The organism is Arachnia propionica, assembly GCF_003859805.1.
GTDB classification, from domain to species: Bacteria; Actinomycetota; Actinomycetes; order Propionibacteriales; family Propionibacteriaceae; genus Arachnia; species Arachnia propionica_C.
The window spans coordinates 173,015-539,552 of record NZ_RQZG01000001.1; the positions used below are offsets into that span (position 1 = coordinate 173,015).

General features: G+C 67.2%; 372 protein-coding genes, 6 tRNA genes and 4 pseudogenes. 164 read left to right on the top strand and 218 right to left on the bottom strand.

All coding sequences use genetic code 11. The features are described 5' to 3' along the window. The first annotated feature begins 78 nt into the window (after positions 1-78). From rpmE to EII34_RS00860, 16 genes are all read left to right on the top strand, one after another. Positions 79-288 carry a 50S ribosomal protein L31 gene (rpmE, locus tag EII34_RS00785; protein WP_124841785.1) on the top strand — a complete coding sequence of 70 codons (210 nt, stop codon included), beginning with the start codon at positions 79-81 and terminating at the stop codon, positions 286-288. Between the two features lie 9 nt (positions 289-297). Continuing rightward, positions 298-1,362, top strand: a complete 1,065-nt coding sequence (gene prfA / locus EII34_RS00790; protein WP_124841787.1) for a peptide chain release factor 1 — start codon at positions 298-300, stop codon at positions 1,360-1,362. A gap of 10 nt (positions 1,363-1,372) precedes the next feature. After that, on the top strand, positions 1,373-2,215 hold the full coding sequence (gene prmC / locus EII34_RS00795) for a peptide chain release factor N(5)-glutamine methyltransferase (RefSeq protein ID WP_124841789.1): 843 nt from the start codon (positions 1,373-1,375) through the stop codon (positions 2,213-2,215). Beyond that, entirely contained in the window at positions 2,212-2,865 is a 654-nt protein-coding gene (locus EII34_RS00800) for an L-threonylcarbamoyladenylate synthase (RefSeq protein ID WP_124841791.1), read from the top strand. The genes prmC and EII34_RS00800 overlap by 4 nt, the downstream gene beginning before the upstream one ends. Then, positions 2,865-3,977: an MraY family glycosyltransferase gene (locus tag EII34_RS00805; RefSeq protein ID WP_124841793.1), complete on the top strand. Its 1,113-nt coding sequence runs from the start codon at positions 2,865-2,867 to the stop codon at positions 3,975-3,977. The genes EII34_RS00800 and EII34_RS00805 overlap by 1 nt, the downstream gene beginning before the upstream one ends. Then, positions 3,967-4,404, top strand: a complete 438-nt coding sequence (locus tag EII34_RS00810; protein WP_124841795.1) for a hypothetical protein — start codon at positions 3,967-3,969, stop codon at positions 4,402-4,404. The genes EII34_RS00805 and EII34_RS00810 overlap by 11 nt, the downstream gene beginning before the upstream one ends. 61 nt (positions 4,405-4,465) lie before the next feature. Continuing rightward, entirely contained in the window at positions 4,466-4,690 is a 225-nt protein-coding gene (locus EII34_RS00815; protein WP_124841797.1) for a hypothetical protein, read from the top strand. Beyond that, positions 4,687-5,490 carry a F0F1 ATP synthase subunit A gene (gene atpB / locus EII34_RS00820; protein WP_395858052.1) on the top strand — a complete coding sequence of 268 codons (804 nt, stop codon included), beginning with the start codon at positions 4,687-4,689 and terminating at the stop codon, positions 5,488-5,490. The genes EII34_RS00815 and atpB overlap by 4 nt, the downstream gene beginning before the upstream one ends. Positions 5,491-5,548: 58 nt before the next feature. Beyond that, positions 5,549-5,770 (top strand): ATP synthase F0 subunit C, encoded by a 222-nt coding sequence (atpE, locus tag EII34_RS00825; protein ID WP_395858064.1) that lies wholly within the window; start codon positions 5,549-5,551, stop codon positions 5,768-5,770. A gap of 29 nt (positions 5,771-5,799) precedes the next feature. Beyond that, a complete protein-coding gene (locus EII34_RS00830; RefSeq protein WP_260424996.1) occupies positions 5,800-6,330 on the top strand; it encodes a F0F1 ATP synthase subunit B in 531 nt (176 codons plus the stop codon). Then, positions 6,327-7,118: a F0F1 ATP synthase subunit delta gene (locus EII34_RS00835; protein WP_124841803.1), complete on the top strand. Its 792-nt coding sequence runs from the start codon at positions 6,327-6,329 to the stop codon at positions 7,116-7,118. The genes EII34_RS00830 and EII34_RS00835 overlap by 4 nt, the downstream gene beginning before the upstream one ends. Before the next feature lie 32 nt (positions 7,119-7,150). Next, positions 7,151-8,785: a F0F1 ATP synthase subunit alpha gene (gene atpA / locus EII34_RS00840; RefSeq protein ID WP_124841805.1), complete on the top strand. Its 1,635-nt coding sequence runs from the start codon at positions 7,151-7,153 to the stop codon at positions 8,783-8,785. Between the two features lie 6 nt (positions 8,786-8,791). Next, positions 8,792-9,700, top strand: a complete 909-nt coding sequence (locus EII34_RS00845; protein WP_124841807.1) for a F0F1 ATP synthase subunit gamma — start codon at positions 8,792-8,794, stop codon at positions 9,698-9,700. Positions 9,701-9,715: 15 nt separating this feature from the next. After that, the gene (atpD, locus tag EII34_RS00850) at positions 9,716-11,158 is read left to right on the top strand and encodes a F0F1 ATP synthase subunit beta (protein WP_124841809.1); all 1,443 of its coding nucleotides are present in this window, start codon (positions 9,716-9,718) and stop codon (positions 11,156-11,158) included. 2 nt (positions 11,159-11,160) lie between these two features. Beyond that, positions 11,161-11,574, top strand: coding sequence for a F0F1 ATP synthase subunit epsilon (locus EII34_RS00855; protein ID WP_124841811.1), 414 nt, complete (start codon positions 11,161-11,163; stop codon positions 11,572-11,574). A 92-nt stretch (positions 11,575-11,666) separates the two neighbouring features. Then, a complete protein-coding gene (locus tag EII34_RS00860) occupies positions 11,667-12,125 on the top strand; it encodes a DUF2550 domain-containing protein (RefSeq protein ID WP_185711103.1) in 459 nt (152 codons plus the stop codon). Here EII34_RS00860 and EII34_RS00865 read toward each other — a convergent pair. Then, positions 12,114-12,731: a cob(I)yrinic acid a,c-diamide adenosyltransferase gene (locus EII34_RS00865; RefSeq protein ID WP_124841815.1), complete on the bottom strand. Its 618-nt coding sequence runs from the start codon at positions 12,729-12,731 to the stop codon at positions 12,114-12,116. The two genes, EII34_RS00860 and EII34_RS00865, sit on opposite strands and share 12 nt — an antisense overlap. 76 nt (positions 12,732-12,807) lie before the next feature. Here EII34_RS00865 and EII34_RS00870 point away from each other — a divergent pair, with 76 nt between their 5' ends. Next, positions 12,808-13,500 carry a peptidylprolyl isomerase gene (locus EII34_RS00870; RefSeq protein WP_260424997.1) on the top strand — a complete coding sequence of 231 codons (693 nt, stop codon included), beginning with the start codon at positions 12,808-12,810 and terminating at the stop codon, positions 13,498-13,500. Here the strand turns inward: EII34_RS00870 and EII34_RS00875 are convergent. From EII34_RS00875 to mce, 6 genes are all read right to left on the bottom strand, one after another. Continuing rightward, complete coding sequence (locus tag EII34_RS00875) at positions 13,487-14,275, bottom strand: alpha/beta fold hydrolase (protein WP_124841819.1); 789 nt, start codon at positions 14,273-14,275, stop codon at positions 13,487-13,489. The two genes, EII34_RS00870 and EII34_RS00875, sit on opposite strands and share 14 nt — an antisense overlap. Then, positions 14,272-14,547 (bottom strand): hypothetical protein, encoded by a 276-nt coding sequence (locus EII34_RS00880; protein WP_124841821.1) that lies wholly within the window; start codon positions 14,545-14,547, stop codon positions 14,272-14,274. The genes EII34_RS00875 and EII34_RS00880 overlap by 4 nt, the downstream gene beginning before the upstream one ends. Then, positions 14,547-15,230, bottom strand: coding sequence for an endonuclease NucS (nucS, locus tag EII34_RS00885; RefSeq protein ID WP_124842602.1), 684 nt, complete (start codon positions 15,228-15,230; stop codon positions 14,547-14,549). The genes EII34_RS00880 and nucS overlap by 1 nt, the downstream gene beginning before the upstream one ends. Positions 15,231-15,253: 23 nt before the next feature. Next, entirely contained in the window at positions 15,254-16,639 is a 1,386-nt protein-coding gene (locus EII34_RS00890; protein ID WP_260424998.1) for an AI-2E family transporter, read from the bottom strand. Next, the gene (locus EII34_RS00895; protein ID WP_124841823.1) at positions 16,636-17,709 is read right to left on the bottom strand and encodes a coiled-coil domain-containing protein; all 1,074 of its coding nucleotides are present in this window, start codon (positions 17,707-17,709) and stop codon (positions 16,636-16,638) included. Before EII34_RS00895 ends, EII34_RS00890 begins: the two co-directional genes overlap by 4 nt. A 101-nt stretch (positions 17,710-17,810) precedes the next feature. Beyond that, positions 17,811-18,269 (bottom strand): methylmalonyl-CoA epimerase, encoded by a 459-nt coding sequence (mce, locus tag EII34_RS00900; RefSeq protein ID WP_124841825.1) that lies wholly within the window; start codon positions 18,267-18,269, stop codon positions 17,811-17,813. Between the two features lie 141 nt (positions 18,270-18,410). On the opposite strand from mce, the gene EII34_RS15835 reads away from it, so the two are divergent. Together EII34_RS15835 and EII34_RS00905 are read left to right on the top strand one after the other, a co-directional pair. Further along, entirely contained in the window at positions 18,411-18,569 is a 159-nt protein-coding gene (locus EII34_RS15835; RefSeq protein ID WP_185711104.1) for a hypothetical protein, read from the top strand. A 6-nt stretch (positions 18,570-18,575) separates the two neighbouring features. Next, positions 18,576-19,124, top strand: a complete 549-nt coding sequence (locus tag EII34_RS00905; RefSeq protein ID WP_124841827.1) for a PH domain-containing protein — start codon at positions 18,576-18,578, stop codon at positions 19,122-19,124. A 24-nt stretch (positions 19,125-19,148) separates the two neighbouring features. Here EII34_RS00905 and pgm read toward each other — a convergent pair whose 3' ends face one another. After that, positions 19,149-20,780, bottom strand: coding sequence for a phosphoglucomutase (alpha-D-glucose-1,6-bisphosphate-dependent) (pgm, locus tag EII34_RS00910; protein ID WP_124841829.1), 1,632 nt, complete (start codon positions 20,778-20,780; stop codon positions 19,149-19,151). A gap of 58 nt (positions 20,781-20,838) precedes the next feature. On the opposite strand from pgm, the gene EII34_RS00915 reads away from it, so the two are divergent. After that, positions 20,839-21,747 carry a co-chaperone YbbN gene (locus EII34_RS00915; protein ID WP_185711105.1) on the top strand — a complete coding sequence of 303 codons (909 nt, stop codon included), beginning with the start codon at positions 20,839-20,841 and terminating at the stop codon, positions 21,745-21,747. Positions 21,748-21,756: 9 nt separating this feature from the next. Here EII34_RS00915 and EII34_RS00920 read toward each other — a convergent pair whose 3' ends face one another. From EII34_RS00920 to EII34_RS00935, 4 genes are all read right to left on the bottom strand, one after another. Continuing rightward, positions 21,757-22,515, bottom strand: a complete 759-nt coding sequence (locus EII34_RS00920; protein WP_124841833.1) for an isoprenyl transferase — start codon at positions 22,513-22,515, stop codon at positions 21,757-21,759. Positions 22,516-22,734: 219 nt separating this feature from the next. Beyond that, the gene (locus EII34_RS00925; protein WP_124841835.1) at positions 22,735-23,265 is read right to left on the bottom strand and encodes a hypothetical protein; all 531 of its coding nucleotides are present in this window, start codon (positions 23,263-23,265) and stop codon (positions 22,735-22,737) included. Then, on the bottom strand, positions 23,262-24,206 hold the full coding sequence (locus EII34_RS00930) for a quinone oxidoreductase family protein (RefSeq protein WP_124841837.1): 945 nt from the start codon (positions 24,204-24,206) through the stop codon (positions 23,262-23,264). The genes EII34_RS00925 and EII34_RS00930 overlap by 4 nt, the downstream gene beginning before the upstream one ends. A gap of 1 nt (position 24,207) precedes the next feature. Next, on the bottom strand, positions 24,208-24,747 hold the full coding sequence (locus EII34_RS00935; protein ID WP_124841839.1) for a TetR/AcrR family transcriptional regulator: 540 nt from the start codon (positions 24,745-24,747) through the stop codon (positions 24,208-24,210). A 184-nt stretch (positions 24,748-24,931) separates the two neighbouring features. Here EII34_RS00935 and EII34_RS00940 point away from each other — a divergent pair, with 184 nt between their 5' ends. Both EII34_RS00940 and recO read left to right on the top strand, forming a co-directional pair. After that, the gene (locus tag EII34_RS00940; RefSeq protein WP_221620155.1) at positions 24,932-25,627 is read left to right on the top strand and encodes an MgtC/SapB family protein; all 696 of its coding nucleotides are present in this window, start codon (positions 24,932-24,934) and stop codon (positions 25,625-25,627) included. Between the two features lie 4 nt (positions 25,628-25,631). Beyond that, the gene (recO, locus tag EII34_RS00945; protein WP_124841841.1) at positions 25,632-26,360 is read left to right on the top strand and encodes a DNA repair protein RecO; all 729 of its coding nucleotides are present in this window, start codon (positions 25,632-25,634) and stop codon (positions 26,358-26,360) included. Positions 26,361-26,367: 7 nt separating this feature from the next. Here recO and EII34_RS00950 read toward each other — a convergent pair whose 3' ends face one another. Genes EII34_RS00950 through EII34_RS00970 form a run of 5 tightly spaced genes read right to left on the bottom strand, consistent with a single transcriptional unit; the run spans position 26,368 to position 30,183 of the window. After that, entirely contained in the window at positions 26,368-27,015 is a 648-nt protein-coding gene (locus tag EII34_RS00950) for an SMI1/KNR4 family protein (RefSeq protein ID WP_124841843.1), read from the bottom strand. After that, positions 27,012-27,422: a Fur family transcriptional regulator gene (locus EII34_RS00955; RefSeq protein ID WP_124841845.1), complete on the bottom strand. Its 411-nt coding sequence runs from the start codon at positions 27,420-27,422 to the stop codon at positions 27,012-27,014. The genes EII34_RS00950 and EII34_RS00955 overlap by 4 nt, the downstream gene beginning before the upstream one ends. Continuing rightward, positions 27,409-28,392, bottom strand: a complete 984-nt coding sequence (locus EII34_RS00960; RefSeq protein WP_124841847.1) for a metal ABC transporter permease — start codon at positions 28,390-28,392, stop codon at positions 27,409-27,411. The genes EII34_RS00955 and EII34_RS00960 overlap by 14 nt, the downstream gene beginning before the upstream one ends. Continuing rightward, positions 28,389-29,144 carry a metal ABC transporter ATP-binding protein gene (locus EII34_RS00965; protein ID WP_260424999.1) on the bottom strand — a complete coding sequence of 252 codons (756 nt, stop codon included), beginning with the start codon at positions 29,142-29,144 and terminating at the stop codon, positions 28,389-28,391. The genes EII34_RS00960 and EII34_RS00965 overlap by 4 nt, the downstream gene beginning before the upstream one ends. Continuing rightward, positions 29,131-30,183, bottom strand: a complete 1,053-nt coding sequence (locus EII34_RS00970) for a metal ABC transporter substrate-binding protein (RefSeq protein ID WP_124841849.1) — start codon at positions 30,181-30,183, stop codon at positions 29,131-29,133. Before EII34_RS00970 ends, EII34_RS00965 begins: the two co-directional genes overlap by 14 nt. Before the next feature lie 62 nt (positions 30,184-30,245). On the opposite strand from EII34_RS00970, the gene EII34_RS00975 reads away from it, so the two are divergent. From EII34_RS00975 to EII34_RS00995, 6 genes are all read left to right on the top strand, one after another. Beyond that, a complete protein-coding gene (locus EII34_RS00975; protein ID WP_124841851.1) occupies positions 30,246-30,548 on the top strand; it encodes an antibiotic biosynthesis monooxygenase family protein in 303 nt (100 codons plus the stop codon). 45 nt (positions 30,549-30,593) lie between these two features. Further along, positions 30,594-32,018: an ATP-binding protein gene (locus EII34_RS00980; protein ID WP_124841853.1), complete on the top strand. Its 1,425-nt coding sequence runs from the start codon at positions 30,594-30,596 to the stop codon at positions 32,016-32,018. A 359-nt stretch (positions 32,019-32,377) separates the two neighbouring features. Then, a complete protein-coding gene (locus EII34_RS00985) occupies positions 32,378-33,214 on the top strand; it encodes an ABC transporter substrate-binding protein (protein ID WP_260425000.1) in 837 nt (278 codons plus the stop codon). Beyond that, positions 33,211-33,657: an iron chelate uptake ABC transporter family permease subunit gene (locus EII34_RS16395; RefSeq protein ID WP_260425001.1), complete on the top strand. Its 447-nt coding sequence runs from the start codon at positions 33,211-33,213 to the stop codon at positions 33,655-33,657. Before EII34_RS00985 ends, EII34_RS16395 begins: the two co-directional genes overlap by 4 nt. 17 nt (positions 33,658-33,674) lie before the next feature. Continuing rightward, positions 33,675-34,256 carry a FecCD family ABC transporter permease gene (locus EII34_RS16400; protein WP_260425002.1) on the top strand — a complete coding sequence of 194 codons (582 nt, stop codon included), beginning with the start codon at positions 33,675-33,677 and terminating at the stop codon, positions 34,254-34,256. Then, positions 34,253-35,032, top strand: a complete 780-nt coding sequence (locus tag EII34_RS00995) for an ABC transporter ATP-binding protein (protein WP_124841855.1) — start codon at positions 34,253-34,255, stop codon at positions 35,030-35,032. The genes EII34_RS16400 and EII34_RS00995 overlap by 4 nt, the downstream gene beginning before the upstream one ends. A 13-nt stretch (positions 35,033-35,045) precedes the next feature. On the opposite strand, the gene EII34_RS01000 is transcribed toward EII34_RS00995, so the two are convergent. Next, positions 35,046-35,363, bottom strand: a complete 318-nt coding sequence (locus EII34_RS01000) for a hypothetical protein (RefSeq protein ID WP_124841857.1) — start codon at positions 35,361-35,363, stop codon at positions 35,046-35,048. Between the two features lie 214 nt (positions 35,364-35,577). On the opposite strand from EII34_RS01000, the gene EII34_RS01005 reads away from it, so the two are divergent. Next, on the top strand, positions 35,578-36,075 hold the full coding sequence (locus EII34_RS01005; RefSeq protein WP_221620156.1) for an excalibur calcium-binding domain-containing protein: 498 nt from the start codon (positions 35,578-35,580) through the stop codon (positions 36,073-36,075). Between the two features lie 5 nt (positions 36,076-36,080). Here the strand turns inward: EII34_RS01005 and EII34_RS01010 are convergent, their stop codons facing one another. Genes EII34_RS01010 through EII34_RS01020 form a run of 3 tightly spaced genes read right to left on the bottom strand, consistent with a single transcriptional unit; the run spans position 36,081 to position 40,053 of the window. Continuing rightward, positions 36,081-36,569: a beta-class carbonic anhydrase gene (locus EII34_RS01010; RefSeq protein WP_124841859.1), complete on the bottom strand. Its 489-nt coding sequence runs from the start codon at positions 36,567-36,569 to the stop codon at positions 36,081-36,083. Next, on the bottom strand, positions 36,566-39,001 hold the full coding sequence (locus EII34_RS01015; protein WP_124841861.1) for a DNA gyrase/topoisomerase IV subunit A: 2,436 nt from the start codon (positions 38,999-39,001) through the stop codon (positions 36,566-36,568). The genes EII34_RS01010 and EII34_RS01015 overlap by 4 nt, the downstream gene beginning before the upstream one ends. Before the next feature lie 23 nt (positions 39,002-39,024). Beyond that, on the bottom strand, positions 39,025-40,053 hold the full coding sequence (locus EII34_RS01020) for an App1 family protein (protein ID WP_185711106.1): 1,029 nt from the start codon (positions 40,051-40,053) through the stop codon (positions 39,025-39,027). 29 nt (positions 40,054-40,082) lie between these two features. On the opposite strand from EII34_RS01020, the gene EII34_RS01025 reads away from it, so the two are divergent. Genes EII34_RS01025 through EII34_RS01040 form a run of 4 tightly spaced genes read left to right on the top strand, consistent with a single transcriptional unit; the run spans position 40,083 to position 43,633 of the window. After that, on the top strand, positions 40,083-40,658 hold the full coding sequence (locus tag EII34_RS01025) for a DUF5998 family protein (RefSeq protein ID WP_124841863.1): 576 nt from the start codon (positions 40,083-40,085) through the stop codon (positions 40,656-40,658). After that, a complete protein-coding gene (locus EII34_RS01030) occupies positions 40,655-41,767 on the top strand; it encodes an alkaline phosphatase family protein (protein ID WP_124841865.1) in 1,113 nt (370 codons plus the stop codon). Before EII34_RS01025 ends, EII34_RS01030 begins: the two co-directional genes overlap by 4 nt. After that, on the top strand, positions 41,767-42,996 hold the full coding sequence (locus EII34_RS01035; protein WP_124841867.1) for a glycosyltransferase: 1,230 nt from the start codon (positions 41,767-41,769) through the stop codon (positions 42,994-42,996). Before EII34_RS01030 ends, EII34_RS01035 begins: the two co-directional genes overlap by 1 nt. Then, on the top strand, positions 42,989-43,633 hold the full coding sequence (locus tag EII34_RS01040; protein WP_124841869.1) for a thymidine kinase: 645 nt from the start codon (positions 42,989-42,991) through the stop codon (positions 43,631-43,633). Before EII34_RS01035 ends, EII34_RS01040 begins: the two co-directional genes overlap by 8 nt. Here EII34_RS01040 and EII34_RS01045 read toward each other — a convergent pair. After that, positions 43,621-44,301, bottom strand: a complete 681-nt coding sequence (locus EII34_RS01045) for a DUF1868 domain-containing protein (protein ID WP_185711107.1) — start codon at positions 44,299-44,301, stop codon at positions 43,621-43,623. The genes EII34_RS01040 and EII34_RS01045 overlap by 13 nt on opposite strands. Then, the gene (gene sepH / locus EII34_RS01050; protein WP_124841873.1) at positions 44,298-45,182 is read right to left on the bottom strand and encodes a septation protein SepH; all 885 of its coding nucleotides are present in this window, start codon (positions 45,180-45,182) and stop codon (positions 44,298-44,300) included. The genes EII34_RS01045 and sepH overlap by 4 nt, the downstream gene beginning before the upstream one ends. Positions 45,183-45,306: 124 nt before the next feature. On the opposite strand from sepH, the gene EII34_RS01055 reads away from it, so the two are divergent. Beyond that, positions 45,307-45,603, top strand: coding sequence for a DUF4193 domain-containing protein (locus EII34_RS01055; RefSeq protein ID WP_124841875.1), 297 nt, complete (start codon positions 45,307-45,309; stop codon positions 45,601-45,603). Positions 45,604-45,607: 4 nt separating this feature from the next. Here the strand turns inward: EII34_RS01055 and EII34_RS01060 are convergent, their stop codons facing one another. Continuing rightward, entirely contained in the window at positions 45,608-45,901 is a 294-nt protein-coding gene (locus tag EII34_RS01060; protein ID WP_124841877.1) for a DUF4235 domain-containing protein, read from the bottom strand. A 68-nt stretch (positions 45,902-45,969) separates the two neighbouring features. On the opposite strand from EII34_RS01060, the gene dut reads away from it, so the two are divergent. The 3 genes from dut to EII34_RS01075 are packed head-to-tail and all read left to right on the top strand — an operon-like array spanning position 45,970 to position 47,379. Continuing rightward, a complete protein-coding gene (gene dut, locus EII34_RS01065) occupies positions 45,970-46,404 on the top strand; it encodes a dUTP diphosphatase (RefSeq protein WP_260425003.1) in 435 nt (144 codons plus the stop codon). A gap of 13 nt (positions 46,405-46,417) precedes the next feature. After that, positions 46,418-47,020 carry a DUF3710 domain-containing protein gene (locus tag EII34_RS01070; protein ID WP_185711108.1) on the top strand — a complete coding sequence of 201 codons (603 nt, stop codon included), beginning with the start codon at positions 46,418-46,420 and terminating at the stop codon, positions 47,018-47,020. Further along, a complete protein-coding gene (locus EII34_RS01075) occupies positions 47,020-47,379 on the top strand; it encodes an OB-fold nucleic acid binding domain-containing protein (protein ID WP_124841881.1) in 360 nt (119 codons plus the stop codon). The genes EII34_RS01070 and EII34_RS01075 overlap by 1 nt, the downstream gene beginning before the upstream one ends. A 4-nt stretch (positions 47,380-47,383) precedes the next feature. Here the strand turns inward: EII34_RS01075 and EII34_RS01080 are convergent, their stop codons facing one another. Both EII34_RS01080 and EII34_RS01085 read right to left on the bottom strand, forming a co-directional pair. After that, a complete protein-coding gene (locus EII34_RS01080) occupies positions 47,384-48,052 on the bottom strand; it encodes a potassium channel family protein (protein ID WP_124841883.1) in 669 nt (222 codons plus the stop codon). Positions 48,053-48,068: 16 nt separating this feature from the next. After that, entirely contained in the window at positions 48,069-48,731 is a 663-nt protein-coding gene (locus tag EII34_RS01085) for a potassium channel family protein (protein ID WP_124841885.1), read from the bottom strand. Between the two features lie 50 nt (positions 48,732-48,781). Between EII34_RS01085 and EII34_RS01090 the strand changes: the two genes are divergently transcribed. From EII34_RS01090 to acnA, 3 genes are all read left to right on the top strand, one after another. Continuing rightward, on the top strand, positions 48,782-50,755 hold the full coding sequence (locus EII34_RS01090) for an APC family permease (RefSeq protein WP_124841887.1): 1,974 nt from the start codon (positions 48,782-48,784) through the stop codon (positions 50,753-50,755). Next, on the top strand, positions 50,752-51,870 hold the full coding sequence (locus tag EII34_RS01095) for a class I SAM-dependent RNA methyltransferase (RefSeq protein WP_124841889.1): 1,119 nt from the start codon (positions 50,752-50,754) through the stop codon (positions 51,868-51,870). The genes EII34_RS01090 and EII34_RS01095 overlap by 4 nt, the downstream gene beginning before the upstream one ends. A 106-nt stretch (positions 51,871-51,976) precedes the next feature. Then, entirely contained in the window at positions 51,977-54,652 is a 2,676-nt protein-coding gene (acnA, locus tag EII34_RS01100; RefSeq protein WP_124841891.1) for an aconitate hydratase AcnA, read from the top strand. Between the two features lie 242 nt (positions 54,653-54,894). Here the strand turns inward: acnA and EII34_RS01105 are convergent, their stop codons facing one another. Further along, a complete protein-coding gene (locus EII34_RS01105) occupies positions 54,895-55,491 on the bottom strand; it encodes a hypothetical protein (protein ID WP_124841893.1) in 597 nt (198 codons plus the stop codon). A gap of 15 nt (positions 55,492-55,506) precedes the next feature. Continuing rightward, positions 55,507-55,935 (bottom strand): DUF6924 domain-containing protein, encoded by a 429-nt coding sequence (locus EII34_RS01110; RefSeq protein ID WP_124841895.1) that lies wholly within the window; start codon positions 55,933-55,935, stop codon positions 55,507-55,509. Positions 55,936-56,019: 84 nt separating this feature from the next. Here EII34_RS01110 and dxs point away from each other — a divergent pair, with 84 nt between their 5' ends. Next, on the top strand, positions 56,020-57,930 hold the full coding sequence (gene dxs, locus EII34_RS01115; protein WP_185711109.1) for a 1-deoxy-D-xylulose-5-phosphate synthase: 1,911 nt from the start codon (positions 56,020-56,022) through the stop codon (positions 57,928-57,930). Here dxs and EII34_RS01120 read toward each other — a convergent pair. The 5 genes from EII34_RS01120 to EII34_RS01140 form a co-directional block, all read right to left on the bottom strand. Continuing rightward, on the bottom strand, positions 57,918-59,126 hold the full coding sequence (locus tag EII34_RS01120; RefSeq protein WP_124841897.1) for a ribonuclease D: 1,209 nt from the start codon (positions 59,124-59,126) through the stop codon (positions 57,918-57,920). The genes dxs and EII34_RS01120 overlap by 13 nt on opposite strands. Then, complete coding sequence (locus EII34_RS01125; RefSeq protein WP_260425004.1) at positions 59,123-59,692, bottom strand: DUF3000 domain-containing protein; 570 nt, start codon at positions 59,690-59,692, stop codon at positions 59,123-59,125. The genes EII34_RS01120 and EII34_RS01125 overlap by 4 nt, the downstream gene beginning before the upstream one ends. A gap of 10 nt (positions 59,693-59,702) precedes the next feature. After that, positions 59,703-60,143 carry a peptide-methionine (R)-S-oxide reductase MsrB gene (msrB, locus tag EII34_RS01130; protein WP_124841903.1) on the bottom strand — a complete coding sequence of 147 codons (441 nt, stop codon included), beginning with the start codon at positions 60,141-60,143 and terminating at the stop codon, positions 59,703-59,705. A gap of 1 nt (position 60,144) precedes the next feature. Then, on the bottom strand, positions 60,145-60,903 hold the full coding sequence (locus tag EII34_RS01135) for a sirohydrochlorin chelatase (RefSeq protein WP_124841906.1): 759 nt from the start codon (positions 60,901-60,903) through the stop codon (positions 60,145-60,147). Between the two features lie 41 nt (positions 60,904-60,944). Further along, a tRNA-Val gene (locus EII34_RS01140) sits at positions 60,945-61,016 on the bottom strand. 86 nt (positions 61,017-61,102) lie between these two features. Between EII34_RS01140 and EII34_RS01145 the strand changes: the two genes are divergently transcribed. The 16 genes from EII34_RS01145 to EII34_RS01220 all read left to right on the top strand — a co-directional run bounded on the left by EII34_RS01145 (position 61,103) and on the right by EII34_RS01220 (position 72,266). Further along, positions 61,103-62,578 (top strand): NAD-dependent succinate-semialdehyde dehydrogenase, encoded by a 1,476-nt coding sequence (locus EII34_RS01145; protein ID WP_124841909.1) that lies wholly within the window; start codon positions 61,103-61,105, stop codon positions 62,576-62,578. 95 nt (positions 62,579-62,673) lie between these two features. Next, positions 62,674-62,746: transfer RNA gene (locus tag EII34_RS01150), tRNA-Gly, on the top strand. A gap of 19 nt (positions 62,747-62,765) precedes the next feature. After that, positions 62,766-62,836 (top strand) — tRNA-Cys (locus EII34_RS01155). Position 62,837: 1 nt separating this feature from the next. Further along, positions 62,838-62,912 (top strand) — tRNA-Val (locus EII34_RS01160). 67 nt (positions 62,913-62,979) lie between these two features. Further along, a complete protein-coding gene (locus EII34_RS01165; RefSeq protein ID WP_124841911.1) occupies positions 62,980-63,264 on the top strand; it encodes a GNAT family N-acetyltransferase in 285 nt (94 codons plus the stop codon). Then, positions 63,261-64,298, top strand: coding sequence for a hypothetical protein (locus EII34_RS01170; protein ID WP_124841913.1), 1,038 nt, complete (start codon positions 63,261-63,263; stop codon positions 64,296-64,298). The genes EII34_RS01165 and EII34_RS01170 overlap by 4 nt, the downstream gene beginning before the upstream one ends. 38 nt (positions 64,299-64,336) lie before the next feature. Further along, entirely contained in the window at positions 64,337-66,349 is a 2,013-nt protein-coding gene (thrS, locus tag EII34_RS01175) for a threonine--tRNA ligase (protein WP_221620157.1), read from the top strand. Positions 66,350-66,366: 17 nt separating this feature from the next. Further along, on the top strand, positions 66,367-66,876 hold the full coding sequence (locus EII34_RS01180; RefSeq protein ID WP_124842620.1) for an HIT family protein: 510 nt from the start codon (positions 66,367-66,369) through the stop codon (positions 66,874-66,876). Beyond that, a complete protein-coding gene (locus EII34_RS01185; protein WP_124841916.1) occupies positions 66,873-67,658 on the top strand; it encodes a DUF881 domain-containing protein in 786 nt (261 codons plus the stop codon). Before EII34_RS01180 ends, EII34_RS01185 begins: the two co-directional genes overlap by 4 nt. Before the next feature lie 10 nt (positions 67,659-67,668). Continuing rightward, entirely contained in the window at positions 67,669-68,001 is a 333-nt protein-coding gene (locus tag EII34_RS01190) for a small basic family protein (RefSeq protein WP_124841919.1), read from the top strand. Continuing rightward, positions 67,994-68,731: a DUF881 domain-containing protein gene (locus tag EII34_RS01195; RefSeq protein WP_124841923.1), complete on the top strand. Its 738-nt coding sequence runs from the start codon at positions 67,994-67,996 to the stop codon at positions 68,729-68,731. Before EII34_RS01190 ends, EII34_RS01195 begins: the two co-directional genes overlap by 8 nt. 91 nt (positions 68,732-68,822) lie before the next feature. Next, positions 68,823-69,269, top strand: coding sequence for an FHA domain-containing protein (locus EII34_RS01200; RefSeq protein WP_124841926.1), 447 nt, complete (start codon positions 68,823-68,825; stop codon positions 69,267-69,269). Next, the gene (gene ftsR / locus EII34_RS01205; protein ID WP_124841928.1) at positions 69,269-69,946 is read left to right on the top strand and encodes a transcriptional regulator FtsR; all 678 of its coding nucleotides are present in this window, start codon (positions 69,269-69,271) and stop codon (positions 69,944-69,946) included. Before EII34_RS01200 ends, ftsR begins: the two co-directional genes overlap by 1 nt. A 16-nt stretch (positions 69,947-69,962) precedes the next feature. Beyond that, positions 69,963-70,442: a bifunctional nuclease family protein gene (locus tag EII34_RS01210; RefSeq protein ID WP_124841930.1), complete on the top strand. Its 480-nt coding sequence runs from the start codon at positions 69,963-69,965 to the stop codon at positions 70,440-70,442. A 133-nt stretch (positions 70,443-70,575) separates the two neighbouring features. Beyond that, positions 70,576-71,124, top strand: coding sequence for a MerR family transcriptional regulator (locus tag EII34_RS01215; protein ID WP_124841932.1), 549 nt, complete (start codon positions 70,576-70,578; stop codon positions 71,122-71,124). Beyond that, on the top strand, positions 71,121-72,266 hold the full coding sequence (locus EII34_RS01220) for a YihY/virulence factor BrkB family protein (protein ID WP_124841934.1): 1,146 nt from the start codon (positions 71,121-71,123) through the stop codon (positions 72,264-72,266). Before EII34_RS01215 ends, EII34_RS01220 begins: the two co-directional genes overlap by 4 nt. Here EII34_RS01220 and EII34_RS01225 read toward each other — a convergent pair whose 3' ends face one another. Next, positions 72,267-73,484 carry a pyrophosphate--fructose-6-phosphate 1-phosphotransferase gene (locus tag EII34_RS01225; protein ID WP_124841937.1) on the bottom strand — a complete coding sequence of 406 codons (1,218 nt, stop codon included), beginning with the start codon at positions 73,482-73,484 and terminating at the stop codon, positions 72,267-72,269. A gap of 84 nt (positions 73,485-73,568) precedes the next feature. On the opposite strand from EII34_RS01225, the gene EII34_RS01230 reads away from it, so the two are divergent. From EII34_RS01230 to EII34_RS01240, 3 genes are read left to right on the top strand one after another with little or no spacing between them, the layout of a single operon-like run. After that, entirely contained in the window at positions 73,569-74,015 is a 447-nt protein-coding gene (locus EII34_RS01230) for a TadE family protein (protein WP_124841940.1), read from the top strand. Then, positions 74,008-74,343 (top strand): hypothetical protein, encoded by a 336-nt coding sequence (locus tag EII34_RS01235; protein WP_124841943.1) that lies wholly within the window; start codon positions 74,008-74,010, stop codon positions 74,341-74,343. The genes EII34_RS01230 and EII34_RS01235 overlap by 8 nt, the downstream gene beginning before the upstream one ends. A gap of 19 nt (positions 74,344-74,362) precedes the next feature. After that, positions 74,363-74,983, top strand: coding sequence for an L-threonylcarbamoyladenylate synthase (locus tag EII34_RS01240; RefSeq protein WP_124841946.1), 621 nt, complete (start codon positions 74,363-74,365; stop codon positions 74,981-74,983). Here the strand turns inward: EII34_RS01240 and EII34_RS01245 are convergent. Further along, positions 74,971-76,365, bottom strand: a complete 1,395-nt coding sequence (locus EII34_RS01245; RefSeq protein WP_124841949.1) for an amidohydrolase — start codon at positions 76,363-76,365, stop codon at positions 74,971-74,973. The two genes, EII34_RS01240 and EII34_RS01245, sit on opposite strands and share 13 nt — an antisense overlap. Before the next feature lie 23 nt (positions 76,366-76,388). Here EII34_RS01245 and EII34_RS01250 point away from each other — a divergent pair, with 23 nt between their 5' ends. Continuing rightward, entirely contained in the window at positions 76,389-77,117 is a 729-nt protein-coding gene (locus EII34_RS01250; protein WP_124841952.1) for a YggS family pyridoxal phosphate-dependent enzyme, read from the top strand. Here EII34_RS01250 and EII34_RS01255 read toward each other — a convergent pair. After that, the gene (locus EII34_RS01255; protein ID WP_124841954.1) at positions 77,108-77,518 is read right to left on the bottom strand and encodes a hypothetical protein; all 411 of its coding nucleotides are present in this window, start codon (positions 77,516-77,518) and stop codon (positions 77,108-77,110) included. The two genes, EII34_RS01250 and EII34_RS01255, sit on opposite strands and share 10 nt — an antisense overlap. Positions 77,519-77,521: 3 nt before the next feature. Next, positions 77,522-79,801: a glycoside hydrolase family 3 C-terminal domain-containing protein gene (locus EII34_RS01260; RefSeq protein WP_124841956.1), complete on the bottom strand. Its 2,280-nt coding sequence runs from the start codon at positions 79,799-79,801 to the stop codon at positions 77,522-77,524. Between the two features lie 90 nt (positions 79,802-79,891). On the opposite strand from EII34_RS01260, the gene EII34_RS01265 reads away from it, so the two are divergent. Further along, positions 79,892-81,157 (top strand): GNAT family N-acetyltransferase, encoded by a 1,266-nt coding sequence (locus EII34_RS01265; RefSeq protein ID WP_124841959.1) that lies wholly within the window; start codon positions 79,892-79,894, stop codon positions 81,155-81,157. Positions 81,158-81,162: 5 nt separating this feature from the next. Here EII34_RS01265 and EII34_RS01270 read toward each other — a convergent pair whose 3' ends face one another. The 3 genes from EII34_RS01270 to lpdA form a co-directional block, all read right to left on the bottom strand. Continuing rightward, positions 81,163-81,426: a metal-sensitive transcriptional regulator gene (locus EII34_RS01270; RefSeq protein ID WP_124841961.1), complete on the bottom strand. Its 264-nt coding sequence runs from the start codon at positions 81,424-81,426 to the stop codon at positions 81,163-81,165. Continuing rightward, the gene (locus EII34_RS15840; protein ID WP_185711110.1) at positions 81,426-81,590 is read right to left on the bottom strand and encodes a hypothetical protein; all 165 of its coding nucleotides are present in this window, start codon (positions 81,588-81,590) and stop codon (positions 81,426-81,428) included. The genes EII34_RS01270 and EII34_RS15840 overlap by 1 nt, the downstream gene beginning before the upstream one ends. A gap of 117 nt (positions 81,591-81,707) precedes the next feature. Continuing rightward, the gene (lpdA, locus tag EII34_RS01275; RefSeq protein WP_124841964.1) at positions 81,708-83,111 is read right to left on the bottom strand and encodes a dihydrolipoyl dehydrogenase; all 1,404 of its coding nucleotides are present in this window, start codon (positions 83,109-83,111) and stop codon (positions 81,708-81,710) included. A gap of 74 nt (positions 83,112-83,185) precedes the next feature. Between lpdA and EII34_RS01280 the strand changes: the two genes are divergently transcribed. Continuing rightward, entirely contained in the window at positions 83,186-84,721 is a 1,536-nt protein-coding gene (locus EII34_RS01280) for a helix-turn-helix domain-containing protein (protein WP_124841968.1), read from the top strand. Here EII34_RS01280 and pdxY read toward each other — a convergent pair. Further along, entirely contained in the window at positions 84,690-85,553 is an 864-nt protein-coding gene (pdxY, locus tag EII34_RS01285; protein ID WP_124841971.1) for a pyridoxal kinase PdxY, read from the bottom strand. The genes EII34_RS01280 and pdxY overlap by 32 nt on opposite strands. 56 nt (positions 85,554-85,609) lie before the next feature. On the opposite strand from pdxY, the gene EII34_RS01290 reads away from it, so the two are divergent. Both EII34_RS01290 and EII34_RS01295 read left to right on the top strand, forming a co-directional pair. After that, the gene (locus EII34_RS01290) at positions 85,610-86,392 is read left to right on the top strand and encodes a glycerophosphodiester phosphodiesterase (RefSeq protein ID WP_124841974.1); all 783 of its coding nucleotides are present in this window, start codon (positions 85,610-85,612) and stop codon (positions 86,390-86,392) included. Between the two features lie 38 nt (positions 86,393-86,430). Further along, the gene (locus EII34_RS01295) at positions 86,431-86,769 is read left to right on the top strand and encodes an RNA polymerase-binding protein RbpA (protein ID WP_124841977.1); all 339 of its coding nucleotides are present in this window, start codon (positions 86,431-86,433) and stop codon (positions 86,767-86,769) included. A 1-nt stretch (position 86,770) separates the two neighbouring features. Here EII34_RS01295 and EII34_RS01300 read toward each other — a convergent pair whose 3' ends face one another. Genes EII34_RS01300 through EII34_RS01365 form a run of 14 tightly spaced genes read right to left on the bottom strand, consistent with a single transcriptional unit; the run spans position 86,771 to position 101,706 of the window. After that, positions 86,771-89,011: an FAD-dependent oxidoreductase gene (locus tag EII34_RS01300; protein ID WP_185711111.1), complete on the bottom strand. Its 2,241-nt coding sequence runs from the start codon at positions 89,009-89,011 to the stop codon at positions 86,771-86,773. Positions 89,012-89,069: 58 nt separating this feature from the next. Next, entirely contained in the window at positions 89,070-89,579 is a 510-nt protein-coding gene (locus EII34_RS01305) for an FxsA family protein (protein ID WP_185711112.1), read from the bottom strand. Next, a complete protein-coding gene (locus EII34_RS01310; RefSeq protein WP_124841985.1) occupies positions 89,572-90,333 on the bottom strand; it encodes a polyprenol monophosphomannose synthase in 762 nt (253 codons plus the stop codon). The genes EII34_RS01305 and EII34_RS01310 overlap by 8 nt, the downstream gene beginning before the upstream one ends. After that, a complete protein-coding gene (gene lnt, locus EII34_RS01315) occupies positions 90,330-91,838 on the bottom strand; it encodes an apolipoprotein N-acyltransferase (protein WP_124841987.1) in 1,509 nt (502 codons plus the stop codon). The genes EII34_RS01310 and lnt overlap by 4 nt, the downstream gene beginning before the upstream one ends. Next, positions 91,839-92,429, bottom strand: coding sequence for a methionine biosynthesis protein MetW (gene metW / locus EII34_RS01320; protein ID WP_124841989.1), 591 nt, complete (start codon positions 92,427-92,429; stop codon positions 91,839-91,841). After that, the gene (metX, locus tag EII34_RS01325; protein WP_260425005.1) at positions 92,426-93,556 is read right to left on the bottom strand and encodes a homoserine O-acetyltransferase MetX; all 1,131 of its coding nucleotides are present in this window, start codon (positions 93,554-93,556) and stop codon (positions 92,426-92,428) included. The genes metW and metX overlap by 4 nt, the downstream gene beginning before the upstream one ends. A gap of 2 nt (positions 93,557-93,558) precedes the next feature. Next, positions 93,559-94,839, bottom strand: a complete 1,281-nt coding sequence (locus tag EII34_RS01330) for an O-acetylhomoserine aminocarboxypropyltransferase/cysteine synthase family protein (protein ID WP_124841994.1) — start codon at positions 94,837-94,839, stop codon at positions 93,559-93,561. Beyond that, positions 94,836-95,180, bottom strand: coding sequence for a cation:proton antiporter (locus tag EII34_RS01335; protein WP_260425006.1), 345 nt, complete (start codon positions 95,178-95,180; stop codon positions 94,836-94,838). The genes EII34_RS01330 and EII34_RS01335 overlap by 4 nt, the downstream gene beginning before the upstream one ends. Next, positions 95,177-95,437 (bottom strand): monovalent cation/H+ antiporter complex subunit F, encoded by a 261-nt coding sequence (locus tag EII34_RS01340; RefSeq protein WP_124841997.1) that lies wholly within the window; start codon positions 95,435-95,437, stop codon positions 95,177-95,179. The genes EII34_RS01335 and EII34_RS01340 overlap by 4 nt, the downstream gene beginning before the upstream one ends. Further along, positions 95,434-95,787: a Na+/H+ antiporter subunit E gene (locus tag EII34_RS01345; protein WP_124841999.1), complete on the bottom strand. Its 354-nt coding sequence runs from the start codon at positions 95,785-95,787 to the stop codon at positions 95,434-95,436. Before EII34_RS01345 ends, EII34_RS01340 begins: the two co-directional genes overlap by 4 nt. Continuing rightward, positions 95,784-97,292: a monovalent cation/H+ antiporter subunit D family protein gene (locus tag EII34_RS01350; protein ID WP_124842002.1), complete on the bottom strand. Its 1,509-nt coding sequence runs from the start codon at positions 97,290-97,292 to the stop codon at positions 95,784-95,786. The genes EII34_RS01345 and EII34_RS01350 overlap by 4 nt, the downstream gene beginning before the upstream one ends. Then, on the bottom strand, positions 97,289-97,621 hold the full coding sequence (locus EII34_RS01355; RefSeq protein ID WP_124842006.1) for a sodium:proton antiporter: 333 nt from the start codon (positions 97,619-97,621) through the stop codon (positions 97,289-97,291). The genes EII34_RS01350 and EII34_RS01355 overlap by 4 nt, the downstream gene beginning before the upstream one ends. Then, entirely contained in the window at positions 97,618-100,446 is a 2,829-nt protein-coding gene (locus tag EII34_RS01360; protein ID WP_124842009.1) for a DUF4040 family protein, read from the bottom strand. The genes EII34_RS01355 and EII34_RS01360 overlap by 4 nt, the downstream gene beginning before the upstream one ends. 39 nt (positions 100,447-100,485) lie before the next feature. Next, positions 100,486-101,706, bottom strand: a complete 1,221-nt coding sequence (locus EII34_RS01365) for a L,D-transpeptidase (protein ID WP_124842011.1) — start codon at positions 101,704-101,706, stop codon at positions 100,486-100,488. A gap of 110 nt (positions 101,707-101,816) precedes the next feature. Here EII34_RS01365 and EII34_RS01370 point away from each other — a divergent pair. Continuing rightward, positions 101,817-101,890, top strand: a tRNA-Pro gene (locus EII34_RS01370). Positions 101,891-102,531: 641 nt separating this feature from the next. Here EII34_RS01370 and EII34_RS01375 read toward each other — a convergent pair. The 5 genes from EII34_RS01375 to EII34_RS01395 form a co-directional block, all read right to left on the bottom strand. After that, positions 102,532-102,861 carry a TfoX/Sxy family protein gene (locus EII34_RS01375; protein WP_260425007.1) on the bottom strand — a complete coding sequence of 110 codons (330 nt, stop codon included), beginning with the start codon at positions 102,859-102,861 and terminating at the stop codon, positions 102,532-102,534. A gap of 36 nt (positions 102,862-102,897) precedes the next feature. Then, positions 102,898-103,248: a nuclear transport factor 2 family protein gene (locus tag EII34_RS01380; protein ID WP_124842014.1), complete on the bottom strand. Its 351-nt coding sequence runs from the start codon at positions 103,246-103,248 to the stop codon at positions 102,898-102,900. Further along, the gene (locus EII34_RS01385; protein WP_124842017.1) at positions 103,245-103,727 is read right to left on the bottom strand and encodes an SRPBCC family protein; all 483 of its coding nucleotides are present in this window, start codon (positions 103,725-103,727) and stop codon (positions 103,245-103,247) included. The genes EII34_RS01380 and EII34_RS01385 overlap by 4 nt, the downstream gene beginning before the upstream one ends. Next, positions 103,720-104,046, bottom strand: coding sequence for an ArsR/SmtB family transcription factor (locus EII34_RS01390; protein ID WP_124842019.1), 327 nt, complete (start codon positions 104,044-104,046; stop codon positions 103,720-103,722). The genes EII34_RS01385 and EII34_RS01390 overlap by 8 nt, the downstream gene beginning before the upstream one ends. Before the next feature lie 97 nt (positions 104,047-104,143). Continuing rightward, complete coding sequence (locus EII34_RS01395; RefSeq protein WP_124842022.1) at positions 104,144-104,971, bottom strand: hypothetical protein; 828 nt, start codon at positions 104,969-104,971, stop codon at positions 104,144-104,146. Positions 104,972-105,017: 46 nt separating this feature from the next. Between EII34_RS01395 and EII34_RS01400 the strand changes: the two genes are divergently transcribed. Next, positions 105,018-105,851 carry a sulfurtransferase gene (locus tag EII34_RS01400; protein ID WP_124842026.1) on the top strand — a complete coding sequence of 278 codons (834 nt, stop codon included), beginning with the start codon at positions 105,018-105,020 and terminating at the stop codon, positions 105,849-105,851. Positions 105,852-105,856: 5 nt separating this feature from the next. On the opposite strand, the gene der is transcribed toward EII34_RS01400, so the two are convergent. Beyond that, positions 105,857-107,194: a ribosome biogenesis GTPase Der gene (der, locus tag EII34_RS01405; RefSeq protein WP_124842028.1), complete on the bottom strand. Its 1,338-nt coding sequence runs from the start codon at positions 107,192-107,194 to the stop codon at positions 105,857-105,859. 110 nt (positions 107,195-107,304) lie between these two features. Here der and EII34_RS01410 point away from each other — a divergent pair, with 110 nt between their 5' ends. The 3 genes from EII34_RS01410 to EII34_RS01420 all read left to right on the top strand — a co-directional run bounded on the left by EII34_RS01410 (position 107,305) and on the right by EII34_RS01420 (position 109,691). After that, the gene (locus tag EII34_RS01410; protein WP_124842031.1) at positions 107,305-107,781 is read left to right on the top strand and encodes a DUF2975 domain-containing protein; all 477 of its coding nucleotides are present in this window, start codon (positions 107,305-107,307) and stop codon (positions 107,779-107,781) included. After that, a complete protein-coding gene (locus tag EII34_RS01415) occupies positions 107,781-107,996 on the top strand; it encodes a helix-turn-helix domain-containing protein (RefSeq protein WP_124842034.1) in 216 nt (71 codons plus the stop codon). Before EII34_RS01410 ends, EII34_RS01415 begins: the two co-directional genes overlap by 1 nt. 132 nt (positions 107,997-108,128) lie before the next feature. Next, positions 108,129-109,691, top strand: coding sequence for an ABC-F family ATP-binding cassette domain-containing protein (locus tag EII34_RS01420; protein WP_124842036.1), 1,563 nt, complete (start codon positions 108,129-108,131; stop codon positions 109,689-109,691). On the opposite strand, the gene EII34_RS01425 is transcribed toward EII34_RS01420, so the two are convergent. From EII34_RS01425 to EII34_RS01465, 9 genes and pseudogenes are all read right to left on the bottom strand, one after another. Beyond that, positions 109,682-110,002, bottom strand: coding sequence for a YqfO family protein (locus EII34_RS01425; protein WP_124842039.1), 321 nt, complete (start codon positions 110,000-110,002; stop codon positions 109,682-109,684). The two genes, EII34_RS01420 and EII34_RS01425, sit on opposite strands and share 10 nt — an antisense overlap. Further along, positions 109,995-110,654, bottom strand: a complete 660-nt coding sequence (gene cmk / locus EII34_RS01430) for a (d)CMP kinase (RefSeq protein ID WP_124842041.1) — start codon at positions 110,652-110,654, stop codon at positions 109,995-109,997. Before cmk ends, EII34_RS01425 begins: the two co-directional genes overlap by 8 nt. After that, the gene (locus tag EII34_RS01435) at positions 110,654-111,715 is read right to left on the bottom strand and encodes a prephenate dehydrogenase (RefSeq protein WP_124842044.1); all 1,062 of its coding nucleotides are present in this window, start codon (positions 111,713-111,715) and stop codon (positions 110,654-110,656) included. The genes cmk and EII34_RS01435 overlap by 1 nt, the downstream gene beginning before the upstream one ends. Then, positions 111,715-113,276: pseudogene (locus EII34_RS16675) on the bottom strand (HAD-IA family hydrolase). Before EII34_RS16675 ends, EII34_RS01435 begins: the two are co-directional and overlap by 1 nt. Before the next feature lie 6 nt (positions 113,277-113,282). Next, positions 113,283-116,756, bottom strand: a complete 3,474-nt coding sequence (metH, locus tag EII34_RS01445) for a methionine synthase (protein WP_124842047.1) — start codon at positions 116,754-116,756, stop codon at positions 113,283-113,285. An 11-nt stretch (positions 116,757-116,767) separates the two neighbouring features. Beyond that, the gene (gene nudC / locus EII34_RS01450) at positions 116,768-117,601 is read right to left on the bottom strand and encodes an NAD(+) diphosphatase (RefSeq protein WP_185711115.1); all 834 of its coding nucleotides are present in this window, start codon (positions 117,599-117,601) and stop codon (positions 116,768-116,770) included. Continuing rightward, positions 117,598-118,518, bottom strand: a complete 921-nt coding sequence (locus tag EII34_RS01455) for a class C sortase (RefSeq protein ID WP_124842053.1) — start codon at positions 118,516-118,518, stop codon at positions 117,598-117,600. The genes nudC and EII34_RS01455 overlap by 4 nt, the downstream gene beginning before the upstream one ends. Before the next feature lie 8 nt (positions 118,519-118,526). Further along, positions 118,527-119,948 (bottom strand): SpaH/EbpB family LPXTG-anchored major pilin, encoded by a 1,422-nt coding sequence (locus EII34_RS01460; protein WP_124842056.1) that lies wholly within the window; start codon positions 119,946-119,948, stop codon positions 118,527-118,529. Beyond that, positions 119,945-122,836 (bottom strand): CshA/CshB family fibrillar adhesin-related protein, encoded by a 2,892-nt coding sequence (locus EII34_RS01465; protein ID WP_124842058.1) that lies wholly within the window; start codon positions 122,834-122,836, stop codon positions 119,945-119,947. The genes EII34_RS01460 and EII34_RS01465 overlap by 4 nt, the downstream gene beginning before the upstream one ends. Positions 122,837-122,949: 113 nt before the next feature. On the opposite strand from EII34_RS01465, the gene EII34_RS01470 reads away from it, so the two are divergent. Next, entirely contained in the window at positions 122,950-123,783 is an 834-nt protein-coding gene (locus tag EII34_RS01470) for a PAC2 family protein (protein ID WP_124842061.1), read from the top strand. Positions 123,784-123,864: 81 nt separating this feature from the next. Here the strand turns inward: EII34_RS01470 and rpe are convergent, their stop codons facing one another. The 26 genes from rpe to EII34_RS01600 all read right to left on the bottom strand — a co-directional run bounded on the left by rpe (position 123,865) and on the right by EII34_RS01600 (position 150,234). Then, positions 123,865-124,518, bottom strand: coding sequence for a ribulose-phosphate 3-epimerase (gene rpe, locus EII34_RS01475; RefSeq protein WP_124842064.1), 654 nt, complete (start codon positions 124,516-124,518; stop codon positions 123,865-123,867). A gap of 9 nt (positions 124,519-124,527) precedes the next feature. Next, complete coding sequence (locus tag EII34_RS01480; RefSeq protein WP_124842067.1) at positions 124,528-125,856, bottom strand: RsmB/NOP family class I SAM-dependent RNA methyltransferase; 1,329 nt, start codon at positions 125,854-125,856, stop codon at positions 124,528-124,530. Next, the gene (gene fmt / locus EII34_RS01485) at positions 125,853-126,764 is read right to left on the bottom strand and encodes a methionyl-tRNA formyltransferase (RefSeq protein ID WP_124842069.1); all 912 of its coding nucleotides are present in this window, start codon (positions 126,762-126,764) and stop codon (positions 125,853-125,855) included. The genes EII34_RS01480 and fmt overlap by 4 nt, the downstream gene beginning before the upstream one ends. Positions 126,765-126,773: 9 nt before the next feature. Then, complete coding sequence (locus EII34_RS01490) at positions 126,774-128,711, bottom strand: primosomal protein N' family DNA-binding protein (RefSeq protein ID WP_124842072.1); 1,938 nt, start codon at positions 128,709-128,711, stop codon at positions 126,774-126,776. Between the two features lies 1 nt (position 128,712). Then, positions 128,713-129,906 carry a methionine adenosyltransferase gene (metK, locus tag EII34_RS01495; protein WP_221620171.1) on the bottom strand — a complete coding sequence of 398 codons (1,194 nt, stop codon included), beginning with the start codon at positions 129,904-129,906 and terminating at the stop codon, positions 128,713-128,715. Further along, positions 129,903-130,253, bottom strand: a complete 351-nt coding sequence (gene rpoZ / locus EII34_RS01500) for a DNA-directed RNA polymerase subunit omega (protein WP_124842078.1) — start codon at positions 130,251-130,253, stop codon at positions 129,903-129,905. Before rpoZ ends, metK begins: the two co-directional genes overlap by 4 nt. Positions 130,254-130,287: 34 nt before the next feature. Further along, a complete protein-coding gene (gmk, locus tag EII34_RS01505; RefSeq protein WP_221620158.1) occupies positions 130,288-130,848 on the bottom strand; it encodes a guanylate kinase in 561 nt (186 codons plus the stop codon). A gap of 10 nt (positions 130,849-130,858) precedes the next feature. Beyond that, the gene (mihF, locus tag EII34_RS01510) at positions 130,859-131,170 is read right to left on the bottom strand and encodes an integration host factor, actinobacterial type (RefSeq protein ID WP_124842081.1); all 312 of its coding nucleotides are present in this window, start codon (positions 131,168-131,170) and stop codon (positions 130,859-130,861) included. A gap of 93 nt (positions 131,171-131,263) precedes the next feature. After that, a complete protein-coding gene (pyrF, locus tag EII34_RS01515; protein WP_124842083.1) occupies positions 131,264-132,058 on the bottom strand; it encodes an orotidine-5'-phosphate decarboxylase in 795 nt (264 codons plus the stop codon). Then, positions 132,055-133,122, bottom strand: a complete 1,068-nt coding sequence (locus EII34_RS01520; RefSeq protein ID WP_260425008.1) for a quinone-dependent dihydroorotate dehydrogenase — start codon at positions 133,120-133,122, stop codon at positions 132,055-132,057. The genes pyrF and EII34_RS01520 overlap by 4 nt, the downstream gene beginning before the upstream one ends. Then, positions 133,104-136,409: a carbamoyl-phosphate synthase large subunit gene (carB, locus tag EII34_RS01525; protein WP_124842085.1), complete on the bottom strand. Its 3,306-nt coding sequence runs from the start codon at positions 136,407-136,409 to the stop codon at positions 133,104-133,106. The genes EII34_RS01520 and carB overlap by 19 nt, the downstream gene beginning before the upstream one ends. Beyond that, complete coding sequence (locus tag EII34_RS01530) at positions 136,399-137,049, bottom strand: DUF4276 family protein (protein ID WP_124842088.1); 651 nt, start codon at positions 137,047-137,049, stop codon at positions 136,399-136,401. The genes carB and EII34_RS01530 overlap by 11 nt, the downstream gene beginning before the upstream one ends. A 3-nt stretch (positions 137,050-137,052) precedes the next feature. Continuing rightward, a complete protein-coding gene (locus tag EII34_RS01535) occupies positions 137,053-138,222 on the bottom strand; it encodes an AAA family ATPase (RefSeq protein ID WP_124842091.1) in 1,170 nt (389 codons plus the stop codon). Further along, positions 138,219-139,337: a glutamine-hydrolyzing carbamoyl-phosphate synthase small subunit gene (gene carA, locus EII34_RS01540; protein ID WP_124842094.1), complete on the bottom strand. Its 1,119-nt coding sequence runs from the start codon at positions 139,335-139,337 to the stop codon at positions 138,219-138,221. Before carA ends, EII34_RS01535 begins: the two co-directional genes overlap by 4 nt. Before the next feature lie 18 nt (positions 139,338-139,355). Then, entirely contained in the window at positions 139,356-139,778 is a 423-nt protein-coding gene (nusB, locus tag EII34_RS01545) for a transcription antitermination factor NusB (protein WP_124842096.1), read from the bottom strand. Then, on the bottom strand, positions 139,771-140,334 hold the full coding sequence (efp, locus tag EII34_RS01550) for an elongation factor P (RefSeq protein WP_124842099.1): 564 nt from the start codon (positions 140,332-140,334) through the stop codon (positions 139,771-139,773). The genes nusB and efp overlap by 8 nt, the downstream gene beginning before the upstream one ends. 42 nt (positions 140,335-140,376) lie before the next feature. Next, the gene (aroB, locus tag EII34_RS01555) at positions 140,377-141,471 is read right to left on the bottom strand and encodes a 3-dehydroquinate synthase (protein ID WP_124842103.1); all 1,095 of its coding nucleotides are present in this window, start codon (positions 141,469-141,471) and stop codon (positions 140,377-140,379) included. Continuing rightward, positions 141,468-141,965, bottom strand: a complete 498-nt coding sequence (locus EII34_RS01560) for a shikimate kinase (RefSeq protein WP_124842106.1) — start codon at positions 141,963-141,965, stop codon at positions 141,468-141,470. Before EII34_RS01560 ends, aroB begins: the two co-directional genes overlap by 4 nt. Next, a complete protein-coding gene (gene aroC / locus EII34_RS01565; protein ID WP_124842108.1) occupies positions 141,962-143,158 on the bottom strand; it encodes a chorismate synthase in 1,197 nt (398 codons plus the stop codon). The genes EII34_RS01560 and aroC overlap by 4 nt, the downstream gene beginning before the upstream one ends. Positions 143,159-143,170: 12 nt before the next feature. Then, entirely contained in the window at positions 143,171-143,977 is an 807-nt protein-coding gene (locus tag EII34_RS01570) for a shikimate dehydrogenase family protein (protein WP_124842111.1), read from the bottom strand. A 14-nt stretch (positions 143,978-143,991) separates the two neighbouring features. Then, on the bottom strand, positions 143,992-145,104 hold the full coding sequence (gene mltG / locus EII34_RS01575; protein ID WP_185711116.1) for an endolytic transglycosylase MltG: 1,113 nt from the start codon (positions 145,102-145,104) through the stop codon (positions 143,992-143,994). Continuing rightward, positions 145,101-145,559, bottom strand: coding sequence for a Holliday junction resolvase RuvX (gene ruvX, locus EII34_RS01580; protein ID WP_124842117.1), 459 nt, complete (start codon positions 145,557-145,559; stop codon positions 145,101-145,103). The genes mltG and ruvX overlap by 4 nt, the downstream gene beginning before the upstream one ends. Continuing rightward, complete coding sequence (gene alaS, locus EII34_RS01585; protein WP_124842120.1) at positions 145,552-148,206, bottom strand: alanine--tRNA ligase; 2,655 nt, start codon at positions 148,204-148,206, stop codon at positions 145,552-145,554. Before alaS ends, ruvX begins: the two co-directional genes overlap by 8 nt. 22 nt (positions 148,207-148,228) lie before the next feature. Further along, positions 148,229-148,459: a hypothetical protein gene (locus tag EII34_RS01590; RefSeq protein WP_124842123.1), complete on the bottom strand. Its 231-nt coding sequence runs from the start codon at positions 148,457-148,459 to the stop codon at positions 148,229-148,231. Continuing rightward, positions 148,456-148,833 (bottom strand): DUF948 domain-containing protein, encoded by a 378-nt coding sequence (locus EII34_RS01595; RefSeq protein ID WP_260425009.1) that lies wholly within the window; start codon positions 148,831-148,833, stop codon positions 148,456-148,458. The genes EII34_RS01590 and EII34_RS01595 overlap by 4 nt, the downstream gene beginning before the upstream one ends. Positions 148,834-148,887: 54 nt before the next feature. Continuing rightward, positions 148,888-150,234 (bottom strand): replication-associated recombination protein A, encoded by a 1,347-nt coding sequence (locus tag EII34_RS01600; RefSeq protein ID WP_124842126.1) that lies wholly within the window; start codon positions 150,232-150,234, stop codon positions 148,888-148,890. Positions 150,235-150,315: 81 nt separating this feature from the next. Between EII34_RS01600 and EII34_RS01605 the strand changes: the two genes are divergently transcribed. Continuing rightward, positions 150,316-151,536 carry a multidrug effflux MFS transporter gene (locus tag EII34_RS01605; RefSeq protein ID WP_124842129.1) on the top strand — a complete coding sequence of 407 codons (1,221 nt, stop codon included), beginning with the start codon at positions 150,316-150,318 and terminating at the stop codon, positions 151,534-151,536. Then, the gene (locus EII34_RS01610; protein ID WP_221620159.1) at positions 151,533-152,396 is read left to right on the top strand and encodes an EamA family transporter; all 864 of its coding nucleotides are present in this window, start codon (positions 151,533-151,535) and stop codon (positions 152,394-152,396) included. Before EII34_RS01605 ends, EII34_RS01610 begins: the two co-directional genes overlap by 4 nt. On the opposite strand, the gene aspS is transcribed toward EII34_RS01610, so the two are convergent. The 6 genes from aspS to EII34_RS01640 all read right to left on the bottom strand — a co-directional run bounded on the left by aspS (position 152,368) and on the right by EII34_RS01640 (position 159,792). Continuing rightward, the gene (gene aspS / locus EII34_RS01615; RefSeq protein ID WP_124842134.1) at positions 152,368-154,152 is read right to left on the bottom strand and encodes an aspartate--tRNA ligase; all 1,785 of its coding nucleotides are present in this window, start codon (positions 154,150-154,152) and stop codon (positions 152,368-152,370) included. The two genes, EII34_RS01610 and aspS, sit on opposite strands and share 29 nt — an antisense overlap. A gap of 50 nt (positions 154,153-154,202) precedes the next feature. Further along, positions 154,203-155,459, bottom strand: a complete 1,257-nt coding sequence (efeB, locus tag EII34_RS01620; protein WP_124842137.1) for an iron uptake transporter deferrochelatase/peroxidase subunit — start codon at positions 155,457-155,459, stop codon at positions 154,203-154,205. Further along, a complete protein-coding gene (gene efeO, locus EII34_RS01625) occupies positions 155,459-156,739 on the bottom strand; it encodes an iron uptake system protein EfeO (RefSeq protein ID WP_124842140.1) in 1,281 nt (426 codons plus the stop codon). Before efeO ends, efeB begins: the two co-directional genes overlap by 1 nt. Then, positions 156,717-157,643 carry an iron uptake transporter permease EfeU gene (gene efeU, locus EII34_RS01630; protein ID WP_124842143.1) on the bottom strand — a complete coding sequence of 309 codons (927 nt, stop codon included), beginning with the start codon at positions 157,641-157,643 and terminating at the stop codon, positions 156,717-156,719. Before efeU ends, efeO begins: the two co-directional genes overlap by 23 nt. A gap of 132 nt (positions 157,644-157,775) precedes the next feature. Next, positions 157,776-159,110 (bottom strand): histidine--tRNA ligase, encoded by a 1,335-nt coding sequence (gene hisS / locus EII34_RS01635; protein WP_124842147.1) that lies wholly within the window; start codon positions 159,108-159,110, stop codon positions 157,776-157,778. 1 nt (position 159,111) lies between these two features. After that, positions 159,112-159,792: an MBL fold metallo-hydrolase gene (locus EII34_RS01640; protein WP_124842151.1), complete on the bottom strand. Its 681-nt coding sequence runs from the start codon at positions 159,790-159,792 to the stop codon at positions 159,112-159,114. A 48-nt stretch (positions 159,793-159,840) separates the two neighbouring features. Here EII34_RS01640 and EII34_RS01645 point away from each other — a divergent pair, with 48 nt between their 5' ends. Continuing rightward, positions 159,841-161,088 carry a DUF349 domain-containing protein gene (locus EII34_RS01645; RefSeq protein WP_124842154.1) on the top strand — a complete coding sequence of 416 codons (1,248 nt, stop codon included), beginning with the start codon at positions 159,841-159,843 and terminating at the stop codon, positions 161,086-161,088. A 60-nt stretch (positions 161,089-161,148) separates the two neighbouring features. Here the strand turns inward: EII34_RS01645 and EII34_RS01650 are convergent, their stop codons facing one another. The 18 genes from EII34_RS01650 to EII34_RS01735 are packed head-to-tail and all read right to left on the bottom strand — an operon-like array spanning position 161,149 to position 179,718. Continuing rightward, positions 161,149-162,243, bottom strand: a complete 1,095-nt coding sequence (locus EII34_RS01650) for a hypothetical protein (RefSeq protein ID WP_124842157.1) — start codon at positions 162,241-162,243, stop codon at positions 161,149-161,151. Further along, positions 162,240-162,791, bottom strand: coding sequence for an RNA polymerase sigma factor (locus EII34_RS01655; protein ID WP_185711117.1), 552 nt, complete (start codon positions 162,789-162,791; stop codon positions 162,240-162,242). Before EII34_RS01655 ends, EII34_RS01650 begins: the two co-directional genes overlap by 4 nt. 19 nt (positions 162,792-162,810) lie before the next feature. Next, a complete protein-coding gene (locus EII34_RS01660) occupies positions 162,811-165,090 on the bottom strand; it encodes a RelA/SpoT family protein (RefSeq protein ID WP_124842163.1) in 2,280 nt (759 codons plus the stop codon). 55 nt (positions 165,091-165,145) lie between these two features. After that, complete coding sequence (locus EII34_RS01665) at positions 165,146-166,213, bottom strand: potassium channel family protein (protein WP_124842166.1); 1,068 nt, start codon at positions 166,211-166,213, stop codon at positions 165,146-165,148. Continuing rightward, positions 166,214-166,735, bottom strand: a complete 522-nt coding sequence (locus EII34_RS01670) for an adenine phosphoribosyltransferase (RefSeq protein ID WP_124842169.1) — start codon at positions 166,733-166,735, stop codon at positions 166,214-166,216. Continuing rightward, positions 166,732-167,838 (bottom strand): protein translocase subunit SecF, encoded by a 1,107-nt coding sequence (gene secF / locus EII34_RS01675; RefSeq protein ID WP_124842172.1) that lies wholly within the window; start codon positions 167,836-167,838, stop codon positions 166,732-166,734. Before secF ends, EII34_RS01670 begins: the two co-directional genes overlap by 4 nt. Continuing rightward, positions 167,838-169,394 (bottom strand): protein translocase subunit SecD, encoded by a 1,557-nt coding sequence (gene secD, locus EII34_RS01680; protein WP_464115341.1) that lies wholly within the window; start codon positions 169,392-169,394, stop codon positions 167,838-167,840. Before secD ends, secF begins: the two co-directional genes overlap by 1 nt. Before the next feature lie 6 nt (positions 169,395-169,400). Beyond that, the gene (gene yajC, locus EII34_RS01685; protein WP_124842175.1) at positions 169,401-169,772 is read right to left on the bottom strand and encodes a preprotein translocase subunit YajC; all 372 of its coding nucleotides are present in this window, start codon (positions 169,770-169,772) and stop codon (positions 169,401-169,403) included. Positions 169,773-169,823: 51 nt separating this feature from the next. Then, entirely contained in the window at positions 169,824-170,843 is a 1,020-nt protein-coding gene (ruvB, locus tag EII34_RS01690) for a Holliday junction branch migration DNA helicase RuvB (RefSeq protein WP_124842178.1), read from the bottom strand. Positions 170,844-170,853: 10 nt separating this feature from the next. Further along, positions 170,854-171,459: a Holliday junction branch migration protein RuvA gene (ruvA, locus tag EII34_RS01695; RefSeq protein WP_124842181.1), complete on the bottom strand. Its 606-nt coding sequence runs from the start codon at positions 171,457-171,459 to the stop codon at positions 170,854-170,856. Beyond that, the gene (gene ruvC / locus EII34_RS01700) at positions 171,456-171,968 is read right to left on the bottom strand and encodes a crossover junction endodeoxyribonuclease RuvC (protein ID WP_221620172.1); all 513 of its coding nucleotides are present in this window, start codon (positions 171,966-171,968) and stop codon (positions 171,456-171,458) included. The genes ruvA and ruvC overlap by 4 nt, the downstream gene beginning before the upstream one ends. A gap of 39 nt (positions 171,969-172,007) precedes the next feature. Continuing rightward, on the bottom strand, positions 172,008-172,781 hold the full coding sequence (locus EII34_RS01705) for a YebC/PmpR family DNA-binding transcriptional regulator (protein ID WP_124842185.1): 774 nt from the start codon (positions 172,779-172,781) through the stop codon (positions 172,008-172,010). Positions 172,782-172,835: 54 nt separating this feature from the next. Continuing rightward, positions 172,836-173,774, bottom strand: coding sequence for a GNAT family N-acetyltransferase (locus EII34_RS01710; protein WP_124842188.1), 939 nt, complete (start codon positions 173,772-173,774; stop codon positions 172,836-172,838). Then, positions 173,774-174,511, bottom strand: coding sequence for a lysophospholipid acyltransferase family protein (locus EII34_RS01715; RefSeq protein ID WP_124842191.1), 738 nt, complete (start codon positions 174,509-174,511; stop codon positions 173,774-173,776). The genes EII34_RS01710 and EII34_RS01715 overlap by 1 nt, the downstream gene beginning before the upstream one ends. Next, complete coding sequence (locus EII34_RS01720; protein ID WP_124842195.1) at positions 174,508-176,022, bottom strand: lactate racemase domain-containing protein; 1,515 nt, start codon at positions 176,020-176,022, stop codon at positions 174,508-174,510. Before EII34_RS01720 ends, EII34_RS01715 begins: the two co-directional genes overlap by 4 nt. After that, entirely contained in the window at positions 176,019-178,370 is a 2,352-nt protein-coding gene (locus EII34_RS01725) for an SDR family oxidoreductase (protein ID WP_124842197.1), read from the bottom strand. The genes EII34_RS01720 and EII34_RS01725 overlap by 4 nt, the downstream gene beginning before the upstream one ends. Next, positions 178,367-179,113, bottom strand: a complete 747-nt coding sequence (gene priA / locus EII34_RS01730; protein WP_124842200.1) for a bifunctional 1-(5-phosphoribosyl)-5-((5-phosphoribosylamino)methylideneamino)imidazole-4-carboxamide isomerase/phosphoribosylanthranilate isomerase PriA — start codon at positions 179,111-179,113, stop codon at positions 178,367-178,369. The genes EII34_RS01725 and priA overlap by 4 nt, the downstream gene beginning before the upstream one ends. Before the next feature lie 11 nt (positions 179,114-179,124). After that, positions 179,125-179,718 carry a pyroglutamyl-peptidase I gene (locus tag EII34_RS01735; RefSeq protein WP_124842203.1) on the bottom strand — a complete coding sequence of 198 codons (594 nt, stop codon included), beginning with the start codon at positions 179,716-179,718 and terminating at the stop codon, positions 179,125-179,127. Between the two features lie 75 nt (positions 179,719-179,793). Between EII34_RS01735 and EII34_RS01740 the strand changes: the two genes are divergently transcribed. Beyond that, positions 179,794-180,576 (top strand): SIR2 family NAD-dependent protein deacylase, encoded by a 783-nt coding sequence (locus tag EII34_RS01740; protein ID WP_124842206.1) that lies wholly within the window; start codon positions 179,794-179,796, stop codon positions 180,574-180,576. Here the strand turns inward: EII34_RS01740 and hisH are convergent. The 6 genes from hisH to dnaE are packed head-to-tail and all read right to left on the bottom strand — an operon-like array spanning position 180,567 to position 188,244. Beyond that, positions 180,567-181,169: an imidazole glycerol phosphate synthase subunit HisH gene (hisH, locus tag EII34_RS01745; protein WP_221620173.1), complete on the bottom strand. Its 603-nt coding sequence runs from the start codon at positions 181,167-181,169 to the stop codon at positions 180,567-180,569. The two genes, EII34_RS01740 and hisH, sit on opposite strands and share 10 nt — an antisense overlap. Beyond that, positions 181,169-181,777 carry an imidazoleglycerol-phosphate dehydratase HisB gene (gene hisB, locus EII34_RS01750; protein ID WP_124842212.1) on the bottom strand — a complete coding sequence of 203 codons (609 nt, stop codon included), beginning with the start codon at positions 181,775-181,777 and terminating at the stop codon, positions 181,169-181,171. The genes hisH and hisB overlap by 1 nt, the downstream gene beginning before the upstream one ends. Beyond that, the gene (locus EII34_RS01755; protein ID WP_124842215.1) at positions 181,774-182,853 is read right to left on the bottom strand and encodes a histidinol-phosphate transaminase; all 1,080 of its coding nucleotides are present in this window, start codon (positions 182,851-182,853) and stop codon (positions 181,774-181,776) included. The genes hisB and EII34_RS01755 overlap by 4 nt, the downstream gene beginning before the upstream one ends. Next, a complete protein-coding gene (hisD, locus tag EII34_RS01760) occupies positions 182,850-184,151 on the bottom strand; it encodes a histidinol dehydrogenase (RefSeq protein WP_124842218.1) in 1,302 nt (433 codons plus the stop codon). Before hisD ends, EII34_RS01755 begins: the two co-directional genes overlap by 4 nt. 6 nt (positions 184,152-184,157) lie before the next feature. Then, complete coding sequence (locus EII34_RS01765; RefSeq protein ID WP_124842221.1) at positions 184,158-184,715, bottom strand: hypothetical protein; 558 nt, start codon at positions 184,713-184,715, stop codon at positions 184,158-184,160. 1 nt (position 184,716) lies between these two features. Next, positions 184,717-188,244, bottom strand: a complete 3,528-nt coding sequence (gene dnaE / locus EII34_RS01770; protein WP_124842224.1) for a DNA polymerase III subunit alpha — start codon at positions 188,242-188,244, stop codon at positions 184,717-184,719. A 152-nt stretch (positions 188,245-188,396) separates the two neighbouring features. Here dnaE and EII34_RS01775 point away from each other — a divergent pair, with 152 nt between their 5' ends. Both EII34_RS01775 and EII34_RS01780 read left to right on the top strand, forming a co-directional pair. After that, positions 188,397-189,659, top strand: a complete 1,263-nt coding sequence (locus EII34_RS01775; protein ID WP_124842227.1) for a sensor histidine kinase — start codon at positions 188,397-188,399, stop codon at positions 189,657-189,659. Beyond that, positions 189,647-190,291 carry a response regulator transcription factor gene (locus tag EII34_RS01780; protein ID WP_124842230.1) on the top strand — a complete coding sequence of 215 codons (645 nt, stop codon included), beginning with the start codon at positions 189,647-189,649 and terminating at the stop codon, positions 190,289-190,291. Before EII34_RS01775 ends, EII34_RS01780 begins: the two co-directional genes overlap by 13 nt. Before the next feature lie 175 nt (positions 190,292-190,466). On the opposite strand, the gene EII34_RS01785 is transcribed toward EII34_RS01780, so the two are convergent. From EII34_RS01785 to EII34_RS01815, 8 genes are all read right to left on the bottom strand, one after another. After that, positions 190,467-191,609, bottom strand: coding sequence for a hypothetical protein (locus EII34_RS01785; protein ID WP_124842233.1), 1,143 nt, complete (start codon positions 191,607-191,609; stop codon positions 190,467-190,469). 9 nt (positions 191,610-191,618) lie between these two features. Continuing rightward, positions 191,619-192,443 carry a tryptophan synthase subunit alpha gene (gene trpA, locus EII34_RS01790; protein ID WP_124842236.1) on the bottom strand — a complete coding sequence of 275 codons (825 nt, stop codon included), beginning with the start codon at positions 192,441-192,443 and terminating at the stop codon, positions 191,619-191,621. Next, positions 192,440-193,678 (bottom strand): tryptophan synthase subunit beta, encoded by a 1,239-nt coding sequence (trpB, locus tag EII34_RS01795; RefSeq protein ID WP_124842240.1) that lies wholly within the window; start codon positions 193,676-193,678, stop codon positions 192,440-192,442. Before trpB ends, trpA begins: the two co-directional genes overlap by 4 nt. A gap of 155 nt (positions 193,679-193,833) precedes the next feature. After that, the gene (locus tag EII34_RS15855) at positions 193,834-193,995 is read right to left on the bottom strand and encodes a hypothetical protein (RefSeq protein WP_185711118.1); all 162 of its coding nucleotides are present in this window, start codon (positions 193,993-193,995) and stop codon (positions 193,834-193,836) included. 163 nt (positions 193,996-194,158) lie between these two features. Then, positions 194,159-194,938 carry an indole-3-glycerol phosphate synthase TrpC gene (trpC, locus tag EII34_RS01800; protein ID WP_124842243.1) on the bottom strand — a complete coding sequence of 260 codons (780 nt, stop codon included), beginning with the start codon at positions 194,936-194,938 and terminating at the stop codon, positions 194,159-194,161. Beyond that, positions 194,935-196,428 (bottom strand): anthranilate synthase component I, encoded by a 1,494-nt coding sequence (locus tag EII34_RS01805; protein WP_124842245.1) that lies wholly within the window; start codon positions 196,426-196,428, stop codon positions 194,935-194,937. Before EII34_RS01805 ends, trpC begins: the two co-directional genes overlap by 4 nt. Next, positions 196,425-196,790: a phosphoribosyl-AMP cyclohydrolase gene (gene hisI / locus EII34_RS01810; RefSeq protein ID WP_124842248.1), complete on the bottom strand. Its 366-nt coding sequence runs from the start codon at positions 196,788-196,790 to the stop codon at positions 196,425-196,427. The genes EII34_RS01805 and hisI overlap by 4 nt, the downstream gene beginning before the upstream one ends. Positions 196,791-196,839: 49 nt before the next feature. Beyond that, the gene (locus EII34_RS01815; RefSeq protein WP_124842251.1) at positions 196,840-197,952 is read right to left on the bottom strand and encodes an ROK family transcriptional regulator; all 1,113 of its coding nucleotides are present in this window, start codon (positions 197,950-197,952) and stop codon (positions 196,840-196,842) included. 306 nt (positions 197,953-198,258) lie between these two features. Between EII34_RS01815 and EII34_RS01820 the strand changes: the two genes are divergently transcribed. The 9 genes from EII34_RS01820 to EII34_RS01860 all read left to right on the top strand — a co-directional run bounded on the left by EII34_RS01820 (position 198,259) and on the right by EII34_RS01860 (position 206,835). Beyond that, complete coding sequence (locus tag EII34_RS01820) at positions 198,259-199,530, top strand: ABC transporter substrate-binding protein (protein ID WP_124842253.1); 1,272 nt, start codon at positions 198,259-198,261, stop codon at positions 199,528-199,530. Then, entirely contained in the window at positions 199,527-200,426 is a 900-nt protein-coding gene (locus EII34_RS01825) for a carbohydrate ABC transporter permease (protein ID WP_124842256.1), read from the top strand. Before EII34_RS01820 ends, EII34_RS01825 begins: the two co-directional genes overlap by 4 nt. Further along, positions 200,416-201,276 carry a carbohydrate ABC transporter permease gene (locus EII34_RS01830; RefSeq protein ID WP_124842259.1) on the top strand — a complete coding sequence of 287 codons (861 nt, stop codon included), beginning with the start codon at positions 200,416-200,418 and terminating at the stop codon, positions 201,274-201,276. The genes EII34_RS01825 and EII34_RS01830 overlap by 11 nt, the downstream gene beginning before the upstream one ends. Continuing rightward, the gene (locus tag EII34_RS01835) at positions 201,276-202,190 is read left to right on the top strand and encodes an ROK family protein (protein WP_124842262.1); all 915 of its coding nucleotides are present in this window, start codon (positions 201,276-201,278) and stop codon (positions 202,188-202,190) included. The genes EII34_RS01830 and EII34_RS01835 overlap by 1 nt, the downstream gene beginning before the upstream one ends. Further along, positions 202,187-203,719: a M81 family metallopeptidase gene (locus EII34_RS01840; RefSeq protein WP_124842265.1), complete on the top strand. Its 1,533-nt coding sequence runs from the start codon at positions 202,187-202,189 to the stop codon at positions 203,717-203,719. The genes EII34_RS01835 and EII34_RS01840 overlap by 4 nt, the downstream gene beginning before the upstream one ends. Next, entirely contained in the window at positions 203,713-205,026 is a 1,314-nt protein-coding gene (locus EII34_RS01845; protein WP_124842269.1) for an alpha-L-fucosidase, read from the top strand. The genes EII34_RS01840 and EII34_RS01845 overlap by 7 nt, the downstream gene beginning before the upstream one ends. 15 nt (positions 205,027-205,041) lie before the next feature. Next, positions 205,042-205,623 (top strand): MarR family winged helix-turn-helix transcriptional regulator, encoded by a 582-nt coding sequence (locus tag EII34_RS01850; RefSeq protein ID WP_124842273.1) that lies wholly within the window; start codon positions 205,042-205,044, stop codon positions 205,621-205,623. Further along, positions 205,620-206,165 (top strand): hypothetical protein, encoded by a 546-nt coding sequence (locus tag EII34_RS01855; protein WP_124842276.1) that lies wholly within the window; start codon positions 205,620-205,622, stop codon positions 206,163-206,165. Before EII34_RS01850 ends, EII34_RS01855 begins: the two co-directional genes overlap by 4 nt. 64 nt (positions 206,166-206,229) lie before the next feature. Next, on the top strand, positions 206,230-206,835 hold the full coding sequence (locus tag EII34_RS01860; protein WP_185711119.1) for a maleylpyruvate isomerase family mycothiol-dependent enzyme: 606 nt from the start codon (positions 206,230-206,232) through the stop codon (positions 206,833-206,835). Between the two features lie 62 nt (positions 206,836-206,897). Here EII34_RS01860 and EII34_RS01865 read toward each other — a convergent pair whose 3' ends face one another. The 6 genes from EII34_RS01865 to EII34_RS01890 all read right to left on the bottom strand — a co-directional run bounded on the left by EII34_RS01865 (position 206,898) and on the right by EII34_RS01890 (position 212,925). Next, on the bottom strand, positions 206,898-208,343 hold the full coding sequence (locus EII34_RS01865) for a catalase (RefSeq protein WP_124842283.1): 1,446 nt from the start codon (positions 208,341-208,343) through the stop codon (positions 206,898-206,900). Continuing rightward, entirely contained in the window at positions 208,340-208,777 is a 438-nt protein-coding gene (locus tag EII34_RS01870; RefSeq protein ID WP_124842286.1) for a Fur family transcriptional regulator, read from the bottom strand. Before EII34_RS01870 ends, EII34_RS01865 begins: the two co-directional genes overlap by 4 nt. Before the next feature lie 64 nt (positions 208,778-208,841). Further along, positions 208,842-210,329, bottom strand: a complete 1,488-nt coding sequence (gene gatB, locus EII34_RS01875; RefSeq protein ID WP_124842289.1) for an Asp-tRNA(Asn)/Glu-tRNA(Gln) amidotransferase subunit GatB — start codon at positions 210,327-210,329, stop codon at positions 208,842-208,844. After that, positions 210,329-211,837: an Asp-tRNA(Asn)/Glu-tRNA(Gln) amidotransferase subunit GatA gene (gene gatA, locus EII34_RS01880; protein WP_124842292.1), complete on the bottom strand. Its 1,509-nt coding sequence runs from the start codon at positions 211,835-211,837 to the stop codon at positions 210,329-210,331. Before gatA ends, gatB begins: the two co-directional genes overlap by 1 nt. A gap of 4 nt (positions 211,838-211,841) precedes the next feature. Then, positions 211,842-212,135, bottom strand: a complete 294-nt coding sequence (gene gatC, locus EII34_RS01885) for an Asp-tRNA(Asn)/Glu-tRNA(Gln) amidotransferase subunit GatC (RefSeq protein ID WP_124842294.1) — start codon at positions 212,133-212,135, stop codon at positions 211,842-211,844. A 52-nt stretch (positions 212,136-212,187) separates the two neighbouring features. Further along, positions 212,188-212,925, bottom strand: a complete 738-nt coding sequence (locus tag EII34_RS01890; RefSeq protein ID WP_124842297.1) for a FadR/GntR family transcriptional regulator — start codon at positions 212,923-212,925, stop codon at positions 212,188-212,190. 146 nt (positions 212,926-213,071) lie between these two features. Here EII34_RS01890 and EII34_RS01895 point away from each other — a divergent pair, with 146 nt between their 5' ends. The 8 genes from EII34_RS01895 to EII34_RS01930 all read left to right on the top strand — a co-directional run bounded on the left by EII34_RS01895 (position 213,072) and on the right by EII34_RS01930 (position 222,637). Continuing rightward, positions 213,072-214,724, top strand: coding sequence for an ABC transporter substrate-binding protein (locus EII34_RS01895; protein ID WP_124842300.1), 1,653 nt, complete (start codon positions 213,072-213,074; stop codon positions 214,722-214,724). 71 nt (positions 214,725-214,795) lie between these two features. Continuing rightward, positions 214,796-215,794, top strand: a complete 999-nt coding sequence (locus EII34_RS01900; protein WP_124842303.1) for an ABC transporter permease — start codon at positions 214,796-214,798, stop codon at positions 215,792-215,794. Then, positions 215,794-217,878: a dipeptide/oligopeptide/nickel ABC transporter permease/ATP-binding protein gene (locus EII34_RS01905; RefSeq protein WP_124842306.1), complete on the top strand. Its 2,085-nt coding sequence runs from the start codon at positions 215,794-215,796 to the stop codon at positions 217,876-217,878. Before EII34_RS01900 ends, EII34_RS01905 begins: the two co-directional genes overlap by 1 nt. Continuing rightward, positions 217,871-218,674 carry an ATP-binding cassette domain-containing protein gene (locus EII34_RS01910; RefSeq protein ID WP_124842309.1) on the top strand — a complete coding sequence of 268 codons (804 nt, stop codon included), beginning with the start codon at positions 217,871-217,873 and terminating at the stop codon, positions 218,672-218,674. The genes EII34_RS01905 and EII34_RS01910 overlap by 8 nt, the downstream gene beginning before the upstream one ends. Further along, positions 218,671-219,591 carry a dihydrodipicolinate synthase family protein gene (locus EII34_RS01915; RefSeq protein ID WP_124842311.1) on the top strand — a complete coding sequence of 307 codons (921 nt, stop codon included), beginning with the start codon at positions 218,671-218,673 and terminating at the stop codon, positions 219,589-219,591. The genes EII34_RS01910 and EII34_RS01915 overlap by 4 nt, the downstream gene beginning before the upstream one ends. Further along, positions 219,588-220,268, top strand: a complete 681-nt coding sequence (locus EII34_RS01920; RefSeq protein WP_124842313.1) for an N-acetylmannosamine-6-phosphate 2-epimerase — start codon at positions 219,588-219,590, stop codon at positions 220,266-220,268. Before EII34_RS01915 ends, EII34_RS01920 begins: the two co-directional genes overlap by 4 nt. A gap of 36 nt (positions 220,269-220,304) precedes the next feature. Further along, a complete protein-coding gene (locus EII34_RS01925) occupies positions 220,305-221,072 on the top strand; it encodes an ABC transporter ATP-binding protein (RefSeq protein ID WP_260425010.1) in 768 nt (255 codons plus the stop codon). Further along, complete coding sequence (locus EII34_RS01930; protein WP_124842317.1) at positions 221,069-222,637, top strand: hypothetical protein; 1,569 nt, start codon at positions 221,069-221,071, stop codon at positions 222,635-222,637. The genes EII34_RS01925 and EII34_RS01930 overlap by 4 nt, the downstream gene beginning before the upstream one ends. Positions 222,638-222,641: 4 nt before the next feature. Here the strand turns inward: EII34_RS01930 and EII34_RS01935 are convergent, their stop codons facing one another. Genes EII34_RS01935 through EII34_RS01950 form a run of 4 tightly spaced genes read right to left on the bottom strand, consistent with a single transcriptional unit; the run spans position 222,642 to position 226,051 of the window. Further along, positions 222,642-222,857, bottom strand: coding sequence for a hypothetical protein (locus EII34_RS01935; protein ID WP_124842318.1), 216 nt, complete (start codon positions 222,855-222,857; stop codon positions 222,642-222,644). Between the two features lie 9 nt (positions 222,858-222,866). Next, positions 222,867-223,841 carry a uroporphyrinogen decarboxylase/cobalamine-independent methonine synthase family protein gene (locus tag EII34_RS01940; RefSeq protein WP_124842320.1) on the bottom strand — a complete coding sequence of 325 codons (975 nt, stop codon included), beginning with the start codon at positions 223,839-223,841 and terminating at the stop codon, positions 222,867-222,869. Beyond that, positions 223,838-224,908, bottom strand: a complete 1,071-nt coding sequence (gene mnmA / locus EII34_RS01945) for a tRNA 2-thiouridine(34) synthase MnmA (protein WP_124842634.1) — start codon at positions 224,906-224,908, stop codon at positions 223,838-223,840. The genes EII34_RS01940 and mnmA overlap by 4 nt, the downstream gene beginning before the upstream one ends. A gap of 36 nt (positions 224,909-224,944) precedes the next feature. Then, complete coding sequence (locus EII34_RS01950; RefSeq protein WP_124842322.1) at positions 224,945-226,051, bottom strand: cysteine desulfurase family protein; 1,107 nt, start codon at positions 226,049-226,051, stop codon at positions 224,945-224,947. 97 nt (positions 226,052-226,148) lie between these two features. Here EII34_RS01950 and glgX point away from each other — a divergent pair, with 97 nt between their 5' ends. Both glgX and EII34_RS01960 read left to right on the top strand, forming a co-directional pair. Beyond that, the gene (glgX, locus tag EII34_RS01955) at positions 226,149-228,281 is read left to right on the top strand and encodes a glycogen debranching protein GlgX (protein ID WP_124842324.1); all 2,133 of its coding nucleotides are present in this window, start codon (positions 226,149-226,151) and stop codon (positions 228,279-228,281) included. Positions 228,282-228,373: 92 nt separating this feature from the next. Continuing rightward, positions 228,374-229,042, top strand: coding sequence for a hypothetical protein (locus EII34_RS01960; RefSeq protein ID WP_124842326.1), 669 nt, complete (start codon positions 228,374-228,376; stop codon positions 229,040-229,042). A 52-nt stretch (positions 229,043-229,094) separates the two neighbouring features. Here EII34_RS01960 and glgP read toward each other — a convergent pair whose 3' ends face one another. Then, a complete protein-coding gene (glgP, locus tag EII34_RS01965; protein ID WP_185711121.1) occupies positions 229,095-231,644 on the bottom strand; it encodes an alpha-glucan family phosphorylase in 2,550 nt (849 codons plus the stop codon). 60 nt (positions 231,645-231,704) lie between these two features. On the opposite strand from glgP, the gene EII34_RS01970 reads away from it, so the two are divergent. The 9 genes from EII34_RS01970 to EII34_RS02010 all read left to right on the top strand — a co-directional run bounded on the left by EII34_RS01970 (position 231,705) and on the right by EII34_RS02010 (position 244,013). Then, positions 231,705-233,705, top strand: a complete 2,001-nt coding sequence (locus EII34_RS01970) for an alpha-1,4-glucan--maltose-1-phosphate maltosyltransferase (RefSeq protein ID WP_124842330.1) — start codon at positions 231,705-231,707, stop codon at positions 233,703-233,705. Continuing rightward, complete coding sequence (locus EII34_RS01975; protein WP_124842332.1) at positions 233,705-234,895, top strand: maltokinase N-terminal cap-like domain-containing protein; 1,191 nt, start codon at positions 233,705-233,707, stop codon at positions 234,893-234,895. The genes EII34_RS01970 and EII34_RS01975 overlap by 1 nt, the downstream gene beginning before the upstream one ends. A gap of 9 nt (positions 234,896-234,904) precedes the next feature. Further along, entirely contained in the window at positions 234,905-236,800 is a 1,896-nt protein-coding gene (gene glgB / locus EII34_RS01980; RefSeq protein WP_124842334.1) for a 1,4-alpha-glucan branching protein GlgB, read from the top strand. Continuing rightward, on the top strand, positions 236,797-237,597 hold the full coding sequence (locus EII34_RS01985; RefSeq protein ID WP_124842336.1) for an NUDIX hydrolase: 801 nt from the start codon (positions 236,797-236,799) through the stop codon (positions 237,595-237,597). Before glgB ends, EII34_RS01985 begins: the two co-directional genes overlap by 4 nt. 103 nt (positions 237,598-237,700) lie before the next feature. Beyond that, entirely contained in the window at positions 237,701-239,980 is a 2,280-nt protein-coding gene (locus EII34_RS01990) for an ROK family protein (RefSeq protein WP_124842338.1), read from the top strand. Between the two features lie 23 nt (positions 239,981-240,003). After that, positions 240,004-241,266 carry an ABC transporter substrate-binding protein gene (locus tag EII34_RS01995; RefSeq protein WP_124842340.1) on the top strand — a complete coding sequence of 421 codons (1,263 nt, stop codon included), beginning with the start codon at positions 240,004-240,006 and terminating at the stop codon, positions 241,264-241,266. A gap of 4 nt (positions 241,267-241,270) precedes the next feature. After that, complete coding sequence (locus EII34_RS02000; protein WP_124842342.1) at positions 241,271-242,206, top strand: carbohydrate ABC transporter permease; 936 nt, start codon at positions 241,271-241,273, stop codon at positions 242,204-242,206. Then, complete coding sequence (locus EII34_RS02005) at positions 242,199-243,044, top strand: carbohydrate ABC transporter permease (protein WP_124842344.1); 846 nt, start codon at positions 242,199-242,201, stop codon at positions 243,042-243,044. Before EII34_RS02000 ends, EII34_RS02005 begins: the two co-directional genes overlap by 8 nt. A gap of 3 nt (positions 243,045-243,047) precedes the next feature. After that, on the top strand, positions 243,048-244,013 hold the full coding sequence (locus EII34_RS02010) for a DMT family transporter (RefSeq protein WP_124842346.1): 966 nt from the start codon (positions 243,048-243,050) through the stop codon (positions 244,011-244,013). Here the strand turns inward: EII34_RS02010 and EII34_RS02015 are convergent. Continuing rightward, positions 243,958-244,830, bottom strand: coding sequence for a glucosaminidase domain-containing protein (locus EII34_RS02015; protein WP_185711123.1), 873 nt, complete (start codon positions 244,828-244,830; stop codon positions 243,958-243,960). The genes EII34_RS02010 and EII34_RS02015 overlap by 56 nt on opposite strands. A 197-nt stretch (positions 244,831-245,027) precedes the next feature. Between EII34_RS02015 and EII34_RS02020 the strand changes: the two genes are divergently transcribed. From EII34_RS02020 to EII34_RS02035, 4 genes are read left to right on the top strand one after another with little or no spacing between them, the layout of a single operon-like run. After that, positions 245,028-246,050 (top strand): siderophore ABC transporter substrate-binding protein, encoded by a 1,023-nt coding sequence (locus tag EII34_RS02020; RefSeq protein WP_260425011.1) that lies wholly within the window; start codon positions 245,028-245,030, stop codon positions 246,048-246,050. Then, positions 246,047-247,048: an ABC transporter permease gene (locus EII34_RS02025; RefSeq protein WP_124842352.1), complete on the top strand. Its 1,002-nt coding sequence runs from the start codon at positions 246,047-246,049 to the stop codon at positions 247,046-247,048. The genes EII34_RS02020 and EII34_RS02025 overlap by 4 nt, the downstream gene beginning before the upstream one ends. Continuing rightward, positions 247,041-248,072 (top strand): iron chelate uptake ABC transporter family permease subunit, encoded by a 1,032-nt coding sequence (locus EII34_RS02030; RefSeq protein ID WP_124842354.1) that lies wholly within the window; start codon positions 247,041-247,043, stop codon positions 248,070-248,072. The genes EII34_RS02025 and EII34_RS02030 overlap by 8 nt, the downstream gene beginning before the upstream one ends. Further along, positions 248,069-248,824, top strand: coding sequence for an iron ABC transporter ATP-binding protein (locus EII34_RS02035; RefSeq protein WP_124842356.1), 756 nt, complete (start codon positions 248,069-248,071; stop codon positions 248,822-248,824). The genes EII34_RS02030 and EII34_RS02035 overlap by 4 nt, the downstream gene beginning before the upstream one ends. 17 nt (positions 248,825-248,841) lie before the next feature. Here EII34_RS02035 and leuA read toward each other — a convergent pair whose 3' ends face one another. From leuA to EII34_RS02075, 8 genes are all read right to left on the bottom strand, one after another. After that, positions 248,842-250,572 carry a 2-isopropylmalate synthase gene (gene leuA / locus EII34_RS02040; protein ID WP_124842358.1) on the bottom strand — a complete coding sequence of 577 codons (1,731 nt, stop codon included), beginning with the start codon at positions 250,570-250,572 and terminating at the stop codon, positions 248,842-248,844. 159 nt (positions 250,573-250,731) lie between these two features. Then, complete coding sequence (locus tag EII34_RS02045) at positions 250,732-251,586, bottom strand: carbohydrate ABC transporter permease (RefSeq protein WP_124842360.1); 855 nt, start codon at positions 251,584-251,586, stop codon at positions 250,732-250,734. After that, a complete protein-coding gene (locus EII34_RS02050; RefSeq protein ID WP_221620161.1) occupies positions 251,586-252,527 on the bottom strand; it encodes a carbohydrate ABC transporter permease in 942 nt (313 codons plus the stop codon). The genes EII34_RS02045 and EII34_RS02050 overlap by 1 nt, the downstream gene beginning before the upstream one ends. 70 nt (positions 252,528-252,597) lie before the next feature. Then, positions 252,598-253,881: an extracellular solute-binding protein gene (locus tag EII34_RS02055; protein ID WP_185711124.1), complete on the bottom strand. Its 1,284-nt coding sequence runs from the start codon at positions 253,879-253,881 to the stop codon at positions 252,598-252,600. A 159-nt stretch (positions 253,882-254,040) separates the two neighbouring features. Continuing rightward, entirely contained in the window at positions 254,041-254,988 is a 948-nt protein-coding gene (gene era / locus EII34_RS02060; RefSeq protein ID WP_395858056.1) for a GTPase Era, read from the bottom strand. Further along, on the bottom strand, positions 254,957-256,267 hold the full coding sequence (locus EII34_RS02065; protein WP_124842366.1) for a hemolysin family protein: 1,311 nt from the start codon (positions 256,265-256,267) through the stop codon (positions 254,957-254,959). The genes era and EII34_RS02065 overlap by 32 nt, the downstream gene beginning before the upstream one ends. Positions 256,268-256,274: 7 nt before the next feature. Further along, the gene (gene ybeY, locus EII34_RS02070; protein ID WP_124842368.1) at positions 256,275-256,742 is read right to left on the bottom strand and encodes an rRNA maturation RNase YbeY; all 468 of its coding nucleotides are present in this window, start codon (positions 256,740-256,742) and stop codon (positions 256,275-256,277) included. Then, positions 256,739-257,665 (bottom strand): PhoH family protein, encoded by a 927-nt coding sequence (locus EII34_RS02075; RefSeq protein ID WP_124842638.1) that lies wholly within the window; start codon positions 257,663-257,665, stop codon positions 256,739-256,741. Before EII34_RS02075 ends, ybeY begins: the two co-directional genes overlap by 4 nt. Before the next feature lie 209 nt (positions 257,666-257,874). Here EII34_RS02075 and rpmF point away from each other — a divergent pair, with 209 nt between their 5' ends. Then, on the top strand, positions 257,875-258,054 hold the full coding sequence (gene rpmF, locus EII34_RS02080; RefSeq protein WP_124842370.1) for a 50S ribosomal protein L32: 180 nt from the start codon (positions 257,875-257,877) through the stop codon (positions 258,052-258,054). 9 nt (positions 258,055-258,063) lie between these two features. Here rpmF and EII34_RS02085 read toward each other — a convergent pair whose 3' ends face one another. After that, positions 258,064-258,495: a DUF5709 domain-containing protein gene (locus tag EII34_RS02085; protein ID WP_124842372.1), complete on the bottom strand. Its 432-nt coding sequence runs from the start codon at positions 258,493-258,495 to the stop codon at positions 258,064-258,066. Positions 258,496-258,549: 54 nt separating this feature from the next. Here EII34_RS02085 and EII34_RS02090 point away from each other — a divergent pair, with 54 nt between their 5' ends. Then, positions 258,550-259,221 (top strand): queuosine precursor transporter, encoded by a 672-nt coding sequence (locus EII34_RS02090; RefSeq protein WP_124842374.1) that lies wholly within the window; start codon positions 258,550-258,552, stop codon positions 259,219-259,221. Here the strand turns inward: EII34_RS02090 and EII34_RS02095 are convergent. Then, the gene (locus EII34_RS02095; protein ID WP_124842376.1) at positions 259,197-260,906 is read right to left on the bottom strand and encodes an NAD-dependent malic enzyme; all 1,710 of its coding nucleotides are present in this window, start codon (positions 260,904-260,906) and stop codon (positions 259,197-259,199) included. The genes EII34_RS02090 and EII34_RS02095 overlap by 25 nt on opposite strands. 9 nt (positions 260,907-260,915) lie before the next feature. Beyond that, complete coding sequence (gene tgt, locus EII34_RS02100; protein WP_124842378.1) at positions 260,916-262,124, bottom strand: tRNA guanosine(34) transglycosylase Tgt; 1,209 nt, start codon at positions 262,122-262,124, stop codon at positions 260,916-260,918. A gap of 22 nt (positions 262,125-262,146) precedes the next feature. Between tgt and EII34_RS02105 the strand changes: the two genes are divergently transcribed. Next, entirely contained in the window at positions 262,147-263,016 is an 870-nt protein-coding gene (locus EII34_RS02105; RefSeq protein ID WP_124842380.1) for a diacylglycerol/lipid kinase family protein, read from the top strand. Here EII34_RS02105 and EII34_RS02110 read toward each other — a convergent pair. From EII34_RS02110 to hrcA, 3 genes are read right to left on the bottom strand one after another with little or no spacing between them, the layout of a single operon-like run. Beyond that, positions 262,992-263,717, bottom strand: a complete 726-nt coding sequence (locus tag EII34_RS02110; protein ID WP_124842382.1) for a 16S rRNA (uracil(1498)-N(3))-methyltransferase — start codon at positions 263,715-263,717, stop codon at positions 262,992-262,994. The genes EII34_RS02105 and EII34_RS02110 overlap by 25 nt on opposite strands. Beyond that, the gene (dnaJ, locus tag EII34_RS02115) at positions 263,714-264,877 is read right to left on the bottom strand and encodes a molecular chaperone DnaJ (RefSeq protein ID WP_124842384.1); all 1,164 of its coding nucleotides are present in this window, start codon (positions 264,875-264,877) and stop codon (positions 263,714-263,716) included. The genes EII34_RS02110 and dnaJ overlap by 4 nt, the downstream gene beginning before the upstream one ends. 1 nt (position 264,878) lies before the next feature. Beyond that, on the bottom strand, positions 264,879-265,886 hold the full coding sequence (gene hrcA, locus EII34_RS02120; protein WP_124842386.1) for a heat-inducible transcriptional repressor HrcA: 1,008 nt from the start codon (positions 265,884-265,886) through the stop codon (positions 264,879-264,881). Between the two features lie 68 nt (positions 265,887-265,954). On the opposite strand from hrcA, the gene EII34_RS02125 reads away from it, so the two are divergent. After that, a complete protein-coding gene (locus EII34_RS02125; RefSeq protein WP_124842388.1) occupies positions 265,955-266,785 on the top strand; it encodes an MBL fold metallo-hydrolase in 831 nt (276 codons plus the stop codon). A 3-nt stretch (positions 266,786-266,788) separates the two neighbouring features. Here the strand turns inward: EII34_RS02125 and EII34_RS02130 are convergent, their stop codons facing one another. The 8 genes from EII34_RS02130 to EII34_RS02165 all read right to left on the bottom strand — a co-directional run bounded on the left by EII34_RS02130 (position 266,789) and on the right by EII34_RS02165 (position 272,929). Continuing rightward, positions 266,789-267,574, bottom strand: coding sequence for an inositol monophosphatase family protein (locus EII34_RS02130; protein ID WP_124842390.1), 786 nt, complete (start codon positions 267,572-267,574; stop codon positions 266,789-266,791). A gap of 32 nt (positions 267,575-267,606) precedes the next feature. Continuing rightward, on the bottom strand, positions 267,607-268,452 hold the full coding sequence (locus EII34_RS02135) for a DUF3097 domain-containing protein (RefSeq protein ID WP_124842392.1): 846 nt from the start codon (positions 268,450-268,452) through the stop codon (positions 267,607-267,609). 18 nt (positions 268,453-268,470) lie between these two features. Further along, complete coding sequence (locus EII34_RS02140; protein WP_124842394.1) at positions 268,471-269,289, bottom strand: hypothetical protein; 819 nt, start codon at positions 269,287-269,289, stop codon at positions 268,471-268,473. Next, positions 269,274-269,981, bottom strand: coding sequence for an ABC transporter ATP-binding protein (locus tag EII34_RS02145; RefSeq protein WP_124842396.1), 708 nt, complete (start codon positions 269,979-269,981; stop codon positions 269,274-269,276). Before EII34_RS02145 ends, EII34_RS02140 begins: the two co-directional genes overlap by 16 nt. Continuing rightward, complete coding sequence (locus EII34_RS02150; protein WP_124842398.1) at positions 269,978-270,337, bottom strand: GntR family transcriptional regulator; 360 nt, start codon at positions 270,335-270,337, stop codon at positions 269,978-269,980. The genes EII34_RS02145 and EII34_RS02150 overlap by 4 nt, the downstream gene beginning before the upstream one ends. Before the next feature lie 86 nt (positions 270,338-270,423). Beyond that, entirely contained in the window at positions 270,424-271,107 is a 684-nt protein-coding gene (locus EII34_RS02155; protein WP_124842400.1) for an SDR family oxidoreductase, read from the bottom strand. 23 nt (positions 271,108-271,130) lie between these two features. After that, positions 271,131-271,994, bottom strand: a complete 864-nt coding sequence (locus tag EII34_RS02160) for a diacylglycerol kinase catalytic domain-containing protein (protein WP_124842402.1) — start codon at positions 271,992-271,994, stop codon at positions 271,131-271,133. Further along, complete coding sequence (locus EII34_RS02165) at positions 271,991-272,929, bottom strand: SPFH domain-containing protein (RefSeq protein ID WP_124842404.1); 939 nt, start codon at positions 272,927-272,929, stop codon at positions 271,991-271,993. Before EII34_RS02165 ends, EII34_RS02160 begins: the two co-directional genes overlap by 4 nt. Positions 272,930-273,021: 92 nt before the next feature. Here EII34_RS02165 and EII34_RS02170 point away from each other — a divergent pair, with 92 nt between their 5' ends. Next, entirely contained in the window at positions 273,022-273,693 is a 672-nt protein-coding gene (locus EII34_RS02170) for an NUDIX hydrolase (RefSeq protein ID WP_124842406.1), read from the top strand. Positions 273,694-273,696: 3 nt separating this feature from the next. On the opposite strand, the gene hemW is transcribed toward EII34_RS02170, so the two are convergent. Beyond that, on the bottom strand, positions 273,697-274,902 hold the full coding sequence (gene hemW / locus EII34_RS02175) for a radical SAM family heme chaperone HemW (RefSeq protein WP_124842408.1): 1,206 nt from the start codon (positions 274,900-274,902) through the stop codon (positions 273,697-273,699). A gap of 69 nt (positions 274,903-274,971) precedes the next feature. Between hemW and EII34_RS02180 the strand changes: the two genes are divergently transcribed. From EII34_RS02180 to EII34_RS02195, 4 genes are read left to right on the top strand one after another with little or no spacing between them, the layout of a single operon-like run. Continuing rightward, entirely contained in the window at positions 274,972-276,252 is a 1,281-nt protein-coding gene (locus tag EII34_RS02180) for an ABC transporter substrate-binding protein (RefSeq protein WP_124842410.1), read from the top strand. Then, positions 276,249-277,139: a carbohydrate ABC transporter permease gene (locus EII34_RS02185; protein WP_124842412.1), complete on the top strand. Its 891-nt coding sequence runs from the start codon at positions 276,249-276,251 to the stop codon at positions 277,137-277,139. The genes EII34_RS02180 and EII34_RS02185 overlap by 4 nt, the downstream gene beginning before the upstream one ends. Further along, the gene (locus EII34_RS02190) at positions 277,136-277,960 is read left to right on the top strand and encodes a carbohydrate ABC transporter permease (protein WP_124842414.1); all 825 of its coding nucleotides are present in this window, start codon (positions 277,136-277,138) and stop codon (positions 277,958-277,960) included. The genes EII34_RS02185 and EII34_RS02190 overlap by 4 nt, the downstream gene beginning before the upstream one ends. Continuing rightward, positions 277,957-278,646 carry a cation efflux transmembrane domain-containing protein gene (locus EII34_RS02195; RefSeq protein WP_124842416.1) on the top strand — a complete coding sequence of 230 codons (690 nt, stop codon included), beginning with the start codon at positions 277,957-277,959 and terminating at the stop codon, positions 278,644-278,646. Before EII34_RS02190 ends, EII34_RS02195 begins: the two co-directional genes overlap by 4 nt. On the opposite strand, the gene EII34_RS02200 is transcribed toward EII34_RS02195, so the two are convergent. Both EII34_RS02200 and lepA read right to left on the bottom strand, forming a co-directional pair. Continuing rightward, positions 278,621-279,115 carry a methyltransferase domain-containing protein gene (locus EII34_RS02200; protein WP_260425012.1) on the bottom strand — a complete coding sequence of 165 codons (495 nt, stop codon included), beginning with the start codon at positions 279,113-279,115 and terminating at the stop codon, positions 278,621-278,623. The two genes, EII34_RS02195 and EII34_RS02200, sit on opposite strands and share 26 nt — an antisense overlap. A gap of 61 nt (positions 279,116-279,176) precedes the next feature. Further along, complete coding sequence (lepA, locus tag EII34_RS02205) at positions 279,177-281,000, bottom strand: translation elongation factor 4 (RefSeq protein WP_124842420.1); 1,824 nt, start codon at positions 280,998-281,000, stop codon at positions 279,177-279,179. Between the two features lie 148 nt (positions 281,001-281,148). On the opposite strand from lepA, the gene rpsT reads away from it, so the two are divergent. Then, positions 281,149-281,412 (top strand): 30S ribosomal protein S20, encoded by a 264-nt coding sequence (gene rpsT, locus EII34_RS02210; protein ID WP_124842422.1) that lies wholly within the window; start codon positions 281,149-281,151, stop codon positions 281,410-281,412. A 100-nt stretch (positions 281,413-281,512) separates the two neighbouring features. After that, on the top strand, positions 281,513-283,003 hold the full coding sequence (locus EII34_RS02215; RefSeq protein WP_124842424.1) for a DUF1846 domain-containing protein: 1,491 nt from the start codon (positions 281,513-281,515) through the stop codon (positions 283,001-283,003). A 3-nt stretch (positions 283,004-283,006) separates the two neighbouring features. Here the strand turns inward: EII34_RS02215 and holA are convergent, their stop codons facing one another. From holA to EII34_RS02230, 3 genes are read right to left on the bottom strand one after another with little or no spacing between them, the layout of a single operon-like run. Continuing rightward, positions 283,007-283,960, bottom strand: a complete 954-nt coding sequence (gene holA, locus EII34_RS02220) for a DNA polymerase III subunit delta (protein ID WP_124842426.1) — start codon at positions 283,958-283,960, stop codon at positions 283,007-283,009. Positions 283,961-283,977: 17 nt separating this feature from the next. Then, a complete protein-coding gene (locus EII34_RS02225; protein ID WP_124842428.1) occupies positions 283,978-286,284 on the bottom strand; it encodes a ComEC/Rec2 family competence protein in 2,307 nt (768 codons plus the stop codon). Further along, positions 286,281-287,021, bottom strand: a complete 741-nt coding sequence (locus EII34_RS02230) for a ComEA family DNA-binding protein (protein ID WP_124842430.1) — start codon at positions 287,019-287,021, stop codon at positions 286,281-286,283. The genes EII34_RS02225 and EII34_RS02230 overlap by 4 nt, the downstream gene beginning before the upstream one ends. Before the next feature lie 346 nt (positions 287,022-287,367). Between EII34_RS02230 and EII34_RS16735 the strand changes: the two are divergent. Together EII34_RS16735 and EII34_RS16740 are read left to right on the top strand one after the other, a co-directional pair. After that, positions 287,368-287,907, top strand: a pseudogene (locus tag EII34_RS16735) (bifunctional metallophosphatase/5'-nucleotidase); the annotation flags it as partial. A gap of 294 nt (positions 287,908-288,201) precedes the next feature. Beyond that, positions 288,202-289,269, top strand: a complete 1,068-nt coding sequence (locus tag EII34_RS16740; RefSeq protein WP_395858065.1) for a 5'-nucleotidase C-terminal domain-containing protein — start codon at positions 288,202-288,204, stop codon at positions 289,267-289,269. Positions 289,270-289,322: 53 nt separating this feature from the next. Here EII34_RS16740 and EII34_RS02240 read toward each other — a convergent pair whose 3' ends face one another. Together EII34_RS02240 and EII34_RS02245 are read right to left on the bottom strand one after the other, a co-directional pair. Then, on the bottom strand, positions 289,323-290,240 hold the full coding sequence (locus EII34_RS02240; RefSeq protein WP_124842434.1) for a carbohydrate kinase family protein: 918 nt from the start codon (positions 290,238-290,240) through the stop codon (positions 289,323-289,325). An 18-nt stretch (positions 290,241-290,258) separates the two neighbouring features. Continuing rightward, a complete protein-coding gene (locus EII34_RS02245; protein ID WP_185711126.1) occupies positions 290,259-291,191 on the bottom strand; it encodes a DUF4192 domain-containing protein in 933 nt (310 codons plus the stop codon). A 97-nt stretch (positions 291,192-291,288) separates the two neighbouring features. Between EII34_RS02245 and EII34_RS02250 the strand changes: the two genes are divergently transcribed. Then, on the top strand, positions 291,289-291,876 hold the full coding sequence (locus EII34_RS02250) for a hypothetical protein (RefSeq protein WP_185711127.1): 588 nt from the start codon (positions 291,289-291,291) through the stop codon (positions 291,874-291,876). Here EII34_RS02250 and EII34_RS02255 read toward each other — a convergent pair. The 6 genes from EII34_RS02255 to EII34_RS02280 form a co-directional block, all read right to left on the bottom strand. After that, on the bottom strand, positions 291,866-292,786 hold the full coding sequence (locus EII34_RS02255; RefSeq protein ID WP_124842440.1) for a hypothetical protein: 921 nt from the start codon (positions 292,784-292,786) through the stop codon (positions 291,866-291,868). The two genes, EII34_RS02250 and EII34_RS02255, sit on opposite strands and share 11 nt — an antisense overlap. 121 nt (positions 292,787-292,907) lie before the next feature. Continuing rightward, entirely contained in the window at positions 292,908-294,044 is a 1,137-nt protein-coding gene (locus EII34_RS02260; RefSeq protein ID WP_124842442.1) for a L,D-transpeptidase family protein, read from the bottom strand. A gap of 63 nt (positions 294,045-294,107) precedes the next feature. Then, entirely contained in the window at positions 294,108-294,812 is a 705-nt protein-coding gene (locus EII34_RS02265; RefSeq protein ID WP_124842444.1) for a M48 family metallopeptidase, read from the bottom strand. 27 nt (positions 294,813-294,839) lie between these two features. Next, a complete protein-coding gene (locus tag EII34_RS02270) occupies positions 294,840-295,589 on the bottom strand; it encodes an ABC transporter permease (RefSeq protein WP_124842446.1) in 750 nt (249 codons plus the stop codon). 3 nt (positions 295,590-295,592) lie between these two features. Continuing rightward, positions 295,593-298,169 (bottom strand): ATP-binding protein, encoded by a 2,577-nt coding sequence (locus EII34_RS02275; RefSeq protein ID WP_124842448.1) that lies wholly within the window; start codon positions 298,167-298,169, stop codon positions 295,593-295,595. Continuing rightward, complete coding sequence (locus EII34_RS02280; protein WP_124842450.1) at positions 298,166-299,275, bottom strand: metallophosphoesterase; 1,110 nt, start codon at positions 299,273-299,275, stop codon at positions 298,166-298,168. Before EII34_RS02280 ends, EII34_RS02275 begins: the two co-directional genes overlap by 4 nt. Positions 299,276-299,359: 84 nt before the next feature. Here EII34_RS02280 and EII34_RS02285 point away from each other — a divergent pair, with 84 nt between their 5' ends. Genes EII34_RS02285 through EII34_RS02295 form a run of 3 tightly spaced genes read left to right on the top strand, consistent with a single transcriptional unit; the run spans position 299,360 to position 302,518 of the window. Then, complete coding sequence (locus EII34_RS02285) at positions 299,360-299,707, top strand: ArsR/SmtB family transcription factor (RefSeq protein ID WP_124842452.1); 348 nt, start codon at positions 299,360-299,362, stop codon at positions 299,705-299,707. Next, positions 299,707-300,954, top strand: a complete 1,248-nt coding sequence (locus EII34_RS02290) for an MFS transporter (RefSeq protein ID WP_124842640.1) — start codon at positions 299,707-299,709, stop codon at positions 300,952-300,954. The genes EII34_RS02285 and EII34_RS02290 overlap by 1 nt, the downstream gene beginning before the upstream one ends. Positions 300,955-300,985: 31 nt before the next feature. After that, positions 300,986-302,518, top strand: coding sequence for an L-serine ammonia-lyase, iron-sulfur-dependent, subunit alpha (locus EII34_RS02295; protein WP_124842454.1), 1,533 nt, complete (start codon positions 300,986-300,988; stop codon positions 302,516-302,518). A gap of 13 nt (positions 302,519-302,531) precedes the next feature. On the opposite strand, the gene EII34_RS02300 is transcribed toward EII34_RS02295, so the two are convergent. The 3 genes from EII34_RS02300 to EII34_RS02310 form a co-directional block, all read right to left on the bottom strand. Next, on the bottom strand, positions 302,532-303,182 hold the full coding sequence (locus tag EII34_RS02300) for a hypothetical protein (RefSeq protein WP_124842456.1): 651 nt from the start codon (positions 303,180-303,182) through the stop codon (positions 302,532-302,534). A 72-nt stretch (positions 303,183-303,254) separates the two neighbouring features. After that, positions 303,255-304,340: a thioredoxin family protein gene (locus EII34_RS02305; protein ID WP_124842458.1), complete on the bottom strand. Its 1,086-nt coding sequence runs from the start codon at positions 304,338-304,340 to the stop codon at positions 303,255-303,257. A gap of 12 nt (positions 304,341-304,352) precedes the next feature. Continuing rightward, positions 304,353-305,726: an FAD-dependent oxidoreductase gene (locus EII34_RS02310; protein ID WP_124842460.1), complete on the bottom strand. Its 1,374-nt coding sequence runs from the start codon at positions 305,724-305,726 to the stop codon at positions 304,353-304,355. 92 nt (positions 305,727-305,818) lie between these two features. Between EII34_RS02310 and EII34_RS02315 the strand changes: the two genes are divergently transcribed. From EII34_RS02315 to EII34_RS02325, 3 genes are read left to right on the top strand one after another with little or no spacing between them, the layout of a single operon-like run. Beyond that, on the top strand, positions 305,819-306,811 hold the full coding sequence (locus EII34_RS02315; RefSeq protein ID WP_221620162.1) for an ABC transporter ATP-binding protein: 993 nt from the start codon (positions 305,819-305,821) through the stop codon (positions 306,809-306,811). After that, the gene (locus EII34_RS02320) at positions 306,808-307,608 is read left to right on the top strand and encodes an ABC transporter permease (protein WP_124842462.1); all 801 of its coding nucleotides are present in this window, start codon (positions 306,808-306,810) and stop codon (positions 307,606-307,608) included. Before EII34_RS02315 ends, EII34_RS02320 begins: the two co-directional genes overlap by 4 nt. Continuing rightward, positions 307,601-308,419: an ABC transporter permease gene (locus tag EII34_RS02325; protein ID WP_124842463.1), complete on the top strand. Its 819-nt coding sequence runs from the start codon at positions 307,601-307,603 to the stop codon at positions 308,417-308,419. The genes EII34_RS02320 and EII34_RS02325 overlap by 8 nt, the downstream gene beginning before the upstream one ends. On the opposite strand, the gene EII34_RS02330 is transcribed toward EII34_RS02325, so the two are convergent. Further along, positions 308,398-309,678, bottom strand: coding sequence for an MFS transporter (locus EII34_RS02330; protein ID WP_124842465.1), 1,281 nt, complete (start codon positions 309,676-309,678; stop codon positions 308,398-308,400). The genes EII34_RS02325 and EII34_RS02330 overlap by 22 nt on opposite strands. A gap of 153 nt (positions 309,679-309,831) precedes the next feature. Between EII34_RS02330 and EII34_RS02335 the strand changes: the two genes are divergently transcribed. From EII34_RS02335 to EII34_RS02355, 5 genes are all read left to right on the top strand, one after another. Continuing rightward, complete coding sequence (locus EII34_RS02335; protein ID WP_124842467.1) at positions 309,832-310,272, top strand: MarR family winged helix-turn-helix transcriptional regulator; 441 nt, start codon at positions 309,832-309,834, stop codon at positions 310,270-310,272. 76 nt (positions 310,273-310,348) lie between these two features. Then, positions 310,349-310,960: a DsbA family oxidoreductase gene (locus EII34_RS02340; protein WP_124842469.1), complete on the top strand. Its 612-nt coding sequence runs from the start codon at positions 310,349-310,351 to the stop codon at positions 310,958-310,960. Then, complete coding sequence (locus tag EII34_RS02345; RefSeq protein ID WP_124842471.1) at positions 310,957-311,430, top strand: nucleoside deaminase; 474 nt, start codon at positions 310,957-310,959, stop codon at positions 311,428-311,430. The genes EII34_RS02340 and EII34_RS02345 overlap by 4 nt, the downstream gene beginning before the upstream one ends. Before the next feature lie 23 nt (positions 311,431-311,453). Continuing rightward, positions 311,454-311,774: a DMT family transporter gene (locus tag EII34_RS02350; RefSeq protein WP_124842473.1), complete on the top strand. Its 321-nt coding sequence runs from the start codon at positions 311,454-311,456 to the stop codon at positions 311,772-311,774. Between the two features lie 20 nt (positions 311,775-311,794). Further along, positions 311,795-312,181 (top strand): DMT family transporter, encoded by a 387-nt coding sequence (locus EII34_RS02355; protein ID WP_124842475.1) that lies wholly within the window; start codon positions 311,795-311,797, stop codon positions 312,179-312,181. Positions 312,182-312,423: 242 nt separating this feature from the next. On the opposite strand, the gene EII34_RS02360 is transcribed toward EII34_RS02355, so the two are convergent. The 8 genes and pseudogenes from EII34_RS02360 to hemE all read right to left on the bottom strand — a co-directional run bounded on the left by EII34_RS02360 (position 312,424) and on the right by hemE (position 319,415). Next, positions 312,424-312,981, bottom strand: coding sequence for an NADPH-dependent FMN reductase (locus tag EII34_RS02360; RefSeq protein WP_124842477.1), 558 nt, complete (start codon positions 312,979-312,981; stop codon positions 312,424-312,426). Positions 312,982-313,223: 242 nt separating this feature from the next. Next, positions 313,224-313,296: transfer RNA gene (locus tag EII34_RS02365), tRNA-Ala, on the bottom strand. A 36-nt stretch (positions 313,297-313,332) separates the two neighbouring features. Continuing rightward, positions 313,333-314,634: a glutamate-1-semialdehyde 2,1-aminomutase gene (hemL, locus tag EII34_RS02370; RefSeq protein ID WP_124842479.1), complete on the bottom strand. Its 1,302-nt coding sequence runs from the start codon at positions 314,632-314,634 to the stop codon at positions 313,333-313,335. Beyond that, positions 314,622-315,545 carry a porphobilinogen synthase gene (gene hemB / locus EII34_RS02375; protein ID WP_260425026.1) on the bottom strand — a complete coding sequence of 308 codons (924 nt, stop codon included), beginning with the start codon at positions 315,543-315,545 and terminating at the stop codon, positions 314,622-314,624. The genes hemL and hemB overlap by 13 nt, the downstream gene beginning before the upstream one ends. 35 nt (positions 315,546-315,580) lie before the next feature. After that, entirely contained in the window at positions 315,581-316,255 is a 675-nt protein-coding gene (locus EII34_RS16405; RefSeq protein ID WP_260425027.1) for a uroporphyrinogen-III synthase, read from the bottom strand. A gap of 54 nt (positions 316,256-316,309) precedes the next feature. Continuing rightward, a pseudogene (gene hemC / locus EII34_RS16410) lies at positions 316,310-317,188 on the bottom strand (hydroxymethylbilane synthase); the annotation flags it as partial. Continuing rightward, a complete protein-coding gene (locus EII34_RS02385) occupies positions 317,185-318,420 on the bottom strand; it encodes a protoporphyrinogen/coproporphyrinogen oxidase (RefSeq protein WP_124842485.1) in 1,236 nt (411 codons plus the stop codon). The pseudogene hemC and the gene EII34_RS02385, both read right to left, overlap by 4 nt. Next, on the bottom strand, positions 318,402-319,415 hold the full coding sequence (gene hemE, locus EII34_RS02390) for a uroporphyrinogen decarboxylase (RefSeq protein WP_124842487.1): 1,014 nt from the start codon (positions 319,413-319,415) through the stop codon (positions 318,402-318,404). Before hemE ends, EII34_RS02385 begins: the two co-directional genes overlap by 19 nt. Positions 319,416-319,463: 48 nt before the next feature. Here hemE and EII34_RS02395 point away from each other — a divergent pair, with 48 nt between their 5' ends. From EII34_RS02395 to hemQ, 3 genes are read left to right on the top strand one after another with little or no spacing between them, the layout of a single operon-like run. Then, positions 319,464-320,735, top strand: a complete 1,272-nt coding sequence (locus EII34_RS02395) for a glutamyl-tRNA reductase (RefSeq protein WP_185711128.1) — start codon at positions 319,464-319,466, stop codon at positions 320,733-320,735. Next, the gene (locus EII34_RS16415) at positions 320,732-321,808 is read left to right on the top strand and encodes a ferrochelatase (protein WP_260425013.1); all 1,077 of its coding nucleotides are present in this window, start codon (positions 320,732-320,734) and stop codon (positions 321,806-321,808) included. Before EII34_RS02395 ends, EII34_RS16415 begins: the two co-directional genes overlap by 4 nt. Next, the gene (gene hemQ, locus EII34_RS16420) at positions 321,798-322,493 is read left to right on the top strand and encodes a hydrogen peroxide-dependent heme synthase (protein ID WP_260425014.1); all 696 of its coding nucleotides are present in this window, start codon (positions 321,798-321,800) and stop codon (positions 322,491-322,493) included. The genes EII34_RS16415 and hemQ overlap by 11 nt, the downstream gene beginning before the upstream one ends. Here hemQ and EII34_RS02405 read toward each other — a convergent pair. From EII34_RS02405 to EII34_RS02425, 5 genes are all read right to left on the bottom strand, one after another. Then, entirely contained in the window at positions 322,478-324,100 is a 1,623-nt protein-coding gene (locus EII34_RS02405; RefSeq protein WP_124842491.1) for a uroporphyrinogen-III synthase, read from the bottom strand. The two genes, hemQ and EII34_RS02405, sit on opposite strands and share 16 nt — an antisense overlap. Before the next feature lie 61 nt (positions 324,101-324,161). Continuing rightward, a complete protein-coding gene (locus EII34_RS02410) occupies positions 324,162-325,700 on the bottom strand; it encodes a YncE family protein (protein WP_124842493.1) in 1,539 nt (512 codons plus the stop codon). A gap of 260 nt (positions 325,701-325,960) precedes the next feature. Beyond that, positions 325,961-326,401: an SRPBCC family protein gene (locus tag EII34_RS02415; RefSeq protein WP_124842495.1), complete on the bottom strand. Its 441-nt coding sequence runs from the start codon at positions 326,399-326,401 to the stop codon at positions 325,961-325,963. Further along, positions 326,398-327,234, bottom strand: coding sequence for a phosphoenolpyruvate hydrolase family protein (locus tag EII34_RS02420; RefSeq protein ID WP_124842497.1), 837 nt, complete (start codon positions 327,232-327,234; stop codon positions 326,398-326,400). The genes EII34_RS02415 and EII34_RS02420 overlap by 4 nt, the downstream gene beginning before the upstream one ends. Before the next feature lie 28 nt (positions 327,235-327,262). Next, entirely contained in the window at positions 327,263-328,477 is a 1,215-nt protein-coding gene (locus tag EII34_RS02425; protein ID WP_124842498.1) for a Tm-1-like ATP-binding domain-containing protein, read from the bottom strand. Positions 328,478-328,591: 114 nt separating this feature from the next. Between EII34_RS02425 and EII34_RS02430 the strand changes: the two genes are divergently transcribed. The 4 genes from EII34_RS02430 to EII34_RS02445 are packed head-to-tail and all read left to right on the top strand — an operon-like array spanning position 328,592 to position 331,573. Further along, a complete protein-coding gene (locus EII34_RS02430) occupies positions 328,592-329,977 on the top strand; it encodes an aminotransferase-like domain-containing protein (protein ID WP_260425015.1) in 1,386 nt (461 codons plus the stop codon). Between the two features lie 49 nt (positions 329,978-330,026). Next, positions 330,027-330,404, top strand: coding sequence for a hypothetical protein (locus EII34_RS02435; protein WP_124842500.1), 378 nt, complete (start codon positions 330,027-330,029; stop codon positions 330,402-330,404). A gap of 9 nt (positions 330,405-330,413) precedes the next feature. Then, positions 330,414-331,211 (top strand): class I SAM-dependent methyltransferase, encoded by a 798-nt coding sequence (locus tag EII34_RS02440; RefSeq protein ID WP_124842502.1) that lies wholly within the window; start codon positions 330,414-330,416, stop codon positions 331,209-331,211. A gap of 20 nt (positions 331,212-331,231) precedes the next feature. Further along, on the top strand, positions 331,232-331,573 hold the full coding sequence (locus tag EII34_RS02445; protein ID WP_124842504.1) for a cupin domain-containing protein: 342 nt from the start codon (positions 331,232-331,234) through the stop codon (positions 331,571-331,573). On the opposite strand, the gene EII34_RS02450 is transcribed toward EII34_RS02445, so the two are convergent. Together EII34_RS02450 and EII34_RS02455 are read right to left on the bottom strand one after the other, a co-directional pair. Beyond that, a complete protein-coding gene (locus tag EII34_RS02450) occupies positions 331,542-333,632 on the bottom strand; it encodes an MMPL family transporter (RefSeq protein WP_221620163.1) in 2,091 nt (696 codons plus the stop codon). The genes EII34_RS02445 and EII34_RS02450 overlap by 32 nt on opposite strands. A 95-nt stretch (positions 333,633-333,727) precedes the next feature. Continuing rightward, on the bottom strand, positions 333,728-334,150 hold the full coding sequence (locus EII34_RS02455; RefSeq protein WP_124842508.1) for a MarR family winged helix-turn-helix transcriptional regulator: 423 nt from the start codon (positions 334,148-334,150) through the stop codon (positions 333,728-333,730). A gap of 79 nt (positions 334,151-334,229) precedes the next feature. Between EII34_RS02455 and EII34_RS02460 the strand changes: the two genes are divergently transcribed. Further along, the gene (locus EII34_RS02460; RefSeq protein ID WP_185711130.1) at positions 334,230-335,450 is read left to right on the top strand and encodes a VanZ family protein; all 1,221 of its coding nucleotides are present in this window, start codon (positions 334,230-334,232) and stop codon (positions 335,448-335,450) included. Here the strand turns inward: EII34_RS02460 and EII34_RS02465 are convergent. Next, positions 335,378-336,412, bottom strand: a complete 1,035-nt coding sequence (locus EII34_RS02465) for a YdcF family protein (RefSeq protein WP_124842512.1) — start codon at positions 336,410-336,412, stop codon at positions 335,378-335,380. The two genes, EII34_RS02460 and EII34_RS02465, sit on opposite strands and share 73 nt — an antisense overlap. A 193-nt stretch (positions 336,413-336,605) precedes the next feature. Here EII34_RS02465 and EII34_RS02470 point away from each other — a divergent pair, with 193 nt between their 5' ends. From EII34_RS02470 to EII34_RS02480, 4 genes are read left to right on the top strand one after another with little or no spacing between them, the layout of a single operon-like run. Further along, positions 336,606-337,586 carry a hypothetical protein gene (locus EII34_RS02470; RefSeq protein ID WP_124842514.1) on the top strand — a complete coding sequence of 327 codons (981 nt, stop codon included), beginning with the start codon at positions 336,606-336,608 and terminating at the stop codon, positions 337,584-337,586. Next, positions 337,552-337,971, top strand: a complete 420-nt coding sequence (locus EII34_RS02475; protein WP_124842516.1) for a hypothetical protein — start codon at positions 337,552-337,554, stop codon at positions 337,969-337,971. The genes EII34_RS02470 and EII34_RS02475 overlap by 35 nt, the downstream gene beginning before the upstream one ends. 50 nt (positions 337,972-338,021) lie before the next feature. Then, positions 338,022-338,804: a hypothetical protein gene (locus EII34_RS16210; RefSeq protein WP_221620164.1), complete on the top strand. Its 783-nt coding sequence runs from the start codon at positions 338,022-338,024 to the stop codon at positions 338,802-338,804. After that, on the top strand, positions 338,734-341,214 hold the full coding sequence (locus EII34_RS02480; RefSeq protein WP_221620165.1) for a DEAD/DEAH box helicase: 2,481 nt from the start codon (positions 338,734-338,736) through the stop codon (positions 341,212-341,214). The genes EII34_RS16210 and EII34_RS02480 overlap by 71 nt, the downstream gene beginning before the upstream one ends. Here the strand turns inward: EII34_RS02480 and EII34_RS02485 are convergent. Further along, the gene (locus EII34_RS02485) at positions 341,197-342,300 is read right to left on the bottom strand and encodes an MFS transporter (protein ID WP_260425028.1); all 1,104 of its coding nucleotides are present in this window, start codon (positions 342,298-342,300) and stop codon (positions 341,197-341,199) included. The two genes, EII34_RS02480 and EII34_RS02485, sit on opposite strands and share 18 nt — an antisense overlap. A gap of 161 nt (positions 342,301-342,461) precedes the next feature. Between EII34_RS02485 and EII34_RS02490 the strand changes: the two genes are divergently transcribed. From EII34_RS02490 to EII34_RS02505, 4 genes are all read left to right on the top strand, one after another. Next, a complete protein-coding gene (locus EII34_RS02490; protein WP_124842520.1) occupies positions 342,462-343,073 on the top strand; it encodes a TetR/AcrR family transcriptional regulator in 612 nt (203 codons plus the stop codon). Between the two features lie 62 nt (positions 343,074-343,135). Next, a complete protein-coding gene (locus EII34_RS02495; RefSeq protein ID WP_124842522.1) occupies positions 343,136-343,462 on the top strand; it encodes a hypothetical protein in 327 nt (108 codons plus the stop codon). A gap of 238 nt (positions 343,463-343,700) precedes the next feature. Then, entirely contained in the window at positions 343,701-344,516 is an 816-nt protein-coding gene (gene erm, locus EII34_RS02500) for a 23S ribosomal RNA methyltransferase Erm (RefSeq protein ID WP_124842524.1), read from the top strand. Then, the gene (locus tag EII34_RS02505; protein WP_124842526.1) at positions 344,513-344,860 is read left to right on the top strand and encodes a helix-turn-helix transcriptional regulator; all 348 of its coding nucleotides are present in this window, start codon (positions 344,513-344,515) and stop codon (positions 344,858-344,860) included. Before erm ends, EII34_RS02505 begins: the two co-directional genes overlap by 4 nt. Here the strand turns inward: EII34_RS02505 and EII34_RS02510 are convergent. Genes EII34_RS02510 through EII34_RS02520 form a run of 3 tightly spaced genes read right to left on the bottom strand, consistent with a single transcriptional unit; the run spans position 344,796 to position 346,741 of the window. After that, the gene (locus EII34_RS02510; protein WP_124842528.1) at positions 344,796-345,368 is read right to left on the bottom strand and encodes a GNAT family N-acetyltransferase; all 573 of its coding nucleotides are present in this window, start codon (positions 345,366-345,368) and stop codon (positions 344,796-344,798) included. The genes EII34_RS02505 and EII34_RS02510 overlap by 65 nt on opposite strands. A gap of 51 nt (positions 345,369-345,419) precedes the next feature. Next, positions 345,420-345,857 carry an anthrone oxygenase family protein gene (locus tag EII34_RS02515; RefSeq protein WP_124842530.1) on the bottom strand — a complete coding sequence of 146 codons (438 nt, stop codon included), beginning with the start codon at positions 345,855-345,857 and terminating at the stop codon, positions 345,420-345,422. After that, a complete protein-coding gene (locus EII34_RS02520; protein ID WP_124842646.1) occupies positions 345,854-346,741 on the bottom strand; it encodes an SDR family oxidoreductase in 888 nt (295 codons plus the stop codon). Before EII34_RS02520 ends, EII34_RS02515 begins: the two co-directional genes overlap by 4 nt. A gap of 104 nt (positions 346,742-346,845) precedes the next feature. On the opposite strand from EII34_RS02520, the gene EII34_RS02525 reads away from it, so the two are divergent. From EII34_RS02525 to EII34_RS02535, 3 genes are all read left to right on the top strand, one after another. Next, on the top strand, positions 346,846-347,508 hold the full coding sequence (locus EII34_RS02525; RefSeq protein ID WP_260425029.1) for a MerR family transcriptional regulator: 663 nt from the start codon (positions 346,846-346,848) through the stop codon (positions 347,506-347,508). Positions 347,509-347,672: 164 nt separating this feature from the next. Further along, positions 347,673-347,930 (top strand): transposase, encoded by a 258-nt coding sequence (locus EII34_RS16745; protein ID WP_395858066.1) that lies wholly within the window; start codon positions 347,673-347,675, stop codon positions 347,928-347,930. A gap of 216 nt (positions 347,931-348,146) precedes the next feature. Then, on the top strand, positions 348,147-348,407 hold the full coding sequence (locus EII34_RS02535) for a ribbon-helix-helix protein, CopG family (protein WP_185711132.1): 261 nt from the start codon (positions 348,147-348,149) through the stop codon (positions 348,405-348,407). Between the two features lie 62 nt (positions 348,408-348,469). Here the strand turns inward: EII34_RS02535 and EII34_RS15860 are convergent, their stop codons facing one another. After that, positions 348,470-348,688, bottom strand: a complete 219-nt coding sequence (locus tag EII34_RS15860) for a hypothetical protein (protein WP_185711133.1) — start codon at positions 348,686-348,688, stop codon at positions 348,470-348,472. Positions 348,689-349,514: 826 nt separating this feature from the next. Here EII34_RS15860 and EII34_RS16750 point away from each other — a divergent pair. Together EII34_RS16750 and EII34_RS02550 are read left to right on the top strand one after the other, a co-directional pair. After that, positions 349,515-349,835, top strand: a pseudogene (locus EII34_RS16750) (transposase); the annotation flags it as partial. A 1-nt stretch (position 349,836) separates the two neighbouring features. Next, the gene (locus tag EII34_RS02550; protein ID WP_124842538.1) at positions 349,837-350,082 is read left to right on the top strand and encodes a hypothetical protein; all 246 of its coding nucleotides are present in this window, start codon (positions 349,837-349,839) and stop codon (positions 350,080-350,082) included. Between the two features lie 7 nt (positions 350,083-350,089). On the opposite strand, the gene EII34_RS02555 is transcribed toward EII34_RS02550, so the two are convergent. Continuing rightward, positions 350,090-350,443 (bottom strand): MerR family transcriptional regulator, encoded by a 354-nt coding sequence (locus EII34_RS02555; RefSeq protein ID WP_124842540.1) that lies wholly within the window; start codon positions 350,441-350,443, stop codon positions 350,090-350,092. Between the two features lie 60 nt (positions 350,444-350,503). On the opposite strand from EII34_RS02555, the gene EII34_RS02560 reads away from it, so the two are divergent. Both EII34_RS02560 and EII34_RS16755 read left to right on the top strand, forming a co-directional pair. Further along, entirely contained in the window at positions 350,504-351,703 is a 1,200-nt protein-coding gene (locus EII34_RS02560) for an MFS transporter (RefSeq protein ID WP_124842542.1), read from the top strand. Positions 351,704-351,856: 153 nt separating this feature from the next. Next, positions 351,857-352,147 carry a TetR/AcrR family transcriptional regulator gene (locus EII34_RS16755; RefSeq protein WP_124842544.1) on the top strand — a complete coding sequence of 97 codons (291 nt, stop codon included), beginning with the start codon at positions 351,857-351,859 and terminating at the stop codon, positions 352,145-352,147. Here the strand turns inward: EII34_RS16755 and EII34_RS02570 are convergent. Continuing rightward, entirely contained in the window at positions 352,073-353,176 is a 1,104-nt protein-coding gene (locus EII34_RS02570; protein ID WP_311767279.1) for an AraC family transcriptional regulator, read from the bottom strand. The genes EII34_RS16755 and EII34_RS02570 overlap by 75 nt on opposite strands. Here EII34_RS02570 and EII34_RS02575 point away from each other — a divergent pair. Together EII34_RS02575 and EII34_RS02580 are read left to right on the top strand one after the other, a co-directional pair. Then, positions 353,166-354,029: an NmrA family NAD(P)-binding protein gene (locus EII34_RS02575; RefSeq protein WP_124842548.1), complete on the top strand. Its 864-nt coding sequence runs from the start codon at positions 353,166-353,168 to the stop codon at positions 354,027-354,029. The two genes, EII34_RS02570 and EII34_RS02575, sit on opposite strands and share 11 nt — an antisense overlap. A gap of 11 nt (positions 354,030-354,040) precedes the next feature. Then, positions 354,041-354,523 (top strand): anthrone oxygenase family protein, encoded by a 483-nt coding sequence (locus tag EII34_RS02580; RefSeq protein ID WP_124842550.1) that lies wholly within the window; start codon positions 354,041-354,043, stop codon positions 354,521-354,523. 174 nt (positions 354,524-354,697) lie between these two features. On the opposite strand, the gene EII34_RS02585 is transcribed toward EII34_RS02580, so the two are convergent. Beyond that, a complete protein-coding gene (locus tag EII34_RS02585) occupies positions 354,698-354,952 on the bottom strand; it encodes an integrase core domain-containing protein (protein WP_124842552.1) in 255 nt (84 codons plus the stop codon). Positions 354,953-355,309: 357 nt separating this feature from the next. Then, entirely contained in the window at positions 355,310-355,483 is a 174-nt protein-coding gene (locus EII34_RS16760) for a hypothetical protein (RefSeq protein ID WP_395858057.1), read from the bottom strand. Between the two features lie 17 nt (positions 355,484-355,500). Here EII34_RS16760 and EII34_RS16430 point away from each other — a divergent pair, with 17 nt between their 5' ends. Together EII34_RS16430 and EII34_RS02595 are read left to right on the top strand one after the other, a co-directional pair. Continuing rightward, the gene (locus EII34_RS16430; RefSeq protein ID WP_260425030.1) at positions 355,501-355,935 is read left to right on the top strand and encodes an MFS transporter; all 435 of its coding nucleotides are present in this window, start codon (positions 355,501-355,503) and stop codon (positions 355,933-355,935) included. Next, entirely contained in the window at positions 355,916-356,698 is a 783-nt protein-coding gene (locus EII34_RS02595) for an SDR family NAD(P)-dependent oxidoreductase (protein WP_185711134.1), read from the top strand. Before EII34_RS16430 ends, EII34_RS02595 begins: the two co-directional genes overlap by 20 nt. A gap of 80 nt (positions 356,699-356,778) precedes the next feature. Here the strand turns inward: EII34_RS02595 and EII34_RS02600 are convergent, their stop codons facing one another. Further along, a complete protein-coding gene (locus tag EII34_RS02600; RefSeq protein WP_221620168.1) occupies positions 356,779-357,651 on the bottom strand; it encodes a helix-turn-helix transcriptional regulator in 873 nt (290 codons plus the stop codon). A 117-nt stretch (positions 357,652-357,768) separates the two neighbouring features. On the opposite strand from EII34_RS02600, the gene EII34_RS02605 reads away from it, so the two are divergent. Beyond that, positions 357,769-359,214 carry an MFS transporter gene (locus EII34_RS02605; RefSeq protein ID WP_124842556.1) on the top strand — a complete coding sequence of 482 codons (1,446 nt, stop codon included), beginning with the start codon at positions 357,769-357,771 and terminating at the stop codon, positions 359,212-359,214. 9 nt (positions 359,215-359,223) lie between these two features. On the opposite strand, the gene EII34_RS02610 is transcribed toward EII34_RS02605, so the two are convergent. Then, entirely contained in the window at positions 359,224-359,754 is a 531-nt protein-coding gene (locus EII34_RS02610) for a GNAT family N-acetyltransferase (RefSeq protein WP_185711135.1), read from the bottom strand. Between the two features lie 300 nt (positions 359,755-360,054). Then, positions 360,055-360,885 (bottom strand): helix-turn-helix transcriptional regulator, encoded by an 831-nt coding sequence (locus tag EII34_RS02615; protein WP_260425017.1) that lies wholly within the window; start codon positions 360,883-360,885, stop codon positions 360,055-360,057. Positions 360,886-360,988: 103 nt separating this feature from the next. Here EII34_RS02615 and EII34_RS02620 point away from each other — a divergent pair, with 103 nt between their 5' ends. Together EII34_RS02620 and EII34_RS02625 are read left to right on the top strand one after the other, a co-directional pair. Continuing rightward, positions 360,989-362,500: an MFS transporter gene (locus tag EII34_RS02620; RefSeq protein ID WP_260425018.1), complete on the top strand. Its 1,512-nt coding sequence runs from the start codon at positions 360,989-360,991 to the stop codon at positions 362,498-362,500. 433 nt (positions 362,501-362,933) lie between these two features. Then, positions 362,934-363,278 carry a hypothetical protein gene (locus EII34_RS02625; RefSeq protein WP_124842656.1) on the top strand — a complete coding sequence of 115 codons (345 nt, stop codon included), beginning with the start codon at positions 362,934-362,936 and terminating at the stop codon, positions 363,276-363,278. On the opposite strand, the gene EII34_RS16435 is transcribed toward EII34_RS02625, so the two are convergent. The 4 genes from EII34_RS16435 to EII34_RS16765 all read right to left on the bottom strand — a co-directional run bounded on the left by EII34_RS16435 (position 363,267) and on the right by EII34_RS16765 (position 366,441). After that, a complete protein-coding gene (locus EII34_RS16435; RefSeq protein WP_185711137.1) occupies positions 363,267-363,629 on the bottom strand; it encodes a sulfate permease in 363 nt (120 codons plus the stop codon). The genes EII34_RS02625 and EII34_RS16435 overlap by 12 nt on opposite strands. Positions 363,630-363,867: 238 nt before the next feature. After that, positions 363,868-365,757: an AAA family ATPase gene (locus EII34_RS02635; RefSeq protein ID WP_124842564.1), complete on the bottom strand. Its 1,890-nt coding sequence runs from the start codon at positions 365,755-365,757 to the stop codon at positions 363,868-363,870. Beyond that, positions 365,757-366,236 carry an ABC-three component system middle component 2 gene (locus tag EII34_RS16680; protein ID WP_311767280.1) on the bottom strand — a complete coding sequence of 160 codons (480 nt, stop codon included), beginning with the start codon at positions 366,234-366,236 and terminating at the stop codon, positions 365,757-365,759. Before EII34_RS16680 ends, EII34_RS02635 begins: the two co-directional genes overlap by 1 nt. Next, positions 366,229-366,441, bottom strand: a complete 213-nt coding sequence (locus tag EII34_RS16765; protein WP_395858067.1) for an ABC-three component system protein — start codon at positions 366,439-366,441, stop codon at positions 366,229-366,231. The genes EII34_RS16680 and EII34_RS16765 overlap by 8 nt, the downstream gene beginning before the upstream one ends. Positions 366,442-366,538: the final 97 nt, after the last annotated feature.

Consider the following 366,538-nt stretch of genomic DNA (forward strand, 5'->3'; position numbering starts at 1 on the left):
TGAATCTTGTGCCGGTTCACGCTGACATCACGCGATGACGTGAGGGCGACCCGGGGAAACCACGAACAGGAGAAGACCATGAAGCAGGGAATCCATCCCGACTACGTCGAGACCGAGGTGCACTGCACCTGCGGCAACCGTTTCACCACCCGCAGCACCGCCGTCAAGGGTTCCTTGAGCGCGGACGTGTGCGCCGAGTGCCACCCGTTCTACACCGGCAAGCAGAAGATCCTGGACACCGGTGGTCGCGTTGCTCGTTTCGAGCGGATGTACGCCAAGAAGAAGTGACCCTGCCAAGTGTTCGAGTCCGCAGCGCCCCTGGTCGATGAATTCGACCGGTTGGAGGTGCAATTGGCGGATCCCGCCACCCACGCCGACCCGGTGCTGATGCGCCGGGTCGGTCGCCGTTATGCCTCCCTCAAACCCATCGTCGAGGCACTCGCCAGTCACCGGGAGACAGCCGCCGACCTCGAGGCCGCGGAGGAACTCAGCCTGAGCGACGACTCCTTCGCGGAGGAGGCCGAGACCCTGCGGCAGCGACTCGCGGGGATCACCGCCAGACTGACCCGGTTGTTGGCGCCACGTGACCCGAATGACGACGCGGATGCCATCCTGGAGATCAAGTCGGGGGAGGGCGGTGAGGAGTCCGCACTGTTCGCCGGTGACCTGTTGCGCATGTATCAACGTCACGCCGAGTCGGTCGGGTGGAACGTCGAGGTGCTGGATGCGCAGGGCACGGATCTCGGTGGCTTCAAGTCCGTCACCATCGCCGTCAAGGGAACGGCCATCGAAGGGGTGGGTCCCTACGGCCGACTGAAGTTCGAGGGTGGGGTCCACCGTGTGCAGCGGGTTCCCGTCACCGAGACCCAGGGGCGCATCCACACCTCGGCCGTGGGGGTGCTGGTCGCACCGGACGTCGAGGCCGAGGAACTGCAGATCAACGACCAGGATCTGCGCATCGACGTCTTCCGTGCCTCTGGACCCGGCGGGCAAGGAGTCAACACCACCGATTCCGCGGTGCGCATCACGCACCTGCCCTCCGGGGTCGTCGTCAGCTGTCAGAACGAACGTTCACAGCTGCAGAACCGCGAACAGGCACTCAGGATGCTGCGTGCCCGTCTGGCGGCGGTCGCGGCCGCGGAGGCCGCGGAGGCGGCTTCGGCGGCCCGCAGGTCCCAGGTGAGGACCGTCGACCGCTCTGAACGGATCCGGACCTACAACTTCCCCGAGAACCGGTTCGTGGACCATCGGATCGGTTTCAAGGCCCACAACCTGGACCTGGTGCTGCAGGGGACACTCATCCCCGTGCTCGACGCCCTCGCGGAGGCCGATCTCGCCGAGCGTCTCGCCGGAAACGCCTAGGGAGGTTCTGATGCGCGCCTGGGACGTCGTGCTCGAGGTCACAGAACAGCTCGCGGCTGCTCGGGTCACCAGCCCCGCGGCAGATGCCCGCTGGCTGGTCTGTCACGCCTTGGACTGCGAGGCCTCGGCGTTGATCTCGCGAGACGTCGACCCCGCCGTCCGGGAGCGGGTGACGCACCTGGTGGCGCGACGGATCGCAGGTGAGCCGGTGCAGCACATCACTGGTTCGGCCGCGTTCCGCCACGAGACGCTGGCGGTCGGGCCAGGGGTCTTCATCCCCCGACCGGAGACCGAGCTGCTGGTGGATGAGGTGCTGTCCTTCCTCGGTGCGCATCCGGAGGCCCATCGGGTCGTGGAACTGTGTGGGGGTTCCGGTGCCATCACCCGCAGTCTCGCGATGGAACGTGGCGGGCTCGAGCTGCACGTGGTGGAACGTTCAGCACAGGCCTGGCCCTGGTTGCTGCGCAACCTGGACGGTCTCGACGTGGACTGCCGTCTGGGCGACATGGCGGAGGAGTTCCACGATCTCGACTCCCAGGTCGACGTCGTCGTGGCCAACCCTCCCTACGTCCCTGAGCGGGTGCGTCATCTGCTGCCCCCTGAGGTGTCACGTGATCCGGATGAGGCACTCTTCGCAGGTCAGGACGGACTCAGTGCCCTCGAGGTGGTGCGTGAGGTGGCCGGCCGCCTGCTCCGTGACGGGGGGCTGGTGGCGGTGGAACACGACGAGTCGCACGCGCGAGAGGTGCGGTCGCTGTTCGGCCCCCCGGAGTTCACCGGGGCCCGCACACTGCCGGACCTCACGGGCCGCCCCCGACACTGCCTCGCCCGACGTGGCAGGATGGTCGGGTGAACGAAACCGGCTCCCAGATGTTCTCATTGGTGACGGAGAAGGAGGCGGCCCTCGAGGTGGCCCGTCGTGCCGTCCTCCAAGGACAGTGCGTGGTGTTTCCCACCGACACGGTCTACGGTGTCGGGGCAGGTGCCTTCGACCCCGAGGCCGTCGCTCGGCTGCTCGCCGCGAAACGACGTGGCCGTGACATGCCGGCCCCGGTCCTCATCGCTGAGGCCTCCATGGTTCGGGCCCTGACCGATGAGCTGCCGGAGGCGGCCAAGGCCCTGGTGGATCGGTTCTGGCCGGGAGCGCTGACCGTGATCCTGCCCGCTCAACGAGCCCTGAGACTGGACCTCGGTGACACCGAGGGGACCGTCGCGGTCCGGGTGCCGGACCATGAGGGTGCCCGCGACCTGCTGCGTCGAACCGGCCCGTTGGCCGTGAGCTCGGCCAACCTCTCGGGGGAACCTGCCGCGACGACCGCTGAGGCTGCCCGAGACATGCTCGGTGATGCCGTCGCCGTCTACCTCGACGGGGGAGAGGCCCCAGGAGGTGCCCCCTCCACCATCGTCGACTTCACCGTGCAGGAGGTCGGGCGGGTCCTGCGCCCGGGAGCGATCGGCATCGAGGAACTGCGTGAGGTCGCCCCGGGGATCCAGGCTGACTGATGCGCGAGTACCTGCTGGTCCTGCTCGTGGCGGCGGCCTCGACGTATCTGTTCGCAGGGTTGTGCCGCGAACTCGCCATGCGTTGGGGGGTACTGGCCCAGGTCCGCACCCGTGACGTCCACACCCGGCCCGTCCCGTACTTCGGGGGCATCGCGATGCTCGGTGGATTCGCTGTCAGCATGCTGCTCGCGCTCCAGATGCCCTTCCTGTCCCGGTTGGCGACCGTTGGCCACGACGCAGGGGTGGTGCTCGCCGCAGGTGGGGTGATCTGTCTCGTCGGTGTGCTCGATGACAAGTACGACCTCCCGGCGTTGGTGAAGTTCGGTGGGCAGGTGCTGGCGGCCGGGATCGCCGTGCTGGGTGGGGTGAAGATCTTCTGGATCCCGCTGCCCAACGCCGTCATCAGTCTTGATGACGCCACATCCGTCCTCATCACCGTGTTCTTCATCGCGATGTGTGTCAACGCGGTCAACTTCGTCGACGGGTTGGACGGGTTGGCGGCGGGGGTGGTCGCGATCGGTGCGGGTGCCTTCTTCGCCTACTCCTACGTGCTCGCCTATGAACAGGAACTGAGCCGGGCCACCACCGCGAGCCTGCTGACCGCGGCCACCGTCGGCATCTGCCTCGGCTTCCTCGGGCACAACTTCCAGCCGGCCAGGATGTTCATGGGGGACTCCGGGGCGATGCTGCTGGGCCTGCTCATGGCGATGAGTGCCATCTCGTTCACCGGCCAGGTGGATCCGAGCGCTCTCAGTGACCGGCCTGGGGACGTGTGGCCGGCGGTGCTGCCGATCCTGCTGCCGTTCGCCACCCTGTTCCTCCCCATGGCCGACCTGGTTCTCGCCTACATCCGCCGTACCGCGCGTGGGCAGCACTGGTTCGTGCCCGACAAGCAGCACCTCCACCATCGGCTGATGGCGCGCGGCCACAGCCACCGTGGAGCCGTGGTGATCCTCTACGCCTGGACCTTCACCGTCGCCGGTGGCCTGGTGTGCACCGTGTTGTTGAACCATCCCGCGACGTGGTGGTTGCTGGCTGCGGGGGTCGTCACCCTGCTGGTGCTGACCCTGATGCCGGGCGGACGTGCCAGGAGTGACTCCCGTGCGCGGTGAGCACCGGGTCACGGGCGCGACACGCCGGGCCCGACAGATGATGGTCGGTGGGTTGGTCGCCGGTCACGCGCTGGGGATCGTCGTCTGCGGGCTCGCGTTGACCGCAGGAGGTGCCGCACTGGTGGGGGCGCTGCTGGGATTCGCCGCCGTGGTGATCTTCTTCTCCATCGGACAGGCGATCGAGATCGTCGCCTGTGAGCTCGAGCCCGTCCAGGGGATGGCGATCGTGCTGGCCAGCTACGCCATCCGCGTCACCGGAGTGGGGGCCGGGTTGTGGTTCCTGGTGGGACACCCCACGATCGGACCTGCAATCGACCGGTACTGGATGGTCGCAGCCGTGATCGTCACGGTACTGGCCTGGACCAGCGGGGTGGTGGTCACCGCGTCGAGGCAACGCGTGCCCGTCTACGACATCCATGACGACTGAGAGCGGGGCCTGACCACCGGGTGTGTGACAGCGGGATTTTTCCGCTAGGCTCACTCCCGACATGGGCACCAGACCAGAGACCAAGGAGCAGCCCGCGCAGCGTGGCAGTACTGAAGACGGCATGGTCGTGCTCAGTTACATCCTGGCCGGTCTGCTCTTCTACGGAGGGCTCGGCTGGCTGGGAGACCACTACTGGAAGACCTCGTGGTTGCTGCCGCTCGGCCTGATCATCGGCCTGGTGACCAGCATCTACATGATCATCAAGAGATACGGGAGCGGCACGTGATCCCTTGGCTTCTTCCGCTGGAGAGCGGCCATGACGGTGGGTACACCCCCCCCAGTGTCAACGACTTCATCTTCGACACCCCGGTCATCCCCGGTACCCCCATCTGGATGAACAAGCCCTTCTGGCAGGCCGTGATCGGTGCCCTGCTGGTGATCGGTCTGTGGTGGCTTGCCTCACGTCGGCTGCAGGTCAGGCCGACCAAGCGACAGTTCTTCGCCGAGTACGTCTACGAGTTCGTGCGCAACGGTATCGCCCGGGACATCCTCCACCACGACTACCGGAAGTTCCTCCCGTACCTGCTCGGTCTGTTCTCCTTCCTGCTGGTCAACAACTGGTTCGGCGAGTTCTTCCTGTTCATGCTCCCGACCTTCAGCAACGTGGGTTTCGCCTACGGACTGGCCTTCCTGTCCTGGTGTGTCTACGTCGGCGCCGGATTCCACAAGTTCGGGATGGGCTTCCTCAAACGGGCGCTGATTCCTGAGGGGGTACCCGTCTACCTGTTGCCGTTGATCATCCCGCTGGAGTTCCTCGCCACCTTCGTCACCCGCCCCATCACCTTGGCCCTGCGTCTGTTCGCCAACATGTTCGCCGGACACCTCGTGGTGCTGGTCTTCGTGGTCGGTGGCTCCTTCCTGCTCACCTACCAGAACAACCTCATGTTCAACATCTCGGGCGGGGTCTCGGTGCTGTTCAGTTTCGCCATCCTCTTCCTGGAGCTGTTCATCGGTGCACTCCAGGCCTACATCTTCACCGTCCTGACCGCCCAGTACGTGTCCACCTCGATCTCCGAGGCGCACTGACCCAGATCAGACCCCTGGCCAACCCCGGCCAAGGGCCATCGAGAAAAGGAAAAACATGCTGACCCTCCTGGAAATCAACGGCTCGCTCAACATGATCGGCTACGCCATCGCCACCATCGCCCCTGCGCTGGGCGTGGCATGGATCTTCGCCTCCGTCATCAACGGCACCGCACGTCAGCCCGAGGCCCGTGGCGCCATGATGAGCACCGCCTTCATCGGCTTCGCCGTGGTCGAGGCGCTCGCCATCATCGCCATCGCCCTCGCCTTCGTCCTGAACTGAGGTTCAGTGTGGTCCCCGTAGCAGGGGCGTTGCTTGAGTCCGGGATCGATCTCGGACCCCTTCTGCCCCATCACCTCTCCGAGGTCGTCGTCGGCATCATCCTGATGCTGCTGCTGGTCCTCGTCATGTGGAAGGTCGTCGTCCCGGCCTTCGAGAAGATGTACGAGGAGCGTTACCAGCGCATCGAAGGAGGCATCCGCAGGGCCGAGCAGGCCGAGGCCAAGGCGGAGGCCGCACTCGCCGAGTACAACGACCAGCTGAGCTCTGCCCGTGAGGAGGCTGCACGCATCCGTGAGGAGGCCAAGAACGCCAGCGCACAGCTGCTCGCCGATGCCCGTGACAAGGCCGTGAAGGAATCCGATCGGATCCTGGCATCGGGACGTGCCCAGCTCGAGGCCGAACGCAGCCAGCTGATGGCTGAGCTGCGCGGTGAGATCGGTGGTCTGGCGACGACCCTGGCGGGCAAGATCGTCGGTGAGTCCCTCGCCGACGACGAGCGCGCCAACCGCACCGTCGACCGGTTCCTGGCCGAACTCGAAGCGGCAGGCAGGACCCGATGAAGTCACACGACGTCGCACTCAGCTCCTCCGACACCGTCGCCGACGCCATCAGCGTCGACGAGCACGCTGCGGCCGAGCTGTTCGCCGTCGTCGACCTGCTGGAGGAACAGCCTCCGCTGCGCCGCTCGTTGTCGGATCCGTCTGCCACGGTGACGGACCGGCAGGCGCTGGCACGACGACTCCTCGAGGGTCGGGTCTCGCCCCCGGCACTGCACGTGATCGCCGAGATCACCGGACAGGCCTGGCCGAGTGGCGAAACCCTCGTGGCCGCCATCGAACGTCAGGGCATCCGTGGCCTGCTCCGAACCGCACGGGAGGCAGGTGAGCTGGAGCGCGTCCAGGAGGAGCTGAACCAGTTCGCCGGCACCATCGACGGTTCACCCGAGCTGGCTGATGCGCTGCGCAATCGCGGCCGAAGCCTGGCCGACCGTCGGGCACTCATCGCTCGTCTCCTGAGCGGGAAGGTCACCGGCATCACCATGGCACTGGCCAACCGTGCCGCAGCCGCCAGGAACCGGACCGTCGTCCTGACACTGGGCCACCACCTCGAGCTGGCCGCAGAACTCGCGCAGGAGCGGATCGCACGCGTGGTCGTGGCCCGGCCGCTGGATGCGGCCCGCACCCAGCGGCTCCGCAGTGCGCTCGAGGCGCAGGTCGGCGGGAGGGTCTTCCTCCAGTTCGAGGTCGACCCGGCCGTTCTCGGCGGTATGAGCGTCACCCTCGGGTCAGACGTGTTCGAATCCACCATCGCCGCGCGGCTCGATGATGTCCGCCGGCAACTGAACTGAAAACTCCAAGCGAGAAGCGAAAGTAGGACGCAATGGCTGAACTCACCATCAGTCCGGACGAGATCCGTAGCGCGCTCGACGAGTTCGTCTCGTCGTACCAGCCCGCAGCTGCCAGCAAGACCGAGGTCGGCGTCGTGGTCACCTCCGGTGACGGCATCGCGCGGGTCGAGGGTCTGCCCTCGGCGATGGCGAACGAGCTGCTGCGTTTCGACAACGGCACCATGGGCATCGCCCTCAACCTCGACGAGCGGGAGATCGGTGTCGTCGTGCTCGGCGACTCCGAGGGCATCGATGAGGGCTCGGTGGTGCACGGCACCGGCGAGGTGCTCTCGGTCCCCGTCGGTGACGGGTACCTGGGACGGGTCGTCGACGCGATGGGCAACCCCATCGACGGCCTCGGCGAGATCAAGGACCTGGAGGGGCGTCGTGCCCTTGAGCTCCAGGCGGCCGGTGTCATGGACCGTCAGGAGGTCCGGGAGCCGTTGCAGACCGGTCTCAAGGCCATCGACGCCATGACTCCCATCGGGCGCGGTCAGCGGCAGCTCATCATCGGCGACCGCAAGACCGGCAAGACCGCCATCGCCATCGACACCATCATCAACCAGAAGGCGAACTGGGAGACCGGGGACCCGAAGCAGCAGGTGCGCTGCATCTACGTCGCCATCGGGCAGAAGGGCTCCACCGTCGCCGAGGTGCGTGGCACCCTCGAGGCCGCCGGTGCGATGGAGTACACCACCATCGTCCACGCCCCGGCCTCCGACCCGGCCGGGTACAAGTACATCGCCCCCTACACGGGATCAGCGATCGGTCAGCACTGGATGTACCAGGGCAAGCATGTCCTCATCGTCTTCGACGACCTCACCAAGCAGGCCGAGGCCTACCGTGCGATGTCGTTGCTGCTGCGTCGCCCTCCGGGGCGTGAGGCCTACCCCGGTGACGTGTTCTACCTCCACTCCCGTCTCCTGGAGCGTTGCGCCAAGCTGTCGGACGAACTGGGCGGTGGATCGATGACGGGCCTGCCGATCATCGAGACCAAGGCCAACGACGTCTCGGCCTACATCCCCACCAATGTGATCTCCATCACCGACGGCCAGATCTTCCTGCAGTCCGACCTGTTCAACGCCAACCAGCGTCCGGCGATCGACGTCGGCATCTCGGTCTCCCGGGTCGGCGGCGCCGCCCAGGTCAAGGCCATGAAGTCGGTCTCGGGATCGCTGAAGATCAACCTCGCCCAGTACCGCGACATGCAGGCCTTCGCGATGTTCGCCTCCGACCTGGACGCCGCATCCCGCCAGCAGCTCGATCGTGGTGCCCGCCTGGTGGAGCTCCTGCGCCAGGGCCAGTACGCGCCGTACGCCGTCGAGGACCAGGTCATCTCGGTGTGGGCCGGGGTCGAGGGACACTTCGACGACGTCCCGGTGACCGATGTGCTCCGCTTCGAGCAGGAATTCCTCGACCACCTGCGCCACAGCACCCAGGTCCTGCAGACCATCGCGGAGACCAAGCTGTTCGGTGACGACCTGAAGGAGGCCACCGAGCAGGCACTCGAGGACTTCAAGAAGATCTTCCGCACCTCGGAGGGGCTGTTGCTCGGGCGTGAGGAGCACACCCCGATGGAGGATGCGGAGATCGGCCAGGAGACGATCGTCCGCAAGAAGCGGAGTTGATGACCCATGGGTAGCAGCCTGCGGGAACTCAGGCAGCGACGCAATTCCGTCGCCACCACGAAGAAGATCACCCGCGCCATGGAGTTGATCGCGGCCTCCCGTATCGTCAAGGCGCAGCAGGTGGCACGCGCAGCCATGCCGTACACCAACGCCCTGACCCATGCGGTGTCCGCACTGGCCACCTACTCGCATGTCATCGAGCATCCCCTGCTGGAGGACGTGCAGCCGCCACGTCGTTCGGCGATGCTGCTCATCACCGGGGATCGCGGTCTTGCCGGGGCGTACTCGGCGAACGTCATCCGTGCCGCCGAGCAGCTGCACGCCAGGCTGGCAGAGGACGGTCAGGAGGTCGTGCAGTACATCACCGGCAACAAGGGGGTCGGCTACTTCGAGTTCAGGAATCGTGAGATCGAGCAGAGCTGGACCGGTTTCTCCATCGCACCGGAGTACCGCCATGCCAAGGAGATCGCCGACGTCCTCATAGCAAGGTTCCTCGCCCCCCATGAGCAGGGTGGTGTGGACCAGATCCACGTCGTGAGCACCCGATTCGTCTCGATGCTGACCCAGCAGGCCCAGGCGGTGCGACTGCTGCCCCTCGTCGTCGAGGATTCCGACGGCCCCGAGGGGGACGACGAGGAGTACCTGCCGTTCTACGAGTTCGAGCCCTCCGTCGAGGAGGTGCTCGACGAGGTGCTGCCGATGTATGTCGCGAATCGCATCTACACGGCGCTGCTCCAGTCCAGCGCATCGGAACTCGCGAGCCGCCAACGGGCCATGAAGTCGGCGACCGACAACGCCCAACAGCTGATCGAACGCCTGACCCGGGAGGCCAACCAGGCCCGGCAGGCCGAGATCACCCAGGAAATCACTGAAATCGTCGGGGGCGCTGCGGCGCTGTCCGAGTCAGCCGGATAACGAATGAGGAAAGAAATGACTGCCACAGCAGATACCCCGGGTGTCGCGGGTGTGGGCCGCGTCGCCCGGGTCATCGGTCCGGTCGTGGATGTTGAGTTCGCGGCTGACCAGATCCCGGAGATCGGCAATGCTCTCCTGGTGGAGACCGAGGTCATGGGTGAGAAGCGCACGATGACGATGGAGACGGCTCTCCACGTCGGGGACAACCTGGTGCGAGCCATCGCACTGAAGCCCACCGATGGCATGCGTCGTGGTTCCGAGGTACGTGACACCGGGGCACCGATCTCCGTGCCCGTCGGCGACATCACCAAGGGCCATGTGTGGAACGTGACCGGTGACGTGTTGAACGTCGACCCGGCCAGCATCGAGGTCACCGAACGCTGGCCGATCCACCGGTCGGCCCCGGAGTTCGACTCGTTGGAGTCCCGCACCGAGATGCTCGAGACCGGCATCAAGGTGCTTGACCTGCTGACCCCGTACGTCAAGGGCGGCAAGATCGGGCTCTTCGGTGGTGCTGGTGTCGGCAAGACGGTGCTCATCCAGGAGATGATCTACCGCATCGCCCACAACTTCGGTGGCACCTCGGTGTTCGCCGGCGTGGGGGAGCGCACGCGTGAGGGCAATGACCTCATCAACGAGATGGCCGAGGCCGGGGTCCTCAAGGACACCGCACTGGTCTTCGGTCAGATGGACGAGCCCCCGGGCACCCGTCTGCGGGTCGCCCTGTCCGCGCTGACCATGGCCGAGTACTTCCGCGACGTCCAGAACCAGGACGTGCTGCTGTTCATCGACAACATCTTCCGCTTCACCCAGGCCGGATCTGAGGTCTCCACCCTGCTCGGTCGGATGCCCTCGGCCGTGGGCTACCAGCCGAACCTGGCGGACGAGATGGGGCAGCTGCAGGAGCGCATCACCTCCACCCGGGGTCACTCCATCACCTCCATGCAGGCCATCTACGTGCCCGCCGACGACTACACCGACCCGGCCCCGGCGACGACGTTCGCACACCTTGACGCCACCACCGAGCTCAGCCGTGAGATCGCCTCACGAGGTCTCTACCCTGCGGTTGACCCGTTGACCTCGTCGTCGCGCATCCTGGATCCGCAGTACATCGGCCAGGAGCACTACGACACGGCTGTTCGGGTGAAGCAGATCCTGCAGCGCAACAAGGAGCTCCAGGACATCATCGCGATCCTCGGCATCGACGAGTTGTCCGAGGAGGACAAGATCATCGTGAACCGGGCCCGCCGCATCCAGCAGTTCCTCAGCCAGAACACCTACATGGCTGAGAAGTTCACCAACATCCCCGGCTCCACCGTCCCGCTGGCGGACACCATCGAGGGCTTCTCGATGATCTGCCGAGGCGATGTCGACCACATCGCGGAGCAGGCGTTCTTCAACGTCGGTGGCATGGAGGATGTCATGGCGAACTGGGACAAGATGCAGAAGGATCTGTGACAGTGGAACGCGCACCCCTGAAGCTGGAGATCGTCGCTGCGGATCGCATGGTCTGGGAGGGCGAGGCGGTCAACGTCATCGCTCGGACCCGCCAGGGAGACATCGGTATCCTGCCCGGCCACGAACCACTCATGGCCGCGCTGGTGCCGTGCATGGTGGAGATCGTCTCGGCCGATGGCCGCGCCGAGATCTTGGCGATCGACGGGGGCTTCATCGCGGTGGGTCAGGGACATGTCCGGATCCTCAGCCATGAGGCCCGGTTGTCCGAGGAGATCTCCCTCGAGGCTGCACAGCAGGAGGCGCACGAACTGCGACGGCTGCGCAACGAGGGTGATGCCACGGATGCGCAGATCCACCGGCTTCACATCCTCAACGCCCAGATTCGGGTCGGGGAGCGGGTGAGCAGCGGGAGCTGAGCGTCTGCTTCTGTCGTTCTTTTGGGGGCAACACCAGTGATGGTGTTGCCCCCATGTCGTCACATGCCGTTGTTGCCGCTATCTTTTTCCCCATGGGTTGGACAATGCTTGGGGTGGTCGTGGGCATCGGTGTCTGTCTGCTGCCCTTGGTCCTGCTCTACGCGCGCCGCCGCTGGCTCTCAGGCCAGGGCGGCCTTTTTGATTGTGCGCACCGGATGCGGGTGAGCCCCACCGATGTGGGCTGGGCGCTCGGTTTCGGGCGTTATCGGGACGACCGGCTCGACTGGTACCGGGCCTTCTCCTTCTCCCCGCGTCCGACTCGCTCCTTCCCACGGGCGACGACGGTGTGGCTGCACCGTCGCGCCGCCACGCCGGTGGAGGAGGTGACGTTGTTCAACCAGTCCTGGGTGGTTCGGATCAAGGATCGGATCTCCGGGGAGGAGCACACCCTCGCGATGGACCTGGAGAACGTCATGGCGCTCATGGCCTGGTTGGAGTCCGCGCCTCCCGGCAGCCACTGGGTGCCCGGTAGTGCGGATTCACCGCCGTGACGGGATCTCCCGGTCGGTGCCGGGGATCCACAGCACGTCGCCGTCGCTCCCCGCTGCCGCTCGGCACATGATGAACAGCAGGTCACTCAGCCGGTTCAGATAGGTCACCGCCAGGAGGTTGATCCCTCCCATTCCTTTCTCCTCGACGGCCTCGGTGCCGTGGCTCTCGACCGCACGCCAGGCGATGCGCTCGGCACGTCGGCAGGTGGTGCGGGCCAGGTGCAGGCCGGCAACGGCAGGTGAACCGCCGGGCAGGATGAAGGAGCGCAGGGTCGGCAGATCACCCGCCAGCTCGTCACACCATGCCTCGAGCCGATCGATGGAGGCCTGCTCGATCCGAAGTGGTGGCCACTGCGGATCCGGGTGTTTCGGGGTGCTGAGGTCGGCGCCGACGTCGAAGAGCTCGTTGCGGATCAGGTCCAGCATCTCCACGATGCGCTCCGGCAGGTCGCCGTGCGAGACGGCGACAGCGATGCAGGAGTTGGTCTCGTCCACCGCCCCGTAGGCCTCGACCCGAAGATCGGTCTTCGGTACCTCGGCGTTGTCGGACAGCCGCGTGGTCCCGGCGTCACCGGTCCGGGTGTAGATGCGTGTGAGATTCACCATGCCCCAAGCCTATGGGATCGTGGAATCGGCCTGTTGACCCCGGTCGGCGGAGGGTCTTGTCCCTATGATGGGCGGCATGAAGCCACGACACGTCGCTCCGGTGATGGCCGTCGCCATCGCTCTCGCTGGTTGCACGAACGCCAACGACTCGGCCCCACGCCCCGAGGAGGAGGGGGTCACGCGGGCATCGTCCTGTTCGTACCCGCTCGCCGGGGAGCCGGCGAAGCCGGTTGACCCACCATCGGAGAATGACGTCGTCAACACCGGTGAGGCCAAGGTCACACTGCACATGACTGCCGGTGACGTGGAGATCACGATGGACCGGGCCACGGCCCCCTGCACCGTCAACTCCTTCGTCTCCCTGGCTCAGCAGGGCTGGCTGGACGAGACATCCTGTCACCGCCTGGTGGACCACGGCATCTTCGTACTGCAGTGCGGGGACCCGACCGGGACCGGGACCGGGGGGCCCGGGTACAGCATCCCTGATGAGCTCTCGCCGAACGTGACCTCGCTGGAGAAACTGGACGGGGACAAGGTCAACTATCCGCCCGGCACCGTGGCCGTGGCCAATTCCGGACCGGAGACCGGAGGGTCGCAGTGGTTCATCGTGTGGGATGACTCACCGCTGCCCCCGCACTACACGGTCTTCGGGACGGTGGACGAGGCTGGTCTCGAGGTGGTTCGAGGGATCGCTGCCCAAGGAGTGGACGCGGCCGACCGGATCACCCCGATCGCCGAGGCGAGGATCACCTCGGTCACGCTGGGGTGAGGGTTGAGCCCGAGGTCAGGAATTCACGACACAACGTGATGAAGGCCTCGGGCTCGTCCGCGTGGACCCAGTGCCCTGCCCGCTTCAACCTGACACTGACCACCAATGGGAACAGTTCCTTCATGGGGGCGGTGTGCTCGGGCTGGACATAGGGGGAGCGTCCCCCTGAGACCCACCAGGTCGGCCCCTCGTAGACGGCGTCGGTGGGTGGCCAACCGCCGATCTTCGACAAGGAGTCGCCGAGAAGATCCAGGTTGGCGTCCCAGGCCCAGCCGTCGGCCACCTTGCGGAGATTCTGCAGGAGGAAGCCCCGCACCACCGGATCCGGGATGTCGGGCTTGAGCAGGTCACTGGCGGCGGTCCGGCTCGTGAGTGTCTCCAGGTTGAGGCCCTGCATCGCAGCAACCAGTGGTGCGAAGCTGGCCGGTCCTTCGCTTCGTGCCGGGGAGATGTCGGCCACCAGGAGACGCTCCACGGCCTCCGGGTAGCTCAGTGCGAGTCGCATCGCGAGCTTGCCGCCCAGCGAATGCCCGATCACGGAGACGGGACCGGTGAAGTTCTCGGCGATCCAGGAGGCGATGTGATAGGTCTGGCCGTCCAGTGAGAAGTCGATGGTCCAGGAGGAGGAGCCATGGTTGGGCAGGTCGACCAGATGGCAGGTGGCGAGGTCGGACAGGGCTTCGGCGATCCGGGTGAAATTCTTGCCACGCCCGAACAGGCCGTGCAGGAACACCACCTGAGCGGGGCCGGAGCCGATCGTCGTGGCATGGATCATCGGTGCAACCTCCAGCAGTGGGTGTGCCAGTGACGACGCTGTTCGAGACCGGAGTCGAAGCCCAGCCCGGGCTGTTCCGGCCAGGCGACGAGGTGAGCCATCCCGACCGGGATCGACGACTGACAGCCGGGGCAGGTGTAGGGTTTCTCGGCCCGATCCGCGGGCACGGTGCGGACCAGGAAGGATCCGTCCCGCTTGTGTTCTCGCCGGGCGTGCCGGGAGGTGTCGAGGGGGCGCGGTCGGCGCAGGTGCTTGGAGGGACGCCGCGCCATCAGAACAACCGTTCCTCGGCGTTGTCCATGCCACGCAGCACGTCGTAGTCGAGCAGCTGGCAGGTGATGCCTCGATCAGCCGCCAGAGTGGCGGCCTGGGGTTTGATCTGCTGGGCGGCGAACACGCCCCGGACCGGTGCCAGCTGTGGGTCCCGGTTCATCAGCTCCAGGTAACGCGTCAGCTGTTCCACGCCATCGATCTCGCCACGTCGTTTCACCTCCACCGCGACATGGAGTCCATCGGGATCCCGCAACAGCAGGTCCACGGGGCCGATCGCGGTGTAGTACTCACGTTTGACGAGGTGCCAACCCTCCCCGAACGTGGTCGGGTGTTCGGCGAGCAGCGCCTGCAGGTGGGCCTCGACGCCGTCCTTCTGCAGTCCGGGATCGGTACCGAAGGTCTGCTCCTCGTCGAGGTGGATCTCGCCGATGGTGATCCGCAGGGTGTCACCCTCCTTGGAGCGGACCAGCCAGAGTTGGGTGGCCCCGGCCGCTGCGGCGATCTCATCGGGCTCACTGACCGTCAGTGTGCAGGGGGCGCTCATCCAGTTCAGTGGTTTGTAGGCGCGGTCATCGGCATGGACGGACACGGAACCGTCGGACTTGACCATGATCAGCCGCTTCGCCATCGGGAGATGGGCGGTGAGCCGACCTGCATAGTCAACCTGGCACTGGGCAATCATGAGACGCACAGGCCAAACCTACCTCAGCTCGCGTCGAGGTGGGGCTGCAGCACCTCCCGGTAGAGCAGAAGGATCGCCGCCGCCGTCGGAATGGCGATGAGTGCTCCGATCACTCCCAGCAGCAGACCGCCGATGACCGCCGAGAGCACCACCAGGGCACCCGGCACCTTGACGGTGCGTTTCATGACGGTCGGGTAGAGGATGTAGGCGTCCACCTGTTGGTAGATCAGGAAGTAGATGATGGTGATGATGCCGGTGGAGGAAGAGGTACCGAACCCGACCAGTGCGACGGCGATCATCGCCATCGAGGACCCCACGAGCGGAATGAAGCAGAACATCGCGACGATGAAGGCCAGGGCGAGGGAGTAGGCGCCGAGGCCCACGAAGTTCATGAAGATGTACGCGCTGACGGAGGCGACCGTCACGATGAGGAACATGCCGGTGATGTAGCCGGAGATGCCACGGAAGATCTCGTTGGCCAGGTAGCGGGCCCGATCCCGTCGGGACCCCGGGGCCATCGTGTAGATGACCTCCTTGATCAGTGGCAGGGAGGCCAGGAAGTAGACGGTCAGCACCAGTGTGATGATGAGGGAGAAGATGAGGTTCGCCAGCAGCACACCGGCTCCCCAGATCCCGCCGAACAGGTTCTGGACGATCACGCCCGAGGTGATGTAGGCCTTCGCCTTGTCGATGATCTCGTACTCACGGTCCCAGGCGGCGATCTGCTCGTTGTTGTTGAGCATCTCCAACCAGTACGGGGCACGGAGGCTCAACGACTGCACCTGGGTGGTGAGCACCGGGACGATGGCGGTGATTCCCAGGACGAGGAGACCGAGCAGGGCGATGGTGACGACGAACACGGCCACGGGGCGGGGGACCCGTCGTCGGGTGAAGAACTCCACGGCCGGGTTGAGCCCGAGCGCCAGGAACAGGGAGAGCACCACCAGCACCAGGACGTGCTGAACACGGATCGCGGCCCCGACCAGCGCGATCGCGAACAGCACCCCGAGGGCACCGAGGAAACCGAAGCTGAAGGGGGAGTGGGACAGCAGGCGGGGTGAGTCGTTGTTGACGATGATGGGCGGCACCGGAGCGATGTGTGGCTCCGGTGTGGGGGTCAGCAATTGGCGGGCACCGCGGCCGGCATCGCCGAGGAGCCCCCCCAGGTGACCGCGCGCCCTGGAACGCCATGAGGTCGGTTCACCCTCAGGCGCAGGTGCATCCTTTTCGGTCTCACCCCTGCTCGAGAAACGACCGAACAGGCGGCGACGACGACGTACCGACGCCTCGCCCGGTTGTTCCGGGACAACGATCTCCTGTGACGACTCGAGCGGCGAGGGCTCAGCCTCGAGGGCCGCTCCGGAGTCCTCCGGCGTGACGGCCGGTTCCTCCTCCGGTGTGGTGGTCACTGGTCCTTCTCGGTGTGACGCAGGTGAGGAACGGTCTCCTCGTCCTCAGCGGCATCCGCCTCGGCGGCGATCGCCTTGAGGTTCTGCATGGAGGCGATGATGGAGGCCCGACGCGCGGTGAGCGCGGCGATCTCCCGTTCGAGCTGTTCCTTGCGCCAGGCGACCTGGTCCTCCAGCTCGGCCCTCTTGTCACTCAGCTCCTGACGCATCGTGGCGAGGCTCTCCTCGGATTCCCGGGTGGCGGCGACCCGGAGCTGCTCGGCCTCCGAGATGGCCGATTCACGGATGCTCAGGCACTCGAGGCGGGCGGTCTCGAGCTGTTTGACGGCCTCGTCGGCCATCTGGCGCGCTCGTTCCAGATGGGTGTTGACCGTCTTCTCGGCCGCATCGGCGGCGTCCTGCTGCTTCTTCAACGCCTGGGCGGTGTCGCTCTCGACGGCGAGCCTCGTGGCGACGGCATCGCGTTCTGCCTCCTGGCGGAGCCGTGCCGCCTGTACCCGAGCTGCCTCGGCCTCGGCCGCGATCTTGGTCTCGGTCTCCTCGATGAGGGACTTGGCCCGGGCCTCCGCCTCGACACGGATGAGGTGGGCGTCACGTCGAGCTGCCTCCAGGGCGGCCTGTCCTGCCTCGGCCTGCTCCTGCCGTAGTTTTCGCAGGCTGGAGAGCCCGGTCAGGCGGACGTCGTCCGCCTCCTGCTGGGCCGCTTCACGGGTCTCGGCAGCTGCGCGTCTGGCCTCGGCACGGATCCGGTCGGCCTCCTCCTCCGCCTGCCGCACGAGTTCGGCCGCCTGGGCCTCCGCGGCCTCGAGGAGGCTGCGGGTGTGTGCCCCGAGCCTTCCGAAGTCCGTTGTCCCGACCTGATCCTGGATGTGGTCCGTCGCGAGCTTCTGCTCCCGCAGCTGGACCTTCAGCTCCACGATGCGGTTCTCCGTCTCACGGACGTACTGGTCCACGGCCTGGCGCTCGTAGCCCAGCATCGTCGTGGGGAAACCGCTGGGCGCTGCGGCCGGGCCGTCGAACAGGTTCAGCCCGGTTGACGACTCGTCGTGATCGGTGCGGGCGTCGGTCATGTGTGTCTCCTGGCGTCGAACGAACAGCTCCGAGCCTACCCCGTGCGGGACCTGATCGACCGGTGGTTCGGCCGAACCACCGGTCGATCAGGTCGGGCCGCTCAGTGGGAGGCGTCCTTGGCGGGCTCGACGAGCTCCAGCAGCACACCTCCGGCGTCCTTGGGGTGGACGAAGTTGATGCGTGAGTTCGCGGTGCCCCGCTTGGGCTCGGGGTAGAGCAGGCGAAGGCCACGTTCGCGCAGGACCTCGCAGACGTGGTCGATGTCGTGCACCCGGTAGGCCAGCTGCTGCATGCCGGGGCCGCCGTTGCGCCCCAGCCACTTGGCGATGGTGGACTCCTCGTTGAGGGGGGCCAGGAGCTGGATCTTGGCGTTCTCCTCGCCCTGGGTGCCGGTGCCGATCATGGCCTCGGCCACTCCCTGCTCCTCGTTCACCTCGCGGTGGAGCTCACGCCAGCCGAACTTCTCGGTGTGGAACGTGATGGCCTCGTCGAGATCCGGGACTGCCAGGCCAACATGATCGATGCAGATGAACAGGTCTTGATTCTCCATGGGGACCATTCTTCCATCCCGGTTCCTCGTCGACCCAGCTGGGTCCCGCGAGGAACCGGGCGGCGCGTCGGCCTGCGATCCTTGGAGGTATCCGGCACACTGGTGGGTGTTGGTTGCAGCCCTCTTCCCACCCTGAGACCTGGAGGCATCATGGTTGGCTGGATCAAGAAGGTCCTTGTCGTGCTTGGCGTTTCCTTCGTGGTCTTCTACCTCTTCACCCGCCCGGAGGACGCCGCGAACGCGGTGAAGGCCTTCTTCGGCGGATTCGAGGCCATCGCGAGGTTCTTCAACCAGTTGGCGGACCGGTAGTCCGTCATGGCAGGCCTGATCGGGGCGATGCTCGACCCCGACATCTGTCAGCACCTGTTGAGGGAAGAGGGCGAGCAGGTCATCGACAACGTCCAGAAGCACTGGATCGTGGTGGTGCCGTGGGCGTTGCTCATGGCCACCAGCATCCCGTTGTTCATCCTCATGACCTACATGGGTGGCCTGTTCTGGATACCGATGACGATGGGGCTCACGGTCCTCGTGATCGGCATGTGGAAGGCCCACATCTACCACATGGACCGGTTCGTCATCACCAACATGCGCGTGTTCCGTATCCATGGGGTGTTCAACACCCACCTGGCGACGATGCCGATGACCCGGATCCTCGACATCTCGATGGAGCAGCCGTTCTGGGGCAAGGTCCTCGACTACGGGCACCTGGTGTTCGAATCGGCCGCCCAGGCCCAGGGGCTTCGCGAGATCCGCTACATCGCCGCACCCGGCAAGCGTGATCTGAAGATCCAGGAGGTCATCCAGCGTTCGGGTCTGCGCAAGAAGATGGAGATGCGGGAATCCGATGCGGCCACAGGAGTCTGACCCCGGTGGCCGCCGTGCCTCGGATCAGGCGAGCAGCGCGGTGTCGACCACGACCTTGGCCTCCGCCTGGAGCTGCGCCAGATGCTCGGCATCGCGCAGTGACTCGGCATAGATCTTGTACTTGTCCTCCGTGCCGGACGGTCGTGCCGCGAACCAGCCTGATTCCGTGGCGACCTTGATCCCACCGATCGCTGCCCCGTTCCCGGGCGCCGCGGTGAGGATCGTGGTGATCGGTTGTCCCGCCAGTTCTGTCGCCGTGACGTCCGCGGGGGAGAGGGCGGCCAGCCGGGCCTTCTGCTCCCGGTCGGCGTCGGCATCGACCCTGGCGTAGTGGGAGGTCCCGAACTCGGCCTCCAGGTCGGTGTAGAGCTCACTGGGTGAGCGACCCGTGACGGCCTTGATCTCACTGGCAAGCAGCGCCAGCAGGATGCCGTCCTTGTCCGTGGTCCAGGTGTGACCGTCACGGTCCAGGAAGGAGGCACCGGCGGACTCCTCGCCACCGAAGCCGAGCGAGCCGTCGGTCAGCCCCGGGACGAACCACTTGAAGCCGACGGGGACCTCGACCAGACGCCGTCCCACCTTGGCCGCCACCTTGTCGATGATGGAACTGGAGACCAAGGTCTTGCCGACCCCGGCATCAGCTGACCAGCCGGGACGATGCGTGAACAGGTAGTTGATCGCCACCGCGAGGAATGCATTGGGGTTCATCAGTCCGGCATCCGGGGTGACGATGCCGTGTCGGTCGGAGTCGGCGTCGTTGCCGGTGGCGATGTCGAAGCGGTCCCGATTGGTGATCAGGGAGGCCATCGCATCGGGGGAGGAGCAGTCCATGCGGATCTTGCCGTCCGTGTCGAGCGTCATGAAGCGCCAGGTCGGATCGACCAACGGATTGACCACACTGAGGTCCAGCCCTGTGTGCTCGGCCAGGTACTGCCAGTACTGGATGGAGGCCCCACCCATGGGATCAGCCCCGATCCGCACCCCGGCCGAGATGATCGCGTCGAGATCGATCACCGTGGCCAGTTCGGTGCAGTACGGGGTTCGGTAGTCGTACCGGGTCACCCGCGGCGAGGCCTTCTCGTAGGACATCCGACGGATCTGACCTGGTGAGGCCATCAACTCGTTCGCCCGTGCCGCGATCCAGCTGGTGGCATCGGTGTCCGCCGGGCCACCGGTTGGCGGGTTGTACTTGAAACCGCCGTCGCGTGGTGGATTGTGGGAAGGGGTCACGACGATCCCGTCGGCCACCTGGTCCGGGTGCTCCCGGTTGTGGCGGATGATCGCCCGGGAGACCGCCGGGGTGGGGGTGTACTCGTCCTTCCGCTCGGCGAAGGTCGCCACGTCGTTGGCGACCAGGACCTCGATGGCGGTGGTCCAGGCCGGCAGGGACAGGGCATGGGGGTCCTTGCCGATGAACAGGGGGCCGGTGAACCCCTGGCCCCGTCGGTACTCGACGATGGCCTGGGTGGTCGTCGCGATGTGGCGGTCGTTGAAGGCCGCGTCAAGGCTCGATCCTCGGTGACCGGAGGTCCCGAAGACCACTCGTTGATCCGGGTCGTCCGGGTCGGGTACCAGGTCGTGGTAGGCCGCCAGCAGGGCATCGACGTCGATCAGATCGGATTCCTGGGCCACCTGGCCCGCGCGCTCGTGTGCCATGCCCCCATCCTTGCACTTCCAGTTGTCCGATTTGGCCCGGGCCGACAAGATTGTGGGCATGAGTGACCCGAACTTCTCGCGGCCCGGTGCCGTCGACCTGTCCACGCTCGCCTCGAAGACCACGGCCGCAACCACTGCGGTCAAGGGTGGCAGCTACGTCACCGATGTCACCGAGGCAGGGTTCCAACAGCTGCTCGGACTGTCCATGCAGTACCCGGTGATCGTGGAGTTCCACTCGGCCAAGGACATGACCGGTCAGGCCGTCGGCCAGGCCCTGACCGACGTGGTGAACGCGGCCGATGGCCGTTTCATGCTGGCCAGGGTCGACATCGATGCGGAGCCCCGACTGGCACAGGCCCTGGGCATCGCTGCGGTGCCGACGGTGGTCGCTCTCATCGGGGGCCAGCTGGCCCCGCTCTTCCAGGGCACCCGGGAACGCTCCGAGATCGCGGCGATGCTCGATCAGGTGGCTCAGGTGGCGGTGGCCAACGGCATCACGGGACGCGCCCAGCCCATCGGGTCCGCCACCACGGACCAGGGTCAGGAACCCCAGGCCGATCCCCGTTTCGACAAGGCCGATGCCGCACTCGCCGCCGGGGACTACGCCCAGGCCGTCGCGGAGTTCGATGCGCTGCTGGCAGCCACCCCGGGAGATCCCGAGGTGATCGCGGGACGCGCCCAGGCGGCGCTGCTGGCCCGCTCCGTCGGCGTCGACGGGGCTGCGGTGGTGCGTGCAGCGGCAGAGCGGCCGGATGATCTGGCCGCCCAACTGGACGCCGCCGACCTGGAGATCATCCAGGGGGCGAACGAGGCGGCCTTCGACCGACTGCTCGGGCTCGCCGCCGAGGTCGCCCCAGAGGAGAAGGAGACCATCCGGCTGCGTCTGCTGGAGCTGTTCGAGATCGTGGGGCGTACCGCGCCTGAGGTGCTGAAGGCACGTCGACGGCTGTCCACCGTGCTGTTCTGAGCCCGAGGCTCAGGCGGTGCCGAAGCGTCGCTCCCGGAGGGCGTACTGTTCCACCGCACGCCAGAGGTCCCTCCTGTCGAAGTCCGGCCACAGCTGATCCATGAAGATGAACTCGGCGTAGGCCGACTGCCACAGCAGGAAGTTCGAGGTGCGTTGTTCCCCGGAGGAGCGCAGGAACAGGTCGACGTCCGGGATACCGGGTTCGTCGAGAAAACGACGGAACCGCTCCTCGGTGAGGCGGTTCGGGTCCAGTTTTCCGGCCTTGGCCAGCCGGGCGATCTCCCGGGCCGCATCGACGATCTCCGCCCGACCACCGTAGTTGACGCAGAACTGGAGGGTGAGGGTGGAGTTGTGTTCGCTCAGTGCCTCGGCCTCCTCCAGCTCCCGGATCACCGACCCCCACAGCCGGGGGCGTCGTCCGGCCCAGCGGATCCGCACCCCGAGGGCGTGCAACTCATCCCGACGACGGTGGATCACGTCACGGTTGAAACCCATCAACCAGCGCACCTCGTCGGGGGAGCGTTTCCAGTTCTCGGTGGAGAAGGCGTAGGCCGAGAGATAGGGGATGCCCAGCTCGATGGCCCCGTGGATGACGTCCAGCAGCGCTGCTTCACCGCGGGCGTGCCCCTCGGTGCGTTTCAACCCTCGCTGCTTGGCCCACCGCCCGTTGCCGTCCATCACGATAGCGACGTGCTGCGGCAACGAGGCTGGAGGAAGCGCAGGGGGGCGGGCGCCTGACGGATGGGGGGTCGGTGAGCGATGAACCATGGGAACAGCCTAGGGGTTGCCTCGTGGGGCCACCCGGAACAGATGTTGGCCGGTTGGCCCCATGGTGTCGCGGTGATGCCACAGGACGGCTGGGAGTCAGGAACACATTGAATCGCGCAACGCTCGACTGTCGCGTTCCGCTTCGTCGGTTTGATGAGGGCGGCGGGTCGACAGCACGTGGCCCTCCGTGGTGCCCCCCGCTGGGGATTGCCGCGGCGCTCAGCGGCCTTGCTCGGCCAAGACCTTGAGTTTGGCCAATTGCTTCCCGGCCATGACTTTGTCGCCGACCGCCAAGGCAAAGCGGATGATCGGGCTGGTGGAGCGCGCGAGGCACGCGTTGGCTTGGAGTCGGGTCGTACCCTCTGGGCGAGGGATCACTTGGTAAGACACCGCGATGTCCCCATAGACGCGGTGGAATTCGGGGCGTGAACGTCCGGTGATGTGGCGGCCAGGCTGGAAACTCGTGATGGAGAAAATGAGGAACGGCTGGCCGAGCGTGAGCCTGTCCGCGCCGGCAGTGAGTGTCCTGGGGCTTCGGCGTCCACGATTGTCGATCCAGTCGTAGCTGTAGGGGGCTACGGTGAGTTGGCACAGCCAGCGGTAGACATGCTGGGTTGGGGCGTTGACGTCGATACATCGAACCCACCGATCAGCAGCCTCGGGCATGAGGTCATCTGCCGGCGAGAACCGGTGAATGTCCTCAGCCACTGCGTTCGTACAACGTAGAAAACGGGGCGCGGTGTAGCTCATCGGGCGTCCGGATGTTCGATGAGCCGGGCACCGAGCGTGCCCGGCTGCCTCAGGGAATCGAAGGCGCTGCCGATGTCGGAGGGTGCGAATCGGGAGTGGACCACGGGACTGAGGTCACCAGTGGCGATCCGCTCAGCCAACCAGGTCAGGTTTCTGCTGGCGTGTCCCGCTGCGACGGGAAGGGCTTTGACGTGGTTTCGGATCGCGCCCGGGATTGAGCTGGGCCACATTCCGCCGTCGGTCAGGGCCATCCGGCCTTGACGGCGTAGGGCGCCGAACCAGTCGCTGGGTCGACCTGCGGCCAGGACGATGCCGTCGTAGTCTTGGCGAGATCGTGCACGGGCAGCTTCGCTGCGGTGGCCCCACGCCTGTTGGGCACCCAGGTCGTGACAGGTGGTCACCGCACGAGCGCCGGCCACGGCATCCACACTCGCACCGTGCAAGCGTGCGATCTGGATCGCGGCGAGACCAACCGGACCACCGGCTCCCACGACGAGGATGTGATCTCCGGAGCGCACCTTGAGGATGTCCCTCACCGCCCTCAAAGCTGTCAACCCGCCCAGGACAAGAGCGCAATCCTCCTGCGCTGGTACATAGCCACTGGGAAACCTGCCGCAGCGGCGCGGCTCAACCGCGAGCAGTTCAACCGTTGTGCCGCGACGCGCCCAAGGTTCCAGGCCCAGCACAACGGCTACCCAACTGCCCTCAGCAAGGTCGGTTCCGTTGGGGTCAACCACTTGACCGATCGCATCGAGCCCCACCTGCTTCGGAAACCCGAGACCGTGGGGTAGACGCCCCGCCAGATACTCGGCGTCGATCCGGCTGATGCAACTCGACGTCACCCGAACCATGACCTGCCCTCGCCGCAGGCTGGGTTCTGGAACCTGCGCCACCCGTAGCCGCTCGGGTCCGCCATGACGGTGATACTCCACAGCCCACATCTCAGGACCTCGCTGTCAGCAGCGTCGATGCGAGGATGGCGAGTCGGCTCTCGACTTCACCGACTGACAGCCCTGCAACGGTCAGCCACGACTGCGCCGCCCCCAGGAGCACCATCTGCACGTCCCCAGCATCCATGCCTTGAATCGGGTCCAGCCCGCAGCGATCGAGTAACTGTGCAACCTCGACTTGGCCTTGGGCCACCACACCGGTGCGGAGGCGCTCGGCGAGAACCGGGTCATTGGTCATGTCCAAGAGCACTGCTGGCACAGCTCGGGCAGCGGGTCCTGCTCCCAGGAAGCGGGCCACGCGAGCAGCCAACGCCTGGGACGCGCCCTCCACGGTTGGGTCACAGTCCAAAGGGTGCACATCATGGCCATGGACGACCAGGTCAAAGACCAACTCCGCCTTGGTGGGCCAGTGCCGATACAGCGTTGTTTTTGCCACGCCCGACGCTGCCGCCACCCCCTCGTAGGTCACACCCGCATAGCCCTTGGCTTCGATCGCCGCCAGTACCGCTGGGCGGACCTTGTCCGAAATCATCCTGCCTCCTTCACATTGGCGCTACGCAACGTAGCGTAGCACCAGTGGGGGTGCGCGGCACGGTGCTGGTCCACGGCCGGATCCGACTTGGTCGACGAGCACCCCGAGAATGACCGAACCCGTGATCGGGCAGGAGTCCGCCTAGACTGTCTGTCTGCCAGACGTGGAGGAGAAGGAGGGCACGGTGCACTGGACGGTCATGGCGGAGCTGGCCCTGGCCACCGTGTTGTCGGCTGCCATCGGACTGGAGCGGGAGTTCAACTCGAAACCGGCAGGGATCAGGACCTGCGCGCTGGTCGGACTGGGATCAGCGCTGTTCACCGCGGTCTCCCGGCACGGCGAGTGGTTGTTGCCCGGGTTGACCATCACCAATGTGGACGGCTCCCGGGTGGCGGCCCAGATCGTCTCCGGGATCGGTTTCATGGGGGCAGGGCTGATCTTCGTGCGTCGCGACTACGTGCGTGGCCTGACGACGGCGGCCTGCATCTGGCTGGTCGCCGCGGTCGGGATGGCGGCCGGGGCCGGAACCATCGACATCGCGATCGCCGGGACGGTGCTCTACATGCTGGCGGTCGTCGGACTGCAGCCGGTACGCCGTCGTCTGCCGCACGCCCGCTCCACCGTCGAGACGGTGTGGATCACCTATCGTGACGGCAAAGGGGTGCTGCGCGACATCATGACCGCCATCGGCGACCACGCCGTGATGATGGATCACCTCAAGGTCCTGCCCCACCATGCCGAGGACGTGTCCTTCCCGACACAGCGGGTGCGGATCGAACTGCACAGCCACGGCGGGGCGTTCACACCGCTGATCCACGCGCTCGCCCAGATACCCGGTGTGGTTGAGGTCCAGTCATCGCACGAGCACGACGAGTCCTGAGCACATGCGCACCTACCGGACCGAGGCCGTCGTGCTGCACACCTGGAAGCTGGGGGAGGCCGACCGGATCATCTCCTTGTTCACCCGGGAGCACGGCAAGATCCGTGCCGTCGCGAAGGGGGTGCGACGCACCGGTTCCAAGTTCGGGGCCAGGCTGGAGCCCTTCGGACACGTGGACGTGCAGCTGGCGGAGGGGCGCGGCTCACTGGAGACGGTCACCCAGGTGGAGTCGTTGCATCCGCCGATGCTCGGCTCCGACTACGACCTGTTCTGCGCCGCCGAGGTGCTGGTCGAGGCGGCCGACCGGATCGTGGCCGAGGACCGCTCCCCGTCGCTGACGCAGTACCGGCTCCTGCTGGGGGCCCTCATCGCGCTGGGCCGCGGTCAGCTCCCGGCCACGGCCGTCGTCGACTCCTATCTGCTGCGTGCCCTGGCTGCGGCGGGTTGGGCCACGACGGTGGAGGCCTGCGTCCAGTGCGGGCGGACGGGCGAGCTGAGATGGTTCTCCCCGCAGCTCGGTGGAGCGGTGTGCCCGGACTGCCGCCCCCAGGGCTCGGCCTCCGCCAGCCCTGAGCTGCTCGCCCTCATCGGGGCGTTGCTGGCCGGGGACTGGGACCATGTCCGTGCCACGGAACCAGGTCTCAGGTCCCGGGCCCACGGTATCGTGGGAGCCTTCGCGGCCTGGAACCTCGACCGCTCCCTCAGATCCCTGCCCTTCCTGGAGGGCGGCTGACAACGGCTCAGATGAACTGCTCGACGCGGGGGACGCCGTTGATGACCTCGCCGAGCCAGGCGCTGTAGAACTCGAGGAAGGTCAGACGTGGCTGTTCCGGGGCTGAGTTCTGGGAATGCCGACTGAGGGTCAGCGGGAAGATCCCGCTCCAGTTGGCCCGTCCGTCGAACCAGACGGTGCCGCGTTCGGGGCCGTTCAGCACGAGGAGCAGCAGGTCGCCACAGCCCAGATCGAGCAGGGGGAGCGACCCTCTGATCCATGAGGTCGAGAAGTAGCGTTCCAATCGGTCGTCCAGGTCCGGGGCCTGCTCCTCCACGGCCTGATGGACCTCATCGTCGTCCCATGCCTCGCGGAAGGGGAACTCGGCGGTGAGATCGATGACGTCGCGTCCCTCATCGGAGGGGATCAGTGGGTGTCGATCACTGGGGAGGAGCAGTCCTTGACCGGGGCCGAACCCGGGCAGCCCGCACGTGGTGAGGAAGTCCCGGTACCCCGAGGGGAGTCTGACCCCGTACTCCTGCTCGACGTGGCTGATCTCGTCGACAGGGACCGGCGGGCGGGACATGCGTGTCCGGTACACCGGGTCAGCGCACAGTCCCCGGTCACGGATCGTGGCCAGCTGGCGCTGGACGCATCCCAGCAGGTCCGAGGTCATCGGGCCACGGTGGTGCTCGCCGTGCAACTGCGGCAGAGCCCGAAGATCTCCAGGTCGTGGCCGGCATCGCTGAAGCCGTGTTCCTGTGCCACCTCGTTGGCCCAGCGTTCCACGGCCTCCCCGGCGATCTCCACGGCGGTACCGCAGGACCGGCACACCAGGTGGTGGTGGTGTCCGCTTGAGCACATCCGGTAGGCCGCCTCACCCTCTGGGGTGCGCAGCACGTCGAGGTCGCCGTTGTCGCTCATGGCCTGCAGTGCTCGGTAGACGGTGGCCAGCCCGACCTTGTCACCCACGTGGCGCAGTTCCGCATGGATCTGGGCTGCGGTGCGGAACTCCTCCGTGTTCGCCAGGAGGGCGCGGATCGCGGCCCGCTGCCAGGTGTTGCGGGTGTTAGTGCTCGTCATAGTGGTCTCCGTGGAGGGCATGTCGGTGAACCCCCACGACTTCGTCCATGTGGTCACCGTGCTGGATGACCGTCACCTTACCGGATGGGGGCCGCCTCCCGGTGGTGACCTCCGCCCGGATGTGTCCGTGTTCGCCGTGGTCCGGGATGAAGACCACGTGGCGTCGTCGGCGCTGGAGCAGCGTACCGATCATCGTCGCGACGCCCAGCAGGAGGATGGCCGTGACGACGATGGTGGCCCCGGTCGCGGTGTTCAGGTGGTATGACCCGATCGTGCCGCCGACGGCGGCGAGGAGACCGACCCCCATCGCTCCGAGCAGTGCGGAGCGGAAACTGATGAACAGCTGCTGGGAGGTGGCGACGGGGATCACCATGAGGGCACTGATCAGCAACAGGCCGACGGTGCGCATCGAGATCGTGACGGTGACGGCTGCCACCACGACGACGAGCAGGTTGAGCCATCTCACGCGCATCCCGAGCACGCGGGCGAAGTCCTCGTCGGCACAGATCGCGAACAACCGTGGCCACAGTCCCAGGGCGAAGACGAGGATGACGACGCCGAGCCCGGCGATGACCCACAGGTCGGTTTCACTGACCGAGGTGAGCGCTCCGAAGAGGAATGCGGACAGACCCGCCGGGCCTTGCCCGGCGATCCCAGCCATCATCACCCCGGATGCGATGCCGCCGTAGAACAGCACGGCCAGGCCGAGATCCCCGGAGGCCTTCCCACTCTGGCGCAGCAGCTCGACGACGACCGCGGCGACGACACAGGTCAGCACCGCCATCGGCAATGGGGCCCAGCCGGTCAGCAGGGCCAGCCCAACTCCCATGATGGCGACGTGTCCCAGCCCGTCACCGAGCAGGGACAGTCGGCGCTGGACGATGTACATGCCGATCGCCGGTGCGACCAGACCACTGAGAACCGCGGCGACGAGGGCCCGCTGCATGAAGGGGTAACCGAACATGTTCATCTCGAACCTCCCAGGGGATCCTCCAGACCGATCGGTGAACCGGGCCGGACGGGGGTGGGGCTCGGGGACGGAGGATCGGTGTGGGTGACGACGCGACCGTCGCACATCCGGATCTCCCGATCGAGCACCTCCACCATCGTCGTGGTCTCGTGCAGCACGACGGCCAGTCCGAGTCCTTGGTCACGCAGCGAACCGAGCAGGGTGGCGAGGGAGGCCTGGCTGTCGAGATCCACCCCGGCCAAGGGCTCGTCCATGACCAACAGCTCCGGCTGCGTCGCCAGGGCGCGGGCGATCAGCACCCGTTGCTTCTGGCCACCGGAGAGCGGGGCGAAGGGCCACCCGGCCCGATCCGCCAGTCCCACCGTCGACAGTGCCTCCTGGACGATCTCCCTGTCCTTCCGGGAGAACCAGCCGAACGGGCGGTGGTGGGCCAGCCTGCCCATCAGCACGACCTCGTGCACGGTGGCGTTGTGGACCTGGAGCGAGGAGTGCTGCGGGACGTAGCCCACCCGGTGCCACTGTCTGAACCGCTGGACGGGGGTCTCGAACAGGGTCAGCCGTCCCTGTTGGAAGGAGTTGAGCCCCACCAGGGTGCGCAGCAGGGTCGTCTTGCCGGAGCCGTTGGGACCGAGGATCGCCACGGCTTCCCCGGCATCGACGTGGATCCCCACGTCGCGCAGGATCGGCAGACCGCCGAGGGCCACGTACAGGCCCTCGGCGGTCACCAGGCGGGTACGGTCAGGAGCAGCCATTCGCTTCCTGCAGGGCCTTGAGGTTCGCCTTCATGATCGACGGGTAGTCGGTCCCGGGGGAGTCAGGGGTGACCCCCTCCAGTGGATCGAGCACCGCGGTCTTGAGGCCGAGGTCACCGGCGATGGACTGGGCGACCTCGGGGGAGGTGAGGGTCTCGAAGAAGATGGTGGTGACGTTGTGCTCCTTCGCCTCCTCCTGCACCTCGGCGATGCGGGCGGGGGAGGGCTGCTCGTTCGGCGACAGGCCGGAGATGCCGACCTGCTCCAGGCCGTACCGCTCGGTCAGGTACCCGAAGGCGGCGTGCGTGGTGATGACGGTCTTCACCTGGCAGCTGCCGAGGCCCTTCTTGTACTCCTCGTCCAGCGAGGTGAGCTCGGCGACGGTGGACTTGGCGTTGGCCTCGTAGGTGGCCTTGTTGGCCGCGTCGATGGTGCCGAGCTCACCGGCGATGGCCTCCACGGACCTGGCCATCAGTGTGGCATCCAACCAGTAATGAGGATCGACTCCGCCGTGGTCGTGGTCATCATGCCCCTCCTCGGTGGCATGGTCGTCGTGCCCCTTCTCGCCCTCATGGTCATGGCCGTGATCGTCCTTGCCGTCATGGTCATGATCGTGGCCGTTGTCGGAGAGGGGGTGCAGCTCGATGACGGTCGCCAGGTCGAGCTTGTGCTTCGCCTTGGAGGCCTCCACCGCCTCATCGACGGCGGGCTGGAAACCCTTCAGGTAGACCACCAGGTCGGCTTCGTCGAGACCTGCCACCTGCTGGGGGGTCAGTTCGAGATCATGGGGTTCCACCCCGGGGGTGGTCAGTGAGGTGACGGTGATCCTGTCAGCGCCGACCGCGGTGGCTGCGAACTCGATCGGGTAGAAGGCCACGGAGACGTTGAGGGTGCCGGCAGCAGGACTGTCACCTGCCGCTGGTGTGCTGCTGGTCGCAGCTGGCGAAGTGCTGGGCGAGGTTTCGGGCTGCCCACCTGAGGAGCAGGCGGAGAGCAGCAGGGTCGCAGCAGCCGCGAATGTGAGAACACGAGACTTCATGAGAATGACTATCACAGAATTGGGTGGTGAATTCAAATGGGTTCGCCCCGTATCGTTGCTCCATGCTTGCCATCTCGCGATTCACCGAAGTCGATCCACAGCTGACGCAGGGTCTGCACCGAGTCGCGGAGCACTGGCGGGCCTCGCCGGGCTGTGAGTGGGTGGAGGTCGTGCGCAATCTGGACCGGGAGGACCTGTGGGCACTCGTCAGCAGGTGGCGTGACGTCGGCAGCTATCGCCGTTCCTTCTCGGGGCATGAGGCCAAGATGCTGCTCACCCCCGTGCTGCTGCGGGCCGTCGACGAACCCTCGGCGTATCTCCGGGAGGCCGAGTTCGACTGGCAACCGCAGGAGCGGGAAGAATAGCATCATCAAGCATTGTATTCTTCCTGAGGGGAAACAGGAGGTGTCGTGTCGGGCTTCGTGGGAAGACAACAGGAACTGCAGGAACTCAGCACCTGCTTCGACCTGGTGCGCCGCGGTGGTCGGGCGGATGCCGGTCTGGCCGTGATGTTGCGTGGGCGACGGCGGGTCGGCAAGTCGCGCCTGGTCACCGAGTTCATCTCCCGGTTGAAGGTACCCGCGGTCTACTTCCAGGCGGCGCGATCGGCGCCACGGCACGAGGAGCTCAGCCTGTTCGCTGAGGCCGTGGCGCGCTCGGACCTGCCCAACTCCTTCCTGGCCGAGGGAAACACGCCGACCTCCCTCACCGCGGCGTTGCGGCTGTTGGCCGCCGCGCTGCCCTCGGATGTGCCCAGCGTGGTGGTGATCGACGAACTGCCCTGGCTCCTCGAGGGTTTTCCCGGTGGGGCGGGGGAACTGCAACGGGTCTGGGACCGCGAACTCTCCCGCAGGCCGGTGCTGCTGCTGTTGCTCGGCAGCGATCTGGGCATGATGGAGGCGCTCATGCGTCACGACCAGCCCTTCCACGGCCGTGCCACCGAGATGTTGCTGCGCGCTCTCAGCCCTCGTGACGTCGCAGCCATGACAGGACTGTCCGGCGCGGCGGCCTTCGATGCCTTCCTCATCACAGGTGGGGCTCCTCTCATCGCCCAGGAGTGGGCCGAGGGGCAGAGCCCGGTTGACTTCGTCCGGACCTCCTTCACCCGCTCCACGAGCGCCCTCGTGGTCTCGGGGGGTAGGGCGCTCGAGTCGGAGTTCCCGCCCGACTCCCACGCCCGGGCGGTGCTGACCGCGATCGGTGGCAAGGGGGAACGGGTCCGGGCCGGGATCCTCAACTCGCTCCACGGCACCTTGTCCGCGGCCTCCTTCGACCGTGCACTCGAGCTGCTGGTGGACAAGAGAATGGTGGCCGCGGATGAACCGTTGTCGACCCGGGTCGCACTGAAGGACCGGCGCTGGCGCGTCGCCGACCCGTCACTGAGGTTCTGGCTGGCCTTCGTGGCTCCTGCGGTCGCCGATGTCGATCGTGGACGCCCGGACCTCGCCTTCTCCCGGTTCGAGGCAGGCTACACCTCTTGGCGTGGGCGGGCGGTCGAGCCCGTGGTGAGAGAGGCCCTGACCCGCCTCCTGCCCGACGAGCGCTGGCCCCGGGCGCGACGGATCGGCGGGTGGTGGCCGAGGAACAACAACCCTGAGATCGACCTCGTGGCGACCGATGACCGGCCGGGCACACAGGTGAGTTTCGTCGGCACCATCAAGTGGCGGGAGCGTGAACCGCTGGGACCGGCCGACGTCCTGGCGTTGCAGCGTGGTGCCGTCCGGGTGCCCGGTGTTGACGACAGGATCCCGCTGGTGGGGGTGTGTCCAGTCGGCGGCGATGGGGCTGATCTGGTCCAGGTGTGGGATGCCGATGATCTGCTGTCCGCCTGGTGACGACCGTCTCCGATGCGTGGACACTCAGGTCAGGTAAGACTAACCTGAGTGTTGCTGCCGTGTGCCGAGGAGACAGGAGGCCCGAAGCGGCTCCGAGGTCAGGTCGGCGGCAGGCGAGGAAACTCGCCTTTTCAGCCCGAACCCTGTGCATCCGGTTCCGATCAGGAAAGTCATCCATGAGAATCTCCACATCTGCGCTGTCCGGTGTGCTGTTGTCCGCGCTCGTCCTGACTGGTTGTTGAGGACAGCAGACGCCGCAGACGGCGGAGTCAGCCCCCGCGGCCGCGGGGTTTCCCCTCACCATTGACAACTGTGGGCATCAACTGACCTTCCAGGCCCCGCCCAAGCGGACCGTCTCGTTGAACCAGTCGTCGACCGAGATCCAACTCTCCCTCGGAGTGGCGGAGACGATGGTGGGGACCGGGACCTGGACCGATCCCGTCCTGCCGGCCTTGGAGGCCGACAACGAGAAGGTGGAACGCCTGGCCGACAACGCGCCGTCGCTGGAGGCCGTGGTGGCCAAGGAACCCGACTTCGTCTCGGCATCGTTCCCCAGCACCCTGTCCGACAAGACGGTGGCCAGCCGTGAGAAGTTCGAGTCCCTGGGGGTCCCGGTCTACCTGGCGCCCAACCAGTGCGGCAAGGAGAACAACAATGCGGCACCCGAGGAGAACTTCACCATCGACAAGGTGTACCAGGAGATCGACGACTTGGCGAAGATCCATGGTGTGCCGGACAAGGGCGAGGAACTGACCACCGAGTTGAGGAAGCGTCTGGAGAGTGCCGTCGCCCAGAAGCCCGGCCAACCTGTCACCGTGTTGTTCTGGTTCGCCAATGCGGAGGCGCCCTACGTCGCGGGTGGGTCCGGTGCCTCGCAGTTCGTGACCGATCAGCTGGGACTCACCAATGTCTACGCGGACCAGCGTGATGAATGGCCGCAGGTGAGCTGGGAGGACGTCGCGGCGAAGAACCCGGACATCATCGTGATGGGGGATCTCACCCGGAAGAGCCAGACCGCTGAGACCGCCGAGGCCAAGATCGAGCATCTGAGGTCCAACCCGGTGACCGCCGAGATGGGGGCCGTCAAGAACAACCGCTTCGTCAAGGTTGCGGGCGGTGACATGAACCCCTCGATCCGTACGGTCGATCTGGCGGAGAAGCTGGTGGCCGGTATCGAGGAGTTCGGTCTGCGGTGAGGACCACCACATCAGGGCATCGGCATCGATTCAGGGTCCCGGCTCCGCCCCTGGTGGTCATCGGGTTGGTGTTCCTGATCCTCTCGATCCTCCACGCCGTCACCTTCGGGCCCTCCGACCTCAGTGCCAAGGAGGTGTGGGACGTGGTGCAGCACAAGCTGAACCTCGGCCCGGATCCGGGGCTGAGTGCGCTGCGGACCGTCACGGTGTGGGAACTGCGCATGCCACGGGTCCTGGTGGCGGCGATCGCCGGAGCCGGTCTCAGCCTGTGTGGGGTCATCATGCAGTCCCTGCTGCGCAACCCGTTGGCCGAGCCCTACCTGCTCGGGGTCTCCTCCGGAGCATCCACGGGGGCCGTACTGGTGCTCGTGATGGGCATCGGCGGTGGACTGCTCACCTTCCCGGCCGGGGCCTTCGTCGGCTCGATCACCGCCTTCGCCTGACACTGCTGCTGTCACGATTGGCAGGGGGAACCACCGACAAGATCGTCCTGGCCGGCATCGCCGTCACCCAGGGGTTCTCGGCCCTGACCTCCTTCGTCATCATGATCGGAGCGGATGCCAACGTGACACGGGGCATCCTCTACTGGCTGACGGGGTCCTTCGCGAACGTCTCCTGGTCGGAGGTGACACTCCTGGTCGGCGTGCTGGTCGTCTTCCTGCTCCTCGCCTGCGCCATGGCCGGACCACTCGACGCCTTCATGTTCGGCGAGAAGGAGGCGACGACCCTGGGGATCTCCGTGCAACGGACCCGGGTGATCCTGTTGGGATTCGCGGCACTGATGACGGCTGTGATCGTGGCCTCCTCCGGGGCGGTCGGATTCGTCGGTCTGGTGCTGCCGCACATCTCCCGGATGCTCGTCGGCTCACGGCACCGCGGGCTGCTTCCGGTCTCGGCCATCCTGGGGGCGATCTTCCTGATCTGGGCGGACACGATCGCCCGTTCGGTGTTCTCCCCGCTGGAGGTCCCGGTCGGTGTCATCACGGCACTGGTCGGGGTGCCCATCTTCGCCACCATTCTGGCAAGGACAAGGAAACGATGAAGATCGAAGCGGAGAACCTGTTGTGGCGGGCCGGTGACGTCCTGATCGTCGACGGGATCACCGTTGCGGCGATGCCCGGTCGCATCCTCGGGCTGCTGGGGCCGAACGGATCAGGGAAGTCGACACTGCTCGGGATGCTGGCGAGGACCATCCAGCCGATGGCCGGAATCGTGAAGCTGGATGGACGCAGTCATGGCGACTGGGGATCCAGGGAACTGGCTCAGGTGTTGTCCGTGGTCCACCAGAAGTCGACGACCGATCTGGACGTCACCGTCCGTGACGTCATCGACCTGGGCCGGATCCCCCACCGTCGACCGTGGGCCGGTGCCGGACGTGAGGACCGTGAGGTGGTGGTGCAGGCCGCACGACGCACCGGGATCGAGCACCTCCTGGACCGGGACTGGCACACCCTGTCCGGCGGTGAACAGCAGCGGGTGCACCTGGCCCGGGCCTTCGCCCAGGACGGGAGGGTGATGCTGCTCGATGAGCCCACCAATCACCTGGACATCGCGCACCAGCTGGACATCCTCGCCACGCTGAAGAGTGCGAAGGCCACGGTGGTGGTGGCTCTGCACGACCTCAACCTGGCCGTCACCTTCTGCGACGAGGTGCTCGTGCTGAGTCGGGGGCAGGCGGTGCGTCTGGGGCCACCGGCCGATGTCCTGACCGAGGAACTCGTCCGTGAGGTCTACGGCGTGGACGTGCGGATCCTGTACCCGGAGGGCGAGGACACCCCGTTGTTCCAGTTCCTGCGGTCGGCCTCCAACCCGGGATGACCCGAGGTGGGCCTCAGCGGAAGCTGATCAGGATGTCGCCCTCGGCGGCCCTGAGCGGCTGGTCACCCTCGGTGAGCTCGTGCCACGCGGCAGGGTCATCCGATTCCCGGTCGTCGAACAGGCGGATCTCGGAGTACAGCCCCGATGGCGTGTTCGGCAGCAGGGGGACGACGGTGGGGTGGCCGAGAGGCAGTGGACCTGACTCCGTGAGGTGGTGACACAGCCGCATCAGCAGCTTGAGCTGCGCGACGACGTCACGGTCGGGCTCATGGCCCTGGTACTGCTTCCGCAATTGCTCCTCGAGCAGCTGTTGGATCACTTCGATGCCCACCCGAAGGAGTGTAGCGACGCGCTGGACGGCCTGGCAGCGGGGGTGCGGTGAGGTGGGGATGGGCGCTGCTCCGGGCCTCGTCCAAGTCCTCTGGTATGACCGCGGCGCTGTCCCGGGCTCGAGTGCTCTGGCGCGTGTTCCAAGCTGGCATTCTGACTGACCGATTGGATGACCTGAGCAGAGCCTTCGTGCCGTTCCGGTTAGATTGTCTGACATGCAACACATGGGGGATCACGGGACGGCCAGGCACGGTGCGTCGAGGAAGGTGCTGCGCAGTCGATGGTTCATCGGGGTGGCAGCAGGTCTGGTCGGGGTCGCTGTCGGAGCCGGCGGAGGAGGTACCGGAGCACAGGGCACCAGTGCGGTTCCCGAGCCGAGGACAGTGGTCAGCACGGCTCCTGGGGCGACAGTGACCACGACGGCCACTGCCACCGCCACCACGACGGTCACGGCCACACCTGAGCCTGCACCCGTGGTCACGGTCACGGCGACGGAGACCTCGGTGGTCACCGAGACCGTGACGGCTGCCCCGCAGGGGCTGGTCGACACGAACCAAGGTGGTGTCGGGGAGAGGAAACAGCGCGACAGTGATGTCCACTACGCCTCGTGCAAGGAGGCGAAGGCGGCTGGGGCGGCCCCGCTGTACCGGGGGCAACCCGGTTACCGTTCCAAGCTCGACGGTGACAACGACGGGGTCGCCTGCGAGCGGTAGCCCGATCAGGCCACCTGGTCCAGCAGACCGGTCTCCACGTCGTAGAGGAACCCACCGACCTCGGCCCGCCCAGCGATGAGGGGGTGGGCCAGGACGGCCTTGACGTCGCGACGCAGCCGCGGCAACTGGTCAGGACTGGCTCCGAGCTCCACCCAGGAGGCGTCGATGCCACTGCGCTCGGTGATCCGACGGTGCAGCTCCTCGTCGGTGCCACTCATGGCACACCGGGTGTGGGGGATGATGAGGATCCGGTTGACCTCCAGCAACTGCACGGCCAGCACCAGGCCGGTCATGGTCCACGGCTCCACCCGACCGCCGGGGGAGCGCAGGATCTTGGCGTCCCCGCAGGCCAGGCCGACGATGGACAGCGGGTCGATCCTCGAGTCCATGCAGGTGACCACGGCGATCCCCGCCTGGGCCACGCCGGTCATGCCCGGGGGGTGGAAGTGGGAGGCGTACTCCCGGTTGGCTGCCAGCAGATCGGTGAAACTCATGAGCCCCAGCCTTCCATCTCCGGGGTCTGACGACCGCCGAGGGCTGCGATCATCCCCGCCGTCGCCTCCCCGGAGCCATCCCGACGCAGATTGACCGGGGGGAGCTCCACCGGACGTCCATGGGCGTCAGCTGCGGTCACGAGGGCGCCGACACCTGCCAGCCTCAGCACGGACTCTCCCTTGAGGAAGCGCTGGCAGCGGACCCCACCCGTCGCCCTTCCCTTCGAGGGGTACTCCGACAACGGGGTGACCTTCACCCCACCGACCGCCTGGCCGAACAGGTCATCGGCCATCCCGGCCACCGTGACCACCAGGTCCTGCTCCGGGTCCACACCGCCGAAGAACAGCACCTCGGCCCCGGCGTTCAGCTTGATCCCGGCGACACCACCTCCGGAACGTCCCTGCGGCCGCACCACGTCCGCAGGGTAGTGCAGGAGCTGGGCATCCGTCGTGACGAAGGCCAGGCCGGGGGAGCGGAGCTCCACCGCACCGACCACCTCGTCACCGTCATCGAGCCGGATCACGTCCCACGAGTCCTTGCCCAGCACCTCCGGGTTCACCCGCTTCACGACGCCGCGGCGGGTGCCGAGTGCCAGACCGGGCCCTGCGGGATCGAGACTCGTGAGACCGACCACCCGCTCACCGCTCTCCAGGGGCCACAGCTCACGGATGTCGGTCCCGCCCATGAGGTTGGGTGCGGTCGCGGTCAACGGCACCGTCGGCAACTCGATGGCGCGGGCCCGCACCAGCCGTCCTGTGTTGGTCACCACCCCGAACTCCGCACGTGCAGAGGTCGGCAGGGTGGCGACGAGCACGTCGTGGTCACTGCGTGGACCGGCAGTCGGGATGGGCGCCCGTGAATCGGTGCGAGCGGCTCGCCCGGAACTGGACAGCAGCACCCAGCAGGGGTCATCGGGTACCTCAAGTGGTCCGGTGGCCCTGACCGCACCGTCGTTGGCCAGCAGCACCGTACGACGGGCGTCACCGAACCGGGCCGCCACGTCGTCGAGCTCCGAGGCCACGAGGCGGTTGAGCACGGCGGGATCATCGAGGACCTCCTGCAGCGAGGCGATCCTGGATGCCAGGTCGTCGGCCTCGGCATTCAGCTCGAGCGTCGAATACCTGGTCAACCGGCGCAGCTGCATGTCCAGGATGTGGTTGGCCTGGATCTCATCCAGGTCGAAGGCGGCCATGAGACGCTCTCGCGCCTCGGAGGCGTTCTCACTGGTGCGGACGATGGCGATGACGTCATCGATGTCGGCGATGGCCACCAGCAGGCCGCGCACCAGGTGGAGACGATCCTCGGCCTTGCCCAGCCGGTGTTCGGTGCGCCGGATGGTCACCTGGATCCGATGGTCCAGGTACACCTCCAGCATCTCCTTGAGCGGCATGGTGCGGGGCTGGCCGTCCACCAGGGCCACCGCGTTGATGGCGAAGGTGTCCTCGAGCTTGGTGTTGCGGTGGAGCTGCTCCAGCAGGGCCTCGGGGTTGATCCCGTTCTTGACCTCGATCACCAGACGGGTGCCGTTGGTGAGATCGGTCAGGTCCTTGACGTCGGCGATCCCGGTGAGCTTCTTCGCGTCGACGGCCTTCTTGATCTGTTCGATGATCTTCTCGGGGCCGATCATGTACGGCAACTCGGTCACGACGATGCCACGCCGACGAGGGCTGACCTGCTCGATGCGGGTCCTGGCCCGCACCTTGAACGATCCCCGACCGGTCTCGTATGCCTCACGGATCCCGTCGAGCCCGATGATCCGGCCCCCGCCCGGGAAATCAGGGCCGGGAAGGTGGCGCATCAAGGAGTCGAGATCGATCTCCCGGTTCGTCAGCAGGGCCTTCAGCGCAGCCACCACCTCCACCAGGTTGTGCGGTGCGATGTTGGTGGCCATGCCGACCGCGATTCCCGCGGCGCCGTTGACCAGCAGATTCGGGAATGCGGCCGGCAGCACCTCCGGCTCGGTGTCCTTGCCGTCGTAGTTCGGGCGGAAGTCCACCACGTCCTCGTCCAGCCCCGCGGTCATCGCGACGGCAGGATGGGCCATCCGGCACTCGGTGTAGCGCATCGCCGCAGGACCGGCATCGAGCGAGCCGAAGTTGCCGTGACCGTCCACCAGCGGCAGCCGGACCGCCCAGGGCTGGGCCATCCGCACCAGGGCGTCGTAGATGGCACCGTCACCGTGGGGATGGAGGACACCCATCACCTGTCCGACGACCCGGGCACACTTGACATGGGCCTTCGACGGGTCGATCCCCATGTCGTCCATGGAGAACAGGATTCTGCGTTGCACCGGTTTCAGGCCGTCCCTGGCGTCCGGCAGGGCTCGGGAGTAGATGACGGAATACGCGTACTCGAGGAAGCTGGACTCCATCTCCTCGGTCACGTCGACATCGAGGATGTGCTCCTCGAACTCCTCAGTGCTGCTCGTCATGTGGTCGTGTCGCTCCCTGGGTCTCACACATCGATCTCGCGAAGTTTATCCGCGAGTCCGTCACCATCGGGTGCACGAACCTCCGGAGCGAGGTCCGGTGTCCACTCCCAGGGGTTCTCGGTGCTGGCCCTGATGCCGTGGGCCAGGGCATGTTCACCGGGGGTGAGTTCCCTGATCGCCCGGGCCCGGACGTGCTGGGGCTGCAAGGTGGCGAACTCGGCGTACAGTTCCGGGTCGTGCTGACCGTCGTCGCCGACCAGGACCCAGCGGATGTTCGGCAGGTCACGGGCCAGCTCGCGCAGGCAGGTCCGCTTGTGCTCGGCGCCACTGCGGAACCAACCCGTGTTCGTCGGTCCCCAGTCGGTCAGCAGCAGCGCGCCGTCGGGGAAGCCGTGTCGGCGCAGGAACCGGGTCACCATCGGATAGGTGTTCCAGGCCCCCGTCGAGATGAAGATGAGTGGGGCTCCGGGATGGGCGGCCAGCAACTGCTGATAGAGCCGAGCCATACCGGGGACCGCCTGCCTCGCGCCCTCGGTGAGGACGAAGGAGTTCCAGGCCGCGACGAGGGGTCGGGGAAGCCAGGTCGAGATGATGGTGTCGTCGATGTCGGAGACGATCCCGAAGCTCTGGGCCTCATCGATCACGTGGACCGGGGCTGAGGTCGAGGATCCCGAGCCGCCACGGATCTCGACGTGGTGCCAGCCCACGGGCAGACCGTGGTCACGGATGCGGACGTCGATGTAGCCGCTGCGATCCGAGACGACCGGGACACTGAGATCGCCGATCACGATCTCGGCTGGGCTGCTCACCCGGTTGGTGTTGATGAAGTTGCGCCAACCACGACGGTGCAGCAGCTCCGTGGCCGCCTGGACGATGCCTCGACGGTTGGGGGGTTTCAGGGTGATCCGGGCGAGGATGCGCAGTTGACCGGTGGTGCCGAAGCCCGTGTAAGCGGTGATCGACTCCTGCCAGCCCATGCGTACGAACATCCTCTCGAGGAACCGGTTGACGCGGTCCTCGATGCGGGCGGCGAAGAACGGCCGTGACTTCATGACAGACAAAATAGTGGAAGAATGGCCGAGTGATTTCGCAGTCCCCCGAGGCCATCATCGCCGCGCTCAAGGGCGAGGTGGAGGAGTGCCGGTTCTTCCCGGAGCTGGTGTGGAGCTCGGTCGCCGGTGCGCTGGGGCGTCAACCGATGCTCGGCTATCTGGTGCACCACGAGGCCAGCTTCGCCACCGGTGACCTCCAGCGTCACCTGACCGTGCTCGTGCTCACCCCGAAGCAGCTCATCATCTCCCACACCGACGAGCAGGACGCCGGGGATCCGAACCGTGCGATCACCAGCGCGGAGGTGGTCGCACTTCGTGCCATCCACTCGGCGGTGGTCACCCGCTCCGTCAGCCACCCGGAGAGGTGGCCACATGACGGTGCCCAGTTGGCCGAGGCCTGGCTCAGCATCGCCTGGGGGGCTGCGTCCCGGCTCGACATCGGCCCTGCCAGCTGCGACGACCCCCAGTGCACCGCTGACCATGGCTGGACCGGGATGGCGGTCCCCAATGACCTCACGGTGCGCATGTCGCCTGCCGGGGATGGGTGGCCGAGTGTCGAGCGGCTCGTCGCCTTCGGGGCCCTGTTGCAGGAGAACGTCGGATGAGCGGTTTCGTGCTGCCTCGCCGCGACGGCGACACCCTGGCGGAGATCCTGCCCAGTGTGACCGCGCAGCTGTGCGGACGAACCGGTCGACTCACATTGCCGGAGGCCGACCGTTACGTGGTGTTCATGGTGGACGGTCTCGGATGGTGGGCGTTGGCCGCACACGCGGCCGACAGCACCTTCCTGGCCCCGCGGTTGGCAGAGGCGATCAAACTGACCTGTGCCGTCCCGTCCACCACCGCCACATCCTTGACGACCCTGGGGTGCGGACTGCTCCCCGGGAGCCACGGCATCGTCGGCTACAGCTTCCGGGACCCCGACCGGCAGAAGATCCTCAACGCCTTGACCTGGGAGGACGGCCCGACGGATGTGGCGGGTTTCCGCTGCGCCCCCACCGTCTACGAGACCCTTCAGGGGGTCGGGTTGCTCAGCAGCTGCGTCAGCCTGGCCCGATTCGCCAGCAGTGGTCTGCAGCAGACCGCCTTCGCCGGTACCCGATTCATCGGGGTGGAGCAGGAGTCGGATCCCGCGACCATCATCCCCCTCGTCCGGGAGGCCTTGGTGGACTCCTCGGTGGTCTACCTCTACGAGCGACTCCTCGACCACGACGGCCATGCCCACGGGGTGGGCAGCTGGCAGTGGTTGGACCGCCTCGGGCACGTCGAGGACCTCGTGCAGAGCGTCGTCGACTCCCTGCCCGATGACACGGCCCTGCTGGTGACGGGGGACCACGGCATGGTCAACGTCCCGAGACATCGCCAGATCGTCATCGAGGAACATCCGGGTCTCTTGGGGGCCGACCTGGTCGGCGGGGAACCTCGGTTCAGGCAGCTCTACACCGACCGGCCGGAGGCTCTGGCCGACGCCTGGCGAGGTGAGCTGGGGGAGCGCGCGGAGGTGTGGCTGCGTGATGACGCCATCGACGCCGGCTGGTTCGGACCGGTGACGGACCGGGTGCGTCCCCGCATCGGGGACGTACTGGTGGCGATGCGGGACGACTGGGCGGTCAACACCACCGCCAGACCGAAGGAGTTCGGCCTGGTCGGCCAGCACGGCTCCCTCACCCCGGAGGAGATGTACGTTCCGCTGTTCACGTTCGGACCCCGTTGATGAGGGTCGCGATCCTCATCGACGACTTCTATCCCTCCTCCGGGGGAATCGGTCGTTCCGTGGAGACCCAGATCGAGGAACTCGCCGCGATGGGACACGAGGTGAGCCTCATCGCCCCGGATCGTCACCTGGAGAAACCCAGGAACTGCCGGATCATCGAGTGCCCGACCATCTACTTCGAAGGACTCCCGGCGCACCTGAGCATCCTGCACAGCTCCGAGCGCCGTGCCGATCTGATCACGCGCTGTGCCCGGTTCGATGTGATCCACACCCAGACCGAACGCGGCGCACTGATCCTCGGGGCGCGCCTCGCGCGCATCCAGGGCATTCCCCACCTGCACACCTTCCACGCCAATGTCGCGGGCACCCACCAGACCGTGAGGGCCGCCATCTTCGGTACCTGGCTCTACCAGGTGCTCATCAACCCGATGCTCACCAGAGCGGCCGGACGCAGCTCACCCAGGTCCAGACTGGTCCCCAGGGGACAGGAACCGGGTGGGCTTGCCGCGCGGATGGACTGGGCCTCCTTCGCCGACATCGCGGGGAAGGTGGACGGTTGGACCGTCCCGAGCCCGTTCATGCGGGAACTCGTGGAGACCGCCGCTGCCCACGAGGTGCCGGGGTTCGTCGTACCGACAGGGGTGGGGCGGGGCATGCTCGAGGCCATCGCCCATGCCCGAAGGGAACGAACCGATGACCGGATCCGCTTCCTGTCGGTGGGGCGGTTGGCCAAGGAGAAGCGGTTGGACGTGCTGGTGCGCGCCTTCCGACGTGCTGATCTCCCGGATGCCGAACTCGTGCTCGTCGGGGACGGGGATCAGCGCAACACGTTGAAGGCATTGGCTGCCGGGGCCGACAACATCGACTTCCGGGGTCACCTGCGCTCCCACGAGGCCATCGCATGGGAGCTGGTCAACGCCGATGTCCTGGCGCTGACCAGCCACCGCTTCGACTCCCAGGCCCTGGTGCTGTCGGAGGCGGTCGCGGCAGGACTGCCGATCCTCTACTGTGATGACCGGCTCACCGTCGCCACCTCGCCTGAGACCGCACTGCTGACCGCCCCGGACGTCGGTTCGGTGGCGCGCGGCCTGGCCGAGTTGACGAACCGGAGCCGTCTGACCCGGATGCGTGAGGCCACCTCAGGGTTGCAGGAACGACTCACACCACGACACACGGCGGAGAACTACGTGGCGATCTACGAGCAGTTGATGGAGGAACGACGTGCCTGAGCTGGTCTTCCACACCGGTCCGATGGACTGCGGGAAGTCGACCCTGGCGCTGCAGTTCGACCACACCCAGTCCACCCACGGCCGTCAGGGCAGGATCTTCACCTGCAATGACCGATCCGGTCAGGCCAGGATCTCCTCCAGGCTCGGACTGAGCCAGGACGCCCTGGAGGTGACCGAGGGATTCGACTTCTGGCGCTACGTCATCGCCGAACTCATCGCAGGTCAACGCATCGACTACGTGGTCTGCGACGAGGCGCAGTTCTACACCGGTGACCAGGTGGAACAACTCGCCCGGATCGTGGACGAGCTCCAGATCGACGTCTACGCCTTCGGCATCCTGGCCGACTTCAGGACTCGGCTGTTCCCGGGGTCGCAGCGCCTGGTGGAGCTCGCCGACCGGGTCGAGACCCTGCCGCTCGGTCCACTGTGCTGGTGTGGGGCCAAGGGCACCCACAACGCCCGTACCGTTGACGGCCTCATGGTCACCGAGGGTTCACAGGTGGTGGTGGGGGACACCGAACAGGGCGAGGTCCGCTACGAGGTGCTGTGTCGTTCCCACCACCGTCGGAACATGACGGCGAGCCGGGCCAAGGCGACGCTGGGGACGGATCCCCTGCCCTTCGATCAGGGCAGGTAGTACAACGGTGGGAAGGCCAGCATGTCGTCGAAGACGTTGAAGGCGACAGGGGCGAGGTCGACCTCGGGTACCTCGGCCGCCCAGGACCGGTGGCGCTCGGTCAGCCGATCGAGTCGCGAGGTCTCGGAGGCCCACCGGGTCAACCGGTACCCGAGGCTGCTGTGGAACTCGTAGTCCGTCTGGAGAGGGATCTCGAGCACCTCCGCCATCTCGGTGCGGAACCTGGTCAGCTCAGCTGTGGTGGTCTCGTCCGCGGGAGCCAATCTGATGGACAGGGCCCAGTCGAGGGGCCACACCGTCACCGGCGCCATCCGCAGCACCCCGGGACCCCGGATCCCGCTGCTGATGACTCGGTCGAGCTGGCGGCGTACCACCGTCGGGAAGTCGGGGGAGTCCTGAAGCCATGACGGCCATGCGGCACGGTCCTGCTCCACACACACGTCGAGGACGGTCATGTGGAGGCTTGACAGGGGGAGCAGACCGTAGTCCTCACCGATGCCCTCGGCACGGATGTCCTCGAGGATCCGACGACCGAGCAGGTGGAACGGGCTGTCCGGGACCACGTGGGCGGTGAAGGTGGTGCCGCGGAAGGTACGGGCGTTGCCACAGGGGTCCCACTTCTCCCAGACACCGGGGTCGTCGACCGGAACGGGCTCAGGTGCGATCACCGGGGGCTGCCGAACATGATCTCGTCCCAGCTCGGGACGCTGGCGCGGCGGGGTTTGCGTCGGGGAGGGGGATTCGAGGCCTCCCCCTCGACCAGGGCTTCCTGGATCGGTTCCGGGAGACGACGGTTGCGGATCGTCGGTTCAGGTTCAGGCTCAGGCTCAGGTTCTGGAGCCGGAGCCGACAGCGGCCCGGGATCATCCCCCGGTTGCGGCGCCTCGAGGGCGTCGTCGATGGTGTCCTCGTCCTCGAGCCCGACATAGATGCGCACGGAGTCCTCACTGACTCCGCTCAGCATGTCGTAGAGGTCGTCCAACTCGGAGGTGGCCGGCCCCTGCGCGAAGTGATCACTCGGCACGTCGTCGCCGGGAACCGCCGGGGGGGACTCGGGTTGGCTGGTGGCCCGGACCAGGGCGAACTCGTCATCGAAGTCGACGGTGTTCTCGTTGTCCGGGTTGGTGGGACCGGGCAGTTCCTCCCCGATCATCCACCGTGCATCGGGGTTGTCCGCGACGGAGAAACGGCCACGGGTGTCGAACAGGAACTCGGCGGTTCGGTCCAGCGAGTCCAGCCGACCCACGACCCGCCACCTCAGGTCAGGTTCACGCCATGCATCCCAGAGGATCTCGTCGGCATCGATGCTGCGGGCCTGGAGACGTGAGGTGAGCAGTTCACCCAGGCGACGGTGCCCTGCACCGTCGCCACGCCGACGCACCGCACACGACAGGGCCGTCAGTGCGATGTGCTCACGCTCGGCCAGGACCGGCTTGGCGAAGCCTTCCAGACGGGCCTCCTCGACCCCGGCCTCCGCGGCGACCTCGGCGAGGGTGGCCCCACTGCGAATACGGGTCTGGATCTCCCGGGGGCTCAGTGCGCTCTCCATGGCTCCACAACCTACCAGCAGACCACAGGGAACCCCCGGAACTTGCGTACTGCTGAGGATGTGATACACATACCCCGATCAAATTCGAGGCACTGCCCGAGAAGTCACACAGGAGGGACCGCGCATGGCCACCGACTACGACGCGCCGCGCAAGAGCGAAGAGGAGATGAGCGAGGACTCGCTCGAGGAGCTCAAGACGCGCCGCAACGACAAGAACTCAGGCAAGGTTGACGAGGACGAGGTCGAGGCAGCTGAATCCTTCGAACTGCCCGGGGCCGACCTCTCCCACGAGGAACTGACGGTGCGGGTGCTCCCGAGGCAGGCGAACGAGTTCACCTGCGCCTCATGCTTCCTCGTGAAGTCCATGAGCCAGCTCGCTGAGTCGAAGGGGAACCTCCAGTACTGCGTCGACTGCGTCTGAGCACTCACATGTCCATCTTGTTGCGCAGTCGGCCCGGACCCTTGTGACCCGTGGCGGACTGCCAACGGTTGTGCATGAAACGGTTCATGGTCAGCTGGGCCATGCCCACCCCGAGCCCGCTGGCCGCCGCCCAGATCACGGCGTGGGTCAAAGGGGTGTCCGGGTCGTTCGGATCCGGCGGGACATCACCTGTTGCGGCCTCCCACACCTTGGTGACGATCTTCTGCGCGATCAGGGTGGTCAGCGCTCCCACGGCACCGGCATAGATCTTCCAGGCGAGCTTCTCCTCGACGGCCATGTGTGATCCTTTCACTGTTGGGCGTCTCCATTATTCCGCTGCACCCGAGTGCGCGCTACATTGATCGGGTGCAAGAGATTCCAGTGGTCCTGGACGATCCGGACCATCTGCCACGACAGGCTCGGCCCGGTGACGCCGGGGCGGATCTGCGCGCAGCGCACCGGGTCACGCTGGCACCGGGGGAGCGCACCCTGGTCGGGACCGGTGTGAGGGTCGCCCTCCCGGAGGGCACCTTCGGCATGGTGACCCCACGTTCAGGGATGGCTGCTCGTGCCGGACTCGGCATCGTCAACAGCCCGGGCATCATCGATGCGGGGTACCGCGGGGAGATCAAGGTGTGCCTGATCAACCACGACCCGCGACAGGTCATCGACATCGCGGCCGGGGAGCGGATCGCCCAACTCGTCGTCGTGCCCTTCCTCCGGGCGGAGTTCGTGATCACGCACGCCCTCGATGCGACGGTGCGCGGTGAGGACGGTTATGGTTCAACAGGCAACGCGTGAGGCGAGGAGCAGCATGGCAGACAACAACGAGAAGTGGACGAGGATCGACGAGGAGTTCGATCGTGATCAGGGTCCCTTCGACATCGAGGAGGTCGATCTCGATGCCGACGAGGTCAAGCGGCTCGACCTCGGCGCCCTCGTCGTGACCCCGTTCGAGGGCATGACCCTGCAACTGCAGGTCGATCAGACCCGGGAACGGGTGCAGGCCTTCGTGGTCGGGGACGGGGCCTCCGCGATGGAGGTGGCGCTGTTCGCCGGTCCTCGTTCGTCGTCGATGCTCGCGGAGGTCCGGGAGGACATGACGGAGGCCGCGACGAAGGCGGGCGGTACCGTGGCCCTCCATGAGGGCCCCTTCGGCGTCGAGCTGCGCCGCAGCCAGCCCGTCCAGGACCAGGAAGGCCGCCGTGCCCTGCAGCTGTCCAGGACCTGGTTGGTCTCGGGGCCGGGGTGGATGCTGCGTGGTGTCGTGGTGGGCAAGGCGGCACTCGAGGCGGATGACGAGGACGCCGTGATCGCCCTGGAGGAGTGTTTCGCCAACCTGGTGGTCCGCCGTGGCGGCAACGCCGCCGCCCCTGGCAGCCTGATCACCTTGACGGTTCCGAACCTGGAGAAGTGATGAACGACAAACCGGTGGGGTTGTTGAACCGGCTGAAACGGGTGTTCACCAGTTCCGAGGAACTGGAGGACCAGGACCTGGCCACGAGGGCACAGAACTCCGGGGCCTGCCCACTGTCCCAGTGCACCGAGCGGTCCCGGGTGAAGGTGCGTGGCACCGTTCGGTGGGTGGCGAAACTCCCCACCGGTGGGATGGAGGCACAGCTCAGCGACGGCACCGGCAACCTCGGCCTGGTGTGGATGGGACCGCGACGGCTGGACTGCATCCAGCCCGGCAGCAGCCTGGTGGTCTCGGGACGGGTCTGCGCCGGCGACGACGGTCCGGTGATGTACAACCCCGAGTTCGAGGTCGTCGACTGAGGACTCAGTACTCCTCGACGGCCGCGAACATCGCGCTCAGTTCCGCCTCGGCCTCCTGACTGACGACGAAGAGCATCTCGTCGAGGGCCTCCAGGGCCGCGTCGCGTTCCGGGACGATCGGGACACCGTCCCGGATGATGGCGACCAGCACCACCTCCCGGGGCAGTTCGACATCCCTGATCCGGCGTCCCACGAACGGGCTGCTCTGGGGCAGGCGGATCTCGGAGAGGTTCGTGGTGGACTTGGTGAACGTGAACAACCGAACCAGTTCACCCGTCGCGACGGCCTCCTCGACCAGCGCGGACATGATCCGGGGGGTGGAGACCGCGACATCGACCCCCCAGGCCTCGTCGAACATCCACTCGTTGCCCGGATGGTTGATCCGGGCAACCGTTCGGGGCACCCCGAACTCCGTCTTCGCCAACAACGAGTGGACCAGGTTCACCTTGTCATCTCCGGAAGCGGCGATGGCGACGTCGCAGTTGTCCAGTTCGGCGTCCTCCAGGCTCTGGACCTCACAGGCATCCGCCTGGAACCACTCGGCCCCCGGCACGGAGTCCGGTTTGATGGCGTCGGGGTTCTTGTCGATGAGCAGCACCTGGTGACCGTTGCTGATGAGCTCCCGGGCGATGGAACGGCCGACGTTTCCGGCTCCTGCGATGGCGACGCGCATGAATGACTCCTCGTGATCAGTTCCGGGCCGGGGGGACGGCGAACAGCGACTCAACGGTGTCGGTGCGTTCGGTCTCACAGGCGATGAAGATGAGGTCCCCGTCCTGGAACCGGGTCTCGGAATCCGGCACGATGCCGCGGCCGGTCCGACTGACGAAGGGGATCGGGGCCTGGGCCGCCTGGGAGAGTTCCCGGATCCGCTTTCCGACCCAGCCGTGGTGGACGTGGACCTGCAACAGACGGACCGTGCCGGAGGGATCGCGCCACACGGGTTCGCTGCCCTCGGGCAACAGCCGTCGCATCACCTGTCCCACCGTCCAGCGCACCGTCGCGACCGTGGGGATGCCCAGCCTCTCGTAGACCGCGGCACGGCCCTGGTCGTAGATGCGCGCGACCACGTTGTCCACCCCGTACTGCTCCCGCACAACCCGGGCCGCGAGGATGTTGGAGTTGTCGCCGCTGGAGACCGCCGCGAACCCGTCGGCGTGACGGATGTCCGCGGCCTCCAGGACCTCCCGGTCGAAGCCCACTCCCTTCACGGTGGTGCCCCGGAAGTCGCTGCCGAGGCGTCGGAAGGCGTCGAGGGAGACATCGATGACCGCGACTGAGTGGCCACGGTTCTCCAGACCCCGTGCCAGCATCGAACCGACTCGCCCGCACCCCATGATGACGATGTGCATGACACCGACGGTATCGCACTACCACAGCGATGGGGCTACCGTAGGGCCTCGTGAACATAGTCGCGGGGCTCAAACGCGTGCTGGTGGGCAGGAGACTCTCCAACTCGCAGTTGGGGGAGACGCTGCTGCCGAAGCGTCTCGCCCTGCCGGTCTTCGCCTCCGATGCCCTGAGTTCGGTTGCCTACGCGCCGGACGAGATCCTCATCACACTGTCGTTGGCCGGCATGACCGGCTACCTGTTCTCATGGCAGGTGGGACTGGCCGTCGGTGCGGTGGTGGCCGTCGTCGTGCTGTCCTACCGGCAGACCGTGCGCGCCTACCCGGGCGGGGGAGGGGACTACGCGGTGGCATCGGCCAACCTGGGACGTCATGCCGCGCTCACGGTGGCCTCGGCGCTGCTCGTGGACTACGTGTTGACCGTGGCGGTGTCGGTCTCGGCCGGGGTGCTCAACGCCAAGGCGATGATGCCCTGGCTGAGCGGCCACGAGACGCTCGTCGCCGTCGTGGTCATCGGTTTCCTGGCACTGATGAACCTGCGGGGGATGCGAGGCCCCGGCGGGCTGTTCGCGTGGCCCACCTACATCTTCGTGTTCTCGATGCTCGTGATGTTGGCCATCGGCTTCTTCCGGATCCTGGTGCTGGGACAGCCGCTGCTGAGTGAGACCGCCCACCTGACCGTTCTCGACCCGGAGGGGGCCACGACGGCCGCGGGCTGGGTCCTGGTGGCGGTCATCGCCCGGGCCTTCTCCTCCGGTTGTGCCGCGTTGACCGGGGTCGAGGCCGTCGCGAACGGGGTCCCGGCCTTCCGGCCACCGAGGAGCCGCAATGCCGCGACGGTGCTGGCGATGCTCGGGATCATCGCCGTGGTGATGCTGGTCGGCATCGTCGTCCTCGCGAATCTGACGCGGGTGCGTCTGATCGACCCGTTGACCGGCACCCACTACCTGGCCCCGGACGGTTCCGTCAGCCACACCCCGGCCGTCACGGTGACGGGACAGTTGGCCCGGGCCGTCTTCGGTGACTGGTTCAACCCCGGGTTCTACCTCATGGTCGTCGCGACCATGGCCATCCTCTTCCTGGCGGCCAACACGGCCTTCAACGGTTTCCCGAGCCTGGCCTCGATCCTGGCCAAGGACGGTCATCTGCCCCGGCAGCTCCACACCCGTGGGGATCGGCTGGCCCACTCCAACGGCATCATCGCACTTGCCGTCGCCGCAGTCGCCTTCGTGCTGATCTTCGACGCCTCCGTGACTGCGCTGATCCAGCTCTACGTGGTGGGCGTGTTCATCTCGTTCACTCTCGGTCAGGCCGGGATGGTCAGGCACTGGACGTCGGCCCTGCGCACCGAACTGGATCGGGGGAGCCGGCGACGCATGCAGCGGGCCCGGGTCATCAACGTGGTCGGCACCACCGTCACCGCAGCGGTGCTGGTGGTGGTCCTGGTCTCGAAGTTCACCCACGGGGCCTGGGTGGCGCTGCTGGCGATGGCGGCCGTCTTCCTGGCGATGCTGCAGGTGCACCGTCACTACAACCAGGTCCGTGAGGAGCTGGCCCTCGAGACAGTGACGGACCGGATCCTGCCCAGTCGGGTCCGGGCCGTCGTGCTGGTGCAGCAGGTCAACCGGCCCACGGCGAAGGCCATCGCCTACGCCAAGGCCAGCCGCGCCACGAGTCTCACCGGGGTGACGATCGCCGTCGACGACGAGGAGACCCGTGACGTGGTGACCGCCTGGGACGAGGAGGACTTCGGGATCCCCCTCAGGGTGATCGCCTCCCCGTACCGTGAGATCACGCAGCCCTTCCTCCGGTACGTCTCAGAGCTGCGCACGGAGAATCCCCGGGACGTCGTCGCCGTCTACATCCCGGATTTCGTGGTGGGACGGTGGTGGGAACGGTTCCTGCACAACCAGACCTCACGGCTGATCCGGGACCGGCTCCATGTGATGAAGGGGGTCATGGTGATCTCTGTTCCCTACCAGTTGAGCAGCTCGCTCAGGCGACACGAGAAGCAGGGACACCGATGACGGTGCTGCGCCTGGGGAAGGTGGCCCACGGTGGGGTGGTCGTCGGGCGCATCGACGACAAGGTGGTCTTCGTCACCGGTGGCCTGCCCGGGGAGGTGGTGGAGATCGAGGTCACCGAGCGGGGCAGGCGGTTCGACCGTGGCGTGGTGACCCGGGTCGTCGAGGCCGCTCCCGGTCGGGTGGAGCCGATCTGCCCGGTGGCGGGGGAGTGCGGCGGATGCGACTGGCAGCACGCCGATGCCCGGACCCAACGGGAGCTGAAACGAGCAGTGGTCGCGGAACAGCTGGAACGTCTGGCAGGGCTGGACTGGCAGGGTGAGGTCGAGGCGGTGGAACCCCTGCTCGGGTGGCGGACCCGGATGCGTTACGCCGTCGCTGCCGGGAAGCTCGGACTGCGCGGAAGACGTTCCCACCAGGTGGTGGCGTTGCCTGAGCAGGGCTGTGCGGTCGCGGCGCCCGGACCGTCGCCGTCGATGCTGCGAGGTCGTGCCGACGAGGGTGAGCTGAGCGTGGTCGTCAGTGATGACGGGGTGAGCGTGCTCGCCGGACGACAGGTGGTCCAGGGGCCCACGGTGGTGCACCAGCGGGTCGGCGGCAGGAGGTACCGGGTCGCGGCCGGAGGGTTCTGGCAGGTCCATCCGCGAGCTGCCGAGGTCCTGCTGGAGGCGGTGCTGGCCGGGCTGATGCCCCAGCCGGGTGAGTCCGCCCTGGATCTCTACTGCGGGGTGGGTCTGTTCGCCGGTGGGCTGGATGCCGCCGGTGCCTCGGTCTTCGGTGTGGAGCTCGACGCCCGGGCCATCGCCCATGCCCGCCGCAATGTCCCCGGTGCCCGGTTCCTGGCCTCGTCGCTGGCCCGGGCCCTGCCCCGGTTGCCCGAACGGGTGGATCTGGTGGTCCTCGACCCACCACGCCGAGGGGCCGGGGCCGAGGTGGTGCGTCACGTGGCGGGGCTCATGCCCCGTGCGATCGCCCATGTCGCCTGCGATCCGGCGAGTCTCGGACGCGACCTGGGCCTGTTCCGTCAGGCCGGTTACGAGCCGGTCGACATCCGTGCCCTCGACCTGTTCCCGATGACCCACCACGTCGAGTGCGTGGCCATCCTGCAGCGGCCCTAGACTGACCGTGGACCCAGTGGCAGGGTCCGTGCCCGCTTGGGAACAGGCGAGCGATGATGTTATCTTGATGTCAAGATAACTGGCGGGAAGCGAACGAAGGAGAACGATGAGCGTCAACAGCTTCAAGGCCAAGTCCTCTCTCGAGGTGGGTGGCACCACCTACGAGATCTTCCGCATCGATGCGGTCGAGGGTCACGAGAAGCTGCCCTACAGCCTCAAGGTGTTGCTGGAGAACCTGCTCCGCACTGAGGACGGGGCCAACATCACCGCGGAGGACATCCGGGCACTGGGTAACTGGGATGCCACGGCCGAGCCGAACCACGAGATCCAGTTCACCCCGGCCCGGGTCATCATGCAGGACTTCACGGGGGTTCCCTGCGTGGTGGATCTCGCCACCATGCGCGAGGCGGTGATCGCCCTCGGCGGTGATCCCGCCAAGGTCAACCCGCTCTCCCCGGCGGAGATGGTGATCGACCACTCCGTGATCGCCGAGGTCTTCGGCATCGCCAACGCCTTCGAGCGCAACACCGAGATCGAGTACCAGCGCAACCGCGAGCGCTACCAGTTCCTGCGCTGGGGGCAGACGGCCTTCGACGACTTCAAGGTGGTCCCACCCGGCACCGGCATCGTCCACCAGGTCAACATCGAACACCTGGCCCGGGTGATCTTCCCGCGCGTCGTCGACGGCGTGCTCCAGGCCTACCCGGACACCTGTGTGGGCACCGACTCCCACACCACCATGGTCAACGGGCTGGGCGTCGTCGGCTGGGGAGTGGGCGGCATCGAGGCGGAGGCCGCGATGCTCGGCCAGCCGGTCTCCATGCTCATCCCGCGCGTCGTCGGCTTCAAGCTGACCGGGAAGCTCAACGAGGGCACCACCGCGACCGACCTCGTCCTCACGATCACCGAGATGCTCCGTGAGCACAAGGTGGTCGGCAAGTTCGTCGAGTTCTACGGCGAGGGGGTCTCCCAGGTGCCGCTCGCGAACCGCGCCACGATCGGCAACATGAGCCCCGAGTACGGCTCCACCATCGCCATCTTCCCCATCGACGACAAGACCACCGACTACCTGCGCCTGACCGGGCGCGACGAGCAGCAGATCGCGCTGGTCGAGGCCTACGCCAAGGCCCAGGGACTGTGGCACGAGGATGACCGGGAACCGGTCTACTCGGAGTACATCGAGCTGGATCTCGGCACCGTCGTACCCTCGATCGCCGGTCCGAAGCGCCCTCAGGACCGGATCCTGCTGAGCGACTCCAGGCCCAGCTTCGCGGCTGCGGTGCCGACCTACACCGATGACGTCGAGGCCTCGGTCCCGGTGAGACTGGCCGACGGCAGCAGCTTCGAGCTCAAGAACGGTGCGGTGACTGTGGCCTCGATCACCTCCTGCACCAACACCTCCAACCCGAGCGTCATGCTGGGGGCGGCACTCGTGGCGAAGAAGGCGGTGGAGAAGGGACTGACCCGCAAGCCCTGGGTCAAGACCTCGCTGGCCCCGGGCTCCCAGGTGGTCACCGACTACTACGACAAGGCCGGACTCACCCAGTACCTCGACGCCATCGGGTTCAACCTCGTCGGCTACGGCTGCGTCACCTGCATCGGTAACACCGGGCCCCTGATCCCCGAGGTCTCCAAGGCCGTCAACGAGCACAACCTGGCCGTCACGGCCGTGTTGTCCGGCAACCGCAACTTCGAGGGTCGCATCAGCCCGGATGTGAAGATGAACTACCTGGCCAGTCCGATGCTGGTCATCATCTACGCGCTCGCGGGCACGATGGACATCGACCTGTTCAACGACCCGATCGGGCAGGATGTCGACGGCAACGACGTCTTCATGCGTGACCTGTGGCCGACCCAGGCCGAGATCGACGAGGTGATCGGTTCGTCGATCTCCCAGGAGATGTTCTCCTCCCGCTACGCCGATGTCTTCCGCGGCGATGAGCGGTGGCGGTCGCTGCCGACCCCCGATGGTGCGCTCTTCGAGTGGGATGAGGACTCCACCTACGTGCGCAAGGCCCCGTACTTCGACGGCATGCCGGTGGAGCCGAACCCCGTGGGTGACATCCACGGCGCCCGGGTGCTGCTCAAGCTGGGTGATTCGGTGACCACCGACCACATCTCCCCGGCCGGGAACATCAAGGCCGACTCCCCGGCCGGCCTCTACCTGGCCGAGCACGGGGTGGCCAGGCAGGACTTCAACTCCTATGGGTCACGTCGCGGCAACCACGAGGTCATGATCCGGGGCACCTTCGCCAACATCCGGCTCCGCAACCAGGTGGTCCCCGGGACCGAGGGAGGCTTCACCCGTGACTTCACCGTCGCCGACGCCCCCGTGACCACGGTCTACGACGCTGCCCAGAACTACGCGGCCGAGGACATCCCGCTGGTGGTGCTGGCGGGCAAGGAGTACGGCTCCGGGTCGTCGCGTGACTGGGCCGCCAAGGGCACCGCACTGCTGGGTGTGAAGGTCGTCATCGCCGAGAGCTACGAGCGCATCCACCGCTCCAACCTCATCGGCATGGGGGTCCTGCCGCTGCAGTTCCCGGAAGGCGCCTCGGCCGATTCACTCGGGCTGGACGGTGAGGAGACCTTCGAGGTGACCGGCATCACCGAGCTGAACAACGGGGTGACCCCCAGGACGGTCCACGTCAAGGCCGTCAAGGCCGACGGCGCGGTCGTCGAGTTCGACGCCATCGTGCGCATCGACACACCGGGGGAGCGCAGCTACTACCTCAACGGCGGCATCATGCCCTACGTGCTGAGGAACCTCGCGAAGGCCTGAGTCGGCGCATCGTCAGGAATCCGGGCCCCCTTCCCGAACAGTCGTGAAACGACAGGGTGGGGTGGCCTGGATTCCTGTGTCCTGTCGGGCGGTCACCCTGTGGTCTGTGACCGGAGGTGTTGGCTTGACGTTGTCGACGGCGCATGCGCGACTGGCGGCGACCTTCGTCGACGACTGGCCGCAACTCCACGTCATGCTGACGCGGACAGGACCGTGACCGGTCCTCCTCAGCGATGTGATCCCTAGGCCTGTTCAGCCATTCCACGCAGGCGGGCGAGGCCGCGCAGCACCTCGGACCGGTTCTTCGCCAGGAGCATCCAGCGTGGCAGACGGTGTCCCAGTTCCTGGACCGCTCCCGGGGCCTTGCGGGGGCGGTGCAGGGCGCCGATCCAGTTCTCCAGGTAGGTGACGTGGGCGAGGTTCGCGGCCCACAGGGTTTCTCCCACGCAAGGGGTGCGCAGGTGGAAGGGCAGCCCGGTCAGCTGGTCGTGATCGGCAGGAATCGACCCGGTCAGGGGGTACCCGGAGGTCTTGACGTACATGGGGGTGCCGCAGAGACACGTGGGGGAGATCGGTGTGTGATCACGGTGCAGTGGGCGGATCTCCGAGGTGATCCTGCCGCAGTACTGGCAGTGGAACTCGATCCTGGTGTCTGCGGCCGGGACACCGGGCCCGGGGCAGCGACGCCCCGGCCCCTGGCAGCGGCATCGAGGGCCCGCCTCCCAGGTCCAGGCACAGTGCAGGCACCGGACGATCCCGGCCCGCACGTGGATCGCTGCCCCACAGCGGGGGCAGGTGATGAGCACGTCGTCATGGGGTACGGCGAGCAGACGGGACACGCAGTGATTCTACGATCACCCCGAAAAGACTGGCAGGACACCATCGACCGTGCGTCCGGTGAACTCCTCCCAGTCCATGTTGCCGAGTGTGAGGTTGTTCTCCACCGACCACAGCTCTGCTGCCGGGCAACGGAAGGTGGGTGGCTGATCGTCAGGGTGCAGTGAGACGACCAGGACCGGGTGTTCCGGCTCGATCTGTGCCCGGTGATCTGCGATGAACAGCACGGGATGACCGTGGGGTGTGCCCTGCTGGCGGAGCAGTTGCCAGGGCGCCTCACGGAGATCGGGGTGGTCGAGCACCTCGAGGTCCGCGACGAAGCCCTCCTCGGTGGGGATGAGGCACGCGGCCCGGGTGTCCTCCCAGGCTGCCGTGTCGTTGAACCAGGTGCGGACCAGCAAGGGTGCATCGCTGTGTGGCAACGGTGGGGACCAGGTGTGGTTCATGCAGGAAGTGTAGGAAGCAGAGGGTCCAGAGGGGCATCACCGGGTATCGACACACCCTGTCGAAAAGGCTCTACACTGATCGACATGTCCCTGCTTGAGAAGATCCGTGACCCCCGCGCGCTGCGGTCCCTCTCGAGACAGCAACTGGACGAACTGGCCGAGGAGATCAGGGGTTTCCTCATCAACCGGGTGAGCCGCACCGGCGGCCACCTCGGCCCCAACCTCGGGGTGGTGGAACTCACCCTCGGCATCCATCGGGTGTTCAACTCGCCGCGTGACCCCATCATCTTCGACACCGGGCACCAGGCCTACGTCCACAAGATGCTCACCGGACGTGCCGAGGGCTTCGAGGCTCTTCGCCAGCAGGGCGGGCTGTCGGGCTATCCGGACCGTGGCGAGTCCGAGCACGACTGGGTGGAGAACTCCCATGCCTCGACTGCCCTGTCGTGGGCCGAGGGGCTGGCCAAGGGGTTCCGGCTGCGCGGCGAGGACCGCACTGTCGTCGTCGTGGTCGGTGACGGTGCGCTGACCGGCGGCATGGCCTGGGAGGCCCTCAACAACATCGCGGCCCAGCCGGAGCTGAGGATCGTCATCGTCGTCAATGACAACGGGCGTTCCTACACCCCGACGGTGGGTGGCCTGGCCAACCATCTGGCGGGGCTGCGCACCGACCAGCGTTACGAGCAGACCCTCAGCTTCATCAAACGCCGACTGCAGCGTCTTCCGGTCCTGGGGCGCCCGCTCTACGATCTGCTGCACGGTTTCAAGACCGGGGTCAAGGACGTGCTGGCCCCACAGGGGATGTTCTCCGACCTCGGGCTGAAGTACACCGGCCCCATCGACGGCCACGACATCCGCGCCGTCATCGGACACCTGGAGCAGGCCCGGCAGTTCGAAGGGCCGGTGCTCGTCCATGCGATCACCCGCAAGGGCAAGGGGTTCAAGGCGGCCGAGGAGCACGAGGAGGACCAGTTCCACGCGGTGGGGCGCATCGATGAGATCACCGGCCAGCCCCTCAGCGACGCCATCCAGGCCACCTGGACCGATGCCTTCGGTGAGGCGATGGTGCGGATCGGGGAGCGTCGCCCGGACGTGGTGGCGATCACCGCCGCGATGCTGCACCCCGTCGGGCTGGCCCGGTTCGCGGCCGCCTACCCGGAACGCGTCTTCGACGTCGGCATCGCCGAGCAGCACGCCGTGGTCTCCGCCGCAGGGCTGGCCCGGGCCGGACTGCATCCCGTCGTCGCGGTCTACGCCACCTTCCTCAACCGCGCCTTCGACCAGGTGCTCATGGACGTGGCTCTCCATGGCGAGGGGGTGACCTTCGCCCTCGACCGGGCGGGGATCACCGGGACGGATGGCCCCAGCCACAACGGGATGTGGGACCTGTCGATGCTCGGCATGGTGCCGGGCATCGAGATCGCCGCCCCGCGGGACCAGGAACGGCTGGTCGCTGCACTCGAACGCGCGGTGACCGTTGATGATGCGCCAACCGTGCTGCGCTACTCCAAGGAGAAGCTCCCGGATGAGATCCCGGCGCTGCGGAGCCTCGGCGAGGGACGCGACCAGGTGGATCTGCTGCGCATTGAGCCTGGCGCCCGGGTGCTGCTGGTGGGACACGGCCAGTTCGCGGGCATGGCGCTGGAGGTGGCCTCCCGACTGGCCGCCGAGGGCGTGGTCTGTGATGTCGCGGATCCCCTGTGGTGCATCCCCATCGCCGAGCCACTGGTCGAGCTGGCGGCCGCCCATGACCTGGTGGTCACGATGGAGGACGGTCTGCTCATCGGTGGACTGGGCGAGCGGCTGCGGGGTCTGTTGGCCAGGCGGGCCCCGAGCACCCGGATGCTCACCTTCGGCATCGAGCAGCGCTTCCTGGCCCACGGTTCCCGGGACGAGGTGTTGGAGGACCTGGGGCTGACGGTCAAGGACATCGCCCGCAGGGTTCTCGAGGCCGCGGTGGTGATCCCGACCGAGACCGCGGATCAGCTGCTCTGAAGCAGGGGCTCCAGCACGGGGGTGAGCAGGTCGACCTGCCAGGGCCTCGCCCCCAGCGCCGTCAACCCGGGGCCGACGGGGGTGCCGTCCCAGGAGTGGACGAAGGTCTGGAGCACGGCCGGGGGAGCGAGCAGGCTCGGCTGGATTCCCAGGGACCCGGCCAGTTCGTCGACGGCGGCGCGGATCGGTTTCCACCGCCGCCAGGCCTCCGGGAAGCTCCGCTCCCAGGAGCGCGGGTGGCCCACACCGTCGCGTTGCGGGCGTTGGGTTGGAAGATCGGCATCGGACAACCGCTCCACGTGTGCCAGGGCGCTGAGCCAGTTCGTCCGGTACCGTGTGGCCCCACGATGCTGGAACCCCGGGATGGAGAGCATCATGGAGGCGTCGGGAAGGGGTGCATCGCGGTCCACCCGGGAGGCGAGGTCGATGATGGCCTGGTCACTGAGGATCCTGCCAGGAGGACGGTCCCGATCCCGTGCGATGGCGTCGCGGGCCTCCCACAGGGCTCGGGCGACAGCGAGCTGTCGGGGACGTCTGAGCACCTGGATCCCGGACAGGCGACGCCACGGTTCACTGCGAGGGGTGGGGACGACGGTGAGCAGGTGCGCGAACTCCTGCTCGGCCCAGGTCATCCGTCCCGCCCTGACCAGTTCCTCACGGAGCACGGCGGTCAGTTCGACCAGGTGTTCGACGTCGAGTGCGGCGTAGCGCAGCCAGGAGTCCGGCAGAGGACGTCTGGACCAGTCGGCACTCGAATGCGCCTTGCGGAGCCGGACCCCGAGTTTTGCCTCCAGCAGGGCCGCCAGCGAGACGTGGGGTTCACCGAGCAGTCTCGCCGCCAACTCCGTGTCGAAGAGCAAGGGCGGCTGGATCCCGACCTCGGTCATGCAGGGCAGATCCTGGGGGGCGGCATGGATGAGCCACTCCGCGCTCCCCGTCGCCTCGACCAAAGGGCTGAGGTCGGCACGCTGCGTGACCTCCAGGGCGACGGGATCGATGAGCCAGGTGCCGGAGCCCTCCCGACGGAGCTGGAAGAGATAGGCCTTCGGCCAGTAGCGGTGGCCGTGGGCCCGTTCGGCGTCGAAGGCGACGGGACCGTGCCCGTCACGGAGGCTGGCCAGGCAGTGACGCAGGGCGGCCTCCGAGGCCACGACTGGCCGCAGGGGCTCCCGCAGGGATTCGGTGAAATCGGTCATGACCGGCCGGGGAACTGGACGACGCCGTTGGGCAGGGGTGGGCGTCCGGAGATCTGGAAGAGAAGGTCCTGCCAGGCGCGCAGGTGGGGGACGAAACCGTACCTGGCATCCAGGACGGGGGTCCAGGAGGCACGGATCTCCACCTCGGCCTGGCGATTGCTGAGCTGGCCGAAACCCTGCCCGAAGGAGGCGGTGACGGTGCCCGCCAGACTGTGGTGGCGTGCACCTTGGCCCTCGAGCGCATCGGTGAGCCACGACCAGGCGGCATCCGGCAGCAGGGGATCGGTGACGAACTCCTGCTCGACATCGGCGTGGACGTAGGTCACCACGCGGAAGTCGCCCTCCCACGCCTCGTTCCCGAGTGGGTCGTGCAGCAGGATCAGGCGTCCGGTGCCCAGGGTCTCGGGCCCTTCGGTCAGGTCACCGGAGATCGCCACCCCATGTGGGGCGATCCGCTGCGGAGAGCCGATCTCCGCCACGCCCAGGCCTGCGCGCCAGCTCATCGTGGACAACTCCGCGAGGGCGCGATGAAACTCGGGAGCGGCCTGGGTGGTTGGGGAACTCACGAAGCTGAGCCTAAGGTTTGCTCGCTCCCTCATCGTCGCGGCGCGCCGGGACCAGGCGCAGCGAGACCGAGTTGATGCAGTAACGATCGTCCGTTGGGGTGTCATATCCCTCCCCCGAGAACACGTGCCCGAGGTGGGAGTTGCAGGCAGCACACCGCACCTCGACCCGAGGCCTTCCGGGCAGGGTACGGTCCTCGAGGTAGAGCACCCGATCCTCGGCCAGCGGCTCGAAGAAGCTCGGCCAGCCACAGTGTGAGGCGAACTTCGCCTCGCTCCGGAACAGTTCGGTGCGGCAGGCCCGACACTCGTAGACCCCCTCGGAGAACTCGTCGGTGTACTCACCGGTGAAGGGGGCCTCGGTGCCGGACTGACGCAGCACGCGGTACTCGAGGTCACTCAGTCGTTCCCGCCAGGTGGCGTCAGGCTGGTCAAGGGGAAACTCGGTGGACATGTCACTCCTCGTGGGGGTCGACGTCGAGCAGCCTCATGGCTGCGAAGGCATAACGGGCCAGGATCAGTTCCGTGACCCGTGGATCCTCCGTGATGGGGGAGGTCACCGCGAGGGCCCCTGCCCGCACGGCGGCCTGGTGGTGGGCTCGGAAGACCGGCCCGGAGGTCAGGAACAAGGATCCTACCGCGATGTGTCGACGACCCTGGGCGCGCAGTGCCGTGATGGCCTGGGCGGTGGCGCGTCCGGTCACGTCGTTCTGGGCCAGCTGCACGGGCAACCTGTGGTGTGCGCCCCACTGGCGGGCACGTCTGGCCAGCAGGGAGACCCCACGTACGTCCCCGCCATCGGGACAGGCCAGCACCAGGGAGTCGACCTCGACCGCGTTGACGCGTTGCAGGGCCTCCCGAAGCTTCGAGTCGAGCACGTTGAGCAGTTCGACGGCAGGGCCGATGGGACGGGAGATGATGACACCGAGGTCCGGGTGCTTCGCGCCGACGCTCTCGGCGACGCATCCCAGGACGGGGGAGTGTTCCGTGGCCGAGGTGAGGTCCATGGGCACCATCGCGATCTCGGAGGTGCCGGTGTCCGCAAGGTCCTGGACCGCCTCCTCGACCGTCGGTGTGACGCTGTTGAGCAGTCCCAGGGTGACCTGGAGGTCGGGGCGCAGGTCCTGCAGCTGCCGGATCACGACATCGAGCGAGGCGAGCACTGCGGGATCATCGTCGCCACGTGCCACCAGCACGATTCCGGGAGCCGCCATGTCACTTCCCTTCCAACAGCCGACGAAGCGACCCTTCACGGTGGGCGATGGCGGTTTCGAACCGCCGACCTCTTCGGTGTGAACGAAGCGCGCTACCACTGCGCCAATCGCCCGTGCGAGCAGACACACTACCCGAGCGATGCCGCTCGTGACAATTCGATAGCCTCAGGAGCACACGACAAGGTCTCGAGGAGGAGCGATGGACGATCACGAACAGCTCAGGGAGCGTGCCCTGCGAGCCCTGGCGGCGGCGCCGACCGGGTGTTTGGTGGGTGCGGACTTCGGCGCGGCGTCCTCGGGGAGGACCTTCGGTGTCGAGAACCCGGCGACGGGGGGTGAACTCGTCCAGGTCGCGGACTGCGGCCGTGAGGACGGGGAACGCGCCCTGAGTGTGGCATGGGAGGCACAACGACGATGGGCTGCGACCGCACCCCGGGAGCGGGCCGAACTGCTGCTGGCGCTCCATGGACGCATCCTGGAGCGTCGTGACGAGTTCGCGGCGCTCATGACCCTGGAGATGGGCAAACCGCTCGCCGAGGCCCACACCGAGGTCACCTACGGTGCGGAGTTCCTGCGCTGGTTCTCGGAGGAGGCGGTGCGGATCAACGGGCGCACCACCGTGACCCCGGAGGGGAACCTGCGGGTCTGGACCATGAGACGTCCTGTCGGTCCCGTGCTGGCTATCACCCCGTGGAACTTCCCGCTCGCCATGGCGACCCGCAAACTCGGTCCGGCCCTGGCGGCGGGATGCGTCGGCATCCTCAAGCCCTCGGTGCTGACCCCGCTCACCGCTCTGGCCTTCGGTCAGGCGTGCCGCGAGGTGGGGATCCCGGAGGGCGTGGTCCAGGTACTGCCCACCTCGGACGCGCCTGCCGTGACCGGGCCGATGATCCAGGACCAGCGGTTGCGGAAGCTGTCCTTCACCGGGTCGACGTCGGTGGGGCGGAAGCTGCTCCGCGAGGCGGCGGACAACGTCCTGCGGACCTCGATGGAACTGGGAGGCTGCGCCCCGTTCATCGTGTTCGAGGACGCTGACCTGCAGCGAGCCGTCGAGGCCGCCCGGATCACGAAGCTGCGCAACGTCGGCGAGGCGTGCAACGCGGCCAACACCTTCTACGTGCACCACGGCCTGGCCGAGGAGTTCGCGGCCCGGTTGGCGGCGGAGTTCGACTCCCTCGTCATCGGTGACGGGCTGCGTCCCGAGGTGCAGGTCGGTCCGCTCATCAGTGCCCAGCAGCGGGAACGGATCCGTGACCTCGTCGATGATGCGACGACCCGTGGGGCGCGTGTCCTCACCCGCGGCGAGGTGCCCGGCGGTGGGCACTTCCTTCGACCCACAGTCCTGGCAGGTGTGCCGCACGACGCCGCGATCGCGGTCAACGAGATCTTCGGACCGGTCGCTCCCGTGGTGGCCTTCGAGGACGAGAGTGAGGTCCTGGGGTGGGCCAACGCCTCCGCCTTCGGGCTGGCCGGTTACGTCCACACCACCAGCATCGAGCGGGCACTCAGGATGGCCGAGGGGCTTGAGGTGGGCATGATCGGGATCAATTCCGCGACCATCTCCAACGTCGCCGCGCCGTTCGGCGGGATCAAGCACTCCGGGCTCGGGCGGGAGGGTGGCAGCGAGGGCATCGAGGAGTATCTCGAGACCGTCTACGCGGGGCTTCCGACATGAGCGCCGGACCTCGATTTGTGCATCGCTGAAACTGTGCGCTAGAGTCCTCCATGCGCCGAACGAGACAGGCCAGCAGGCAGGTCGAGGAAGTGCATGCGGACGTGGCTCAGTTGGTAGAGCATCACCTTGCCAAGGTGAGGGTCGCGAGTTCGAATCTCGTCGTCCGCTCGGAGACAGAACTCCACCCGGTGGAGTGGCCGAGAGGCGAGGCAACGGACTGCAAATCCGTGTACACGGGTTCAAATCCCGTCTCCACCTCGGGCGGTTGGCGCAGTGGTAGCGCGCTTCCTTGACACGGAAGAGGTCGCCAGTTCAAACCTGGCATCGCCCACCAACACACCGGAATCGCCGGGCCATGTGGCCCGGCTTTCTGCTTGTGTCGCCATGGTTGAATTGCTCCCATGAGTGACATCGAACTGATCAAGAACGAGGCTGCTTCCCGCTACGAGCTGAAGCAGGGGGACGAGGTGGCCGCCTTCGTGGACTACGTCATCGACGGTGACGTGATCGATCTCAACCACACCGAGACGATCCCGGCCTTCCAGGGGAAGGGCCTGGCCGGGAAGGTCGTGGACTTCGCGCTGGCCGACATCCTGCCGACCGAGCACAGGCTGCGTCCCAGCTGCCCCTTCGTGGCTGACCGGGTGGCCGGGCGCGACGACTTCGCAGGCCGCATCGCCAAGTGATCCCCGCGGAGGGCTCTCTTGCCCCCGACACCTCCGGACCCGGCTGGCTGGTTGCAGAGAGCACCCGGCTCAGCCGGGTCCTTCCCGACGGGAGCTCCGTGGTCGTCGCCCCGCTCCCCGACCTGGCGGGCGAACTGGAGCTTCGGGCGCTGGATCGCTGGGCGTGCGTGGCGGAACGTTTCGGACTGCGCGCCGTCCTGGTCGACCTGGACACCGGTGCCACGAGGTCGTACTCCCGTGAGGACCACCACTGCGACGTCTCCAGCTATTCGGTCGCCCTCCTGCACATCGACGGGCGGGTCGTGGTGGCGCTCCAGACCCAGTGGTGCCGGCTGGACCTCTTCGACGCCGAGACCGGTGACCTGCTCACCGATCGCGAGATCAGCCGTCGGGAGGACGGGAGCACCGAGAACCACGTCGACTTCTTCCACTCCAGGCTGCTGATCTCCCCGGAACACACCCGAATGGTCAGCAATGGCTGGGTCTGGGCCCCGGTGGATGTGCTCATGGTGTATCGGGTGCAGGATTTCCTGATGCGCTGGGAGCCCAGCGGCGCCAGGTTCCAGGGCAGTGGTGACAACTGGGACCGTCCCATCTGTTTCATCGGCGAGGATCACCTCGTCGTGGCGTTGGACCGTGTGGAGTCCGCATGGTGTGGGCGGATGCCACGAGACGACGAGGCCGAGTGCGCGGACAACGCCGATCCCCATCACCCCTTCGTGCTGCTGAACCTCGAGGAACCGGACGAGGAAGGGTACCTCGTCGTCGAGCGTTTCCTCGGCCCGGACTTCCTTGCCCTCGACCCCCAGTGCGCCGAGGTCAAGGGGGATCTCGCCCATGACGCGACGTCCGGTCTGATGGTCGCCACGGACGCATCCAAGGGCAGCATCGCCTTCGACCTCGAGGGCGTGGTACGCCACGAGTGGCTGGATCTCTCCTCCGACAATGGCTGGCGGTTCTTCCCCGAGCGGCGCTGTTTCGCCCGCCTGACTGACGCGTTGGGCGTGGAGGAGCGGGCTTTCCCGTCGGCGTGATGGCAGAATGGGGCAGTCCACCAACGAAAGGAAGACCTGTGTCCTCAATCGTCGTCATCCGTCCTGACTCGCGCGAGAGCGTGGAGTTGACGACGACCACCACCGGGCTCGACCTCTTCGGGGCGGACCGCAGCATCGTCGCCATGAAGGTGGACGGGGAACTCCAGGACCTGCAGCGGGAGCTGGGCGACGGCGCCGAGGTGGAGCCGGTGCCGGCAACGAGTGACGAGGGGCTCAGCATCATCCGACACTCGTGCGCCCATGTCACCGCTCAGGCCCTCCAGGCCCTCTTCGCAGAGGCGAGACTCGGGATCGGCCCGCCCATCGTCGACGGGTTCTACTACGACTTCGCCACCGCCCCGTTGACCCCGGAGGACCTGAGGGCGATCGAGAGGCAGATGAGCCAGATCGTGCGCGAGAAACAACGTTTCGTACGCCGTGAGGTCTCCGACGAGGCCGCCCGTGACGAACTCGCCGCCGAGCCCTTCAAGCTCGAGCTCATCGCCGACAAGGGCGGGGCCTCGGCCGCCGACGGGTCGTCGGTGGAGGTGGGTGAGGGGCAGCTCACCATCTACGACAACGTCCGTCGCGACGGGTCGGTGGCGTGGCGGGACCTGTGCCGTGGTCCCCACGTGCCGCACACCGGGTACCTGCAGGCCTTCGCGCTGACCAAATCCAGCGCCGCATACTGGCGCGGCGACCAGCGCAACGCCGGACTGCAGCGGGTCTACGGCACGGCATGGGCCACCAAGGAGGACCTCAAGGCCTACCTGACCCGGATGGCCGAGGCCGCCAAGCGTGACCACCGCAGGCTCGGTACCGAGCTGGACCTGTTCAGTTTCCCCGACGAGATCGGCTCCGGACTCGCCGTCTTCCACCCCAACGGTGCCATCGTGCGGATGGAGATGGAGGACTACTCCCGTCGCCAGCACGTCGCCGCGGGGTACCAGTTCGCGTACTCGCCGCACCTGACCAAGGCGTCGCTGTTCCAGACCTCGGGTCATCTCGACTGGTACGCCGATGGGATGTACCCGCCGATGCAGATGGACGAGGAGCGCGACGCCGAGGGCAATGTGCGCAAGCAGGGGCAGGACTACTACCTCAAGCCGATGAACTGCCCGATGCACAACCTCATCTTCCGTTCACGGGGCCGCTCCTACCGCGAGCTGCCGCTCAGGTTGTTCGAGTTCGGCACCGTCTACCGCAACGAGAGGTCAGGCGTGGTGCACGGGCTGACGCGGGCCCGCGGCTTCACCCAGGACGACGCCCACATCTACTGCACCCGGGAGCAGATGCACGACGAGCTGACCCGGTTGCTGACCTTCGTCCTCGACCTCCTGAAGGACTACGGTCTGGACGACTTCTACCTGGAGCTGTCGACGAAGAACCCCGAGAAGTTCGTGGGCGATGACGAGGTGTGGGAGGAGGCCACCCGCGTGCTGGAGGAGGTGGCCACGGCCTCAGGTCTGGAGCTCGTGCCCGACCCGGGTGGTGCCGCCTTCTACGGCCCGAAGATCTCCGTCCAGGCGAAGGACGCGATCGGTCGTACCTGGCAGATGTCGACGATCCAGCTCGACTTCAACCTGCCCGAGCGTTTCGAGTTGGAGTACCAGGCGGCCGATGGCAGCCGCCAGCGTCCCGTCATGATCCACCGGGCCCTGTTCGGGTCGATCGAGCGGTTCTTCGGGGTGCTGACCGAGCACTACGCAGGCGCCTTCCCCGCCTGGCTGGCCCCCGTCCAGGTCCTGGGGGTGCCCGTCGCCGACGAGTTCAACGAACACCTGGAGGCTGTGGCGGCCCAGCTGCGTGCCCAAGGTGTCCGGGTCGAGCTCGATCTGTCCGACGACCGGTTCGGCAAGAAGATCCGCAACGCCTCGAGGTCCAAGGCCCCGTTCATCCTCATCGCCGGTGGGGAGGACCGTGACGCCGGTGCCGTGAGTTTCCGGTTCCGTGACGGCTCGCAGCTCAACGGTGTCCCTGTCGATCAGGCGGTGGAGCGGATCGTCGCGCACATCACCGAGCGACGCAACGAGGACCCGGGGGCCGAGTGAGCGAGACCAGTGACGAGATGACCGGTGTCCCGGACGCCTTCCAGCGCCTGTGGACCCCGCACCGGATGGTCTACATCAGTGGGGAGGCCAAACCCAGGGATGAGTCCGAGTGCCCCTTCTGCACCGCACCGCGGAGGTCGGATGCGGAGGGCCTGATCGTCACCCGCGGTGAACACGCGTTCGTGGTGATGAACCTCTTCCCCTACTCGCCGGGGCATCTGCTGGTGTGCCCGTACCGGCACGTCAGTGGTTACGTGTCGGCCACACCGGAGGAGACCCGGGAGATCGCCGAACTGACCCAGCAGGCCATCGCGACACTGACCCGGGTCTCCCGCCCCGCAGGGTTCAACATCGGCATGAACCAGGGCGAGGTCGCGGGGGCCGGGATCGCCGCCCACCTCCACCAGCACGTCGTGCCTCGCTGGGGAGGCGACATGAACTTCATGCCGATCATCGCCCAGACCCGGGTGTTGCCACAGCTGCTGGGAGATGCCCGACAGCAGCTCGCGGAGGCCTGGTCGTCGTGACCGAGCCCCGGGGCAGGCGTCGTCTCGATGCCAGCATGAGCCTGCTCAGTGAGCTGGCCGACACTGCCCTCGAACCGGAGTACCGCACCACCGAGGCTCCACGGCGCGCCCCGTGGCACCTGGCGCTGGCCGTGATGCTGGCTGCGGCCCTCATCGTGATCGCGGTCATCAACACCACCACCTCGCGCTCCGACATCGCTGATGAGAGGGCCGATCTCATGGCACGGGTCAGGCAGGAGGAGGAGCGTCGTGACCGGTTGGCTGCCGAGGTGGCCCAGCTCGACGCGGAGAACGACCGGCTCCAGGACGCCTTGGTCTCGGACCCGGAGATCGCCGCAACCATTCAGCGGCTCGACCTGCTGATCGGCGGATCGGCGGTCCACGGGCCCGGGGTGGTGATCCGCGCCACCGATGCCCCGGCCCAGGCGGACAGCTCCCGAGGACTGATCTTCGACTCGGACCTCAGTCGTCTGGTCAATGGTCTCTGGGAGGCAGGTGCGGAGGCCATCGCCATCAACGGTCACCGCATCACGTCCTTGACCCCCATCCGCTCCGCAGGATCGGCGATCACCGTGGACTACGTCTCGATCAGTCCGCCCTACCGGATCGAGGCCATCGGGGATCCCGCGACGCTGCAGGCCCGGTTCGGCCAGACCGCGGGCGGGGCCTGGTGGCAGTACATCCATGACAACTACGGGATAGGCTTCGAGATCAGCGCCTCACCCCAGGTGCTGGAGTTGCCCGCGGATCCCGCGATGGCGCTCAGGAACGCCGAGAGCTGAAGGAGGAGACATGCTCGCTGTGCTGGGACTGATCGCCGGGGTGGTCATCGGCCTGCTCGTGGAGCCGACCCTGCCGACGGTGCTGCAGCCCTATCTGCCGATCGCCATCGTCGCCGCGCTGGATGCCATCCTCGGAGCCGCCAGGTCCTGGTTCGAAGGTGTCTTCTCCGACCGCGTGTTCGTGGTCTCCTTCCTCTCCAACGTCCTCATCGCCGGACTGATCGTCTTCATCGGTGACCAGATCGGGGTGGGATCCCAACTCTCGACCGGGGTCGTGGTGGTGCTGGGGATCCGTATCTTCAACAACGTCGCGGCCATCCGTCGGGCGGTGCTTCATGCCTGAGGCCGTGGAGATCAGTGGGGGACGGAACTTCTGGCGTTCCTTCCTGCGGCCCGGGCGCGGCCAGTTGATCGTCGGTTCACTGCTGTGCATCACGGCGCTGCTCGTGGTGTGGACGCTGCGTTCGCAGGCGTCGCGTCCCGACTACTCCAACCTGCGTCGTGACGACCTGGTGCAGTTGCTGGACAACCTCACCGCCGAGACCAGGAGGCTCGAGGGGGAGGCCCGCGAGCTCTCGACGACCCGCGACGAACTACGCTCCGGCGTCGCGGGGGCGCAGCAGGCCGATGAGGAGGCCCAGCGCAGGATCGCGCGGTTGCAGATCATCGCGGGCACCGTTCCTGCGCACGGCCCCGGGATCCGCATCACCATCGAGGATCCGAGTTCCCAGGTCTCACCCGAGCTGCTGCTCGACGCCCTGGAGGAGATGAGGGATGCCGGGGGAGAGGTGATCGAGTTCAACGACAGCGTCCGGGTGGTCACCGGCACCTGGATCGGACGCGACGACCAGGAGCGGATCGTCGTCGACGGCACCGTGATCACCACTCCGATCCACATCGACGTCATCGGTGATGCCGCCACGCTGGAGGCCGGGGCACGATTCCGCGGCGGGCTGGTGAGCCAGGTGGAGGGTGGCCGGGTGCAGGGCCGGGTCACGATCTCACAGGAGGTGGACCTGCAGATCACCTCCACGGTGACCCCTGAACAACCTCGATTCGCCAGGCCCAAGTGACCAGACCCGCGGGGCGCGCACTTGTATATCTGTCGTGCCCCGATAGTCTTGGGTCTGCTGAGAAACAGCCAGAAAGAGGAGGGGGTAGGCGATGTCGACCAACGCAGGCGACAACAGCGAGCTCACAGGGCCGGGCAACGACACCACCGGTGTGCTCGCAGTGCTCACCGACGAGCATCTTTCCATCGTCGGCGCTGGTCTTGCGGCCACCACGGGTGAGCTGGCCCCCGGTAACGCGTTGCTCATCGTGACGCGCGGTGGGGTCAAGGAGTCGCAGTTCCTGATCGACGCCGACAGGACCACGCTCGGGCGTCATCCGGAGTCAGATGTCTTCCTCGACGACATCACGGTCTCCCGCCACCACGCCCGGCTCGTGCGCGAGGAGGGACGACTGTCCGTGGAGGACCTGGGAAGCCTCAACGGCACCTACGTCAATCGGACTCTCATCGAGGGCCCGACACAGCTGCGTCACGGCGATGAGGTCCAGATCGGCAAGTATCGGGCCACGATCCTCATGAGCGAGTCCGGGCGGAGCTGATGCCGAGCGCACCGCGCACGATCGGGCAGGTGCTGGACGCCATCCGCGGGGAGTTCCCCGACATCTCCGTCTCCAAACTTCGCTATCTGGAGTCGGAGGGATTGATCTCGCCGGAACGGGATCACCCGTCCGGCTATCGACGTTTCCAGCAGCAGGATGTCGACCGACTGCTCTTCGTGCTGCGTGCGCAACGGGACCGTTACCTCCCACTCAAGGTGATCCGGGAGCACCTCGACGCGATGGATCGGGGTGAACCGATCCCCGAGGAGGCCGAGGCCACACCGGTGGCGGACCCGACCCCACCTCCGCCACAGCCTCCCCGGCAGAAGAACCAGCTGTTCACCCGGCGCCAACTGATGGCGGAGTCCGGCCTCGGGGAGGCGGCCATGATCGAGCTGGAACGGCTGAAACTGGTGACCCACCGCCGTGGCACCCAGGTCTACGGCAGGGAGTCGCTCGGGGTTGCGATGGCGGCGAAAAGGTTGGCCGACATCGGCGTGGACATCCGGCAACTGCGGGCGATCCAGCAGGCCGCTGCGACGGAGGCCGCCCTCGTCGAACAGGTGTTGGGCCAGTTCCGCCGTCGCTCAGGTGTGCCTGCCGAAGTGCGCGCAGAGGTGTTCCGGACCGTGATCGGGGCCCACAGCTCACTCATGATGCAACAACTGATGAACTGACGAACCGGGAGAAGCCATGGCCGAGCTCGTTGTCGAGGGGATCCGCATGATCGATGATTCCCCGGTGCTGCTCCTTCGCGAACGCGACGGGGACCGGATCCTGCCCATCTGGATCGCGACGGTCGACGCGGCCGCCATCGCGGTGGCCCTCGACGGTGACGTGCTGGGACGCCCCCTGACCCATGACCTGCTGGCCCAGACCCTCGACCTGTTGGCAGGGGGGAGACCCCCCGTGCTCACGATCAGTGCCGTCGAGGACGGTGTCTTCCTCGCCGAGATCACGGTGGCGGGGCAGAGCCTGGACGCCCGCCCCAGCGATCTCGTCGCAGTTGCCGTGCGTCGCGGCTGGGACATCGAATGCCCCGCTAGACTCTTGGACGAGGTCGGTGTGGTCGGGGAACCCGACTCGGGCGACGAGGTGGAACGGTTCCGCGAGTTCCTTGACCAGGTGGAGCCGGATGACTTCTCCCCACCCCCCGGCCAGGACCAACCTTGAAGCTCGACTGGAGGGTTCCCTCTCCAGCACGCCCGTCACGGGCGTGTCGTTGACCGGCCGGGATCCGGCGGGTTAGCGTCGATGTGCCGCGACGGGCGGTGACCTACGACCAACAGGATGAGAAGTGGCTGACATGGCATCCAAGCAGGACTCACTGCAAGAGACCCTCTTCGAGGGAGACTTCGCCCCGGTCGCCAAGGACCTCGGATTCCGCGGGCCGATCGCTCACCGCGTGGCCGGGATCACCTACCGCCAACTCGACTACTGGGCCCGCACCGGGCTGGTCGTTCCCGAACTGAGGGATGCCAAGGGCTCCGGATCCCAGAGGCTGTACTCCTTCCGCGACATCCTGTTGCTGCGTGTCGTCAAACGATTCCTCGACGTCGGCATCTCGCTCCAGCAGATCCGGGTGGCCATTGACCACCTGCGGGCGCGTGGGGTGGAGGACATCACGGAGATCACGCTGGTCAGCGACGGATTCAGCGTCTACGAGTGCACCAGTGCCAATGAACTGTTCGACCTGACCCGAGGGGGACAGGGCATGTTCCTGATCTCGGTGGCCAGCGTGTGGCACGAGATCGAGGGAACGCTGAACGACCTGCCGAAGGAGAGGGTCACCGAGGCGTCGATGGATCACCCCGGTGATGAGCTCGCCTCCCGGCGTCGGGCCAAGGCCGTATGAAGAAACTGCTCCGGCACCCGGTGATCAGGAAACTGCTGGCGGCCTGGGAACGCTACGGTCAGCGTCACGGGGCACAGCATGCCGCTGCCATCACCTACTTCTCGGTGCTCACCGTCATCCCGGTGCTCATGCTCTTCGGGGCCGTGACCGGCTTCATCCTCACCGTGGTGCGGCCCGACTGGCTCGACGTGGTCCGGTCCACCGTCTCGGACGTGCTGGGCTCCTCGGCGATGTCCGCACAGGTCATCGGCACCCTGGACACCGCGTTGGCCAGTTGGCGTGGTCTGGGCCTGACCGCTTTGCTGACCGCTTCGTACACCGGCTCCGGCTGGATCGGGAACCTTCGCATCGGTTTCTGCGCCATGATGCGGGCCGAGGAGGCGGAGAGCCAGCTGCAGCAGCAGAACTTCCTCACGGCACTGCTGCGGAATCTGGTGGTGTTCTTCGGACTTCTGCTGTGTCTGTTGCTGGCCCTGGCCACCACGATCATCGGTACCGCGTTCGCCGACCAGTTGGGACTCCTCGGTGGGCTGGCCAGGCTGCTGCTCACCGTGCTGGTGAGTTGGATCATGTTCGCCTTCCTGTTCATCACCCTGCCCGAGGAGCGGTTGCCGCTTCGGTTCTGGGCCACAGGGGCGCTCGGTGGTGCGGTCCTGGTGACCGTGCTGCACCAGTTCGCCGGTCTGGTGCTGGGGGCCTTCTCCAGGAATCCGACGGCAGCGGTGTTCGGCAACGTCATCGCGATCATGCTGGTGCTCAACCTGGTCGCGATGATCATGTTGCTGACCTCCGCCTGGACCGGGGTACGCCATGACTGGTCCGGTGAGGAGGCCCCCGACACCGAGCAGATCGAGGACGGGACCACGCAGGAGGTCGCGATGGCCGTCCCCGAGGTGCGGAGCTGGGCCGAGAAACGGCGTCGGGAACGTCTTGCCGCCACCCTCGGCGCCGATGAGCTGCGCATCGAGAACTTCGATCCGACCCGGGTGCCGCAGGCCGATGCGGAGCAGCAGGTGCCTGAGACGGTCGCCGCCCGGGGCGTCCGGATCGGGATGAGGCTGGGCTACGGTGTGGGAGCGGCCACGGGGCTCGGCATCGGAGCCCTCGTGGCCGCCTTCCTCGGCTGGCTGCGACGCCGTTGATCAGTGCTCGGCCGACACCGGGGCGGGCTGCCCGATGGCAGCGAGCATCTCGGTGTACCACGGCAGGGTGATGTCGAACGGCTTGCCACCCTTGATGCGTTCGAAGGCGATGGCGGTCAGTTCGTCACCGTTCTCCTCGTCCTGTCCGATGACACCGGGACGGCCCGCCAGGGCACAGTCGACGGCGAGGTCGGTGCACTGCTTGATGAGCGCCAGATCGGCCTCGTTGGCCGCGGCGGAACGCGAGAAGTAACCGGACTTCTGGATCATGACCTTCTCGGCCCCGAGCTTCTCGGCGAACTTGTCCCCGAACCACTTGCCGGGGTTGATCCTGTCGAGCTTGACGTGCCCGAACGGATCGCGTGGCACCTCCTCGCCCGCAGCCTCCATCTCGGCGACGATCGCGTCCAGACCGGCTCCCTCGGACAGGAAGATCGTCACGTTGCCGATCTCATCCATGACCTTCTTCAGCCGCTCAGCCTCGGAGTTGATGTCGATGACGGCCTCCGGCACGTAGACGGCGTGGACGTCCCAGGCCTCACGTGACAGCCCGATCTCCGGCAGCCACTCCTGGCCGTCGAGCCACGAGCGGTACTCGGCGGCGGTGGCGGCGGTCAGCCAGCCGCAGTGGCGCCCCATCACCTCGTGCACGATGAGCATCCGGGAACCGGAGTTGTGCTCGGCGACGATGTTCCTGGCGAAGATCGCGCCCTGCTCGGCGGCGGTCCAGGCCCCCAGCGACTGACGGATCGGGATCACGTCGTTGTCGATGGTCTTCGGCAGGCCGACGACCGTCAGTGGGTAGTCGTTGGTGGCCAGGAAGGCCGCGAGATCTGCCGCGGTGGTGTTGGTGTCGTCACCACCGATGGTGTGCAGGACGTCCACCCCGTCCTCGACGAGGCGATCGGCGGCGACCTTCAGCGGGTCGGCCCCCTCGGCGACGAGACCGCGCTTGACCAGGTCCTTCACGTTGGTCAGCTTCACGCGGGAGTTGCCGACGGGGGAGCCGCCGAACAGGTGCAGCAGACCGGCCTTGGCACGAACCTTCTCGTCCACCACGAGGTAGTCGCCCTGCAACAGGCCCTGGTAGCCGTGACGGTAGGCGATGATCTCCACCTCGGGAGCCACCTCGGTGTAGCGCTGGATGAGGCCGCCGATGGCCGACGACAGGCACGGGGCGAACCCGCCGGCCGTGAGAATGGCTACCTTCTTGACCATGAACAGTCCTTTCGAACGTGAGTTTTCCCCTTAGCCTATCGTCGCTGTGGCGTCCGGCCCCGTTCGGTGGCAGGATCATCTCTCGTGAGGATCAAACGACCTCGACGTGGAGGTCCGGAGCGTGGGCTCGCGACGGCGGTGGAGGCCGCACTCGTGGTGCCGGTCCTGATGTTGCTCATCGGTCTGGTGGTGGTGCTCGCCGGGCGCGCCCTGGCCCAGCAGAGTGTCGCGGGGGCCGCCTTCTCCGCGGCCCGGGCGGCTTCCCTGGAGAGAAACCCCGGGGCGGCGGAGAGAGCGGGGCAGGCAGCGGCCGAGGTGGATCTCGGCACCTCCAGGGTCCACTGCCGAGCAGTCACGGTCACCGTCGATGCCTCCCGCATCAATGCACCGGCAGGCTCCGAGGCCTTCGTCACCACCACGGTGACCTGCCAGGCGGTCTTTCCGATCTCACTGCCCGGACTCCCGGAGCACATGACGCTCCGCGGACATGGCCGCGCTCCCGTCGACACCTATCGGAGCAGTGATGAGTGAGCGGGGCATCTCGAACGGGGTCCAGGTGGCGCTGCTCCTGCCACTGGCCTTCGGGATCTTCCTCGGGGTGTTGCAGTGGGCCCTGCTGCTGTGGGCGGAGGCCGGTCTGCGTGGTCTGGCCGCTGATCTCGGGTGGCAGGCGGCCAGCCACGGGGCGGCAGGGACCGAGCAGGTCACGGTGGCGGGGGTGAGCAACCTCGCCGTCGATGTCCGACGTGGGCCACGCCTCACCGTGGTCACGGCCAGCGGGGATGCGGTGCGGGTGCTGCCCTTCGTCGACACCCGCGTGGTGCAGAGCCTCGAGGTACCCACTGAGCGGTTGTCGTGAGGCCGGGTAGGGTTCAGGGATGGCGCAGTACTTCGATGTTCATCCCGACAATCCACAGCCCCGCTCCCTGGCGCAGGTGACCCGAATCCTGGAGCAGGGCGGGCTCATCGCCTACCCGACGGACTCGTGCTATGCCCTCGGGTGTGCCCTGGGCAACGCGGAGGGACTGGAGCGGATCCGCCGGATCCGGCACCTGGGTGAACGGCACCACTTCACCCTGGTGATCTCGGAGTTCGCTCAGCTCGGCCCCTACGTGGAGATGGACAACTGGGTGTTCCGGGCGGTCAAGGCCGCCACACCTGGTCCCTACACCTTCATCCTCAAGGCCAGCCGTGAGGTGCCGCGGATGATGCAGCACCCGAGGAAGCGCACCATCGGGGTGCGGGTGCCGCAGCACCGCACCACCTTGGCGCTGCTGGAGGCCCATGGGCAGCCCCTGGTGTCCTCGACCCTGCTGCTGCCGGACCACGATGAGCCACTGGTGGACGGGTGGGCCATCAAGGACCTCCTCGATCACGAGATCGACGCGGTGCTGGACTCGGGGGACTGTGGCATCGACCCGACGACCGTCGTGGATCTCAGTGGTGACGAGCCCGAGGTGTTGCGTGTGGGGGCCGGGGACCCGGCTCAGTTCGAGTGATGGGTGATCCGACCACCCAGCATCGTCCATCTCACCTCACCCGGTCGGGCGGCGATGACGAGGTCGGCTGTCTGCCCGACCTCCAGGTCGGTCCTCGACGACGCGCGCAGGGCTGCTTCCAGCGGAAGTGCCTGGTCGGTCCGGAAGGGGCGCCGACAGGCGGCCTCCAGGGTGCGCCACGGGTCCAGCGGTGCCACGGGGGCATCCGATCCCAGCCGTAGGGCAGCGCCTGCCCTGAGCAGGTCGAGCATCGGGTAGGCCCGGTTGAGCGCGGTGGGCCAGATCCGTTCCACGACCCCGGCATCGTCGAGCTGGTGCTGGGGTTGGATGCTGGCGGCCACCCCGAGTGCCGCGAAACGGGGCAGGTCGGTGTGGCGCACGCACTGGGCGTGCTCCACGCTGCCGCGAGCTCCAGTGACCTCGAAGGCGTTCAGCACCAGGTGACAGGCGGCATCCCCGATGGCGTGGACGGCGGCGTGCAATCCGGCCCGGTGGGCGCGGGCCAGCAGTTCCTGCAGGTCTTCGGGCGCCAGGTTCACGCGGCCGTGGGGCAGACCCGGCAGGGGAGTGGGGTAGGGGTCGGTGCAGTGGGCGGTGCGGCTGCCCATGGCACCGTCCGCGATGATCTTCAGTGCTCCGATCCGCACCCCGGGGGCGACCTCGTGGCCGTGGGGGAGCCCCAGGGCCAGCAGGTCGTCGAGGTGTTCGGGATAGGTTGCGGCCTCGACGCGCAGGGCTGGGGTGCGCTGACCAGCTCGTCGTCGCCAGGCGGAAACGGCCCAGTCCATCTCCAAGTCGACGATGCCGACGATCCCACGCGCAGCCGCTTCCTGCTCGGCGGTCCGAACGGCCTCGTCGACGAGATCGGGCCGGGTGGCCATGATGTGGCGGATCGCGGCGAAGGCCTCCTCCTCGACGAGGAAACCCGTGGGGTGCCGTGGCTGACCCGCCAGTGCCAGCCCTGTGGTGTTGCACCACAGGCTGTGCAGGTCACGCGACATCAACGCCACGGGGAGCGCCGTCACCTCGTCGAGAGCCGGGGCGCTGGGAGGATCGGGCCAGGTGGCCGAACGGAACCCGAAGCCGATGAGATGGGTGGTCTGGGGAGTGATCGCATGCCGCACGGTGGCCAGGACCTCGGCCATGGAGGCGTCGGGGGAAAGAGGGAGGGCCTGGCCGATCAGCGCATGGGTGGAGAAGTGGACGTGATGGTCCCACAGGCCCGGCCACAGCTCGGACCCATCGGCGTCGAGATCGCCGTCTGCCCGGCCGGTGCTGGGGGAGATGGCGGCGATGAGCCCGCCCGTGACGGTGACATCGACCAGCACGTCGCGCCACGCCCCGATGACAGGGCGGACCCGGGAGATGCGGTAGGACTGCACGCGGGAATTCTAGACTTGGCCTCGTGAACGAGATTGCCGCCAACCTGCGCACCATCGAGGAGCGGATCGCCGCTGCGGCCGCGCGGGTGGACCGGGACCCCGACGGGATCAGGCTGTTGCCCGTGACGAAGACCAAGCCGCCCGCCGCGGTGCTCGAGGCCCGGCGAGCGGGATACCGACGGTTCGGGGAGAACAAGGTCCAGGAGGCCATGGACAAGTGGGAGAGCCTGGCTGAGACTGACATCGAGTGGGCGGTGATCGGACACCTGCAGACCAACAAGGCCAGGTACGTGGCCCGCTTCGCCACCGAGTTCCAAGCCCTGGACTCGCTGCGGGTGGCGCACGAGCTGGATCGCCGACTCCAGCAGGCGGGACGCCGTCTCGAGGTGCTCATCCAGGTCAACAGCTCCGGGGAGGAGCAGAAGTTCGGGCTCGATCCGGGGGAGGTGGTCGCCTTCGCCCGGCAGCTGAGTACCTTCGACACGCTGGAGGTGCGAGGACTGATGACCCTGGCCGTGTTCTCCTCGGATCAGGAGCAGGTCTCGCAGTGTTTCCGCCGCATGCAGGAGGTGCAGCGCGAGTTGCAGCAGGCGACGGGGGAGCCGTGGCCGGAACTGTCCATGGGCATGTCTGGTGACTTCGAACTGGCCATCGAGCACGGCGCCACCTGCGTGCGTGTGGGTCAGGCGATCTTCGGCAACCGACTCGACCCCAACCACTACTGGCCGGGCAGCATGCCTGTTCAGAGCTGAGCCCTGAAGGTGGTGTGGTCCTGCTTCTTGTCGTGGAAGAAGCTCAGTTCACGCCATGACCCCTCGGGACAGTTGAACCCCACCCACGCAAGGCCGTGCACGGTGTGGGGCAGCGACGGGTGGCGCCTGCGGAACCGCTTCACCTGCAGCAGGCTCATCACGCTGTCGGGGTCGAAGCAACCGTCGAAGGACACGACCAGCGAGACCGTGGTCAGGAACAGTCGGCACGGCAGCCCGAGGAACTCCAGACCTGCTGCGTACCGGTGGCGATCGTCCTCAAGGGCGACGAACTGTGGTCCGGTCAGTACTGACCGCAGCTGACCCGCATTGCTGAGGTCCAGGGTGAGGCGGTCGCCGATACGCGCCACCGGGCGGTCGACGAGCACGGTGAGCTTGTCCATGGATCAGGCCCCGAACCGGGCGACGAGGTCATCGAGCTGCGTCGCCGTGGGCTGGTTGAACATCAACGTCGCCTTGCAGGCCGGCAGATCGAGGAGGAAGAAGGCCTCGGGGTTGATCTCACCCGGGCCGTCCATGAGTTTCCCGAACTCACCCAGGGCCTCACGCATCGTGGGCCAGGCCATCGGATCGGCCCTCCACTCCCGGAGCGTGGACCAGTGGGTGAGAGGTGGGCGCAGTGACGGCGCGGTGATCGTGGCCGTCGCACTGAGTCTGATGTCGGCCGAGGACTCACCGATCTCCACGGTGACCGGTCCGGGTTCGACCTGCCAGCTGTGCGACAAGGTGTGCCACAGCGACATGGTGCGTCGATCCACGGTGATCGTGACCGGCTCGGACTTCCCGGGTTCGAGGCCGAGCCGGGAGAACCCCCGCAGTTCGCGTACCGGACGGGTGAAGGCGGAGGTGGGGTGGCCGAGGTAGAGCTGTGGCACGGCCACACCGTGACGATCACCGCTGTTGGTCACCGTGAACGTGACTCGCAGCACGGGGGCGGTGAGCGGCAGTTCCGGGGTCACCTCGGCCGCCTCGACCACCAGATCCGAGTAGCTGAAGCTGGTGTAGGTCAGGCCATGACCGAAGGGGAAGGATGGATGGGCGCCAAGGGCCTGGAGGCCGCGGTATCCGATGAAGAGCCCCTCCCCGTAGCGCACGACGCCGTTCTCCCCGGGGAAGTTCAGCTGGGCGGGCAACTGCTCCACGCGCAGCGGGATGGTCTCCGCAAGGCGGCCTGACGGTGAGACCTCCCCGGTGAGGAGGCGGGCAGCACCCTCGCCTCCGCCCTGGCCGCCCAACCACAGCTCCAGGATGGCATCGGCGGCATGCTGCCAGGGCGCGGTGGCCACGGCTGACCCGTTGGCGAGCAGCACCACGGTGCGCTCGGCCACCTCTGACACCTCACGAAGCAGCCGGACGTGGCTGGCAGGCAGATCGATGTGGTTGCGGTCGTAGCCCTCGGACTCGTCGGCGGAGGGCAACCCCAGCACCAGGACGGCGGTACGTCCCCGGGCCGCTGTCGCCGCGGCTCGGCGCAGGACCTCGTCATCGCTCCCGGCCGTGGGGGAGTCGGCCAGGACGTAACCCGGTTCGAAGGGCACCGCGGCCCGTTCCCGGAGTGCCTCCAGGATGCTCACGAGCCGCGTCGGGTTGACCCGCGACGACCCGGCCCCCTGATACCTGGAGGTCCGGGCGAGTTCCCCGATGATGACGACGTCGTCGAGCCCTGAGAGGGGGAGGGTCTCCTGGTCGTTCTTCAACAGCACGGCGGAGGCGGCAGCAGCGCGGCAGGCGAGGTCGTGGTGGGCATCAAGATCAGGGGTGTTCCCGTCCGAGGGCTGGTGATGCCGTGCCACGAGGCGGAGCACCCGGGCGACCGCACGGTCCAGTGTGTCCTCGGACAGGTCTCCTCGACGTACGGCCTCGGCCACCCGATGGTCGTTGAGTCCCTGCGAGGAGGGCATCTCCAGGTCCAGGCCACCGCGAACCCCTGCCACCCGGTCGTTGACGGCACCCCAGTCGGTCATCACCAGACCGTCGAACCCCCACTCGTCGCGCAACACCCGGGTGAGCAACCACGGGTTCTCCGACGAGTAGGCACCGTTGATGCGGTTGTACGAACACATCAGCGTGGCCGGGTTCGCTGTGGTGACGACACGTTCGAACGGGGCCAGGTAGATCTCACGGAGAGTGCGCTCGTCCACCTCGACGTTGATGCGCATCCGGTCGGTCTCCTGGTTGTTGGCGGCGAAGTGCTTGACGGAGGTGCCGATGCCCTCGGCCTCGATGCCTCGGACCAGACAGGCCGCAAGTTCCCCGGCCAGCAGAGGATCCTCGGAGAAGTATTCGAAATTGCGTCCGCACAGGGGAGTGCGCTTGATGTTGACCCCGGGTCCCAGCAGCACGTGCACGCCGAGCACCCGGCACTCCCAGCCGAGGGCATGGCCGATCTCGGCGACGAGGTCCCGGTCCCAGGTCGAGGCCAGCCCAGCAGCGGTCGGGAAACAGGTGGCCGGCATCGCGTTGCCGACATCGAGGTCCTCGGAGGTCTGTGACTGTTTCCGAACTCCGTGCGGGCCGTCGGTCAGCATGAGCGCCGGGATGTCGAGCCGCTCGATCGGTTCGGTGTGCCAGAAGTCGCTGCCTGAGAGCAGGGAGCACTTTTCTTCGAGGGTGAGCCGGTCCAGGAGCTGGGGGATCGCGTCGTCGTCGAACACGACCTCCAGCATGACGGACGACCACCCGGACAACAAAATGACATAATATACATTATCGGACAATTTGGGAGGGAGTGCTGGCGGAGGGGATAGGGTTGGGCCGTGCTCGAACCCTATCGCCTGGAGACCCTGCCACTGGAGACCGCGGACGACGACCCACGTTGGGCGGCCTACCTCGACCTGTTCGGCAATGCGTTCCTCGGCCCGCGACCCACGGAGGGAGAACTGGAGCTCTACAGGGAGAACCAGCGGGCTGACCTGGCGACGCTCTGCATGGTCACCACCGAGGGTCCCGGACTCGAGGGCCGACAACCCGTGGCAGGTCTCGCATGGGGTGGCATCAAGGTCAACTGTGGGCGCGATCCGGTCTCGGCGATGGTGGTCAAGACCGTTGCCGTGCGTTCCACCCATCGCCGCAAGGGTCTGGCGCGGGCGATGATGCAGCACAACCTGACCCTCGCACGGGACAAGGGACACGCCCTGGCGGTGCTCACCGCGAGTGAGGCCACCATCTACGGACGTTTCGGCTTCGGCATCGCCGATCGTCACGAGAGCTGGGAGATCGATGCCCGGCGGTTCGCCCTGCGGCCGGATGTGGACGTGGCCCCCGGCCGTTGTGAGTTGCTCTCCCCTGCCCGTGCGGCAGATGTTTTCGAACGGGTGACCGCGGCCTGTCTCGCGGTCCAGCGTGGCTCACACTCCCCACTGAACGTCCACCGCCGGCGTGCGGTGGGGCGCACGGCCGACGGGGAGGACCGTGCGCTGCGCTACCTCGTGCATCACGACCCGGACGGGGTCGCGGACGGTTTCGCCACCTTCACCCACGGCCAGTGGCCTGATGTGCCGGATGGTGATCCCGCCCCCATGGAGGTGACCGCACTCTGGGCACCCACCCCTGCCATCGGACGCGCCCTCTGGCGTGGTCTGGTGGAGATCGATCTCGTGACGAGAATCCGGTACGACTTCATGCCACGAGGCGACTCTCTGCCGTATTCGCTCGTCGACAGCTGGGCCATCAAGCGCAGATCCACCCGCGACGGGGTGTGGCTGCGCATCCTCGACCTGCCCTCGGCGATCGCCCAACGGGGCTTCGATGCCGACGGCGAGATCACGCTCCGGGTCGTCGATCCGATGGGATTCTGCGACGGCACCTGGCGCATCCGTGCCGAGGAAGGCGTGGCAACGGCGGAGCCCACCACTGACTTCCCCACCGTCGAACTGGCCGTGGACACCCTGGCCAGACTCTGGCACGGGGATGTCACCGCGCGGGAACTGGCCCGCGCCGGGCTGGTCAGGGGGGAGGGCGTGGCGGCCCTGAGTGATCTCTTCGCGACCCACACTCCCCCGGTGAACCTGATCCACTTCTGAGCGCATCAGGCCAGGGAGAGGAACAGCTTCTCCAACTTCTCCGGGTCGAGCGTGGCACCGGTGGGGTCCTTGGCGAGGCACTCACGCATGCTGTGGGCGATGATCTTGTACCCTGCCCGGTCGATGGCCTTGGCGACGGCGGCGAGCTGGGTCAGCACCTCGTCGCACTCCCGGCCCTGCTCGATCATGCGGATGACGGCACCGAGCTGACCGTACGCCCGCTTCAGACGCAGCAGCGCCGGTGACATGTCCTCCGGGTCGAGGCGCATCAGCGCTTGCCCAGCAGTTTCGAGATGACCCCTGAGGGCTGGGTGCCCTGATCGCAGACGCAGCGCTCGGACGCGGGCACTCCGGCGAGGGCCTGTTCGACGTGCTGCCCGCAGCCGGCCCAGGTGGGCTTGTGGCACTCCTTGCAGGTGACCTTGCGGCACATGGTTGCTCCGATTCGTCGACGGCTGGTTGCCGCAAGGATATACCCCAGGGGGTACTGTGGCAAGGAATCTGGAACGGCCGCCCCCGGGCGGGAGCGGCCGTCGGGTGACCACACGACTCAGAAGTTGATCATGTGCCCGCCGATCCCGTGGGCGGCCTCCTTGATGGCCTCCGAGAGAGTGGGATGGGCGTGCACGGCGGCGGCGATCTCGTCGGTGGTCAGATCGAACTGCTGGGCCAGGATCAGCTCGGGCAGCAGTTCTGTCACGTCCGGGCCGATCATGTGGGCACCGAGGAGCTCGTTGTACCGCGCGTCGGCGACGATCTTGACGAAGCCGATCCCCTCCCCCAGCCCCCAGGCCTTGCCGTTGGCGGCGAACGGGAACTTCGAGACCTTCACCTCGTACCCCTTGTCCTTGGCCTGCTGCTCGGTGTAGCCGAAGGAGGCGATCTGGGGCTGGCAGTAGGTGGCGCGCGGGATCATGTCGTAGTTGACCGGATGGGTCTCCACTCCCGCGATGGTCTCGGCGGCCACCATGCCCTGGGCCTCCGCGACATGGGCGAGCATCATCTTGGCGGTGCAGTCACCGATGGCGTAGACACCGGGGACACTGGTGCGCATGTTCTCGTCCACGGCGATGGCGCCGCGTTCGGTCAGTGCCACACCCGTGCGCTCCAGCCCGTAGCCCTCGGTGCGCGGGGCGAAGCCGACGGCGGAGAGGAAACGCTCGGCCTCCAGCACCGTCGACTCACCACCCTTGGCCGGGCTGACGGTCACCTTCACCCCGTCTCCGGTGTCCTCGATCCCCTCGACCTTCGTGCCCACCAGCACGTCGATGCCCAGTTTCTTGTAGGCCTTGGTCAGCTCGGCCGAGATCTCGGCGTCCTCGTTCGGCACCATCCGGTCGGCGTACTCCACGATGGTCACCTGCGTGCCGTAGGAACGCAGCACGTAGGCGAACTCGGTGCCGATCGCACCCGAACCTCCGATGATGATCGACCTGGGAGCGGTTTCGGAGAGGATCTGCTCCTCATAGGTGACGACGTTCTTCGACACCTCGGTGCCCGGGAGCATCCGCGTGACGGAACCAGCGGCGATGATGATGTTGCGGCCCCGCACCTGCGTGGTCTTCCCGGAGTCGTCCGCGACATCGATGGTGTGGGAGTCCACGAAGGTGCCCCAGCCGTCGAACTCGGTGATCTTGTTCTTCTTCATCAAGAAGTGGATGCCCTTGGTCATCCGCTCGGAGACCTGACGACTGCGGCTGAAGGCCTTCCCGTAGTCAACCGTGATGTCCCCCGAGATGCCGAAGGTGTCGGCCTCTTGGGTGACGATGTGGGCCAGTTCGGCGTTGCGCAGGAGCGACTTCGTCGGGATGCAGCCCACGTTGAGGCAGACGCCGCCCCAGTAACGCTTCTCGATGATGGCGGTCTTCAGGCCCAGCTGAGCGGCGCGAATGGCGGCGACGTAGCCGCCCGGGCCGGCGCCGAGAACGATGACATCAAACTCTTGCGAACTCATGTCCCCCACTCTAGTGCTCCAGTGGTGGGCGGCACGTGTGTCACGCACTATCTCAAATATGAGATACTCACTGCATGACCGCTACCAGCCAGTCCCTTGGAACCATGATCCGTGAGGCCCGCGTCGAGCGTGGGTGGTCGCAGCAGCGTCTCGCCGACGAGCTCGGCACCGCGCAGTCTGCCGTCCACCGCATCGAGAACGGGCAGCAGAACCTCTCCTTGAACATGATCGACCGGCTGGCGGTCGCCCTCGACATGCCGCTGATCCAGGCCGCCACCAAGGGCACGGTCAACTTCGAGATCACCGGTCCGACGACACTGAGCGGTGAGATCGAGGTGCGCACCTCGAAGAACGCGGCGGTCGCGCTGCTCTGTGCCTCGCTGCTCAACCACGGCCGGACGGTGCTGCGGGGGATCGCCCGCATCGAGGAGGTGGACCGGATCTGTGACGTCCTGACCTCCATCGGGGTCAAGGTCAACTGGATCGGCGGTGGGGATGACCTCGAGCTGATCAGACCTGAGTGCCTGACCCCCGAGACCATCGACCAGAAGGCGGCGCGTCGGACCCGCTCCATCCTGATGCTGCTCGGTCCCCTCATGCACGAGTTCGACAACTTCGAGCTCCCCTACGCCGGTGGCTGCGACCTGGGTGCGCGCACCGTGCACCCCCACATGTCCGCCCTGGGGCGACTCGGTCTCGCCGTGGATGCCCATGACAACCGCTACCGGGCGTCGGTCAAACGCAGCGGTGCCGACGAACACCACATCACCCTGGTCGAACGGGGCGACACCGTCACGGAGAACGCCATCATGGCTGCCGCCTGCACCCCAGGTCTGACCGTCATCCGCAACGCCTCGGGCAACTACATGGTCCAGGACCTCTGTTTCTTCCTGCGGGAACTCGGCGTCGAGATCGAGGGCATCGGCACCACGACGCTCAGGATCACGGGGGTCGCCCACATCGACTCCGATGTCGAGTACTTCATCTCCGAGGACCCCATCGAGGCGATGAGCCTGCTCACCGCCGGCATCGTCACGCAGTCCGAGATCACGGTGCGACGCTGCCCCATCGAGTTCCTCGAGGTCGAGATGGCGGTGCTGGAGGAGATGGGACAGCGTTTCGAGATGAGCGCGGAGTACACCAGCCGCAACGGACTCACCCGTCTCGTCGACGTCACGGTCAAACCATCGAAACTGGTGGCCCCCCTCGACAAGATCCACCCGATGCCCTTCCCCGGACTCAACATCGACAACCTGCCGTTCTTCACCCTGATCTGTGCGATGGCGGAGGGCCAGTCGATCATCTACGACTGGGTCTACGACAACCGTGCGGTGCACCTGAAGAAACTGAACGAACTCGGGGCGAACGTCACCGTCATGGATGCCCACAAGCTCATGGTGATCGGGCCCACCAGGTGGCGTGGTCGTGACATCGAGTGCCCTCCGGCGCTGCGACCGTCGGTGTGTCTCTTCCTGGCGGCCCTGGCAGCGCGTGGGACCACCGTGCTGCGGGACGTCTACGTCATCAACCGCGGCTATGAGGACCTGCCCCAGCGGTTCAACCGACTCGGCGCCCAGGTCAACACGTTCTGGGGAGGGCCCGGGGAGTGAAAAGGTTGACCGGGGTGACCAACTGCTCCTGGGCCGCGACGAGCTGAAGTTCCTCCTCGCCCATGACGTCAGTCTGCTCGAGCACCGAGTAGACCGCGGAGGCAGTCGCACCGAGTGCCTCCGCGGTGTCCCCGCCGGTGAGCCAGTGCGCGAGGAAGAGTGCTGCGGTCAGGTCTCCCGTGCCGACGAACCGTCGGTGAAGCACCGGGGTCTCCACCACCCATGTCCCCTCCTCGTCGACGGCGAGCATGCGCAGCAGGCCGTCCGGGGCATCGTCGAGCACGACCGAGGTGACCAGCACGACGGCGGGACCTCGCCGACGCAGCTCCTCGGCCGCGGCGACCACGTCGTCGAGTCCGTGCAGTGATCCTCCGGTCAGCTGTTCCAGCTCGAAGAGGTTCGGGGTCATGATGTCTGCCGCAGGGACCACGTGCTCCCGGAAGAACTCGGGGATCTCGTCACGACAGTAGAGACCGGTGTCCCGGTCCCCCATGACGGGATCGGCCAGGAACACGGCCTCGGGGTTGCGCCGTCTCGTGCGGTTGACGGCATCCAGGACGACATCTCCCACCTCGGCCGAGCCCAGGTAGCCGCTGAGCACCGCATCGGTGGTGGTCAGTGCCCCGCGCTCATCGATTCCGGTGATGATCTCCGAGACATCGGTGGCTGGGACGAGTGGTCCACGCCAGGTCGGGTGGCCGGTGTGATTGGAGAACAACACCGTGTGGACGGGCAGCACGGTGACACCGAGACGCTGCAACGGAAAGACGGCTGCGCTGTTCCCGGCACAGCCGTGACTGACGAAGGACTGGATCGACAAGACGGTCTGCACGGGTTCAGTGTGTCACTTCCTGCCACAGCACCCCCTGCTGTTGGAATAATGGCCCCATGGCAGAGGGCTACCTGGAACCGGAGTTCGCACCGATGGCCCACCGGGGCGGGGCGTTGCTGACGGTCAACCTCGGGATCGAGAACACGCTCGCGGCGTTCCGAAACGCCGTCGAGTTGGGCTACACCTACCTCGAGACCGATGTCCACGCCACATCAGATCACGTTCCGCTGGCCTTCCACGACCCGAACCTGGCGCGGGTCACCGACATCGACATGCGCATCGGTGATCTGCCCCATGACGCGATCAAGGAGATCCGGGTCGGGGGTCGGGAGCCGATCCCGCGTGTCGAGGAACTCCTCGAGGAATTCCCCGAGGCACGGTTCAACTTCGACATCAAGGCCCCTCAGGCCATCGAACCGCTGGCACGGGTGATCGAGCGGTGCAATGCGGCCCACCGGGTCTGTGTGGCCTCGTTCTCACAGCGACGTGTCGACCGGTTCAGGAAGCGGCTGCCCTCGGTCACGACGGCGTTCGGTCCGGTGGGGGTGGTGCGCATGGTCCTCGGGACGCTCCCGCGTCGTCGCCCTGGAGGGCCAGCGGTCTTCCAGATCCCCGTCGAGCACCGGGTCGGTGGTGTCCGTGTGAGGGTGCTGACCCCGGGGCGGGTGCGAGCGATCCACCGGGCGGGATTCAAGGTGCACGTGTGGACGATCGATGTGCCCGGGCAGATGCACACACTGCTGGACTGGGGAGTCGACGGCATCGTCACCGATCGCCCTGATCTGCTGAAACAGGTGCTCCAGGCCCGGGGCATGTGGGCACGGAGCACGGGAACCTGATCGACCGGACAATCGTTGTGAATCATAGGAGGTGAAGCATGGCTGATCGCGCGCTCAGGGGTATGGGACTCGGGGCCAAGAGCTTCGAGGACGAACAGGGCATCGAGTTCGCCGAGCGCAGTCGGATTGGTTTCGACTGCCCGAAGGGACACCATTTCGAGGTCACCTTCGCAGTGGAGGCAGATCTGCCCTTCGAATGGGAGTGCAAGAAGTGTGGCCTGGTCGCCACCCGCTCGGACGGCACCACCGGTGAGGCGAAGGAGGCAAAACCTGCCCGTACCCACTGGGACATGCTGCGTGAACGACGGAGCATTCCCGAGCTGGAGGACATCCTGGCGGAGCAGTTGGACAAGCTGAGGGAGCAGGGCCGGGTCTGAGTCAGTGCCGTTCGTGGTGGATCTCATCCTTGACCCCACGCTCGCGCAGCACCTGGACCCAGTCGGCGACAGCCTCGGCCCTACCACACAGGTAGAACTCGGTGTGTTCCGCATCCAGCGGCATTCTCGCCAGCACATCGGACGGCCGCTCCTGTCCTCCGCAACGGATCAGTTCGGCCGGTAGCGGGCTGTCCACCCTGCGAACGAGGTCATGTTCCTCGCCACGGCAACCGTAGACCAGGGTGGCGTCCGCGAGTTCCTCGCCCATCTCGTCGAACATCGCCAGGAATGTCGCGAGCGAACCCTCGGTCGCCACGAAGACCCGTCGACCGCGCGTCTCCCTCAGCGTGAAGGTGCCGAGCGGCAGCTCGACGACGGTGCTGTCCCCCACCGAGACGGTGGCGACGAGCCGTGATCCGACCCCCTGGGTGCAGGTGCCGGACAGCAGGGTGAGGCGGTTGCCCCGCAGGGCGATGATCGTGTGGTCGTACCACTGCCCTGACCCGGTCCGGATCCGGGCGAACTGCCCGGCGACGAAGGATGGTGCCTCACCGCTCAGTTCCAGCACCAGCCGCCACACCTCGGGCGTGAGTCGTGTGATCTCGAGAAAACGGGCGTGGTACTTGTCCTCGGGCAGGAGGGAGGGTGCGGTACCCCGGGACGGCGGTGCTCCCCTTCTGACCATGCGGAGCAGATCCGGCCAACAGCGGGGACCGATGATCTGTCCCGCGGCGAGCACGCCTCCCATCATGGCCCCGACGAAACCTGCTGAGCCCGCGTCCTGCCCGGTCAGGAACAATCCTGCAATGGGGGTGACGGGGCCGAGCAGTGAGGAGCGGTGCCTGGGATCGGTGGTGACGATGGGGCCGCGCATCGCTCCTCGGCGATGGTGACCGGTCCCCGCCACGGACAGTGGGGTGGACAGCTCGAGGTACTCGGTGAGCTCGGTCAGACCGGGGACGGCCGTCTCGGCCAGCCGGAGCAGTCCTTGCCCGATGCGGAACTTCAAGGCCTCGTACCCGGGTTTCTGCATGCCGCTGTCCTGCCCCTCCCAACGGCGGAAGGCATCCGGCGGGGCGAAGGCGATGATCTCGGCGGTGTGGATGTGGGAGTCTCCCGACTTGAGGCTCGGGAAGGAGATCTGGCACCTGGAGGGGATGCCGGCGAAGAGCCGTCGGGTGTAGATCTCGCTGTCGGCCTCGTCCAGGTCGGAGTGCACCCAGATGTCCTGGCTGGTCACCCCGAGGGCCTGCGGTGAGGACCTCAACTTCAGCAGCAGGGAGACGGCGTCGTGACCGGGGCCGGTGTCACCGAACCGTTGCCGGAGCGCTGCCGTTGCACGGGCCGCGTCCCCGGTGCGTGGCAGGAGCTGTCCGTACGTGGTGGCGGCACCGGCCCCGGAGACCACGTAGGGTGCCCGGTACTCCACCAGCCGCGGCAACGGGCCTCGCATCTCGATGACCTCGACACCGACTGCACGTCCTTCCTCGAGCAGGATGCGGACCACCTCACATCCCACGCGCACCGCTCCCCCACCGGCCTCGATGACCTCCTCGATGCTGCGTGCGATCCGGGCGCTGCCACCCTCCGGGAACCAGGCGCCGTTGAGCAGGTGGTCGGCGAAGAGGGCGTGCAGGTGGAAGGTGCCACCCGCGGGTGGGAAGCCGTAGTCGCCCCACTGGGTGGCGAGCACGGACTTCAGCTGCGGGGAGCGGAAGTTGCGGTCCAGGTATTCCCGGGTCGTCATCGAGGCCAAGCGGTGATGTGAACGCCGCAGTACGCGGAGGAAGGGTCGTACGCGTTCAGGAACCAGGAAGTCGGCAAAACTCAGGCGTGCCCACCGGGCGACCCGGCGGACATCCTTGACGTAGCGCCGGATGGCTCCCGCCTCCTCGGGGAATCGGGCAACCAGGCGATCCCGGAACTCGGTGCGCTCGGAGGGGATCTGGATCTCGAAACTCGGGTACACGAGTCGTTGGTAGTCATCCGGCAGCTGGTTCCAGGTCAACACCCCACCCGAGATGACGTCCACGATGCCCCGCATCCGACTGCCCGGCGCCATCTCCCCCACGTGGTGGACACCGACATCCCAGCTCGCGCCGTCACGTCGGAAGGTCCGGGTCTGGCCACCCGGTTCGAGGTTGCGTTCGAGGACGAGGACACGCTTGCCGGCCATGCGGGTCAGGAGAGCAGCAGTCGTCAGGCCTCCGATCCCGGAGCCGATGACGATCGCGTCAAACACGTGCAACCCTCCAAGGTCGAATGTGTGGAGGTGATGGTAGGTCCACAGGAAATGGTTGTCAATTAAATTTGTTTGTCCCGTCGCCCTCGTCGATCTCAGGGATCAACGTCTCCGGTGCTGACTCCTCGACCACCTCACCCTGGATGATCGTGGGAGGTGCAGGACGGTTCCTGGCCACGGCCCGCCCGAAGAACCGCCCCACGAGGCCTCGGACCAGTGGACGGGTGAGCGGCAGCAGGAGCAGCAGTCCCAGCAGGTCGGAGAGGAAACCGGGCGCGATGAGCAGTGCCCCACCGAGCATCACCAGGACAGCGTCGGCGGCCTGCCCGGGAGGCAGGGAACCGGTGACCAACGACTGCGACATGGTCTGCCAGGTCCTGCGCCCCTCACGTTGCAGCAACCAGGCCCCGAGCAGCGTCGTGGCTCCGAGCAACAGCAACGTCCACCATCCCAGATGACTGGCCACCGCGATGAGGCAGGTGATCTCGGCGAACAGGAACAGGGCGCCAGGAACAACCAGCCAGAGGATGGCGTTCGAGGCACGCGGACCCCGGGGACGATCAGCCACGTCGACCACGCACCAGGGAGCTGAGTTGACGCAGGCGATGACGCAACCCCATGCGGGTGGTGCTCAGGATCGCCTCGATCACGACGTTGCGACCCATCTTCGAGTCCCCGAACTCACGTTCGACGAACTCGATGGGCACCTCGACGATCCGGAAACCGGCCCGGTGGGCGTGCCAGGTGAGATCCCGTTGGATGCCGTAGCCGCGTCGGTCGATGGGCAGATCGATGATGGCCCGCAGGGTCGAGGCACGAAACGCGTTGAACCCCCCGGTGATGTCACGGTACGGCATCCCCAGCAACAACCTGATGTAGAACGAGCCGCCCCGGGAGAGGAACAACCGGTGCCACGGCCAGTTCACCACTGAACCACCCGGGACGTAGCGGGACCCCTTGACCATGTCGGCCCGCTCCAGGGCCGACAGCAGCCGGGGCAGTTGCTCCGGCTGGTGCGAGCCGTCGGCGTCGTGTTCCACGAGCACGTCGTAGTCACGTTCCAGGCCCCACCGGAAACCGGCGAGATAGGCGGCCCCGAGCCCTTCCTTCCCCGCGCGGTGGAGGACGTGGACGTGGTCGTCCTGCTCGGCGAGGGCATCGGCCAACTCGCCCGTGCCGTCCGGGGACTGGTCATCGACCACGAGGACGTGGGCTGCCGGGACACTCCTGCGCAACCGGGCGATGATGGCCTCGATGTTCTGGGCCTCGTTGAAGGTGGGGATGATGACGAGTACCCGCATCAGAGGTGCCACCTCGGTCATCGGGGCTCCTTCCTGGTCGACGGTGCCTCAAGGGTACTGGAGTTGCCGATGGCGTGGAGGGCGGCACCGACTGCCAGCACCGCACACAGCCCCTGGATCACGACCCCGAGGAAGACCGCCGGGGTCGTCCCCTCACGCAGCGGAAGACTCAGGATCCGGTGCGCCGCGGTGCCCTCCACGGTCGGCTCGTGGACCCGGCCCCGGACGTCGATGAGACCGGAGTACCCGTTCAGGGTGGAGGCGACGAATTCACGGCCGAGTTCGGCGGCACGGACCCGGTTGATGGTCATCTGCTGCAGGGGTTCCGAGGTGCCCGTGAAGTTGTGCGTCGTGCTCTGTGCCACCAGCACCTGGGCACCGTGCCACGAGAGTTCCGCCACGGTCTTGTCGTAGGCCAGCTCGTAACAGATCACGGTGCCGACCCGAAGCGCGGGACGGTGGGCCGTGGAGACCTCCAGCACACCCGTGGTCGCACCGGGGACCGACTGTGCACCGACACGGGCGACGTCGGGGAACACCGGCTCCAGGAGGTCCCGGTACGGCACCCATTCCCCGAAGGGAGCGAGGTTGCGCTTGGCATAGCGGTCGGTGATGCCCTCCTCAGGTGTCCACCAGAGACTCACGGTCTGACGGGTCCCCTCCTGCGGTCCTGCCATGACGGCACCGATGAACAGGGGTACCTCGGCCAGACGGGCACTCCACTCGACCTGTCGCCTCGTCGGGCCGTGGAGGAGGGGGTCGCGGTCCGTGGAGTTCTCCGCCCACAGGATGAAGTCGAGTCCCACTCCCCTGCTCCTGGCCTCGGCCAGCAGGAAGACGGTCTCACTGAGATGGTTCGGTGTGGCCCCGGTGGCCGCGATGTAGCCGGTGTCGAGATCGAGGGCGACATTGCCCTGGACCATTCCGACCACCACGTGGTCCTCGGGTTGCTCGACGGGCCGCAGCGTCATCAGGCCGCCGACGGCGAAGACCCCCGCGATCGTGAGTGCTGGTGCGAGACGGGATCGTGTGGTGACCATGCGCAGCAGCAGGCACCCGACGAAGGCCACCAGCCAGGTCACCCCGGGCGTGGCCACCAGCGGCAGCCAGCCGGCCATCGGCTGGTCGATGGTGGTGTGTCCCAGCCGCAGCCACGGGAATCCTCGGAAGGGAAACGTGCCCGCCCCGAACTCGACGCACACCCATGCGGTCGGGACGAGGAGGATCGCTCCTTTGAGGCGGAGCAGCACCGTGGTGAGACCGGCCGCGAGCCCCACCCAGCAGGCCATCACCGCGATGAGGGCATGGATCGCCGGTCCCGACTGGACGCTGACCCACCAGATGCACAGGTAGTTGAGCACCAGTCCGGCGGCGAGGCCGAGACCGAAGCTCGCCCTCACGGGACGACCCGCCACCACACCGGTCAGCAGGGCGATGCCGATGATGGGCAGTGGCCAGAGATTCCACGGCTGGAATCCGAGGGCCAGCAGTCCTCCTGCGACCAGGGCCAGGATGAGCCGCAGCATTCAACGTCTCGCTTCGAGCAGGTAGATGGCGGAGCTGGCCCGCCAGTTGGCGCCCAGGGCTCGGGCGCGCAGTGGGTGCCCGTTCTCGTCGAGGGGGATCCACCGGGAGATGTCGAGCCGGAGGGTGTCGAACAGCGGTGCGAGGTCCTGCAACGAGGTGTAGTGGAGGTTCGGGGTGTCGTACCACTGGTAGGGCAGATGTCTCGTCACCGGCATCCGGCCACGCAACAGGCGCAGCCGGTTCCGCCAGTGGACGAAGTTCGGCATCGAGACCACGCACCGACGGGCGATGCGGGAGATGTCACGCAGCACCTGTGCGGGACGCTGCAGGTTCTGCAGGGTCCCGGAGAGCACCACCACGTCGTATGAGTCGTCGGCGAACTGGTAGAGCTGGGTGTTGATGTCGAGGTCGATGACATCGACCCCTCGTCGCAGCGCGGCCAGGAACCGTCCCTCCTCGATCTCGACGCCGGTGCCGGTACCGCCGCGTGCTGCCAGCAGCCGCAACAGCTCACCGTCACCACACCCGAGGTCGAGGACCCGCGAACCGGCGGGAATCAGGTCGGCGATGAGCCGTAGGTCGGTCCTCACGAGGTTCCCTCCTCGAACGCCCGGTCCAGGAAGGCCCGGATGGTCGCGTGGTAGGCCGGGATCTCCAGCAGGAAGGAGTCATGGCCCCATGGCGAGTGGATCTCCCGGAACGACGTCGGCAGCCCGGCCTGCTCCAGGTGGGCAACGATGCGTCGTGACTGGCTGGTGCTGAATCGCCAGTCGCTGTCGAAACTCATGACGAGGAATTTCACCGGATCGGCCCGCAGGGCCTCGAGGGCATCCGTGGCGGCGAAGGGGTCGAAGTAGTCCATCACACGCGTCAGGTACAGGTAGCTCAGGGCGTCGAAGCGGGTGAGGAATGCCTCTCCCTGGTGTTCCAGGTAGCTCTCGACCGCGAAGTCGACACCGAAGCCGGGGTCGAGCCGTCCTGCCTGCGCGGCACGCCCGAACTTCTCGCTGAAGGCCTCCTCGGACAGATAGGTGATGTGGGCCATCATCCGGGCCACCGACAGGCCTCGGTGGGGGGACGTCCCGAGGCTGGCGAAGCGCCCTTCCCTGAACTCGGGATCGCGCATGATCGCCTGCCTGCCGACGGCGGAGAAGGCGATGTTCTCCGCCGTGAGTCGGGAGGACGCGGCGATGATGACGGCGTTGTCGACCTCCTGAGGGTGCGACAACGTCCACTGCAGGACCTGCATCCCGCCGAGTGAGCCCCCGAGCAGCACCGCCCACTTCTCGATTCCGAGGTGCCGACCGAGCCCACGGTGCACCGACACGAAGTCGGACATCGTGAGCAGGGGGAAGTCCAGGCCGTAGGCGCTCCCCGTCCCCGGGTCCACCGACGAGGGTCCCGTGGTGCCGCGGCAACCCCCCAGGATGTTGGCGCACACCACGAACCAGCGGTCGGTGTCAACCGGTTTGCCGGGGCCGATGAGATTGTCCCACCAGCCCGGGCGACGATCCCCCTCACGCGGTCCTGCCGCATGGGCGTCACCGGTCAGGGCATGGCAGACGAACACCGCGTTGGAGCGGGTGGTGTTCAAGGTGCCGTAGGTCTCGTAGGAGACGTCGACCTCGGCAAGGCGGGCACCGCTGGCGAGCACCAGCGGATCGTCAGGGGTGTGGAGGCGGATGGTCTCCGCCACCGTGTTGAGCGGGTCGGACACGTTCAGAGCTGGTCCAGCGCCCGGTCGAGGTCGGCGATGAGGTCGTCGACGTGCTCGATGCCCACGGACAGTCGAACCATCTCGGCCGGGACCCCGGCCGCTCTCAACTCCTCCTCGTCGAGCTGGGAGTGGGTGGTCGAGGCGCTGTGGATGACCAAGGACTTCGCATCACCGATGTTGGCCAGGTGGCTGAACAGCTCCAGGGATTCCACGAATCGGGCCCCGGCCTCGCGACCGGCCGCCAACCCGAAGGAGACCAGGCCCCCGAAGCCACCACGCAGCACGCGCTTGGCGATCTCGTGCGAGGCACTGGAGGGCAGCCCCGGATGGTTCACCCAGGCCACCTCCTCGCGGCCTTCGAGATGTCGGGCGATGGCCAGCGCGTTCGCGCAGTGCCGTTCCATCCGCAGGTGCAGCGTCTCCAGGCCCTGCAACATCAGCCATGCGTTGAACGGCGCGATGGCGGCACCGGTGTTGCGGAGCATGACGGTGCGGGCCCGGGTGATGAACGCCGCCTGTCCGGCGGCCTCGCTCCAGACCACGCCGTGGTAGGCCTCGTCGGGACCGGTGAGTCCGGGGAAACGTGCTGCGTTGGCGCTCCAGTCGAAGGCACCGGAGTCCACGATCACCCCGCCCAGCGAGGTGCCGTGACCACCGATGTACTTGGTGGCGGAGTGGACGACGATGTCGGCCCCGAGCTCGAAGGCGCGGGTGAGCATCGGGGTGGCGACGGTGTTGTCGAGGACCAGGGGAAGGCCGTGGGCATGGGCGGCCGCGGCCCAGGCCTCGACGTCGATGACGTTGAGGGCCGGATTGCCGATGGTCTCCCCGAAGACCAGCCGGGTGCGGTCATCGACGAGGCCCGTCAGGTCGCCGGGGCGTGCCGGGTCGACGAAGCGAACCTCGATGTCGAACTGGGCCAGGGTGTGGGCGAACAGCGCGAAGGTGCCCCCGTAGAGGGTGGACAGGGCCACGATGTTGTCCCCGGAACGGGCCAGGGTCAGCACCGTGTAGGTGATGGCGGCCGCCCCGGAGGCGGTGGCGAGTGCTCCCACTCCTCCCTCGAGTGCGGTCATGCGCTCCTCGAACACGTTCTGGGTCGGGTTCATGATCCGGGTGTAGATGTTGCCCGGGCGGCGCAGGGCGAACAGGTCAGCCGCATGCTCCGCGTCGTCGAAGACGTAACTGGCCGTCTGGTGGATGGGAACCGCACGGGCGTTGCTGCCGGGATCCGCCGACTCCTGTCCGGCATGGACGGTGAGGGTCTCGAGGTGGCGTTTCATCCGTCACTCCTCAGATCATTGGGCTGCGTGTCGGGCTCCAGTGTCGCATCTGAGCGGCAGGTGGCGCGCGCGAGGACGTTCGAGGCGACGGAACTGACCATCACCAGCGCCACGACGGTGACGGCGGTCTTGACCCACAGCATGAGGTCGAAGCCGCTCTCGACGGTCCAACCGAGGGCCACCGCCACGACGATCATCGGAGCGCCGAAGGCCGTGGCGGGGCCCAGGACGTTGATGCGGGACAGGGCGTCCTTGACACGGAACACGGCCACGCCGACGGCGAGGAAGAACAGCGCCCCGGTGATGGCCAGCACCCCGGCCAGGATCTCGAGCACGATCATCGCTGCCCCCTCGTGATGATGCGGGCCAGGGCAATGGTGGCGAGGATCCCGAGGACGGCGGCGAGCAACGCCAGGTCGACGCTGACGCTCGAGGCCTGTGTCATGCCGAACAGGGCGAGGAGCCCGAGGCAGGAGAAGAAGACCAGATCCCCCACGACGGCGCGGGTGGCGGAGTCACGGGCGGTGATCAGCCGGACCATGCCGACCAGGATGGTGATCGACAGCACCCCGCCGGCGATCCAGAACGCAGTGATCATGACCGCTCCTCCACGACTCCGTCTCGGCGCAGGGCACGCAGCAGGTACCACTCCAGCTCGGCCAGGCCCTCCTCGACCGAGGAGCGTTCGTTGTCGAACAGGCTGTGGACGAACACCGAGACCTCCTCCCCGCCCGGAGTTCCGCACACCCCGAGCACCAGGGTGCCGGGTGTGATGGTGATGGCCGAGGTGAACAGGGCCAGTTCGAGTTCCGACGCGGCGCGGGAACGGTACTCCACGATGGCGGGGCTGCGCCGACCGGTGACCGCCAGGACGACCACGCGCAGGGACCCGGCGGCGATCTGGAGGCTCAGGTACCACAACCAGCGCAGGAAACGCAGCACGATCATCCCATCACCGCCTTCACGTACTGGGCGGTGTCGATGAGATTGGCAGCAGCGGTCTCGAGGATCGGCCACACCCACCCGATCCCGAGGAACAGGCCCAGTGAGACGCCGACGAGCAGGATCGCCGGGGCCTGGAAGCGCTTTTCGACCCTCGCATCGTCCGCGATGGGGGTGGGGGTACCACGTGAGGTGGTGGGGTCGTCGGGCAGGTAGTCCTTCATCGGGGCCCCCCAGAACGCCTCACGCCACACCCGCTGCAGGGCCATGGCGGAGACCACCGAGGCCAGGACGATGGCCCCGAGCAGCCACCAACGGGTCGGTTCGTTTGACGATGCGGAACTCAGCACGAGACCGACCTTTCCCCACAGCCCGGAGGTCGGTGGCAGGCCGACGAGGGAGACGAAACCGACGGCCACCGTCGCCGCGAGCCACGGATCGCGTTTCATCAGGCCACTCAACCTGTCGAAACGCCCTGAGCCGTAGGTGTGCTCGATCGCACCGGCGGCGAGCACCAGGGCACCCATCGTGATCATGTGGTGGACCATGTAGAACAGACCGGCGGCGAGCGCACCCTCGGTGAGCACCACCACACCGATGAGGATCTGGCCCACCCCGGCAACCATCTGGAAGGCCAGGGCCCCGCGGATGCGTTTCTCGCCGAAGGTGGACAGGGATCCGATCACGATGGTGGCGACCACGAGGACCGCCAGCACCGGCAACCACGGGGCGGGGCCGTCGAAGATGGTGAGGTAGATCCGGTAGACCGCGTACAACGACACCTTCGTGTGGACCCCTGCGAACAGGGACATGATCCCGGCGGAGGTCGCCGGATAGGCGCGGGGCAACCAGCCGTGCACCGGTACCACTCCGGCCTTGACCAGCAGGGCGAACATGATGACCCCGGTGGCCAGCGAGATCTGTGGGTCGCCGCCACGGTTGGCCAGGGCGGCCAGGTTCACCGTTCCGGCGGCGCCGTAGAGCAGCCCGACCCCGAGCAGCAGGATGGTCGAGGTGATGATGTTGACGATGATGAACATGCGTCCGATGCCGAGCCGTCGCCAGTATCCCGTGACCGCCACCAGCGCATAGGACGGCAGCAGCATGACCTCGACCCACACGAAGAGGTTGAACAGGTCCCCGGTGAGGATGGCACCGTTGACCCCGGCGCTGAGCATGAGGATCAGGGGGACGACGAAACGGTAGCGGTCCTCCCCGGTCAGCATGAGGAACACCGATGAGACGAGGCTCATGAACGAGGTGGCCACGAGCATGACGGCGCTCAGGGTGTCCGAGACGAACACGATGCCGACGCCGGGAAGGTAGGAACCGACGGAGTGGGACACGACCGGGGTGCCCCGGTGGGCCAGCAGCAGGGCCAGCCCACCAGCCAGGATCCCGAGGGAACAGACCAGCAGCAGCAGTCGCTGCGTCAGGGCATGTCGGAGCAGGACCGTGGCACCCGCCAGGAGGAGCGGGATCGCTGCGAAGAGAGGGAGAACTGCGCTCATGCCTGCCTGCTCTCCCCCGTCTCCGGGTGCCGTGTCAGCATGTCGTCACGTCCGATCACCGCCATCGCGAGCATGAGGATGGTCACCGCGAGGGTGATGACGATGGCGGTCAGGACGAAGGCCTGGGGAAGGGGGTCCGCGAAGGAGGCGATGTCGGTGCCGTCGGTGATGGGCTCAGCGCGCCAGCCGGGAACTCCGGTGACGAGCAGCGTGAAGTTCGCGGCATGGCTGAGCAGGCTGAGCCCGAACACGGCACGCACCATGGAGCGCTGCAGCAGCAGGTACACCCCGCCGGTGACCAGCACGAAGATCGTCGCGATGAGGATCACGGGTGCATCTCCTCCCCCCGCACGGTCTCGAGCGGTCCCGGCAGCTCTCCCTCCAACGACTCGTCCACGCGTTCCCTCGTGCCCTCTCCACCAGCGGTGGTGCCCCGCGTGGTTCCCAACAGGTTGACCGAGATCATGATGAGCCCGACGACGGCGAGGTAGACCCCGGCGTCGAAGATCATCGAGGTGGTCAGGTGGATCCCGAGCACCGTGCCGTGGATGGGCTCCAGGAAGGAACCGGCCACGCCGAGGCCCAGCAGACCGGTGCTGACCGCGACGAGGATGCCGCCACCGATGAGGACCAGCGGGAGTCGTGGCGGACCGATCTGACGATCCTTGGTGGTCGACAGGTAGATCAGCCCGATCACCGAGGAGGCCACGAGGGCGGCGTTGAAACCACCGCCTGGGCTGTTGTGTCCCCGCCAGAACAGCGCGATGGAGATCAGGATCAGCACGGGAACGATCACCTTGAGCATCACCCTCAGCCCGATGGCGTTCGGATGGGGGTCGAGGATGGCACGACTGGCCCTGGAGTTCGGGTCCTGGTTGATCCACAGCCGGGAGACCGGCAGGGCGTCGCGGTCATCGATCGGTGGGTCCAGGTAGCGGTCCCGAACCGTCGACAGGATGGCGAGCATCGCCACCCCCGCCATGCCGAGCACACTCAGTTCCCCGAGGGTGTCGAAGCCACGGAACTCGACGAGGATCACGTTGACGACGTTCTGGCCCGCGGAGAGCGCCTCGGTGTTGCCGAGGAAGTAGTCGGCGAGGCGGGACCGCTCCCGCCGGGCGACCAGGGCCCACACCAGGGCTGACACCCCGGCTCCGACCAGGACGGAGGCGCCGAGGGTGATCAGGCTGCGGTCGGTGCGACGGGGCGGGAACCGGGCCGGCAGTTTCTGGAGCACCAGCATGATGACGATGATGGTGAGGCTCTCCACGAGCAGCTGGGTCATCGCGACGTCCGGGGCACCGAGTGCCAGGATCTGCACGGTGGCGAGGATGCCCACCGCCGAGAGGGAGACCACGGCTCCCAGCCGGACCCGGGAGATGCACACCCCGAGGGTGGCGACCGTGATGAGGAGGAACAGCACGAGGTCGATGGGACGGCTGAGGCCGCCGAGCTGTGGCGGCAGTCCCTGTCGGTTCGCTGCCCATGTCCCCACCAGTCCCAGCACCCCGAGGCCACCGAGGATCGGGATGACGTGTCGGGTGACGGTGTCGGTGGCCACCAGCCGGTCGACCGCGGTGCCGAGACGATGTGTCGCGGTCTCCAGGTGCCGGATCACCGTCGGACCGTCGGGCAGATGACGGTGCCGGGCGATCCACGACGCGATGCGTTGTCGTTGCCATGTCGTGAGAGCCCCGAGGACGATGACGACGACGGTGGCGATCAGCTCCGCACCGATCCCGTGCCAGACCAGTACTCCCGGCAGGAACACGGCGATCACGGACACCGCGATGGGGGTGGCCGCGGAGGCGACCAGCACCGGGTCATGGCTGTTCGTCTCGCGATCCGGATCCGGGCCGTCGACGAAGATACCGAGCAGGGCCCGTGCACAGTAGAGGAAGGTGAGCACGGAGCCCAGGGTGGCGACGACGAGCAGGACGAGCCCGGGGGTGACGTGGGCCTCGTGCAGCGCTGCCAGCACCGCTTCCTTCGAGGCGAATCCGAGCATGGGGGGCAGCCCCGCCATGGAGGCGGTGCCGAGCAGCATGAAGGCGAAGGTCACGGGGAGGCGTCGGTACAGCGCGGGCGGGAAGCGCCGCAGGTCTCGCGTACCGGTGGCGTGGTCGACGACCCCGACCAGCATGAACAGTCCGGACTTGAACAGGGCGTGGGCGATGGTGTGGAAGGTGGCAGCGCTGAGGGCGTGCTCGGTGCCCACTCCGATGGTGGCGGTGATCAACCCCAGCTGGGAGACCGTGGAGTAGGCCATCAGCTTCTTCACGTCGGTCTGCTGCAGTGCGCACCAGCCTCCGATGATCATCGTGGCCAACCCCACCGGGGTGAGGAACCAGTTCCAGATCGGCACCTCGTGGAAGGCGGGGCTGAACCGGAGCATCAGGAAGATGCCGGCCTTGACCACCGCTGCGGCGTGGAGGTAGGCGCTGACCGGGGTGACGGCGGCCATCGCATCGGGCAGCCACACGTGGAACGGGAACTGGGCGGCCTTCGTGCAGGCGGCGACGGCGACCAGGAACGCGACCAGCGTCGCGAAACCGGGATCCTCGGCCCACACCGTCGAGGTGAGCACCCCGCTCACCTGGGTGGTACCGAGCCGCGCCCAGGTCAGGCAGATCGCGACCAGCAGCACCACTCCCCCGGTGAAGGTGATGAGCAGGGTCCGCATCGAGGGTCCCTCGGCCCCGTGGCCCGAACGGGCGATCAGCAGGAAGGAGGCCAGCGAGGTGATCTCCCAGCAGATGAACAGCACCACGAGGTCATCGGCTGCCACGAGCCCCACCATCGCGATGGTGAAGGCCACCATCACCAGGTAGAAACTCCGATGTCTCCCCCGGTGCAGGTACCGGGTGGCGAAGACCAGCACCACGGCGCCGATGAGCAGTGCGAGCATGCTGAACACCGCCGCCGTGGCGTCGTAGGTGAAGGCGAGTCGGATGCCGAGCCGGGGCACCCAGTCGTGGACCCACGAGGTGGCCCGGCCCGCCAGGGCCCGTTGCGCATCGGGGGCGAGGATGGCGGCGCAGGCGATGTAGACGGCCGCCAGGAACCAGCCCGTGTGCCGGTCCATCACCCTGGTGAGACTCGGGGTCACGAGCAGGGCGGCTCCGAGGAGGCACAGGGAGATCAAGACAGTCATTTGGACACCGATCCTACCGTGATCGAATCCGGGGGATCATCACTGCAACGCCGAGCGGTCCTGCCACTGTTCCCAGGTGTACATCCAGACCCCGATGCCCTCGGCAGGATCCATCTCCCGGTCCGATCCGGTGAACTCGACGACGTCGCCGACGTTGCTGCGCCCGTACAACCACCCGGCATTGTCGGTGCTGAGCCCGACACAGCCGTGGCTGACGTTCTCCCGACCCTGGCTGCCGACCGACCACGGCGCTGCATGGATGAACTCCCCGGTCCACGTGACCCGCATCGCGTACTTCACGTTGAGGTTGTAGGCCTCCCGACTTCCGGCCGGGATGTTGATGGTCTCGGAGTTCATCTGCCTCGAGTCGTTCTTCTCCAGGATGATCTTGGTGCCGGAGCGGGTGGTGAAGCCTTCCTTGCCCGTGGTGGAGGGCAGGGTGTTGACCACCTCGCCGTTCTCGACGACGGTCGTGGTGTGGTCGGCGATGTCGACCTTGATGATCCGCGCCACGTCGGAGACGGAGAAGTCGGCGTCGAGCGTCTTGCGCAGCCACGTGGAGTCGGTGGCCTGGACCCCGTCCCACGAGAAGTGCAGCTTCACCTTCGTGCCGGGTTGCCAGTACTCCTTGGGGCGCCACAGCAGTTCGGTGTCACTGAGCCAGCCCCACGACCCCTCCTGCGCGGGTTCGGTGGTGACAAAGGCGTGCTTCTCGATCTCGGCCCGGTAGGCCTCGCCGACCGGATGGTCGAACTTGACGTAGGCGGGCATCCCGACCCCAACCCCGTCGAACAGGTAGAGCACCTTGAAGCTGGCTTCCGGGCCGGGATTGACGGTCCGGATGGTGGCCTCCCGGGTCTGACCGTCGTCCAGGGTGACGGTCAGGGTGTACTCGGCGTTGAACTGGAGCGGTTCGTTGGGCGTCCAGCGATTCTCCGTGTACGCGCCGGGGACCTCCCCGGCGGCTCCCTTCAACGTCGCGGCCACCACGGTGGCGTTCTCGACGGTGAACTCCACGGGGTCGGCCGGGATGGCGGCCTCCTGTGACGTGGAGACCACGAGGGGTCCCGCCGTCGGGGTGGGGCTCGGCTCCGGGGAGGCAGTGGGCGACGGGGTGGCCGAGGCCGTGGCGCTGGGGGTCGCGCTCACACTCTCCGAGGCGATCGGTGGCGCCGACTCCGGCGTGGTCCGGGCACACGAGGAGGCCCCGATGAGAACCAGTGCTGTGAGCATGGCAGCGACGCAGGAACGCAGGGTCATGGCACATACAGTAGGCCGACGAGGGGTCCGCCACGAGTCCCGGACCACGCGATTGGCGTCCGAGCCCCAAGTGACGCTAAGCTGCAACGGTTGCCAACTGAGGTTGGCCTCGGGCTGTGGCGCAGCTTGGTAGCGCACTTGACTGGGGGTCAAGGGGTCGCAGGTTCAAATCCTGTCAGCCCGACCGAGAGAGGTCCCGGAAACCCGTGGGTTTCCGGGACCTTCTGGTTGAGGCGTGGGTCACGTCTTCTCTTTCGCTGGCCTCGACACGGAGACTTGTTCAGGCAAGCGGTCAGAGTGGCTCTGAACAGGTGCTTCGACGTTGCCTGAACGGGCCTTCCGGACTAGGGTACGCCGAACGGATGCGAGCGAAACCGAGACAGGGCAGGTGAAATCAACACGGTCACGAATCGCCGCCCTACTTTCATGGCAGCGTTGACATCGCGATCTCACCGAAGCAAAGCGGCGATTCGTGACCACCCCATCCTCCAGCCACCTTCTCCCGGCCCCTCCCGTCGGCCTCCTCGCGACGCTGATTCGCCTGCCTTGGATCGGAAACGCCTGCCTTCCGCCGTCAAGGCAGGCGAGCCGGGCCCAACACAGGCGAATCCGGGACGAGGCAGGCGAAACCACGACGGTCACGAAGTGCCGCGAACTCGTGGACCACCGCTACCTCAGCCGGGAAAACGGCGTCTACTGGGTGAACGCAGATCACATGCTGGAGAGATGCGCCAACGAGCGCCAGGAGGTCCCCCTCCTGGAGAACCAGCTCCGCATGCCCCGTCGCCCGGATCCCCTGAAGGAATGCGGCTCATTCCGGATGGTTCAGGACTCGGCGTGCTGCGACCTCGTGACCGCGTGATTGTGGGCCAGGGCAGCTTGGATCCAGAAGACCAGCCCCTCGTCGAGAACGCATTCCGGGTCCACGGCGATCCAACCAGGTCCCATGACGCGACCCCTCCCCATTTCCGCGGGGGCGGCCCCCGGCTCCGCGAGATACAGGTCATGGTCATCTGCCGCCACCCGCACCAGCAGACTGCCATTCCTGCGGACACTGACAATGATCTTGCCCCCCACCATGATGCAGCGGCCCCCGAACATCGGAACCTCCCGCACCTGCGTCTCTTCCTCCAGCAACGCATGGACACGTTCCACGAGTGTCGCCTGGGCCGCTGTCCCCTCCGCCACGGATCAGCCCTGCCCGGCGGGCCCGTAGGACAACCGGTCGAAGATCAGGACGTTCTCGACGATCCTGCCGTCACGCACGGTGAAGCATTCGGCAGCAGGGGCATCCCGGCTCGCCTCGGTGCGGGGGTGGTAGAACAGGGCGACGCGATCCCCTGCGGCGAACTCCGCGATCTCGCCGATCTCGATCACCCTGGGCGCGAATGCCGCGATGTACTCCCGGTAGGCGGTCTTGCCCTCGATGTCGCCTCCCGGGGCGCGGCACGAGATGTCATCGGCGACGTGGGTCATCGCGGCGTCGATGTCCCCCGACGTCCATGCGTGGTGGTAACTCTTCACGATGTCAAGGGCGGTCATGGTCGGCTCTCCTCTCTGTTCGGGGTCCGTGGTGGGGCAGCTGGTTTCTCGCCGAGAGGCTGCCAGTCATCCGCCCCGGGGGTGCCCCCTTCAGCAGCGATCTCGAGGCGTGGAAGGAAGTGTCCCCACCCGTGTGCATGTCCGGGCACCTCAGTGTCCGGCAGGTCGAAGTGGTGGAGATCGACTCGGGTTCCCGTCCCGACGGGGGTCAGCAGGAACTCAACCCGGGAGGCTCCAGCGGGCAGGTGGTCGTTGCCGGCGAATCCCCATGAGACGACGACGCGTCGGGGAGTCTCGACAACCAGGAACTCGCCCCGGACTGGGTAGCCCGCGACATCGACGCTGAAGCCTCCCCCGGGCCTGGGGTCAAGATCGGCGTACTGTCCGAGCCACGCGGTCAGTCCCTCGTTCGTGGTGAGGTACTCGAACACCGTCTCGGGGGTCGCCGCGATCTCGATGGAGTCCCGGAACTCAGCCACGTTCGACCTCCTCCCGTGCCTCGATGACGGACTTGAGTGTGGCCAACCGGTCCGGCCAGAAATCAGCCAGATAGGAACGCACGGCAGCCATACCGTCGGTGTTGAGCGCGTACAGCCGACGCGTGTGGTCCGCGGTGACGCTGGCCAGGCCTGCCCTGTGGAGGGTGCGCAGATGATGGGACGTGGTCTGTTGGGACAGGCCGACGGCCTCCGCGACGGCTCCCACCGGTTGTGGGCCCCCACGGATCACACTGAGGATGGCCCGGCGGTTGCCATCCGCCAGAGCACGGAAGGCCAGATCCATCTCCACTGCGGCCATGCGCCACCTCCTGTCCGGTGCCTCACGTTAACACAAACACTTATTTGTACTCAAGGCTGTTTGAAGAGCGAATGGCTCCGGTTCAGGCTGGCCCGGGCTAGAGGGTCACGGTTGCGCGGAGGTACTCCTGCCACCCCTCCCGGTCGGCGAGGGGCCGGGTGATACCGAGGGACTTCTGAACCGCCCTCAACGCGGTGCGGGTCTGGTCGTCCCACTGCCCCGTGATCTCGACCTGTGCTCCGTGGACATGCTGGAGGCTGGCCTGGACCAGTTGGACCTGCACCCGGGAATCCGAGGTGAACACCGTCGGTTCGTAGCCGTTCACGGAGTTGTCGACGTGGATGTGGTTGTCGTGGGCGCCGTCGTAGAGATAGGTCAGGGTGTGGGCGAAGCGGGCGTGCAGCGAGGCGGCCAGTCGCCAGTAGTTCCGCAGCTGATCCGCGGAACCGGGGCTCCACACGTCGTGGCGGCACGACACCTCTCCGTTGTCGTGAATGATCCGCCCGATGTCGAAGGCACGTCCGAGCTGATGGTAGGAACGGCACTTGTCGGTGAAGGCGCCGTAACTCCAGACCTCCCTCACCCCGCCGAATCCGCTCGCCTCGGCCCAGCCCTCGGCCCAGGCGTCCAGCCACTCGACGAACCGGGGTTCTGCCTGCATCGACACCAGGACGCCCTCGCTCTCATAGCCGAGGGCGGCGCCGCCCACCGTGGCGAACCTGTCGAGCGGCCCAGGCGTCCGGCACCCCTGGTCATCCGCTGGGGCAGGGGCGGCGGCGCCCGTGTCGGCGTTCCACCGGGAGGTGATGATCCGCTGCGCCAGCACGACCCCTCCCCCAACGACCGCCACCGCCCCGGCTCCGACCACGAGTCGCCGCCGGACATACACGCCTCTGTCGGCGTTTCGGTTGAAGGACTCCCCCATGGCGAGCGATGCTAAGGCGCTGACGGGGGTGTGACAAGGTGGACACATGACAGTTGCCCTCATTGATGTCCCAGAGTTGCACGCCCTCCTCGCCACGGGTGGGACCACGGTCCTCGACATCCGATACTCCGGTCCCGGAAGCGCTGGAGGGCGCGAGGCGTATGTGGCGGGTCACATCCCCGGGGCCGTCTTCGTGGACATGGACGACGAACTGGCCTCCCCAGCGGTCGGACCGGGCGGACGTCACCCGCTGCCGGATGCCCAGGACTTCCAGGAGGCGATGCGACGGGCCGGAGTGAGCAATGACCGGCCGGTGGTGATCTACGACGACTGGTTCTCCATCGCGGCCGCCCGGGCCTGGTGGCTGCTGCGACTCCACGGACACCGAGACGTCCGGGTGCTCGACGGGGGCTGGCGGGCATGGCGGGAGTCCTCGTCCCCGGTCGCCACCGGCGGCGAAGAGGTCTCCCCCTCCGACTTCACGCCCGCTCGCACCGACGTCGAGGCCATCGACGCCGAGGGCGCGGCCCACCTCGCCGCTGGAGGGGTGCTGCTCGACGCCCGACCCGCCAACCGGTTCCGCGGAGAGGACGAGACCGTCGATCCCGTCGCCGGGCACATCCCCGGCGCCCGCTCGCTGCCCGCGCTGGAACTCGTCGACGCCTCGGGCCGCCTCCTCGCGCCCGACGTTTTGCGGCACCGGTTCGAAGCGGCCGGGGCCGTCGCGAATCGGGTCGGGGTCTACTGCGGTTCCGGCATCCAGGCCGCACACGTCGCCCTGGCAGCCACCGTCGCGGGACTCCCCACCCCGGCGGTCTACGCCGGGTCCTGGAGCGACTGGATCACCGATCCGTCGCGTCCCGTGGCGACGGGTGAGTGACGAGCTCAGGAACGGTTCCTGTGCTTCTCCCGGGCGCGGATCTCGATGTGGACCGGGGAACCGACGAAGCCGAACTCCTCGCGCAGTCGTCGTTCGATGAAACGCACGTAGGTGGGGTCCAGCTGACCACTGGTGAACAGGGCGAAGGTGGGCGGACAGCTGTGGGCCTGGGTCCCGAACAGGATGCGGGGTTGTTTCCCGCCACGCACCGGGTGCGGGTGTGCAGCGGCCAGGCGCCCCAGGAAGGCGTTGAGCCTGCCCGTGGGGATGCGGGTCTCCCAGCCCTCGGCAGCAGTCTCGACGGCCCGGCTCAGCTTGTCGACGTTGCGGCCCGTCAGGGCGGAGATGTTGACGGTCGGTGCCCAGGTGAAGGCCACGAGGTCCCGTTCGATCTCGCGTTCCAGGTAGCGGCGTCGCTCCTCATCGGTCAGGTCCCACTTGTTGAATGCGATCACCAGTGCCCTGCCGGTGTCCTCCACGTTGCTCAGGATCCTGAGGTCCTGGTCGGTCACCGGCTGCGAGGCGTCGATGACCACGACGCAGACCTCGGCCCGCTCGATCGCGGTCTGGGTGCGCAGACTGGCGTAGAACTCATGTCCGGAGGCCTCCTTGACCCGCTTGCGGATGCCCGCGGTGTCGATGAGGCGGTACACCCGGCCCCCGACCTCGACGATCTCGTCCACCGGGTCGACGGTGGTGCCGGAGACGTCGGAGACCACCACGCGTCGCTGGTTCGCCACCTTGTTGAGCAGTGAGGACTTGCCGACGTTCGGTTTGCCGACGATGGCCACCCGACGGGGTCCGCCGATCTCCTCGAACCGTTCCTCCGGGGCCTGGGGCAGCACCTCCAGGATCGCGTCCAGGAGGTCACCCGAGCCGCGGCCGTGCACCGCCGAGACCGGGTGGGGCTCCCCCAGCCCGAGGTTCCACATCGTCGCCGCCATGGCCTCGTGGCGTTGGTCGTCCACCTTGTTCGCGGCCAGGATCACCGGTTTCCTCGAGCGACGCAGCACCTTGACCACGGCCTCGTCCTCGTCGAGGGTGCCGACGGTGGCATCGACGACGAACAGCACCGCATCCGCCATGGAGATGGCGAGCTCGGCCTGCTCGGCGATCTGCTGGGCCATCCCCTTCGCGTCCGAGACCCACCCTCCGGTGTCCACCAGGACGAACTCCCGGCCGTTCCAGTTGGCATCGTAGGAGACCCGGTCGCGGGTGACCCCGGGCACGTCCTGCACCACGGCCTCACGGCGCCCCAGGATCCGGTTGACCAGCGTGGACTTGCCGACGTTCGGCCGCCCCACCACCGCCACCACCGGCTTGATCGTGGTCTCCTCGCTCATCACGCCCTCCTTGCAATCAGCGCGACATCCTACCGGAGTGCGTCGGATCAGCACGGGGACGACATCACAAGCCTATTGACAAACGATCGATATCGATCGAGAATCGATACATGCCCCGCTCCGTCATCATCGCCCTGCGCATCGTCATGGTCCTGGCCGTCCTGGGAGTCATCGCCCTCCAGGGCCTCATCGTTCCGCTGGCCGCGTCAGAGGTGGTGACCGAGTTCCCCGAGGTCTCCCACCTGCAGTGGCCCTACCTCCTCCTCACGGACCTGGTGCTGGCCTGCTTCCTCCCCACCGCGCTGTCGGTCTGGATGCTGCTCGACCTCGTCTCCCGGCGGGACACCTTCACCCCACGTGCCCTCGGCTGGGTGGACCTGATCATCGGGTGTGCCGTCGTCGCGACGGTGCTCGCACTGGCGGGTGCGCTGCACCTCACCTGGCTCGGCATCGGCGGGCCGCCCGTGCTCCTGGTGCTCACGGGGTCCCTGCTGCTCGGTCCCGGATTCATCCTGCTCATGCTGGTGCTGCGTCATCTCCTGAAGGACGCCACGGCGCTTCGCACCGAACTGGCGGAGGTGATCTGATGGGGGTCGTCGTCGATCTCGACCTGCTGCTGGCCAGACGCAGACTCAGCGTCGGTGAGTTCGCCTCGGCCATCGGGATCACCCCGGCGAACGTGGCGGTGCTGAAGAACGGTCGCGCCAAGGCGATCCGGTTCTCCACCCTGGAGGCCATCTGTCGGGTCCTGGAGTGTCAGCCCGGGGATCTGCTCCGGTACGAGGCCGACGAGCACGCCTGATATCCTTCTCGGGCACGACTTCTTGAAGGAAGGCTGACCGTTGAAGCTCCTGGTTCTGCGCTGACCCCGCGCCACCTCGTCGAGTCCCGGACTCCGAGCGGCGCACCCACCAGACCGCATCCAGGAGCCCCCGTGCCGTCATCCTTCGTCCTGACCCACCTCACGTTCGCCTTCGAGGCCACCGCACCGTTGCTCGACGACGTCACCCTGACCATCCCGGCCGCCCGTCTCGGGGTGGTCGGACGCAACGGCGCCGGCAAGTCCACCCTGCTGAAGCTGCTCGCCGGCGAGCTCTCCCCCACGACGGGCTCCATCCAGGCCCCGGAGCATCTCGCCCACCTGCCCCAGGATCTGTTGCAGCGAGGAGATCTCACCGTCGCGGCGCTGCTGGGCATCGAGGAGATCCTCGCCGCCCTCGGCCGGATCGAGGCCGGGAGCATCGATGTCGCCGACCACGAGACCGTCGGGGATCGCTGGGACGTCGCCTCCCGTGCCGTCGCCCTGCTCTCGGCCCGGGTTCCCAGCCTGGTCGGTGACGATGTCCTGCATCGCACGTTGGAGACCCTCTCCGGGGGCGAGATCATGCTGACGGCCCTCGCCGGGCTGGAACTCTCCGGCGCACGCACCCTGCTGCTCGATGAGCCGACCAACAACCTCGACCGGGAGGCCCGTGCCGCCCTCCACGAGTGGGTCGACCGGTGGCGGGGTGGACTGGTCGTGGTGAGCCACGACATCGCGTTGCTGCGCCGGATGACTCACATCCTCGAGGTCGACTCGGGTGCCCTGACGCTGTGGGGTGGCAACCACGACCACTGGCAGGAGCAGTCCCGCCTGCAGGCAGCGGCAGCCGAGCAACGGGTCCGTGACGCCGAACGCAGACTACGCGCCGAACAGCGGGAACGGATGCACGTCCAGACGGCCACCGCACGTCAGGAACGACGTGACGGCTGGCGGTTCGCCACCGTCGCGCAGGGGCCGAGACTGTCCGACCCCGAGCTCAGGTCCAGGGCCGAAGGGCGTCGTGACCGGGCCAACCGACGTGCGGCCCAGAAGGTCCAGGCGGCCCGCGAGGAGCTGATCCGCGCCGAGGAGGCCGTCACCGGTCGAGAGTCCATCCGGGTGGATGTCCCCGAGATCCGTCGCGCCCGTGGAAGACTGCTCGCCGAGCTGGGAGAACCACCAGGGACCCTCACGGTGCGCGGCGGGGACCGCATCGCCCTGATCGGGGCCAACGGCGTCGGCAAGACGACACTGCTCCACCGGGCCCGGCTGTCGACGACCCGGGTCGGGTGGCTCGATCAACGCCTGGAACTGCCCACAGGCCGTTCAGCTCTCGAGTGCCTGAGCATGAGCAACCCCGAGGCCACCGAACGCGAAGGGCGTGCACTGCTCGCCCGGTTCCTGCTCCGCGGCGAGGTCGTGGAGCGGCCGGTGGAGACCCTGTCCGGAGGGGAACGCTTCCGGGTGTCCCTGGCCCGGGTCCTGCTGGCTGCTCCCCCACCCGAGCTGCTGCTGCTCGATGAACCGACCAACAATCTGGATCTGGACACGACGGAGGCCTTGATCGAGGCACTGGCCCAGTACCGGGGAGCGCTGGTGGTGGTCACCCACGACGACGCGCTGCTGGAACGCCTGGACCTCCACGCCGTCCACACGGTCACCGCACCGGGACAACTGCGCCCCGCTCAGACCTGATTGGCCAGCACGTGGAAGGCCGGTTCCTCGTAGGGATGGGCCTCGCGCAGCGCGGCGACCACCGGTCCACGCAGGCTTCGGGGAAAGGTGAGCTCCACCCGGTTCTCCGCAACGAGCTCCAGGTTCCCGACCTCTCCGATGGCGGGGTTCGCCCCGGTGAGGGGACGGAACTGGCCAACCCCCGGAGCCACGAAGGCGCACGAGTCATACGCCCCGATCGCCCCGGCACCGACGGCGAACAGGGCCTCCAGCACCTGGTCGGTGTCGGGGATCGGCACGTAGAACACCAGCACGTCGAGTGGTTCAGCCATGTGCGCCCGCCAGGTCCAGCACCGCCTCGACCACCTCGTCGAGCGTGAGATCGGTGGAGTCGATGGTGACCACCCCGTCGGTGGCCACGGTGAAGTTCGACACCGTGGAGTCCTCGCGGTCCCGACCCATGATGGAGTCCGTGACGACCCGGTGGTCCACCTCGGCGAGTTCCGCGGCACGACGCCGGATCCGGGCCTCGGGATCGGCGGTGAGCAGCAGCCGGACCTGGGCCTCAGGGGCCACGACGGTGGTGATGTCGCGCCCCTCCACCACGATCCGTCGGTTGTGGGCCGCGATGATCTCACGCATCCGTGCGATGAGGTGACGGCGCACCTCGGGGATCCGGGCGACGGCGGAGACCGACGCCGAGATCTCCGGCTCGCGGATCTCGTCGGTCACGTCGCGCCCAGCGATCGTGACCCTCGGCCGGTCCGGGTCCGTGGCGATCCGGAGATCACTGCTCAGGGCGATCCCTGTGATGGCCTCGGTGTCGTCGTGGTCTGCTCCCAGACGTCGCACCTCGCAGGCGACGGCGCGGTACATCGCGCCGGTGTCGAGATGGGCCAGGTTCAGCCGCCTGGCCACCTCCTTCGCCGTGGAGGACTTGCCGACCCCGCTCGGGCCGTCCATCGCGATGACGAGATCACCCATCAGATCCCCTTCCGATCCAGCCAGGCACGCCAGCCCCGTTCCTCCAGGTCCTCCCGGAACTGTTGGGCCCGGGGACGTTCCACCGAGATCGACAGGTAGCCGACCTCCCGCACCGCGTCATGGGTCAACTCGAAGTCCTCGACGTTGAAACCGAAGTCACCGACATCGTTGAACAGGCGGGTCAGCGCACGTGGTTCATCAGGGATCTCGACGGTGACCACGGCCAGGTCCAGGGGCTCCTGACCGTGCTTGCCCCGCAGGGCCTGCGCCCCGTGCTGACCGAGCCTGAGGAATGCCTCCAACGGCTCCGCCTGGTCCAGCACCCCGATCAGGTACTGGAGGTCCGCGGCCACCTCCTGCAGTTCCTTGCGGATGGCGGTGGCATTGGTGGTGATGATCTGCCGCCACAGGGCAGGGTCGGAGCCCGCGATCCGGGTCACGTCCCGGATCCCCTGCCCGGCCAGGCGGAGGTTCTCCCCGGGTACTCCTCGCAGATGGGAGGCGGTGAGGATGCTCATCAGATGCGGCACGTGACTGACCTGGGCCACCGCCTCGTCGTGCAGCTCCGGGGACAGCTCGATCACCCGGGCGCCGACGGAGCACGCCAGCTCCCTGACGGCCGCCACGGCCTGCGGGGTGTTCCCGGCCTGGGCGGTGATCGCCCAGGTGCGGTCCTCGAACAACCGGGCCGTGGCCGTCAACGGCCCGGTGAACTGCGAACCGGCCATCGGGTGGCTCGGGACGTAGCGTTCGGCGTGTTCGCAGGTCAGACCCACCGCCTCGATGATCGAGCTCTTGACCGAGCCCACATCGGTGACCACGGCCTCCGGGAAGCGGATCAGGCTGTGCCGCACCACCTCGGCGACACTGGCCGGAGGCGTGGCGACCACAACCACCTCGATGCCGTCCTCACCGGCGTAGACCTCGCCACCGCCGAGACCGGCGGCCACGCGGGCGTGGGAGGGGTTGAGGTCCTCCAGGAAGACCTCGTGCCCGGCCCCGACCAGGGCCAGGCCGAGTGAGGAACCGACCAGCCCCGTCCCGATGACCAGCACCCGCATCAGGACGACTCCGGCATGTTGAGCGGGCGGGGTCCGTGGTAGTCCGGACCGTAGGCACCGGGAGCGGGACGACGTCTGCGGATCGGGGCGGTGACCCCGGGGGCCAGACGTCGTGAGAAGACCAGGAAACCGGTGTGCGCGGAGGTGCCGTGACCGGGACGGATCGCCAAGCCCTCGGCGTGCCAGTCACGCACCATGGTCTCGGTGGCCGTGGGTTCGGTGAACCCGCCATGGGCACGGAAGGTGTCCATCACCCGTCCCAGCTGGGTGGAGGTCGCGACGTAGCAGCAGATCACCCCGCCGGGGATGAGTCGTTCCCCGACCGCGTCGATGCACTCCCACGGGGCCAGCATGTCGAGGATCGCCCGGTCGATGGGTTCGTCGGCGATCACCTCGACGAGATCGCCGACGGTGATCTCCCACGCCGGATGCGTGCCGCCGATGAAGTTCTCGACGTTGGTGCGGGCGACATCGGCGAACTGCTGCCGTCGCTCGTAGCTGTGGAGCCGACCCTCGGGCCCGATGGCACGCAGCAGGGCCAGGGTGAGGGCCCCGGACCCGACCCCTGCCTCCAGCACCCGGGCACCCGGGAAGATGTCGGTCCACATGAGGATCTGGGCCGCATCCTTGGGGTAGATCACGGCTGCGTCCCGCGGCATCGAGACCATGTACTCGTTGAGGATCGGCCGCAGCACCAGGTACTCCACCCCACCGACGGAGCGCACGGTGACCCCCTCGGGGCCACCGATCAGGTCGTCGTGGCTGACCGCCCCCTTCGTGGTGTGCCACACCGCTCCCGGTGTCAGGACGATGGACCTGCGACGCCCCTTCGGGTCGGTGAGGGTGACCCTCTCCCCCGCCTCGAGGTTGCCACCCCGAACTCCTGACAGGTTCACCACTGGCTCCTCCAGATCTCGCTGAGCTCATCCCATCCCAGTCCGACCAGTCCCTCGGGACGGATCACCCGGCGCGGTGCCGGCTCCACCGGGATCAGGGTCGGCACCGCCAGCACCGCGGCACCGGCGGCGAGGCCGGCTGCAGTGCCGGGGACGGAGTCCTCCAGGATCAGCACCTCGTGCGGCGCCACCCCGAGCCGCTCCATGGCCAGCAGGTAGCCTTCCGGGTCCGGTTTGGTGCGGCTGACGTCGTCGCCGTCGATGATGAACTCGAATTCCGGCAGCGCCTGCGCCACCACCGTCATGATCCGTTTGACACTCGCGGTGACCATGGCGCATCGCACCCCGTGTGTCACCAGGTCGGCCAACAGCTCACGAGCCCCTGGCAGCCAGGGGATCTCCCCGGCGGCGAAACGGTCACAGATGCGCTGGTGCAGTTCCTCGTGGACCTCCGCCGTGCTCATCGCACCGCCGAGCGCCTCCGACATCAGACGTGAGGTGCGGATCGCCGGCTGACCACAGTGGTCGAGGTACCACTGCTCCGGCATGGTCACGCCGTGACGCGCCATGATGTCCTGCTCGTGCTCGGTCCACATGGGTTCGGAGTCCACGAGGGTACCGTCGAAGTCCCACAGGACCGCCTTGGGTCGGGCCAGCTCGGTCATGTCTCCTCAGTTCGCGTTGAAGTACTTGGCCTGCGGGTGGTGCACCACCATCGCATCGGTGGACTGCTCGGGGTGCAGCTGCAACTCCTCGGATAGGTCCACACCGATGCGGGACGGCTCCAGCAGTCGGACCAGGGTGATCCGGTCCTCCATGTTCGGGCAGGCGGGATAGCCGAACGAGTACCGCGACCCCCGGTAGGCCTGGTCCCGGATCGCCTCGTCGATGCTTGCGTCCCAGGAGGCGAGACCGAGCTCCGTGCGGATCCGATGGTGCCAGTGCTCGGCCAGGGCCTCGGTCAACTGCACCGACAGACCGTGCAGCTCCAGGTACTCCCGGTAGTGGTTGCCCTCGAAGAGTCGCTGGGTTCCCCGGACCACCTCGGAGCCCATCGTCACCAACTGGAGGGCGTAGGTGTCCGGACCCAGTTCGGCGGCCTCCTCCGCATTGCGGAAGAAATCGGCCAGGCAGAGCCGTTTGCCCCGTCGCTGCCGGGGGAACTCGAAACGCTCGATCTGCCGCCCAGGATCCTCCGGGTGTCCCAGGATCAGGGTGTTGCCCTCCGAGTGGGCCGGGAAGTAGCCGTAGACGACGGAGAAGTTCGCCAGGTGTTCGGTGGCGATCCGGTCCAGCCACATCCGGAGTCGTGGCCTGCCCTCGGTCTCAACCAGCTCCTCGTAGCTCGGCCCGTCCTTGACCGGCTTGAGCCCCCACTGTCCCATGAAGGTGGCACGGTGATCGAGCCACTGCGCCACATCGGCGATGGGGATGCCCCGGACCACCCGGGTTCCCCAGAACGGTGGTTCCGGAACATCGACGCCACGTTCCACCGCCTCGGAGGTCCGGGTGTCGATCTCGTCGGGCTCAGCGATCTCCACCTTGGTGAAACGCCGCTTCCGTGGTTCGGGCAGTGCTGCCCCGGGGATGCCCTGTTTGACGGCCATGACGGCATCCATGAGAGCCAGTCCCTCGAAGGCATCCTTGGCGTATCGCACCTCACCGTTGAACATGTCGTTGAGGTCGTGCTCGACGAAGGCCCGTGTGAGAGCGGCCCCACCGAGGAGCACCGGGTACTTCTCGGCGAGTCCGAGCCGGTTCAACTCCGCCAGGTTGTCCTTCATGACGAGGGTCGACTTCACGAGCAGGCCGGACATCCCGATGGCGTCCGCCCCGTGTTCCTCCGCGGCATCGACGATCGCCTGGATCGGCTGCTTGATGCCGATGTTGATGACCGTGTAGCCGTTGTTGGAGACGATGATGTCGACGAGGTTCTTCCCGATGTCATGGACGTCACCTCGCACCGTCGCGAGCACGAGGGTGCCCTTGCCGGAACCGCCCTCCACCTTCTCCATGTGGGGTTCCAGGTGGATGACGGCTGCCTTCATCACCTCGGCGGACTGGAGCACGAAGGGCAGCTGCATCGCTCCGGAACCGAAGAGCTCGCCCACGACCTTCATCCCACCGAGCAGGTCCTCGTTGATGATCTCCAACGCCGACTTCTCGAGCAGGGCCTCGTCCAGGTCGGCCTCGAGGCCCTTGGCCTCACCGTCGATGACGCGCCGCCCGAGACGCTCCGACAGCGGCAGTGCGGCCAGCTCGGCAGCACGGGAGGCACGCACCGACGAGGCCGTGACCCCCTCGAAGAGCTCGAGGAACCGGGTGAGCGGATCGTAGTCCTCGCGACGGCGATCCCACACCAGGTCCAGGGCCACCTCCCGCTGCTCCTCGGGGATCCGCTCCATCGGCAGGATCTTCGCGGAGTGGACGATGGCCGAGTCCAGACCGGCAGCGACGCATTCGTGGAGGAACACGGAGTTCAGCACCATGCGGGCAGCCGGGTTGAGACCGAAGGAGATGTTGGAGACCCCCAACGTGGTCCGGACCCCGGGGTGGCGACGCTTCAGCTCCCGGATCGCCTCGATGGTCTCGATGCCGTCGCGACGGGTCTCCTCCTGACCGGTCGCGATGGGGAAGGTCAGGCAGTCCACCAGGATGTCACCGACATCCATCCCCCAGACCTGCGTCAGGTCCTCGATCAGCCGGGAGGCGACCCGCACCTTCCAGTCCGCGGTGCGGGCCTGCCCCTCCTCGTCGATGGTCAGGGCGACCACGGCCGCGCCGTGTTCCGCGACCAGGGGCATGATCCTGGCGAAACGGGACCCGGGTCCGTCCCCGTCCTCGTAGTTGACGGAGTTGATGATGCAACGCCCCGGCAGTCTCTCCAGCCCGGCCTCGAGCACCTGGTGCTCGGTGGAGTCGATCACCACCGGCAGGGTCACGGCGGTGGCGAGCCGGCCGGCGATCTGGTGCATGTCCGAGGCACCGTCACGTCCGACGTAGTCGACGCACAGGTCGAGCACGTGGGCACCGTCACGGGCCTGGGCCTTCGCGATCTCCACGCACTCGTCCCAGCGTTCCTGGAGCATGGCCTCCCGGAACGCCTTGGAGCCGTTCGCGTTGGTCCGTTCCCCGATGTTGAGGAAGGCGAGGTCCTGATGGAACGGCACCTCGACGTACAGGGACGAACAGGTTCGCTCCCCGGTCACGTCGCGACCGCGGACCTCACGGCCACTGAACCTCTCGGCGAGCAGCTGGATGTGCTCCGGGGTGGTGCCACAACATCCACCGATGACGCTGAGGCCGTACTCGTCGACGAAGGAGTCGACGGCCTCGGCCATGGACTCGGGTCCCAGAGGATAGACCGCTCCGTCCGGGGTCAGCTCGGGCAGGCCGGCATTGGGCATGACACCGATCCCGCACGCGGCATTGCGGGACAGGTACCGCAGGTGCTCACTCATCTCCACGGGACCGGTGGCACAGTTGAGACCGATCACATCCACCTCGAGCGCCTCCAGCGCCGATCGTGCCGCACCGATCTCGGAACCGAGCAGCATCGACCCGGTGGTCTCCACGGTCACGTTGACGAGGATCGGCAGATCCACCCCGGCCTTGGTGCGTGCTCGCTTCGCACCGATGACGGCCGCCCTGGCCTGGAGCAGGTCCTGACAGGTCTCGACCTGCACCGCGTCGATCCCGCCACGGATCATGGCCATGACCTGACGCTCGTAACAGTCCCGCAGCTCGGCGAAGCCGATGTGTCCGAGACTGGGCAACTTCGTTCCGGGGCCCATCGAGCCGAGCACGAAACGGGGCTTGTCGGTGAACCCGTCGGCCACCTGGCGAGCGATCCGGGCCCCGGCCTCCGCGAGCTCCTCCAGCCGATCCACGATGTCGTACTCGGCCAGGGCCGCCAGGTTGGTGCCGAAGGTGTTGGTCTCCACACAGTCCGATCCCGCCGCGAAGTAGGCACGGTGGACGGCGGCGACGACATCGGGGCGGGTGAGGTTCAGCACCTCGTTGCAGCCCTCCAGGCCCTGGAAGTCCCGTTCGAGGTCGAGATCCCCCTGGGCCTGCAGCATCGTGCCCATGGCACCATCCGCCACGAGGACACGGGATGTCAGCAGATCACGCAGAGTCGTCACGGCGGGTCATCCTACAGGTCCGCCCAGTTGCGGATCAGGACGATGGCCAGGGACAACGGTCCGGGCAGGGTGAGTCTGCCCTCGACGACCGCGCGATCCAGCTCCTCCCGGGTGTGGAACCTCCCCCACGCCAGCTCACGACGGTCCAGGTTGAGCCCTGCCGCATCGGCGCGGGCGGTGAAACCGAGCATCAGGGAACGTGGGAACGGCCAGGGTTGGGTGCTGACGAAGCTCATCTCCTCCACCTCCAGCCCGGTCTCCTCCAGGATCTCACGGTGCACCGCCTGCTCCGCCGATTCCCCGGCCTCGATGAACCCGGCCTGGACGGAGACCCGGTTGCCGGGCCAGGCGCGGGCATGGGTCAACAACAGTCGATCGTCATGATCGGTGACGGCGACGATGACCGCCGGGTCCGTGCGGGGGAACACCTGGGCGCCACAGGCCGAGCACCGCCTGCTCGCGCCGGCACGCTCAGCTCGCGTGGCCGCACCGCACCGCATGCAGGTCGGGCGACTCCCGTGCCACTGTGACAGTGCCAGGGCTGCGAAGGCCAGCTGGGTCTGCTCGTCGGTGAGGTCGAGGTCCCGCACGTCCCGCCCCGCCTCGGCGTCGCGACGGACCCACCAGAAATCGTCACCGACCTGCCCGAGGAACAGGTCACCGGGTTGCCTGCCTCCCGTCAGGGCGGTGCTGTGCAACCCGGCCTCCGTTGCCTGGACACGTCCATGGTGATCGAGGTGGAGGCAGTTCGTCCGGGCGGAACGGGCGATCTCGTCGAGGAATGCCTCATCGTCACGCCACTCGTCACGACGATCGAGGTGGGAGACCTGCTGCCAGTGAGTCACCCTGCAGAGTCTAGCGATCTGCCGTGGTCCCGCCCGGCGTCACGGAAACCGGCCCGCCACACGAAACCGACCGTACAGAGCAGAGCGGTGGTGGAGAGCACGGCCCACCAGGGGAAACGTGGCAGCTCGGAACTCCTCAGGGCGGCCGCGACATCCTGCTCGGGGGTCGGCAGCACACGTTCCCCGAGCACGAGGATCCGGTGCGAGTTGATGCCGAGTGGGGTGCAGGTGACGAGGGTGACCAGGTCGCGTCCCTCCTGGGCCCGCAGTGACTGCGACTCCTCCGGCGCGACGACCTGCGTCGCACGCACCTCGTAGACCAGGACCTCACCGAAGGTCTCCAGGGTGAACCGGTCACCCACCTGGACCCGGTCCAGGTTCGTGAACATCGTCGCCTCCGCGAGACCGCGGTGTGCGGTGATGACGGCATGCGTCGAGGGGCCCCCCACCGGCAGCGAGGTGCCACGGAGGTGACCTGCCCCACGCAGCAGTGCGACGTCCGAGGTGCCGTGGTACACGGGCAGGTCCACGTCGATGCTGGGGACACGGATGCGGGACATGATCTCGGCGGGACCATTGAGCAGATCCCAGTACTCGGATCCGACCTCGTCCCCCACCCCGGTCGGCACATGGGTGTTGGCCTCGACGATGGCCCCGAAACTGAGCTTCTCGTTGTAGCTGGCTGCCTCGCTCAGGGCGGCATCAGGGGTCTCGACCCGGTCGGCGGACGCCTCCTGCTCGGCGAGGGCCTGACGGTTGTAGGCGTCGATCAGTCTGGACTGCTCGTACTGGTGCAACCACGAGGCGGCCGGGGTGTAGGTGAGCAGTCCGATCCCGATCAGCGCGCACCCGGCGGCGACCCAGGTCAGGAGACCGGGACGCCACCGGGCGGGACGAGGACCACGGCGGGAACGCATCAGGTCCTTCAGCGCCTGCGTCGCGCGTTCAGCCGACCCAGCACGACGATGCCGAGGGCCAGCACGAACATGCCGATGCCACCTGCGATGAGGGCCACCTGCCCGATGCCACCGGTCATCGGCAGGGCCGGCAGGTCCTGCTTGGTGTTCGGGACGGCCTTGTAGTTCTTGGTCCCGGCCTCGGTGGTCGGATCACCGGCGACGGTCAGCGCCCCACCGGCGATGGTGATCTCCTTCGGGGAGGCGTCCAGCACGTAACCATTGGGGGCCGTCGTCTCCACCAGGAAGTACTGACCGGGACGCAGCACCGGGACGGTCACGAAACCGTCCTGGTCGGTGGCGAGGTCCGCGACCGCGACATTGACGCACTGGGCGTCCGGGCAGAGCTTGAAGACCGCACCGCCGAGAGCCTTCCTGGTGGCCTGGTCGAACTTGTGGATCCTGAGCTGCCCCCAGGTGGTCTGGGCGGTGACCTCGGCGGAGTCGTTGCCGTTGATGGTGACCTTGGCTGTGTTGGTGAACACCCCCTCCGCCGTGGCGGAGGTGACATCGGTGACATGGGTCACGATGGTCGTGACGACCTTGCTCCCCGGGTTCTGGTTCAGCTTGGCCAGACCGACCGAGGTGAAGGTGCAGGTGACGGTCGTGGTGCAGGTGACATCCACCCCCTGCTCGAAGTTCACGCCGTTGTCCAGTGCCATGGCGGTGGAGACGTGGGTCAGCCCGGCAGGCAGGGTGTCGGTGATCACATAGCTGTCGATCTGGACGTTCTGGCCCTGCCGCGGAACATCGGACGTCACGGTCCAGGTGACGTTCTGGCCGATGTATCCGGCGGTGTTGAGATCATCCGTGACCGTCTTCTCGATGCCGGCCAACGAGTTCTTCGGGTAGACGTGGACGTCGTAGTTCCACTCGTTGTCCGTGGCGTAGGGCAGGGTCACCAGAAACGGGCGGCTGCCCAGCACGACACCGGTGTTCGGGGCACCGGTGTCGGACTCGACCACCAGGTAGAGGCCGATCTCGAGACCCTGGAACCGGGCCAGCCCCGTGCCGTTGGTCACCAGCGTGTTCTTCAGCTCGGTGGTGTGCCCATTGATGGTGCTCCCCGACTCCGGGGCCTGGATGCCGGGGACCTGGGCCCAGCCCTCCGCCGAACCGAGATTGACGCTGCTCACCTTGTACAGCTCAAAGGTGACTCCCTGGATCGGGGTGCAGCCGGTCTGCTGCTCGGCCCCGCTCGCGGGAGCGCCCTGCTGGGGTGGCTGCACGCACTTGTGGATGTTCAGGGTCATGCCGCCGGGCGGCACCTGGATGTTGGCCGGGCCGGGTGGCTCATCGGCGTGGGATGGCGCTGCCCACCCGATCAGCGCCAGCGCGAATGCCGCGGTGAGCGCCAGCAGACGCCACCCCGGGTTCCTTCGCTCGGTCATGATGTTCCCTCCATTGTGTGTGAGACCTGACGGTTCGCTCTGATCCGTCGGTACGTGATGAGTACGGCTGCGAGTGCGATGAAGGCACCGCCACCGAGGAGATAGAGCTCCGCTGCCGTCCCCCCGGTCAGCGGCAGCGTCGGCAGGACGGTCCGGGTGTTGCGGAACGGGGTCTCGACCCGGTGGGCCAAGGTATCGGCACCGATGTCGAGATCGACCTCGCGGGTGCCCAGCACGTAGCCCAACGGGGCACGGGACTCGACCAGCCGCCAGGCCCCCCAGCCGAGCTCGGTGACCCGGAACTGGCCCCCCTCGGGATCACGGTCCGGACCCGCACACTCCTGGGCGCTGGCGGCGACACAGTCCGCGACGTCCAGCACGATCCCCTGGGGGCCACTCAACCTGAACTCGGCTCCCGCCAGGAGCTCATCCGTCCCGGCAGCGGTCTTCTGCCAGGTCACCTCGCCCGGCAGGCGTTGATTGCGGATCACCCCGAGATCGTGCGGCTGGACCGTGGCGGTGCCCTGGATGCGAAGGGGATGCACCGTCTCGTCCAGCCGGTACCCCGGGGGTGCTGTGCGCTCGGTCAGGGTGTAGCTGCCCCAGCCCAGGCCAGGCACGAGAAGTGCACCCGGCGCGGGATCGCTATCCCGTCCGCTGCAGTCCTGGGCTTCATCGGCCACGCAGTCCTCGATCTCGATCCGTTCTCCTCGGACCCCACCTTCCAGCACCCAGGCGGACCCGGGAGCGGCCACCGAGGTGAGGGCATCGACCTTGCGCCAGCGCAGCGCGGCGGGGGCATCCACATTGGTGAAGGTCACCACTCCGGAATCCTTGTCCCAGACCGCGTCCTTGAAGGAGTAGCCCGCACCCTGCCAGGGCTTGGCGGCCTCACTGAAGGTGAACTCACCGGCGGCCGGGACGACGAAGGTGTTGCCCTCGGTGACCACGCCCGCGCCTTCGACGGTGCGGGTGGTGTCCCCCGCCTCGCCGCCGAAGTCCCCCGTCGCGGTCAGCAACCAGGAACTGGGCGGATCCGGCTGGTCGTCGTGACTCGACTCGACCTTCTTCACCAGCGACAGCAGACGGTGATCGACGCGTGCGCACGGCACCTCGGGGGAGGCGTCCCAGCCCGAGTCGCTGCGTGGTGCACAGTCCACCCCCGGCAGTGGGGTCTCAGGGCCACCGTGCTGCCCCCAGGCGACATTTCCGATCTGCCGGTCCCCTCCGAGTCTCACGCGCACCTGGTAGGTGATCCGAACTGTGCTCTGTGACCTGAGGGGCCCGTGCCAGGAGATCCGACCGGTCCTGCTGTCATAGCTCGCCGGGATGCGTGCTGGCCTCCCGTCGATGGTCGTGCGGAGTGAATCAGGGATGAACTCGGCGTCGTCGAGCAGACCGTTGAGGTCGTCGAAGACATGGGCCGGATAGCTGTCGATGAAGGCGTCAGGAGCGATGTTGGTGGCCTCGACGTCGTAGGTCACCACGTCACCCACGAATTTTCGTCCCGCGAGAGCGTCGGAGGTCTTGTCCACCCTCAACTCCGCCAGCATCAGCGTGTAGGGATGGTCCTCGACCTCGCCCGACGGGGTGAATCCGGTCGGGGAGACCAACTCCGCAGCTGTCCGGGCTGCCCGTAGTCGCAGATAGGTTTCCCCCCGGCCTCCGGGTTGGTTGTTGTTCGGGTAGGCACTGACCACGTCCTCGGGGACCCGCCAGGTCAGTTCAGCACTGCCCGAGTCGCAGGCCACGGTGTCCGAGCTCTCAGCGTCGTCGAAGACCCCGTTGGAGTTCCAGTCGATCCAGCCACGCACATGACCGCTGCCCGAGCAGGTGACCTTCTCCTGCGAGACGCGACCGGGGATGACCGGCCTCGGACTGGTCTGGGAGAACCCGTCGTCGCCGTCATCCGGCACCGTGTTGCTCGCCTGGTCCGGAGTGATCCTGTTCCCGAGGAGCACCGGCGGGTTCCCCATGTCCGCGAGCGGGAAGTCGAAGGTGTTGGTGGTGCCCACAGGAAGGGCCTGCCCCTCCCAGGTGGGTTGGTAGCGCGCGGCAGCATTGCCATAGCTGACCGGGGCATCACCGAAGTCGAAGTTCTGGACCACGCCGAGTGCCACGGCACTGGCTCCCTCCCCCTGCACCGAGATCACCGCGGTGGTGACCCCGTCGACGGGAGGGATCCTCATGAAGGCGACGGCAGTCGGACCTGAGGGGCAGGCCATCCCACTCGGCTCCAGGCGCAGCGCCTCGGTGGCGCGACTCGACAGTATCGCCATCGTGTGCTGGGTGCAGCGGGAATTGCGGTGTCGGTCGATGACATACCAGTCCGTCTCGCGACTTGCCTCGGCCTGGAGTGAACCGACCCGCCCCGTCCGGTTGCTGGATTCCGCATCGGCGAACACCAGTCCGTCCAGCGGAGCCTGCATTCCCTCGGGAGGAAGACCGGGCCCTTGAACCGTGGAACTGCATTCGAGCTTGAAACGGACCAGGGCACCGGGAGTCACATTGGCCACTCCAACGGTCATCTTGTTGGCCTTGCCCGGGCCACCGATGTGGTAGATGTCATCCAGACCATCCTGGAAATAACTGCCGGGGGTGTAGACCCTCATCCCGGTACGAGAACCACCGAAACCACTGCCTGACGGCGGCTGTGAGATGACACAGGTGACCTGGATGTCGTATTCTCCGACCTTCCGCGTCTCGACCACGGTCTTTCCGGTTGCGGGAATGGTTTCTCCGGCAGCCCCCCACTCGATCCAGTTGATGGAGTTCAGGAATCGTCCGACACCACCGGTGGCGAAGCGGGCCTCAGAGGCTGGAAGCGGGCTCAGGACCAACAGCGCAACGGTCGCCAACAACACCCACACACGACGTGTCCGTTTCACTTCCCCCCCTTCCCCAAGGCGCAACTGATGACGATAGGACCTCACAAAATTGTTCGCAAGGTGCCGAAAGTGAACAGTTGGGGGCCGTTCGTCAATGTCCGTAGACTGGTGGAATGCAGCAGAACCTGATCGGGCACTTGAGGAAACCGGCCGTCGTCGTGGCGTTCAGTGGGTGGAACGATGCAGGCAACGCGGCCAGCGACACGCTCATGCATCTCATGTCCCAACACCCCACCACGGAGATCGGCAGCATCGATGACGAGCGGTACTTCGACTTCCAGGTCACCCGTCCACTGCTCCGTCGTTCGGCGGATGGGCCCTGGATCCAGTGGCCGCACATCTCACTGCAGCTCATCCGGTTACCGGAGCGCGACCTCATCCTGGCCGTGGGTCCGGAGCCCAATCAACTGTGGCGTTCCTTCGCACACGACCTGGTCACCCGTTTGAGGAGTTACTCGCCCGACGTGGTGATCCTGCTCGGCGCGATGCTGAGCGACAGCCCGCACTCCCGGCCCTTCCCCATCGCCATGTACACCTGGGACGAGGGGCTCAAGGGGGCGATGAACATCGAGGAACTCACCTACGAGGGACCGACCGGTATCACCGGGGTGGTCAATCAGATGCTCATCGCGGAGGGCCTGCCCTGCGCCTCCATGTGGGTGTCCATCCCCCACTACGTGGCAACTCCGCCCAACCCCAAGGGACAGGCGGCGCTCCTGGAGCGTCTCGAGCAGGTGCTCCGGGTGGATCTCGGCAGTCGAGCACTGGCCCCGGCGACCAGGGAGTGGGTGCAGGCAGTCGACGAACTGCGTGCCGAGGATCCGGAGGTCGCCGAGTACATCGAGCAACTCGAGGAGGCCCGTGACGCCACCGATGCCGAGGGGGCGACCGGGGAGTCGATCGCAGCGGAGTTCGAGAAGTACCTCCGGGACCAGAACGGCCACTGACTCCCGGAAGCAGGAGACGAGGAGCGTCTCAGCCCCACCGCGGTGTTCCGCCCACCTGAACCGCCATCCTGCCGGAGCCTCTCAGTGTCGGCAGGACGCGATGGCGGTCTCCCGGAGGTCGCGGACCATGGCGTCGGGGTCAGCCGCGCGATAGACCGCGGAGCCTGCGACGAAGGTGTCCGCGCCTGCCTCCGCACATCGGCCGATGGTCTCCAGCGACACCCCGCCATCCACCTGCAGCCAGATCGGGCGCCCACCCAGCAGTTCCCGGGTCCGCCGGATCTTCGGGACCACGAGATCAAGGAACGGCTGGCCCCCGAAACCGGGCTCCACGGTCATCAGCAGCACCATGTCCACCTCGTCCAGCATGTCGGCGAACCCGTCGATCGGCGTCGCGGGTTTCAACGCCATCGAGGCCCGGGCCCCGAGGGACCGCAGCTCACGTGCGAGCCGGATCGGTGCCCTTGCCGCCTCGACGTGGAAGGTGACGGATTCCGCCCCGGCCTCCGCGTATGCCGGGGCCCATCGGTCCGGGTCCTCGATCATGAGATGGATGTCCAGCATCTGGGAGGTGGCCTGACGGATCGCCTCCACCACGGGGAGTCCCAGCGACAGGTTGGGGACGAAGTGGTTGTCCATCACATCCACGTGGATCGCGTCCGCGCTCGGGATGCGCTCGATCTCACGTCCCAGGTCGGCGAAGTTCGCGTTGAGGATGCTCGGGGTGATACGCATGGGCTCACCCTACTGGTGCGGGCCGGGAACCCGCATCAGGGCCAGGAACATCGCATCCGTGGCGTGACGGTGGGGCCAGAACTGCACGAAAGGACCGGCCGCGATCCCGGGAACCTCGTCCAGGAGGGCGGGTGCGTCGAGGACATCGAGCGACGTCCTGGCGGCAACCGCCTCCACGATGCCCACCGTCTCAACGAGATGTGGTGAGCAGGTCACGTAGGCGATGACACCTCCCGGCGTACACAACCCCACTGCCGTCGTGAGCAGGTCGGTCTGGAGCGGGGTGAGTTCCGCCAGGTCCGAGGGTTGACGACGCCATCGGGACTCGGGACGTCGCCGCAGGGCCCCGAGCCCACTGCACGGTGCGTCCACCATGATCCTGGCGAAGGGACCGTGCTCCTGCAGCTCCACGGGCGACCGCCCGTCGTCGCGGATCACCCTCGTGGTTCCCTCGGGGAAGACCGCGAGGGCGCGCTCCACGAGTTCGGCACGGTGGATGGAGACCTCGTTGGCGAGCAGGGTCGTCCCTCGCTCAGCTGCGAGCCCGGCGAGCAGGGCGGCCTTCCCACCCGGACCGGCACACAGATCGAGCCACGGTCCCTGCGGCGCCTCGGCCCGGGCCAGGGCGAGGGCGACCAACTGGGAGCCCTCGTCCTGCACCCCCGCCCGACCCTCACGCACCGCAGGGATGCTGGCGGGAATCCCGTCGAGCACGGCACCGTACGGGGACCACCGGGTCGGGACCGCTGGGTCGAGTTCTGCCCTCTCCGCCAGTCCGGGGCGCACCACCAGGGTCGGTCGTGGAGCCTCGTTGTTGGCATCCAGCGCCGCCACCAGCTCCTCCTCATCGAGCAGTTCGGCGTAGGACTCGACGATCCACCTCGGGTGGTGGTGGCGGATGGCGAGCGCACCCATGCGGTCCGCGCCCTCGGCGAGCCGGGCGGTCCACTCCGCCAGACTCCGTTTCGTGACTCGACGTCCCACGGCGTTGACCAGACCGGTCACCCGCTGACCGACGGTCTGCCGGGCCAGCTCGACGGTGCTCGCGACAGCGGCACGACCGGGGACCGACATCGACAGGGCCTGGTGGCAGAGCAGCCGGAGCAGGTCCACGACTGCGGGCTGCAGGGTGTTCAACGCACGTCCTGAGGCAGTCTCGATGATGAGGTCGTAGGTGCCGAGCAGCCGTGAGGTCCCCGCCACCAGTTCCGTCACGAAGGCCGCGTCGCGGGCATCGAGCCCAGCCGTGGCGAGACGTTTGGCAAGGGCCAGGTTCGCGTACGCGCCCTGACCCGTGACGTCCCGCAGCACATCGAAGGCGGTGCGTCGAGGATTCACGTGAGGCTCCCGGAGACACCCTGCCTGGCCCAGTCGATCGCTGCCATCCGTCGTCTGCCCGGTGCCTGGACCTCGAGGAGTTCCACGGCACCGCTGCCGCAGCCGAGGAAGACCTGCCGTCGGGTGACGTGCAACTCCCCCGGTGCCAGCGGCTTCGGGGCCGTGACGGTGGCCGCACGGAAGATCTTCAGGCGTTGCCCCTCGTACTCACACCAAGCCCCGGGATCGGGAGAACATCCCAGGACGTGGTTGCGCACCCGATCCGCGGGCTGCCGGAGGTCCAGTCGCGACACCTCAGGGGTGATCTTGGGTGCCAGCGTGACCCCGTCCTCGGACTGGGGCCGGGGCGTGGCCCCTTCCTCGACGGCGTCCAGGGTGCGGACCAGCTGCAGGGCCCCGGTGTGGGCCAGCTCGATCAGCAGCTCGCCTGCCGTCAGGTCCGGCATGGGTCTGGCCTCCGTCGCGAAGACCGGTCCGGCGTCGAGGGCCTCGACGATGCGGAAGCAGGTGGTTCCGATCCGTTGATCGCCCGCCATGACCGCACGTTGCACCGGGGCGGCACCGCGCCACCGGGGCAGCAGGGAGAAGTGGAGGTTGATCCAGCCGTGGGGCGGGATGCCGAGGGCGCTGCTGGGCAGCAGCGCACCGTACGCCACGACGGGGCAGGCGTCGGGAGCGATCCGGCGCAGCCGGTCCTGGAAGTCCTCGTCTCGTGGGTGGCGGGGCTTCAGCACCTCGAGGCCCAGGTCCTCGGCACGGCGGGCGACGGGCGAGGGGGTCATCCTCCGCCCCCGACCGGCCGGGGCGTCGGGACGTGTGATCACTGCCAGCAACTCATGCCGTGACCCGGCGATGGCGTCCAGGGCCGGTACGGCGACCTCCGGGGTTCCGGCGAAGACAAGTCTCATCAGTGTTTCCTACTCCAGGTTCATCGGGTCCACGTGAATGCTCAACCTGCCACCCTCCTTGCGGGCGGACCGGATGGCCGCGGCTGACTTCAGGGCACGCACGAAGGTCCGCCCCTGCTCCAGCGGGGACCGTAGCAGGGCTCGGGCGCTCCTGTCGGGTTCCTCCCCCGTGACGGTCGGCCCCAGGATCTCCACCCCGTCGAACGGGTCGTTGTCGAGGAAGGCGGTGACCGCGTCGGGATCGCCCGTGATCTGGGCCGCCTTCACCGCAGGTGGCAGCCCGACGGCGCGACGTTCCGTCAGTTCGCGTTCCGCGAAACCACCCGGGTCACAGCGGATGAGCGCCTGGACCGCGGCATCACCGGGACTGCCGACGACCAGGACGGTTCCCCCCTGATCCCCCGGGACCACCTGTGAGACCACGGTGAGCCATCGACGCAGGGCCTCCTCGGCCACCCTGAGGTCACCACGGGCCAGGGTCAGTTCGGCGTCCAGGATGAGGGCAGCGGCGTAGCCGTTCGGGGCACTCGGTTCACCCCCGGGCGTGGCCACGACGATCGCCGATCCCTCGGGAACACGGTCCCTGATCCGTTCGGCCGAGGAGTTCATCACGGGAACCCCCGGGAACGCTCTCCCCAGTTCCTCGGCCGTGCGCTCGGAGCCCGCTCCGGGGGCCTCGAGTGAGGTGCCATGGCAGTGTTCGCACTCCCATCGCACCGGGGTGGCCCCGCACAGCAGACACCTCAGGAGGTCACGGCGTGGTCGTACCAGGGGGCCGTGACACCGGGCACAACGAGCCGGACGACGACATCGGCCGCACCTCAGCCCGCTGGAGTGTCCGGCCCGGGCGACACTGACCAGCACCGGTCCGGCGGCCAACCCGGTACGCAGCACGGTGAAGGCCTCAGGAGGCAGTCGCAGCCCGGCCTCCACGCTCCGCACGACAGGACTGATCGCCCGGGCGGCCCCGGGGGACAGCTCGACGCAGCGGAGCCAGCCCAGCTCGAGCAGCCCCTGGACCTCGGTGGAGCGGGCGTGTGAGACGAACAGCAGGGCGCAGCCGTCATGAACCGTGCGCAGCAGCGCGACGGTGCGGGTGTGGGGATGCGGGCTGCGTTCCTCCGCGTGGCCGTCATGACCGTCGTCGACGACGACCACCAGCCCGGGATCAGACACCGGGGCGAAAGCCGCGGAGCGGGTCCCGATGACCACGCGGGCCAGACCACGCCTGACCCCGAGGTAGTTGCGGTACCGTTCGGCGCGTCCGAGTTCGGCGGAGAGTTCCGCCACGCTCCCGGCGCCGAATGCGGCACGCAACCGTGCCGCCCCCACCACGAGTTGCCGTTGTGTGGGAACCAGGACGATGACCGACCGACCGCTGGTCAGGGTCGCCGAGGCCGCCTCGATCACCCCGGACCACGGGTCCCCGAGCGGGCACCGGGTGGCGGGAACCTGCCAGAACCCACGGGGGTTTCCTCCCCCACCCAGGGCCGCCAGCAGCTCCGCCCCGCCCGGGAAGGCGGGGAGCACCGTCGCGGTGGGGATGACGGTCGGCTCCGGCCAGTTCTCCTGGGGCTCCTGCTCCACCGCTGCATGCCTGGCAGGGATCGCCAACCGGGCGACGTCCCACCACGTCCCCGCGTAGTGATCGGCGACGGCGCGGATCAGTGTGTCCAGCTCCGGGGTCAGGATCTGCTCGTCGGAGACGACCGTCCGCAAGGAGGCCAGGTGACTCGTCGTCTCACGTGGCCCGAGCGCGGTCACCCAGCCGTCGACGTCCTGCCCGGCGAAGCGCACCTTCACCCGGATCCCCGGGCGGACCCGGGAGGCCAGCCGCTCCGGGATCGCATAGTCGAACGACCGGTCCAGATGGGCCAGCGGGATGTCCACGGCGACCTTGGCCACCGTCTCGGCGGCCGGGTCGTCGAAGAGTGCGGCCGCGTCCATCTCAGCCCTTGACTGCCCTCGCGAGGGCCTCAGCCCGGTCGGTGCGCTCCCAGGTGGCGTCGGTCTCGTCGCGTCCGAAGTGACCGAGGGTCGAGAACTGCGAGTAGATCGGACGCAGCAGGTCGAGTTCGGCGATGATGCTGGCCGGACGCAGGTCGAAGGTGCTGTTCACGGCCTCGATGATCTGCGGTGTCGGAACCTTCCCGGTGCCGAAGGTGTCGAGATAGAAACCGACGGGCCGGGCCTTGCCGATGGCGTACGCCACCTGCACCTCGCACCGGTCCGCAAGTCCCGCGGCGACGACGTTCTTCGCCACCCAGCGCGTGGCATAGGCGGCGGAGCGGTCGACCTTCGACGGATCCTTGCCGGAGAAGGCCCCACCACCGTGACGGGCCATGCCCCCGTAGGTGTCGACGATGATCTTGCGTCCCGTCACCCCGGCATCGCCCATCGGGCCACCGATGACGAACTTGCCGCTGGGATTGACGAAGATCCTCGGGTGGGTGGGGTCGAAGCCATGTTCGACGAGCACCGGTGCGATCACCTCGGAGGTGATCTCCGGGGCCATCACCTCTGCCAGGGCGACACCGTCGTCGTGCTGTGAGGACACCACGACCGTCTCGATGCCGACCGGCCGACCGTCCTCGTATCGCACGGTCACCTGGGTCTTCCCGTCGGGACGCAGGTAGTCGAGGACGGAGTCCTTGCGGACCCGGGTGAGGCGAGCGGCCAGCCGGTGCGCCAGGTGGATCGGGAGCGGCATCAGCTCAGGGGTCTCGTTGCAGGCGTACCCGAACATCAGACCCTGATCGCCCGCTCCCTGCTTGCTCGCGGCATCACCGGCCTCGTGGGAGCGCACCTCCAGGGAATCGTTGACCCCACCCGCGATGTCAGGGGACTGGGCCCCGATGGCGACGGTGACCCCGCACGAGGCACCGTCGAAACCGACCCGGGAACTGGTGTAGCCGATGTCCAGGATGCGATTGCGCACGAGGGTGGCGACATCGGCGTAGGCACTGGTGGAGACCTCACCGGCGACGACCACCAGTCCGGTGGTGATGAGTGTCTCCACGGCGACCCGTGCAGCCGGGTCCTCGGCGAGCAGGGCGTCCAGCACCGCGTCGGAGATCGAGTCGGCAATCTTGTCCGGATGACCCTCGGTGACCGACTCCGAGGTGAACAGGCGACTCATCAGGATGCCGGGTCGATGTCCAGGTCGGCGAACGGGTCCACGAAGGCGAAGGCAGGATCGGCCTCCGCAGCGGCACGTTCGGCGGCCTCGGCCTCCGGGTCGATCTCGGTGTACTCCAGCATGCCGTCGCGCATCTCGCGCAGCGCGATGGACAGCGGCTTCTCCTGGGGAGCGACGTTGACCAGGGGACCGATGTTCTCCAGCAGACCTTCACCGAGCTGGGAGTAGTAGGCGTTGATCTGACGGGCGCGCTTGGCGGCGAAGATCACCAACCGGTACTTGGAGTCCACCTTCTCGAGGAGGTCGTCGATCGGCGGGTTGGTGATGCCCTCGGGATTCGTGCTCAAGATGTACCTCGTGAGTCGAGAGAAGAATGACTTGCGATCACAAGCCCATCAATCCTACCAAAGCTCGCACGGTTTCCTCGATGTCCTCGTTGACCACGATGAAGTCCGCCTCCTGGCGGGCGGCGAGCTCCATCCGGGCGGTCTCGAGGCGCCGAGCCACGGCGGCCTCGTCCTCCGTTCCCCGGCCCTCCAGCCGTCGGACCAGCTCGTCCCAGCTCGGCGGTTCCAGGAAGATCAGCCTGGCCTCCGGCATGTTCTGCTTGATCTGCCGTGCTCCCTGCAGGTCGATCTCCAGCACGACGGTACGGCCATCGGCGAGCGCGGTCTCGACCTCGCTGCGCAGGGTGCCGTAGCAATTGTCGCCGTACATCACGACGTGTTCGAGCAGCTGTCCCGAGGCGATGAGACGTTCGAACTCGTCAGGGGTGAGGAAGTGGTAGCTGACCCCGTCCTCCTCACCGGGACGCGGGCTCCTCGTGGTCGCCGAGACCGGGATGTGGATCCCAGGATGGAGTTCGGTCAGGCGGGCACAGACCGTGCCCTTCCCGACCCCGCTGGGGCCGGAGATGATCCACGGATGTCGTTGAGGTTGAACCACCTGAGGGATACTACGAGAAAAGCTCCTTCAAGCGCTCGACCTGGTGCCGACCGAGTCCTCGGATCCGACGGTTCGGGGCTATGTCGAGGTTCTCCATGATCTCCTGGGAGCGGGTGACCCCGACGCGGGGTAGGGCACGGAGCAGATCAACGACCTTCACACGGGAAAGGGTCTCATCGCCCATTGCCTTGTCGAGCGCCTGGGGCAGGGTCAAGGAGCCGTCCTTGACCTGGTCCTTGAGCCGCGCCCGCGCCCGCCGGGCCTCAGTGGCGGCGTTGCGTGCCGACCGGAGTTGTTCTTCGCTGAGCTGCGGAATGGCCATCGGTTCTCCTTCGTGAGTCTTCGATTGACCTGGCCTTGCCCCAAACTTACAAGGACAACGTGTCACTCGCAGCGAAACCGACTCCTTGTCGTGTCAGCCTTTCAGGCCGCTGACCTGAGTCAGCAGGCGTTGCGCACGGGGACGCAGTTCTCCTCGTCCACCACCGATGACCTCCCTGCTCACGGTGGGAAGCACCAGGTGGGTGGCCGGGCCGAAGATGGCCGCCAGCCCTTCGACGGTGCCTCCCTGGGCTCCGATGCCCGGGGCCAGGATCGACCCGTTGAAGCGGGTCAGGTCGCATCCCGGATCGGCATGGGTGGCCCCGATGACCAGACCGACGGCGTGCTCCCAGGCCGAGTTCCCGGCCACGATCTCGTCGACGACCAGCTGGGCGGCCCCGGCCTGCAACACCTGCCCCTCGGGGTTGGAGGTCCGAGCCAGCACGTAGAGCCCCCGCCCCTCGGCAACGGCTGCCTCGATGGCGGGGAGCAGGGCCCCGACCCCCAGGTAGGGGTTCACGGTGAGGGCATCTGCCGCCAGTGGCGAGTCACCCCTGAGATAGGCGGCGGCGTATCCGGCCATCGAGGAGCCGATGTCACCTCGTTTGGCGTCGAGGATGCTGAGTGCCCCGGCGCCTCTGATGTCAGCGAGCACCTGCTCCAGCACCGCCACCCCGCGCGAACCGAAGGCCTCGAAGAAGGCCGACTGGGGCTTGAAGACCGCGACCTGCTCCCCCAGTGCCTCGACGATGCCCCGCGCACAGGCCTCGAGACCGGCCAGGTCCCGCCCCAGTCCCCAGGCGTCGAGGACCGATGGCATCGGGTCGATCCCGACGCAGAGCCTTCCCCGGGTCGTGGTGCATTCCTCCAGTGTGGTGAACCAGCTCATCGTCGTCCTGTCAGTTCGTGGATGCCCCGCACCAGGGCGGGTCCGGCGTAGATGAATCCGGTGTACAGCTGGATCAGGCTGGCCCCGGCGTCGAACATGCGTGCCGCGTCCCGAGGGCTCATGATGCCCCCCACCCCGATGACCGGGAGCGCGGTGGTCCCGGCCACGGTCTCGACGAAACGAAGCGCCCGGGCTGTCAGGGGTGCCCCGGACAGCCCTCCTGCCTCGTCTCTCAGGTGCTGATCGCTCGGCCGGAGGCCATCGCGGGAGAGCGTGGTGTTCGTGGCGATCACCCCGGCCGCGCCGGCATCGCTGATCGCGGCGAGGATCTCGGGCAGACCATCAGGGTCGAGGTCCGGGGCGAGCTTGACGAACACCGGCACCGGGTGACCGCCCTCACCTGCCGCGCCGATGACCGAGGTGATGAGTGTCGTGAGCTCCTGAGCCGTCTGGAGCGAACGAAGCCCCGGGGTGTTGGGACTCGAGACGTTGACCGAGAAGTAGTCGGCGAAGTCTCGCAGCACGTCCACGGAACCGACGTAGTCGGTGCGGGCCCGGGCCATCGGCACCACCTTCGTCTTGCCGATGGAGATGCCGAGCGGGATCCCGAGCCGCAGGTTGCCCCGCTGGACGCCGAGTTTGAGCAGCCGGTCGGCCAGGGCGTCGGCCCCGGCATTGTTGAAGCCCATGCGGTTGACGATGGCACGGGAGGCCACCGCCCGGAACACCCGTGGACGCTCGTTGCCCGGCTGGGCCTGCCCTGTCACCGTGCCCAGCTCTGCGAAACCGAACCCCAGTCGGGCCCAGGCCGGGGCCGCGATGCCGTCCTTGTCGAGACCGGCGGCGATCCCGACCCGGTTCGGGAAGCGGATCCCTGCCACCTCGACGGGGGCGACGACGCGGGCATGCCGGGTGCCGGGAACGTGACCGAGCCATTCGATCATCATCTCGTGGACCGCCTCCGGGTTGCCCCGGTGGAGCCGGAACAGCACGGGACGCAGCAGGCGCTGGTAGCAGGCCAGCTCGCTCAGGGTCAGCAGACCGGTCATGACGGGCTCGCCCATTCCTGCAGGGAACGGACCCCGAGCTCCCCCCGGATCTGGTTCTCGATCCCCTGCACGGCGGCCGCCAGCCCCGGCACCGTCGTGATGCACGCCACGTCCGCCATGACGGCGGCGGTGCGGATGAGGTAACCGTCCCTGCGGATGTTGACCCCGTTGTTGGCCCCCTGCGGGGTGTTGAAGATCAGATCGATCCCACCCTGCTTGATGAGGTCGACGATGCTCGGCTCGTCGCTGTCGGGTTCTCGTTGCGACAACTTCGCGACCTCCGTGACATCCACCCCGTTACGGCGCAGCACCGATGCGGTCCCGGATGTGGCCAGGATGCGGAAGCCCAGATCGGCGAGGCGTTTGATGGGCCAGATCGCGTGTCGTTTGTCACGGTTCGCGATGGAGACGAACACCGTCCCTGACGTCGGCAGGGGCCACCCACCGGCCGCCTGGGACTTGGCGTAGGCCAGACCGAAGCCCTCCGCCAGCCCCATCACCTCACCGGTGGAGCGCATCTCCGGTCCGAGCAGGGTGTCGACGAAGGCTCCTGTGACGGTCCGGAACCGGTTGAACGGCATCACGGCGTCCTTGACCGCCACCGGCGCCCCGGGATGCACGGTCGTGCCGTCCCCGACGGCACGCAGCATTCCCTCGGCCCTGAGATCCGCGATGCTGGATCCCAGCATGATCCGGGCCGCTGCCTTCGCCAACGGTGTGTTGGTGGCCTTGGAGACGAAGGGCACGGTCCGGGAGGCACGGGGATTGGCCTCGAGCACGTAGAGGATGTCGGCGTGCAGCGCGTACTGGATGTTGAGCAGGCCCCGGACCCCGACCCCTGCCGCGATGAGCTCGGTGGAGCGACGGATGCGTTCGATGATCTCGTCGCCCAGGGTGATGGGGGGCAGCGAGCAGGCCGAGTCACCGGAGTGGATGCCCGCCTCCTCGATGTGCTCCATCACGCCACCCAGGTACAGCTCGTGACCGTCGTACAGGGCGTCCACGTCGATCTCGACCGCGTCGTCCAGGAACCGGTCCACCAGCACCGGGGACCCCTCGGAGACCTCGGTCGCCCCCGCGATGTAGCGGTCCAGCGAGTCGTCGTCGTAGACGATCTCCATGCCCCGACCACCGAGCACGAAACTCGGGCGCACCAGCACCGGGTAACCGATCTCCGCAGCGATCTGGCGGGCCTCCGTGGCGGAGCCGGCCATCCCGTGCTTCGGCGCGGGAAGCCCCGCCTTGGCCAGCACCCGGCCGAAGGCACCGCGCTCCTCGGCCAGGTTGATGGCCTCCGGGGAGGTGCCGACGATGGGGACACCCGCGTCCTTGAGGACCTGGGCCAGCTTCAGGGGGGTCTGGCCACCGAGCTGACAGATGACACCTGCCACCGGGCCGGCCTGGGACTCCGCGTGGACGATCTCCAGGACGTCCTCGGCCGTCAGTGGTTCGAAGTAGAGCCGGTCGGAGGTGTCGTAGTCGGTGGAGACCGTCTCCGGGTTGCAGTTGACCATGATCGCCTCGTAGCCGGCCTCCCGCAGCGCCATCGTGGCATGGACGCAGGAGTAGTCGAACTCGATGCCCTGTCCGATCCGGTTGGGGCCGGACCCCAGGATGATCACGGCCTCCTTCGTCCTGGTCGGGACCTCGCTCTCCTCGTCGTAGGTCGAGTACAGGTACGGGGTCAGGGCCTCGAACTCGGCGGCACAGGTGTCGACCGCCTTGTAGACGGGGCGGATGTCGAGAGCCCACCGCAGCTGTCGCACGACGCTCTCGTCCAGACCACGCAGCGTCCCGATCTGGGAGTCGGACAGGCCGTGCCGTTTGGCCCGGCGCAGCAGCGCGGGGTCGAGTCGTTCCGCATCGGCCAGTTCCCGTCCCACCGAATGGATGAGAGCCACCTGGTCGAGGAACCACGGATCGATGCGGGTGGCCTCGAACAGCTGCTCGACGGTGGCTCCGGCGTCGAGGGCGTTCATCAGCTTCAGCAGGCGACCGTCGTGAGGACGCCGCAGCTCCTCGAGGACATCGGACAGGTCACGCCCCGTGGCACCGTCCTGCCAGAAGTTGGTCCCGGTCTCCGTGGAGCGCAACGCCTTGCCCAGGGCCTCGGTGAAGTTTCTGCCGATGGACATCACCTCACCCACCGACTTCATGTGGGTGGTCAGGGTCGAGTCGGCGGCCGGGAACTTCTCGAAGGCGAACCGCGGCACCTTCACCACGACGTAGTCCAGGGCCGGCTCGAAGGAGGCCGGGGTGACCCGGGTGATGTCGTTCGGGATCTCGTCGAGGGTGTACCCGACGGCCACCTTCGCGGCGATCTTCGCGATGGGGAACCCGGTGGCCTTCGAGGCCAGTGCTGAGGAGCGGCTGACCCTGGGGTTCATCTCGATGACGATCATCCGTCCGTCGACAGGATTGACGGCGAACTGGATGTTGCAGCCGCCGGTGTCCACCCCGACGGCACGGATGATGGCGATGCCGACATCACGCATCCGCTGGTACTCACGGTCGGTCAGCGTCATCGCCGGGGCCACCGTCACCGAGTCCCCCGTGTGGACCCCCATCGGATCGAAGTTCTCGATGGAGCAGATCACCACGACGTTGTCGGCCTTGTCGCGCATCACCTCCAGTTCGTACTCCTTCCATCCCAGGATTGACTCCTCGATGAGCACCTCGGTGACGGGACTGGCCGCCAGGCCCGTTCCTGCGATCTGTGCCAGCTCCTGTGGGGTGTGGGCGAAACCGGAACCCACTCCCCCCATCGTGAAGGAGGGGCGCACGACGACCGGGTAGCCGAGCTCATCGGCTGCGGCCATCACCTCGTCGAGGGTGTGGCACACCCGGGAGCGCGCCACCTCGGGGGCGCCACCCGGGATGTCGGTCAAGGAGGCGACGATGTCCTTGAACTGCTCCCGGTCCTCGCCGCGCTGGATGGCCTCGAAGGAGGCTCCGATCAGCTCGCAGCCGTACCGCTCCAGCACCCCGTTCTCGTGGAGGGCGACGGCGGTGTTGAGGGCCGTCTGCCCCCCCAGGGTGGCGAGCAGGGCGTCAGGACGCTCCTTGGCGATGACCCGCTCCACGAAGTCCGGTGTGATGGGTTCCACGTAGGTGGCGTCCGCGAAGTCCGGGTCCGTCATGATGGTCGCCGGGTTGGAGTTGACCAGCACGACTCGGAACCCCTCGGCCTTGAGCACGCGGCAGGCCTGGGTGCCGGAGTAGTCGAACTCGCAGGCCTGCCCGATGACGATCGGGCCGGAGCCGATGACGAGGATGGACGAGATGTCGGTTCTACGAGGCATGGCACTCCTGAATCTGGGTGGTGAGGAACCGGACTCCATCACGGAACCGTTGGAAACTCGGTGAGGAATTGTTCTCGACATCGATGTGAGGAGCGATGTCGGTGGTGAGCTCGATCTTCTTAAGCCCGCCCTTGTGCTTGGGAACACTACTGAGCAGGTTCTCGAGCCGACGGGCGGGGTCCCGGATCGCATCGGGCTCACGCAGTCCCCGCTTCTGGGACATGTTCTTGAACGCACTCCCGTAGGCCTGCTCCAGGGCGTGTGGGTCGCCGAAGTACCAGGCCTCGAGCATCTCCACGGCGATTCGGGGGAGCACCTGGCCATCCTGCTTCGCCGTGTGACTGGCGACGTTGAGCTCGGCCTTGCGCACAGCAGCCACCAGGTTCTCACGGAATTCTGCACAGTCGTCGGTATCGGAATCCACGACCAGGACCACGCGGTGGGTGGGGTTGGTCGGCAGCCAGTTCGCATGGCCCCGGAGCCGTTTCGGCACCTTCTTCAAGAACTCGCTCTTGCCACCGAGGTTGAACACATCGAAACTGGTGTCAGCGGGAAGCAGCCTCGGCAGGATCTGTTCGAGGAAGAGTTGCATCGTGTACCCCTCCACCAGGAAATCGAGATGGGCCTTCCTGCTGTCCATCCGTCACACCAATCCCGGATCAGCCAAGCGGAGGTAACCCTCCGCCCACAGCTCGGACAGCGACGCCCCGGTCTCCAGCATCTTCATGACCCGCTCGTCGTCCGAGACCCGGTGGACGTGGGCATAGCCCTGGTCGTCGCGGGAGATGGTACGAACCTCCTGGGGCCTCACCGCTGACAGGAAATCACGGGAGTGGGTGGTGACCAGCACCTGGGAATGCGCGGACAGTTGCCGGAAATCCTCCACCAATGCCGGGATCAGTCGAGGGTGCAGTTGGTTCTCCGGCTCCTCGACACCGATCACCGTCGGAGGATTCGGGTCATGGAGCATGGTGAGGTAGGCGAGCAGCTTCAGTGTGCCATCGCTGGTGAACCGGTCCAGCACCGGATCGTCGAAGGGACGATCCTTGAGTCGCAACAGCAGCCTGCCATCCTCGAGCAGCTTGGGGCGGATGCTCTCCAACTGAGGCACGCGCGTACCAAGGGCCGTGAAAACCTGCTCCAGGGCATCAGGGTGTTGCTCCTGCAGGTACTGCACCACATTGGCCAGGTTGTCCCCGGTCTGACTGAGCCGGGGCTCGGGGCGACCGGTCGGAGTGGTGCGGGTGTTGTCCGCGCTCAGGTAGGACAGGTACCAGCCCTGGATGAAGTGGCGCAATGCCTGCACCCGTTGATGGCGCTGCATCTGGCCGAGAGCAGAGACCGCCAACAAATCGGGGGAATCCATCGTCTCGTCCTCATAGGCCTGGGTCTGCTCGTTGTACACCTTGCCCTGGCCATGCTTGAACACGAGGATGCCTCGGGGACGGCCCTGGGCCGGGGCGGTGGTCCAGCGCAGTTCCTCACGCTCCACCACCGGCAGACCGTGCTCCTCCCCCACTGCCAGTTGGTATGTGGTCCGGCGTGGTCTGCCGTTGATCTCCACCGTGTACGTCAGCTCGAACTCGACGGGACCTTCGCTGCCTCGGCTGCGAATGGCGGCCATCCGGTTGCGGCGATCCCAGGCTGATCGAAGCCCGAGGGTGAAGGCCTCGTGCAGGAAGGCGAAGGCGTCGAAGACGGTGGACTTGCCACTCCCGTTCGCCCCGACCAGCACGGTCAGCGGGGTCAGGTTGTCGAGGCGGACATCACGCAGCACCCGGTAGTTCCTGATGCGGAAACTCACGATCTTCACGTCCGTGCCTCCATCAGGGTGGCGAAGCGGTCGAACAGGTGGTTGGCGTCGTGGGGCCCGGCGGCGGCCTCCGGGTGGTACTGCACCGAGAAGGCGACCAGGCGACCATCGCGTTCCAGCTCCAGTCCCTCGACCACCTGGTCGTTGAGACCGAGGTGGGAGACCCGGGCCGTCCCGAACTCGGTCCGGGTTCCCTGCTCCAGCGGCGCATCGACGGCGAAGCCGTGGTTCTGGGCGGTGATCTCCACCCTACCGGTGCTGCGGTCCAGCACCGGCTGGTTGATGCCACGGTGACCGAATTTCAGCTTGAAGGTGCCAAAGCCCAGGGCCCGCCCGAAGAGCTGGTTGCCGAAGCAGATCCCGAAGTAGGGCATCCCGGCCTCCAGGACCTGGCGCAGCACCTCGACCTGATGGTCCGCCGTCGCCGGGTCCCCCGGGCCGTTGCTGAAGAACACGCCATCGGGGGAGACGGCCCGGATGTCCTCGAAGGTCGCGGTCGCGGGCAGCACATGGACCTCCATCCCCCGCTCGGCCATCTGCTTCGGGGTCATGGTCTTGATGCCCAGATCCAGGGCGGCGACGGTGAACCGTTTCTCCCCCACCGCGGGAACCACGTAGGACTGCTCGGTGGAGACCCTCGCGCACAGGTCCGCCCCGCTCATGGCGGGCTGCTGCAGCACCCGGGCCAGCAGCCGCTGCGGGTCCTGCTCGATCGTCGAGATGCCGACCCGCATGGCACCGAGGCTACGGATGTGCCGGGTCAGCGCACGGGTGTCGATGCCACAGATCCCGACGATCCCCTGACGGGCCAGTTCGGCATCCAGGCTTCGATTGCTGCGCCAGTTGGAGGGGCGGGGCGACGGGTCGCGCACGACGTAGCCCGCCACGTGGATCCGCGTGGACTCGTCGTCCTCGTCGTTCCAGCCGGTGTTGCCGACGTGGGGGGCGGTGGCGAGCACCACCTGACCGTGGTAGCTCGGGTCCGTGAGGGTCTCCTGGTAGCCGGACATCCCGGTGGAGAACACCAGTTCCCCGAAGGTCTCCCCCGCCGCGCCGAATGATCTGCCGACGAAACAACGCCCGTCCTCGAGAACCAACAGTGCTGAGGTGTCCATGGGCGCTCCTTCGAAGGGTCAGATGTGGGGCCTCGTGTTCGCGGCCTTGCTCAACAAGCCGTTGAGGAAGCCGGGTGAGTCATCGGTGGAGAGGTCGCTGGCCAGCTTGACCGCCTCGGCGATGACGACAGGGGTGGGGGTGTCGGTGTGGTCCAGTTCGAAGACCGCGATGCGGGCGATGTTGCGATCCACCGCGGGCATCCGGTCCAGGGTCCACGACGAGTCGAGCGACTCCGCGATCCGTCGGTCGATCTGCTCGCCGTGCTCGGCGATGCCGTGGACGAGGGTGGCGGTGAGGTCGCGGATGGTGACACCCGCGACATCCCTCACCTCGATGAAGGTCTCGACGATACCCCGGCCCCGCAGCTCGGCGGAGAACAGGATGTCCAGGGCCCCTCGCCGAGCCTCCGTCCTGGGGCCGTGGCGGCCAGACTCAGCCATTCACCCGGGAGATGTAGGAACCGTCACGGGTGTCCACCTTGACCTTCTCGCCGGTGGTGATGAACAGCGGGACCTGGATCTCCTTGCCGGTCTCCAGGGTGGCGGGCTTGGTGCCGCCGGTGGAACGGTCGCCCTGCAGGCCGGGCTCGGTGTAGGTGATCTCCAGCTCGACGCTGGCTGGCATCTCCACGAACAGCGGGATGCCCTCGTGCATCGCGATGGTCGCCACCTGGTTCTCCAGGAGGTAGTCCTTGGCCTCCCCCAGCACGTCGGGGGCGATGTTGATCTGGTCGAAGGTGGTGTTGTCCATGAAGACGTAGTCCTCACCGTCGAGGTACAGGTACTGCATGTCCCTGCGGTCGATGGTGGCGGTGTCCACCTTCGTGTCGGAGTTGAAGGTCTTGTCGATGATCTTGCCGGTGAGCACGTGCTTCAGCTTCGAGCGCACGACCGTGTTGCCCTTGCCCGGCTTGTGGTGCTGGAACCACTGCACCTGCCAGAGCTGACCGTCCAGGTCGAGCACCATGCCGTTCTTCAGATCATTGGTGGATACCACGCCCGTTGCCTTTCATCCGCTTGCGGGGGCCGTCGCCGAATCTTACCCGTCAGTCACCGCTTCTCGAAAAACCGCTGTCCACGCCCGGGAGAGTTCCTGCTCGTCAGGGGCCTCGAGGATCACCGGGCTGCCCTGCTCCCTGAGCCCGACCAGTCGCAGCGTCGTACCACGCGACTTCTTGTCGAGGCTCATCAGGGCCCGAAGCTCCTGCCAGGCCTGCTCCGGGTACGAGATGGGCAGCCCCAGCCCTGCCAGCAACCGCGAGTGGTCGTTGACGCACCGTTTCGACAGCCCGAGCAACCGGCGCGAGACCTCGGCCATGAAGACCATGCCGACGGCGATCGCCTCACCGTGGCGCCAGGAGAAGTTCTCACGTGCCTCGACGGCATGTCCCAGGGTGTGACCGTAGTTGAGGGCCTCACGGCCCACCGCGTCCCCCACCGAGGTGCGCTCGGTCAGGTCCCGGCTGACCACCTCGGCCTTGACGGCCACCGCCCGTCCCACGAGTTCGGCGAAGGTGGCCGAGGTCACGTCGAGGGCTCCTGGCAGGTCGTCGTCGAGCAGCTGGAGGATGCGCGCATCCCGGATGAAACCGCACTTGACCACCTCGGCCAGTCCTGAACGGACCTCCACCTCAGGGAGACCGGTCAGCAGGTCCAGGTCGCACAGCACGGCCACAGGCTCGTGGAAGGCCCCGACCAGGTTCTTGCCGGTCGGCAGGTTGATCCCGGTCTTGCCGCCCACCGCGGCGTCCACCATGCCGAGCACCGAGGTGGGGATGCTGATGAAACCGACCCCGCGCAACCAGCTGGCCGCGACGAACCCCGCCAGGTCCGTGGTCGTGCCGCCGCCGAGACCGATCACGAGATCACTGCGGGTGAACCCGGCCCCGGCGAGTGCCTCCCAGCACCGGGTGAGCACCTCAGGGGTCTTGGCCGCCTCGGAGTCGGGTACCGGGATCAGGGTGACCTGCCGGTCGCCGCACCGGACCGCCACCAGCCCGGCCTGCCCGGCGAGTGTCTCCGGGACGATGATCGCGATGCGGGTGGCCGACCCCAGCACCCCTGGCAGCTCGGCCAGGGCACCATGGTCGATCACCACGTCATAGGGAACTGCTGCCGTCACGCCGATCCTCATGTCACCATCCTGGTTGATGCGAGTTCTGCTGCGATGTCATCGATGGATCGGCCATCGGTGTCCACCCGGGTACCTGCCAGCTCCTGGTAGAACGGGGTGCGTTCACGCAGCTGTTCGATGAGCCGTGCCCGGATGTTGCCGAGCAGCAGCGGGCGGGCGGTGTTCAACCCCACCCTGCGGGCCGCCACCGGGGCCGAGACCTCCAGCCAGATGACGTCGTGCCCCGCCAGGGCCTGCCGGATCGTCGGGTTGACAACGGCGCCACCCCCCAGGGCGATCACTCCCCCGCTCCCGAGCAGTTCCAGACTCGCGGACTCCTCGAGGGTGCGGAAGTGTTCCTCCCCCTCGTCGGTGAAGATCTCCGCGACCGGTTTCCCGACCACCTGCTCGATCCTCGTGTCCACATCCACGAAGGCCGTTCCCAACCGGTTCGCGAGTTCGACACCGACGCTGGTCTTGCCCGCGCCGGGGGCACCGATCAGGACGATGCTCACGAGTGCACCTCGAGGCCACGCAGCTCCAGGTCCGCGAGGTAGGCGTCACGGTTCCGGCGGGTCTCGGTGACGGAGTCTCCCCCGAATTTCTCCAGCACCAGTTCCGCCAGCACCAGGGCGGTCATGGCCTCGGCGACCACTCCCGCCGCGGGCACGGCACACACGTCGGAACGCTGGTGGTGCGCGGTCGCGGCCTCCCCGGTGCTGACATCCAGGGTCCGCAGCGCCCGCGGCACCGTCGCGATGGGCTTCATCGCGGCACGCACCCGCAGCACCTCACCGGTGGACATGCCACCCTCGACGCCTCCGGCATGGTGGGTGGCCCGGATGATGCCACGCTCACCGGGCAGGATCTCGTCGTGGGCGGCGGAGCCACGACGCCGGGCCAGGTCGAAGCCATCACCGAACTCCACCCCCTTGATGGCCTGGATCCCCATGAGCGCCCCGGCCAGGCGCGAGTCCAGACGGCGATCCCCCTGGATGTGGGAGCCGAGCCCGGGCGGCAGCCCCCACACCACGACCTCGACCACCCCACCCAGGGTGTCCCCCTCGCGGCGGCAGGCCTCCACCTCGGCGGCCATGGCCGCTGCGGCCTCCGGGTCGAGGCACCGGGTGGGGTCCGCATCGATGGCGGAGAGATCCTCCCACCGGGGAGGCGGCCCCGGCCGGGCCGCGACGGGGCCCAGCTCGACGACGTGGCTCAGGATCTCCACGTCGCAGGCCTGCCTCAGGAAGGCTGCTGCAACAGTTCCGAGCGCCACCCGTGCCGCGGTCTCACGTGCCGATGCACGCTCCAGGATCGGGCGGGCCTCGTCGAAGTCGTACTTCTGCATCCCGGCCAGGTCGGCGTGTCCGGGCCGAGGCCGGGTGAGCTTCGCGTTGCGGGCCTGCTCGATCAACACCTCAGCGGGGACCTCACCGGGGGCCATGACGGTCTCCCACTTCGGCCACTCGGTGTTGCCGACCATGATCGCGACGGGGGACCCGAGGGTCTCGCCGTGTCGGAACCCGCCGAGCACCGTCACCTCATCCGCCTCGAACCTCATGCGGGCTCCACGACCCACTCCCAGCCGTCGACGCGCCAGGGCGGCGGAGATCTCCGGCTCACCGACGCGCACGTGCGCGGGGATGCCTTCCATCGTGGCGATCAGGGCTTGGCCGTGGGACTCCCCAGCGGTGAGGTAACGCAGCATTGGGCCATTGTGTCAGGCCCGGGCACGCCGCTCGCACTCCGTCTGCGCGGCGGACAGGGCGAGGTCGAAGTCCAGGGGATGTCCGGTCAGCAGTTGGAACTGGTCGACGGCCTGTCCTGCCAACAGCTCCAACCCGGTGATGACGAGCTGTCCCGGGAGTGCCGCGGCGGCCAGTGGTGTGGGCCAGGGATCGTAGACCGCGTCGAAGAGCACCTCGGCCCTGGCCGCCCAGTGCGCGGCGCGAGGCGTCGTCGCATCGGCGGGCACGGTGCTGGCGACCAGGTCCACGGGCCGGAAGGTCTCATCCATCGGGATCACGGTGGTGTCGACGCCGAGGGCCAGTCCCAGATCGAGGACCCCGGTGGCCCGACCCGGGTCGCGGGCCAGCACGCTGACCTGCCGGACCGAGAGGCCTGCCAGGGCCACGAGCAGGGAACGGGCCGTCGCGCCGTTGCCGATGATGGCAGCGGTCCCCACTCCCGTGACCCCTCGACGGCGGCATGCCCGGACGAACCCGGGGACATCGGTGTTGAACACCTTCGGGGTGTGTCCGAAGGTGATGGTGTTGCCCCCTCCCACGAGACGGGAGACGGCATCGGGCTCCCCCAACTCCAGCAGGGCCCGCTTGTGCGGGGCCGTGACGCTGAGTCCCGCCCAGTCACCGTCCTCACGACGTGAGGCCACGAACCAGTCGAGTTCCTCCGGTGTCACCGTGACGGCCCGGTACTCCCAGTCCAGGCCGTGGACTTGATACCCGGCCCGATGGATGGCGGGTGAGAGGGAATGTGCAGCCGGATCACCGATGACGGCGCAGCGCATCGCGACACCGTGGTTCACTTGCACTTGCCGGGGTTGGCGGAACACCAGGTGCGCAGTTCCTGGACGTTCGCCTCATGTCCTGCGGCATCCACGGCGTACTTGGTCTCCCCGGTCTCCAGGTTGACGGCGGTGAAGAACAGGTAATCGTGGGTCTCCGGGTGCAGTGCGGCCTTGATCGCCGCCTCGCCGGGGTTGCTGATCGGCCCGGCGGGCAGACCCTTGTGGAGGTAGGTGTTGTAGGGGGAGTCGGTGGCACGGTCCTCCTCGGTGGTGAAGACCCGTGAGAAGTCCCCGATGGCGTAGTGCACGGTGGAGTCGAACTGCAGCGGCATGTCGGCCGCCAACCGGTTGTAGACCACCTGGGCGACCCTCGCCCGGTCCTCCGGACGTGCAGCCTCCTTCTCCACCAGTGAGGCCGTGATGAGCACCTCGTACGGAGTGCGTCCCACCTCTTCCGCGGCGGTCTCCAGGTTGATGGTGCCGGCCACCTTGTTGAACTGTTCGACCTGCTGCTTGAGCACCGCCAGCGCCTCCACGGGTTCGGCCACCTCGTAGGTGTCAGGGAACAGGAAGCCCTCGGGGTTGCCGTTCGCCCAGGAGGGCAGGCCGAGCTCCGGGGAACCCAGTGCCTCGCTCAGCTGCTCCTGCGTCAGTCCCAACTCGGTACTCAGTGTCTGCCACTGCTGGACGCGGGCCTGTCCTTCCTTGAGCTGCACCTTGAGGGCGACCTTGTTGTTGGGGTCCTGGAACAAGTCCAGGGCGGTCTTGGCGGGGATCTCGGTGCGCAGCCGCCACCGTCCGGCCTCGAGTTTGGCCGTCGGGTTGTTCCGGGCCACCTTGCGGAAGGTCGCAGCCGATTTGATCACCCCGTTCTCCACCAGGATGTTGCCGATGGCCGCCGCGGAGGAACCTTGTGGGATGACGATCTCGATCTGCTCGCGGCCTTCCCCGATGAAGTCCTCCTCCGCACGCATCGCCACCCAGGCCTCCTTGGCCTTGGCGTAGACGAACCAGCCACCACCCAGCAGGACCACGAGGGAGAGAATGACCGCGAAGGCACTGCGGGCGTGATAGCCGAACTTGCGCCAGTCGAACTTCGCGTCGTTGTCGACGAATGCGGGACTCACGATTCCTCCTCATCAAGCCCCCATCCGGCAGGTGAGCCGGTGGTTTCAAGGTCCACAGCACGTTGCAGGATCTCGACGGCCGCCGCCTGGTCGATCACCGAGCGTTGCCGACGCCTCGAGCGACCGGCACTGCCAAGACTACGTGATGCCCCGGCCGTGCTCAGCCGCTCATCGACGAGCCTGATCGGTACGCGGGGGACCCGGACCGCGAACCGCCTCACCTGCTCCAGGACGTACTGGGCGGCGATGTCGCGCTCCCCTGCCAGGGTCAGGGGAAGGCCGATGTAGACGATGCCCGGCTCGTACTCGGCGACCAACGCGGTGAGCCGGTCGAGCTCCCGTCCGTCGACGGGCACGGTCTCCACCGGATAGGCGAACCGGGTGCCCCGGTTGCAGGCCGAGACCCCGATGCGGGCCTTGCCCCAGTCGATCCCCAGCCGGGGTCCCTCAGGCACGATCAGCCAATGCGGCCTCGACGGCGGCGATGGCCTCCGGGGCCGCGCCGGGATCAGTACCGCCGCCCTGGGCCAGGTCGTCCTTGCCGCCGCCCTTGCCACCCATGGCCTGACACGCGACGGAGATGAGCGCCCCTGCCCTGATGCCGAGCTGTCGGGCAGCCGCATTCGTGGCGACCACCCCGGCGGCCTTGCCCTCCACGCCACCGGCCAGGGCGACCACCGCAGGTTCCTGTCCCAGCCTCTCCCGGATGTCGAGGGCCAGGGTCCGAAGGTCTCCCCCGGTGACACCGGGCAGGGCCGCCGCGACCAGGTTGACCCCACCGACCGGCCGGGCGGCGGCCGCCAGTTCACCGGAGCGGGCCAGCAGCTTCTCGGCCTGCAGCGCCGCGATCTGCTTCTCAGCGCTCTTCAGCTGGGAGAGGAGTTTCTCGACCCGCTCCACGAGTTGGTCGGGCTGAACCCGCAGGCTCTCGGTCAGGGTGGTCACCAGGGCACGCTCGGCAGCGAACCGATCGAAGGCATCCGCGGAGACGAGGGCCTCGATGCGGCGCACCCCGGAGCCGATCGAGGACTCGCTCAGCAGGTTGAGCACCCCGATCTGCGCGGTGTTGGGGACATGGGTACCACCACACAGTTCCCGCGACCACGGTCCGGCCAGCTCCACCATCCGCACGATCCGGGGGTACTTCTCCCCGAACATGGCCATCGCTCCCAGCTCCCTGGCCTCCTCGAGCCTCATCTCCTGCGCGGTCACCTCGAAGGAGTCACGGATGGCCTGGTTCGCCCGTTGCTCGACCTCGAGGCGGAGCGCCTCCCCCAGTCCCTGCGTCGAGGAGTAGTCGAAACGCAGGTAGCCGGGTTTGTTGTAGGAGCCGGCCTGGGTCGCGGTGGATCCGACGAGTTCCCGCAGTGCCGCGTGGACGATGTGGGTGGCGGTGTGGGCCTGGGATGCCGCGTGGCGGGCTGCTGCGTCCACCCGGGCCGCGGCGACGGCACCCACCCCGAGCTCACCGAGCAGCTGGACCCGGTGCACGATCAGTCCCGGGACGGGACGTTGCACGTCCAGCACCTCGGCCTGCCAGCCGTCACCGGAGATCGTCCCGGAATCGGAGTCCTGACCACCGGCCTCGGCGTAGAAGGGCGTGGCCTCCAGCACCAGTTCGACGACGTCACCGTCACCGGCGGAGTCCACCACCCGACCGTCGGCGATGATGCCGACCACACTGGCCTCGTGCTCCAGGTCCGTGTAACCGACGAAGGGGGTCTCGAAGCGTTCGCGGAGCGTCTTGTAGGCCTCCAGGTCGGCCGCGCCCCCCTTCTTCGCCCTGGCATCGGCCCTGGCCCGGTCCTTCTGCTCCTGCATGAGGGTCTGGAAACGTTCCCGGTCGACACCGAGCCCGGCCTCGGTGGCCATCTCCAGGGTCAGGTCGATGGGGAAACCGTAGGTGTCGTGCAGCTGGAAGGCGTCGTCCCCGGGCAGCACCGCCGAGCCCTCGGACCTCGCGCGGGCGACCGCGAGATCGAAGATCTGCGTGCCGGCGGCCAGGGTGCGCCGGAAGGTCTCCTCCTCGTGGGTGCTGATCTGGGCCACCCGGTCCCAGGCCTCCAGGATCTCCGGATAGGAGACACTCATCACGTCGCGACTGACCGGCAGCAGCTCACCCAGCACCGGCTCGTCGACACCGAGCAGCCGCATCGCCCGGATGGAGCGACGCAGCAGGCGGCGCAGCACGTAGCCACGGGCCTCGTTGCCGGGGGTCACGCCGTCGGTCATGAGCATCAGGGAGGACCGGATGTGGTCCGCCACCACCCGGAACCGGACGTCGTCGACCTGATCGGCCCCGTAGCGACGCCCGGACAGCTCGGCGGCCTTCGCGATGACCGGGTAGACCTCGTCGGTCTCGTACATGTTCGCCACGCCCTGCAGCAGGTAGGCGGTGCGTTCCAGACCACCACCGGTGTCGATGTTGCGGGTGGCGAGAGGACGCACCACGTCGAACCGGTCCTTGGCGGAGACATTGGTGATCTCCTCCTGTTGGAAGACCAGGTTCCAGATCTCGAGGAACCGGTCCTCATCGGCCTCGGGACCACCGTCGGGACCGAACTCGGGTCCGCGGTCGATGTAGATCTCGGAGCAGGGTCCCCCCGGGCCGGGAACCCCCATGTGCCAGTAGTTGTCCTTCAGCCCACGCTCCTGGATGCGGTTCCTCGGCACCCCGGCCCGCTGCCACAGCTCGATGGTCTCCTGGTCGCCGTGCAGGGCCGTCACCCAGACCCGGTCCGGGTGGAAACCGAAACCGCCGTTGTGGGCCTCGGTGGTCACCAGTTCCCACGCGAAGTTGATGGCTCCCTCCTTGAAGTAGTCCCCGAAGGAGAAGTTGCCGGTCATCTGGAAGAAGGTGCCGTGACGGGTGGTCTTGCCGACCTCGTCGATGTCCAGGGTGCGCACGCACTTCTGCACGCTGACGGCCCGCTCGTAGGGGGTTGGTTCCTCCCCCATGAAGTACGGCTTGAACGGCACCATGCCGGCGTTGACGAACAGCAGTGTGGGGTCGTTGTAGAGCAGCGACGCCGAGGGGACGACGGTGTGCCCGTTCCTGGCGAAGTACTCGATGAAACGGCTCCGGATCTCGGAGATCTTCATGCGGGAATTCCTTGAGATGGGTTCAGTCGGTGATCTCGAGGTCGAGCTCGCGGCGGAGCTCCTCCTCACGGTTTCGTCTGGCGGCATCGAAGGTGGCGTAGAACTCACCGAGTCCGGCGGCAGCCCGGCGACCACCGCGTTCGACGCGTTCCGCCACCCCCTGAGGGGTGAACTGCCGCAGCCAGCGCTTGCCGTTGACGAGCAGGAGCAGGGTGACGACGATTCCGGCGAGGAACCACAGCAGGCGACTCACTTCCGACGCCCCTTCCACGCGGTGCGGACCCCATGGGTCAGCGCGGCTGCCTTGATGAGCGGGGAGCCGAGGGTGACCGCGAACAACTGGGAGAGCCGTGCGGCGTTCTCGGTGACGACGGTGGCGTGTCCGGAGGCCCTGCTCAGGTCCTCGGTGACGAGCGACAGCTTCGCGAGCTCGTCGTTGGTGTTCTCCACGGTGCCACGCAGCTCGGTCAACACGGGGACGGAGTGCTGACCGAGGTCTCGGATCGCCAGCCTGGCCTCATCGAGGGTGCGGCCGAGTTTGAGGAGCGGGACGGCGGCCAGGCCGACCAGTACGCACAGTGCCACTGCGGCGATGAGGCCAGCCACCTCACCCAGGGTCACGGTCATCTGAGTCCCTCCTCACGTTGCGGGTTCCGCGCCAACTCTAGCCGACACCGCTGCTCAGCGCCCCAGCAGTCGTCGTACCGCGGCGAGCTGCTCGCCGACCGCGGCCTCGGCCCCATGTGTGGTGGGCAGGTAGTAGCGGGCCTCGGCCAGGTCCTCGGGCAGATAGGTCTGGCGGGAGACCCCCTCCGGGGTGTCGTGTGGATACTGGTAGCCCTGACCGTGGCCCAAGGCCTTCGCACCGGCGTAGTGCGCATCACGCAGGTGCGGGGGCACCGGTCCTCCCCGACCGGCCCGCACATCGGCGAGGGCCGCCTCCAGGCCGAGGTAGGCGGCGTTGGACTTCGGGGCCGCCGCCGCGGCGACGGTGGCATGGGCCAGGGTGATCCTGGCCTCCGGCATGCCGAGGAGCTGCACGGCCTGGGCCGCTGCCACGCAGGTCGCGAGTACCCCGGATGCCGCCATGCCGATGTCCTCGCTGGCCGAGATCATGAGTCGGCGGGCGATGAAGCGGGGGTCCTCCCCCGCCTCGAGCATCCGGGCCAGGTAGTGGAGGGCGGCATCCACGTCAGAGCCGCGGATCGACTTGATGAAGGCCGAGATGACGTCGTAGTGCTGGTCCCCGTCCCGGTCGTAGCGCACGGTTGCCCGATCCACCGCCCGGGTCAGCACCTCCGGGGTGATCTCACCGAGTCCCAGCGCCGTGGCGGAGGCCGCGGCCTCCTCGAGATAGGTCAGGGCCCGACGGGCGTCACCTCCGGCCAGACGCACGAGATCCTCTCTCGCCTCAGGGCTGAGGATGAGCGTCCCGCCCAGGCCACGGTCGTCGGTCACGGCACGTTCCACCAGAGCCGTGACGTCGTCGTCGGTCAGGGGTGTCAACCTGAGCAGCAGGGATCGGGACAGCAGTGGTGAGATCACGGAGAAACTGGGGTTCTCCGTGGTCGCGGCGATGAGGGTGACCAGTCGGTTCTCCACCGCGGGCAGCAGGGCGTCCTGCTGGGACTTCGAGAACCGGTGCACCTCATCGATGAACAGCACCGTGGGTCGGCCGCGTTCCAGTTCACGTCGGGCCCGCTCCAGTTCGGCCCGCAGTTCCTTGACGCCCACGCTCACCGCCGACAACTCCACGAAACGTGCCCCGGAGGCACGCGAGACGATGGCGGCCAGTGTGGTCTTGCCCACCCCGGGAGGTCCCCAGAGGAAGACGCTCATCGGTTGTCCCGCGACCAGACGGCGCAACGGGGAGCCGGGGGTCAGCAGGTGCTGCTGACCGACGATCTCGTCCAGGTCGAGTGGCCGCATCCTCACCGCCAGGGGTGCCCCCTCGGTGCGGGCATCGGCCAGTGATCCCCCGAGACGACCGGGGTCCGGGTCAACGTTGCCGAACAGATCCTCGTTCACGACGATGCACTTTAATCGACGAGGTGCAGCTGGGCGTAGGATGCTCTCCTTGCCTGAATTCTCTCCAGCCGAAGGACACCCATGAGTGAACACCTCGGGGACCGCTTCAGCAGCCGCCGACGTGTCGCGATCATCGTCACCCTGGGCCTGTTGACGGGGCTCGGTCCCTTCACCATCGACCTGTACCTGCCGACCTTCCCGGACCTCAAACTGGATCTGGACATCATGGATCCACAGGTCCAGATGACCCTCTCCGCGACGACCCTGGGGTTCGCGCTGGGCCAGTTGCTGGTCGGACCGGTCAGCGATCGGTTCGGGAGGCGGATCCCGCTGGTGGTCGCCTGCGCCGTGCACATCATCGCCTCCGTCCTGGTGGCGATCGCCCCGAACGTGGTCTTCCTGACCGTCATGCGCGCCCTCCAAGGGATCGGCGCGGCTGGCGGGGCCGTCGTCGCGATGGCCATGGCCCGGGACCTGTTCTCCGGCAAACGCCTGGTGGTGATGATGTCCCGGCTCGCCCTGGTCAACGGGTTGGCCCCGATCGTCGCACCCGTGATCGGCTCCTGGCTCGTGACCGTCACCCACTGGCGGGGCGTGTTCTGGGCACTTGCCGGGTACGGCGCCCTGGTGCTCTCCCTGCTGGTGCTGCTCATCCCTGAGACCCGGACCCCGGCGGAGCGCACCCGGGGTGGTCTCGCTCAGCTGTCCCGGGCCTATCGCCGCGTGCTGGGTGACCGGCTGTTCCTCGGGATGCTGGGCACGGGTGGGTTCGCCTTCGCCGGGCTGTTCAGCTACGTCTCCACCTCCTCCACACTGCTGCAGGAGACCTACGGGCTGAGTGAGTCGCAGTTCGGGATGGTCTTCGCCACGTGTTCGGTCGGGGTGTTCCTCGGGGTGCAGAGCGGTAGCCGACTCGCTCCTCGGTTCGGCCCCCAGTGGGTCCTGGTCGTCGGCACCACCGGTCTGGTCGTCTCGGCGTCGCTGCTGTTGCTGCTCGACGCGGCCCGCATCGGGTACGTGCCACTCATCCCCGCGATGTTCGCCTTCACCTTCTCCTTCGGCTGCTGTGCCCCGAACGTCAATGTGCTGGCCCTGCAGAACCACCGGGCCGACTCCGGCGTCGCGGCCTCACTCATGGGGGCGAGTTTCATGATCCTGGCCGCCGCGGTCGGCCCGATCATCGGGCTGTTCCCCCTCACCTCGGCCGCCCCGATGGCCTTCGCCATGCTCGTCTGCGGAATCCTGTCGACCACGATGCTGTGGCTGGTGGCCAGGCCACGGAGCATCTCCTTCCAGCTGTGACCACCTGGCTCACTCGGGTACCCGCCGTCGTCCTCGTGCTGACCGCCATCGTGTCGGTCCAGCTGGGCTCATCGCTGGCCAAGGGGCTGTTCACCGCGGTGCATCCGGTCGTGGCGGCGTGGCTGCGGGTCACCGGAGCGGCACTGCTGCTGGGGATCGTGGTCCGACCTCGTCTGCGGGACAGGACTCGGTCCCAGTGGCGGATCGCGGCGACCTACGCGGTCTGCCTGACCGGGATGAACGCGCTGTTCTACCAGTCGATCCAGCGGATCCCCGTCGGGATGGCCGTCACCTTCGAGTTCCTCGGCCCCCTCGCGGTGGCGATCCTGACCTCCCGACACCGACGCGACCTGATCTGGGTGGTGCTGGCCGGGACCGGTGTCGCGCTCCTCGGCCTCAGCCCGGAGCCCCTCGACGGTCCCGGGGTGCTGCTGGCCCTGCTGGCAGGTGCCTGTTGGGCCTGCTACATCGTGTTGACACCGCGGCTGGCCGCCGCATGGGAGGGATTCACCGGGTTGACCACCGGGATGCTCATCGGCACCGTGCTGCTCGCCCCGGCGGCACTGGCGGCGACACCGTGGTCCGGTCCCTGGTTCTGCTCTCCCACGCTCTGGGGTCTCGGCCTGGGACTCGGCCTGCTCAGTTCCGCCCTGCCCTACGGGCTGGAACTACGAGCCCTGGAACGCATGCCCAGGGCCACTTTCGGCATCCTCATGGCCCTGGAACCCGCAGCCGCCGCCCTGGTGGCGTGGCTGTGGCTCGGTGAGCACCTCGGATGGGGCGGACTCGCCGCGATGACCTCGGTCATCGCGGCGAGCATCGGGGCCGTCCTCACCTCCCGGCGGGCTCCTTCGCAGTGACGTCGACACCGGCCTCCTTTCGCTGCTGTGCACTGATCGGTGCCGGGGCCGCGGTCAACGGATCGTAGCCACCACCGGTCTTGGGGAAGGCGATGACGTCGCGGATCGACTCGGTGCCACTCAACAGGGCCACGATCCGGTCCCAGCCGAAGGCGATCCCACCGTGCGGTGGTGCACCGAAGCTGAACGCCTCCAGCAGGAAGCCGAACTTCTCCTGCGCCTCCTGCGCATCGATCCCCATGACCTTGAAGACCCGCTCCTGCACGTCACGGCGATGGATCCGGATGGAGCCCCCGCCGATCTCGTTGCCGTTGCAGACCATGTCGTAGGCGTAGGCCAGTGCCTCGCCCGGGTTGGCATCGAAGCTGTCGAGCCACTCGGGTTTCGGTGAGGTGAAGGCGTGGTGCACCGCCGTCCAGGCCCCGGCACCGACCGCCACGTCACCGTCGGCCCTGGCCTCGGATGCGGGTTTGAACAGTGGGGCGTCGATGACCCACAGGAAGCTCCAGGCATCGTCGGCGATGAGGCCGCAACGCTGGGCGATCTCGTTGCGGGCGGCCCCGAGCAGGTTCTGGGACGCGGTGCGTTCCCCCGCGGCGAAGAAGATGCAGTCACCGGGCTTCGCACCGGTCAGTCCCGGCAACGCCTCCAGCTCGGCCTCGGACAGGTTCTTCGCCACGGGGCCACCGAGCTCACCGGACTCGGCGACGGTGACATAGGCCAAGCCCTTGGCGCCGCGCTGTCTCGCCCATTCCTGCCAGGCGTCGAAGGTGCGACGCGGCTGTGAGGCCCCACCCGGCATCACGACCGCCCCCACGTAGGGAGCCTTGAAGACCCTGAACCCGGTGTCGGAGAACAGCTCGGTGAGCTCGGTCAGCTCCAGGTCGAAACGCAGGTCGGGCTTGTCGGAGCCGTACCGGTCCATCGCCTCGGCGTAGGGGATGCGCGGGAACGGGGTGGACAGCTCGACGCCCTTGATCGCCCAGATCTCCTTGACGATGGCCTCGCCGAGCTCGATGACATCCTCCTGGTCCACGAAACTCATCTCGATGTCGAGCTGCGTGAACTCCGGTTGACGGTCTGCGCGGAAGTCCTCGTCGCGGTAGCAGCGGGCCAGTTGGTAGTAGCGTTCCATGCCTGCGACCATGAGCAGCTGCTTGAACAGCTGCGGGCTCTGGGGCAGGGCGTACCAGGACCCCGGGTTCAACCTGGCGGGCACCAGGAAGTCCCGTGCGCCCTCGGGCGTGGAACGGGTCAGCGTCGGGGTCTCGATCTCGACGAAGTCCCTTTCCCCCAACACCTTCCGGGCAGCCTGGTTCACCTTGGAGCGGAGTCGGATGGCGGCCCCCGGGGCAGGACGGCGAAGATCCAGGTAGCGGTACTTCAGCCGTGCCTCCTCACCGACGTTGACCCGCTCGTCGATCTGGAACGGCAGCGGGGCGGCCGGGTTGAGCACCTCCAGCTGGGAGATCGCGACCTCGATCTCGCCCGTGGGTAGATCCGGATTGGCGTTGCCCTCGGGGCGCACCTCGACGACACCGGTCACCTGGATGCAGTACTCGTTGCGCAGATCGTGCGCCCCTGAGGAGTCCAGCACCTCGTCACGGACCACCACCTGGGCGACCCCTGAGGCGTCACGCAGGTCGATGAAGGCCACGCCACCGTGGTCACGGCGTTTGGCGACCCATCCGGTGAGGGTCACCTCCTGGCCTGCGTCGGTGGCCCTGAGTTCCCCGGCATTGCGGGTGCGAAGCATGTCTCTCTCCAATCCGGCTGCATGGACACCACAGCTCGTGGCCACGAATCCTACTGCGAGAACAGCCGCTCGCCGATGTAGCCGCCCTCCTCGCATCCCGGCGGCACGAGGTACACCCCACTGCCGAGGGTCTTGAGGTATTCGATGAACATGTCGTCACGGGCCATGTTGCGGTGGACCTTGGCGAATCGGGCGGGTTCCTTGACGTAGGCGATGAAGAACAGGCCGGCCGCGAGCCTTCCCTGCTCATCCGAGCCGTCCACGTAGTTGTAGGCGCGACGCAGCATCTGGATGCCACCGTTGTTGTCCGGGTGGGTCCGGGCCACGTGCGACCTGGGATCGATCAGTGGTTTGCCGTTCGAGCCCGTTCGGCCGAAGTCCGGGGCGGTGAACTCATCCCCACCGGAGAGTGGGGCCCCACTGCCCTTGGCACGTCCCAGCACCCGGTCCTGTTCCTCCAGCTGCAGGCCGTCCCAGACCTCGATGGTCATCGAGATCTTCCGGGCGATCAGGTAGGAGCCACCATGGGCCCACTCAGGCCCCTCGGAGATCCAGACGTGTTCGGCGAGCTTGTCGGTCTCCTCCGCCTTGATGTTGTTGGTGCCGTCCTTCTGCCCGAACAGGTTCCGTGGGGTCTGCTGCTCCTTGGAGGTCGAGGAGGCCCGGCCGAAACCGAGCTGTGCCCATCTCAGGTTGGCACGCCCGAAGGCGATCCGGGTGAGGTTGCGGATGGCGTGCACCGCCACCTGGGGATCGTTGGCACAGGCCTGGACACACAGGTCACCGTCGGAGATCGCCGGTTTGATGAAGTCGTTGACCATCTTGGGCAGTTTCGTGAACTGCTCCGGCAGCTGGTCTGCGATGCCGAAACGGTCGTTGCCCTCGGCATCGACGAACAGGGACCGACCGAAGCCGATGGTCAGGGTCAACCCGTTCGGACCGTGGTCAGCCGCCTCACCCGTGTCGACGGGTGGGGCGAGCGGATTGCCGTCGAAGGCCCCGCCCGCACCGACCGGGGCCCCCAGGGCCATGCGGGAGGCCGCGTAGGTCCAGTCCTTGAGCAGTTCGACGAGGTCGTCGCGGGTCTGACCGGGCATCATGTCGAAGGCCGCGAAGTGCAGCTGTTCCTGGGCCGGGGTGATGATCCCGGCCTGGTGCTCCCCGTGATAGGCGTGCACCAACTCCTCGGCACCGGCCACCGTCGGACCGGAGGTGGCGCGGCCTGCGAAGAAGCCACCCACCCCCAGCCCGACGGCACCCGCGGAGGCGCCCGAGAAGGCCAGCATTCCCCTGCGGGAAAGAGCCATCACTCCTCCTCGATCCCCAGCACCGTCACGGTGAGCCTGGACAGCGGCTCACGCAGGGCGTTGATCTGGTCGCTCAGCTCCTTCTGCTGCTCGGAGGTCACCTGGTCGTAGAGCACGAAACCCTTCTCCAGGCTGCCGTACTTGTCGAGCAGGGCCTGCAGGGCGTCGAACTCCTTGGTGATCTCGGCCACCAGGGCCTTGCCCTCCTCACCCTTGCGCTCCGCGATGGGTGCGACGAGGTCGAAGGCGATGCGGGAGCCCTCCAGGTTGGCCTGGAAGTCCCACAGGTCGTAGTGGCTCCACCAGTTCTCCTCACCGGTGACCTTGGTGACGGCGATCTCCTCCAGCAGACCCGAGGCACCGTTCGAGACGGTGGAGATGTTCACCTCGTTGTCCGTGACGAAGCTCGGGGAGGAGACGAGCTCGTTCAGCTGCTTGACGTCCTTGATGAGGGTCTCACCGATCTCCTTGCGCTGCTCCGTGGTGGAGGGCTGCCAGCCCTCGTGGGCGGAGGAACCATCGGGCTGGACGGCGTCCTGCGCCGGGACCCACAGGTCCTTCTCGATGCGGTGGAATCCCAACCACTGCGTGAACTCCGGGTCGTCGGTCTGCAGTGCCTCCGCCTCCGCGAGGTAGTCGATCTCGCGGTAGTCGATGCGGGGATCGAGGGTGCCCAGGGCCTCGGCGATGGGCTCGATCCGTTCGTAGTGGACACGGATCTTGGCGTACAGGTCGCGGGCCTTCTCGTCGTCGCCGTTGATGTAGGCGGTGGCGAACTCCTCGGTCTTCGGTTCGAGCTCGGAGACCTCGTTGCGCACGAAGGCGACGTAGTCGGTCACGACCTGTTCGAACAGGGCCTTGTCCTCACCGGAGAGCTCGATGGCCTCGCCGGTCACCTTGAAGGCCGCCTGGCCGACGTTCTCACCGCGCATGCCCGGTTTGCACGCGGTGAAGTACTCGCCGGGCTGGAGGGAGACCGTCAGGTCGGCGGAGGCACCGGCGGCAATGTTCTCCTTCTCCGAGACGATCCTGAGCCCGTCGGAGCCGAGCAGGTAGAACTCGGTGATCCTGGAACCCTCGTTCTTGATGGAGAAGGTGACGGTACCGGACTTGGCCGAGGAGGCCGAGACCGTGCACTCGGTGTCGGTGGAGCTGACGGTGATCGGGCCGCCAGCGGCCTCGGAGTCGGAGGTGCTGGCGGGCTTGTTCTCGGTGCAGCCGGTGAGCACCAGGGCACTGACGGCCAGTGCGGCGAGGCTACGCAGCGTGAGCGTCTTCATGGGTTTCCTTTCGAGGGGCGGGGTGGCGGACACGTTTGATGAACAGCGGGAGGACGATGCCGATGTAGCAGGCCCAGGCGGTGATCTCGAGCCAGCTCATGAGCGGTGTGAAGCCGACGGTGCCCTTGAGCAGGGCCGCCGGCCAGCTGTCGGGCGGGATCACGTCCTGCAGGTCGAACGCCCAGCCGAAGGGGTAGGCGGCCCCCCAGAAGGGGCGCTCGGTGAAGAATCCGACCAGGACCTCCTTGGTGCGCAGGTCGATGGGGGTGATGGGGGCCCCGGAGAACGGACCGGGCAGGAACCGCGCCTCCTGCAGGTCGTGGATGCCGTAGGCGAGGATGCCCGCGGTCATGATGATCAGCAGGGTGCCGGTCCAGGCGAAGAAGGTGGAGAACCTGATGCGGAGCATCCCGGTGTAGATGAGGTATCCCATCCCGCAGGCGACCAGCAGTCCGGCGACGGCACCGAGCAGCGCGATCGGCTCGGTGAGCCAGGCCCACAGCATGAGGGTGGTCTCGATGCCCTCACGACCCACGGAGATGAAGGCCAGCCAGAACATCCCCCAGCCACGGCCGATGGCGGTGGCCGCGCTGGCCTCCAGCTCGGCCTTCATGGTGCGTCCCGCCTTGAGCATCCAGAACACCATCCAGGTGACCATGACCACGGCGAGCAGGGACATGCCACCACCCAGCAGCTCCTGGCCCTCGAAGCTCAGCCCGTAGCGACCGAAGGTGAACAGGGCACCCAGCGCGATCGATCCGAGCACCGCGATGGCGACTCCGAGCCAGATCCGGGACACGACGTCGGCGCGCTCCTGCCTGCGCACGTAGGCGATCAGGATGCCGATGATGAGGGAGGCCTCGAGGCCTTCGCGAAGGCCGATGAGGAAGGATCCCAGGAACATGCGTCTCCAATGCGACAACTCCGACAGCGGCCCATTGTGGCCAAGGTGAGCCTAACCAACGTCATCGAACCGATGCAACCAACGCCTCCCCGGTGCCTGCTCCCCGGATGCCGGATCGGGTCGTTCACACGGTCACAGGGTGGAGTGCAGCCGGGGTACCCGATCCGGCTCAGGGGGCAGCCACCGTGCCGGGTCGGCCGGGTGCTGTTCACCGGAACGGATGTCCTTGACCGAGTCGTCGCGACCGGCACCGAACCACACGAACGGGATGCCGCGACGTTCGGCGTACCGGATCTGGCGTCCGAACCTGTCGGCCCTGGGGGCCACCTCGCAGGCGACGCCTCGGGCACGCAGCTGCCGGGCGATGGTGATGGCCCGTTCCCGGCTCTCCTCGTCGTCCACGGCCACCAGCACCGCCGAGGGCACGCTGCGCGACGCGGTGAGGACTCCCTTCCCGATCAGCGGGGCGAGGATACGGGTCACACCGAAGGAGTACCCGACCCCCGGGAAGGTGACCTTCCCGTCGGAGGCGAGCGAGTCGTAGCGACCCCCTGAGGCCACGGACCCGAGCTTCTCGAAACCCTCCAGGAGGGTCTCGTAGACCGTTCCCGTGTAGTAGTCCAGGCCACGTGCGATCCGCAGATCGGCCACCACCCGTCCCGGTTCCTGGGCCGCGGCCAGGCGTACCAGCACCTCCAGTTCGGCCAGTCCTTCGTCCAGCAGTTCGTGCTGCACACCGAGGGCCTGCACCTGGTCCACGAAGGACCCGTCGGCCGCCGAGATGCCCGCCAGGGCGACGCATGCCTCGGCCTGGCCCCTGCTGAGGCCGACCTGCGTGGTGAGCAGCTCCGCGACGGCGCCCGGGCCGATCTTGTCGTACTTGTCCACCCGCTGCAGCACCGCGGCGGGATCCTCGATCCCCAGTCCCCGGTAGAAGCCCTCGGAGAGCTTGCGGTTGTTGACCCGGATGCGCACCTGTGGCAGACCGAGGTCACGGTGCAACCTGCCGAAGACGTCCAGCGCCACCAGGGGGATCTCCACGTCATGGTGGGAGGCCAGCCGATCCTGGCCGACGATGTCGATGTCGGCCTGGGTGAACTCCCGGTACCGCCCCTCCTGGGGACGTTCGCCACGCCAGACCTTCTGGATCTGGTAACGCCGGAAGGGAAAGACCAGATGTCCCGCGTGTTCGAGCACGTACCGGGCGAACGGGACCGTGAGATCGAAGTGGAGCCCCAGCTCGTCGCCCTCCCCCTCATCGGCGTGCAGGCGACGCACGACGTAGATCTCCTTGTCGATCTCCCCCTTGCGGGAGAGCTGCTCCAGGGGTTCCACGGCCCGGGTCTCGATGGGGGCGAAACCGTGCAGTTCGAAGGTCGAGCTGATGACCCCGAGGACACGGGACTCGACCATGCGCCCGGCGGGGAGGAACTCGGGGAAACCGGACATCGGTGTGGGACGGGCCATGTCAGCGCTCCAAGAACTCGGGTTGCAGGTAGGGGTTGTGCTGTCGCTCGGCCGCCAGGGTGGTGGCGGCGCCGTGCCCGGGGAGCAGCACGGCATCGGTGGGCAGGATCTCGAGGAGACGGCGCAGCGTCGCCTGCATCTCGGCCATGTCCCCACCCGGCAGGTCGGTCCGTCCGATCGTGCCACGGAAGAGGACGTCCCCGGTCAGGAAGACCGTCTCGGTGTCGTCACCGACCTCCAGCACGGTCGATCCCGGGGTGTGGCCGGGGGCTGGGTGGGGGGTCACGGTCAGCCCCGCCGTCTCGAGCTTCTCGTGGTCCCGCAGGTCACCCGGTCGAGGCAGCTCATCGGCTCCCAGCACCTGTGTGATGAGCGGGACCGCACCGGGGCCGAGACCGAGCGACGGGGTCAACAGCATCGGGTGGTCGGCCACGGCACAGTGCACGGGCACCGCCCACACCGCTGCCAGGTCGGCGGCCTCCCCGACGTGGTCGAGGTGGCCGTGGGTGGCGAGGATCGCCGCCGGGGTCCATCCCACCCGGTCGAGTGTCGCGACGATCACCTCCGACCCCATCACGCCGGGATCGACGACCAGGCATCGCGAACCCGCCTCACCGTCGCCCGCGGCGAGGAGATGACAGTTCGCCTGCCAGGGGGACACAGGAACCGTGTGAATGCGCACTCGCCTACTCTATGGCAGATGGCGGAGTGCGCCCGCTAGATTGTTCCCATGAGCGAACAGCAAGCACCCGTGGAGTTCGGACGCGTCGACCCCGACGGCACCGTCTACGTCCGCGTCGGTGACACCGAGAGAAGTGTCGGGCAGATCCCCGACTCCACCCCTGAGGAAGCCCTCGCGTTCTACACGCGGCGTTACGAGAACCTGGCCGCCGAGGTGGGGTTGCTGGTCTCCCGGGTGGAGGCACAGGCCATGTCGCCGGAGGAGGCGCGCAGGGCCATCACCACGGCCAGGGGCAATGTCGCCGAGGCCAACGCCGTCGGTGATCTCGCCGCCCTCACGGCCCGCCTCGACGCCCTGGAGGAGCTGCTGCCCGCTCAGATCGAGGCGCGCCGGGTGGCCAAGGCCGAGCAGAACGCCGCGAGCATCGCCGCGAAGCAGGCGATGGTCGACGAGGCCGAGGCGTTGGCCACCGGCAACAACTGGCGGCACGGCGTGGACCGTTTCCGGGAGCTGCTGGAGGAATGGAAGGCGCTGCCCCGTGTCGACCGCACCACGGACAACGAGCTGTGGCACCGGTTCAGCTCCGCCCGCACCCAGTACACCCGTCGACGCAAGGCGCACTTCTCCGAGCTCAACTCGAAGCGGGACGAGGCCAAGCGGCTCAAGGAGCAGATCATCGAGGAGGCCACCCCCTTGGCCGAGTCCACGGACTGGGGAGCCACCGCCGGGGCCTTCCGCGAGCTGATGACTCGCTGGAAGGCGGCCGGAGCCGCGAAACGCAGTGACGACGACGCGTTGTGGACCCGGTTCCGAGCCCTCCAGGACCAGTTCTTCAACGCCAGGACCGCTGCCCAGAACGCCGTCGACGGCGAGCAGGCCGAGAACCTCGCGGCGAAGGAGGAGCTGCTCGGCAAGGTGGAGCAGGACCTGGCCGGGGTCACCGATGTCGACGAGGCCAAGGCCATCCACCGGGAGTTCCTGACCCGCTTCAACGAACTCGGTCATGTGCCTCGCGGTGCGATGCGGGATCTGGATGCCCGGGTCCGCAGGCTCGGTGACCATGTCGCCGAGCTGGAGGCCGAACGGTGGCGGCGCACCGATCCCGAGGCCCGCAGGCGTGCCGAGGACACGGTCGCCCTGTTCCAGGCCCAGGTGGACAAACTCACCCGGGACCTGGCGGACGCCGAGGCCGGGGGCGATGCCCGCAGGGCGAAGGACGCCGCGAAGTCGCTGGAGACCTACACCTCGTGGCTCGACCAGGCCAAGGAGACCCTCAAGGACTTCTCGGAGGGCTGAGACGGCGACGGTCCCGGGACGTCCCTCACCGATGTCCCGGGACCGATGTGGGCGGGAGCCTCATCCCTCGTCGATCACGACCCGGTTGAACGGTGCCTGCTCTGCACCCAGCCGCCGGGAGAACTGCTCCGGCAGCACGGCCACCGTCTCGTGGAGGGCGATCTTCCTGGTCAAGGACGTGTCCTGCTGGTCGTCCTTGACCGCACCGATGATGATGCCCTCGGCGTCGATGAAGACACTGTGTCCGTCCCCGGGGCGTGACGTCGGGTCGTCGAAATGGGCCCGGTACCCGGTGGTGCCGTCGGAGAAGACGACCTCGTTCAGGGTCACCTTCGGATTGGTCGGGGTGCCCTCCTTGTCGGTGCCCGGGTCCTGCGGATCGACCGCCAGGTTCGCCAGCACCCGCAACGCGGCTGAACGAAGTTCAGGTGTCCTGAAGGGCGTCAGCAGTTCGGTGACCGACTTGAACACCCGCTCATCATCCGAGTTGGTCCCGGTCTGTGCCCGGAAGTGGGCATCCAGTGCTCCGGGGTCCGGGGGGAGCTGGGCCAACTCCGGATCCGGTTCGTGCTTGTACCACTCGACCTGTCGGGAGACACTCTCCGCGTAGCTGCGCCGTTCCCAGATCCAGCCGTCGGCATCCATGTAGCTCTCCTGGACGGTGTGGTGGTCCAGATCGTCGTCCGAGCCACGACCCCCGCTCCTCTCGATGATGTGGAGGTACCTCCCGGCGACAGGCCGCCCCACCTCGGAGGAGAGCACCGAGGTCACATCCAGTTCATCCGGCACCACCTCTGCTCCCAGTTCCCAGGTGAGGGGAGCAGATTCCAGGGATGGCGTCGCTGAGGGCTCCTCCGCCTCATCGTCGACGGTTTCCGCACCCATGTCCACGGTCTCGGGATGCGGGGAATCGGTGGGCGCGGTCATCGGTTGGGCCACTGGTGCGTGGTCGGGCCGGACGTGCTGGATGACTGCAGGGATCGCGAGGGCGAGGACCGTGACGGTCGCCGCTGCCACACCCAGCCCGATGATCACCGAGCGACGTCCCCCGGGTCCGGAGCCACGTTCCCGGGTGATCTCGACGTACAGGGCAGCGCGACGTTCAGGGGTGAACTCCGACTCGAAATCAGGACGGTGCTTGGACAGATCGGTCATGAGACCCTCCTCAGTGGGACAGGACGTGCGGGAGTGGTGGGATCGAGCAGTTCCTCGAAACGTTGTCGCGCTCGTCCCAGTCGCTTCGTGAACGCAGACTTGCCCATCCCGAGCACCGCGGCCGCCATCTGGTGTGACAGCCCGTCCCAGCCGACCAGCAGGAGCGCCTCCCGATCGGTCTCACCGAGCCGCTCCAGGGCATCGAACACGGCCTGTCGCTCGGTGACCACCGTCTCGGGAGTCGGTGTGCTGGCTGAACGTTCCAGCGCGTAGACCTGCTCGGTCAGGCGAAGACGTCTCCCTCGGGCACGCTGATGATCGATGAGGGTTCGTCGCGCCGTGGTGATGAGCCAGCCGAGTGGCTCCGGCCCCATGGAGTCGAAGTGCCGCCACGCCTTGACGAAGACCTCGGCCGTCACCGTCTCCGCCAGGTCCGGATCGGTGTGCCTCCGGAGAAAGGCGTAGACCCGCCCTGAGGTCGTCTCGTAGAGTTCCCGGAACCGGGTCTCGATGTCCTCGTCCACACCTGGTACACGATCCGTGGGCACGGAAGGTGACACCTCGTGGTCAGGAATTCAGTCGGAAGGCGTCGTAGACCCCCGGCACCTTCCTCACCTGGTTCAGGACGTGCTGCAGGTGGGTGGGATCCGGGGACTCGAAGGTGAGACGGCCGATGAACTTGCGGTTGCGCCCTGAGGAGAGCGTGGCCTCCAGGATGTCGACGTGGGCCTCGGAGATGACGGTCGAGATGTCGGCCAGCAGCCTCGCCCGATCGATGCCCTCCACCTGGATGGTCACCTCGAACTGTCCTCCGGAGCTGCCGTCCCATTCCACCGGGACCATCCGTTCCGGGCTCTCCTGCAGGGCGGGCATGTTCGTGCAGTCGTCACGGTGCACCGAGACCCCGTCGCCCCGGGTGATGAAGCCACTGATCCCATCTCCCGGGATCGGGTGGCAGCACCTGGCCAGTTTCACCGTGATGCTCGGATCCCCCGCCACCAGCACCCGGGCCTCGCCTCCCGGCTTGGGACGACGACGGGGCCGTACCACCTCGTCCTCGGTGATGGTGTCGACGGCCTCGTCCTCACCCCCGTGCAGATGGATGAGCTGGGTGACCACGGCCTGCGCCGAGACCTGCCCCTCCCCGATCGCCATGTACAGCGACGGTACGTCCTGGTGCCGCAACTCATTGGCCACGGCCGTGAGGTTCTCCAACGTGAGGAGACGCTGCAGGGGAAGACCGGTGCGACGCAGCTGCTTCGCCAGCGATTCCTTGCCGTTCTCGATCGCCTCGTCCCGACGTTCCCTGGAGAAGTACTGCTTGATCTTCTGCTTGGCGCGGCTGGAGGCGACGAAACTCAACCAGTCACGGCTGGGGCCGGCATTGGGTGACTTGGAGGTGAGGATCTCCACCTTGTCACCCTGGGCCAGTTTGGTCGACAGCGCCACGAGACGTCCGTTGACCCGGGCGCCGATGCAGCGGAACCCCACCTCGGTGTGCACCGAGAAGGCGAAGTCCACCGGGGTCGCCCCGACCGGCAGGGCCACCACCTCCCCCTTCGGGGTGAAGACGTAGACCTCGTCGGAGTTGATCTCGAACAGCACCGAGTCCAGGAACTCCGTCGGGTCCTCGGTCTCCTTGCTCATCACCCCGAGCTGGTGCATGGCACGCAGCCCGGCCTGCTCCGGGGTGACACCGTTGCGGAGGTTCTCCTTGTACTTCCAGTGAGCGGCCACACCGTACTCGGCGCGACGGTGCATCTCGTGGGTGCGGATCTGGAACTCGACGGGTTCCCCACGGATCCCGAGCACCGTGGTGTGCAGGGACTGGTACATGTTGAACTTCGGGTTGGCGATGTAGTCCTTGAACCTGCCCGGGATGGGTTTCCACTTCGAGTGGGCCACCCCGAGCACCGCGTAGCAGTCACGCAGGTCGTCGACCAGCACACGGAGCCCGATGAGGTCGTAGATGTCGGCGAAGTCACGCCCCCGAACCATCATCTTCTGGTAGATCGAGTAGAGATGCTTGGGACGTCCGTAGACGGTTGCCTTGATCCGGTTCTCGGCCAGGAGCTGCTGGAAGTCGGCGATCAGCTCCCTGAGGTAGCGTTCCCGCCCCGGGGCCTGCTGGGCCACCAGTTCGGAGATCTCCTGGAACACCTTCGGTTCGATGGCCTGGAAACTGAGATCCTCGAGTTCCCACTTGATGGTGTTCATCCCGAGCCGGTGCGCCAGCGGTGCGAAGATGTTCAGGGTCTCGGTGGCGATCCGCACCTGCTTGTCGGGACGCAGGAACGAGATGGTGCGCATGTTGTGGAGCCGGTCGGCGAGTTTGATGACCAGCACCCGCACCTCCTCGGATGTGGCCATGATCATCTTGCGGATGGTCTCGGCCTTGGCCGTCTCACCGTAGGTGACCTTGTCCAGCTTCGTCACCCCGTCGACCATCCGGGCCACCTCGTCGGAGAAGTCCGCCCGCAGCTGCTCCAGGGTGTAGTCGGTGTCCTCGACGGTGTCGTGCAGCAACGCGGCCGCAAGGACCGGCTCGGTCATGCCGAGCTCGGCCAGGATCGTCGCCACCGCCAACGGGTGGGTGATGTACGGGTCCCCTGACTTGCGCTTCTGTCCCCGGTGGTGCAGCTCGGCGACGCGATAGGCGCGCTCGACCACCTCGAGGTCAGCCTTCGGGTGGCTGGCATGGATGATCTTGAACAGTGGATCGAGCACGGCGGAGCGTGGACGCACCGCCCCCAGCCGGGCCAGTCGCTGTCGCATCCGCAGCCGCGGTTGCTCAGGCCCACTCGTGAAGCGTTTCAACGCTCCCGCTCCCCTTGCCTGCTCAGCCATGCCAGGAGTCTAGTCCCTGTGACACCACCGACGCCCGGACCGAGCATCCACCCCGTCATTCCTCACTGTCGCGACCGGTCTCCCGGTGCTGTGCCCGCCGCACCACGATGAGCTGATCACCGGTCTCGATGCGAGCCGCGGTCGAGTCGTAGAACCGGCGCAGGGTGCCGCCCCTGATGATGCCGATCACCCGGTCGTGCAGCAACGACGTCGGGGACTGCCCCACCTCGTGTGGTGCGGCCTGACGCTGACTCACCTCGAGTCCGGTACCCGCCGTCAGCAGGTCCTGGATGATCGACCCGAGCTCAGGACCCACCGCGGACAGCCCCATGAGGCGACCGACCGTGTCGGACGAGGTCACGACAGAGGTGGCACCGGACTGCCGCACCAGGGGCACGTTCTCCTTCTCCCGCACGGAGACCACGATGGCGGCCCCCGGGTTGAGCTGACGCACCGTCAAGGTGGTGAGGATGGCGGCATCGTCCCGCGAGAGACAGATGATGATCTTGCGGGCCTTGCTGATCTCGGCCCGACGCAGCAGCTCCCGCTGGGTGGCATCCCCGAGGAAGGCGGCCAGACCATCCAGGTTGGCCTCGTTGACGGCGACATCACTGTTGTCGATGACGACGATGCGCGCGTCCTTCTCACCGTGCCGACGCAGGGTGTTGATCGCGCTTCGCCCCTTCGTGCCGTAGCCGATGACGACGACGTGATTCCTCATGGCACTCCTCCACTGCAGATCACGGATGATGCGGTTGCCCTGGTTCGCCAGCACGGCGATGGTGGTACCGACGAGCACCACCAGGAAGCCGATCCGCATCGGGGTGATGAGGATGGCGTTGAGCAGGCGGGCGTGTGGCGCCAACGGCGTGATGTCGCCGTAGCCGGTGGTGGTCATCGTGACCGTCGAGTAGTACAGGGCGTCGATGAAGCTGACACCGTCGCCGCGGACGTTGTCGACGTAGGCGTCCCGGTCCAGCCACACGATCAGGGTGCTGCCGGCGAGCATGATGAAGGCGAGGCAGAAGCGTTTCGCCAACTCCCTCAGCGGGTGGATGTCCTTCCTCGGCATGGACACCGTCGAGGTGGCATAACCGCGTTGGACCACTTTCCGGCCCGCCATCTACTGCATCACCACCGCCGAACAGCTCTCGACCCCGACCGACGCGAGCTTGTCACGACCGCCGAGTGCCGAGAGCTCCAGCAGCACGCTGACGTGCACCAACTGTGCTCCGAGCCGTTGCAGCAGCGCTGCCGTCGCTGCGACGGTGCCACCTGTGGCCAGGACGTCGTCGACGACGAGCACCCTGGCCCCCTTGAACATCGCGTCGACGTGCATCGTGAGGGTCGCGGTGCCGTACTCGAGGGCGAAGCTCTCGCTGACCACCTCACGTGGCAGTTTCCCGGGTTTGCGCACGGGGACGAACCCAGCTCCCAGCCGCAGGGCGACCGGAGCCGCGAAGATGAATCCTCGCGCCTCCATGCCCACCACGAAGTCCACGTCCCTCGGGGCGGAGTCGGCGATCGCCTCGATGGCCTGCGCGAACCCTTCCGGCGAGGCCAGCAACGGCGTGATGTCCTTGAAGGTCACCCCCGGCTTGGGCCAGTCGGGGACGTCGGTGATGTGCGAGTGCACCAGGGTCATCGCTTCTGCTTCCTCCGCTGCTCCCGGCTGAGATTGGTCCGACGCTGCTGTCTGGTCCCGGCACCCACTGCGGCGCCTTCGGCCTCATCGGTCCCGGCAGCGGCTGCCTTCCGCTCGGCGCGCGCCTGGTCACGTTCCTGCTTGCGCTCCAACGATCGGCGGTGCGCCACCTGGTCCGGCTCCCTCTCCTTCATCTGCACCAGCAGCGGTGTGGCGATGAAGATCGACGAGTAGGCACCCGCGATCATGCCGATGAACAGGGCCAGACCGAGGTCGGCGAGCGGACCGCTGTGGAGCATCGCGCCCCCGATCAGCAGGGCGGTGACCGGCAGGATGCCGATGACGGTGGTGTTGAGGGAGCGGATCAGCACCTGGTTGATGGCGAGGTTCGCGGCCTCAGCGTAGGTCTGACGACTCTCCTTGACCCCCCGGGTGTTCTCCGCGACGCGGTCGAAGACCACGACGGTGTCGTAGAGGGAGTACCCCAGGATGGTCAACACCCCGATGATCGTCGCGGGAGTGACGGTGAAGCCGACCAGGGCGTAGACCCCCACGGTGACCAACAGGTCGTGTCCCAACGCGATGACGGCGGCCAGGGACATCTTCCAGTTCCTGAACCACACCCCGATCAGCACCATCACCAGCAGGATGAACACCACGAGTGCGATGAGGGCCTGCTGCGAGACCTGCTTGCCCCACGAGGCCCCGATGGCGGTGTAGGTGACGTCCTTGACCTCGACCCCGGCCATCTCGGCGATGGCCGAACGGACGTCGGTGGTCTCCTCCGGGGTCAGCGCCCGGGTCTGGATCCGGACCTTCGAATCCCCCAGGGAGAACACCTGCGGCTCCAGGTTCCCGACCTCGAAGCCCGATGCCGCGGTCCGCACCTCGTCAACGGTGCTGGAGGTGACCTCCAACGGCACCTGGAAGTCCGTGCCACCTCGGAACTCGATGCCGAGTGCGAGTCCTCGCACCACCAACCCGATGACGCACAGCAGCAGGAGCAGGACCGAGAAGGTGTACCAGGTGCGGCGGTTGCGGACGAAGTCGTAGGAGACCTGTCCGGTGTAGAAACGATGTGCCAGGCCGTGCTTGGTGCTCATCAGGCCTCCTTGACGATCGAGGTGGAACGGCGACGGCGGCGACCGAGCAGTGAGTCCCGTGTGACCCCCATGTGCGAGGCGTCCAGGCCGGACAGCCTGTGACCCTCACCGAAGAACCTGGTGCGTCCCAGGACCTGCACCAGTGGCTTGGTGAAGAAGAAGCACACGGCCAGGTCGATGAGGGTGGTGAGTCCGAGGGCGAAGGCGAAGCCCTTCACGCCACCGACCGCCAGGATGAACAGCACCAGGGCCGAGAGGATCGAGACCATGTCCGCCACGATGATGGTGGAGCGGGCCTTGACCCATCCGGTGGTGAGAGCGGACTTGAGACTGCGACCGTCGCGGATCTCGTCACGGATGCGCTCGAAGTAGATGACGAACGAGTCCGCGGTGACACCGATGGCGACGATCGCTCCCGCGATCGCGGGCAGGTTCAGGGTGAAACCCATCGCCTCACCGAGGATCACCATGGAGGCGTAGGTCCCCAGGGCTGCCACACCGAGGGAGCCGATCACCACGAGTCCGAGGCCGCGGTAGTACGCCAGGCAGTAGAGAATGACCAGCGAGAGCCCGATCACACCGGCGATGAGCCCGACCCGCAGCTGTTCGCCACCGAGTGTCGCGGAGACGGTCTCGACCTGCGAGGGCTCGAAGTTGAGCGGCAGGGAGCCGAACCGCAGGACGTTCGCCAGTTCGGCAGCGGACTCGGGGGTGAAGTTGCCACTGATCTGGGCGCTGCCGTCGGTGATCGGGGTCTGGACCCGGGCGTTGGACTCGACGATGCCGTCGAGCAGCACGGCGAACTGGTTCGTCGGATCCGGTTTCGACACGAGCGCGGTGGTCATCTCCCGCATCGCCTCCGTGCCCTCGGCGTCGAAGGAGAGGGCGACCACGTTGTGGATCTCACCCGTCGGCACCGTCGAGACGGCATTGGTGACACGTTCACCGACGATGGCGACCGGTCCCAGCAGGAACTTCGTGGTCTTGCCCGGGTCGCAGGCGAAGGTGGCTGCGTCCAGCGGCTGGGTGACCTTGTCCCCGCACTGGTAGTTCTGGAAGGAGGTCTGCTCCTCAGCGGTGGGCTGATAGGCCAGTACCTCGGCGATCGGGAGCTGGGTTCCGATGGTACCGGGCTCCGGGGTCGGTGTGGGCAGCCGGTCGAGCCCGGTCTCCTGGACCGGGACCGCGGCCTGACTGCTCAGCACCGGACGGAAGGTCAACTGGGCCGTGCTTCCGATGAGGTCGACGAGGTCGTCGCGCTGCACGTTCGGCGCGGAGACCACGATGTGCCGCTCACCGGAGGTGGTGACCGCGGCCTCGCTGACGCCGAGGCTGTCCACCCGGTTCTGGATGATCTGCCGGGCCTGCTCGAGGTTGTCGGCCTCCACGGTGGAGTTGGTGGCGGTCAGTGTGATGGTCATGCCGCCCTGGAGATCGAGCCCCAGCTTGGGGGTCCAGATCCTGCCGAGGGCCATGATGCCGTACAGGGCCGCCAGGGCGATCAGGAAGACGATGAGGACGAGCCCGGGACGGGGCTTTCGGGATGTGGTTGCCATGGGGGATCAGTTCTTCTCGGGGACCTCGTCGAGACTGGCGGTCTCCTCGGTGAGCTCAGACACCTCGGTCGACTCCACGGTGGGGACGGGACCGGTCTCGTCGTCGAACTCGAACTCCTCCTCGTCCTCGGCGACCTCACGCAGGATCGCAGCCTTGAGACAGGTCACCTCGAGGCCTGGGGCGAACTCGATGATGACCTGCTTGTCACCGACATGTGTCAGGGTGCCGTAGAGCCCACTCTGCACCAGCACCCGGGCACCGGGTTGCAGGGCGTCGATGACCGCCTGGTGTTCCCGCATCTTCCTCTGCTGCGGGCGAACCATCATAAAGTACATCAGACCGCCGAAAGCGACGATCATCAGGAGCGTTTCGAGCATGGACGAGTCCTTCAAAGGTTCAGGGCAAAAATTGCCAAGGGTCAGGATAGCTCAATCGAACAGGGACGGATCTCCACCGGGCGGTTGCAGGCCGAGGTGTCGCCACGCGGCCCCCGTTGCCACCCGGCCACGGGGGGTGCGCATCATCAGTCCTTCACGGATCAGGAACGGCTCGGCCACCTCGGAGACCGTCTCGGTCTCCTCCCCCACGCTGAGGGCCAGGGTGGACAACCCGACCGGCCCTCCCCCGAAGAGGGTGCACAGGTTGTTCAGCACCGCACGGTCCAGTCGGTCCAGGCCACGCGCATCCACCTCGTAGAGGTCGAGAGCCGCCCGGGCGTGAGGGACCGTGACCCGGCTCTCACCGGCGACCTGGGCGTAGTCCCGCACCCGTCTGAGCAACCGGTTCGCGATGCGGGGGGTGCCCCTGGAGCGTCCTGCGATCTCCTTGGCGGCATCGGGATGCAGATCAACCCCGAGTTTTCCGGCCGAGCCGGCGACGATCCCGGCCAGGTCCGCGGCGTCGTAGAACTCGAGCTGCGCGGTGAAACCGAACCGGTCCCGCAGGGGGCCGGGCAGCAGACCTGCCCGGGTGGTGGCCCCGACGAGGGTGAAGGGCGGCAGCTCGATCGGGATGGCGGTGGCCCCGGGACCCTTGCCGACGATGACGTCCACACGGAAGTCCTCCATCGCCAGGTAGAGCATCTCCTCAGCGGGGCGGGCCAGACGGTGGATCTCGTCCAGGAAGAGCACGTCACCGTCGTCGAGTCCGGAGAGGATCGCCGCCAGGTCGCCGGCGTGTTGGATCGCCGGCCCCGACGAGATCCGGAGGTTGACCCCCAGCTCGGCCGCGATGATCATGGCGAGGGTGGTCTTGCCGAGACCGGGTGGGCCCGACAGCAGCACGTGGTCCGGGCTGCTCCCCCGGTGACGGGCGGCATCGAGCACCAGCCCCAGCTGATCCCTCACCCGTGGCTGACCCTCGAACTCCGCGAGCCGTTTCGGGCGCAGTGCCGCCTCGAACTCCTGCTCCTCACCCCGGGGTTGCGGATTGACCGCCGAGTCGTCCATGGCCTCCTCCTCAGCGCTTCGCCAGTGAGCTCAGTGCGGCCCGCATCAGCTGACGGATGCTGGCACCGGTGGCGGCCTGCTCGGCGATGGCGTCGCAGGCGGCTGCGGCGTCCTTCGCGGACCAGCCGAGTCCCTGCAGACCCTCGGTGACCTGCTCGCGCCAGGCCTGATCACCCTGGGGGGGTCCGGTGACGGTGCTGCTGTCGTCGAGGGCCAGCAGGGCCGCCTTGTCCCGCAGCTCCAGGATGATCTTCTGGGCCATCTTCGGACCCACCCCGGGGGCGCGCGAGATGGCACGGGTGTCATCACCCGTCACGGCGCGCCTGAGGTCTCCCGGGGAGAGCACCGAACAGATCGCCAGCGCGACCTTCGGGCCGACCCCGCTCGGGGCCTGCACCAGCTCGAACATCTCCCGCTCGGCCTCGGTCCCGAATCCGAAGAGGGTGAGGGAGTCCTCACGCACCACCAGCGAGGTGTGGACGGTGGTCACCTCTCCCGGCCGCAGCGCGGCCGCCGTGTCAGGTGTGCACAGGGCCCGGTATCCCACCCCGGCGACATCGATGACGAACCAGGTCGTCCCGGCGTGGGCGACGGTCCCGGTGAGCTGCGAGATCATGGCGCCTTCCTGGCTGCCGCGACGAGCGCGGCGTAACGATTGGTGTGACCTCCACGCCAGGCGTGGCAGACGGCCAGTGCGAGGGCGTCGGCCGCGTCAGCCGGGCGCGGTGGTGCGGTGAGTTTCAAGATGGTGGTGACCATGGCGGTCACCTGGGCCTTGTCGGCCCGGCCGGATCCGGTGACCGCCGCCTTGACCTCGCTCGGGGTGTGGAAGCTGACCGGCAGAGCGTGGCGTGCCGCGACCAGGGCCGCGACCCCGGCCGCCTGTGCGGTGTCGATCACGGAGGCCCGGTTGTGCTGGGCGAAGACCCGCTCGATGGCGACGACATCGGGGCGGTGTTTCTCGATCCAGGTCTCCAGGGCCTGCTCCAGGGTCAGCAGACGCTGGCCGATGTCGAGCTCGGTCCCGGTGCGTGCCACCCCGACCGCCACGAAGGATGGTGGCCGCCCGACCGTGCCTCGTACCACGGCCATCCCGCACCGGGTGAGGCCGGGGTCGACGCCCATGATCCGCTTCATCTCGAACATCCGTTCGATGGTACCGGATCAGTCCTCGTTCTCCAGAGCCGCCGCGACCTCGTCGGTCAGGTCCAGGTTCGTGTAGACGTTCTGGACATCGTCGGAGTCCTCGAGTGCGTCGATGATGCGGAACACCTTGGTCGCGACCTCCACGCTGTCAACCTCCTGGTCGAAGGAGGCGACGAACTGCACCTCCGCGGAGTCGTACTCCATGCCGGCGGCCTCCACAGCCTTGCGGACCTCGACGATGTCGGCGGGGTCGCAGCGGGCCTCCCAGGTCTCTCCCTCGTCGGTGACCTCCTCCAGCCCGGCCTCGAGCGCTGCCTCCAGCAGGTCGTCCTCGACGAGTTCACGATCCCCCTGGCGCTTCGGCACCACGACCACGCCCTTGCGGGAGAACAGCCGCTGCACGGAGCCCACATCCGCCATGGTCCCCCCGTTGCGGGTCACGGCGACGCGCACATCGGAGGCGGAACGGTTGCGGTTGTCGGTGAGGCACTCGATGAGGATCGCGATCCCGGCCGGGCCGTAGGCCTCGTAGGTGATCGTCTCGTAGTCCGCACCGCCGGACTCGGCCCCGGAACCCCGCTTGACGGCCCGGTCGATGTTGTCATTGGGAACCGAGGACTTCTTGGCCTTCTGGATGGCGTCGTAGAGGGTGGGGTTGCCCGCCGGGTCACCGCCGCCGAGGCGGGCGGCGACCTCGACGTTCTTGATCAGTTTCGCGAACAGCTTGCCGCGTTTGGCATCGATGACTGCCTTCTTGTGCTTCGTCGTCGCCCATTTGGAGTGGCCGCTCATTCGTCACGTCCTTATTGATTACCCGATGGTCACATCTGCAAGGCGCAGCATATATCAGTCGATGGTCCGTTCGAGGGTGACCACGCTGTCGGCCTCCTCGTAACCGAGGGTTCGGGTGAGCCACGCGGCGATCGTACGGTTCGGCACGTCGACGCTGATCCCGCAGGATTCGATGCCTTCCGCCGCCATCACGCGCATCGATCTCGCGAGCATCGCCTCGGCGACACCGTGGCGTCGCTCGCTCGGTGTCACCCCCAGGCGGTCACACCAGCCCTGCTCCGCATCCCCGTCGATGCCCGGGACACGGGCGTTGAGGCAGTAGCCGATCACCTCTCCATTCCTGAGGGCCACGACCGACCAGTGGGCACGGAAGGACTCCGAGGCCAGGGACTCCTCCCAGGTCTGGCGTGGGAACGGTGCCTCGAAGCACACCCGGTGCAGATCGAGCACGGGATCGCTCAGCTCCGAGGCGAAGGGAACGAACTCAACCCCTGCCGGGGAAACCGGGACGGGCAGGGGGTGGAGGGGACGGGTCATGTCGATCAGGCACCGGGTGAGCGTGAACCCACGGTGCAGCAGCAGCTGCTCCAGTCCCGGCTGCCCCTCGACCACGCAGCGCAACCTCAGTTCCTGTCCGGGGTGGGTCGCATCCCGCCAGGCGATGGCGTGTTCCACCTGCCACCGGAGCAGGTTCGCCCCGATGCCCTGGTGTCGGTGGGTCGGGTGGACCGCACCGAGGAGGTGCACGAGTGGTCCCTCCTCCTCCGGGTCGATGAAGTTCCAGGCGAAGGCTGACAGGCTGCCGTAGTCATCCCACCCCCCGACCGCCTCCCCGCGGTCGGCATCAGGGGCGAGGGAGTCCAACAGCTCCGAGGTCGTGCTCAGCAGTGGGTCGTCGATGACCGCGATCTGGGTCTGCAGTCGGGCCACCTCCTCCCAGTCCTGATCGCCCAACGGCCGCCAGGTGAGGTGCGGGTCGACGAAGCTGTCCATCACCAACGCCAGATGCCGGAGTGCCCTGACGGACGCGGGCTGCTCTGCTCCCAGCGACGTCGCCACCTGGCCATGGGTTGGGACTCACCGCGGATCGGCCCACGGTGCTGCAGGGCCCACCACGACAGGTCCGTCCGGTTGAACAGGGCGGTCACCGCGGTCTGGATCTCAGCGGTGGCCTCCTCCAGCGACTGGCCACGAACGTAGATGGGGGCACCGAACCGGACCGAGACCTTGGGGCGTCGTTCGAGGGCCAGCCGCAACACCTCCTTGAGATGGTAGGTCCCCACCAGGGCCACCGGCACCACGGGAACGTTGTGCAGGTTCGCCAGTTCGGCCGGCACCCCGGAGAACTCCCCCACGCCCCCCTCCGGTCCGGCTGCCTCGGAGAAGATCACCGTGCTGCGACCACGGGCGAGGGCACGACTCGGGCGTCTCCAGGTGGCGCGCAACCGTGCGGGCAGGGCGGCTTCGAGCACCCGCCAGTCGAGGACCCCCTGCTCGTTGCACGCGAGGATCACCGGGGCGTCGAGACCGTCCAGTGCCCCCAGACCCGCCACCTGGTACTCGAGTCGCCAGGCCAGAGGGTTGAGCAGGTTCGGGCCCTCGCCCATCTCCCCCTGACCGAGCCGGTGACGTCGTCGCGCAGTCCGCGACGGCGCCCCCACCGGGCGGGTGGAGCGCAGTCCGAAACCGGTTCGGGCGAACCGGGCCATGTCGGCGAACCAGGTGATCACTGGCACTCCCCTGTCGCACGTCCCGGACCGTGCAGGTAGGTGATCGACCCGGCACCACCCAGCTCACCCGCCAACTCGAGACCGTCGGCCAGGGTGGAGGCCGCCCGGTGTCCGAGCACCGCTGCTGATTCACGGGAACCACCGACCCAGATCACCTCGGACAGCCGGGAGGCGACCTCCTGGATCGCGTACCAGGAGTGGAAGACGGCCAGTGGGTGGGGAGCGTGGTGGTCGCGGTACAGCGTGAGGTCCCAGTCCTCGTCGAGCGCCCGGGACTCGAAACGCTCGTGGATCTCCCGGCCGTCACGGGTCTGCGGCAGGATCTTGTCGAAGAAGTCGGCACTCGGTGACTGCAGTCGGTTGGAGAAGAGCCTGCTGAGTGGGTGGAAGGCGATGACGACGCCACCATCCCGCACCAGTGGGGAGGCCCCATGGTTCCCCACCCGATCGACCAGGGCGTGATGAGCGGCGCTGATCGGGGATCCGATCGGATCCCCCGGATCGATGCTGCTGCCCCACACCGAGGTGATCACCGTGTCAGCACTCGGGACGAAGACGGCATTGGCCGCCTGCCAGACCTCCGAGGCCTGGGAGACCACCGCTTCCGGGGACCCCGCGACGACGTCCAGCACCGCGTAGTCGGCCCGCGGTGCTGCGTAGAGCCGGTGGGAGCCCTGGATCGGCAGGAGCTCCACCAGCTGCCGGGCGGCCGCGAAGGCCAGCTGCTCCGGCAACCGCCACTCCCACTCCCGCTCGTTGAGGAAGTTGAGTGGTTGCCGCAGGAATGGTTGCCCCAGCACCGCGGAGATCGCGAACACGTTGACGGCGTCCTTGATGGCGCGTGAGACCTCACCCACTGCCGCGGTGGAGCCGGTGAAACCCGCGATGCGGTTGATCGTGGCGATGTCGGTGGCACCGGTGGCGAGCACGCACCCACCCCGACGACCGTGGCACACGTCCACCACGACCACGAGATCGGATTCTGCGATGCGCGGATCCACCAGCACCGACTCCCCGGCCACCCGGGCGATCTCGAGCAGCTCCGGCGAGGTGACGTCGTGACTGTGGATCAGCCCGTCGGGCAGGAAGGAGGCAGCGACCCGGTCCCCCAGGGCGGCGACCACGTCCTTGGCCGCCCAGCGGGGTGACAGACCCGCCGCGATGACCAGGGCCACGTCGTCGACACCGGCGCGGGCCGCCTGTTCGAGCACCCGTTCCACGATGCTGCGCCGGATGTCGAAGCGCATCCGAGGCTGCACCGGATGGACGTTCCCGATCACGACGGTGAGTTTCATCCCGGGGCGGAGCTGGGCCGGGAAAGGAATGGCATCGACCGGTGTGGCCAGGGACGCATCGATGAGCGGCACGGGATCACTGGAGGGCATGGCGTCCGGCGGGTAGAGCACCCGGGTACCCGTCGGGAAACGTTGCAGCTGCACCCGGCTGCCGGACAGGGTCAGCAGGTCGGGCGTGCGCTCATCGACCTTGAGGACGAAACCCGGCCGGGTCATGACGGCAACTTCCAGCGCGGCTGCACCGAGTGCGACGGCCAGTCGATGATCGACCAGCCTGAGGCGCGCGCGGCACGCATCAACCCGATGTCGGGACTCACCGCCACCGGATTGCCGACGCTACGGAGCATCGGGAGGTCGACGTGGCTGTCGGCATAGGCGAAGGAGGCACCCAGGTCGATGCCGTGGAGACCGGCGTAGTGGGTGAGCCAGGCCGCCCTGGAATCCCCCACCATCGGTGGTCCGGTGAGGAAACCGGTGCACACCCCGGCCGCGTCGGTGGCCAGATCCGCGGCGACGATGTGGTCGAACAGCCCCACGAACGGGCGGGTCAGCGGTCGGATCACCCCGGTGATGAGGATGGTGGTGTGCCCGGCCTCCTTGTGCTCCCGGATCCGCCGGACCGCCTCCGGGGAGGTCCGGTCGAGCACGAAGGGGGTGAGTCTCTCGTCGACGAAACGTTCCAGTTCCGCCAGGTTCGCACCTTCGTAGCGTCGGTAGACCTGGCGGAGGAACACCCCTCGATCCTTGCGTTCCGCTCCGAGGTAGTTCGGCAGCTGGGCCAGCACCCGGCAGAGCTCCCCCAGCCGCCCCGGCAGACCGAGTTCGGGCAGCCGCAACCACAGGTAGGTCTCGATGACGTTGGTGGTCATCACCGTGCCGTCGAGGTCGAAAGCGGCGAGCACCGTTCCCGGTCTGGCAGGCTTGAGGTCCTTGTAGGTCGCGGAACGCGCCCTACGACGTTTGCGTGCCGCATCCAGTCGACGCACCGGATCCGTGATGGCCGGGGCGTGGACCTCCTCCAGGTAGTACGTCCAGTCGACATCGGCGGAGTCGAACCCGAAACGCTCCCGGTCCTCCTCGTGGAGTGAGTTGTGCAGTGCCAGCGTGCAGTCGTCGACGAAGTGGAGCTCGGACTGCAGGTACTCGCCGTAGAGGCTGAGGTACTTGTTGAGGAAGTCGAGCTGTTTCGCCGTCCTGTCGAGGGCACGTGCCGCGGCGAGGGTGCGGCGCCCCCGCGGGGCGAAACTCAGCATGCGGTTGCCGATGTTCACCCCGAGACCGGCGAGCCACAGCTTGCGTTCCACCGGTTCCGGGCCGGGGAAGTCCCAGGTGGCGAGTTTCGAGGAGTCCTGTCCCTCGGTGTAGGGGTGCTTGGAGAAGTAGGAGCGGATGTGCTCGTAGATGCCCCGGAAGGTCAAGGGATTCCGGGCACCGGAGGAGCAGTGGTAGTACTCGGGACGCCCCACCTCCGGTGTGGTGGCGCACACCGCGACGATGGTGTTGACCACGTAGTCGCAGGGGATGATGTCGATCACCGCGTCGGGCGAAGCGGGGAATTCCGGCAGCTGGCCGCGTCCGTAGGCGAGGATGATCGGGTCGGCCATCTTGAATCCCTCGATCCAGCCCGGATGGGGATGCCTCAAGGAGGACTCGACGATGGCGGGACGCACCACGGAGACCCTCATGTCGCGGCAGAGATCCGCCACGACTGCCTCCCCCATGGCCTTGGCGAAGGTGTAGACATCGGTCCACCCGAGGGAACGGGCCCGTTCGGTCCCCGCAGCCACGAGTTCCTGCTTCACCCATTCGACACGACGGCGTTCGGTGTCCTCGCTCGTGGTCAGGTACCCGGCCTTGCGGTGCAGTTTCTCCGCCTCCTTCCTGAGCAGCGTGAGCTGCTCCGAGGTGCGGGAGCGGGCCTCCACCATGGCCGCCATGGTCAGGGCCGCCTCCGCCTCACGGGCGTAGTCGACGTCGTGGGGGTGGGCCGCCTCCGGGATCGGTCCGCGACGACGTCCGGCGGTGTAGGCCGTGGAGATGTGGACGTAGTGCGGCACCCGCTCCAGGTTGCCCTCCTTGTCGGAGCAGGACTCGCGGAACCTGGCCAGGAGGGCCTCGGTGCCCAGCACGTTCGTCTTGAAGGCCGCGTCGATCGGGGGGTCGAAGGACACGTCGCCGGCGCAGTGGACCAGCACGTCGATGTCACGGGGCAACACCGGGACCTCAGGCAGGTCACCCTCGATCACCTCGACCCGGGCCGCCATGAGCTCCTCGACCGATCCGGCGGCCGCGACGACCTGGGTGAAGATGGGCTTCTTCAGCAGGGATCGCACCCGGTCCTCGGCGCTGAGCGAGCCCTTGCGTCTGACCAGGACGGCGGTACGGGAGTCAGGGCACTCGGTGAGGAACGTCCACAACAGCTGCTCCCCGATGAAGCCCGTGACCCCTGTCATCGCGATCTTCCTGCCGGCCAGGAGGTCCTTGATCCGGCCGGTCAGCAATGGCGGGGTGTGGAGTCGTGTGGACTCGGAGGCACCGAAACTGGTGCGGGGGGCCGGGGTCATCGCATGGTCCTCTCGGGCTGGGGGCCGGCCACCTCGATGGCCTCGGCGAGGGTGAAACGTCCAAGGTACAGGGCAGTGCCGATGATCGCCCCCTCGACGCCGTCCGCGACCATGCCACGCAGCACCCGCAGATCCTCCAACGTCGAGATCCCACCGGAGGCGATCATCGCCGCATCGGTGCGAGCACACATGTCGGCCAACAGATCGAGGTTCGGGCCGGTCAGCATCCCGTCGGAGTTGACGTCGGTGACCACGAAACGCGGGCAGCCGGCGGTGGCGAGACGTTCCAGGGTCTCGGCCCAGGGACCGCCCTCGGTGGTCCAACCCCGGGCTGCGAGGTGCTCGCCACGCACGTCGAGGCCGATGGCGATCCGGTCCCCGTGCTCCGCGATCACGCGCTCACACCATGCCGGGTCCTCCAGCGCAGCCGTCCCGATGTTCACACGTCGGCACCCGGTCTCGAGCGCCCGGGTGAGTGACTCGTCGTCACGGATCCCACCGGAGAGCTCGACGTCGATGTCGAGCCTGCCGATGATCTCGGCCAGCAACGGTGCGTTCGAGCCGCGACCGAAGGCGGCGTCGAGATCCACGAGGTGGATCCAGGATGATCCGCCCTCCTGCCAGCGCAGGGCCGCGGTCAGCGGATCCCCGAACTCCTTCTGGGTGCCCGCCACACCCTGCACCAACTGAACGGCCTGGCCGTCCTGGACGTCAACGGCGGGCAGCAACTGCAATGTGTCCACGACGTGCAACCCTACCGCCTCGGGCCTGCACCCGACAGCGTGTTCAGTGCAGCCCGAAGTCCTCGTTCCTGGGTGTCCAGGTCGAGGATCCCGGTCGGTGGCAGATGGATGAAACCGCACCGGGGGCGGGTGGCCGTCGGCTGCCCGGCCGCGATGTCGAGCACGGTGTAGAGCAGGGCGTTGCAGACGTAGGCACCGGCGCTCAGTGAGAGCTCGCCCGGAACCCCTGCGGCACGGGTGGCGTCCAGCATCGACTTCACCGGCAGGGTTGCCCACAGCGCGGCATCGCCGCCGTCGACGACAGGGACGTCGACGGGCTGCTCACCGGCGTTGTCCGGGATCGAGGCATCCATGAGGTTGAGGGCCACCCGCTCGAAGGTGATGCCGCTCGCCTGAGCTGACAACCCGAGACAGACCACGTGTCCCGGTCGCCACCGATCGAGCAGCACCCCGAGGCGCTCCCGGAGTCCGGCGAACTCCACCGGCAGCACCTCGCCGGGATGGGTGTCGGCGAGGCGTTCCACCAGCTGTCCCGAGGGATTGGTGCTGCCACCACCGAACGGTTCGAAACCTGTGATGAGAACGGAAGGGTCGACTGTCGTCATGGAAACCTCTCGGATGTGGGATCGGGCAGCTGGAAGTGTGACACGGATCAGGGTCGCACGTGGAAGGATGGTCCCATGACCGAACACCCGGATCAGGTCCCAGCCCCTCTCCTCGAGCACGCCGCAGCGGCCCGCAGGGTGCTCGTGCTGACCGGGGCGGGGATGTCGGCGGAGTCCGGGGTGCCCACCTTCCGGGACGAGTCCGCAGGGCTGTGGCACAGCCACTCCCCGGAGGTGATGGCCACGGAGGAGGGATGGCGTGCCGATCCGGCACTGGTGTGGGCGTGGTACCTGTGGCGGATCGGGATCGTGGCCTCGACCCAACCCAATGCGGGGCACCTCGCCCTGGGCGGGTGGCAACGCTCCGGCACCCTGGAACGGCTGGACATCGTCACGCAGAACATCGACGACCTCCACGAACGGGGTGGGGCCGAGGTACTGGCCCACCTGCACGGTCGGCTCGACCGCTTCCACTGCATCGACTGCGGGCTGCCCGGGGACCCCGATCTCACCGCGGCCTCGGGAGCACCCGTACTGCGCTGTCCCCCTTCGCCCTGTTCCGGCTGCGGAGGCGATCTGCGACCCGGCATCGTCTTCTTCAACGAGATGCTCGACCCCACCGACGTCGACAACGCGGTGGCCGCCACCCAGCAGGCCGATCTCACCCTGGTGGTGGGCACCTCGTCGGTGGTGTACCCGGCAGCCGCTCTCCCGGGACTCGCACGGCGCAGCGGTTCCTTCGTCGTGGAGATCAATCCCCACCCCACGGGCATGGACTGCGACCTCCAGTGGCCGACGACCGCGGCCCTCGGACTTCCCGCCCTGGTCGAGGCGCTCGGGCTCCGGGCTCAGGCCTGAGACAACCAGTTGCCGAGCAGCCGGGTACCCGCCGAACCCGATTTCTCCGGGTGGAACTGGGTGGAGAAGACGTTGTCGCGTTCCACCGCCGCGACGAAGGGCACCTCGTGGTCGGACAGCGTGGTCTGCGTCCCCTCCGGTGGACCGAGTGCCGCGTAGCTGTGGACGAAGTAGAAACGTTCATCGGTGACGCCTGCGAACAGTCGGCTGTGCTCCGGTGGCCGCACCGTGTTCCACCCCATGTGGGGCAGCCGTTGCGCGGGGAGCCGGGCCACCTGGCCCGACCACACCCCGAGCCCCGGGGTCACCCGGCCGTGTTCCGTGCCCCCCTCGAAGAGGATCTGGTGTCCCACGCAGATCCCGAGCAACGGCCGACCGGAGACGATCCAGTCCCGGATCAGCGTCTCACCGTCGATGGCCCGCAGCCCGGCCATGCAGGCGGCGAACGCCCCGACGCCGGGAACCACGAGGGCGTCGCAGGCCTCCAGCAGCTCCCGGTCCCCGGTGACCGTCACCGTCGCCCCGACCGCCTCCAGCGCACGACAGGCCGAGTGGAGGTTGCCGGATCCGTGGTCGAGCACCCCGACGCGGATCACAGGGCCCCCTTCGTGGAGGGGACGTCCCCCACCCGGGGATCCAGGGCGATGGCATCCCGCAGCGCGCGGGCCAGGGCCTTGAACTCGGCCTCGACGATGTGGTGGGGATCGCGCCCGGCCAGCAGACGCAGGTGGATGCACAGTCCGGCGTTGAGCCCGAAGGACTCGAAGACGTGGTAGGTCATCGAACCGGCGTAGGGCACCCCGGTTCCACCGATCCGGGCGGTGACCTGTGCCTCGGGCTCCCCTGAGCACACCACGTAGGGTCGCCCGGCGACGTCGACGACGCAGTGGGCCAGCGCCTCGTCGAGGGGGACGGTGGCATCCGCGTAACGACGGATCCCCACCTTGTCCCCCAAGGCCTCCTTGATGGCCTGCCCGAGCACGATGGCGGTGTCCTCGACGACGTGGTGGCCGTCGATGTGGAGATCCCCCTCGGCGACGACGTCGATGTCGATGAGTGAGTGCTTGGCCAGTGCGGTGAGCATGTGGTCGTAGAAGCCGACCCCGGTGGAGATGCTGGAACGGCCGGTGCCGTCGAGGTTGACCGTGACGGTGATGCTGGACTCGCTGGTGGTCCTGGTGCGGCTCGCGGTGCGGCTCATGGTCGGGGTCCTTCCGGGTGGATCTCACGCAGGGCGTCACGCAACGCCGCCATCTCCTCGGGCCTGCCCGCCGAGGCGCGCAGGAATCCCTCGGGACCGGTCTCACGGATCAGGATCCCCCGGTCCAGGAGACCCTGCCAGACGGCGTGACGGTCAAGGAATCGGCCGAACGACACGAAGTTGGCATCCGAGGGGATCACCTCGTAGCCGTGCCCGAGCAGCCAGGTCTGGAAGTCACGGGTCTCTCGGGCCAGCTGTTCGACCTGGGCGAGCAACTCCTCACGATGTGCCAGGGCCACGCGCGCCAGCACCTGGGTCTGGGTGCCGAGGTGGTAGGGCAACCGCACGATCCGGCAGGCGTCGACCACGGCGGGTGAGGCCGCGAGGTAACCGACCCGGGCCCCTGCCATCGCGAAGGCCTTGCTCATGGTCCGGCTCACCACGAGGTGGTCGTGACGATCCAGCAGTGTCAGACAGCTGGCACGGCTCGAGAACTCCTGGTAGGCCTCGTCGACCACGACGACGGCACGGGTGGCGCGACAGATCTCGTCGATCACCTCCGGGGCCACCGAGGTCCCCGTCGGATTGTTCGGGGTCGCGATGATCACCACCGTTGGCCGGTGCCTCTCGATGGCGTCCAGGACGAGGCCGGCGTCAACGGTGTGATCGGGCAACCGCGGCGTCGTGACGTACGTGGTGCAGGTGTTGCGGGCGTACTCGGGATACATCGAGTACGTCGGGGTGAAGGTCAGCACCCTCCGGCCGGGACCACCGAAGGCGGTCAGGAGATGGGTCATGATCTCATTGGAGCCGTTGGCCGCCCAGATGTTCTCCGGTCCCACCCCGTGTCCCAGGTGAGTGGCGAGATCACGACGCAGGTCCCAGGCCTCCCGGTCCGGGTAGCGGTTCAGGCCCCCCGCGGCTTCGTGGATGGCCTCGGCGAGGGCCCGTCGCAGCCCGGGGGACGGCGGGTAGGGGTTCTCGTTGACGTTGAGCACGATCGGCACGTCCAGCTGCGGAGCACCGTAGGGGGCCTGTCCCACCAGGTCGTCGCGCAGCGGAAGGTCCTGGTTCATCGCGGCCTCCGAACGGTGATCGCATTGGCGTGACCGGGGAGGTCCTCGGCCATCGCGAAACGCTCCACCTCGTCGGCGATCTCGACCAGGGCCCCCGCCGAGTAGGAGATGACGTGGACGGTGCGCATGAAGGAACGCACACCCAGACCGGAGCTGTGGCAGGCACATCCGGCGGTGGGCAGCACATGGGTGGATCCTGCCGAGTAGTCCCCCAGGCTGACGGGCGAGTAGGGACCGACGAAGATCGCCCCGGCGTTGCGGATCCTGGCGGCGACGGCTGCTGCACCACGGGTGTGGATCTCGAGGTGTTCCGCGGCGTAGGTGTTGGCCACCGCCACTGCCTGGTCGAGGTCACGGACCAGCAGCACGGCCGACTGCTGACCGGTCAGGGCGGTGCGGATGCGTTCGCGGTGTGAGGTGGTGGCCACCTGCTGCTCCAGTTCGCGCCCGACCTCACGTGCCAGCGAGGGAGAGTCGGTGATGAGCACCGAGGCCGCCATCGGGTCGTGCTCGGCCTGGGAGATCAGGTCGGCGGCGACGAAACGTGGGTCGGCACCGTCGTCGGCGACGATGGCGATCTCGGTGGGACCGGCCTCCGAGTCGATCCCGACGATGCCGCGGAGCAGCCGCTTCGCGGCGACGACGTAGATGTTGCCCGGACCGGTCACCAGTGACACCGGGGCGCAGACCCCGGGCACCCCGTGGGCGAACATCGCGATCGCCTGGGCGCCGCCCACCGCATGGACCTCGGTGACCCCGAGCATGTGACACAACGCCAGGATGTTCGGGTGTGGCCAGCCACCGTGGTCAACCTGTGGCGGGGAGGCCACGGCGATCTCGGTGACTCCCGCCACCTGGGCCGGGACGACGTTCATGATGACGCTCGAGGCCAGTGGGGCCAGTCCTCCGGGCACGTAGAGCCCCACACGCTCCATCGGGATGTTGCGCAGGCCCACCTCGGCACCGTCCGCCAGCAGGACCGGCACCGGGTCGGCGTCCAGCTCCAGTGCCGTCGCCACCTCCCGGCGACGACGGATCGCCTCCTCGAAGGCCCGTCGAAGCCCGGGGTCCAACCCCGCGGCGGCCTCGGCGAGCACCTCCGCGGGCACCCGGAAGGAGGGTGGCACCACGTGGTCGAAACGCCTCGAGTACTCGACCAGGGCCTCGACGCCACGGTCACGGACGTCGTCGACCACCACCCGGACCGCCTCGGTGGCCCGGGCGACATCCAGGGGGGCACGGGGCATCAGCCCACGACAGTCGCCCTCGACCTTTGTCAGATCAACGGTTCGCAGCACGGTGGCTCAGTCTAGCGTCGCGATCCGCCGCGCCTCCGGTGCCTGTCGAGTGGTGGACTCGTCATCGGGCCAGAACGCCGCACACAACATGATCGGGGTGATGGCCCCGAAAGGGCCCACCAGCAGCGCGGCCAAGGAGTGCAGGTCGAGATCGATGGGAACGGTGTCACCGACCGCGGCGGTGGCCAGGCGCTGATCGAAGTTGCTCGGGGAGACCAGCAGCCCCAGCCGCCAGATGATCAACGCCCCGACCGTCCCACCGAGCAGGGCGTGGACGCACACCAACCATCCCAGGTCCTTGAACCGCAACCACGCGACGATCCCGATGAGGAAACCGCTCAGGCCTGCCAGGGCCACGAACAGGGCGTCGGAGGAGAACACATCGGTTTGTCCCCGCTCCGTGAGGTAGGCCCCGAGTCCTTCGGTGACGATGTATCCGGGGCGATGTGCGAACACCGCCCACAACCCTGCGCCGACCGCACCGGTGACCACGACGAAGACCGTGAACCACAGGGTGCGCCAGATGGGCCCCGGTTGGGCCCGGGAGGGCAATGCGCCGGTCATCTCAACCTCCTTTCCCGAAACTGACGGCACTCGGGCCCAGCAACGCCTTGAGATCGGCGAACAGGGGGGAGCTGGGAGCAACCTTGAAACCGTCCCCGAGCCGGAAGGTCTTGAGGCTCTCCCCCGTGCGCAGCTGCAGGTGCACCTCCGCGCTTCCGGGATGGCCGGAGAGCACCTGCCGCAGGGCGGTGACCACCCCGGGGGTGCATCTGACCGACGGCAGTGTCAGGACCACCGGGCCGAGACCGCCGTCGGCGTTCACCTGGGGGGCGTGGACATCGGCCGCCCGCATCCGGACCCGGTCCTCGGAGTCCTCGACGACTCCCCGCACGGCCACGATGGTGTCGGGTGCCAGGCAGTGGGCCACCGTGTCGTAGACCCGGGGGAAGACCGTCACCTCGATGGCGGCGTCGAGATCCTCCAGCGTGACGATGGCGTAGAAGGCGCCGGTCTTGTTCACCTTGCGCGTGACCTGAGTGATGAGCCCGCACACGGTGGTCTCGCCACGGGCCCCACCGTCCCCGGACAGTGACCCGATGGAGTGCTTGCCGTGCTGCAGCAGCACGTGTTCGAGACCGTTGAGGGGGTGGTCGGAGACGTAGAGGCCGAGCATCTCCCGCTCGAAGGCCAGTTTGGTGCGTTTGTCCCACTCCGGCAGTTCCGGCACGGCCCGCAGCTCGAGCCCTCCCGATGAGTCGTCATCCATTGCACCGAACAGGTCGAACTGGCCGTTCTCCTCGTTCTTCTTCAGATCGATGACGGAGTCGACGGCGTCCTCGTGGATCTCCATGAGGGAGCGTCGGGTGTGGCCGAGTTCGTCGAAGGCCCCCGCCTTGATCAGCGACTCGATCACCCGTTTGTTGCACATCAGCAACGGGGCCTTGTCGAGGAAGTCGTTGAAGTCCTTGGCGGGCCCCAGTGCGGAACGCGCCTCGGTCCAGGCGGAGACCACCTTGTCGCCGACGTTGCGCACGGCCCCCAGCCCGAACCGGATGTCCCTGCCGACCGGGGTGAACGCGATCTCGGAGGAGTTCACGTCGGGTGGCAGCACGTTGATGCCCATGTGACGGCACTCCGCGAGATAACCGGCGGATTTGTCCTTGTCGTCGCGCACCGACTGCAGCAGAGCGGCCATGTACTCGGTGGGATGATTCGCCTTGAGGTAGGCGGTCCAGTAGGAGACCACCCCGTAGGCCGCGGAATGGGCCTTGTTGAACGCGTAGTCGGAGAACGGGAGCAGGATGTTCCACAACACGTCGATGGGCTCCTGCCTGAACCCCCGTTCCTTCATGCCGGTGCTGAACCGTTCGTAGTGGGCGTCCAGTTCCGCCTTCTTCTTCTTGCCCATCGCTCGACGCAGCATGTCAGCACCCCCCAGGGTGTATCCCGCCAGCTGCTGGGCGATGGCCATCACCTGTTCCTGGTAGACGATGAGGCCGTAGGTCTCGCCCAGGATCGGCTCCAGCGCCTCCGCCAGGTCCGGGTGGATCGGCTCCACCTCCTCGCGTCCGGTCTTGCGACGGGCGTACTTGTTGTGGGAGTCCGCACCCATCGGCCCTGGTCGGTACAGGGCGCCGACGGCGGAGATGTCGTCGAAGCAGTCGGGCTGCATCGAGCGCAGCAACGCGCGCATCGGCCCACCGTCGAGCTGGAACACGCCGAGCGTGTCACCGCGCTGCAGCAACTCGTACGTGGCGGGATCGGTCAGGGGCAGGTCCTCCAGCACCACGTCGATCCCCTTGTTGATCTTGATGTTGCGCACCGCATCGTCGATGACGGTGAGGTTGCGCAGCCCCAGGAAGTCCATCTTGATCAGCCCCAGGGATTCGCATCCCGGGTAGTCGAACTGGGTGATGATCGCCCCGTCGGACTCCCGCTTCATCACGGGTATGACGTCCTGCAGCGGGCTGCTGGACATGATGACCCCCGCCGCGTGGACTCCCCACTGCCGCTTCAGACCCTCGATGCCCTTCGCTGCCTCGACGACGGTGCGCACCTCCGGGTCGGCGTTGTAGAGGTCACGGAACTCCGCCCCCTCGGCGTAGCGTTTGTGCTCCTCGTTGAACAGGTCCGGCAAGGCCACTCCCTTGCCCATGACATCGGCGGGCATCGCCTTGGTGATCTTCTCGCCCACCGCGTAGGGCATGTCGAGCACCCGGGACGCGTCCTTGACCGCGGCCTTGGCCTTGATGGATCCGTAGGTGACGATCTGGGCCACCTTGTCCGAGCCGTACTTGTGGGTGACGTACTGGATCACCTCACCCCGACGCCGATCGTCGAAGTCGATGTCGAAGTCCGGCATGGAGACGCGCTCCGGGTTGAGGAAGCGCTCGAAGAGCAGGCCGTGCTCGATGGGATCGAGGTCGGTGATCCTGAGGGCGTAGGCGCACATCGACCCTGCCCCAGACCCTCGGCCCGGTCCCACCCGGATCCCGTTGTCCTTCGCCCAGTTGATGAAGTCCGCCACCACGAGGAAGTAGCCGGTGAAGCCCATCGTGGAGATGATCTTGGACTCGAACTCGGCCCGATCCCGCACCTGGTCAGGGACGCCGTCGGGGTAACGCTGGTGCAGCCCCCGGTCCACCTCCTTGTGGAACCAGGAGTCCTCGTCCTCACCCGCCGGGCAGTCGAAGCGGGGCATGTAGGTTCCCATGCCCTCGTCGAATGCGGTCTCCATGCGCTCGGCGATGGCCAGGGTGTTGTCGCACGCCTCGGGCAGCTCACTGAAGAGCGCCCGCATCTCCTCGGGGCTCTTCAGGTAGTACCCGGAACCGTCGAACTTGAAGCGGTCGGTCTGGGCCTTGCGGGAACCGGCCGAGACGCACAGCAGCGTGTCGTGCGCGTCGGCGTCGTGGGCGTGCACGTAGTGGAGATCGTTGGTGGCCACCAGGGGCAGGTTCAGTTCCTTGGCCAACCTCAGCAGGTCCTGGCGGACCCGGTTCTCGATCTCCAGGCCGTGGTCCATCAATTCGACGTAGAAGTTGCCCGCCCCGAAGATGTCCCGGAACTCGGCGGCTGCTGCGAGTGCGTTGTCGTACTGGCCGAGACGCAGGAAGGTCTGCACCTCACCGGAGGGACATCCGGTGGTCGCGATCAGACCCCTGCCGTGGTCGTTCAACAGTTCCCGGTCCGCCCGGGGCTTGTAGAAGAACCCCTCCAGCGAGCTGCGGGAGCTGAGCTTGAACAGGTTGTGCATGGCCTCCTTGTCCGAGGCCCACATCGTCATGTGGGTGTAGGCGCCCTTGGAGGCGACGTCATCGCCGGTGCCGTCACCGAACTGGACGCGTTTGCGTTCCGAGCGGTGGGTGCGGGGGGTCAGGTAGGCCTCGAGCCCGATGATGGGTTTGACGTCGTAGTTCTTGGAGGCCTTGTAGAACTCGTACGCCCCGAACAGGTTCCCGTGGTCGGTCATCGCGAGGGCCGGCATGCCCATCCTCTCCGCCCCTGCGAACAGATCATGGATCCGCGCCGCCCCGTCGAGCATCGAGAACTCCGTGTGACAGTGCAGGTGCACGAACGAATCCGCCACGCCAACTCCCCTTCCATCGGCCGGTGCCCAACCCTACCCCTCCTGCCGGCTTTTCCGGTCAGGCATGCTGGGTGGTGTTCTGGCTGGCCCGACCATCGAGGACACCAGCCAGCGGGATGGTCCCGTGCGCTGTGCGGCAGAAGGATTGAGTCATGATCACTTCATCATGGAACGCCCTGACCTGGCGTCGCGTGAGCTATCTGTTCCTCGGCTTCCCGCTCCGGCTGGCCGCCTTCGTCATCACCGTCGTCCTGATCAGCCTCGGGGCAGGGCTGATCGTCATGATCTTCGGGGCCTTCATCCTGGCCGCCGGGATGTTGTTCGCCCGCTCCTGCGCCGTCGCCGAGCGGCAGGTGATGCACACCCTCCTCGACAACGCCCCGGCTCCCGAGGTGGTCTACCGGCGCGGTGCAGGCACTGCGTTCCAGCGGCTGCGTATCCTGCTCACCGACCCGCAGAGCTGGTTGGACCTGGCCTGGGTGGGGTTGGCCTTCGCCACCTCGACGCTGACCTGGTCGCTGCTCGTCACCCTGCTCGCCGTGGGAATCGGTTCCCTGCTCGGCCCGATCGCAGTCCTGGTGCTCCACGGACGGTTCGCCCACCTCGAGGGAAGTATCGGGCTCGGTGAACTGTTGGGGCTGCCGATGTCCTGGCTGTTCGACATCGGGCTCTACCTGCTGCTGGCGATCGCGTTCCTGCGTTTCGGTCCCGCCGTGATCGGCGGTCTCGCCTCGTTCCAGGCCGTGGTCGGCGAGCTCATGTTGAACTCCCGGGCCCGTCAGGACCAGCGCTATGACGACCTGTTGGACTCCCGGCAGGCGGCACACCGCGCCGAGGCCGAGGCCCTGCGTCGTGTCGAACGGGACATCCACGACGGTCCCCAGCAGCGGCTGGTGCGACTCACCATGGATCTGGCCCGCGCCCGTCGCAAGGTCGGCACCTCCCCCGAGACGGCGGACGACCTCCTGGCCCAGGCGATGCAGCAGACCCAGGACACCCTGGCCGAGTTGCGGAACCTCTCGCGTGGCATCGCTCCCCCGGTGCTGGTGGACCGTGGTCTCGCGGCTGCGGTGGAGGAGGTGTCGGCGGGCTCCCCCATCCCGGCACGGTGCAGCATCGCCGTCCCGGCACTGCCCACCCACATCGAGCAGGCCGCCTACTTCGTGGTGGCCGAGGCCCTGGCCAATGCCAACAAGCACTCGGCGGCGACACGCATCCTGGTGGAGGTGGGCACCGTCGCTGATGAACTGCGGGTCACGGTCGCCGACGACGGTGCCGGAGGGGCTGCCACCGCGAAGGGACATGGTCTGGCGGGCCTGGAGCAGCGGCTTCACGGTCTGGGCGGTACGCTCACGATCACCTCCCCCGTCGGGGGTCCCACAGTCCTGGAGGCAGTCATCCCATGCGCATCCTGACCGCTGACGACTCGGTGCTGCTGCGTGAGGGTCTCAACCTGATCCTCAGCGAGGAAGGGCACCAGATCGTCGCCAGTGTGGGTGATGGTGACTCATTGGTGCGGGCCGCGCTGGAGCTGCGGCCTGAGCTGATCATCACTGACATCCGCATGCCACCGAGCCACACCGATGAGGGCCTGCGGGCAGCCATGGCCATCCGCTCCGGATGGCCGAAGGCCCCGGTGCTGCTGCTCAGCCAGTACGTGATCCCCGCCTACGTCTCGGATCTGCTCGAGTCCGGCGACGCTCACCTGGGGTACCTGCTCAAGGACCGGGTCTCGGATCTGGACGCCTTCCTCGAGGCCGTGACCCGGGTGGCCGAGGGTGGCCTGGTCCTGGATCCGGAGGTGGTCTCCCAGGCCCTGCGCCGGGGACGCTCCCTCGACCCGGTGGCCGATCTCACCCCACGGGAGAAGGAGGTGCTGGAACTGATGGCGGAGGGGCACACCAATGCGGGCATCGCCACGCGTCTCGTCGTCACGGAGGGAGCCGTGGAGAAGCACACCCAGCGGATCTTCAGCAAGCTCGGCCTCCACCCCAACACCTCCGTCCATCGACGGGTGAAGGCGGTGCTGACCCTGTTGAACCGGTGAGTCCTGGGGTGCGGACGTTGCGACGGCTCGCGGCCACGCACACCTCACTGCGCCACAACGGTCCCGCGCCGCCGCTTTTCCGACGTCGTGCGACCCTCCTGCCCCAGAGGTCACGAACCGGACCCGCCGGACCAGTGACCCGAACCCACTGATCCGGGCATGACTGGCCCTCTCATCACTCCGGTGGCCGGAAGGAGCTGAGCACCTGGCGCTCCAGGGCGACTCCGAGCTCGCCCTCCTTACCGACGTAGGAGACCGCGACGATGCCGTGGGCCTGTTCTCCCGACCCTCCTGCTCGGATGGCGGCAGAGACCCGGATCGCCGGGAAGTCACAGTCCTGCTTCGTCCTGGGGACGAAGGTGACCGTCGAGAGGTGCCCCGTGGTGCCATCGGCGAAGGGGAACTCCATCGTGACCGGGTCCGGCACCAGGTAGTAGTCCCCCTCCCACTCGGTGTTGATCACCAGGGCCCAGAGGTGGGCGACGAAACGAGCGTACTGCTGGGTGTCGACCGCCTTGTCGGTGGCCTTGGTGATCCCGACGAAGCTCAGGTCACTGTCTCCTTGGCAGGCATCCGCTCCGTGGACCGAGATCCCATTGGCCCCGACGGTACGTCCCATCACCTGGTACCCACGAAAGACCCCGGGTTCTTCCACCGTCCAGTCACTGGGCACCTGGTAGGTGCCCCGCTCCCCTGCCACCGTCTGCCACGCTCCGGTCCAGGGGCCTGGATCGGTGATGGTGGGCCAGGTCTGGTCAGGGGTGGCATCCGGTGCCTCGATCGGGGGACGGTTCTCGCGGGGTTGGATGAATCCGCCTCGACCGTTCTCGGGGTCGTATCCCGGGTTGGTGGGGTTGGGGCCGGCCGTGGTCGGGGTCGGTGCAGGAAGCTCTGGGTGGACCGTCACGAGATCGTCGGGTACCGGAGGTGGGGCATCGCCCGGCACCTGTCGTGGTGCTGGCGGGCTCGTCGGCGCGGTGACGGTGGGGGTCGGCGAGGGCGGTGTGCTCTCGGGGGTCGGGGTCGGGTCAGGTGTGGGTTCGGTGCTCGCCGCGGGCTGAGGCTCGGGGGTGGCCTCGTCGTCGCCCTTCGGCCACAGCAGGTAGCCCGCCATGACCGCGATCACCACCACGACTGCGACGATGGCCGCGATGAGCGGGCCGTTGCCCCGCGGCGGTGGAGGTGGCGGGGCCTGGTACCACCCGCCGTGCGGCGGCTGGGGAGGAAGCGGCGGTTGTGGCGGCAACGAGGGCTGCCAACCGGCAGGCGGCGGTACCTGACCGGTTGGATGCTGGAACTGGGGGCCCGGATGGGTCACGGAAGACTCCTACTGCTTGACTCCTGCACTCAATTCTGCAGTGAGACAGGACAACTTCTGCAGGTCGGAGGTGAGATCGTCACCATCTGCCCCGAGACAACGCACCAGCGCGGAGCCGACGATGACCGCATCCGCCCAGGTCGCCACCTCGGCCGCCTGGGCTCCGGTACCGACCCCGAGCCCGATCCCGATGGGAAGGCCCGGATCGATCTCCCGGGCCCGTCCGGCGATGACGGGGGCGTCGACGGAGGTGGTGGCGCGTACCCCGGTCACCCCCATGACGCTGGTCGCGTAGACCCAGCCACGGCATGCCGTCATCGTCATCGAGATGCGTTCCGGGGTGCTGGAGGGGGCGATGAGGAAGATCCGGTCCAGTGAGTGGGCATCGGTGGCGGCGACCCATTCGTCGGCCTCGTCGGGGGTGAGGTCCGGGGTGATCACCCCGGCTCCCCCGGCGGCCGCCAGATCGCGGGCGAAGGCGTCCGGACCGTACTGCTCGATGAGGTTCCAGTAGGTCATCACCACGGGGGTCCGGCCGCAGGCCGCGACGGTCTCTGCTGCGGTGAAGGCATGCCTGGTGCGCACGCCGCGCTGCAGTGCGCGCGTGGTGGCGTGCTGGATCACGGTGCCGTCGAGGAACGGGTCGGTGTAGGGCATCCCGATCTCGACGATGTCGGCTCCCTCACACAACACCCGGTAGGCTGCCATGCTGTCGGCGACGCTGGGGTAACCGACCGGGAGGTACCCGACCAGCGCGGCACGGCCCTCGTCGCGGCAGGAGGCGATGACCCGACCGGAGATCCCGAGTCGGGCGGTGTCGGTGAACGTCTTCATTCCAGTCCTCCCACGATGCGGTCCGGGACCCCTGGCAGGTCGAACCAGTCGAAGGCCGTCGCCACGTCCTTGTCCCCCCTGCCGGACAGACAGATCAGGATGCGTGGTCGCAGTCCGGGCTGTTCCTCGGCGAGCCGCAGCGCCAGCTTGCGGGCACCGGCGACGGCGTGCGCGGACTCGATGGCCGGGATGATGCCCTCGGTGCGACTCAGCAGCCGGAACGCCTCCATCGCCTCGATGTCGGTGATCGGCTCATAGCTGGCCCTGCCGGTCTCGGCGAGCCAGGCGTGTTCCGGCCCGACCCCGGGATAGTCGAGTCCGGCGGAGATGGAGTGGGACTCCATCGTCTGCCCGTCCTCGTCCTGCAGCACGAAGGTGCGGGCCCCGTGCAGCACGCCGGGCCGTCCTGCCCTGATGGTCGCGGCATGGCGCCCCGTCGCCACGCCCTCCCCGGCCGCCTCGATCCCGAGCAGCCCGACGGAGTCGTCCTCGATGAAGTCTGCGAAGGCCCCGATCGCGTTGGAACCGCCGCCCACGGCGGCCACCACCCAGTCCGGCAGGCCACCGTGCTCGTCGAGCAGCTGTTGCCTCGCCTCGGTGGAGATCACCCGTTGAAGTTCCCGGACGAGGTACGGGAAGGGGTGGGGCCCGCCGACGGTGCCGATGAGGTAGTGGGTGTGGTCGACGGTGGCCACCCAGTCCCGCATCGCCTCGTTCATCGCGTCCTTGAGGGTGCGCGACCCGGAGGCCACGGCATGGACCTCCGCCCCGAGCAGCTGCATCCGGGCCACGTTGAGGGCCTGACGTCGGGTGTCAACCTCACCCATGTAGATGCGGCACTCCAACCCCATGAGGGCCGCCGCCGTCGCGGTGGCCACGCCGTGCTGTCCCGCCCCGGTCTCGGCGATGACCCGGGTCTTGCCCATCCGCCTGGTGAGCAGGGCCTGGCCCAACACGTTGTTGATCTTGTGTGCCCCGGTGTGGTTGAGGTCCTCACGCTTGAGCAGGATCGTCGCGTTGCCGCACTCCTTCGAGAAGTTCCGCGCCACCGTGACGGGGGTGGGGCGTCCGGCGTAGTTGCGCTGCAGGTCCGCCAGCTCGGCCGCGAACACCGGATCGGCCTGGGCCGCCTTGAACTCGGCGTCCAGCTCGGCCAGGGCGGCACGCAGCGCCTCCGGGACGAAGGTGCCACCGAACCGACCGAAGTGGCCGCGGGCATCGGGTAGGGAGGTCATGCCGGGCATCCTACGCTGTCCACTGGGGTCCCTTCAGAGGTGCTCGAAACGTGAAGGCACTCCCTCGTGCACCTCAGCGGCAACACCCGAAGCACTGCAGGGGCTGGGCAGGGACGTCCGTGGTCGTTCCTTGGCCGAGCCCCTGTGTTCTGTCCTCAGCACCTTGACTTCTTGCCGCGGACCAGGAAGACCGTGGTGGCGATCGACCAGGAGAGCGGGTGGACCAGGCCGATCTCGACCGGCCCGACCGGCATCACGGCGATTCCAGGAAGAACTCGTCCAGCATTCCTGGGATTCCTCCTCAGGGCATTGTTCATGTCGCTTATCCGCTGCTCTCACCGGCGCGTGAGCGCGGTGGACAGTCCGTGTCGAGACCCCTGCGATGGGTCCCAGCGCACGGTCCTGAGGTCTCGACACACTCACGTCGCGGTGTGGGCAACTGATGGGCGGACCGCGCGCACGTGGCGTCGTGAACAGCCCTCAGCTGGTTCTCAGTGAACTGAACCCGGTGACGGCCGTCATCGGGTCGCCATGCGTGACCAGGGCCTCACCCACCAGGATGGCGTCGGCCCCCTCGTCCCTGACCCGGCGGGCGTCGTCGACGGTGAAGATGCCCGACTCGGCCACCTTGGTGCAGGTGTCCGGGATGAGGGAGGCGAGCCTGCCGAACTGGGCCAGGTCCACCTCCAGGGTCTTGAGGTTGCGGTTGTTGACCCCGATCACCTCGGCCCCGACCGCGACCGCCCGTTCGACCTCCTGCTCGGTGTGGGTCTCGACCAGTGCGGTCATCCCCAGTTCCTCACCGAGGGAGAGGAAGTCCGCGAGCTGGGCGTCGTCCAGGGCCGCGACGATGAGCAGCACCAGGTCCGCCCCATGGGCCCGGGCCTCGAAGAACTGGTAGGGCTCGACCATGAAGTCCTTGCGGAGCAGCGGGGCGGCAACGCTCGCCCGCACAGCGTCGAGGTCCGCCAGGCTGCCGCTGAAACGTCGCTGCTCGGTCAGCACCGAGATGGCAGCCGCTCCCCCGGTCTCGTAGGCCGCAGCCAGCGAGGCCGGATCTGGGATCGTCGCGAGATCCCCCTTGCTCGGGGAACGCCGTTTGACCTCGGCGATGACCCCCAGCATCTCCCCCGTCAACTGGACCGGGCGCGCCGGGGATGCGGCCCGAGCGGCGGCCTCCACCTCGGCCAACGGATGGGCCGACTGACGCACCGCCAGGTCCTCACGCACACCCTCGATGATCTGATCGAGCACACTCATCCCGCCTCCTCCATCCGTGCGGCGCGCCTCAGCGCGGTGATGACGGCTGCGGCCTTGTGGGAGCACTCCGCGTCCTCCAGCTCCGGCCGGGAGTCCGCGACGATCCCGGCCCCGGCCTGGACGTGGGCCACCCCGTCACGCAGCACCGCGGTGCGGATGGCGATGGCGACATCGGAGTTCCCGGCGAAGTCGAAGTAGCCGACCACCCCGCCGTAGAGACCGCGCCGACTGACCTCCAGCTCGTCGATGATCTCCATCGCGCGTACCTTCGGGGCCCCGGACAGGGTGCCCGCGGGGAAACACGCCAGCGTCGCGTCCAGGGCGGTATGCCCCGACGCCAGTTCCCCGGAGACCGCAGCCTCCAGGTGCATGATGTGGCTGTATCGATGGATCTGCATGAACTCGTGGACGGTGACGCTGCCCGGTCGACAGATCCGGCCCAGGTCGTTGCGTCCGAGATCCACGAGCATCAGGTGTTCGGCCCGTTCCTTCGGGTCCGCCAGCAGTTCCTCGGCCAATCGTCGGTCCTCCGCCTCGGTGTGCCCCCTGGGCCTCGACCCCGCGATGGGTCGGGTGGTGGCGATCCCTTCCTTGACGGTCACCAGTGCCTCAGGGCTGGAGCCGACGACGGCAAAACCCGGCAGGCGGAGCAGGTAGAGGTAGGGGCTCGGGTTGGTCAGTCTGAGCGCGCGGTAGACCTCCAGGGCATCCGAGCCGGTCTCGATGTCGAACCGTTGCGAGACCACCACCTGGAAGGCCTCCCCCGCCTCGATCTCACCGATCGTGGCCCGGACCGCGTCCTGGTACTCCGCCGAACTGCGTTGACGACGCACCGGCAGATCAGCAAGCCCTTCCTGGAGCGGCGCCGCCAAGGACGGCATCGGCTCCGCCAGTCTGCGCGCCATCTCCTCGATGCCCGCCACCGCGTCGGACCAGGCCCGTTCCACCCCTTCGTCGGTGTCGTCGTAGTTGATGGCGTTCGCGATGAGGATCACCTCGCCGGTGTGATGGTCGAGCACCGCAAGCTGCGAGGCCAGCATCATCACCAGCTCCGGCAGCTGCAGGTCGTCGACGCAGGTGTCCGGCAGCCGCTCCAACCGACGAACCACGTCGTAGCCCAGGTAGCCGACCATGCCCGCGTGGAAGGGGGGCAGCCCTTCGGTGGCAGGAGTGGCCAGCTCAGTCAGGGTGGTGCGCAGCACCTCCAACGGGTCACCGTCGCCGATCCCGGCGAGCTCCCGTCCGAGCCACACCGCCCGACCGTTCTGCTCGGTCAACGTCGCGGCGGTGCGGACCCCGACGAAGGACCACCGGGACCACACCCCCTCGGAGGCCGACTCGAGCAGGAAGGTGCCCTCCCTGGCCCCGCAGAGGGTGGCGTACAGCCCGACCGCGGTGAGATGGTCACCGGTCAGTCGGGTGTGGACGCTGATCACCCGGCGGGTGCGGGCCAGCTCGGTGAACTCCGTCAGGTCCGGTGTGATCCTCATGCCGTGGCCTCCTCCACAACCAGGTCGGCCGGTGTCAGCTCGGTGGCGAAACAGGTGGGGCTTCCGGTGTGGCAGGCGGCACCGGTCTGTCGCACCCTGAGCAGCACCGTGTCGCCGTCGCAGTCCAGGTGCACGGAGACCACCTGCTGGTGATGCCCGGAGGTCTCTCCCTTGACCCAGTACTCCTGCCTGCTCCTGGACCAGTAGGTGGCACGGCCGGTGGCGAGGGTTCGGGCCAGTGCCTCGACGTCCATCCAGGCGAGCATCAGCACCGTTCCCGAGACGGCGTCCTGTGCGACGACTGGAACGAGTCCGTCGTCGTTGAGCTTCAACCGTGCGGCGAGATCGTGGGACAACTGCATGAGGCCATTGTGTCGCCTCGCGCCCGGCCCACTCCACCATGACCATCATTCAGCGTGCCGCCTCGGCACCGGCCGCCGCCAGCAGGGCCATGCCGTGCAGTCCGGCATCGGCCCCGAGCGATGCGGCCTCGATCCGCAACGCCTCGGTCATCAGGGGGTGGCAGCCGTCGTAGATCCTGGCCCGCACCGCGGAGATGAAGTGCTGCGAGGAGGCCAGACCACCCGTCAGGAAGACCGCATCCGGGTTGAAGAAACTCACCACCGGGCTCAGCACCTCCCCCAGGTGGGAGCCGGCGGTTCGGATCATCGTGGTGGCGATCGGATCACCGTCGGCACAGCGGGCCAGGACATCGGCGGTGCTGCTCACCGGGACCTGCTGTTCCTGCATGCGCGCGACGATCCCTGCTCCGGAGGCGATGGTCTCCAGACAGCCGAGCTTGCCACAGGTGCAGGGGCGCGGCCCAGCCGCCTCGACCCGGGTGTGGGTGACGTCCCCGGATGCGGACGTGGCCCCCCGGTAGAGCTGACCGTCGACGATGATGCCGGATCCGATGGCGGTTCCTGCCTTGACCGTGATGGAGTGTCCACGGCTGCCGAACTGTGACCGGTGCTCCCCGAGGGCCATGGCGTTCGCGTCGTTCTCGACGACGACCGGAGCCCCGAAACACTCCATGGCAGCCTGACGGATCGGGTACCCGGCCCAGCCGGGCATCCGCGAGGGCAGTCGCACGGAACCATCGGGCTGGACCGGACCTGGCAGCGCCAGTCCAACCCCGAGCATCGGACCTTCCACTGGAAGTTCCTCGATCATCAGGCGAAGGGTCTCGAGCACCGCATCGGGACCCTGGCTGACCGCGACCTCCTTGACCGCGGCGCAGGAGATGCTCCCCTGCAGATCCGCGATCCCGACCCGGGCGTGATGCCCACCCAGGTCGACCAGCAGCAGGTGCCCGGGTGGCTGACTGAGACGCAACCGACGACGCGGCCTCCCGCCCTGCGAGGCGAGGATCCCGTCCTCGACGACCACTCCTTCGGCGATGAGCTGCCCCACCCAGGCGGAGGCCGTGGACGCGGAAACCCCCAGGTGGTGGGCAAGCTCAGCCCTCGATGTGACGGAACCGTCAGCCAGCAGCTGCCGGATGGAGAGATCGGGTCGAGCCATGCCCCTACTTTAACCAGAACTGCACTAAGGAGGTACATGAATCGGCACTCGTGACACGGGTCACCGTTCTGGCCTCCTTCGATCAGTCCACCGGGCGAGGTCAGCCCAGTCGCCACTCGGTCACCCAGGCCTGCACACGGACCGCAAATGCCCATCGGCGAAACCTCCGGGAAGCCCCGGGAAGGGTCACGGTTCTGCAACGGTTGCCCCTGCGGCTTGCGCGTCCGCACCGTCGCCCCCTACTCTCAGTTGTGCCAGTAAGGGCACAAACTTAATTCGAAGACGAATTAAGCAGAAGGAGGATCAATGAAGGTCAACTTCCGCCAGGTCATCGCGCTGACCGCCGTCACCGCACTCGCACTCACCGGTTGCGGCGGCAACAAGGGAGGCGGGGCCGAGACCGGTTCAGACGGTCGGCCCAAGGTCATCGTCGACATGTGGGCCGGCGGGGACAAGGACATCGCCGCCATCAAGCAGCAGGTCGAGATCGCCCAGACCGCGCTGCCCGACATCGAGATCGAACTGCGCACCGCACCATGGGGCGACTTCTTCACCAAACTCACCACCAACATGGGAACCGGGAACATGGCCTGCGTCACAGGCATGAACTCCGGCAAGCTCAGCGACTTCAAGGAGGGCTTCGTCGAACTGACCGAGGCCGATCTCACCACGGCAGGCCTCAGCGCCTCCGACCTCGCGCCGGGAGCGACCGAGATCCTCAGCGACTCGGGAACGATGTACGGGGTGCCCTTCGACATGGCCACCATGCTGGTCTACTACAACATCGACATGATCAAGGCCACGGGAGCCCCCGAGCCGAGGAACGGCTGGACCTTCGCCGACTTCGAGGCCACCGCGAAGGCGGCCACCAGCGGTGACAAACAGGGCTTCGCCGTCGGCATGGGAGATTTCCAGTGGCAGGCCCTGCCCATCGCCCGGGCCGGGATGCAGCCCGTCACCGCAGAGGGCCGACTCGACATCGCCAACCCGACCTTCGTCGAGGCCGCCACCTGGTACGCCGGACTGGTGACCGACCAAGAGGTCGCCCTGCCGGTGGCCTCCGCCTCCGATGCCGGATGGGGCGAGGAACAGTACAGCAACGGCAACGCGGCCATGGCCGTGGACGGCACCTGGAACGCCGTCAGTTACCTCGGCAACGACGCCGGGTTCGAGGTCGGCATGGTCAACCTGCCGAAAGGACCCAGCGGCAACTCACTCGGACTGGTCCTCGGTTCCGGCTACGGCGTGGCCAAGACCTGCCAGAACAAGGAGGCCGCACTCAAGGTGATGGGGGCGCTGCTGAGCAAGGAGGCCCAGGACCACATCGCCAGTTCCGGCCGTTCCTACCCGGCACGCACCGAGTCCCAGCCGCTGTACTTCACCTCCATCGACGAGCAGTACCGTGAGCGGGTCAAGAGTGCCTACGAGGCCGCCTTCACCCACGTCGAGGGTCAGCACGTCTCCCCCAACTGGTCGAAGGTCAACGCCTACATCCAGCCCGAGCTGGTGAGCGTCTACACCGGCGCCAAGCCGATGTCCGACGTGCTCCAGAGCGCACAGCAGCAGTTCCAGCAGTGACCAGGACGACCGCTGGCGCACTGCGCCGAGCCGAGGAACGCCAGGCCCTGGGCTTCATCAGCCCGGCCCTGGTGGGCCTCGGTCTGTTCATCCTCTTCCCCGTCGGCCTGTCCATCGTGATGAGTCTGTTCGACTGGCCGACGTTCGGGACGAGAACCTTCACCGGCCTCAGGAACTACCTGAAGCTGTTCACGGCCAGTCCCGACTTCTGGCCTGCGCTGCGCAACACCTTCGTCTTCGCCATCGCCTACGTCCCCATCAACATCACCCTGTCCCTGGGGTTGGCGGTGGCGCTCAGCTCCCGCATCCGGGGGCGAGGCGCACTGCGGGTGCTGTTCTTCATCCCGGTGGTCACCCCGATGGTGGCCAACATCCTGGTGTGGAAGATGCTGCTGCAGCCCCAGGGTGCCCTCAACGGAGCCAGTCAGGCCTGGTTCGGCCTCGGTCTGCCGAACTTCCTGGCCGACCCCCACTGGGCGATGACGATGGTGGTGGTGATGTCGGTGTGGCAGGGCATGGGCTACAACATGCTGATCTTCTCCGCCGTGCTGGAGCAGCTGCCGGAGACCGTGATCGAGGCCGCTCGGATCGACGGGGCCACAGGCGCCCGGCTGTTCTTCCAGGTGACCCTGCCCATGATCTCCCCTGCGCTGTTCTTCGCGACCGTCATGACGATGATCGGCTCCCTCCAGGTCTTCGCCCAGCCCCAGCTGCTGACCGGGGGTGGTCCCGGCAATGCCACCCAGCCCATCGTCCAGTTCATCTACAACCAGGGATTCCGTTTCCAGGATCTCGGACTGGCCGCAGCAGCCGCATGGATCCTGTTCGCGATCATCATCGTCCTGACCGCGTTGCAGTTCCGGGTGCAGAAGAGGTGGGTGCACTATGAACACTGACGCCCTTGGTCCGAGGACGGGCCGCCCCCACCGGGTCCGCCTGGTCCTGGCCCACCTGACGATCTACCTGGCCGCCCTGCTGTTCGCCTCGCCGCTGATCTACGCGGTGTTCTCGGCGATGAAACCGAACAACGAGATCTTCGCCTCCCCGCCCCGCCTGGTCGGCTCCCAGCTGAAGTGGACGAACTTCCTCGAGGTCTTCACCTACGGTCCGTTCGTCACCTACATCTCGAACTCCCTGTTCGTGTCCGTGACCGGAACCCTGCTGGTGCTGTTCGTCTCCTCCACGGCCGCCTTCGCGTTCGCCCGGCTGCGGTGGCGGGGCCGGGACGTGGTCTTCATCCTGTTCCTCGCCACACTCATGGTGCCCGCCGAGGTGGTCGTGATCCCGCTCTACACCCTCATGGGCTGGTTCGGCTGGGTCAACTCCTACCAGGCGCTCATCATCCCGTTCGCCTTCAGCGCCTTCGGCACGTTCCTGCTGCGGCAGTTCTACCGAGGCATCCCCTATGAACTCGATGAGGCGGCCCGGGTGGACGGCGCCGGTGCCATCCGCATCTACTGGGGCATCATCCTGCCCCTGTCCCGTTCCGCACTCGCGGTACTGGCGGTGTTCACCTTCCTCGGGTTCTGGAACTCCTACCTGTGGCCCCTGATCGTCACCGTCGACTACTCGACGATGGGGACCCTGCCCATCGGCCTGGCCTCCTTCTCCACCCAGCAGGGCACCCGCTGGGACCTGCAGATGGCCGCTGCCGTGATCTCGATGCTGCCGACCACCATCCTGGTCATCGCTCTGCAGAAGCATCTGGTCCGGGGCATCGCGATGGCGGGACTGGGGGGTCGCTGATGGTCACCGCGGGCATCGACATCGGTGGCACCAAGACCACTGCGGTGCTCACCGATGCCGACGGGACCGTGCTGGCGTCACGGACCATCACCTCCGGTCGCGGTGGCCCGGCCCTCCTCGACGGTGCTGCGAGGCTGTTGGGTGAGTTGGAACTCTCCTCAGGCCTGCACGCCCGGGCCGTCGGGGTCGGTGTCGCCGGGGTGATCGACCCGGGGAGCGGGAAGGTGCTGGCCGCGTCCGGGACCTTCCCGGACTGGGCAGGACGATACCCCGGCAATGCCCTGTCCGAACGTCTGGGACGCCCGGTACGGCTGGTCAACGACGTCAACGCCTTCCTCGGTGGCGAGGTGCGGTGGGGGGTGCTGCGTGGTGCTCGTGATGCCCTGGCCATCATGCTGGGCACCGGGGTCGGTGGGGCGTTCCTCCTCGACGGTCAGCTCAGGGGTGGCCCTCGGGGCAGCGCCGGGGAGATCGGGCACACCCCCGGTTACTCCCAGCTGGTCTGCACCTGCGGCGGCATCGGTCATCTGGAGACCCTGGCCTCCGGGCGTTCGTTGGGACTGCGTTACGCAGAACTGACCGGCGTCGACGGCCTCGGTGGCCGAGAGGTCGCGGAGCTGGCCCGCAGCGGTGACGCCGCTGCAGGTGACGTGTTCACCCGGGCCGCGGAGGCCCTGGCCCAGGCGGTCGTCGTCGCCACCACCCTGCTGGATCTCACCGATGTCGTCGTGGGCGGCGGGGTCAGCGCCGCCTGGGACCTCCTGGAGCCACCGCTGATCGCCAGCCTGACGGCAGCGCCTCCCGTCACGGTCCCGATCCCCCGGGTGCACCGGGCCTCCTTGTCCAGCACCGCCCTGGGAGCCGCCGCCCTGGCACAATCCACCCGTATCGACACCATCGTGAGGAAGACATGACTGCTGCTGACATCTGGTGCCCACCCCTGCCTCCCGTCACCGGTGGCCTGTCCCGGCCACGCATCGGGATCGCCGGCATCTCCATCGAGGCCAGCACCTTCTCCCCCCACCTCAGTGATGACGAGGCCTTCACCGTGCGTGAGGGGGACGATCTGCTCTCCTACTACCCCTTCCTCGATCCCGGCCGTGACCTCCGGGAGGCTGCCGAATGGGTTCCACTGCATCACGGGCGTGCCCTTCCCGGCGGCCCTGTGGCTCCGGGGACCTACCAACGGATGAAGGCGCGGATCCTGGAGCTGGCCGACACCCTGGGCCCCTTCGACGGTTTCCTGCTGGACCTGCACGGCGCGATGAGCGTGGTCGGCATGACCGACGCCGAGGCCGACCTCACCACGGCCCTGCGCGAGGTGATCGGCCCCGAGCCCCTGATCTCCTGCACCCAGGACCTGCACGGCAATGTCTCGGCCGCACTGGTGGAGCAGGTCGATCTCATCACCTGCTACCGGATGGCCCCCCACGAGGACTGGTTGAACACCAAGGAACGGGCCGCCCACAACCTGCTGCTGCGGCTTCGCGCGGGGACCGGTCGCCCCTGGAAGGCCTTCGTGCCGATCCCGCTCCTGCTGCCCGGGGAGAAGACCAGTACCCGGGTCGAACCGGCTGCCGGCATCTACGACCGGGTGGCACGGGTGGCTGACCGCGACGGGGTGTGCGATGCCGCCTTGTGGGTGGGCTACGCCTGGGCCGATGAGCCACGTTGCCAGGCCGCGGTCGTCGTCACGGGTGACGACCCCACCACTGTGTCCTCGGGGGCCCGGGAACTGGCCGAGGCCTGGTGGGCTGCGCGTGACGAGTTCAGTTTCGTCGGCCCCACCGACACCCTGGCCGGGGCCCTGGACACCGCCCTGGCGGACGGCTCCCCTCGTCCCCACGTCATCTCGGACTCCGGGGACAATCCCACCGCGGGTGGGGCCGGGGACGTCTCGTGGACCGTTCGGGAGCTGCTGGCCGATCCGCGCCTGTTGGACCCCGGCCTCACCGTGATCCATGCCTCGACCTTCGACCCGACGGCCGTGGCACGCTGCTTCGATGCCGGCATCGGGGCCCGGGTGTCACTGAGGATCGGGGGAAACATCGATGCGGTCGCCCCACCCGCCGAGATGACGGGAGTGGTCTTCTCCCTGACCGAGGGGGACCCGGTCGCAGGTCGGCAGGCCGTGGTGCGCTCCGGTGGACTCCACGTCGTCATCACCGAGCGGCGCAAACCATTCCACCACCTCGCCGATTTCCAGCAGCTCGGCCTGGAGCCGGGTGAGGCGGACGTCGTGGTGGTCAAGATCGGCTACCTCGAACCGGAGCTGTTCGCCCTGGCGGCCGGATGGACCCTGGCGCTGACCCCGGGTGGGGTCGACCAGGACCTGATCCGGCTGGGGCACCGCAACCTGAAACCGGGGACCTGGCCCTTCGACACCACGAGTCCCGTACCGGATCTCACACCCGTGATCAGCAGGAGGGAGCCCACGTGCTGAACTTCGAGGAACGGACCGGCCCGGATCTCGGGGTCTCCTACCCTGATGTCAGCGTGCCCGAGTGGTACCGCGACGCAAAGCTCGGCGTGTTCATCCACTGGGGTGTCTTCTCGGTTCCGGCCTGGGCACGGCCCCACGACGGCCACGTTCCCGTGGAGGATGCCTACGCCCACCACCAGTACGCGGAGTGGTACGCCAACACCGTGCGGATCCCCGGCTCCCCCACCCGGAGCCACCACGTGAGCCGCTACGGCACCGGAACCACGTATGAGGATCTGGCCGACCAGTGGGCGCTGACCGATTTCGATGCCTCCCGCCTGGTGCAGGCCGTGCTGCGCAGCGGGGCACGCTACGTGGTGCCGGTGACCAAGCACCACGACGGTTTCTGCCTGTGGGACACGGCCACGACGGGGTTCAACGCCGTCAGGCGGGGACCCGGTCGTGATCTCGTGAGGGAGCTGGCGGAGGCCACCCGTGCCGCCGGAGCCCGATTCGGGGTGTACTTCTCCGGGGCCCTGGACTGGCACGTCAGTGACCTTCCCCCGATCCGCTCGGACCGTGACCTGTTCACCCTCCGGCGCAACGACGAGGAGTTCGCCCGTTACGCCGCCGCCCAGCTGGAGGAGCTCATCGATCGGTTCGCCCCGTCGGTGCTGTGGAACGACATCGAATGGCCGGATGCCGGGAAGGGCGACGACGACTTCGGGGTCGCCGCACTGTGGCGACGTTACCTGTCGGCGGTGCCCGACGGTGTGGTCAATGACCGCTGGGGGGTCCCTGCCCATGGCCACCTGACCCGCGAGTACACCGATGTGACGGGGATCCAACCCGTGGTGTGGGAGTCCACCCGAGGTCTCGGGAGGTCGTTCGGGTACAACTCGGCCGAGGACGAGTCGCATTGCCTCGATGCGGCTGATCTGATCCGGTACCTCGTGGACGTGGTGGCGAACAACGGCAACCTGCTCATCAACGTCGGTCCCCGGGCCGATGGCTCGGTACCCGAACTGCAGCAGCTGGCCCTGGATGGTCTGGGTCAGTGGTTGTCGGTCAACGGCGAGGCGGTCTTCGGTTCCCGGCCGTGGCTGCGTTCCGGGGAGGGCCCGGTACGCCACACCGTGGTCGGTGGTCAGGTCTTCGCCCATGTGCTGGACCCGCAGTCTGGGGTGCTCCGTCTCCCGGCAGAACTGAGGAGGGCGCCGAGCGTGAGCTGGCTGGGAGGAGGGCAGGTCCCGGTCCACGACGGCGAGGTGGTGATCCCGGAGCCGTTGCGACGGACCGCGGTGGCGGTGGCACGACTGGATCAATGACGATATCGTTACATTGTGCAACGATATCGTGATGAACTCTCGGGATCCTCCCTCCTGCTGGAGGCCTGGTTCCTCAACCAGGTGGTTTCCAGATGGATGACCACTCGGCTGGGTGAATGCCCGCTCAGCCCTGACGAGCTGGGCCTGTGCGCCGCCTTGGCGCTGCGCGGCGATGCGTCGACCTCGCAGATCTGCGAACTCACCGGGACCGCCGCCTCCACCATCGCCAGCATGGGGAACCGGCTGGCCGGACGGGGGATCCTGGAACAGGTCACGAACCCGCACGATCGGCGTTCCCGGCTGTGGCGCCTCACACGGACCGGGCTGCAGGTGCTGGGAGAGGCGATGGAACGATTCCGTGAGGCCTACCTGGCCCTGCTCCGTACAACCCCCGTCCAACCGGAGCAGATCCGCGACGGGCTCAACGATCTCGAGCACGCCCTGCGTCTCGACCTCGGACTGCCCCAGCGCGAACCTCAGGACGCCTGTGCGGCCGAGTCCGAAGAGCTCACCGCGGCCGAACGCGAGGAACTGCGCCGGTTCACACAGTGGCTGATCCACCGTCGCGGCCACGCATCCGACGAGGATGTTCGATGACCCCGCCGCCCCGCGTCCTGCTCATCATCGTGACCGTGTGCTGCGGTCTCACGGCCGCCCTCGTCTTCCTCCTGGCCCTCCCGGAGGTCACCGCGGCCTGTGGCGCCCCTCCCCTCGACACCCGCCCCTTCTGGAGCCGGGAGGAGGCCCTGGAACTCGCCCGCACCTGCGGCCAGGAGGGCAGGGCCGCCTACCGGAGGCTGGCCCTGCTGGACCTCCTCCACCCGGTCCTGGTCGCCGCCACCTTGGTCCTGTGGGTCCGCTGGAGCCGCAGCCCTCACCGTCGACCCTCCCTCGTCGTGCAGGCGGTCATCCTGCTCGGCGCGGGGGCTGACCTGATGGAGAACTGGGCCGTCTGGACCCTGCTGGCCGGCGGTCCGGGGCTTGACGGATCCGCACTTCTCCGCGTCGGGGGCGGCATCAGTCTCGCCAAGAACGTCCTGGTCTCGTTCGGCATGCTGGGGGCAGCGGCCGTGATCCTGGACGCGGTGCGGCACCGCGTCCTGACGAGGAGGCACACCGATGAGCATGACAAGGCCTGAGCCCACCAGCAGGACGACGGGACCGGGAGGTCCACGACGGACCCGAGCATCTAGGCTGGAGCGCATGAGCCTCGCCAAGCGTCAGCGCGCCGCCCTCTGTGACCTCATGGCCGAGTTGGGTCCGACCGCCCCCACCCGGTGCCTGGGGTGGGACGTCGCTGACCTGGCTGCGCACATGTGGGTGCGCGAACACCGACCCTCGGCACTGCCGGGCATCGGTGTGGCCCGTTTCGCCCGTCGTACCCAGCGCATCCAGGACGAGGCGCTGCGCACCCGCGGCTTCAACTCGCTGGTCACCGACCTCAGGCGCCCCGGCTGGGTGATGCTCCCCCTCGACCACATCGTCAATGCGGTGGAGTTCTTCATCCACCACGAGGACGTGCTGCGCGCCAATGGCCGGCACCAGGTGATGAGTGCCACCGAACAGGCCGAGCTGTGGCGCACGGCCCGCGTGCTGGCCCTCAAGGCCCAGCACGCCTGGGGAGGCAGACTTCGGATCTCGCCCATCGGGGGACGGCCGATCGGTATCGGACAGGGAGACCGTCCCGTCAATCTCCACGGACACCCCTCGGAACTCCTGCTGTTCCTCAGCGGTCGGAGGGCGAACGTCACCGTCACCGCAGAGCCGGAGGCCGCGAAGGCCCTGGTGGAGGCCATCGGCAGCCTCTGACCCGTGGACGTGCCACAGCGGGGGCGACCCTGTGGTCGCCCCCGCTGTCGGGTCTGACGGGATCAGCCCTTGACCTTGGCCTCGATGGCTGCCCCGACCTCGGCGTCGATGTTCTTCCAGTACTGGAAGACCCGGCCGAGAACCGGCTCGTTCACACCTGCCAACGACCCGACGACGGTGTCCACGAGGCGCTCGCGCTGGGCGTCGTCGTACACCTCACGCACCAGGGTGTGGGCCTGTCCGAAGTCGTCGTCCTCGGCGTGGAGGGTGTAGGCCGCACGCATCAGGGCACCGTCGGCCTCCCAGCCGTTGTCCGCCGGCCCCTGGGCCTCGGCGTAGGGACGGCCGAAGGAGTTCGGCGCGTACACCGGGGACGCCCCGGTGTGGACGTACTCCATGTTGCCCTGCGAGGCGTAGTTGTTGACCGGGCACACCGGCTGGTTCACCGGCAGCTGGTGGAAGTTGGTCCCGATCCGGGCGCGCTGTGCATCCGGGTAGGCGAAGACCCGGGCCAGCAGCATCTTGTCGGGCGAGACACCGGTTCCGGGCACCATGTTGGACGGGCTGAAGGCGGCCTGCTCGATCTCGGCGAAGAAGTTGGTCGGGTTCTCGTTGAGCTCCAGGCGGCCGACCTCGATGCGTGGGTAGTCCTTCAGCGACCAGATCTTGGTGAGATCGAACGGGTTGAAGCGGTACTTCTCCGCCTCGGCGTAGGGCATCACCTGGACGTGGAGGGTCCAGCTCGGGAACTCCCCCTTCGCGATGGAGTCGAACAGGTCACGACGGTGGAACTCGGCGTCCTCGCCCGCCATCTGCGTCGCCTCCGCCCCCGTCATGTTCTCCACCCCCTGGTCGCTGAGGAAGTGGTACTTGACCCAGAACTTCTCCCCGGCCTCGTTGACCCACATGTAGGTGTGGGAACCATAGCCGTTCATGTGACGCCAGGTGCGGGGCAGGCCGCGATCGCCCATGAGGTAGGCCACCTGGTGGGCGCTCTCCGGGGACAGGGTCCAGAAGTCCCACTGCATCTCGGCGTCACGCAGCCCGGAGGCGGGCATGCGCTTCTGGGAGCGGATGAAGTGCGGGAACTTCATGGGGTCGCGCAGGAAGAACACAGGGGTGTTGTTGCCGACGATGTCGAGGTTGCCCTCGGTGCTGTAGAACCGCACCGAGAAACCACGGACGTCACGCCAGGTGTCAGGGGAGCCCTGCTCCCCGGCGACGGTGGAGAACCGGAGCAGGGAGCGGCTCGTGGCACCGGGCTGGAACACGGCTGCCTTGGTGTAGGCGGTCACGTCACCGGTGACGGTGAAGGTGCCGAAGGCCCCGGCGCCCTTGGCGTGGGGGCTGCGCTCCGGGACCCGCTCACGGTTGAAGTGGGCGAGCTGCTCGACCAGATGGACGTCGTGCAGGACGATGGGGCCGTTGGGGCCGACGGTCAGGGAGTGGGAGTCACTCTGGACCGGGGATCCGTTGAGATGGGTGGACGGGGTGTCGTTGGTGTTCATGCCGTTCCTTCCGCAGTGAGGCAGGCGGGGCAGGTGCCCCAGTAGATGACCTCAGCCTCATCCACCCTGAATCCCTGGGCATCCGTCGGCTCGAGGCACGGGGCGACGCCCTTGTGGCAGGCGACGTCCCGAAGGTCCCCGCAGCGGCGGCACTTCAGGTGATGGTGGTTGTCCCCCGTCGCGAGTTCGAACCGGGCGACCGAACCGGCCGGCTCGACGCGACGGATGAGGCCCACCTCGCAGAGGGCTGCGAGCACGTCGTACGTGGCCTGGACCGACAGGGAACCGATCTTCCTGATGGCCAGTTCACGGGTCAGTTCGATCGTGGCGTGGGGGTGGGTCTCCAGGGCCTCGAGGACCGCGAGACGCGCGGAGGTGACCCTGAGGCCAGCCGACCGCAACGCGGCGCTGTGATCCGAGGAGGTTGAGGACATGGTGTCACCCTAACTCATTTCTGGAAGGATTCCAAAAAACGATTGACCCAAGGTTCGGGTAGGCTCAGCTCAGCCTGCTGAGCAACAGCTCCCGCACGCGGGCAGCATCCGCCTGACCACGCATCGCCTTCATCACCTGACCGATGAGGGCCCCCACTGCCTGCACCTTCCCGTCACGGACCTTCTGCGCGACATCCGGGTTGGCCGCGATGACCTCGTCGACGGCCGCCCCCAGTGAGGCGTCGTCGGAGACCACCGTGAGACCGCGCGCCGCGACCACCTCTGCAGGGCTTCCCTCCCCGGCGATGACACCGTCGAAGACCGAGCGCGCCAGCTTGTCGGTGAGCTCCCCGGCGTCGACGAGGGCCTGGGTCACCGCGACGTCCGACGGCGACACCCCGAGCTCCTCGAGCTCGACCCCGGCCTCGTTGGCCCGTCGGGCCAGCTCGGAGAGCCACCACTTGCGAGCCGCCTGTGGGGAGGCCCCGGCGGCGATCGTGGCCTCGATCAGGTCGAGGGCGCCCGCGGCGACGATCGCCGCCATGGTCCGCTCGTCGACCTCCCACTGCGCCGCCAGCCTCCTCCGACGCTGGGCCGGCGGCTCGGGAAGGGTGCTGCGCAACTGCTCGACCCACTCGGCCGCGGGGGCGACCGGCACCAGGTCCGGCTCTGCGAAGTAGCGGTAGTCCTGCGCCTCCTCCTTGGAGCGACCCGCGCTGGTGGAACCATCCGCCTCATGGAAGTGCCGGGTCTCCTGGGTGACCACGCCGCCTGCCGCGAGGATCGCTGCCTGGCGTCTCATCTCGAAGGTCACGGCCCGCTCGATGGAACGCAGTGAGTTGACGTTCTTGGTCTCCGTACGGGTCCCGAGTCCCGTGGCTCCCCTGGGGGCCAGGGAGACGTTGGCGTCACAGCGCAGACTCCCCTGCTCCATCCGGACATCGGAGACCCCGAGGGCCCGCATCAGGTCACGGAGGTGCGCGACGTAGGCACGCGCCACCCGGGGGGCCTTCGCCCCGGTCCCGACGATGGGCCTGGTGACGATCTCGATCAGGGGCGTGCCGGCCCGGTTGTAGTCGATCACCGAGTAGTCGGCCCCGTGGATACGGCCGGTGGCACCGACGTGGGTCAGCTTCCCCGCGTCCTCCTCCATGTGCGCCCGTTCGATCTCGATGACGAAGATCTCGCCGTCGACCTCGAGCTCGACCCGACCGTCGAAGGCGATCGGCTCGTCGTACTGGGAGGTCTGGAAGTTCTTGGTCATGTCCGGGTAGAAGTAGTTCTTCCGGGCGAACCTCCCCCACGGGGCGATCCGGCAACCGAGTGCCAGCCCGATCCGGATGGCGGACTCCACAGCCTTCCGGTTGACCACCGGCAGTGCCCCGGGAAGCCCGAGGCACACCGGACAGGTCTGGGTGTTCGGCTCTGCCCCGAAGGCCGTGGAGCAGCCACAGAACATCTTCGAACGCGTGTTGAGCTCGACGTGGACCTCCAGCCCCAGGGCCGGCTCGAAGCTCGCCAGCACGTCGTCGTAGTCCATGAGTTCAGTCATCACCACACCGCCTTGGAACCGGGAAGGGGGGCGGCCTGCGCCAGGAGCGGACCACCGAGCTGTTCGAGGTGTGCCTCGAGGAAACCTCCGACACGGTAGAGGCGGTCATCGGCCAGCGGGGGCGCGATGACCTGCAGTCCGACCGGGAGCCCCGCCTCACTCAGGCCGACGGGGAAACTGGCCGAGGCGTTGCCCGCCAGGTTGGAGGGGATCGTGCACAGGTCCGCCTTGTACATCGCCATCGGATCGCTCATCCGCTCCCCCAGCCGGAACGCCACACTCGGCGTGGTCGGGGAGACGAGCACGTCACACCTGACGAAGGCCTCCTCGAAGTCCTGCGCCACCAGGGTGCGGACCTTCTGTGCGGAGCCGTAGAACTGGTCGTGGTAGCCGCTGGAGAGCGCGTAGGTGCCGATGATGAGACGACGCTTGGCCTCCCGACCGAAACCCTGACCACGGGTGACCGAGGTGACGGTCTCCATGTCGTTGTCCCCGTCATCGCCGAGTCTCAGTCCGAATCGAACCGCGTCGAACCGGGCCAGGTTGGAGGACAGCTCGGCCGGCATGATGAGGTAGTAGGCGGCCAGGGCGTACTCGAAACTCGGACACGAGACCTCGACCACCTCGGCGCCCCCCTCACGCAGCCAGGTCACAGCCTCGGCGAACCGTGCCTCCACATCAGGGTCGTACCCCTCCCCGCCGAACTCCTTGACCACACCGACCCGAAGACCACTGACATCGTGTCGCCGCGCCGCCTCGGCCAGCATCGGCAGCGGCTGGGCGATGGAGGTGGAGTCCATCGGGTCGTGCCCACCCATCGCCTCGTGCAGCAGGGCCGCGTCCAGGACGGTGCGGGTCACCGGTCCCGGTTGGTCGAGCGAGGAGGCCATCGCGACGACCCCGTAGCGTGAGACGCCACCATAGGTCGGCTTGACCCCGACGGTGCCGGTCACCGCCCCGGGTTGCCGGATGGATCCCCCGGTGTCGGAGCCGAGGGCCAACGGAGCCAGACATCCCGCGACGGCGGCGGCCGAGCCACCCCCCGACCCCCCGGGAATGCGCTCGACGTCCCATGGGTTGCGGGTGGGCCCGAAGGCCGAGGTCTCGGTGGAGGAGCCCATCGCGAACTCATCCATGTTGGTCTTGCCGAGGATGACCAGGCCGGCCTGCCTCAGGCGGGTCACGACGGTGGCGTCGTAGGGCGGCACCCACCCCTCGAGCATCCGCGACCCGCAGGTCGTCGGCATCCCGACGGTGCAGAAGTTGTCCTTGACCGCCACAGGAACGCCGTCCAGCGGCGAACGGGGCTGTCCGGCCCGACGACGCCCGTCCGAAGCGGCAGCCGCCTCGAGTGCGCCGTCGGCGTCGACGTGGAGGAAGACGTTCAGGGTCGGGTTGAGGGCCTCGATCTGTTCGAGGTGGGCGCGGGTCAGCTCCACGGCGGAGATCTCACCGGTGGCCAGCAGCTCGGCCTGGACGTGCGCGGGGCGGGTCAGTGGCGTGGTCATGGCCTCAGTCCTCACTCAGGATCCGAGGGACGCGGAAGCATCCCTCCTCGACATCCGGGGCCCCGGCGAGCACGGCCGTGGCGGGCAGGCTCGGCCGCACCTCGTCCTCGCGCATCACGTTGACCAGGGGCAACGCATGGGTCATCAGGGGCACGTCCGATCCTGCCACCCGGCCGACCCGGGAGACCGAGGCCAGGATCACGTCCAACTCGGGGGCCAGCTCGGCGCATTCGGCTTCCGTCAGGTCGAGTCGCGCCAGCGCGGCGAGCCGTGCGACCTCCTCAGCGGTCAGGGCCACGATTTCCTCCAGGCAGATCACACCGGCCCGCGGGCGCGGACCAGGGCCGATCTTATCCGTGATCGGTCCTCTCGAGCACCCGCCTGAGCGGGGCGTAGTGATCGCGTACGGCACGTCGGTAGGCCTGGGAGTCCCCGGCCTCCGCGGCGCACAGCATGTCACCGTGGGCCCTGGCGGTGAGTTCGATGTCGTCGGGCGCGGGGATCGACAGCTGGGGCAGGACCACGCTGTGGACGTCCCAGAACGCCGCGACCAGCTGGGCGATGATGTCCAACCCGGTGTGCTTGAGCAGCCGGGTGTGGAACTCGCGGTCCTCCTCGCCGAAGGACTCGCCCCGTTCGGCTGCGGCCACCATGATGTCGACGAGGTCGTGCAGGTCGGCGTTCCGGGTGCCCCTCAGACGGGCGCAGACCCGGTCGGCCTCGCTCAGGTCGAGGCTCTCGCGCACCTCGACCACCTCGCGCAGCGCCTTGAAGTCGTCACCCGGCACCATGACGGCCCGGAACACCAGGGTCTCCACCAGCGGCTGCAGCGAGGCCTGGCCGACGAAGGTGCCACGACCGTGCTGCACCTCGACGATCTCCAGGGTGTTGAGTGTGCGGATGGCCTCGCGCACCGAACTGCGCGACACACCGAGCCGTTCGCACAGTTCCGCCTCGCTGGGCAGTGGATCCCCGGGGTGGAGTCTGCTGGCGATGATGAACTGTTTGATCTGACTCGCTGTCTCCCGTGCCAGGGTTCTCCCGCCCCGCGCGCCGCGCCGCGCACCGTCGAGCCGTTCCATGCCCATTGCCCGCCTGTCCTCCGAAAGGGTGATTCAAGTTCTGGTCCCGTGACCGAATCGTGACGAACCGGTCGTTGATCCGTCGATGATGTTGTGCTTAGTATAGGCGTATCGTCAGTCATCAGACGTCAGAACATTGAAGGAGTTCAACGATGCATCTCCCCAAGGAGAACAGCTTCTCACGCCGCTCGTTCGTCAAGCTGCTTGGCGCCACGTCCGCGGCTGCGGGCATCGCGGCTGGTCTGGCTGCGTGCGGCACCACCCCGAAGGACGGTGGGGCGAGCGGCAAGCCGGCAACCAACGGCTCGGCCACGGCATCCGGCTCGGCCCCCGCCGTTGCCGCGAACCCGGACGGCACCATCACCGCCGGTATCTCCTACGAGCTCGGCACCAACGGGTACGACCCGATGACCACCACCGCCGCACTCACCGTCGCCGCGAACTGGCACACCCTGGAGGGCCTCACCGAACTCCACCCCGACACCCGCGAGGTCTACGCCGCTCTCGGCAAGGAGCTCCCGAAGCAGGTCGACGACACCACCTGGGAGGTCGCCCTGCGCGACGGCGCCGTGTTCACCAACGGCGAGCCGGTCACCACCGATGACGTCGTGTTCTCCTTCGAGCGGGTGCTCAACCCCGAGAACAAGTCCCTCTACGCCGCCTTCCTGCCGTTCGTCGAGTCCGTGACCAGGAAGGACGAGACCACCGTCCAGGTCAAGACCAAGTACGCCTTCTCCCTGGTCCCCGAGCGCCTCTCCGTGGTCAAGATCGTCCCGAGGGCCGCCGTCGAGGCCGACCCGAAGGCCTTCGACCTCAACCCCGTGGGCACCGGCCCCTGGAAGATGACCGACAACGGCGCCGCGTCCAAGAAGATCACCTTCGAACGCAACGACGCCTACAACGGCGCCCGTCCCGCACTGGCCAAGACCATGGTCTGGGAGATCCTGCCGGACAACGCCACCCGCGTGAACGCCATCTCCTCCGACACCGTCCAGGCCATCGACGCCGTGCCCGCCACCGATCTGAGCACCCTCAGCAACTCCAAGAAGGTCGCCGCCGAGCAGGGCTTCGGTCTGGTGTTCATGATGTTCAACTGTGGCTCCGCCCCGATGAACGAGGTCAAGAACCGCCAGGCGATGCTCTACGCCCTCGACATCGAGAAGATCTGCAAGACCGGCATGAGTGATCTCGCCACCCCGGCCACCTGCTTCGTCCAGAAGGAGCACCCGGCCTACAAGGAGGCCGCGACGGTCTACACCCAGGACCAGGACAAGGCCAAGGCCCTGCTCGCCGAGACCGGGCTGACCTCGGTCCGGCTGCTGTGCTCGGACCACGGCTGGTTCTCCGCCGTCCGCCCGATCATCAAGGAGTCCCTGGAGGCCGTCGGGTTGAGCGTCACCTACGAGGAGAAGAAGTCCTCGGACGTCTACGCCACCATCGACGGTCAGCCGGAGGCCTACGACATCGTCGTCGCCCCCGGTGACCCGTCGGTCTTCGGTGACGACGCGGACCTGCTGCTGCGCTGGTGGTACGCCGGCGACACCTGGACCGACTCCCGGATGCACTGGAAGGGCCAGGAGTCCTACGCCAAGGTGCAGGCCCTGCTCGAGGAGGCCGGGGCCGCCACCGGGGACGCCCAGAAGGCCAAGTGGCACGAGATCTTCGACGTCGTCGCCGAGAACGTCCCGCTGTACCCGCTGTTCCACCGCAAGACGCCCACCGCCTACGACGAGAAGACCCTCGGGGACTTCAAGCCGATCGCGATCACGGGTCTGTCCTTCATCGACGTCTCCAGCTCCAAGTGATGTGAACAACGGGGGTCCAGCGCTCGGAACGCTCGGACCCCCGTTTCACGTTCGACCCAGGAAAGCAGTCCATGTCCACCTTCCTTCGTCTGCTCGGCAGACGCCTCCTGGTTCTCCCCCTGATGGTGGTCGGCGTCACGTTGCTCGTGTTCTTCGTGATGTCGTTGTCCTCCGCGGACCCGGCCCGACTGGCGCTGGGTGAGTCCGCCGACGCCGCCGCCCTCGAGGCCTACCGCGAGGCCCACGGGCTCAACCGCCCGCTCCTCGTCCGGTTCGGCGACTACCTGTGGCGACTCGTCACCCCGGAGATCCAGCTCGACCCGTTCAACGTCACGATCGACCTCGGCCAGTCCTTCACCGGTGTCGACATCTACGAGATGGTCGCCCGGGCCTTCCCGATCACTCTCCAACTGACCTTCCTCGGCCTCACCATCGCCGTCGTCGTCGCCGGCATCCTCGGTGTCGTGGCCGCGTTGTACCGTGACCGGTGGCCCGACCAGGTGATCCGGGTGTTCTCCATCGCCTGCCTGGCCACGCCGTCGTTCTGGCTCGCGCTGCTGCTGATCCAGTGGCTGGGCAACATCCCCGGTGGCGCCGGGGTCTTCCCCGCACTGGTCGCCGACTGGGTCAGTTTCTTCGACGACCCGGCACGCTACATCGACCAGGTGACGCTGCCCGCGATCGCGCTGGGGATTCCCGTCGCCGGGTCGTTGACCCGCGTGGTGCGCACCGCGATGGTCGAGGAGCTCGACCGCGACTACGTCCGCACCGCCATCGGGGCCGGAATCCCGAAACACGTGGTGGTGGCCCGCAACGTGCTGCGCAACGCGCTCATCACCCCGATCACCGTGCTGGGCCTGCGCGTCGGCTACCTCATGGGTGGTGCCGTGGTCATCGAGCTGATCTTCAACATCAAGGGCATGGGTGACCTGATCTTCCAGGGCATCACCCGCAACGACGTGAACATCGTCCAGGGCGTGACCATCACCGTGGCCGTCGCCTTCATCTTCATCAACATCGTGGTTGACCTGCTCTACGTCCTGGTCAACCCGCGGATCAGGAGCGTGTGATGCTCTCAGCAGAATCCAGGAAGAAGCTCCAGACCCCCGGGCTCAGACTCCCCGCCCTGGGTAGCCTGCCGATCGGCTCCCGGATCGCGCTGGTCGTGCTCGGCGTGATCGCCCTCATGGCGATCCTGGCCCCGCTGATCGCCCGCTACTCCCCCGATGCCAGCGGCCTGGTCCCCGACGAGAAGGTCCTCCAGATCGAGACCGAGATCGAGGGTGTCGGCAAACAACTGATCCCTGATCACTCGATCCCGCCGGACTCCCAGTTCTGGTTCGGCACCGACAAGGGAGGTCGTGACATCGCCTCCCGCATCATCCACGGTGCACGCGTCTCACTGACCGTCGGTCTGGCCGCCACTGGACTGGCCCTGCTGGTGGCCGCCGTGCTCGGCTCCATCGCCGCGACGGCCCGCAAGTGGGTCTCCGAGACCCTGATGCGGGTGCTCGACGTCATCATGAGCTTCCCCGGCATCGCGCTGGCGGCCGTGATGGTCACGGCCCTGTCCTCCCGGGTCCCGAACATCCTCGTGGTGGTCATCATCTCCATCTCCTTCCTCTACGTGCCCCAACTCACCCGAGTGGTGCGCGCCAACGTGCTCTCCCAGTTCGGTGAGGACTACGTCGCCGCATCCAAGGTGATGGGGGCCAGGACCTGGTGGATCCTCATCAAACACGTGGCACGCAACTGCCTGGCCCCGATCATGGTCTTCGCGACCGTGCTGGTGGCCGATGCCATCGTCTTCGAGGCCTCGCTGTCCTTCATCGGCACCGGCATCACCTCGGTGAACACTCCCACCTGGGGCAACATGCTCTCCGAGGGCAAGGAACTGCTGCTGTCCGGCCACTGGTGGGTCACCTTCTTCCCCGGCATGTTCATCCTCATCACCACCTTGTGCCTCAACGTGCTCTCCGAGGGCCTCACCGACGCCCTGGCCAGCCCCCGGATCAGGGTCAAGGCCGACGTCGAGGCCGACGAGCTGGCCTCCCGGGGCGAGCGTGACGCGGTCATCGCCGCTGCCCATGCCGAGCAGGCCGTCAAGCTGCGCGAGCGGCTGGCCCTGCTGCGCTCCTCGGAGCAGGCCCGCACCGACCGCCTGGTGCTGGCGGACCCGCAGGCCAAGCCACTGCTGGAGGTCCAGAACCTCTCGATCTCCTTCCCCAGCGCCCACGGTGGCGTCCAGATCGTCGACGACGTCTCCTTCAGCGTGCGTCCCGGTGAGACGATGGGCCTGGTCGGCGAGTCCGGCTGTGGCAAGTCGATCACCTCGATGGCGGTCATGGGGCTGCTGCCGAAGACCGCGCACGTCCAGGGCGAGATCCTGTTCGACGGTGTGAACCTGTTGACGCTGAACGATCATGAACGCAACGCGCTGCGTGGCCACGAGATGGCGATGATCTACCAGGACGCCCTGAGCTCGCTCAACCCGTCGATGCTGATCCGCTCCCAGATGAAGCAGCTGACCAGCCGCGGCGGTACCCGCGAGGCGGCGGAACTGCTCGAGATGGTCGGGCTCGACCCGCTGCGCACCCTGCGGTCCTACCCGCACGAGCTCTCCGGCGGCCAGCGCCAGCGCGTGCTCATCGCGATGGCCCTGACCCGCAACCCGCAGCTGGTGATCGCCGACGAGCCGACCACCGCCCTCGACGTCACCGTGCAGGCCCAGGTGGTGGAACTGCTCAACGAACTGCGCCAGGAACTCGGCTTCGCGATGGTCTTCGTCAGCCACGACCTGGCCCTGGTCGCCGAGGTGGCACACCGCATCACCGTGATGTACGCGGGCCAGGTGGTGGAGCAGGCGAACACCTCCGAGCTGCTCACCAACCCGGTGCACGAGTACACCCAGGGCCTGCTCGGAGCCGTGCTCTCCATCGAGGAGGGCGCCGGTCGGCTCCACCAGGTGCCCGGCACCGTGCCGAGCCCCCGCGAGTTCGTGGCGGGGGACCGCTTCGCCCCACGCAGCTCGCATCCGGGCGTCGGTCTCGAGACCAAGCCCGAGCTGCTGCTGGTCGGGGGCACGACGGACCATTACTGGGCGAGCACCCCCGAGCTGCGTGAAGTGCTGAACAAGGAGGCCGCACATGACTGAGACCCCCGTCATCGAGTTGCGCAACGTGCACGTCGTCCACAAGGCGCGCACCGGCAAGCTGTTCCGTCCCGACAAGGTCCACGCCGTCAACGACGTCTCGCTGAGCGTCTCCCGCGGCGAGACCGTCGGCATCGTCGGCGAGTCCGGCTGCGGGAAGTCCACCACCGCCCGGGTGATGGTGGGGCTCCAGGCGGTCACCGGGGGAGAGATCCTGTTCAAGGGGCAGAGGCTCGGAAGATCCGCCAAGGATCGTGCCCAGCTCGGCCGGGCGGTCTCGGTGGTCTTCCAGGACCCCGCGACGGCGCTGAACCCTCGGCTCACGGTACGGGAGACACTGCTGGACCCGTTCCGGGTGCACGGCATCGGGGATGCCGCGTCCCGGCTCAACCGGGTCAAGGAACTGCTCTCCCTGGTGGGTCTTCCCCAGTCAGCCCTCGACGTCCTGCCCCGGCAGATCTCCGGCGGCCAACGGCAACGTGTGGCCATCGCCCGGGCGCTCGCCCTGGAACCGGACGTCATCATCGCCGACGAGCCCACCTCCGCCCTCGACGTGTCGGTGCGCGCACAGGTGCTCAACCTGCTCACCGACCTGAAGGACCAGCTCGGTCTCGGCCTGGTCTTCATCAGCCACGACATCAACACCGTCCGTTTCATCTCGGACCGGATCGGGGTGATGCTCTTCGGCCGCATCGTGGAGATGAGCCCCACCTCGGAGATCTTCTCCACACCCAAGGATCCATACACCAGGAAACTGCTCTCCGCAGTTCCGTCCCTGCTTCAGGAGCACACCTCATGACAGCCTTCTCCGGCATCATCCCCCCTGTCGTCACCCCCTTGCTGCCGAGCGGGGAGATCGACCACGCCTCACTCGTCAGGGTGGTCGACCACCTGCTCGACGGTGGGGTGGACGGTCTGTTCGTGCTCGGCTCCACGGGTGAGGTGACCTATCTCACCGACGAGGAACGCGTGGCCGTGGTCCACACCATCGCTGGCCGGGTCGCAGGTCGGGTCCCCCTGATCGTCGGCTGCATGGAGACCACCGCTCCCCGCGTGATCGACCAGGCACGACGCGTGGTCACGGCGGGTGCCGACGCGATCGTCGCCACCGCTCCGTTCTACGCCCTGAACAACGAGAAGGAGATCGCCAGGCACTTCCGCCTCATCGCGGCCGCCGTCGACGTCCCGGTGTTCGCCTACGACGTGCCGGTGCGGCTCGGCGGGGTGAAGTTGTCCCCCGAGCTGTTGGTCGAACTGGGCAGCCAGAAAGTGATCGTCGGGGTGAAGGACTCCTCCGGCAACGATGTCGCGTTCCGTCGCCTCATCGCCCTCAACAAGGCCGCTGGTTCCCCGCTCAAGGTCTTCACCGGCCACGAGCTGGTCAACGACCTGATGCTCCTGGCCGGGGCTGATGGTCAGGTTCCCGGTTTCGCCAACGTCGACCCGGTGAGTTACCGGAAACTCGCCGATGCCTGCGCCGCCGGACGATGGGAGGAGGCCTCCCGACTCCAGGAGCAGATCAACGCCGAGTTCGAGATCGTCTTCAAGCCCACCGGACGTGGCGGTGACGGCACCGGTGTGGGAGCGTTCAAGATCGCCATGCACCTGCTCGGGGTGATCGACCACCCGACCCAGCCCGCCACCCTCGGCGAGTTCTCCGAGGCTGACATCGAGTCCGTCCGTGAGGTTCTCGTGAGCACGGGACTGCTGAGGTGACCGGCACGCTCGAGGCCCTCAAGGGCCGCCTGGTGGTCTCCTGCCAGGCCTACCCCGGTGAACCGATGCGTCACGCGGAGACGATGGCACGGATCGCCCAGGCCTGCGTCCTCGGCGGGGCCGCCGCCATCCGGGTCCAGGGCATCGAGGACATCAGGGCCACCACTGCCGTGGTCGACGTCCCGGTGATCGGACTCTGGAAGGACGGCGCCGAAGGGGTCTACATCACCCCGACGCTGCGGCACGCGCTGGCCTGTGCCGAGGCCGGGGCCCGGATCGTGGCCATCGACGCCACCTCCCGGCCCCGCCCGGACGGCTCGACCTTCGCCGAGATCGTCAGGGGGCTCAAGGAGGCTCACCCGAAGGTGCTGGTGATGGCCGACTGCGGCAGTCTGGAGGACTGCCTCCGGGCCGAGACGGACGGGGCCGACATCATCGGCACCACCTTGGCCGGGTACTCGGGTGAGCGCCCGAAGACCGACGGCCCTGACCTCGAGCTGGCCCGGCAGGCCGTTGCGGCCTGCCGGAGACCGGTCATCGTGGAGGGGCGGGTCCACACCCTCGACCAGGCCCGGGCCGTGATGGCGACCGGGGCCTGGGCGGTGTGCGTCGGCACCGCCATCACCCATCCGAGCAGTATCACGGGATGGTTCGCCGCCGCCGTTCAGGGTTCCTGAACCCACCCGCCGAGGGTGATGGGTAGTCTCGGGTGCATGGAGACAGCACTTGCCACCCACGGCTTGGTGAAGCGTTTCGGCGCAACCCTCGCCGTGGACAACCTCGACCTGCGGATCCCCGGCGGTCATGTGTTCGGTCTCGTCGGCCCCAACGGGGCCGGCAAGACCACCGCCATGTCCATGATCTGCGGTCTGCTCCGGCCTGACCACGGTCGTGTGACGGTGCTCGGTCACGACGTGTGGCGGGACCCGATCGGGGCCAAGGCCCATTTCGGGGTCCTCCCGGACAGCATGCTGCTGTTCGACCGGCTGAGTGGCGTGGAGCTGCTGCGCTACAACGGGAGGCTTCGCGGTCTACCGCGCGACCTGGTCGAACAACGGGCCGGTGAACTGCTCCACGTGCTGGGACTCGCCGAGGACGCCAACAAGGTCGTCGCCGACTACTCGGCAGGGATGACGAAGAAGATCTCCCTGGCCTGCGCACTCATCCATGCGCCCCGGCTGCTGATCCTCGATGAGCCCCTCGAGGCCGTCGATCCCGTCTCCGGACAGGTGATCCGTACCCTGCTGCGGGACTACGCCCGAGGTGGCGGTGCCGTGCTGCTGTCCAGCCACGTCATGGAGCTGGTGGAGAACCTGTGCGACGGGGTCGGGATCATGGCAGGTGGTCGGCTGCTGCTGACGGGCACCGTCGCCCAGGTGCGCGGTGACTCGACGCTGCAGGACCGGTTCGTCGAACTCGTCGGTCAGGGCCGCATCCCCGGGGAGGAGACACTGCAGTGGTTGCGACGCTCCTCGCTGTGAGACTCCGGTCCCAACTGAGGGCCCTGACCTCCAACGTGGCCTCGGCGGTCGGTGTCGGCATCCTGGCCCTGATGATGCTTCCCGGGATCGTGGCGCTCACCGTCGGTCTGCTGCTCACCGGTTCGATCCCCGAGTGGCGGCCGGTCGCGATGGTCCTGGCAGGAACAACCGTCGTCACGGTGTGGTTGCTCGGCTCGGTGATCTTCTTCGCCATGGATGACTCCCTGGCCCCGTCCCGGCTGAGTCTGCTGCCCCTGCGGCCCGGGCAGCTGTCGCTCCCCCTGGTGCTCACCGATCTGGCCACCCTGCCCGGGATCTTCACCCTCATCGTCAGCATCGGCCTGATCGGTGGCTGGGCGACGGGCACCGCAGAACTGCTGGCGGCCGTCGTCATGACTCCCCTCGGCCTGCTCACCGGCCTGGTCTCGGGCCGCATCCTGGTCACCGCGTTGGGGAGGATCCTCAACAACCGGCGCTCCCGGGACGTGATGTACGTCGTCATCGTCCTCCTCTTCGTGGCACTGGCATGGCTGCCCTCCCTGCTCGCCTCCTCCCGGGGGATCACCTTCGAGCTCTCCCCGGCCGGATTCGCCCCGATGGCCGATCTGCTCGCCTGGACCCCTCTCGGTGCCCCCTGGGCACTCCCCGGTGCCGTCGCGGTGGGAGCCTGGGGAACGGCCGGGGCCCAGCTGCTCGTGACGGTCTCCTTCCTGGCCGTGCTGTGGGTGGTGTGGACGTGGCAGCTCGGGCGGAGCCTGGTCTCACCGCTTCCCAGTTCGGGGGCGGCCGAGGAACAGGTCTCCTGGCCCTGGCTCGATCGGCTCCTGCCCGGCTCCCCCGCAGGGACCGTCGCCGCACGGATCCTGCGGCAGTACCGGCGGGATCCCAGACGGTTCCTCTCCCTCATCATGATCTCGCTGCTGCCACTGTTCGTGATCCTCGTGCAGCAGGGCACGTCGGAGCTTCCCCTGGGCCCGGCACTGCCGTGGCTGGTCGTGACGCTGGTGACCTGGGTCTCCGGTCTGGGATGTCTGCAGGACACCTCCTACGACGGCTCGGCCCTGTGGACGCACGCCGTCTCGGGGATCCGGGGCCGTGACGACCGACTCGGACGGTTGATCGGCAACGCGGTACTGCTGTGTCCCAGCCTCTGCCTCACGGCAGTGGTCGCCGTCTGGGCGACCGACCAGTGGGCGGTGCTCCCGGCACTGCTGGGCCTGGGCTCGATGGTGCTGCTGATCGGGGCGGGGATCGGTCTGTTCGTCTCGGTCTTCCTCACCGGCACCCTGCCCCCGCCGGGCAGCAGCCCCTTCGCCTCCAGCATGAAGGGTCAGGGCTCCGCCTTCCTGGCGGTGCTGCTGCACTCACTGTGCCTGTCGGTGGTCCTCGCGCTGTGCGTGCTGCTGGTGCTCGGGCTGAGGGGTGCACCGTGGCTCGGCTGGGTGTACCTCGTCGTGGGACCTCTGGTGGGAGGCGTGGCGGCCCACGGCCTGTGTCGCTGGGCCGGTCGATGCCTCGATCAGCGCTGGCCGGAACTGGTCCACGCGGTGACCTACGAGAAGTAGCCCGTCAGGCCATCATCTGCGTGCCGACCAGCGCCAGGTAGAACATCCGCGCCAGGAAGAACACCCCGACGGCGATCCCGACGGCGATGAGGGGAACCAGGGCCCGCTGCCACTTCTTCCAGCGGGTGGACGGCACGGCCTGGGGGCCCCAGACGCCGACTGCGGGCTGCGCACGCAGCGGGGTCCGGGCGTTGAGATTGAGGTCGGACGTCTTTCGCACCACGGCAGTCTAGTCCTCGACCAGGTTCTCGGGTGCGAGTCGGGCGGCCTCGCGGAGTGACTCGAGCTGACGAGGGATGTCAGGGATGCGCCAGCCCGCCATCCCGCAGGCCGTCGTCAACACGACCTGCCTGACCACCGCCGCCGTCCCCAGCTCCAGGGGACGCAGCACTCGCAGGGTCTCCGCCAGTACCGCATCGATCGGCTGCACCCTCCCTGATGCGGTGTCGACCACGCCGAGTGCCAGGTTCCCTCCGCCCTGCGCCCATTCGACGAGGCGGTCGATGCCGGCGCCACGGAACAGGCGGGAGTCAACCGCAGCCGTGCGGAACCCGGCCCGCTCGGCCGTGACCAACCAGTCGCCCGGGGCACAGCAGTGGAGCCACGCACCGTCCCTGAACGGGGCGAGGGCCGCCGTCAGATCGTCCCGGTGCACGGCCCGGTGCCGGCTGAACCCCGAGGAGGTGTCGATGTCGCCCTGCCCGACTGCGACCAGCATCGGTTCGTCGACCTGCAGGATCACCTCGACCCCGGGAAGTCGACGTGCCAGCTCGGCCCGCAGCCGCGCCCACCCCTCGTGGAGGGCTTGGGCCACCTCGTCGCGGGCCCCGTGATCGGCGAGCAGCCGGTCCCCGTTCGGCCGTTCCACGGTGGCTGCCAGGGTCCACGGTCCCGCGAGTGCGATCTTGAGGGGACCGGGGAATCCCTGGAGCAGTTCCTCGGCGTCATCCAGGTCCCGTCGCCACTGTGCCCGGGCCCGTCGGTGATCCGCTCCCGTACCGTGGATCAGTCGCCACCCTGCCGGTTGCAGATCGAAGCCGAGGTCGTCGATCACCCCGAGGGCCCGACCGATCATGTCGGACCCGATGCCCCGGTCGGGCAGCTCCGGCCAGGGCAGTGGGTCGGGCAGCAGCTCCGTCATCGCGGTCAGGGCACCACGGAAGTCGTCACCCGGCAGGGACCCAGCCGCCGTGACCCGGATCACCGGGCGCTCCTGATGATCGCGGAACCGACCACACGGGTACCGTCGAAGAACACCATCGACTGCCCCGGTGCCACCCCCTGGGTGGGGTCGTCCAGGGTGACCCTCACCCCCTCATCGGTGGGTTCGATGAGTCCCGGCAGCGCTGCCCCGTGGGCCCGGTACTGCACCTGGCCGTGCAGGGGCCCGGTGAGCGGTGCCTGTGTCCAGGTGACCCGGATCCCGTCGAGGAGACGGGCGGCCAGGGCCTCACGGGGCCCGACGACCACGGTGTTCGAAGCGGGTTCGATCCGGAGCACGTAGCGTGGCCGCCCGTCCGGGGCGGGCACCCCGAGGTCCAGTCCACGCCGCTGGCCGACGGTGAAACCGTGGTGCCCCCGGTGTGAACCGAGCCGTGTGCCCGCCTCATCGACGACCGGACCGACCTGTTCCCCGAGATGCTCCCTCAGGAAACCCTGGGTGTCACCATCGGGAATGAAACAGATGTCGTAGGAGTCCGGTTTGGTGGCCACCCTGAGGCCGAGTGCCGCGGCCTCGGCCCGAACCTCGGGTTTGGGGGTGTCGGCCAGGGGGAACAGGCTGTGACGCAGCTGCTCCTGTTGCAGGACTCCCAGCACGTAGGACTGGTCCTTGCGTGGGTCACCGGCGCGGTGGAGCTCGACCTCACCCTGGTTGATCTCGAGCCGGGCGTAGTGACCTGTGGCGACCGCGTCGAAGCCCAGGGCCAGACCACGCTCCAGCACGGCTTCGAACTTGATGCGTTCGTTGCACCTCAGACACGGGTTGGGGGTGCGACCCTCGCGGTACTCGGCGACGAAGTCCGCCACCACGGCGTCCTGGAACTCCTCGGAGAAGTCCCACACGTAGAAGGGGATGTCGAGGAGGTCGGCGGCGCGTCGGGCATCGTGGGCGTCCTCCAGGGAGCAGCATCCTCTGGAGCCCTCCCGATAGGGCTGCGGGTTGCGGTTGAGGGCCAGGTGGACCCCGGTCACCTCGTGCCCGGCCGCGACGAGACGTGCAGCGGCAACGGCGGAGTCCACCCCACCTGACATGGCGGCCAGCACCTTCATCCGGCTCCCCTCCTTCATGGGCACAGGCCCTGGATTCTACTTGGCCGTCCTGGCCCGGCCGAGGATCCCGGGCAGCACCTCACCCAGCCGCGTGATGTCGGCCCCGGTGCTGTCGTGACCCAACGAGAAACGCAGTGCGGCGGCAGCGGCGGCCTCGTCACGGCCCATCGCCAGCAGCACCTCGCTCGGAGCCTGCACCCCGGCGCGGCAGGCGGCTCCTGCCGCCGCGTCGATCCCGGCCTCGTCCAGCAGGAACAGCAGATCCTCCGCCCGGGTGCCGGGGAACGTGACGTTGACGATGTGCGGGGCGGCATCCTGGGCGCCGTTGAGCTGCCCACCCAGGGCGAGGCACAGCCCACGCAGTCGATCCCGCAGCCCGGTGAGCCGGGCGGCCTCCTGCTCCAGTCCCGCGGTGGCCATCGTCGTGGCCGCCGCGAAGGCCTGGGCCAGGGCGACGGGCTGGGTACCGGAACGCAGCCGCCCCTCCTGACGCCCTCCCAGCCCGAGCGGGGCGACGGCGGTACCACGACGCACCAGCAACGCGCCGATCCCGACGGGACCACCGATCTTGTGGGCGGACAGACTCATCAGGTCGGCACCACTGTCGTGGAAATCGACGAGGACGTGCCCGAGGGCCTGCACGGCATCGGTGTGGAACCAGGCCCCGACCCGGTGCGCGTGCTCCGCCCACTCCCGGATCGGCTGCCGGGTCCCGGTCTCATTGTTGACGTGCATGACCGACACCAGGGCGACCAGCGGGTCGAGCATCTCGACCTCCTCGGCAAGGACCCTCCCCTCGTCATCGACCCCCAGCAGCTCCGCACCGTGGGCCCGTGCCTCCGCAACAGCAGGATGCTCCACCGCCGAGATCAGCAGCCGGGGTCGTTCGGGGCGCGCCCACCGGGAACCCAGCACCGCCAGGGTGTCGGCCTCTGACCCCCCGGAGGTGAAGACCACCTCGGAGGGCTCGGCCCCCACCGCCGCAGCGAGTTCCTCCCGGGCCTCCTCCAACCGACGTCGCGCGCGCTGCCCGGTGCGGTGGAGCGAGGACGGATTGCCCCCTGCCAGCAGTGCCTCGGCCAGCACCTCCCCCACCGCCGGACGCAGGGGCGAGGTGGCCGCATGGTCGAGATAGGTCCTCACCCCGACACCGTACCTTTTCAGCACGCTTGGGCCCCAGACGTCTGACGAGTTGTGGCAAAATGGATCGGCCCTGTCGTCGGATGAGGAGTGGAATCGCATGTTTCTCGAAGCCATCGACACAACTCGCCTCGGGGCACACGTGGCGACCGGTGGCGTGAACTTCGGGCTCTGGGCACCCCACGCCACCCAGGTGGAGCTGGTCCTGATCGACAACCGCAACGACCAGCACAACATCGACATGAACCGGGGCGAGCACGGCATCTGGAACGTCTTCGTCCACGGCATCGGCCCCGGCCAGCTCTACGGCTACCGGGTCCACGGGGAGTGGGCCCCTCATCGGGGGCTGCGATTCAACCCGGCCCGGCTGCTGCTGGATCCCTACGCCAGGGCCGTCAACGGCGGGGTCGACTACCGAGGCCCCATCCATGACCACATCTCGACCGACACCTTCGAGCTGAACTCGACGGATTCCTTCGGAGCGGTCCCGCTCGGTGTCGTCGTCGCGGACACCCCGCCGCCCCCGCCGGTGGTCGGTGGTCGTCGGCCGATGTCGGAAACCGTCCTCTACGAGATGCACGTGCGTGGCTTCACGAAGATGCATCCCCTGGTCCCGGAACATCTCCGCGGTTCCTTCGCGGCCCTGGCCTACCCCGACGTCATCGACTACCTGCGCGAGACCGGGGTCACCGCCGTTGAGCTGCTCCCGATCCACCACTTCGCCTCGGAGCCCTTCGTGGCCCACAAAGGACTGCGCAACTACTGGGGCTACAACACCTTGTCCTATTTCGCGCCCCACGCCTACTACGCCACCCGGGGCACCGTCGGCAACCAGGTCGACGAGTTCAAGCAGATGGTCACCGCGCTGCACGAGGCCGGGATCGAGGTGCTCCTGGACGTGGTCTACAACCACACCGCCGAGGGCGGGCACGAGGGGCCGACGTTGTCCATGCGCGGTATCGACCATGCCGGGTACTACCGACTGACCGGGGATCTCCGGGACGACTACGACGTCACGGGCTGCGGCAACTCCCTCAACACGGCGACACCGATGGTTCGGCAGCTCATCATGGACTCGTTGCGGTACTGGGTGGAGCACATGGGGGTCGACGGGTTCCGCTTCGACCTGGCGACCGAGCTGCTCCGCAACGATCAACACCACGTGGATCACCAGCACCCCCTCAAACAGCAGATCGACTCGGATCCGGTGCTCTCCGAGGTGAAACTGATCGCCGAGCCGTGGGACATCGGGCCGTACGGCTACCAGGTGGGTGGTTTCGGACGCAGGTGGTCCGAGTGGAACGACCGGTTCCGTGACCATGCCCGCGACTACTGGCGGGGTGCGGTCCACGGGGTGCAGGAACTCGCGACCAGGCTCTCCGGTTCCCCGGACATCTTCAATCACGAGTCCGGGCGCACCCCCCAGGCCTCCATCAACTTCGTGACCGCCCACGACGGGTTCACGATGCGCGATCTCGTCAGCTACGACGTCAAGCACAACCTCGCCAACGGTGAGAGCAACCGCGACGGCAGCGACAACAATCGTTCCTGGAACCACGGCTTCGAGGGTGAGACCGATGATCCGGCGATCAATGACCTGCGTGCCCGCCAGGTGCTGAACCTCCACGCCACCCAGGTGCTCGCCGCAGGCACCCCGATGCTGGTCGCCGGCGATGAGTTCGGCCGGACCCAGAAGGGCAACAACAACGCCTACTGCCAGGACTCCCCCCTGAGTTGGGTCCACTGGGACATCGAGCCCCGGTGGTCACAGGTGCGCCGACGCCTCGTGGCGCTGCTGCGACTGCGTGCCGAGCATCCCGCGCTCCGACCGGACGCCTACCTCCACCACACCGAGCTGCTCGACGCACTCGGGCGTCCGCTGGGCCGCGTCGATCTGGCCTGGTTCAACCAGGCCGGGGCGGAGATGACCGAGCAGGACTGGTACGACGGGGGACGTCGCCTGCTCGGGATGTACAGCTCCACGACATCCGAGGCGTTCCTGGCCTACTTCCACTCCGGTGCCCTCCCCGTGGAGGTCACCCTGCCGGGCACACCCTGGGCCTTCGGCCTCAGGGTCGTGTGGCACTCCGGTGAGGATGGCGAGTTCCCGGCCGAGGACCTGGCCCCGGGGAGCGAACTCACCATCCCGGGACGAAGCGTCGTGCTGCTGGGCTGCACGGTACCCACCACCGCCGACGACGTGCACGGCATGTCGGTACCGATGTCGTCGTGAGCCCACCGTGGACACGCAGATCGCGCTGGACGAGGGTGGGGCCCGGAACCACTTCATGGATGCCCTGATGTCGGCCGCGCCACCCGCCCGGGGTGCGGATCCCCCGCGAGGACTTCCTGCGCCGCACGTTGAAGGAACACTGCACGTCGGCGGAGATCGACGCGGCCGCGGCCACCACCCCGGCGCAGGCGGGGCTCTCCCCCGCCCTGATCGAGAAGCTCGCCAAACAGGCGGTGCGCAGCGAGAGCACCCGGGCCTCGGCCTTCTCCGCCGCCACCGGACTTCCCGGCGGGTTCGCCCTGCTCGGGATGGTTCCCCCGGACGTGGCCCAGAACCTGGCCCACGTGCTGCGGGTCTCGCAGAAACTGGCCTACCTCCACGGCTGGCCCGACTTCTTCGACGGTGATGAGTTCGACGAGACCACCAAGGGGATCCTCACGCTGTTCAGCGGCGTGATGTTCGGCGCCTACGGGGCGACCCAGGGGATCTCGAACCTGCTGGCGAACCGGGTCGCCTCCGAATGGCCGAAACGAGCACTGTCCCAAGGAGTGCTCTACCCAGTGGTGAACCGGATCGCCACCCAGCTCGGGCTGCGGATGTCCAAGGAGGCCTTCGCCAGGGGGGTCTCCAAGGTGGTTCCGGTGCTGGGTGGCCTCGTCAGTGGTGGCTTCACCATGGCGACGTTCTGGCCGATGGCGAGTCGGTTGCGCCGTCACCTGGCGGGGCTGGAGTTGGCCCAGCCCTCACCTGGACAGACCTGACACGGTGGTGTCCCGGTGGCTCGAACCACCGGGACACCACCGTCGAGTGCACTCAGCGGATGACGGCGGCCAGCCCCATCTCCGCATCGCTGGACAGCAGCGGATGGGAGGGCACCACGCGGGCCAGGCAGCCGATCTGCCCGGCGTAACGGGTCGGGACCTCGGCCACGAACCGGGTCACCCCGTCCGCCTCGCTCACCGGGGTGGTCGGGTACTTCCGGATGTCGTGCAACTGGTCCTCGTTGTCCACGTCACCGAAGATCAACTGGACCGAGACGTCCTCGGCACGCAGCTGTCCCAGCCTGACGTCGACGGTGGGACGCAGCACCGTGCCGGTCTCCAGCTGCCCGGTCACCCCGACGTCGAGACCGACGACCTGCAACGAGTGCCAGTCCCGACGCACCCGCTCCTTCCAGCTCGCCAGGTCACCTGCGGCGGTGTGGTCGTCGAGCGCGTGCAGTGAGCTGGCCGCCGGGGTGTAGTACTCGGTGACGTAGTCACGCACCATGCGGGAGGCGAGGATCTCGGGGCCGAGCTCGGAGATGCAGTCACGCATCATCTGCAGCCACTGAGCCGGGTTGCCGTTCGCGTCGAGCGTGTAGAACCGCGGGATGATCTCGTTCTCGATGATCGAGTAGAGGAACTCCGCCTCGGCGGCGTCACGCTCCGCCTGGTCGGTGATGCCCTCGGCGGAGGGGATCTCCCACCCGAACTCGGGCGCGTAGAGCTCATCCCACCAGCCGTCCCGGATCGACAGGTTGGCTGCCCCGTTGAGCGCCGCCTTCATGCCGGAGGTACCGCAGGCCTCGTAGGGACGCAGCGGGTTGTTGACCCAGACGTCACAGCCCGGGTAGAGCGGGCGGGCCAACGACATGTCGTAGTCGGGGAGGAAGACGAGTCTGCCCCGCACGTCCTCCTGGTCGGAGAACTGCACCATCTCCTGGATGAGCGACTTGCCGATGTTGTCCGCCGGGTGCGCCTTGCCCGCGATGACGATCTGGATCGGGGTCGTCGGGTGGTTCAGCAGTGCCTTGAGTCGTTCCGGATCCTTCAGCATCAGCGTCAACCGCTTGTAGGAGGCGCCGCGACGGGCGAAACCGAGGGTGAGCACCCGGGGATCGAGGGCGTCCCTGGTCCAGTCAGCCGGAATGCCGCGGGTCCGACAGGCCTCGGCGAGACGACCACGGGCCATCTGGATCATCGACGAGCGGAGCTGACGCTTCAGGCCCCAGAGGGTGTCGTCGTCGACCCGCTGGATCGCGGACCAGTCGTAGCCGTCGATGACCGTGCTCGAGTCATCGGTGTGCGCCTTGAGGATCTCGAGCAGCTCGGGATGGATCCAGGTCCGGTGATGGACACCGTTGGTCACCGAGCCGATCGGCACCTCCGTGGCGTCGAAGTCGGGCCACAACCCGTTGAACATGTCGCGGGAGACCTCGCCGTGCAGCTTCGAGACACCATTGGCACGCTGGCCCAGCCTGAGCCCCAGCACCGCCATGTTGTACCGACCCGGGTCCCCGCCCGGGTAGGTCTCGGAGCCGAAGGACATGATGGCATCCAGCGGCAGGCCCGGATCGAAGGAGGCGAACTGCCGTTCGATCAGCCCCTTGTCGAAACGGTCGATGCCCGCGGGGACTGGGGTGTGGGTGGTGAAGACCGTTCCTGCCCGGGTCAGTTCGATCGCGGTGGGCAGGTCGTGACCCTGCGAACGGTACTCACGGATCCGTTCGAAGTTGAGGAACCCGGCGTGCCCCTCGTTGCAGTGGTACACGTCCGGGCAGGCGTGCCCGGTGATCTCACAGTACCGACGCAGCGCACGGACACCGCCGATGCCGAGCACGACCTCCTGGGCCAGACGGTGTTCCGTGCCGCCACCGTAGAGTCGGTCGGTGATGTTGCGCGACTCCGGGTCGTTGTCGTCACGGTCGGTGTCGAGCATCAGCAGTGGGATCCGGCCGACGGAGGCCACCCAGATGGAGACGTTGACCTGCCGCCCGTAGACCTCGACGCTGATCTCCTGCGGATCACCCGCCTCGTCCACGAGGCGAGCGACGGGCATCTCGGTGGAGGACAGGATCGGGTAGCGTTCCTGCTGCCAACCGGCCGCGTTGAGGGACTGGCGGAAGTAGCCGTACCGGTAGAGCAGGCCGACCCCGATGAGGGGCAGGCCGAGATCGGATGCGGCCTTGAGGTGATCCCCGGCGAGGATTCCCAGTCCGCCGGAGTACTGCGGCAGCACCTGGGTGACACCGAACTCCGCGGAGAAGTAGCCGATGCCCTGCGGGGCGTCACCGTGCTCGGCCGCGTAGCGCTGGAACCACAGGTCGGCCGACAGGTAGTTCGTCAGGTCGTCGTGGAGGAGTTCCACGTTGCGGGCGAAGACCTTGTCGTTGCTGAGCTGCTGGACGCGCTCGGCGTCGACGGCGGACAGGAGCTTGAGGGGGTCCTCCCCGGTCTCCTCCCACAGTGACGGATCGATGGCCCGGAACAGGTCCCTGGTCTCCTGGTGCCATGACCAGCGGAGATTCTTGGCCAGTGCCTCGAGCTTCGAGATGCGCTCGGGCAGAACAGGATGAACGGTGAATCGTCGGAATGCACGCACGGGGCAAAAATACAGTGCGTCCTCTCCCCACGCGAAACCTGACGAAGTAGTCTGTGACCCGTGAATGACGCCACACCGACCCGAGCCCATCTGCGCCGAACGGAGGGGGGATTCGGTCGAATCCCCGTCACCGGGGTCACCCCGGTCATCGAATCCGGGGCCTACCCGGTCAAGGCCGTGGCCCACGAGCGACTGCTGATCCGTGCGAACGTGTTCCGGGAGGGCCACGACGCCGTCAACGCCTCGGTGATCCTCACCTCTCCGCAGGGCACACAGCGACGCATCGACATGACCCAGGTGGAACCGCTCGGGCTCGACATCTGGGAGGCGTACGTCAGGATGGCCGCAGAGGGCGAGTGGACCTTCCGCATCGAGGGGTGGTCCGATCCGTGGGCGACCTGGTTGCACCACACGGAGACGAAGCTCCCCCTCGGCATGGACGTCGACCTGCTCTGCATGGAGGGTCGCGAGCTGCTCCACCTCGCTGCCGAGGAGGCCGACCGCAACGGGGTGCTGCCCGCGGCACACCTGTTGCGGGCAGCCGCGGAGTCGTTGACCCCGAGCACCCCGGTCGAGGAGATCCTCGAGCTGATCGAATCCCGTCCGATCAAACGTGCGATGGCCCGGTTCGGACCACGGGAGTGCATCAGCCCCACCAAGGAGTACCCGATCCTGGTGGAACGGCGCCGTGCACTCTACTCGTCATGGTACGAGTTCTTCCCCCGTTCCCAGGGTGCGTGGCAGGACGGCACCGGGAGGTGGCACTCCGGCGGCTTCGACTCCTCCCACGAACGCCTCGAGGCCGCGGCGGCGATGGGCTTCGACGTGGTCTACGTCCCCCCGATCCATCCCATCGGCCAGGCCTTCAAGAAGGGACGCAACAACTCCCTCGACGCCCGCCCCGAGGACCCCGGTTCCCCATGGGCCATCGGGTCCGACGAAGGTGGCCATGACGCGATCCACCCCGATCTCGGTGACCTCGACGCCTTCGGGCGTTTCGTGGCCAAGGCCCGTTCCCTGGGGCTGGAGGTGGCCCTCGACCTGGCCCTGCAGGCCTCCCCGGACCATCCGTGGGTCAAGGAGCATCCCGAGTGGTTCACCACCCGGCTGGACGGCACCATCGCCTATGCCGAGAACCCCCCGAAGAAGTACCAGGACATCTATCCGCTGAACTTCGACAACGACCCCGAGGGCCTCTACGAGGAGGTGCTGCGGATCGTGCGGTTGTGGATCGAGCGTGGCGTGACGATCTTCCGGGTGGACAACCCGCACACCAAGCCCGTCGAGTTCTGGGACTGGCTGATCCGTCAGGTCCGACAGACCGATCCTGAGGTGATCTTCCTCGCGGAGGCCTTCACCAAGCCACAGATGATGGCCGCGCTGGGCAAGGTCGGTTTCCAACAGAGCTACACCTACTTCACATGGCGGGTGACCAAGTGGGAACTCACCGAGTACCTCACCGAGTTGAGCCGGGACATGGCTGCCTACTACCGGCCGAACTTCTTCGTCAACACCCCCGACATCAATCCTTTCCACCTGCAGTCCGGGAATCCCGCGATCTTCGCCATCCGTGCCATTCTCGCGGCAACCCTGTCCCCGTCCTGGGGGGTCTACTCCGGGTTCGAGCTGTTCGAACACGAGGCGAACGCCCCCGGGCGTGAGGAGTACCTGGACTCCGAGAAGTACGAGTACCGTCCGCGGGACTTCCAGGCCGAGCCGAACCTGGGCCTGCTGCTCGGCCGCCTCAACTCCATCCGGGACCGACACCCCAGTCTGCAACAGCTGCGCGACATCCACTTCCACCACGCCCCCCACGACCAGGTGATCGTCTACAGCAAGCACGACGGCGACGACGTGGTGCTGGTGGTCTGCTCGCTCGACCCCGATCACACCGTCACCTCCGACGTGTACCTCGACATGGCCGCCCTCGGTCTGACCCCCGGGCAGCAGATCCGGGTCCATGACGAGTTGACCGGCGAGACCTACAGCTGGGGGGAACGCAACTGGATCCAGCTGCGTCCCGACCGTCCCGCACACATCTTCCACGTCACGGCTGGCTGATGCCCACCCGAGCCGACCTCACCGCCCACCTCACCCGCCTCGCAGGTGAGGCCCGGTGGTTCTCCGGCCGCACCCGCGACTGGGAGATGACCCGCGTCGAACTGCTGCCCTGGATCGCAGAACCCGCCGGGCAACGCCCCGGGGTCCGCAGTGCGGTGCTTCACATCCGCTACGCCGACGGCGACACGGAGCGGTACCACGTGCCACTGGCCTTCCACGCGGGAGGCGGCGAGCCCGTCGAGGCCGTCGACGACCCCGAGGCAATGTCGATCCTGGTGGAGTGTCTCGCCGAGGAGCGGGACGGGTTCCAGCCGAGACAGGACATTCCCCTGGGGCTGCCCCCCAGACGGTACGGCGGGGAGCAGTCGAACACCTCCGTGTTCTTCGGGGACGTCCTCATCGCCAAGGTGTTCCGCCGCCTCGAGGAGGGGCGCAACCTGGACGTCGAACTGCACGAGGTCCTGGCGGATTCCGGCGCGGTGGCCAAGCTCTTCGGCACCTGGAGCCATGGCGGAGTCGATCTCGGGGTCTTCCTGGAGGCCCTGCCCGATCCACGCGACGGGTTCGTCGTCGCCTGCGAGGCGGCCGAGGGAGACCGGCCGTTCACCGACGAGGCCCGCGCCCTGGGTGAACAGCTGGCCCTGGTCCACCGGTTGCTGGCTGAACGGCTGCCCACCGCCGTCATCGACGGCGATGCCCTGTCCCGGACCTTCGTCGCCCGCTTCGAGGCAGCCCTGCGGGAGGCCCCCCTGCTCGAGCAGTTCCGCTCCTCGGTGCTCACCTGCTTCACCGAGGTGCGCGGGATGCGGCTGGTCGCCCAGCGGATCCACGGCGACTGCCACCTGGGGCAGGCCCTGCTGACCGGCGGGCAGTGGCGTTACGTGGACTTCGAGGGTGAGCCGTTGAAGTCCCTCGCTGAGCGACGACGACCTGATTCCCCCTGTCGGGACGTGGCCGGGATGCTCCGCTCGTTCGACTACGCGGCCCACATCGGTGGCGGCGAGGAGTCCTGGAGGTTGGGAGCACGTGCGGCCTTCATCGAGGGCTGTGCCGCGACCGGACGGTTCCCGTCCGAACTGCTCCTGGCCTACGAGGTGGACAAAGCCGTCTACGAGGTCGTCTATGAATCCAGGAACCGACCCGCATTCCTCCCGGTGCCGGTAGATTGTCTCGCAAGGATCAACCACTGAGGAGCTGAGATGGCGCATGACCCGTTTGGCGGACTGACAGGCTGGGATCTGGAAGGATTCCACACGGGTGGCGACACGGAGCTCTGGCGCCGTCTCGGTTCCTTCACGTGCACCGTCGAGGACAGCGAGCGTGGCCCGATCCAGGGGGTGCGTTTCGCGGTGTGGGCCCCGAACGCGCAGGCGGTCCAGGTGATCGGTGACTTCAACTGGTGGACCGGGGACCCGATGCAGCTCATCCCCGGTTCCGGGGTCTGGGCGACCTTCATCGAGGGAATCGGCGAGGGCACCCTGTACAAGTTCCGTATCCAGGGCCCCGACGGCACCTGGCACGAGAAGGTCGACCCGATGGCCCGCTTCTCCGAGCAGGCCCCGGCCAACGCCTCCATCGTCTACGAGTCGAGGTACATCTGGTCCGACGACGACTGGATGACCAGGCGGGCACGGTCGCAACCCCACAAGGAACCGATCAGCATCTACGAGCTCCATCTGGGGGGCTGGCGCCGCGGCAAGAGCTACCTGGACCTGGCCGAGGAACTGGTCTCCTACGTCACCTGGCAGGGTTACACCCATGTCGAGTTCATGCCATTGGCCGAGCACCCGTTCGACCCCAGCTGGGGCTATCAGGTGACCGGGTACTTCTCCCCCACCAGCCGGTTCGGCAAACCTGATGACCTGCGGTACCTCATCGACCGGCTCCACCAGGCCGGCATCGGTGTGATCATGGACTGGGTTCCCGGTCATTTCCCGAAGGACGACTGGGCGCTCGGGCGCTTCGACGGCACCGCCCTCTACGAGCATGCGGATCCCCGCCAGGGGGAGCACATGGACTGGGGGACCTACATCTTCAACTACGGCCGCAACGAGGTGAAGAGTTTCCTCATCTCCAACGCGTTGTACTGGCTGACGGAGTTCCATGTCGACGGGCTTCGGGTCGACGCGGTGGCCTCCATGCTCTACCTCGACTACTCACGCGAGGAGGGACAGTGGATCCCCAACGAGCACGGCGGCCGGGAGAACCTCGAGGCCATCGACTTCCTGCGCTACGTCAACCGGCATCTCCACGAGCGTCATCCGGGAGTGATGATGATCGCGGAGGAGTCGACGAGCTTCCCCGGCGTGACCCGACCGGTGCACGAGGGAGGGCTCGGTTTCGGCTTCAAGTGGAACATGGGATGGATGAACGACTCCCTGCGTTATCTGGCGCTCGACCCGGTCTACCGCCAGTACGAGCACAACCTGTTGACCTTCGCGATGGTCTACCAGTACTCGGAGAACTTCATCCTGCCGATCAGCCACGACGAGGTGGTCCACGGCAAGGGGTCCATGATCAACAAGGTGCCCCAGGACGACTGGCGCAAGTTCGCGACGTTGCGCGCCTTCTACTCGTTCATGTGGAGTTTCCCCGGCAAGCAGCTGATCTTCATGGGTTCCGAGTTCGGGCAGCGTCCTGAGTTCAACGAGTCCCGCAGCCTGGAGTGGTGGGTCTCGGAACTGTGGGGTCACGGCGGCCTGCAACGGCTGTTCCGCGACCTCAACCACCTCTACGTCGCCCTTCCTGCGCTCCACGAACTGGACAGCAGCCCGGACGGTTTCACCTGGATCAACGCTGATGACAACGGGCACAACCTGTTGAGCTGGGTACGACACGACTCCGGGGGAAACCATGTCGCCTGCTTCACCAACTTCTCCCCCGAACCGGTGACCGACTACGAGGTGGGACTGCCCGTCGCCGGGGAGTGGGACGAGATCCTCAACACCGATTCCTCGGTCTACGACGGTTCCGGTGAGTTCGGCAACCTGGGTCAGGTCACGGCCACCACGGCCCCGTGGGGACACTTCCCTGCCAGTGCGCGGGTGACGATCCCCCCGTTGGCGTCCATCTGGCTGCGGCGTTCTGCGACGTGAGCGAGTTCAAGGTCCAGGTCGACATCGCCCAGGGCATCGGCCACCTGCGCTGGGGTGAGCAGCTCACCGATGCCCAGACCCTGGAGCGTGCGGTCTCCCTGGCCGCCGACGACGCGATCATCGCGCACAACCTGCGTCGCCTGCAGTGCGACATCCCCGCGACGGATCGGGTGGCGATGCAGGCCCTGCACCGGTGCGGATTCCGCCGGGAGGGGCGCCTGCGTTCGGCCATCCTGACGCCGGACGGCCAGCTCGTCGACGTGTTGATCTACGCCCGGTTGGCGGTCGACCCGGTCTACGGTCCACACGGTTTCTCCGGGGTGATGAACTCGGTGCTGCCGACGAAACGGGTCATCGCCCACGTCGTGTTCCGGGACTCCCGTGGCCGGGTGCTGCTCACCGAACCGACCTACAAGCAGGACTGGGAGCTGCCGGGTGGGGTCGTCGACCCGGGCGAGTCCCCCAGACTGGGTGCCCAGCGTGAGGTGCTCGAGGAGATCGGGCTCGAATGCGCGCTGGGCCAGCCCGTCCTGGTGGACTGGATGCCCCCGCACCTCGGCTGGGGGGACGCCATCGAGTTCATCTACGACGGTGGCGTGCTCCCGGACCACGTGGCCGGGGCCCTGGCCCCACGGGACCTGGAACTGCGTGCAGTCCACTGGGTGCCCCGTGAGGAGCTCCCCACTCGTGTCAGCGAGCTGTCCCACAGACGGCTCGAGCTGACTCTCTCCGGGGAGTCGGGGGCCACGGAGAACGGCCTGTTCCAAGGACCCGGGAGCAACTGGTCGACAGGGTGATCGGACCGGGAGTTCCGGTTCTTGACGTCAGGTACTCGTGGCCCTAGTCTCGACTCATTCATATGGATACTTGCGTAAGTATCTTGCGGAATCGAGGTCAGAGATGCCCCCTGTGGTGGCCGGTCGAGCTGAACGTCTCGCGAGCGTGTACGACGCGCTTCTGGCGACCCCGAGTGCGACCGTGAGTTCGCTCATGAAGGTGACCCAGCTCTCCCGCCCCACCGTCACGGGCCTGCTCGAGGTGCTGCGTGACCAGGGGCTGGTGCACAGTCTGGGGGCGGAAGGAGGGGTGGGGCGTCCGGCCGAGGTGTGGGCCACGGCTCCCTCGGCCGGCGTGGTGATCGGGGTCGACCTGCTGCACAGCAGCCTGTTGGCGGCAACGGCTCAGCTGGACGGCACGGTCACCGGTGTCGACCTGCGCCAGGACGTGAGCCTCGACGCGAGGCAGCGTCTGGATCTTCTCATCGAGGTCATCAACCAGCAGATCGCGCGGCATCAGCCGTCCCCGGTCCATGCCATCGTGATCTCCACCACCGGCACCGTCGACCCCGAGGGGTGCATCAAACGGTCCGATGCCGTCCAGGAGTGGGAGTCCTTCCCACTGGGAGCACGTCTGACGGAACGGCTCGGCCTCCCGGTCCGGGTGGAGAACGACGTGAATGCCGCCGCGTTCGGGGAGTTCGCGATCCGGTGCAGCGACCACAGCCTCACCTCCTCGGCCGACCTCCTGTTCATCGGTCTGTCACGAGGCATCGTGACCGGACTGGTGCTCGGCGGACAGCTCCACCGCGGCAGCCATCATGACGCCGGTGAGGTGGGGCTGGTCATCACCGAGGACGAGACCCTGTTCCCGGGACAGTTGAGGCGTGCGGCCGAGACCATCGGGGCCGTCTCCGCGGTTCTCGACCCGGCCACCATCGTGGTGGCCCTGACCCATGGCGAGATCCCGGGGGCACTGGATGAGATCAGGACGCACCTCGCGACCCTGCGTTCCTCGAGCGCTGCCGCTCTCAACCTCGAGGTCCCCCGCCTCGGCCAGGCCTCCGCGACGGTCGGGGCGCTGACCCTCGCCCTCCAGGACGCACGTCAGAAACTGCTCGGCCATCTCACGGCTCGGATCCCCTGTCCGAGCAATCTCACCCTGCTCACCCACGTCACCGCGAAAGGCAGCCACGTCCCGATGCCCTCCTCAGCAACCACCCAGCACCGGCCCGAACTCAGGATCGGCGTGGTGGGGGTCGGTGCCCGCTCAGACATCGCCAAGCACTTCGAACTGCCCGGTCGCAACTGCCGGATCACCGCCGTCGCCGATCCCCATCCGAATGCGTCACAACGAATCCTGGACCGGCTCGGCCGCGACGACATCGCCCTGACCCGTTCCGTGACCGAGCTCATCGGCACCGGCATCGATGCCGCACTGGTGACCTCCCCCGATGACACACACGCCACGGTGACCTGCGAACTCCTGCGTGCCGGGGTCCCGGTCTACCTGGAGAAACCCATGGCGATCCACACCGCGGACGCCATCGAGATCCTCACCACCGCCCACGAGACCGGCACCAAACTCTACGTCGGCCACAACATGAGGCACATGAACGTGGTCCGCTCGATGCGGGACCTCATCCGCAAGGGGGAGATCGGCGAGGTGAAGGCCATCTGGTGCCGACACTTCGTCGGTCACGGTGGTGACTACTACTTCAAGGACTGGCACGCCACCCGTGAGCACGGCACCGGTCTGCTCCTGCAGAAGGCGGCCCATGACCTCGATGTCATGCACTGGCTGGCCGATTCCCACACCACCCGGGTCACCGCGATGGGCGGGCTCACCCTCTACGACCGGGTCACTGACAGGAGGGACCACAGCGACCAGCTCATGTGGGAGTGGTTCTCGATGGACAACTGGCCACCGCTGTCACAACAGGGTCTCAACCCCGTCATCGACGTCGAGGACCTCTCCATGATGCTGATGCAGATGGAGTCCGGGGTCTTCGCCTCGTACCAGCAGTGCCACTACACCCCCGACTACTGGCGCAACTACACCGTGATCGGGACCGAGGGTCGGATCGAGAACTTCGGGGACTACGAGGGCGGACACATCAAACTGTGGCGACATCGCTCCGACTACGACCCCGACGGTGACGCCACCTACCCCATCACCGGTGACGCGGGTGGCCACGGGGACGCCGACGTCCTGACCACCGGTGAGTTCATCGACTTCGTGACCGACGGCACGCCCACGGACACCTCGCCCCTGGGCGCCTACCATGCCGTCGCGGCGGCCATCGCGGCCACGGACTCCCTGCGTGACGGCTCCACGCCACGAGACGTCCCCACCCTCGACCCCGAAGTCGTGCAGTACTTCGAGAACAACCAGGTCAAGTGACCACGAAGAAGAAGGAGAACCCGATGAAGCGTCGTACCTTCCTGGCGGCAGCCGCAGTGCTCGGTGCCGCCACGGGGCTGAGCGCCTGCGGCAACCAGAACACCAGCTCCTCCAACGACGGTGACCTCACCAAGGAGACCGAGGCCAGCCTGACCCTGTTCTACTGGGACAAGGCCCAGACCCCCACCGTGGAGGCCAACATCAAGGCCTTCAACGAGGAGTACCCGAACATCACGGTCACCCCGTCGGTGGCGGTCTACGACGACTACTGGACGAAGCTGCGCGCCCAGGCCGAGGGCGAGCAGCTGCCTGACGTGTTCTGGATGAACGGGCCGAACTTCCAGCTCTACGCCTCCAACGGGATGCTGGCCGACCTCACCGACCTCGGTGAGGTCGCCTGGGACAGCTACCCGAAGGCGCTGGTGGACCTGTACAGCCTGGACGGCAAGAAGTACGGCGTCCCGAAGGACTACGACACCATCGCCTGCTTCGTCAACAAGAAGGTGTTCGAGCAGGCGGGCATCGCCATCCCGACCGACGGCTGGACCTGGGACGAGCACCGGGAGGCCATCAAGGCCGTCAAGGCCTCCGGGGCCACCTGGGGCGCGGTGATCGAGGTCACCGCCAACCAGACCGGCTACTACAACACGATCCACCAGGCCGGTGGCCACGTCCTCAAGGACGGCAGGTCCGGCTTCGACGATCCCAAGGCCATCGAGGGCATCCAGTACCTGAAGGATCTCCTGGACGACGGTTCGATCCCCTCCCCCCAGATCGTCGCCGACTCCAAGGCCGATGCCCTGTTCATGAACGGTGACGTCGGCCTCCTGTGGGCCGGTTCCTGGATGGTCAAGCCGCTGCGCGAGAAGTTCGGCGACGACGAGCTCATCGTGGTGCCGCTGCCGAAGAAGGAGAAGGAGGCCACCATCATCCACGGCCTGTCCTACGCGGCTGCCGCCAAGTCGAAGAACCTGGCGGCCGCGAAGGCCCTGGTCAGGTTCATGACGGACAAGAAGGCCAACGAGACCGAGGCCAGCAACGGCACTGCCATCCCGGCCTTCACCGGAACCCAGCAGGTCTGGCTGGACCAGGTTCCGGCCTGGAAGCTCGACGTGTTCACCAAGGCCGCGGAGAACTACGCCGTGCCGTATCCGGTGTCGAAGAACACCACTGCCTGGACCGAGAAGGAGACGGTCCTGAAGTCCGTGTTCACCGGCGAGGCCGAGATCACCGCCGTGTGCACCCAGCTGGCCGCCGACGTGAACGCGTTGCTCGAGAAGGAGTGACCTGATGGCCGTCGACAGGAGCGGTGGCACCTCGTCGCCCTCCTCGCGACGCCGCAGCAACCCGATGTCAGTGGGGGCCTGGCCCCTGCTGTTCATCGGGCCCCTGCTGCTCGGCGTCCTGCTGTTCTACTACTACCCGATCCTCGGCAACTTCTGGACCTCACTGAACAAGGCCAACGCCTTCGGTGGGGATCCGAGGTTCGTCGGATTCGACAACTACGCGGAGCTGTTCTCGCGTCCCACGCTGCCGTCCGCGACGGTGAACACGCTCATCTACACCGCGGTGGTGCTGCTCGCGGTACCGATCTCGGTGGGCATCGCCTCACTGATGGAGCTGCCCGGGTTGAAGGGACGCACCTTCTACCGCATCGCCTTCTTCATGCCCTACCTGGCCATGCCGGTCGCGATCGTTCAGGTGTGGCGGCTGTTCTACAACGGCACCTTCGGCATCCTCAACCAGGTCCTGCGCTTCCTCGGGGTCCAGGACCCGCCGTTCTGGTTGTCGACTCCCGGACTCACGATCCTCGCGACGGCGGTCTTCGGGATCTGGGCCTCGATCGGGTTCAACGTCATCATCCTGTCGGCAGGTCTCAAGTCGATCCCGAAGGAACTCTACGAGGCGGCCTCGATCGATGGCGCCACCGCATGGCACCAGTTCAGGAGCATCACGGTGCCGTTGCTGACGCCGTCGATCTTCTTCCTCATGATCATGCAGGCCATCGGCGGCTTCCAGCTGTTCGACTCGCTGTACGCGATGCTCGGACCGAACAACCCTGCTGCGGAGCAGTCGAGGTCCTTGGTCTCGCTGTTCTACCAGGAGGCCTTCGTCACCCAGAACCGTGGTGTCGGGGCCGCCGTCACGATCGTGATCCTGCTGCTCGTCGGCCTGGTCACCGCGCTCCAGTTCTGGGGCCAGAAGAAGTGGGTGCACTATGTCTGAGAAGAGACCGGGGGTCTGGCGGCAGCAACTGCGCTACTGGCCCGCCCATGTGATCCTGTTCCTCGGCGGGTTGACCATGATCTTCCCGTTCGCCTGGCAGCTGATGATGTCGATCTCGACGAACGTGGAGATCCAGGCGGTGCCACCGAGCTTCCTGCCCGCCGAACCGCAGTGGGGCAACTACGCGAAGGTGTTCGAGACGATTCCCTTCATGTCCCAGTTCTGGGTCTCGGTCCTCATCACGGTGCTCCGCACGGCGGCCCAGCTGGTGCTGTGCTCCATGGCAGGTTACGCGTTCGCCCGGATGCAGTTCAAGGGACGCGGGATCCTCTTCGGGCTGCTGCTGGCGATCCTCATGATCCCGAGCCAGGCCTTCCTGATCACCCAGTACCAGATCATCAAGGGGTTCAACCTGTTGGAGACGCCGTGGGGCATCGTGCTGCCCGGCATGTTCTCCGCCTTCGGGACCTTCCTGATGAGGCAGGCCTTCATGACGCTGCCGAAGGAACTCGAGGAGGCGGCTCGCCTCGATGGCTGCAACCCGTGGCAGACCTTCTGGAAGGTCGTGCTGCCCCTGGTCAAACCCAGCCTGTTCGCCGTGGCCATCACGACGGTGCTGTGGAGCTGGAACGACCTGCTGTGGCCGTTGATCGTCACCAGCCGTGAGGACAACATGCCGCTGAGCGTCGGCATCGCGACCCTCGCAGGTCAGTACAGCGCGGACTGGAACCTCATGATGGCGGCCTCCGTCATGGCGATGGCCCCGATCTTCGTGCTGTTCTTCGCCCTGCAGCGTCGGGTCATCGAGGGCCTTGCCACCTCCGGCCTGAAGGGCTGAGATGTGAGCCGGGGGCAGCAGGAAGGCGCCGACTCCTGGGGCATCGGAGCGGCTGCACTGGTCCTGCTGCTCTCGGCCACCTGGCTCCTGGTCCGGCTCTCGTTGACCGGGGCCCCGATCGGGATCACCTCGGCCGGTCGTGTCGGCCTCACCACGATCTCCCTGTGGGCCCTGCACCACCTGGTGTCACGGGCACCGCAGGGAGATCGCCCTGTCCTGCCGGTGCCTGCACTGCCCCGACACGAGACCATCCTGCTGTCCATCACCGGTGTCAGCGGGTACACCGCACTGTCCACCGGAGCCATCGCCGTGGGCGGTCCGGTGCTGCCGGCCCTCGTCATGTCCACCAGTCCACTCGTGGTGCTGCTGTTGGTCGCAGTCCTCGAGCGCCGTCGCCCGACGATGGTGGTCCTCCTCGGCACGACCGCTGCTGTGGGCGGCACCGTCGGCTACCTGCTCGACGGGAGCAGCATGACCCTCGACGGGATTGCCCTGCTCGGTCCCGGACTTGCCCTGGGAGCCGTGGGCTGCATGTCCTGTTACGTCATCCGCTTCGCTCGACTCACCCGCGGGTACCACGGACCCATGACGCCGGTGATCCTCCCCATCCACGCCTGTGGTGCCGTTCCCCTGATCGTCTGGGGTGGGGTCGAGATGTCCGCCGGGGCGAGGGTCTCCCTCACGGCCCTCATCGCACTGGTCGTGCTGGGCGTTCTGGTCTACGCACCGGTCCACCTCCTGCAGCACCGTCTGTTGGCGAGGATCGGGGCCTCCCCGGTCTCCCTGCTCGGGCTCGCCGTCAGCCCACTCGTCGCGGTGGAGGCCGGGCTGCTGGGGCTCGCCGCGTGGCCAACCCTCCTCCAGTGGGCAGCGATCCTCGTCACCATGCTCGGGATGGCCGTGGTGCTCGGCCTCAACCGGTCACCTGCACCCTGCCCTCGACGCTCGCCGTCCCCCCGGAGCTGCTGACCACGGCGCGGATCCGCAGGCCGTGATCGGCACTGCTGAGGGTGTGCTCATAGCTGCTGCGGTAGGCACCCTTGAGGGAGGCCCTCCGGACATCTCGCCAGGCGCCCCCGTCCCTGGAGACCTGCCAGGTGATGCTCCCGTCGGGATCACCGTGGACACTCACGACGAACTTCTGGGTGGAGCCCACCGCTGCCCTCCGGTCCAGCCTACCGAAGACCGAGGGCGCGAGCACACGGGTACCGCGTGGGGTCAGGTCGAACCGGGACAGATCGTACTTGTGGATGATCGAGATGATCATGTGGGCGTAGTTCGGATCAGTGGCGTACCCGGCCTTGTGCACCTCGTGGATGAACCGTTCCGGGTTGTCCGAGTGCTTGAACGCGGCCCGGTACCGCTTCGTGTTGCGCAGGAAGTGACCATGGTCGAGGAAGGAGTCCGCCGGGGTGGCGTAACTGCGGAACCGGGCCATCTCGAGGTGAGGTTCGCCAGCGGCGTCGTACTCCCTCGTCTCGATCTCATGGCAGCCGTTCTGGTGCGGGCTCTGCTTGCGGTGGCACTTGATTCCGAAGAAGCTGTTGGCCTCCCGGGTCAGCCGCGACCCACCCCACCCCGATTCGAGGATCGCCTGGGCGATGGCCACCGAGGCCGGGACCTTGAACTCGCGTTCCCCCTGCTGCGCCATCGGTGCCACCCAGGCGATGAACTCCGCCGGAGGCTTCTTCCCGCTGGCCCATGCCTGCGACGGCGACCCGATGAGACCCACCACAAACATCATCACGGTCAGCAGCAGCACCGCTGGTTTGTGCGATCCTGTCATCCTTTTTCCCCTCATGACCCCATCACAGCATGTCTCATCGATGACGTCACACCGGGGTTCAACCTCAACTTGAGGGCTGGGAGGGAGCCGACACGATCCCCGGGAGAGGACTTCCAAAAGCAGGACCGAGGAATTAGGGTGAGGCTTCGCTTACCTAATCTCGAGCAGAAACCAGGAGACCACTCCATATGCGTCGCATGATCCCTGCCCTGTCCGCCGTCCTCATCGGTGGCCTCGCCCTCACCGCGTGCCAGGCCCCGAACAGCACTTCCAGCTCGAGCGATTCGCCCAGTTCCTCGGCGGCGATGACCCCTGCCGAGAGCTCCGCGATGGAGAACACCGGCGAGATCACGGTCACCGACAGCCGCGGCAACCAGGTCACCGTCCCCGCCGACCATGACTCGGTCATCGTCACCGACAACCGGCTGTTCGAACCGCTGAGCGACTGGGGCGTCACGTTGAGCGCCGCGCCCAAGGCCATCATGGCCAAGGACAACCCGTATGTCGCCGATGACTCCATCGTCGACCTCGGCAACCATCGGGAGCCGAACCTTGAGCTCGCCGTCGCGGCAGACCCTGACATCATCCTCAACGGCCAGCGTTTCGCCGACCAGTACGACCAGTTCAAGCAGCTCACACCGAATGCCGCTCTCATCGACTCGGACATCGACACCAAGAAGCCGCTGGGCGAGGAGTTGAAGCGACAGATCACCCTGGCGGGCCAGGTCTTCGGCAAGAAGGCGGAGGCCGACAAGCTCATCGCTGACTACGACAAGGCCGTCGAACGGGTCAAGGCCGCCTACAAGTCGGACCAGAAGGTGATGGCGGTCATCACCTCCGGTGGCAAGGTCAACTACGCCGCTCCCGGGTCCGGCCGCACCCTGGGCCCGGTCTTCGCCGAACTCGGCCTGACGCCGTCGCTGGAGACCGAGGGGTCCAGCGATCACCAGGGCGATGAGATCTCGGTCGAGGCCATCGCCGCATCGAATCCCGAGTGGATCCTGGTGATGGATCGCGACGCAGCCGTCGGCGGGCCGGACGGTGCCGAGGCGATTCCTGCCGCCACCGTGCTGGCTGACTCTGCCGCCCTGCAGAACGTGCCCGCGGTCCAGAAGCAGCAGATCATCTACATGCCGAACGACACCTACCTCAACGAGGGCATCCAGACCTACACGGAGTTCTTCAACGCGCTTGCTGACGCCATGGAGAAGTCTGCGTGAGTCTCACCCAGTCCGCCGGGAGCCAGACCGGGGCTCCCGGCGGAGCCGTGCCCAGGATCCTCACCCGGGGCCTGGGGATCGCCCTGCTCGCGACCCTGGCCCTGGCCGCGTGTTCGCTCTTCGTGGGGGTCTACGACGTCCTCGGGGCGGAGGACGGTGCCCAGATGTTCTCCATCGTGCGGATCCCCCGCACCGTCTCCCTCGTCCTGGCCGGTGCCTCCATGGCCATGGCCGGGCTGGTGATGCAACAGCTCACCCAGAACCGCTTCGTCGAACCCACGACAGCGGGAACGACCGAGTGGGCCGGACTCGGGCTGCTGTTCGTCCTCGCCGTCATGCCCTCGGCCCCACTGCTGCTCAAGATGATCATCGCCGTTCTCGCCAGCTTCCTCGGGACCATGATCTTCTTCCTCGTGCTCCGGGGGATCAAACTGCGTTCCGCGATGATCGTCCCCATCGTCGGCATCATGCTGGGTGCCGTTGTCGGTGCCGTCTCCACCTTCTTCGCACTGTCGACCAATCTCCTGCAGACGTTGAGCGTCTGGTTCATGGGGTCCTTCTCCGCCAGCATCCAGGGCCAGTACGAACCGGTCTGGGCGGTGGCCCTCGTCATGGTCGGGATCTTCATCGTCGCCGATCGGTTCACCATCGCCGGACTCGGTGAGGACGTGGCGACGGGGGTCGGCCTCGACTACCGGAGGGTGGTCCTGCTCGGCACCGGGATGATCGCGGCGACGACGGGGATCATCACCGTGGTGATCGGCAATCTGCCGTTCCTCGGGTTGATCGTGCCCAACATCGTCTCGTTGTGGCGAGGCGATCACCTGCGTTCGAACCTGCCCTGGGTGGCGCTGCTCGGGGCAGCGACGGTCACCTTCTGCGACATCCTCGGAAGGCTGGTCATCATGCCCTTCGAGATCCCGGTCGGAACCATCCTGTCCATCCTCGGAGCATTCGTCTTCGTGTTCCTGATCCTGAGGCAGCGACGTCGTGGCTGAGACATCGACCATCACCCCCGTGTCTGCTCACCACGGAGCCTTCAGCAGTGCCCGAGCCGCGCGCCGTTACTGGGTCATCCTCACAGGTCTGGTCATCGTCGCGATCGGCATCTGCTTCGGCATCCTCGCCTGGGCCAATCCTCTGCCCATCGGCTCCACCGGGTTCTGGCGGATCGCCGAACGGCGTGCCACCTCCATCGTCGTGATCCTCGTCGTCGCATGGTGCCAGGGCATCGCGACCGTGGCCTTCCAGACCATCACGGCCAACCGGATCATCACCCCTTCCATCATGGGATTCGAATCCCTCTACCGCCTGGTCCAGACCGCCACCGTGTACTTCTTCGGTGTGGCGGGCCTCACCGTCTTCCAAGGAGTGTGGCAGTACGCCCTGCAGGTCGCACTGATGGTGACCTTCGCCGCCATCCTGTTCGGCTGGCTCCTGACCGGGCAGCGAGGCAACGTGCACCAGACCCTGTTGGTCGGGATCATCATCGGAACCGGGCTGGGAGCCCTGTCCACCTACATGGCCCGGCTGCTCACGCCCAGTGAGTTCGACCTGCTCACCGCCCGTCTGATCGGCAATCTCTCCAATGCCGACGTCAGTCAGCTCGGACTGGCGGTGCCCCTCGCGCTGGTGGCCGGTCTCGTGGTGCTGGCCCGGTCACGACACCTCGACGTGGTGGGGCTCGGACGCGACGTCGCGATCGGTCTCGGCGTGGACCACCGACGGGAATCGGTACGGATCCTGCTGCTGACCGCGGTGCTCATGGCAGTCTCCACCTCCCTCATCGGACCGATGTCATTCCTCGGCTTCCTCATCGCCATGTGTGCCTATCAGCTGGCCGACACCCATGAGCACCGGTACGTCCTGCCGATGGCCTGGTGCATCGGTGTCGTCGTGCTCGGGGGTGCCTACTTCGTGCTCCGTCACGTGTTCTACGCCCAGGGCACGGTCGGTGTCATCATCGAGGCGGTCGGGGGCACCTTCTTCCTCATCCATCTCCTGCGAAAGGGACGCCTGTGATTCAGGTCCACGGAGCGCTCAAGGCCTACAGCACCGAGACCACGATCGGCCCGGTCGATCTCGAGATCCCCGGTGGCGGGATCACGGCGCTCGTCGGTCCGAACGGCGCCGGCAAGTCCACCCTGTTGACCATGATCGGGCGACTGCTCGGGATGGATGCCGGGAGCATCGAGGTGGGAGGACTCGACATCGCCCGGACCCGCTCGAAAGAACTCGCGAAGGTGTTGTCGGTCCTGCGGCAGGAGAACCACTTCGTGATGCGGCTGACCGTCAGACAGCTGGTGGGCTTCGGCCGGTTCCCACATTCCGGAGGACGTCTCACCCAGGCGGACGCCGAGATCATCGATCGGTCCATCTCGTTCCTCCACCTGGATCAGATCGCGGATCGATACATCGACGAGCTCTCCGGTGGGCAACGTCAGCGGGCCTACGTCGCGATGGTCCTGGCCCAGGACACGAGGTACGTGCTGCTGGACGAGCCGCTGAACAACCTTGACATGGCGCACTCGGTCCAGATGATGCAGCATCTCAGACGGGCCGCCACCGAGTTGGGGCGGACCATCGTCATCGTGGTCCACGACATCAACTTCGCCGCCACCTATGCCGACACCATCGTCGCGATGAAGGACGGTGCCGTCGCCGCCATGGGGACCCCGGAGGAGATCATCCGCTCCGAGGTGCTCTCCCAGATCTTCGAGACCCCGGTCGAGATCATCGAGGGACCCAAAGGGCCGGTGGCCGTCTACTTCTGACGGCCACCGGCCGCGGCTCAGGCGCGTTCGGCCCGGTTCAGTGCCGAGAGGATGGCCTTCATCGACGCGCTGGTGATGGCCGGGTCGACACCGACCCCCCAGAGCACCTGGACGTCATCCCCGTCGCCGACCTCGCACTCGACATAGGCCACGGCCTGTGCGTCGCCGCCCGCCTCGAGGGCGTGCTCGGAGTAGTCCAGCACCCTGACCGCGGCCCCTGCCTCACGCAGGGCGTCGACGAACGCGGAGAGCGGACCGTTGCCCTCCCCCTCGATCTCCAGGTCCCGACCGGACGGATCATTGACGACGGCACGGACGTGGAACTGCCCATTCGTGGACGACGATCCGGCGTGCGTGAGACTCCACACGCCCTCGGCCAGGTACTCGGTGGTGAAGATCTCGACGATCCGTTTCGGGGAGACCTCTCCCCCGGCGGAGTCGGCGTGGGCCTGCACCACACGGCTGAACTCCATCTGCAGCCGACGGGGCAGGTCCATGCGCGCCTCGGTCTTCATCAGGTAGGCCATGCCTCCCTTGCCGGACTGCGAGTTGACACGGATCACGGCCTCGTAGGTACGCCCCACGTCGTGCGGGTCGATGGGCAGGTAGGGCGCCTCCCACTCGATCTCGGAGACCTGGCGGCCCGCCGCGGCAGCCTGCTTCTCGAGGTGCTCCAGTCCCTTCTTGATGGCGTCCTGATGGGAGCCGGAGAATGCGGTGTAGACCAGGTCACCCGCATACGGGTGCCGTGGGTGCACCGGCAGTCCGGTGCAGTACTCGACGGTCCGCCGCACGTGGTCGATGTCGTGGAAGTCCAGCTGCGGGTCCACACCCTGGGTGTAGAGGTTCAACGCCAGGGTGACCAGGTCGACGTTGCCGGTGCGTTCCCCGTGCCCGAACAGACAGCCCTCCACCCGATCGGCACCGGCCATCTGTCCCAGCTCGGCGGCGGCGACGGCGGTGCCCCGGTCGTTGTGAGGATGGAGGGAGACCGCGATGTGGTCGCGATTGCGGACGTGACGGCAGAAGTACTCGATCTGGTCCGCGTAGGTGTTGGGGGTGGAGCGCTCGACGGTGGCCGGCAGGTTGAGGATCAGTTCCCGCTCCGGCCCGGGCTGCCACACCTCGGCCACCGCGTTGCACACCTCGACGGCGAAGTCCGTCGGGGTCTGGGTGAAGATCTCAGGACTGTACTGGTAGCCGAACTCCACATCGCCCAGGTGCTGCTCGGCGTACTTCATCACCAGCTCGGTCCCGCGCGTGGCCATCGCGATGCACTGCGCCTCGTCGATGTTGAACACCACCCGGCGGAACAGCTCGGCCGTCGCGTTGTACATGTGGATGGTGGCGCGATGTGCCCCGACCAGCGACTCGACGGTGCGCGAGATGAGGTCCTCCCGCGCCTGGGTCAGCACCGAGATGGTGACGTCCTCGGGGACGTGCCCACCCTCGATCAGTTGCCGTACGAAGTCGAAGTCCGTCTGGGAGGCCGACGGGAAACCGACCTCGATCTCCTTGTAGCCGAGGGAGACCAACAGCTCGAACATCCGCATCTTGCGGCTGGGGGTCATCGGGTCGATGAGGGCCTGGTTGCCGTCGCGCAGGTCCGTGGACAGCCACCGGGGGGCCTTGGTGATCCGCTGGTCGGGCCAGGTGCGGTCAGGCACCACCACCGGTTCGAAGGCGCGGTAGCGGTGCACCGGCATGGTGGTGGGCTGCTGGACGGGGATGGGTTGTCTCCGGGTCATCGTTCACTCCTTGCTGGACGGTGGCCAGACACGTGACGGCTCCGCAGCGAGGAGGCTGGCCGGTTCAGGACTGGGCCTCGCTGCGGCGCCCAAGGAGCAGGGACCAACACGACATGTCGAGAACAGTAATGGCAAGTCGGGTCGGGTTCAACCCCATTCCTACTTCCCGGCACCCGCCGTCAGTCCACCGATGAGACGCTTCTCGATGATGCCGAACAAGATGATCACCGGGACGATGGCGATGAGTGCCACGGCGAACAGGTACTGCCAGTCCTGGACGTAGAGCCCCAGGAAACGGGGCATCGAGACCGTCAGGGGCTGGAGCGCGTTGTCGTTGACCAGCACCAGCGCCGCCGCGTACTCGTTCCAGGCATTGACGAAGACGAAGATGATGGCGGTCACGATGCCGGGCCACACCAGGGGCAACGAGATCCGGGCCATGGTCTGGAAGCGCCCCAGACCATCGAGGAGGGCCGCCTCATCGATCTCCTTCGGCACCGCAGCGAAGAAGGCCTGCATCATCCAGACCGCGAAGGAGAGGTTGAAGGCTGCATTGATGAGGATCAACGCTCCCCACACCGCGATCCCCTTCCAGCCGGAGAACTCCCGGAACAGGCCGACGGCGAGCACCGTGGGTTGCAGCATCTGGGTGCACAGCACCAGGAACAGGAAGACCATCCTTCCCGGGAACCGGAAACGGGCCACGTAGTAGGCGGCAGGCGTGGCGACGAAGAGCACCAGCACGGTCGCCCCGACCGCGATCACCACCGTGGCCAGCAGCGACTGGGCCGGGTTGACCTCGGAGCTCCACACGTCGACGTAGTTGCCGAACTGCGGGCTGTCGGGGAAGTAGGCCGGCGGGATGTTGGTGACCTCGAGTCTCGTCTTGAGTGAGGTGATGAACATCAAGGCATAGGGGAAACCGAAGAACGCGACGATGGCGATGGACCCGATGGCCACGAGCCAAGGGTTGGGGGCACGGTCGATCCCGCCACGGAAGGTGCGATGCGCCATCACTGGACCTCCTTGGTGGGACGCACGACGATGAGATAGATGGCGATGATGGCCAGGCAGAACAGGAAGTTCAGCACCGACAGGGCCGAGGAGACACCGGGTCCCAGCTTGACCTGGTACTCGTACATGAGGGTGGTCGTGATGTGCCCGGTGTGATAGCCGGGGGTTTCCTGGAGCACCCTGAGGATCGGCAGTGAGTTGAACACGTTGATGATGTTGATCAGTGCCGCGGTGGCGATGGCCGGGCGGAGCAGCGGCAGCACGATGTGCCAGTAGCGTGCCCAGACCCCGGCACCATCCATGCTCGAGGCCTCGAGCACGTCATGCGGCACGGACTGCAGCCCTGCCAGGATGGTGTAGGTGGTGAAGGGAAGCGACACGTAGACCGCGACGAAGACCGCCACCCAGAACGAGCTCGTCGGGTCCTTGGTCCAGGCCGCCGCGCTCTGCAGGATGCCGGTGTCGACCAGCAACCGGTTGAACAGACCGACCTCCTGGTGCAGGCCGTACCGGAACACCGTCGCGGTGAGCACCACCGAACACGCCCATGGCAGGATGATGAACAGCCGCAGCAGTTTGCGCCCCCTGAAGGGCAGGTTGAGGAACTGCGCGATCATCAGCGAGAGCACGACGGTCACGCCCACCACCACGACCACCCACACGATGGTGTTGGTGATGATCTGGGTGATCGGGACACTCGGGAAGTCCAGCGCTCCCTTGCCCGCCCCGACGTAGTTGTCCAGACCGATGGGTTCATCCCCTCGCTGGATGCCCTTGCTGTTGAACCTGTACATCGAGGTCTGGATCATCAGGATGGTGGGGTAGATCACCACTGAAGCGATGAGCAGCAGCGTGGGGCTCAGCCACGGCAGGGAGCGGAGGAACTCGCGCCACCGGTCATCACGGCGCACAACGGGTCTGTCGGCCACGGCTCTGGACAACGTCGTCAATCCTTCGTTCGGGGGATCGGGGTGGTATCGGGCTCCCGGGACCACCCCGATCCGGGACTCATCAGGCGCTTGCGGCGACCAGGGCCTGGATCTCCTGCAGCAGGGCTTCGGGGTCCTGCTCACCGATCTTGTAGGCGCTGGACTGCAACGCCCCCTGGAGGGCATCCCACTGGGGATTGCTGACGGGTTGGAACTTCACGAAGGACAGGGCCTCAAGGAACTTCTGCTGGTACTCGTCCCCCTCCGACTTGCCCTTCTCGATCATGGACTTGGTCACCGGCAGCAGGGTGGTGCCCTTGTACCAGCCCTCGTACACGGCATCGGAGTACATCAGGTTGAGGAAGGCGGAGGTGGCCTGCTTGCGGGCCTCGTCCTTGTTGTCGAAGGCCACGATGAAGTCGGTCACACCCGTCGCGACGGCCTCACCGGACTTCGACGGCACCGGGGCCAGTGCCACCTTGGCACCCTTCGCGGTGGAGTCCGCGACGACCTGCCCGTGGCCGACCATCATGCCGAGTTTGCCGGCCCCCATCAGATCGGTCATCTCCTGGCGGTCGGAGTTGAGCTTGTCCTGGGTGTGGCCGGAGCTGTGCATCTTCTTGATCTGGGTGAAGGCCTCGACGGCCTGCGGGGAGTCCGCCTTGAGGTTCTCCCCGTCGACCCAGCTGCCACCGGCTCCCCACAGCCACAGTGAGGACTCCACCTGTGCCTCCTCGGAGCCCAGCGGGAGGCCGTAGGCCTTGACCCCGTCACCGAGTGCGGTGAGCTTGGCCGAGGCCTCCTCCAGCTCGGCCCAGGTCTTCGGGGGCTCGGCGATGCCGGCCTTGGCGAACAGATCGGTGTTGTAGACCAGCATGCGGGCCGACGCGATGTCGGGCGCCGCCCACTGGGTGCCGTCGGTGCCCTGCCCGTTGGCGAGCAGGGTGGGTTCGATGTTGTCCAGGGTCTCCTTGGTGAGGATCTCGCTCATCGGGTACAGCAGTCCCTCCTCCGCAGAGGCGGCAAAGGCATTGTCGTTCAGGATGTCGGGCAGGTCACCGGCCTGGATCCGGGCCTGGACCTTCCCGGAGAAGTCGTCCCAGCCCTCGATCTGCAGCTCGACCTTGACCTTGGGGTAGGTCTTGTTGAACTCCGCGATGATCTTCTCCCAGTCCGCCTTCGAGGAGTCCGAGTACGAGGGGGCGAGGATCTTGATGGTGGTCTCGAGGCTCGCCGGATCCGCGTCCTGCATCGCCGCCGACGAGGCCGGACCGGAGCCGTCCCGGGTGGGAGTGCCGCCACCGCAGGCACTCAGGGCAAGGGCGCTGGCGGCAACGACAGCGCCGAACTTGATGACACGCTTCACGCGCTTTCCTTTCCGAATCGGTGCAACCGCCATGGTTGCTGTGCGTGATCCTAGAAAGCACCTGGCTCGATGCGGAAGACTGCGGAGCTGCTGTGACCGGATAGTTATCAATCACGCGTGTTTGCGCAAACATGATGCGTGAGTGGCACCGGAAGGAGCTCAAAAACCCAGGCGGTTGAGGTACTTGGTGTCCCGCTGCCACTCCTTGAGCACCTTGACGTGAAGGTTGAGGTGCACCGGGGTGCCGAGCAGGCGGTTGATCTGGAGTCGGGCGGCCGAACCGATCTCCCGCAACCGGGAGCCCTTGTGCCCGATGACGATGCCCTTCTGCGAGTCCCGCTCCACCACGATGGAGGCGAACACGTCCAGCAGTGGCTTGTCCTCGGGGCGATCCGGGCGCGGCAGGATCTCGTCGATGACCACGGCGATGGAGTGCGGCAGCTCGTCGCGCACCCCCTCCAGGGCGGCCTCCCGGATCAGTTCCGCGATGAGGGTCTCCTCCGGCTCATCGGTGACCTCCCCGTCCGGGTAGTACATCGGCCCCTCGGGAAGCAGCCGGATCAGCACGTCACGCACCGTGTCCACCTGGTCGTGGGCCAGTGCCGAACAGGGCACCACCTCGGCCCACTGGACCCCGAGCTCCTCGGCCAGGGCCGAGATGTCCACCAGGTGTGACAGCACCCGCTCCTTGCTCACCAGGTCGGTCTTGGTCGCCAGGGCGACGAGTTGCGGCCGGTGGGCGAGCTCTGCGATCTGGGTGACGATGTAGCGATCCCCCGGGCCGATGCGCTGATCACACGGCAGGCACACCCCGACGACGTCCACCTCCGACCAGGTCTCCCTCACCAGTTCGTTCAACCGCTCCCCGAGCAGGGTCCGGGGGCGGTGCAGGCCCGGGGTGTCGATGAGGACCAGCTGACCGTCATCCCTCGTGACGATGCCCCGCACCACGTGACGGGTGGTCTGCGGTTTCGACGACGCGATGGCGATCTTCTGGCCCACCAGGGCATTGGTCAGCGTCGATTTCCCCGCATTCGGCCGCCCGACGAAACAGGCGAAGCCGGAGTGGAAGATCTCAGTCATCGGTGTCCTCTTTCCTTTCCTCATCGCTGTCCTCGTCAGCCAGTCTGACCAGTACGGTTCCCACCTGGTGTCTCCTGCCGACGGCCCGGTCAGCGACCATCTCGATCCCCTGGTGCACCACACGTGAGCCCGGGATCGGCACCACGTTGAGCAGCTTGGCCATCAACCCACCGACGGTGCCGACCTCCTCGTCGTCGAGGGGGATGCCGAACAGCTCACCCAACTCGTCCAGGGGCAGCCTCGACGACACCCGGTACTGCCCCTCCTCCGGCAGCTCCGCGACCGCGGGGATCTCGTGGTCGTACTCGTCGACGATCTCCCCGACGATCTCCTCGACGATGTCCTCCATCGTGCAGAGCCCCGCGGTGCCCCCGAACTCGTCGATGACGATCACCAGGTGACTGTGCCGAAGCTGCATGTCACGCAGCAGTTCAGTGGCGGGTTTCGAGTCCGGTACGAAACTGGCCGGACGCATCAGGTCCCCGACCGTCTCGGTGCGTTCCGCATCAGGGAAGTCGTAGATCCGACGGGTGACGTCCTTGAGGTAGACCACCCCCAGCACGTCGTCGATGCCGCCCTGCCCCACCACGGGGATGCGCGAGAAGCCGGAGCGCAGGGCCAGGGAGAGCAGCTGCCGCAGTGTCCGGTCCCGTGTCACCCACACCATGTCGGTACGCGGCACCATGACCTCCTTGACGAGGGTGTCGCCGAGTTCGAAGACCGAGTGGATCATCTTGGACTCCCTGGCCTCGATCACCTCCTGCGCCTCGGCCATGTCCACCAGGTCACGCAGTTCCGCCTCGGAGGCGAAGGGACCATCGGTGAACCCTCGTCCCGGGGTGATCGCATTGCCCAGCAGGATCATCAACTGGGCGACGGGACCGAGCACCGTCGCCAGGACCGAGACCAGCCGGGCCGAGAACCGCATGAGCCCTTCGCCGTGCTGTCTGCCGAGGGTGCGTGGTGCGACTCCCCAGAGGATGAAGAACACCACCAGCAGGATGGCCACCAGCAGCACCAGGCTGGTCCCGGTGTCCCCGAAGTGGCTGAAGACGACCAGCGAGAGCAGTGACATGGTGACCGCCTCCAGGAACATCCGCGCGAACATCACGGCGTTGATGGCGGGGGCGGGATCGGCGGCGATCAGGCGGATGCGTTCCGCCCCTTCGGCTCCTGCCTCGACGAGGCTCTCGGCCTGGGCCCGCGAGAAGCGGGTGAGGGCGGTCTCGACGGCGACGAGGAAGGAGGCGAGCACGCCGCAGCCCAGGGCCACGGCCAGTTCGATCCAGTGCGCTGAGGGCATCGTCGGGTCAGCCCTGGCGCTGCGTGGTCCGGGCCAGCTCCCATGCCGCGATGATCCGGTCGTTGAGGCCGAACATCACGGCCTTCTCCTCCGGCTCGGCATGATCGTGTCCCAGCAGGTGGAGCAGCCCGTGGATGAGCAGGTACTCCGCCTCGGCGCCTGGTTCACGGCCGTTCTCCGCGGCCTGTCGAGCGGTCACCTGGGGGCAGAGCACGATGTCGCCCAGCAGACCGAGTGGCGGATCCTCGTCATCGGCAGGGGCACGCAGCTCATCCATCGGGAAGCTGAGGACGTCCGTCGGACCCGGAAGATCCATGAACCGGATGTGGTAGTCCTCCATCGTGCGCTCGTCCACCAGCAGGATCGACAGATCCGCCTGGGGGTGGATCCTGAGCTTCTCCAGGGCGAACCGTGCCAACGCCACCAGACCGAGCTCGTCCGCCTCGACGCCGGACTCGTTGTTGATGTCGATCATCGCTTCCCCCCGGGTTGCTGGATGCTGTCGAACTGATCGTATGCGGCGACGATCCGCCCGACCAGCCTGTGCCTCACGACGTCCCGGGCGGTGAGGGTGCAGAAGGCGATGTCCTCGACGCCGTCGAGGATCTGGGTCACCTGACGCAGCCCGCTGCGGACCCCGCTGGGCAGGTCCACCTGGGTGATGTCCCCGGTGACCACCACCTTGGATCCGAAGCCCAGGCGGGTGAGGAACATCTTCATCTGCTCACTGGAGGTGTTCTGGGCCTCGTCCAGGATGATGAAGGCGTCATTGAGGGTACGTCCTCGCATGTAGGCCAACGGCGCCACCTCGATGGTGCCCGAGGTCAGCAGCTTCGGGACGGCCTCGGGGTCGACCATGTCGTGGAGGGCGTCGTAGAGGGGCCTGAGGTAGGGATCGATCTTGTCCGTGAGGGTGCCGGGCAGGAAACCGAGTCTCTCCCCTGCCTCGATCGCCGGGCGGGTGAGGATGATGCGGCTCACCTGTTTCGTCTGGAGCGCCTGGACGGCCTTCGCCATCGCGAGGTAGGTCTTCCCGGTACCGGCCGGTCCGATGCCGAAGACGACGGTGTGGCTGTCGATGGCGTCCACGTAACGTTTCTGGTTGAGGGTCTTGGGGCGAACCGCCCGCCCACGGGAGGAGATGATGTCGGCGGTGAGCACCTCCGAGGGTTTGACCTGATCAGCGGTCATCCCGATCACCCGTTCCACGGTCTCCTCCGTCAGCCCCTGACCGGTCCGGATGATGGTGACCAGTTCCGTGATCACCTCCACGGCGTGCTGCACCCCCTCCGGCGAACCGGTGACGGTGACCTGGTGTCCGCGCACGTGGAGATCGGCCGACAACTTGTCCTCCAGCACCGCGAGGTAGCTGTCCCGGGGCCCGAGAAGCGTCACCATGTCCAGGGAGGCCGGGATCTGGACGACACGCTCCGACCTGGCTCGTTCCGACACTTCGTGTTCCTCTCCGCCCCGGGCCGTCCAGAGCCATGAGGGACAAGTCTATGTCCACCGCCCGGTTCCGGAGAACAGCGAATTGGCACTCCCTTCGGGAACGGTTATCATTACGAGTCGCCCAGATGCGGCCAGAAGAGGAAGGAAGACTGACGATGGCGGTTCCGAAGCGCAAGATGTCGCGTTCCAACACCCGTTCCCGCCGGGCCCAGTGGAAGGCGACGCTGACCGACCTGGTGCCGATCCGGGTGGGCGGGGAGACCTTCAACGTGCCGCGTCGACTGGTGCGCGCCTACGCCTCAGGAGCACTCAGCGTCGACGACCTGCGTCACTGAGGTCCGGTTTCAGAACCCCTCCAGCTCATCGGCATCATCCTCGGAGATGACGTGCATGGCGGCCTCCTCCGCGCTGGCCGCTCCCCCGGCGTAGCCGACATCGACCCCCAGGGTGTCCTCACCGCCTGAACCCTGCACCGCCATCAGGCGTCCCGCACGTTCGCGCCCCACCTCACGCCGCTCCCCCTCCGGGTTCCACGGGCGGTCATCGATGCTGATCTCCGGCTGCTCCTGCCGCAGTCGCTGCTCCAGGCTCTCTCCCTGGCGCATCTCCGCAGCGGTGTTGCCGAAGCCCTGGGCAGGTGACCACCGCTCCGGAGCGGTGTACCCCTCGTCCAGGACATCGTCCACGCCGCGATCGATGAGGGAGTCCGCCTCCTGGAGCTGGTCCAGCTGCTCGGCGTGGCTGTCATCCGTTTCGAAGTCGACGATGTCTTCCATGACCCAATACTGCCACCACCACGCCTGTCGGGCGGGATTTCGTAGAATCCCCGGGTGACCTCGAGAAGCAACTACGACCTGATCGTGACGCTGTTCGTCGCGCTCCTGCTCATCTCCAACGTGGCAGCCACCAAACTCATCGCGTTCGGGCCGGAGTGGGCCCCCTTCGGCATCCCCGTCCTCCCGGTCGTCACCGACGGCGGCGCGTTGCTGTTCCCCCTGACCTACATCTGTGGCGACGTACTGGCCGAGGTCTTCGGGATGCGAGGGGCCAGGCGGGCCATCTGGACCGGTTTCGGGATCTCCCTGCTGGCCTCACTCACCTTCCTGCTGGTGGGGATCGCCCCACCGGCCGCCGACTGGCCGAACCAGGAGGCCTTCGTCGCCGTGCTCGGATTCGTGCCACGCATCGTCGTGGCCTCCCTGGCCGGTTACCTGGTGGGACAGTTCCTCAACGCCTGGGTGCTGATCCGACTGAAACGTCACCGGGGTGGCCTGTGGTCGAGGCTGGTCGGCTCCACCGTCATCGGCGAGGCCGCCGACACCACCCTGTTCTGCCTCATCGCCTTCGGTGGGCTGGTCGACGCATCGACCATGGCGAACTACATCGTCGTCGGCTACCTGTTCAAGGTGGGGGTCGAGGTGCTGCTGCTCCCGGTGACCACCCGTGTCATCGTGGCGGTGAGGCGGCGTGAGGCGGATCAGACGATCTCGATGTCCGGGTAGACCGGCTCCCACATCGCCTCGAGGACCTGCTGCACCGGGTCCTTCAGCTCGATGCACGCCACCCCGTCGGTCTCGGCGGCACGCGCGACGGCCAACGCCACCTTCGCCGAGACCGCCCGCAGTGACGACATGGCGGGCAGCACCCCGGCCCCCGGATGGCGCGCCGTGACCTCGGCCGCCACCGCGTTGGCCGCGGCGACGAGCATGCCCGGGGTGATCCGGGTGGCCCTCGCGACGATCACCCCCAGGCCCAGGCCCGGGAACACGAGCGCATTGTTGGCCTGAGCGATCTGGTGACTGACGGAGCCCCGCACCACCGGGGAGAACGGCGAGCCGGTGGCGATCAGCGCCCGCCCGTCGGTCCACTCGAGCAGTTCCTCCGGCTGGGCCTCGGCCAGTGACGTCGGGTTGGACAGGGGCATGATGATGGGGGCCGCGACATGGGAGGCCATCTCACGCACCAGGGCCTCGTCGAAGACCCCGGGTTGGGCGGAGGTGCCGATCATCATGGTGGGGCGCACATTGCGCACCACGTCGCGCAGCGTGCACCTGCCGTCCCGCTCCAGCTGCCAGTCCTCCAGTTCTGCCATGCGCCGCGCGAAGGGGCGCTGGAAGTCCCGCATCCGGATCCCCTCACGCAGCAGGCCACGGCTCCCGAGGCCCCAGAACCGGGACCGGGCCTCGGCCAGGTCCATGCCCTCGGCCGTCATGAACTCGCACATCAACTGGGCGATCCCGATCCCGGCCGAACCGGCACCGAAGATCACGATCCGCTGTCTGGTCAGCGGGATCCCGCTGCGGCGACTCGCGGCGACGGCAGCCGCGGTGACCACGGCCGCGGTGCCCTCGATGTCGTCGTTGAAGGTGCAGATCTCGTCGTGATACCTGGCGAGGATGCGGTGGGCGTTGCCGGCCCCGAAGTCCTCCCAGTGGATCATCGCCTTCGGGAACAGGCGGGAGGTGGTGGCCACGAAGTGGTCGATGAACTCGTCGTAGCGCTGTCCGCGCACCCGGGAGTGGCGGACCCCGAGGTAACCGTCGTAGGCCAGCAGGTCCAGGTTGTCGGTGCCGACGTCCAGCACCACTGGCAGTACCCGCCTCGGATGGATGCCGGCCGCCGCGGTGTAGACCGCGAGCTTGCCGATGGCGATCTGGATGCCGCCCACCCCCTGGTCCCCGATGCCGAGGATCCCCTCGGAGTCGGTGACCACGATCAGATCGACGTCGTCCTGGCCGTGCCCGTAGGCCTGGAGCGCCTGCTCCATCGAGTCCGGGTCGTCGATGCTGAGGAAGATGCCACGGGGACGGTGGTAGTAGTTGGAGAAGGCCTTGATCGCCTCGCCGATGGTCGGGGTGTAGACGATGGGCAGCAGGTCCTCGATGTGGTCGATGAAGACCTTGTGGAACAGCACCTCGTTGCGGTTGTGGAGACCCTGCAGGAACTGGTGCTTGGCCAGGTCGTCCGGCTCGGCCTCGAGCTGGGCCATGACCCGCCTGGCCTGGGCCTCGAGGGTGGTGTGCCCCGGGGGCAGCAGCCCCTTGAGCCCCAGGGCCTCACGCTGCGCCTGCGAGAAGGCGGTACCGATGTTGGTCAGCGGATCGTTGAGGACGTCCCTGCCCCTGGCCGCGATGCGCAGGACCTCGCCCCGAGCGGTGTGCAGGAACTCGTACCCAGTCGAGGACATGGGACGATTCTATGCGAAACGCCCCATGAAATCGGCCCGGAACTCGTCGAAGGAATCCGCCAGCAGGTGTTCACGGATCCGGTCCACCAGCCGCACCGTGAACCGTTCGTTGTGGATCGTGGCCAATGTCGAGGCCAGCATCTCCCTGGCCTTGAACAGATGGTGCAGGTAGGCACGGGTGTAGTGCTGACAGGTGTAGCAGTCACACCCCTCCTCCAGCGGGATGAAGGAGCGACGGTGACGGCTGGTGTTGACGTTGTAGCGGCCGTCAGCGGTGTAGATCGCGGCGTTGCGGGCCACCCGCGACGGGTTGACGCAGTCGAAGGTGTCGGCCCCGGCCGCCACGGCCGCGAAGAGATCCTCGGGTTCGGAGATGCCGAGCAGGTGACGGGGGCGGTCCTCGGGCAGCTCATCGACCATCCACCCGATGATCTCACCCAACCGCTGCTTCTCCAGGGCCCCACCGAGCCCGAACCCGTCGAAGCGTTGCCCGTCGACCTCCAGCTCTGCGAGCCCCTTGGCCGCACGACGCCTCAGGTCCTCGTACTGGGCCCCCTGGATCACCCCGAACAGGGCCTGGTAGGGCTTGTCAGCACGCTCCGTGGTCAGCCGGGCATGTTCCCTGAGGCAGCGGATCGCCCAGCGGTGCGTCCGCTCGACGCTGGCCTCCTGGTAGTCACGGGTGTTCATCAGGGTGGTCAGTTCGTCGAAGGCGAACATGACATCGGCCCCGAGCTCGTGCTGGATCCGCATCGAGACCTCCGGGGTGAAGCGCAGTCGGTCACCGTTGAGGTGGGAGAAGAAGGTCACCCCGTCCTCGTCGACATGGGCGCGCCGGGTCTTGCCCTCGGCGATGACGTCGTCGTTCTGCAGTCCGGTGGTGTCCATCGCGAGCACCTTCTTGAACCCGGCCCCGAGGCTCATCACCTGGAACCCGCCCGAATCGGTGAAGGTGGGCCCCGGCCAGTTCATGAACCGACTCAGCCCACCGGCCTCGTCGATCAGGTCCGAGCCCGGCTGGAGGTACAGGTGGTAGGCGTTGCAGAGCAGGGCCTGGGCGCCCAGCTCCGCCATCGTCTCGGGTAGCACCGCCTTGACGGTCGCCTTCGTGCCCACCGGGATGAACGCCGGGGTCTGGATCTGACCGTGGGGGGTGGAGATCGTTCCCACCCGTGCCCGATCCCCTGCTGTCCTGACCACGTCGAAGTCGAATGTCACCGGGCAAGGCTACCGTGGTGCCATGACCTTCACCGCGCTGATCCTCAACCCCACCCATGCCGACGGCTCCGCGATCGCCGAGGAGTTGGCAGCTCTGCCCGATGTCCGGACGTGGGAGACCAGCGCGGAGTCCCCCGGTCGGGAACAGGCCAGGGAGGCCCTGGCCGAAGGGGCAGCGGCCGTCCTGGTCGCTGGTGGGGACGGTACCCAGCGGGTGGTGGCCGGAGTGCTGGGTGACACCGGGGTCCCGCTCGGCATCCTCGCCACCGGCACCGCCTGCGTCTACGCCCGCAACCTGGGGCTTCCCCTCGGTGTGGCTGGCAAGGAGGTCGCCCTCACCGGCACACCGCGACCCATGGATCTCGGGTGGGCCCGGATCGATGACGGGGAGGCGATGCCCTTCCTGGTGGCGGCGGGAATCGGCCGTGACGCCGAGACCCTGGCCGAGGTGCGTGACGACCTGAAGGAGAAGCTCGGCTGGGTGGCCTACGCGCAGGCCGGGATGACCACGGCCGGACGGGACGCACTTCCCATGAGGATCAACGACGAGCCCGTGGAGGCCTGGAGCGTGCTGGCAGGCAACGTCGGGAACATCCCGATGGCCGCCATGTTCCCCGATGCCGCCCCGGACGATGGCGTGCTGCACGTGATGCATCTAGGCGTCAACGGCTGGCTCGACTGGGTCCCGGTGGCATTGGCCGGACTGACCAGGACCAGGGCCGATCTCGGGAAACTGCGACGCTGGGAGGCCGATCGGGTCGTCATCACCACCGATGAGCCCATCGCAGTCCAGCTCGACGGCGATGAGTTGCCCCCGGCCAGGAAACTGGAGGTCTGGCTGCAGCCAGGGGCACTGCAGATCCGTTGTCAGGGCGACAGTGCACAGAGTTGAGCCAGCGCGGCGGCACCGGCCGTCGAGGTCCTGAGCACCCCGTCGCTGAGCAGGACCGGCTGCCCTCCGGCCCCCGTGAAGAGGTCGAGCTCCTCCGGACTGATCCCACCCTCGGGACCGACGACGAGCAGGAGTTCTCCTCCGGCGGGAAGCCGGATCTCCCGCAGCCAGGTCGTCGCCTCCTCGTGCAGGATCAGGGCTGCATCCGCTGCGGCGATGCGGGCCGCCACCTGCCCGGTGGTGGCAGAACCCACCTCCGGGACCCGGAGCCGTCGGGACTGCTTGGTGGCCTCCCGCGCCGTCGCTGCCCACCGGGCCAGGGATTTCGTGGCACGCTCCCCCTGCCAACGCACGATGGACCTGGCGGCCTGCCACGCGATGATCTCGGCCACGCCGAGCTCCGTCATGGTCTCCACGGCCAGTTCGGCGCGATCCCCCTTCGCCAGGGCCTGGACGACGACGATGCGGTGGGCCCTGTGGGGATCGGTGACGATCTCGGTCACCTCGATCACGAGACGTTGTCTCTCCGCCAGCACGACATGCCCACGCGCGGCCCGACCCTGCCCGTCCGAGATCAGGATGCGCTCCCCCACCGTGGTGCGCTTGACCGCGACGGCATGTCGTGCCTCGTCACCAGTGATCTCGACCCGGTCCCCGACCTCGGCCCCACCGAGGTCGCCGAGGAACAGGGAGTCGCTCACCCGAAGGTCTCCTTCAACCACCCCAGGAATCCGGTGTGTCCCTGCGAGGTGGCCTTGACATGGGTCTCATCACGCAGGACGGCCAGCTGGTCCAGCAGCTCCCGCTGCTTCTCGTCCAGCCTGGTCGGGGTCTCGACGACGAAGGTGATCCCGAGGTCCCCGCGGCCACCACCGCGCAGCCGGGGAACCCCTCGTCCCTTGATCGGGATGCGGGAGCCCGACTGGGTCCCTGCAGGCACCTCGACCTGGATCCTGCGGTCCGCCACCTCGGAGTCCTCCCACTCGTCCTCCAGGGTCACCACCTCCATGGTGGTGCCGAGGGCTGCCGCCGTCATCGGGATCTTCACGACCAGTTCGAGGTCATCGCCGTCACGTCGGAACCGGGGGTGTTCCTTGACCGTGATCTGGACGTAGAGATCGCCTGCCGGACCACCGCCACGCCCGGCCTCCCCCTGTCCCTCGAGGTGGATGCGGATCCCGGTCGAGACACCGGCAGGGATCCGGACCGAGATGGTGCGGGAGCTGCGGACGCGCCCCTCACCCGAGCACTCCGTGCACGGCTGCAGGACGATGTTGCCGAAGCCCTGGCAGGTGGGACAGCGCTGTGAGGTGCGGATGTCCCCCAGGAAGCTCCGCTGGATGCTCGTCACCTCACCGAGCCCACTGCAGCTGGTGCAGGTGATGGGCTGGCTGTCGTCCTCACCGCCGCTGCCCTGACACCTCGGGCAGACCACCGCGGTGTCGATCTTGATGGGTTTGGTGCACCCGAAGACGGCCTCGTGAAGGTCGAGCCGGGCCCGCACCAGGGCGTCCTGCCCCTGGGCGGTGCGCGAGCGGGGACCACGTCCGGCCTGGGCACCGAACATCGCGTCCATGATGGTGGAGAAGTCGAAGCCTCCGCCGAAACCGGCGCCACCGAAACCTCCTGCACCGCCGAACCCGCGTCCCATCGGGTCCCCACCCCGGTCGTAGACGGAGCGTTTGTTGGGATCGCTCAGTACCTCGTAGGCCTCGGAGAGCTCCTTGAACTGCTCTGCGGCGTCCTCACCCTGGGCCACGTCCGGGTGCACCTTCATGGCCTGACGGCGGTACGCCTTCTTGATCTGCTCACCGGTCGCGTCCCGTTCGACCCCGAGAATCGCGTAGTAGTCCTTGCTCATGTCAGCCTTCCGAAAGGATCCTGCTCACGTACCGGGCGACAGCACGCACGGAGGCAATGGTGGATGGATAGTCCATACGAGTGGGACCGACCACCCCGAGGGATGCGGCACGGTCCTGGCCGACGGAGTACCCCGCGGCCACGAGTGAGGTGGACTGGAAGCCCTCGGCGGTGTTCTCGGCACCGATCCTGACCGTCACCTCGTCGGTGGCGGCCTCGTCCAGGAGCCGCAGCAGCACGACCTGCTCCTCCAGGGCCTCGAGCAGGGGCCGGAGCCCCGAGGCGAAGCTGTGACCGGCCAGGTTGGGCACCCCGGCCACCAGGACCTGCGCCACGGGTTCCGCTCCCAGCAGTTCCAGGGCGACGGCGAACACCGGGGTGATCTCCTGCCGGAGACCGGGTTCGATCTCCTCCAGGGTGTGGGAGAGACGACTGGCCGCCTCGGCCGCGGTACGCCCCACGACGGCTTCGCGCAGTCTGGCCGTGGCGGCACAGAGCGCGTCCTGACTGAACCCGGGCAGCTCGATGACCTTCTGATCGACCCGGCCCGTGGAGCTCACCACGATCACCAGCAGCCGTCCCGGCACGAGCTGCACCAGCTCCGCATGGGCGATGACGGCACGCCCGGCCGTCGGGTACTGCACGACGGCGACCTGGTGGGTCAGCTGGGCCAGGAGTCGCACGGTGCGGGCCACGAGGTCATCGAGATCCAGCGCCCCCGCCATGAAGGCGTCGATGGCCTTGCGCTCCGCCGGCGACAACGGCTTGATGGTGGCCAACCGGTCCACGAACAACCGGTATCCCTTGTCGGTCGGGATGCGTCCGGCACTGGTGTGGGGTTGGGCGATGTAGCCCTCCTCCTCAAGCACCGCCATGTCGTTGCGCACCGTGGCGGGCGAGACCCCGAGCCGGTGGCGTTCCACCAGCGCCTTCGAACCAACCGGTTCCCGGCTGGCCACGTAGTCGGTGACGATGGCACGCAGCACCTCGAGCTTGCGGTCGTCGAGCATCTCCACCTCCCTCTGGCCTCTGGCACTCGACCTGTGCGAGTGCCAGTGTAGCGGTAGGCTGACGGACCATGACTGACTTCACGATCGGGCCCTGGCGGCGCGTCACCCCACGGGTCCTGACGGCGCGGTGCGAACCCCACGGCGTCACCGTCGGACTCGTCATCGGCGATGACCGTGCCGCCCTCGTCGATGCCGGCTCGAGCCCCGCCCAGGGTGAGACCATCCTGGCCGCCGCCCGCGCCGAGGCGGGGGTGGAGGTGAGCCACGTGGTCGTGACCCATGCACACCACGACCACTGGTTCGGGATCGCCGGCATGCCCGGTGTCATCTCGGTGGCTCACGAGGACCTGCTCCTCGACCCTGAGCCCGAGGTCCTGTCGGCCGCCCGGCGGATCGGACTGGAGCAGCTGCCCGGACCCGATGTGACCTTGAGCCTGATGTGGGCACTGGACCTGGGCGGGGTGAGGCTGGAGGTGCTGCACTTCGGTCCGGCACACACCGGGACCGATCTGTTCGTGGTGGTACCGGAGGAGGACGTGATCTTCGTCGGTGATGCGCTCGAGTCGGACGGTGATCCCTGTTTCTCGACCGCCTCCAGTTTCGTCGGTTGGCCGAAGGCCCTGGACGGGGTCCTCGGCGCGTCCCGGGAGACCACGCGGTTCGTTCCCGGTCACGGTCCGGTGGTTGATCGTGACTTCTGTTTCCGGCAGCGCGCCGAACTGGCGATGGTCCAGGGCACCACCGAGACCCTGTTCGGTCAGGGAACCGGTCAGCAGGAGGCGCTGACCACCGTCGAGTGGCCGTTCACCGAGGCCACCATGACGGCGGTGCTGCCCCTGGCCTGGGCAGAGTTGACCGCGCGCGGGATCCCGGTGCGCAGGACGCTGCCACTGGTGTGAGGGTCACCCCTCGGGTTCGGCGGGCCAGCGCTGCTGGGCGGTCATCCAGGTCAGGGTGTCACTGGCGACGATCAGCCCCCGGGAACGCGACGAGACGGTGTAGGCCAACCCGTCCATGGTGCGTGCCACTCCACCGGACTCAGTGACCATGAGGCATCCGGCCAGGTGGTCCCAGGGGTGCAGCCGTGAGTAGAACACGAAGTCGAACTCACCGTGGAGGATGGAGGGGTAGTCGAAGGCACAGGAGAAGTTGGTCCTCGTCACCGGACTGAGCTCCCCGTCGGCGGTGAAACCGTGGTACTGCCGCTTGGATGCAGCCCCGAGTGGCAGTCGTTCAGGACGCTGCGCCACGAGTGGCGCCCCGTTGAGCCGGACCCCGGCCCCGCGTTCGACGGTGTAGCCCCGCCCGGTCTGGGGCTGCCAGATCCATCCCCGGGTGGTGACCCCGCCCCGGGTCTCGGCCAGGATCATGCCGTGCTCCGCCCGGCCACGCACGAAGTTCCCCGTCCCGTCGATGGGGTCAATCACCAGGGCGTGATCGGCGTTCGGGATCCGCCACCTGAGCTCAGGGTCGACGAAGACCGTCTCCTCGCCGACGATCAACGCATCCGGATAGATCCGGCGCAACGCGTCGGTGAGGTGGGCCTCGGCCTCCTTGTCCGCGATGGTCACCAGATCATCCGGGCCAGACTTCGCCGAGATGTCGGTCTCCTCCAGCGCCCGGAACCGGGGATTGATGACCGCCTCGGCGGTTTCCTTCATCAGATCGAGGATGGCTTCGGTCTCCATGCACCTCACCCTATCGGGCCTCGACGCGATGGTCAGTCCCGCTCCATGTGGTCCTGGGTGACGAAGTCGATGAGGATCTCCATCCGCTGGTTGAGCTGTGGTTCCAGGTCCTGCCAGGTGCGCACCCTGGCGAGCATCGCCCGCCAGGCCCGCGCGATGTCCGCCTGATCGGCGTGGGGCAACCCCAGGGCCTTGAGGGTCCCCTTCTTGAAGTCCTGGTCCCTAGGGACCACTGGCCAGGACCTCCGACCGATGCGTTGCGGCCTGATGGCGTGCCAGATGTCGATGAACTCGTGCCCCGTCACGAGCACGACGTCGCCGTACCCGGCCCGGGCCACCTGCCGCGCGATGCGTGACTCCTTGCTGCCCGGTACGAGATGGTCCACCAGGACCCCGAGCCTGCGGCCCGGCTCGGGGCCGAACTCGGCCACGACGTCGGGCAGGTCATCGATTCCCCCGAGGTGTTCGACGACGACACCCACGTGACGCAGGTCGTCGCCCCAGACCTTCTCCACCAGCTCGGCGTCGTGCCTGCCCTCGACGTAGATCCGGCTGGGCAGGGCCACCCTGGCCCGGCTCGGCTCGTCAGTGACCCGGGAGCCGGATGCGGTGTAGCGGGGTTTGTGGGTTCCACCCCGCAACGGGGGGCACAACGCCACGGGCTGCCCTTCCAGCAGGAAACCCGGGCCGAAGGGGAAGCTGCGGCGCTTCCCCTTCCGGTCCTCCAGGATCACCAGACCGTTCTCCCAGCCGACGACGGCTCCGCAGAACTCGCCCGACTCCACCACCATGTCCCGCTCGACGGGGACGTCGCGGGTCTTCCTGAGGTGGGCCCGCTGCCAGCCCGGGCGGAGCACGTCGTCGCGGTATCGGTCCATTGCAGGGACTCTATCCCCTCATCGCAGGGAGATCCGGTGGTTCCAGATGTGTCGCATCCAGAACACGAGGACGACGGTGCCCATCATCACCAGGGGGAGCCACCCGAGCGGGATGACGATCTGGTTGCGTTCCGCCACCCCGAGCATCCTGATGACATCGGCGACCTGCACCCCGGCACCGGACCCGAGGTCGGTGTAGGCGAGCGGGATCAGCAACGAGGCGAAGCCGAGGATCTGGGTGACCAGCCAGGTACCGATCCAGACCAGGACCGGTCCACCCATCCCGAGACCTACCAGGGGAGGTGTGCTGCCGAGTGAGGCCGCGAAGTAGAGATTCACCTGGGCGGCCCAGACGAAGAACCACCCCAGCAGGAACAGCAGCACGAGCTGCCAGGGAGCCGTCGCCTCGTCCAGCACCCGGATTCCGGTGGCAAGTCTTTCCCATCCGTCGGCCCCGGGGTTCAGCATCGGGGTCACGAGGACCACCGAGACCATCCCCATCACGATCATCCAGACGGTGGCGAAGGCGGCGACGATGCCCGCCCACACCAGCCGGGCCCGCAGGATGAGGGCTCCCTTGACGGGCAGGCTGTGCGTGAGGTATCCCCGCTGTCCGAAACCCGTGTTCCAGAAATCGACGGCCAGCCAGATCTGGGCAGCGAACCAGGTGGCGCTCAGCAGCACCATGACCAGGACCACGGCCAGTTCGGACAGCACCGGGATCGTGAGGCTGGCCAGGAGACCTCCGGTGAGGATCGCGAGGGTCGCGATCCCGTGGATCACGGCCAGCGCGGGCAGGGTACGACGTGTTTCGTGCTTGATCAGTGTGCCGACCATGAGTATGCCTTTCGGAAGAGAGCGTCGATGCTGAGACCGTGGGTGGCGCGGAGATCGTCGACCTCCCCGCTGAGCAGGACCTTCCCGGCCCGCATCATCACCACGGCATCGAGGATGGGTTCCAGGTCGTGGATGAGGTGGGTGGAGATGAGCACCATGGCGTCATCGGCCAGGCCACGGACGATGCCCTCGAGGATGATCTCCCTGGCCGCGGGGTCCACCCCGGAGATGGGTTCGTCCAGCAGGAACACCTTTGCCTCGCGTGACATGGCGAGTGCGATCTGGGCCTTCTCCCGCATTCCCTTGCTCATGTTCTTGAGCCGCATCCGCAGATCCAGCCCGAAGAACCCGGCGGACTCCCGCGCCTTGTCGGGGAGGAAGTCCGGGAAGAAGTCGGCGTAGAGACCGATGTGTTGTTCGAGACTGTGCTTCAGGGTGAGATAGCTGGCGTCGGGCAGGAAGCTGACCTTGGCCTTCGACTCCGGCCCGGGGACGGTCCCACAGACCCTCACCTCACCCTCATGGTCCTGCATGACGCCTGCCAACACCTTGAGCAGGGTGGTCTTGCCACAGCCGTTCTCCCCGAGCAGCCCGACGATCCTGCCCCCGGTGAGTTCCAGGTCGAGGGAGTCGAGTGCGTTGACCGGGCCGAACCTCTTGGTGAGACCCCGCACCTGGATGAGCGTGTTCATGGCTGTGACCACCTTTCAGTGACGAGTTGGACGGCGTCGGAGCTGGTGAGTCCGACGCCCTGGCAGCGCACGACGTACTCGTCGGCGGCCGACGCGGCGAGATCACGACGAAGCGCTGCGATGCGTGTCTGGTCATCGGTGATGAAACGCCCCACCGCACGCTCGGAGCGGCACAGTCCCTCACGTTCGAGCTCGGCCAGGGTGCGTTGCACCGTGTTGGGGTTGACGCCCAGGTCCGCCGCCAGTTCACGCACCCCCGGTATCTGCCGCCCCGGGGGCCAGGCGCCGACGGCGATGCGTCTGGTGAATTCCTGCTTCAGCTGGAGCCAGATGGGACGACTCGGATCGAACTCCACATTCCCTCCTTCCGTATCGCTGTATTAAGTGATTAATACAGTAGCACGGCGGGGCGGCATCCGCAAGGAGGCAGTGGCGGCTGCGGTCAGATGGCCGCGGGGCGGATGCTCAGGGTCTCGACGGCGGCATTGGGCGGGGTGTCCACGGCGAGCCGGACAGCGGCGGCGACGGATTCCGGGGAGACGTAGCGTGAACCCTCGTAGGCGATGTTGCCCGCCTCGGTCTGGAGCTGCCGCTGCATGTCGGTGTCCGTGCGTCCCGGATGGATGGAACACACCCTGACCCGCCCCCTCAGCTCCTCACGGAGCGCATCGGTGAGGGCACGCAGGGCGAACTTGGACGCGGCATAGACCGCACCACCCGGGGAGGAGGTGAACCCGGAGCCGGAGTTGATGGCGACGACCTGCCCTTCCGCCGCTTCCAGTGCCGGCAGCAGGAGACGGGTCAGATCGGCCACCGCGATGACATTGATCTCGAGGACCTGCCGCCACAACGAACGCCCCACCTCGGCCACGCGCCCCGACCCGAGGATCCCCGCCGAGTGCACCAGCACGTCCAGCCGGTCGATCCCGGCGCAGGCGGTCACCGTTGCGGCCTCATCGGCGAGATCGGCGACGAACGGGGCCGCATCCGGCAGCTCGTCGACCACCCGGGCCACGGCGCGGGCATCGCGACCACCGACCAGGACGTGGTGGGTGGCGGAGAGTTCTCGGGCGATGGCCAGACCGATGCCGCGGGAGGCCCCGGTGATGAGCGCAGATGGTTTCATGCCCCCCAACCTATCCGCTGGGATCAGGCGAGCCGCAGCGCCACCTCGGCGCGGCGCACCACCAGGCGCTGCCCCCACTCGAGCCGCAGGAAATCGGACTCCAGACCGTCACCGAAGACCACGAGGCGTCCGCGCGCCACCAGTGCGATCTCCTCGCCGTCTCCCATCAGTCCGTGCACCAGGTCAGTCCCCATGCCGCCCAGCGGCCAGGCCTCCCGCACGAAATAGGCCAGCTCCGTCGCCCCCGGCCCGGGGAGGGAGAATCCGGGACTGTGCTGTCGCCACAGTGAGACCAGCCAACCCGAGGCCCCGGTCCCCGTCCCGACGATCACCCCGGAGGAGGACTGCTCCTCCCGCTCCCCCGCCACCTCGAGGACATAGCGCGACGACTGATGCCCCCGATCCCCGATGTAGACCTCGTTCAGCGCCCGGAGCCGCTGCCCGTCGTCCAGCACGACCTCCACCAGCCAACGCTCCTCGGCCGTCCCTGCGGCCCCCGCCAGGATGTGGCCCAGACTGCCCACCGTGTGCCGACACAAAGGACCCCGACCCTGCGGGTTGATCCCGACGACGAGCTGACCCGTCAGGTACTTGGCAACGTTCGCGACGAGCCCGTCCTGCCCGACCACGACCACGAGGTCGTCGACCTCGAACAGGAACCGGGAGAGCATCGAGCGCTCCACCACTGCGCTGCGCCAGTCGTCCGGGGTCAGCGCCATCACCTCGGCCAGGGTGCTGCGCTGCGCCTGATCGGCAGCCACCACCGTCTCGATCCGCTGGCCCCGGCTCTCGAGGAAGAACTCCACTCCCCCCAGGGTGGAGTGCCGCTCCACCAGCTCCTCGAGCTCGGTTCGACGGTGCACGATGACCAGCCGGGGCGCACTCATGCCCGCGCCCCCTCGAGCAGCCGTCGGAGGGCTCCATCCAGCATGTCGGGAGTCACCGTGAGGGAGTCCACCTTGGGCAGCACCGCCGCGATCTCCGGGAGCATCGCGGCGAGGACGGCCATCCGGTCGGCCGCACCGAAGGTCTGCAGCCTCGCGGCCAAGGCCTGCTGTTCGGCCTCGGCGGCCAGGCGGCCGCGCTCCACGGACTGCTCGGTGCGCCGTCGCTCGTTGGCCCCTTCCAGCTGGACGAGTTCCGCCTGCCGCCTGGCGAGCTCGGTGCGGTTGGCCAGCTCGTTCTCCTTGATGGCCCGTTCCCGCTCCACCGCCTGGGCGCGACGCTCGTAGGTGGCCCGGTCCGCCTCGGCCTGGGCGGCCTCCCGCGTGACGACCTGGAAGGCCCGTTCCATCTCCTCGTCGGCACGCAGGGACAGCACACCCACCTCGAGCACCGTGATTCCCGAGGCCGCCAGGTCAGGGGCACCCACCAGGGCCTGCGTCAGGAACTCCCCGAGGTGGACGAACCCCGCTGCGAACACCTCGCTGAGTGACATCACGCCGATCCGCTCGGCGACGAGCTGCTGGGCACGCTCCACGAGACGGGTCCGCACCGCCTGGAGCGGGTCTCCACTCCAGAGACCCGTCGTCGGGTCGACGGCGAAGTCGAAGCGCTGGGAGACCACCCGGGCATCGAGCAGCCGCACGATGAAGGCCATCTGGACACTGACCTCCTGACGGTCCGAGGTGACGACCCTGACGATGCTGCCGAAGCTCAGGTCCTCCCGGGGGACCTCGGCCAGGGAGGTGCCGAGCGGGTTGAACCAGAGCGCCGCCCCGGGTCCGAGGGAACGGACCTGCCCACCTCGGGCGATGAGCAGTTCCCGGCTGGCCTCGACGGTGACGTGGGACAGGAACGGGTACCTGCGGATGGTGGCCATGAGCTCTCCTTCACTGTTTATTGTTGAAATGACAGTATTAGGCGCCCTCCAATCTTGTCAATTCGACATCAAAGACGGGGTATAGTGGGGCCGTGCATCTCCCCCTGCTCACCCTCGCCGTCGATCTCGTGATCCTCACCATCGACCAGGAGCGACTCAAGGTGGCCCTGGTCCGCCGTGGCATCCCGCCGTTCAAGGGCGACTTCGCCCTGCCGGGTGGGTTCGTGCTCGCTGACGAGTCGGTCCTGGACGCCGCACGCCGTGAGCTGGTCGAGGAGGCAGGCCTGGTCGTCGGCCCAGCCCACCTGGAACAACTCGCCACCTTCGGGGAGCCCGGCCGCGACCCCCGCGGTCGGGTGGTCTCCGTGGCACATCTGGCACTCACCCCGACCCCCGGCCCACTCACCGCCGGCAGCGACGCCGCGGAGGCCGCATGGTTCGACGTCACGGAGCTGCCCTCACTGGCCTTCGACCACGCCGAGATCCTGGTCGTGGGCCTGGAACGTGCCCGGGCCAAACTGGAGTACACGACCATCGCCACCAAGTTCTGCAAACCGGAGTTCACGATGAGGGAGCTCCGGGCCGTCTACGAAACCGCCTGGGGGCAGCCGATCGACCCGAGGAACTTCTCCCGCAAGGTGCTGGGCTCCCCCGGTTTCATCGTCGAGACCGGCGTCCGATCCGGTGGACGTGGGCGTCCCGCCGCCCTCTACCGGGCCGGGGAGGCCGCCACGCTCCACCCGGCGATCCTCCGCGAGGCTTGATCCTCACCCGAGAAGCCTGAGCACCACCCCGTCGGCCAGCAACCGCCCCCGAAGGGTGAGGACCAACCGGTCCCCCTGCCGAACGGCCAGCCCCTCCGAGACCACCTGACGCGCACGCCCCCGCTCCTGTGGTGTCAGAACGGTGAGGGGCAACCCCTCGGCCAGCCTGAGTTCCAGCATGATCCGTTCGATGCGACGATCCTCCGGGCCCAGGACCTCACGCGCCTGGGCGGGGGAACGGCCCTCGGCGAGCTCAGCGGCATAGCTGCGGGGGTGTCGTCGGTTCCAGAACCGCACTCCGCCGAGGTGACTGTGTGCACCCGGCCCGAATCCCCACCAGTTGGCTCCCCGCCAGTAGGCGAGATTGTGGCGACACTCGCCGCCGGGACGCGCCCAGTTGCTGGTCTCGTAGTTGGCGAACCCCAGCCCGACGAGGAACTCCTCGGTCATGAGGTACTTGGTGGCCAGGGCGTCGTCATCCGGCATCGCGATCTCCCCCTTCCTGACCTTCAACGCCAACCGGGTCCCCTCCTCGACGATGAGCGAGTAGGCGGAGACGTGATCGACCGGGGCATCGGCGACGGCGTCAAGGCTGGCCTGCCAGTCGGCCTCGGACTCACCCGGGGCCCCGAAGATCAGGTCGAGTGAGACGTGTTCGAACCCCGCCTCGACCGCCCAGCGGGCCGCCTCGAGACCCCTCCCGGGGGTGTGGGTGCGTTCCAGCGTCGCCAGGACGTGGGGCACCACCGACTGCATGCCCAGTGAGATCCGGGTGAAGCCACCGGCGCGCAGTTCCTCAAGGTAGGCCGGATCCACGCTCTCCGGGTTCGCCTCGGTGGTGACCTCCGCATCGGCCGCGAGCCCGAGCCGTTCCCGAAGTGCCGTGAGCAACCCGACCAGCTCCGCTGCGGGCAGCATGGTCGGGGTCCCACCCCCGATGAAGACGGTCCCGATCTCGGGGCGCCCCTCCCCCAGCACCCGTTCGGCCAGCTCCAGTTCTGAGAGCACCGCGGACCGGTGGTCGTGCGGCGACATCCCCGTGAGCTCCGAGGGAGTGTAGGTGTTGAAGTCGCAGTAGCCGCACCGGGTGCGGCAGAACGGGACGTGGACATAGGCCCCCAGCGGGGTTCCCGACAACTCGGCGATGGCCTGCTCGGGAAGGGCACCATCGACGGGGGCCGGTTCCCCCGGGGGTGGCTGACTGGGCATCCGGGAAGAATACCCCCGGAAAATGCGTTGTCCCTGTCAAACCTCTCCCGAACTGGAAGACTTGATCCCATGAAACTGACTCGACGTGGCGTCCTCGGAATCGGCGGCCTCGCCGCCGCGGCAACCCTCAGCGCATGTGGCGACAACAGTGGCCTCGGCGACCCCTCGGCCCCGGCCTCGAAGCAGGGGGAGGGCGCGGCGGTCACCCTCACCCAGTGGTACCACGAGTACGGGGAACCCGGGGTGCAGGAGGCCGTGAGGCGTTACGCATCGGAGTACCCGGGGGCCACGGTGGAGGTGAAGTGGACCCCGGGTGACTACGGGCAGATCCTCGCAGCCCAGTTGCTGACCGACCAAGTGCCTGACGTCTTCGAGGTGGAGCAGGGTGGTTCCCTCGACATGATCCGCTCCGGTCAGTTGGCGGACCTGACCGATCTGATCGCACCGGTGAGGGACGACTTCAACGACGCCGTGATGAAGCGGTTCACCTTCGACGGCAGGGTCCACGGCATCCCCCAGACCATCGACATGCAGCTGCTGTACTACCGTCCCTCGCTCCTCGAGGCGGCCGGGGTCGCCCCACCCAGCACCTTCGAGGAACTCGTCACGGCGGCCAATGCCGTCGCCACCCCGGATGTCGGCGGCTTCTTCGCGGGCAACGACGGTGGTGTGGGCGTGCTCGGCACGCTTCTGCTGTGGGCCTCGGGACACGATCAACTCAACGAGGAACGCACCGAGGCCGCGTTCCTGACCGACGAGTTCTACGCGGCCCTGGCCGCCTACCGGGAGTTCTCCCAGTCGAAGGGGCTGCTCCAGTCCGCCTCCGCCGACTGGTTCTCCGGCGACGCCTTCGTGAACGGGGAGACGGCGATGCAGTGGGGCGGGCTGTGGTCCCTGCCGGACATCCTCGCAGCGCACGGCGAGGACGTCGGCGTGCTGCCCTTCCCGAGGATCGGTGCGACGGGGCGGCCCGCCGTGCCGTTCGGGGCCTTCGGGGCCTGCGTGGCCGCCAAGGGGGCGAACGTGGCTGCCGCCAAGGAATTCGTCACATGGTTGTGGATCGACCAGACGGACAAGCAGGTGGACTTCTCGAACTCCTACGGCACCCACATCCCGGCCCGCAAGTCACTCGTCGCCCGGGCCGATCAGCTGGCGGCCGGGCCCGGAGCCGACGCCGCGAGCCTCGTCGAGCTTCACGGCTTCGCCAATGACATCATGTGGTCCGGATCGATCGGTGACACCTACTCCGCCAACATCAGCATGGTCGTGAAGCAGGACGCGGATCCGAACGAGACCTTCGCTGACTTCGGTGCCCTGGTCGCCGCCGAGCTGGAGAAAATGAAGAAGTGAATCGCCACCGCGGGGGGCTGTGGTTCCTCCTCTTCACAGCCCCCTTCGCGGTGGGTCTGCTCGTCTTCGTCTACATCCCCATCCTCTGGAGCGCCGGGCTGTCCCTGTTCGAGGCCAGGAACACCCTCACCCCGACCCGCTTCGTCGGTCTCCAGAACTATGCGACGCTGCTCGCCGATCCCCTGTTCCGCAACTCCTTGGTGGTCTTCGCGGCCTTCGCCCTGCTGATCGTCCCCCTCACCTACGTCTGTTCGCTCGGACTGGCGCTGCTGTTGAACGGACTACGGCACGGACAGGCGTTCTTCCGTTCCGTGTTCTTCCTGCCCACCGCGGTCTCCTACGTCGTGGCCGCCCTGGTGTGGCGGTTCGGTTTCTTCTCCGGCACCCGCTTCGGCCTGGTCAACTCGGTGATCCGTGGCCTGGGGGGTGAGTCCGTCAACTGGTTGGGCGGGGAGAACGGACTGTACTGGATCGCCCTGGTCTCGGTTCGGCTGTGGCTCCAGTCCGGCTTCTACATGATCCTGTTCATCGCAGGCCTGCAACGCATCCCGCCCGAGACCTACGAGGCAGCCGCGTTGGACGGAGCCCATGGCTGGAGGGTGCTGCGCCACATCACCCTCCCCCAGCTGCGTGCCACCTCCGTCGCCGTCATCATGCTGCTGCTGATCAACGCCTTCCAGGCCTTCGACGAGTTCTACAACATGCTGGGCTCCATCGGCACCTACCCGCCCTACGCTCGGCCCCCACTGGTGCACCTCTATCTCATCGCGCTCGGCGGTGGCCAGCAGAACCTCGGCCTGGGCGGGGCCGGAACCATGATCCTCACCTCGATCATCGTGCTCTTCGGTCTGGCCCAGACCTGGCTGCTGCGGAAGGGGAACCGATGAGGACCTCACGTCTGACCACGGCACTGCGTTACGGCGTGGCGACAGCACTGGCGCTCGTCTTCCTGCTGCCGTTCCACGTGATCCTGCGCAACGCCTTCTCCACCACCCAGAACATCACCGCCCCGCGCTGGAACTGGCTGCCCGACCAGCTCAACCTCACCAACCTCGACTCCCTGCTGGCGAACGACTCGATCGGGATCGGCAGGGCGATGCTCAACTCGGCCATCATGGCCACCCTCCAGACCTGCGGCACCGTCGTCGTCTCCCTCATGGCGGGATACGCGCTCGCCCGTTCCACGGGATGGGCGGCACGGGTGCTGCTGGGGATGACCATCTTCACGCTCATGGTCCCGGCCGCTGCGACCTTCGTGCCGATGTTCATCATCACCGCCCAGTTCGGCTGGATCGACTCGTTCCGGGGGCTGGTGATCCCGGGCATGTTCTCCGCCTTCGCCACCTATCTGTTCCGGCAGGCCTTCCTGGACTTCCCCGTCGAGCTGGAGGACGCCGCGCTGGTCGACGGCTGCAACCCCTTCACCGCCTTCTGGCGGATCGTCGTCCCCAACGCCAAGGAGACCATCACTGCTGTCGGGACCATCGTGCTCATCGGCTCCTGGAACGCGTTCCTGTGGCCGTCCCTGGTGGGCCGGGACGCCACCCGGACCGTCCAGGTCGCCCTCAGCCAGTTCATGACCAGCCAGGGGGTCCGCTACCCGGAGCTCTTCATGGGCTCCCTCATCGCGATCGCCCCGATGCTGGTGGTCTTCCTCTTCCTGCAACGCTTCCTGGTGCAGGGACTGACCACCTCCGGGCTGCGATGACATCGATCGCCGGGCCAGCACCCGATGCCCCCACGCTCCGCCGCACCGTCGGCTGGGTCGCCCTGTTGAACCTTGCCTACTTCCTCATCGAGATCGGTGTGGCCCTGGCCATCGGTTCGGTCTCCCTGGTGGCAGATTCGGTGGACTTCCTCGAGGACCTCGCGGTCAACACCCTCATCTTCATCGCCATGGGCTGGCCACTGGCCAGGCGTGCCACGGCCGGGAAGGCGATGGCCCTGATCATCCTCAGCCCGGCCGTCGCGGCACTCTGGCAGGCCGTGATGAAGTTCCGCCACCCCGATGCACCGGACCCGTTGTCCCTGCTCGTGACCGCGGGGGGTGCCGTGATGGTCAACTCCACATGCGCCCTCCTGCTGTCCCGGCAGCGTCGCCAGGGCGGTTCCCTGACCCGTGCCGCCTGGCTCGCCGCCCGCAACGACGTCATCGTGAACCTGACCATCATCGTCATGGCCGTGGTGACCTGGCGGGTGGTCCCCAACGGCTGGCCCGACCTCATCCTGGGTCTGCTCATCCTGCTCCTCAACCTCACTGCTGCCAAGGAGGTCTGGGAGGTCGCCGAGGAGGAGCGGCTGGCGGCCCGTGCCCTGGCCGGTGAGGCCGGGTGCAGCTGCCGGCGTGGAACAACACCCCCCGACCCGCTCAGTGCAGACGGGCGACGAGGGTGAACGAGACCGGCAGTCGCTCCGGGCGATCCTCCAGCCGGTACTCGCCCTGTGCATCGGCCACCATGAGCCCCGGCAACGCCTCCGACGGCACGCTGTCGTGCTCGACCCGCAGCACCAGCACCAGGCCTGCGTCGATGACGGCCATGACGATCTCGGACAGGGCATGGTTCCACTCGAGGGATTCGGGGGAGGCCACGGCCTCGAGGACGTCCGCCACGACGAAGTCCACCTCCGCCGAGGCCTGATCCGCGATCCATCGGGTGTGCTCGATGGATCCGGACGACAGGTCGAGGCCCGTCATGCGGGCCCCGAGCCGGGCCAGGCTGAGGGTGTCCGTCCCGAGGTGACACTGCAGGTGCACCCCGTCGCACCCGGAGAGATCGCCGAGACGGGACCGGTCGAAGGTCACCACCTTCGAGATCCAGCCGGGATCCGCCACCTTGTCCAGCTCATGTCCTGCAGAGTTCACGTGCACCTCGGCACGCGCGTCCCAGTTGGCCCGGTTGATCGTCAGATGATCCTCGAGACGATCACTTCTTGGTTGGCTCCGAGGTGGACAGTGCGGCGACGAAGGCCTCCTGCGGCACCTCGACCCGGCCCACCATCTTCATCCGCTTCTTGCCCTCCTTCTGCTTCTCCAGCAGCTTGCGCTTCCGGGAGATGTCGCCGCCGTAGCACTTGGCGAGCACGTCCTTGCGGATGGCACGGATGGTCTCGCGGGCGATGACGCGGGAACCGATGGCGGCCTGGATGGGCACCTCGAACTGCTGCCTCGGGATGAGCTCCTTGAGCTTGCCCGCCATCGCCAGACCGTAGGAGTAGGCCTTGTCCTTGTGGACGATGGCGGAGAAGGCGTCCACGGGGTCACCGTGGAGGAGGATGTCCACCTTGACCAGGTCGGCGACCTGCTCACCGTCGGGCTCGTAGTCGAGCGAGGCGTAGCCCTTGGTGCGGGACTTCAGGGCGTCGAAGAAGTCGAAGACGATCTCGGCCAGGGGCAGCGTGTACCGGATCTCGACGCGGTCCTCCGAGAGGTAGTCGAGTCCCCGCTGCACGCCGCGCCTGGTCTGGCACAGCTCCAGGATGGTGCCGATGTACTCGCTCGGGGTGAGGATGGTGCCCCTGACCACAGGTTCGTGGACCTCCGCGATCTTGCCCGTCGGGTACTCCGACGGGTTGGTCACGACGTGCTCGCTGCCGTCCTCCATCACCACCCGGTACACCACGTTCGGGGCGGTCGAGATGAGGGCCAGGTTGAACTCCCGCTCCAGGCGTTCTCGCACGATCTCCATGTGCAGCAGCCCCAGGAATCCGACGCGGAAACCGAAGCCCAGGGCCCCGGAGGTCTCGGGCTCGTAGGTGAGGGCCGCATCGTTGAGCTGGAGCTTCTCCAGCGCCTCACGCAACTCGTTGAAGTCGTCCCCGTCGATCGGGTAGAGCCCGGCGTAGACCATCGGGTTGGGGTGCCGGTAGCCGCCCAGGTCCTCCGTCGCCGACCTGGCCGCTCCCGTGATGGTGTCCCCCACCCGGGACTGGCGGACATCCTTGACACCGGTGATCAGATAGCCCACCTCGCCGACCCCCAGCGCCGCGGACCTCATCGGCTCGGGCGAGATGACGCCGACCTCCAGGAGGTCGTGCTCGGCCCTGGTGGACATCATGAGGATGCGTTCCCGGTGGCTGAGCTCCCCGTCGACCACCCGCACGTAGGTCACCACCCCACGATAGGTGTCGTAGACCGAGTCGAAGATCAGCGCCCGTGCCGGGGCCTCCGGGTCACCGACCGGGGCCGGGATCTGGGCGACGATCTCGTCCAGCAGCTCCGCGACCCCCACGCCGGTCTTCGCCGAGACCCGGAGCACGTCGGACTCGTCGCAGCCGATGATGCCCGCCAGCTCGGCGGCGTACTTCTCCGGGTTCGCACTCGGCAGGTCGATCTTGTTGAGCACCGGGATGATGTGGAGGTCCGCCTCCAGGGCCAGGTACAGGTTGGCCAACGTCTGGGCCTCGATCCCCTGGGCCGCGTCGACCAGGAGGATCGCGCCCTCACAGGCGGCGAGGGAACGTGAGACCTCGTAGGTGAAGTCCACGTGTCCCGGGGTGTCGATCATGTTGAGGATGTGCTCGGTGCCGTCAACGGTCCACGGCATCCTGACCGCCTGGGACTTGATGGTGATGCCGCGTTCGCGCTCGATGTCCATCCGGTCGAGGTACTGGGCGCGCATGGTGCGTTCGTCGACGACCTTGGTCAACTGCAGCATCCGGTCGGCCAGGGTGGACTTGCCGTGGTCGATGTGAGCGATGATGCAGAAATTACGGATGATCGACGGGTCGGTCTTGCCGGGTGCGGGCATTCAGGGTCCTTGGCCTCGGGGATCGGGACGAGCCATCATCTCATGAAACCCTCCAATTTGGCCCGAACCCCGCCACTCGGCTACTCTGGACCGTCGCGTTCACGTGACGCCTGTACCGAGTACCCAGAACTGAGTGAGGCAAGCCCAAGTGGCAAACATCAAGTCCCAGAAGAAGCGGATCAAGACCAACGAGATCGCGCGCCAGCGCAACAAGGCGATCAAGTCCGAGCTGCGCACCCACGTGCGCAACTTCCGCACCGCCGTCGCCGAGGGCGACAACGAGAAGGCCGTCGAGCTCGCCAAGGTCGCCAACCGCGCCCTGGACAAGGCCGTCACCAAGGGCGTCATCCACGCCAATCAGGCGGCCAACCGGAAGTCGGCCATCAGCCTGACCGTCAACACGCTCGGCTGAGCCCACACAGTGCCCTGCAGCGCCCTGACCCACTCGGTGGTCGGGGCGCTGTTCCACATGTGTTCCTGAAGAACTGATCTTGAGACCAAGGGGGATTGACATGCATGACGTCGGATTCGATCGGGAGAAGTACCTGGCCCTCCAGGGAGAGCACATCGAGGCCAGGCGTGCACAGTTCGGCGGCAAGCTCTACCTCGAGTTCGGCGGCAAGCTGGTCGACGACATGCACGCCTCCCGCGTCCTCCCCGGTTTCACCCCCGACAACAAGATCGTGATGCTCGCCGGACTCGCCGACGAGGTGGAGATCGTCGTGGTGGTCAACGCCGAGGACTTCTCCCGCCACAAGGTCCGGGCCGACCTCGGGATCTCCTACGAGGACGACGTGCTGCGTCACATCGACGAGTTCCGTGACTACGGCCTGCACGTCGGCAGCGTCGTGATCTCCCACTGGAGCAACGACAACCGGCAGGCCGCCGCCTTCAGACGGAAGCTGGAACGGCTCGGCATCAAGGTGTACCGCCACTACGTGATCCCCGGCTATCCCCACGACGTCGCACGCATCGTCTCCCCGGAGGGTTACGGCCGCAACGAGTACGTCGAGACCGAGCGCGACCTCGTCGTCGTCACCGCACCGGGGCCCGGCTCCGGCAAGATGGCCACCTGTCTGTCGCAGCTCTACCACGACCACCAACGGGGCATCCGCTCCGGCTACGCCAAGTTCGAGACCTTCCCCATCTGGAACCTGCCCCTGGACCACCCCGTCAACATCGCCTACGAGGCCGCCACCGCCGACCTGGACGACGTGAACATGATCGACCACTACCACCTGGCGGCCCACGGTGTGCAGACGGTCAACTACAACCGTGACATCGAGATCTTCCCGGTCCTGCGACGCCTGTTCGAGCAGCTGCTCGGCTCCTCCCCCTACCAGTCCCCCACCGACATGGGGGTCAACATGGCCGGGATGTGCATCAGCGACGACGAGGTCTGTCGGGAGGCATCCCGACAGGAGGTGATCCGGCGCTACTTCAAGGCACGGGTCCACGAACAGCGCGACCAGTTGGAGCCGGACCAGTCGGATCGGATCGCCCTGCTCATGGGTCAGCTCGGGGTCAGTGGTGAGGATCGTCCCGTCGTGCTGCCCGCCCTGGAGAAGGAGAGGGCGACGAAGGCCCCCGCCGCTGCGATCCAGCTGCCGGATGGTCAGATCATCGTCGGCAAGACCTCTCCGCTGCTCGGTGCCTGCTCCGCGATGCTGCTGGACGCCCTGAAGGCGTTGGCGGGGATCGACCCGGAGGTGAAACTCCTGGCCTCCGAGACCATCACCCCCATCCAGAACCTGAAGACCCAGCATCTCGGCAGCCACAACCCGAGGCTGCACACCGACGAGGTGCTCATCGCCCTGGCCGTGAGCGCCAACCACAGCGACTTCGCCCGTCGGGCGCTGGAGCAGCTGGAGAACCTCCGCGGTTGTGAGATCCACTCGACGGTGATCCTCGGTCCGGTCGACGAGGCGATCCTGCGCAACCTCGGCACCAATGTCACCAGTGAGCCGGTGTTCCAGACCAAGAAGCTGTACCGGAAACGCTGAGCCTCACCGTCGGCGCTGCGCCAGCACCCCCAGGACCAGCTTCTCCAGGGCGTACTCCGCGCTGACGGCGGCGCCCTTGACCTCGGCATCGGCGCGGGCGATCAACTCGATCGCGGCCGCGACCCCCGCGGGCTGCCAGTGTCGGGACTGGCGCTGGTAGTCCTTCACCTTGAACGGTGGCACTCCCATGCGGGCCGCCAGATCCGGTGGATTTCCCCGCGCATCCAGCAACTGACCCATCGCCCGGAAGGCCCCGGCGAAGGCCGAGGTGAACAGCACCGGGGCCGTTCCGGTGCCGAGCGACCAGCGAAGCTTCTCCAGCGCTTGGGAGGCGTCCCCGGCGAGCACCGCATCCACGACGGCGAAGGAGGTCACCTCGGCCCGACCCGCGAAGTAGCGTTTGATCAGGTCCACATCGATCTGGTTGCCCTCGGCGTCAGCGGCCAGCTGGGAGACCGCGGCGACGAGGGATCGCAGATCTGTCCCGACCGCGGCCACCAACTCACCCGCGGCGTCGAGGGACATCCTTCTGCCCACCCGCCGGGCCTCCTCGACGCAGACCTTCGGCAACTCCCACGGCTTCGGGGCCGACACCGTGCGCACCTCCACCCGGGCCTTCTTGAGCTTGTCGATGAGGCCCCTGCCCTTGTTCCCCCCTTCATGGACGAGGATGAGGCACAGTTCCTCCCCCGGTGCGCGGGCCAACTCGATCAGCGCGTCGAAGACCTCGCCGGGGGTTGAACCCACGTCCTCGATGATGGCGATGATGTGGCTGGCGAACAGGGATCCTCCAGCCACCTCGGACAGCATCGCATCCGCCAGCTCCGTGCCCTGGATGCGGTTGACCTCCGCCTCTGGTCGCTCGGCGAGAGCCGCCTGCCTGCGTTCCTCGACGACCCGGGACGACAGCAGCGACTCCGACCCGGAGACCAGCAGGGTGGTACCGAAAACACTCACCGTCACAGCATGCCACCTCACCGCCCGGTGGTGGTCACCCGCACTCCATCGGCCGCGGGAGCCACCAGGATCAGTCCCTGCTCATCGGTCCTGGCCACGGCCATCCCGGCCTCCCGGACCGTCCGGAGCGTCCGCTCAGCGGGATGCCCGTACTCATTGCCCTTGCCGGCACTGACCACTGCCAGGCTCGCCCCGGTGGCACGGAGCAGGGCCTGGTCCTGCTTCGCCGCCCCGTGGTGGGGAAGTTTGTAGACCTCCACCCGAGGATCGATGCCAAGCCTCTCGAAGGCCCTCAGTGCCTGAGCCTGGCCATCCAGCTCGATGTCCCCCGGGAGCAGCACCCGAAGGCCACCGACGTCGATCAGCGAGACCACCGAGGAGTCGTTCTCCGCCACGCTCTCCGTCGCGTCGGTGGCCTGGACCCCGATGGGATGCCATGCGGAGACCACCGTCCAGGACAGTTCCCCGATTCGGTGGCTGAGGCCCGGTTCCGCCACCACCACCTCGGCCCCGACGGCACGTGCCGCCGCAGCGACCCCTGACGCCGCATCCGGCGGTGACGGGAGGGGACTGACCACCACGACCTCCGGTCTGAACCGGTTCAACACCTCTTTCGCACCACCGACGTGGTCCTGGTGGTAGTGGGTGAGCACCACCAGGGGTATCCGTCGGACCCCGAGCTCGGCCAGACAGGCCAGGACCGGACGGGCATCGGGACCGGTGTCGACCAGCACGGCCCCCTCGGCACCGGCACTCAGCACCGTCGCATCACCCTGCCCGACATCGCAGAAGGCGATCACCCAGGGGCCCGGTGGCAGGCGGGGCAACAGGTTCACCACCACGAGGGCACCGGCCAGGATCATCGCCATGCCCGCATGACCGGCAAGTCTCGGCACCACCCAGGCGATGAGGACCACCAGCAGCAGGGAGGACAGGATCCCGCCCAGTCCCTGCGGCCACGGCAGTGAGCCGTTCGGCAGTCCTGCCATCGCACGTGCCACCACCAGGATCGGTTGGGTGGTGATCCCCGCCAGCATCGCAGCCCCGGAAGCAGCATCCGGCCACCAGCACAGCACCGCTGCGATCAACCCCAGCACCGTCGCCGGACCGACGAACGGTCCCGCCAACACATTCGCGAGCACACCACTGAGGGAGACCCGCCCGGAGAGTTCAGCCGTCAACGGCAGGGTGGCCACCTGTGCGGCCAGTGGGATCGCCACCGCATCCGCCAGCCACGAGGGCACCCAGCGGGACAGCGGATCACTGACCTTCCGTCCCAGCAGGACGATCCCGGCACAGGCCGAGACCGACAGCGCAAAACCCCAGGAGCGCGAGAGCCAGGGATCGATGGTGGTCAGGACCAGGACCGCGAGCCCCAGATTCCTGAGGCTGCGGTTGCCGCTCCCGATCCCGATCGCAGGCAGGACCGCGAGCCCCATCACCGCGGCCCGGAGCACTGACGGCTCGGCCCGGCACACGAACACGAAGGCGACCACCCCGACTGCGGCGATCCCGCGGATTCCCCAGCCGCGTACCCCGGCCCAACGGGCCGCGGCGACGAGCACCCCGAGCAACAGGGTGAGGTTCGCCCCGGAGACCGCCATCAGATGGGTCAACGAGGTGGCCTGGAACTGCTCCTGCAGCTCAGTGGGGACGGCGCTCCGGTCGCCGAGCACCAGGGACGGCACGAGCCCTGCCTGGTCGGCCGGCAGCCCTGAACTCGCAGCACGCAGACCGGAACGCACCCCGGTGATCATCTGGTCCATGGGACCCGGCGGGTCGAGCGTCCTTTCCACCCGCTGGACGAAGATGGCCACTGCCGTCGAGGATCCCGGTTCCTCCACCCGGAGCCTGCCCTGCAGCTCAACCGTGCTTCCCGGCTCGAGGTCGGCCATCGCCTCACCGAGGTCCCTGACCCCGATCACGGTCACGGGCAACCGGGAGGTGAACTGTCGTCGATCATCCGCCACGGCCCGCAACAGGAGGGCACGGTGCACGGTGAGACCATCCCCTCGTCCCGGGGGACGGTACGGATCTCCCTGCAGCCGGAGCTGAGCGGTGACCAGGGCCTCCTCGTCGGCCAGCCCGATCAGCGCCCCTGAGCGCATCCCCCAGTCACGGACCCCCGCGGCAGTCGTGGTGACGACCAGGACCACCACCATCACACGCCACCAGCGGCTCCGCCCGATCACCCCGACCAGCAGCACTCCGGCCAGGAGCACCACGAGCACACCACCGCCCGGCCGCCATCCGCTGGTCCCGATCCACGCCCCGGCCCATGCCGCGAGTGCAGGAGGTACCAGCCTCCAGTCCTGCTCACTCACACCGTCACCAACGGTGACAGTCGTTCGTAGGTCCTCGGACCGATCCCCGTCACCTCCTGCAACTGGGACACCTCGGTGAACGGCCCGTTCTCCTGACGCCACTCGATGATGTCCGCCGCCAGCACCGGCCCCACGCCGGGAAGCTCCTCCAGTTGTTCGTTCGTCGCGGTGTTGAGGTCGAGGAGCCCGGCGCCACCGGCGGACGAGGTGGCGGTGACCACCTCGCTGCGCGGTTCCTCTGCGGTACCGATGATGATCTGCTGCCCGTCGACGAGCGGTGCTGCCAGGTTGAGCTCTCCCGGGACCGCCTCCGGCAGCATCCCTCCCGCTGCCCGGATCGCGTCCTCCACGATGCCGCCGTCCGGGACCCGGACCACCCCGGGGGTGGCCACCGCACCCAGGACGTGGACCCGGACCTCCTTCCGCTGCTCTGGACCGGGACTCACCTCGGACGGGGAGGGCGACGGTGTCCGCTGTGCAGCGGGCAGTGCCGGGATCTCCGTCGTCGAGGTGCTGCCCAGTGCATGGAACGCGATGAGCACCACCCCGAGCACGAGCGCCAGCACCACGGGCAGGTGGTGACGCCCCAGCTCGAGGAGGCGGTGAAGGCCACCGGTCGATGACGCCGTCGGTCCCGGCGACTCGTCATCGCCGTGGCGGGCTCCCACGCTGAGTTCCCGCTCGGCGGTGAGGAATGCGAGGCGTTGCGTCGGCAGGGTGGATCTGTTGAGGCTCACACCAACACTGTGGGCACGAGACCCCCCGGTTTGTTCATCCCGGCGGACAGCTGTGGACAAACGTCTGCACCGTGCTCCTGCCACTTGACGTGAGGCCGGGCATTGGCAAGGCTGAGGGATGAGGCCGACCGCCCCGTCGGCTCATACCCGAGTGGAGTTTCAGATGTCCAAGTTCAGCACACGGCTCGCCTGTGGTGTGGCCGTCACGTCCCTTGGACTCGCCGGTGTCGTCGCTGCTCCAATGCCGCTGGCCCTCGCCGACGAGGTCTCCTGTGCCCCGGGCACAACCAAGGTGTCGATCCTCTCCTACAACGATTTTCACGGCCGCATCACACTGGCACCCGCCATGTTCACCGCCGTCGAGAAGATCCGGGCCGCACGCGGCGAGGCCAATGTCGGCCTGGTCAGCGTCGGTGACGACATCGGCGGTTCGACCTTCGAGTCGATGGCCGACGACGACAATCCCACCCTGAAGATCCTGGCCGCTGCCGGACTCGATGCGATGGCCGTCGGGAACCACGAGTTCGACAAGGGGTGGGCCGATCTCTCCGGCCGGGTCCACGACGCCCTGCCTCTCCAAGAGCTGGGTGCCAACGTGTACTCCCGGGGAACCTCCACCGTGGCCCCACCGCTCAAGGCCCATGAGATCTTCGAGGTGGGAGGTCTGAAGGTGGCCGTGATCGGTGCCGTGACGAAGGACCTGCCGTCGCTGGTCAGTCCCGCCGGACTCAGCGACCTGACCATCGGCGATCCTGTGGCGGCGGTCAACAGGGAGGTCGCGGCCCTGCCGACCGACGTCGACCTGGTCATTGCGGCCATCCACGAGGGCGCCGCCAACGGAGGCAGCACCGGGGATGCCCAGGCTGCGGCATCCCCGAACTTCGCCTCCATGTGGCACGACCTCGATCCCCGCGTCAAGGTGGTGCTGAACGGGCACACCCATCAGTCCTACGCCTGGACCAACAGCAAGGGCCAGCTGTTCACCCAGGCTGCCTCCTACGCCTCCCAGCTCAACGAGCTGACGGCGTGCGTGACGGCGGATGGGCAGCTCTCCGGTGATCTCGGCAACGTCAACCACGTCATCGACCCGAAGGCGATCGATGCCTCCTCGCCGAGGATCGCCGAGATCCAGGGCATCGTCGATGAGGCCGTCAGGAAGGCCGACCAGATCGGTGCGAAGGTGATCGGCAACGCCACCCAGGCCATCTCCACCACCATGGGCAACGCCGATGTCCGCAACGTCGAGTCCCCCATGAGCAACGCCATCGCTGAGATGTTCTTCGACACCTTGAACAACGGCAACCCGGAGTTCATCGGCATCCAGAACCCGGGTGGCACCCGCGACTCCTTCAACCAGGGTGACATCACCTACAAGGAGGCCGCACTGGCCCTGCCGTTCGCGAACTCGCTGATGACCACACAGATCACCGGCGCCCAGTTCAAGACCGTCCTGGAACAGCAGTGGCAGCGCAAGTCGGATGGCAGCGTGCCATCGCGTCCGTTCCTGCGCCTCGGACTGTCGAGGAACGTCACCTACACCTACGACGAGTCGCGACCAGAGGGTGACCGGATCACCGGCATCTTCATCAATGGTTCCCCCATCGATCCGGCAAAGCACTACACCGTGGGCTCGGGTTCCTTCCTGATCGCCGGTGGGGACAACTTCCACGAACTCGCGAAAGGCACCGGTACGCGCGACTCAGGGCGTGTCGACCTGGAGGCCTGGACCTCCTGGGTCGCCGCGAAGAAGTCCTTGTCCCCCGACCACTCGAAGCGTGGGGTCTCGTTGACCACGGCACCGGATGAGCTGACGGAAGGTGGCACGGCAGCCCGTTTCGTCCTCGATGTCACCGCCGCCGACCCGACCGCCCCCGAAGGGCTGGACATGTTGCTCGGCGCAGCCACGGGACGCGAACCGAAGGATCCCACCAAGGTCAGCCCGGCCCTGGCCAACACGTCCGTGACGGCGCTGCTCGACGGTGCCACGGTCGGCAGTGGCACCGTCACCGACGGCAGGGCGAGCATCGATGTCACCATCCCCTCCTCCTGCACCCTCGACTCCCGTGACGCGGTGCTCACCTTCCAGGTGGCCCCGTCCGGCACCGAGATCCACAAGAGCGTCAGGATCACGGGGGACGGTGCGTCCTGTGCCTCGCCCACGCCGTCCCCATCGACGCCGCCCCCATCGACGCCGACCCGGCCGAGGCCGGGCCAGCCGAGGCCGGGGCTGCCGAGCACCGGGGCCTGAGCACGGCACGGGGTGGGTCGAGGACGTCCCCCGACCCACCCCGTGGTCGCTGTTCAGCCCAGGAAGGCGAGCAGTTCCTCCCTGCTCGGCGGGTTGGCCCCCTGTCGGGTGCACACCAACGCCGAGGCACCGGCCCCCCACCGCAGCGCCTCCTCCACGTCGTCAGGACGTTCCGCGAACCGTGCCAGGAAACCGGCCATGAAGGTGTCCCCCGCACCGACGGTGTCGACCAGGTCGATCACGTGTCCCGGGACCCGGTACTCCCGGCCGTCCGGTTTCACCGCGATGGCACCGTCCGGGCCGAGGGTCACGATGAACATCGACAATCCGTACTCCGCGCACCAGGCGTGTGCATAGGGCACGGGATCCTCGTCGTCGACGAGCCAGCTGACGTCCTCGTCGCTGGCCTTGACGATCCCGGCCGCCGCCCCCACGGCCTGCATCAGCGGCTCGACACGACCGAAGTACTCGGCCCGGTCCGGGATGACGCTCGGTCGGATGTTGATGTCGAAACTCAGCGAGGCCGGGGTGGTGCGGATGAACTCGAGCAGCGCGGAGGCCCCGGGCCCCACCACTGCACCGACGGAACCGAAGTGGAGCCAGTCGCTGTCCGTCAGTCGGGGGAACTCGTGGGAACGCCACCCGAAGTTCGAGGTGTCGTGGAAGTGGAAGGTGTAACTGGCCCGGCCACGCTCATCGAGCGAGACCACTGCGACGGAGGTGGGATCCGAGCTGTGCACCGCCAGATCGGTGGCGACCCCGTTGGCCTCGATGTAGGAACTCAGCTGCGTGCCGAAGGCATCATTGCCCAACCGCCCGAGAAAATGGCTGTCCTCCCCCAGCCTGGCCAGGCCGATGGCCGTGTTCATGGGGCTGCCACCGCACAGTGCCGCCCAGTGGGTCTCGGCCCTCGAGATGGTCCTCACCGGCATCAGATCGATCAGTGCCTCACCGCACACAACGAAACGCATGCCCCAACTCTAGTGTCCTCATCCCCATGGTGTGGACCGGTTTGATCGAGGTGGGGGCGTTGCCTGCCGGTGGAGTTCCTCGAGCACGGGGAACAGTGGGTGCCGCGGCGCGATGTGCTCGAGTTGGAACAGGCACTCGGCCAACTGCGCTCCCCGGGCCCCGAGCCAGCAGGCGAAGGCCAGCAGGGCCAGGACATCGGCGGCATCCGGGTCCGCGACACTGCGTCTGGCCTCGGCCAGCCGGTCCGCCAGCCTGCTCGCCGAGGTGACGTCGAGCACCCCGAGCACCTGAACGGCCAGGTCCTCGTCCTGCACCAGCAGGGCCAGCCTCACCGCCTCGGTGTCCTCCAGAGCCTCCGTGCGTGACAGCAGCTCGTGCAGCAGGAGTTCCTTCTCGGGTCGCTGCAACCCGGAAAGATCTTTCCGGGCGGCCTCGGTGGCCGGGACCACCGTGGCAGGATCCGACGGTCCCCTGACCGGAGCCACCGCCTCGTCGCGATCAGCTGCGACGGGGAAACCCTGGAAGATCGCCGAGGCCATCACCTGTGAGGACAACGGATCCCACGTGGCGGGCTCCTGGTCGGCCAGTGGTGGACCACTCAGATCCCAGAACCGGCTGTCATCGGCCACCAGCCCGATCACCACCCACCCGGCGAGCTCGTCCATGAGGAAACGCAGGAACCGCTCATGGCTGAACGGGTCGGCGCAGTAGGCGAGCAGCACCAGGGAGTCGACCTCGGACTGTTCGATGGCCGAGGCGAGCTGTGTCAACAGGGTCGGCACCCCTGACGGGAGCCGGTCGATGTCGGCACGGGCACAGAACTCCACCGTGCCCTCCGTCATGCCCAGCACGACGCACGACTCGTGGGGATGGAAGCCGAGGAGCACCCCGGGCACACTGAGCAGGTCACGCTGGGAGCTGCTGCGAATCCTTGCTTGTTCTGGTCTCATGCTCACAACATGGACACGCAGGACCCCCGGGTGACCACGGGCCGGGCCAGATCGACCCCTCTGTTGACAACCTGCCGGGGGTATCGTGGTTGACACCATGAACACACACTGGCAGCCACCCCCGCCACAGGGCCGAGATCCCCGCACCCCCTTCGGGTCCCCCCAACAGCCGATGCAGCAACCGCCGCCACGGATCCAGGACTTCCAGGAGCCGAGAAGCGGTCTGGGACGGACACTGCTCATCGTGATCACCGTGGTCGCGCTGATCGGTGGGGCCCTCTTCGCCCTGCAGGTCATGGGCGGCCCCGAGGCGACCTCCTCCCCCTCCGCCAGCCGTGGTGTCCCCACCGCCGCGACCTCCTCCCTCGGCGCCTCGGCCACCTCGATCGACTTCGACGGCTACGGCAAGGGGACCTTCGAGATCCTCAGTTCCTCCTGGGGGGACAAGGGCCTCGAGGTGGAGGTGCAGGTCACCCTGACCGAGGGACAGGGCACCTACACCACCTACGCCTTCCACAACGAGTCGATGACCAGCGCCGACCCGCGCAAGGAGGAGAACATCACCATCCGTGCCGGGGAGTCGAAGACGGCCCGTTACGTGTTCGACCTGCCCCGGGGGGACGGCACCATCGTGCTCGCCACCTCCACCGGGACCCCGGTGACGGCTCTCACCATCAAGGGGTGAGGGCCGCCTCGGCCTTCTCCCGCTCGGACACGGCATCGGGATGATCCTTCGACAGCAGCACCACGCCGTAGACGGCGACAGCGCCGGAGAGGATCATCCCGATGGAGGGCAGAAGCCCCATGCCGCTGCCCTCCCCGAGGATGAACAACCCGAACAGCACCGCGACGAACGGGTCCACCGTCGTCATGGTTCCCACCGTGATCTCCGCCGGTCCGGAGGCGTATCCCTGCTGGATCATCCAGACCCCCAGGACGTAGCAGGCCACCATGTATCCGATCACCAGCAGCGTCGTGGGGTGGAACAGGTGGAACTCTCCTGACTGCACCATGTTCATCGCGGCCTTCATCATGCCGGAGGCCAGACCGTAGAAGATGGCCCCGACCGAGGACCACAGCATCGCCTTGGCCCAGGGAGCGGCCTTCTTCGCGGCGAAGAAGGACAGGATGGCGCAGATCACGGAGACCGCGATGAAGGACCAGGTGACCGGCAGGAAGCCGAACTGCTTCTCCCCCCGAGCGAAGATGGAGGAGAAGACCGTGAATCCCACCACACCGATCACCGTCACCACGACGGCACGCCACACCCGCGTCGAGATCTCGTGTCCGTGGATGCGGGAGGCGAGCAGCACCGACCACGGCACGGCGAGGATGCCGACGGGCTGGACCACCGCGACGGGGGCCATCGTCAACGCCCACAGGTGGAGGCCAGCCCCCGCCAGCACGCATCCCAGGCCGAGCAACCACTTCGGGATCACGAACAGCTTCAGCAGTCCCTTGAGGGTCAACGTGTTCGACGAGGCGGCGGCACCCGGATCGAAGGTCGACTTCACCCCCAGGTGTTGCAGCGCCGCCCCGCTGGCGAAGAGGAAGGAGGAGAGGACCTGCAGGCCGATTGCCAACGGGATGTTCACTCAGGACACCTTTCGAATCATGTCAGTGGCGGAACCGCCGGAATCATCCTAGGGCCTGCAGGCACCACGACACCTCCGACCAGGGTCCCGTTCTTCCCTGATCCTCGGGCCCCTCGTCTGATCACCCGGCGTAGACGACCACCTTGTCACCCACGCTCACCTGGTCGAAGAGCGAGGCGATGGCCCCCTTGTCGCGGACGTTGACACAGCCGTGGGAGGCCCCCCGGTACCCCCGGGCGGCGAAGTCCGAGGAGTAGTGGACGGCCTGGCCACCGGAGAAGAACATCGCGTACGGCATCGGGGAACCGTACTCCTTGGAGACGTGGTTGCGGGACTTCCAGCCCACGGAGAAGGAGCCGTTGCGCGTGGGGGTCTGCTCGGAGCCGAACCTCACGTCGAGCACCACCTGGACCTGACCGTCCACGACCCACGCCAGCTTTCGCTGCTTCTTCGAGATGCACAGCACCCGACCACTCAGACAGCGGTCGTCCAGTGCCATCCCGGAGGCCTGCCTCTTCTCCTTCTGCTCCGGCACCACGTTGTTCTTCTCGTCCTCGGTGGGCTTGCGGGTCATGGCGTGCAGCCGGTCGAGGGTGCGCTGATCGACCTCACCGGTGACCGGGATCTGTCGTTTCTGCTGGAACCCACGCACCGACTCGGTCGTCTCCGGACCGTACCGGCCGTCGATGGGTCTGCCGTACCAGGCGATCTGCTTCAACCTGGCCTGGAGGTCACGGACCTGGTCCCCCTCGGCCCCGGACTTCAGCAGGGCCGGTCCCGGCACCAGGATGTTGTGCTTCTCCTCGTGGGTGGGCTCACGGGTCATGGCGTGCAGCGCATCCCGGGTGCTCTGATCGACGTAGCCGAGCACCGGCAGACCACGCTTGCCCTGGAACCCCTCCACCGCCAGTCGGGTGGTCTCGTCGAACTCCCCGGTGATGCCCCCCTCGTACCAGTCGATCTGCAGCAACCGGTGCTGCAGGTCTCGGATCTCCTCACCGCTGTCCCCCGGTGAGTGGAGCGCGGCGACGGCCTCGGGGGTGGGGACGATCTCGGTCCGGGGTTCGTCGGCCACCTCCGTCGCCTCGAAGGTCGGGTCCACCGAGGGTGTGACCTCGTCGTTGCCCGGTTCTGGCACGAGGCTCTCCTGCGGTGCCGGCAACGCGATCTCCGGCTGTGCGGAGGTCGCTGGAAGTTCACGGGCACACCCGGCCACGGCGAGCATGGCCAGCAGAGGTAGGACGACGAGTCGACGCATGAGGAGCAACCTTCCTTCTACAGGGGGAGGCCAGAAGAATGCTGCGGTGAATCCTAGCCCTTCTCAGGGGGTGGTCGGAGACGACCCGCCGTCGGTCCTCAGGAGTCGACGGCGACTCTCGAGGTCCGGCAGGACCGACCCGACCAGCGCCCAGAAGTCGGAACTGTGGTCGGGGTGGGTGAGGTGCGCGAGTTCGTGGACGACCACGTACTCCAACGCCTCGACCGGGAACCGCGCCAGCCCCACGTTGAGGGTGATGGCCCGGCTTCGGTGATTGCAGGATCCCCAGCGGCTCTTCATCTGGCGGTATTTGATTGTCGATGGTTCAGGCACCGCCATGAGCGGTACGTATGTGGAGACGATCCTCGGCACCAGAAGGTTCACCTCATCGGCCCGAAATCTTGCCAGGGCCTTCTCCGCCGCCGCATCGTCCGGGCACCGCAGGTGCAGTCGATCCTCGTGCAGCCAGGCACGTGACGGGGTGCCGGTGTGTCGGGTCACCTCCAGCCATCTCCCCCAGTGCCGTACCGCCCCACCATCAGTCAGCTGGTCGGCCCGGACCAACCGGTGGAGGTGCAGGTAGCGCTGTTTGGCGATCCAGGCGTGACGCTGGTGCACGAATCGCTGGATCACCTCGACGGGGGTGCCATGCGGTGCCGAGACCGCGACGACGGCATCCGGACCGGGTACCCGCATCCGGAGGTTCTTCATACGCTTCTCGGTGACCTCGACCCGCAGCTCCCCCACGGTCAGGACACGACTTCGCATCTGAGGATTGTCGCACGTCCCACAGCGTCAGGTCTTCTCCGCGCGGGGCAACCGAGTGGCCCGACCCGCGAGGGTGCTGAAGACCGTCGCGGATGCGGCGCCCCCCAGGAGCAGTGCGGCGAGGACGGTGAGCTGGAACGAGGCCGCCTCCACCGGACTCGCCCCGCCGAAGAGTGAACCGATGAAGGCACCGGGCAGGGTGACCAGTCCGGTGTTGCGGGTCTGGTCCAGGTTCGGGATGAGCGCCTCCCTGACCCCGGTACGCCGCAGTCTCGCCGTCGCCCGGGAGAACGGGGCACCCAGGGCGAGCCAGCCCTCCACCTCCGCCTGATGTGCGAGGAGGTCACTCGCGAGTCGCCGGGCCAGCAACGTCACGGTGCTCATGGCATTGCCGGTCACGATGCCCACAACAGCGATCACCTGTTGTGCCCGCCACGGCACCAGCCCCAGCAACAGGACCGCCCCGGAGGCCACCACCGAACCGACGGTCACCGCGAACACTGCATCCCGTCGTCCACCCGACAGCGCAGCGGCACGCCGAGCCGCGGTCCACGACGCCGTGGAGAGCATCAGCGTGACGAAGGCCAGTGCCAGCAACGGCCATTGGGTGACCCCACTGAGCAGCACGGCGATGGCGGCCAGCTGGATGGTGGCGCGCAGCACGGCGATGACGGGGGCCCGCCCGAGTGGCACCCGGTGCAGCCGCAACAGCACCATTGCCGCACCGACGAGGACGGCGATCCCGAGGGTGAGGCGCAGAACGTCGTACCAGGGCATCGTTCAGATCCTCACGACCCTGGCCGATCCGATGTGTCCGAAGCGTTCGGGCTGACAGGTGAGGATGATGACCTGGGCCCGGGAGCCGACATCGTTCAGCACGGCCGCGAGCGAACGAACGCGTTCCGGATCGGCGAAACCGAGCGCATCGTCGATCAACACCGGAGCCCCGTCCTCAGGGTCGACGAGTTCCGCACACGCGAGTCTGCCGATGAGCGCGAGTTGTTCCCTGGTTCCTGCGGACAGTTCGGCGAACGGCACCGTCACACCCGCCAGGGTGCGGGACACCAACTGCAGCTCAGGACTGACCCCCACCTGCAGGTCGGGCCCGAAGACGGGGCGTGCCAGTGCCTCGATCCGCTCCTTGAACGGGGCGACGTAGCGGTGCTGGGCCTCGTCGCGATGACGGTGCAGCGTCTCCCTCAGTCGCCTGGCCGCCTGAGCAGCCCGGTGCCGGGCCTCCTGCCGGGTGGAGAGGGTCTCGAGCTCCCCGGTGGCCCGGTTGAGCGCGTCGTACGGGCCGGAGGCCATCCGGTCGGCGAGCAGGGTCTCGATCCGCAACCGTTCGGCCTCCAGCTCCGTTTCCTCCCTCGCCAACCGTTCGATGAGCGCCTCAGCATTGATGACGCGGATCCTGGCCCCATCGGCATCGGATGCCGCGAGCTCCTGCTCCGCATCCTCGAGCCTCGCCTCCAGCCCCGCGACACGATCCCCTTCGGCGAGGACCTCGGCCTCCAGCTGCTCATCGCTGCGACGACCTCGCACTGCCTCCAGCCGGAGCTCCTCGTCGCGTGCCCTGCGCGTGAGCGCCTCCAGGTTCGCCTCGGCCCTGATGACCGTCTCCCGTAGCCCGAGCAGACGCGCCTGACCCTCCTGGTGTGCCGTCTCCGCAGCCCTCAGCCGCACCTCGACCGCCTCCGTCTCCTCGCGCAACCCGGGAAGCGCGGCGGCCTCGTCCTCATCACTGGCCGCGGCCAGGTCGGCGTGCCGTCGCAGCGTCTCTGCCCGGGCCTCGAGTCCGGCCCGGCTGTCCTCGCCGAGCAGTGCCCTCATCTCGGCCACCGCCGCTTCCTTGTCGCCGCTGGCCCGTACGAACTCCGTCGCCCTGGCCCTGGCCTCCTCGATGGAGGAGACCCCCAGTGTGGTGAGCAGTCCGGCGCGTTCCTCCCGCGCGGCACGAAACTCCCGGTCGAGATCGGCCGCATCGGTGTCAGGAGCGATCTCCAGGCGCAGCTGACCGGGAACCTCGATGGTCACGCGACGGCTGATCGGGGTGGGTTCCCCCTCGCCCATCGGCGCCGGATCACCGTCCACCACCACGTTCCCGGTCACCTCGAGGCGGTAGGACGCGGCGGTGCTCGCCAGGCGCCCCCGGGCCACCCGGCAGGCCACCTCGACCTCCTCGAGGCGCTCCAGCGCGGTGACGTCGAGACGTTTCTCCTCGCACGCCCGGGTCGCCTCGACCATCCTCTCCTCGGCCCGTTGCAACCGTTCCAGCCGCGATGTGAGCACGGACAGCTCCGTCACGGCCCGACGGCGTCGCTCCGCGTCCTCCGCGCGTGCGATCCGGGCACGCAGGTCCTCGGCCTCCCGCTCCGCCTCCTCGAGTTCCGCCTGCTGTTCCTGCACCCGGGCAGCGGTCCCATCGCGTGTGATCCGGCTCGCCTCGACCTCCTGACCTGCCACCTCGACGGCCTCGTGCGCCGCGAGCACCGCCCTGACGACCTCCTGGCGGTCCGAGCGTTCCCGTTCGGTTCGTCGCAGCGACTCCTGTGCCGATGCGACGTGCTCCCGCGCCACCGTGACCCGGTCACGGACCTCGGCCACACGCTGGTCCGCCTCACGCTGGACGGCCAGGTCCGTCTCGGCCTCCCGGAGTCGTCGCTGGATCTCCTGATGCTCCGCAACCACCCGCTCATGTCGTGCGGTCAGGTCGTCAATCTCGGCGCTGAGGGCAGCGGCCTGCTCGACCCCTGCCCTGAGTTCCTCCAGTTCCTGCTCGGCCTTCAGGTAGTCGCCGGTCGGCCTTCCCGTGGCGGTGAAGTACCGCTGGTACTCCTGCTGGACGGCCTCCAGCAGGGCGTCGTTCTCGGTCACCGGCAGGCTGGTCTCGTCGAGGGCCCGTCGCAGTGCTGGAAGGTTGACCAGCTGCGCCTGCGTCAGCGCCCCTCCCTGCGACACCTCCAGTGCCTCCAACAGCTGGTCGTCGGCATGTTCCGCCAGCAGCTCGAGGAATCTGCTGTGCGCCGCCTCCCCGGTCAACGACTCCGCCCGGGGTCCACTGACCTCGAGGGTGGTGTGATGGCTGCGCAACCACTGCTTGGCATAGACGAGACGGTACGGGCCGACGCTGAGCTCGGCCTCGACCCGGGGACCCTCGTCCCGGTCGACGGGTTTGACGGAGCGGATGGCGGAATGGCTGGAGGAGGACTTGTACTGACGCAGCAGCCTCAGTCCTTCCATGAGCGAGGACTTCCCCGCCTCGTTCGCTCCCTGGATGATGGTGACCCCCTCGTCGAAGGTCACCGTCTGCTCCAGGACGCCCCTGAAGTTGCGCAGTGTGATCCGGTGCAGTCTCATCGCACACTCCTGGTCAGGCGGTGGAGCAGCCCCAGGGCATCACGTGCCACCTCGTCGGAACCGGACTGCTGCACCAGTTCCGCCACCGCGGCCGCGGCGAATCCGGACAGGTCAAGATCGGCGAAGTCATGGTCGTCGGGCAGGACGGCCAACGCCTGGTGCCGTTCCCACGCCCCGAGCCGGGCGAACAAGGCCCCCAGGTCGTCAAGTCCGTCGTGCAGACGCGCGGCATCGGCAACCGACAGGGTCCCCCGCAACACCAGCCAGACCGCGGTGCGGTCCTTCCCGGGCAGTGCCCGCAACCGGTCCAGCAGCGTCTCGACGTCACCGCCCGAGGTGAGCTCCTGCTCCAGCACGCGGAAGCTCCAGGTCCCCACGTGACAGGGTTCGACGTCCCCCTTCACCGGATCGACGAGCAGGACGTTCCCCGGGTCGGTCTCGAGACGGTCGGTCACCTCCGGGGTCCCCGGGTACCACATCCGGGGCATCACCTGCGTCGTGGAGTGACGATCCCCGACCACGGCGAAGTGGATCCTGCCATCCGCCAGCGCCGCCGAGACCGCGCCCTCGTCGATGACACTGGCCGACGTGCGATCCGGGTTGAGGCTGCTCACGGCACCGTGGCAGACCAGCACCCGGTGCACACCCTGCGGCGCAACGGGAAGACCGGTCAATGTCTCGGCCACCCGGTCACTGGTCGGCCGTTTGGTGACCCAGGGAACCGGAACGACCTCCACCCCCGGCACGATCTCCAGGCAGGCCGTCGACCTGGCCACGACGACGTGGTCTGGGCACCCCTTGATGAAGGTCGGGTCGGTGTAGATGGAGGAGGCATCCAGGGGATCGTGGTTGCCGGGGACCAGCAACACGGGAACAGGGATCGCGCGGAGGGCCTCGAAGGCGCGGAGCAGCACCGAGCGGTGCAACTGGTTGGACTCGAAGACGTCGCCACCCACGACGACGAAGGCCGCCTGTTCGTCGCGCGTCACCTCGCCGATCCGGGCGACGGCATCGAGTCGTGCCTGTTGGTAACGAGTCCGGGCGGCGTCGTCGAGAAATCGGGCCGCCATGCCCAGCTGCCAGTCCGCCGTGGCGATGAACCTCATGGGCCGCCCTTTCCTTCGCGTCACCACAGGTATATCAGGCATCACCCCCTTGCCCTCGGGAACCACACATGTCATCATTTGCGCATGAATGCAGATAAGGTGAGCCTCGGTGGTGTCGACGCGGAGTACATCGACCTGGCGGTGGAGGTCTTCTCCATGCTGGCCGAGCCGACCCGGATCCGCATCGTGCTGGCGCTCCAGGACGCCGAGCTGTCGGTGGGCCAGCTCGCCGAGATCGTCGGCAAGGCCCCGGCCGCGGTGTCCCAGCATCTGGCGAAGCTGCGTCTGGCCCGCATCGTCACGAGCCGCCAGGACGGCCAGCGGGTCTTCTACGGCCTCGCCAACGAGCACGCCATCCAGCTGGTGACCAACTCGCTCCAGCAGGCTGAACACGCCCTCGACGAGGTGCCCGCCCATCATCGGACCCGGTGATGCGGCACGCGCTGGCCAACCGCACCTACGCCCGACTGTTCGCGGCCCAGGTGGTGGCGCTGCTCGGCACCGGACTCCTCACCGTCGCCCTCGGCCTGCTGGCCTTCGAGTTGGCAGGTCAGGATGCCGGAGAGGTTCTCGCGACGGCACTGAGCATCCGCATCCTGGCCTATGTCACGATCTCCCCCGTGATGACCGCCGTGGCCTCACGGCTGCCACGGACGACCGTGCTGGTGACCGCCGACGTGGTACGGGCCCTGATGGCCCTGGCCCTGCCGTTGGTCAACTCAACCTGGCAGATCTACGTGCTGGTGTTCCTGCTGCAGGCCGCCTCCGCCACCTTCACCCCCGCCTTCCAGGCCACCATCCCGCAGGTGCTGCCGGACGAGGAGGACTACACCGTCGCCCTGAGCCTGTCCCGGCTGGCCTACGACCTCGAGTCCCTGCTCTCACCCGTCGTGGCAGCCCTGCTGCTCGCGGTGATGAGTTTCCACCAGTTGTTCATCGGCACGGCGGCAGGATTCCTCGGCTCGATCGTGCTGGTCCTCCTGGCCCGACCACCAGCACCTGAGTCGCAGCCGGCCACCCCTTTCCTGGAACGTCTGACCCGAGGGGTCAGGATCTTCATCCGCTCGAGCGAGCTGCGAGGGCTGCTCGCCTTCAACCTGGTGGTGGCCTGCGGCATCGCGATGGTGCTGGTCAACACCGTCGTGCTGGTGGCGGGTGTCCTGCGGGCCGACGAGAGTCGGGTGGCATGGCTGTTGGCGGCCAACGGTGCAGGATCGATGCTCACGGCACTGGCACTGCCCCGGGTGCTGACCCGACTGAGCGATCTGGAGGTGATGATCTTCGGTGCGGTGCTGTCGGCAGGTGGCCTGGGACTCGTCGCACTGGCCATCGACACCCCGGCGGGTCGGGCACAGTGGATCTGGCTCACCGTCACCTGGGCACTGCTCGGGATGGCCACCTCGATGGTGAGCACTCCCTCGGCGCGGGTGATCCGACGTGCCGCCGCCCCCTCTGATCATCCCGCTCTCTTCGCCGCCCAGTTCTCCCTCAGCCACGCGTGCTACCTCCTCACCTATCCCGCTGCGGGATGGCTGGGGACCGCCATCGGGCTTCCCCTGACGGCGGTGCTGCTGAGTGCGCTGGCCACCGTCGCCCTGGTGGTCAGCGCCCCGCTCATGGGACGCATCCATCGAGCCGACCGGGTGGTGGACCGGGAAGAGGACAGCAGGAAGCCCTAGGCTTGTCCTTGGACCCACGAAGGAGGCGGGCATGAAGGCCGTGGCAGAGCCGCTGTCGGTGACGGAGCTGTTCCGGGTCGGGATCGGCCCCTCGTCCTCACACACCGTCGGCCCGATGCGCGCGGCGAGACACTTCGCCCATCGCCTGGCGGAGTTGGCCCCTGTCGCGGAGCGGACGCGGATCAAGATCTCACTGCTCGGTTCCCTCGGGGCGACCGGGCGGGGACACGCCACGGACAGGGCGGTGCTGCTCGGGCTGAGTGGCCATGAACCACACAGCGTGGAGATCGACGTGGTGGAGTCGATCATGGCCGAGATCACGGCCACGGGGCGCATCGCCGTGCCCGCGGTGGGGGATGTGCCGTTCCATCTGGACTCCGATCTGGTGTTCGAGCCCTGGACCCGGATGGATCACCACACCAATGCCCTGGTCCTCACGGCCACCGGCGATGTCACGCTCCGGGCCACCTACTACTCGATCGGAGGTGGCTTCGTCGAGGTCCAGCACGACGACACACAGGACATCGTGCCCCTGGATGCGGGATGGAGCCCCCACGCATCCCCCCCACACCCGTACGGTACGGCCGATGACCTGGTCCGGCTCTGCGAGGCCATCGGCTGTGGAGTGGCGGACCTGGTGCGCACCAATGAGGTCAGCCGCCACGGAACGGACGGTCTGGAGGAGCATCTGGACCTGGTGGCCAACACGATGCTGGACTGTGTCGATGCCGGTCTCCTCGCCGAGGGAATCCTTCCGGGCGGGTTGCGGGTGCGTCGCCGCGCCAAGGCCTTGGCCGAGCGACTGGGACAGCGCGCCCACCTCGCCCCCTCGGACGACGGCGAGGCCAAGCACTGGGCTGCCACCGCGGTGGACCCGATGCGCGCGATGGACTGGGTCAACCTCTACTCACTGGCGGTCAACGAGGAGAACGCCGCTGGACACCGGGTCGTGACCGCCCCCACCAACGGTGCAGCCGGGGTGATCCCGGGGGTGCTCGGATTCCTCATCGCCTACTGTCCCGAGGCCGGGGCCTCCTTCGGCTCCTTCACCCCGGTGAACGAGCAGGGACTCACCCCCTTCCGTCTCGATCCCGCCGACCGGGACCCGGTGGCGGTGCAGCGGCGACGGGCGGTGCACGACTTCCTGCTGGCGGCCGCCGCCGTCGGTTCACTCATCAAGACCAATGCCTCCATCGCCGGGGCGGAGGTCGGGTGCCAGGGTGAGGTGGGTTCGGCCGCGGCGATGGCGGCTGCCGGCCTGGCCGAGGCCTTCGGCGGCACTGCCCGTCAGGTGGAGAACGCTGCCGAGATCGCGATGGAGCACTCCCTCGGTCTGACCTGTGACCCGGTGGGAGGTCTGGTCCAGGTGCCGTGCATCGAGCGCAACGCCATGGCCGCCGTCAAGGCGATCAACGCCGCACGCATGGCGATGTGGGGCGACGGCGACCACCGGGTCAGCCTCGATGTCGCCATCGAGACGATGCGCCAGACCGGCATGGACATGCTCTCCAAGTACAAGGAGACCTCATCGGGCGGTCTGGCGGTCAACGTCGTCGAGTGCTGAGCCTGACCCGAGGTCAGCCCTGCCAGGGCTGCTGGCCCGGGTGCTGCGGGGGGTGCTGCCCGTGCTGCGGGGAACCGTACTGCTGGGGCGGCTGCCCGACGTAGGGCTGCTGGGCGGGCATGTGGCCCTGCGGACCTGCGGGGAACGGCTGTCCCGGCAGGGCCGGGCCTCGCTTCGCCTTCAGGATCAGGACCAGCTGCACGACCGCACCCGCCAGGAAGACCAGGGTCCCGATGAGCAGGAGGATGACTCCCCATCCGGGACTGATGCTGGCCCCGTACTTGTTGGCATCCCCGATGACCTTGGCACCGTTGATGAGATTGATGAGCAGGATCAGCAGGATCAGGACACCGGCGACCAGGACGACGATCGGCGGCCAGATCTGGTTCTTGAGTGCCGGCAGGAAGGCACCGAGAGCCAGGAGGGCGACAGCGACGATGGCGAGGACGAGGGTGAGCCTCCCATCACCATCTTGATCCAGTCCACTGACCTCCAGGGTCTGGCCCAGGAAACTGGCCGACACCCAGGTGCCGCAGGATCCGATGATGGCCAACAGTGCACCCCCAAGCCCGATGAACGCCCCGACCGGGGCTGCTGGGGTGGGGCCGCCAGGGGGCTGGGGTGGGCCGCCATAGGGCATCTGGTACTGGGGCTGGGTGGACATGGTGTCCCTTCCGCTCGGGGATGTGTCAGCGCCCATCTTGGTCCAGATCCGCGCCGACCGCCAGCCCTCGCTTCATCCCCCGAAGGTCAGGGCATGGGCGGTGACCCCTGCGCTGAACCGCAGTTCGACGAGGGTACCGGTGGTGAAACGGGGCAGTTCCACCAAGCGGTGCAGCCTGCTCACCTCGACCTGTGCCACGCCGTCGGTCACATCCTGCCCGGGGAAATCGGCTCCCCCGTTCACCCGGACCTCGACGGTGCTGCCGGGTGGCCCGCCCGCGACGAGGAACAGTTTCGCGCCGTCGAATCGGATGCCGAGGCCCGCCCCGTCACTCAGTGCCGTGATGGAGTCCTCACCGATCTGCCACTCACCGTCGAGGTGCCACTGGTTGCTGGCCAACTCACCCGCCGGGGTGTAGTCGAACAACTGCGGATCCAGATCAGGGGTGCCGTTGTAGCCGAAGGTGCGTGCGAGCCCCAGGTGGATCTCCGGGGTCTGTCCTGCCGTGGCCTGCCCGTCGGGAACAGCGGAGGTCGTCGGTCCCTCGGCCTGCAGCAGTTCCCGGATCCGTTGCTCGGTCTCCTCGTATGCCCCCTCCCCGTGGTGGTTGAACACGATCCTGCCCTCCCTGTCGATGAGGTACCTCGAGGGCCAGTACGAGTTCTCGTAGGCCCGCCAGGTCACGAAGTCGTTGTCAAGGGCCACCGGATACCTGATCCCGGCCTCCTCGACGGCCCGTTCCACGTTGGCCGGGAGTCGCTCGAAGGCGAACTCCGGGGCGTGCACCCCGATGATCTCCAGCCCCTGGTCGTGGTAGCTCTCGTACCAGGCGTTGAGGTGGGGCTGGGTGCGCACGCAGTTGATGCAGGAGTAGGTCCAGAAGTCGACGAGCACCACCTTCCCCCTCAGTTCTGCCAGGCTCAACGGATCGGTGTTGATCCAGGCCTCGATCCCGGAGAGTTCCGGTGCCTCACGTGTGGCCGCCGTCCCGCCTGCGGTGGGGGTCACCGCCTGAGGGGACGAGAGGGTCTCCGGCGCTCGGGTGACGGGTGGCCTCGCCAGGTCGAGGATCGCCAGGGTCGCGATGAGGGCGACCACCACGGTGAGCGCCCCGATGAGGCGGGGGTGTCGCCACCTCTTCGGGGGTGAGGACGTCATGGTGTGTCCTCCTCAGGCGAGGTGGGCGAACAGGTCGTTGAACGCCTCGGTCATCGACGGGTGGGTCCAGATCCCGTCGCGGAGCTCGCTCGCCCTGACCCCGGCACGCATCGCCAGGGCGATCGTGTTGATCAGTTCATGGGAGTCGTGGGCCAGGAGGGTGGCGCCAAGGATCTCCCCCGTCCCGGCATCGACGACGGCCTTCATCACCCCGTGGGGTTGACCGACGATCTTCGCCCTGGGCACGATCGCCATGTCGGCCACCCGCCGCACCGCGGTCAGCAGGGGCCGCCCCGTCGCCTCGGCCTCGGTGAAGGTCATGCCGACGCTGGCCAGCGGCGGTTCGGTGAACACGACACTCGGCACCGCCACGCGGTCCTTCGTGGAGCGTCGCCCCTCCCCCTCCAGCTGGTCGAGCACGACCCGGAAGTCGTCGAGGGAGATGTAGGTGAACTGCGGTCCCCCGTTGACATCCCCGACCGCGAAGACCCCGGGGACGGTGGTGCGACAGTACTCGTCGACGACGACCTCGCCCCGCTGCCCCAGCGCGATGCCGACCTCCTCGAGCCCCAGTCCCGCCGTCAGGGGGCGCCGACCGAGGGCGGCGAGCACCAGGTCACCCTCGACGTCGTGAGCGTCACCGGAGGCATCGGTCCAGGTGACGCGGACCCGCTCCGCCTCGTCGACGACCCGGGTCGCGGTGGCCGAGGTCAGCACGGTGACCCCGCTGGCCTCCAGCAGCTTCCGGATCTCCTCCGAGATGTCGGGATCGGCGGCCTCCATCAGACGTGACCCACGTTGCAGGACGGTGACCTTCACCCCGAAGGCGGCCTGCATCGCGGCGAACTCGACACCGATGTAGCCACCTCCCAGGATCACCAGGCTCTCCGGACGCTTCGCCAGGGCCAGGACTCCGGTGCTGGTGAGCACCTTCCGGCTCTCCTGAAGGCCCGGGATCGGGGGCAGCACCGCAGTCGCCCCGGTGTTGATGACGATGGTCTCGGCACGCACCGTGATCTCGTCGCCACCGCCTCGGACCAGGAGTGTGTGGGGATCGACGAACCGGGCGTGCCCGGTGATGACCGTCGCGGTCTCGGGGGAGTCGAAGATCTCGAAGTTCTTGGCCCGCATCGCGGCGGTGAGGGTGGTCTTGCGTTCTGCCGCCCGGGCGAACCAGTCACTCGGGTCCTGGTCCCGGTCCGGGTGGTTCGCGGACCAGATGAGTGCCTTGGTCGGCACACACCCGATGTTGATGCAGGTTCCCCCGTACATCTCCTCGGACTGCTCGATGATGGCCACCCGTCGGCCACGGGCCGCCAGTGTCCCGGCCAGGGTCTTGCCCCCCTTGCCGAAACCGATCACCGCCACGTCGAAGGTCTGTTCCATGTCGTCCCCATCCGTTCAAGATCTCTGCCCGATGAGGCTACCCGCTCCTGACATGGCGGGCGTGTGGGTGACAGCCTCGATATGCTCGCGGCGTGAGTCCAGTGATCCGGGTGCGGCACCTGCGCAAGGAGTTCGTCCGGCCCGCCGAGTTCGAGGGCCGGTTCGCCTCGCTGCGGCGTCTGTTCTCCCGGCAACGGGTGACGAAGGTGGCCGTCGACGACGTCTCGTTCGACATCGATGCGGGCGAGTTGGTCGGGTACCTCGGCAGCAACGGTGCGGGGAAGTCCACCACGATCAAGATGTTGACCGGGATCCTGGTACCGACCTCGGGTCAGGTGGAGGTGGCCGGACACACCCCGTGGCGGGAGCGTCGGACCCAGGCCTCCCGCATGGGAGCGGTGTTCGGCCAGCGCAGCCAGCTGTGGTACGACCTGCCGCTGCGGGACTCCCTCGAGGTGATCCGCGATCTCTACGGCATCGCCGAGCACGACTACAGACAGCGGTTGGGGATGTTCACCGAGCTGCTGAACATGACCGACTTCCTGGAGACCCCGGTGCGGTTCCTGTCGTTGGGCCAGCGGATGCGCGGGGACCTGACCGCGGCGTTGCTGCACCAACCGACGGTGGTCTATCTCGATGAGCCGACGGTGGGCCTGGACGTGGTGGCCAAGCAGCGCATCCGCCAGTTCATCGCCGAGATCAACCAGGAGCTGGGCACGACGGTGATCCTCACCACCCATGACATGGATGATGTCGAGGCCCTGTGTCAGCGGGTGGTGATGATCGACCAGGGCCGGGTGCTCTTCGACGGTTCCCTCGCCCAGCTGCGCAGCCGCTACGTCCGGGAGCGCACCGTGACCATCACCCCGGCTCCTGGTGTCGACCCCGCCGTCATCGATGTGCCCGGGACGACGGTGAGCGTGGTCGACGGCAAGGCGGTGCTGACCCACGATCCCGAGGCCATCAGCACACCGCAGGTGATCGCCGCGGTGACCGGTGCCTGGGAGGTCGCGGACCTGACGGTCGGTGAGGCGAGTCTCAGCGATGTCGTCGCACGGATCTACGCGGAGCACCCGGGGCGATGAGCAGCTGGTGGACTGCACTGCGCGGCCCGGTGCGGGCGGCGTTCCGCACCGGCTGGGTGTACCGCTTGAACGTCGTGACGGCGACACTCGGGCTGTTGCTGCAGGTGTGGCTGCTCAGCGTGGTATGGCGCAGTGTCTACGGTGGCGCCACGAAGGTGCGCGGCATCGAGGTGACGCAGGCGGTGAGCTACGCGGTGCTGGCGGTGTGCATCCAGACCGCGCTGATGCCGTGGGAGTTCTCCTCGTTGAACCAGCGGGTGCGCAGCGGTCAGGTGGGGATCGACATGATCCGTCCCGTCGGGCTGCTCCCCCAGGTGCTGGCCCACAATCTCGGCACCTTCCTGGCCCAGACCCCCATCGCCGTGATCGGCCTGGTGTGGGCCGTCGCCATCGGTGCACTGAGTCTGCCTCCCGACGCCGCCGTCGTCGTCTCGTGGCTGCTCGCCACGCTGCTCGGGGTGGCCCTGACGTTGTTGATGAACCTGTTGATGTCGATGGCCTGTTTCTGGTCGTTGGAGATCGGTGGGTACCTGATGCTCTACCGGCTGGGTTCCGCGCTGCTGTCCGGGGCCCTGATCCCACTGTGGTTCATGCCCGGATGGTTGGCCGGGCTGCTGGACTGGTTGCCGTTCCGGGCCCAGATGTTCACCCCCTTGTCCATCTACTTCGGCCAGGTCTCGGGCACCGAGGCGTGGTTCGCGATCCTGGGGCAGCTCGGGTGGATCGGCGTGGTCGTGGCCCTGCTTCACGTGGTGTGGCGACGGGCCGAGCACAAGGTGGTGGTGCTGGGTGGCTGAACAACGTCTGCCCGGGACCGTGCGGGCCTGGTGGATCCTGGAACGGACAGCGCTGAGGGCCCAGTCCCAGTACCGGGCGAACCTGTTCATGGGTTTCATCGGCGGCCTCACCTACCAGGGCATCCAGGTGGCGTTCCTGGCGCTGCTGCTCCAGGGCTTCGGCATGATCGGCGGATGGGGTTTCGCTGAACTGGGGTTGGTGGTCGGCATCCGGCTGGCCGCCCACGCCTGCTACGTGATGCCCTTCGGGGCGTTGATCGACACCTCACGGCTGATCCACAGCGGGGACTTCGACCAGCTGTTGATCCGTCCCACGAATCCGTTCCTGCAGGTCGTGACCCGCCGGTTCAACATCCTCACCATCGGTGACGGCCTGCTGGGTCTCGGCGCGCTGATCGCCTTCGCCGTGGCGGCTCCGGTGGAGTGGAACTGGTGGCGGATCTGCTATCTGCTCGCCGCCGTCGTCGGGGGTGGGCTGGTGGAGACCGCGATCCAGGTGGCCATCGCCTCCGTGGCCTTCCGGGCGGGGAACGTGTTCGCGCTGCAGGCACTGGCGGATCGCACCATCACCGTGTTCGGGATCTACCCGTTGACCATCTTCGGGCCGGTCGGCCTGCTCGCCCTGTGTCTGCTGTTCCCCCTGGGATTCATCGCCTACCTTCCGGCGACCGCCCTGCTGGGACGGGTGGCCGAGGTGCCGCTGCCGTCGTGGGCGGTGTGGTTGTCCCCGCTGGCCGGCTGGGTGCTGTTCCCCCTGGCCGTGGCGTTGTTCCAGCGCATGTCACGCCACTACACCAGCCCTGGCGCCTGATCCACCTGCCACTGCTCAGGCAGGTCGCGGTGGCGCCCGATGGATGAGCACCAGAAGCACAGGGCGGCCGTGCTGGTGGCCAGGACGGCGGAGAGCAGCGCGACGCCGTGGGGCAGGATGCCCCCGAGCAGCCCACCGATGAGGGCGCCGACGGGCACGGCCCCGATGGTGACGAACCGACTGACCGATGCGGCCCGTCCCATGAGCTCCAGGGGTGTGGTCCGGGCACGGACCCCGGTGCCGCTGATGGCGGAGACCACCACCAGACAGCTGAAGCAGAAGTCGCTGACGGCGACCAGCGCCACCGCCGGCACGGGGATGACGTGTCCCAGGGGCAGGATGAGTCCGGCCACGGGCAGCAGGCAGTAGCACACCAGGATGGTGCGGATCTCCCCCAGACGATTCCTGCATCGAAGCCCGATGAGGGAACCGACGATCCCGCCACCGGCACCGAGTGCTCCGGCCAGGGCGTACTGTTCCGGTGGGATAGCGAAGTCGCGGAGTGCGACGACGGTGACCAGCGTGGCGAAGACCCCTGCGCCGAGGTTGACCAGCCCGTTCGTGACGAGGAAGACCCGCAGCACGGCATGCTGGAGGGTGAAACCCAGCCCCGCACGCAGTGCTGCTCCGAAGGGCTCGGCCCGCTGACCTGCGGCGGCGACGCCCTCGTCCTTGATGCTGCTGATCGACCATGCTGACAACAGCGAGGTCAGGGCACCGACGACGTGGAGCCAGGGTGCGGCGATCCGCAGCAGCACCACCGAGACCAGGCCTGGGCCGATCACCCGCATGGTGGAATCGGTGGACTGTAGCCTGGCAGTGGCCTCGGAGACCTTGTCGGGGCCGACGAGTTGGGGCACGAAGGCGGTCTGCGCGGTGTCGGCGAGGACGGAACTGAAGCTCAGCACGGCCGCGACGACCATCAGCTGGATGATGGTGAGGTGGCTCAGGGCGTGGGCGACGGGGATGCTCAGCATGGCTGCGGCGCGCACGACGTCGCTCCACAGCAGCACGCGTCGTTTGCGCCATCGGTCCACCCACACCCCGACCGGCAGTCCGATCAGGAGGTAGGCGATGTTGCCGAGCGCGGTGATGAGCCCGACCTGCCACGCCGTGGCCTCGAGCAGCACCACGGCCGTGACCGCGATCGCCAGGGTGGCGAACTGGCGCCCCAGCTCCTGGCAGAGGTTCGACGCCCAGAGCCTGCGGAAGTCACGATGGTGGTGAACTGCCCTGCTCGTCGTGGTCCTCTGGCTCACCCGATCTCCTCCTTCTGGGCGTTGCCCGGTGGTTCACCATCCCCTGACGGACGAATCCTGCGGCGGGTCTTCCGGCACCGTGCTTGAAACCGGACGACAGGAAGACCTAAAGTAGATGCATGTGCATGGATCGCGGTTCGAGGAAAGTGACGCATGAGCGCCCTTGAGGACTCCTGGGCACTGGTCACCGCCACCGTGGGAGCCGTCGAGCTCGGCCTCGGGCGTTGGCTCGCGAGCAACCACTCCCTCGTTCTCAGCGACTACCGTGCGCTGACCGTGTTGACCCGCTCCCCTGATCGCGAGCTCCGGATCAGCGAGCTCGCCAACCGCCTCGGCCTGAAACAGAGTTCCGCGACCCGGCTCGTGGAGCGGCTCGAGGACAAGGGTCTCGTCTTCCGCGACGCCTGCCCTGAGGATGGCCGCGGCGTCTATGCCGTCGTGACCCCACAGGGCATCGCCCTCACCGAGGAACTGCGCACCGGCTACGACGAGAAACTCACGGAGCTGCTGACAGAACACGCCAGCAGCGCGCCAGGCGCAACCCGCGAGGCGATCCGTGGCGCCTTCCACACCGCCGGGGACCAGTTCTCCTGACCACAGCACCCAGCCACACAGAACCATGACCACACCCATATACATGTATGTACATGCAGATGGAAAGGAAATCACGATGCCCATACCAGTGGAGGTCTTCATCGACGTCGTCTGCCCGTTCTGTCTCCTCATCGAGCCGACTCTTGACGAACTCCAGCACACGCGCGACGTCGAGCTAGAGATCCGTCCGTTCGAGCTGCGCCCAGCACCGGTCCCGACCCTCCGCCCCGAGGACGACTACCTGCCGCGGGTGTGGCGCGAGGCCGTGCTTCCCCTGGCATCCCGGCTCAAGATACCCATCACCCTTCCAACCATCTCACCTCAGCCCCGTTCCGAGCGGGCCTTCCTCATTCTTCAGCTGGCCCGGGAGCAGGGCATCGGGAAGGCCTGGACCGACGCGGTGCTCAAGGCCTTCTTCCAGGAGGACAAGGACATCGGTTCCCCGCAGATCCTCATCGACATCGCGACGTCGGTCGGGCTCGACCACGACGAGGTCACGGCTGCGCTCGGCAGCGAGGTACGGCGACGGCAGCATCAGGCGGACCTGAGACATGCCAGGGATGAGGTCGGGATCACGGCCGTCCCCGGAATCGTGGTCGCAGGTCACCTGCTCCCGGGAGTTCCGGACATCACCCGCCTCCAGGAAGCGGTCGATGCCGCTGCGTCTCGACCGGAGGTGAACCGATGAGCTCCTTCCTCGAGACCATGATGAGCCGGGCCGTGGCCCACGCCGTGCAACACGTCAGCCGGGGCGGCCTTCCCTTCGTCGGGCTCGTCGTGCGGGACGGACAGGTCCTGTCAGGGTTCGGGGTCAACCGGGTCCTGGAAACTTCTGACCCGATGGCCCACGCCGAGATCGTCGCACTCCGGGAGGCCGTCGCCTCCCATGGGCAGGGAGGTCTCATCGGCGCAACCCTGCTGGCCACCGGGGAACCCTGTGGCATGTGTTGCCACCACGCGATCGCACAGGGGATCAGGGACGTGCGGGTGGCGATCGATCGCGATGTGGCGGCCGAGCACGGTTTCGACTACCGCCCCAGCTACCCGGCGTTCAACATCGGCGACGATCTTCGCGCCGCGATCATGCATCCCCTCCGAGTTCCGGGAGATCTGCTCCCCTTCACCTTGTTCCTCAACCGTCGCGCCCAGAAGGTGTGACCTGACCAGATCGGAGTTCATCCATGCAATGGATTCATCTCACCATCGCAGTCATCTTCGAGGTGACCGTCGGCATCGCCGCTGGCAAGGCCCAAGGATTTCGTCACCCGGGCTGGACCATTACCACCCTTCTCAGTGGTGGCATCGCCACCTTCTTCCTCAGCCTGGCACTGCTCACCTTCGACGTCGGCGTCGGATACGCCCTGTGGACCTCCCTGGCCGGAGTTGGGATCGTCATCGTCGGGGCACTGTTCCTGGACCAGCGCCTGACATGGCGAAAACTCCTCGGAATCCTCATCGTCATCATCGGCGTCGTCGGGCTCAATCTCGCCGGCAGCCTCTGACCGCAACAGAAAGGACACCCATGACCACCGGACTTCCTCGGACAGATCCCAGGACCACGTCCTGGGCAGCACTCCTGCTCGCCGGCGTCTTCGAGATCGGGTACGCCCTGAGCGTCAACGGCAGCCGCGGCTTCACCGACATCATCTGGTCCCTGGTCGCCCTGGTCTTCTTCCTCGGCACCTTGTTCTTCCTCAGCGTCGCCCTGAGAAGGATCGACGTGGGTATCGGATACGCCGTCTGGGCAGGTGTCGGCGCGGTGGGTTCCGCTGTCCTCGGCCCACTCTTCTTCGACGAGACCTTCACCCTCACCAAGGCCTTCTGGCTGGCGGTCATCATCACCGGTGTGGTCTGGCTCAAGCTCGCCGACGGCACGAGGCGGGATGGCCGTGAGGCTCCTGAGGTGTGACGCCTTCAGTCACACCGATCTCGCCCTGGAGCTCGGCCCAACACCGAGCGGCAGTCGCCGGTTCGCCTGTCCTGACCGCGGTTTGCCTGCCCAAAATCGAATTGCCTGCCCAATAAGACAGGCAATTCGAAACAGGACAGGCAATTCCACCCTTGGACAGGCGAACCGGAGCGGCTCACCCGTTGCCGCCGCAGAGCCCAGACCGGTTGGCACCCTTCAACGGCGCACGTCACGGCCGGCGGTCAGGTGCCTTGGCGAGTCCTCCTCGCCAGCGCGGTCACGACGGACACGACGCCGTCCTTGATCTCGGGGTTGCTCAGCTCCCCCGCCTCGTCGAGCTGCTGGTAGGCCCGGGCCACGGAGAAGGTCTCCTCGATCACGGTGGCCCCGGCGCGGGTCAGGATGCGCTGGGCGTCGGCGATGGAGGAGCGGGCCCCACCACCGCCGGGGCTGGCCCCGACGACGGCGACGTTCTTGCCGCGCAGCGGGTTGGTGGCGAAGGGGCGCGAGGCCCAGTCTATGACGTTCTTCAACTGCCCGGGCACGGAGCTGTTGTACTCCGGCGTGACGACGAGCACGGCGTCGGCAGCCTCAATCCGGGCCCACAGGGCCTTGACGGCCTCCGGGGCCTGGGCCTCGTCGTCCTCGTCGAAGGGCGGGATGCCCTTGAGGTCCTCGAAGATCTCGATCTCGGCCTGTTCGGCGGCTCCCTGCTGGGCGAGCAGCGCCAGCTTCCGGTTGACGGAGTCCCGCCGCAGGCTCCCCACCAGCGCCAGGATGCGTACACGATTGTCACTCATGACCACTCCTCAAGTAGTTGAAAACACAACCAATATAGCCGGTCGATCAATCCATCAGTCACCACCACACGGCACGAACCGCCATGTTGCCTGCGGCCTGCTGATTGGGCCCGACGCCACCACCCACCGCACCAGCTGCCCATCCCGATGACCACGCCAGCGCCCTCACCTGAGCCCAGGGCAACAAAAGGCCCGAACCGAAACCATCGATGATGGCACTGGGTTCGAGCCTTGACGTGAGGTGGAGCTAAGGGGATTCGAACCCCTGGCCTCTTCCATGCCATGGAAGCGCGCTACCAACTGCGCCATAGCCCCTTGCGAGCGCCTCCCATCGTAGCGGAGGCGCTCCCCTCAGCGCAAAGCCGCCTGCGCCGCCTTCGGCAGGGCCCTGGCGATGACCTCCATGGCCTCGTCGTCGTGGGCCGCGCTGAGGAACCAGGCCTCGAAGGCCGACGGTGGCAGGGCCACCCCCTCCTCCAGCATCGCGTGGAAGAAGCGCGTGAAGGCGTCGGTGTCCTGGGCCTGCGCGTCTGCGTAGTTGCGGACCGGTTCCTCGCGGAAGAACACCGAGAAGAGGTTCCCCGCGTGCTGCACCACGTGCGGCACCCCTGCCTTCGTCAGGGCCTCGTGGACCATCGCCTGCAGCTCCTTGGACCGGGCATCGACGTGGGCGTAGGTTCCCTCGTCGGCCAGGTCCAGCGTCGCGATCCCTGCCGCCGTCGCGAGCGGGTTCCCCGACAGGGTGCCCGCCTGGTACACCGGGCCGAGCGGGGCCAGCAGGTCCATCACCTCGGCCCGTCCGGCCACCGCCGCCAACGGCATCCCGCCACCGACGACCTTCCCGAAGGTGAACAGATCCGGTACCCAGGCCGGGTTCTCCACCCCGGTCTCGAAACCCCACCAGCCAGCTCGTGACACCCGGAACCCGGTCAGCACCTCGTCCAGGACCATGAGGGCTCCGTGCTCGGCCGTCAGCCGACGGATCTCCTGGTTGAAGCCCTCCATCGGGGGCACCACCCCCATGTTGGCCGGGGCAGCCTCCGTGATGACGCAGGCGATCCGGTCACCGAAGCTGGCGAACGCCTCCCGCAGCGCCGGCACGTCGTTGTACGGCAGCACGACGGTGTCCGCCGCAGCCGCCGCCGTCACCCCCGCGCTGCCCGGCAGCCCCTGCGTCGCCACCCCAGAACCGGCCGCCGCGAGCAGCGCATCGGAATGGCCGTGGTAGAGCCCCGCGAACTTGATGATCCGGTCCCGTCCGGTCGCTCCGCGCGCGATGCGCAGCGCCGTCATCGTCGCCTCCGTGCCGGTGCTGACCAGCCGCACGTGCTCGGCGGCGGGCACCCGCTGCCGGATGCGCTCGACCAGTTCCACCTCGGCCCCCGTCGGAGCCCCGAAGCTCAGCCCCCTCGCCGCGGCCCGCTGCACCGCCGCCACCACATCGGGATGCGCGTGCCCCAGCAGTGCAGGCCCCCAGGAACACACCAGGTCGACGTAGCTGTTGCCCTCCACATCCGTGACCCGACACCCGGAGGCCTCCGTGATGAACCGGGGACTCCCGCCCACCGACGAGAACGCCCGCACCGGCGAGTTCACCCCGCCCGGGATCGACTCCACCGCCCGCTTCATCCACGCCTGGTTCAGTCCAGCCATTGCGCCACCTCCAACGCCCAGTAGGTCAGCACCACATCGGCACCGGCCCGAACGATACCCGTCACCGACTCCTCGATGGCGGCTCGGCGGTTGATCCAGCCCTTCTCGGCCGCCGCCTCGATCATCGAGTACTCCCCCGACACCTGGTAGGCCGCCACCGGCACCTGGGCCACCGCCGCGACATCGGCCAGCACGTCCAGGTAGTGGCTGGCGGGCTTGACCATCACCATGTCCGCCCCCTCGGCCAGGTCGAGCAGCGCCTCACGCAGCCCCTCCCGACGATTCGCAGGATCCTGCTGATAGGTCCGCCGATCCCCCTCCAGCGACGACCCCACCGCCTCCCGGAACGGGCCGTAGAAGGCGGAGGCGTACTTGGCGGAATAGGCCAGGATGCCGACCTCGGCGAACCCTGCCGCATCCAGCCCCTCCCGGATGATGCGCACCTGGCCGTCCATCATCCCCGACGGGGCGACGACGTGTGCCCCGGCCCTGGCCTGGGAGATCGCCTGCTGGGCGTACAGCTCACAGGTCTCGTCCCCCAGCACCCGGCCGTCCTCGGCCAGCACCCCGCAGTGCCCATGCGTGGTGAACTCGTCGAGACACACATCCGACATGATCACCAGCTCATCGCCCACGGCCTGACGGCAGGCCGCGATGCCACGTTGCAGGATCCCGTCGGCCGCCCAGGCCTGCGAGCCTCGCGGGTCCTTGTCCGCCTCGTCGGGAACGCCGAACAGCATGAGCCCACCCACCCCGGCGTCGCGGGCCGCTCGGGCCACATCCCCGATCTGTTCGACGGTGTGCCGCCTGACCCCGGGCATCGCCGAGATCTCCGCGGCACTCTCCCCGACGAAGGCGGGCAGCACCAACTGGTCGGGACGGGGTCGGGTCTCGCGGACCAACCGCCTCATGGCGGCCGTGGTGCGCAGACGACGTGGACGCTCGATCATGCATTTCCCTTCCGGATCAGCTCAGCGGTCGCCCGGGCGACCACCTCGGCATCGGGAGAAGTCGCCGCGCTGGCCGCGACCCCCAACTCATTCAACACCTGCAGCGTCGGTTGCCCGATCGCCAGCACCCGAGTGGCGGACGGCCAGCCCAGTCGCTCGTGGATCGCCCGGGCCATGGACCCGGAGGTCACCACCACCGCCCCGAACTCCCCCGCCTGCCACGACGCCACCAGCTCCTCGGGCAGGTGGCCCGTGGGCACCATCGTGTAGACGGGCACCACCGTCACCTCGTGCCCGAGCCCGCGCAGTCCCTCCGGCAGGTTCGGCCTCGACAGCTTCGAGCCTGGGATGAGCACCCGGGCGGGAGCGACCCGGAACTCGGCGACGATCCCGTCGCCACTGGCCTGTTCGGGAACGAAGTCCACCTGGTATCCCGCCTGTTCAAGGGCCCTGGCGGTGGCCCTCCCCACCGCCGCGATCCGACCCGGGAGTCTCAGCCCCAGCTCCTCCAGGGTCTCGACGGTGCGGGCGGAGGTCACGATGCTCCAGTCGGCATCCGGCAGGTGATTCACCTCGAGCACCACCCTGACCTGCACGGGCCAGGCCGTCACCTCGAGCCCTTGATCCTCCAGTGCCTTCGACAGGGTCCCGGCCTCGCGGGGCAGGAACACGGTGCGCCTGGCCTCGGCGGGCCACAGATCGGCGACGTCGTGGAACTCCGCCAGCCGTGACTCCCGGCTGGCCCCGAGCTGCGTCACCTCGGCCGCACCACCGTCGATCAGCCGGGACGCCGCCCATCTCCCCCCACCCGGAGTGAGCGGCTCCTGGACGGTGACGGCACGTGTCCCGTCCTGGGAGAACACGCCTGCGAAGAGCTTCCCCCCGTCACCGACCGCTGCGATGGGAGCCGCGCACCCGCCCCCGAGGGCTTCCAGCACGGCACGCTCCTCGGTGACGGCAAGTCGGGTCCGCATGTCCTCCAGAGCCATGAGTGCGGTTCGCGTGTCGTGGTCGTCCTCCCGGCACTCCACCGCCAGTGCGCCCTGCCCGGGGGCAGGGAGGATCGACAACTCCTCGGTGATCCTGCCCGCCAGTCCCAGTCGTCTCAGTCCGGCCGCGGCCAGCACGACGGCGTCGAGGTCACCTTCCCTCACCCGGGCCAGCCTGGTGTCGATGTTGCCCCGGATGTCGACATAGGTCAGGTCCGGCCTGACCCTGCGCAGCTGGGCGACGCGCCGAGGTGACCCGGTGCCGACCAGGGCACCCGGCGGCAGCTCGGCCAGGGTGAGTCCGTCCCGGGCACACAGCGCATCGTGTGGGGCCTCCCGGGGCGGCACGGCCGCGATCACCAGGCCCGGGACCGGCTCGACCGGCAGGTCCTTGAGCGAGTGGACGGCGAGATCCACCTCACCCCGCAACAGCGCGGAACGCAACTCAGCTGCGAACACCCCGAGCCCCGACAGGGCCGTGAGCGATCCCCGCTCCCGATCCCCACGGGTACGGATCGGCACCACCTCCACCTCGTGCCCGAGGGCACGCAGCTGCTCGGCCACCCAGGTGGACTGGGTCACCGCCAGGGTCGACGCACGGGTCCCCAACCTCATGCCGCCGCCTCCAGCCCCGAGGCGATCGCCGCCTCGATGCCGTTGCCGAAGGCCCAGGCACCCGCCACCCTCACATTCGCCGGCAGCTGCGCCAGCAAGGAGCCGCGGGCGGCCACGGTGAGACTGCGCGGCACGGCGGGCCACCGGACGACCCGGAAGTCCAGCACCTCGGTGACAGGACGCCCCAGCAACAAGGATGCGTCGACCAGGGCACGCCCCCTGCTGGGGGTCGCCTCAGGGGCGTAACTCAGCCGGAGCACCTGCACGGCTCCCCCACTCCACGGCCACTTCGCCGAGTAGTGGGTCAGGGCTCGCGCCCCGAGCCCTGGGATCGGCTGCCCGAGCAGCACCCCCGACCCGACAGGAGCACCCTCCAGGGCCTTCGGTTCCAACGCCAGCAGCACGCTCTGGGACACGGTGGTGGCCGGTTGTTCAACCTGCACCCCGAAGTCCTCCAGCAGCTCTGCGGCAGGTCGCGCCGGACAGGCGATGACGGCGCGCTCCACCCCGCGGAGATCCGAGGCCCTCGCCCGATGCCCCAGACGGATCTCTCCTCCGTGCTGACGGATGTCGGCCTCCAGGGCCTCCACCAGTCGGAACAGCCCCCCGACGGGTTGGGCGACACTGGAGCGCGACCCCCGGGCGGCCGCCACCTTCGCGTAGAGCGAGCCCGGCCCCGCCAGGCGTGGCGCGAACTGGGCCAGGGGCATCTGATCCGGGGGCATCCCGTAGACCCCTGTGGTGACCGGGGCGACCAGTTTGTCCGTGACGCCCTGGCCCAGCCGTGCCGTCACCAGTTCACCGACGGTGACGGCCTCGGCTCCGATCGCCTCCAGCAACGTGGGTTCGGCCAGCGCCGCCTCAAGCTCCTCGGCGTCCAGGGCAGCCCGGAGCGCCGGGTCCTGCGGGCTGGCCGGGATGCCCAGCACCCCGTCGGCACCGGGCCAGACCCGGTCCACCGACCACCGGATGTGGGGCCCACCCTCAGGCCCTGCCACCTCGAGGCCGAGGGTGGCGCACAGCTCATCGGCGATCCCGAGCCGACGGGCGAACGCCTCGGCCCCGCCGTCGACCCGGACCCCGGCCAGTTCCACGGGCATCACCATGCCGCCCAGCCGATCCGTCGCCTCGAGCACCACCACCTGCCGACCGCTGCGTGCCAGCCGGTGGGCAGCGGCGAGGCCAGCCACACCACCACCGACGACGACGGCGCTCACTGCTCGTGCACCCATGCGACGAGGTCGGTGAGGACCTGTGGATCCGTGGTGGGTGGCACCCCGTGCCCGAGGTTGACGATGTGCGCCGGGGCCGCCCTGCCCCGCTCCACCACGTCACGCGCATGGGCCTCCAACGCCTCCCACCCGGCAGCGAGCCGGGCCGGGTCGATGTTGCCCTGCAGGACCTTGCCGGGCAGCCGACGAGCCGCCTCGTCGAGTGGGGTGCGGTAGTCGATGCCGACGGCCTCCACCCCCTTGCCCATCTCCTCGAGCAGGTGCCCGGTTCCGGTACCGAAGTGGATCCTCGGCACGGCCACCCCTTCGAGTGCCAACCGCGAGTAGGGCGCGACGTGCGCGGTGTGGTCCGCCAGGGTGAGCGACCCCGCCCAGGAGTCGAACAGCTGGACCGCGCGGGCACCGCCCTCGATCTGCAGTTCCAGGAACGTCCGGGACAGTTCCGCACACCACGTCATGAGCCGTCGCCACGACCGGGGGTCGGCGTGCATCATGGCTCGGGCCGCCAGATGGTCACGCGACCCCCGCCCCTCGACGAGGTAGGCGGCCAGGGTGAACGGGGCACCGGCGAATCCGAGCACGGGGGTGGTCTCCCCCAGTTCGAGCACCGCCAGGCGCACCGCCTCGACGATGGCCGAGCCGTCGTCGAGCCGACGGCTCACCAACTGGTCGACGTCATCGGCCGTGCGGACCGGATCCGCGAAGACCGGCCCGACCCCGGAGGTGATGGTGACATCGACCCCCGCCATGGCGAGCGGAACCATGATGTCGGAGAAGAAGACGGCGGCGTCCACGCCGTGGCGACGCACCGGTTGACAGGTGATCTCCGCCGCCAGCTCGGGCCTCAGGCAGGCCTCCAGCATTGCGACGCCCTGTCTCACATGTCGGTACTCCGGCAGGGAACGACCGGCCTGACGCATGAACCACACGGGCAGCCGTGACGGTCGGGTCCCCGCCAGGGCTTGCAGGATGATGGGACGATCACTGGCAGTCATGGCGTCGATTCTGCCGTATGGGCTGATTTCTGGTTAGCTTGACCCATCGTGAACTTCCGCATTCTGTCCGTCGAGCATGACCGCCAGGGCCTGGCCGAGGTGCAGCGCGTTTCTCAACATGCGGACGCTCTGTCCGCTAGCCTCAGCGCGATCCCCGGTGTGGCAGGCGTCGTCACGCTCAACACCTGCAACCGCGTCGAGTTCCTGCTCGACGCCCCTGACGTGTCCGAGTCCCATCTCCGACTCCGCCTGGCCCGTGAGCTCGCCCCGAACGTGCGTTGGAACGTGTACGAGCAGGATCACGCCCTGGATCACCTCTTCCGGGTGGCCAGTGGCCTGTCCTCCATGGTGGTGGGAGAACGGGAGATCGCCGGCCAGTTGCGCCGCGCCCTGCGTTCCGCGGCCGAGGTCGGTCGCGCCACGGGGAACCTCACCCAGGTGGTCAACGCCGCGCTGCACACCTCACGTCGCGTCGGTGCCGAGACCAGGCTGCAGGGTTCCGGACGTTCCCTGGTCTCCGTCGGCCTGGAGATGACGGGCATCGAGGACTGGGCTGCGCAACGCGCTCTCATCGTCGGGACCGGCTCCTTCGCCGGGGCGGTCGTCGCCGCGCTCCGACACCGTGGGGTCTCGACGATCACCGTGCACTCCGCCTCCGGCAGGGCCCAGGAATTCGCCGCGACCCGAGGGCTCGAGGCCGCGGAGGACCTCGTCGCAGGTCTGGCCGCCAGCACCCTGGTGGTCACCTGCCGCGGCACCGGTGTGCCCGTGATCCATCCGGAGCACGTGGCGGGTACCCCGGTCCGGGTCCTCCTCGACCTGGCCCTTCACCCTGATGTCGCACCCGAGGTCGCGGATCTCCCCGGGGTGAGCGTGGTGAACCTGCTCACCATCCAGGACGCGATCTCTCCCGAGTGGGCTGCCGACACCGCCCACGCCGATCAGCTGGTGCAACTCGCCGTGACGGAGACCACCGCGCGTCTCGCCTCACGGGCGGCCGACCCCGCCGTCGCGTCCCTGCGCGAGTCCGTGCTGGCCATCGTCGACGAGGAGGTGGCACGGCTCCCCCAGGGCCGCGCCCTGACGGTCGAGGACTGCGCACAGGCCCTGCGACGACTGGCCACGCGATTCCTGCACACCCCGTCGGCACGTGCCCGTGACGCCGCGATGGCGGGCCGGATCGACGACTACCTGGCCGCCATCGAGGAACTCTACGGCATCGACATGAGCCTGGAGTCCCCTGCCCCCGAGGAGCGGCGCTGCCCCATGACCGGGCTGAGTTTCGCCGACCTGGAACATCCCCACGTGGAGTCCCGATGACTGATGCCCTGAGCCCCTACACCGCGGTCCTCATCGCCTCCTACGGGGGCCCTCGCCAGCCGGAGGACGTGCTGCCGTTCATGCGCAACGCCACCGCTGGTCGTGGGGTACCCGATGAGCGCCTCGTCGAGGTCTCGCAGCACTACGCCCTGTTCGGAGGACGGTCTCCCATCAACGAACAGAACGAGGCACTTCGCGACGCGCTGGCCGACGAACTGGAACGACGCGGCTGCCCCCGCGAGGTGGTCATCGGCAACCGCAACTGGACACCGTACTTCGCGGAAACGGTCGGTGCCCTCCGCGACGACGGACACCAGCAGGTCGTGGCCCTGGCCACCGCCGCCTACTCCTGCTACTCGGCGTGCCGTCAGTACCGCGAGGACCTGGACCGGGCCATGACCGAGATCCCCGGGATCCAGCTGGAGAAGGTGGGTTCCTACTGGGCGAGCGAAGGGTTCCTCACCGCCAACACCGACTCCCTCGTGGCGGCCGTGAGAGCGCTGCGTAGCCGGATCGGTCAGGGTGCCCTGCGGGTGCTCTTCGTCACCCACTCCATCCCCACCGTGATGAACGAGCTGTCCTTCGACGGCTCCCCGGAGAAACGCTACGAGGCCCAGCACCTGAGTGTCGCCGCTGACGTGGCGCGCCGTGCAGGTGTGGAGCTCGGCGAGGACCTGGAGTGGGAGTTGACCTTCTGCTCCCGCTCCGGTTCCCCCCACATCCCCTGGTTGGAGCCGGACATCTCCGATCGTCTGGGGGAGATCTCCGACGTCGACGGTGTGGTGGCCGCCCCGATCGGTTTCATCTCGGACCACATGGAGGTGGCCTTCGACCTCGACACCGAGGCCAGGGCTGCCGCCGAGGAGGCCGGGATCGCCTACGAGCGGGCCGCCACCGTCGGCACGCACCCGTCATTCGTCACCGCCCTGGCCGATCTCCTGCTGGAACAGGCCGCCGTCGCCCGCGGCGACCTCCCCCGGCCGGCACACCCGTGTCTCGCACCTGAGACCTCCTGCTGTCAGATCCGAACCCGGAAGGACCCCCATGTCACACCCTCACCACATGCCCGTTGATCCCCGCGACACCCCCATCCCCGCGGAGGAGGTCAACGCCTCCACCCACTACGTCATGTACTCGGTGTTCCAGACCATCGCCCCGGTCGACCCCGCCGACGTCGAGGCCGCCGAGCAGGCCTTGGCCGACACCGGGGCGACGGTGCGCGGGTTCTACGACATCGGTGGGTTCCGGGCCGATGCCGACCTGATGGTGTGGACCATCGACGACGACCCGGCGGTCCTCCAGGCCGCCTACCACGCCCTGCGGAACTCGGCCCTCGGTGGCTGTCTGGAGCCGGTGTGGTCCTGCATCGGGGTGCATCGCCCGGCCGAGTTCAACCGCGGGCACACCCCGGCCTGCTTCTCAGGTGTCGCGCCACGCCCGTGGCTGTGCGTGTACCCGTTCGTGCGCAGCTACGACTGGTACTACCTCGATGACGACCACCGCTCCAAGATGCTCTCGGAGCACGGGAAGATGGGCCGCGAGTACCCCGATGTGCTGGGCTCGACCACCTCGGCCTTCGCCCTGAACGACTACGAGTGGCTGCTGGCCTTCGAGGCCGACGAGCTGCACCGCCTCACCGATGCGATGCGCTACCAGCGCGGAGCGGAGGCCAGGCTGCACGTCCGCGAGGAGATCCCCTTCTTCACGGGGCCCAGGGTCAGCCTGGCCGAGTGGGCAGCCCGTCAGCCGGCTGCCTGATCCCCCTCGATGACCTGCTTGAGCAGGGTGTGCACCCTCTCGGGCGAGTAGTCGTCCGAGTATCCGGCGATCGGGACTCCCGCACGCTCCAACACCAGGCGTGCGGAGTCACCGACGGCGAAGACCAGCACGTCCGGGTTCCACCCGAGCAGGCGTCCCGTCGCGATGGCGTTGGACCCGGAGGTGATGATCACCGCGTCGAATCCACCCTGGTTCCACTGGTCGAGGATGTCCTGGGGTGCCTCGTCGTTGATCTGCATCGTGTAGATGGGGATCAGCTGGGTGTTCCAGCCCTTGGCCTGCAGCGCTGAGATGAAGCTGGGGGCGAGCAGCGCCGACCCGGGGACCAGCACCGTGCCCTCGCCGTCGGGCCAGATCTCGACGAGCGCCCTCACCCCGGAGCTGCCCTCCGGCACCAGGTCCACCTCGTACCCCATGGCACGCAGCGCATCGGCGGTGCCCCTGCCCACGGCTGCGATCCTGACCCCCTTCGGCAGGGTCCAGCCGAGGTCCCGGATGCTCTCGACGGCGCGCACGGAGGTGAAGGCCAACCAGTCGGCCCCGTCCAGCGTCGAGGAGACCGCCAGCACCTGGCGGTGTTGCAGCGCGACGGCGGTGACGTGCAGCCCGAACTCCCGAAGCCCCCGCGCCATGCGGCCCTCCTCACGGGGGACCAGGATCCCGGCCCGCGACAGGTCGGTGAGACGCTGGCCGGGTTGGTCGTCGTTCTCCTCCTGGACGGGGCGCGGAGGCCGCCCCAACTCCTCCGCACCCTTGAAGCGCAGGTAGGCGGCGGCCTTGCGGGCCGTGCGGATGGCGTGCAGCTCGGAGGTGGGCATGCCCATCTGCACGGTGAGTCCCTTCGACCCGTCGCCGGGGATCACCTCCACCAGCAGTGAGAGCACGCCTGCCCGATGGGCACGGGCGGCGACGGAGACCGAGTCAGCCACATTGAGAGCGGCGACGGCGGCGCGCTCCGCCATGACACACACCCGGGTGTCGGCGTGGTCGAGCACGGACAGGGCCTCCACCAGCTGGTGGTCCTCGCTGCGGCACTCCAGGCCGATGGCCCCGAGACCGGCCGCGGGCAGGATGGGCAGGTACTCGGTCACCTCGTCGAGACGACCGACGGCCTCGAAGTCGGCGGCCCCCGCCACGACCGCGTCGATCTCGCCGTCCCTCACCTTGTCGAGGAACTCGAGGAGCTGGCCGGTGGTGCGCTCCACGAAACGCAGCCCCGGGTTGAGGGCCAGCAGTTGTGTCCGGCGCAGGTTGGAACGAGTCGCCACCACGGCCCCCTCGGGCAGGTTCGCCAGCGTGGTGCCGTCGCGGGTCACCAGGGCATCCCGGCGGTCACTGCGCCTGAGGACGGCGGCGAAGGTCAGTCCGGGCATCGGTTGCTGCGGGATGCGGTGCATCCGGTGCACGACCAGATCGAAGTCGCCACGCATCAGACCGAGCCGCAGCGCACCGATGGTCTCGGCGTCGCCCGCAGCGGGGATCCGGATGATGTCCACATCGTGTCCGAGTCCCCGCAGCTGTTCGGCGACGACCTCGCTGCGAGCCACGTCGACAATCGAGTTCTTGGTTCCAAGTCTGATCTTCACTCGTCCTCCATGGTCCTGGCCTGATCATCTGGCTACACCCTAGCGCCAGGCCCGGGACCGGTCAGTCGAGCACCCAGCTCGGCAGGCCGATCATGTAGGAGCTGGCATCACCACCGTCGTGGTTGGCGGCGACCATGATGCGACTGAGGTCCTTCGAGGCCGTGGCCTGGGGTTCCAGGAAGTAGTGCTTGTTCTCGCCCGGGGTTGTCGGCCAGGTGCTGTGGATGTGGGCCACGTTGAGGGCGCGTCCCCCCGGCTTCAGCTCCAGCAGCCACACCTTGCGGTACTCGGGTTGCACGGTCGTGGCACGCACCAGTGTGCCGTTCTCCACACGGTGCTCACCGTAGGTGGAGACCACGGCCCATCCAGGGCGATCGAAGCACTGGGCGCTGATGTGGCAGGCGTACGACTCACTGTCGGGGAGGTACAGCCTGTGCAGCTCGCTGCGTTCTCCCGTCTCGAGATCGACGGCGATGATGGCAGCGCCGTCGTCGTTGCGGTAGGCGGCAGCGACGTAGAGGTCGTGCCCGTTGGCCCCGATGGCCAGGTCCGAGTGCTCCGAGGTGCCGATCAGTTTCCGGGAGGAGGAGAAGTCAACCGGATAGGCGAAGGTCCCGCCGTCCTCGATCTGTTCCATCCACACCCAGGACACGACGGCGAAGCGTCCGCTGGGGCTCGTGCTGACATGGTCGGGAACCGCTCCGGGGAAGGGGAACCTCGAGGCGTCGAGGGTACCGAGGATGGTTCCTGTGCTGAGGTCCACGGTGACGATGCCGTGGCACACCTTCTGCTTGGTGGTCTCGTCGTAGGCGTTGGCCATGAGGGTCAGGATGCGGCCGTCAGCGCTGCGGGTGCCCTCCCCTCCTGTCCAGAAGGAAGTGGCCTGGGGCCAGGGGGTCCTGCCCGTGAAGTCGAAGACCACCTTGCCGTCCTGGTCCCACCACTGCATGCCGCCGTCACGACCGGTGTGGATGTAGCGCGTGGGGTCCTTCGGGTCCCACAGTGGCTCGCAGTTCCCGGCCAACCGGGGCAGCACCTCGAGCTTCTCGAAGGTGTTGGCGTCGTGCAGGCTCCAGTGGCCGTTCTCCGCCTCCGCCATGAATCGACTGTTGTCGGCGTTGAAGGCCTGCGAGCGTGAGTAGTGGTGCCGCAGACGAGCCCCGGTGCTGGAGTCGGGCACGGTGGCACGGTAGATCCGGGTGCCGTACGCGGAGTCGATCCGGGCGTCCTCCAGACTCGTCGCCAGTCTCGGCGTCGGCGTCTGCTGAACGGGATCCGCCGACAGGGAGGTCAGCTTGAAGGAACGGTCGTAGTGGGCGTCGAAGGGATTACCGGTCGCCGTGACACCGGGTGAAGGGGTGGGCTCAGGGGCGACGGTCTCGGTGGGGCTCGGTGCCGTGGTGGAACCGGGCGCAGCCTGGGGTGACGGGGTCGGTGTGGGTGTCGGTGACGCCACGGCACTGGGGGCGGCTGCGGTCGCCGAAGGGCTTGCGCTGGGCGTCGGGCTCTGCGGTGGGATCGGGGTGGGGGGAACGGGGCGGCATGCCGCCAGCCCGGAAAGCGCTCCCACCACGACGAACCTACGACGGGGCAATTGCATGATGATGATCCTCCTTCGAAAAGGAATCCAATCACAGATCCACTCTCCGAGAAAGACATTCTCCAGCCTCTTTCCGTCCGATTTTCGGCTCATCCTTTCCTGCAAGCTCCGGCATTGACAAGGAATTGACTCAAGGACAACATGGAATTGACGCAGCATTGACACGGAATTGATGAATGCGTGGTTCGCGGGTGTCCGTCAGCCACTTGACGATGACGAACACCCGCGAACCATGTCTGGCCCGGGCCCGGCGGAGGACCTCAGGCGGCCAGATGGCACCTCAGCCCCTCGAGGGCCGGGGCGAACACCTCAGCGGCGAAGAATGCCCTCCAGTGCTCCTGCTCCGAGGTCTCGCAGTCGAAGTCGACCCACCACTCGACGAGCGCGGCATCGCCGTCGGTGACGGGGGTGACCCGAAGCCTGGCCACATAGCCTGTCACCGGGAAGGGTGCCGGGTCACAGAACTCGTAGGCGTAGGAACGCTCCAGGTCGTCCAGCGCGAGCAGGTGCTCCCGGATGCGGGAATCCCCGAACCGGAAGCTGCGCACCGCGCCGACGGTGGTACCGGTGAGACCGTCCTCGATGTGGCTCTCCGCGACCTGCTCGGAGAACCAGGTGGCCAGACCGTTGAAATCCCTGAGCACCGCCCACACCTGCTCCGCGGGATGGGGCAGGATCGTGCTGTGGTAGGAGGTGGTCATGCATGGTCCTTGCTGAAGCTGACGGCCTTGAACTCCTCGGTCTGCCGACGGATCCCGACCTCCGTCGGGAAACGTTCGATGGAGCTGGCGCCGTAGAAGCCGACGATCCCCTCGGTGTGGTCCAGGATGTACTGCGCGTCCTTTGGATGAGCGATGGGACCACCGTGGCACAGGCAGAGGATCTCGGGGTTGACGCTCTTGGCGGCATCGGCGAGGGTCTGCACCTTCACCGCCGCCTCCTCCAGGCTGAGCGCGGTCCGTGCACCGATGGTGCCGGAGGTCGTGAGTCCCATGTGGGGCACGAGGATGTCGGCCCCGGCCCTCGCCATCTCCTTGGCCTGTTCCTCGTCGAAGACGTACGGCGAGGTGAGCAGGTCCAGTTCACGTGCCATCCGGATCATGTCGACCTCGGGCCCGAACCCCATCCCGGTCTCCTCCAGGTTGGCGCGGAACACGCCGTCGATCAGCCCGACGGTCGGGAAGTTCTGCACCCCGGCGAAGCCGATCTCCTTGACCTGGCGCAGGAAATGCGGCATCACGCGGAACGGATCGGTGCCGTTGACACCTGCCAGGACCGGGGTGTGCCTGACCACCGGCAGCACCTCGTTCGCCATCTCCATCACGATGGCGTTCGCATCACCGTAGGCCAGCAGGCCGGACAGCGACCCGCGGCCTGCCATGCGGAACCGGCCCGAGTTGTAGATCACCAGCAGGTCGATGCCGCCGGCCTCGGCGGATTTCGCCGTGATGCCGGTCCCGGCCCCACCGCCGATGATGGGGATTCCTTTCGCGACCTGGGCACGGAACCGGTCGAGGATCTCCTGACGTGACATCTCTTCTCTTCTCCTTCGTGGTTGTGGTTCACCGGATGATGGCTGCGTGGAGGGCATCGGCCATGGCGGTCCCGAAACCCGGGGCATTGATGTCCTCATCCCTCTCGTGGACGACGACGCCGGAGGCGGCGAGTCCGGAACGCAGTTCCTCGAACAACGCGGCATCGGCCTGCGCGTCGTGGAAGGGGGCACCCTCGACGTCGATGGCGCTGACCCCTCGAAGCGGGATGAACAGCTCGGTCGCTCCGGTCGCCGCCGCGAGCTTGCGGGCGATGCGTCGTCCCAGTTCGGCCATCTCCTCAGGTGTGGTCCGCATCAGGGTGACCGTGGGGTTGTGGACGAAGAGCGTGCGCTGCCTGAACTGTTCGGGAACGGTGTCCATGGGGCCGAAGTTCACCATGTCGAGGGCCCCCAGGCTCACCACCTGCGGGGTCCCGGACCTCCCGGCCTGTTCCAGGCGTTGCGGCCCGGCACTCAACACCCCGCCGACGAGATCGTCGGCCAGTTCCGTGGTGGTCAGGTCACAGACCCCTGCGAGCAGCCCCGATTCGACGAGTTTCTCCATGGCACGACCACCGGCACCGGTGGCATGGAAGACCAGGACCTCGTAGCCGAGTTCCACCAGCCTGGCGCGGGCCTCGTCGGCGGCTGGGGTGGTGACCCCGAACATCGTCACGGCCACCATCGGTGTGTGCCCGGCGCTGACAACACGTCCCTGGTGGGCGATGGCCATCCCGGCGATGGCTGCCACCGCATTGCCGAAAACCTTCTCCGAGACGGAGTTGATGCCGGCCACGTCGACGACCGAGTACATCAGCGTGGCGTCGACATCCCCCACGTAGGGGCGCACATCGGCGGAGGCCATGGTGGAGACCAGCAGTTTCGGGAAACCGACGGGGAGGGCCTGCATCGCCGCTGCGGCCACGGAGGAACCACCTGAGCCCCCGATGGCGAGCAGCCCGTGGATCTCGTCCTCGGCGGCGAGGTCGACGACCAGTGCAGCGACCCCTCTGCCCATCACCCCCATCATCTCTCCCCGGTCCCGCCGCTCCCGCAGCACCTCCGGGTCCTCTCCTGCGGCTCGGATCACCTCGTCGGAACCGATGTCGGCCAGCTCACTGCGGGAGAACGAGCCGACGTCGATGAGCAGCGGCGTCACCCCCTCCGCCCGCAGCTGCTCGGCCAACCAGCGGTACTCCTCGCCCTTGGTGTCCAGGGTCCCGATCAGTGCGACGACAGCCATGTGTCCACTCCTTCGTGTCCAGTGGTCACGAGGGTAGCCGCCTCGTCCGGCGGTTCACTGGGCCAATTCGTGACAATTGGCCCATTCTCGGCGCGGACCCGGGAGACTGCTGCCATGGGTTCCCACCACCTGTCCACATCCCAGCTGGTCCGCATGCTCGGCCCCTGGACCGACGCCGCACCGACTCTCCCGGCGGCTCTCGCCGCCACGATCGATGACCTGGTGATCCGAGGCTTCGTCCCGGCGGGTGCGATGCTGCCCCCGCAGCGGGAGCTGGCGGCCGCGCTCGGCGTCTCGCGGGGCACGGTCGCCGCGGCGCTGGATCTGCTGACCGCGCGGGGCCACGCCTCCTCCCGCCAGGGCTCCGGCACCCGTGTACGATCCACCGGGGCGGACGGGGACCGTCACGACTCCGGACGGCTGTTCTCCTTCACCGATGCCTCCGGGGACGTGATCGACCTGTCCACCGGAGCACTTCCCGCCTCACGGGTGGCCCGCCGGGTGCTTGCCGACGGCTGGGGTGATCTCGACCCGTACCTGGACACCGACGGCTACTTCCCGGCCGGCATCCCCATGCTCAGGCAGGCCATCGCTCACCACCTGAGCTCATCGGGCATCGCGACGGCCCCGGATGAGATCCTGGTCACCAACGGTGCCCAGCACGCCACGCACCTGGCGATCCGGGGGCTGCTCAGCCCGGGTGATCTCGTGCTCTGCGAGGACCCGACGTACCGTGGTGCGCTCGAGGCCATGTCCACCCACCAGGTCCGGGTCGAGGGCATTCCCGTCGACGACTGTGGGATCGAGGTCGAGATGGTGACCCGGGCCCTGCGTCGTCGTCCCCACGCCCTGCACTGCCAGACCAGCATCCACAACCCGACCGGGGTCACGTTGAGCAGGAGCCGACGGCGCGAACTGGCCGAGGCAGTGACCACCGCCTCGCTGCCGGTCATCGAGGACTGCTGCTCCTGGGACCTGACACTCGCCCCCACCCCCGCCCGCACGTTGGCCGGGCTCGTGGATCCTCGGCTGCACGTGAGCTGCTGGACCCTGTCGAAACTGTTCTGGGGTGGTCTTCGGATCGGCTGGATCAGGGCCACGCCCGAGCACATCCGCACCTTCACCGAGCTGAGGAAGTCCGGGGACCTGGCCACCTCGGTGACCGACCAACTGCTCGCGGTACGGATGCTGGAACATGCCGAGGCGGCCCGCGAGGAACGCCGCGGCCTGCTCAACGAACAGCTGAGACTCACGGGACAGATCCTGCACTCGCACGTGCCGCAGTGGAACTGGACCACGATCGCCGGTGGTTCCGGGTTGTGGGTGGACACCGGGAGTGACGCACTGGCCTTGACCGAGCGGGCCGGGCGGGCTGGTGTCAAACTGGCCCCGGGGCCTGCCTTCTCACCCCACGAGGGACATCGGCAGAGGCTGCGGCTGCCGATCGGACTGGACCCGGACCGACTGGAGTTGGCCGTGGCCTCTCTGCTGACCCCTTGATTTCGCTTGTCACACCGCACTCACTGTCAGGCTGAATCGACTCCTGATGTTGCCTGCCCTCCTCGTGTCCGATGCTGCCTCCCTCTTCGGCAACGCAGCGATCGCCGTCGTGCTTCCCTGGCTGGTGCTGGAACGCACCGAGGACCCGGCCCTGGCCGGCTGCATCGTCTTCGCCCTGCTCTTCACACCGTCGGGCGCATTCTGGCTCATGGCCACGGCCATGGTCCTCGTCGGCATCGGCTCCGGTGTGCTGCATCCGGTGGCGAACGTGATGATGACCACCTCGGTGCCGGAGGACTGGGCGCGAGTGCGTGGGTGTTGGCCGTCGGCTGGGTGCTCCCCAGCCTCCACATCCTCCTGGCGCCGGGGATGCGGGGATATTTGGGACACCCCTCCCCGGAAGCCGTTGACGATGAGGCAACGCTAGCCTGAGGACATGAACAAGGAGTCACTTCCCTTCTCCGACCGACCAGCGGAGAACGCACCGGGCCACTGGGTGCTCGCCCGTGCCGGCAAGAAGGTGCTGCGGCCGGGTGGCCTCGGCCTGACCCGTCAGTTGCTTCGGCACTGCGGGCTGAGCGGCAAGGACGTGGTGGAGCTGGCCCCCGGTCTCGGGCGCACCGCACGCGAGATCGTCGCCACCGGTCCCCGTTCCTACACCGGTGTCGATCAGGACAGCCGGGCAGCAGCCCGTGTCGAGCAGGTGGTCGCCGGCATCAAGGGCACCTGCCGTCAGGGTGATGCAGCGGCGACGGGGCTCGACCCGGACAGCGCCGATGTCGTGATCGGTGAGGCCATGTTGACGATGCAGAGTCCCAGGGCCAAGGCCGAGATCGTCGCCGAGGCGGTGCGCGTCCTCAGGCCCGGTGGCATCTACGCGATCCACGAGTTGGGGCTGGCCCCGGATGATCTGGATCCCGAGGTGGGAACCGAGATCTCGCGGGCGCTGGCCAGGGCCATCCACGTCAACGCCCGTCCCCTGACGCTCGCCCAGTGGCGGGCGCTGCTGGAGGAGCACGGCCTGGTCGTCGAGTGGACCGAGGCCGCCCCGATGGCACTGCTGAAGATGCGGCGCAACCTTGCGGACGAGGGACCGCTCGGCGTGCTGCGCATGATGTGGAACCTCATCCGCCACCCTGATCTCCGGCGCCGCGTGCTGAGCATGCGTGCCACCTTCCGCACCTACGAGGAGCAGATGCGCGGGGTCGCCCTCGTGGCCCGCAAACCCGCCTGACCACCAACCCAGGAGACATCATGACCGAGAACCTCACCCTCAGCGTCGTCAAGGACGTCGCGTCCCTGATCCAGATCAACGATGCCGCGACGGTGTCGCGCACCGTCATGAGGGCGGAGAGCTGCCGCGCCGTACTGTTCGCCTTCGACAAGGGCGAGAAGTTGAGCGAGCACACCGCTGCCATCCCCGTCGCCCTGCAGACCCTGGAGGGCAGACTGCTCATCGAGGCCGATGGTCAGGCCGTGGAGCTGGTGCCGGGAGACCTCATGCACTTCGGCACCCGCCTGCCCCACGCCGTGACGGCACTCGAGCCCAGCAAGCTGCTGCTGCTCATGCTCGATCCACGCGAGTCGGCCTCCTGAGCCAGGCCGGGGCCCACCAGTTGGCAGCCCCGGCCAGCTTCATGAGGGTGGGCACCAGCACGATGCGGATGAGGGTGGCGTCCACGACGATGATGGTCGCCACCCCCACCGCGAGCATCTTGAGGTACATCACCGACGAGGTGGCGTAGACCGCGAAGGAGAGGGCGAGCACCAGCGCGGCCGAGGTCACGACGGGACCGCTGCGTTCCAACCCTGCGGCGATGCTCGCCTCCATGTCCCGGGTGCGCTGCCACTCCTGACGGATCCGTGCCACGAGGAAGACCTCGTAGTCCATGGACATCCCGAAGGCGATGCAGAACATGAGGATGGGGAAGGTGGCCTCCAGGGTGCCGTCGCTGGTGAACCCCAGCGGCCCTGCCAGATGGCCCTCCTGGAAGCCCCACACCAGCACCCCGAACATCACGGCCATGCTCAGCGCGTTGAGCAGCACAGCCTTGGTGGGCACCAGCAGGCTGCTGGTCATCACGGCGATGAGCACCCAGGTGACCACCAGGATGAGGGTCACCACCCCGGGAACAGCGCTGAGCAGCGCCTGCTGGAAGTCCTCGAGCTCCGCCGGGTAGCCCCCGATGGTGACCGGTCCGGGAGCGGGCACCTCCCGGACCCCTTGCAGTACCGCTGCATAACCATGGTCATCCGTCTCCGGGGTGACCTGGAACCAGTCGAGGCGAGGACTGCCCTCGGCGACGCGCTCGCCATCGATGAACCGCCCGGTCCGCGAGTCGACCTGTCCCACTCCGGGCACCTCGGACAGGGCGACGGCGTAGGCCTCGCCGACCTCGTCCCCGACAGGATCGACGGGCAGCACGTGGAGTGAGTCGATGGGTTCCTGGTCGAAGTTGGCCATGATCTGGTCCTGCACCTGGCGGCTGCTCACCTCCTGGGGCAGCACCCTCGCATCGGGCAGGCCCAGCCGAAGTCCGAGCACCGGTGAGGCGAGCAGGAGCAGCAGCGCCAGGACGGGGAGCGCGAATCGCGCGGGGCGTCTCATCATGAGCATGGCCGTGCGGTGCCAGAACCCCCTAGGGGACGCCGGGCGAGGAACCGGGACCCGCCTGCCGAAGGCCAGCAGCGCCGCTGGGAGCAGGAACAGGGCCGCGAGCATCGAGGTCACGACGGTTCCCACCCCTGCGTAGGCGAAGGACTGCAGGAACGGGAACGGGAAGAGCAGCAACCCCAGTAGACTGATCGCGACGATGAGTCCACTGAAGACGACGGTGCGACCCACTCCTGCTCGGAGACCGGCCACTGCCTGTCGGGGCGATGCGCCGTCGGAGCGTCTCTCCTGGAACCGGTCGATGACCAGCAGGCTGTAGTCCACACCCAGCCCGATCCCCATGACCAGGACGAGGTTCGCGGCGAAGGTGGAGATGTCCACCCACTGAGCCACCACCCCGAGCAGTGCGAGCGTCGTCACGACGGAGAAGATTCCCATGGCCAGCGTCAGTGTGGCCCCGACCACTCCACGCCGCAATGCCACGAGCAGCACGAGGACGAGGGGGAGGATGATCGCCTCGGCACGCACGAAATCGGTCCTGGCCAAGGTGGCGGCCTGCCGGAAGATCTCGTCCCCACCGCCCACCCGGGTGGTGAGGTGGACACCGTCGCGGCTGAAGGTCGGCGAGATCTCGGCCAGGGCACGGCGCCCTTCGGTGACGTCACCGGCGAGTCGCGCCGTGATGAGCGCCTGGCTGCCGTCGCGGGACCGCATCGCGGGCGAGTTCCCCTCCTCCCAGTAGGAGGAGACCTCGGCGATCTGGGGCAGGGCCCGGAGCTCCTCGGCGAGGGCGGTGGCCTCGTCGGCCACGGCGGGCGCGTCGACGTCACCGTCGGTGGCGCTGACCAGGAGCAGGAAGTGTTGCTTCCCGGTGCCGTGGTGCTCGCTCAGGACCTGTTCGACGGTGTGGGACTCGGTTCTGGGGCTCTCGAAGCGACTCAGCACCATCCGGTCCATCGCCGCGGGCACTCCCGTGGCGGCCAAGATCGTGAGCAGCAGTGCTCCCAACAGGATCAGGCGGTGGCGCGCAGGGCGAGACATCGGCATCCTTCCGCAGGTTACGGGATGCCTGCGACACTACCCTACGAAAACATGATCATCAAGGATACATATGATCTTTGGGAGGAGATGATCTCTCAGGTCTCGAGCAGCTTCCCGACCAGGTCGTGCAACCGCTGACGTTCAGCGGCACTCAGCACCTCGAGGAAACGCTCCTGACCGGAACGCAGAGCCGCGAGTCCCTGCTCGAGGATCGTCCGACCGGCCTCGGTGACCACCACCACGTGCCTCCGGCGGTCCACCGTGCTGCGTTGCCGCTGTGCCAGCCCGGCCGTCTCCAGCTCGTCGATCACCCCGACCATGACATTGGGGTCCAGCCCCAGGACAGAACTCAGCTCCCGCTGGGAGAGGGTGGGGTGTTCGGCCACGGTCACCAGCACGTTGAAGTGGCGGGGCTTGATCCCGATCTCCCACAGTCTCGCCTCCGCTTCGGCGATGGCCCGCTCCCCCACCTTGATGAGACGGTACGCAGGCCAGGTCGCCAAGGGCGAACGAGGCATCTCGGTCACGGTGTCACCTCTCGTCGAGTCGTTCGCCTCAGCCTACGACCATGTGCGGCCCGCCCCTATACTCGCCCGCATGTCTCCTTGGATCTGGTCAGGCCGAACGGCGGTTCTCCTCGGCGGCACCTCCTTCATCATCCTGTGGTTGCCGATGCTGGTCTTCCAGTACCGCCGGTGGGGATCGTGGAACCTGGCCCGGATGCTGGGCTCCCTCGCCGTCTCGTTGTACGGGGCGGCCCTGATCACCTACACCCTCCTCCCCCTGCCCGACCCGGAAGCACTGGACTGCGCGCCCGGGGCACGAACCCCCCAGCTGACCCCGTTCCGCATGATCGGCGACATCGAGGCCGTGCTGGAGAGCCGGGGATCAGTCATCAGCACGATGCGCAGCTTCACCTTCCTGCAGGTGGCCTTCAACGTGCTGCTCTTCGTGCCCTGGGGCATCATCATGCGTCGGTTCCTCAGACGCGGCTTCCTGCTCACCGTCGGAACCGGTTTCATGGTCAGCCTGGCCATCGAGACCACCCAGGGCACCGGACTGTGGGGAATCTACCCCTGCGCCTACCGCCTGGCCGATGTGGACGACCTCATCACCAACACCGGCGGGGCCCTGCTCGGTGCACTCATCGCGCCGCTGGTGCTGTGGTGGATGCCCGATGCCGCCACCCTGGCGAAGAAGCGGTTGGAGCCCCGCCCGGTCACGGCCATCCGCCGCTGGACCGGACAGCTCCTCGATGTCGTGATCTTCCTCCTGACGGCCGGGACGCTGCAGATCGTGACGGTGATCGTCGCCGCCCTGCTCGGGTGGGCCCCAGGCAGCAGCCGGGTGCTGACCCTCCAGACCACCGCCGAGATCATCGCCTGGCTGATGGTGTTCGTCGTTCCCGCATGGAGTCACCTGGGAGCCTCCTTCGGGCAGGCCGCGGTGTGGCTCACCCCGATGTGGACCAACCGTCACGGGGTCCGCGGTCATGGCCCTCGCTGGTTGAGACTGCTGCGTGCCAACGTCGTGGCGCTGCCCTGCCTGGTCTGGTCGTTGTGGTGGTCATGGGGGAAGACCCCGTTCCCCGAGATGGTGTGGCTGGCCCTTGCGGTGGCTGCCGTGGTACTGGTGCCCTTCACCCGGACCAGGCGGGGTCTCAGCGGCTGGGTGACACGGGCCGAGTTCGTCGACATCCGCACCCTCGACGACGTCGCGGTGCGCAGGGACCGGGGTGGTTTCCGTCAGGACACCCAGGCCGCCAGTGCCACGAGCAAGGTCAACGGCACCGTCACCAGGGCCAACCCCAGACCGTAGGCCTTGGGCGAGTTCCGCACCACCGCGACGAACTCCCGAAGCATGGCACTCGGCCAGTAGTACCAGGCGGTCCGTGCGCCGAGCACCTGGATGCTCGTCCCCAGGTCCCGGGCCAACAGGGCCGCCCGCATCGCGTGGTAGTTGCTGGTGACCGCGAGCCCGGTTGCCCCTGGACCCAGTCGCGGTTCGGCCCGGACCAGATCGGTCGACATCTGGAAGTTCTCCCGGGTCGTCGTGGAGTGGTCCTCCAGCACCAGGGCCGATTCCGGGACTCCTTGTTCCACGGCGTAGGCCGCCATTGCGCTGGCCTCACTGACGGGCTCGTCCGGACCCTGCCCACCACTCATCAGCAGCAGTGGACGGCGCCCGGCCTCGACCTCGCTCCGCCACACCCCGAGTGCCCGGTCGATGCGTCCGGCGAGCAGCGGGGTGACCTTCCCGGAACGGACCCCGGCACCCAGCACCATGATGAAGTCCGGCTGGACCCTCCGCACGATCCGTTGGTAGAGCCAGGAGTAGCCGACGAAGCAGAAGAACATCAGGGCCACCCAGCCGGTGGCGAGCATGGTGAGGGCCACTGCTGGGAAGGCACGACGGTCACCGATGATCACGACACCGACGCAGAAGACCATGGCGACGACGAGCCCGACGCCTGCCAGCAGGGACAGGGAGTTCGCCAGGGAGAACCGTTCCTTGCGGAGCATGATGAGTCCGTTGAGGATCAGGAACCCGGCCAGCCCGATGGCCATCAGCGGGGACAGGACGAGCAGGAAGAGCAGACCCGCCAGTGGTGTCGAGAAACCGAGCATCGCCATCGCCTGGATGGCGAGCAGCACGGTGGCGAGGACCCATCCTGCGTTCGCGATCCGGCGCGGCTCCTGCCGGATGCGTCGCCATGTCGCCCATCCGACGAGGAAGAGGGCTCCCAACAGCAGAAGACCGATCAAGGTGGTTCCAGTCACGGGAGCACGATAGCCGTGATCCCGGGCCGGAGATCACGGCGGAGCCATACCTGCGGGCAGGTTCAGGGTGTCTCCAGGACCACCGCAGCAGGCAGGTCGGTCCCGAGTGACAGGATTCCCTCCGGTGCGCCGGACCCGGGTCTGACACCCGGAGATCCGCTCCCCCACCGCCTGCTGTGATAGGAATCCGCTCATGAGTGACTTCCCGCCCAGCAGCCAAGTCCTGGTGGAACAGTTGGCCGAGGTGACGAACGCGGGTGGGGATGTCGACCAACTGATCCTCTCGTGGACGGCTCGGACCCTGATCGAGGTGGATGCCGCGGCACGGGGTCGGCGGTTCACGTGGCCTCACCATCGACGGTTGCCTCCTCACGAGGTGCCGCTGCTGAGCATGACCCACGACGGTCACCGTCGTGAGGCAGCGGTCCAGATGCTGTCCTCACGGTCGGGAGTCGCATCGGATCGGTTGCTGGCCCTGAGGTTGGGCGACCATGTGCGGCAGGTGCGCAGGGCCGCGTGGCAGGCACTGCTCGCCCGGCCCTTCGCCCCGCAGCTGAACGTGGTGGTACCGGTGCTTGTCGCCCTGCGGGGGCGAGTGGTGTCGTCGACCGCTCTCGACGACTACGCCCGTGCCGTCGAGCCTCGGTTGGGGCATGCTCTGTGGCGCGATTTCCTGGAGCACCCGGACCCGGGCACCAGACGCTGGGCGGTCACAGAGCAGATCACCTGCGGCATGGACCCGGCAACGGCACTGGAGCAACTCGGCAGGGAGCAGGACCTCTTGCTGGTCCGGGCGCTGGTGGAGGTCGCCGTCGGGAGACAGGAGATCGCGCACAGCCTGTTGAGTGGGCGGACGGCCATCGGGCGACGGCGTGCCCTGGAGGTCCTCCGGGCCTCCGCACTGTCCGTCGCACAGATCGAGCAGCGGCTGCTCGATCGTTCCTCGATGGTGCGGCGGATGGCGGTTTTCCGGGCGAAGGACGTGGGAGTCGATGCAAGAACCTGGTACCGCGAACGCTGGACGGTATGCCAGGACCCGCGTGCCCTGGCCGGTCTGCTGGACTGCGGGGACACGATCCCCAAGGAGGAGGTGCACGTCCTGATGGGCTCGGGGGGCCTCCGGGCTCCAGCGCCTCGGGGTGCGGTTCCTGGCACGGCTGGGTGTGGAGCGTGACGATCTGCCCTCGCTGTGGGGTCTTCTCGACGGCCCGACCGCTTCACAGGTGGTCCGCACCCTGGCACGGTCGTCCTGCTGGGGATGGGCGGATGTGGCTGACAGGTGGGAGTCCGCCGACGAGCGGCTGCGCCGTCGGCTGTGGCGGTTGCTGTCCAGCCGTGGCGGCTGGGACGAGGTGCGCGCCCACCTGCTGGCCGCCGCCGATCCACGCGTCGCAGCTCTGGGGCGGTCAGGCCTCGACTCCTGGGTCCTGCACCGGGCCAGCCGGATGTACCGCTGGCCCACCCCGGAGCAGCGCGCCCACATCGTCGCTCTGCTGGAGACAGCCGACATCCCGACGTCGCAGCAGGAGCGAATCCACTTCGGGGTGGGGCTCGACTGAAAATCGAACCATTGCCAGCGGATCAGGTCATGAGCAGGCAGGATGATGGCATGAGGCAGGTTCCCGGGGTGAGCGACCGCAGCGACATCCTTCGCTTCTGGTGGATGCTCGAGCTGTTCAGCCGCCAGAAGCTCCCGACGGTGACCCCACACACCACTCGCCCCGAGGACCATCAGGTCATTGCGTGGCGCTCTGAAATCCCTCTCCCTTGGGATCAACTACCGCCACCGCGCCCCAAAGGGCAGACCGAACGGGTGTGGCTTCACACGGTGTACCTGGGAACCTACGAACTCAAGGCCACTTTCGACATCCTCGGCCGTGTCTTCGGGGAGGACCCGGAGGCCAATGAGAAGCAACCCCAGGGCGAGAGCGCCTGCGCAGCACTGCTCATCGACGCCAACGGCCGTCTGCTCACTGGATCCCCCGTCCTTTCATCCGCCCTGTGGGCAACAGGGCGAGCCCATCACCTGGGGACATCCGATCCTACGTGGATGGAGGGTTTCGAGCTGGCCCAGGAACGTTTCGGCGAAGTCATCGACACCTTCGAGGGAACACGTCGAGACGCTCATCTGGCCGAGGAAGCCGTCCCTCACACATCTGAATCCCTGCTGCAACTGCTACGCATAGCCCACTCCTGTGCCGGGATCAATGACCTTGCTGGGCTCGCTCAGGAGGGGATCATCATCGACAGCCGGGCGTTTCCCAAGCCCAAGGAGGGCAGCACTCCCCCGGAAGTCGACTTCCTCAACAGCTTCTTCCTCGATGATCTCGCACGGGTTCGACGAGAAGTCGCTCGCGGAAATTTCGCACCTGCTGCGGGACTATCTCACTGACGACACCGCGCTGGACGTGCATCAGAGGATCGATGTCATCGCCCATGCCGAGGCGGTCGAGGACGGCACCCGGGTGAAGCGGATTCCCAAGGGACGCTGGCCCGCCAAACCTGAGCACGGCCTGGCTCTCAGCCAACAGTTCGCGGTCAACCGTGCCCTGCACGACCTGGCCGTGCAGGGCGGAGTCATGGGAGTCAACGGCCCGCCCGGCACAGGGAAAACCACGATGCTGCGGGACATCCTCGCGGGTAACATCGTGGAACGCGCCCGCCGTCTGGCTGAGCTGACCAGACCTTCCGACGCCTTCACGGGTGAGTTTCGTTGGAGTGACGGTGACGGCAATCGCCGGACAGTGCCCCGCCTGATCCCTGAGTTGACCGGGTTCGAGATGGTGGTGGCTTCGTCGAACAACGCCGCTGTCGAGAACGTGACGGCCGAGATTCCCGCAGAGAGCGCCATCGCTGCTCCGTGGCGGGGCAACGTCGGGTACTTCAAGGAGATCGCCTCGGAGATCCTCTATGCGAAGCCCACCGGTGCCTGGGCTCTGATCGCCGCCAAACTGGGCCGCAGGAGCAACCGTACCGATTTCCGCTCCAACTTCTGGTTCGGCGATACGGACACCAAGGACAAGCCAACCTCCAAGAACACCCGCCCCTCCGTTCCCCGGATGCAGGAGCGTCTCAAGATGTGGCGGGACGGCGCAGACCCTCACACTCCGTGGCGTGAGGCAAGGAAGGCATTCAGGGCAGCCGAGGAACGGGTGGACTCCCTTCTGGAGCAGCGGAGCCAGGCCGAGCACAGACTGGCATCCCTCCGTGGCCTGCTCCACCAACAACGTGACCTCCAGAACCGGCTGCAGCCACAAAGGCAGCGGGCTGAGCAGGCTCACTCGATGGCAGCTGGGCACATCTTTGATGAGCGACGGACGAAGGCCGACAGCACCCGAGCACTGGAACGACGAAACCGCCACCTTGAGACCAGACCCGGGTTCCTGGAGATCTTCTTCACTCTCGGCAAGGCCATCCGGCGGTGGCGTCGCCAACTGGAAGCACTGGATGCTCACCTGGAGCACACCGAGCAGGCACTTCAGCAGGCTCACGCCGAGGGAGAACGGCTACGCCAAGCCGCTGTGACCGCGCAGGCAGAGGTCACGGTAACCGAGACCGAACTGGCAAGTATCGCTGCAGCTCACCACCAGCTGCTCTCCCTGTGTCACCAAGATGCCCAACGCTTCGGCAAGGCATATCCGGGACCCGCTTGGCAAGGGAGACAGCGGGAACTCCATGCACCGTGGCTCGATGCTGAGCTGGATCGTGCGCGCTCAGATCTGTTCATCGCCGCGTTGCAACTGCATGAGGATTTCCTCGCCAATGCCGCCAGCACCATGCTGCACGGTCTACGGGCTGCCTGCGAGATCGTGGCTGGGCGTATCCCGGCCAACCTCGAACCGGAAAAGGTCCTCGCCGCATGGCAACTGTTCTTCCTCGTGGTTCCCACAGTCTCCACAACCTTCGCCTCGGCCAGTCGCATGTTCGGTGACCTCGGCCCAGAAGCCATCGGATGGCTGCTCATCGACGAAGCCGGCCAGGCGATGCCACAGCACGCTGTCGGCCTCATCTGGCGAGCACGCCGAACCATCGCCGTCGGGGATCCACTGCAGTTGAAGCCTGTGGTGACCATCCCGGAGAAGGCCATGCGCAACATCGCGGTCACGTACACCGTGGGCAGCACGTGGCTTCCCCCGCGCGCCTCCGTCCAGACCTTGGCCGACCGGGTCACCCGACACGGCACCCTACTGGATCAGGGCGAGGATTCAGTGTGGGTGAGCGCACCGCTCAGGGTGCACCGTCGCTGCGATGACCCGATGTTCTCCTTCTGCAACCGGATCGCTTACAACGACCTCATGGTCAGCGGCGTCCACCGGGTGCTCGACGATCCAACGAAGCCTGATCTGTTCGACAACGTTTCAGCCCCACGGATCACCCCCAGCCAGTGGATTCATGTCCCCTCCGAGACCCGAGGCACCCACCTGCAGCAGAATCAGATCGAGGAACTGCGCCGTGGGCTCGACCACCTCAGGAGCCACCAGGTTCCCTTGAAGGAGATCTTCGCCATCTCCCCGTTCCGTGCGGTGGCCGACATCCTGGAGGATCTCAGATTCGACCATCCTGGCCTCAAGGCCGGGACCATACACACCGCACAAGGTCGAGAAGCTGACGTGGTCTTCCTCATCCTGGGCGGGGACCCTGACAAACCGGGAGGTCCCGCGATGTGGTCCGACACCCCCAACCTCATCAACGTGGCGGTCAGCCGCGCCAGACGTCGCATCTACGTCATCGGTGACCTGGGCATGTGGGGCAGTCAGAACTACTTCAGGGACCTGAGGACCCTGTTACGCCCCAGCAGCTGAACGGATTCCAGCCAGAATCACGAGACACAGTTCAGCCAGGCCCAGCAGCCCGACAAGCACGAGCATGAGCGCCGAGAAGCTCTCAACGCCGTTCGCCAGAATCGGTCCCAGGCTGGCCCCTGTGAAGAGCATGAAACCATTGATCGCCATCCCACTTCCTTGGTTCGGAGCAGAGGTCGTCGAATACAGCGAGATCATTGACGGCACCGCCAAGGCCACCCCTGAGACGAAGCCGATGCTGGCCACTGTGACCACCGGCAGAGTGGTCGCCGACAACGACGCGACCAGCAGTCCAAGTGCGGACAACCCAAAGCCCAGTTGCGCCACGCGCATCGCACCGATTCTCCCGATCAAGGGAGCTGCCACAAGACACAGAAACATCGCGGGCAACGCAGCCAACCGGATCAACAGCACCGACGATGCCTCCTGCCCAAGACTCACCAGCTGCCTTCCCAGCGCGGTGTACAGGGCGACGAACGACAGCAGCAATGTGACATGCGCACCACTGAGCAGCAGAATGCCGGGCCGGATCATCAATCGACCCAGGGCTGTGAACTGCAGGCCCAACGACGGCACGTCACTGCGTCTTGTCGTCTTCGTGAGCAGCACGAGCAGCAGAGCGGAGTCCACCATCAGCACCACGGCGAAGATGACGAAGAACCAGGCCCACCCGAGACGGATCGCGATCATTGAGGCAACCACCTGTCCGAGGATTCCGGCCACGAGGAATGCGGTGGACATCGCCCCGATGGCAGCGGCGCGCCATGAGGGGGCGACACGCTCCGTCAGGTAGGCCAGGGCGACCGGCGCGAAACCAGCCGCCGCCAGCCCTTGTCCTGCGCGCAGTATGGCCAGCACGGGCAGTGACGTGGCAAAGGAGCACAACAAGGTGGTCAGGCTCAAAATGCCGACCGCCACCACCAGGACGCCTTTGCGGCCGTAACGGTCGGAGATCGGCCCCCAGATCAGGAAACCGATGGCATAGGTGAGGCTGAAGCTCGTCGCCAGCGCGAACGTGGCATCCCCACCAAGGGAACGACTCACCGGGCCGAACAACGGGATGGCTGCGTAGAGCTGGGTGAGCACCGCCAACGCAGTCGCGACCAACAGCGCCACGGCCCCTCGGGTCGCGGGCGCATCAGCGGGAGAGGAGTGGGGCATCAAGAATCCTTTCCAACGGTAGCGTTGGAGTTAACGTAGTACCATTCACCCCCAAAAGCAACGGAAGCGTTGGGGACGGAGGGATCGTGGCCTGGGACACCGAGAAGACCAGACGCAGGATCAAGCAAGCTGCCACCACGGAGTTCGCCCAGCACGGTTTGCACGGCACGACCATCGAGCGGATCGCACGGCTGGCCGGGGTGAACAAGGAGCGGGTCTACAACTACTTCGGAGGGAAGAAGGAACTGTTCGCCGTCGTGCTGCACGACGAGATGTCAATGGTGGCCCAGGCTGTTCCCATCACCTCGTCCAGCATCGATGACATCGGCGACTACGCAGGCCGGGTCTACGACTACCACCTGGAGCATCCCGAGCTGATCCGGCTGCTGCGCTGGGAAGCCCTGTCCCTCGACGACGACGTGGTCGATGAGGAGAACCGCCGAAAGCGCTACGAGGAGAAGACTGCAGCTGTCGCAGCGGGCCAGGAAGCGGGAACGATCACCTCGCAGATCAGCGCCGAGCACCTGACCCTGTTCATCCTCTCCATCGCCGGCTGGTGGGCGACAGTGCCACAGGTGGCCCGGATGCTCTGCGGTCCACCCTCCGAGCAGGAACATCGGCAGCGCCGTGCAGCCGTCGTGGCGGCTGCGAAGCGGCTGGCTGCCGTCGCACCTGAGATCATGGACGTCTCCCGATGAGTCAGCCCCGGACCCGAACAGGGTTCACCGTTCCCGAGGACCCACGTGAGCGAAGTCTGTGGATGCAGCACAGGACCGGGCTCCTGCTGATGACCGAGGTCCGGCAGCGCGTGATCGACGATCTGCCCGACGATCTCGGTGACGAGACCCGAGCAGCGGCCTGCAAGGCCGTCGATGACACCCTCCATTCGCTCATGATGCTGGTCGAGGGCGTCGTCGGCTCGCCAGGCGATGAATCGGGTGGGATCGACTTCGAGGTGGATCTCGTGGGCCAACTGGTGGATTCCGAGACCGGGCAGGTGCTGCACACCGAGTCCCTGCGCGACGGTGACGGTGCCTGCATGGGGCTGGCCGGATGGCTGGAGGGTGACTACGGGGATCTCCTGTGAGCGCCTGCTCGGGTTGGTCCCGATACCGATCTGCGCATCTTCTGTTCCACAGCCGCTTCCTGCTGGTCCTTCCTGCGGCGAAGTCCCTATGCTGAGGTCCATGTTGGTCATCTGCACTGCTTTGCTGCGTCTGCGCAGCCGCTGACCGCGGGAGCACCCCGACGCTGCTCCCGCCCCGGCCCTCCCGCCGGGCGGCTCCTTCAGCGTGCCCGGCTCCACGACCATCACGGAGCAAGCAGTGCCCACCTTTCAGCACGGCCGTCACGAGTACGGCCAGAACTTCCTCACCGATCCAACCGTCATCGCCACCATCATTGACCTCGTCGCGACGACCCGTGGTCCCATCGTCGAGATCGGGCCGGGCGACGGCGCACTCACACGACCGATGTCGCGACTCGGCCGCCCTGTGACGGCTGTCGAGATCGATGCCCACCTGGCTCGGCGCCTGCGCCGTCGCCTGCCCTCACACGTGGCGGTGGTGACGGCGGATTTTCTCACCCACCAGCCACCGAACCACCCTCACGTGGTGGTGGGGAACCTGCCCTTCCACCAGACCACCGCGATGCTGAGACACCTCCTGCACTCCACGACGTGGACCGACGCCGTCCTGCTGACCCAGTGGGAGGTGGCCCGCCGCAGGGCCGGTGTGGGCGGGGCCACCATGATGACCGCACAGTGGTCCCCGTGGTTCAGCTTCACCCTGCACGGTCGCGTCCCAGCCCGGGCCTTCACACCTCGCCCCGGCGTGGACGGCGGGATCCTCACCATCCACCGTCGCGAGGATCCACTGCTGTCGATGGATCAGCGGCGTCGGTTCCAGGCCCTGGTGCACCGCGTCTACACCGGGCCGGGAAACGGTCTGACCGAGATCCTGGCCCGGGCCACCTCCTTGGGGACACCCCGGGCAGCCCGGACCTGGCTCAGCAGGCACGGCATCGATGCCTCGGCCCTGCCACGGACCATGCCCCCGAACACCTGGGTGGATCTGTTCAAGACGACGGGGTCATCACCACCTTCACCTCGCACACGAGGCGGTGACAGGAGGCGACGATGACCCTCTCCCCCGCTGAACGAGCCGCGCTGTTGCTGACCGAGAGCCCCGAACACGACTGGCGGCTGGAGGAACTCGCGGGTCTGGTCCATCTCTCGGTCTCACAGCTCGGCCGGGTGTTCACCCGCAGGTTCGACCTCAGCCCGATGCGTTTCCTGATGAACCTCCGTGCGCACCGGTTGGCCAGGCTGCTGCTGGAAACCGACCTTTCCATCACCGAGGCGATGGAGCGGGTCGGATGGCACAGTCGTGGCCACGCGGCCAGACACTTCAAGGCAACCTTCAGGGTGTCCCCGTCGCGGTATCGGGCAGCCGGTCGGGAGAAGCCGGACGGCAGCCTCTGCTGAGGCCCTTCACCATCGCCAATCGTGGTTGGGCCTCCAGTCCCAGTTCACGTTCATGACGGCGTAACGCGTTGAGCTCAGGACCCAGTGCATCGTCGGGTAGCACCTCCCAGCCGAGTCGCTGATAGTACGGAGCATTCCATGGGACATCGCGATAGGTGCACAGGGTCACCCGTGTGAGCCCGTGATCCACGGCCCATTCCTCAGCCGCCGCCATGAGCTGGGCACCGATGCCGTGACCTGCTGCGGCAGGATGCACGCTCACCTGCTCCAGGTGGGCCTGCCCATCGACCAGATCGACACGGATGAAGCCAACCACGCCGTACTCCTCCGCACAGGCGACCAGGAGTCGCCCAGCCTCCTGGGCTGGGGCATGATCCTCAGCCGTGGTCTGGGGCGCATCCACGACCACGGACAACCCGACGGTGGTGAACATGGCGTCCGCGGCCCGCTCCACCTCGATGATCCTGAGCAGATCATCAGCGACAGCCGAGCGGATGACGACACGCATGGGAACACCTCTCAAAGGTTGTTTCACCAGCATATATACAGTGAAGCAACGTCATTCGCCGACAATGCCAATGGCGACGAGGATGAAGCCGACGAGCTGGAGCGATCCTCGGATGAGCTGAAAGACATCCCAGCGACGTCGCATCGCGATGAAACCAGGCGGTGCGGCACCCTGGTCGATGCGACCGGTGCGCAGGTTGATCGGCACGTTGCCGATGATCGTGACCACGAGCGCAGCCCCAAGGCTGACAGCCGCCGCAATGAGCCACTCCGAGGGCGTCGCGATGGCGACGCCGATCGCGAGCATGGTGGCGGCCGTCATGCCGACCGGCATGATCCGCCCGAACGTCTTCAGCAGACCTTTCTCGAAGACGAGTTGGTCGTCTGGAGAAAGTTTGCGGATGACCGGGTGCACCAAGGCGGCGGAACCGAACTCCGCAGACCCGACAAAGCCGATGACGAGAATGGCCGCGATCTCCAGCCAGTTCATGATGACCCCTCGGATGCAATGGCACGCTGCTGCGCGATCCACTGGGCGAACGGGGTCGGCGGGATGCCGAAGTCGCGGAAACAGTCGGTGGTGGCGGTGACGTCGCCATGACGATTCATGCTGGCGAGGATGCCGAGCGGCCTGGTCATCTCGCCTTTCAGGAACAGGCGGTTCACAGCCCCCATGAACCAGAGCGGCATCACACGCACTCCCCTCGGGGCAACCAACTTTCCGGTGATCGCACCAGCGTAGGCCGCAGCCGCCTCTCTCAGAGTCATGGCCTGCTCCCCTGCAACGTCGTAGACGCGGTTCGCGGTCCTGGGCATCCCAATGGCTCTCGACGCGGCAGCCATGATGTCGTCAACAGCGATCGGTCGAATCGGGTGTGGTTGACGGCCGATCAGCACCGGACGCCCGCCGCGCACGAACTTGGCGAGCGTCTCATTGATGAACCCTACTCGGAACACCGTCGCGGGAACCGGGCTCTCCAGCAACAACTGCTCGCCGCGCACCTCGGCCTGCTCCCACGGATGGGTCGCATACGCAGGCTGGGCGAACATTCCTGAAAGGAGCAGGATGCGGCCAACACCCGCAGCTTCGGCAGCAGCAGCGACGTTCACGACCCCGCGCTCCTCGACCTGTACTGCTCGCACGGGGTCGCCGCCGCCGTTCAGCGCGAGCAGCACACCATCCACCTCAGCGAGTGAGGCTGGCAACGTCGCTGACTCAGTGACATCACCACGAACAACCTCGACTCCCTCCGGCAGACTCGCCCGTTTCGGGGAACGCACCACTGCACGCACCTCGTGCCCATCAGCGTGCAGGCGGGTCACCGCATGACCACCGAGGTACCCGGTGGCCCCCAGGACAGCTATCCGCGCCATCGCCATCTCCTAATGGATAGATTTACTATCTACTAGTAGATAGTAGCCTTATCCATCTGAGGGCACAAGCACGATGGCGGGAGGCGCAGATGACAGAGATGCGGATGGCGGAGCTGGCTCGACGCTCAGGGCTGACCGTGCCGACGATCAAGTACTACCTACGCGAAGGGTTGCTACAGCCCGGACGACGCACCAGCGTGAACCAGGCCGCCTACGATGCATCACACCTGGAACGCCTCCGACTCATCCGGGCACTGGCGAAAGTCGCCGGACTTCCCTTGGGCAAGATCCGCGAGGTCGTGCAGGCAGTCAGCAGCGAGTCGTCCATGCTCGACGCGATGGCCGTGACACAAGATGCACTCGTTGGAGAAGTGGAGACGGACCCCGCGGACACGGCTGCGTCGAAGCTGCTGACACAAGTGATCGAGGCGCGCGGTTGGCAGTGCCAACCCGGCTCACCCGCACATGCGGCAGCCATCAGAGCAGTGGCAGAGCTGCAGGCCGAAGAACTCACCATGCTCACCGATCGCCTCGATGACTACGCACGAACAGCAGACGACATCGGGCGCATCGACGTCCAGGCGGTCGGTGGCGCAGAGAACCTCGACACCATGATCCGTGGCGTCGTCCTCGGCAGCATCCTCAGGCGCCCCCTCCTGGACGCCCTCGTGCTCCTCGCACAGCAGCACCACGCACGCACCCTCACCGATGCAACCGCAGCTTCCGAGAAGACCACTGCGGGTTTGCCAACCAGATGTGCCTGTTGACTTCACAGCACCAAGCTTCGCGCTCAGACTAGGTCGTGTTTCGAAAGTGTTGCCGGGTGGGAGTGTGACTGCTGGCGTGTTGGTCCTGACTGGAGGAGGGCTCCCGGGGTGGACGGATTGGGTGTCCAGTCACTCCTACTTCCCAGGGAGTCCTCGTGCCCATCGTGGATGCCGCCGGCCGTCATGACCTCACTGATGCTCAGTGGGAACCCCTCCAACTGGTCCCGCCAGCCCCTCCAGCACGGGGACGGCCACGCAAGTGGCCGTTGCGTGACCTGATTGACGGGATCCGTCACCGGGTCAGGGTGGGGTGCCCATGGCGGGATGCTCCCCACCGGTACAGGCCGTGGGGACGAATCCACGCGCTGTTCACCACTTGGCAGGTCCTCGGGGCGCAGGAGAGGATCGAAGATGCCCCATGAGCTGCTGCGCGGGCTCGTGGCAAGGTGGGATGGCAGGTTTCGGTGGACTCCACCAGCTGTCGAGGGCATGTTCACGCTGCTGGTGCTCGCCGCGACTCGATCGACCTGGTCGTCGGTGAAGGGCGTTGCTGGGGTGGTTCGTTGTCGGTCGTTTCTGGCACGATCTCCTCCGGGTGAAGCTTACCTCCTCACGTATTACGTAATACAGTTGTTGGTATGGGTAAACGGATGATTCAAGGCCGTGAGATCTCGGATGCGCAGGTGCAGGCCTGGGCGGATGAGGCGGAAACGGGATACGACGTCGACGAGTTGCAGCGACGCTGGGGGCGTCCCCCTCGTGCGGGCAAAGCATCTCGGGTGGTGCCGACCCGATTCTCTGATGAAGAGCTGAGCGAGCTGATGGAACGTGCGGAGCGTGAAGGACTCGACCGGTCAACGGCGATCCGTACCGCTGTGCGTGAATGGGTCCGTGCGTGATCGTCTCACCGTCAGCACGCAAGCACGGTGTCAGCGATGAGGACGCCGTCCCCGCTGCACGCTCAACCCTGGCTGGCGGGCCGCTCGATGATGAGAGTCCGCAACGGGAACTTCGGATCGGGTTGGACACAGCAAGTCGCCTCCTGAAGATCGTCGTCCCGCTCTGGGATGACGGCGAGGTCGAGATCATTCATGCCATGAAAGCCCGAGCCGCGTATCGACGACTCGTCGGTTGAGCCGTTCAGCGTCGTCATTGTCGCTACGGCCACCAGGGTCGTCATCGGGTGCCCTGTCTGCAGGTGGATGGGCGGACATGGGTCACCAGTTCCGCCTCAGTCTTGGGCACCACAACAGTGGCGGGTAACTCATCTCCAGCTCCACCGGCGGCCAAGCCCACACACTCTCGACCACACTCCTGTGGCTCCGGGGCCCTGGGCGCTCCGGAGGGATCGGCCAAGCGCCCTCCGTGACAGCGACCTCGTCGAGAGGCCCACCCTGAACATCACACTCATCACCAGCCCCGTTCGTGGAGGCCTCCCAGGTCTTGGGGCGGAATTCGGGTTTGGGTGCTGCGGATTCGTCGCTGAGGAGTCCCATGTGTGGTCCTTCGGCCTGGGTGGCTGAGCCGACTCCGAATCGCGCGGCCCAGGGGTTGGCGAACTGCCACCGGTCGTCGGCGGTTTCGACCCACAGCCATGCTGTCCCGTTGTGCATCACTGCTGCCCCGGCTTCCCGGCCGTGAGTCCAGGCACTCATGAGCTGCTGCCCATACTCCGGGCAGCTCCCTTCACGGAGTCCGTGCAGGGTCAAGGTGCGCCAATCGAGCTCGACCTCGACCCCGCCGCTGGACCAGGCCGTGATGGTCCCCGTCAGGCAGCCCCGGCGAGCCGGTTGGTGGCTCACCGGGACCTGTCCTGGAAGCGGTGTGAATGGCCCCATCCCCGGTTCGAGCTGAAGCAGTGATGATGACCGAGACAACCTCCACGAGCAGCAGCGTGTGGGCGATGGGGCCAGCCAGGCAACGGGCTGTGACCCAGCGCTTCCCTTCAGACTTGAAGGCCACAAGGAGCATCGTGGGGATCTGGGACCGGTGACGGTGATGGGGAGTCAGTGAAGTTCTGGTTCGTGTGCCCGGCCGAGTTGAGGAACCGCGGCGTCCAGGATGTGCTTGTCGTCGTCTGCGTCGGACTCAGGGATCTGCCAAGTCCTTCGGCAAAGTGGTTTGACCAGGCGAGGGTCCAGACCTGTCTGATCCATCTGCTGCGTGCCAGCTTCCGGGAATGCAACCAAGCATCACTGGCCCGAGATCACCGGGAACCTCAGGCCTGTCTCATGAGACCTCTACTCCGCAGGCCGCCGAGGCGGCAGGGATGCGTTGCCTTCGTGCCGATGACTTCTGGGGACGGACACGGACCATGTCCTGGATGACGTGCTGAGCCTCATCTGGCGTTCTCGCTTCGTCCTGGCTGACCTGACCGGGAAGAACCCCAACGTCTTCTACGAGACCGGCATCGCCCACTCCGTCGGGCGCAGGACCATTCTCATCACCCAGTCGATGGCTGACGTGCCCTTTGATCTCCAAGGGCTACGAGTTCTTCACTACCTGGACAATGAGGAAGGACGGCATCGGTTGTCCCAAGGAATCACTGATCGCCTGCGAACCCTGATGACCTGACCCCGGCTCAGGTGTTTGCGGCCTTGATGACCCGGGCGATGGCGTCGCGGGAAGTGGCGAGGGTGGTGATGGTGGCCTCGATGCGTTCCTGCTCTCGTCTCAGCTCGGCGATCGTCTCGGAGCAGATCGGTGTGAGCTGGCCCGCTCGTTCGATCAGGCACGGCAGGACCGCTCGAATGGTCTGCGTGCTCAGGCCCGCATCGAGGAGCTGCCGGATGCGGCGCGCGACACCGACGTCCTGGTCGCTGTAGTCCCGGTATCCGGAGGCGTCTCGCACGGGTTCGAGCAGGCCTTGCTCCTCGTAGTAGCGCAGCAACCGGGGAGCGATGCCGGTGTGAGCCGCGACGTCGGAGATGCGCATGACCATGCCTCCCGTTGCCGGACTTGCCTTCTCATCGATGTGAAGGTTGAGCCTATCAGGATGAACAACGAACTTCCGCCCCCCAGTCACTCCTTCCCGCTTCGAGGACTCACGGTCATCGGTTTCGTCGTGCTGGTGTTCTGCACCGGGACGGCGGAGTACTTGGTGGCCGGCGTGTTGCCGCTGCTCGCGCACGACATGACGGTGGATCTGGCCACCGCCGGGCAGGCCGTGACGGCCTATGCACTGGGAGTTGCCCTCGGAGGGCCGATCATCACCGCACTGACGGCCCGCCTGCCGCGCAAAGAACTGGCGCTGACGCTGGGCGCCGTGTTCGTGATCGGCCTGGTGATCACGGTGGCCGCCCCGAACTATGGATGGATGATCGTCGGCCGCGTGGTCTCGGCTTGCAGTCAGGCACCCTTGTTCGCGATCGCGCTGACCACGATGACCGCGCACATGGGTCCCGAACGGCAGGGAAGTGCGATTGCCATCGTGACCTCGGGCCTGACCGTCGCGACCGTGCTGGGGGTACCTCTGGGCAGCCTGTTGGGTGGGAGCACGAACTGGCGTGTCCCCTTCACCATTGCGGCAGGCATCGCAGCGGCTGCGGTCACGGCATTGGCCGTGTCGATGCCACGAACACCTGCACCGACCACGGGAATCGGCGATGAGATCCACACCCTGCTTCGAGGACCGGTGCTCCTGGCCGTGGCGACGACCGCAATCGGGTTCGCCGGGGTCAGTGTGGTGTTCACCTACCTGGTCCCACTGCTCGTCGAGGTGACCGGCATCACCTCGACGGTGATCCCGGGATTGCTGCTCGCGTACGGCATCGGAGGCGTCATCGGGAACCTGGTCGCAGGGCGATTCACGGATCGGTCCCTCGGCAGGACCTTGACCGGGGTCTTCCTCGCCCTGTCCCTCGTGCTGGCGGCGTTCCCTCTTCTCGCCCGCTCCTCCGGCCCCATGATCGTGCTGGTGTTGACCCTCGGACTGTTGTCCACGGCGACGATTGCTCCCCTGCAGTCACTCGTGCTCCGTCATGCCGTCAAGGCCCCCAGCCTTGCACTGGCGGTCAACGTCGGGGCCTTCAATCTCGCCAACGCGATCGGTGCCGCACTCGGTGGGGTCGGTGTCGCCGTCGGACTGCTGCAATGGGGCGGTTTCGGGGGCAGTGCCTTTGCCCTGCTCGGCCTCGCCCTGTCAGTCATCGCGCTGCGTGTCGCCCCTTCTCCTGGCGACTCCTCAGCACTCTGAGGAGCCGGTCCGCCAGGAATGCCACACACCCGTCAAGCCACGCCTCCTGGTATGCGTCGACCTGCCCACAACGGTGTCACACCCGGCCGGAGCCCAAAGTTTTGTATTTCAAAGTACAGATGAGGTGACTTCCCCAACAAGGCAAAGCCACGCATGTTCGACGAGACCGCGGTGCTCGACGCCGCAACACACGAGTTCCGTGCGCACGGGTTCGCCGACACGTCGACCGAGCCGTTGTTCGAGGCCTCAGGCGTTGGACGCAGCACGCTGTACAACACGTTCACCTCGAAGGAGGAGTTCTTGGTGCGAGCACTGGCGAGCGCCGCTAGACACGGCGGCCCTGAGTACGTGCAGGGCAGGCTGCAGTCCTCAACGCTGTCGTCGGATCGAGCCCGGTGTGCTTCCGATGATGCGAGCGAAGGCTCGGTTGAATCCGGCTTCTGACCGGTAGCCGACCTCGGTGGCGAGCCGCGCGGCTGTGATGTTCTCGTCGCGGAGTCGGGTGTGGGCGATGTTCATGCGCCAGCGGGTGAGGTATGCGATCGGGGCTTCACCGACGAGTTCCGTGAAGCGGGTGCTGAACGATGATCGCGACATCGTGGCGGTCTGGGCGAGTCGTCCGAGCGTCCATTCCCTACCCGGCTCGGCATGGATCGCTTCGAGCACGCGTCCGATCCTCGGATCCTGGATCGCGCGAAGCCATCCCGCTCCGGTGTCTGAAGCGGTGGTGAGCCATGCGCGGATCGCTTGGATGACGAGAATGTCGGCGAGTCTTGTGGCCACCGCCTCCCCACCGGGCTGCAACTCCGAGAGCTCGCCGGCCATGAGGCGCACGGTGTCATGGATCGACGATGCCGTCGAGACGGCGTCGCCGCCGATGTGCAGCACTGACGGAAGTGCGCGCATGAGTTCGCGGGCAGCGGGATCGTCGAATGAGACGACGCTGCAGATCATCTGCGCGGCGCGGCCGGAACCCCCGTGCCGCAGCACAGAGTAGTGGTCGGTGAGGTACTGCTGTGGCAGGAGGTCGACGCGAGGCACCGGCCCTCCATCTTCAGCGCTGGCGAGGTCGTGCCCGAGCCCGTGCGGTACCAGGGCGAGATCACCCGCGTGCAGCTGGAGTGGAACGGCACCGGGGAGACGGAGCCAGCAGGTGCCGGTGGTGATGATGTGAACACTGATCGAGTCGGGGATCGCGGGCATCTCGAATGCCCAGGGCTCGGCAAGCTCGGCGTGGGAGTAGAAGATGCTGCGCATGCGTAGCGTGTGCAACACCCGCGCCAGTCGGTCAGTGCTGCCAGCCATCGGCCCCGGTCCCATGCCTCCCACCATCTCACACAATCGCGCCGATTCACCGAGGCAGTCGGATGAACGGTCAAGGAAATCGGATGAACTGACATGGTGTCTCCATTGCCTGCCTCCTAGCTTTGATTCACAAGCAACAGACACGAGAGGACGCGTCATGTACGTCATCGCAGGAGCAACGGGAAGGGTCGGATCCGCGACCGCGAAGAATCTGCTCAACGAGGGAAAAGCCGTTCGGGTGCTGGTACGGCGGCGTTCCGACGCCGACGAGTGGGAGGCGCAGGGGGCAGAGGCACGCGTCGTGCACCTCGATGATCGCGCGGAACTCGCTGATGCGCTGACCGGCTGTGCCGGATTCTTCGCGCTCCTGCCGTTCGATCTGGCTGCCGATGACCTCGATGACCACGCCGCGCGTCTGATCGCCTCGATCGCGGGTGCCGTTGCCGATGCGAACGTCCCGCATGTGGTGATGCTGTCCTCCACGGGTGCAGACCTGGCTGAGGGCACAGGTCCGATCACCGGACTGTACGGTCTGGAACAGGCCCTGCGCGCAACGGGCACCGTGCTGACCGCGCTGCGCTCAGGGCATTTCCAAGAGAAGGTCAGCGACGTGGTCGAGGTCGCCCGTGAAACGGGTGTCTATCCGGTGTTCGCCACCTCAGCGGATGTGCCTCTGCCGATGGTCGCCACTGCTGATCTGGGCGCTGTTGCAGCCCAAGCGCTCCAATCGCCGCCCGATGTCAGTGAGGATGTCGATGTCATCGGCCCTTCCTACTCTGAGCGGGCCGTCGCCGCGCTGCTGGGCGAGGCACTCGGAAGGGAACTGCAGGTTGCAACGCTTCCGGAACGAGCCCGGGTGAGTGCTCTGGTCGAGGCGGGGTTCCGTCCACACATCGCCGAGAGCCTGGCCGAGCTGTATCGCGCAGACGAGCAAGGGCTGCTCGCGCCACGGGGCGACCGCATGGTGCGCGTCCACACACCTGTCGAAACTACCATCAAGCGCGTCCTCGCGGCTCGCTGAGTCAAAGTGTCATGTTCTCTCTTCTCGACGCTCTAGCCGTCGCAGCAAGCGTCGCGAACGGGCTACTCGCCGGACTGTTCCTCGCTTTCGCCTGCGCCGTGGCACCGGGATTGCGTCATGTTGATGACGCCGTCTACGTCCAAGCGTTTCGCTCGATCAACCGAGTGATCTTGAACGGCTGGTTCCTGCTGGTGTTCTTCGCCGCCCCGCTCACAGCAACTGCCCACGCATTGCTCGAGACGTGGCAGACGGACGAGACCCCGCCAGTGTCGGCGTGGACTGGCGCAGTATGTTCTGTGCTCACGTTCGCGATGACGGTCACGCGAAATGTGCCTCTGAACACGCAGCTCGACCGAGCCGCCGTCAGCACTGCGTCGGAACAACACGCTGCACGCGGGCGATTCGAGGAACGGTGGAACTGGTGGAACCTCGCCCGCACCATGACCAGCATCAGCGCGCTCCTGAGCCTCGTCACTGCAAGCGTTCTCGCTTAACCAGGAGACTTCACCGTAGAAACGAAACTACCCCGTCTGACGGGCAGTTTTCGAGCATTGGAGATTTATTCAGGAAATGAGCAAAGCCTCTCTGACTAGGGATTTCACTGTTCCCTGAATAAACCTCTTGGTCTGCCCTAGATTTTGTGGACAGTGACGAAAATCATGTTTGATTTAGGCTGACGCCTGGTTTTTGCACCATTCATTGCGGACTTCGTTCGGGGTTTTGTAGCCCAGTGTTGATTGGAGTCTGATTTGATTGTGGCAGGTTTTTGTCCAGTGCGTCACGTCCTTGATTGCCTTGTCGCGGGTGGGGCAGATTTTCCGGTTGACGAGTTCTTTCTTCTGGGCGGCGTTGAAGGATTCCGTGGCGTTGTCGTAACAGCTTCCCGCGCGTCCCAGTGATGGCTGGATGCCGTGTCGGGTCATGGCTTGGGCGTATTCTTCTGAGGTGTACTGGGAACTGACGCGGAAGTTCGCAACTGGGTAGTCCCGCGAGTGCTAGGCAAAGCGGTGGTCTGGTTGCCTGAGCGAATGACGGCGACGCTGGTCATGTGCTCGACGTCCGTCGGGTAGCGACCTTCATGAGGAGGCCCAACGGATGTCATCATCCACAACCAGCGCGACATCAACTCGATCAGAGAGTTCCTGCGCAAACCGCTCCTCTGGGCTTGCGCTGACGGCGCTGAGCGTCGGTGGCTTCGGCATCGGCTTGACTGAGTTCGTCATCGCAGGATCGTTGATGGAGGTCGGCACCGACCTCGAGGTCAGCGTCTCGGGGGCGGGTCAGCTCGTCGGTGTGTACGCCCTGGCCGTCGCGCCAGGGGCGCTGATTCTGACGCCGTTGCTGATGCGGCGATCCCCGAAATGGGCGCTGGTCGCGTTGCTGGGGTTCTTCATCGTCGGGAACGTGCTGTCGGCGTGGGCTCCCGGATACGGGGTGATGTATGCCGGGCGCATCGTGGCCGCGCTGGCGCATGGTGGCTACTTTGGCATCGGGGCCGTCTTGGCTGGCTCGTTGGTTCTTCAAAGCGCAGGCGTGCTTCGGCGGTGTGCTACCAGCGGTGATCCTTGGCCTTGGGCTGGTCTCAGGGTCACGGATCGGCATGACCATTGGCCTGTTCGTGCTGGGCACCGTCGGATTCGCCACAGTACCCGGCCTGCAGGCCCATGTCCTCCAGCACGCCGAAGGCGCAGCAACCCTTGCCTCAGCGGTGAACATCGTCGCCTTCAACCTGGGCAACAGCCTGGGTGTCACCCTTGCCGGAATCACCATCTGTGCCGGATTCGGTCTCCTCAGCCCAGCTCTGGTCGGAACGGCTCTCAGCACCATCGGGCTCGGGCTGGTCATGGCCGCTCGAGTGATCAGACACACAGAGACAGGAAATCGTCATGGATCTGCAGCTCACTGACCGCATCGTCATCGTCACCGGCGGAACGAGCGGGATAGGACTCGCCATCGTCCACGAACTCACCGAGGAAGGCGCGATCCCCGTCGCTGTCGCCCGCCGTGACCCCGACGACGGTGTGCTCCCCGACCGCGCGGAGTTCATCTCAGCGGATCTCACCGATCCCGACGCAACGACCATTGTCGTGGACCAGGTGCTGCAGCGGCACGGCCGCCTCGATGGGCTCGTCAACAATGCCGCCTTGTTCGACACCAGAGATTCTCTCAGCGAGATCGAGGACGAACTGTGGCGGTCAACGTTCGAAGTGAACGTCATCGCGCCCGCTCGGCTCATGCGTGCCGCACTCCCCGCTCTCCGCAAGGCTGGCGGCAGCGTGGTCCACGTGGGAAGTGAGGCCGGTCGCATGCCGGATGCCACCATGGCTGCCTATGCGGCCTCGAAGGCGGCACTGCTGTCGCTGTCGAAGTCGTTGGCCGCCGAGCAGGGCCCCCTGGGGGTGCGCTCCAACGTCGTTTCCCCAGGTCCGACCCGGACCGCGCTCTTCGATGCCCCGGGCGGCTTCGCCGAGCAGCTCGCTGAACGGTTCGGCACCGACCCGGACAGCGCAGTCGACCGCTTCATCCGTGACGAACGCCGCCTACCGATCGGACGCATTGGCACCCCTGACGATGTCGCGGGAGTCGTCACCTATCTCCTCTCACCGCGCGCTCGTCAGGTGACCGGCTCGGAATGGGCGGTTGACGGAGGCGCCCTGCGTCAGCTGTGATCCTGACCGGGACCTGGTGAATCCTCCACGCGGTCCAGCCGCGACACGTCCGCCAGGATGATGGATCGAGCGACGAGAACTCACCCCAGCAGCCGCCGCAGTGCGGCAGACGACGGACTTCCCGGTTCAGCCGTGTGGGTGAGGATGCGTTGCCCGTTGCCCTCCGGCAGGTGCAACATCTCGTAGCCGAGTTCGATCTCGCCCACCTCCGGGTGACGGAGCCGTTTGAAGCCACTGGTGCACAGTCGCACATCGTGCCCCGCCCAGAGTCGCGCGAAATCCTGACTGTTCATCGACAGCTCGCCCACCAGCTCCACCACCCGACGGTCATCGGCGAACTGTGCGGCGACATATCGCAGGGATGCGACCGCCAGTGCAGCCTCGTGGTCCCAGTCCGGATACAGCTCACGCGTGCACTCGTCCAAGAACAGCAGCCTCAGCTGGTTGGGCCGATCATCCTCACGTTCTGGGGCATCCACATCGAGGTGCCGGGCCAGCAGCCGATGCCCGGCGGTGTTCCAGGCGAGGATGTCGTTGAACCGCCCCAGCAGCATCGCGGGCACGCCACCCATCGCGTGCAGCAGCCTCTCTGCCCCCGGTGTGACGCGTTCCGTAAGGCTCTCCCGCAGTCGTCTCGATGGCATCGGATGCGCCAGTGCGTGGAGGTGGGCACGTTCATCGACGTCCAACTGCAGGGCCCGAGCCAATGCCTCGATCACCGCGTCGGAGGCGTTCTGTGACTGTCCCTGCTCCAGCCGGGTCAGGTAGGTCACCGACACCCCGGCCAATTGTGCCAGCTCCTCCCGGCGCAACCCTGGCACACGCCGCCGTCCATAGCTGCGTACCCCCACGTCATCGGGGGTGATGCGATCCCGGCGCGAACGGAGGAACTCCCCCAGCTCCGTCACCGGTCGGTGATGGTCTCCGGTCAGGTTCGCTGGACGTGACATCATGGTCACATTCTCGCTGCCCCTCCTACCCCCAACCTGTCCCTGCCAGTACCAGCCACGAGTAGGCTCGCCACCTCAGAGGTCTGGTTGTCCCACGCCGACCGACCGAAGCTGGGGACCATGAGCGAGATCACCGAACCAGAAGCCACGGACACGACTGCCGTGACCCGCTTCACCACGGCACAGTCGATCGCCATGGTCCTCCTGCTGACAGCGAATTTCACCCTGGCCGTCGACTTCTCCATCCTGGGCGTCGCCCTGCCCCACATCGGGAAGGAGATCGGCTTCACCACCGATGCACTGCAGTGGATCGTCACGGCCTTCGCCCTCTGCGCCGCAGGATTCACCCTCTTCTTCGGCCGCGTCGCCGACCTCTTCGGCCGCAAACGCCTCTTCCTGCTCGGAATCGCGATACTCGGCGTCTCCTCGCTGGTCGGCGGACTGGCCTCCACACCCGCCATGTTGCTGGGAGCCCGAGTCGGTCAAGGGATCGCCACCGCCATGGTCACCCCGGCCGCGATGTCGCTGATGACCATCATGTTCCCCGAAGGCCCAGCCCGATCCCGAGCACTCGGCCTCAACGGTGCCCTCATGGCAGCTGGTTTCACCACCGGAGCAGTCCTCGGCGGCGTTCTCACCGGTATCGTTTCATGGCGCTGGGCATTCTTCATCAACGTCGTCGTCGCAACCGCCGTCATCCTCGTCGCTCCCGTCGTGCTGCGTGAAACCCGTGACACCCGGCGTCCCCGACTCGATGTTCCCGGTGCCATCACCATCACGCTCGGCCTCAGTTCTCTCGTCCTCGGCATCGACAACGCCGGACACGGCAGCTGGACCCACCCCACCACCTGGGGATCCATCGCCATGGCTGCCATCCTCATCGCCGTCTTCCTCCTGATCGAGTCACGGGTCCCGGAGCCGTTGATCACCCCGGGACTTCTCAGACGGAGCAACATCGCCTGGGGCAACACCGCCGGTCTGTTCGCCTTCGCCACGGAGACCTCACTGGTGTTCCTGCTCACGCTCTACCTGCAGGAGGTCCTCGGTCACACGCCCTTGGCCGCCGGGTTGATCCTCGGGGTCCTCGGTGTCGGCACCGTGATCGGCGGGCTCGTCGCGCCACGGATCATCGGGCTGACCGACCCGAAGCGGGCGATCATCATCGGCCTGCTCGTCCAGGCAGGAGCCACCCTGCCGCTCGCATTCATCTCCGATTCCCGCAGCTGGCTCGTGCCACTGCTCATCACCACCTTCATCGGCGGTGTGGCCAACCTCATCGCCATCGTCGGCTACGTCGTCTCCTCCACCAGCGGGGTACCCGACGATCAACAGGGGCTGGCCACGGGGCTGGTCACCATGAGCCAACAGGTCGGCATCGCGCTCGGAACCCCGGTGATGTCAGCGATCGTGACGGCCTGGGCAGGTGCCACCCTCCTGCCCGGTCTGCAGACTGCGATCGCCGTCAACGCGGTGGTGGCCCTGGTCACCGCGCTCGTGATCTGGGCCGCGCTGCGTCTGCCATCATCTGCACCACGGGCCACGTCTGGGACCGGTGACGCGACATGAGTGGTTGGATCACGTCATCGCCCTATGACTGGATCGCAACGCTGGGGGAAAAGTTCTGGCACAGATGTGGTCGTCATGATCGGCACCAGGACTGCGTTGCGTCCTGATCCGGGTGAACCCGGCTGCTTCGAGCACCCGCTGGCTGGCGATGTTGTCCACGTGAACCCGTGTCGAGATCTCCGCGATGCACAGTTCACGCTCGGCCCACTCGACGACGGCACACAGGGCACGTCGCGCGATCCCTCGTCCACGACGTGCCGGGGCGACGAAGTAGGAGACGTTCCATCGCCCTTCGTCGAACTTGAGATCGATCCCTCCCGCGAAGCCATCGAGAACCCGGATCGCCCAGACGTAGGAGTCCGGCTCCGCATCGAGGGTGATTCGTCGGAGGTAGCTGAGGCACTGCTCCGTCGTGGGCCGAGAAGGCCAGTCGAACCAGATGGCACATTCATCGTCCTGTGCCGCGGCCCAGGCGGGAGCATCGTCGATCGTCGGGGGCTCCAGTACCAGGTCCTCGATGAGCAACCTCGGCGCTTCCATGGCCAATAGCATACGGATTCCCGGACGACACGGACTCACTTCTCCAACCAGGAACAACGGCGAGCCCCTGGAACGCATCAGGGCCAGACGGGCACGAACTCGCTCTCGCACCAGATCATCGACCGGGCTGTGCAAGGACCCGGCGGTTCACCGGGCAGGAATGACGAGTCGGAGACGCTGCGGTCGCTGATCGAGGGCAACTCAACAGCTGGGTGTGCCGCCCCGATGCCCGATGGGAACACATCACCGACCGAACAGCTCCGGACGGCAGCCCGGACAGATCCTGAGTGCTCGGTCTCCTCACAAGAGCTTGATCGCGTCGCGCGAGGCGTCGTCGCGGGGGGTGTAGATCTCAAGTCGGTGGTCTGGGCTGTCGGGCTGTAGCCAAACCTGGTAGTCGACCTTGACGGCTCCGATCGTCGGATGCTGGAGGTCCATCGGGCCGCTCGTGCAATCGGCGACGTCACCCGTGGCCCAGATCGTCGCGAAGTCCGGACTGTGCATGGTGAGCTCACCGATGAGCCCGGCGAGTTTCGCGTCGTCGGGGTAGCGGCCAGACGTGAGGCGGAGGTAGCCGCTGTGGGTGCGGGCGAGTTCCTCCCAATTCCGGTACAGGTCACGGTGCAGCGGATCGAGGAAGAACATCCGTGGGATCGAGGGGCGCATCTCGGGATGTGCCGGGGCGTCGTGGTCGAGGTGTGCGGCGATGAGGGCGTGCCCGGTGCGGTTCCAGGCGAGCACGTCGCCGCGCCGACCGAGCACGATGGCGGGCAGGCTTTCACCCAGCGAGGACAGGAGAGCGGACACGCGGGGGGCGAGGACTTCCGGTTCGGGCTGGCTGAGTCGGGAAAGGCCAGAGCGGTGGGCGAGGTTGTGCAGATGCGTCGTCTCCACATCGTCCAGACCGAGCACCCGGGCGAACGCGTCGAGCACTTGAGATGAGGCGGTGCCGGACTGGTCCTGTTCCAGACGGGTGTAGTAACCGACGGAGACTCCGGCGAGGTGCGCAAGTTCTTCACGTCGCAGGCCGGGCACCCGGCGGGTGGTGCCGTAGGTGTGCAGTCCGGCGTCGTCGGGGGTGACGCGGTCGCGCCGGGTCTTGAGAAACACGCCCAAGGTCTCGGTCTGCACGTTCACCATGCTAGTCAGCCACTTTCGTGCGTGCCTGCACCTGTCAGGTGTACCCATGCCAGGGATCTGGCTGTGCCCGGGCTGCCTGCAGAGGATCGAGTACGTGAACGAGCAAACGCATCTCTCCATCCCCGACGCCTCCGCCTCGCCGCACCGGAAGCAGATCAGGGCGGGTCGCCGCGCGTGGTTCGGGTTGCTGGTCGTGCTCGGCCCGGTGCTGCTGGTCTCGATGGACGGCTCGATCCTGTTCCTGACGATGCCAACGATCACCCACGTCCTCACCCCGAGCGCAGACCAAGCCCTCTGGATACTCGACATCTACGGTTTCGCCGTCGGGTCGCTGCTGATCGCGTTCGGGAACCTCGGCGACCGCTTCGGCAGACTCAAACTGTTGATGATCGGGGCGACCACGTTCGGTCTGGGTTCCGCCGGGGCGGCATTGTCAACCTCACCGGAATGGCTCATCGCCTCCCGCGCCCTCATGGGCCTGGGCGGCGCCACCCTGCTCCCTTCCGGTCTGGCCGTGCTCAGCGAACTGTTCGAGAACCCACGTCAACGCTCCCAGGCCATCGGGATCTTCGCCGCGACCTTCGCCACCGGCTTCGCCATGGGACCGGTCATCGGCGGGCTGCTGCTGAGCCACTTCGCATGGGGCTCGGTGTTCCTCATCAACCTGCCCGTCGTGGTGGTCTTTCTCACCGCCGCCCCGATCGTGCTACGTGAGGTCAAGGCCACCCGGCCCGGCAAGGTCGACCCGGTCAGCATCATCCTCTCGGCAGGTGGCCTCCTCGCCGCCGTGTACGCGGTCAAGCAACTCGCCGCCTACGGCCCCTCCTGGCCCGTCGCCATCTTCGGCGTCACCGGCGTACTGGTGCTCACCTGGTTCATCCTGCGCCAGCGCAACCTCGAATACCCCCTCGTTGACGTGACGCTCTTCCGGGAGAAGGTCTTCACCGTCGCGATCATCACCGGCGTGTTCTCACTGTTCGCCTGGTCGGCCGCCGCCTACCTCACCGGCATCCACCTGCAATCGGTGCTCGGCCTTCCCGTGCTCAGCGCAGCCTTCCTCGCCCTGCCCGGGGCCATCGTGCTCACCATGGTCTGCATCCTCACCCCCAAGCTCGTCGAACGCATCGGTGGACGCGCTGCACTCGTGCTCTGCCACTTCTCGATGGCCGCAGGACTTGCGCTGCTGCTCGCCACCACGATCACCGGCGGCATCGGCTGGTACATCGCCTCCACGGTCATCGCGGGCATCGGCTACGGCATCTCCTTCGCCCTCGTCGCCGACACCGCCGTCTCAGCAGTCCCGCCGAACAGGGCAGGTTCGGCCGGTGCGATCGCGGAGACCTCGAACGAGGTCGGCAACGCCCTTGGCATCGCGCTCCTCGGCTCCACCGCCGCTCTCGTCTTTCGACTCACAGGCCCAGACCTCGCACCCACCCTGGCCGAGACACTGGACCTCACCCTCACCACCGAAGCCGCGGAGCAGGCCAAGACCGCTTTCCTCACCGGCATGCACATCGCCATCGGCATCGCAGCCGTCCTGAGCGCAGCACTCGGCGCACTCGCCCTGCGCTGGATACCGAAGAACAAGCAGACAACCCAACGGTAGGGCCGTTCAATGTAGCCCGAGTGAGATCCAGGGCCAGCCTCGGCCTCCACATCAGAACCGACCGCAAGCGCCATACGACGACTTCGTGAAGTCCACTTCAGGTGCCGCCCGAAGGGGCGATCCATGACACGAACAGCATGACCGATGACATTGTGGAGACAGTGACGGTACCGGAGAACATGGAACCCGCCGCACGGGTCAAGACCTCGACGTCAGCCAGCAAGGATGGACGGCGGAGTCTGGAACTCAAACCAGTGATGTCATTGGTCTGAACAACGAACTTCTGGTGGACCTACGTAGAGAGTTTGACAACTTTGGCTCCGCCGCACGAACCCTGTGTTCGCGCTGGTCACGAGGGGTTTACCGGATATCGAAGCGGCCATCGGAACCCTGCGTTGTGGACTCCCGGGGCCAGTCCGTCCACTCACTTGAGATGACTCAAACTATTCTGACCGATGCCGAAGTCGACCAGCTGGTCACTGCCTACGAGGCCGGCGCGACGCTGCGTGGGCTGGCCAAGCAGTTTCATATCCATCGCCTGACCGCGGCAGCTCATCTTGCACGGCGCGGCGTCCCTGTTCGCCGCGCGGGTCTGGATTCTGTGCAGGCCAAGGAAGCGGCCCGGTTGTACCAATCGGGTTGGACGCTCGTACAGCTGGGCCGCCGGTTCGAGGTGGACGCGCAGACCGTGCGTCGAACCATCGCACGTCAAGGAATGTCGATCCGACCGGGTGGACGACCACGCCGACGTGACAAAAGAGGCGGCTCAGCAGCGTGAGTTGGTGGGGAGCCGCCTCCGGTCCGTCGGGCGCACCGCCTGGGCCATCATCTGCTCGCGCATGATCGCTCGCACGAGGCGGAACAGGCTGATGGGACCGTTGAGAATGAACTTGAAGGCATTCCAGATGCCCCACAGAACAACCAGGTGCAGCCACTCGGGCGCCCCACGGTCCATCAGGATGGTGCACACGTTGGCGATGGCAAGGTATGGGACACCGACGAGCATCGCCGGGACACCCCACTTCAGCCCTCGCCGGGTTCGCGTTGCTGCGAGCAGGCGGTTGCTCGGCATGTAGTGCTGGAAGAAGTCATGGGCGTGGATGCTGAGGATCCAGATGGATCGGAACATGATCGGGCTCTCTCGTCACACGTGCTACTCCGTCGAGGAGGCAGTACGTAGGTGAGCGCCCGTAGGCCGTCCCGAAAGACCCGCAAGAGAGAACCTGCCTCGCCACCAATGTACGCCATCATCGTGCCCCTGGATAGGTGCGGTCCTGCGAGACAGATTGACGCAGGGCCAGATCACCAGCATCGAGCTGCTCTGACGGGCACCCGCACCAAGTGACGGGGCGGGCAACGGGCCGCTACTAGCTTTCCTCGGGTTGGGTGTCGGTCGGGAGCACCGCAAGACCTGCAGCTGACGCCTTCATGGGCAGGAAGCCATACCTGCCGTCGCTAGCATGCTTGGTGAATGGGGTGTCCTTCGCGTCCTGAGCCAGAGGTTCAAGCGGATCAGTGTTCTCCATGACGATGACTTGGCCGTCAAAGTTGTCTTGGATGTTGCGGTAGAACGCCCGAACAACGTCTTCCGGCGGGTCTTCGTCATCATCATGAGAGTGGTCCGGCGGACGATAGGTCACGAGAGGCGAGTCGAGGACGATGAAGCCAGGGTGTGGGAGTTCGCGGTCGAAGCAATACTGCGCGAGTGCGAGGGTGAAGGCTGCGTGCAAAATGGCTCGGACGCCCTTGCCGTGGGCCGACCGCTTTTGGTCTCCCGCGATGATGTCCAGCTCGCTCCGGTCGTATCGGACCAGGGCTGCGTCGGGATATCCCCACTGGCGAAGGCGTTTGGAGATCTCGGCCGAAAACTCTCTCACGGCGGTGAGACTCAGGCTAGTTGCCGCAGTGGCTACCTCTGCGTCGCTCTCACTGGCGATTTTTCGGATCATTGCTTCGAGTGATGCCACTTGGTCGTACAGCCCGAGGTACTTTTCGACCTCACTTCGTTTCGCGAGGAGGTCGTTAAGGTCCCCCTCGTGCGGGGCGATTCTGGCGTCGAGGGCCTCGATTTCCGTTTGCAGACGAGACGACTCCTGACGTGCTGATCTGATTGCTTTGCGGACGCTCCTGTTCCGCTCGTTCACGCTCTCGATCGTGACCAGCAGGTCTTGGTGAAGAGCGCGAGTCTTCAGAGTCTCCGCTTCCACGGACAGGCCAAAGCTGGTCGTATCACCGGCGCAGTCGATATTGAGGTGTTGGTTTGCGGGCTCGGCGCCGCAGAAGACGCACGTGCCCTGCCGAAAGTAACCCAGCAGGTTGCCGACCTCAGCAATCATTTCAAGGCGCGCAAGATCGCTCTCGTACTGTCTGCGCAGCAGCTCAAAGCGCTCTCGCAGAGCGGCGGCATCTGAGTACTCAAGACGATAAGTTCGTTCTTCGCGCTCGATGCGAGTACGGTCCACAAGGAGTTGTCCTCTTTGCCTCGCCAGACCTCCCACCGTGGCAGTGTGTTCAGAAATGGCACGATTCAGCTTAGCCAGCTGTTCCTTGAGTTCGGTCGGTTCAGCGACGTCTTGAAGCCGCGTTTCGAGTTGGCCGAGCATCCGCTCTACTACCTCTTGACGGGCTCCGCGTAAACGCTTCTGTTCTTGAGTTGACGGAACAGTCTCCAGCGCCGAATCGTCTTCTCCTGTGAGCAGGAGCTTGAGAATAGAGACTTCCTTCGTCCTGCTGACATGCTGACCGCTGATCCCCGGCGCCTCTTCAGCCTGCATCTTCGTCTCGCCGATGATGCATAGCTTGGTGAGATCACGGAAACTAAGCATGTTGGTTTCGTTGCGCGCGTTCTTGCGAACTCGCTTTTCGTCGAGCCCGACCTGCCCAAGAAGGAACCGGGAGAGATTTGAGGTCGTTGATGCACTGTGTTTCGCCGAAAGCGACTCATCCGGCGGGCCCGGGGGCTCGAAGCGGAGGTCGGCTCGGTAGAGGCAGATGTCGCCTCCATCGATCGCACGCGCGAGGGTGACGCGGTCACCTTCTGGGAGTTCAAGACCGAGAAGGACCCTACTGTAACCATCCCGTTCGGGTATTTCTTTGAGTGCTTTCGCGCCGAGGACGAAGTCGATGGCATCGACGATGAACGACTTGCCAGTGTCGGAGGGGCCGTGGATGACTGTGACATGGGGGCTGAAGTCTACGGAAGCGTCTGGCACGCTGGTGCCCGTGAAGGTCAGGTGAGTTAGCGTGAGCCGTCTCATCACTGTGCGCCCCCGCCCGGTGCTGGAATGACTTCAAACTCCTCGGACCAGTGTGACGATACTTCGCGCATGCGTTCGCGTAGGCCATGGTCATCGATGTGACCGAGTTCTGCAACAACCCAACGGGCCCGTTCGTGTAGCGCTCGCGCATAGTCGCTTTCGAGAAGGCGGAGAAAACTCTCGGAGCTGTCGCTGGCACGAAACTCAATACCACCGTCCTCGGCAACCATCTCTGCGAGTCCAGCTTGGAGCATGAGGTGAAGTCCATCTTCAATATGCCGTCTCTTTACCCCAAGCTCGCCAACTCGGACAGGGATGGGCGGGTGCAGACTCTCGGGCCCATCGAGGTCCGCGCTGTGGAGAAGGCCGTGGTCCAGAAGCACCAAACGGTTGATGTCGAGATGAGCAGGAAAGGCTGCCGCCAGGAGGGTAAGTACTCGGAGTCCGACCTCGAAAGGGCTGTTGAGGGGGCTATCCATTGCGCTTCACCCAGGTCAGTCGATCCGCGTTGGCAAGCTGGTGACAGATTCCTTGACGGTCTTCCATTCGTGATACTGAGATTAGAGAGTGAGCTCCCAAGTCCAGTTGTCCGGACTGAGTCAGGACAGCGCGGAGTCGATCCATTCCGGTGGCATGCTCAGCTTCGGCGGTGTCGATGACGCCGCTGTACACGTCGCTTTGCAGGAGCTCTAGCCCTCTTTAAACAAAACCTGACGGGGTGATGGGGTGACAGAAGTTTCCTCTGTTTTCATGCTGGCGTGTGTTAGATTTGTGGGGTGTC

Coding starts and splice junctions, on each gene's coding strand:
- EII34_RS00975 (WP_124841851.1), top strand. CDS start 30,246: ATGCTTGCCATCTCGCGATTCACCGAAGTCGATCCACAGCTGACGCAG.
- EII34_RS02020 (WP_260425011.1), top strand. CDS start 245,028: ATGATCCCTGCCCTGTCCGCCGTCCTCATCGGTGGCCTCGCCCTCACC.
- EII34_RS01860 (WP_185711119.1), top strand. CDS start 206,230: ATGAGCCTCGCCAAGCGTCAGCGCGCCGCCCTCTGTGACCTCATGGCC.
- EII34_RS02505 (WP_124842526.1), top strand. CDS start 344,513: ATGACCCTCTCCCCCGCTGAACGAGCCGCGCTGTTGCTGACCGAGAGC.
- EII34_RS02125 (WP_124842388.1), top strand. CDS start 265,955: ATGACTGACTTCACGATCGGGCCCTGGCGGCGCGTCACCCCACGGGTC.
- EII34_RS01725 (WP_124842197.1), bottom strand. CDS start 178,370: ATGACCCCGGCCCCCCGCACCAGTTTCGGTGCCTCCGAGTCCACACGA.
- EII34_RS02340 (WP_124842469.1), top strand. CDS start 310,349: ATGCCCATACCAGTGGAGGTCTTCATCGACGTCGTCTGCCCGTTCTGT.
- mihF (WP_124842081.1), bottom strand. CDS start 131,170: ATGGCCATTCCGCAGCTCAGCGAAGAACAACTCCGGTCGGCACGCAAC.
- EII34_RS00845 (WP_124841807.1), top strand. CDS start 8,792: ATGGGTAGCAGCCTGCGGGAACTCAGGCAGCGACGCAATTCCGTCGCC.
- EII34_RS15860 (WP_185711133.1), bottom strand. CDS start 348,688: ATGACGACCCTGGTGGCCGTAGCGACAATGACGACGCTGAACGGCTCA.
- EII34_RS01145 (WP_124841909.1), top strand. CDS start 61,103: ATGGACGATCACGAACAGCTCAGGGAGCGTGCCCTGCGAGCCCTGGCG.
- EII34_RS02065 (WP_124842366.1), bottom strand. CDS start 256,267: ATGCCCTCAGCGCACTGGATCGAACTGGCCGTGGCCCTGGGCTGCGGC.
- EII34_RS01705 (WP_124842185.1), bottom strand. CDS start 172,781: ATGAGCGGCCACTCCAAATGGGCGACGACGAAGCACAAGAAGGCAGTC.
- fmt (WP_124842069.1), bottom strand. CDS start 126,764: ATGAGACTTGTCTTCGCCGGAACCCCGGAGGTCGCCGTACCGGCCCTG.
- EII34_RS02350 (WP_124842473.1), top strand. CDS start 311,454: ATGCAATGGATTCATCTCACCATCGCAGTCATCTTCGAGGTGACCGTC.
- EII34_RS01455 (WP_124842053.1), bottom strand. CDS start 118,518: ATGCGTTCCCGCCGTGGTCCTCGTCCCGCCCGGTGGCGTCCCGGTCTC.
- EII34_RS00920 (WP_124841833.1), bottom strand. CDS start 22,515: ATGGTTCATCGCTCACCGACCCCCCATCCGTCAGGCGCCCGCCCCCCT.
- EII34_RS01660 (WP_124842163.1), bottom strand. CDS start 165,090: ATGGCTGAGCAGGCAAGGGGAGCGGGAGCGTTGAAACGCTTCACGAGT.
- EII34_RS01720 (WP_124842195.1), bottom strand. CDS start 176,022: ATGACCCGGCCGGGTTTCGTCCTCAAGGTCGATGAGCGCACGCCCGAC.
- EII34_RS02525 (WP_260425029.1), top strand. CDS start 346,846: ATGGCGGAGCTGGCTCGACGCTCAGGGCTGACCGTGCCGACGATCAAG.
- hemE (WP_124842487.1), bottom strand. CDS start 319,415: ATGACTGCCAGTGATCGTCCCATCATCCTGCAAGCCCTGGCGGGGACC.
- EII34_RS02085 (WP_124842372.1), bottom strand. CDS start 258,495: ATGGAAGACATCGTCGACTTCGAAACGGATGACAGCCACGCCGAGCAG.
- EII34_RS02180 (WP_124842410.1), top strand. CDS start 274,972: ATGAAACTGACTCGACGTGGCGTCCTCGGAATCGGCGGCCTCGCCGCC.
- EII34_RS01035 (WP_124841867.1), top strand. CDS start 41,767: ATGAGGGTCGCGATCCTCATCGACGACTTCTATCCCTCCTCCGGGGGA.
- EII34_RS01415 (WP_124842034.1), top strand. CDS start 107,781: ATGGGGGTCGTCGTCGATCTCGACCTGCTGCTGGCCAGACGCAGACTC.
- EII34_RS01290 (WP_124841974.1), top strand. CDS start 85,610: ATGGCAGAGGGCTACCTGGAACCGGAGTTCGCACCGATGGCCCACCGG.
- hrcA (WP_124842386.1), bottom strand. CDS start 265,886: ATGCTCGACGACCGCAAGCTCGAGGTGCTGCGTGCCATCGTCACCGAC.
- EII34_RS16435 (WP_185711137.1), bottom strand. CDS start 363,629: ATGTTCCGATCCATCTGGATCCTCAGCATCCACGCCCATGACTTCTTC.
- ftsR (WP_124841928.1), top strand. CDS start 69,269: ATGCCGAGCGCACCGCGCACGATCGGGCAGGTGCTGGACGCCATCCGC.
- lepA (WP_124842420.1), bottom strand. CDS start 281,000: ATGCCCGCACCCGGCAAGACCGACCCGTCGATCATCCGTAATTTCTGC.
- EII34_RS01280 (WP_124841968.1), top strand. CDS start 83,186: ATGACCGCTACCAGCCAGTCCCTTGGAACCATGATCCGTGAGGCCCGC.
- EII34_RS01380 (WP_124842014.1), bottom strand. CDS start 103,248: ATGACCGCCCTTGACATCGTGAAGAGTTACCACCACGCATGGACGTCG.
- ybeY (WP_124842368.1), bottom strand. CDS start 256,742: ATGATCGACATCAACAACGAGTCCGGCGTCGAGGCGGACGAGCTCGGT.
- rpmE (WP_124841785.1), top strand. CDS start 79: ATGAAGCAGGGAATCCATCCCGACTACGTCGAGACCGAGGTGCACTGC.
- EII34_RS02190 (WP_124842414.1), top strand. CDS start 277,136: ATGAGGACCTCACGTCTGACCACGGCACTGCGTTACGGCGTGGCGACA.
- EII34_RS01710 (WP_124842188.1), bottom strand. CDS start 173,774: ATGGACAGCTTCGTCGACCCGCACCTCACCTGGCGGCCGTTGGGCGAT.
- EII34_RS02520 (WP_124842646.1), bottom strand. CDS start 346,741: ATGGCGCGGATAGCTGTCCTGGGGGCCACCGGGTACCTCGGTGGTCAT.
- EII34_RS01060 (WP_124841877.1), bottom strand. CDS start 45,901: ATGGCCGTCGAGGAGAAGCTCGCCTGGAAGATCTATGCCGGTGCCGTG.
- EII34_RS00880 (WP_124841821.1), bottom strand. CDS start 14,547: ATGGCGCGGCGTCCCTCCAAGCACCTGCGCCGACCGCGCCCCCTCGAC.
- EII34_RS02460 (WP_185711130.1), top strand. CDS start 334,230: ATGTCTCCTTGGATCTGGTCAGGCCGAACGGCGGTTCTCCTCGGCGGC.
- EII34_RS02320 (WP_124842462.1), top strand. CDS start 306,808: ATGAGCAGCTGGTGGACTGCACTGCGCGGCCCGGTGCGGGCGGCGTTC.
- EII34_RS00925 (WP_124841835.1), bottom strand. CDS start 23,265: ATGAGCTACACCGCGCCCCGTTTTCTACGTTGTACGAACGCAGTGGCT.
- EII34_RS01765 (WP_124842221.1), bottom strand. CDS start 184,715: ATGACCGGCGCATTGCCCTCCCGGGCCCAACCGGGGCCCATCTGGCGC.
- EII34_RS02450 (WP_221620163.1), bottom strand. CDS start 333,632: ATGTCTCGCCCTGCGCGCCACCGCCTGATCCTGTTGGGAGCACTGCTG.
- EII34_RS01210 (WP_124841930.1), top strand. CDS start 69,963: ATGGCCGAGCTCGTTGTCGAGGGGATCCGCATGATCGATGATTCCCCG.
- EII34_RS01215 (WP_124841932.1), top strand. CDS start 70,576: ATGGCATCCAAGCAGGACTCACTGCAAGAGACCCTCTTCGAGGGAGAC.
- EII34_RS00960 (WP_124841847.1), bottom strand. CDS start 28,392: ATGAACATGTTCGGTTACCCCTTCATGCAGCGGGCCCTCGTCGCCGCG.
- EII34_RS01605 (WP_124842129.1), top strand. CDS start 150,316: ATGAGTGAACACCTCGGGGACCGCTTCAGCAGCCGCCGACGTGTCGCG.
- era (WP_395858056.1), bottom strand. CDS start 254,988: ATGAGGAAAGGAAAGAGGACACCGATGACTGAGATCTTCCACTCCGGC.
- EII34_RS02345 (WP_124842471.1), top strand. CDS start 310,957: ATGAGCTCCTTCCTCGAGACCATGATGAGCCGGGCCGTGGCCCACGCC.
- mnmA (WP_124842634.1), bottom strand. CDS start 224,908: ATGAAGGTGCTGGCCGCCATGTCAGGTGGGGTGGACTCCGCCGTTGCC.
- EII34_RS02130 (WP_124842390.1), bottom strand. CDS start 267,574: ATGGAGACCGAAGCCATCCTCGATCTGATGAAGGAAACCGCCGAGGCG.
- EII34_RS02160 (WP_124842402.1), bottom strand. CDS start 271,994: ATGAGTGCGCCCCGGCTGGTCATCGTGCACCGTCGAACCGAGCTCGAG.
- msrB (WP_124841903.1), bottom strand. CDS start 60,143: ATGTCCACCGAGTTTCCCCTTGACCAGCCTGACGCCACCTGGCGGGAA.
- EII34_RS01075 (WP_124841881.1), top strand. CDS start 47,020: ATGAACGACAAACCGGTGGGGTTGTTGAACCGGCTGAAACGGGTGTTC.
- EII34_RS02075 (WP_124842638.1), bottom strand. CDS start 257,665: ATGGTGACGCTTCTCGGGCCCCGGGACAGCTACCTCGCGGTGCTGGAG.
- EII34_RS16680 (WP_311767280.1), bottom strand. CDS start 366,236: ATGGATAGCCCCCTCAACAGCCCTTTCGAGGTCGGACTCCGAGTACTT.
- EII34_RS01815 (WP_124842251.1), bottom strand. CDS start 197,952: ATGGCTCGACCCGATCTCTCCATCCGGCAGCTGCTGGCTGACGGTTCC.
- EII34_RS16415 (WP_260425013.1), top strand. CDS start 320,732: ATGACTGATGCCCTGAGCCCCTACACCGCGGTCCTCATCGCCTCCTAC.
- EII34_RS01120 (WP_124841897.1), bottom strand. CDS start 59,126: ATGACCGATTTCACCGAATCCCTGCGGGAGCCCCTGCGGCCAGTCGTG.
- EII34_RS02145 (WP_124842396.1), bottom strand. CDS start 269,981: ATGAACACGCTCATCCAGGTGCGGGGTCTCACCAAGAGGTTCGGCCCG.
- EII34_RS02425 (WP_124842498.1), bottom strand. CDS start 328,477: ATGGCTGTCGTCGCACTGATCGGGACCCTGGACACCAAGGGCGAGGAG.
- EII34_RS02310 (WP_124842460.1), bottom strand. CDS start 305,726: ATGGAACAGACCTTCGACGTGGCGGTGATCGGTTTCGGCAAGGGGGGC.
- EII34_RS01390 (WP_124842019.1), bottom strand. CDS start 104,046: ATGGCCGCAGTGGAGATGGATCTGGCCTTCCGTGCTCTGGCGGATGGC.
- EII34_RS02555 (WP_124842540.1), bottom strand. CDS start 350,443: ATGCGCATCTCCGACGTCGCGGCTCACACCGGCATCGCTCCCCGGTTG.
- aspS (WP_124842134.1), bottom strand. CDS start 154,152: ATGCTTCGCACCCGCAATGCCGGGGAACTCAGGGCCACCGACGCAGGC.
- EII34_RS01900 (WP_124842303.1), top strand. CDS start 214,796: ATGTCCACCTTCCTTCGTCTGCTCGGCAGACGCCTCCTGGTTCTCCCC.
- EII34_RS02355 (WP_124842475.1), top strand. CDS start 311,795: ATGACCACCGGACTTCCTCGGACAGATCCCAGGACCACGTCCTGGGCA.
- EII34_RS02470 (WP_124842514.1), top strand. CDS start 336,606: ATGAGTGACTTCCCGCCCAGCAGCCAAGTCCTGGTGGAACAGTTGGCC.
- EII34_RS02275 (WP_124842448.1), bottom strand. CDS start 298,169: ATGAGACTGCACCGGATCACACTGCGCAACTTCAGGGGCGTCCTGGAG.
- EII34_RS01890 (WP_124842297.1), bottom strand. CDS start 212,925: ATGGGCATGGAACGGCTCGACGGTGCGCGGCGCGGCGCGCGGGGCGGG.
- EII34_RS02245 (WP_185711126.1), bottom strand. CDS start 291,191: ATGAGACCAGAACAAGCAAGGATTCGCAGCAGCTCCCAGCGTGACCTG.
- EII34_RS00860 (WP_185711103.1), top strand. CDS start 11,667: ATGGGTTGGACAATGCTTGGGGTGGTCGTGGGCATCGGTGTCTGTCTG.
- EII34_RS02575 (WP_124842548.1), top strand. CDS start 353,166: ATGTACGTCATCGCAGGAGCAACGGGAAGGGTCGGATCCGCGACCGCG.
- EII34_RS02290 (WP_124842640.1), top strand. CDS start 299,707: ATGCGGCACGCGCTGGCCAACCGCACCTACGCCCGACTGTTCGCGGCC.
- EII34_RS00935 (WP_124841839.1), bottom strand. CDS start 24,747: ATGATTTCGGACAAGGTCCGCCCAGCGGTACTGGCGGCGATCGAAGCC.
- EII34_RS01335 (WP_260425006.1), bottom strand. CDS start 95,180: ATGATCGTGCTCGAGATCCTGGCCGGGGTGCTGGCCATCACCGGGGCG.
- EII34_RS02295 (WP_124842454.1), top strand. CDS start 300,986: ATGAAGGCCGTGGCAGAGCCGCTGTCGGTGACGGAGCTGTTCCGGGTC.
- EII34_RS01865 (WP_124842283.1), bottom strand. CDS start 208,343: ATGAACACCAACGACACCCCGTCCACCCATCTCAACGGATCCCCGGTC.
- dnaJ (WP_124842384.1), bottom strand. CDS start 264,877: ATGAGCAAGGACTACTACGCGATTCTCGGGGTCGAACGGGACGCGACC.
- gatA (WP_124842292.1), bottom strand. CDS start 211,837: ATGACCACGCCACTGACCCGCCCCGCGCACGTCCAGGCCGAGCTGCTG.
- EII34_RS01350 (WP_124842002.1), bottom strand. CDS start 97,292: ATGAGCGCAGTTCTCCCTCTCTTCGCAGCGATCCCGCTCCTCCTGGCG.
- EII34_RS01460 (WP_124842056.1), bottom strand. CDS start 119,948: ATGACCGAGCGAAGGAACCCGGGGTGGCGTCTGCTGGCGCTCACCGCG.
- EII34_RS00970 (WP_124841849.1), bottom strand. CDS start 30,183: ATGAAGTCTCGTGTTCTCACATTCGCGGCTGCTGCGACCCTGCTGCTC.
- EII34_RS01755 (WP_124842215.1), bottom strand. CDS start 182,853: ATGAACCAGGACCTTCCGCTGCGCGACGACCTGGTGGGACAGGCCCCC.
- EII34_RS02305 (WP_124842458.1), bottom strand. CDS start 304,340: ATGACGTCCTCACCCCCGAAGAGGTGGCGACACCCCCGCCTCATCGGG.
- alaS (WP_124842120.1), bottom strand. CDS start 148,206: ATGAAGATCTCCGAGATCCGGAGCCGTTTCATCGAGTACTTCGCCAGG.
- dxs (WP_185711109.1), top strand. CDS start 56,020: ATGTCCCTGCTTGAGAAGATCCGTGACCCCCGCGCGCTGCGGTCCCTC.
- glgX (WP_124842324.1), top strand. CDS start 226,149: ATGTTTCTCGAAGCCATCGACACAACTCGCCTCGGGGCACACGTGGCG.
- EII34_RS01410 (WP_124842031.1), top strand. CDS start 107,305: ATGCCCCGCTCCGTCATCATCGCCCTGCGCATCGTCATGGTCCTGGCC.
- pyrF (WP_124842083.1), bottom strand. CDS start 132,058: ATGAGCTGGTTCACCACACTGGAGGAATGCACCACGACCCGGGGAAGG.
- EII34_RS01570 (WP_124842111.1), bottom strand. CDS start 143,977: ATGCGCTGCGCCGTCATCGGTGATCCGGCTGCACATTCCCTCTCACCC.
- EII34_RS00965 (WP_260424999.1), bottom strand. CDS start 29,144: ATGGCTGCTCCTGACCGTACCCGCCTGGTGACCGCCGAGGGCCTGTAC.
- EII34_RS01080 (WP_124841883.1), bottom strand. CDS start 48,052: ATGCGCGTCGCCATCGCAGGAGCCGGAAACGTCGGCCGTTCCATCGCC.
- EII34_RS02480 (WP_221620165.1), top strand. CDS start 338,734: ATGATCTCGCACGGGTTCGACGAGAAGTCGCTCGCGGAAATTTCGCAC.
- EII34_RS02270 (WP_124842446.1), bottom strand. CDS start 295,589: ATGCCCTGGTACGACGTTCTGCGCCTCACCCTCGGGATCGCCGTCCTC.
- EII34_RS00915 (WP_185711105.1), top strand. CDS start 20,839: ATGAGTGACCCGAACTTCTCGCGGCCCGGTGCCGTCGACCTGTCCACG.
- glgB (WP_124842334.1), top strand. CDS start 234,905: ATGGCGCATGACCCGTTTGGCGGACTGACAGGCTGGGATCTGGAAGGA.
- lpdA (WP_124841964.1), bottom strand. CDS start 83,111: ATGAGTTCGCAAGAGTTTGATGTCATCGTTCTCGGCGCCGGCCCGGGC.
- EII34_RS02510 (WP_124842528.1), bottom strand. CDS start 345,368: ATGCGTGTCGTCATCCGCTCGGCTGTCGCTGATGATCTGCTCAGGATC.
- EII34_RS02215 (WP_124842424.1), top strand. CDS start 281,513: ATGCATGACGTCGGATTCGATCGGGAGAAGTACCTGGCCCTCCAGGGA.
- EII34_RS01990 (WP_124842338.1), top strand. CDS start 237,701: ATGCCCCCTGTGGTGGCCGGTCGAGCTGAACGTCTCGCGAGCGTGTAC.
- EII34_RS01595 (WP_260425009.1), bottom strand. CDS start 148,833: ATGACCGTGACCCTGGGTGAGGTGGCTGGCCTCATCGCCGCAGTGGCA.
- EII34_RS00930 (WP_124841837.1), bottom strand. CDS start 24,206: ATGTGGGCTGTGGAGTATCACCGTCATGGCGGACCCGAGCGGCTACGG.
- EII34_RS02105 (WP_124842380.1), top strand. CDS start 262,147: ATGACCTTCACCGCGCTGATCCTCAACCCCACCCATGCCGACGGCTCC.
- EII34_RS01195 (WP_124841923.1), top strand. CDS start 67,994: ATGCCTGAGGCCGTGGAGATCAGTGGGGGACGGAACTTCTGGCGTTCC.
- EII34_RS02560 (WP_124842542.1), top strand. CDS start 350,504: ATGAACAACGAACTTCCGCCCCCCAGTCACTCCTTCCCGCTTCGAGGA.
- EII34_RS02155 (WP_124842400.1), bottom strand. CDS start 271,107: ATGAAACCATCTGCGCTCATCACCGGGGCCTCCCGCGGCATCGGTCTG.
- EII34_RS02015 (WP_185711123.1), bottom strand. CDS start 244,830: ATGACAGGATCGCACAAACCAGCGGTGCTGCTGCTGACCGTGATGATG.
- EII34_RS00950 (WP_124841843.1), bottom strand. CDS start 27,015: ATGACCTCGGACCTGCTGGGATGCGTCCAGCGCCAGCTGGCCACGATC.
- EII34_RS02195 (WP_124842416.1), top strand. CDS start 277,957: ATGACATCGATCGCCGGGCCAGCACCCGATGCCCCCACGCTCCGCCGC.
- EII34_RS02595 (WP_185711134.1), top strand. CDS start 355,916: ATGGATCTGCAGCTCACTGACCGCATCGTCATCGTCACCGGCGGAACG.
- EII34_RS01070 (WP_185711108.1), top strand. CDS start 46,418: ATGGCAGACAACAACGAGAAGTGGACGAGGATCGACGAGGAGTTCGAT.
- EII34_RS01995 (WP_124842340.1), top strand. CDS start 240,004: ATGAAGCGTCGTACCTTCCTGGCGGCAGCCGCAGTGCTCGGTGCCGCC.
- EII34_RS01895 (WP_124842300.1), top strand. CDS start 213,072: ATGCATCTCCCCAAGGAGAACAGCTTCTCACGCCGCTCGTTCGTCAAG.
- EII34_RS15840 (WP_185711110.1), bottom strand. CDS start 81,590: ATGTGCCGCAAGGTCACCTGCAAGGAGTGCCACAAGCCCACCTGGGCC.
- EII34_RS02265 (WP_124842444.1), bottom strand. CDS start 294,812: ATGCGAAGTCGTGTCCTGACCGTGGGGGAGCTGCGGGTCGAGGTCACC.
- secF (WP_124842172.1), bottom strand. CDS start 167,838: ATGAGCACCAAGCACGGCCTGGCACATCGTTTCTACACCGGACAGGTC.
- EII34_RS01110 (WP_124841895.1), bottom strand. CDS start 55,935: ATGAACCACACCTGGTCCCCACCGTTGCCACACAGCGATGCACCCTTG.
- carB (WP_124842085.1), bottom strand. CDS start 136,409: ATGCCTCGTAGAACCGACATCTCGTCCATCCTCGTCATCGGCTCCGGC.
- EII34_RS01425 (WP_124842039.1), bottom strand. CDS start 110,002: ATGGCTGAACCACTCGACGTGCTGGTGTTCTACGTGCCGATCCCCGAC.
- EII34_RS01835 (WP_124842262.1), top strand. CDS start 201,276: ATGGTCACCGCGGGCATCGACATCGGTGGCACCAAGACCACTGCGGTG.
- pgm (WP_124841829.1), bottom strand. CDS start 20,780: ATGGCACACGAGCGCGCGGGCCAGGTGGCCCAGGAATCCGATCTGATC.
- atpA (WP_124841805.1), top strand. CDS start 7,151: ATGGCTGAACTCACCATCAGTCCGGACGAGATCCGTAGCGCGCTCGAC.
- EII34_RS01365 (WP_124842011.1), bottom strand. CDS start 101,706: ATGACCCTGCGTTCCTGCGTCGCTGCCATGCTCACAGCACTGGTTCTC.
- EII34_RS01360 (WP_124842009.1), bottom strand. CDS start 100,446: ATGACTGTCTTGATCTCCCTGTGCCTCCTCGGAGCCGCCCTGCTCGTG.
- EII34_RS01645 (WP_124842154.1), top strand. CDS start 159,841: ATGAGCGAACAGCAAGCACCCGTGGAGTTCGGACGCGTCGACCCCGAC.
- leuA (WP_124842358.1), bottom strand. CDS start 250,572: ATGACCCGGAGACAACCCATCCCCGTCCAGCAGCCCACCACCATGCCG.
- EII34_RS02280 (WP_124842450.1), bottom strand. CDS start 299,275: ATGAGGTTCATCGCCACGGCGGACTGGCAGCTGGGCATGGCGGCCCGA.
- hemL (WP_124842479.1), bottom strand. CDS start 314,634: ATGGCTGGACTGAACCAGGCGTGGATGAAGCGGGCGGTGGAGTCGATC.
- EII34_RS00870 (WP_260424997.1), top strand. CDS start 12,808: ATGAAGCCACGACACGTCGCTCCGGTGATGGCCGTCGCCATCGCTCTC.
- EII34_RS01400 (WP_124842026.1), top strand. CDS start 105,018: ATGACAGTTGCCCTCATTGATGTCCCAGAGTTGCACGCCCTCCTCGCC.
- der (WP_124842028.1), bottom strand. CDS start 107,194: ATGAGCGAGGAGACCACGATCAAGCCGGTGGTGGCGGTGGTGGGGCGG.
- EII34_RS16430 (WP_260425030.1), top strand. CDS start 355,501: ATGGTGGCTACTTTGGCATCGGGGCCGTCTTGGCTGGCTCGTTGGTTC.
- rpe (WP_124842064.1), bottom strand. CDS start 124,518: ATGCGTATCACCCCGAGCATCCTCAACGCGAACTTCGCCGACCTGGGA.
- EII34_RS01085 (WP_124841885.1), bottom strand. CDS start 48,731: ATGCACATCGTCATCATGGGGTGCGGGCGAGTCGGTTCGATGCTGGCA.
- EII34_RS02260 (WP_124842442.1), bottom strand. CDS start 294,044: ATGCGTCGACTCGTCGTCCTACCTCTGCTGGCCATGCTCGCCGTGGCC.
- ruvC (WP_221620172.1), bottom strand. CDS start 171,968: ATGGGCGTCGACCCCGGCCTCACCCGGTGCGGGATGGCCGTGGTACGA.
- sepH (WP_124841873.1), bottom strand. CDS start 45,182: ATGGAGAGCGCACTGAGCCCCCGGGAGATCCAGACCCGTATTCGCAGT.
- EII34_RS02335 (WP_124842467.1), top strand. CDS start 309,832: ATGAGCGCCCTTGAGGACTCCTGGGCACTGGTCACCGCCACCGTGGGA.
- EII34_RS01095 (WP_124841889.1), top strand. CDS start 50,752: ATGACGGTGCTGCGCCTGGGGAAGGTGGCCCACGGTGGGGTGGTCGTC.
- EII34_RS01855 (WP_124842276.1), top strand. CDS start 205,620: ATGACCCCGCCGCCCCGCGTCCTGCTCATCATCGTGACCGTGTGCTGC.
- acnA (WP_124841891.1), top strand. CDS start 51,977: ATGAGCGTCAACAGCTTCAAGGCCAAGTCCTCTCTCGAGGTGGGTGGC.
- EII34_RS01840 (WP_124842265.1), top strand. CDS start 202,187: ATGACTGCTGCTGACATCTGGTGCCCACCCCTGCCTCCCGTCACCGGT.
- EII34_RS02410 (WP_124842493.1), bottom strand. CDS start 325,700: ATGCAATTGCCCCGTCGTAGGTTCGTCGTGGTGGGAGCGCTTTCCGGG.
- EII34_RS02570 (WP_311767279.1), bottom strand. CDS start 353,176: ATGACGTACATGACGCGTCCTCTCGTGTCTGTTGCTTGTGAATCAAAG.
- EII34_RS01220 (WP_124841934.1), top strand. CDS start 71,121: ATGAAGAAACTGCTCCGGCACCCGGTGATCAGGAAACTGCTGGCGGCC.
- EII34_RS01190 (WP_124841919.1), top strand. CDS start 67,669: ATGCTCGCTGTGCTGGGACTGATCGCCGGGGTGGTCATCGGCCTGCTC.
- EII34_RS01870 (WP_124842286.1), bottom strand. CDS start 208,777: ATGTCCTCAACCTCCTCGGATCACAGCGCCGCGTTGCGGTCGGCTGGC.
- EII34_RS00955 (WP_124841845.1), bottom strand. CDS start 27,422: ATGACGAGCACTAACACCCGCAACACCTGGCAGCGGGCCGCGATCCGC.
- hemB (WP_260425026.1), bottom strand. CDS start 315,545: ATGAGGCGGTTGGTCCGCGAGACCCGACCCCGTCCCGACCAGTTGGTG.
- EII34_RS00895 (WP_124841823.1), bottom strand. CDS start 17,709: ATGACCGACGCCCGCACCGATCACGACGAGTCGTCAACCGGGCTGAAC.
- EII34_RS01235 (WP_124841943.1), top strand. CDS start 74,008: ATGAGTGAGCGGGGCATCTCGAACGGGGTCCAGGTGGCGCTGCTCCTG.
- hemW (WP_124842408.1), bottom strand. CDS start 274,902: ATGCCCAGTCAGCCACCCCCGGGGGAACCGGCCCCCGTCGATGGTGCC.
- lnt (WP_124841987.1), bottom strand. CDS start 91,838: ATGCTGCGGCTCATCCTGGCCCTGGTCGCAGGAGGACTGCTGGCCCTC.
- EII34_RS00835 (WP_124841803.1), top strand. CDS start 6,327: ATGAAGTCACACGACGTCGCACTCAGCTCCTCCGACACCGTCGCCGAC.
- hemQ (WP_260425014.1), top strand. CDS start 321,798: ATGCCCGTTGATCCCCGCGACACCCCCATCCCCGCGGAGGAGGTCAAC.
- EII34_RS01180 (WP_124842620.1), top strand. CDS start 66,367: ATGACCGGTGTCCCGGACGCCTTCCAGCGCCTGTGGACCCCGCACCGG.
- EII34_RS01975 (WP_124842332.1), top strand. CDS start 233,705: ATGCCCACCCGAGCCGACCTCACCGCCCACCTCACCCGCCTCGCAGGT.
- EII34_RS02635 (WP_124842564.1), bottom strand. CDS start 365,757: ATGAGACGGCTCACGCTAACTCACCTGACCTTCACGGGCACCAGCGTG.
- EII34_RS01260 (WP_124841956.1), bottom strand. CDS start 79,801: ATGCTGGAGGTCGTGTTCGACGACGACGCGATCCCCCAGCTCCTGGAC.
- trpC (WP_124842243.1), bottom strand. CDS start 194,938: ATGAGTGTGCTCGATCAGATCATCGAGGGTGTGCGTGAGGACCTGGCG.
- yajC (WP_124842175.1), bottom strand. CDS start 169,772: ATGCTCGAAACGCTCCTGATGATCGTCGCTTTCGGCGGTCTGATGTAC.
- EII34_RS02300 (WP_124842456.1), bottom strand. CDS start 303,182: ATGTCCACCCAGCCCCAGTACCAGATGCCCTATGGCGGCCCACCCCAG.
- EII34_RS01020 (WP_185711106.1), bottom strand. CDS start 40,053: ATGAAGTCACGGCCGTTCTTCGCCGCCCGCATCGAGGACCGCGTCAAC.
- EII34_RS02455 (WP_124842508.1), bottom strand. CDS start 334,150: ATGCCTCGTTCGCCCTTGGCGACCTGGCCTGCGTACCGTCTCATCAAG.
- EII34_RS02045 (WP_124842360.1), bottom strand. CDS start 251,586: ATGGCGCATCGCACCTTCCGTGGCGGGATCGACCGTGCCCCCAACCCT.
- EII34_RS01270 (WP_124841961.1), bottom strand. CDS start 81,426: ATGCGCCTCGACCCGGAGGACATGTCACCGGCGCTGCTGCGTCTGAAG.
- EII34_RS01330 (WP_124841994.1), bottom strand. CDS start 94,839: ATGAAACGCCACCTCGAGACCCTCACCGTCCATGCCGGACAGGAGTCG.
- secD (WP_464115341.1), bottom strand. CDS start 169,394: ATGGCAACCACATCCCGAAAGCCCCGTCCCGGGCTCGTCCTCATCGTC.
- EII34_RS02385 (WP_124842485.1), bottom strand. CDS start 318,420: ATGGGTGCACGAGCAGTGAGCGCCGTCGTCGTCGGTGGTGGTGTGGCT.
- EII34_RS01915 (WP_124842311.1), top strand. CDS start 218,671: ATGACAGCCTTCTCCGGCATCATCCCCCCTGTCGTCACCCCCTTGCTG.
- EII34_RS02140 (WP_124842394.1), bottom strand. CDS start 269,289: ATGGTCGGCACACTGATCAAGCACGAAACACGTCGTACCCTGCCCGCG.
- EII34_RS01135 (WP_124841906.1), bottom strand. CDS start 60,903: ATGGCGGCTCCCGGAATCGTGCTGGTGGCACGTGGCGACGATGATCCC.
- nucS (WP_124842602.1), bottom strand. CDS start 15,230: ATGATTGCCCAGTGCCAGGTTGACTATGCAGGTCGGCTCACCGCCCAT.
- EII34_RS02415 (WP_124842495.1), bottom strand. CDS start 326,401: ATGACCACCTCCTACCACAGCACGATCCTGCCCCATCCCGCGGAGCAG.
- EII34_RS01470 (WP_124842061.1), top strand. CDS start 122,950: ATGCAGCAGAACCTGATCGGGCACTTGAGGAAACCGGCCGTCGTCGTG.
- EII34_RS01395 (WP_124842022.1), bottom strand. CDS start 104,971: ATGGGGGAGTCCTTCAACCGAAACGCCGACAGAGGCGTGTATGTCCGG.
- ruvB (WP_124842178.1), bottom strand. CDS start 170,843: ATGGACGACTCGGCGGTCAATCCGCAACCCCGGGGTGAGGAGCAGGAG.
- EII34_RS02240 (WP_124842434.1), bottom strand. CDS start 290,240: ATGCGTTTCGTTGTGTGCGGTGAGGCACTGATCGATCTGATGCCGGTG.
- trpA (WP_124842236.1), bottom strand. CDS start 192,443: ATGAAGACGTTCACCGACACCGCCCGACTCGGGATCTCCGGTCGGGTC.
- EII34_RS01910 (WP_124842309.1), top strand. CDS start 217,871: ATGACTGAGACCCCCGTCATCGAGTTGCGCAACGTGCACGTCGTCCAC.
- EII34_RS02165 (WP_124842404.1), bottom strand. CDS start 272,929: ATGGCCACCATCCGCAGGTACCCGTTCCTGTCCCACGTCACCGTCGAG.
- EII34_RS00815 (WP_124841797.1), top strand. CDS start 4,466: ATGGGCACCAGACCAGAGACCAAGGAGCAGCCCGCGCAGCGTGGCAGT.
- EII34_RS01490 (WP_124842072.1), bottom strand. CDS start 128,711: ATGGACGCGGCCGCACTCTTCGACGACCCGGCCGCCGAGACGGTGGCC.
- EII34_RS01735 (WP_124842203.1), bottom strand. CDS start 179,718: ATGACGACAGTCGACCCTTCCGTTCTCATCACAGGTTTCGAACCGTTC.
- EII34_RS00905 (WP_124841827.1), top strand. CDS start 18,576: ATGGCAGGCCTGATCGGGGCGATGCTCGACCCCGACATCTGTCAGCAC.
- EII34_RS02610 (WP_185711135.1), bottom strand. CDS start 359,754: ATGGAAGCGCCGAGGTTGCTCATCGAGGACCTGGTACTGGAGCCCCCG.
- EII34_RS01200 (WP_124841926.1), top strand. CDS start 68,823: ATGTCGACCAACGCAGGCGACAACAGCGAGCTCACAGGGCCGGGCAAC.
- EII34_RS01240 (WP_124841946.1), top strand. CDS start 74,363: ATGGCGCAGTACTTCGATGTTCATCCCGACAATCCACAGCCCCGCTCC.
- EII34_RS02135 (WP_124842392.1), bottom strand. CDS start 268,452: ATGGACCGATACCGCGACGACGTGCTCCGCCCGGGCTGGCAGCGGGCC.
- EII34_RS01805 (WP_124842245.1), bottom strand. CDS start 196,428: ATGAGGATCACACCGGACCTGACGGAGTTCACCGAGCTGGCCCGCACC.
- EII34_RS01010 (WP_124841859.1), bottom strand. CDS start 36,569: ATGAGTTTCACCGATCTGCTGGCAGCCAACCGGGAGTACGCCTCCCAC.
- EII34_RS01905 (WP_124842306.1), top strand. CDS start 215,794: ATGCTCTCAGCAGAATCCAGGAAGAAGCTCCAGACCCCCGGGCTCAGA.
- EII34_RS16210 (WP_221620164.1), top strand. CDS start 338,022: ATGAGGCAGGTTCCCGGGGTGAGCGACCGCAGCGACATCCTTCGCTTC.
- EII34_RS01005 (WP_221620156.1), top strand. CDS start 35,578: ATGCAACACATGGGGGATCACGGGACGGCCAGGCACGGTGCGTCGAGG.
- nusB (WP_124842096.1), bottom strand. CDS start 139,778: ATGGCTGAGTCTGGCCGCCACGGCCCCAGGACGGAGGCTCGGCGAGGG.
- EII34_RS01665 (WP_124842166.1), bottom strand. CDS start 166,213: ATGGCGGGCCGGAAAGTGGTCCAACGCGGTTATGCCACCTCGACGGTG.
- EII34_RS02430 (WP_260425015.1), top strand. CDS start 328,592: ATGGGTTCCCACCACCTGTCCACATCCCAGCTGGTCCGCATGCTCGGC.
- hisI (WP_124842248.1), bottom strand. CDS start 196,790: ATGCAGTTGTCCCACGATCTCGCCGCACGGTTGAAGCTCAACGACGAC.
- cmk (WP_124842041.1), bottom strand. CDS start 110,654: ATGGGTGATCTCGTCATCGCGATGGACGGCCCGAGCGGGGTCGGCAAG.
- EII34_RS01345 (WP_124841999.1), bottom strand. CDS start 95,787: ATGATCGTGCTGCGTTTCCTGCGCTGGTTGTGGTACCTGAGCCTCCAG.
- EII34_RS01780 (WP_124842230.1), top strand. CDS start 189,647: ATGCGCATCCTGACCGCTGACGACTCGGTGCTGCTGCGTGAGGGTCTC.
- EII34_RS02005 (WP_124842344.1), top strand. CDS start 242,199: ATGTCTGAGAAGAGACCGGGGGTCTGGCGGCAGCAACTGCGCTACTGG.
- EII34_RS00805 (WP_124841793.1), top strand. CDS start 2,865: ATGCGCGAGTACCTGCTGGTCCTGCTCGTGGCGGCGGCCTCGACGTAT.
- efeU (WP_124842143.1), bottom strand. CDS start 157,643: ATGTTCCTGGGATCCTTCCTCATCGGCCTTCGCGAAGGCCTCGAGGCC.
- efeB (WP_124842137.1), bottom strand. CDS start 155,459: ATGGCTCTTTCCCGCAGGGGAATGCTGGCCTTCTCGGGCGCCTCCGCG.
- EII34_RS01225 (WP_124841937.1), bottom strand. CDS start 73,484: ATGGTCAAGAAGGTAGCCATTCTCACGGCCGGCGGGTTCGCCCCGTGC.
- EII34_RS01340 (WP_124841997.1), bottom strand. CDS start 95,437: ATGATCACTGCGTTCTGGATCGCCGGCGGGGTGCTGTCGATCACCATC.
- EII34_RS02585 (WP_124842552.1), bottom strand. CDS start 354,952: ATGACCCGACACGGCATCCAGCCATCACTGGGACGCGCGGGAAGCTGT.
- EII34_RS01820 (WP_124842253.1), top strand. CDS start 198,259: ATGAAGGTCAACTTCCGCCAGGTCATCGCGCTGACCGCCGTCACCGCA.
- EII34_RS16760 (WP_395858057.1), bottom strand. CDS start 355,483: ATGCGCCCGGCATACATCACCCCGTATCCGGGAGCCCACGCCGACAGC.
- trpB (WP_124842240.1), bottom strand. CDS start 193,678: ATGACCTCCCTACCCGATGCCCGCGGCCACTTCGGTCGGTTCGGTGGC.
- hisB (WP_124842212.1), bottom strand. CDS start 181,777: ATGAGCCGCACCGCGAGCCGCACCAGGACCACCAGCGAGTCCAGCATC.
- EII34_RS02360 (WP_124842477.1), bottom strand. CDS start 312,981: ATGAGTGACAATCGTGTACGCATCCTGGCGCTGGTGGGGAGCCTGCGG.
- EII34_RS02605 (WP_124842556.1), top strand. CDS start 357,769: ATGAGCGAGATCACCGAACCAGAAGCCACGGACACGACTGCCGTGACC.
- EII34_RS02000 (WP_124842342.1), top strand. CDS start 241,271: ATGGCCGTCGACAGGAGCGGTGGCACCTCGTCGCCCTCCTCGCGACGC.
- EII34_RS02250 (WP_185711127.1), top strand. CDS start 291,289: ATGAACACACACTGGCAGCCACCCCCGCCACAGGGCCGAGATCCCCGC.
- prmC (WP_124841789.1), top strand. CDS start 1,373: ATGCGCGCCTGGGACGTCGTGCTCGAGGTCACAGAACAGCTCGCGGCT.
- EII34_RS00865 (WP_124841815.1), bottom strand. CDS start 12,731: ATGGTGAATCTCACACGCATCTACACCCGGACCGGTGACGCCGGGACC.
- EII34_RS01015 (WP_124841861.1), bottom strand. CDS start 39,001: ATGACGAGCAGCACTGAGGAGTTCGAGGAGCACATCCTCGATGTCGAC.
- EII34_RS02095 (WP_124842376.1), bottom strand. CDS start 260,906: ATGTCCTCGACTGGGTACGAGTTCCTGCACACCGCTCGGGGCGAGGTC.
- EII34_RS01740 (WP_124842206.1), top strand. CDS start 179,794: ATGACCGAACACCCGGATCAGGTCCCAGCCCCTCTCCTCGAGCACGCC.
- EII34_RS00875 (WP_124841819.1), bottom strand. CDS start 14,275: ATGATCCATGCCACGACGATCGGCTCCGGCCCCGCTCAGGTGGTGTTC.
- EII34_RS01530 (WP_124842088.1), bottom strand. CDS start 137,049: ATGGACAGCAGGAAGGCCCATCTCGATTTCCTGGTGGAGGGGTACACG.
- recO (WP_124841841.1), top strand. CDS start 25,632: ATGCGCACCTACCGGACCGAGGCCGTCGTGCTGCACACCTGGAAGCTG.
- EII34_RS02515 (WP_124842530.1), bottom strand. CDS start 345,857: ATGAACTGGCTGGAGATCGCGGCCATTCTCGTCATCGGCTTTGTCGGG.
- EII34_RS02445 (WP_124842504.1), top strand. CDS start 331,232: ATGACCGAGAACCTCACCCTCAGCGTCGTCAAGGACGTCGCGTCCCTG.
- efeO (WP_124842140.1), bottom strand. CDS start 156,739: ATGAAGACGCTCACGCTGCGTAGCCTCGCCGCACTGGCCGTCAGTGCC.
- carA (WP_124842094.1), bottom strand. CDS start 139,337: ATGGACACCTCAGCACTGTTGGTTCTCGAGGACGGGCGTTGTTTCGTC.
- EII34_RS00995 (WP_124841855.1), top strand. CDS start 34,253: ATGAAGATCGAAGCGGAGAACCTGTTGTGGCGGGCCGGTGACGTCCTG.
- mce (WP_124841825.1), bottom strand. CDS start 18,269: ATGGTCCCCATGGAGAATCAAGACCTGTTCATCTGCATCGATCATGTT.
- EII34_RS16755 (WP_124842544.1), top strand. CDS start 351,857: ATGTTCGACGAGACCGCGGTGCTCGACGCCGCAACACACGAGTTCCGT.
- EII34_RS02625 (WP_124842656.1), top strand. CDS start 362,934: ATGACTCAAACTATTCTGACCGATGCCGAAGTCGACCAGCTGGTCACT.
- aroC (WP_124842108.1), bottom strand. CDS start 143,158: ATGCTGCGTTACCTCACCGCTGGGGAGTCCCACGGCCAAGCCCTGATC.
- EII34_RS01775 (WP_124842227.1), top strand. CDS start 188,397: ATGATCACTTCATCATGGAACGCCCTGACCTGGCGTCGCGTGAGCTAT.
- ruvA (WP_124842181.1), bottom strand. CDS start 171,459: ATGATCTCGCAGCTCACCGGGACCGTCGCCCACGCCGGGACGACCTGG.
- EII34_RS01255 (WP_124841954.1), bottom strand. CDS start 77,518: ATGGACAAGCTCACCGTGCTCGTCGACCGCCCGGTGGCGCGTATCGGC.
- rpmF (WP_124842370.1), top strand. CDS start 257,875: ATGGCGGTTCCGAAGCGCAAGATGTCGCGTTCCAACACCCGTTCCCGC.
- EII34_RS01435 (WP_124842044.1), bottom strand. CDS start 111,715: ATGCGGGTGCTGGTCATCGGGACGGGGCTGGTCGGTTCCTCACTCGGC.
- EII34_RS02420 (WP_124842497.1), bottom strand. CDS start 327,234: ATGTCACGTCAGGAGATCCTCGACCGGTTCCGTGCCCAGGTCGCGAAA.
- EII34_RS02285 (WP_124842452.1), top strand. CDS start 299,360: ATGAATGCAGATAAGGTGAGCCTCGGTGGTGTCGACGCGGAGTACATC.
- gatB (WP_124842289.1), bottom strand. CDS start 210,329: ATGACTGAACTCATGGACTACGACGACGTGCTGGCGAGCTTCGAGCCG.
- EII34_RS15835 (WP_185711104.1), top strand. CDS start 18,411: ATGGTTGGCTGGATCAAGAAGGTCCTTGTCGTGCTTGGCGTTTCCTTC.
- EII34_RS01295 (WP_124841977.1), top strand. CDS start 86,431: ATGGCTGATCGCGCGCTCAGGGGTATGGGACTCGGGGCCAAGAGCTTC.
- EII34_RS02440 (WP_124842502.1), top strand. CDS start 330,414: ATGAACAAGGAGTCACTTCCCTTCTCCGACCGACCAGCGGAGAACGCA.
- EII34_RS02495 (WP_124842522.1), top strand. CDS start 343,136: ATGCAGCACAGGACCGGGCTCCTGCTGATGACCGAGGTCCGGCAGCGC.
- EII34_RS01310 (WP_124841985.1), bottom strand. CDS start 90,333: ATGACCGAGGTGGCACCTCTGATGCGGGTACTCGTCATCATCCCCACC.
- EII34_RS01055 (WP_124841875.1), top strand. CDS start 45,307: ATGGCCACCGACTACGACGCGCCGCGCAAGAGCGAAGAGGAGATGAGC.
- EII34_RS01165 (WP_124841911.1), top strand. CDS start 62,980: ATGAGTGACATCGAACTGATCAAGAACGAGGCTGCTTCCCGCTACGAG.
- EII34_RS01830 (WP_124842259.1), top strand. CDS start 200,416: ATGAACACTGACGCCCTTGGTCCGAGGACGGGCCGCCCCCACCGGGTC.
- hisS (WP_124842147.1), bottom strand. CDS start 159,110: ATGGCCCGTCCCACACCGATGTCCGGTTTCCCCGAGTTCCTCCCCGCC.
- EII34_RS15855 (WP_185711118.1), bottom strand. CDS start 193,995: ATGAACAATGCCCTGAGGAGGAATCCCAGGAATGCTGGACGAGTTCTT.
- EII34_RS01925 (WP_260425010.1), top strand. CDS start 220,305: ATGGAGACAGCACTTGCCACCCACGGCTTGGTGAAGCGTTTCGGCGCA.
- atpD (WP_124841809.1), top strand. CDS start 9,716: ATGACTGCCACAGCAGATACCCCGGGTGTCGCGGGTGTGGGCCGCGTC.
- EII34_RS02580 (WP_124842550.1), top strand. CDS start 354,041: ATGTTCTCTCTTCTCGACGCTCTAGCCGTCGCAGCAAGCGTCGCGAAC.
- EII34_RS02600 (WP_221620168.1), bottom strand. CDS start 357,651: ATGATGTCACGTCCAGCGAACCTGACCGGAGACCATCACCGACCGGTG.
- EII34_RS02535 (WP_185711132.1), top strand. CDS start 348,147: ATGGGTAAACGGATGATTCAAGGCCGTGAGATCTCGGATGCGCAGGTG.
- EII34_RS01650 (WP_124842157.1), bottom strand. CDS start 162,243: ATGACCGATCTGTCCAAGCACCGTCCTGATTTCGAGTCGGAGTTCACC.
- EII34_RS01520 (WP_260425008.1), bottom strand. CDS start 133,122: ATGGGCGAGCCCGTCATGACCGGTCTGCTGACCCTGAGCGAGCTGGCC.
- aroB (WP_124842103.1), bottom strand. CDS start 141,471: ATGAGGATCGGCGTGACGGCAGCAGTTCCCTATGACGTGGTGATCGAC.
- EII34_RS01670 (WP_124842169.1), bottom strand. CDS start 166,735: ATGACCCTGGTGCACTCGCACATCACCGACGTCCCCGACTGGCCCAAG.
- EII34_RS01030 (WP_124841865.1), top strand. CDS start 40,655: ATGAGCGGTTTCGTGCTGCCTCGCCGCGACGGCGACACCCTGGCGGAG.